General features: G+C 46.0%; 338 protein-coding genes, 5 tRNA genes and 1 riboswitch (1 of these 344 only partly in view). Of the genes, 168 read left to right on the top strand and 175 right to left on the bottom strand.

Features of this window, described 5'->3' with window-relative positions:
- Positions 1-171: 171 nt before the first annotated feature.
- Positions 172-2466, top strand: a complete 2295-nt coding sequence (locus tag ACFS25_RS30955) for a GH92 family glycosyl hydrolase (protein ID WP_381508951.1) — start codon at positions 172-174, stop codon at positions 2464-2466.
- A gap of 12 nt (positions 2467-2478) precedes the next feature.
- Here ACFS25_RS30955 and ACFS25_RS30950 read toward each other — a convergent pair whose 3' ends face one another.
- Both ACFS25_RS30950 and ACFS25_RS30945 read right to left on the bottom strand, forming a co-directional pair.
- On the bottom strand, positions 2479-3030 hold the full coding sequence (locus ACFS25_RS30950; RefSeq protein ID WP_381508949.1) for an LOG family protein: 552 nt from the start codon (positions 3028-3030) through the stop codon (positions 2479-2481).
- Positions 3031-3064: 34 nt separating this feature from the next.
- A complete protein-coding gene (locus tag ACFS25_RS30945) occupies positions 3065-4441 on the bottom strand; it encodes a UDP-N-acetylmuramate--L-alanine ligase (RefSeq protein ID WP_381508947.1) in 1377 nt (458 codons plus the stop codon).
- A 246-nt stretch (positions 4442-4687) separates the two neighbouring features.
- Here ACFS25_RS30945 and ACFS25_RS30940 point away from each other — a divergent pair, with 246 nt between their 5' ends.
- Positions 4688-6172 (top strand): type III PLP-dependent enzyme domain-containing protein, encoded by a 1485-nt coding sequence (locus ACFS25_RS30940; RefSeq protein ID WP_381508945.1) that lies wholly within the window; start codon positions 4688-4690, stop codon positions 6170-6172.
- 302 nt (positions 6173-6474) lie between these two features.
- Here the strand turns inward: ACFS25_RS30940 and ACFS25_RS30935 are convergent, their stop codons facing one another.
- A complete protein-coding gene (locus ACFS25_RS30935; protein WP_381508943.1) occupies positions 6475-6993 on the bottom strand; it encodes a D-glycero-alpha-D-manno-heptose-1,7-bisphosphate 7-phosphatase in 519 nt (172 codons plus the stop codon).
- A 148-nt stretch (positions 6994-7141) separates the two neighbouring features.
- Complete coding sequence (locus tag ACFS25_RS30930) at positions 7142-9787, bottom strand: valine--tRNA ligase (protein WP_381508942.1); 2646 nt, start codon at positions 9785-9787, stop codon at positions 7142-7144.
- A gap of 163 nt (positions 9788-9950) precedes the next feature.
- On the opposite strand from ACFS25_RS30930, the gene ACFS25_RS30925 reads away from it, so the two are divergent.
- From ACFS25_RS30925 to hisF, 7 genes are all read left to right on the top strand, one after another.
- A complete protein-coding gene (locus ACFS25_RS30925) occupies positions 9951-10877 on the top strand; it encodes a DUF72 domain-containing protein (protein WP_381508940.1) in 927 nt (308 codons plus the stop codon).
- Positions 10878-10891: 14 nt separating this feature from the next.
- Entirely contained in the window at positions 10892-11125 is a 234-nt protein-coding gene (locus ACFS25_RS30920) for a DUF433 domain-containing protein (RefSeq protein WP_381508938.1), read from the top strand.
- Positions 11122-11271 carry a DUF5615 family PIN-like protein gene (locus tag ACFS25_RS30915; protein ID WP_381508936.1) on the top strand — a complete coding sequence of 50 codons (150 nt, stop codon included), beginning with the start codon at positions 11122-11124 and terminating at the stop codon, positions 11269-11271. The genes ACFS25_RS30920 and ACFS25_RS30915 overlap by 4 nt, the downstream gene beginning before the upstream one ends.
- Before the next feature lie 422 nt (positions 11272-11693).
- Entirely contained in the window at positions 11694-12281 is a 588-nt protein-coding gene (gene hisH / locus ACFS25_RS30910; protein WP_381508935.1) for an imidazole glycerol phosphate synthase subunit HisH, read from the top strand.
- Between the two features lie 92 nt (positions 12282-12373).
- Positions 12374-13096, top strand: coding sequence for a 1-(5-phosphoribosyl)-5-[(5-phosphoribosylamino)methylideneamino]imidazole-4-carboxamide isomerase (hisA, locus tag ACFS25_RS30905; RefSeq protein ID WP_381508933.1), 723 nt, complete (start codon positions 12374-12376; stop codon positions 13094-13096).
- Entirely contained in the window at positions 13093-13515 is a 423-nt protein-coding gene (locus ACFS25_RS30900) for a GNAT family N-acetyltransferase (RefSeq protein WP_381508932.1), read from the top strand. Before hisA ends, ACFS25_RS30900 begins: the two co-directional genes overlap by 4 nt.
- On the top strand, positions 13515-14276 hold the full coding sequence (hisF, locus tag ACFS25_RS30895; RefSeq protein WP_381508930.1) for an imidazole glycerol phosphate synthase subunit HisF: 762 nt from the start codon (positions 13515-13517) through the stop codon (positions 14274-14276). The genes ACFS25_RS30900 and hisF overlap by 1 nt, the downstream gene beginning before the upstream one ends.
- Positions 14277-14427: 151 nt before the next feature.
- Here the strand turns inward: hisF and ACFS25_RS30890 are convergent, their stop codons facing one another.
- Positions 14428-15324: a porin family protein gene (locus tag ACFS25_RS30890; protein WP_381508929.1), complete on the bottom strand. Its 897-nt coding sequence runs from the start codon at positions 15322-15324 to the stop codon at positions 14428-14430.
- Positions 15325-15363: 39 nt separating this feature from the next.
- On the opposite strand from ACFS25_RS30890, the gene gldB reads away from it, so the two are divergent.
- From gldB to ACFS25_RS30870, 4 genes are all read left to right on the top strand, one after another.
- Positions 15364-16344, top strand: coding sequence for a gliding motility lipoprotein GldB (gene gldB, locus ACFS25_RS30885; RefSeq protein ID WP_381508927.1), 981 nt, complete (start codon positions 15364-15366; stop codon positions 16342-16344).
- A 110-nt stretch (positions 16345-16454) separates the two neighbouring features.
- Positions 16455-18260, top strand: a complete 1806-nt coding sequence (locus ACFS25_RS30880; RefSeq protein ID WP_381508926.1) for an ABC transporter ATP-binding protein — start codon at positions 16455-16457, stop codon at positions 18258-18260.
- An 80-nt stretch (positions 18261-18340) separates the two neighbouring features.
- Entirely contained in the window at positions 18341-18757 is a 417-nt protein-coding gene (locus tag ACFS25_RS30875) for a Fur family transcriptional regulator (RefSeq protein ID WP_381508924.1), read from the top strand.
- A gap of 70 nt (positions 18758-18827) precedes the next feature.
- The gene (locus tag ACFS25_RS30870) at positions 18828-20726 is read left to right on the top strand and encodes a MutS-related protein (RefSeq protein ID WP_381508922.1); all 1899 of its coding nucleotides are present in this window, start codon (positions 18828-18830) and stop codon (positions 20724-20726) included.
- Here ACFS25_RS30870 and ACFS25_RS30865 read toward each other — a convergent pair.
- On the bottom strand, positions 20717-21604 hold the full coding sequence (locus ACFS25_RS30865) for a DUF2279 domain-containing protein (protein ID WP_381508920.1): 888 nt from the start codon (positions 21602-21604) through the stop codon (positions 20717-20719). The two genes, ACFS25_RS30870 and ACFS25_RS30865, sit on opposite strands and share 10 nt — an antisense overlap.
- Before the next feature lie 482 nt (positions 21605-22086).
- Between ACFS25_RS30865 and ACFS25_RS30860 the strand changes: the two genes are divergently transcribed.
- Positions 22087-22608 (top strand): hypothetical protein, encoded by a 522-nt coding sequence (locus ACFS25_RS30860; RefSeq protein WP_381508918.1) that lies wholly within the window; start codon positions 22087-22089, stop codon positions 22606-22608.
- Between the two features lie 67 nt (positions 22609-22675).
- Here the strand turns inward: ACFS25_RS30860 and ACFS25_RS30855 are convergent, their stop codons facing one another.
- The 5 genes from ACFS25_RS30855 to ACFS25_RS30835 all read right to left on the bottom strand — a co-directional run bounded on the left by ACFS25_RS30855 (position 22676) and on the right by ACFS25_RS30835 (position 28642).
- Positions 22676-24814 (bottom strand): prolyl oligopeptidase family serine peptidase, encoded by a 2139-nt coding sequence (locus ACFS25_RS30855; RefSeq protein ID WP_381508916.1) that lies wholly within the window; start codon positions 24812-24814, stop codon positions 22676-22678.
- Positions 24815-25156: 342 nt separating this feature from the next.
- Positions 25157-25699 carry a 3'-5' exonuclease gene (locus tag ACFS25_RS30850; protein WP_381508914.1) on the bottom strand — a complete coding sequence of 181 codons (543 nt, stop codon included), beginning with the start codon at positions 25697-25699 and terminating at the stop codon, positions 25157-25159.
- Between the two features lie 123 nt (positions 25700-25822).
- Positions 25823-27337 (bottom strand): S41 family peptidase, encoded by a 1515-nt coding sequence (locus ACFS25_RS30845; RefSeq protein WP_381508913.1) that lies wholly within the window; start codon positions 27335-27337, stop codon positions 25823-25825.
- A gap of 139 nt (positions 27338-27476) precedes the next feature.
- Positions 27477-27686 (bottom strand): hypothetical protein, encoded by a 210-nt coding sequence (locus ACFS25_RS30840; RefSeq protein ID WP_381508912.1) that lies wholly within the window; start codon positions 27684-27686, stop codon positions 27477-27479.
- A 47-nt stretch (positions 27687-27733) separates the two neighbouring features.
- On the bottom strand, positions 27734-28642 hold the full coding sequence (locus ACFS25_RS30835) for an EamA family transporter (protein WP_381508911.1): 909 nt from the start codon (positions 28640-28642) through the stop codon (positions 27734-27736).
- Between the two features lie 248 nt (positions 28643-28890).
- Here ACFS25_RS30835 and ACFS25_RS30830 point away from each other — a divergent pair, with 248 nt between their 5' ends.
- The 11 genes from ACFS25_RS30830 to ACFS25_RS30780 all read left to right on the top strand — a co-directional run bounded on the left by ACFS25_RS30830 (position 28891) and on the right by ACFS25_RS30780 (position 39769).
- Positions 28891-29436 carry a YceD family protein gene (locus ACFS25_RS30830; protein ID WP_381508909.1) on the top strand — a complete coding sequence of 182 codons (546 nt, stop codon included), beginning with the start codon at positions 28891-28893 and terminating at the stop codon, positions 29434-29436.
- 57 nt (positions 29437-29493) lie between these two features.
- Positions 29494-29688, top strand: a complete 195-nt coding sequence (gene rpmF / locus ACFS25_RS30825; RefSeq protein WP_012929722.1) for a 50S ribosomal protein L32 — start codon at positions 29494-29496, stop codon at positions 29686-29688.
- A gap of 147 nt (positions 29689-29835) precedes the next feature.
- The gene (gene plsX, locus ACFS25_RS30820; RefSeq protein ID WP_381508907.1) at positions 29836-30777 is read left to right on the top strand and encodes a phosphate acyltransferase PlsX; all 942 of its coding nucleotides are present in this window, start codon (positions 29836-29838) and stop codon (positions 30775-30777) included.
- A 98-nt stretch (positions 30778-30875) separates the two neighbouring features.
- Positions 30876-31859, top strand: a complete 984-nt coding sequence (locus ACFS25_RS30815; protein ID WP_381508905.1) for a beta-ketoacyl-ACP synthase III — start codon at positions 30876-30878, stop codon at positions 31857-31859.
- A 123-nt stretch (positions 31860-31982) separates the two neighbouring features.
- Complete coding sequence (gene efp / locus ACFS25_RS30810) at positions 31983-32546, top strand: elongation factor P (RefSeq protein ID WP_381508904.1); 564 nt, start codon at positions 31983-31985, stop codon at positions 32544-32546.
- Positions 32547-32618: 72 nt separating this feature from the next.
- Positions 32619-33083 carry an acetyl-CoA carboxylase biotin carboxyl carrier protein gene (gene accB / locus ACFS25_RS30805; protein ID WP_381508902.1) on the top strand — a complete coding sequence of 155 codons (465 nt, stop codon included), beginning with the start codon at positions 32619-32621 and terminating at the stop codon, positions 33081-33083.
- Between the two features lie 91 nt (positions 33084-33174).
- On the top strand, positions 33175-34518 hold the full coding sequence (gene accC, locus ACFS25_RS30800) for an acetyl-CoA carboxylase biotin carboxylase subunit (protein WP_381508900.1): 1344 nt from the start codon (positions 33175-33177) through the stop codon (positions 34516-34518).
- A gap of 105 nt (positions 34519-34623) precedes the next feature.
- Positions 34624-36261, top strand: coding sequence for a sodium/sugar symporter (locus ACFS25_RS30795; protein ID WP_381508898.1), 1638 nt, complete (start codon positions 34624-34626; stop codon positions 36259-36261).
- A gap of 5 nt (positions 36262-36266) precedes the next feature.
- Positions 36267-37355, top strand: a complete 1089-nt coding sequence (locus tag ACFS25_RS30790; RefSeq protein WP_381508896.1) for a serine hydrolase domain-containing protein — start codon at positions 36267-36269, stop codon at positions 37353-37355.
- An 84-nt stretch (positions 37356-37439) separates the two neighbouring features.
- Positions 37440-38309 carry an inositol oxygenase family protein gene (locus ACFS25_RS30785; RefSeq protein ID WP_381508894.1) on the top strand — a complete coding sequence of 290 codons (870 nt, stop codon included), beginning with the start codon at positions 37440-37442 and terminating at the stop codon, positions 38307-38309.
- 83 nt (positions 38310-38392) lie between these two features.
- Entirely contained in the window at positions 38393-39769 is a 1377-nt protein-coding gene (locus tag ACFS25_RS30780) for a sodium:solute symporter family protein (RefSeq protein ID WP_381508892.1), read from the top strand.
- Positions 39770-39803: 34 nt separating this feature from the next.
- On the opposite strand, the gene ACFS25_RS30775 is transcribed toward ACFS25_RS30780, so the two are convergent.
- The 4 genes from ACFS25_RS30775 to ACFS25_RS30760 form a co-directional block, all read right to left on the bottom strand.
- Complete coding sequence (locus ACFS25_RS30775; protein ID WP_381508890.1) at positions 39804-40250, bottom strand: DinB family protein; 447 nt, start codon at positions 40248-40250, stop codon at positions 39804-39806.
- A 15-nt stretch (positions 40251-40265) separates the two neighbouring features.
- Positions 40266-40718: an NUDIX domain-containing protein gene (locus tag ACFS25_RS30770; protein ID WP_381508888.1), complete on the bottom strand. Its 453-nt coding sequence runs from the start codon at positions 40716-40718 to the stop codon at positions 40266-40268.
- Positions 40719-40751: 33 nt separating this feature from the next.
- Positions 40752-41027, bottom strand: coding sequence for a hypothetical protein (locus ACFS25_RS30765; protein WP_381508886.1), 276 nt, complete (start codon positions 41025-41027; stop codon positions 40752-40754).
- 86 nt (positions 41028-41113) lie between these two features.
- The gene (locus ACFS25_RS30760; RefSeq protein WP_381508884.1) at positions 41114-42391 is read right to left on the bottom strand and encodes a DUF349 domain-containing protein; all 1278 of its coding nucleotides are present in this window, start codon (positions 42389-42391) and stop codon (positions 41114-41116) included.
- A gap of 74 nt (positions 42392-42465) precedes the next feature.
- Here ACFS25_RS30760 and ettA point away from each other — a divergent pair, with 74 nt between their 5' ends.
- A complete protein-coding gene (gene ettA, locus ACFS25_RS30755; protein ID WP_381508882.1) occupies positions 42466-44133 on the top strand; it encodes an energy-dependent translational throttle protein EttA in 1668 nt (555 codons plus the stop codon).
- 55 nt (positions 44134-44188) lie between these two features.
- On the opposite strand, the gene ACFS25_RS30750 is transcribed toward ettA, so the two are convergent.
- A complete protein-coding gene (locus ACFS25_RS30750; RefSeq protein WP_381508881.1) occupies positions 44189-45220 on the bottom strand; it encodes a PorP/SprF family type IX secretion system membrane protein in 1032 nt (343 codons plus the stop codon).
- 232 nt (positions 45221-45452) lie between these two features.
- Between ACFS25_RS30750 and ACFS25_RS30745 the strand changes: the two genes are divergently transcribed.
- Both ACFS25_RS30745 and ruvB read left to right on the top strand, forming a co-directional pair.
- Positions 45453-49130: a PKD domain-containing protein gene (locus ACFS25_RS30745; protein ID WP_381508880.1), complete on the top strand. Its 3678-nt coding sequence runs from the start codon at positions 45453-45455 to the stop codon at positions 49128-49130.
- Positions 49131-49229: 99 nt separating this feature from the next.
- On the top strand, positions 49230-50258 hold the full coding sequence (gene ruvB, locus ACFS25_RS30740; protein WP_381508878.1) for a Holliday junction branch migration DNA helicase RuvB: 1029 nt from the start codon (positions 49230-49232) through the stop codon (positions 50256-50258).
- A gap of 78 nt (positions 50259-50336) precedes the next feature.
- Here ruvB and ACFS25_RS30735 read toward each other — a convergent pair whose 3' ends face one another.
- The 4 genes from ACFS25_RS30735 to era all read right to left on the bottom strand — a co-directional run bounded on the left by ACFS25_RS30735 (position 50337) and on the right by era (position 54207).
- Positions 50337-50645, bottom strand: a complete 309-nt coding sequence (locus ACFS25_RS30735; protein WP_381508876.1) for an ArsR/SmtB family transcription factor — start codon at positions 50643-50645, stop codon at positions 50337-50339.
- A 181-nt stretch (positions 50646-50826) separates the two neighbouring features.
- A complete protein-coding gene (locus ACFS25_RS30730; RefSeq protein WP_381508875.1) occupies positions 50827-51768 on the bottom strand; it encodes a DMT family transporter in 942 nt (313 codons plus the stop codon).
- Positions 51769-51879: 111 nt separating this feature from the next.
- Positions 51880-53187 (bottom strand): ribosome biogenesis GTPase Der, encoded by a 1308-nt coding sequence (gene der, locus ACFS25_RS30725; protein ID WP_381508873.1) that lies wholly within the window; start codon positions 53185-53187, stop codon positions 51880-51882.
- Between the two features lie 99 nt (positions 53188-53286).
- Positions 53287-54207, bottom strand: a complete 921-nt coding sequence (gene era, locus ACFS25_RS30720; RefSeq protein ID WP_381508871.1) for a GTPase Era — start codon at positions 54205-54207, stop codon at positions 53287-53289.
- Positions 54208-54351: 144 nt separating this feature from the next.
- Between era and ACFS25_RS30715 the strand changes: the two genes are divergently transcribed.
- The 5 genes from ACFS25_RS30715 (at position 54352) to ACFS25_RS30695 (ending at position 58123) form a co-directional block, all read left to right on the top strand.
- Positions 54352-54424 (top strand) — tRNA-Met (locus ACFS25_RS30715).
- 188 nt (positions 54425-54612) lie between these two features.
- Entirely contained in the window at positions 54613-55281 is a 669-nt protein-coding gene (locus ACFS25_RS30710) for a hypothetical protein (protein WP_381508869.1), read from the top strand.
- Complete coding sequence (locus ACFS25_RS30705) at positions 55278-56543, top strand: glycerophosphodiester phosphodiesterase (RefSeq protein WP_381508867.1); 1266 nt, start codon at positions 55278-55280, stop codon at positions 56541-56543. The genes ACFS25_RS30710 and ACFS25_RS30705 overlap by 4 nt, the downstream gene beginning before the upstream one ends.
- A 4-nt stretch (positions 56544-56547) precedes the next feature.
- Positions 56548-57210, top strand: a complete 663-nt coding sequence (locus ACFS25_RS30700) for a hypothetical protein (RefSeq protein ID WP_381508865.1) — start codon at positions 56548-56550, stop codon at positions 57208-57210.
- A 37-nt stretch (positions 57211-57247) separates the two neighbouring features.
- Positions 57248-58123 (top strand): metallophosphoesterase family protein, encoded by an 876-nt coding sequence (locus tag ACFS25_RS30695; protein WP_381508863.1) that lies wholly within the window; start codon positions 57248-57250, stop codon positions 58121-58123.
- Between the two features lie 6 nt (positions 58124-58129).
- Here the strand turns inward: ACFS25_RS30695 and ACFS25_RS30690 are convergent, their stop codons facing one another.
- A complete protein-coding gene (locus tag ACFS25_RS30690) occupies positions 58130-58894 on the bottom strand; it encodes a hypothetical protein (RefSeq protein ID WP_381508861.1) in 765 nt (254 codons plus the stop codon).
- A 126-nt stretch (positions 58895-59020) separates the two neighbouring features.
- On the opposite strand from ACFS25_RS30690, the gene ACFS25_RS30685 reads away from it, so the two are divergent.
- Positions 59021-60649 (top strand): amidohydrolase family protein, encoded by a 1629-nt coding sequence (locus ACFS25_RS30685; RefSeq protein ID WP_381508859.1) that lies wholly within the window; start codon positions 59021-59023, stop codon positions 60647-60649.
- A gap of 77 nt (positions 60650-60726) precedes the next feature.
- Here the strand turns inward: ACFS25_RS30685 and ACFS25_RS30680 are convergent, their stop codons facing one another.
- The gene (locus tag ACFS25_RS30680) at positions 60727-61746 is read right to left on the bottom strand and encodes a lysylphosphatidylglycerol synthase transmembrane domain-containing protein (RefSeq protein WP_381508857.1); all 1020 of its coding nucleotides are present in this window, start codon (positions 61744-61746) and stop codon (positions 60727-60729) included.
- Positions 61747-61811: 65 nt separating this feature from the next.
- Between ACFS25_RS30680 and ACFS25_RS30675 the strand changes: the two genes are divergently transcribed.
- From ACFS25_RS30675 to ACFS25_RS30655, 5 genes are read left to right on the top strand one after another with little or no spacing between them, the layout of a single operon-like run.
- Positions 61812-63923, top strand: a complete 2112-nt coding sequence (locus ACFS25_RS30675; RefSeq protein WP_381508855.1) for a DUF7657 domain-containing protein — start codon at positions 61812-61814, stop codon at positions 63921-63923.
- The gene (locus ACFS25_RS30670) at positions 63920-64657 is read left to right on the top strand and encodes a glycosyltransferase family 2 protein (RefSeq protein ID WP_381508853.1); all 738 of its coding nucleotides are present in this window, start codon (positions 63920-63922) and stop codon (positions 64655-64657) included. The genes ACFS25_RS30675 and ACFS25_RS30670 overlap by 4 nt, the downstream gene beginning before the upstream one ends.
- Before the next feature lie 3 nt (positions 64658-64660).
- On the top strand, positions 64661-65095 hold the full coding sequence (locus ACFS25_RS30665) for a DUF2304 domain-containing protein (protein WP_381508852.1): 435 nt from the start codon (positions 64661-64663) through the stop codon (positions 65093-65095).
- Between the two features lie 6 nt (positions 65096-65101).
- Positions 65102-65869, top strand: a complete 768-nt coding sequence (locus ACFS25_RS30660; protein ID WP_381508851.1) for a glycosyltransferase family 2 protein — start codon at positions 65102-65104, stop codon at positions 65867-65869.
- A complete protein-coding gene (locus tag ACFS25_RS30655) occupies positions 65866-67089 on the top strand; it encodes a glycosyltransferase family 9 protein (protein ID WP_381508849.1) in 1224 nt (407 codons plus the stop codon). Before ACFS25_RS30660 ends, ACFS25_RS30655 begins: the two co-directional genes overlap by 4 nt.
- On the opposite strand, the gene ACFS25_RS30650 is transcribed toward ACFS25_RS30655, so the two are convergent.
- The 3 genes from ACFS25_RS30650 to ACFS25_RS30640 are packed head-to-tail and all read right to left on the bottom strand — an operon-like array spanning position 67079 to position 69366.
- Positions 67079-67987, bottom strand: a complete 909-nt coding sequence (locus tag ACFS25_RS30650; RefSeq protein WP_381508847.1) for a nucleotide-diphospho-sugar transferase — start codon at positions 67985-67987, stop codon at positions 67079-67081. The genes ACFS25_RS30655 and ACFS25_RS30650 overlap by 11 nt on opposite strands.
- Positions 67980-68690, bottom strand: a complete 711-nt coding sequence (locus tag ACFS25_RS30645) for an FkbM family methyltransferase (RefSeq protein WP_381508846.1) — start codon at positions 68688-68690, stop codon at positions 67980-67982. The genes ACFS25_RS30650 and ACFS25_RS30645 overlap by 8 nt, the downstream gene beginning before the upstream one ends.
- Positions 68680-69366: a class I SAM-dependent methyltransferase gene (locus tag ACFS25_RS30640; protein WP_381508844.1), complete on the bottom strand. Its 687-nt coding sequence runs from the start codon at positions 69364-69366 to the stop codon at positions 68680-68682. Before ACFS25_RS30640 ends, ACFS25_RS30645 begins: the two co-directional genes overlap by 11 nt.
- Positions 69367-69657: 291 nt before the next feature.
- Here ACFS25_RS30640 and gcvP point away from each other — a divergent pair, with 291 nt between their 5' ends.
- From gcvP to ACFS25_RS30625, 3 genes are all read left to right on the top strand, one after another.
- Positions 69658-72561, top strand: coding sequence for an aminomethyl-transferring glycine dehydrogenase (gcvP, locus tag ACFS25_RS30635; protein WP_381508842.1), 2904 nt, complete (start codon positions 69658-69660; stop codon positions 72559-72561).
- Positions 72562-72749: 188 nt separating this feature from the next.
- Complete coding sequence (locus ACFS25_RS30630) at positions 72750-74768, top strand: OmpA family protein (RefSeq protein ID WP_381508841.1); 2019 nt, start codon at positions 72750-72752, stop codon at positions 74766-74768.
- A gap of 69 nt (positions 74769-74837) precedes the next feature.
- A complete protein-coding gene (locus tag ACFS25_RS30625) occupies positions 74838-75650 on the top strand; it encodes a tryptophan-rich sensory protein (RefSeq protein ID WP_381508840.1) in 813 nt (270 codons plus the stop codon).
- 108 nt (positions 75651-75758) lie between these two features.
- On the opposite strand, the gene ACFS25_RS30620 is transcribed toward ACFS25_RS30625, so the two are convergent.
- On the bottom strand, positions 75759-76205 hold the full coding sequence (locus ACFS25_RS30620; RefSeq protein WP_381508838.1) for a peptidylprolyl isomerase: 447 nt from the start codon (positions 76203-76205) through the stop codon (positions 75759-75761).
- A gap of 303 nt (positions 76206-76508) precedes the next feature.
- Between ACFS25_RS30620 and ACFS25_RS30615 the strand changes: the two genes are divergently transcribed.
- From ACFS25_RS30615 to ACFS25_RS30585, 7 genes are all read left to right on the top strand, one after another.
- Positions 76509-79691: an efflux RND transporter permease subunit gene (locus tag ACFS25_RS30615; RefSeq protein ID WP_381508836.1), complete on the top strand. Its 3183-nt coding sequence runs from the start codon at positions 76509-76511 to the stop codon at positions 79689-79691.
- A complete protein-coding gene (locus ACFS25_RS30610) occupies positions 79691-79987 on the top strand; it encodes a DUF952 domain-containing protein (RefSeq protein WP_381508835.1) in 297 nt (98 codons plus the stop codon). Before ACFS25_RS30615 ends, ACFS25_RS30610 begins: the two co-directional genes overlap by 1 nt.
- Before the next feature lie 96 nt (positions 79988-80083).
- A complete protein-coding gene (locus ACFS25_RS30605) occupies positions 80084-81184 on the top strand; it encodes an efflux RND transporter periplasmic adaptor subunit (protein WP_381508834.1) in 1101 nt (366 codons plus the stop codon).
- The gene (locus ACFS25_RS30600) at positions 81181-82665 is read left to right on the top strand and encodes an efflux transporter outer membrane subunit (RefSeq protein ID WP_381508832.1); all 1485 of its coding nucleotides are present in this window, start codon (positions 81181-81183) and stop codon (positions 82663-82665) included. The genes ACFS25_RS30605 and ACFS25_RS30600 overlap by 4 nt, the downstream gene beginning before the upstream one ends.
- A gap of 115 nt (positions 82666-82780) precedes the next feature.
- Positions 82781-83851: a mannose-1-phosphate guanylyltransferase gene (locus ACFS25_RS30595; protein WP_381508831.1), complete on the top strand. Its 1071-nt coding sequence runs from the start codon at positions 82781-82783 to the stop codon at positions 83849-83851.
- 173 nt (positions 83852-84024) lie between these two features.
- Positions 84025-84591 carry a hypothetical protein gene (locus tag ACFS25_RS30590; protein ID WP_381508829.1) on the top strand — a complete coding sequence of 189 codons (567 nt, stop codon included), beginning with the start codon at positions 84025-84027 and terminating at the stop codon, positions 84589-84591.
- A 67-nt stretch (positions 84592-84658) separates the two neighbouring features.
- Positions 84659-85570 carry a serine hydrolase gene (locus ACFS25_RS30585; protein ID WP_381508827.1) on the top strand — a complete coding sequence of 304 codons (912 nt, stop codon included), beginning with the start codon at positions 84659-84661 and terminating at the stop codon, positions 85568-85570.
- A gap of 148 nt (positions 85571-85718) precedes the next feature.
- On the opposite strand, the gene thiL is transcribed toward ACFS25_RS30585, so the two are convergent.
- Positions 85719-86747 (bottom strand): thiamine-phosphate kinase, encoded by a 1029-nt coding sequence (thiL, locus tag ACFS25_RS30580; protein ID WP_381508825.1) that lies wholly within the window; start codon positions 86745-86747, stop codon positions 85719-85721.
- A 158-nt stretch (positions 86748-86905) separates the two neighbouring features.
- Entirely contained in the window at positions 86906-87352 is a 447-nt protein-coding gene (locus ACFS25_RS30575) for a hypothetical protein (protein WP_381508823.1), read from the bottom strand.
- Positions 87353-87460: 108 nt separating this feature from the next.
- Between ACFS25_RS30575 and ACFS25_RS30570 the strand changes: the two genes are divergently transcribed.
- The 3 genes from ACFS25_RS30570 to ACFS25_RS30560 all read left to right on the top strand — a co-directional run bounded on the left by ACFS25_RS30570 (position 87461) and on the right by ACFS25_RS30560 (position 89790).
- A complete protein-coding gene (locus tag ACFS25_RS30570; RefSeq protein ID WP_381508821.1) occupies positions 87461-87709 on the top strand; it encodes a cytochrome b5 domain-containing protein in 249 nt (82 codons plus the stop codon).
- A gap of 31 nt (positions 87710-87740) precedes the next feature.
- The gene (locus tag ACFS25_RS30565) at positions 87741-88586 is read left to right on the top strand and encodes an N-acetylglucosamine kinase (RefSeq protein WP_381508819.1); all 846 of its coding nucleotides are present in this window, start codon (positions 87741-87743) and stop codon (positions 88584-88586) included.
- A 133-nt stretch (positions 88587-88719) separates the two neighbouring features.
- On the top strand, positions 88720-89790 hold the full coding sequence (locus ACFS25_RS30560) for a 2Fe-2S iron-sulfur cluster-binding protein (protein ID WP_381508817.1): 1071 nt from the start codon (positions 88720-88722) through the stop codon (positions 89788-89790).
- An 86-nt stretch (positions 89791-89876) separates the two neighbouring features.
- Here ACFS25_RS30560 and ACFS25_RS30555 read toward each other — a convergent pair whose 3' ends face one another.
- Together ACFS25_RS30555 and ACFS25_RS30550 are read right to left on the bottom strand one after the other, a co-directional pair.
- Positions 89877-91961: a M56 family metallopeptidase gene (locus ACFS25_RS30555; protein ID WP_381508815.1), complete on the bottom strand. Its 2085-nt coding sequence runs from the start codon at positions 91959-91961 to the stop codon at positions 89877-89879.
- Positions 91948-92325 (bottom strand): BlaI/MecI/CopY family transcriptional regulator, encoded by a 378-nt coding sequence (locus ACFS25_RS30550; RefSeq protein WP_381508814.1) that lies wholly within the window; start codon positions 92323-92325, stop codon positions 91948-91950. Before ACFS25_RS30550 ends, ACFS25_RS30555 begins: the two co-directional genes overlap by 14 nt.
- A 146-nt stretch (positions 92326-92471) precedes the next feature.
- Here ACFS25_RS30550 and ACFS25_RS30545 point away from each other — a divergent pair, with 146 nt between their 5' ends.
- The 9 genes from ACFS25_RS30545 (at position 92472) to ACFS25_RS30505 (ending at position 101628) form a co-directional block, all read left to right on the top strand.
- A complete protein-coding gene (locus ACFS25_RS30545; protein WP_381508813.1) occupies positions 92472-94214 on the top strand; it encodes a M3 family oligoendopeptidase in 1743 nt (580 codons plus the stop codon).
- Positions 94215-94288: 74 nt separating this feature from the next.
- Positions 94289-94567, top strand: coding sequence for a hypothetical protein (locus ACFS25_RS30540; RefSeq protein WP_381508811.1), 279 nt, complete (start codon positions 94289-94291; stop codon positions 94565-94567).
- A 209-nt stretch (positions 94568-94776) separates the two neighbouring features.
- The gene (locus ACFS25_RS30535) at positions 94777-95850 is read left to right on the top strand and encodes an NAD-dependent epimerase/dehydratase family protein (RefSeq protein ID WP_381508809.1); all 1074 of its coding nucleotides are present in this window, start codon (positions 94777-94779) and stop codon (positions 95848-95850) included.
- A gap of 60 nt (positions 95851-95910) precedes the next feature.
- Positions 95911-96858, top strand: a complete 948-nt coding sequence (locus ACFS25_RS30530) for a glycoside hydrolase family protein (RefSeq protein ID WP_381508808.1) — start codon at positions 95911-95913, stop codon at positions 96856-96858.
- A gap of 115 nt (positions 96859-96973) precedes the next feature.
- Positions 96974-97798: a hypothetical protein gene (locus ACFS25_RS30525; RefSeq protein ID WP_381508806.1), complete on the top strand. Its 825-nt coding sequence runs from the start codon at positions 96974-96976 to the stop codon at positions 97796-97798.
- Positions 97799-97876: 78 nt separating this feature from the next.
- A complete protein-coding gene (locus tag ACFS25_RS30520; RefSeq protein WP_381508805.1) occupies positions 97877-98845 on the top strand; it encodes a glycosyltransferase family 2 protein in 969 nt (322 codons plus the stop codon).
- Between the two features lie 77 nt (positions 98846-98922).
- Positions 98923-99711 carry a TauD/TfdA family dioxygenase gene (locus tag ACFS25_RS30515; protein ID WP_381508803.1) on the top strand — a complete coding sequence of 263 codons (789 nt, stop codon included), beginning with the start codon at positions 98923-98925 and terminating at the stop codon, positions 99709-99711.
- Between the two features lie 141 nt (positions 99712-99852).
- Entirely contained in the window at positions 99853-100827 is a 975-nt protein-coding gene (locus tag ACFS25_RS30510; protein WP_381508801.1) for an aldo/keto reductase, read from the top strand.
- A gap of 30 nt (positions 100828-100857) precedes the next feature.
- Positions 100858-101628 (top strand): glycosyltransferase family 2 protein, encoded by a 771-nt coding sequence (locus ACFS25_RS30505; protein WP_381508799.1) that lies wholly within the window; start codon positions 100858-100860, stop codon positions 101626-101628.
- Positions 101629-101651: 23 nt separating this feature from the next.
- Here the strand turns inward: ACFS25_RS30505 and ACFS25_RS30500 are convergent, their stop codons facing one another.
- Positions 101652-102095: a hypothetical protein gene (locus tag ACFS25_RS30500; protein WP_381508797.1), complete on the bottom strand. Its 444-nt coding sequence runs from the start codon at positions 102093-102095 to the stop codon at positions 101652-101654.
- A 53-nt stretch (positions 102096-102148) separates the two neighbouring features.
- On the opposite strand from ACFS25_RS30500, the gene ACFS25_RS30495 reads away from it, so the two are divergent.
- On the top strand, positions 102149-103114 hold the full coding sequence (locus tag ACFS25_RS30495; RefSeq protein WP_381508795.1) for a YheT family hydrolase: 966 nt from the start codon (positions 102149-102151) through the stop codon (positions 103112-103114).
- Positions 103115-103196: 82 nt separating this feature from the next.
- Here the strand turns inward: ACFS25_RS30495 and ACFS25_RS30490 are convergent, their stop codons facing one another.
- The 8 genes from ACFS25_RS30490 to ACFS25_RS30455 form a co-directional block, all read right to left on the bottom strand.
- Positions 103197-104075 (bottom strand): MerR family transcriptional regulator, encoded by an 879-nt coding sequence (locus ACFS25_RS30490; protein WP_381508793.1) that lies wholly within the window; start codon positions 104073-104075, stop codon positions 103197-103199.
- 270 nt (positions 104076-104345) lie between these two features.
- A tRNA-His gene (locus ACFS25_RS30485) sits at positions 104346-104421 on the bottom strand.
- A gap of 107 nt (positions 104422-104528) precedes the next feature.
- Complete coding sequence (locus tag ACFS25_RS30480) at positions 104529-105143, bottom strand: superoxide dismutase (protein WP_381508791.1); 615 nt, start codon at positions 105141-105143, stop codon at positions 104529-104531.
- 55 nt (positions 105144-105198) lie between these two features.
- Entirely contained in the window at positions 105199-105633 is a 435-nt protein-coding gene (locus tag ACFS25_RS30475; RefSeq protein ID WP_381508789.1) for a nucleoside deaminase, read from the bottom strand.
- A gap of 74 nt (positions 105634-105707) precedes the next feature.
- Positions 105708-109397, bottom strand: a complete 3690-nt coding sequence (locus tag ACFS25_RS30470; protein ID WP_381508787.1) for an Ig-like domain-containing protein — start codon at positions 109395-109397, stop codon at positions 105708-105710.
- Between the two features lie 291 nt (positions 109398-109688).
- Positions 109689-112772, bottom strand: coding sequence for a glycoside hydrolase family 3 N-terminal domain-containing protein (locus ACFS25_RS30465; protein ID WP_381508786.1), 3084 nt, complete (start codon positions 112770-112772; stop codon positions 109689-109691).
- A gap of 473 nt (positions 112773-113245) precedes the next feature.
- Complete coding sequence (locus tag ACFS25_RS30460; RefSeq protein WP_381508784.1) at positions 113246-113503, bottom strand: hypothetical protein; 258 nt, start codon at positions 113501-113503, stop codon at positions 113246-113248.
- A 154-nt stretch (positions 113504-113657) separates the two neighbouring features.
- Positions 113658-114482, bottom strand: coding sequence for a T9SS type A sorting domain-containing protein (locus tag ACFS25_RS30455; RefSeq protein ID WP_381508782.1), 825 nt, complete (start codon positions 114480-114482; stop codon positions 113658-113660).
- 178 nt (positions 114483-114660) lie between these two features.
- Here ACFS25_RS30455 and ACFS25_RS30450 point away from each other — a divergent pair, with 178 nt between their 5' ends.
- The 5 genes from ACFS25_RS30450 to ACFS25_RS30430 all read left to right on the top strand — a co-directional run bounded on the left by ACFS25_RS30450 (position 114661) and on the right by ACFS25_RS30430 (position 119877).
- On the top strand, positions 114661-116568 hold the full coding sequence (locus ACFS25_RS30450) for a sensor histidine kinase (protein ID WP_381508781.1): 1908 nt from the start codon (positions 114661-114663) through the stop codon (positions 116566-116568).
- 36 nt (positions 116569-116604) lie between these two features.
- Positions 116605-117315, top strand: coding sequence for a response regulator transcription factor (locus tag ACFS25_RS30445; protein ID WP_381508780.1), 711 nt, complete (start codon positions 116605-116607; stop codon positions 117313-117315).
- Between the two features lie 77 nt (positions 117316-117392).
- The gene (hemB, locus tag ACFS25_RS30440; RefSeq protein ID WP_381508778.1) at positions 117393-118364 is read left to right on the top strand and encodes a porphobilinogen synthase; all 972 of its coding nucleotides are present in this window, start codon (positions 117393-117395) and stop codon (positions 118362-118364) included.
- On the top strand, positions 118361-119713 hold the full coding sequence (locus ACFS25_RS30435; RefSeq protein ID WP_381508776.1) for a dihydroorotase: 1353 nt from the start codon (positions 118361-118363) through the stop codon (positions 119711-119713). Before hemB ends, ACFS25_RS30435 begins: the two co-directional genes overlap by 4 nt.
- Positions 119714-119793: 80 nt before the next feature.
- Positions 119794-119877 (top strand) — tRNA-Leu (locus ACFS25_RS30430).
- A 40-nt stretch (positions 119878-119917) separates the two neighbouring features.
- Here ACFS25_RS30430 and ACFS25_RS30425 read toward each other — a convergent pair.
- The 13 genes from ACFS25_RS30425 to rpmG form a co-directional block, all read right to left on the bottom strand.
- On the bottom strand, positions 119918-121588 hold the full coding sequence (locus tag ACFS25_RS30425) for a hypothetical protein (protein ID WP_381508774.1): 1671 nt from the start codon (positions 121586-121588) through the stop codon (positions 119918-119920).
- 40 nt (positions 121589-121628) lie between these two features.
- On the bottom strand, positions 121629-122405 hold the full coding sequence (locus tag ACFS25_RS30420) for an ABC transporter ATP-binding protein (RefSeq protein WP_381508772.1): 777 nt from the start codon (positions 122403-122405) through the stop codon (positions 121629-121631).
- A 93-nt stretch (positions 122406-122498) separates the two neighbouring features.
- The gene (locus ACFS25_RS30415; protein WP_381508770.1) at positions 122499-123512 is read right to left on the bottom strand and encodes an aspartate-semialdehyde dehydrogenase; all 1014 of its coding nucleotides are present in this window, start codon (positions 123510-123512) and stop codon (positions 122499-122501) included.
- 81 nt (positions 123513-123593) lie between these two features.
- Positions 123594-124289, bottom strand: a complete 696-nt coding sequence (locus ACFS25_RS30410; protein ID WP_381508768.1) for a hypothetical protein — start codon at positions 124287-124289, stop codon at positions 123594-123596.
- A gap of 83 nt (positions 124290-124372) precedes the next feature.
- On the bottom strand, positions 124373-124966 hold the full coding sequence (locus tag ACFS25_RS30405) for a 5-formyltetrahydrofolate cyclo-ligase (protein WP_381508766.1): 594 nt from the start codon (positions 124964-124966) through the stop codon (positions 124373-124375).
- A gap of 48 nt (positions 124967-125014) precedes the next feature.
- Positions 125015-126562 (bottom strand): bacillithiol biosynthesis cysteine-adding enzyme BshC, encoded by a 1548-nt coding sequence (gene bshC, locus ACFS25_RS30400; RefSeq protein ID WP_381508764.1) that lies wholly within the window; start codon positions 126560-126562, stop codon positions 125015-125017.
- Between the two features lie 97 nt (positions 126563-126659).
- Positions 126660-126857: a HepT-like ribonuclease domain-containing protein gene (locus ACFS25_RS30395; RefSeq protein WP_381508961.1), complete on the bottom strand. Its 198-nt coding sequence runs from the start codon at positions 126855-126857 to the stop codon at positions 126660-126662.
- Positions 126858-126968: 111 nt separating this feature from the next.
- Positions 126969-127274, bottom strand: coding sequence for a nucleotidyltransferase family protein (locus tag ACFS25_RS30390; RefSeq protein WP_381508762.1), 306 nt, complete (start codon positions 127272-127274; stop codon positions 126969-126971).
- An 8-nt stretch (positions 127275-127282) separates the two neighbouring features.
- Positions 127283-128590 (bottom strand): 30S ribosomal protein S12 methylthiotransferase RimO, encoded by a 1308-nt coding sequence (gene rimO, locus ACFS25_RS30385; protein WP_381508760.1) that lies wholly within the window; start codon positions 128588-128590, stop codon positions 127283-127285.
- Between the two features lie 71 nt (positions 128591-128661).
- Positions 128662-129000, bottom strand: coding sequence for a hypothetical protein (locus ACFS25_RS30380; protein ID WP_381508758.1), 339 nt, complete (start codon positions 128998-129000; stop codon positions 128662-128664).
- Between the two features lie 316 nt (positions 129001-129316).
- Positions 129317-130273: a signal recognition particle-docking protein FtsY gene (ftsY, locus tag ACFS25_RS30375; protein ID WP_381508756.1), complete on the bottom strand. Its 957-nt coding sequence runs from the start codon at positions 130271-130273 to the stop codon at positions 129317-129319.
- A gap of 177 nt (positions 130274-130450) precedes the next feature.
- On the bottom strand, positions 130451-130606 hold the full coding sequence (locus ACFS25_RS30370) for a DUF4295 domain-containing protein (protein ID WP_012929818.1): 156 nt from the start codon (positions 130604-130606) through the stop codon (positions 130451-130453).
- Between the two features lie 75 nt (positions 130607-130681).
- Complete coding sequence (gene rpmG / locus ACFS25_RS30365; RefSeq protein ID WP_012929817.1) at positions 130682-130867, bottom strand: 50S ribosomal protein L33; 186 nt, start codon at positions 130865-130867, stop codon at positions 130682-130684.
- Between the two features lie 138 nt (positions 130868-131005).
- On the opposite strand from rpmG, the gene ACFS25_RS30360 reads away from it, so the two are divergent.
- On the top strand, positions 131006-132226 hold the full coding sequence (locus ACFS25_RS30360; protein ID WP_381508753.1) for an NADH-quinone oxidoreductase subunit D: 1221 nt from the start codon (positions 131006-131008) through the stop codon (positions 132224-132226).
- 41 nt (positions 132227-132267) lie between these two features.
- Here the strand turns inward: ACFS25_RS30360 and hpt are convergent, their stop codons facing one another.
- Positions 132268-132795, bottom strand: a complete 528-nt coding sequence (hpt, locus tag ACFS25_RS30355) for a hypoxanthine phosphoribosyltransferase (protein WP_381508752.1) — start codon at positions 132793-132795, stop codon at positions 132268-132270.
- Between the two features lie 127 nt (positions 132796-132922).
- Here hpt and ACFS25_RS30350 point away from each other — a divergent pair, with 127 nt between their 5' ends.
- The gene (locus ACFS25_RS30350; RefSeq protein WP_381508750.1) at positions 132923-134137 is read left to right on the top strand and encodes a tetratricopeptide repeat protein; all 1215 of its coding nucleotides are present in this window, start codon (positions 132923-132925) and stop codon (positions 134135-134137) included.
- 78 nt (positions 134138-134215) lie between these two features.
- Here ACFS25_RS30350 and ACFS25_RS30345 read toward each other — a convergent pair whose 3' ends face one another.
- Together ACFS25_RS30345 and ACFS25_RS30340 are read right to left on the bottom strand one after the other, a co-directional pair.
- Positions 134216-134686, bottom strand: coding sequence for an Lrp/AsnC family transcriptional regulator (locus ACFS25_RS30345; protein WP_381508748.1), 471 nt, complete (start codon positions 134684-134686; stop codon positions 134216-134218).
- 173 nt (positions 134687-134859) lie between these two features.
- Entirely contained in the window at positions 134860-135153 is a 294-nt protein-coding gene (locus ACFS25_RS30340; protein WP_381508746.1) for a TIGR03643 family protein, read from the bottom strand.
- Between the two features lie 40 nt (positions 135154-135193).
- Between ACFS25_RS30340 and ACFS25_RS30335 the strand changes: the two genes are divergently transcribed.
- Entirely contained in the window at positions 135194-135352 is a 159-nt protein-coding gene (locus ACFS25_RS30335; RefSeq protein WP_381508744.1) for a DUF2256 domain-containing protein, read from the top strand.
- A 55-nt stretch (positions 135353-135407) separates the two neighbouring features.
- Positions 135408-137117: a glycoside hydrolase family 10 protein gene (locus tag ACFS25_RS30330; protein WP_381508742.1), complete on the top strand. Its 1710-nt coding sequence runs from the start codon at positions 135408-135410 to the stop codon at positions 137115-137117.
- A gap of 2 nt (positions 137118-137119) precedes the next feature.
- Here the strand turns inward: ACFS25_RS30330 and ACFS25_RS30325 are convergent, their stop codons facing one another.
- Positions 137120-138355 (bottom strand): 4-hydroxy-3-methylbut-2-enyl diphosphate reductase, encoded by a 1236-nt coding sequence (locus ACFS25_RS30325; protein ID WP_381508740.1) that lies wholly within the window; start codon positions 138353-138355, stop codon positions 137120-137122.
- A gap of 237 nt (positions 138356-138592) precedes the next feature.
- On the opposite strand from ACFS25_RS30325, the gene ACFS25_RS30320 reads away from it, so the two are divergent.
- Both ACFS25_RS30320 and ACFS25_RS30315 read left to right on the top strand, forming a co-directional pair.
- Entirely contained in the window at positions 138593-139066 is a 474-nt protein-coding gene (locus ACFS25_RS30320; RefSeq protein ID WP_381508738.1) for a flavin reductase family protein, read from the top strand.
- Between the two features lie 64 nt (positions 139067-139130).
- Positions 139131-140417: a hypothetical protein gene (locus tag ACFS25_RS30315; protein WP_381508737.1), complete on the top strand. Its 1287-nt coding sequence runs from the start codon at positions 139131-139133 to the stop codon at positions 140415-140417.
- A 29-nt stretch (positions 140418-140446) separates the two neighbouring features.
- On the opposite strand, the gene ACFS25_RS30310 is transcribed toward ACFS25_RS30315, so the two are convergent.
- Both ACFS25_RS30310 and ACFS25_RS30305 read right to left on the bottom strand, forming a co-directional pair.
- Positions 140447-141970, bottom strand: a complete 1524-nt coding sequence (locus tag ACFS25_RS30310; RefSeq protein ID WP_381508735.1) for a GH3 auxin-responsive promoter family protein — start codon at positions 141968-141970, stop codon at positions 140447-140449.
- A gap of 71 nt (positions 141971-142041) precedes the next feature.
- On the bottom strand, positions 142042-142950 hold the full coding sequence (locus ACFS25_RS30305; RefSeq protein ID WP_381508959.1) for a glycerophosphodiester phosphodiesterase family protein: 909 nt from the start codon (positions 142948-142950) through the stop codon (positions 142042-142044).
- A 326-nt stretch (positions 142951-143276) separates the two neighbouring features.
- Between ACFS25_RS30305 and ACFS25_RS30300 the strand changes: the two genes are divergently transcribed.
- From ACFS25_RS30300 to ACFS25_RS30170, 27 genes are all read left to right on the top strand, one after another.
- On the top strand, positions 143277-145706 hold the full coding sequence (locus tag ACFS25_RS30300) for a penicillin acylase family protein (RefSeq protein WP_381508733.1): 2430 nt from the start codon (positions 143277-143279) through the stop codon (positions 145704-145706).
- Positions 145707-145785: 79 nt separating this feature from the next.
- On the top strand, positions 145786-146163 hold the full coding sequence (locus tag ACFS25_RS30295; protein WP_381508731.1) for a hypothetical protein: 378 nt from the start codon (positions 145786-145788) through the stop codon (positions 146161-146163).
- A gap of 57 nt (positions 146164-146220) precedes the next feature.
- On the top strand, positions 146221-146817 hold the full coding sequence (locus ACFS25_RS30290) for an OmpH family outer membrane protein (RefSeq protein WP_381508729.1): 597 nt from the start codon (positions 146221-146223) through the stop codon (positions 146815-146817).
- Positions 146818-147088: 271 nt separating this feature from the next.
- Positions 147089-147550: an SsrA-binding protein SmpB gene (gene smpB, locus ACFS25_RS30285; RefSeq protein WP_381508727.1), complete on the top strand. Its 462-nt coding sequence runs from the start codon at positions 147089-147091 to the stop codon at positions 147548-147550.
- 176 nt (positions 147551-147726) lie between these two features.
- Complete coding sequence (locus tag ACFS25_RS30280; protein WP_381508726.1) at positions 147727-148242, top strand: HNH endonuclease; 516 nt, start codon at positions 147727-147729, stop codon at positions 148240-148242.
- 258 nt (positions 148243-148500) lie between these two features.
- The gene (rpsA, locus tag ACFS25_RS30275) at positions 148501-150288 is read left to right on the top strand and encodes a 30S ribosomal protein S1 (RefSeq protein WP_381508724.1); all 1788 of its coding nucleotides are present in this window, start codon (positions 148501-148503) and stop codon (positions 150286-150288) included.
- Positions 150289-150430: 142 nt separating this feature from the next.
- Positions 150431-150501 (top strand) — tRNA-Cys (locus ACFS25_RS30270).
- Between the two features lie 228 nt (positions 150502-150729).
- Entirely contained in the window at positions 150730-152052 is a 1323-nt protein-coding gene (locus ACFS25_RS30265) for a c-type cytochrome (RefSeq protein WP_381508722.1), read from the top strand.
- Between the two features lie 94 nt (positions 152053-152146).
- Positions 152147-155260 carry a TAT-variant-translocated molybdopterin oxidoreductase gene (locus tag ACFS25_RS30260; RefSeq protein ID WP_381508720.1) on the top strand — a complete coding sequence of 1038 codons (3114 nt, stop codon included), beginning with the start codon at positions 152147-152149 and terminating at the stop codon, positions 155258-155260.
- A 104-nt stretch (positions 155261-155364) separates the two neighbouring features.
- Positions 155365-156795 (top strand): NrfD/PsrC family molybdoenzyme membrane anchor subunit, encoded by a 1431-nt coding sequence (nrfD, locus tag ACFS25_RS30255; protein WP_381508718.1) that lies wholly within the window; start codon positions 155365-155367, stop codon positions 156793-156795.
- Between the two features lie 78 nt (positions 156796-156873).
- The gene (locus ACFS25_RS30250) at positions 156874-157407 is read left to right on the top strand and encodes a DUF3341 domain-containing protein (protein WP_381508716.1); all 534 of its coding nucleotides are present in this window, start codon (positions 156874-156876) and stop codon (positions 157405-157407) included.
- Between the two features lie 14 nt (positions 157408-157421).
- Entirely contained in the window at positions 157422-158027 is a 606-nt protein-coding gene (locus ACFS25_RS30245; protein ID WP_381508715.1) for a c-type cytochrome, read from the top strand.
- 92 nt (positions 158028-158119) lie between these two features.
- On the top strand, positions 158120-159424 hold the full coding sequence (locus ACFS25_RS30240; protein WP_381508713.1) for a quinol:cytochrome C oxidoreductase: 1305 nt from the start codon (positions 158120-158122) through the stop codon (positions 159422-159424).
- Between the two features lie 18 nt (positions 159425-159442).
- Positions 159443-160564: a cytochrome c oxidase subunit II gene (locus ACFS25_RS30235; protein WP_381508711.1), complete on the top strand. Its 1122-nt coding sequence runs from the start codon at positions 159443-159445 to the stop codon at positions 160562-160564.
- Positions 160565-160593: 29 nt separating this feature from the next.
- Positions 160594-162477 (top strand): cytochrome c oxidase subunit I, encoded by a 1884-nt coding sequence (locus ACFS25_RS30230; RefSeq protein WP_381508710.1) that lies wholly within the window; start codon positions 160594-160596, stop codon positions 162475-162477.
- Positions 162452-163471, top strand: coding sequence for a COX15/CtaA family protein (locus ACFS25_RS30225; protein ID WP_381508709.1), 1020 nt, complete (start codon positions 162452-162454; stop codon positions 163469-163471). The genes ACFS25_RS30230 and ACFS25_RS30225 overlap by 26 nt, the downstream gene beginning before the upstream one ends.
- 1 nt (position 163472) lies before the next feature.
- On the top strand, positions 163473-164351 hold the full coding sequence (cyoE, locus tag ACFS25_RS30220; protein WP_381508708.1) for a heme o synthase: 879 nt from the start codon (positions 163473-163475) through the stop codon (positions 164349-164351).
- A gap of 9 nt (positions 164352-164360) precedes the next feature.
- Positions 164361-164951, top strand: a complete 591-nt coding sequence (locus tag ACFS25_RS30215; RefSeq protein ID WP_381508707.1) for a cytochrome c oxidase subunit 3 — start codon at positions 164361-164363, stop codon at positions 164949-164951.
- A 15-nt stretch (positions 164952-164966) separates the two neighbouring features.
- Complete coding sequence (locus ACFS25_RS30210; protein WP_381508706.1) at positions 164967-165764, top strand: cytochrome c oxidase subunit 3; 798 nt, start codon at positions 164967-164969, stop codon at positions 165762-165764.
- Positions 165765-165782: 18 nt separating this feature from the next.
- Complete coding sequence (locus ACFS25_RS30205) at positions 165783-166106, top strand: cytochrome C oxidase subunit IV family protein (RefSeq protein ID WP_381508705.1); 324 nt, start codon at positions 165783-165785, stop codon at positions 166104-166106.
- Between the two features lie 3 nt (positions 166107-166109).
- Positions 166110-166820 carry an SCO family protein gene (locus ACFS25_RS30200; protein WP_381508704.1) on the top strand — a complete coding sequence of 237 codons (711 nt, stop codon included), beginning with the start codon at positions 166110-166112 and terminating at the stop codon, positions 166818-166820.
- 10 nt (positions 166821-166830) lie between these two features.
- Entirely contained in the window at positions 166831-167373 is a 543-nt protein-coding gene (locus tag ACFS25_RS30195; RefSeq protein WP_381508703.1) for a DUF420 domain-containing protein, read from the top strand.
- A 239-nt stretch (positions 167374-167612) separates the two neighbouring features.
- Positions 167613-167990 (top strand): DUF983 domain-containing protein, encoded by a 378-nt coding sequence (locus ACFS25_RS30190; protein ID WP_381508701.1) that lies wholly within the window; start codon positions 167613-167615, stop codon positions 167988-167990.
- Between the two features lie 111 nt (positions 167991-168101).
- A complete protein-coding gene (locus tag ACFS25_RS30185) occupies positions 168102-168701 on the top strand; it encodes an RNA polymerase sigma factor (RefSeq protein ID WP_381508699.1) in 600 nt (199 codons plus the stop codon).
- Positions 168670-169584, top strand: coding sequence for a hypothetical protein (locus ACFS25_RS30180; RefSeq protein ID WP_381508697.1), 915 nt, complete (start codon positions 168670-168672; stop codon positions 169582-169584). Before ACFS25_RS30185 ends, ACFS25_RS30180 begins: the two co-directional genes overlap by 32 nt.
- Positions 169581-170606 carry a hypothetical protein gene (locus tag ACFS25_RS30175; RefSeq protein ID WP_381508696.1) on the top strand — a complete coding sequence of 342 codons (1026 nt, stop codon included), beginning with the start codon at positions 169581-169583 and terminating at the stop codon, positions 170604-170606. Before ACFS25_RS30180 ends, ACFS25_RS30175 begins: the two co-directional genes overlap by 4 nt.
- 3 nt (positions 170607-170609) lie before the next feature.
- Complete coding sequence (locus tag ACFS25_RS30170; RefSeq protein ID WP_381508694.1) at positions 170610-171434, top strand: Rossmann-fold NAD(P)-binding domain-containing protein; 825 nt, start codon at positions 170610-170612, stop codon at positions 171432-171434.
- Here the strand turns inward: ACFS25_RS30170 and ACFS25_RS30165 are convergent.
- Together ACFS25_RS30165 and ACFS25_RS30160 are read right to left on the bottom strand one after the other, a co-directional pair.
- On the bottom strand, positions 171429-172574 hold the full coding sequence (locus tag ACFS25_RS30165) for a glycosyltransferase family protein (protein ID WP_381508692.1): 1146 nt from the start codon (positions 172572-172574) through the stop codon (positions 171429-171431). The genes ACFS25_RS30170 and ACFS25_RS30165 overlap by 6 nt on opposite strands.
- Before the next feature lie 12 nt (positions 172575-172586).
- Positions 172587-173414 carry a UDP-2,3-diacylglucosamine diphosphatase gene (locus tag ACFS25_RS30160; protein ID WP_381508691.1) on the bottom strand — a complete coding sequence of 276 codons (828 nt, stop codon included), beginning with the start codon at positions 173412-173414 and terminating at the stop codon, positions 172587-172589.
- A 112-nt stretch (positions 173415-173526) separates the two neighbouring features.
- Here ACFS25_RS30160 and ACFS25_RS30155 point away from each other — a divergent pair, with 112 nt between their 5' ends.
- Entirely contained in the window at positions 173527-174159 is a 633-nt protein-coding gene (locus tag ACFS25_RS30155; RefSeq protein ID WP_381508689.1) for an acetyltransferase, read from the top strand.
- Between the two features lie 90 nt (positions 174160-174249).
- Here ACFS25_RS30155 and fcl read toward each other — a convergent pair whose 3' ends face one another.
- Positions 174250-175191 (bottom strand): GDP-L-fucose synthase, encoded by a 942-nt coding sequence (fcl, locus tag ACFS25_RS30150; protein WP_381508688.1) that lies wholly within the window; start codon positions 175189-175191, stop codon positions 174250-174252.
- Positions 175192-175361: 170 nt separating this feature from the next.
- On the opposite strand from fcl, the gene ACFS25_RS30145 reads away from it, so the two are divergent.
- Positions 175362-176327 (top strand): toxin-antitoxin system YwqK family antitoxin, encoded by a 966-nt coding sequence (locus tag ACFS25_RS30145; protein WP_381508686.1) that lies wholly within the window; start codon positions 175362-175364, stop codon positions 176325-176327.
- Positions 176328-176363: 36 nt separating this feature from the next.
- Here ACFS25_RS30145 and ACFS25_RS30140 read toward each other — a convergent pair whose 3' ends face one another.
- The 3 genes from ACFS25_RS30140 to ACFS25_RS30130 form a co-directional block, all read right to left on the bottom strand.
- Entirely contained in the window at positions 176364-177173 is an 810-nt protein-coding gene (locus ACFS25_RS30140) for a tetratricopeptide repeat protein (RefSeq protein WP_381508684.1), read from the bottom strand.
- A gap of 72 nt (positions 177174-177245) precedes the next feature.
- On the bottom strand, positions 177246-178679 hold the full coding sequence (locus ACFS25_RS30135) for a DEAD/DEAH box helicase (RefSeq protein ID WP_381508682.1): 1434 nt from the start codon (positions 178677-178679) through the stop codon (positions 177246-177248).
- Between the two features lie 69 nt (positions 178680-178748).
- A complete protein-coding gene (locus ACFS25_RS30130) occupies positions 178749-179645 on the bottom strand; it encodes a fructosamine kinase family protein (protein WP_381508680.1) in 897 nt (298 codons plus the stop codon).
- A gap of 89 nt (positions 179646-179734) precedes the next feature.
- On the opposite strand from ACFS25_RS30130, the gene ACFS25_RS30125 reads away from it, so the two are divergent.
- Positions 179735-180949 carry an anhydro-N-acetylmuramic acid kinase gene (locus tag ACFS25_RS30125; RefSeq protein ID WP_381508678.1) on the top strand — a complete coding sequence of 405 codons (1215 nt, stop codon included), beginning with the start codon at positions 179735-179737 and terminating at the stop codon, positions 180947-180949.
- Positions 180950-181316: 367 nt separating this feature from the next.
- On the opposite strand, the gene mog is transcribed toward ACFS25_RS30125, so the two are convergent.
- The 3 genes from mog to ACFS25_RS30110 form a co-directional block, all read right to left on the bottom strand.
- Complete coding sequence (gene mog / locus ACFS25_RS30120; RefSeq protein ID WP_381508676.1) at positions 181317-181841, bottom strand: molybdopterin adenylyltransferase; 525 nt, start codon at positions 181839-181841, stop codon at positions 181317-181319.
- Between the two features lie 75 nt (positions 181842-181916).
- Positions 181917-183737: a glycosyltransferase gene (locus ACFS25_RS30115; protein ID WP_381508675.1), complete on the bottom strand. Its 1821-nt coding sequence runs from the start codon at positions 183735-183737 to the stop codon at positions 181917-181919.
- Positions 183738-183832: 95 nt separating this feature from the next.
- A complete protein-coding gene (locus ACFS25_RS30110) occupies positions 183833-184855 on the bottom strand; it encodes an isoaspartyl peptidase/L-asparaginase family protein (protein WP_381508673.1) in 1023 nt (340 codons plus the stop codon).
- Positions 184856-184936: 81 nt separating this feature from the next.
- Between ACFS25_RS30110 and purU the strand changes: the two genes are divergently transcribed.
- Positions 184937-185845 (top strand): formyltetrahydrofolate deformylase, encoded by a 909-nt coding sequence (gene purU, locus ACFS25_RS30105; RefSeq protein ID WP_381508671.1) that lies wholly within the window; start codon positions 184937-184939, stop codon positions 185843-185845.
- On the opposite strand, the gene ACFS25_RS30100 is transcribed toward purU, so the two are convergent.
- A complete protein-coding gene (locus tag ACFS25_RS30100; protein WP_381508669.1) occupies positions 185835-186575 on the bottom strand; it encodes a copper homeostasis protein CutC in 741 nt (246 codons plus the stop codon). The genes purU and ACFS25_RS30100 overlap by 11 nt on opposite strands.
- 315 nt (positions 186576-186890) lie before the next feature.
- On the opposite strand from ACFS25_RS30100, the gene ACFS25_RS30095 reads away from it, so the two are divergent.
- Positions 186891-187112, top strand: coding sequence for a DUF2795 domain-containing protein (locus tag ACFS25_RS30095; protein ID WP_015329640.1), 222 nt, complete (start codon positions 186891-186893; stop codon positions 187110-187112).
- A gap of 79 nt (positions 187113-187191) precedes the next feature.
- Here ACFS25_RS30095 and ACFS25_RS30090 read toward each other — a convergent pair whose 3' ends face one another.
- Complete coding sequence (locus ACFS25_RS30090) at positions 187192-187680, bottom strand: sterol desaturase family protein (protein ID WP_381508667.1); 489 nt, start codon at positions 187678-187680, stop codon at positions 187192-187194.
- A 213-nt stretch (positions 187681-187893) separates the two neighbouring features.
- Here ACFS25_RS30090 and ACFS25_RS30085 point away from each other — a divergent pair, with 213 nt between their 5' ends.
- Positions 187894-188562: an AlbA family DNA-binding domain-containing protein gene (locus ACFS25_RS30085; RefSeq protein ID WP_381508665.1), complete on the top strand. Its 669-nt coding sequence runs from the start codon at positions 187894-187896 to the stop codon at positions 188560-188562.
- A gap of 82 nt (positions 188563-188644) precedes the next feature.
- Complete coding sequence (locus tag ACFS25_RS30080) at positions 188645-190711, top strand: OPT family oligopeptide transporter (RefSeq protein ID WP_381508663.1); 2067 nt, start codon at positions 188645-188647, stop codon at positions 190709-190711.
- A 19-nt stretch (positions 190712-190730) separates the two neighbouring features.
- Here ACFS25_RS30080 and ACFS25_RS30075 read toward each other — a convergent pair whose 3' ends face one another.
- The 5 genes from ACFS25_RS30075 to ACFS25_RS30055 form a co-directional block, all read right to left on the bottom strand.
- Positions 190731-191858: a DmpA family aminopeptidase gene (locus ACFS25_RS30075; protein ID WP_381508661.1), complete on the bottom strand. Its 1128-nt coding sequence runs from the start codon at positions 191856-191858 to the stop codon at positions 190731-190733.
- 196 nt (positions 191859-192054) lie between these two features.
- A complete protein-coding gene (locus tag ACFS25_RS30070; protein WP_381508659.1) occupies positions 192055-192795 on the bottom strand; it encodes a ferredoxin reductase in 741 nt (246 codons plus the stop codon).
- A gap of 17 nt (positions 192796-192812) precedes the next feature.
- Positions 192813-193427, bottom strand: coding sequence for a sulfite oxidase-like oxidoreductase (locus ACFS25_RS30065; protein WP_381508657.1), 615 nt, complete (start codon positions 193425-193427; stop codon positions 192813-192815).
- Positions 193428-193546: 119 nt separating this feature from the next.
- Positions 193547-193849, bottom strand: coding sequence for a chaperone modulator CbpM (locus tag ACFS25_RS30060; protein ID WP_381508656.1), 303 nt, complete (start codon positions 193847-193849; stop codon positions 193547-193549).
- A 13-nt stretch (positions 193850-193862) separates the two neighbouring features.
- Positions 193863-194774, bottom strand: coding sequence for a DnaJ C-terminal domain-containing protein (locus tag ACFS25_RS30055; protein ID WP_381508654.1), 912 nt, complete (start codon positions 194772-194774; stop codon positions 193863-193865).
- A 448-nt stretch (positions 194775-195222) separates the two neighbouring features.
- Here ACFS25_RS30055 and ACFS25_RS30050 point away from each other — a divergent pair, with 448 nt between their 5' ends.
- Positions 195223-195828: a DUF3244 domain-containing protein gene (locus ACFS25_RS30050; RefSeq protein WP_381508651.1), complete on the top strand. Its 606-nt coding sequence runs from the start codon at positions 195223-195225 to the stop codon at positions 195826-195828.
- Positions 195829-196338: 510 nt separating this feature from the next.
- Here ACFS25_RS30050 and ACFS25_RS30045 read toward each other — a convergent pair.
- Both ACFS25_RS30045 and ACFS25_RS30040 read right to left on the bottom strand, forming a co-directional pair.
- Complete coding sequence (locus ACFS25_RS30045; protein WP_381508650.1) at positions 196339-197007, bottom strand: hypothetical protein; 669 nt, start codon at positions 197005-197007, stop codon at positions 196339-196341.
- A gap of 135 nt (positions 197008-197142) precedes the next feature.
- Positions 197143-200427, bottom strand: a complete 3285-nt coding sequence (locus ACFS25_RS30040; protein ID WP_381508648.1) for a S41 family peptidase — start codon at positions 200425-200427, stop codon at positions 197143-197145.
- A gap of 309 nt (positions 200428-200736) precedes the next feature.
- Between ACFS25_RS30040 and ACFS25_RS30035 the strand changes: the two genes are divergently transcribed.
- Positions 200737-201222: a VOC family protein gene (locus ACFS25_RS30035; protein ID WP_381508646.1), complete on the top strand. Its 486-nt coding sequence runs from the start codon at positions 200737-200739 to the stop codon at positions 201220-201222.
- A gap of 24 nt (positions 201223-201246) precedes the next feature.
- Here ACFS25_RS30035 and ACFS25_RS30030 read toward each other — a convergent pair whose 3' ends face one another.
- From ACFS25_RS30030 to ACFS25_RS30020, 3 genes are all read right to left on the bottom strand, one after another.
- On the bottom strand, positions 201247-202095 hold the full coding sequence (locus tag ACFS25_RS30030; protein ID WP_381508644.1) for a 3-keto-disaccharide hydrolase: 849 nt from the start codon (positions 202093-202095) through the stop codon (positions 201247-201249).
- A 158-nt stretch (positions 202096-202253) separates the two neighbouring features.
- Positions 202254-202850: a 3-keto-disaccharide hydrolase gene (locus tag ACFS25_RS30025; protein ID WP_381508642.1), complete on the bottom strand. Its 597-nt coding sequence runs from the start codon at positions 202848-202850 to the stop codon at positions 202254-202256.
- 60 nt (positions 202851-202910) lie between these two features.
- Positions 202911-204032 (bottom strand): lactonase family protein, encoded by a 1122-nt coding sequence (locus tag ACFS25_RS30020; protein WP_381508640.1) that lies wholly within the window; start codon positions 204030-204032, stop codon positions 202911-202913.
- Between the two features lie 260 nt (positions 204033-204292).
- On the opposite strand from ACFS25_RS30020, the gene ACFS25_RS30015 reads away from it, so the two are divergent.
- Complete coding sequence (locus ACFS25_RS30015; RefSeq protein ID WP_381508638.1) at positions 204293-205177, top strand: OmpA/MotB family protein; 885 nt, start codon at positions 204293-204295, stop codon at positions 205175-205177.
- 211 nt (positions 205178-205388) lie between these two features.
- Here the strand turns inward: ACFS25_RS30015 and ACFS25_RS30010 are convergent, their stop codons facing one another.
- Both ACFS25_RS30010 and ACFS25_RS30005 read right to left on the bottom strand, forming a co-directional pair.
- A complete protein-coding gene (locus ACFS25_RS30010; RefSeq protein ID WP_381508636.1) occupies positions 205389-206165 on the bottom strand; it encodes a lipoprotein signal peptidase in 777 nt (258 codons plus the stop codon).
- A gap of 63 nt (positions 206166-206228) precedes the next feature.
- The gene (locus tag ACFS25_RS30005; RefSeq protein WP_381508957.1) at positions 206229-207434 is read right to left on the bottom strand and encodes a proline dehydrogenase family protein; all 1206 of its coding nucleotides are present in this window, start codon (positions 207432-207434) and stop codon (positions 206229-206231) included.
- Positions 207435-207707: 273 nt separating this feature from the next.
- Here ACFS25_RS30005 and ACFS25_RS30000 point away from each other — a divergent pair, with 273 nt between their 5' ends.
- Positions 207708-208811: a chorismate mutase gene (locus tag ACFS25_RS30000; RefSeq protein ID WP_381508635.1), complete on the top strand. Its 1104-nt coding sequence runs from the start codon at positions 207708-207710 to the stop codon at positions 208809-208811.
- 67 nt (positions 208812-208878) lie between these two features.
- Here ACFS25_RS30000 and ACFS25_RS29995 read toward each other — a convergent pair whose 3' ends face one another.
- Both ACFS25_RS29995 and ACFS25_RS29990 read right to left on the bottom strand, forming a co-directional pair.
- Positions 208879-209841, bottom strand: coding sequence for a DUF4249 domain-containing protein (locus ACFS25_RS29995; protein ID WP_381508633.1), 963 nt, complete (start codon positions 209839-209841; stop codon positions 208879-208881).
- 11 nt (positions 209842-209852) lie between these two features.
- Complete coding sequence (locus ACFS25_RS29990; RefSeq protein ID WP_381508631.1) at positions 209853-212270, bottom strand: TonB-dependent receptor; 2418 nt, start codon at positions 212268-212270, stop codon at positions 209853-209855.
- 213 nt (positions 212271-212483) lie between these two features.
- Here ACFS25_RS29990 and ACFS25_RS29985 point away from each other — a divergent pair, with 213 nt between their 5' ends.
- On the top strand, positions 212484-213824 hold the full coding sequence (locus ACFS25_RS29985) for an NAD(P)/FAD-dependent oxidoreductase (protein ID WP_381508630.1): 1341 nt from the start codon (positions 212484-212486) through the stop codon (positions 213822-213824).
- A 19-nt stretch (positions 213825-213843) separates the two neighbouring features.
- Here ACFS25_RS29985 and ACFS25_RS29980 read toward each other — a convergent pair whose 3' ends face one another.
- Positions 213844-214698, bottom strand: a complete 855-nt coding sequence (locus ACFS25_RS29980; RefSeq protein ID WP_381508628.1) for a hypothetical protein — start codon at positions 214696-214698, stop codon at positions 213844-213846.
- A 520-nt stretch (positions 214699-215218) separates the two neighbouring features.
- Here ACFS25_RS29980 and ACFS25_RS29975 point away from each other — a divergent pair.
- The 11 genes from ACFS25_RS29975 to ACFS25_RS29925 all read left to right on the top strand — a co-directional run bounded on the left by ACFS25_RS29975 (position 215219) and on the right by ACFS25_RS29925 (position 226659).
- Complete coding sequence (locus ACFS25_RS29975; RefSeq protein WP_381508626.1) at positions 215219-217387, top strand: S46 family peptidase; 2169 nt, start codon at positions 215219-215221, stop codon at positions 217385-217387.
- 95 nt (positions 217388-217482) lie between these two features.
- Positions 217483-218004, top strand: a complete 522-nt coding sequence (locus ACFS25_RS29970; RefSeq protein ID WP_381508624.1) for a DinB family protein — start codon at positions 217483-217485, stop codon at positions 218002-218004.
- 7 nt (positions 218005-218011) lie between these two features.
- Complete coding sequence (locus ACFS25_RS29965; protein ID WP_381508623.1) at positions 218012-220222, top strand: S9 family peptidase; 2211 nt, start codon at positions 218012-218014, stop codon at positions 220220-220222.
- 109 nt (positions 220223-220331) lie between these two features.
- Positions 220332-220991, top strand: a complete 660-nt coding sequence (locus ACFS25_RS29960; protein ID WP_381508621.1) for a hypothetical protein — start codon at positions 220332-220334, stop codon at positions 220989-220991.
- A gap of 96 nt (positions 220992-221087) precedes the next feature.
- On the top strand, positions 221088-221768 hold the full coding sequence (locus ACFS25_RS29955; RefSeq protein ID WP_381508619.1) for an NUDIX hydrolase: 681 nt from the start codon (positions 221088-221090) through the stop codon (positions 221766-221768).
- A gap of 42 nt (positions 221769-221810) precedes the next feature.
- A complete protein-coding gene (locus tag ACFS25_RS29950) occupies positions 221811-222245 on the top strand; it encodes a nucleoside deaminase (RefSeq protein WP_381508617.1) in 435 nt (144 codons plus the stop codon).
- A 66-nt stretch (positions 222246-222311) separates the two neighbouring features.
- On the top strand, positions 222312-223136 hold the full coding sequence (locus ACFS25_RS29945; protein WP_381508615.1) for a hypothetical protein: 825 nt from the start codon (positions 222312-222314) through the stop codon (positions 223134-223136).
- A gap of 51 nt (positions 223137-223187) precedes the next feature.
- Entirely contained in the window at positions 223188-224159 is a 972-nt protein-coding gene (locus ACFS25_RS29940; protein WP_381508613.1) for a polyprenyl synthetase family protein, read from the top strand.
- Positions 224160-224263: 104 nt separating this feature from the next.
- Positions 224264-224887, top strand: coding sequence for a rhomboid family intramembrane serine protease (locus ACFS25_RS29935; RefSeq protein WP_381508611.1), 624 nt, complete (start codon positions 224264-224266; stop codon positions 224885-224887).
- 40 nt (positions 224888-224927) lie between these two features.
- Entirely contained in the window at positions 224928-225827 is a 900-nt protein-coding gene (locus ACFS25_RS29930) for a LytTR family DNA-binding domain-containing protein (protein WP_381508609.1), read from the top strand.
- Between the two features lie 133 nt (positions 225828-225960).
- Positions 225961-226659, top strand: a complete 699-nt coding sequence (locus ACFS25_RS29925) for a DUF2306 domain-containing protein (protein ID WP_381508607.1) — start codon at positions 225961-225963, stop codon at positions 226657-226659.
- Between the two features lies 1 nt (position 226660).
- Here the strand turns inward: ACFS25_RS29925 and ACFS25_RS29920 are convergent, their stop codons facing one another.
- Together ACFS25_RS29920 and prfB are read right to left on the bottom strand one after the other, a co-directional pair.
- The gene (locus tag ACFS25_RS29920) at positions 226661-227293 is read right to left on the bottom strand and encodes an SGNH/GDSL hydrolase family protein (RefSeq protein WP_381508605.1); all 633 of its coding nucleotides are present in this window, start codon (positions 227291-227293) and stop codon (positions 226661-226663) included.
- Between the two features lie 162 nt (positions 227294-227455).
- Positions 227456-228533, bottom strand: a protein-coding gene (prfB, locus tag ACFS25_RS29915) for a peptide chain release factor 2 (RefSeq protein ID WP_381508603.1) whose coding sequence is annotated in 2 segments (ribosomal slippage) — positions 227456-228472 and positions 228474-228533 — 1077 coding nt in all. Because the reading frame shifts where the segments join, the coding sequence is not laid out codon by codon here.
- Between the two features lie 293 nt (positions 228534-228826).
- On the opposite strand from prfB, the gene lpdA reads away from it, so the two are divergent.
- Positions 228827-230227: a dihydrolipoyl dehydrogenase gene (gene lpdA / locus ACFS25_RS29910; protein ID WP_381508601.1), complete on the top strand. Its 1401-nt coding sequence runs from the start codon at positions 228827-228829 to the stop codon at positions 230225-230227.
- 95 nt (positions 230228-230322) lie between these two features.
- On the opposite strand, the gene ACFS25_RS29905 is transcribed toward lpdA, so the two are convergent.
- Positions 230323-231063: a glycosyltransferase family 2 protein gene (locus ACFS25_RS29905; RefSeq protein WP_381508599.1), complete on the bottom strand. Its 741-nt coding sequence runs from the start codon at positions 231061-231063 to the stop codon at positions 230323-230325.
- 141 nt (positions 231064-231204) lie between these two features.
- Here ACFS25_RS29905 and ACFS25_RS29900 point away from each other — a divergent pair, with 141 nt between their 5' ends.
- Positions 231205-232269 (top strand): TerC/Alx family metal homeostasis membrane protein, encoded by a 1065-nt coding sequence (locus tag ACFS25_RS29900; RefSeq protein WP_381508597.1) that lies wholly within the window; start codon positions 231205-231207, stop codon positions 232267-232269.
- Between the two features lie 179 nt (positions 232270-232448).
- Complete coding sequence (locus ACFS25_RS29895) at positions 232449-236492, top strand: AAA domain-containing protein (protein WP_381508595.1); 4044 nt, start codon at positions 232449-232451, stop codon at positions 236490-236492.
- 33 nt (positions 236493-236525) lie between these two features.
- Here the strand turns inward: ACFS25_RS29895 and carA are convergent, their stop codons facing one another.
- The 30 genes from carA to rplC form a co-directional block, all read right to left on the bottom strand.
- The gene (gene carA, locus ACFS25_RS29890; RefSeq protein ID WP_381508593.1) at positions 236526-237629 is read right to left on the bottom strand and encodes a glutamine-hydrolyzing carbamoyl-phosphate synthase small subunit; all 1104 of its coding nucleotides are present in this window, start codon (positions 237627-237629) and stop codon (positions 236526-236528) included.
- An 87-nt stretch (positions 237630-237716) separates the two neighbouring features.
- The gene (gene rplQ, locus ACFS25_RS29885; protein ID WP_381508592.1) at positions 237717-238508 is read right to left on the bottom strand and encodes a 50S ribosomal protein L17; all 792 of its coding nucleotides are present in this window, start codon (positions 238506-238508) and stop codon (positions 237717-237719) included.
- A gap of 77 nt (positions 238509-238585) precedes the next feature.
- On the bottom strand, positions 238586-239575 hold the full coding sequence (locus ACFS25_RS29880; protein ID WP_381508591.1) for a DNA-directed RNA polymerase subunit alpha: 990 nt from the start codon (positions 239573-239575) through the stop codon (positions 238586-238588).
- Between the two features lie 188 nt (positions 239576-239763).
- Complete coding sequence (gene rpsD, locus ACFS25_RS29875; RefSeq protein WP_381508590.1) at positions 239764-240369, bottom strand: 30S ribosomal protein S4; 606 nt, start codon at positions 240367-240369, stop codon at positions 239764-239766.
- Between the two features lie 78 nt (positions 240370-240447).
- On the bottom strand, positions 240448-240843 hold the full coding sequence (gene rpsK / locus ACFS25_RS29870; protein ID WP_093827728.1) for a 30S ribosomal protein S11: 396 nt from the start codon (positions 240841-240843) through the stop codon (positions 240448-240450).
- Between the two features lie 106 nt (positions 240844-240949).
- On the bottom strand, positions 240950-241327 hold the full coding sequence (gene rpsM / locus ACFS25_RS29865) for a 30S ribosomal protein S13 (RefSeq protein WP_381508588.1): 378 nt from the start codon (positions 241325-241327) through the stop codon (positions 240950-240952).
- 2 nt (positions 241328-241329) lie between these two features.
- Entirely contained in the window at positions 241330-241446 is a 117-nt protein-coding gene (gene rpmJ / locus ACFS25_RS29860) for a 50S ribosomal protein L36 (RefSeq protein WP_046577847.1), read from the bottom strand.
- An 84-nt stretch (positions 241447-241530) separates the two neighbouring features.
- A complete protein-coding gene (infA, locus tag ACFS25_RS29855; RefSeq protein ID WP_009284801.1) occupies positions 241531-241749 on the bottom strand; it encodes a translation initiation factor IF-1 in 219 nt (72 codons plus the stop codon).
- A 7-nt stretch (positions 241750-241756) separates the two neighbouring features.
- The gene (gene map / locus ACFS25_RS29850) at positions 241757-242596 is read right to left on the bottom strand and encodes a type I methionyl aminopeptidase (RefSeq protein ID WP_381508586.1); all 840 of its coding nucleotides are present in this window, start codon (positions 242594-242596) and stop codon (positions 241757-241759) included.
- A 5-nt stretch (positions 242597-242601) separates the two neighbouring features.
- On the bottom strand, positions 242602-243921 hold the full coding sequence (gene secY / locus ACFS25_RS29845) for a preprotein translocase subunit SecY (RefSeq protein ID WP_381508585.1): 1320 nt from the start codon (positions 243919-243921) through the stop codon (positions 242602-242604).
- Between the two features lie 32 nt (positions 243922-243953).
- Positions 243954-244430: a 50S ribosomal protein L15 gene (gene rplO / locus ACFS25_RS29840; RefSeq protein WP_381508583.1), complete on the bottom strand. Its 477-nt coding sequence runs from the start codon at positions 244428-244430 to the stop codon at positions 243954-243956.
- 173 nt (positions 244431-244603) lie between these two features.
- A complete protein-coding gene (rpmD, locus tag ACFS25_RS29835) occupies positions 244604-244783 on the bottom strand; it encodes a 50S ribosomal protein L30 (protein ID WP_381508582.1) in 180 nt (59 codons plus the stop codon).
- An 18-nt stretch (positions 244784-244801) separates the two neighbouring features.
- Positions 244802-245320 (bottom strand): 30S ribosomal protein S5, encoded by a 519-nt coding sequence (gene rpsE, locus ACFS25_RS29830; RefSeq protein WP_381508580.1) that lies wholly within the window; start codon positions 245318-245320, stop codon positions 244802-244804.
- Between the two features lie 3 nt (positions 245321-245323).
- The gene (gene rplR, locus ACFS25_RS29825) at positions 245324-245677 is read right to left on the bottom strand and encodes a 50S ribosomal protein L18 (protein WP_381508578.1); all 354 of its coding nucleotides are present in this window, start codon (positions 245675-245677) and stop codon (positions 245324-245326) included.
- Positions 245678-245782: 105 nt separating this feature from the next.
- Complete coding sequence (rplF, locus tag ACFS25_RS29820; protein ID WP_381508576.1) at positions 245783-246340, bottom strand: 50S ribosomal protein L6; 558 nt, start codon at positions 246338-246340, stop codon at positions 245783-245785.
- A gap of 13 nt (positions 246341-246353) precedes the next feature.
- Positions 246354-246752 (bottom strand): 30S ribosomal protein S8, encoded by a 399-nt coding sequence (gene rpsH, locus ACFS25_RS29815; protein ID WP_381508574.1) that lies wholly within the window; start codon positions 246750-246752, stop codon positions 246354-246356.
- Between the two features lie 90 nt (positions 246753-246842).
- Positions 246843-247112 (bottom strand): 30S ribosomal protein S14, encoded by a 270-nt coding sequence (rpsN, locus tag ACFS25_RS29810; protein WP_018618709.1) that lies wholly within the window; start codon positions 247110-247112, stop codon positions 246843-246845.
- A gap of 23 nt (positions 247113-247135) precedes the next feature.
- Positions 247136-247690 (bottom strand): 50S ribosomal protein L5, encoded by a 555-nt coding sequence (gene rplE, locus ACFS25_RS29805; RefSeq protein ID WP_381508572.1) that lies wholly within the window; start codon positions 247688-247690, stop codon positions 247136-247138.
- A 20-nt stretch (positions 247691-247710) separates the two neighbouring features.
- Entirely contained in the window at positions 247711-248067 is a 357-nt protein-coding gene (rplX, locus tag ACFS25_RS29800; protein ID WP_381508570.1) for a 50S ribosomal protein L24, read from the bottom strand.
- 3 nt (positions 248068-248070) lie between these two features.
- A complete protein-coding gene (gene rplN / locus ACFS25_RS29795; protein ID WP_018618706.1) occupies positions 248071-248439 on the bottom strand; it encodes a 50S ribosomal protein L14 in 369 nt (122 codons plus the stop codon).
- A 3-nt stretch (positions 248440-248442) separates the two neighbouring features.
- Positions 248443-248730 carry a 30S ribosomal protein S17 gene (gene rpsQ, locus ACFS25_RS29790; RefSeq protein WP_381508955.1) on the bottom strand — a complete coding sequence of 96 codons (288 nt, stop codon included), beginning with the start codon at positions 248728-248730 and terminating at the stop codon, positions 248443-248445.
- Positions 248731-248820: 90 nt separating this feature from the next.
- The gene (gene rpmC / locus ACFS25_RS29785; protein ID WP_381508568.1) at positions 248821-249015 is read right to left on the bottom strand and encodes a 50S ribosomal protein L29; all 195 of its coding nucleotides are present in this window, start codon (positions 249013-249015) and stop codon (positions 248821-248823) included.
- Positions 249016-249036: 21 nt separating this feature from the next.
- Complete coding sequence (gene rplP, locus ACFS25_RS29780; protein WP_093827754.1) at positions 249037-249468, bottom strand: 50S ribosomal protein L16; 432 nt, start codon at positions 249466-249468, stop codon at positions 249037-249039.
- A 91-nt stretch (positions 249469-249559) separates the two neighbouring features.
- Positions 249560-250492: a 30S ribosomal protein S3 gene (gene rpsC / locus ACFS25_RS29775; protein WP_381508565.1), complete on the bottom strand. Its 933-nt coding sequence runs from the start codon at positions 250490-250492 to the stop codon at positions 249560-249562.
- Positions 250493-250498: 6 nt separating this feature from the next.
- Positions 250499-250891: a 50S ribosomal protein L22 gene (gene rplV, locus ACFS25_RS29770; RefSeq protein ID WP_381508564.1), complete on the bottom strand. Its 393-nt coding sequence runs from the start codon at positions 250889-250891 to the stop codon at positions 250499-250501.
- A 78-nt stretch (positions 250892-250969) separates the two neighbouring features.
- Positions 250970-251248: a 30S ribosomal protein S19 gene (gene rpsS, locus ACFS25_RS29765; RefSeq protein WP_381508562.1), complete on the bottom strand. Its 279-nt coding sequence runs from the start codon at positions 251246-251248 to the stop codon at positions 250970-250972.
- A gap of 9 nt (positions 251249-251257) precedes the next feature.
- Positions 251258-252082 (bottom strand): 50S ribosomal protein L2, encoded by an 825-nt coding sequence (rplB, locus tag ACFS25_RS29760; protein ID WP_381508560.1) that lies wholly within the window; start codon positions 252080-252082, stop codon positions 251258-251260.
- A 30-nt stretch (positions 252083-252112) separates the two neighbouring features.
- Positions 252113-252400, bottom strand: coding sequence for a 50S ribosomal protein L23 (gene rplW, locus ACFS25_RS29755; protein WP_381508559.1), 288 nt, complete (start codon positions 252398-252400; stop codon positions 252113-252115).
- A gap of 2 nt (positions 252401-252402) precedes the next feature.
- Positions 252403-253032, bottom strand: coding sequence for a 50S ribosomal protein L4 (gene rplD, locus ACFS25_RS29750; protein WP_381508557.1), 630 nt, complete (start codon positions 253030-253032; stop codon positions 252403-252405).
- 3 nt (positions 253033-253035) lie between these two features.
- Positions 253036-253656, bottom strand: coding sequence for a 50S ribosomal protein L3 (gene rplC / locus ACFS25_RS29745; RefSeq protein ID WP_381508555.1), 621 nt, complete (start codon positions 253654-253656; stop codon positions 253036-253038).
- A gap of 496 nt (positions 253657-254152) precedes the next feature.
- Between rplC and ACFS25_RS29740 the strand changes: the two genes are divergently transcribed.
- Complete coding sequence (locus ACFS25_RS29740; protein WP_381508553.1) at positions 254153-255097, top strand: sugar phosphate isomerase/epimerase family protein; 945 nt, start codon at positions 254153-254155, stop codon at positions 255095-255097.
- Here the strand turns inward: ACFS25_RS29740 and ACFS25_RS29735 are convergent.
- Positions 255094-255879, bottom strand: a complete 786-nt coding sequence (locus tag ACFS25_RS29735) for an SDR family oxidoreductase (RefSeq protein ID WP_381508551.1) — start codon at positions 255877-255879, stop codon at positions 255094-255096. The genes ACFS25_RS29740 and ACFS25_RS29735 overlap by 4 nt on opposite strands.
- A gap of 137 nt (positions 255880-256016) precedes the next feature.
- On the opposite strand from ACFS25_RS29735, the gene ACFS25_RS29730 reads away from it, so the two are divergent.
- The 6 genes from ACFS25_RS29730 to ACFS25_RS29705 all read left to right on the top strand — a co-directional run bounded on the left by ACFS25_RS29730 (position 256017) and on the right by ACFS25_RS29705 (position 264786).
- Positions 256017-257360, top strand: a complete 1344-nt coding sequence (locus ACFS25_RS29730; RefSeq protein WP_381508549.1) for a M16 family metallopeptidase — start codon at positions 256017-256019, stop codon at positions 257358-257360.
- Positions 257361-257453: 93 nt separating this feature from the next.
- Complete coding sequence (locus ACFS25_RS29725; RefSeq protein ID WP_381508548.1) at positions 257454-258830, top strand: M16 family metallopeptidase; 1377 nt, start codon at positions 257454-257456, stop codon at positions 258828-258830.
- A gap of 81 nt (positions 258831-258911) precedes the next feature.
- Positions 258912-259122: riboswitch (cobalamin riboswitch) on the top strand.
- A gap of 73 nt (positions 259123-259195) precedes the next feature.
- Positions 259196-261172 (top strand): TonB-dependent receptor plug domain-containing protein, encoded by a 1977-nt coding sequence (locus tag ACFS25_RS29720; RefSeq protein ID WP_381508546.1) that lies wholly within the window; start codon positions 259196-259198, stop codon positions 261170-261172.
- Entirely contained in the window at positions 261169-262227 is a 1059-nt protein-coding gene (locus ACFS25_RS29715) for a YncE family protein (protein ID WP_381508544.1), read from the top strand. Before ACFS25_RS29720 ends, ACFS25_RS29715 begins: the two co-directional genes overlap by 4 nt.
- A gap of 204 nt (positions 262228-262431) precedes the next feature.
- Entirely contained in the window at positions 262432-262962 is a 531-nt protein-coding gene (locus ACFS25_RS29710; RefSeq protein ID WP_381508542.1) for a gluconate 2-dehydrogenase subunit 3 family protein, read from the top strand.
- Between the two features lie 108 nt (positions 262963-263070).
- Positions 263071-264786, top strand: coding sequence for a GMC oxidoreductase (locus ACFS25_RS29705; protein WP_381508541.1), 1716 nt, complete (start codon positions 263071-263073; stop codon positions 264784-264786).
- A 74-nt stretch (positions 264787-264860) separates the two neighbouring features.
- Here the strand turns inward: ACFS25_RS29705 and ACFS25_RS29700 are convergent, their stop codons facing one another.
- Positions 264861-265097 carry a GlsB/YeaQ/YmgE family stress response membrane protein gene (locus tag ACFS25_RS29700; RefSeq protein ID WP_381508539.1) on the bottom strand — a complete coding sequence of 79 codons (237 nt, stop codon included), beginning with the start codon at positions 265095-265097 and terminating at the stop codon, positions 264861-264863.
- Between the two features lie 198 nt (positions 265098-265295).
- Here ACFS25_RS29700 and ACFS25_RS29695 point away from each other — a divergent pair, with 198 nt between their 5' ends.
- Positions 265296-268418: a PVC-type heme-binding CxxCH protein gene (locus ACFS25_RS29695; RefSeq protein ID WP_381508537.1), complete on the top strand. Its 3123-nt coding sequence runs from the start codon at positions 265296-265298 to the stop codon at positions 268416-268418.
- Between the two features lie 15 nt (positions 268419-268433).
- On the top strand, positions 268434-269369 hold the full coding sequence (locus ACFS25_RS29690; protein WP_381508535.1) for a hydroxypyruvate isomerase family protein: 936 nt from the start codon (positions 268434-268436) through the stop codon (positions 269367-269369).
- An 86-nt stretch (positions 269370-269455) separates the two neighbouring features.
- Here ACFS25_RS29690 and ACFS25_RS29685 read toward each other — a convergent pair whose 3' ends face one another.
- The 3 genes from ACFS25_RS29685 to pnuC all read right to left on the bottom strand — a co-directional run bounded on the left by ACFS25_RS29685 (position 269456) and on the right by pnuC (position 271562).
- The gene (locus ACFS25_RS29685) at positions 269456-269758 is read right to left on the bottom strand and encodes an isoamylase early set domain-containing protein (RefSeq protein ID WP_381508533.1); all 303 of its coding nucleotides are present in this window, start codon (positions 269756-269758) and stop codon (positions 269456-269458) included.
- A gap of 632 nt (positions 269759-270390) precedes the next feature.
- Positions 270391-270795, bottom strand: a complete 405-nt coding sequence (locus ACFS25_RS29680) for a lipocalin family protein (protein WP_381508531.1) — start codon at positions 270793-270795, stop codon at positions 270391-270393.
- 92 nt (positions 270796-270887) lie between these two features.
- Positions 270888-271562, bottom strand: coding sequence for a nicotinamide riboside transporter PnuC (pnuC, locus tag ACFS25_RS29675; RefSeq protein WP_381508529.1), 675 nt, complete (start codon positions 271560-271562; stop codon positions 270888-270890).
- A gap of 76 nt (positions 271563-271638) precedes the next feature.
- Here pnuC and ACFS25_RS29670 point away from each other — a divergent pair, with 76 nt between their 5' ends.
- The 5 genes from ACFS25_RS29670 to ACFS25_RS29650 are packed head-to-tail and all read left to right on the top strand — an operon-like array spanning position 271639 to position 275882.
- Complete coding sequence (locus ACFS25_RS29670; RefSeq protein ID WP_381508527.1) at positions 271639-272832, top strand: Gfo/Idh/MocA family protein; 1194 nt, start codon at positions 271639-271641, stop codon at positions 272830-272832.
- A gap of 53 nt (positions 272833-272885) precedes the next feature.
- Complete coding sequence (locus ACFS25_RS29665; RefSeq protein WP_381508525.1) at positions 272886-273680, top strand: SDR family NAD(P)-dependent oxidoreductase; 795 nt, start codon at positions 272886-272888, stop codon at positions 273678-273680.
- Positions 273677-274561 (top strand): ROK family protein, encoded by an 885-nt coding sequence (locus ACFS25_RS29660; RefSeq protein ID WP_381508523.1) that lies wholly within the window; start codon positions 273677-273679, stop codon positions 274559-274561. Before ACFS25_RS29665 ends, ACFS25_RS29660 begins: the two co-directional genes overlap by 4 nt.
- A 10-nt stretch (positions 274562-274571) precedes the next feature.
- Positions 274572-275372, top strand: a complete 801-nt coding sequence (locus tag ACFS25_RS29655) for a sugar isomerase domain-containing protein (protein ID WP_381508521.1) — start codon at positions 274572-274574, stop codon at positions 275370-275372.
- Positions 275373-275378: 6 nt separating this feature from the next.
- Positions 275379-275882 (top strand): GNAT family N-acetyltransferase, encoded by a 504-nt coding sequence (locus ACFS25_RS29650; protein WP_381508519.1) that lies wholly within the window; start codon positions 275379-275381, stop codon positions 275880-275882.
- Between the two features lie 141 nt (positions 275883-276023).
- On the opposite strand, the gene upp is transcribed toward ACFS25_RS29650, so the two are convergent.
- Positions 276024-276671, bottom strand: coding sequence for a uracil phosphoribosyltransferase (gene upp / locus ACFS25_RS29645; protein ID WP_381508517.1), 648 nt, complete (start codon positions 276669-276671; stop codon positions 276024-276026).
- Between the two features lie 134 nt (positions 276672-276805).
- On the opposite strand from upp, the gene ACFS25_RS29640 reads away from it, so the two are divergent.
- Together ACFS25_RS29640 and lpcA are read left to right on the top strand one after the other, a co-directional pair.
- Positions 276806-278599, top strand: coding sequence for a hypothetical protein (locus ACFS25_RS29640; RefSeq protein ID WP_381508515.1), 1794 nt, complete (start codon positions 276806-276808; stop codon positions 278597-278599).
- 103 nt (positions 278600-278702) lie between these two features.
- A complete protein-coding gene (gene lpcA / locus ACFS25_RS29635; protein WP_381508513.1) occupies positions 278703-279275 on the top strand; it encodes a D-sedoheptulose 7-phosphate isomerase in 573 nt (190 codons plus the stop codon).
- A gap of 28 nt (positions 279276-279303) precedes the next feature.
- On the opposite strand, the gene ACFS25_RS29630 is transcribed toward lpcA, so the two are convergent.
- The 4 genes from ACFS25_RS29630 to ACFS25_RS29615 form a co-directional block, all read right to left on the bottom strand.
- Positions 279304-281658 carry a carbohydrate binding family 9 domain-containing protein gene (locus tag ACFS25_RS29630; protein WP_381508511.1) on the bottom strand — a complete coding sequence of 785 codons (2355 nt, stop codon included), beginning with the start codon at positions 281656-281658 and terminating at the stop codon, positions 279304-279306.
- A 133-nt stretch (positions 281659-281791) separates the two neighbouring features.
- On the bottom strand, positions 281792-282628 hold the full coding sequence (locus tag ACFS25_RS29625) for a TPM domain-containing protein (protein ID WP_381508509.1): 837 nt from the start codon (positions 282626-282628) through the stop codon (positions 281792-281794).
- 7 nt (positions 282629-282635) lie between these two features.
- Positions 282636-283070, bottom strand: a complete 435-nt coding sequence (locus ACFS25_RS29620; RefSeq protein WP_381508507.1) for a TPM domain-containing protein — start codon at positions 283068-283070, stop codon at positions 282636-282638.
- Between the two features lie 91 nt (positions 283071-283161).
- A complete protein-coding gene (locus tag ACFS25_RS29615; RefSeq protein ID WP_381508505.1) occupies positions 283162-283743 on the bottom strand; it encodes a LemA family protein in 582 nt (193 codons plus the stop codon).
- 148 nt (positions 283744-283891) lie between these two features.
- Between ACFS25_RS29615 and ACFS25_RS29610 the strand changes: the two genes are divergently transcribed.
- A complete protein-coding gene (locus ACFS25_RS29610; RefSeq protein ID WP_381508503.1) occupies positions 283892-284680 on the top strand; it encodes an SDR family oxidoreductase in 789 nt (262 codons plus the stop codon).
- 54 nt (positions 284681-284734) lie between these two features.
- Here ACFS25_RS29610 and ACFS25_RS29605 read toward each other — a convergent pair whose 3' ends face one another.
- The 6 genes from ACFS25_RS29605 to galE form a co-directional block, all read right to left on the bottom strand.
- Positions 284735-285394: a response regulator transcription factor gene (locus ACFS25_RS29605; RefSeq protein ID WP_381508501.1), complete on the bottom strand. Its 660-nt coding sequence runs from the start codon at positions 285392-285394 to the stop codon at positions 284735-284737.
- 62 nt (positions 285395-285456) lie between these two features.
- Entirely contained in the window at positions 285457-286269 is an 813-nt protein-coding gene (locus tag ACFS25_RS29600) for a sensor histidine kinase (RefSeq protein WP_381508499.1), read from the bottom strand.
- Positions 286270-287132: 863 nt separating this feature from the next.
- Positions 287133-287534, bottom strand: coding sequence for a hypothetical protein (locus ACFS25_RS29595; RefSeq protein WP_381508497.1), 402 nt, complete (start codon positions 287532-287534; stop codon positions 287133-287135).
- A 412-nt stretch (positions 287535-287946) separates the two neighbouring features.
- A complete protein-coding gene (gene rfbA / locus ACFS25_RS29590; protein WP_381508495.1) occupies positions 287947-288807 on the bottom strand; it encodes a glucose-1-phosphate thymidylyltransferase RfbA in 861 nt (286 codons plus the stop codon).
- A gap of 71 nt (positions 288808-288878) precedes the next feature.
- Positions 288879-289946: a dTDP-glucose 4,6-dehydratase gene (gene rfbB, locus ACFS25_RS29585; RefSeq protein WP_381508493.1), complete on the bottom strand. Its 1068-nt coding sequence runs from the start codon at positions 289944-289946 to the stop codon at positions 288879-288881.
- Positions 289947-290002: 56 nt separating this feature from the next.
- Positions 290003-291043 (bottom strand): UDP-glucose 4-epimerase GalE, encoded by a 1041-nt coding sequence (galE, locus tag ACFS25_RS29580; protein ID WP_381508491.1) that lies wholly within the window; start codon positions 291041-291043, stop codon positions 290003-290005.
- A gap of 129 nt (positions 291044-291172) precedes the next feature.
- Here galE and ACFS25_RS29575 point away from each other — a divergent pair, with 129 nt between their 5' ends.
- Entirely contained in the window at positions 291173-292048 is an 876-nt protein-coding gene (locus ACFS25_RS29575; protein ID WP_381508489.1) for a transglutaminase-like domain-containing protein, read from the top strand.
- Between the two features lie 41 nt (positions 292049-292089).
- Here ACFS25_RS29575 and ACFS25_RS29570 read toward each other — a convergent pair whose 3' ends face one another.
- Positions 292090-292731: a 4'-phosphopantetheinyl transferase family protein gene (locus ACFS25_RS29570; RefSeq protein WP_381508486.1), complete on the bottom strand. Its 642-nt coding sequence runs from the start codon at positions 292729-292731 to the stop codon at positions 292090-292092.
- 74 nt (positions 292732-292805) lie between these two features.
- On the opposite strand from ACFS25_RS29570, the gene ACFS25_RS29565 reads away from it, so the two are divergent.
- From ACFS25_RS29565 to folB, 3 genes are all read left to right on the top strand, one after another.
- Complete coding sequence (locus ACFS25_RS29565) at positions 292806-293705, top strand: WD40 repeat domain-containing protein (RefSeq protein ID WP_381508953.1); 900 nt, start codon at positions 292806-292808, stop codon at positions 293703-293705.
- Between the two features lie 122 nt (positions 293706-293827).
- Positions 293828-294736: a DivIVA domain-containing protein gene (locus ACFS25_RS29560; RefSeq protein WP_381508484.1), complete on the top strand. Its 909-nt coding sequence runs from the start codon at positions 293828-293830 to the stop codon at positions 294734-294736.
- A gap of 89 nt (positions 294737-294825) precedes the next feature.
- Positions 294826-295176: a dihydroneopterin aldolase gene (gene folB, locus ACFS25_RS29555; RefSeq protein WP_381508482.1), complete on the top strand. Its 351-nt coding sequence runs from the start codon at positions 294826-294828 to the stop codon at positions 295174-295176.
- Between the two features lie 68 nt (positions 295177-295244).
- Here folB and ytxJ read toward each other — a convergent pair whose 3' ends face one another.
- Positions 295245-295574 (bottom strand): bacillithiol system redox-active protein YtxJ, encoded by a 330-nt coding sequence (gene ytxJ / locus ACFS25_RS29550; protein WP_381508480.1) that lies wholly within the window; start codon positions 295572-295574, stop codon positions 295245-295247.
- A 53-nt stretch (positions 295575-295627) separates the two neighbouring features.
- The gene (locus tag ACFS25_RS29545; RefSeq protein ID WP_381508478.1) at positions 295628-295936 is read right to left on the bottom strand and encodes a phosphoribosylpyrophosphate synthetase; all 309 of its coding nucleotides are present in this window, start codon (positions 295934-295936) and stop codon (positions 295628-295630) included.
- Between the two features lie 61 nt (positions 295937-295997).
- Between ACFS25_RS29545 and ACFS25_RS29540 the strand changes: the two genes are divergently transcribed.
- Together ACFS25_RS29540 and rsgA are read left to right on the top strand one after the other, a co-directional pair.
- Positions 295998-297242 carry a 3-deoxy-D-manno-octulosonic acid transferase gene (locus tag ACFS25_RS29540; RefSeq protein WP_381508476.1) on the top strand — a complete coding sequence of 415 codons (1245 nt, stop codon included), beginning with the start codon at positions 295998-296000 and terminating at the stop codon, positions 297240-297242.
- Between the two features lie 63 nt (positions 297243-297305).
- Positions 297306-298214: a ribosome small subunit-dependent GTPase A gene (rsgA, locus tag ACFS25_RS29535; RefSeq protein ID WP_381508475.1), complete on the top strand. Its 909-nt coding sequence runs from the start codon at positions 297306-297308 to the stop codon at positions 298212-298214.
- Between the two features lie 93 nt (positions 298215-298307).
- Here the strand turns inward: rsgA and ACFS25_RS29530 are convergent, their stop codons facing one another.
- The 5 genes from ACFS25_RS29530 to mce all read right to left on the bottom strand — a co-directional run bounded on the left by ACFS25_RS29530 (position 298308) and on the right by mce (position 303498).
- Positions 298308-299699, bottom strand: coding sequence for a cystathionine beta-synthase (locus tag ACFS25_RS29530; protein ID WP_381508473.1), 1392 nt, complete (start codon positions 299697-299699; stop codon positions 298308-298310).
- A complete protein-coding gene (locus tag ACFS25_RS29525) occupies positions 299696-300286 on the bottom strand; it encodes a hypothetical protein (protein ID WP_381508472.1) in 591 nt (196 codons plus the stop codon). The genes ACFS25_RS29530 and ACFS25_RS29525 overlap by 4 nt, the downstream gene beginning before the upstream one ends.
- Positions 300273-301364, bottom strand: coding sequence for an AAA family ATPase (locus ACFS25_RS29520; RefSeq protein WP_381508470.1), 1092 nt, complete (start codon positions 301362-301364; stop codon positions 300273-300275). The genes ACFS25_RS29525 and ACFS25_RS29520 overlap by 14 nt, the downstream gene beginning before the upstream one ends.
- A 67-nt stretch (positions 301365-301431) precedes the next feature.
- On the bottom strand, positions 301432-303084 hold the full coding sequence (locus ACFS25_RS29515; protein WP_381508468.1) for a M1 family metallopeptidase: 1653 nt from the start codon (positions 303082-303084) through the stop codon (positions 301432-301434).
- Between the two features lie 6 nt (positions 303085-303090).
- Positions 303091-303498, bottom strand: coding sequence for a methylmalonyl-CoA epimerase (gene mce, locus ACFS25_RS29510; RefSeq protein WP_381508466.1), 408 nt, complete (start codon positions 303496-303498; stop codon positions 303091-303093).
- Positions 303499-303580: 82 nt separating this feature from the next.
- Here mce and ACFS25_RS29505 point away from each other — a divergent pair, with 82 nt between their 5' ends.
- Both ACFS25_RS29505 and ACFS25_RS29500 read left to right on the top strand, forming a co-directional pair.
- On the top strand, positions 303581-303907 hold the full coding sequence (locus ACFS25_RS29505) for a HesB/IscA family protein (protein WP_381508465.1): 327 nt from the start codon (positions 303581-303583) through the stop codon (positions 303905-303907).
- Positions 303908-304102: 195 nt separating this feature from the next.
- Positions 304103-304666: an acyl-CoA thioesterase gene (locus ACFS25_RS29500; protein WP_381508463.1), complete on the top strand. Its 564-nt coding sequence runs from the start codon at positions 304103-304105 to the stop codon at positions 304664-304666.
- A gap of 39 nt (positions 304667-304705) precedes the next feature.
- Here ACFS25_RS29500 and ACFS25_RS29495 read toward each other — a convergent pair whose 3' ends face one another.
- The 5 genes from ACFS25_RS29495 to cysM form a co-directional block, all read right to left on the bottom strand.
- On the bottom strand, positions 304706-305734 hold the full coding sequence (locus ACFS25_RS29495; protein ID WP_381508462.1) for a methionine synthase: 1029 nt from the start codon (positions 305732-305734) through the stop codon (positions 304706-304708).
- Positions 305735-305830: 96 nt separating this feature from the next.
- Complete coding sequence (locus ACFS25_RS29490; protein ID WP_381508460.1) at positions 305831-306472, bottom strand: LolA family protein; 642 nt, start codon at positions 306470-306472, stop codon at positions 305831-305833.
- Positions 306473-306610: 138 nt separating this feature from the next.
- The gene (locus tag ACFS25_RS29485; protein WP_381508458.1) at positions 306611-309181 is read right to left on the bottom strand and encodes an FtsK/SpoIIIE family DNA translocase; all 2571 of its coding nucleotides are present in this window, start codon (positions 309179-309181) and stop codon (positions 306611-306613) included.
- A gap of 175 nt (positions 309182-309356) precedes the next feature.
- Complete coding sequence (locus tag ACFS25_RS29480; RefSeq protein WP_381508457.1) at positions 309357-310406, bottom strand: quinone-dependent dihydroorotate dehydrogenase; 1050 nt, start codon at positions 310404-310406, stop codon at positions 309357-309359.
- A gap of 88 nt (positions 310407-310494) precedes the next feature.
- Complete coding sequence (cysM, locus tag ACFS25_RS29475; protein WP_381508455.1) at positions 310495-311367, bottom strand: cysteine synthase CysM; 873 nt, start codon at positions 311365-311367, stop codon at positions 310495-310497.
- Between the two features lie 286 nt (positions 311368-311653).
- Here cysM and ACFS25_RS29470 point away from each other — a divergent pair, with 286 nt between their 5' ends.
- On the top strand, positions 311654-312091 hold the full coding sequence (locus tag ACFS25_RS29470; protein WP_381508453.1) for a LytR/AlgR family response regulator transcription factor: 438 nt from the start codon (positions 311654-311656) through the stop codon (positions 312089-312091).
- 81 nt (positions 312092-312172) lie between these two features.
- On the opposite strand, the gene ACFS25_RS29465 is transcribed toward ACFS25_RS29470, so the two are convergent.
- Entirely contained in the window at positions 312173-313876 is a 1704-nt protein-coding gene (locus ACFS25_RS29465; protein ID WP_381508451.1) for an AMP-binding protein, read from the bottom strand.
- A gap of 494 nt (positions 313877-314370) precedes the next feature.
- On the opposite strand from ACFS25_RS29465, the gene ACFS25_RS29460 reads away from it, so the two are divergent.
- Positions 314371-315327 carry a nitrilase family protein gene (locus ACFS25_RS29460; RefSeq protein WP_381508449.1) on the top strand — a complete coding sequence of 319 codons (957 nt, stop codon included), beginning with the start codon at positions 314371-314373 and terminating at the stop codon, positions 315325-315327.
- 105 nt (positions 315328-315432) lie between these two features.
- On the opposite strand, the gene ACFS25_RS29455 is transcribed toward ACFS25_RS29460, so the two are convergent.
- The 5 genes from ACFS25_RS29455 to lipB all read right to left on the bottom strand — a co-directional run bounded on the left by ACFS25_RS29455 (position 315433) and on the right by lipB (position 320248).
- Positions 315433-315504, bottom strand: a tRNA-Arg gene (locus ACFS25_RS29455).
- A gap of 114 nt (positions 315505-315618) precedes the next feature.
- Positions 315619-318111 carry a ribonuclease R gene (gene rnr / locus ACFS25_RS29450; protein ID WP_381508447.1) on the bottom strand — a complete coding sequence of 831 codons (2493 nt, stop codon included), beginning with the start codon at positions 318109-318111 and terminating at the stop codon, positions 315619-315621.
- Positions 318112-318227: 116 nt separating this feature from the next.
- Positions 318228-318986, bottom strand: a complete 759-nt coding sequence (locus ACFS25_RS29445; RefSeq protein ID WP_381508446.1) for a 3'-5' exonuclease — start codon at positions 318984-318986, stop codon at positions 318228-318230.
- 24 nt (positions 318987-319010) lie between these two features.
- Positions 319011-319415 (bottom strand): hypothetical protein, encoded by a 405-nt coding sequence (locus tag ACFS25_RS29440; protein ID WP_381508444.1) that lies wholly within the window; start codon positions 319413-319415, stop codon positions 319011-319013.
- An 86-nt stretch (positions 319416-319501) separates the two neighbouring features.
- Positions 319502-320248 (bottom strand): lipoyl(octanoyl) transferase LipB, encoded by a 747-nt coding sequence (lipB, locus tag ACFS25_RS29435; protein WP_381508442.1) that lies wholly within the window; start codon positions 320246-320248, stop codon positions 319502-319504.
- Positions 320249-320334: 86 nt separating this feature from the next.
- Here lipB and ACFS25_RS29430 point away from each other — a divergent pair, with 86 nt between their 5' ends.
- The 3 genes from ACFS25_RS29430 to ACFS25_RS29420 all read left to right on the top strand — a co-directional run bounded on the left by ACFS25_RS29430 (position 320335) and on the right by ACFS25_RS29420 (position 323856).
- Positions 320335-320688, top strand: coding sequence for a YraN family protein (locus tag ACFS25_RS29430; RefSeq protein ID WP_381508441.1), 354 nt, complete (start codon positions 320335-320337; stop codon positions 320686-320688).
- Between the two features lie 112 nt (positions 320689-320800).
- Positions 320801-322279: a S41 family peptidase gene (locus ACFS25_RS29425; RefSeq protein WP_381508440.1), complete on the top strand. Its 1479-nt coding sequence runs from the start codon at positions 320801-320803 to the stop codon at positions 322277-322279.
- An 86-nt stretch (positions 322280-322365) separates the two neighbouring features.
- Entirely contained in the window at positions 322366-323856 is a 1491-nt protein-coding gene (locus ACFS25_RS29420; protein WP_381508438.1) for a TonB-dependent receptor, read from the top strand.
- A 953-nt stretch (positions 323857-324809) separates the two neighbouring features.
- Here the strand turns inward: ACFS25_RS29420 and ACFS25_RS29415 are convergent.
- On the bottom strand, positions 324810-325808 hold the full coding sequence (locus ACFS25_RS29415) for a glycoside hydrolase family 43 protein (protein WP_381508436.1): 999 nt from the start codon (positions 325806-325808) through the stop codon (positions 324810-324812).
- Positions 325809-326296: 488 nt separating this feature from the next.
- Here ACFS25_RS29415 and ACFS25_RS29410 point away from each other — a divergent pair, with 488 nt between their 5' ends.
- A complete protein-coding gene (locus ACFS25_RS29410) occupies positions 326297-328348 on the top strand; it encodes a heavy metal translocating P-type ATPase (RefSeq protein WP_381508434.1) in 2052 nt (683 codons plus the stop codon).
- Between the two features lie 201 nt (positions 328349-328549).
- On the opposite strand, the gene ACFS25_RS29405 is transcribed toward ACFS25_RS29410, so the two are convergent.
- Entirely contained in the window at positions 328550-329143 is a 594-nt protein-coding gene (locus ACFS25_RS29405; protein ID WP_381508432.1) for an HD domain-containing protein, read from the bottom strand.
- A gap of 831 nt (positions 329144-329974) precedes the next feature.
- Between ACFS25_RS29405 and ACFS25_RS29400 the strand changes: the two genes are divergently transcribed.
- Positions 329975-330445, top strand: coding sequence for a hypothetical protein (locus ACFS25_RS29400; RefSeq protein ID WP_381508430.1), 471 nt, complete (start codon positions 329975-329977; stop codon positions 330443-330445).
- Here ACFS25_RS29400 and ACFS25_RS29395 read toward each other — a convergent pair.
- Positions 330407-330721: a hypothetical protein gene (locus ACFS25_RS29395; RefSeq protein ID WP_381508428.1), complete on the bottom strand. Its 315-nt coding sequence runs from the start codon at positions 330719-330721 to the stop codon at positions 330407-330409. The two genes, ACFS25_RS29400 and ACFS25_RS29395, sit on opposite strands and share 39 nt — an antisense overlap.
- Between ACFS25_RS29395 and ACFS25_RS29390 the strand changes: the two genes are divergently transcribed.
- The 3 genes from ACFS25_RS29390 (at position 330720) to ACFS25_RS29380 (ending at position 334377) form a co-directional block, all read left to right on the top strand.
- On the top strand, positions 330720-330944 hold the full coding sequence (locus ACFS25_RS29390; RefSeq protein ID WP_381508426.1) for a hypothetical protein: 225 nt from the start codon (positions 330720-330722) through the stop codon (positions 330942-330944). The two genes, ACFS25_RS29395 and ACFS25_RS29390, sit on opposite strands and share 2 nt — an antisense overlap.
- A 570-nt stretch (positions 330945-331514) precedes the next feature.
- Positions 331515-333689 carry a GEVED domain-containing protein gene (locus ACFS25_RS29385; protein ID WP_381508424.1) on the top strand — a complete coding sequence of 725 codons (2175 nt, stop codon included), beginning with the start codon at positions 331515-331517 and terminating at the stop codon, positions 333687-333689.
- A 106-nt stretch (positions 333690-333795) separates the two neighbouring features.
- Positions 333796-334377, top strand: a complete 582-nt coding sequence (locus ACFS25_RS29380) for a hypothetical protein (protein ID WP_381508422.1) — start codon at positions 333796-333798, stop codon at positions 334375-334377.
- Positions 334378-334513: 136 nt separating this feature from the next.
- Here ACFS25_RS29380 and ACFS25_RS29375 read toward each other — a convergent pair whose 3' ends face one another.
- From ACFS25_RS29375 to ACFS25_RS29360, 4 genes are all read right to left on the bottom strand, one after another.
- Entirely contained in the window at positions 334514-336724 is a 2211-nt protein-coding gene (locus tag ACFS25_RS29375) for a PepSY domain-containing protein (protein WP_381508420.1), read from the bottom strand.
- Positions 336725-336738: 14 nt separating this feature from the next.
- Positions 336739-337233: a DUF2271 domain-containing protein gene (locus ACFS25_RS29370; RefSeq protein WP_381508418.1), complete on the bottom strand. Its 495-nt coding sequence runs from the start codon at positions 337231-337233 to the stop codon at positions 336739-336741.
- 4 nt (positions 337234-337237) lie between these two features.
- A complete protein-coding gene (locus ACFS25_RS29365; RefSeq protein ID WP_381508417.1) occupies positions 337238-338809 on the bottom strand; it encodes an ankyrin repeat domain-containing protein in 1572 nt (523 codons plus the stop codon).
- A 209-nt stretch (positions 338810-339018) separates the two neighbouring features.
- The gene (locus tag ACFS25_RS29360) at positions 339019-341400 is read right to left on the bottom strand and encodes a TonB-dependent siderophore receptor (protein ID WP_381508415.1); all 2382 of its coding nucleotides are present in this window, start codon (positions 341398-341400) and stop codon (positions 339019-339021) included.
- A gap of 141 nt (positions 341401-341541) precedes the next feature.
- Between ACFS25_RS29360 and ACFS25_RS29355 the strand changes: the two genes are divergently transcribed.
- A complete protein-coding gene (locus ACFS25_RS29355; RefSeq protein WP_381508414.1) occupies positions 341542-342543 on the top strand; it encodes an AraC family transcriptional regulator in 1002 nt (333 codons plus the stop codon).
- Positions 342544-342835: 292 nt separating this feature from the next.
- On the opposite strand, the gene ACFS25_RS29350 is transcribed toward ACFS25_RS29355, so the two are convergent.
- The gene (locus tag ACFS25_RS29350; protein ID WP_381508412.1) at positions 342836-343516 is read right to left on the bottom strand and encodes a DUF1919 domain-containing protein; all 681 of its coding nucleotides are present in this window, start codon (positions 343514-343516) and stop codon (positions 342836-342838) included.
- Positions 343517-344389: 873 nt separating this feature from the next.
- Here ACFS25_RS29350 and ACFS25_RS29345 point away from each other — a divergent pair.
- Positions 344390-344905 carry a hypothetical protein gene (locus ACFS25_RS29345; protein WP_381508411.1) on the top strand — a complete coding sequence of 172 codons (516 nt, stop codon included), beginning with the start codon at positions 344390-344392 and terminating at the stop codon, positions 344903-344905.
- Between the two features lie 574 nt (positions 344906-345479).
- Here ACFS25_RS29345 and ACFS25_RS29340 read toward each other — a convergent pair.
- From ACFS25_RS29340 to ACFS25_RS29320, 5 genes are all read right to left on the bottom strand, one after another.
- A complete protein-coding gene (locus ACFS25_RS29340; protein ID WP_381508409.1) occupies positions 345480-346058 on the bottom strand; it encodes a YdeI/OmpD-associated family protein in 579 nt (192 codons plus the stop codon).
- Positions 346059-346063: 5 nt separating this feature from the next.
- Positions 346064-346453 carry a DoxX family protein gene (locus ACFS25_RS29335; protein WP_381508408.1) on the bottom strand — a complete coding sequence of 130 codons (390 nt, stop codon included), beginning with the start codon at positions 346451-346453 and terminating at the stop codon, positions 346064-346066.
- Between the two features lie 6 nt (positions 346454-346459).
- Entirely contained in the window at positions 346460-346927 is a 468-nt protein-coding gene (locus ACFS25_RS29330; protein WP_381508406.1) for an SRPBCC domain-containing protein, read from the bottom strand.
- A 1-nt stretch (position 346928) separates the two neighbouring features.
- Positions 346929-347249, bottom strand: a complete 321-nt coding sequence (locus ACFS25_RS29325) for an ArsR/SmtB family transcription factor (protein ID WP_381508404.1) — start codon at positions 347247-347249, stop codon at positions 346929-346931.
- Positions 347250-347896: 647 nt separating this feature from the next.
- The gene (locus ACFS25_RS29320; RefSeq protein ID WP_381508403.1) at positions 347897-348127 is read right to left on the bottom strand and encodes a DUF6965 family protein; all 231 of its coding nucleotides are present in this window, start codon (positions 348125-348127) and stop codon (positions 347897-347899) included.
- Positions 348128-348830: 703 nt separating this feature from the next.
- On the opposite strand from ACFS25_RS29320, the gene ACFS25_RS29315 reads away from it, so the two are divergent.
- Positions 348831-349373: an RNA polymerase sigma factor gene (locus ACFS25_RS29315; RefSeq protein WP_381508401.1), complete on the top strand. Its 543-nt coding sequence runs from the start codon at positions 348831-348833 to the stop codon at positions 349371-349373.
- 256 nt (positions 349374-349629) lie between these two features.
- On the opposite strand, the gene ACFS25_RS29310 is transcribed toward ACFS25_RS29315, so the two are convergent.
- The gene (locus tag ACFS25_RS29310) at positions 349630-349974 is read right to left on the bottom strand and encodes a hypothetical protein (RefSeq protein WP_381508399.1); all 345 of its coding nucleotides are present in this window, start codon (positions 349972-349974) and stop codon (positions 349630-349632) included.
- 557 nt (positions 349975-350531) lie between these two features.
- Between ACFS25_RS29310 and ACFS25_RS29305 the strand changes: the two genes are divergently transcribed.
- Both ACFS25_RS29305 and ACFS25_RS29300 read left to right on the top strand, forming a co-directional pair.
- Positions 350532-350879, top strand: a complete 348-nt coding sequence (locus ACFS25_RS29305) for a hypothetical protein (RefSeq protein WP_381508398.1) — start codon at positions 350532-350534, stop codon at positions 350877-350879.
- Positions 350880-350995: 116 nt separating this feature from the next.
- Positions 350996-352570, top strand: coding sequence for a M81 family metallopeptidase (locus tag ACFS25_RS29300; protein WP_381508396.1), 1575 nt, complete (start codon positions 350996-350998; stop codon positions 352568-352570).
- Between the two features lie 1198 nt (positions 352571-353768).
- On the opposite strand, the gene ACFS25_RS29295 is transcribed toward ACFS25_RS29300, so the two are convergent.
- The 9 genes from ACFS25_RS29295 to ACFS25_RS29255 form a co-directional block, all read right to left on the bottom strand.
- The gene (locus ACFS25_RS29295) at positions 353769-354770 is read right to left on the bottom strand and encodes an acyltransferase (protein WP_381508394.1); all 1002 of its coding nucleotides are present in this window, start codon (positions 354768-354770) and stop codon (positions 353769-353771) included.
- 449 nt (positions 354771-355219) lie between these two features.
- Entirely contained in the window at positions 355220-358468 is a 3249-nt protein-coding gene (locus ACFS25_RS29290) for a WD40/YVTN/BNR-like repeat-containing protein (protein WP_381508392.1), read from the bottom strand.
- 44 nt (positions 358469-358512) lie between these two features.
- Positions 358513-359307 carry a heme ABC transporter ATP-binding protein gene (locus tag ACFS25_RS29285; RefSeq protein ID WP_381508390.1) on the bottom strand — a complete coding sequence of 265 codons (795 nt, stop codon included), beginning with the start codon at positions 359305-359307 and terminating at the stop codon, positions 358513-358515.
- On the bottom strand, positions 359300-360367 hold the full coding sequence (locus ACFS25_RS29280; protein WP_381508388.1) for a FecCD family ABC transporter permease: 1068 nt from the start codon (positions 360365-360367) through the stop codon (positions 359300-359302). Before ACFS25_RS29280 ends, ACFS25_RS29285 begins: the two co-directional genes overlap by 8 nt.
- 142 nt (positions 360368-360509) lie before the next feature.
- Positions 360510-361379: a heme/hemin ABC transporter substrate-binding protein gene (locus ACFS25_RS29275; protein ID WP_381508386.1), complete on the bottom strand. Its 870-nt coding sequence runs from the start codon at positions 361377-361379 to the stop codon at positions 360510-360512.
- 97 nt (positions 361380-361476) lie between these two features.
- Positions 361477-363813 (bottom strand): TonB-dependent receptor, encoded by a 2337-nt coding sequence (locus ACFS25_RS29270; protein ID WP_381508384.1) that lies wholly within the window; start codon positions 363811-363813, stop codon positions 361477-361479.
- 102 nt (positions 363814-363915) lie between these two features.
- Positions 363916-364458, bottom strand: a complete 543-nt coding sequence (locus ACFS25_RS29265; RefSeq protein ID WP_381508383.1) for a hypothetical protein — start codon at positions 364456-364458, stop codon at positions 363916-363918.
- 123 nt (positions 364459-364581) lie between these two features.
- The gene (locus tag ACFS25_RS29260) at positions 364582-367827 is read right to left on the bottom strand and encodes a WD40/YVTN/BNR-like repeat-containing protein (RefSeq protein ID WP_381508381.1); all 3246 of its coding nucleotides are present in this window, start codon (positions 367825-367827) and stop codon (positions 364582-364584) included.
- A gap of 109 nt (positions 367828-367936) precedes the next feature.
- A complete protein-coding gene (locus tag ACFS25_RS29255) occupies positions 367937-370996 on the bottom strand; it encodes a VPS10 domain-containing protein (protein ID WP_381508379.1) in 3060 nt (1019 codons plus the stop codon).
- Positions 370997-371450: 454 nt separating this feature from the next.
- Between ACFS25_RS29255 and ACFS25_RS29250 the strand changes: the two genes are divergently transcribed.
- Positions 371451-373865 carry a TonB-dependent receptor plug domain-containing protein gene (locus ACFS25_RS29250; protein WP_381508377.1) on the top strand — a complete coding sequence of 805 codons (2415 nt, stop codon included), beginning with the start codon at positions 371451-371453 and terminating at the stop codon, positions 373863-373865.
- An 82-nt stretch (positions 373866-373947) separates the two neighbouring features.
- Positions 373948-375695 carry the 5' portion of a WD40/YVTN/BNR-like repeat-containing protein gene (locus tag ACFS25_RS29245; protein WP_381508376.1) on the top strand. It continues 1483 nt past the right edge of the window, so the window shows 1748 of its 3231 coding nt (coding positions 1-1748); the start codon lies at positions 373948-373950; its stop codon lies off the right edge, out of view.

Below are 375695 nucleotides of genomic sequence, written 5' to 3'. Positions count from 1 at the left end.
CGCAGTGCAAGCTGCCGTTGTGAAGCCGTGAGTCGAAAGACCCACGGCTTCTTGCGTTTTATAAGCTCTATAGAATAAAGCCTAAGCGATAAAAAACCTTAATAAATCGAGTACATTTAGCGGCTATTCATCCTTCTATAAGTAAGATATAAGACTTTCTAATTCTATATAATGCGCACTTGGTTTTTTACGCTGGCAAGTCTATTATGTGCCGTACTTACAACCTTTTCTCAATCAACACACCAGGAAATTTCTCCTGTCGATTGGGTCAATCCGTTGATGGGAACAGCATCTAAACCTAGTTTATCAACGGGGAATACGTATCCGGCCATTACGTTGCCCTGGGGTATGAACTGCTGGATGCCGCAAACTGGTAAGATGGGTGATGGATGGGCTTACACATATGATGCGGACAAGCTTCGTGGCTTTAAACAAACACACCAGCCCAGTCCTTGGATTAATGATTATGGCCAATTTGCCATTATGCCTATCACCGGTAAGCTGCGTTTTAATGAAGATGAACGAGCTAGCTGGTTCTCTCATAAATCAGAGATTGCCAAGCCGTATTACTACAAAGTATATCTGGCTGACCATGACGTAACCACCGAGATTAGTCCTACAGAGCGAGCGGCTGCCCTGCGGTTTACGTTTCCACAAACGGAAGATGCGTATGTGGTAATTGATGCCTTGGACAAAGGTTCGTATGTGAAAATCATCCCTAGTGAAAATAAAATTATCGGCTATACGACTAAAAATAGTGGTGGTGTACCCGATAATTTTAAAAATTACTTCGTCATTCAGTTTAATAAGTCATTCGCAAACACTGCTGTATGGCATGGTAAACAGTTAGAAACTAAAGAGCTCGAGCAGAAAGCTGATCATGTAGGAGCGGTGGTCGGCTTCAAAACCAAAAAAGGTGAGCAAGTTTACGCTCGTGTAGCTTCGTCATTTATTAGTGCCGAACAAGCCGAACGAAATTTGAATGAGATTGGAGATGATTCGTTTGATACCGTTAAGGATAAAGCTAAAGCCGTCTGGAATAAAGAGCTGAATAGAGTAAAAGCAGAAGGCGGTACCGATGACCAACTTCGAACATTTTATTCCTGTCTTTATCGAACGATGCTCTTTCCCCGGAAATTCTATGAACTGGATGCCAACAAGAAAATTGTTCATTACAGCCCGTATAATGGGCAGGTATTACCCGGATATATGTTCACCGACAACGGATTTTGGGATACGTTTCGGGCTGCTTTTCCGCTCTTCAATATGCTTCAGCCAACCCTAAATACCCATATAATGGAAGGGTTGGTCAATGCTTATAAAGAGAGTGGGTTTCTGCCTGAGTGGGCTAGTCCGGGGCATAGAGATTGCATGGTTGGGTCAAATTCAGCGTCAATAATTGCTGATGCGTATTTAAAAGGGGTCAGAACGGGCTATAACATAAATACGCTGTACGAAGCCATTTTGAAAAATACGCAAACAGAAGGTCCGTTTAGTTCAGTTGGCCGCAAAGGCGCGAGCTATTATAATCGATTGGGTTACGTACCATATGATGTAAAGATCAATGAAAATGCCGCCCGAACATTGGAATATGCGTATGATGATTTTACTATTTATCAGTTAGCGAAAGAATTGAAGCGACCGCAGTCAGAAATAGATCTTTTTGCCAAGCGGTCTCAGAACTACCGCAATCTATTCGACCCGACAACGAAGCTGATGCGGGGGAAGAATGAAAATGGCACCTTTCAGGCACTATTCAATCCCTTCAAATGGGGTGATGCATTTACCGAAGGTAATAGTTGGCATTATACCTGGTCGGTTTTTCATGATGTGCAAGGCTTAACAAACCTGATGGGCGGGCGCCGGGAATTTGTAAAAATGCTGGACTCCGTTTTCGTTGTACCACCCGTTTTCGACGATACTTATTACGGCTCTGTGATTCATGAGATTCGTGAAATGCAGATCATGAATATGGGCAATTATGCGCATGGCAACCAGCCTATTCAGCATATGATTTATCTTTATAATTATGCTGGACAACCCTGGAAAACGCAGTATTGGGCCCGGGAGGTTATGAACCGGCTTTATCAACCTACGCCCGATGGATATTGTGGCGATGAAGATAATGGGCAAACATCCGCTTGGTATGTGTTCTCGGCAATGGGTTTCTATCCGGTTTGCCCCGGTACAGACCAATACGTGATAGGAGCGCCACTGTTTAAGAAAGTAACCGTGCAACTAGAAAACGGTAAGACACTCCTTATAAATGCCGCAACCAACAGCGAGCAAAATCGATATATTAAGGTCTTGACCGTTAACGGAAAGTTATATAGCCCGAATTGGTTAAGCCACAAAGAGTTGATGCAAGGTGCCCGGCTTGATTTTCAAATGACGGATAAGGCAAATACCCAACGAGGTGTAAACAGTGCTGATTTTCCTTATTCGTTTTCTTCGGCTAAGCAATAAAATTAGTAAGGACTATACCCCCTCCCAAAACTCGCCTATTAGCTTCAATACTTCATCTACTGAGTTTGCCACAAGCAGTAAAGCGCGGTTTTCTGCCTTCAGGAAACCGTCTGCTACCGTGCGGTCAAGTTGTTGAAGCATGAGGTCATAGAATCCATTTATGTTTACTATAGCGATGGGCCCGTCGTAGAGTTTGAGTTGCCGCCATGCCAGAATCTCGAACAACTCATCCAGAGTTCCATAGCCGCCTGGCAATGCAATCACACCCTTAGACAGTTGAACCATTTTAAACTTGCGCTCGTGCATAGTCTCTACAAAATGCAATTCGGTGAGTGTATTGTGAGCTACTTCAAGATCAGCAAGGAAGTTGGGAATTACGCCAGTCACTTCACCCCCACTTTGCAGTACCGCGTTAGCTACATTACCCATCAAGCCGAAACCGCCCCCGCCATAAATAAGACGGATACCGTTGGCAGCCATTTTTTCACCTAGTTCAACAGCTACTTCATTATAGATTGGGTTGACACCGAGACTTGATGCGCAATAAACGACAATGCTTTGCATAGGTAATTAGTCAGTAAATGGACGATAATTCGTGCTACGGTAAGTTTTCTGTCAGAACTTTGAAGTCTAATCCGCCGAACAGACCAGAACTCATTAGGAGAAAAACTCCGGCTGCATCGCGTTGTTGAATGAGATAGGCTTGCAATTCATCAGGGTTGCTAAAAACACGTAGATTGGGCTGGTCAAAAGCGGCTATGATGTCGTCGGCTGTAATAGAATTTGGGCTAATACCCGACGCGTGCATATCAAAGTAGACAACGGCTTGATCGGCGGCATCCAACGTGCCCTTGTATTGCTCCAAAAAGGCTTTATTCAGGCTACTAAATGTGTAAAGTTCAACAACTGCTACTAACTTCCGGTCGGGATGCTGGTGCTTTACAGCCTCTGTAGTGGCTTCGACTTTAGCTGGTGAGTGCGCAAAATCACGGTACAAAATTCGTTGACTAGTGTCCGTAACTTTTTCCAACCGCATAGCTACCGGCTTAAACGTTGGAATGGCTTCGTAAAACTGCTCGTCTGTAATGCCTATACGGTCGCAAACAGTCATAGCTCCGGCAATATTTTTCAAATTGTGCTGACCGAACAAGTGTGTAGGTACTCTTATGCCATTCTTTGCCAATAAAACAGTTTTACCGTCAACGATAGCACTTGGATGCGCCACGTATGGAATTTTAGTAATATCAGTTCGATCCTTCTGACCAATTACATCAAGCATGTCATCGGATTCATCGAAAATCAAAATTCCAGCTTTTGGCATGGCTTCGGCTAGTAATTCGAACGCGTCAACATATTCGTCCCAAGTCGGATAAATATTGACATGATCCCAGGCAATACCGCTAATAAGGGCAATGTGGGGTTTATAATGCAGAAACTTTGGCCGCGAATCAATTGGTGAAGATGGATACTCATCGCCTTCAAGAATAATAACCGGCGCATCAGGAGTTAGTTGAGCCATTGTCTCGAACCCATCAATTTGCTCGCCAACCAAATAATCGAATTTGCGATTATGGAATTTCAACGCGTGCAGGACCATAGCCGTAATAGTTGTTTTGCCATGACTGCCCGCAATAACCACCCGCTGTTTCTGTTGGCTCTGCTGATACATAAATTCGGGATATGAATAAATGGGCAGTCCCAACTCTAAAGCTTTGACGAGTTCGGGATTGTCTTTGCGAGCGTGCATCCCAACAATAACGGCATCTAAACCGCCTAGCCCGCCATTGCGGTAGATTTTCTCCGGAAACCAACCCATTTCAGCGGGTAGTAAGCCGTGCTGTTGCAAGCGCGTCCGCGATGGTTCGTAGATTTCGTCGTCAGAGCCAGTAATAATATAACCTTGCTGTTGTAATGCCAGAGCAAGATTGTGCATGGCACTGCCGCCAATAGAAATGAAGTGGATAGCTTGAGACATTCGGTAAAATCTATCAGTGTCGAGGGGCAAAAATAGACCTTCTTTTTGGTTTGAAGAAAGAAGATAAACCTTCGACTGAAGAACCATGTTTCGTTACTATTAAATTTCCGTCGTTTCCGAATCAAACCCATTACTTTTTCGTTGACTATCGTGCGAATAGCCTTTACTTGGAAAGCCCAATTTTAGGCGCCAAATTCGAGCCTGTTTTTTTGAACACAAACCCCATTTTATGCGTCGAACGTAGGGATGAAGACATACTATGACCTGATTGACCAGACATTTGAGTTCCCCACGCGGGAGTTCAATGTTGAGAACAATGAACTAATGTTCAATAATGTCCCACTGATGGACATTGTCAAGGAGTACGGTACGCCCTTGAAACTGACGTATTTACCGAAAATTACAGAGCATATTGAGCATGCTAAGCTGCTGTTCAAGAATGCGCTTAAGCGGTATAATTACAAGGGTAGTTACACGTATTGTTACTGTACCAAGTCATCCCACTTTCGGTTTGTACTCGACGAAGTTCTTAAGAATAATGTGCATCTCGAAACGTCATCGGCTTATGACATTCAGATTTTGAGGGAGTTGTACAAAACCGGGAAGATTAGCAAAAGTACGTACATCATTTGCAACGGCTATAAACGGCCGCTTTACACCCAATACATCAGCGAACTTCTTAATGAAGGCTTCACGAATTGTATTCCGGTTCTTGATAATCTGAAGGAGATTGAAGCGTATGAAAATACGGTGACGGCCGATTCGGTTAACTTTGGGATACGTATCGCCACAGACGAAGAACCCAACTTTGCATTCTATACGTCACGCTTAGGCATTCGGTATAGTGATGTGAATGAATTGTACCGTAGCAAAATCCAACCCAATGAGAAGTTTAAGCTAAAAATGCTCCACTTCTTTATCAATACGGGTATTAAAGACAGTGCGTATTATTGGAGTGAGCTGAGTCGGTTCATGTACAAATATTGCGAACTGAGTAAAATGTGTCCTGACCTCGACTCAATTGATATTGGCGGAGGTATGCCTATTCAGACCTCGTTCCAGTTCACGTATGATTATCAGGCCATGATCGACCAGATTGTGGAAAGTATTCAGTGGATTTGCAATAAGAGTAATGTACCGGTACCACACATCTTTACCGAGTTTGGCTCGTACACGGTGGGCGAAAGCGGAGCGGTAATTTATAAGGTCATTGACCAGAAGTTGCAGAACGATAAGGAGTTATGGTACATGATCGACGGCTCGTTCATTACCCAATTGCCGGATTCGTGGGGCTTAGGGCAGAAATATATTATGCTGTCGGTCAATAACTGGGAGAACCCGTATCAGAAAGTTAACCTCGGTGGACTGACCTGCGATTCGCACGATTTTTATAACACAGAGGCACACAGCGCCGACCTTTACCTGCCTATCTTCGATCAGGACACTGAAGATCAATACATTGGTCTTTTCCATACTGGTGCCTATCAAGAATCGTTGGGCGGTTACGGAGGTATTCAGCATTGCCTGATTCCTGCCCCCCAGCACGTTATTGTAGACAAAGACGAACAAGGTAACCTGCGTACCCGATTGTTTGCTCCAGAACAAAATAGTGAGGTAATGCTTAAGATTTTAGGGTATGGTGACGCTGAACCTGGTATGACCGAACTCGAAGCTACAGAAGCCGCCGATGAGCGTGAAGTGGAAGCGGAGTTAATGAAAGAAGAAAATTAGTTTTCTTCGGTAATTTAATAAACCGGGCACTAACAAAAAAAATGTAACCGTACAGTTTTTGGCACTATTTTCGTTTATTAATCTGAAGGTTAGCGCAAAACGGAACGATAGATTCATGAAAAAACTACTGATTTGTGGTACTGTACTGGTGATGCTGTCGCTTGGATCGTGTGCACGCAAGGCAAATTGCCCCGCATACGGAAGTGTACAGAAACCTGCATCAGCGCAGGTTCGGGCGTAGAGTAAGAGTTTTAGTTAAAAAATACCTCCAGTCTTTCTATAGGCGTGGAGGTATTTTTGTTTCAGACGTAGTCTAGCACAAATCGCGACGCTTCCAGTAAGTTAGTGACACAGCCGTCGCATTCGGCAGTGAGTTGAGAATCGTGAGCAATGCGCACCGTTCGAACGCCTGCCCGCCGACCAGCCTGCATATCGCGTAACGCATCGCCAATCATCCAGGATGCGTCAGGTTCTATGTTGTATTTAGCCATTGCCTTTTCGAGCATCAGCGAACCGGGCTTGCGTGTAAGTGACTCTGTGTCGTATTTAGGGTGATGAGGGCAGTAATAAATATCGTCAATAAGCTGCCCACACTGCTCCTGCAAATAATTATAACAAGTCATCACATCGTCGTGGGTATATAAGCCCCTGGCAATACCGGCCTGATTAGTAATAACGATGAGTAAATATCCTGCTTCTTTTAATAAACGCAGTGCTTCAGGTACACCAGTTGGGATAATGAAATCCTCAATCCGGTACACGTAGTCCGTTCGGTCTTCGTTTAACACGCCGTCGCGGTCCAGAAAAATGCACTTGTTCATTGATGATATATGAGTATACAATAGGCAATAATACAATTATTTGGCCAAATAATTGTATTATTGCTTTAGGTATTATTGTTAAATTTATTAGGTAAGATAAAAACTCTTGATGCCAAGGTGTAAAGCCTGATATAAGCTATTTGTCATTTTACGCGCCTATATCCCGTAATCGTTGCTCCAGTGCTTGAATCTTAGCGTCGGCATCAGTGAGCTTCTGGCGTTCACGTTCAACAAGGTCAGGTTTCGCATTAGCGACAAATTTCTCGTTTGACAACTTTTTACGAGTTGAGTCACGAAAACCGATGTTGTAATCCAGTTCCTTACGCGTATTAATAATTTCCTGATCTACGTCAATTTCACCGGCAATGTCAACGAAAAACTCGTCGCCTTTAATCAGAAAGGATAAGCCATCGGCTTTCTCATTGACGTAGCTGATAGCCGAGACATTCGCTATTTTCCGCACCAGTGATTCGAGTGGCTGGAAGTGTTCAGGCTGTGTTGTTTTAATGGCCAGCGGAAGGTCAATTTTAGGCGAAATCTGCTTGGCGTTCCGAATGTTCCGTACGTTTGAAATTACTTCGAACAACGTGTCAAAATCGGTCAATATCCGGTTATCAACAGATCCAGCTTTTGGGAAAGCCGAAAGACAAATGCTATCACCCGATTTCCGCTCACGAATGTCTTGCCAGATTTCTTCGGTGATGAATGGCATAAATGGATGCGTCAGCCCCATTAACTGCTCAAAGAAATTAATAGTAGCCTCGTAGGTACTGTGATCTATAGGCTGCGACGAACTGGTAGCAGAGTCGAACGGAGGTTTGATGAGTTCAAGATACTGTGAGCAGAAATCATCCCAGATAAGTTTATAAATCGCCTGCAACGCATCCGAAATCCGGAATTTGCTAAAATCATCTTCAATCTGAATCAGCGTCGCGTTCAGCTTCGATTCAAACCAGCGAATGGCTAACATATTACTATTCGGCGCTGATTCATCAGCCGTCGTCCAGCCCTTCACCAAACGAAATGCATTCCAGATTTTGTTGCTGAAATTGCGTCCCTGCTCCACCAGCTTTTCATCGAACATTAAATCATTCCCAGCCGCCGAACTGAACAGCATGCCGGTACGGACACCATCGGCCCCGTATTTATCGATGAGGTCGAGGGGATCGGGGGAGTTACCCAACGATTTCGACATCTTTCGGCCTAATTTATCGCGGACGATACCAGTCAGATAAACGTTCTTGAATGGCGCTTCTCCCCGGTATTCATACCCGGCAATAATCATCCGGGCTACCCAGAAAAATAGAATTTCGGGGGCTGTAACGAGGTCATTAGTAGGATAGTAATAATTAATGTCGGCGTTATTCGGTTCTTTAATGCCATCGAATACCGACATAGGCCAGAGCCACGACGAGAACCAGGTATCCAGTACATCTTCATCCTGTGTAAGATCGGCTTCGGTCATAGCGAACAGCAGTTTTTCATGCTGCACTTTTTCTAAAGCCTCATGCTTGTTTTTAGCAACGATTATCGTTCCATCCTGCATATAAAACGCCGGGATGCGCTGACCCCACCACAACTGGCGGCTGATACACCAGTCGTGTACATTTTCCATCCAAGACCGGTACATATTCTTGAACTTGGGCGGAACGAGTTGGATGGTATCGTCCATGACATTCTTAAGCGCGGGTTTCGAGAGCTCGTCCATTTTCAGAAACCACTGCAACGAAAGCTTCGGCTCAATAACGGCACCAGTTCTTTCTGACGTACCCACGTTCGATTTATAGTCTTCTGTTTTCTCCAGATTACCCGATTCTTCAAGCAGTTTGATAATAGCTTTTCTGGCGGCAAAGCGGTCTATTCCAATTAAAATCTGTGCTTTTTCGTTCAGTGTGCCGTCGTCATTGAGAATGTCCAGTACGGGCAGGTTATGCGTAATGCCCAACGCATAATCATTTGGGTCATGAGCGGGCGTAACTTTCAGACCACCCGTCCCGAAGTCCATCGTTACATACTCGTCCGTAATAATTGGAATTTCGCGGTAAATGAGTGGAATAATGGCTTTTCGACCATGCAAATGGGTATAACGCTCATCGTTAGGGTTAACCGCAATGGCAGCATCGGCCATAATTGTCTCCGGCCGGACAGTCGCAATGGTGATATGGTCCTGACCCGCGCTCCCGGCTATTTCATAACGAATGTAAACCAGTTTCTGCTGAATTTCTTTCGTGATAACCTCTTCATCCGATACAGCAGTACGGCCTTGCGGGTCCCAGTTAACCATGCGAACACCCCGGTAAATCTGGCCTTTGTTGTAGAGGTCAACAAATACATCTATAACCGAGTCGTGCAAAGCTGGTTCCATCGTGAAGCGTGTACGGTCCCAATCGCAGGACGCGCCCAGCTTGCGGAGTTGAGACAAAATAATACCGCCGTATTTATGCGTCCATTCCCAGGCATAGTCCAGAAATTCGTCGCGAGTCAAATCGGTCTTATTAATGCCCCGTTCTTTGAGCATAGCCACAACTTTGGCTTCGGTGGCAATACTGGCATGGTCGGTGCCGGGTACCCAACAGGCATTCTTACCTTCCATACGGGCTTTCCGAATCAAGACATCCTGAATCGTATTATTGAGCATATGGCCCATGTGCAACACACCCGTTACATTCGGGGGTGGAATAACAATGGTATACGGCTCACGTTCGTCGGGAGTGGATTTAAAGAATTGGTTATCAAGCCAATACTTGTACCATTTTGTTTCTATTTCCTGGGGGGCGTATGTCTTTGAAATCATAATCAGTGGAAACTCTGCGCTGTGTTCCTATTCGTAACAATAGAATAGAGCAAAAGCAACGGTGAGTGATACGGATAAAAAGCAAAATTAGCTAAATTGGATAGGCCGAAAAAACGAAAGGGCACCTTTGCCCGTTTTACAGCTATACTTCACCAACATAACTATGGAATTCGGAAAGATACAGCAACCCGATACCGTAAATTTTACGCTGCCACCCGGTGCCTCGTTTAACGGACGAATCTGGGCCGCCGTTGAGCCGGTGCTAGGCAGCGGTCAGTGTCAGCCATCGGTTTTCATTGGCGGTCCTATCTGGGCCAATAAAGATTATGTTGGCAAAGTATATCCATCCAATGCGAAGGAGCGTGATTTCCTGCATTATTACACTCGGCAGTTCAATACTATTGAGCTAAATCTAACGCACTACCAGATTCCAACACTGGGTATGATTGACAGGTGGAAAACGGAAGCCACAGATGGGTTTACCTATTGCCCAAAGTTTCCACAGATAATTAGCCACGAGCGGCAATTAGTTGCCTCCGAGACGCTAACGGAAGAATTTGTCAATGCGGTGTTGAGACTCGAGGAATTTCTTGGCATGACGTTTTTACAGTTACCGCCCACGTTTGGGCCTGAAAAGTGGCCTGTTCTCGAAACCTATCTTAGAGGCCTACCCGATGAACTTGATGTAGCCGTGGAGTTTCGTCATCCAGATTGGTTCAGCAAAGCATTGATGTGGCAGCAAACCCTTGAGAAACTTTACCGCTTGCATCGTCATGTAGTCATTACCGATGTAGGCGGTCGGCGTGATGTTTTGCATATGGGATTGAGTAGTCCCGTCCTCACGCTTCGGTTTATTGCCAATGAAGGACACTCGACAGACTACACTCGTACCGATGCCTGGGTACAACGCCTGAAAACATGGTTTGAAAAAGGACTACAAAAAGCGTATCTATTTATTCACGGTGGGGGCGATAACGATACGGCACCCGAACTGATTTTGTACTGGGTTCGTGAGTTGAACAAGCATTGTGGTCTACATTTACGTGAGCCAGTTTTGCAACCTAAAGTGGTACAGGGAAGTTTGTTTTGATTAATATTACAGCGATGAATTATAAAGAACGAATCGTTTCTGATTATCAAATTATGCTCGGTAAGCCTGTTATTAAAGGCACTCGCATCACCGTCGAATTGATACTTCGCAAATTGTCCGAAGGGGCCGTGATGGCTGATTTATTGACAATGTATCCGCATTTGCAGGAAGCGGATGTACTGGCAGCGCTAATGTACGCATCTGATATTCTTGCGAATGAGGAGGTAATTATGCTGAAAGCAGCATGATTATCGCTGACGAAAACATTGATCACAGTCTTATTTTATCAATTCGTGAGTTAGGTATTGATGTATATTCAGTCTATGAATCTAATCGAGGTATTCGCGATGAAACGGTGATTGAGTCATCGCGAACACCCCGCGTATTATTCTGACAGAAGATAAGGATTTCGGCGAGTGGGTATTTGCGTATAATGTGAGAGGAATTAGTGTTCTTTTTCTTCGATATCATTTCAACGAAACGGAAGCTATGCGTGCTGTTCTAGTAAAGCTATTAGCCGAAAGACTTACCGAATTAGTCGGCTGTTTCACTACTGTGACGGTTCAGAAAATCAGAACTCGTCGAATAGATTAAGGCATTTTTTCTGCTTGAGTGGTATAGGGAAGTTTGTTTTGATTTAGTGGGGTTAGCGTTTACCTTTGTTTAATGATTTTGCAAACAACAAATTATCGGCATCACCATTCTGGGCGGTAACGCAGCAGAACGAGATGCTCGTGTTTGTGAATTCGGTGAGATACTCCTGATTACCACAATATACAAAGCCCGGTTCTGCCAAAGAGCCGGGCTTTTTTCTGTATGAAAACTGTCATTATCAAATACAACGCTGGAAACGTTCAGTCGGTCATGTATGCGCTGGAACGGCTGGGAGCCAGCTATTTGCTTACGGACGATGAAGCTGAAATTCGTTCGGCTGATAAGGTTATCTTTCCCGGTGTAGGTGAAGCCAGCACCGCAATGGCTTATTTGCGGGAACGGGGCCTTGATAAGTTAATTCCATCGCTGAAACAACCCGTGCTTGGTACCTGCATAGGTATGCAGCTTATGTGCCGCCATTCGGAAGAAAATGACACTACTTGCATGGGAATATTCGATATTGACGTTCGGCGTTTTCCAAGCACACCCGGACTCAAAGTGCCACATACCGGCTGGAATAACATTCATACATTGCGTAGTTCGCTAACGGAAGGCTTACCAGATAATGCGTATGTTTATTTTGTCCATAGCTATGCCGCCGACGTTTGCCCCGAAACAACTGCCGTTTGCGACTATATACGACCCTTCAGTGCTATGCTGCATCGGGATAATTTCTACGCGGCCCAGTTCCACGCCGAAATTAGTGGAAATGTGGGGCAACAGGTTTTGGCCAATTTCTTGAAACTTTAACGCGGACGTTCCACCATTTCGATAGTCCATCGTTGTGGTGGAAACTCACTTATTTAGATCATACAGAAAGCGGGTTTTCGCCCGCGTTACTCATGCACATCATACCCGCTATTGACCTAATCGACGGTAAGGCCGTTCGTCTTACTCAGGGCGACTACAGTAAGAAGAAAGAATATAATGCCCGACCGCTGGAAGTAGCTCAACAATTTGAGGGGGCTGGTCTGACGCGCCTGCACCTCGTGGACCTCGACGGTGCCAAAGAGAAGCGCGTTATAAACTGGAAAGTATTAGAGTTGATTACATCGAAAACCAGCCTGCACGTCGATTTTGGTGGTGGTGTTCAGTCCGACGATGACTTGCGGGTTGTGTTCGAGTGCGGAGCTAAACAGATTACAGGTGGCAGTGTTGCCGTAAAAGACCCTGACCTAATGGAGCGCTGGCTTTCAAAGCACGGTTCCGACAAAATCATTCTGGGCGCTGATGCTAAAAATGAGAAAATAGCTGTCAGCGGTTGGGAGGAAGGCACCGATGTCTGGATTTATGATTTTCTGGAGAAGTGGGTCGATAAGGGAATAAAGTATGTAATCAGTACCGACGTAGCAAAAGATGGTCTGTTGCAAGGTCCGTCGTTTGACTTGTACCGAAACATGCAGGACCAATTTCCTCAGCTCAATATTATTGCCAGCGGTGGTGTAAGTAATATGGCCGATATAGAAACTCTGGCTGATATGGGTGTCTTCGGCGTTATCGTCGGCAAGGCAATTTATGAGGGGCGCGTGACCCTGAAAGAATTACAAAAGATTACTAATCAATGACTAATGAATACACGATCAGCGTCGATAAAGCGAAACTTGACCTTGCTGTTATCCACAAATTTCTGAGTCAGGAAGCGTATTGGTGTAAGAATATTCCAGTTGAGATTGTTCAGCGTTCGATTGAAAATTCGGTTTGTTTTGGTGTGTACCAGGGCGATTGTCAAATTGGCTTTGCCCGTGTCGTAACTGATCTGTCCACATTCGGTTATTTGGCCGATGTATTCATTCTGCCGGAACATCGTGGTAAGGGACTATCGAAACAGCTTGTGGCATTCATTATGGCTTACCCACCGTTACAAGGTTTACGCCGAATCATGCTGGTAACGCAGGACGCCCACGGATTATACACGCAATTTGGTTTTACACCCATTGATAGTCCCGAAAATACGATGTTCATCAAAGCCTTCACCGCCTACTAATGCTTACAAAACGTATTATTCCTTGTCTGGATATTAAAGATGGTCGCACCGTAAAAGGTACTAATTTCATAAACCTACGCGATGCAGGCGACCCGGTTGTGCTGGCGGCTATTTATGCTGAACAGGGTGCTGATGAACTGGTTTTTCTGGACATTACGGCCACTGTCGATGAACGTAAAACTCTGATTGAACTCGTGCGAAATGTGGCGCATACAATCAACATTCCGTTTACGGTTGGCGGTGGTATCTCGTCGGTGGCCGATGTATCAGCACTGCTCAATGCCGGGGCCGATAAGATTTCGATTAACTCATCGGCTGTTCGCAATCCTGATTTAATTAATGAACTGGCTTTAGAATTCGGGAGTCAGTGTGTAGTTGTGGCTATTGATACGCGGTACGTAAATGGTGAGCACATTGTTCACACGCATGGTGGGCGTAAACCTACGGAACTGCGTACGATTGCCTGGGCGAAAGAAGTTGAAAACCGGGGAGCTGGTGAAATTCTCCTGACCTCAATGGATACCGACGGCACAAAAGCAGGCTTTGCCCTTGAGCTAACGGCACAGATTTCGGGAGCCGCCAATATTCCGGTCATTGCATCGGGTGGGGCGGGCACGATGGACCATTTTGTCGATGTGTTCACAACCGGCAAAGCTGATGCCGGACTGGCGGCCAGTATTTTTCACTTTAAAGAAATTGGCATTCCAGATTTGAAAGGGTATTTGCGGAGTAAAGGAATTGAAATGAGGATTACAAACTAATGACTCTGCCAAACGCTGGCTGTTGAGTGTCGTTTAGGAACACCCAAAGGCTATCTGAGCCACATACACAGTTTAGCTAAAGTTGTCCCCAATAATGACACAGCAGCGGGAGCTACAGAATAAAGCAAGCTTGCCAATATGTAGCCATTCCCTAAAACTTAAAGCCTAAGTCCAGTGCAACAACCCGATTTTTAGAGGTCAATTCACTGGCGCGTGCTACATTGATCAACCCGCGTTGATAACTCATACCGATGTTGAATGCATTGTTCTGGTTGATTTTGTATTGTACGCCAGCACCAAGTAACAACTCGATGTCGCCGAAACCGTACTGTCGCCGGTTGCCACCACTCTCCGCCGTATAGAGGCCATTGCGTACTTGATCTATGGCCTTTTCAGCTAATTTCAGACTTAGTAAGCCGCCCGTCTGTACGTACAACCGCATATTTGGGCCGATATTATTAGCAAATAGCTTTACCGTTGCCGGAATTTGTAGGTACTGTAAATTATATACGGACTCTTTTTCTGGTGAGCCTGGCGTCCAGCGGGTCTCGCCAAACGAGCCGGGCATTTGAAATCCCGACCGCTTAATCGTATAGAAAAGACCCGTGCTAAACGCGTAGCGATCTTTAAAGAAAAAATAATCCAGTGTTGGGCCAACACTCATCCGAATGCCCGCGCCATTATTGCGAAAATCAGTATATGTTCCCGTTCCCTGAGCGGTATTGACATCAAGTGAGGGGGCAAACCGAATACCCATTTCAATAAGGTGGTGAGGCCACGTATAATTGGGGCCAGACCCATATCCATTGTTTTCTGTCTGGCTACCAGTACTTTGCTGACGGCGTTTACGCTTGCGGTCATCGTCGTAGTCCTGGCGATTCTTATCCTGGCCGTCATAGTTATCACCCAAGATTTTGCGGAATCGCTTCTCTGTAACGCTCGATTCCTTCGTTCTTATTTGGTACAATGCGGGTGATGTAGACTGCGCCCAACCATAGCCAACAATCAACATGACCAAAATCAAGCTTAACCCTGCAACTTTTTTCATAATTTTGCACGTTTTCTATATTGAAAACACGTGATTTTCATGCAAATACGGTTGGCCATTGTAGGCCTTTTTTGTTTCTTTCTGCTGACTTCGTGTACAAAAAACGAAGACATTACCTTTATCCGACTTGATCAACAACTTTTTTCTGGCAAATCATCCAATAGTATTCGGATGCTGTTAAACCAGAATCAGGCAGTGTCTCAATTGTACTTTAACGCGAACGAGGCCGGAAATGATACGGCACTTGTTCAGGAATTGACCAACCGGGTCAATAACCCGGCACTTAACGAGCTTAATACACAAATTCAGGCCGAGTATGGTGACATGGCTGACCTGCGTAGCCAATTAACCGAAGCCTTTGCCAATATTAAAAAAGATTTTCCTGACTTTAAAGCCCCCAAGGTCGCTACTATGGTAACGGGTTTTCTTGGACCCGATTTAGTCATTACGGATAGTCTGATTGTTATTGGTCTTGATTACTTTGCCGGGCCGAAAGCCAAATACCATCCGCCAAGCCAAGAATTCCCGCAATATATTCTGCGTCGATACCAGAAAGAGTACATCGTGCCTGCTATTGTTTTTGCTATCTCTGACAAATACAATGCCACTAACCGCACCGACCAAACGATGGTAGCCGATATGGTGTACTATGGCAAAGGGTACGTATTCACCAAAGCAATGCTTCCCGATGTAGCTGATAGTCTAGTCATCGGGTATTCAGACAAACAATTGACACAAACGTTTAATGCACAAGATGTTGTTTGGGCGCACTTTATTGATAATCAGTTGTTATACCAGACAAATTCCGCCACAAAACAGCGATATTTGAACGAACGGCCCTTTACGGCTGAAATTGGTCAGGCTTGCCCCGGGGCTATTGGCCGGTGGGTGGGTTGGCGTATTGTCGGACGATATCACGATGAACATAGCAGCGTAAGTATTTCAGAATTAATGCGTAACGCCGACGCGCGGCAGATTTTCGAGCAATCGGGTTATAAAGGACAAAAGGATAATTCGTAGACGCTGGCAGACCAGTCTCTACATAAAACAACAATGGCACGTGTGGTTTCGGGTTTAAGAACCCGACGCAGTATTAATGTCAGGTTTGAAGAATCCGACACAAAAAAACAATGGCAAAACAAGGAAGAAGTTTTGGCGAAGAAGCCAACGAAGAAGATAAAAAGAAATTTAGTCGCGATGGGTTCAAAAAAGCCCTGAGCATATTTCAGTTCGTAAAACCCTACCGAACTCAATACATAATAGGATTTGTGTTTCTGATCTTATCGACGGGCACAACCATGAGTTTCGGGTTGCTCATCGGTCAAATTACGAGCGTTATTCAGGGAAAGTCGGCCTTTACACTTAACCAGGTTACGCTGTTTTTTGTGGGCGTATTAATCGCGCAATCAATTTTCTCCTTCTTTCGCATTTACTTTTTTTCGCAGGTAAGCGAACGAGCAATGGCCGATGTGCGCCGGGCAGCTTATAGTAAAATCATTACCCTGCCAATTCCCTTCTTTGAGAAGCGACGTGTGGGCGAATTAACCAGTCGTATTTCGGCTGATATTTCGCAGTTGCAGGATGTCCTGACGCTGACCGTAGCTGAATTGTTCCGGCAAGTGGGTACGCTGACCATCGGTACGATCATCATCTTTTATGTTTCCTGGAAACTGACGCTTTTCATGCTGGCAACATTCCCGGTCATTATCGTGGCCGCTATGTTCTTTGGTCGGTTTATTCGCACACTGTCGAAACAGGCGCAGGATTTGCTGGCTCAGGCCAATATAATCGTTGAGGAGACGCTTCAGTCGGTGAATGTCGTGAAGGCATTTACAAACGAAAAACTGGAAATTAACCGGTACGGAACCGCTTTGCAACGGGTTGTGGATACTGCTTTACACGCAGCCAAGTTTCGGGGCGTATTTGTCTCATTCATCATTTTTGCTCTCTTTGGAGGTATCATCGGTGTGGTTTGGTATGGTGGCTCGCTGGTCATGACCAACGAAATGCCCTTTGCTGACTTGCTCACGTTCATCGTTTACACGACATTTATTGGTGGTTCTGTAGCAGGAATGGGCGATTTGTATGCTCAATTACAGAAGACAATTGGCGCGTCGGAACGGATTTTGGAAATTCTTGAGGAACCATCCGAAGTAAATGCCGAAGAGGAAATGCCTCTATTTGTGCCGGTACACGGCCATGTTCGGTTTGATGACGTTCGGTTCTCCTACCCGTCCCGCCCCGACGTACCTGTGCTGAAAGGTATCACACTCGATGTAGCGGCTGGCCGAAAAATTGCGCTGGTTGGTCAAAGTGGAGCCGGTAAATCGACGATTGTGCAGTTGCTGATGCGGTATTACCCAATTGGTGGTGGTCAAATTACAGTTGACGGGCGCGACTTAGCAGGCATTAACGTAACCGAATTGCGAAAAAATATTGCTGTAGTGCCGCAGGAAGTCATGTTGTTTGGTGGGACAATCCTGGAAAATATTCAGTATGGTAAACCCGGCGCGACAGAAACCGAAATCCGCGAAGCTGCCCGGAAAGCCAATGCTCTTCAATTTATCGAGTCATTTCCCGAAGGGTTACAAACAGTTGTTGGTGAACGGGGCGTTAAATTGTCAGGTGGTCAGCGGCAGCGAATTGCCATTGCCCGTGCTATTCTGAAAGATCCTGCCATTCTAATTCTAGACGAAGCAACCAGTTCGCTCGATGCAGAATCGGAACGTCTGGTACAGGAAGCACTAGACAAGTTGATGCAAAACCGCACAACGATTATTATTGCTCACCGCTTGGCAACCATCCGCAAAGTAGATATGATTTATGTCATGCGCGAAGGGCAGATTGCCGAGTCAGGTACTCACGACGAGTTGGCAACTCAGGAGGACGGCATCTACGCGAATCTAGTTAAATTGCAGTTTGAAATAATAGACTAACGGTTCTCAGTTCATACGTTTTGGTGTACTGGTTAGGCCATCAAAACGTATAAATCGAAAACTATAAACCGAAAACCAATATGTCTTCGGCCGCTAAAACACTGAAAAATTTTAACCTCCGTCATACGAATGGTCGCGAGGAAGTTCTTGATTTATTTCTGAACGCTGGTCATGCATTGGCGCACAACGATGTCGAAAATGGTCTTAGTCCTGATCATGACCGCGTAACGATTTACCGGACACTACGCACATTCCTGGATAAAGGACTGCTGCATAAAGTTCTGGACGATGAAGGTGGTACAAAATATGCCCTTTGTCGGGAGAATTGCGCCGACGGCCATCATCACCACGACCATGTCCATTTCAAGTGCGAAGCCTGTGGTCAAACAACTTGTTTAGATAAAGTTAGCATTCCGTCTATCGCGCTGCCTGAGGGCTATAACCGCAAGGAAATGAACCTGCTAATTCAGGGCGTTTGCCTGGCCTGTAATAAATAAAGATGCTGGAGCCCTTCGGCACCCGGCTGGCCCGGTCCGCCGTAGGGCTCCAGCATGACAAAAAAATAAAATGCCCACCGAAACTGTATTTACCGAACGTCAACAGAAATTTACTCAGGCAGAAGAAGCCGCTCAACGTCAACATAATCAGTTGGCCTTCTGGCGGCTTGTCTGGTTCATTGGAATCGTTGCTGCCATCTGGTTGCTTATCCAACTCAATCAGCAACTTGGGGCTATAGTTGCCTTAGTGACCGGCCTGATCGGGTTTTTGATTTTGCTGAAAAAGCACCAAAGCGTTCGTCATAAACGGGATTTAGCTCATCAATTGGTACTTATCAATAAGGATGAAGCGTCCCGACTCAAACGTCAATACCTACGTCCCGAAACAGGTGAGCAGTTTGCTAGTCCTACCCATTACTACTCAGGTGATTTAGATGTATTTGGCAAGCACTCACTTTTTCGATTACTCAACCGGACGCATACGTACGGCGGCCAGAAACGGCTGGCTACATGGCTCAAAGCGCCATCAGCCCCCGAATCCATTCGTCTCCGTCAGCAAGCCGTAGCCGAGTTGAATCCGCAAATTGAGTGGCGGCAGCAACTTGAAGCACTGGCCTACGTTGAATCAGCCATTAGCCGGTCGCCCGATGTACTTATTAAATGGGCTACCGAGAAAACCTCTCCGTTGCCAGGCTACCTGACAATTATTCGGTTCGTGTTTCCAGCCATTACACTGAGTTTGTTTGTGGCCTGGTTGATGGGTTACGTTCCGGGTGGAGTTGTGCTGTTAGGGCTGGCCGTTCATGGTTTGGTACTTAGTCAAACATCAGGACGGGCTAAAGAAGTTAGTGAACAGACGTTTGAGATTTCGGCGGCACTGCGGGCCTTTCGTGCATTGTTTCAACACGCCGAAAAATTTAAAGGAGACGCTGTGCGGTTGCGGGCTATTCAGCAAGCACTAACATCAGGTAACCAATCAGCCTCGGAAGCTATTGGACAACTTGGGCGATTAACCGAGGGCTTGAATTATCGGCGAAACCCGTATTTCTTTTTACTATTCGGAATTGCGACTTTGTGGGACGTTCATTACCTATTTCGGCTCGAACGCTGGCGGCAAACCCACGGGCCGGATATCAACCGATGGTTCGAGGCTCTTAGTGAACTGGAAGCCCTTAATAGTCTGGCGGGATTTTCGTATGCGCATCCAACCTATGCCACCCCCGACATCGTTGAGGATCAATTTACGCTGGACATAACGTTGGCAACGCACCCATTGTTAGCACAAAATCGTAGTGTTGCCAATTCGCTTATAGTGAGAGGTTCTGGTAAAACGATATTGATTACGGGCTCAAATATGTCGGGGAAAAGTACATTTTTGCGCACTGTTGGCGCTAATGTCGTGCTGGCTCTGGCGGGTGCCGTTGTGAGTGCCGAGCGTTTTTCGTGCTCGCCGGTACGGGTATTTACGAGTATGCGCACGCAAGACTCACTCGAAGAAAGTACGTCGTCGTTCTATGCAGAACTCAAGCGACTTCAAACATTAATCGGCCTGACGAAGCCGAAAGCTGATAGGCCACAGACTCATTTGTCTCAGGAACGCCTTGATGGACAGCAGTTTCCAGAGGAGCATCCCGATGGAGCATCACCATCACAAGACCGCTTACCGGTACTTTATTTTTTAGATGAAATTCTGAAGGGTACAAACTCGGCTGACCGTCACCGGGGAGCGGAAGCCCTCATTCGCCAATTACACCAGACAACGGCGTCGGGGTTTGTGTCAACCCATGATCTCGAATTAGGGCAACTTACTGATGCAGATGGCTTTGTTCGCAATTATCACTTTCAATCTGACCTCAATAACGGCGAATTGATTTTTGATTATAAACTTCGCAATGGCATTTGTGAGAGCTTCAATGCCAGTCAATTGATGCAGGCAATTGGTATTGAGATGGGTGTCGTTCAAAAATAAAGCCAGTGCCAGCGGAGTGTCGGCCCAAGTTGCAGGGTTGGAGCCGGAATCTTAATGTAGTTGAACAGACCCAGAATTGCTTTGGCAGCTTTACTCCGCGGCTTGAGCAGTTTAACTAGATTAATATCGGGGGCAATGTACCACTCGTGCCGCCCGCCCAACCCATCATGATTAAGGCTCCACGTTTCGGCTTCCAGCCCCACACCCACTGACAGTTGTAGCCAGTCAGGCCAGGTGCGTTGCCAGCGTTGACCACCGAAATGGTCGGGCGAAAACGAGAACCAGTATGTCTGGTTAATGTAGTCGTCAATGGAAAGGCGTTGCACTGGAATACCACGCTCGTTAAAATATTTAGGCGTTTGCTGCCAGTAACTTACTTTCCATTGAGCATCACGTAGAAAGCCGGATCGATGTTGGGCCATTGGCCAGATTCCACCGAGGGTTCCGGCTGCAACATCGCGCCAGCTGAAACCATACGTTGGTGAATAGGCATCTTTCACTTCAATACTTAACTCGACAAAAGCCGCCGAACCAAGGGCTAGCCACTCGGCTTTACGTTCTGAAACGCCCGCCCAACGGAAAGCATTATAGTACGCTTCTGATATGAAAACGCCACCCGTTAAATGAGCTACTTTGTCTAAGCCACTGGCATAGACTAAATCCCGGCCCTCATCGAAGTGAAACGGAACCCCTTTTCCGTGCCACCAGGTTCGTTCCAGATAAGCGTATGTTGAACTAAGCGTGAGCAACGATGTAGCCCCAACGATCCACAACCGACTTTTATTTATGGTAACTGGTTGTCCAACAAGGCTATCTAACCGGGTAGCTGACGCACTACCAGACAGAATAGCTAATAGAAATAGAAGTTTTAAACCCATGAGCAACATGTGTGACTCATAGGCTATGAATAAGTTACGTAAGGGTGCTTATTTACTGAAGCTTGAAAGGTAGAAGATGCCCGAAATAGTCCACTCGCTTAGTAGAAAATCTGGTAATACACACTAGGCTATCGTGCCTCTCTGAACGCGAAATCTATTATGTAAGCGGTGATGTGATTCTAGAATGAGCAGTATAATAACTTTCATACGTTTGTTACCCTCCCAAAGTTGATAAATTCAGAACGATTTTCAGGAAGATGTGAAAGCTGAGTGAGACTTAATTTCGTGGATCAATTTGCTAAAAATGAGGCATTTAAGCTAAATAAACTAGCTTGGTATAGTTATGCATCAATCTGGGTTTGCTATGACTGTTGTGTATTCCAATATATGACCGATTAATAAGTGACTGCTATTTGTGCTTGCTAGCCCCACAGATTCGCATTTACTTTGTCTCAAATTCTAACATAAATCAGTTATATCGCATGAAAAAAATCCACTTCTCTATTTTATTGGTCCTTGGCCTGCTAGCCGGTACTCAATCATTCGCACAACTCGCTATTGACAAAGGCACCAAATTCATCAACCTCGGTATTGGCGTAGGCGGTTATTCCAGCGCTGGCGGTATTGCCTTCGGAGCCTCGGCTGACTTTGGCGTTGCCCCAAACATTACAGTTGGTGGACAGGCCGCCTACCGTAGTTTTAGTTATCTTGGTAATGCTGATAAAATCAGTTATTTATACTTTGCTGCTCGTGGTTCATATCACTTTAATCAAATTCTGAACTTAAGTACTGATAAGGCGGATCTTTATGCTGGTATTGGCTTAGGTTATGAAAGTGTTTCTTATTCCAATAGCTATGGAGCAGGATTTAGTACGTTCGGTAGTGGTATTTTCGTGCCAATTCACCTTGGCGGTCGTTACTTTTTCAGTGAAAAAGTAGGCGGTTTTGCCGAATTGGGAACGGGCATTGCTCCTCTATTATTGGGTGTCACGTTCAAACTGTAATTGACCCAATCTATCAACAAAAAGGGCCATCTGATTTTCAGATGGCCCTTTTTGTTGAATTCTGATCTTATTTACTAGCTACTTCCTTCAAACTTGTTACGCCCATATTCCAGAGAATAAAGGAATAAATGTCGGCTGCCGTTTCTATATTCTTTTTCGTGTTGCTGGCACCATGCCCTGAGTTGGTATCAATCCGAATCAATACAGGATTCTTTCCTTTATAAACCTCCTGCAACGTGGCCGCGTATTTAAACGAGTGTGCCGGTACAACTCGGTCGTCATGGTCGGCGGTGGTGATAAGCGTGGCCGGATAATTCAGACCGGGCTTGATATTGTGAAGGGGCGAATAGGCATAAAGTGATTTAAACTCATCGGCATTATCGCTGCTCCCGTAGTCGGCAATCCAATTCCAGCCGATAGTAAACTTATGGAATCGCAGCATGTCCATAACGCCTACTTGCGGGATAGCTACCCGGAACAATTCAGGTCGCTGATTCATAACCGCGCCTACTAGTAAGCCCCCATTTGAGCCTCCCTGAATGGCTAACTTAGCCGAACTGGTGTACTTCTGGTCAATCAGGTATTCGGCAGCGGCAATAAAATCGTCGAACACATTTTGTTTTTTTGATTTCATGCCTTGTTCATGCCATTTTTCGCCGTATTCGCTGCCTCCCCGTAAGTTGGCTTGAGCATATACACCGCCCTGTTCCAAGAATGGAATTCGAAATGGACTAAACGAAGGGGGCAGGCTGATGTTGAAACCACCGTAACCATAGAGCAGCGTCGGGTTGGTACCGTCGAGTTTTAGCCCCTTGCGGTAGGTCAAAAACATGGGTACTTTCGTCCCATCTTTGCTGGTGTAAAACACCTGCTTCGTCTCGTAATCGGCGGGTTTGAAATCAACTTCAGGTGCGCGGAAAACGACACTTTTTCGAGTTGCAATATCATAGCGATAAATCGTTGGTGGAAAGGTGAAAGAAGTAAAGGTGTAGAACACAAATTTGTCATCTTTCTCACCTCCAAATCCTCCCGCAGAGCCGATAGCGGGTAGTTTAACCTCACTTTCAGATTTTCCGCTGTAATCAAATATCTCTATCTTCGAAGTTACATCTTTCGAATATTCGACGAATAATTTACCACCCGCTGCACTGACACTCCCTTCGGCAATGGGTTCAGGCTTCTCGGCAATAAGTGCCGAGAAGGTCTGCTTTTTCGTGTCGAAAGTTACAACTTTACTATTTGGTGCTTTTTCGTTGGTCAGAATCAAGAGCCGGTCGCCATCGTTGTCTAATACGCCGTAGCTAAAATCTGTAATCTCGGCCACAATGGGCGTAAAGGTCTTTTGGGGTGATTTCGCATCAATAAAAAGAAGAGAGTTACCATCTTTTCCCTGTCCCCGGTCACTGACCGAGAGCAGCGCAAATCGCTCATCGTCGGTCGTACTAACATTGTGGAATCGTTGCAGATGCTTTGGGTCTTCATACACCAACCGGTCTGCTGATTGCGGGGTATTCAATTTATGGAAAAATACCTGATGATTCTCGTTTTTAGCGGCCAGTGCACTGCCCTCGGGTTTGGGATAACGGCTATAATAGAAGCCGTCGCCCTGCCAGGCGGCCCCGGATACCTTTACCCACTCAATTTTATCAGACAAATACTGTTTTGTCGACAGGTCCATAATTTGATATTCCTGCCAGTCTGAACCTCCTTTCGACAAGCCCACGACTGCGTATTTACCGTCTTTAGAAAGCGAAAAGGCACCCAGTCGTGTTGTGCCGTCAGTCGAAAGTTTGTTAGGGTCTATGACAACTTCAGGTTTTGCTTCGAGTCCCTTTTGACGGTACAACACGGCCTGGTTTTGTAATCCGTCATTTTTCGAGAAATAAAACCATTCCCCTTTACGGGTGGGTGCTGAATATTTCGGATAATTATATACCTGCTCAAGTCGATCCTGAAATTGTTTTCGATACGGAATCTGCGATAGATAATCGAACGTGACTTTATTCTCGGCTTTAACCCAATCGGCAGTTTCGGCTGAACGGTCATCTTCGAGCCAACGATAAGGATCGGTAACCTTTAACGTATGATAGTTGTCAACCTGATCGGTTTTTCGGGCGACGGGGTAGGGAAGTGGGTCTGTTGACTGGCCCAGTGCTACGGACGAACTCAGCATAAGAAACAATCGGACGGGGTTGTAAAAATTCATAGGTTAATGCTGATTAAAGAGAAGGGTAATTTGATTACTAGTTACGGCCACAACCTTGAAAAACCAAATTGAACGATCGTAATAATGTTGTATCGAATCACGCAGGAATGAATCAATAACTTGCTTAAACACGCCAATGCCAGTCAAATAAATTTAGACATGGTGTGTTAATCGGAACGAACCGTATTGGCTTATCAGGATAAAAGACGAGGGCTCAATAAAGAGCAAGTCAAAAGGATATTGGGCCTAGGTATCAGAAATGTCTAGTTGCAACTGGCTCTATGGAGTGGTGCACTCTCTGCCAGAGCCAGTCTGGTCAGAAATCAATCTACCGATGTCTGCCTATTGTGTATATTCAATCTGGGGGTTGATTCGGGGAATTAAGCCCTGTGAATCATTCTGTAGCAGCATCTCAAACAGCAGTACCGTGGCAGCCGCATCACCTTGTGCACGGTGGCGGCCACTAAGGGGAATTTCGAGCGAGCGGCAAAGTTTACCTAAGCTATACGAAGGATGGCCCGGAAGTAGTTTTCGGCTCGTACGAACCGTACAGAGCGTCCGTCTGAAATAGTCATGGCCTAACCAATTCAGTTCTTTTTGAATGAAATTAAAATCGAAGCCAACATTATGGGCCACAAAAATGGCGTCCTGAGTAATAGCCAGAACATCATTGGCGATATCAGCAAACGTAGGGGCATCCTGAACCATCTCATTGGAAATGCCCGTCAGGTGTCGGATAAATGGGGGAATTGGGCAGCCGGGATTAACCAATGAATGGAACGAGTCAACCACCTGCTGTCCGTCGTGCCGGAAGATAGCAATTTCAGTAAGGCGGGTAGGCCCTTTCACTCCCCCAGTCGTTTCAACGTCAACGATGCAATACACAAAAAAATAGTTTTTAAGATCTTCGGTTATACTAAGCCAACACCTTAATAACCTATTGCTTACTTAATAAGTGCTTACCGAATACCATAAACGATGTTTCGAATACTGTATAAAGGTACGGCTTTAGCGTGAAGCCTGCAACGGCCGGTTCCGACTCGGTTGTTTCTCCAGACCTGGCCGAACCACTACGCCTTCACGAATCAGTCGAAGGGTATAATCCAGCACGTAATCCCGATTAGTCATCAGATCGTCAAAGCTGCGCATGATAGTAAAATCTGGCTCAATCGTGAATCCGTTAGATCGCTCACTGTCAACATCGTGTGTTAATTTTTTAAGCGGTATACGTACCTGAAGCCGTGAGTTTGGCAGCGTTACCGTTTTGAAGTGGCCAGCAAAATCACCCCAATACGCACTGCCGCTGGCTTCGCCAACAAACGTACCCATACCTGCATCGAGCGTTTTCGCTAATACGGATGTCGTAGCAGAAAATGATGCTCCGTTTAGTAGAAAATATAAATTTCCGGCAAACGCATCCCGGTGCCGGGGCCGATAACGTCGGTTGGCAGAACGGCTTGCAAATCCCCCACGGTTATCTGCTCTATATTGCAGACTGAAATTCAGGGCAGAAAAGGGATTCCAGCGTGTCACGAGTTCGGCGCGCGCACCCCGTTTCATTTCTTCATGCTCCATGATACGGAATGACTTTGGCATCCAATACCGTAGCAACCGGGCTGAATTTACTACAATACCCCCGCCGTTTCCCTGCATATCAACGACCAAATTTTGTATGTTCTCGTGCCGTATTTGTTTGAATGCCCGTTTTAAGCGTCGATTAAACGCCCATTGAAAGGGATCCTTTTTTTTCAATCCCATGAACGAAGAGATGCGCAACACGGCCGTGTGAGTAAGAGTATCAACTACCCGGACTGACAAATTAGGTCGCTGGTCGAGCTCAACTCCGTACCGACTCTGTATTGTCGTCCTAAAATCATGCAGGGTCAGACACTTTATTCGCGTTTGCCGAATGAGGCTATCGCCTGCCAGCCGATATGTAAGTTTAATTGAATCAGCCGAGCCAAACCAGGCTGCGTAATAATCGGCAAACTGTACTAAACTCCATTGCCGACGACCGGTAAGGTTGTCTCCATCAGAGCCGGAATGGTCGGTATTCATTAACTCACGATGCAAATCGGCCACCAATCGGCCATTAATAGTCAGCAACTCGGTACCGCGTTGGAGACTCGTGTCTGCCGATACATTGTGACTGATGAAATACTGAGATTCTACCAGCCTGATATAAAAAGGAAAGAAGAGCGTATTCTTACCAATGTAATTTCTACGATGATTTAGATTCGTATGCCCATCTTTCAGCGCGGCAACGAGTGGGCTAACGTGATGAAAAAACGTCAGATAGTTAACCGGAGATGTCAGGCGATTATACAATGAATCATACAAGTGCTCCATCCGGGGCTGGGGCGTGTAATAACCCATTCCCGGATGAAGCAAATCGAGTTTTCGTTTCAAATAGCTTAGATCAGCACGAGTCTGGGCGGGTGTGAATACTTGAGCAAACGAAATCTGGTAAACTAAACTAGTAAACAAGCCCACTAAACGCAGAGTCTTACCAATCTTTATCATTACACGTTACGGTAGAAGTCACCCTTTCGGGATTCTCGGTATTCATTCCGTGAATATAAACTTTGGCGTAACTATTGTCAATAGAAATTGTTTAAGACTTCATTAAAATTTCGTGATCGGTTGTTTTGCCGAGCATTAATTAAGCGTCTTTTCGATGTGGAATAATTGTCCAATGTTTTGCACCCGACAGGTGATCGGCCACAATTGCAGCTGCCACATCTTCCAGATTTTCTTCATTAGTGGTGAAAAACAGGCTTTTAGGCTGGTCATCATCCTGAGTTGTTCGCACTTCATAATATTCGTTATGGTGCTCGATTGTGTGTTTTTCGACAAGCTGGTATTGAGCCATAGTAGAAGAATGGTTAGGTATCAATAACTCATAATTTGGCGATATGGTTACCCAAGAACCGTAATTAGCACCGCTCCGGCAACCATGACACCTGCCCCAATGAGTTTTCGCAGGATTCCCTGCTCGTTGAAGAATTGGTATCCAAACAAGACACTTACTAAGGCTGATGTTTGAAACAAGGCCAACGCATAGCCAACGGGCATATCTGCCAGTACAACGTTACTTGCCATCTGCGTTACGCCAACTGTTGCGCATAGAGCCAGATAAGTTGTTTTCTGCGAAACGAGTAGTGTTGTTTGCGCCCGCCACGTGGTTCGCATCGTTAGCGAAATCCAGATAAGGGTCAACCCGAAGCCTATGGCGCACCAATAAAAAAAAGCGATGGTCGGAGTCGAGAGAATAATTGCTTTTTTCAAAAATGCACCGTCGATGGCAGAAAATACCAACGCAGCCAGCCGTAGTTTGACTTCCGGTCTCCTAAATAAACCTACTTTTTCTGACTGCAACGAGATTTCCTTACGTTGTTGCTTATCATTCAGCACTATATAACTTCCTGCCACAATTAGCAATACGCCCGTTAACCCCCACCATCCCGGAATTTCGTTCAGTAGAAATACGCCGATGAGCATACCAACTATTGCCTTGTAAGCATTGATTGGTCCCAGTACAGACAGATCGCCGGTATGCATTGCTTTTACCAAAAATACATTGCCAAACATAGCGAACAGGCTAGATATCAGCATACTTTGCCAGAACTCGAAAAGTAAACCCGTAAAACGAAGTTGCGGCCAAAACGCCAGGCAAACCAGCATCAGAATACCATACGTTGCCGAAATGACAAACAACGGATTAGCCGACCGCTGAGTTAATTGTTTCTGAAATACATTTGAGAGCGGGTTAGCCAAAATGCGAACCAGAATGGCAAAGGAAGTCATGGCGCTAACGGTGAATAACATTGTCGTTTCGATTCAGCTGGAAGTATAGTAGCAAAAAATAAAGCAATGGCTAAACGTAACGTGCGTTTGATCAATCTTTATCGCCTGAATGTCAACGAATTTACTAGCAAAACAAGTAATATGGCCAAACAACCGCCAATTGATATGAGCAACTAAATTTTTGCTCATTACTTTCCTGATTCACAAACGTTTCGTATCTTTGCGGTCTTAATTTTTGGACCGGTACGCCGGAGCGGAGGAGATACAAGGTGAACCCATTACGCGCATACGACATTCATATCGTTGGTCTTGATACGAAACGCTACGAGTACGATTTTACATCGGACAACACGTTTTTCGTCGCCCTTGAGCAAGAGCTGATTAAAGCGGGCAATGTTCAGACACACTTAGTGCTTGAAAAGTCTGAGACCATGATTCGGCTGGAGTTTCACATCGTGGGTGAGGTTGAGCAAATTTGCGACCGTAGCCTTGATGAGTATAATGAGCCAGTGGATACCCAGCAGACAATGCTGCTGAAGTTCGGCGATCATAATGAGGAATTGAGCGACGAAATAGAACTCATCGAACGGAATACGTCAACGATTAACGTAGCCCGCTACATTTTTGAGTTCATAAGCCTGTCTCTACCCATGAAGCGGCTTCACCCCCGTTTTCGGGATGAGGACGATCAGGAAGACGACGACCAGAACGGCAAACTTATTTACCGTTCCGGTGAAACAACGAATAATGATGCAGACGACCAGACGAATATTGATCCTCGCTGGGCCGCTTTGCGAAAACTGAGTGATAATTAAACGGTTCCGGCCTATGGGCTGTACCTGAAAACTGATAACTGACAACTGTAAACTGACATGGCACACCCCAAACGACGCCACTCCAGCACCCGGCGCGATAAGCGCAGAACGCACTACAAGGCAACGCCAGTAGCGCTTTCAACCGACGCCCAAACTGGCGAAGTACACGAGCGTCACCACGCCCACGTTTTTGAAGGCAATCTGTTCTATAAAGGGCAAATGATTATTGAGAATTACGCCAAAACAGCCTAAATCTCGCCCATTTCTGAGAAGTATTTCGTTGACGTCTTTCCGAAGATGAACGCGAAATACTTTTTTATTGCCTGCTACCTCCCTATTTTTACGCGTATTTACTTTTGAAATCCAGCTTAACTGGGAGGTATTGAACAAACGGAGTCAATGAAAATTGCAGTGGACGCAATGGGTGGCGATTTCGCTCCCGAAGCTATTGTGGAAGGAGTCTTGATGGCCGCTGCTGAATTGCCGGAAAACGTAGCTGTTGTGCTGATTGGCAAACAGTCTATTATACAAGAGTTAGTCCAAAAGCATAGTACTTATTCGGCCGCCAATATTGAATTGGTCAATGCTGACGATGTCATAGAGATGAGTGAGCACCCAACAAAAGCGCTCTCGCAGAAACCCAATTCCAGTATCGGGGTTGGGTTTAAGCTTTTGAAGGAAGGTAAGGTTCAGGCGTTTTGCAGTGCGGGTAATACAGGTGCTATGCATGTGGGAGCCTTATTTAGCATAAAAGCTATTGAGGGCGTTCTTCGACCATGTATTGCGGGTTTTGTTCCGCAAATCACGGGCGGTTATGCCGTTATGCTCGACATTGGTGCTAATGCTGATTGTAAGCCGGAGATGCTGGCCCAATTTGGTGAAATTGGCTCCATTTACGCTCAATCGACGTTTAATATTGCTAAGCCGCGTGTAGCATTGATGAATATTGGCACTGAAGATCAGAAAGGATCCTTAGTGGCACAAGCTGCGCATCAACTCCTGAAAGAAAATAACCGGATTAATTTTATTGGTAATATTGAAGGGGGCGATTTCTTTGCCGGACATACCGATGTTATAATAACAGATGGGTTTACTGGTAATGCAATGTTTAAGTTAGGTGAGTCATTTTATCGAATGGCAGCTCAACGAGGCATCAGCGATGAGTTTCTGGATAAAACCAACTATGAATCGGTTGGTGGAAGTCCAATTCTGGGTGTCAACGGGAATGTAATTATAGCCCACGGTATTTCGTCGCCGTTAGCCATCAAAAATATGATTGGTCTGGCCATCCGGCAGGTTGAGTCCGACGCATACACTAAAATTGCACAGGCACTCGGTTAGGGTGGACACTTATCAGTGAACAGTAAACAGGTTTTGATTATCTGATCCACTGATAACTGTTCACTGTCAACTGTTTACTGATAACTGTACTATCTCCTATGAGTAAAGCTGCCATAACTGGAATCCATGGTTACGTTCCCGACTACGTACTGACTAATGCCGAATTGGAGCGTATGGTGGATACGAATGACGAATGGATTACAAGCCGAACCGGTATCAAAGAACGGCACATTCTAAAAGGCGAAGGCATGGGGTCTTCGCACATGGGGGCAAAGGCCGTGGCAGGTTTGCTCGAAAAGCTAAATATAAAACCCGAAGAAGTCGATTTACTTATTTGTGCGACAACTACCCCCGATTATGTTTTCCCGTGTACCGCAAACCTTATTTGCGACATGGTTGGCATTCGTAATATAGGGAGCTTTGATATTCAGGCAGCTTGTTCCGGTTTCTTATACGCCCTCACCGTAGGGTCGCAATTTATTGAGACGGGGAAATACAAAAAGATAGTTATTGTCGGAGCGGATAAGATGTCAGCCATCGTTGATTATTCTGACCGGACAACCTGCGTGCTATTTGGTGATGGAGCCGGAGCCGTAATGCTTGAACCCAGCACTGAAGGGTTTGGTATCCTGGACACCATTATTAAGTCGGATGGATCCGGGCAGAGCCATTTGTTTCAGAAAGCAGGTGGTAGCCGCTATCCACCCACGCACGAGACGGTAGAAAAACGCTGGCATTACGTTTATCAGGATGGACCGTCTGTATTTAAATTTGCGGTGAAAAATATGGCCGACGTGTCGGCTGAAATTATGGAGCGGAATCACCTCACTGGTGATGATGTCGCATGGTTAGTGCCGCACCAAGCCAATAAACGCATTATTGATGCTACTGCGCATCGAATGGGTATTCAACCCGACAGGGTTATGATGACTATTCATAAGTACGGTAACACCACGGCGGCCACTATTCCGCTTTGCCTATTTGATTATGAATCTCAATTGAAGAAAGGAGATAACCTGGTATTGGCGGCTTTTGGTGGTGGCTTTACATGGGGAGCCGCTTACGTAAAGTGGGCGTACTGATTTTTTGCCACACGGGTAAGCCCGTTACGGTGTACGATTTGCGATTTGTCGTGAATCGGGTTTTTGTAAAATCGTAATGGGACCGCCTGTGCGGTTGTAATTCGTAAAATTATAATTCAATAGATGGCAACGACCGCAGATATCCGCAACGGATTGGTTCTCAACTACAATAACGACCTTTTTCAAATCACTGATTTTCAACACGTAAAGCCGGGTAAGGGCGCGGCTTTTGTTCGAACTAAGCTAAAAAGCCTGACTACGGGCCGGGTAATTGACAACACGTTTAACGCGGGTGTGACAATTTTCCCTGTTCGAGTTGAACGCCGTAAATTCCAATATCTTTACAAAGACGAATCTGGTTATAACTTTATGGACCAGGAATCGTTTGACCAGATTAATCTGAACGAAAAAATCGTTGAAGGATCTGACCTAATGAAAGAAGGCCAAGAAGTAGAGATTTTAATCAATGCCGATAGCGACGTACCCTTATCGTGCGAACTGCCACCTTTCGTCGAATTGGAAGTGACGTATGCTGAACCAGGTATGAAAGGCGATACGGCTAACAGCCCTAAAAAGCGGGTTGAAGTAGAATCGGGGGCAAAGATTATGGTGCCGCTCTTTATTGAGTCAGGTCAGAAAATCCGGGTTGATACCCGTACCCGTGATTACGTAGAACGAGTGAAATAAAAGCAGTTAACTAGATGGCCAGTTACATCGTGAGGCTGTACTGTTCACCTTGCTGACTGCCTGCCTAAACTTATGAGCACAAAAGACATACAGCAACTAATCGACTTCATCTCGCAATCGGGTTTAGACGAAGTCAACATTGAGACAAATGACCTGAAAATCAGTGTCAAGCGTTATGGCTCCGGTGTGCCAGCAGTAGCGCCTGCACCAGTAGCACCCGTGGCTCAACCGCAGGTTGCTGTTGCACCAGTAGCGGCAGCCGCTACTCCGGCGGCCCCTAAAGTTGATACGTCAAACTACATTACCATCAAATCACCGATGATCGGAACGTTCTATCGTTCGGCTAATCCTGAATCGCCAATGTTAGTCGAGGTGGGTGATAGCGTGAGCGAAGGTAAAGTGGTCTGCATTATCGAAGCCATGAAACTGTTCAACGAAATCGAGTCAGAAGTGTCGGGCCGTATCGTAAAGGTGCTCGTTGAGAACGCCACTCCCGTCGAGTACGATCAACCGCTGTTTCTGGTAGAACCCATTTAAAATGGCCTGAACCGGTCTGCTGGATCAGAGTAAAATGGGGCTAATGGTCTAATTTTATTCCAGTCCGGCAGACCGGTTTCGCCTTTAACTTATGTTTAAGAAAATACTAATCGCCAACAGGGGAGAAATCGCGTTGCGTATTATTCGGACGTGCCGCGAAATGGGTATCAAAACGGTGGCCGTTTATTCAACTGCTGACCGCGATAGCCTACATGTACGCTTCGCCGATGAGGCCGTTTGCATTGGTCCACCGGCTAGCAAACAATCATATCTGAGCATTCCGAGTATTATTTCTGCGGCTGAAGTAACGGGCGCTGATGCTATTCATCCCGGCTACGGATTCTTATCCGAAAATGCTGAATTTTCACAAATCTGTTCCGACTACGGTATAAAATTCATTGGCGCGACCGCCGAGCAGATTAATGGCATGGGTGACAAGGCAACCGCCAAAGCGACAATGAGAGCCGCTGGTGTACCTGTTATTCCTGGCTCCGTTGGCTTGCTCGAATCAATTGAGCAGGGTAAGCAATTATCTATCGGCATTGGCTATCCGGTTATCGTGAAAGCAACGGCTGGTGGCGGTGGACGTGGGATGCGCATTGTTCGGACGGAAGCTGATTTCGAAAAAGCCTGGAATGACGCTCGTACTGAAGCTGGTGCTGCGTTTGGTAATGACGGATTATATCTGGAAAAGTACGTAGAAGAGCCGCGCCATATCGAAATTCAGATCGTGGGTGATCAATACGGAAGAGTTTGCCACCTGTCCGAACGCGATTGTTCTATTCAGCGTCGGCACCAGAAATTAGTAGAAGAAACGCCCTCGCCAGTTGTATCGCCCGAACTTCGGGACAAAATGGGTGAAGCCGCCATCAAGGGGGCACAGGCCATCGGCTACGAAGGAGCTGGAACCGTTGAGTTTTTGGTGGATAAGCACGGGGACTTCTACTTTATGGAAATGAACACCCGAATTCAGGTTGAACACCCGATTACGGAAGAAGTAACGGATTTTGACCTGATCAAAGAGCAGATCAAAGTAGCCGCCGGTGCCGAAATTTCGGGCCGAAATTATACGCCGAAGCTATACGCGATGGAATGCCGCATCAACGCCGAAGACCCCGCTAACGGGTTTCGTCCATCGCCCGGTAAGATTACAAATCTGCATTTCCCCGGCGGACACGGCATTCGGATCGATAGCCACGTTTATAGCGGGTACACCATTCCCCCGAATTATGACTCGATGATTGCCAAATTAATCGTGTCAGGACAATCGCGGGAAGAGGTCATAACACGCATGAAACGAGCGTTGCAGGAGTTCGTTATCGAAGGTATTAAAACCACGATTCCATTCCATATCAGGCTGATGGATGATCCTAAATTCCGCTCCGGTCAGTTTACAACCGCTTTTCTGGAAACGTTTGATTTTAGTAAGTTGTAAAGTAACATGACCGAAAGGTAAAGTAGCCTTACAACTTGCAGCTAGGTCTGGTATAAAAAACGGGTGTCTTGCTTTACAGTAGGACACCCGTTTTTTATTGCCCGCATGAACCACCTCGCTACGGCCGATTACATCGTTTTCTTCGTTTACTTCATTATCGTTGTTGGGTACGGTTATTGGGTTTATCGGCGTAAACGCTCAGCCCAGATGAACACAACCGACTTTTTTCTGGCCGAAGGGTCCCTAACGTGGTGGGCTATTGGGGCTTCCTTAATTGCTTCAAATATTTCTGCCGAGCATTTTATTGGTATGGCTGGATCTGGTTTTGCTATGGGTCTGGCAATCTCATCCTATGAATGGTTCGCAGCGGCAACGTTGATAATAGTGGCCGTTTTTTTTATTCCAATCTATCTCCGAAATCATATTTACACGATGCCGCAATTTCTGGCACAACGTTACAGTGATACCGTCAGTACCATTCTGGCGATATTCTGGTTGGTCGTTTATGTGCTGGTTAACCTAACGTCGATACTTTATTTAGGGGCGATTGCTATTGAATCGCTAGTGGGTATTTCGTTTACTACCTGTACCATTGGGCTGGCGCTATTCGCCATTTTTATCACCCTTGGAGGTATGAAAGTGATTGGTTATACCGATGTTATTCAAGTCGTTGTACTGATTTTTGGCGGTTTGGTCGTTACCTACTTAGCCTTGCAATTAGTGGCGCAGGAATCAGGAACGGCAGGTGTCTGGAATGGCTTACTGGCCATTCGAGAGCAGGCGGATAGTCATTTCCACATGTTTTTCCCCAAAGGGCATCCTCATTATGAGGTTTTGCCGGGTATGGCGCTGGTAACGGGCGGTATGTGGATCAATAATCTCTCCTACTGGGGATGCAATCAGTATATTGTACAGCGAGCGTTAGGGGCTGATCTCAAAACTGCCCGTTCTGGTATTCTATTTGCCGCTTTCTTGAAATTATTGATACCGGTAATTGTGGTTATTCCCGGTATTGCCGCTTTTGTATTATACCAGAGTGGCCCTTTTCGGGAGGCTATGACCGATGCATCAGGCGTTGTTAAACCTGATCATGCCTATCCCGTGTTAATGAATCTGTTGCCAATAGGAATGAAAGGTTTGGCATTTGCTGCTCTAACGGCTGCTGTAGTTGCTTCACTAGCAGGAAAATGCAACTCTATTGCGACGATTTTCACACTCGATCTATATAAAAAATACGTTGACAAATCAGCGTCGGAGCAAAAGTTGGTTAATGTGGGGCGGTGGGCTATCGTCGCGTCGTTTGGTGTGGCTATTTTGCTGGCTCCTATGCTTCGCTCACTCGATCAAGTGTATCAGTACATTCAGGAATACACCAATTTTATCACGCCGGGCGTATTTGCCATTTTTCTACTGGGCTTTTTCTGGAAACGAGCCACCAACCGGGCCGCCATGACGGTGGCTATCTTGACGATTCCGTTTTCAACGTTACTCAAATTCTGGCCGGAGGTGATGAGTCTCATCAATATTCAAGCTGATTCAATTCCGTTTTTACACCGCACAACCCTGGTTTTCTGCATCGACATGGTCATAATGGTAGTTGTGTCACTCACCGATCCGGCTGGATATACAACCGAAAAAGGCATTATTGTTGACCCACGCATGTTCCGTGTATCACCTTCGTTTGTTGTTGGGTCGGCAGGTATTTTCGCTATCTTGGCTGTCTTGTATACCGTTTTCTGGTAAAAACGATGACGAAGTTTTTGGTGGCAGGATTTTTCCTTTTTTCAATGTCGGCTGTAGCACAATTACGTGAGCGACTCGACTCCGCTATGCGGTCTACCACTAAAATTACTTTGCCCGGAGCTGCTTTATTGATTATTGATAATGGAAAAACGATCTATAAAAACGGCTATGGATTAGCGAATAAGGAAACGAAGGTGCCCATTACGCCTGAGACAAATTTTCGAATGGCATCTGTCTCGAAGCAATTTACAGCAATGGGTATTTTGTTGCTGGAGAAAGAAGGGAAATTGTCGCTGGACGATCCTCTAACCAAGTTCTTTTCGGACTTTAATCACCACGTTGGTCAGCAAGTGCAAATTCGCCATTTATTAACGCACTCATCGGGAATTCTAGATTATGAATCGGTAATGAATCTCAACCAGCGTAAACAACTCGCTGACGCTGACGTATTAATGCTATTGAAAAATCGAGATTCACTGTATTTTGAACCGGGAACTCAATTCCGGTACAGTAATTCGGCTTATTGTTTGTTAGCGTTGATTGTTGAGCGTGTATCGGGGCACTCGTTTGCATCATTTATTCGTCAGCGAATTTTTCAGCCGTTAAATATGACACAATCGACCGTATATGAAGCTGGGAAGCCTATTTCTAATCGTGCAATGGGTTATCGAAAAAAAGCTGACGCGTTTATTTTCTCAGATCAGAGTGTAACGAGCGCCACTAAAGGCGACGGCGGAATATATACTTCATTGAACGACTATCAGAAATGGAATGATGCCCTTCGAAACAATACGTTGCTTGACTTGATGGGAGTGTTAGTGCGTATTGGAAAAGCTATTCCCCAAACGCCCGGTAGTTATTACGGTGCTGGCTGGTTTTACCGCCAACCAATAAATCCAGTGCTGTTTCACTCAGGGAGTACGTGCGGATTTAATAATTACGTTGTTACCATACCATCGAAACAATTCTTGATGGCTTATTTTTCCAACAAGGCAGATAACAAAGCGAATGCGGCTGCTATAGTAAAAATTCTTGCTGATGCCGGACACCCTGAACTTGGGACTATTCTGACACTGGATGACTTAACTCAGTAGTCATTTTGCCCCGTAACATTTATTCTATCTCGCTGGTTAACAGCAATAAATTTGTAAGTTTGCTCTCTAAATTTTCATTTGGTTATGATTAGCGAAATTGCCCCTCTTGCCAGCCTAGATCAGTGGGAAGACGACCTGCTGCTCCGTTATCCAGAACCTGACGCGGCCCAACCAGGGCACAAGGCGAAGGAAGACTACCGGAACTACGATGCACCGGAACGTGATACCGTCCGGGAGTTTTATCGGCTTAATCACACCTACCAGACCTATGACTTCGTGCGAGAAAAAGAGCGCGAATTCCTGTCTTTCAACAAAAAGGAATTGCCAGTTTGGGGGGCAATGGAATTCTTGAATACGCTGGTAGACGATTCTGACCCGGATACGGATCTTGACCAACTTCAACATCTTCTTCAAACTGCCGAAGCTATTCGCGCCGACGGCCATCCCGATTGGTTCATACTAACGGGTTTCCTGCATGACATGGGCAAAGTGTTGTGCTTGTTTGGTGAGCCACAATGGGCCGTCGTAGGTGACACATTTCCAGTGGGTTGCCAGCATTCTGATAAGATTGTTTATTCCGAATATTTCGTGAATAATCCCGATAGTTACGACGAACGCTACAACACCAAATATGGTGTTTATGAACCCAATTGTGGTCTGCGTAATGTGCATATGTCATGGGGTCACGACGAATATCTGTACCAGATCATGAAGGATTATATGCCCGAACCTGCCCTGTACATGATGCGATATCACTCATTTTATTCTCAACACCGCGAGGAGGCATATAACCACCTTATGGATGAGCATGATCACGAAATGTTCAAATGGGTCAATAAATTCAATCCTTACGATTTGTACTCAAAAAGCCCAAAACCACCTGTAGTGAGTGAATTGAAACCCTATTATCAGGAGTTGATAGCGAAATATCTGCCCGCAACTGTGCGGTTGTAATTTCATAAAACACAGCAACACAGTGCATATAGAGGTTTTTGACAAATCTGTATGCGCTGTGTTGCTGTGTTTATCCTCCCTTCATGCTATTATTTTTCATTTCTCTTTATCTGCTTTCCAACGTGGCTGTTGGTGCATGGGCAGCCCGGCGCGTAACAACATCACAGGATTTTGTATTGGCGGGTCGGCGTTTACCGCTACTGCTGGCCGCATCAGTGACGTTTGCCACCTGGTTTGGCTCCGAGACGATTATGGGCGCACCCGCGATGTTTGTTGAGGGTGGGTTTCTAGCAGTAATCGAGGAGCCTTTCGGGTCATCTTTGTGCTTGTTTCTGGTCGGGGCTTTTTTTGCAAGGCCCCTATACCGGCTTAATATCACGACATTCTGCGATTATTTTCGCATTCGATTTGGGCGGTCAGCCGAGTTGCTGTCGGCTATCATGGTAATCCCATCCTATTTCAGTTGGATTTCGGCACAACTCGTAGCTATCGGCATCGTGTTGAGCGTGGTAACGGATATTCCACGCGAATACTGCATCATTGCCAGCGCGGCTATTGTCATGGCTTACACACTGCTGGGGGGTATGTGGTCGATTTCTATTACCGATTTTTTCCATAACCTCATTATCATTCTGGCCCTGGCTGTATTAGGCGTTTTGCTCTGGAACGAAGTTGGTGGCTGGGAGACTATCCAAAAGCGAACCCCGGCTGGCTTTTTCCGATTTCTCCCCCAATCGACGGGTAAAGACTGGCTTGTGTACATTGCGGCCTGGATAACTATTGGTCTCGGTTCTATTCCACAACAGGATGTTTTTCAGCGGGTTATGTCGGCAAAAAATGAGAAGACAGCTGTTCGTGCCTCTTTTGTAGCGTCGGGTATGTATTTGACGATAGCCATGCTGCCGCTATTTATTGCCCTGAGTGCCAAGCTACTTCACCCTGACTTACCAAAAGATAATCAACTTATCATTCCGAACATGGTTATGAGACATGGGAGTCTTCCACTGCAAGTCTTGTTTTTCGGTGCGGTTACGTCGGCAATTCTGAGCGTATCCAGTGGGGCGATACTAGCACCCGCCACAGTTTTTGGCGAGAATATTGTGAAATTCTTTCGGCCAGACATCAGTGACCGCGACCTATTGAAAAATATTCGCTGGTCGGTTGTTATCATTACAATCATCTGCGTCCTGATGAGCATTACCCGCGAGGCTTCTATTTTTGACCTTGTCAGCGAATCGTCGGCGTTCAGTTTAGTATCGCTGTTTATACCTTTAACGGCGGGGATCTACTGGAAACGGGCTAATTTAACGGGCTGCCTGTGGTCTATGATCGTAGGTTTTGGCGTATGGCTTTTCTGCCTGTGGGTAAAGACAGACTATTCGCCTATGTTGTGGGGGCTGCTGGCGAGTATCGTGGGAATGGTAGCAGGGAGCTTAGTGAGTCGTCCGCGGCTGGCTTAGTGTCGTTAGCTGAAAGGAGTTAATGCCGTTTGCGCTATATATCCAGCAGCCTCCGGTGATAATTAATCTGGCCGAGGTGATACGTTAAGTGTGTTGTCAAATGCACCAACAGATAGCCCGTGGTCGTCATCTTGTCGAAAACTAACAGTGGGTATTCTTCATCAAGCTGTTGGGCAGTCAAGGTGTCAAGCGCATTGCCAATAACACTAATCGTCTCGTCAATTTTTCTGAGTAATTCTTCTTTAGGAATATCCTTGAGTGAAAATTCAAGCTCCCTATTCCGGACATAATCCGTTTTGCCGAGCTCTGCACCGATGTAAGTGTTCAGGTTGCCAATCAAATGCAAACAAAGGTTACCAGCAGAATTGCTAATGCCGTTCTCAATATACCATATCGTTTTCTCATCTCGATACTGGTCAATTTCCTGCCTCAATCGGTTAAGATCCCGGTGAAACAAGGTTTTTAACGTTTGGATAAGCATCGTTAACAAATAGAGTTAGCCAAAATACTTCTGTTCAATTCGCCCAACGTAGCCAAGGTAGGTGGCACTGTTAAACCAAGGCTGAAGCTTTGCACCAATGTTCGGGTAGAGATTCAGTTTATCTAGGTCCGAAACGGGTATCCAGACTAGATTCAGTGCAGTTGTTTCTGCAGAGTTCAGGGTAGGCTCGCCTTTGAGGTTACGGGCCGCGAAAACTACATGTAATACGTCGTCGCTTCGTTCCGACAGGAGCATTTCACCCGCCAGAATCATCTCGCCTAAATCGACTGAAACACCTAACTCTTCCCGGATTTCGCGGATGATCGTCTCCGGCAGAATTTCGCCACGGTCGGGGTTGCCACCGGGCAAAGCAAAAACGTCCTGCCCACCATAGCTATAGCGCATCAGTAGTACTTCGGTTTGGTTGTTATACTGACGCCAGATAAGAGCAGACGGACGAACTTTCATGATAGAGTTATAAATCAGGATGCCTGCGCCAAGTTAGCAATCGCAGGAGTAATTACCATAACCCGGAAAGCGGGGTGATAGATTACCTGAAATGCTCACAACACGGTCGAGAGGCACCACGTCGCCAGTCGCTAATTCTAACCATTCGGCACCATCCCGTTGGACAGCCTGCTTAATAGTTACGTCTGCTTTGATAAACTCGTTTAAATCGGTCAGGTATTCAAGCCGAACAAATTTGCCCGGAATGACAGCCGCCCGAAAAGCGTTTTCATCAACAAGAAAGTCAGGATTATTCAGTTTCGTTTCCATACATTTATAACAGACTTTAAACGCGAAACGTGCCCCGGTTTCGAATCAGGGCACGTTCCATCTATTTTTTGGTTAAGTCTACTAAATCAATATCCCGCCGTTTCGAGCTGCTTTTGCAACTCACGCAGAATCGTTTCTTTCATGGCGATTTTACGTTTCTGCGTATTGATCTTATTCAAAATCTGCTTGTCTTCATCCTTATACGGGTCAAGTCCATCAGCATCCTGTAAGGCAAATTGCAGGTCGTTTTTTTCGCGCTTAACGAGATACTCCATTTCCCGAATCTTCGTCCGAATCTGCTCCGATTGGCTTTTAAGTTCAAACGCCGGGTATTTCCGGGTTAGCACACGACCGAGATAACTTAGTTCAAAAATCTTGTCGCAGGCGGCCCGGAATCGTTCGTTGATAATTTTATCCTGCAACTTAAACGGCACCCGAATTTCTTTCCAGCTGTTCAGAAGTACTTTTGCCCGTTCGGACGCTGCGAAGATGTCCGACTGTTTCGACAGGTTTTCTGCTTCGTCGGCCATTTTCATTTGAGCCTCAATGCGCGGGTCAACCTTTGGTACGATAACAATACCCTTCGCGTCGTTGTACTTCGCGTAGAACATGGTTGTCGCTTTCTTAAACTGCTTATAGAGCTTTCCACTTTTCTTGATTGGCACCTCTCCAACCACTTTCCAGGCATTGTTGAGTTTTCTGACTTCCTGAAAAGCCGCGTCCAAGTCACCAAGTCGATTAGCTCGAAATGCCAGGCGAATTAGCTCATCATACTTATCCAGCCGTTCCTGAATGACTTTATTCTGCTCGTTGAAATATTCGCGCCGGCGCGTAAAGAAACCGTCTAATAATTCCTGAAACCGGCCCTCGACTTCGGCATCTGTAGCTTTGTCAACTGGCCCGGTTTTGATCCATTTAGTCTTGATTTCCTGTAAATCGTCCGCCGTTGTGCGCCAGTCTGTACTATCAACAACGGCTTCGGCTTCGGCAATAAGGGCTCGTTTTATTTCAAGATTTTTAAGCTGATTGACCGTAATTAAATCGGCTAGCAGTTTCTCCTGATCATCCAAACGGTCGAGCAGGGGCGGAAAATCACCAAGTGCATCGAAGCCAAGAAGCTTTTTGCGGAGTTGAACCAGCTTTGTCAGATAGGAGCCTTTATTTTGGGCCTCCTCAATGTCTTTCTCTAACTGGCCTACTTTGTTTTCGGCGATAATGAAGCGATTCTTGAAATAATCGAGCGCTTCCTGCTCGGTGCGTTTGACTTCGCCAATCTGGCGGTCTTCATAATTCAGGTAGCCTTTCAAAAATACCTTTCCGTCTTTGACGTAACCGTATTCATCTACCAGTGAAGCGTTTTCCATTACTGTGCTTGGTTAAGGCTGCGCTGTGGGTTAAATTTGAGGATTAATGCCAACCACAAATCTATTAGAAATTAATGAGTCAGGACACCATAATTTTCTCGATGGCAGGCGTGAGTAAAAATATTCCGCCTAACCGACAAATCCTAAAGAACATATACCTTTCCTTCTTTTACGGCGCTAAAATCGGCGTTTTAGGGTTGAACGGCTCCGGTAAATCTACTTTATTACGCATCATTGCTGGTATAGACAAGAATTATACCGGCGAAGTAGTTTTCTCGTCAGGCTATTCGGTAGGTATGCTTGAACAGGAGCCAAAGTTTGCACCCGGTAAGACGGTTCGCGAACTGGTTGAAGAAGGCGTTCAGGAAGTAGTTGATTTGCTGAAAGAGTTCGATGAGATTAATGAAGCGTTCGGTGATCCCGATGCTGACTTTGATAAATTGATTGCCCGACAAGGGGAAGTGCAGGAAAAAATCGATCACCTCAACGGGTGGGAACTTGACCAGAAACTCGAACGGGCGATGGATGCCTTACGGTGTCCGCCATCCGATACCATAGTTGATACTCTCTCCGGGGGAGAAAAACGTCGGGTGGCTCTTTGCCGCCTACTGCTCCAACAACCTGACGTACTGCTACTTGATGAGCCAACCAACCACCTCGATGCAGAGTCGGTATTGTGGCTTGAAGAACATTTGCGGCAGTACACCGGCACAGTCATTGCCGTAACGCACGATCGCTATTTCTTAGATAATGTGGCCGGATGGATTCTCGAACTTGACCGGGGAGAGGGTATTCCGTGGAAGGGAAATTACTCGTCGTGGCTGGAGCAAAAGCAAAACCGATTAGCAAAAGAAGAAAAAACTGAATCAAAACGACAAAAAACGCTTCAGCGCGAATTGGAATGGGTGAAAATGGCCCCAAAAGCTCGTCAGGCTAAATCAAAAGCTCGCTTGGGTGCTTACGAAAAACTCCTGAACGAAGATGTAAAACAAGGCGATGAACGGCTCGAAATCTTTATTCCGGCTGGACCACGTTTGGGTGCCAAAGTTATTGAAGCCGAGGATGTAGCTAAAGCCTTTGGTGATCGACTACTGTTTGAGCATCTGGGCTTCCGACTGCCACAGGGAGGTATTGTCGGTATTATTGGCCCCAATGGAGCGGGCAAAACCACGCTTTTTAAACTTATTACTGGCCGCGATAAACCCGATGCCGGTACGTTTGAAGTGGGCGATACAGTAAAAGTGGCTTATGTCGATCAGGAGCATGATGGTCTTGATGCGAATAAGACAGTGTTTGAGACAATCTCCGGCGGTAGTGAATGGATTATGATGGGCGGCAAACAGTCGAATGCCCGCGCATACGTTAGCCGGTTTAACTTTGCCGGGGCCGATCAGGAAAAGAAAATTGGCACGTTGTCGGGTGGCGAACGCAACCGCGTTCACTTAGCCATGACGCTCAAAGAAGGAGCAAATTTGTTGTTGTTGGATGAGCCAACCAACGATCTCGACATAAATACGTTGCGAGCGTTAGAAGAAGGTTTGGGAAATTTCGCCGGTTGTGCCGTCGTCATCAGCCATGATCGGTGGTTTCTGGATCGCATAGCCACCCACATTCTGGCCTTCGAGGGCGATTCACAAGTCTATTGGTTTGAAGGTAATTTTTCGGAATACGAAGAAAACCGGCGTAAACGATTAGGGTCAGATGCTACACCGACCCGCATAAAGTATAGGAAGCTGGCATAAAGCGAGAAAGAGGTCGATAATTATTATCGACCTCTTTCTCGCTTTACAGATTATGTCAAAACTTTGGGCAAGGCAACCGCTTATCCCGTTTCTTAACTCCCGGCCGACGACCTTCGGGTTTGTCGAAAATATAAGACAGTGATAACTCATGTGAACCCCCGCTATTGCCCAGGGTCGAAATTGTCACGTCGTAGCTATAGCCAATTGAAAATTTATCCATACGCCAGCCAACCAACGCAGCCACGGCATCATGGTTATTTAACGTTTGATTATATTTTTTGAAAGGAATGCCTCGATAATAGGCACCAATCGTTAACGGCGAGTAAGTCAGATAAGCACCTATATCCAACTGATCGTACTTGCCTTGATGCTTGTACATAATTACTGGCGATATACTAATCTCGCGATCTTCTTCGTCTGCCAGACCCGTAAAGCCGCCAAGCGGAATTCGTAAACCGGCCTGAATACTGGTCTTCATGGGTAACCGCTCTCGCTCACCAGCGAAAAATCCCTGATCGGGCCGGTTAATATGATGTGCCGATGCGCCAATCCAGAACCAGTCTGAGTAGAAAAGTCCTCCCGTCGAAAAGTCGAGGTATTTTTTTGTGGGTAATCCACCTTGCAAGGTAGGGTCGCCGGAGACGCTGCCGGTAATGAATCCACGATCGGTAAACTGGTCACCAGTAGTGAGTCCAAAATAGTTGATGCTCCGATTCACGTAAGAGCTCTGCAAGCCTAAACGCACAAATGAGGATTCACTCACCTGAAATTGGTAAGCATATTGCAACCCTATGTCTGTTGATTGAATCCTTCCCTGACCCTGGTTGTCGCTTTGAATCATCAAGCCAATACCACTATTGTACTTTTCGATGAAGTGATCTACCGCTACCATCGTTGTAACATAGTTGGTAATAGCTGGCCACTGATTACGGTAATTAGCCGTGACTCGTGGTGCTAGAGCCGACCCCGCAAATGCTGGATTCAGATACTGTGGGGCAGCATAAAATTGAGTAAACTGAGGGTCCTGCGCGAAGGCCATTCGGCCCAGGGTCAGTATTGAAATCGTCAGTATATATCTAGTAAGCATAGTGACAAAGCAGGGCAAAGACTGGGCCAATCTTATTGTTGCAACGTTGGCAAGACAAACGAAGTATTTAGCAGTACAACAACCTCTAAAATTAGTTGGATTTTAGTCGCTTTTGTGACTGGTACTCAATAAAATTTTAACGGAACAACATCGTTTATACTAACGTAATGCCCCAGTTGTTGTTATATCTAAGATCGAATTTGCGTAGGTGGGCTTTATTCAACGTCTCTTCATGTTAATTTTTAATAAGCATATTCGAGTAATTGGACTTTGGGCCATGCTGTTTTTGCTGGCAGGGTCAATTACAGCCTGGGCACAAACGACCACGGGCATCAAAGTCAGCGGTAAAGCTTGCGTGCCAGACAAGGAGTGTAATGCAGACTCACTTACATTTACTGACAGTGTACAAGCTGGTGTAACAACCCGTACCTGGGATTTTGGCGATGGGACGACTATTACAAAACAAGGCGATTCAACGGCCAAACACGTCTATCAGCAAGCTGGTACATATACAGTTAAATTAACTCGAACGGTCAATGGTAGTGTATTGACATCAGAAAGGCCCATTAATGTTGGTGTCCCACCACAGCCTTTCTCAAAATGGCGGACTGACACAACCATTTGTGAAGGCGAAAAAATTACGCTGGACCCCTATGCCGGTGGTACTCAGCAGGGCTATACATACCTGTGGTATCCCAAAGGTAACACTACGCAGAGCATACAGGTCGATAGCTCAGGTTGTTATTCGGTCGAGGCTACCAGTCCTAATGGCTGCTCGTATCAGGATCGCATTAACGTTGACGTTTGCGGAGAGAAGAAAGAGTCGCAGGGTGTGAAATGGTATTTTGGTCAAAATGCCGGTCTGGACTTTAGTGGCGGAGGTACCCCAAAACCAATTACCGATGGCAAATTGAGTACAATCGAGGGTTCATCATCCATTGCCAATACCAAGGGCATTTTGCTGTTCTATACCGATGGAACCACTATTTACGACAAAGACGGTAAGCCGCTGAAGTCGCTCGATCCTCGTGATTCTGCCGCCACAGCCACACCTATACCACTTGGTGGTAGTACTCACTCAACGCAGTCGGCCCTGATTGTGCCAAAGCCAACCTGTAGGGGATGTGAGTATCTGTATTATGTGTATACAACATCCGAGATTCGCGGGCAAAAAATACTGGCGTATAGTATAGTCGATATGCGGCAGAATGGTGGCAAAGGCGCTATCGTCGAAAAAAACATTCCACTTTCCAGCCTGGGTACAGAACAATCAGCCTCCGTAGAAAACACGCGCGACTCTACATACTGGGTAATTACACGTAAGTATGGAACGAATCAATTTGAAATTCAGCATTTAACCAAAGCGGCATCACCTGTCGTAACAACGTACACTGGAGGGCAAGCCATTGATTCGTTGACAAATGCTGAAGGCTATGTCAAAATTGGTCCTGCGGATACCACAGGCGGTAACAAAGGCAATCGTCCAATGGCCGTTGTTATTCCTGGACCACCTAAGAATTCAGTTGATCTCTATACGTTCAATGACTCAACCGGAAAAATGACATTTAATCGAACGCTCAATTTAGGGCCTGCGCCCCCCAAAGCGTATGGGGTTGAGTTTTCGCCAGATGGGAAAAGTCTATACGTTACTATGCTGGCAGATACAAATACGGATGGTAGCTTGAAGGGATCATCATATATTCTGAAGTACGATTTAAACCAGAAAGATTCGCTGCTTACGAACTCGCGAACTGTAGTGGATAGTAGCACAACTCGGCAATATGGCTCAATTCAGATTGGACCGGATGGCCGACTATACGTAGCTGTAAAAGGAAGTACCTCGCTTGGCACCATTGAAAACCCAAATGGCGGATTGCTCGATAGCCTAATGTATAATCCGGCAGGACAATCACTTGGCGGGAAAACCAGTCAGTTGGGCTTGCCAAACCTCGTCGCCAACTTCAATGACCAGTCGAGTGGACCGGGCTTAACCTATGCTGATACCTGCGTTAATGCGCCAACTGTGTTTCAGATTAGTCCAAACTGTCCGAAATTAAAAGAAGCATATACGTTAGATTTTGGTGATGGAAGTCGGCCTTATTCAACAACAGCTACCCAACCCGTCACGCACCCCTACGCAAAGCCCGGCCAATACTTTGTTAGCCTGCGGATACTTACGAAAACCAGTGCTGGGGGAATATGTAAAGACACCATAATTAGAGATACCCTAACAATTTTAGAACTGCCCCCTGATATAAAACTGGGTGCCGATACCGCCATCTGTAATAAAAAAGGGATCACACTCGACATAAAAGTCCAGGCTAAAGTATATGTCTGGCTTGTCAATGGCGCCCTCGTCAGTAGGAAAAGAACACTGACCCTCGACAGGCCGGGTTATTATATAGTAGTTGGTCTGGCTGCCAATGGAGAGTGCTTCAAGAGTGACACGATTCAGGTACAAATTAAGCCTGTGCCCTCGCTCGACCTGGGACCCGATACCGTTTTTTGTTACCGATCAACAGTCAGCTTAACCGTGCCCCAACCAACCTGGAAACAGTTTCAATGGAGTAATGGCGGTAATACAAAAACAATTTCTGTGAAAACGGCCGGTGTGTATTCGGTAACGGCACAGTCGGCGGTTATTGATGGAACGACCTGTGTAAATTCTGATACTATTCGGGTTAGCGAACTGCCCAAAATCAGAATGCAGGCTGTATTGACTGGTCCTAAAGCCTGTACGTCGGCTGATGGCTCAATTGTCCTTACGACAACGCCCACGGGTGTTTATCATTATACGTGGACTCGTTCGGATGGCGCTGCGCTGACGGATACTATAAATCAGCAAACGGGTCTCACCGAGGGGGGGTATAAAATTAGTGTAACTGATAGTGTTCACGAGTGTAAAGCCGATACTGCTTTTACACTGAAATCACCGGCGAACCAACTTCAACTTAACCCCAGTGTCAAAGATGCCTTGTGCGCGATACCGAATAGTGGCACCATTACATTGACTGTTTTGGGAGGAACGGCTGCGAGTTATGCCTGGTTGGATCAGAAAGGTAATTTGATTACAACAACGCCCGTATTTGGTCAGGCCGCTCCGGGGATTTATACTGTACAAGTTATTGATCTCAACGGCTGCAAGGCCCTGAAAGATAGTATTAGGGTAGGGCTGGATAGTACGGGTTTTGCCCGTCTGGGTCCAGATACCTTGAAATGTGATGGCGTGGCTGTGACATTGGTACCTCGTACTGGAGATATTCCCGGCAACGTTTATCAGTGGAGTACAGGTGCTACTACATCAACAATTTCGGTGATACAGCCCGGTACATATAGTCTAGTGTTAAAGAACACGCAATCGGGTTGCGTTGGGCGAAGTAGTGTTGTTGTTGGAAATCGACCACCGCCAGCCTTTTCATATACTCAACAGGTGGCTCTTTGCGAAGGTGATGGCGGCACGGCCCAACTTTCGGCAAATGGAGCGGCTGGTCTAACGTATTTATGGGTAAGTCGAAGCGATACAACCAAAACGATAACTGTTCAGAATGCGGGCGACTATCCTATTCGTGTAACCGACAAGTTGGGGTGTACAGCTACTGGCTTAGCGCGAGTATTAAACCTGTGTGAACCGCGGGTTAATGTGCCTGATGCGTTCACACCCAATAGCGACGGCGCGAACGACCAGTTACAGGTTTTCACCGCTTACATCACCGATTACGAGTTCAGGATTTATAACCGATGGGGAGAGGTAATCTTTGCCAGTGATAATCCTGAGCAAAAATGGGATGGAACCTACCGAGGATCTATCTATCCATCCATGATTTATCCGTATGTCGTTATCTTCAAAAGTGAGTTCTTTCCCGAACGGGAACGAGTTGTAAAACGGGGTTCTGTACTGCTGATTCGGTAGTGAATTTGTCCTGGTTTTTTCGTAAATTTGAGGTAGACGACTCGGCTAAAATCGCCTGTTTATTGGTACTACCGAACCGGGTCTGCACGAATTTAAACCATGCGAAACGACTTTTTGAAAGGTTCAAACGACGGTATGACGAGTACCGATAAAGAAATTGAACGGGCTCTCCGGCCGCTCTCGTTTGAAGACTTTACGGGGCAGGCCAAAATACTCGAAAACCTCGAAGTGTTTGTTAGAGCAGCCATGCAGCGGGGAGAAGCCCTGGACCATGTGCTGCTACACGGACCGCCGGGTTTAGGCAAGACGACTCTATCGCACATCATTGCCAACGAACTCAATGCTGGCATTAAAATGACTTCTGGGCCAGTGCTCGATAAGCCCAGTGATCTGGCGGGTTTGCTGACCAATCTCCAGCCCAATGATGTGCTGTTCATCGACGAAATTCACCGGCTCAATCCCATCGTGGAAGAGTACCTGTATTCGGCGATGGAGGATTATAAAATTGATATTATGCTCGATTCCGGTCCGAATGCCCGGACGGTGCAGATCAAACTTAATCCCTTTACGCTGATTGGTGCTACTACCCGCGCCGGGATGCTCACATCGCCTTTGCGGGCGCGATTTGGGATTAGTTCTAGATTGGAGTATTACGACGCCAAACTACTAACTACCATTGTGCAGCGGTCGGCGGCTATTCTGGGAACACCCATCGACGAGGCAGGGGCTTATGAAATTGCCCGTCGGAGTCGGGGAACTCCGCGTATTGCCAATAACCTGTTACGCCGAACCCGCGACTTTGCCCAGATTAAGGGCAACGGGTACATCAACGTAGATATTGCAGAAATTGCTCTGAGTGCGCTTGAGGTGGATCAGAATGGATTGGACGAAATGGACAATCGTATTCTGATGACGATCATCGATAAGTTTAAAGGTGGGCCGGTAGGTCTCTCCACTATTGCCACCGCCTGTGGTGAAGAATCCGAAACAATTGAAGAAGTTTACGAACCTTTTTTAATTCAGGAAGGCTTTCTCAAGCGTACTTCACGGGGACGAGAAGCAACAGAGAGAGCTTATATTCACCTCGGCATCGTGCCACCTTATAAGCCTGGCGAGTTGTTCGGGTAAGAAGGGTCTACAAAGAGAAGCGGTCTGGAAGGGATACATTGTATCCCTTCCAGACCGCTTCTCTTTGTGTTAATATATTTAGTTTAAAATTTTGCTTTTATAGATACAATCAATAACATCGGATACCGCCGTATCAACTAGAAAGTAGTAAATATTTTTGCCACTACGTCGAATATCTAGTATACCCTTATCGCGCATATTAATAAGATGATGTGAGATGAGTGACTGTTCAGCATTGAGATTTTTATAGATCGCCGACACATTTAGTTCCTTGTTTTCATTCAGCATCTGAATGATTCTAATACGCAAAGGATGCGCCACTGCTTTGAGTACATAAGCCGCTTTATCAAGGCGTTTTTCGTCGTCAATTACTTTCTCAGTTGCCATAAGAGCATCGTTAGTCAATAAAGGGTGGTAAATGAAAGGTAGCGCATATTAGTGACTAACAGTCTGAAAGTGAGATTGAATTTATTTAATGGTTGTTTTTAAATCCTATTATGAGATGATAAGACGTTTATGTGTGCGCTTGGTAACTTTTTAGTAAGTAATGAGACCTTTTTCTTAGCGATCAGCCTACGTTTTTGGGCACTCGATTCGACTGTTGCCGACCACGCCAACCAATTAAAAAAACACCTGACAGTACCAGAAGCGTGCCAAGTATTTGCTTACTGCTAATTGTCTCATGCAGGATAGTGCTTGATAAGACAATTGTAAAAATTGGTCCAACGCTGGCAATGATTGACGCATTTCCCGATCCAACTCGTTTAATGCCTTCGGCAATCATAAACGTTGGAATTACGGTCACGAAAATACCCATGCTGAGGCCCAGCGCGTAAATAGGGGTAGGGTAACTGCCAAGATGTAAACCATTGTGTACCGCACAATGAACAACCGTGGGTACTGTAGCGGCAATCATCGCATAGCATGTAAATCGTTGTGAACCAATCCGGGCAATCATCGGGTCGCTGCCAACCAAATAAATGGCATAGACCAGCCCGCTTAGAATAATCCAAACTGCCCCGAGTATAACGTTTTTCTGTACAGAGCTTTCAACGTTTCCCCAAAACGCCAGTAAAATACCCGCATACGTTAGCAAGAGGGCTATTAGTTGTAAGCGGGTTACCCGACGACCAAAACCAACAGCGTTCATGAGTAACACAAACGTTGGATAAACGAACAATAAAATCCGCTCTAAGCTGGCTGTGATATACACTAAGCCCAAAAAATTGAAGAAGCTGGCTAGATAATAGCCCGTTATGCCCAACATGGTCAGGGTAGCCCATTGTTTCAGGCTCAACTGTACAGGCGGATACTTACGCGCAAGGCTAATAGAAATAAGTACATAAAATGGCAACGCAAACAGCATCCGTAGCGTAAGCAGCGAGATTGGGTCAATGGGATACTGATAAGCCAGCTTAATTAGGATACCCTTTGTGGCAAAACAGAAAGCGGCTAAAAATACCAAGAAGGCTCCAATCCAGTAGCGAGTGCGGGAGGGTTGCGAAGGCATAAGTAATCAGGCATAGGCTATCAGTCTCAAAATAAAAGGTCAGGAATTGATTCGGCTCTATTTACTGATGCCTCAAAATTCCTGACCCTGACTGATTGACCTTGACAAACGTTATTTCTGTCTGAAAAATAGCGTAATCGGTACACCCGTGAAATCGAAGTGCTCCCGAAGCCGGTTTTCTAAAAACCGCTGGTACGATTCCTGAACGTATTGCGGCAGGTTGCAGAAAAATATAAATGTTGGCGAAGGCGTTGGCACTTGCAACATGTATTTGATTTTAACGAACTTTCCTTTTAGGTTCGGTGGCGGATATTTTTCAATTTCGGCCTGCATAGCCTCGTTCAGTTTCGAGGTAGTCACTTTCTTGGTCTTATTTTCGTAGACCTCCATTGCCTTTTCCATCACCTGAAAAATGCGTTGCTTCTCATGAACCGACGCAAAAATGATGGGAACGTAATCGATAGGCATCATTCGCTGAATCATTTCCTTACGCAGCACATCGGCTGTGCGGTGATCCTTCTCAACGGCATCCCATTTATTGACCATGATGACAACGCCTTTCTTAGCTTTGACGGCCTGACCAATAATATTCAGATCCTGCGCTTCCAATCCTCGTGTGGCATCGAGCATAATGATACACACATCCGAATCCTCCATCGCTTTAATGGAGCGTAGAACAGAATAAAACTCAATATTGGAGTCTACACGAGCTTTGCGCCGGATTCCGGCTGTATCAGTCAGGATAAAATCCTTACCGTAAGCTTTATAGCGCGTGTTGATAGCATCGCGGGTGGTTCCCGCAATATCCGTAACGATACTGCGCTCCTGTCCTGTGAGAACGTTCAGGAAGGACGATTTCCCTACATTTGGGCGGCCCATAATGGCAATGCGCGGAACACCGGCATCGGGGTCTTCAATCCCGTCATTTGGAAAATGCTTGACAATTTCATCCAGCAAATCGCCCGTACCTGTACCGGTTTGCGACGAAATAGGATACGGTTCACCCAAACCCAGTGCATAGAACTCAGAGGCACTATGCGACCGTTCAGCCGTTTCAGATTTGTTTGCGACTACATATACTGGCTTTTTAGACCGGCGTAATACATCGGCGAAATCCTGATCTAATCCTGTAATGCCAGTCTGCGTGTCGAGTACAAAGAGCAGGACGGTTGATTCCTGGATGGCAATTTCAACCTGTTCGCGGATAGATTCCTCAAATACATCTTCAGAACCAACCACGTAGCCACCGGTATCGATGACAGTAAAATACTTATCATTCCACTCGGCCGTACCATAATGCCGATCGCGTGTAACGCCACTTTGATTATCCATGATGGCCTGCCGCTGTTCCGTCAAGCGGTTAAACAGCGTGGACTTGCCCACGTTTGGGCGGCCAACGATTGCAACGATGTTTGCCATTTTTTTGAAGGAGGAAAGGGAGAAAGGGAGAGAAGGAGGAAGGGAGAGTAGCGCTTCGATAAGCCCATTATATTCTTTCCTCCCTGCTACTTTTCTCCTTTATTCGTCATAGCCCAGCCGCTTGAGCATACGCTCTTTTTGCCGCCAATCGGGTTCTACTTTAACGAATTGTTCTAGATATACTTTTTTACCGAAAAAGCGTTCGAGCTCTTCGCGAGCCATGATGCCCGTTTTCTTAATCATTTTGCCGCCTTCGCCAAGCAAAATTGCCCGTTGTGTGGCCCGTTCAACCAGAATCTCGGCTTGAATGACAATAATGTCATCTTTCTCCTTAAATCCCGTTACAACAACTTCACTACTATAGGGTACTTCTTTCTTGTAGTTCAAGAAAATCTTCTCCCGAATTATCTCCGATGCGAAAAAGCGTTCGGGCTTATCCGTTAATTCGTCTTTCGGAAAATAGGGTGGGTGTTCTGGCAGTCGGCTGATAATCCCCTCGAATACGCGGGCAACATTGAAATTGTTCAGGGCCGAAATAGGGATTATTTCCTGCGCCTTGAATCGTTCTTCCCAGTAAACGATTTTCTCGTTAACCTGCTCTTGCGTAGCGTGATCTATTTTGTTGATAAGCAACAAAACAGGAACCTCAGATTTCTGTAGCCGTTCGATTACATCATTTTCGTCGTGTAGTTCGAAAATATCTGTAACAAAAAGGACCACATCGGCATCTTCAATAGAACCACGCACAAAGCTCATCATAGATTCATGAAGCTTGTATAGTGGTTTAATGATACCGGGTGTGTCTGAGTAAACGAGTTGGAAGTCCTGTCCTTCGTGGGTTCCATTCAGGATACCCATAATTCTGTGGCGGGTCGTCTGCGCCTTTGCAGTAATGATGGACAACCGCTCTCCAACGAGTTGATTCATCAAGGTGGACTTGCCAACGTTTGGCTTGCCGACGATACTAACAAAACCGGCCTTATGATTGGCCGGAAAATTTTCAATAGTTTCCGTAGTCATTCGTAGGTGATCCCGCTGGCTGATTACCAGTGGCTTTAGCAGACAACTCTCTACTGAAAGAAAACGTTTCGGTAGAGAGAAAAACTTTTTTTGCAAAGGTATTTGTTTTTTTGAAAAGTTACCGTACTTTTGCAGACCAAACACCGCGGGATGGAGCAGTTGGTAGCTCGTTGGGCTCATAACCCAAAGGTCGCTGGTTCGAGTCCAGCTCCCGCTACTAAGCAAACGCCACTGAATTTCAGTGGCGTTTTTGCGTTTACCCCTTTCATATATAACATAATCCCCTTCAGCGCGGTTTACTTCATCTGACGATTATCTTCACGTAATAGAGTGGTCATATTTAGAAACAAATTTATTAATAGCTGCCAATTAGGATGTTTGATGTTGCTGGTAACGTCGGGTGCGATGGCACAAGCAACTGAACCCTGGCCCGTTCAACCAAGTATTTACTTCCCACAAGCACCGCCAATGGGTAAATGGCGTAAATCAATTGGGGCTGTATTCACGACAACACCTCCCGAATTGACCGAGGAGATTCGTGTGAATGTACCCGCTATTGATTTTAATATCCAGCGAGCTTTTGGGAAAAAGTTGTACTGGGTTGGTCGTATACAGACCCAATTTGTGCAGAGCAATCTGGCTCTGGGCCTGCGGTGGGCAACGCCACTTACAAATCGACTATCAATGTCGGCAGGGTATGACGTTCATGGTTGGTTTGGTGCGTTACTTATTAAGGATGTCTTTAATAGTCAGGCATATGGGATTGAAACATTTCCTAGTCTATCGGTAGGATACAGACTGGCAAGAAACCTCCAATTAACAGTTAAATCCGAAGCCATTATTGATCTCTATTACCGATCTCAGGTAGGTTCACTGGCTGTTGAATATGACCGCCGTGAAATCAATGGAGTAGCCTTTACATTTGTATTGGAGCAGCCTTTCTATAATAAACGTCACGTTTCTGTGGGACTTAGAGCAGCCTATTCCAACTTCAATTGGCAACTTTGGTCACTTTATGACACATTTGACCGAAATCTCTTCTATCCTCAACTTATTTTTGGTTTTATTCTGTGAGACTGATTCTTTATAGCTTCCTGGGCTTATTTCTGATAGCGTTCAACAGTTGTCGGAAGGACTATGAAGCGCCTGTACCGTATAACTTTACCAATACACCTGGTTCCGGTCGATTTGTTCCGTCTGTTCGGCAGGCAATGGAAGGGGTGTATGCTGTTACAACGGGCTCAGGTCAGTTTGGTGAGCAGGTTGCTCTGAAGTGGACATATCTCCTGAACGGCTCTGACACAACCCACTATTTATCAATTTTTACGGGAACTGACGCCGGATATTTCAACCTGGAGGGTACATCCCAAACGGATAGTTTAGTTGTAAATGGCTACTGGCGTAAGTTAGTTAATACGTTAACCGGTCTGGTTCACTTGACCATCAAAGCGAGGCATAACGGTCAATTACAACCTTTTACGGGTAGTTTGGCGCTGGGTGATACGCTTGTGCTGACTGGCTTATATGGCGAAAATACAGCCGACCCAACTCAACCTTTAATGCTCACGTATCGTCGTCCGCTGAACCAAAAACCTTTTTCAATTATGGCTCACCGGAGCGGGGGCCGAACGTCAGATTTGCTGCCTGCCTCAGAAAACTCCGTCGAAATTATCAAACTGGCATCGCGCCTGGGTGCAACGGGAATTGAAATTGATGTGCGCTATACCAAAGACGGTGTACCGATTTTATACCACGATAACACATTGAATCTCAGATTAATCAAAAAAAGTGGTCTAACCGGTCCTATTGAAGCGTATACGTATCAGCAATTAAACACGCTTGTCCGACTTGTAAATGGCGAAAAAATTCCGACGCTTGAAGAAGCTCTGGAAACGGTTGTTTCTAATACAGCATTGAATTTCGTTTGGCTCGATACTAAATATATTGGCCCAATGGATAAAGTACAGGCCATTCAGCAGAAGTACCGGCAAAAAGCCATGCTCGCCGGGCGCAACCTCCGAATTATAATTGGTTTGCCAACTACAGACGCGGTGGCCTCTTACCAAGCACTGGCTGATAAGGATAACACGCCAATTTTATGCGAATTAGACACAACTCTCACGCGAAATCTGGGTGCCCGAATTTGGGCGCCCCGTTGGACACTCGGTCCGCAGACGGCTGAGGTGTTGGCCATGAAAGCCGAGGGTCTAACCGTATTTGTCTGGACCCTTGATGAGCCGGAATTTATTCGGGAATTTATTAGTCAGAACAATTTCGATGGTATTCTGTCTAATTACTCGTCAGTTGTTGCGTATTATCATTATACCGAACAGTAAGTCTATGCGAGGTTGTTTACATATAGTTGCCTTTTGGATATGTCTGTTCACGATCAGTCCAACTGCTTACGGGCAGCAAGAGCAAATTAGCCGCACAGGGGCAGACTCAACAGATATCAAGCGTGGCCCTTACACGATTGTGGTGTCGGCGGGTGGTGGGTTATCCTATTACTCGACACACCTTGGCGTTCCGGCTGCTATTGAACAAGCACATGTCAGTCGGTTTGGGGTACCCGGATCATTGCGGGTGATGTGGTATCCCGACCATCGGTTGCGCATGGGACTGGAAACGGGTTGGACAACAATGTATAGCTACCGGGGAAAAGTCGCGGGAGAATCGGCACACGTATACGTGTCAGCGGTTCCGGTTTTACTGGTATTTTCGATGCCATTAGGCTGGCTTAAAGGTAGTGACCGGAGTTTGACCCGGCGGCTTGCTATAACCGCCGGAACGGGTGTATACTTAAATTATTCTCGTTTGGATTATGCCGGAACGGTTATGGCTAACACCACTAGTTTAGGCTGGATGGCGGCAGGATCATACACGTATCCTCTGGGTCGGCGTTTTAGGCTAGCAGGCGAACTGAAGTGGTTCGACGCGATAGCAGCTGAAAACGCTGCGTTTACGGCTGAGATTCAACTTGTCTGGCGTGCATTTTCATGGTAAAAACTCAGCTTAACGGTAGTAACTAACACGTTACGTTATGAATCAGGAAGATAATAAACGGGAAATTTTGTTTCTGAGTGATACGCAGGCACCCATGTGGGTTGAGCGACTGGTACTGCGAACGCATCAAAATACGAAGGCAACGAACACCATTTTTAATGAAATTATACAAATAAAACCGGCAGTGCTGTATTGGCTGGGTGATATTGTTTCATTGGGATATCGTAACAACAAGTGGCGAATTATTGACCAGTTTTTGGCTAACTGTACCACTGTTGGTACGGCGGTTTACGCCATCATGGGTAACCACGACGTGATGGGGAGACCTCGAAAAGGAGCCAGGAACTTCCAGCAACGTTTCCCGGAACATAGTCCCACCGGCTATGTAAAAATAACAGATGCCATTGCGGTGGTAATGTTAAACTCCAATTTTAGCATTCTTTCAGTCGCTAATTTGGTTAAACAGCAAACGTGGTACGAGCAGACGTTAAAAGACTTAGATGAAGACCCGACGGTAAAAGTCGTTATCGTCACTTGCCATCACGCCCCTTACTCAAATAGTAAACTGGTCGGTTCATCCACGTTAGTACAGCAGCGATTTGTGCCTGCTTATGTTCGGTCGCAGAAAGGACGTTTGTTTATCACGGGTCATTCGCACGCGTTTGAGCGATATAATTTCGAGGGAAAAACATTTCTGGTCATCGGTGGGGGTGGTGGACTACGGCAACCGCTGAATATGTCGCCAAGTCGATTGCCCGATTTGGCAACAGATTATAAACCATTGTTTCACTACCTGTCTGTCAGGCGCGAAGGCGAAGGACTAGCGTTGACTTCTTATTGTCTGAAAAAAGATTTCTCAGGATTTTCGGAGGGGTACCACTTTGAGATTCCTGCGGAGGTAACTATTTCCTAAGCGACATTATTCTTCAGATACCGTTCCGGCTCCCAGATTCGAAAATAACGTTTGCCAATATTGCGTTACAGCCGGGTTGTTTTCCTTAACTGATGCGTTCGGTTCGAAAGGTAAAATCATTGTTATATCAGGACTGCCAATTGTGTAGCGTTTTAGTTGCCCGACATCGGTTTTAGCCCACTCGTCGGCCTGGGCGTTGTTTTTAGGGGGTGTTATTTGAAAATCACGTCGATCATTACCCTTAACACTTTCGATCATGTCGCTGAGGTAGTAGACTTTTACCATCGCTCCTGATTCATTGGCTTTGGCAATAACGGGTAGACTGGCCCAAATATCGGTTTCCTGATTGGAGGACCCGGCGTTTTGTGCGCTCAACTGCTGCAACACGCGCTGCCGTATCTGTGTTTTTTCGCGGGTCAGAGCCATATCGAATTCTGTTTCAGCGGCTTCCCGGTCAGTGGCACTGGCAGCCGATACATCTTCCATCTCGGTGCGCGCTGTCAGATTCAACGCGCGGGCTTTAGATGTGTTTTCGTGGATAAAATAAACTTCCAGCTTATCGCCTTTCTGCCGGATATTCTGCTCAATAATGTCACTTAGAACGTGCTGATATTTTTGTGATACAAAGGCGTTATTGATGTTGACGCTGCGCGTTTTATCCAAGAAGATCAGTGTATAAATCGGCTCGTTGATGCGCGCTTTCGTCTTGTTCCCATCGCTGGAACAGGCGCTTAAAAGAAGTAGTATAAAAAAGGCAATGTATTTGATCATGAGTTTTTACGGGTCAAACCCGCGATAGGTTAATTACTGATTCCTTGCATAAAGTAAGGTCGGTGAGGCAAAAGTCCGGTAGTTTCTCTTATCTTACAACTGTTTACCCGAACGATCTTCTTAGATATGACCAAAATTTATACCCGACTCATCCTCTCAGTTGCTTGTTTGTTCCTCACTATTTATTCTTCATTGGCTCAGGTCGAAAAGTCCCCTGCGCGTCATGAAGGCGAGGGACCATTCGGCAAACTCATCATTCGCGGGGTCACACTCGTCAACAGTACGGGTGCTCCTCCGATTGGACCCGTTGACATTGTAGTAGAAAAAAACCGCATTACGCAGATAAAACAGGTTGGCTATCCGGGCGTTCCAATTGATCCGAAAGGTCGTCCGCAAGCCGCTTCCGGCGATAAGGAACTGAACTGCGAAGGTATGTACCTGATGCCCGGTTTTGTGGATATGCACGGTCATATTGGTGGACAGGCGCAGGGGGCTAATGCCGAATACGTTTTTAAACTATGGCTTGGTCATGGCATTACAACCATTCGTGACCCGTCCTGTGGCAATGGCCTCGATTGGGTGCTTGAACACCGAGCTAAGAGCGAGCGTAACGAAATTACGGCCCCGCGCATTAAGGCGTATACGGTGTTTGGTCAGGGAGCAAAAGAACCTATTAGTACGCCCGAACAAGCCCGCGCCTGGGTACAGCAGAATGCCAAACGTGGCGCCGATGGTATTAAGTTTTTCGGTGCGGAGCCAGCTATATTCCGAGCGGCATTAGAAGAAAACAAAAAACTTGGCTTGCGATCAGCTTGCCACCATGCCCAATTGGAGGTAGCCCGGATGAACGCCCTGGCAACGGCTAAAGCGGGCCTGACGTCATTGGAACACTGGTACGGCTTACCTGAGGCCTTATTTGATGATAAAACGGTTCAAAACTATCCGGCTAACTACAATTACAGCAATGAGCAGAACCGTTTTGAAGAAGCGGGTAATCTCTGGCAGCAAGCGGCCAAACCCGGCACCGAGCGCTGGAATAAGGTGATGGACGAACTCATTGCAATGGATTTTACTCTTGATCCAACCTTCAATATCTACGAAGCCAACCGCGAATTGATGCTGGCCCGTCGTGCTGAATGGCATGACGATTATACCATGCCAAGTCTGTGGCGGTTTTATGGCCCGAGTCGTATTTCGCACGGATCGTACTGGCAATCGTGGGGAACCGAGCAGGAAGTGGCTTGGAAAAAGAATTATCAGCTCTGGATGACCTTCATCAACGAATACAAAAATCGAGGGGGACGCGTCACGGCGGGTTCTGACTCGGGGTTCATTTACCAATTATACGGCTTTGCCTATATTCGGGAACTCGAACTTCTGCGCGAAGCGGGGTTTCATCCACTCGAAGTAATTCGGGCTGCAACACTGAAAGGGGCCGAAGCACTGGGCATGGCCGATCAGATTGGTTCAGTGGAGGTTGGTAAGCTAGCCGATTTCGTTATCATTGATCAGAATCCATTGGCTAATCTGAAGGTGCTTTACGGTACCGGCGCTATTCACCTGAACGATAAGAACGAGGTTGAACGCGTTGGGGGGGTTACCTATACCGTGAAAGACGGCGTGATCTATGATGCTAAAAAACTGCTGGCTGATGTTCGGAAAATGGTGACTGATGCTAAGCAGAAAGAGAATTTTGAGATAACACAACCGGGTGTTGCTCCCAGACCGGGGAAGGTGTCGACCGGCAAGAACTAGTCCCTCAGGCGCATTAATTTTCACTTACTTCTTACGGAAACGTGGCCTTTGGTAGGTCTGTACTGCATGAGATTCAGTTATTGATTTTCATGTAGTACAGGTTGGCTATTAGCGAGTCGTTTTATAAGAAGCGAGAGTGCACCCACGCCCAGTACATTCAGGAGTAAATTGGCCGCCATTTGCACCGCATGAATGAACGAGGCCACAATGACCGCTTGTGGATAGGTAAGTCCATACAGCGAGAGTGCATATGCCGCGGCTATATGAAAACTGCCAACTCCGCCCTGCGTTGGAGCCGCAATGCCACTAATGGATACGAACGAATAAAATGTTAGTAGACCACCAAGCGTTATATCTCGCGAAATAGGTAAAGCCAGAAGGATTATATAGTAGGTTAGAATGCCAACTAACCAAAGCACCAGTGTGTAGAGAATAAAATAAATCAACTTGCTCGATTGATTTACACTAGTCAAGCCACCAATGAACTGACGGCCAAAGCGTTTCGCTTTATCGACGATTATAATCCATGTAGACGACTTTTTGGCAAGAATTTTGACCATAATGCCTACTAACAGCAATAGGCTAACCGCAATGATTAGTAATGTCGTGACGTTGGCAAATCGGTCGAAAAGGGACGAATGGTTGAGCGTTGCCCAGAGTCGTCCCAATAAACCCGGCTCAACCAGAGCTGTTAGTCCAATGCCGAATGCCATCATGAGTAGATCGTAGGAACGTTCGGCTACAACGCTGCTCAACCCGTAGGAAATGGGAACACCGTCGGTTTTCTGGAGTGTGCCACAGCGGGTCAGTTCGCCCGTACCCGGAACGACGAGATTCGCTAAATTGCCCGATAGAAGCGCAATCAGCAAATGGTAAAATGGTACAGAATATCCCATCATGCTAACAACAAGTTGCCAGCGCAGGGCTCGTAAGGTATAGTGGCCTAGTAGCAAAACGAAGGCCAAGGCAACTAATTGACTGTCAGCGGTGCGAATCGTCGCCCAGATATCGGAAAGGGGTATACCTCGCAAAGCCAGATATAATAATCCGATTGATGCGACAATAATGATAATATTGTACCCTTTTTTTTCGAACATGCGATGAATAGTCTACTTCCTCAACTTAATTTTGTTAATACCTGACCTGATTTATAGACCATTTTATGACAAAGAAAGGGAAAAAAGGAACCGCCCCGGCGAAAACAACTCTCCCACGTACTACCGTCACGACGTCAACTCCTCAGTCTGCTCCGACCGCTGGAACCCACTTTCGGGAACAAACACCAAAATCCACTTCATCCGAATCATCGCCAACCAGCCCAAATTCGTTTTTTATCAACTTTAAGGATTGGCGCGTTCGCTGGTATCTATACGTTGTCATTGGCCTGTTTGTCGGGTGTACCCTTCTAAAGTTTCATAACGTGTCGCTGGCTATCTGGAATCAGATTCTGCCCGATGGAGCACCCGCCGAGCGAGGGTTAGTATCAGGACAAGCCCGCCAGATTCGGATGGATGACTACGCCGTTTCGGTGCCTTGGTTATTGTCGAATGTGAATCAGGGCCTGCCCTTGGTGAACGAAGTTGTTGGTGGGGAGGAAATTGGTTTACTGATGCTGCCCAATCACCATATTTTCATGCTTTTCAAGCCCACCTACTGGGGGTTTCTATTTTTAGATACTGAGCGGGCTGTCTCATGGATGTACAATTTGAATGCCACAAGCGTGTTGATTTCCACCTTTCTGCTGTTTTTATTGTTGACGCAGAATAACGTGCTCGTTTCCATGACGGGCAGCATCTGGCTCTGGCTCTCGTCCGGATCACAATCGTGGGTGGGCGGGCCCAGTGTTGCTATTAGTTTTTTTGCTATCATGATTATAAGCGGCATTTATCTGCTGTTTTCCGAAAAACGGTCGTGGGGGCGATGGGCACTTTGGTCATTCCTGTTTAGCTGGTCCCTATTTAGTGCTGTTTTTCTCTTATATCCCCCTTATCAGGTGCCACTAGGGTACGGTTTTCTCCTCGTGTTTTTGGGCTTTTTGGTCAACAATATTCGCCGGGATTCACTGCAATATCAGTTAGGATTGAAAATTGGTGTTGGCTTACTAGGCGTACTCGTTCTTGGTGGTGTAATGTATCGCGTTTATCAGGATCTAAAACCTACCCTCGATGCCGTGACGGGCACCGTGTACCCAGGCAAACGTAGTGATGGGGGCGGAGGTGGATTTATTGCCAATTATTTTTCTGAGTATTTCAGCTGGCTCTACTCCGACAGCAAGTTTCCGAACGGCTGGTTAAATCATTGCGAACTATCACATTACCTGACGTTTATACCCGTTATCATTCCAACAGCCATAGCGAGTTTCGTGCTTAATCGCCGGGTTGATTGGATGATTACACTGTTGATGGGTTTCGTCATTGCCCTGTTAATCTGGATGCAGGTAGGCTGGCCACAATGGTTGGCTGACGCTACGCTTATGAGCATGAGTCCAACCCGCCGAACCCAAATTCCCCTCGGTGTGATTAGTGTAGTGCTAACGGTAGTTTACCTGAACTACATACAGAATAAAACCCGCGAGACAAGTACTCTGGTAAACGCCGGACTAGTTATTGCTGTGCTGGGGTATATGATTTATGCCGCTTATGTGAATATCAACGATGGGGCTGGTTTTTTCAAATCTTATCAACTATTTGTGCCGGTGCTGTTCTTCGCCTTCCTGAATAGCCTGTTATTGTTTACCATTCGATTCCAGTATAAAATTGCCGTTTTCTGCGTGGGATTAATACTATTCTTACTCCCTAACCTGAAAATTAATCCCTGGGCAGTTGGTCTGTCACCGATCACAGACCATACATTGTATAAAACCGTACGGGAAATCGGCGCTAAAGATCCCAACGCCCGTTGGGTAGTTATGGGTAGCCAATATCTATCCTACATGACAACGGCTACGGGGGTGAAACTAATTAGTGGCGTTAAGTTTATTCCTGAACGAAAAATCATGAAAGTGCTTGATCCTCAGGCCCGTCGTGACTCCGTTTATAATCGCTACGCCCACACCGTTTATAACACATACATTGATGGCAAGGACTCCGTTATCTTTCAAAACCCGTTCGAAGACGGGTATAACGTAGGTATTGACCCTTGTTCACCCAAGCTGAAAGCGCTCAATGTGAAGTACCTCATTTTTGATCGTGAGCCGCAGGCTGTTGAGATACGGTGCATGAAACTTATTAACACACTGGGGAGCATTCGGATTTATCAACGCACCGACTTGTGATAAAATCAGCGTTGTCAACCCGCATTTTAGTCGTGGTGCCCTGTTACAATGAGGAGGCCAATATCCGTTCTGTGGTCAATGAACTGATACAGGTGCGGGACCAATACGGCTATAATCTGGATGTGTTGGTGGTGAATGACTGCTCGACTGATGGGTCAATCCAGGAGATTCGTCAATTGCCTTGTCAGTATCTTAACTTGCCCATCAACCTCGGTATTGGCGGAGCGATGCATGGAGGGTATAAATATGCGCATCGACATGGCTACGATATTGCAGTGCAGGTAGACGGCGATGGACAACATCCGGCTGGCGAACTGCCTAAATTGTTGGAACCACTGCTGCGGAATGAAGCTGATGTGGTTATCGGTTCGCGGTTTCTGGACCATCAAGGCTTTCAATCTACGTTCATTCGTCGGTTGGGTATTCAGTATTTCCGCTGGTTAAACCAAGTGCTTACGGGCAAAGTTATCCACGATAGCACATCAGGATTCAGAGCCTTCAACCGGCGCACCATTGATATTGTTGATAACTATTACCCCGACGAATACCCCGAACCTGAAGCTATTGTACAGTTTGGGTTGCATGGACTCCGGTTGTGCGAAGTGCCTGTACAGATGCGTGATCGGCAGGGGGGAATATCATCAATCAACACCAGTCGGGCCGTTTACTACATGCTAAAGGTTACACTTGGCACTTTATTTGTGTATATTCGCTTGGCAAACAAACGCTTATAATTCATGGCCTCGCTTCCTGTCACTATTCAGATTATCAGCTTGCTGGGGGCGACTTTGTTCATGCTTGCTGTCTTCCGGCTCATCATAAAAGGGAAGTTGCGGGAGGAGTATTCAATCATCTGGATTTTCTGTACGATCATACTAATTGTCTTTTCGATATGGCGAAAAGGGTTAGAAGAGATTGCCCTTTTGCTGGGCGTTTTTTATCCACCTTCGTTGATATTCCTAGCTGCCATTTTTGCCATTACGGTATTCCTGGTTCACCTTTCCGCGGTCAATTCAAAACTTCAAAGCCAGATTAAAGCACTTACCCATGAGGTGGCGTTTCTGAAACAGGAAATGGCCGAATTGAAAACAGATCAGCCTGCCAAACTCGACCGGGAAACTGGTGTGTCAACTCGTGAAATGAACTGTGAACCTGAAGCAGCTCATTTGTAGTTAATTATGCTTCCCAAAATCAGCGTTATTACGCCATCTTATAATCAAGGCCAGTTTATTCGTCAAACAGTCGAATCGGTACTGTCACAGGAATACCCCAACCTCGAATATATTGTTGTGGATGGGTTGTCAACCGATAACACGCTCGATGTACTGGCTTCTTACAGCGTCGATCAGCTAAAGCTGATTACGGAGAAAGACCGGGGGCAAACCGATGCGATCAACAAAGGTATACGACTAGCAACGGGAGATATACTTTGCTGGTTGAATTCGGATGATATTTTTCTGCCGGGCGCTCTGCAAACAGTGGGTCAATATTTTGCCCAACATCCCGATAGTTGCTGGCTAACGGGAGACTGCCAAATCATAAACGAAGTCGGAAAGCCAATTCAGGGGCCGATACAGCTTTATAAGCGGCTGTTGCGAAGTCTGGTACCCGCCTTTTATTTGGGTCTTACCAATGCTATTTGCCAACCGTCAACCTTCTGGCTACGTTCGGCCCATCAGACGTTGGGGATGCTGGATGAGCAGTTACATTACACAATGGATTACGATTGGTGGCTGAGGCTTAACAAGTTGCATTCTCCCGCCATATTGACACAGCCGCTAGCCGCCTTTCGGATTCATAGCCAATCGAAGGGAGGGAGCCTGTATGGAAAGCAGTTTGCCGAAGATTATGCAACGCTATGTCGGTATAACACCTCCGTTCCCCTTCAGCACTTGCATGCACTACACAATCAACTGACTGTTAGTGCTTATAGGCTACTGAAATGAACTTGAACTCCTTAATTAAAGTACTGAAGCGTTCGCCTATTCTGCAAGGAGTATTGGTGCTGGCAGATGCTGGACTCTGGTTTATTGACACGCTGGTTATCTTGACAACCCGTCGGCCAAAAGCGCTTGTTCCAACGCTCCTTGTTCTGAAATTCGACCAGATTGGCGATTACGTTGCCTGGCGTAACTATTTGCGGGTGTTGCTCCAACACCCAATCTACAAAGGGTATCGTATCGTTTTATGCGGTAGTAGCTCATTTCGGCAGCTTGCTGAGCATTTCGATAGTGATGTTATTCACCAGTTTATCTGGGTTGATATTTATAAATTAGTTACGAGGCCGTTATACCGATTACAGTTGGCCCGCCAGCTTCGCCAATTGGGGGCTACCGTTTCAATTAACCCAACCTACAGCCGCGTATTGGTGCTGGACGACTACCTGACCCGGGTGACAGATGCAGCGGTGAGGATCGGCTGTGCAACCGATTTCACCAATACCAAACGCTGGGAAGCCTGGCTTGGTAACCAGTACTTCACGCAACTTCTGCCTACTGGAACCGACATTGTTTTCGAAGTAGAACGATATCGGTGCATCTTTTCAGCTATAATCGGCACCGAGCTTTCTCCACAACTCCCACATTTTCCGGTTGACGGCTTGCCAGCGGTTGAGTTACCGCCCCGGTACGCTATTGTTGCGCCGGGAGCCAGTGCAATCGAAAAAATATGGCCAATGGCGAATTTTGCCGGAGTTATTACTCAGTTACAACTTACCCATTCTTTCAACTGGATCGTTACCGGAACGCAAGCCGAACATCATTTCTACCAGCAATTGCGGCAGTTGCTGCCTTCCCATATTCTTCTCACCGACACAACAGGACAGCTTAGTTTGCCGCAACTGTTACAAGCCGTTTCCGGGGCCGTTTTTGTCTTGTCTAACGACTCCGGCACGGCACATCTGGCGGCAGCCTTTCATACCCCCTGTGTGGCGGTTTCGCATGGGCTAGCCTTGGGCCGGTGGAGCCCTTACCCTGAAGCTTATGGGTTGCCCATACGACACGTTTATCCGCCTTATATTAACCAACATCTCACCAATATAGATGCAATTGCGCCTGATTTTCAGAAACAATCGCCCTTAAGCATTCGTGATGTGCGGGTTGAAGATGTGCTTGCTGCAACTGAAATGTTATTACGTGATCCTGTTGCCAAACCACTTACCGACTGAACAACGCCTTGATGGGGAAGTATACAAACTCCACGAATTTCATGTACCAGGGCTGTCGGTGAATGTGCTGAGCCTCGTACCAATCGGCTTCCTGATTAATGGATATGTCGCTGGGATGAACCAAATGGGTTATGCTACCATATCGTAATTGATCAAGCCATTTAGGTTGACGCAGGGTGTGGGTAGCATCCATACCGAAGCCAATATTTCGGATTAAGCTTACCGCCGGAATGATAGATAGCCCATTATGACTACGTACCGCCACTAACCACTGAACATCCCAGGTATCCATTCGGCCAGCCTGAACTTGTTTGATGTACCACTGTTGCCGGTCCGAAAAATAGGGTGGTTCCAGTTTTAAGTTGCGTAGATTATCCGTTGGGTCAACCTTATAATGCGCCCAGGCTCGTCGCCAGGTAGCCCATCCCCAAATAGGGGTGAAGCCGGAAAAATAATAAGAAGCTTCTTTAAAGAGTTGATTGTCTGGTTGAAAGGTAATTCCGCCGATGTGCATTACCCGTTCGTTGGAGCGGTAACGGATTAGCAGATCTGTACAAAAGGAAAAGAAAGTGAGGTCGGGAAGGCAATCGTCTTCCAGAATAATACCCTCTTCAGCATGGCTAAAAAACCAATCTATGGCTGATGAAACGGCCCGTTTACAGCCTAAATTCTGTTCCTGAAATAACGTATAAACAGCGCAATCCCAATCGATCTGGTTGATAATCTGCCGGGTTTGTTCACATAGAGACGCTTCGCCCGCTTTGTGTGGACGAGGACCGTCAGCCGCCACAAATAGCTGTTTGGGTCGGGCCTCTCGGATAACAGTAAAAACGGTTTGTGTGACAACAGGACGATTAAAAATAATGAACAGAACTGGAGCAGTTGGCACATCAGACATTGGCGTCGTCGCTGGTGAACAGCAAAGTTTTAAGCGTTTTCCCCACCATCCGGTAGCCTAGACTGGTCAAATAAGTATAGACATCTGATTGAGTAGGTCGTTCGATAGAAAACGCATCGTCTTCAACCATAATAAACTGAGGCCGAAATCGATTCCAATCGTTGCTTTTTAATACATCCAAATCGCCCCCCTCCACATCAATCGTCAACAGATCAATCGTCTGACCAGGGGGCAAATGCTCAGTAAGTACATCTCGGAGAGGCTGGGTAACAATCTTGTGCGTATTCAAAATAGCGTAAGGGGTGGCCGTATCTGCAGCGCGCTGCAACGACAATTCTTTCGAAAATCCATTCAGCGCTGGGTCATCAAAGGCGTAAAAATCGAATGTGCCCGCTTCTGTCGAGATACCAATATTCAGGTTAATATCACGGCTGCGCAGTAAATCGAATGTGCGTTTACTACCGGGTGTCGGTTCAATATTAATTCCCCGCCAACCTCGCTTGTAGAACAAATACGTATTCGAAAAACGGATTGGGTGGTGGGCACCTACGTCCACAAAAAAACCTTTATAATTCGGATTGTGGTCGTAGTACGGTTTCAGCAGAACGTCTTCACCATATTGAGCATACGACCGGCTGTACTTACGATACAGCAATGGAAACCGACGAATCAGGGTCGTAACCAGTTTGTGTTTAAAGCTCATGGGTTGTAGGATATGGCTGATTCACGGATAGTTGAGAATCCTGAATCGTCCGGCTTTTCTGAAAAAAACGTAATAGTTCGGCTAAGCCTAATCGGCCCGCAGCTATCAGAAATTTATACCAAATGGAATTGAGATGCTTTTCTGTAAACAGATGATAGTTTAACAGAGAGTAGACCTGCAAATTATATTTATTGGCAATGAAACGTAATGTTTTAGGCGTGTAAAAGGCGACATGCTGACCGTGATGGGGCGCGTAATACCACCACTGATCAGGCTTGGGGGCTGGTTCTGGAATAAGCTGTGTCGTGAAAAACACATTTCGCGAGTAGGCGAGTATTTTCTCTATTTCGGCTAGTGGGTCAGCAAAATGCTCAAAGCATTCTAAAGCCGATACCAGCTCAATACGTTCTGGAATTGTATCGAATCCTTTAGCCAGCAGATTGGGCGTAAATGGATCGGTGGTGTAATAATCATAACCAAAGTCGCGCATGAGTCGGGTAAACATACCGTACCCGCCGGCGTAGTCTAAAAATTTTTCCTGGCGATTAAAGCAAAAAAATAATAAGGCTATGGCTGACTTGGAGATAACTATATTCCGTTGCACTAAACCGACATCAGTTGAATTTATTGGATTTTGGTAAGCTTCGTTGAGCCAATAAGGATCTTCTGTTTGCACGAACCCGCAGGTTGGGCACTGGTGGTAACCAATGTCGTATTTGTTTAAAACTGTTGTTCTGAATAACAACTGAGTCGGGCTATGGCAAATTCGACAATTCATGTACGAAGAAATTGACATTAAAATTTATTGGCGTACCCCGTAGGTGATATCGACGATAAAGAGCCGGTTACAAAAACGATGCCGAACCTTGTGTAATGGCTATCTGTTAGTTTAGCAGCATTAATTCAGCCGAAATTAACTGTTTTCGTATTAATTTTGATGCTATTATTTTGTACTTATCAGCAGACTATGCCGTTAAATATCCAGTATCAGGAATCGTTTGAAGACCGTCATCACGGTCAAACCGACGCGGCTCTGGCCGAAATGCTCCGTACTGTTGGAGCCGAATCCATTGATGAACTGATTGGCCAAACTGTACCAGAAGCCATTCGACTTGCGAAACCACTTAATTTACCCGCCCCTAAGTCAGAAGTACAGTTCCTAACCGACTTTAAGAAGATAGCCGGACAGAATAAAGTGTTTAAATCGTATATAGGCACTGGCTATTACGACACTCTTACGCCGAACGTTATTCTCCGTAATATTCTCGAAAACCCAGCCTGGTATACGGCCTACACGCCCTATCAGGCCGAGATAGCACAAGGACGGCTCGAAGCGCTGTTGAATTTCCAGACGGTTGTCTCTGACCTGACGGGGATGGATTTAGCCAACGCGTCGCTGTTGGATGAAGCTACGGCAGCCGCCGAAGCCATGCACATGCTTTTTGCGATGCGTCCGGCTCAAAAAAAATCAGCCAGCACGTTTTTCGTCTCGGAGCGGTGCCATCCACAAACAATTGACGTGTTACTGACGCGGGCAACACCTATCGGTGTCAACGTTTTAGTTGGCGACCACCGTACCGTTGACCTAACGAATGGCGAAATTTTTGGCCTGTTGCTGCAGTATCCAGCTTCAGATGGCGAAGTATTCGACTATACTGATCTGATTGCTACGGCTCACGAACTAAACATCACGGTTTCTGTGGCCGCCGACTTACTGGCGCTGACTTTATTGACCTCACCCGGCGAAATGGGCGCAGATGTCGTCGTTGGTTCGTCGCAGCGTTTTGGCGTACCAATGGGTTACGGTGGGCCACACGCAGCGTTTTTCGCCACGCGCGATGCCTTCAAGCGGCAGATTCCTGGTCGGATTATAGGCGTATCGCAGGATGCTGAAGGAAAACCAGCTCTGCGGATGGCGCTCCAAACACGTGAGCAGCACATCCGTCGTGAGAAAGCTACCTCGAATATCTGCACGGCGCAGGTGCTACTAGCTGTAATGGCCGGAAGCTATGCCGTATATCATGGTCCACAACGGCTACGTGCCATCGCCGAGCAAGTACATGCACTCACCAAAGTATTTGCGACGGCGCTGCGCTGGAACGGCTACGAAGTGCTTACCGAAAATTATTTTGATACCGTTACCGTTCGCATTGACGATGCTGAATCATTGAGAAAATCAGCCCGGGCGGCACAGATCAATATTCGCTATCTACCCGATGAAGAGCATGTTAGCGTTTCATTTGACGAAGCTAAATCACTTCACGATGTGACCGAATTACTAACCGTATTCGGTATAAAAGCGGATATGGATGCCATTTTGGCGAGTTTAGACATTACGTGGCCAGAGCAACTCGTTCGTCAATCAGCCTATCTTACCCATCCAGTATTCAACACGCACCATACCGAACACGAAATGCTTCGGTATCTGAAATCATTGGAAGAAAAAGATTTATCGCTGGTTCATTCAATGATTTCGCTTGGTAGTTGTACCATGAAGTTGAATGCTACCGCCGAAATGATTCCAGTAACTTGGCCTGAACTGGGTAAACTGCATCCATTTGCGCCAAAAGATCAGACGGCGGGTTATCAGCAATTATTCACGGACTTAAATGCGTGGCTTTGCGAAATTACGGGTTTTGCCGCTATGTCGTTGCAACCCAACTCCGGGGCGCAGGGCGAATATGCGGGCTTGATGGTCATTCGGGCATATCACGAAAGTCGGAACGACCATCATCGTACCATTTCTCTAATTCCGCAGTCGGCGCACGGTACTAACCCGGCAAGTGCGGTCATGGCGGGAATGAAGGTTGTTATTGTTAAGTGTGATGATCGAGGCAACATTGATGTCGCCGACCTGAAAGCAAAAGCAGAACAATATAGTAATGATCTCTCGTGTCTGATGGTGACTTACCCCTCGACACACGGCGTATTTGAAGAAAGTATTAAAGAAATTTGCGCCGTTATTCACCAATATGGCGGGCAGGTTTATATGGATGGCGCGAATATGAACGCGCAGGTTGGCCTTACTTCACCCGCTACAATCGGCGCTGATGTATGTCACCTTAACCTGCATAAAACGTTCTGCATTCCGCACGGTGGTGGCGGACCAGGGATGGGTCCAATTGGTGTGGCTTCGCAACTGGTGCCCTTTTTGCCCGGCCATGCGTTGGTGCAAACGGGTGGCAGTCAGGCTATTCATGCTGTTTCTGCCGCTCCGTATGGTTCGGCCAGCATCCTGACAATCTCGTACGCTTACATCGCTATGATGGGTGGCGAAGGGTTAACAAATGCGACGAAACGAGCAATTTTGAATGCGAACTACATCAAAGCTCGCTTAGACGGTCATTACGAAACGCTTTATACGGGTACAAATGGTCGCTGTGCTCACGAGATGATTATTGATTGCCGGCCGTTCAAATCAGTGGCTGGCGTTGAGGTCGAAGACATTGCTAAGCGATTGATGGATTATGGATTCCATGCGCCAACAGTTTCATTCCCGGTTGCGGGTACCATGATGATTGAGCCGACCGAATCGGAATCGAAAGCCGAAATCGACCGTTTTTGCGAGGCCATGATTTCCATTCGTAACGAAATTCGCGAAATCGAAACGGGGGAAGCTGATCGGATAAGTAATGTGCTGAAACATGCGCCCCACACCGCTACGGTTGCTCTGAGCGATACCTGGAACCGGCCCTACAGCCGTGAGAAAGCCGTTTTTCCTTTACCACAGGTTCGCGCCCGAAAATTCTGGCCGAGTGTTAGCCGCATTGATTCAGCTTACGGCGACCGCAATTTAGTTTGCTCCTGTATTCCCGTTGAGGACTATGCAACAGAAGTTGCTGACGAAGTGGGCGTAAGTCAACAGGTTTAATTCTTCTAACGTAACGCGGGTGGAAACCCGCGATTTATGGCTACCATCTAGCGTCCATAAATCGCGAGTTTCCACCCGCGTTACGTTAGAATACCTCCCAATAAAAACCGATTGTATTCGTTTAAAGTAAGACCCGCTCAAATTTGCAGTATCTTGGGCGCGAACCGGCGATTTGCTTTTTTATTTATATGAGAATCAATACGTTATCTGTACTGCTTGTGGTGATGGGTATGGTCACCGGACTAACGGGCTGCAATTCGGCCATGCAGGCGTACAAAAAAGGCGTCCGTCATTACGATGCCGGTGAATACAATCTGGCTCTGAACCAGTTTCAAAAAGCAGCAAAAGGCAATATTGACCCCGCCCGCCTAAATTATTACACGGCCGAATCGTACCGCTTATCGAATCGCTTTGGCGAGGCTGTTCCATTTTACCAGAAAGCTATAGAAGCGAAGACAACCGAGCCAGATGCCAGCTTCAATTATGCTTACGCCTTAAAATCGCAGGGAAACTACGCCGGAGCACTGACGCAGTTGCAACAGTATGTGGCCAATGCACCCAGCACTACGGCAAAAGTCACATTGGATAAGGCGAAACGTGAAGTTGAAACCTTGCGGGTTATTGATGCAATTGCTAAAAATAAGTCACTTATCAACCTCCGTAATATGGGTAATCTGAACTCGCCGGGGGCTGAGTTTGCCCCCGTTGTACGTGGTGAGGATTTGATTTTTACGGCATCGCGCAAAGAACAGGTGTATAAAAATAATGGCCAGCCAATGCTGGGTCTGTACAAAATAAAATTAAGTAAAGCACTACCTAACCAAAAGCCCGACGAGACGGGAAGCACCGGTGCTGCGGGCCAACCTGAAGTATTTAGTACAAATATCTTTCAGGGCGATGTAAACGAAGGAACACCTGCTTTCTCGAAAGATGGTAAGACGATGATTCTGGCGCGGGGCAACAATGGGAAACGCAAAGGTGGATTAGATGTTGACCTGTATATCAGTCGGTTGGGAGATAATAGCAACTGGAGCCAGCCATTACGATTGCCTATCAGTGACTCAACCGCTTGGGATGGTTCGCCTGCGTTTTCCGCCGATGGTAAAACTCTGTACTTCGCGTCAAATCGCGCGGGTGGAGCAGGGGGTATTGATCTTTATCGCACCAGCATCGACGCATCGGGGCGGTTCAGCCGACCGGTTAATATGGGTCGCGACATCAATACAGCCGGTGATGAGATGTTCCCATACGTCGGGCCAGATGCCAAGTTATATTTTGCCTCAGATGGGCATCCCGGCTTGGGTAAGCTGGATGTATTCATCGCCACACGCTCGGGAGGGGTTACACGGGTAGAAAATATGGGCCAACCCATTAACTCGCCCGCTGATGATTTCGGCCTGATGTATACCGAACCAACGAAGGGCTTTGTCGCGTCAAACCGTACAGGTGGTAAGGGCGACGATGATATCTATTTCTTTCAGGAAGGTCCCGTTACAGACACAACTACTATTGCCCAGAAGCCACCGGCAAGTGCGCCTAAAACGGTACGCTATTTTATTGCCGGTACGATATCGGCTAACGAAACCCCCGTCGCTCCGCTTGATTCGGCACGAGTTCGGATTTTGGATGATGCTACCGGCCAGCCAATTGCCGAGGTTACAACGGGTCAGCCAGGAACATTTGGGAAGTATCCTTTGCAGGAAGGTAAAGATTATACAATTCTGGCTGAACGTCGGGGATATTTGACCCACCGGGAACAATTTACGATGCAGGGGAAAAGTATTCCCGCCATCTTCCTGACGAAGCCACAAACTGATACGACGTTCAACGTCCCGATTTTGCTTGATCGGTCAGTGCTTAATAAGACGTTTGTGCTGGAAAACATTTATTACGATTTGGATAAATATAACATTCGGTCAGATGCTTCGCCTGAACTCGACAAGATTGTTGTGATTTTGAAAGATAATCCCACGCTTAAACTGGAACTTAGTTCGCATACTGACTCCCGAGCCCCGGATGCTTATAACATGAAACTGTCACAAAATCGGGCGAAATCAGCCGTTGATTATATTGTATCTCAGGGTATTACGCCCGATAGGCTAGTGGCAAAAGGCTATGGTGAAACGCAGCTAGTGGTCAAAAACGCGAAGACAGAAGAAGAGCATCAGCGGAATCGCCGGACAGAAATTAAGATTCTGGAATTGTAGAATCCGCCTAGATAAACATTCAGATAACCCGTTGGTTGATAGTCATATCGGTCAACGGGTTATGTTTTTATGCAAAACGACAAACTGCGCCAATTCTTCGTCGTGTTTAGTATCGTTACACTCCTTGTAATGAACTACCTATCTAATGTGGGCGCATTTGGTGGGCAAACGAACGGAGCAGTCTCTGCTAAATACCATACGCTGATTACACCAGCGGGCTACGCCTTTTCTATTTGGGGAGTTATATTTTTGGGCTTACTGGCTTTTGCTATTTATCAGGGGACTGGTTCCCAGCAGGAAAATCCACGTTTTCGGGCAATAGGCTGGTGGGTTGTGTTGAACGCTTTTTGCAATGCTATATGGAGCCCACTTTTCAATACCGAACACATTGGTTTAGCGTTGCTGGTTATTCTGGTAATGCTGTTCTCCTTGGTAATTATTGAGCAACGATTACTTATCCGGCGTGGAGTTGACCTCCTTATTTCTACTGACCCGGATGCGACACTGCCCGAATCGCCTGCTTCGGCAACGGAGACATGGCTGGCCCGCATTCCTTTTTCGATTTACTTCGGCTGGCTTACTGTTGCTACTATCCTGAATACAACCGTTTATTTAAAGGCAACTGATTTCAGTTTGATGGGATTGAGCGAACAAACATGGGCAATGGCCATCCTAATTGTTGGATTGGTGGTGGGCGCTGTAATCTTTAATCGATATCGGAGCGTAGCCTATATTTTGGTCTTTGCCTGGGCGTATACAGCCATCGCTGTGGAGCAGAAAGGCTATAGCCAAGTTCAGTTGATAGCCGGAGCGGGGGCAATTTGTGCTATTGGCTTGGCAATTGCTGGTCTTATTTCTCGAAAAACGCCCGCCTACAGTTAACGTAATGTGGGCGGAAGCCCGCACAGCCCAAAGTTAACGGTGCAGATATTGTTTTTTCTACATTGTTGTTTTTCGGCTATACGGGCTTCTGCCTACGTTACATAGTTTCTAAGCCTGTTCGTCTTCCAGCACCGTGATGCTATTGATTTTGTCGCCCTGCTGAATTTGATCAATTATGTCCAAACCATCCACAACTTTACCGAAAACGGTGTGGTTACGGTCGAGGTGGGCAGTATTCTGACGGCTATGGCAGATGAAGAATTGCGAACCACCTGTATTGCGGCCCCGATGCGCCATTGATAAAACGCCCCGGTCGTGGTACTGGTTTTCGCCAGTTAGCTCACAGTCAATAGAGTAGCCTGGACCGCCTGAGCCAGTACCTGTTGGGTCTCCCCCCTGAATCATGAAATTAGGAATAACGCGGTGGAACTTAACCCCGTCGTAAAAGCCCTTTTTAGCTAGAGAAATAAAGTTATTAACCGCTTTAGGGGCATCTTTCTCGAAGAATTCAATGAGCATCGTGCCCTTGTCGGTATTCATTTGTGCCTTTGGCATAACTTGAATCAATTTTTGTTGTGATGACAAAATTACGATGATTTCCGGTCAAAGTTAGACTGCCGGTTATAACTCTTTGCACCATTCCTCAAAATCAAGTTGCCAATTTATTCTTCGAATAAGTCAATTTTAGGGTTGTGGTTTTCTTGAATAATGCAACTAAATTGCCTGATAGTAAGTTAAAAACGAAACGAGTTCACTCCTGGATTCTTGGTTTTATGCAATTGTACTCATGCTTTTCTAAGTAATTAAGTAGTATTACATGCACAATATTCGTCATTTCTCCGTTTTTGCCATCTCCTCATGTGGATTGTCCGCCTAGCATTAGAAAAAAAATACACCATCGCTGTGATGGCGCTGCTTATCATGATTATGGGTGGGCTGGCCGTTACGCAAATGCCAACCGACATTTTTCCGCGTATCAATATTCCGGTTGTTTCCGTGATTTGGGGCTACAGTGGCCTTTCGACCAATGAGATGGAGAAAATGATTACCAACTTCTCCGAAACATCACTTATCAATAACGTTAGCGATATTCAGCGGCTTGAGTCACAGACGTATAATGGTACAGCCGTTCTAAAGATTTTCTTCCAGCCAAGCGTTAAAATTGAAGAAGCGCTTGCCCAGGTGACCGCTATTTCGCAGACTATTCTGCTGCGAATGCCCCCTGGTACGCAGCCGCCCCTAATTGTTCGGTACAACGCCACCGACGTGCCGGTTTTACAACTGGGTCTTTCGTCTGATAGCCTGACCGAATCACAGATTACAGATTACTCACAAACGCGTGTTCGCCCGCAGATTTCGACTGTGCCCGGTAGTCGGCTTTCGCAGGCATTTGGTGGTAAAACCCGACAAATTGCGGTGGACTTGGAGCCAGATCAATTGATCGCGTATAATGTTACACCCGAAGAAGTAACGAATGCGGTATCTGCTCAGAATCTAACCTTACCGGGCGGTTCATTGCGATTAGCTGAGCGAGAATATAACGTTCGGCTGAACTCGAAGCCCGACGTAATTACAACGCTGAATGACATACCCATAAAGACCTCTGGTGGCACGACGGTTCACATGCGCGACGTAGCGAATGTACATGACGGTGCTGCTGTTCAGGCCAATATCGTTAAACAGGATGGTAGTAAGGGCGTGTTGATGCGGATTGTTAAAACGGGAAATGCATCGACAACTGAGATTGTAGACAAGATCAGGAATCAAATTTTGCCGGTTATACAGGCTGCCGCACCCTCAAATCTGCGTATTGAAGCCTTATTTGACCAATCGGTGTTTGTGCGGGCGTCAATTAAAGGTGTGTTGGTCGAAGGTATGATTGCCGCTTTGCTCACTGCGGGATTGATTCTGCTGTTTTTGGGAAGCTGGCGTAGTACACTCATTGTGGCTATCTCAATTCCATTGTCGATTCTGTCATCGCTGATCGTATTATACTTATTGGGCGAAACACTCAATATCCAAACGCTTGGCGGTCTAGCTTTAGCCATCGGTATTCTAGTTGATGATGCGACCGTAACCATCGAAAATATTCACCGAAACGAAGAATTAGGTATGCCGTTACGGCAAGCTATTCTGGAAGGAGCGCAGCAAATTGCTACCCCAACCCTCGTGTCAACACTGACAATATGTATCGTGTTTACGTCGGTGTTGTTCCTCGAAGGTCCGGCGCGGTTCCTGTTTGGACCTCTGGCCGAAGCGGTTGTGTTTGCTATGCTGGCCTCCTATATCCTCTCCCGGACGCTGGTTCCAGCTCTGGCTGATTTAATGTTGAAAAGCGAAAAACATCACGGCTTAGATGCAACAAAACGACCGAATGCGTTTGCCCGGTTTTATAATCGTTTTAATACTGGTTTCGACCGTTTTCAGGCTCGTTACATTCGTGCCTTGGAATGGGTACTGGCTAACCGTCGGACGGTGCTGGCTGTATTTCTAGTTGTCGTCGTTTTCACAGGGGTGTTGATACCCTTTGTGGGCCGTGATTTTTTTCCACAAGTTGATGGTGGACAAATCAAACTGCATTTACGTGCTCCGGCTGGAACAAGACTGGAATCTACAGAGCAGATTGCGGCTAAAACCACTGAGATTGTCCGCGAAATTATTCCCGAAGATGAAGTGAGCTCGGTAATCAGCAATATCGGCCTGACCTCAGAGCGATACAATTTCTTTTTTTCGGATAACTCAACGGCCAGTTCGGCAGATGCTGAATTATTGATCTCGCTTGGCGAAGAACGGTCGCATCCAACCATCGATTACGTGCGCGAACTGCGGGCGCGATTGCGGGAAGAAATGCCCGAGGTTACGTATTTCTTTTTGCCCGCCGATATTGTCAGCCAGATTCTAAACTTTGGATTGACTGCTGCTATCGATGTGCAAGTGTCGGGCTTTGACCGAGCTAACAACCTGAAAGTTGCCCGTGAACTAGAGGGGAAAATAGCGCAGATTCCGGGCACTGTCGATGTGCATCTACATCAGGTTCTGGACGCCCCCGAACTATTCTTAAATGTTGATCGCGAACGCGCTAGCCAGTTTGGCTTAACCGAACAACGGGTGGCCACAAATTTAAATATTTCACTTAGTGGCACGGGGCAAACCCGGCCTAACTTTTGGCCAGACCCAGTTACCGGTTTTCCATACACAATTGCTGTACAAACGCCACCCTATAAGCTAGAAACATACGACAAGTTGCTTCAAACTCCCATTTCGTCTGCTCAGGCAGATGGGCGGTCCTCTCTACAGTTGCTCAGCAATGTAATGACCATGAAGCGCACAACCGCTCCTGTTATCATCAATCGAGTTAATACGCAGCCAACTTACGATGTATATGCGTCGGTTGAGAAAACGGATTTAGGTTCGGTTGCTAAGGCGCTGGAAAAGCTTACTACCAACTATAAAACACAGCTTAAGCCGGGTAACACGGTGTCGATTCGGGGGCAGGTCGAAAGTATGGAAAGCGCCTTTAACCGCCTGGGAATAGGGATTGTGTTTGCGGCATTGCTGGTTTATTTGCTCATGGTGGTCAACTTTCAGTCGTTCCGTTATCCATTTATTATTATCACCGCGTTGCCGGGGGCGTTGTGCGGTATGGTCTGGATGTTGTTTCTAACGGGTACAACCTTCAGTATTCCATCGCTTATGGGAGCCATTATGAGTGTGGGCGTGGCAACGGCAAACAGTATTTTATTGGTTAGTTTTGCTAAAGATCATCTGCCTGAAGTAGGTGGTGATGCGAATGAAGCGGCTCTTGAAGCTGGCCGAACGCGTCTTCGTCCTATTTTAATGACAGCTATTGCTATGATTATTGGCATGTTGCCGATGTCGTTGGGACTGGGTGAAGGGGGTGAACAAAATGCTCCGTTAGGCCGGGCGGTTATTGGCGGCTTGCTGTTAGCTACGTTCACCACATTGTTGTTTGTTCCCGTCGTCTTTAGCTATCTGGTTAAGAAAACGAACGCCACTAGTCAACCGCCAACCGTTGTCTAATGAACTTGATTTATCACATCGTTCCAGCCGACAGTTGGGCAAAGCAGGCAAATTTGTCAATCTATGAAGCGCCTAGTTTACAGACCGAAGGATTCATTCATTTGTCTCAAAAAGAACAGGTTACGGGAACGTTAAGCCGCTATTATCAAAACGTACCTGATTTGTTATTACTGCACATTGATGCCGATAAATTGACCCACAAGCTGAAATACGAGATTGCTACCAACAATGAATTATTTCCACATCTGTATGGCCCGCTTAATAAAGACGCTGTGGTTCATGTAGAGGTACTATAAACACCAAGTGAGCTATAGAACAAGTAGCTAGTATGTTATGAATAGAACCTCTTGGCCTCTGTTTAGAACCTGAAAGTATATTACCAATAATAAATCATGAAAGCACTCCGCATACTCATTCCTTTATTGCTGCTTATCGCGGTGTTCGTCTTTTTTGGGATATTGCCCCGCATCCGCAATACCCAGGAATTGAACGCGGCTGTCACGGAAGAGAAAAGCCGTGACCCAATCGTGAACGCCGTGCCGCTAAAGCATTCGTCAGATACGACGGGCCTGACTTTACCCGGCCAAATTCAGCCGTATCGGCAGACGCCACTCTACGCCCGGACGCAGGGTTTCCTACGGCGGTGGTATGTTGATATTGGAGCGCAGGTAACGCAAGGTCAACTTTTAGCCACGATTGATGCACCCGAACTGGACCAGGATATTGCGCGCGCTAAAGCCGATCAGCAACTGGCCCAAACCAACCTCGACCGCTTACAGAGTGTTCAACTGCCTGGTGCAATTGCCAAACAGGATATAGATACTCGTCAGTCGGCGGTAACGGTCGCACGGGCTGGTTTGGGACGGTTGGAAGCGCTGAAAAACTTACAGCAAGTTCGGGCTCCCTTTAGTGGAATTATTACCAGTCGGACAGCCGAAAACGGAACGCTTGTGTCTCCAGGCACAGGATTGCCACTATTTACTCTTTCAGAAATAGGCTCGCTGCGTGTATTTGTCGATGTACCACAGACTTACTTTCGGTATATAAAGATCGGTCAGCCTGCTACAGTTACGATACCTGAATTGAAAAACCAGTCATTTATGGGTAAAGTTGTACACACATCGGGTGCCTTGCGAAGTGATTCCCGAACATTGCTGGCCGAAGTGGTAATCCCAAATCCAAAACAGGGACTACCATCAGGCTTATACAGTCAGGTTAAATTCAATATGATTGCCGCTAAAGGGCCTGTACTAATTCCGGCTAATGCGTTGCAGATAACAGCCGAGGGGCCACGTGTAGTAGTTGTTGATCCAGACCAACATGTGCATTTTATTCCCATTACACTTGGTCGGGATTATGGAACAACGCTTGAAGCGATGAGTGGCTTGACCGGTCAGGAACTTGTTGTAACGAATCCAAATGACCGCCTGCGCGACGGTCAAAAAGTAAGATTTCGGAAAGTCGTAGCCGAAAAAACCATAGTCCAGCGATGAAGAAGTTTTTTAGCAATATTTTCGTTCTAAGTATTTTCGTAATTCAGGTAAAGGCACAAACGACCCCTCTGAGTGCGCCTAGCGGATCGGTCACGATTCAGCCTAGCAATGGACCGGCCAATACACCGGGTACGATTCAATCACAATCTCCTGCCACAACGGGTAATGCCATACCGTCGGCGACAACAACGGCCAGTGATTTAAGCCCGACGCTGACGGTCAGTGGTTTTAGCCGTTTCAGTGATCCAATGCTTGAATCGTTGATTCAGTTAGGACTGGATAATAGTCCTAATATTCGGGGAGCATTAAGTCGATTGGAAGAGTCACGGATTCGAGTGCGGGTTGCGCAATCATTTTTGTCGCCTTCTCTACGGAGTTCGGCCCTGATTACGACCCAAAGCCTGTCTGAACGTCGCCCACTCACCGTAGCGAATCAGGCCGATTTACTACCACGTTTTCAGTTAAATACATTCCAGCTATTGCCTGTTGATGCCAGCTACGAACTGGATTTGTTCAAACGTATTCGGAGCGGTATTGCCGTTGCTAATTTGCAGGCACAGGCCAGCAATGCCGACTATCTGGCGTTTCGACTTTCGCTGGCGTCTGATATTGCCCGTACGTATATGCTTATTCGGGGTAACGATGCTGAGCAGGCCGTTTTTCGACGCAATATCCAGTCAAGAGACACAACGTTATCAATTCTCCGCGAACGCTTTCGTGTAGGTCTGATCAATCAAATTGATGTGCAACGAGCCGAAACCGACTATGCGGGTTTGCAGGTTACACTCAAAGGACTGGAACGAGCTCGTGTCGAACTCGTCAACGGATTGGCACAACTCTGCGCGCAGGACCCGAATGGGTTTTCGGTACCCTCTGGCGCGTTGCCTCTAACCATTCCAACATATCCTTATACCAGTGTTACCGCCGAGCAACTGCAACGCCGACCTGATTTAGTTCAGTTTATTCGACAGAACCAAATTGCTGCTGCACAGGTAATACTTCAACAAGTCAGTACCCAGCCACGGGTAACGCTGGTGGGGTCTGGTGGGATTTTGTCGGGTAGGATTGGCCCTTGGTTCACGCCTAGTAGTGCAACTTACCTTGTTGGTGTCAATGCCTCGGTTCCAATTTACGAAGGTCATCGGGCTCGCCAGAATATTGCGCTCTCAAAACAGCAGGCTCAAAGCAATCAGCAAGTTTATTTACAAGCACTCCAACTGGCTCAGCGAGACGCTGAGACAGCTTTAGACAACCTAACACTGTTGCGTCAGCAGATTGATTTGCAGAGACAAACGCTCACATTAGCCCGTCGAACCGAACAGTATAACCGAGAACTTTACGTTCGTGGTTTAGCCACATATCTGGAAGTTCTTGACGCACAGCGTACTATTCTTACTACTGAACAGCAACTGGTACAGTTGCGAAGCCAGGAAATTCAATACGCTGTAGCCTTGTTACGAGCCATTGGAGGAGATTTTTAGGCTAGCAACTTTTGCTATTTCTTCATTTTATGTATCCGCTAAATCGTAAAACAAGACACATATTTCATAAATTGGTCAGATAGTAACAACTTTGTCGCAAAATACTTCGGTGCCAATGAATCATACATATGTTATAATTATGGCAGGGGGCGTCGGAACGCGGTTCTGGCCTTTCAGTCGCACGAGTTACCCTAAGCAATTTCACGATGTACTCGGCACTGGCCGAACGTTACTTCAACAGACTGCTGACCGCTTTGACGGTGTTTGTCCACCCGAAAATATTTTTATTGTTACCAGCTCACTTTACAAAGATCTTTGCCAGCAGCAGCTTCCGCAACTAACTGATGATCAGGTTCTGTGCGAGCCAATCGCTCGAAACACAGCACCCTGTATCGCTTATGCTTGCTATAAAATTGCTAAGCATGACCCGGAGGCCAATATTATAGTTGCCCCAGCTGATCACATTATTATAAAAGAAGAGGAGTTCAAACGCACGATTCAGAAAGCGCTTGAGGAGACAAAAGAGAAGAATATCCTGGTAACACTGGGTATTCAGCCTAGCCGTCCCGATACAGGTTATGGGTATATTCAGTACATTCCCGAATCTGGTGAGACGATTAAAAAAGTAAAGACTTTTACCGAAAAACCTCATCTTGAACTAGCCCAACAATTTTTAGATAGTGGAGAGTTTGTCTGGAACGCAGGTATTTTTGTCTGGAATGTCAACTCTATTATAAAGTCATTTGAAACCTACTTGCCTGAAATAGCTGAGATTTTCGAGGAAGGCAATGGCTCGTATTACACCGAACACGAAAAATCCTTTATATCGAAAGCCTACTCGCTTACCAAAAGCGTTTCTATTGACAATGGTATAATGGAGAAAGCGAGTAACGTATATGTCGTATTGAGCGATTTCGGCTGGTCGGATTTGGGCACGTGGAAGTCACTCTATGAAGTATCAGACAAGAACGACGACCTTAATGTGATCGACGGACATATCTTGCTGTATGATACCAAAAACTGTATCATCAAAACGCCGAAAGACCGTTTAGTGGTAGTTAACGGGCTAGATGGCTATATTGTGGCTGAGTACGATAATGTGTTAATGATTTGTCGGAAAGAAGAAGAGCAAAAAGTGAAGAATTTTGTCGCTGACGCCCGAGAACGGGGTGCCGAGTTTGTTTAAGTCAATTTATGTATAGGTTTATATCTGGTCATTACGCTCCGGCGTCCCGGTTAATTATATAAAACCGGGACGCTGAACTTTTCAGTCTGGCCGTAGGGGAGTTACTAACCAAAAATATACGTAGCAATGGTGAGAGCACTCTGTTCGTTAGTCTTACGAACTGCTGATTAACTGTGAAAAAAGCTTTCTACATCAGTCTGACACTGCTTCTGGCGAGCCTTCTCATCAAATGCAAAGACACAAATAATGGGTTCTCACCTGGCCCTGGTGACCCGCGTATAACGGGTACGTGGCAGCTTGTAGAGCGTTATTTTTCTAAGGATTCAGCAAATTCGGTTCTAACTGTCAACCTCGTCACCCGTCAGGACTCAATTTTAGTCACCGTTGGCAATCAGGTTGTGAAGCGAGATACGCTTATTACAACGTATGATACTATATATGTCCGACGCGACACCTCATTTTATACGACGAAACGCTATGCCTCTATCCCTCCGCAAACACTTACGTTCGATGCAGATGGTAAGTTGACTGCCAGTGGTAGCGAAATGACCTATTACAACCCGATTAAGTACTTTCTGGTTGACAAGACCTATCCTGATAGTCTATTTATTGATTTTTTTATAAGTACCAATCGAGCTAATGTTCCCGTCCAACAAGGACTGGAGTTTCGGCTTGATACGTTAATGTTGGAGCCCCGTTGCGACCAGAAGTGTTATTCAAAGTTTGTTCGGGTGCGCTAATTCATTCTGATACCTGCTTTTCAATAAACAGAAATCCGAGTTAGTTGACGAAATAAATACATATATAATGGGTCTGAAAAACAGTAAGCTGGCTACGGCCATGATGATTTTATGCGTCTTGGCTTTAGGGCCGTCGGCCATGGCCCAATCTAAGCTAACCCTGGAACAGCTAAGGCAAAAGGTCGAAGGTGAATTTAGTAAACAGACCGGCGTCTTTGCCGTTGCCTTTAAGGATTTAGCTACGGGTAAGGAACTCTTGATTCAAGAACGGGAGGTATTTCATGCGGCCAGTACGATGAAAACGCCCGTTATGATTGAAGTGTATAAGCAGGTCGCTCAACATAAAATCGCGTTTACGGATTCCATGATCATAAAAACAGAGTTTAAAAGCCTTGCCGACGGTAGTGCCTATACTCTGCGTGCTATAGAAGATAGCGACACAAATATTTACAAAGAGGTTGGCACGAAGCGAACACTGGCGTCTTTAGTTTACGATATGATTATCGTGAGCAGCAACTTAGCCACGAATCTGGTGATCGAGCGGGTAGGTGCTCAGAATGTGACGCAAACGATGCGCGATCTGGGTGCGAAAGACATTCAGGTTCGGCGGGGGGTAGAAGATAATAAGGCTTTTGCCCAAGGAATTAACAATACAACGACGGCCTACGATCTGATGCTGATTTTCGATAAGATTGCCAAAGGAAAAGTAGTAAGCCCCGAAGCCTCAAAAGCCATGATTGCTACGTTGCTGGATCAGAAATTTAATAGCGCCATTCCCGCAAAACTACCAAAAGAAGTAAAAGTGGCGCACAAAACAGGCTCCCTAGCTGGTGTCCGGCACGATTCAGGTATTATTTTTCTACCCGACGGACGGAAATATGTACTAGTGCTTTTGTCGAAGGATATCAAAGATGACACAATGGTTTCTGGTGCTATGGCAACAGTATCGGAGTGGGTTTATAAATACGAAATGCAGTAATATTACGGTGAGACTAAATGTAGAGATTCCTACATCTTATGGCTAAGGGATTATCGAAACGTTGAAAAAAAGGGTTACTTTTTCCATTGTTATGAGTATACCGCAACGGAAAAAGTAACCCTTTTGGAGCAATCAAATTAACATAAATTTATTCCTCCATACCACTCCACCCTTGGGCGCGAATAGGCGTCTGCTGTCCGGCTTTGGTGGATAATACAATCTGCGCGGGATTGGCGGTGAGGTAGCCAACGGCTGTAATACGGGCATTATTGGCTAATTTCTCGAACTCTTGCGGGCGAACGGTGAACAAAAGTTCATAATCTTCGCCCCCGTTTAGGGCCGCCGTTATAGGACTAATGTTAAACTCACTAGCCGCTAAATGGGTCTGGTCATCAATAGGTAGATTTTCGTCGAAAATAACCGCGCCCGTACCAGATTGGTGGCAGAGATGAAGCAATTCAGAGGCCAACCCGTCCGAAATGTCGATCATCGCTGTCGGACGCACGCCTAGGTCGCGTAATTCATGAACAATGTCGGTTCGGGCGTCGGGCCGGAGTTGACGTTGTACCAGATAAGTCCGTTCTTCGGCCAGATTAGGCTGCATATTTGGATCTGCCAGAAATACTTGTTTCTCGCGTTCCAGCAACTGTAAACCAAGGTAAGCCGCGCCTAAATCGCCCGTAACACAAACAACATCATTGGGTTGAGCGGTGTTTCGATAGGTAATCAGATCTTTTGGGACTTTGCCCAGCACCGATACCGAAATAATCAGCCCCGAGCGCGACGCCGTTGTGTCACCCCCCACCAGATCGACATTGTAAGCTGCGCAGGCCGCTCGAATACCTTCGTATAATTCATCGACGGCTTCAACGGGAAACCGACTGCTTAACCCGATGCTAACAGTCAGCTGTAGCGGTAAACCGTTCATAGCGGCAATGTCAGAAACGCCGAAGGTTACGGCTTTGTAGCCAAGGTGTTTTAGAGGGACATACGTTAAATCGAAATGAATGCCCTCTATAAGCATATCCGTAGAGAGCAGGCCATAATCATCGCCCCAATCGAATACAGCAGCATCATCGCCAATGCCAAGTACGGTTTCAGCGTGAGTTGGTGCGGCTGTCGCTTGCCGAATGCGCTCAATTAGGCCAATTTCGCCGATAGTATTAAGGTCAGTCATAATAATGAAGAATGTACCGCATCAGTGGGCCTAATGAACACGACTTGTTATCGTGCCTGTATAGGGCTGTCTATGCGGTTAACTAGTCAGTGGTCATAAAAAAGCCGCTCCGATTGATATACGGAACGGCTTTTAGTATGAATTGGTTTACTGAGATCTTATGGATTGGTCAGCGAATAATCATTCGTTGTATTACCCGTTTTTTGGCTGGCCGAGGTACGCGTAAGGCTCAATGTGTTGTCATCTATTGAATTAATTGTGAACTCTATCGTACCATTCGCGCCAGTTGGCGAGGGAGTCAGGTCAGTCAAAACAAGACGAGTATCAGATGGAACAGAATACTTACCAACAAATGTATTACCGTCAAATTCAGTGTATTGAACAGTCGGCGCTTTACTGAGGTCAAGTTTAAACGTGACGTAGTTGCGAACATTAGCTGTTCCACCTTTCGTGTAGACAGTTACTTTATTTTCATCCACTTTGCTGGCCGTCCAGACTTTGGCGATACGCTCCGAAACGGGAGCTACCTTACTGCCACTACAACCCATCAGGGCAGCAAAAAGAATTACAAGCGAAAGAAAAGCGGTAAAAGGAGTCTTTCTCATGGTTAATCAAATGCAATAGAATCAGAAGTGGCTAAGTTACGTTATTTTTGTTGTCACTCGCAAAATTGATGCTCAATAATTCTTTTCGATTGACTTACCGGATGACTAATGCCAACCAATGAAACCCGACTGCCTTCGTACACCCGTTCTCAATTGGCGTTGCGTAACGGACAGGACCGTGACGAAATCTGGTGCGCTTATGCCGGACAGATTTATGATCTATCGGCTTCGCGGCTTTGGCGAAACGGCAAGCATTATGAACATTGGGCCGGTCAAGATCTAACCGCCGAACTGATCGATGCACCCCATGCCGACAGCGTTTTTAAGCGATTTTCGGTGATAGGAACGTTGATCTAATTACTCAGGTGCCAGATTAAATCTGAAATTCATGTTTCTCATTGCTGATAGTGGCTCTACAAAAACCGACTGGCGACTTGTTGTATCCGATAGTCAGGTTCTTGCTATTCAAACGGATGGCGTCAATCCGTATTATCAAACCACCCAACAAATAGTGAATACGTTACAGACGCAACTAGTACCGTATTTACACAAGGCGGCTGTAACGAACGTATTTTTTTACGGAACCGGCTGCACAGGTCCAACCGTAAATCATCTCGTGGCTGATGCTTTGTATATTGTATTGCCAGACTTGCAAACTGTTGACGTAAACAGCGATATGTTAGGTGCCGCGAGAGCAGCCGTGGGCCATGAGTCGGGGATTGTTTGTATTCTCGGAACGGGGGCAAATGCCTGCTGTTATAGCAACAACCACCTTATTCGAGGTATTCAATCATTGGGGTTCTGGCTTGGCGATGAAGGCAGCGGAGGTTACTTGGGTAAAACGCTGGTCCGCGACTTTTTTCAGGAACGGCTACCCAATGACCTGCGCGACGCCTTTCAGATTCGTTATGCGCTGGATCGCCCGACACTGCTGGAAAACGCGTATCAGAAGCCATTTCCTAATCGTTATTTTGCTTCGTTTACGCCGTTTCTATCTGAAAACATCACACATCCACATGTTGTTGAGTTGGTGGTAACGGCGTTTGACTCATTCCTGACTACTTATGTGAAACGCTTTCCTGAAGCTGACCAATGGCCGGTTCATTTTGTGGGGTCAATTGCCTATTATTTTGCCCAACCTCTGCGTCAGGCTGTACAACGGGTTGGTTTGACAATGGGCCAAATTCTAAAGGCCCCTGCCGAGCGGTTGGTTGATTTTCATAAAGATGAATGAGTTCCGGGTGTTCGCCTTACCTTTGCAAAACGTTATGTAAAAGCAGATAAAAAATAGAAAATATTAAGGGTTATCATAATTATCTCCTTGTTTCTCATTTACTCTGCGTCGAAAAAAGTCAATCTGAATAGTAATGGCAAATCGTTATTTTTTGAAAGTAAAAGACGTCGTTCGTGAAACGAACGACGCTGTGACAATAAGTTTCTGGCATCCAATCAGCGAAGAAATTCGCTATCAACCTGGGCAATTTTTAACATTCTTACTCAATATCAACGGCCAAAAAGTACGCCGGGCTTACTCGATGGCCTCATCGCCCCATGTCGATGTGTCGTTATCAGTGTCGGTAAAGCGTGTACCGGGTGGGCTTGCTTCCAATTATCTCTATGAGCGGATCAAGTCTGGCGACATCCTCGAAACGCTGGAGCCAATGGGTACGTTTGTGCCAAAACTCGACCCACAGAGCCGCCGTACTATTGTGCTAATTGGTGCAGGTAGTGGCATTACACCCCTGTTTTCGATGGCTAAGTCGGCCCTGCACGTTGAACCAAACAGCCACATCTGGCTTATCTACGGAAACCGTAATCAGGACTCTATTATTTATAAAGCCCATTTAGATGCGATGGAGCAAGCCTATGGCCGTTCGCGTTTTCAGGTAACTCATATCTTGAGTCAACCCTCCTTTGGCTGGACGGGTGCCGAAGGTCGTTTGAATCAGCATATGTTAACAAAACTTTTTGATCAGCTACCAAAAGCCGACTTACAGAACGCAAGTTTTTATCTCTGTGGTCCCGATGGCATGACAGCCGAAGCCCGTTCAGCTTTGTCGCTGGTTGGGGTTTCGAGTGAGCGCGTGCATAAGGAAAGTTACGCTACCGCACCCGTTGCGGCTGGCGATGTAGTAGAGGAGCCGCTCACGGCATCAGACAGTAGCTCGCCAGAAGTAACGGTACTGTATGAAGGGAGTGAATACAAATTTGCCGTGGCTCCGCATCAGACTATTCTGGAAGCGGCTTTAGACTTAGATATTGACTTGCCTTATTCGTGTCAGGCGGGAATGTGTACGGCTTGCATGGGCAAATGTATTTCTGGAAAAGTAAAACTGGACGAAGAAGATGGTCTGTCAGAATCTGAATTGAAAGCGGGTTATGTTCTCACCTGCGTCGCTCACCCAGTTGGGCGCGATGTGGTAATTGAAATAGACTAATGTAATACCAAACGTCCCGTCCGGGTGTAGGAGAGTACGTGTAGTTTGACGCTCTCACCCATACGGGACGTTTGGTATTATAATTCTTATTCTGGTTTCGGTGCCATTGCTGGCTTAGGCACTGGGGTAGGGATGGTTTTGGGGCGTGAGGCCCTGGGTGCCATTAGCGGTGTATGCGGACGCGCTGGCATAGCAGGCACATCTAAATGGTTGAGCTTAGGGGCGCTTGGAAATCCCACAGTACTGGGAACTGAGAATGCCTGCCAGTTAGAATAACTTTTTTGAAGTTGCGCTTCTGTTTCACGGAGTGGCTTGGCTACTTTTTCTAGTTCAGACTGCATATTAATAAGCTGGTGGTTCAGCGCGTCAATCGCAGTTTCTGTTTTTTGAATGGTTAATTCTCCTGCTTCTATCTGCTTCGTTAGCGCCACGCGGCTGGAGTCAGTACGGGCAAAGCCACTTTTCTGAATGGTTTGCTGTTGCGTAGTGGTTTCAAAAAATCTCCTTTGCTCCAATACGGACTTCTGACGTTCGAGTTGCTCAATCTTCCGTTCAACGGCCTCGACAGCAAATTGCTGCGATTGGGCCTGTGCCTTAAGTAGAGCTATTTTCCCTTTATTAAGCTCGCGCAGATCAAGCAGGCTGTCCTGACGACGGATAACGTCTCCCATATCTGGTTGGACAGTTGAATCGGTATCGAACTGAGGAGTTTGTATTGAAGCAAACGCATTCCGAATAATGCTATCATAATTAACTTTAACTAATCCTTCTACCGTACCATCCGGACTAAGAGGAATGTTTTTTAGGGACGACGCCACGATGTTATCATAGTCAATGTGAGATAAACCATTGGTAAGTGCGCCCATTCCCTCATTAAACGAATTGTTTTTCTCAATAATGGTCAATAGAATATCCCGGTCAGCCTGCGGAACGTTGTCGAGCGAGAGTTGCCCAGCCATTACCTGATTAAGCTGACGCTGCAACTTAGCTACGCGGGTAGCGGGTAATTTTTGTCCCTTCCAGATGATATAGCTGACTTTTTGGTTGTTTACCATCCCATATTCCGAGTTGCTGTCGATTTTATGGGTACGGGTTGACTTTGGGTGTGGTTGACTAATCCGAGGTTTGGGCGTATCCTGCTTTTGTACAGCATATACGGACATGCTCATCAGTAGTATCGTAGCCAGCGTCAATCCTGCCAAACTACCATTTGAAACAAAAGGTCGGGTTGGAACACCTAACATTCTCCGAACCCGATGCAATAGATGTTGTCGTTTAGATGCGAAGGCCATGGCCAGCGCAGGGGCTGAATCTTCCTGTATCAGTCGTAACTCTTCTACCCGGGCCAGTGCTTGCGCCAGAATGCGTCCGTCGCCCCCACAAGCTTGCACGGCAAGGTCGTCGCAGCAATGTTCGCGTTCTTCACGTACTCGTGCCGAGAGCCACCACAAAGCCGGATGGAAGAAATATAGCACTTCTACCACCGATTGCAGTAGATTGACTGCGTAATCATGGCGTTTGATATGAGCTAATTCATGCGCTAAAACGGCTTCTATCTCGCGTGTTGTTAAGTTCGTAATTAAACCTATCGGAAGAAGTAGAACGGGTTTTAGTACACCCACTACCATTGGGACCGCAATACGGGCTGACTCCCGTACCTGAACTACGCTCCGAATAGCCAGCACCAATCGAAGGCGATCCGTAAGTTGCATCCAGCTGGTAGCAGCGGGTTTCGTGGCTGTTTTTGTTAGGCGTTGTAAATAAATCCAGCCGCCTGCCAGTCGCAGTCCAAACAGCGCTACACCAATTAAGTAAATCAATACAAACTGGCTTAGGTGGTTTTCCAAAAACTGTTGCATCTGTTGATGCCAGGGTAGCGTTCGAACCACGGTCTGCCAGCGAATCGGCAACGTTTGTACAGCAAGTGACTTTGCGCCAGTGGTGTTAATCAGGGGTTTATAGTACCATAAGAACGTTGCAGCAGAAACTAGCAACTGGGTGAGCAGCGTTAGCGTACCTACCCGGTAACGCAGCGAACTTGACCGGCTACGTAAAGCGTGTAGCACCACAGCTATCGGTAGCACAAGCGCGAACCCCTGCCAAACGGCGTGGAGCAATGTCCAGCCCAGTGCATTGGCAACCGGGCTATTGAGAAAATCAATTAGATTCATCGGATGAATTGATTTGATTTAATAAGTTTTTGATTTCGTTTAACTCTTCGCGCGATGCTTTGTGCTGACCCAACACCTGCATTACTAATTTCGAGGCCGAACCCCGAAAAGCCGTTTCGACAAAGCGGTCAACCAAGTTTCGTTGGGTAGCTTCTTCACTAACAAGTGCCGTGTAGGTGTGCGAGCGAGCATCTTCCTCGCGGGACACAAACCCTTTTTCGTGCATAATCTGCATTAACTTTAGTGCCGTTGTATAGCCAATATCGCGGCTTTGGCTCAACTTCTCATGCACTTGCCGTACCGTACTGGGGCCGTTGGACCAGAGTACATGCAGGATTTCCAGTTCGGAGTCGGTTGGCTTCATAATCTATCTACGAATAGTTTCGTAGCAAACATATACGAACGATTTCGTAGATGCAAATTTGTGAACAAAAAAGTTTTAGAATTGCTTAATAGAACACAGGCTTTAGTCTGTACTCTGAAAAAAACAGACTTTAGTCTGTGTTACTTATGACTGAAAATACAACCTTGAATCTTCCTGCCCGGCCAACCCGCTCATTTATTGGTGAGACAATTGAATTGAACAGTTGGGACGACCTAAAGCCGTTTTATGAGGAATTGCTGGACCGTTCCATTGACAATGCCGATGAACTCAAACAATGGTTGATTGATCGGAGCGAGCTGGAGTCTTACTTGTCCGAAAATTTTGCGTGGCGCTATATTCGCATGACCTGCGACACGGCTAATGAAGAACTGGTGAGTCAACTAAATTTCTTCATTGCGGAGATTCAACCGCCCATGACCGCCTACGGTAACGAACTGGATTTAATAGCCGTTAATAGCCCATTTCTGAGTCAGTTAACCGACGATGGGTACGATATAATGGTGCGGGGCATGAAAAAAGCCATCGAAATTTTCAGAGACGAAAATATTCCGCTTCAAACCGAACTTCAGACCGAGGAACGCAAGTATGGGGCTATCGTCGGAGCGATGACTGTGCAAATTGATGGTCGCGAAATGACCTTGCCCGAAGCCAGCGACCGACTCCAATCGACAGACCGGGCTGTGCGTGAAGAGGCTTGGCGCAAAATCTGGGAACGGCGTTACACAGACCATGAAACCCTTGATAAACTGTTCGACCGATTACGCAATTTACGGCATCAAATTGCGGTTAATGCAGGCTTTGCCAACTTCAGGGATTATTCATTTGCTGCCCTGGGCCGCTTCGACTATACACCAGAAGATTGTTTCAATTTTCATGAATCGGTAGCTGAGGCTGTCGTGCCGCTCGTCAATAAACTCGCTGAAGAGCGCAAACAGAAGTTAGTGGTTGAGCCATTACGCCCCTGGGATGCAAAAGTCGATGTGGAAGGACGTCCACCATTGAAACCCTTCTCGACAGGCAGTGAACTTCTGGAAAAGACGATTACTTGCTTCGACCGGCTTGATCGGGAATTGGGCGACGACCTGCGCATAATGCGGGCAATGGGCCACCTCGATCTGGAGTCTCGCAAGGGTAAAGCACCGGGGGGCTATAATTATCCGCTCGAAGAAATTGGGGTACCGTTTATATTTATGAACGCTACGTCAAGTCTACGCGATCTGGTTACGATGGTACACGAAGGTGGTCATGCTGTGCATTCATTTTTGACGCGTGATTTGTCGCTAAAGGCTTTCCGCAACCCGCCGATGGAAGTAGCTGAACTAGCGTCGATGAGCATGGAATTGCTGTCGATGGACCACTGGGATGTGTTTTTTGACAATCCAGATGAATTGCGTCGGGCTAAACTTCAGCACCTGGAATCCATTATCGAAACGCTTCCCTGGGTAGCCACCATTGACAAATTTCAGCACTGGATTTATGAGAATCCAACGCATACGGACGCTGATCGACGTGAGAATTGGCTTCGGATTTACAATCAGTTTGCTGATACGGTTACTAACTGGGACGGATTTGCCTTCTACCAGGAGTATTTGTGGCAACGGCAGTTACACCTTTATGAAGTACCGTTCTATTATATTGAGTACGGTATTGCTCAGTTGGGCGCTATTGGTGTCTGGCGTAACTACCGGCGCGACCCGGAAGCAGGCTTAGCTGGTTATAAAAAGGCCTTGAGTCTAGGCTATAAAGCCCCGATTCGTGAAATTTATGCCGCTGCCAATGTTCCTTTTGACTTTTCTCACGATCATATTCGCGAGTTAATGGGCTTTGTTTGGGAGGAGATTGAGAAATTGAAGAATATTGCCTTATAAGAAGTGGGCCTTCCTGTTTGGAAACCTACTGGGTCTAACCTATTTTTGCCGAATCAATTCGTAATCAAGTGGCTATGAAACGCGTACTAAGCATAGGTTTGTTGGCTGTAGCGGTGTTATCGCTGGCGTCCTGCGACTATCAGAAATATAACTCAATCCGCCAGAATGACTACCGGGTCGACGACTACCGGGCAGACTACCGGGCGGGCGATCCAGAAGTGTATGGATCTGGCAGAGACTCGGCGGCTGTACAAACGAAATACAAATACACCCCGAATCCAGATTTGGACACACGGACTCAAAAAATCCGCGAAAAATTATTTGGTGCTGGTACATCCGGGCAGGGGGCGTAAAATTAATTGATGTAAATAACGACAGCGATGGATTGGCGTATAGACGCTGATTCATCGCTTTTATTTTGCCTGACCGCTTACTAGGAATCATCGTTTGTTTGTAGAATAGAGAACTTTAAATTCTAAATTTTTGTGTTACTTTGCTCATTAAACTTATTTAAAAATAGTACTATTCGGATAAAAAAACTGCACTAGACGTTGTAGACGATATGAAAATTGCATTAATTACGGGTTCTGCTGGCTTGATAGGTAGTGAAGCTGTTGCCTTCTTTGCTGACAAATTTGATCTGGTTGTCGGCATAGACAACAACATGCGGCAGTACTTCTTCGGAGCCGATGGTTCGACTGAATGGAACCGAAATCGCCTATCGGAAGCCTATACTAATTATCAGCATCGGCCAGCCGATATTCGGGAAGTAGCGCAATTGGAAACAATTTTTGGAGAATTTGGCTCCGATATCAAACTGGTGCTACATACAGCTGCTCAACCGAGCCATGACTGGGCTGCCCGCGAGCCGTTCACCGATTTTGGTGTTAATGCGGTTGGTACACTCAACATGCTGGAAATGACCCGCCTGCATTGCCCCAAGGCCGTATTCATTTTCACCTCAACCAACAAGGTGTATGGCGACAATCCTAATTTTCTGCCGCTTATAGAAACCGAAACGCGTTGGGAAATCGACGAGAACCATCCCTATTTTAAGAATGGTATCGACGAGCACATGAGTATCGATCATACCAAGCACTCGGTTTTTGGCGCTTCGAAAGTAGCGGCTGATATTATGGTGCAGGAGTACGGTCGCTACTTTGGCATGAATACGGGCGTGTTTCGGGGTGGTTGCCTAACGGGTCCAAATCACTCGGGCGCACAATTGCACGGATTTCTATCGTACTTGATGAAATGTGCTATTACAGGCAATCAGTACACTATTTTCGGTTATAAAGGCAAGCAAGTACGCGACAATATTCATAGCTGGGATTTGGTGAATATGTTCTGGCATTTCTACCAAAACCCCCGACCGGGCGAAGTATATAATGCGGGCGGTGGCCGTTATGCTAACTGCTCAATGCTCGAAGCAATGGCTCTCTGTGAGACCATTTCGGGTAATAAAATGAACTACCAATATTCGGAAACGAACCGTAGTGGCGACCATATTTGGTATATTTCTGATCTGACCAAATTCAAACAGCATTACCCTGGCTGGGACTGGACATTTGATCTCAAAGAAACGATGTCACAGATTCATACGAGTATGGTTGCCCGGTTGTCTCCAACCATTTAATGTCTATCTGCTGTGGGTATATCCACGGCAGATTAATATAGAGTATAAGACCTGAACTTAATGACCTGGCAAAAAAAAGGACTGATTTATAAACCCGATGGTTCACAACCGTTTAGCCGCACGCATGCGCAAGTTCCGTTTGGCTATCCTATGAATGATAAATTGCGGGTCTATTTTTCTACCCGTGATGAAAACGTTGCTTCGGCTGTTTCGTTCGTTGAGTTGAATCCTAATAATCTTTCGGAAGTAACTTATGTTCACGACAAGCCCTGTCTGAGCAAAGGTGAAGTTGGAACGTTCGATGAAACAGGAACTATGCCCTCCTGGTTTTTACCTGTAGGTGACGAGATCTGGTTATACTATACGGGTTGGAACAAAAGCGAAACAGCTAGCTATCGGCTGGCGATCGGTTTAGCGATCAGTCGTGATGGTGGATTAACCTTTGAGCGTAAGTACACAGGGCCATTAATGGACCGGTCTATATACGATCAAGTCTGGGTGGCGCAACCGTGTGTTATGCGGGAGGAGCAGGCAGATGGATCTATCCGGTGGCGAATGTGGTATTTGTCCTGTACCAAAATTGAGGTTATCAATGGCCACCCGGAGCCTTTTTACGACGTTAAGTATGCCGAATCGAAAGATGGTATTAGCTGGGAACGTACGGGCCATGTTTGCGTAGGCTACGACCAATTTACGGATGCAATTGGCCGACCAACAGTTTATAAAGAAGGGGATTTGTACAAAATGTATTTTTCCTTCCGTAACGCAACGAACTACCGCACCGACGTTCAGCGCAGTTACCGGATCGGGTATGCTGAGTCGAAAGACGGCATCGATTGGGAGCGGAAAGACGAATTAGCGGGTATTGAACGATCGGCGGATGGCTGGGATTCAATGATGATGGATTATTGCCATATTTTCCAAAATCAGGATCAGTGGATTATGTTTTATAACGGAAACGGCTTTGGCGCATCGGGTTTTGGCTACGCAAGTCAGCCCATCGACTGATTAAAATCACCCCCTGGAGATTTGTATTTTCTTCAGATACCCGCCTACTTTGTAACACAATTTAAAACAAGTAAGAACGGCAGCGAAAGGATCGCTCATTTACAAGTTTTCTATTATGAAAGAAGTTGCAAAATACCTGATAAAAGTTGAGGCTGAATTTAAGAACGGGCAAATCGTTCCTGAGATTCCTTACGAAGAAGTGATGCGCCTGGTTAATGAACCAAATATCGTCATCATTAAAACGGGCCTTCCGGAAGCTACTCTTCGCAGCGTTATCGACGCGACCCATACTTGGGCGGAGTCGACTCCGCTGGCCGAAGGTCCCGATCCATTCGACAATAACCAACATAAGCAGCGATTGCATATTGCTAAGATTCAGCAGGCACCGCAGTTATTTCACGACCATACGTTCGATGCTCTTTTGGATCTCGACGAGTCGATGAAGCAAACCTTGTTGGGCGTTTTCACACCAATGCGTCAATTCTGGAATAATCTGACCGGTAATAATGAAGAATATGGTATCCGTAAAGGGCAGCCTTATTTCCATCCGCAGGTTACGCATTACCCATTGGGAGGAAGTTTTTTTGGTCGGCACTGGCACCCGCTTAATCCGCAGAAAGTAGGCACGATTCTGGCTTTAAATCAATACGGGAAAGATTACAGTTCGGGCGGTACGGGCTACGTCATTAACGACCATATTGTTGAAACAGAAGGTTTCCAGGATATGGGTGACCTGATCCTGTTCCGGTATGATTTGCCGCACTGGGTTAGTCCATCAAGTTTTGCAGACCGTTTTAGTTGGGATGATCCTGCCGGACGTTGGGTGGCAATTCTGCCATTTTATGATCCTTGGGCAAAACCAGCCGACAAGGACGAACCTCAGGGTTGGAAAGCTCAAATTCAAGCGCCTAAAAACGCCACACCTGAGGTTGTTGTTTAGGCTTTAGTTTACGGTTTTACGGTTAAGTACAGCACTACTGTTGTCCGCCAATAATCGTGAATCGAAAACTTTTTTATTATGCCAAAAGTCAGTGTCCTGATTATTACCTACAATCAGCATAAATTCATCCGTCAGGCCATTGATAGTGTCCTGGCCCAGCAGACTACATTTCCGTTTGAAATACTAGTCGGTGATGATTTTTCGAGCGATGGTACACGGGAAATTATTCAGGAATATGAACGCCAGCATCCCGGTTTAGTGAAAGGTGTATTGCACCCGCATAACATGGGCAAAAATGGCGGTATTAACTTTCTGGAAACGCTGAAGCGGGCCGAAGGGGAATATTATGCCTTAATTGACGGCGACGACTATTTGACTGATGTAAGTAAGTTACAGAAGCAAGTTGATCTGTTGGATGCTCACCCCGATTATTCGATGGCGTTTCATAACGCTCTGATTACATACGAGGATGGAAGCCCCTCGCACGTACTCAACGGACCAGATATGAAGGCCTTCTACACCGTAGAGGATTTAATTGGGGAAGAGGAAATCTGGTTTATGGCAACGTCTAGTACCATGTATCGGAACTCAATCAAGGAGTATCCAAGCTGGTTTCGAGAATCCGTTAGTGGAGATATTCCACGGCTGATTCTAAAGGCTAAGATGGGTAATATTGGGTATATACCTGATGTTATGTCGGTATACCGGAAAAATAGTAACGGAACCAGTTTCTCTGACCGCTACGACGATGCTGTTTTTCTGAAGAACCGAATTGATATGTACAGCAACATCAACCGCGAACTGGACTATCAGTATGATGGAATACTGAAAAGAAATATAGCCCGGTACTATCGGATGATGATGAATAGCCGCCAATTTCGTACGTCATATCTGGCGAAGCTACGGCTGGTGAGTCAGTATTATTCACTGGCAAAGCCAAACTGGACCGATTTGAAATCTGTGGTCTATGACCATTTAACACCACCTGTTCTACAGCGTGCTTACGGAACGCTGGCTATAAGCCTGCACCGTATTCTAAATAATTAAGTAGACAGTCCGGCCATTTTTGGCTAACTGCCTGACTTTCCCTAATTTGTGAACCAAACACTGAAACTACAAAGGCTATGAATTTTTTTCAGCAAGTTGTCTACACTACGCCGGAAGAAACGATTCAGAACGTAAAAGAAGCCGTTCAGAACAATAAACTGGTTTATCTGTCCGGTTACCGTGAAGATTTGCCGGTACACGATTTTTACAGCAAACTATCTGAAACGATTGGCCGTATTCATGCTGCCGATGAAGATATTGCAACAGGCCAGCAAACGGGTAACCGCTGGATCGACATTACGTACGATCCGCAGATTCCAGATCGCTACCGCTCGAGCAACACACGCCAACCACTTCATACCGATGACTCGTATGTAGAATTGGGTGGAGAAGAAGCTGTTAACTTCTTTTATTGCGCTTCCAGAGCTAAACTTGGCGGAGCAACGACTTACTTCGATCTACCCGATCTGGTTGAGTGCATGAAACTGGATGGCGAAGAAGAATTACTAACCGAGTTGATGGCTACTGATGTAGTCCATGCCAAAGGTGGTGGTCGTAAAGTGCGGAAAATTATCGATAAAGATGGTGAAGGCTACTTAGCTAACTGGAATTACTTCTGCCTGTCGCGGGAGGAAAATTCGTCGGAAGTGCTTGACCTATGTGAGCGTTTTCATCAATATCTGGAAACACGGATCATGAATGCTGGTGTCATTTTGCCCGTTCAATTACAAAAAGGTGAAGCCGTTTTCTTCCACGATGATCGTGTTTTGCACGGCCGTAACGCGTTCTTTGCCGAATTTCCAGGCCAGCGTAGCCTTATTAAAGGCAAGATTATTATTACACCTGCGGCTGATGCCGTTTATTAGTCATACCTCTGGAACGAGATACCCTGTGCTCAATTAATCACTAGTACAACGGGCACGGCTTATTCCGCAAAAAGACAGTCTGGCATTTCATAATTAGACTTTTGTTGACTAATTATGAAATGCCAGACTGTTCTATTACTTATGAGTGTAACCATTAAAGAGCAACTGACATCTCGCCTGGGCTTTGGAACCTGGCAATTTGGCGGTCCCAATGTCGTAAACGGAAACCCAACGGGCTGGGGCGAGGTGAACAGAGCGGACGCTATCCATGCTGTGCATGTGGCACTAGATCAAGGAATTAACTTCTTCGATACTGCGGATAGCTATGGACGAGGTCAATCGGAAACTATTCTGCAGGAAGCGTTTGCGCAAAAACCGACATCAACTAAGATCGTTTGTACAAAATTCGGTAATCGTCAACTGCCAGATGGTCAATCTGTACAGGATTATAGTGCAACTTATTTGACAGAAGCCGTTGAGGGAAGTCTACGTCGGCTTGATCTCGATACGCTCGATATACTTCTGTTGCATAGCCCACCTGATTCGTTCGACTGGTCGAACTACGATTCTACACCTTTTGAAGACCTGAAACAAGCGGGTAAGATCCGTTCCTACGGTGTTAGCTCCCGAAGTGTATATGGGGCTAAACGAGTTATGGAAGCTGGTTTTGGCAGTACGCTGGAAGTGATTTATAACGCGCTCGACCGCCGGGCAGAAGATTTACTCTTTACGGCCCCCAACGCCGACCAGTATTTGTTTATAGGTAGGGTGCCATTGGCATCCGGTTTTTTGAATTCAACCTATTTAACACAAAATCCCGAATTTCCGCAAGATCAATATCGGCATTACTTACCCGACCGCGATCGGGACTGGCTTTTAGAATCTACGCGTAAACTGGCTTTTTTGGATGAACAGCCGGGCGGAATAGCAATTTCTGCCTTACGATTTAGCTTATCTAATGAGTCTGTTGGTGTTGTTATTCCCGGAATGCGTAACGAACGGCAAGTTTTAGCCAACCGCCAAGCCGAAGAGCTGGGACCTTTATCGCCAGACTTGCTGGATCGTATTCGTCAGGCTGTTCCTGATGTAGCCGCGCATTGGAAACCGAAAAACTAATTTTGACAAAGGTTACTTTTACTCTTGCTGATGAAATTAAGCGTTGTCATACCTGCCTATAATGAGGAAGAATCGTTACCTCCAACACTTCGGTTACTATACCAAACTCTGGCAAAACACGGTATCCCTCACGAGATTTGCGTTACAAACGACAATTCGAAAGATGGTACATTGAACGTGTTGGAGCGGTTAGCGGCTACCGAAATTCCGACGTTGGTGTATTATACAAATCCGGGTCCAAATGGATTCGGCTATGCTGTACGGTACGGTCTGGAGCGGTTTTCGGGCGATTGCGTAGCCGTATTCATGGCCGATCTCTCCGATGATCCAGAGGATTTGGTTCGATTTTATAATAAAATGCTTGACTCAGACGTAGATGCCGTTTTCGGTTCTCGCTGGGAAAAAGGGGGGAAAGTTGTCGATTACCCACCCCTGAAAAAAATCATTAACCGGATTGCCAACTTCATTGTGCGGATAGTGATGGGCATTAAGTACAACGATACAACAAACGCTTTCAAACTTTACAAACGTGAGACTATTGAGGGGATTAAACCCTTCCTCGCGCCCCATTTCAACCTAACAGTTGAACTGCCGTTGAAAGCGATTGTGCGCGGTTATTCCTTCGCCGTTGTGCCAAACAGTTGGACGAATCGTAAATACGGCGAATCGAAACTGAAGATTAAGGAAATGGGTAGCCGTTATTTTTTCATCCTGATGTACTGCCTGATTGAAAAGTATTTTTCGCAGGGCGACTTTCGTAAAAAAACGACTTCATCCGTATCGCAGTCGGTGAGTCGGTAACAGTAAACGAGGCAAACAGCTACTTAGCCCAATAATCCTTTCAATCCCGGAATCTGGTAGAAAGCCAGTGTCTGAACAATTGCCCATAAAACAGCACTAATAAGCATGTAGAGGAGCAATTGTCCCCGTCTAACCCCAAATGATACGGCAAGGATTGTCCCTCCGATAGGGGTTAAAATTAAGGGAGTTAGAAAAGCAATACCAGCCAGGCCAAAGCGATTCCAGATGCGAATTGCAAAGCGAGTTCGTTTTGTAAATAGTTTGGGCGGCTCTTTACGATACCGATGTAATAAGGCTTGAAGAGCCGCTCCAGCATAAGTAATTGCTACTACGCTGATCATCATACCCAGCATGGTACAAACCGCCGTTTCGAACCATTGCAGGCCGAGAGCAGCACCCGTTAATGGGCCACCTACGAACTTAAGTGTACTAGTAATAACGACAGAAATGTATTTAGCGAACTGCATAGAGTTAATATGTTCTTGAACAAGGCCGTAAAAGTATCCGTTATTTGGTTAATATGCCGCTCATTCATTCTACTTATTCCGGTCCACCGGCCTACCAATATAACGGTCATCTACAAACTATCCTTCCCGGCTTAATACGTACAGTAACGGGAGTTACCTATGAACGCGAACGCCTGACGTTAACCGATGGTGATTTTGTCGATTTAGACTGGATTGACGGTGGACGAAACCGCTTGGTCATATTGACACACGGGCTGGAAGGAGATAGCAACCGGCAATACATTCGTGGTACTGCTAAACTGTTTGCTCAACATCAGTATGACGTACTGGCCTGGAACTGTCGATCTTGTAGTGGCGAGATGAATAGGGCGTTTCGGCTTTATAACCACGGTGAAATTGGCGATTTAGGCGAAGTAATTACGCATGCACTGCACACAAAACAATACGAGGAGGTTGTGCTGGTTGGTTATAGCATGGGTGGCAATATTACGCTGAAATATCTTGGGGTTCACGGGAGCCAACTTCCTGCTGTTATAAAAAGTGGTATCGCGATCTCAGCTCCAACAGATTTAGGTGCCAGCGCGGGGCTGCTCGATTGGCCATCGAACCGGTTTTATCGAAATCGGTTTATGAAAAAATTAATTGTTAAACTAAGCCAGAAAGCAGACCGATTTCCGGGTAGGCTAGACATGAGTAAGTTGCAGCAAGTAAAACAATGGCGGGACTTTGACGAGTTTTTTTCTGCGCCAGTCAATGATTATCGGGATGCATACGACTTTTATACACAGGCATCAGCGGTCAATTTTATGCCGGGGATTATGGTGCCGACCTTGCTGCTTAATGCTCAGAACGACCCGCTTCTATCGCCCGAATGTTCACCAGACTGGCTGGCCAAAGCCCATCCAACTATCTTTCTGGAAACACCTCGAACCGGTGGCCATGTTGGCTTTCAGATAGCTCGTGATGCACACACCTATGCCGAACGGAGAGCGTTGTCGTTTGCCCAGAAATTAGAGTAAGCAAACAAAGGCTTAAGGGTATGTGGAATCAGTGGTTGAACGTGGATCGTATTCTTTTTCGACTCCAACTTATCCAGATAAATCAGTTGCTGGCGATTCGTATCAACTCGTTGATTTGGTTGATGATAATCGTGTTGTCAGGACTGTCAATATCCTGACCAACAACTTGATAACCAGTCAAAATAACCTGAGTAGTAGGAAATGTATTGGCCAGTCGATTGACAAAAGGCTGAACTTCGTGATTGGCGGGAACGGACGTTAGCACCGTAAAAATATAATCGGGCTGGTGAAGCTTATAAGCAAACATCAATTCACTGAAAGGCAGGCTCTGCCCTAAGTAAATGACCTTGTTAGCACGAGAGCGAATTATATAGTTGGCAAATAAAAGATTGATTTCGTGAAACTCACCCTCTGGCAAAAACAGCATATATTTTTTGCCATTCGCATACGGCTTACTTACCTGTCCATCTATGGCTGCAATAATTTTTTGCCTGATTAGGTTTGTTATGAAATGCTCCTGCGCCGGGCCGATAGAACCCGTTACCCAGAGAGTGCCTATGCGACTCAAAAACGGATAAACAATGTGAATTATAGTATTCTCGAATCCAAACTGGAGAATGTTGGCGCTGATGATTTTCTCGAAACGTTCCTCACTCATATCGAGCATGGAAATGGTTAGTGAGTGAATCTGATCAGGGTAATTAAGCTGTTTATCTGAAATCTTAATTACCTCGCTATTCAGTTCTTCAGACGCTAATTTCGCGATTTCCGAAATTTTGTAACCATGATCTTTTAACAATGAAATATTCAGTACCCGCTTAAGATCATCGTCTCCGTATGTACGGATATTAGTATCTGTCCGTTCGGGCGTGAGAATAGCATATCGTTGTTCCCAGATCCGTAACGTGTGAGCTTTGATACCAGAAAGCTGCTCTAAATCTCTAATTGAGTACGTACTCATGAATTCCTGTTCGCTACAAATAACACTCTATAAACTACCATAGATTTTTCTTTGTTTAACTTTTTCGAATAAAGTTTGAACAAAGTAGAGCTACTTGGCAAATCTTAGGACTTCTTAGACATCATTTAGGTTGATAAAAGCATTGTCGATTTGAAATGCTAGAATGACCGACCTATTTAAGAAACTGGTTATCAAAAAACGTATAGCGTCGAAATCTGAACAAGGGGGTAAACAAAAAAGACCCTGATGGAATCAGGGTCTTTTTGAGAAGGGTGAAAGACGGGGCTCGAACCCGCGACCTCCGGAACCACAATCCGGCGCTCTAACCAACTGAGCTACAACCACCATTTTTAAGAGTACAAAGATAGCAATAAGTGAAGTGTGAAGAATGAAAAATGAAAAGTATTTTTTCCATGTTTATTTTCCACACTTCACTTTAAACAGTTTACCTACTTATGCTTGCTTGCCCTGCTGATACCGTTTTTCGGCGGCACTCCAGTCAACTACATTGAAATAAGCGGCAATATAATCGGGCCGACGGTTCTGATATTTCAGGTAATAAGCATGTTCCCAGACGTCAAGACCAATAACAGGGAAGCCTTTCACTTCGGCAATATCCATTAGTGGATTGTCCTGATTTGGTGACGATGTAATAGCCAGTTCGCCTTCTGGTGTCACAATTAACCAAGCCCAACCAGACCCAAAACGGGTCGTTGCCGCTTTAGTAAACTCTTCTTTGAAGGCATCAAACGAGCCGAATTTTTGACTGATTGCCTCCGCCAGCGTACCTGTTGGCTGACCACCGCCACTGCCCGAAATTGTATTCCAAAACAGTGTATGGTTATAATGACCGCCCCCATTGTTGCGAACGGCAATCGGTGCTTTGCTCACACTAGCCAGCAAGTCTTCGATAGATTTATTTTCCATCTCGGTCCCTGCAATAGCGTTATTTAGATTCGTCACGTAAGCATTGTGGTGCTTACCGTGGTGAATTTCCATGGTTTGCTTATCAATGTTCGGTTCGAGCGAATCGCTTGGGTAAGGAAGTGGGTCTAATACAAAAGCCATTGTACTAATTAGTTAGATGGAAGATTATTGGTTGAATTAACAAGCCTAGTGGAAATTATGTTCTTAAGCGTGCGAAAAACTTCGCCAGCAACGCCTGACTTTCCTCGGCGAGGACGCCTATTTCTAGTCGCGTCTTTGGGTGTAATAGTGGCGTTTCAATGCGGCTATACCCACGTTTGGGATCACTTGCGCCAGTAACCAACCGCCCAAGTTGAGCCCAAAAAAGAGCACCCGCACACATCACACATGGTTCCAGAGTAACATACATTGTGCAGTCGGTAAGGTATTTACTGCCAAGATGCTGCGTGGCAGATGTAATGGCCATTATTTCGGCGTGAGCTGTTACATCCTTTAACTGCTCAGTCTGGTTTCGGGCTTTGGCAATGATTCGATTACGGCAAACTATAATAGCGCCAACAGGAATCTCGCCATTGTCAGCGGCTTCTTCCGCCAGACTAAGTGCCATTTCCATAAAATAATCGTCGGACATAAGAAAAAAGCCATTGCCGAAAAAGAGTAGGCGAGCTAGCCTTTTGCTCGCCTACTCTTTTTGAGCAGTTCTTATTATTGTTTCACTACTTTTCGAACCGTTTGTCGGTCACCAACTTGTATACGCAGAATATATATACCGCTTGGTTGGTTAGTCAGATCAAGTTCGTTAAGTCGGTTGTGTGTGGTATGCTGCAAAATTGGCTGACCCCCCAAACCCGTTAACGATAACGTAGCGGGTTCTTTAGTTAAAGGAAGGTTCAACTCCACTATCAGGCTTGTTTCGGTTGGTACGGGATACGTTTTTACCAGTGGATCGAGTGAGTTATCATCCACACCCAGTAACGTTGATATCGTAATTGTAGCGGTGCCGGATACCGATCCAGAACCACAGCTATTGGTGACATTAGTCAAACGATACGTTGTTGTGCGAGCAGGTCGGGCTTCCAAAATGTATGGGCTGGTGGTTGCCGTAGCGGAGTAACTGCGGATACTATCGGCATAGGCCACATTCCAGGGCCCATCTCCCCCAAGCGTGAGCGTCAGATTTACGGGCGTACCCTCATTGACATTTTGTGTGCCGCTCAAAATAGCCGATGGTAATGAACTAACCGTCAGCAGAGTAGGGCTGTTACTGCCTGTAATACCCACTTCGGGGTTGTCTGCTTTCACCCGAACATAATATTGACCACTTGGCAACGTAGCAGGTAATGAGCCAATTATGGGGGAGTTACTAGCAGTAGCCACTATAGCGTATTTTTTCGTCGTATCGGCAAAACTAATCATCTCTATCCTGAAGATATTTTCAAAATTGAAGTCTCCTGTTGTCGCAAATGGAACCGCAAGTGATGAGCCAGCACATAAGGTTGATGTTCCTAATGAACTGGTCGAGACGGTTGGTACACGGACCGTAATGATAGCTGTTGCGGGATTTCCGGGCAAGCCAATTCCGCAACCATTGTTAACAGCTGCTACCTGATACGTTGTATTACCACGAGGTAATACAGAGATGGTTGTGTCGGTACGTGATGTGCCTGCATAACCACCCGTAATACTGTAGCTATATGGACCTGACCCCGTAAACTTTAGTTGCAAAGGGGCTCTCTGACCCAGATTGACATTAACTATTGGGGCTAGTAGGGATAGTGTTGGCGTTGTATTGACAACGACTCGAATTGTTGACCGTGAGCTATAACAACCGTTCGTAGCAATCTCATAAACATAAAAAGGGTCTCCTGCGATGTTTATGTTTGTATTGATTGTTGATGGCGTGGGTGCATCATTGCTAACCCTGCCGTATGGATCAATCCATTTTAGCTGGCTACCTGTTTCGCCAACTGCTTCCAGTGGAACCGCTTTGTCGTTGATACAATACGTAACCAACGATTTCGGTACAGCTGGGGCTGGTGGCGAGGTAATGGTTACCTGGATAATGGCTCTGGTGCTCTCGCAGCCGCTTACCGTCTGACTAACCTGATAAACCTGCGTACCCGCCCGGTCAATAGCGGGTGTAGGAGCATTAGGGAACTGGCTCCCATCTGTATTGTACCATTTTAGATTTGGGCCGTTGGCGTTAGCGTCCAAGGCTTTCACATTTTGCTGTGGCTGGTCCTGTTGAGCCAGACAGTAATTAACGTTCGATACAGGCGGTGGACCCGGCAGTGGGTTAATCGTAACGGTTAGGCTTGCCTTAGAACTTTCACAACCTTCATTAGATAGCTGCGATACTTTATAAACCTGAGTGCCTACAGCGCCTGTAGTAGGTGTTGGTGCTCCGCCCAGAGAATTGTCAGACCCATCGTACCATTTAAAGGTTGAGCCAGATGAGCCAGAGGCCGTTAGTTGTTGGGCTGCTGCATTATTGCAAAAACTAACAGGGTTAACCCCCGGCGTGCCTGGTGTGGCTTTTACCCGCACACTTAAGCTTGTACGGGAGCTTTCACAACCGTTTACTGTTTGACTTACGTAATAATTAGTCGTACCAACAGTGGTATTTGTAGGTATGGGCGCGTCAACCGAGCTTGTTCCTCCACTAGCATTTGTGCCATACCAGTTAACTGTAGCACTGGCAACCAATGTAGCCGTTAATGGTGGTGAACCTGTACCCTGACAAAAATCAATGCCAGACGTAGCCGGTGCCTTGGGCGTAGATTTCACTTGAACGGGTATGCTTGCCCGGTCACTTTCGCAATTATTTACAGATTGTGTCACATAATATGATGTGCTGCCAATAGCCGTGGAGGCTGTGCTGGGTACAGTGGCGCTTGCAGATCCTGAACCGCCCGTTGCGTTAGTTCCGTACCAGAGGAGATCCTGTCCGCTGGCTGATAAAGCCTGTGCTGAACTACCTTCGCAGTATGCACCAGGAACTACAACTGTAGGAGTGGCTGGTATTGCATTAACGGCAACGGTCAAGGCGGCACGGGCACTTTCGCAACCGCTAACGGATTGACTAACGTAATAAATAGTCGTTCCCAATGTCGTGGTTGACAGTGACGGTGGTGTAGATGTAGATGTTCCACCGGTTACTGTGTTATACCAGTTGAGAGATCCACCCGTGGATGGTATTGCTGTCAGTACATAGCCAGTTCGGTTTTGGCAAGTTATAAGTGGATTGCTAATTCCCGGTGCTTTGGGTACTGGTTTGACCGTTACGGCAATAGTCGCTTGTGAACTTTCGCACCCATTGAGTGTCTGGCTAACGTAATAGTTAATCGTTCCAGCCTGACTGGTGTTAGGTATGCTTGGTGTTGCTGATGCTATACCGCCTGAGTTGTTCCCGTACCATTTTAACGTGCCGCCTGTTGCTGGTGTTGCCGATAATGCAATTGCTGTTTGGCTCTGGCAGTAGGTAGGTGCTGGTGTTGTCGCTGGCGCAGCGGGCTTAGGATTTACAACAACCAAAATTGCTGCTCGCGGGCTTTCGCAATTATTTACAGTTTGTGTTACATAATAAACTGTATTACCAACGGCCGACGCGGCTGTACTGGGTATTGTAGCAATGATAGAACCAGAGCCACCTGATGCATTGGTGCCGTACCATTTCAAACTCTGGCCGGTAGCTGAAAGGGCTGCCACTGTTGCTCCTTCGCAGTAAGTTGACGCAGTAGGAATAGTCGGCGCGGCTGGTGGGCTTTTAACCGTTACAACAATACTAATACGCGGGCTTTCACAGCCGTTTAGCGTTTGGCTGACATAATAGGTTGTCGGACTGAGGCTTGTCGTTGAGAGTACAGGCGAAACCGACGAAGCCGTTCCGCCTGTTGCGTTGGTACCATACCAATTGAGCGTTGCCCCTGGTAATGGGTTTGCTACTAATGCTGGTGGTATATCACCCTGACAATAAGATAGAGGAGTCGTTACACCAGGCGCAACTGGGGTCGTAACGGTAAGGGGATCTGTACTTGTTGTTGACGCAATCGTTGGCGTACCAGTACTTGACTTGACCTGAATACGATAAGCTGAACCCCCAGCCGCTGAGGCTGGAATAGTAGCGTTAATGGTTCCTCCGGTTCTGCTCGTAAGCGTGCCTATAATGGGTGAACTGGCAGAAACAAAACCCGTCACATCAGATAGGTAAGCTGTAAATACATTCCCGGCAGCAAATGAACTACTTGTTGTAAACGTAACTGTAAGACCATTACCCGGACAGACAGGTGCCGAAGGGAAAGTAACTTTGGTTATGGTCTGCGCCAAGCTGAGGGAAGGTATTCCGGCAAGGCATAACCAGGCAAACAAACAGGAGTAAAAAATACGTCCCTTCATAAAACAGGAGAATAAAGCGGTTATGGGGCTAAAGTTAACGCATTTATGTACGATAAACAGGTGCCGGTAAGGGGTCATCCATATCTACTTAAGCAGTACAAGTATAGATAACAGGCTACTATCGACTTGACTTTTAGCCGATAGTTTGGCTAGTTTATGAGTGTCTCTATTAAAACACACCTTTGTAGAAACCCATAGCAATAAAAATGCCACTTCATAGTAGAAGTGGCATCGACTAACATCATAGCAATGGTAGACTGGGTTTAGTAATCTCACCAGATCATAAAGTAATTATTGAATAGCACTATAAATCACCTCATGGATGCGTCGGCGAAGCTTTGTTGTATTAATCGAGTTATTACCGGCTGTCGGGTAAATGCGGTTAGACAGGAATATGAAAATCAGTTCTTCATCGGGGTCAACCCAAACCACATTTCCCGTAAAACCTGTGTGGCCGAACGAGCGCGGTGATGCCTGCTGAGCCATATAAACACTGCTTGTACTTTCGGGGTTAGGCTTGTCCCAGCCGAGTGACCGGTGACTACGGTTGCTCAGGGTTTGTGTAAAAAAGGGAACCGTCATGGGTTGGAAAATACGTTCGTCGCCATACTCACCTTTTTGGAGATTCATCTGCAAAAGCGTGGCAATATCGCGGGCGTTGCCAAATAACCCGGCATGGCCGGAAATGCCGCCCTGTACAGCCGCCATCTGGTCATGAACCGTACCAACCAAAAGCTGATTTCGATAGTATGTATCTTGTTCGGTTGGGGCGCATTGTGGATGAGGCAGACGCTGTAAAGGCGTAAAGCCGAGTTGGTGCAGGCCCAATGGCTTATACACGTTTTCGGTAACGAACTTATCCAGTGACTGCTTACTGAGCCGTTCGACAATCTTCTGCAAGGTCAAAAAATTCAGGTCGCTATATAAATAGGCAGGTTTGCCCGATTCATCTGTCTTGCGCGACATAGGCGACTGAACTACCCATTTCCAGACCGAATCTCTTAATGCGGGAACACCCCAGAGTGTTGGTGCAATCTGAAGTGTATGCAGGCTATCATGCGTAGCTGCGTAGTATTCGGCTTTCAATCCTCCACCCGGTAGCCGAGTGCGGTCCCAGGTCGTTGGGTAATATGACACCATGCCCGATTGGTGCCAGAGTAAGTCTTGAACAGTAATATTCTGCTTATTTGTGTTACGCAGTTCCGGCAGGTAAACCGATGCTTTTTGAGTTATGTCTATCTGTTTACGGTCATACAATACCATAACCGACTGTAAAGTAGCCAGCACTTTCGTCAGTGAAGCCAGATCATACAAGGTTTCATCGGTTACCTTCTCAGCATTGGGGGCGTAGGTTAACGCCCCGAAGTTCTTGCTATAAATGATTTTACCTTTCCGGGCAACCAGAATTTCACAACCGGGTACAACGTGATTTTTGACCGCACTTTGCGCAATGGCGTCAATCTGGGTCAGTATTGCCGATTTCATGCCGACGCTTTCTGGCGAACCAACCGACAGCCGCCCTTCGGGATGTAGGGTTAGCCCCGTACCCACTTTCAGTTCACCTGTAGAAATGGGCAGTATACCCCTTGCGCCCAAACCACCGAATAGAATTTGGGGCACTACCCGCTGCATATCGTCGAGTTCCTGATACGCGCAAACCAGCGCATCGGCTCCAGAGAATTGGAGCAAACTATAGGGTGACCCAAACGCCGTGACAATCACTTTGGTACCCCGCTGTTTCAGGCGGGTGATTAAATCGAGCGAAGGTTTCGTGATGCCGTATTTTCGTAGGGCTGATTCACTCATCCGATGGAAACTAACGACCACCGTATTCGCGTCGCCTATCTGAGCTACTATGTTATTGAGATCAGCTTCCGAAACGGGCTTTTCGGGGAAAGCCAGCGTCAGGAAAGGTGCGTACTGGTTCAGGGTTTTCTGGAATACATTACCCGGTTCGGCTCCAATAGCTATCGAAGCCAGTTTCAGCGTGTCTAAATGCTTCAGCGGCAACAGGCCATTCTGGTTATCAACGACCGTTACCGATTGCTCACACAGTTCTTGTTTTAGCAGTTTCGCTTCGGGCGAGTTGAGTTCCGTTGATAAACCCGCGAGATCAATGGGTTTGTATTGACCAAGACCAGCCCAGTATTTTGCACGAAGAATTTTTTTGACTTTCTCGTCAACCAACTCCTGAGTAATGACACCTTGCTGAATGGCATTCAAAATATTCGTTGCCGCATCCCGGACATTCTCAGGATAAAGTAAAATATCATTACCTGCAATCAACGCGCGGAGGTTAACGTCCATGGCTTTAGGCGACCGGCTGATGCCCCCCATGTTTAGCGCGTCTGTGAAGACCAGTCCCCGGAAACCAAGCTCTTTTTTGAGTAATTCGGTAACGATTTTCTCCGACAGAGTTGCGGCCAGCGCGGGCGTATTGTCCATTACCGGTACGTGTAAATGACCTGTAACAACGCCCATTAAACTATCGGCAATAAGTTTACGGAATGGATATAAGTCAATATCCCGCATTTGTTCGGACGACCGACTAACCGTTGGCAGCGTATGGTGCGAGTCAGCACTGGTATCGCCATGACCCGGAAAGTGTTTAGCGGTTGCAATAACATGGGTCTGTTGCAGGCCACGCATGTAAGCCGATGCTTTCAGAGCTACGTTCTCTTTTGATTCACCAAACGACCGAACACCAATAACTGGGTTTGCGGGGTTGCTATTAATATCTGATACAGGGGCAAAATTGATATGAATGCCTAACCGATGACACTGACGCCCAATTTCAGAACCCATCCGGTAAATCAGTTCATTATCCCGAATGGCACCGAGTGACATTTGTTTCGGAAATTCCATTGTACTGTCCAGCCGCATTCCCAACCCCCATTCACCATCAATGCCAATAAGCAATGGTATCTTGGATTCCGCCTGATATCGATTTGTTAGAACGGCCTGCCGATAAGGACCGCCCTGAAAGAAAATTAATCCGCCTATATGATTAGTCTGAATAAGATGGTCAATGTATTGATAATGATTGTCGTGGCGGTTTGAAAAGGTGGCTACCATGAAAAACTGCCCAATTTTCTGTTCGGGAGTCAGCGAGTGAAAAACGCTGTCGACCCAATGCTGACCACTATCAGACATGACGAACACCTCGACCGGTTTGGCGGCTGGCCCATATTTGTAGGAAGCAATAGCCGTTCGAGATGCGTTGGCTACTACCCGTTTGGCGGTCACTTTGTGGGCCGTCTTATGAGCAAGTCTCGCCCAAAAGTTGCGGCCCGGCTTAGTTAAACCAAAGGCAGTTAATAAACTGACGAACAGGAGGCCGACGAGTAAAATTGGGCGTACAACAATATTCCGCATGGGCACTCAATAAGTAAAAAGAAATAGTCAGTTGATCGTGGTTTTAGGCCAAACCATAAAAATAGCCAAAGCCTATCGAAAACCATAGCTCATCGTCGAATTGTCTAACTTTTTAACGAAATAATGTATGCTAATTGTTCTTAGTATCGGATTAATACAAAATTAAATTTATCAAGCTGCCTTTAGCTTCATGATAATCAACTACTTGGATGAAACTTATACGCAATAAAATAGCTACAAAAAACATTTCCGGTACCACCAGTAAATAAGTACAGCATGCTATTCTGCCCGAAGACTGGGCTTCACGAAAGTGAGCGTTTAACCGCGATAACTATAGAAAAAATTATCTGGATGCCCTCTTGTAGGAAGATGTGAAATGAAAAAAGCCCAGAGATGGGCAGATGAGGAATACCAGCGCAGTGCGTGTTAGCAACTGGATAAAGCAAGAAGAAAACAGAATTGGTATTCTTTACTTAATAAGTCCGCGCTGGACGCATGTGCGTTAAAGCTGCTATCAAACGTTCGCCAAAAACTGCTTTCGTTGCCTGAATAGTCTGAACCGTCTGTTGCCAACAAACGGAAGTAGTCACTTTATTTTTAACCACCAACGACGTTGACGTTTTCGACTGCATCTGCTTCCGGGCAGCAAACATGTTGTGTGGATGCCCCATGCTGAATGCCTGCCCGCTGATGCTTACTAACAAAATACCGATTACGACGAAAGTTTTCATGGCCTTTAATGTCTTAGAACAATGCAAAGATATAGGTTTAGTTTGGTATCTTGCAATACATAGTACTATATTTTTGAAAAAATATTTTAATCGTTGGGCGACCGGTGAAAGACTGAGCGGAAAATGGCCAATCGCTCACCGGTTACCCGATGAATTATTCAATGACAATTCGTTTTACCGCGCCGTCTTCATTTTGTGTAACGGTAATAAAATAGGCACCCTGCGGCTTTTTGCCTAAATCAATTTGTCCAACAAACTCGCCAGAGAAATCTTTAATGTCACGTTTAGCAACTTCTTTACCCTTTGGATTTGTGACAACAATGCTCACATCGCCTTTAGCGGGTGCCGTAAATCGAATATTCAGTTGTTCCTGTACAGGGTTGTTTGGGTACGCATCCAGTCCACGAATGGTTGACGGTTTACCGCTAAAGTTCCGAGACCAATTTTCGAATGGCTGGACAAACTGTCGGTCGAAGTCTTTGGGAAACTCAAACTTGAACCGGTTCACCCGGTCAGCTAACGAATCGAAATTTTGCCGAAACTCATACCGCCAGCTTTGATTATTATCGAAGTTCTGGTTAGCTCTGGGCAATTTCCCCCGCTGAACATAGGCATCGGTGGGTGAACGTTTTCTGCCGGAGTTGGTACGTTCACGGGTTACAATCTGGTCGCCATCTGTATCCTCGACAATAATTGTCATTTGCCGCTTACTGCCATCTTTGCGGGATGCCTTCAGCGAATCAACCAGTTTCATAACCATTTTGTCGCGTTGGGAATCGCTCATCCCATCCATGTGATAGGTGCGTTCGATTTCTCGAACCTCACTACCGTTGCGCTCGATAATTCGGACATTTACCTCATTCTTATCTGATTTCGTTGATGGACTGGTTTGGGCCTGCGCCATAGCAACTCCGCTAAACGCGGCAGCCAGCAGTAGGCCCGACGCGAACTGGTATCGGGCAAAAACTGTTTTTTTCATAGTACGAGATAGTTGCAAACGAAGGAATGATAAATTGCTAAATCGATTGATACTGGGGTTGTTAAAGTTTGTTAACGAGCCAATTAGTAGCTAACTCGATTCGTACTTTTACTAACAGTTGTTACTGTTTTCTTATAGATGGAAAAGCTGGACAAAGGTTGCATGAGCAAGCAAAAAAATGTCTAAAGAACGCATACGCTGGATTGTCGCGCTGATGGCTATCGGGCTATTGGGACTGGTAGGACTGCAATTATACTGGATTAGTAGTGCGTTGCAGTTGCAGAAAGAACAGTTTGCATATAAAGTGACCGATGCCTTGCAGGAGGTCGTCCGAACGCTGGAGCGACAGGAAATTGTTTACCTGACCAAGCAGCGCATTCAGACACGCGAACAACAGAATCGGTTAATGGCTATCGCCAAAAAAGAAGGTCGGTCGGGCACCAAAGTGGCCGATGAACACCAGATTGCGGGTAATGAGTCTACGTATCCGGCCCAAATAAAACAAGCTCATTCATCAGCAGGCACACGGCAAGTGCTGCCGCCCGGCATGACACCAGCTGGTGCTGTAGTAGTTCAATCTGACGCGTTACAACCCATTGTGCGCCCACTCTCGGCTGAACAAATGGCTGTCGTCGAAGAGTTTTTTCACCAGCAAGATGAGCTTATGGCTGTTGGCGACTGGCAAACACAGTTAGCTCAACAACAGCAATTTGACCATTGGGTCGAGAATGTATTGAACAATGAACTTAGCCGTATTAATAACCAGGTGGGGCAGGATTCGTCTGTTCGTGCGGCCAGAAACCGAATTCGGCGGGCTACCCAACAGCGGAAATTACAAGCGGGCAATACACTGGTACCTGCCAAGCCCGGTTTCCCAACTCGTCCGGTAAGTATGAGTCAGCATCGGGCTGAAGAGCAATCGCACATGATTAAAGATGTGCTTAAGGGCTTGCTTTTGTCCGACAGACCCATTGAAGATCGTGTTAACCGGCTGGCACTCGATACGTTACTCCGACAGTCGTTGGCTGAGCGGGGCATTAATATTCCGCTTGCCTATGCTGTTCGAACCCGCCAACGGCCCCGATTTCTGTTCACGTCAATGGGAGTCGAAGCACAGCAGTTTGACGAAAATGGGTATAAAGCGGCCCTGTTTCCAAACAACTTACTCGAAACGGGTAATTATGTCTATGTCTATTTCCCGACGCAGCAGCAGTTTATACTAGGCCGCTTAGGTTTTACTTTTGGCGCATCAGTGGTGATGATTCTGGTTATTCTCGCATGTTTCTACATCGCTATCAGCACGATTGTCCGACAGAAAAAATTGGCTGATATCAAGAATGATTTCATCAATAATATGACCCACGAGTTCAAAACGCCTATTTCGACTATCTCGCTAGCGGTCGAAATGGCGCAGGAACAACTTCGGGGCGACGAAGAAGATGGGCGTAATTCATTGACGCAACTCGAGCCTGCCAGACTAACCCGCTATATGGGTATTATCCGGGATGAAACACGGCGGTTAGGTTCACATGTTGAAAAGGTATTACAAATGGCTTTGCTGGATAGGGGAGAGATTAAACTCAATCTATCACCCGTGAACGTACATGATGTTATCGAAAAAGTGCTGAATAATCTGGGACTGCAAATTGAACAGCGTGGGGGTGAGGTCGATCTTCACTTCGATGCTGACCGGGAAGTAGTGGAAGCTGATGAACTGCACTTGACCAACATCGTTTATAATCTCTTGGACAACGCCCTTAAATACTCGCCCGAAAGTCCATACATTACACTTAGCACACATAGCCTTCCCGAAGGGTTATCTACACCGGGCACATCCATGCCGGGCGTTAGTATTACGGTAACCGACCAGGGATTGGGCATGACGAAAGATCAAACCAGCCGAATTTTTGAGAAGTTTTACCGGGTACCAACTGGTAACCGACATGATGTAAAAGGATTTGGGCTGGGACTGAGTTATGTAAAAAAGATGATTGACGAACATCACGGCCAGATTATGGTCGAAAGCCAGCCAGGAAAAGGCAGCTCATTTGAGGTCATTTTACCGTATAAACAACCTGTACAGTAACCCGTTTTTTATGACGGGAATCTGTTAACCGACATTATGCCAACCATTCTCCTCGTTGAAGATGACCCGAATCTGGGCCTGTTAGTGCAGGAATACCTGACTATGAAAGGGTACACTACCGACCGTGCTACCGATGGTAATCAGGGTCTGCAACTATTTATGGCGGGAAAATACGACCTATGCATCTTCGACGTGATGATGCCGAAAAAAGACGGATTTACGCTGGCGAAGGAAGTCCGAATGGACCACCGTGATGTGCCAATTATTTTCCTGACGGCTAAATCGATGCAGGAAGATACTATTCAGGGGTTTAAGGTTGGCGCCGACGATTACATGACCAAGCCCTTCAGCATGGAAGAGTTGCTGCTAAGAATTCAGGCGATTCTTCGTCGTTACCAACGCTCAGCCGAATCGATAGAGCCGACTACGTACCAAATTGGCTCATTCTCATTTGATTATCCCCACCAATTGCTTACCCGAGCTACCGAAGATAAGTCGGCTGATGCTACAGAATTGCTGCCGCAGAAACTGACCAGTAAGGAATCGGAGTTATTAAAATTGCTGGCACAGAACCTGAATCAGCCGGTCAGTCGTAGTTTTGCCTTGAAAATGGTTTGGGGCGACGATTCATACTTCAACGCCCGAAGCATGGACGTGTACGTAACAAAACTGCGCAAATACCTCAAAGAGGATTCAACGGTTCAGCTTGTTAACGTACATGGCGAAGGATTCAAACTGATCGTCTGATGACTGTATTAGTTGTTGTCTCTAAACCGGGGCTGATGCTAACGGAATCATCATCCGGGAACCGAAAATTGTAAATAATGAACTTAATTCGTCGTCCGCGTCGGAACCGCCAATCGGCTGTTATCCGCGATATGGTACAGGAAACCCGCTTGTCGGTCACTGATTTTATTTTGCCGGTTTTCATCACGGAAGGTAAAAATGTTCGGTCAGAAGTATCGTCCATGCCGGGTATTTACCGGTTCTCATTAGATCTGCTGCTCAATGAAATTCAGGAATGTGTTGACCTCGGAATCAAAACGTTTGACCTGTTTCCTAACCTTTCCGAATCGAAGAAAGACAAATACGCCACTGAAAGCTATAATCCCGACGGGTTGTATCTGCAAACTATCCAGACGATCAAAAACCGCTTCCCCGACGTAGCTATAATGACTGATGTGGCGATGGACCCCTATAGTTCAGACGGCCATGATGGGATTGTTGAAAATGGTAAAATTCTTAATGACCCAACGCTGGAAGTTTTAGGCAAAATGGCTCTCGCACAGGCCCAGGCTGGTGCCGATATTGTTGGCCCATCTGATATGATGGATGGTCGTGTAGGCTACATTCGGCAAGTACTGGATGAGGGAGGCTTTCATGAGGTGGCCATCATGTCTTACGCGGCTAAGTATGCGAGTGCTTTCTACGGTCCCTTTCGCGATGCGCTCAATTCGGCACCGAAGTTTGGGGACAAGAAAACGTATCAAATGAATCCGGCTAATAGTCGGGAAGCGCTTATTGAGGCCCAGCTTGATTTCGAAGAAGGGGCTGACTTCCTGATGGTGAAGCCCGCCTTAGCGTATTTAGATATTATTAAACTGCTGAATGATAATTTCCATTTGCCCATTGCTGCTTACAATGTCAGTGGCGAATATGCAATGATCAAAGCTGCCGCACAAAATGGCTGGCTTGATGGCGAACGCGCTATGATGGAATCACTTATGGCAATTAAGCGAGCGGGAGCCAATGTTATTTTGACCTATTTTGCAAAGGAAGCAGCCCGACTCTTATGACTAAACTTCTGATTCGTAATGCCCGATTAGTCAACGAGGGGCAAATTATAGAGACCGACGTATTAATAGAAAGCGGGTTTATCTCCCAAATTAAGCCGGGCTTATCTGACACGGGTACTATCCAGATTATTGATGCCAAGGGAAAGTATCTTTTGCCGGGTGTTATCGATGACCAGGTGCATTTTCGAGAACCCGGACTGACCCATAAAGCTACAATTCAATCGGAAGCGCGGGCTGCTGTGGCGGGAGGTGTTACCAGCTTTATGGAAATGCCCAACACCGTTCCGAATGCGCTAACTCAGGAATTGCTTGCCCAGAAATACGCTATTGCCGCGTCTACGTCGCTGGCTAATTACTCGTTTTTTATGGGAGCATCGAACGACAATCTCGATGAGGTCCTGCGAACGAATCCAGATACTGTTTGTGGTATTAAGGTATTTATGGGCTCATCGACGGGCAGTATGCTGGTTGATAATGAGCAAGTTCTGGACGGGTTGTTTCGTCAAAGTCCAATGCTCATTGCCACCCACTGCGAAGATGAAGCTACTATACGGATCAATACAGAACGATATAAGCGCGAGTATAGTGACCAGACTGGACCACGTCAGGCTACAGCGGCTCTGCATCCGCTTATTCGCAACGAAGAGGCTTGTCTGAAATCGTCGTCTCTGGCTGTGGAATTGGCCCGGCAGCACAATGCCCGGTTGCACATACTACACATTTCAACCGCCGACGAACTGATTTTATTCGACAACAAACTTCCCCTTACTGAAAAACGTATTACGGCTGAAGTTTGCGTGCATCACCTCTGGTTCGACAGTGACGACTACGCAACGCTGGGGAACCAAATCAAGTGCAATCCAGCCATCAAAGCCCCGCATCATAAAGTAGCCTTGCTGGCCGCGTTGATAGATGACCGCCTGGATATTGTTGCCACCGACCATGCTCCACACACGTGGGCCGAAAAACAGCACCCTTATTGGCAGGCTCCGTCGGGTTTACCATTAGTGCAACACCCATTGTTGATGATGCTTGAGTTTGTTGAGCAGGGTAAGCTATCTCTCGAGACAGTTGTTCGTAAAATGTGTCACGCCCCTGCCGATTGCTTCCAGATTGACCGACGGGGCTATGTCCGTGAAGGCTATTGGGCCGACCTCGTTCTGGTCGATATAGCCCAGCCGACAACTGTTTCCTCCCAAAACATTCTGTATCAGTGCGGTTGGTCGCCATTGGAAGGGCATACGTTTGGGGCTAGTATAACGCATACGATTGTTTCGGGTAAATTGGTTTATGAAAACGGTCAGTTTATGACTAACCAGCCGGGTGAGCGGTTATTATTTGTCCGATAAAATCGAAAAATTTAGCTAAAAACCTTGTACAATCAGGTTGACGAACCGTATCTTTGCAGTCCCAATACGGGGAAATTCCTGCCGAAGTGGTGAAATTGGTAGACACGCACGTTTCAGGGGCGTGTGTCTTTACGGACATGCGAGTTCGAGTCTCGCCTTCGGCACAAGAGCCTGTTAGCAATCGCTGACAGGCTCTTTGCTTTATTACCCCATCTCAACCCTTTCCCAACTCGTCTTCTTATATTGGTGAAGTATATACCAGAAGGTAAAGACAGATGCCGGAATCGCTACCCACACACCATACGGCACTAGTGTTAGACCGAAGTGCGAAAGACCAACAATGGCCAAAACAATACTGACTAATAATCCACGAGCCGTATTATTTTGTTTCAGAGCATCTGGCGCTACCGAAAACGGCATATAGCGTGTTGACAATAAAGCCGCGCTAACGAGCATTATTAATGAGTTACTGAACGCCAATAACACGTCATTGATTTTGTCGAGGCCGTAGCGGTAAAGAATGTAACTCGCCAGTAAAGTATAGAAGGGAATCAAAAGCTTTATTATCAAAGCTTTTAACGATCCCGAAAGCACATCGCCGGGAGCTTGGATAGGAGCACTGCCGTAAATCCAGGATGCCTTATAATTATCTGAAATGCCCAGTTGATACTGAGCTACCATTACATAAAGACCCGCGAAATAAAGAGCGAAAAGATAAAAGAAACCGCTTGACCCGATGCTCCGACTCTGAAATGACATGGCTACGACGTAGGCAAGTCCGAAGCCCAATTGAGGATATGTTTTGAGTTTGAATTTACGATCTCGGCCAGTTATGCGCCATGTAAATGTAAAAGCGGCTCGTTCGAGTGCATTAGTCGTAGCCCAGGTAGCTAGTTTCTCCAGCCAGTTCGTTCTGACCGACTGTGTTCGTGGAGCTGAAAGAGGTGATGCTTCAGACTGGCTTTCGTTATCAATACCACTTAATTTCTGCGTAAAATTGGCCGTTAAAAAACGGTTCATGAACCACAAACCGGCAAATGGCATCAGCAATGCCAATGAGCCAAAAATTATGTGGGTTGAGTCTAGTATAGGTTGAATGAATACATCGACGGTAGCCGCCATCCACATAGGTGGAATCAGATAATGCCACCATGTATGTTCGATAGTTTGTGTTAATATTTCCCGGGAATCGATCAGGCGTGGCAGGAGTTGATAGCCTCCGTAGAATAGTACGGCCATCACAATCTGGAAATAGTTGATAACCTCGCGTAGCTTCTCTTCATTGATGAAACGCATCAGTACCAAATAGAATACGTTGGTTAGGAAGACCATCAGTACCGCCGATAGCAGACTCATTGTTAGGAACGTTAATGCCGCTAACGCGCCAAACCGGTACCCAATAACCAAAACGCCACCCACCGACAATGATAAAGCAATGGCAAATAAGTAGCTGCTAATGTGCACGATTCGAGCTAGCCATAGGGTTCGGCTGCCAACGGGGCGGGGCAAAATAATCTGATTATCGGAGGAGTCTAGAATGACTGATGAGAAATCGGAGATAAGCGTCATGGCGCACAGGGCCATGATGTAAGAAAATTGTAAGGTGAGCGGAAAGAATAGCATATCTCGCTCTGGGGTCGACAGCATTGCTAAGCTAATAAGTCCACCCACAAGGGTGTAGATACCCAAAACACGGGTAAAATTGCTGTTGCTTTCAGCTGACGGTTTACCGTAACGGCCCAAACTAACGAGGCTCCGGCGGTTATCCATTATCAGTTTTACCTGTACTATAGCCCGCAATTGACCATAGTCAGCGCCCAGTAACCGAAATAACGATTGAACCCGATCAAGGAGCCAAAGAATAAGCGTAGTCATAATGTTGTTGCCGGGCTGGCATTCCAGCATGGCAAGAAGGTCAATTTTTGAGTGCGTGGATAAATTCTTCGGCTATATCCGTTTGACCGTTGCTGCCGGTGAGTTGGGCAAACAGTTGTTCGAGCGATTCGGGTCGTTGGTGCTGTAATTCGGCAAAGGTGCCATCGGCAATAATCTGACCCTGATTGATAATAATAATTCGGTCCGAAATCTTCTCGACCACATCCATAATGTGTGAGCTGTAGAAAATTGTTTTACCGCTAGTAGCCAACTGCCGCATTATCTCTTTGACCAACACAACGGCGTTAGCATCCAAACCCGAAAGGGGTTCGTCCAGAAAAATGACATCGGGGTTATGAAGCAATCCTGAAATGAGCAGAACTTTCTGCCGCATACCCTTCGAAAAGGTTGTCATGCGGGCATTGGCATGGTCGCTAAGCTGAAACAGGCGCAGCATTTCAAGGGCTCTGCGTTCAATATGAGTGGTATTTAAGTCGTACAACTGTCCAATAAACTGTAAGTATTCTATCGGTGTCAATGTGTCGTACAGAGCTGCGTTTTCGGGAACGTAGCCAATGCGACGTTTTATTTCAAGCGCCTGTGTTCTTACATCCATGCCCAGCACAGTAGCTTCACCCGTATAATCGGGAAGCATACCAATCAGGATTTTGATCGTTGTCGACTTCCCCGCACCGTTGGGGCCAATGTAGCCCACTATCTGACCGGGAGACACGCTTAGGTTAATACCTTTCAAAACAGGCGTTGACCCGTATGATTTATAAATGTTCTGTAGTTGGATAACGGGCGTCTGATTCATTAACTATGAGCTGTGTTCTCACGAAATCTACGCAAAAAGTCCCGCTCAGCAACAAGCTAAACGGGACTTTCGGTAAGTTGACAGGAAGAATGGTTATGCAACCATTTCTTCACTTTCCACTAAGTTATGTTTCACTAGGTATTCCGCAATTTGCACAGCGTTGGTCGCGGCTCCTTTGCGGAGATTATCTGCCACAATCCACATGTTCAACGTTTTGGGCTGGCTCTCATCGCGACGTATACGACCGACAAATACCTCGTCTTTGCCGTGGGCCGTTAGGGGCATTGGGTAAATTTTATTAGCCGGATCATCCTGCACAATGACGCCTTCGGCATTGGTCAGGATATCAACGACTTCGCTTAGGTCAAACTCGTTTTCAAATTCGACATTCACCGCTTCGGAGTGACCCCCGATGGTTGGAATACGAACTGTTGTCGCCGTAACTCGGATTGTGTCATCACCCATGATTTTCCTGGTTTCGTTGACCATTTTCATCTCCTCTTTTGTATACCCATTGTCGAGGAAAGAGTCAATATGCGGTAATACATTCAGGTCGATTGGATGCGGGTATACTTTATCAACACCCTGTTTTCCCGTACGTTCAGCAAAAAGTTGATCAACAGCCGCTTTGCCTGTCCCCGTCACCGATTGATAGGTTGAGACGACAATGCGTTTGATTTTGTACCGATCGTGAAGCGGTTTCAAGGCCACAACCATCTGAATAGTCGAGCAATTTGGATTAGCAATAATTTTGTCTTCCGGCGTCAGCGTGTTCGCGTTGATTTCAGGTACGACTAATTTTTTGCTGGGGTCCATGCGCCAGGCTGATGAATTGTCAACGACCGTGATTCCAGCTTCGGCAAATTTTGGAGCTAGAGCAAGCGACGTACTGCCACCGGCGGAAAAAATCGCAATGGCAGGTTTGGCAGCAATAGCGTCCTCAAAGCCAACAACCGTGTAAGATTTACCCTTGAACTCGACCTGTTTACCAACCGAACGCTCGGAGGCAACGGGAATGAGTTCAGATACGGGGAAGTTACGTTCTGCCAGAACCTTCAGGATTTCGCTACCGACTAAACCAGTAGCCCCAACGACTGCGATTTTCATAATGATTTGTGCAATTGATTAGAGAATTGACCGTAAAAATACGGCAAAAGTTTGACGGACAGGAATTATAGTCTAAAAAAGTTAGAAACGTCCATGTAAACCAAGCCCCGAATTAGATAAGGATGAGTAGGGTGTTATCTGCCACGATATGCCACGTTGTTTTAAGGCTCTGTTATAGTATTGCACCGAACGCCGTACATGCTGACCGGGTATATTTAACCCCCAGCCGATCCCTGCCATAATTGCACCGCTCAATAATGTAAGTCCTCCTGCCGCGTAAGTATTTTGTCGCTGAGTGTCAATCCCAGTCTGGTAACCGGCAATTTGCCCGCCATACACTACGCCACCGGAAGACCCACTACAGGCATAACCCGTCGGACAAACATACGGTTGTTGAATTGTAAACTTTCCGTCGGCCCCCGGCCCATTCGATCCCATAATTATTGCGCCGACAATTATTGACGTAAGTCCACCCGCAATGAGCCAGGCTCCAGCTTTCCGGCTGTTGATATAGGCATTAAATTCGTGCATAGCCTCTGGATTACCCGAAGCCATAATATATGGTCCCAAATCTTTTGCCCGCCGAATATCAAGACCATCATACGTATATTGTGTCCGAACACTTCTGCCATAACGGCCGTAGTTGGCTGGCAACAAATCACTTTCAATATGCTTGAGATTCTCCTGACGATACGGTAATAAGGACGGTGCGAGGGAATCTGTCTGTGCCCACAGCCTAAATGGATAGATGAGTAGAAGAAGCAGAAATTTTTTCATAGTAGTTGTTAAATTCTAAAGAAAGCTAACAAATACTGTGACTTGTAGGCATTAAAATATGAATAAATATTGATTAAATATTCTTAATTGAAGGTATAGTCCTGCACTGGCGTTATACAAATAGTTAATGGAATATCAGTGGGCTCGGCATCGTCAATTGCCTCAACCGGTTCAAAAAGCGATAAGCCAACTTTCAGACAATCTGGCCGAGAATGAGATAGAAAACGGTCGTAATATCCGCCACCATAGCCAACACGATGGCCTTGTTGATCAAAGACAAGTAAAGGAACAAGAACAATACGGAAATCAATTGGAGACAAGGGTTGATAACCCTGAGTTGGCGGTTCTGGGATGCCCCAGCGATTTTCTACGAGTGGTGTTTCGGGCGAAATTAAATAATGACCTAGCGTACTCTGAGCAGTATCGGTGACTGGCACAGCAATTTGAATATGCTTGAAAGCCGCCCATAAATGACGAATAATTAGCCACGTATCAACTTCGTTCGTTCGCTGGATTGGTAGAAATGTGTGAAGCATAACTGGTTCGGTAACCAGTTTGGTTTTAACCAAAAAATCGAAAAAAAGCTTTCCAATCAACTGGCTACGATGCTCAACCTCACGCGCTGTTAGGGCTTTGCGTTTAGTGAGATACTCACGACGTAAGTCGACCTTGTTCATATATTAACCACCGATTGGACCGAATCGATCGGTGTGTAGCGGTTTGGTTTACTCTAAACAAAGCTGCATTCGATAATCGAACGGATCGAATGCCGACAGCATTTTTTGTAGAAACTGGCGGTCGTTCAGGTAAAATGTCAGAAAATTTTCACTTCGTTCCTGTGGGCCTCCATTGGGGAAGAGGTCATCTTTAACCGCTAGTAATTGCCGGATACCCGTTTCTTGATTGCGTTCTTCAGCCCGTCGCATTTTCTTTTCAAGTCGGACAATGGCATTTGCAAATCGCTTTGTCTCGGCTAGTACGGCCTTTTCTAACGTTGGATCAACCATCTGCGCTTTGTGTAAAATAGCGTCGAGAGCTTTATGAACGGTCTTGTTTTCATTATCGAACTTAAGCGTATGGCGGGTGTGGATATCAACATATTCACGCTTAAGTTTGAGCTTATCCTGAAATAATTCTTCTGGTGTAAGGCCTAATTTGCAGATTCGTTTCGAACTCACAGCCGAAACATACATGGCGAAATTGCGTGGCATCAATAGTGGAAATGGCGTCTGATAATGCTCAAATACGCTCTTCAATTGCAGCCAGTACGGTACTTCTGACGGACCACCAATATAAGCCAGGTTAGGAAGAATAGTTTCCTGATATAGCGGACGTAGAACTACATTCGGGCTAAACTGCTCAGGATGTTTATCTAACAGATCCAACAACTCATCTTCCGAAAATTTCAGCTTAGTGTGCAACACCCGGTATGTGCCATCTTCCTTGCGCTCTATACGCTCGCGGAGTTGATCATCCAAGTAAAACAAGTTGATGTCGCGCGGGGCAATGACTGTTTTATAACCCATGCCTTCCAACAGATCGGTCTGCTCATGCACCAGTTCGCCTGATTTCTGCTGCGTTAGTTCGTCTCGCATGATGGGAGCGAAAACACGTTTCAAATCGGCATTGTCGGCATCCAAACACACCAGACCGTCTGCTCCGAATAGCTCGTTAACATAGTAGCGAGCAGCATCGGCAAGTGTAGTGTGTTTCAGGTAAGCGGCCTCAAACAGAGATAGTTTTTCGGGAATCTGGGCGAAAAGGGCTTTTAATTCCTGTGGATTCATGCGGCCAACTGCTCCCCGCTGTTCTGTTTGCCAGGCATAATTTTTACCCAGTAGCGTAAAATGGTTAATTTCAGCGAAGTCATGGTCTTCGGTCGCCATCCAGTATACCGGCACAAAATTATAGCTGGGATAAACTTCTTTTAATTGCCGGGCCAGATTTATGGTCGTGATTAATTTGTAGATAATGTAGAGAGGCCCCGTAAAAATATTGAGCTGGTGGCCTGTCGTAACCGTAAACGTGTTGGGCTGGAGCAACCCCGAAAAATCGGGCTTTGTGTCTATATTCTGGTATTGTTGTTCGAGCACATCAACCAAAACCTGTCGTTTCGACTCGTCGAATATTTTATCGTTTAGTTGATCTTTAAACGCAGATTTGTCAGGAAAACGACCGTAGAATGGTTTTAGACTATCTTTATCGGTAATGTAATCAAGGAAAAGGGGAGAAAACTGGCCGGTTGAGACAAGCGACAGGTACTGACAGTTCATGCGGTAGGCGGGGTTGCGTTTACCGGATTTTAACAACGAAAAAACCCGCAAGGTTCGACAGTGTCTCACAGGATTAACGTTCGTAGGTATTGACGGATTATAAAGTAGTGAGAATATAGGTCAATTGCGTTTTCAAATTAGGGATATCGTCAGTAATGACATCCCAAATGAGTGCCGAATCAACGCCAAAATATTCATGTACCAAGATGTGCTGTAGGCCGGTGATTTTACGCCATTCGACTTCAGGAAAGGCGGTCCTAACCGACGAATCGACGTGATTACAAGCTTCACCAATGATTTTAAGTTGTTTAACACAGGCAAACTTGCCAAAAACTTAGCAAAGGATTGATCAGCTATATAATCCTCAATTTATACGATTGCATCAAAGGCATGTTCAATACGTTGTTTATCGCCGAACCGACCTTTCATAAATGAGCTGTTTGTGTTGGTCAATGAAAGGACGAATACGAGAAGACAATCCGTTGGCAGATACTAAATCGACGGCCTTGTTTAGACGTTCTTCCAAGTCAAATTTCATCCCGACAAATTGTAAGCCAATAGGGCGGCTGTAATCCAGCTCTACAAGTAAATCAAGGTCACTTCGCGAATCGGCATCGCCCCGCGCATACGAGCCAAAAATGAATGCACGCACTACCGGTTTGTCTTGCAAGTAATGGCTAATGACCTCTAATTCGCTTGCTATCAGTTTCATACAGCTATTTAAACAACTTCTCCGTACAAATCAAACTCCTCGGCCTTGTCAATGCGTACATTGGCGAAATCGCCCAAACGGACATATTGCGTGGCAGGTATTAACACTTCATTATCCACTTCGGGCGAATCAGCTTCGGTACGACCGATAAAATAACCGCCTTCTTTCCTATCGAACAAGACTTTGAACGTCTGTCCAACTTTTTGCTGGTTTAATTCCTGGGAAATTCCCTGCTGAATCTCCATTAATTCATCGGCACGTTCCTGCTTTACGTCGGCTGGAACATCATCAGGCATAGTAAACGAGTGTGTATCGTCTTCGTGTGAATACGTAAATACACCTAAACGGTCGAAGCGCATCCGCTCCACAAAATCGTATGTTTCCTGGAACATAGCGTCTGTCTCGCCGGGGTGACCCGTAATCAACGTAGTGCGAAGGGTAATGCCCGGCACCCGCTCACGAATAGTTTGAATCAGATTCTCGGTTTTCTCGCGGGTAATCCCCCGACGCATGAGCTTCAGCAGTTCGGTCGAGCCGGTTTGCAACGGCATGTCTAAATAGTTGCAGACATTTGGCCTGTCGCGCATCACATCTAGTACTTCCAGTGGAAAACCTGATGGATAAGCATACTGCAACCGAATCCAGTCAATGCCTTCTACATCGGCCAATTGGTCAATAAGATCAGCTAGGTTACGTTTTTTGTAGATGTCAAGCCCATAATAAGTCAAATCCTGAGCGATCAGAATCAGTTCTTTAGTACCACGCCGAGCGAGTGAGCGAGCTTCAGTTAACAGCTCCTCTATGGGGCGAGATACGTGAACTCCGCGCATGAGCGGAATGGCACAGAATGAACACGGCCGGTCGCAACCTTCGGCTATTTTAAGATAGGCGTAATGAGTTGGCGTTGTCAGCAGCCGTTCGCCAACGAGTTCGTGCTTGTAGTCTGCACGAAGTGTTTTCAGCATCCGGGGCAATTCGTTTGTGCCAAACCAGGCATCAACGGTGGGCATTTCAAGTTCGAGTTCGTCTTTGTAACGGTGTGAAAGGCAACCCGTTACGTAAACTTTATCAACTATGCCCGCTTCTTTTGCATCTACGTAGCGCAGAATTGTGTTGATGGATTCTTCCTTAGCATTATCAATAAATCCGCACGTATTAATGACAACGATATTAGCATCATCTTTTTTCGACTCGTGCGTTACGTTCATGCCGTTGCCTCTGAGTTGAGTGAACAGCACTTCTGAGTCTACTAAGTTTTTTGAGCAACCGAGCGTGACGATATTGATTTTATTGGTACGTATTCCTTTGGTTTTCATACAAGTAAGGCGGATAATAATCCGCTTCGGATGGCATCACGGGTTTTCACCGCATTGATAGCCAACATTATTTAAAATACAGCTTGATACGTAATGGCTACCGTCACCGTAACCGAGCGGTTTCTGGAGACATTGACCGGAAAAATATTGTTATGCGAATCTGACAGATTTGCATATAAACCCTTAGGCTCCCGAACTAATACGGAGTAATGACCCACTGGCAGACTCACACAAAACTTTCCATCTTTTCCCGATTTAACAGTCTGGATGGGCTTCGCTTCTCTAACAGAGTTAATGAAGCCATTTTCACTTGCATCCACCTGACTACTGTTCAACAGCGGGAAAATCAGGACTTCGCGTTCAGCGGGTGACCCGTTGGGGTTCGACTGTGGAGAATCAGGGCTAGGCATATAGTTACCACGTTTTACAACAACCATCCCGCAGATTCCTTGCTTAACAATCGACTTAGCTGGTTTTCGTCGGGGGTGTTTCTGGGCTGAAACGGTCAATGAAAAACATACTATCAATAGGTTGATTATGAGTAGCGCCAACCTGCTTACCGTAAACCGTTTAATGTGATTAGTCATAATCCAGGCTCTCGTTTTACGTCATCAAGCGTATGCCATGAAGGTGTTCTACTCTTAACGTTTAATGCATGCGCTTCGTCGAGAAAATTTTCAAGGCTATTGTGCTTACCTGAGAATACTAACTGCTTGGCTACTATGCTCATTTCTTGAAGAATGAATCCACAAACTCCATTTTGTTAAAGACCTGCAAATCGTCTATTTTTTCACCGACACCAATGTATTTGACCGGAATCTTAAACTGCTCCGAGATGCCAATGACGACCCCACCTTTTGCGGTTCCATCTAGTTTTGTGATGGCCAAAGCTGTGACTTCCGTTGCTTTAGTGAACTCGGTTGCCTGAATAAACGCGTTTTGACCCGTTGACCCATCGAGCACTAAAAGCACTTCGTGGGGCGCATCGGGGGTGAATTTTTGCATCACACGCTTAATTTTGGTCAACTCGTTCATCAGGTTAACCTTCGTGTGAAGCCGTCCGGCAGTGTCGATAATAACAACGTCGGCACCCGTTTCTGTCGCTTTTTTCACGGCGTCGAATGCAACCGCCGAGGGGTCGGTGTTCATGCCGTGCGAAACTACCGGAACGCCTACGCGGTCGCCCCAAAGTTTTAGCTGGTCAACAGCCGCAGCCCGGAAGGTATCGCCCGCACCTAGTATGACTTTTTTGCCCCGTTTGTGAAATTGCGCAGCCAGTTTACCAATGGTTGTCGTTTTACCAACGCCATTGACACCCACAACCATAATCACATAGGGTTTCTTGCCAGCGGGTAAGGAAAAATCATCGGCGACATCAACGGTATTATTATCTGAAAGTAGAGACGCAATTTCTTCACGGAGAATGCGGTCTAGCTCGTCGGTACCCACATATTTATCACGGGCGACACGTTCTTCAATCCGGCGAATGATTTTAACCGTCGTTTCAACCCCTACGTCCGAAGAAATAAGTACGTTTTCAACTTCATCCAGAACCTCTTCGTCAACGGTTGCTTTTCCAACGACCGCCCGGCCAAGTTTAGAAAAAAAACTATCTTTTGTTCTCTCTAAACCTTTGTCGAGCGTTTCTTTTTTTTCCTTTGAGAATAAACCAAATAAGGCCATAAGGTATTGTCAGTGAGGTGGTCGGTTATCAGTAAGGCAGTTTTATGGTTACGTAATTACTCACTGACTGGCTGACTCGCTACCTGACCTAACTGTTTTTTTATAAAAAAAGTCCCACAGAACCGTTGAAGGCTGTGGGACAAATGTCTTTGTGCAGGAAGCTAACCTTTGTAGTGCCTAGCTTTTCAGCGCAGCCTGTACTTCGTCAACCGGGACCATTTCTTCTTTGAAGGTATAAGCGCCAGTTTTAGGCGACTTTACGGCTTTAATAATTTTGGCAAATGCCTTGCCGTTATCCTTCGTTTTCAGGGTTGCAACTACCTTTTTTGCCATGTCTCGTAGTGGTTAGAGGCAAGTGGTTAATGGATGGAGTCTTTGTCTGACCTCTGTCCACTAATCACCAACCGCTTATTTAATTTCTTTATGCAGCGTTACTTTTTTAAGGAACGGATTGTATTTCTTCCGCTCAATACGAGCCGGTGTATTCTTCCGGTTTTTCGTAGTAATGTACCGGGACATGCCAGGAACACCGCTGTCTTTCTGTTCGGTGCACTCCAGAATAACCTGGATTCTATTGGCGCCTTTCTTTGCCATTGCTAAAGTTCGTTTTCTCGATAAGGAGGGCAAAGGTACGAAATGCCTTTCACTTCGCAAAGGGCTGATTAATAAAAAGTAAGGATTTGCTGTAGACTTTTGGCTTTCGCCCGCTAGCTTTCGACCTTTGACGTTGTCATGAACACGCAAACGATACAATACGAATACGCACCGGGTCATTTTCAGGCGTCGGAGCCCAGTGTTTACTCGCCCGAAATGCTTGACGAAGGCGAGATGATCTTAAACATGGGACCGCAGCATCCATCAACACATGGCGTGTTGCGAATGGAAGTTGTTACAAATGGCGAAATTATTGTTGATGTGGTGCCGCACCTCGGCTACTTACATCGCTGTTTCGAGAAACATGCCCAATCATTACCGTTCAACCAGACCATTCCATTTGTAGATCGGCTCGACTATCTGGCGGCTATGAATTCCGAGCATGCGTTTGTGATGGGCGTAGAACGGATGCTTGGTATCCAGAATGATATTCCCAAACGCACTGAATATATTCGGGTACTGGTAGCTGAATTAAATCGTATCGCGGCCCATTTTGTCGGTATTGGTACGTATGCGCTTGATATTGGGGCTTATACGCCTTTCCTCTGGCTTATGCGCGACCGGGAACATATTCAGCGGCTTCTTGAATGGCTCACTGGTGCCCGGATGCTCTATAATTACATTTGGGTAGGAGGTTTGTTTTACGACCTTCCTGTGGGCTTTGAGGAACGCTGCCGGGAGTTTGTTGCTTACCTCAAGCCTAATATGGTTGAGCTACAACAAATAGTTATTGAAAACGAAATTTTTATTAAACGGACTGCCAATGTTGGCGTATTGCCCTTGACTGTAGCAATTAACTATGGTTGCACCGGCCCAATGTTACGCGGGTCAGGACTGCGGTATGACCTTCGTCGGGTAGATGGCTACTCCGTTTACCCCGAACTGGAATTTGATATTCCAATTGGTGAAGGCAAAATGGGAACCGTTGGTGATTGCTGGGACCGGAATAATGTTCGGGTACAGGAGTGTCATGAGTCCATTCGCATAATCGAACAATGTCTTGACCAACTCTTGGGAGACCACAAGCGTACCCGCGATTATGATCCGCAGGCCGTTGTGCCAAAGAAAATAAGGCCGAAGGCAATGGATTTTTACGCCCGTGCGGAAAGTGCCAAAGGTGAACTTGGCTTCTTTTTTCGAACGGACGGAAAATCGGATGTGCCAGTGCGTTGCAAAGCCCGGTCTTGCTGTTTTCATAACCTTTCGGTTATCAGTGAGATCAGCCGGGGAGCCATGCTAGCCGATCTAGTCGCTATTATTGGGTCTATTGATGTCGTAATGGGGGAAGTGGATAGATAGCTGGTACTCAACGCCAACACTTCAACCCTACTTCAACCCTGTTACGCCAGCACGAAAATATCCTGTGTATTGCGTCCTAAACCATCATAATCTAAACCGTACCCTACAACAAAGCGGTTTTCAATCTCAAAACCAACGTAGTGCAAATCGAGAGGTTCTTTCAACGCGGTTGGCTTAAACAATAGAGTGGCAATCGTAAGCGATGCTGGTTGCTTATCCCGGAGTTGCTTGCATACTTCATGCAACGTAAATCCAGTATCAACAATGTCTTCGACAACAATCAGGTCGCGCCCTTCAATAGATTCATTAAGACCCAGAATCTGTTTAAGCTGACCGCTCGATTCGGTTGCCGCATAAGACGCAACCCGAATAAAGGTGATCTCGCAGGCAATGGTTAATTGTTTGGCCAGATCAGCGGCAAACAAAAACGCTCCGTTCAGAACGACTACAATCAGCGGCCTTTTGTCGGCGTACTCTTGATTAATTTGTTTAGCTAATTCCTGAATACGCTCTTGGATAGCATCAGCGGGAATAAACGGAACAAACGTTTTGTCTTTAATAGTTATCATAACAACGTCTTGGGCCTCAAAGATACACTGTTGCTGAGGTAGTGGGCAAAAGTTTACCAAAAAATAAGCACAAGCAAACGGTCCGATGCTGTATTACGTTGATATACTAACAAAGCTAGTTTAACGAATGAAAAAGATATTGTTGACGGTATGGCTTACCGGTCTGGTTACTCTGGTGCAAGCCCAACTCTACGACCCGTCGGCGTTTGATAAAAAATATGATGGTCTGCTCAAGCACCCCGGCGTTCAGATTGAATCGGCGGAGGCTATCAACCAGATGTATAATTTTAAATTCTACGATGCTGACAAAGAGTTTCGGTGGTTGCGGGTGCGGTACCCCAAACATCCGATGCCCTACTTTCTGATGGGCCTTGCTGAGTGGTGGAAAATTGTGCCCAACACCGACATAACCGATTACGATACTCAATGCATAGCCTACATGGATACGACCATTGCGCTGGCTGAAAAACTATATGACAACAGCGAGAATAAACTTGAGCCGGCATTTTTTCTAGCCGCTGCTTATGCCTTCAAAGGGCGTTTATACTCAGAACGCAAAAAATGGGCAAAGGCAACGTTTGCTGGTAAAAACGCGCTCAAATATTTCGAGAAGTGCAAAGGCAACGCCGATTTTAGTCCCGAACTACTATTTGGCGATGGTATGTACAACTATTACGCGCAATGGATTCCAGAAAACTATCCGCTTTTGAAGCCGATTCTGATGTTTTTCCCTAAAGGGAATAAAGTAAATGGGATCAAAGAACTAGAAAAAACGGCAAATTCAGCTTTCTATACCCGCGTGGAAGCCCGCTATTTTCTGGTTCAGATATATAGCATGGAGAATCAATATGATAAGGCTTATGAAATGTCGAAATACATGAATGAGCAATATCCTGATAACCCATTTTTCGAGCGATATTTTGCCCGGTCGGCCTTCGTTACAGGACGCTTAGCCGAAGCCGAGCGGCTTTCCAAAGATATTTTAGTCAAGGTTGATCGTACGCAATCAGGCTACGAGGCTGTTAGCGGTCGAACGGCGGCTTATATCCTGGCATATGTTAACCATCTGTTTTACAGAAATTTACCACAAGCAAAAATATACTATCAGAAATCAATTGATTTTGCTAAACAAACCAACTCCACGAATGCGGGTTACTACTGGTCGTCTGTGTTGGGGCTGGCAAAGATTGCGACCGACGAGAAGAACTATGACTTGGCTCAGTCCTACTTTAACGAAGTGATGGACAAAGCTGAGCGAAAATCCAGCCAGTATAAAGAAGCTAAAAAGGCGATGGATGATGCGAAGAAATCGCGCCGGGAAGAGCGGAGAAAACGAAAGTAACAAGATTTATATATGATATAGGATGTATGGTATTTATGAGTATTCTGCTAAAGGATCATACATCCTATATCACATTTATCAAGGAATTGGCAGCACTTTGCTTTCCTTAAAAGTAGACATGATAACCATTGTCTGTGTGCTGGCGACCTCATCGATTTCGTTGATAACGTCTAGCATCAACCCCTGGTAAGAAGCGATGTCTTTGGCAATAACTTTGAGCAGGAAGTCTCCAGATCCAGTAATGTGGTGACACTCAATGATTTCAGGAATTTCATTGACTTTTTCTACAAACGACATTGTCGTTTCCTTCTTATGCCCTACCAGCGTAACCATTACAAACGTTGTAACACCGAGACCAATTTTCTCGCGGTTTAACTGAGCGTGGTAGCTTTGGATAATACCCGATGTTTCAAGTTTCTTAACGCGTTCGAGCGTCGGTGCGGGAGAGAGGCCAATTTCTTTGGAGAGCTGAGCATTGGTGATTTTAGCGTTGGCTTGCAAAATCTCTAAAACGTTGCGATCTATCTGATCTAATTTGTGGCTCGACATAAATGATGCAGTCTGTTAATACTTAGTTACAAGACGGTACAAATCTACTATCTTTTGAAATAGAAAATTCTTAAAACTTATTGGATTTCTACAAATTACAGAACAAATAGTACCAATCCTTTTCTTAAACGGCACAAAATTAAGTTTATTCTACTAGTTGCCAAATAGGATGTTTATCGTTTGGTAATCTTATTTAATGATATAATCCGTTGTCGATCCGATTTAAACCGGGCGTTACTGACTGCCGATAACATTGCATGTTTAGTTGAGCGCCCTTGTACGCGTGCTCGCCATCTACGCCATGATGACGGATTCATCTCCCGACGCATAACCTCAATGACTTCTTGTTCTGAAAGACCAAATTGTACGTCAATGGCTTCAAACGGAGTGCGATCTTCCCAAGCCATCTCGATAATACGGTCAATATCTGTATCGGTCAATTCCTCTATTTTGCTGGATGCCTTCATAGTGCTTAAACTTAGTGAGTAGACTAAGGGTTTTGGCTATATGAAAATGCGCAAGAAGTCAGACTTGCCAGTTAAACTCTGCCCAGTCTGTAACCGGCCATTTAGCTGGCGTAAAAAGTGGGAGCGTGATTGGGAGAATGTCATTTATTGCAGTGATGCCTGCCGACTAGACGCTAAACGGCAAAAAACGATTTTATAATCAGCGTAGGTGTGCCAGACTATGGTTAATTTTGGCAATTAACTCGCTCTATCTGATGCGTCTGATTGCTTATATTTGTCTACTACTTTTCGTTTTTTTTAGTGATAGCTGTCGGCAGGCCAAGCCTGTTGCTACTCAAAAACCTACTGCCAAGCCCACCCGACCCGTTACGGTCATTCCGGCTCCTCAAAAAACAGTCGCGGTTAAACCTCTTGCTCCCAAGCCAATTACACCAGCAGTTGTATTACCTCTGCCTGATACGTTAGATTTTGATGAAGTCGCTGAGCTGACGCCGGCTGAGCGTAGCGCTGTGCCCCCCAAGCGTGAATTTCGGGCTGTATGGATCGCAACCGTTGATAATATTGACTGGCCAAGCAAAAAGGGATTACCCGTTGCCGACCAGCAGCGCGAAATTGTGTCCATGTTTGATCAACAGCAGCAAATGGGGTTGAATGCAGTTATTGTACAGGTTCGGTCGGCGGCTGATGCCTTTTATGCCCGAGGTTCGGAGCCTTGGTCGGAGTGGCTAACGGGTCAGCAGGGTTTGGCTCCTGAGCCTTTTTACGATCCCTTGGAATTTATGATTGAGCAGGCTCACCAGCGTGGGCTGGAGTTTCATGCCTGGTTTAACCTCGATCGGGCAACATTCGGTAGATTGGCAAGCGTTGCGCCAACCAACATCATTTACCGTAAACCAGAGTGGATGTTAACGTATGGAGGACGAAAGCTTTTTAACCTCGGTCTGCCTGCCGTTCGCTCGTATATTGCTGGTATAGTGGCTAATGTGGTACGTGAATACGATGTGGATGGCATTCACTTCGACGATTATTTCTATCCCTATGCAGAAGCTGGTCAAACTCTGCTCGACGACAGCACGTATCTGGCAAATTTCAACGGCATGAAAAAGCCGGACTGGCGACGTGACAATGTCAACAAGCTCGTTATTGAACTCCGTGATTCAATACGATCTAATAAACCCTGGGTCAAGTTTGGTATCAGCCCGTTTGGTATTTGGAAAAATAAGAGCAATGACCCGGAGGGCTCCGCTACCAATGGTGGTCAGGCATACTATGACCTGTATGCTGATACCCGCAAATGGGTGCGTGATGGTCTGATAGATTACATTGTCCCTCAAGTCTACTTTAGTTCGGAGTTTGGGCGGGTGCCTTATAAAACATTAGTAGAGTGGTGGACTCATAATTGCGGTAATTGCCACTTATACATCGGGCAGGGAGCTTACCGGGTTGGGCGTGGTTCTGAACGCGATCCTGGTTGGGGACGGGCAACGGAATTTCCTGAGCAGATGCGTTACAACCGGCAGCAGCGGGCCGTACAGGGGAGTGTCTTTTTTAGTGCTAAAAGTTTGCAGACTAACCCACTGTCTATTCGGGATTCGTTACAGAATAATTTCTATCGCCATCCTGCTCTCGTGCCAACAATGAAGTGGCTGGACAGTATTCCGCCCTTACCCCCGCATAATTTGAAAGCTGCCATGACAACTGAAGGGATTGAGTTATTCTGGCACCAATCAGCCGAAGCCATGGATGGCGACGGCGCTAACTCCTATATCGTTTACCGTTTTGAGGGTCGACGCCCGCGCTTACGAACAAATGATCCTCGCTCTATAATAGCGCAATGTATGGGCGAATCATCTACGCGATTCGTGGATAAAACTGCCGACCCGAAGAAGAAATATGTGTACGTAGTAACTGCCCTTGATAGGTTGCACAATGAGAGCCGGGAGGTAACGATAAAGGTGCCTTAAGCTTATTGCACAAATTCGCTCACTACATCTTCCACAGGTCGGGAATCGGGGAAAAAGCTGACAAGTTTTAATAAAATGCCCTCTACAACGGCATCAGGACAGGAGGCCCCACAGGTTAGTAACACCGTAACCGGGCTACTGGTTGGAAAAAAGTTCTCGCTTACGATTTCCTGTTTGGTATGTCCATTAAAGTGCCGTATTAGCTTATCAGATAGGATTTTCTGTTCTGATTCAATAAAGTATGTCGGCAGCTTTTCTTCACAAAGTTCAACGATGTGAGAGGTGTTGGAGGAATTATAACCACCAGCTACAATGGCAAAATCGGCCAGGGTTGGATAAGTCAACAACGCGTAAGTAGCATCCTGATTATCGTTGGTTGCGTAACAAAGAGTATCGCGCGTATTCGCAAAGTGAGCATCAACATTATCTCCCGTCAGCGAATATTTTTGTATCATTACCTGCTTCAGATAATCAGCAATACTCTGTGTATCAGAAGCCAGCATAGTGGTTTGATTCACAACACCAATACGCTGTAAATCTCGGCCTGGTTCAAACCCGATAGAATATTGGCCGGAGAATTCGGTGTAAAACTCCTCCGTAGGTAATTCGCCCGTGATGTATTTTGCTAACCGCTGCGTTTGGGCCATGTCTTTAACCACAACCGTTGGGGCGGCTTCCTTACTGTGCGAAAACGTAGCACGGGTCTCCTCATGGCTCGGTTTGCCATGTACAATTACTGTATAATCTTTCTGCCCAATCTGACTCGCCTTATTCCAGACTTTTTCGACAAAAGGGCAGGTCGTGTCGTATTTTTCGATGTCCAAACCCAGAGAAATTAACTGGTTTTGAGTCTCTAACGTTGTGCCAAACGCCGGAATAATCACGACATCATTCGCGGTTAATTCCGACCAGGGTGTGAGTTGTCGCCCGCTTGTATCCATAATAAATCGCACACCCCGGTCATGCAAATCAGCATTGACATCGGGGTTATGGATCATCTCACTCAGCAGGAAAATCCGTTTATCGGGGTTTTCGGCAATGGCTTTGTAAGCAATCTCGACCGCGTTTTCGACACCATAGCAAAACCCGAAGTGTCGGGCAATAAACACCCTGATAAGACCAAAATCAAGCAGGGTAGGGGTAAAGTCCCGTTTTAATTTATCGCGCTTCCGCCGAAATTCTTTCAGGGGCGTGATAATGCTGCTACGGTAATATTCAGGTATGTCGAAGGACTTCATGTACTCACAAAGTTAATAACAAGTCCGCCGAAGCGTGGCAATGAGTGCGCGAAAAAGAGTATCATTCTTAATTTTAATGATGCCGATCTCTATTGAAAAACAGAATAGCTACGGGCTTCGTTCGGTACAAAGTTAACTACGATACATATTGCCCTGTAACATAGATATCAACCGTTTATTTCAGATCAATTCTGAAAAATATAGACCAAAATCCACTGTCATTTTTAGAATTAACTCATGTCTAAACGCTTGCTGAAGTACAAAAACTACGATGTTCATAGTATTACGACAGTTGCTGGTGGGAAACAAAACGCCAACATTGTGACGTGGCTCACTCAGACGGATATGGGTGGCAAGGTACTGGCCGTAGCCTTGTATAAAGTTGATTATACAATTGAGCTGGTGCGGGATAGTGGTATACTGAACGTAAATCTGCTGGCAACTGACCAAACCCGCCTGATTCGTAAACTCGGTCAGCAATCTGGACGCGATAAAGACAAGTTCAAAAATCTACCTTGTGCCCTCGACAACCGCAATTGTCCTTACTTAACCGAAGCCATTGGGTATGCGCAATGCCGTGTAATACACAGTATAGACGCAGGCGACCACGAATTGTTTATCTGCGATGTGTTGAAAACAGTTGTACTTAACCCTGACAAAGAGGTGCTGACGAATACATTTTTGAAAGTGAATAGACTGATACGTGGGTAATTAGAGGCTGGCGATTATATTTGGCTGTAGTGGTTGTGACCTTCCTCAAGCTAATGATTCGTTTATGGTGAATGCTAATGTACTTTCAGCCGACGCCGACCAGTGGTCCTGGTGGCGTAAGTTACTGTTTCGCTTTTGCTGTATTTATCTGATTCTTTACACTGCGCCCTGGACATGGCTTAGTGATGTTCCCGTATTGCAGCTGATCGGTGAGTACTACAGTAAAATAGAGAACTGGTTAGTTAACCTTACAAATACATACATCTTTCACGTAAAAGACGTACTGGTTCCTTTAAATGGCAGTGGAGACACATCGTATGGATATGCCCAGATATGTCTCTTTGTATTGTTGGCTGTCACTGGTACGTTATTTTGGACAATTTTTGACAAACGTCGAAATTATAATACGGCTTATTATTGGCTGCTGATACTGGTTAGATATTACGTGGCAATAATGGCTTTGAGCTACGGGATTATCAAACTGTTTGGGCAACAGATGATATTCCCTTCATTGAGTGCCCTTGCTACTCCACTGGGCGACCTGCTGCCTATGCGCTTCTCCTGGTATTTTGTTGGTTATTCAACGTCCTATCAGTTTTTTTCAGGTGCAGTCGAGATGGTGGCTGGATTATTATTGCTGTTCCGACGTACGAGTACGCTGGGTGGGTTTGTAGCCGCAGGCGTATTCCTGAATGTCATGATGATGAATCTTTGCTACGATATTCCTGTCAAGCTGTTTTCCATCCATTTGTTTGCATTCAGTAATTTCCTGTTGCTTGGTGATGCCAAACGGTTGCTTAATTTTTTCATTTTCAACAGGCCAACACAACCGTCCTCTCAGTTTACGCTGCAAAAAAAGTGGATGAGAACGGGTCAGGTAGTACTGAAAATCGCTTTCGTTACTTTATTTTTAGTCAAGCCTTTGTACGGATCATACCAAAATACGATGGGATCGAACGGCGGATCGGCCCTAAAGAAGCTGGCTACTGGTTTTTTCACGGTTGACCAATTTCAGGGTAATGTTGTCGATAGCTTACGTTGGAAGGATGTTATTTTTGAAACAAATAACTCGGGCAGTATCCAAACTGCTGACACTTTATTCAGACAACGGTATCGCCGGGGATATTTCAGCTATTCGCTTGACTCGCTAAACCACACGGTTGCCTTTAAAAAGTTTGCTACTGATACTGCAGCACTTTTTACAATGCAGTACAGCATGCCGGATACCAATCACATAGTATTACGGGGCAAAATCCGAAATGATTCATCTATAGTAGCGCTTAAACGCCAGAACAGGCATTTTCAACTGGCTGAAAGACAATTTCACTGGCTCTCTGAGGCAAACCGCTAGTCAGGAAAATGATCACTGTATAGGTGTACTTATAGTTCAAGAACCTGGCCCAGAATATCATCTAGATATTCCCGCGAGTTGGCCAAGCGGGGCACTTTGTGCTGCCCACCTACTTTGCCACGCTGTTTCATCCAGGCATAAAACGTACCCTGTGGTACAACATGAATGCGGGGCCGTTTCAGTACCATATCATTGTAGCGTTTGGCGTCGTAGTCGGAGTTGATTTGCCGGAGCGTTTCGTCGAGGATCTGATTAAATCGTTGCTGATTATCAGGCTCCTGAGAAAATTCGATGACCCATTCGTGGCAGCCATTGCTTCCATTACTCATGTAATTTGGTCCGGCTGTGTAGTCAGTTATGACGGCTCCGGTGGCTTCGCATGCCTGCGTGATAGCCGTTTCAGCATTTTCAACAATCACTTCCTCTCCAAAAGCATTGATAAAGTGCTTCGTTCTGCCGCTCACTTTCAGCCGGTGTGGATATAGGGATGTGAATCGAACGGTGTCGCCAATTTTATACCGCCATAAACCCCCATTCGTTGAGACAACAAGAGCGTAGTTTTTATCTAATTCGACTTCATCAATGGTCAGCGCCTTCGGAAAAGGCTGGTCGGCTTCGTGTATGGATACGAACTCGTAAAAGATGCCATAGTCGAGCATCAATAGCATTTCGCCGATGCGGGTTAAGTCGTCCTGAATAGCGAAAAAACCTTCAGAAGCGTTGTAAACCTCCTGATACCGAACAGACTTAGATGGAAAAACCTGTTGCTGAAATAACTCCCTATAGGGCTGAAAATTGACAGCTCCATGCATCATTACTTCAAAATTTGGCCATACTTCCAGAATGTTCGATTTACCTGTAAGCGCTAAAACCTTGTCAATGAGTACCATGCCCCACGTTGGCGTACCGAGCAAACTGGTCACGTTTTCCTGCGACGTGACCTCGGCCATCTGTTCCAGTTTAGATTCCCATTCATCCATGAGGGCAACTTGGATGGATGGCGTACGGATGTACTGTGCCCAACTGGGCAGATTTTTCATGACAACTGCCGATATGTCTCCAACGGCACTGTTGGTACTGTATGGATTTTGGTGAAGACTACCGCCAATGGAAAGTCCTTTACCCTCAAACGCCCGGCTATCGGGGTTGTTGGCTATATAAAGAGCCATCATATCCTTGCCACCTTTAAAATGACTTTCGTCCAGCGACTCAGTTGTAATGGGAATAAATTTACTGCGTGCGTTCGTTGTACCCGACGACTTAGAAAACCAGCGCACCGGCGACGGCCAGAGCACTTTACTTTCGCCCTTCATGACCCTTTCGATGTACGGAAAAAGTTCTTCGTAACTTGATACCGGTACTTGCCGCTGAAAATCCTGGATGCTTCGAATGGATTTATACGCGTGTTTCTTGCCCCACTCCGTTCGGCAACCAGCCTGAATAAGTTGCGTAAAGACTTTCTGCTGCACGGCTCCGGGCTGTTTCATCATAGCCTCAATGCGTGGCAATCGCCGTTGCAGGAGCCATTTAAGCGTGGTATTTAGCGAGGTCATGAGGCTAAAATAACGTAAACCAACCAGCTTGAGGAGGTTAGTAATGAAAAGGTAAATTCAACTAATTCGTTTTATAAGCCGCTTGCCCGATCAGGATAGTCCGTAATTAATCCGTCAACGCCCCACTCTTTCAAGCGTTTCATATCATCGCGCTGATTGACAGTCCACGGAATAACCTTGATACCTTGCTTGTGCAACCGGGTAATTTTGTCCTGACTGACTAGTCGAAAATGAGGGCTATAGATATCTGGTTTGAAATCAAGTTCTTCCAGATTTTTTTCTGGGCTACGCAAATTTTCGACTAATGCTGACAACCTGACTTTGGGGTATTTGTTTTCCGGTTCAGAGCCTGCGTCTGCCGAAATGTGGTCAACTCCCTTCTTCCATTGGTTTAATATAGCAAAGTCAAAACTTTGGATAACTATCCGGTTTGCGTTAACTCGCTCTGCCATAAATTGTTTATTTAGTACTTTTTGCACAAGATCGCAGAACGCGGCAGGTTCGGGCTGACTTTTGTTATATTCTGAGGGATCACTTTTGATTTCAATATTATACGAAAACAAGGGCAGGTTTTTGGCTTTCCGATACGCTTCGGCCTGTTCGATGACTTCGCTCAAGAGTGGCTTGTATATTTTTAGTTTTTGTTGTTCAGGGTAGGCTGGGTTGCCATTCGATCCAACATCATAGCGTTTGATGTCGTCATAATTCATCTGATAGAGAACCAGACTTTTTTGCTCTTTCTTATCAACTGGAATTCCGTTTGGTGCAATACTAAAGGCTGAACTAAAGTAAGGATCGTGCGAAACGACTACCTGTTGGTCTTTGCTAATCACGACGTCCATCTCAAGGGTTGTCACACCGAGATCGAGAGCTTTTAAAAATGCCGGAACTGTATTTTCAGGCATTAACCCCCGACAACCCCGGTGGCCCTGTACGTCGAATGTGGGCGAATCTAACTGAACAATAGCCGCATAAGTCATGAAAAATAGGAACACAAGAACGTGCATAGACTAAATAGAAGATACGCTCAAAAATACAATTTCTTTTTTAGTATGGCTTTTTTAGCCCAACTACTTCATTTTCTTGATTTCTTTTCAAAGGTAAATTCTTCCAGATTAACTGTAATAGGGTATATACAAAAGCCATACAGGTGCAAATTTTCTAGAATGAACCCTATAAAATTGACTAAACGGTCTTTATTGACCAACACGAAAAAGAATTACCTGAGCAAGAAATGAAGACTTTTTATTTGGAGAGTACAATGGTAAACTTGCATCTATAACATTCTCTGCTGCTTCTACTTATTATGTGCTATACAAAGGCAATAGTTGTTTCCCTTATCACATTGGTATTTGCGTGGGCTTTAAATCGCTCGTGGGGTAGCGTCCCGGCATTTGGACCTTTACTAAGTCCGTTTGTGGGTTTCTGGCAAAATGCTGAATCAATTAACAACGACGATGACGAAATCACGCTCAACGGGACAAAAACACCCGTTACAATCGTATTCGATGATCTAGCCATTCCACATGTTTTTGCCCAGAACGATCACGATGCTTACTTTGCACAGGGTTACCTCACTGCCCGCGACCGACTCTGGCAAATGGAATTTCAGACGCATGCAGCCGCTGGGCGAGTTTCTGAGCTAGTGGGTGATAAAGCTTTGGAGCTGGACCGCTATAATCGCCACTTGGGTATGGGCTTCGGGGCTGAAAGAGCCCTAAAAGAAATGATGACTGACCCGCGCTCTCGTGAATCGGTCAATGCTTATACGGCGGGCGTAAACGCCTATATCAGTCAGCTGACACCGGCTCATTATCCGCTCGAGTATAAATTGTTAGGCTACGCCCCTGAACCCTGGCAACCCATTAAATGTGCTTACTTCCTGAAGTACATGTCAGGTGTGCTGGCCCTTGGTGCCGACGACCTGAACATGAGCAACGTGCTCAAAAAGTATGGTCCAGCCGTTACCACCGACCTTTTCCCCGATTACCCATTTCGGGAAGATCCGATTATTCCGGTTGGCACCAAGTGGGATTTCACTCCTGTTAAAGTGCCTGCTGTTCCCGCCAGTTTATTACCGGACGATACCAAGCCGTTGGCCATAAACTGGCCCGAGCATGACCCATCTATTGGTAGCAATAACTGGGCAGTTGGCCCCCAAAAATCGGCAACGGGTTATCCTATTCTAGCTAATGACCCGCATTTATCGCTTAGCCTGCCCTCTATCTGGTATCAAATGCAACTCGTGACCCCGACAATGAATGTATATGGTGCCACTATGCCGGGTTCACCGGGGGTAATTATCGGGTTCAATAAGCAAGTCGCTTGGGGTGTTACCAATGTTGGCGCTGATGTGCTGGATTTTTACCAGATTCGCTTTAAAGATGCGTACCGGCGCGAATACTGGCACGACAACCGTTGGAAACCAGTTAGCCGTCGGCTGGAAGTTATAAAAGTGAAAGGGAAAGCCGACGTTGTCGATACCGTACTTTATACCCATCATGGTCCGGTTATGTATGAGGCTGGACAGAAGCCCTTCGCAAAAAATGTTCCCGTTGGGTATGCCGCCCGCTGGATTGCGCATGAAGCCTCCAACGATTTCCTTACCTATTACTTACTTGACCGCGCCAAAAACCATGATGATTACCGAAAGGCGTTAAGTTATTACGGTGCTCCTGCCCAGAATTTCGTTTTTGCCGACGTAGCTAAAGACATTGCTATCTCGCCAAACGGTCGGTTTCCACTCAAATGGAAAGATCAGGGTAAGTTTTTATTAGATGGCACTAATCCCGCTCACGATTGGCAAGGATGGATTCCGGCAGCACAGAACCCTCACGTGAAAAATCCAGCCAGGGGCTTCGTCAGTTCGGCGAATCAATCATCGACCGACCCGACATATCCATATTATATCAACTGGCAATTTGGCTCACACGAACGGGGTAGTCGAATTAATCAGCGGTTAGCTGCTATGCAGCAGGCTACGCCCGACAGCTTGCGCTCTTTGCAGAATGACAATCTGAACCTGCGGGCGGCCAATGCGCTTCCAGTATTTCTGCCTTATATTCAGGAGCAAACCTTATCGGGCGATCAGGTAAAGGCGTTGGCAATCATTAAAAAATGGCGGTATAATCATGACATAGCCGAAACTGCACCAACCATTTTCACGGAGTGGATGCGTCAGTATATGGATGGTGTCTGGAAAGATGAATTTCCTAGTAACGATACGACAACATTACGGTATCCAAGTTTCGACCGAACCCTTCATATGGCTGAGAAAGAACCAAGTGCCCACTGGTTCGATAACATAACAACTCCCGCCCGTGAGACGATTGGTAGCGTACTGACGCAAAGTTTTCGGATGGTGGTTGATTCGCTGACCCGGCAGCACGGTCCTATCGGTACAGCATGGCAATGGGGTAACCATAAAGCTACCCGAATTAGTCATTTAGCCCGATTAGACGCTCTTAGTGCGTTGAACGTACAAATAGGGGGCGGTGCTGGTATTGTTAACGCAACTACCGAGCGAACCGGACCATCATGGCGAATGGTTGTCGCACTCGGTCCTACCCCTAAAGCCTATGGTGTATATCCTGGCGGGCAGTCGGGTAATCCCGGCAGTCCTTATTACCTAAACATGCTCGAAACCTGGCGCACTGGTCAGCTTAATGAACTGCTATATATGCAGTCGGCACAGGATAAAAATTCACACATCAAGCGCAAACTCATAATCAAGTAATACGGGCATTAGTGTTCTAGTAGAACGCTAGAATACCAATTGTAAACGATAAAAGCGGCATTCCAGCCGCACGACAAACATGATTGAAATCAGTCTAATTGCTCTTTTGAGTCTGGTGGCTCAACTCATCCTTCCGTGGTGGAGCCTTGCCGTAGTAGCCTTTATTGTCTGCTTTTTTCGGAGTCAGAACGCATGGAGGGCATTTTTACAGAGCTTCATTGGGGTAGCGGTAGTATGGCTGGCCTATGCCCTGCTCATTCACTCCCGCACTGACGGAGTTTTCACCGGGCGCATGAGCGAATTGCTATTTAAAACAAATACTGCCGCATTTCCTTTACTGGCAGTAACCCTAATAAGTGGTTTGGTAGGAGGGTTAGCCGGGCTATCGGGCTTCTTTGTCAGACAGGCTACCGGAAATCAAATGGCTAGTAGCACTGCCGGGCAGTCCCGCTCGTAATTCCATAAATCCCTTTACCTTTGTACCACTAACTGATAACTAACTGATTAATTTCCTGTGAAGAATGCCTCATTGATTCTAAACGTCATCCTGACGATTGCCGTAGCTGTACTGTACTACTTGCATTTCAAAGACCGCCAGCCTGAAGCCATTTCTACCGTAAAAACGTCTACTGAAGCAAAAGGAAAGGCTATTGTTTATGTGAATGTTGATTCACTACTAACCAAATATGAGTTTTTTAAAGACACACAGAAAGTCCTTGAAAGCAAACGGTTTCAATTAGAAAATGATCTTGCTGGCAAAGGTCGTAACCTTCAGAACAAAGTAGCATTTTTTCAACAACGGGCCGCTACTATGACTCAGGAGCAGGGCCGGGCTACCGAAGCGTCGCTTCAAAAGGAGCAGCAAGATATTTTGGCTTATCGCGAGCGGGCTGCGCAAGGTCTGGCTGCCGAAGAGCAAACAAAAAACAAACAGCTATACGACCAGATTTTTGATTACCTTAAGAAAGAAAACGCGCAGAATAAATACGAGTTCGTGCTTGGCTATACAAAGGGTGGTGGTATTCTGTTTGCCGACCAATCGGGCGACCAAACCAGCAGAATTCTAGCTGGACTGAACAAAGAGTATCTGGCTAAACAGACGAAGAAATAAGCTTCAGTTGCATTCAATCAAGTATTTATAAGTTTCGGCTACTAAACGGAAAGAGCTATTCGTTTGGTAGCCGAAATTGTTTGCACACAACTGTATCAATTTCTTCCGGTCTGTAAACCTCTCTTGCTTTTCCTGTGTTCTTGCTCTTACCCGACTGTTTCTATAGCGTTATTGAGCCAGGGTAACAGTAGACTAGACACGATTCATCAGAATTCGAAAGCTGCATCTTTTCAGATATACACAACATTATTAGTCCACATTATACGACAGTATGGCCACTGCTTCTATTGTTAAACAAGTTGATATTCGTAACCGCCGGGCTTCGTTCGAGTACTCGTTTTTGGAAACCTACACAGCGGGTATCGTCCTGACGGGTACCGAAATTAAATCCGTTCGGCAGGGAAAGGTGAATTTGCAGGATGCCTATTGCCTGGTTCATGGTGAAGAGCTTTTTATCCGTCAAATGAGCATTTCAACGTATACGGAAGGAACGCATTATAACCACGAACCCCTACGCGACCGTAAGCTTTTGCTGAAGAAGCGCGAAATCAAACGAATTACTGAAAAGCTGAAAGATCAGGGATTGACCATTGTACCCACTCGAATGTTTACGAGTGAACGCGGTTTTGCCAAAGTTGACATTGCGCTGGCGAAAGGTAAAAAACTATTCGACAAGCGCGACAGCATTAAAGAGCGTGACGTTGAGCGGGATATGCAGCGGGAGCAGTACTAGACTTTACAGGTAATGGGAAAGTCAATTTTACAGGGCAACCTACTTCTCAAGACTTTATTGCTTAAATTGTTCATAGGTTATTTTTACCCTTTATCGTGCCGTTAAATTTTCCACAAGTATTGCCCATGTGTGGATAACTCTGTAACTTGCTACCGTACAGAGGCTCTAAACGCGATATGGGTAGGAAAGTATTAGTCTTAAATCAAGATTACAGTGCATTCAGCATCTGCTCCGTTCCCAAAGCATTCTTGCTGGTTTATTTAGACAAAGCTGAACTCGTTGCCGAATCCGAGCAGTTTATGCTCCGAACCGTTTCGGCAGAGTTCCCGATGCCATCAGTCATTCGTCTGCATCGGTACATAAGCTTACCCTACAAAGGCGTTATGCTTACCCGGCAGAATATCTTCAAGCGTGATGGTCACCACTGTCAGTATTGTGGAACGACTGAAGATTTAACCCTCGATCACGTTATGCCAAAGTCGAGGGGGGGCAAAACCAGTTGGGACAACCTTTCTACAGCTTGCAAGCGGTGCAACTCACGCAAAGGTGACTATACACCCGAAGAAGCTAACCTTAAATTGCGCCAGAAGCCCTTTAAGCCTACATTTCTGGTTTTCCTTCGGGAGTTTTCGGGTTCTCTTGAACAAAGCTGGATGCCATTTTTAGCGAAAAAAGAGAAAGCATTTAAATAACGTTACAAAGAGAAAAGGGCCGGTAGAAAAGAAGAAGTGGATGCCGTATTGGTTCCTTTCCTCTTTTCTACCGGCCCTTTTCCTGTTTTTATTCTCCTTTCTCCCTCAACATCAAAGACTTTTGCCGTTTCCGAAACTTTTTTAGAAAGCAATTGCTATCTTTGCAGTCCTTTTCTAAAGGGAAAAAATTCACAATTAAAAGTCAGCCCACCATTGACCCACGGGCTGATGTACCGAGGGGGTCAGGAAACTTTTTTTATGAGCAAAACGCAGCAACGCGAACTGCCGGCATTTGATTGGGACCGGGCAGACAACAAAGGATTTGGAAGCGGCTATTCGGTTGAAGAACATGACCGGATGTTGGAACTTTACGACAACACTCTGTCGGAAGTTAAAGAGAAAGAAGTGGTAATGGGAACCGTCGTTGGGATAACAGATCGGGAAGTACTACTTAACATCGGCTTTAAGTCGGATGGCTTAGTGCCAGCTTCTGAATTCCGGGATATGCCGGACCTGAAGATGGGTGATGAAATTGAAGTTTACGTAGAAAACCAGGAAGACCCTAACGGCCAGTTGGTGCTCTCGCGCAAGAAAGCGAAAGTGATTACCGCTTGGCAGAAAATTCAGCGTGCTTTGGACGAAGACCTCGTTATTGATGGTTTCGTTAAACGCCGGACAAAAGGTGGACTTATCGTTGATATTTTCAGCATTGAAGCGTTCTTGCCAGGTTCGCAAATCGACGTGAAGCCAATTCGCGATTTCGATGTGTTCGTTGGTAAGAAAATGGAGGTTAAAGTCGTCAAGATTAATTATGCCAATGACAATGTAGTCGTTTCGCATAAAGTCCTGATCGAGAAAGACCTTGAAGCACAACGTGCTCAAATCCTGAACAACCTCGAAAAAGGTCAGGTATTGGAAGGCGTTATCAAGAACATGACCAACTTCGGTGTGTTCATCGATCTTGGTGGTGTAGATGGTCTGTTGCACATCACGGATATCTCGTGGGGTCGTATCAGTCATCCGTCAGAAGTACTGCACCTCGACCAGAAGGTCAATGTGGTTGTACTCGACTTTGACGAAGACAAGAAGCGTATTTCACTCGGTATGAAACAACTCCAGGCTCATCCTTGGGATGCTCTGGCTGAAGAGATTCAGGTTGGATCGAAAGTGAAAGGCAAAATCGTAAATGTGGCTGATTACGGCGCGTTCCTCGAAATTCAACCAGGTGTTGAAGGGCTAATCCACGTATCGGAAATGTCGTGGTCGCAGCATCTGCGCAATCCACAGGAGTTCCTGAAAGTTAATGATGAAGTAGAAGCACAAGTGCTGACACTGGATCGCAACGATCGCAAAATGTCGTTGGGCATCAAACAGCTAACCGAAGATCCCTGGACTCGTCCTGAATTGCGTGCTAAATACGCCGTTGGTACGAAACATAAAGGATTGGTGCGTAACCTGACCAACTTTGGCTTGTTCCTCGAACTGGAAGAAGGCATCGACGGACTAGTACACGTTTCTGACTTGTCATGGACGAAAAAGGTGAAACATCCTTCAGACTTCATTAAAGTTGGTGACGATCTTGAAGTAGTTGTTCTGGAATTAGACGTTGACAATCGTCGTTTAGCTCTGGGCCATAAACAACTTGAAGAAAATCCATGGGATACGTTTGAAACGGTCTTTGCTGTTGGCACTATTCACCGTTGCACAATTCTGAGCAAGAACGACAAGATGGCTACCCTCGAACTGCCTTATGGCATCGAAGGTTTCTCGTCGCTTAAGAATCTTGGAAAAGAAGACGGTACCTTTGCTGAAGTTGGTGAAACACTCGACTTCAAAGTAACGGAATTCTCGAAAGATGAGAAGCGAATTATGCTTTCGCATACGAAAACATGGCAGGAGAAAAACGAACCTGTGAAAGAACAAAAAGCCCCAAAAGTGGCTTCGGTGAAACCAGCTTCGGCACCAGCTCAAGCAGAGCGCGGTGCTACACTAGGAGACATTGATTCACTGGCTGCTTTGAAAGAGCAACTTGAGGGCCGGAACTAAAATAGTTCATCTGTAATAGCGGTAAGTGCCCCTACCTTCTAGGTTAGGGGCACTTTTTTAAACTTGACGTTTTCTCATACCGGATAAAAGCGTATGTTTGCAGTCCCGAATGCTTGAATTGTCATGTATCCGGTTTTAATCAGGTTCCGTGGCCGAGTGGCTAGGCAGAGGTCTGCAAAACCTCGTACAGCGGTTCGAATCCGCTCGGAACCTCATTTAGCATCAACAATGCCATCTAACTGATTTTCTTAATTGAGATGCAGTCAGATGGCATTTTGTTATATTAATATGGTTAAAAAACAATTAATTATGGCCCTGTATAAGCCTCACTAATTAGAAACAATATAAATAAATTAGGTGAACAAATAACTAAAGAGCAATTTTTGCCTATACAGCAATCGTGTCGTACTTTTGGGCGCTAATAAAAAGGCGGTGGTGATTATGTCAATCAACTCAAAAAATATAGTTCATAAAATGAGTGGCTTCTATAAGCTTTGCGTGGCTATTGTTCTGTCGCTACTACTACTGGTTTCCAGCAGTCAGGTGAAAGCGCAGGATGCGACAGCAGGTGGTGCTCCAGCCGCAGCATCGACAGCCCCTGCTGCGGGCGGTGCTGATGCCGAAAAAGGTAAGACCTTATTTACTAATAATTGTGCTCAATGCCATGCTGTAACGGACGAGAAAGTAGTTGGTCCCGGTCTCAAAGGCGTTGAAACGCGTACACCTGGTAAAGACTGGCTGCACAAATGGATTAGAAATTCATCGGCGGTAATTGCTACCGGTGATGCATACGCGAATCAAGTGTTCAATGCAAACGGCAAAGTGCAAATGTCGAGTTTCCCGAGTTTATCGGATGCTGACATTGATGGTATTCTTGCTTACATCGACCAGAGCGGTAAACCAGTAGCCTCAGCCGTAGCGGCAACTAGTGGTGGCACATCAGACGGGACAGCAACTGCCTCTTCCGCTTCAGGCCCATCTGAATTGTTTACGTTTGTTCTGGTTGCTTTATTAGTAGTTATGTTGCTGGTCTTAGGTGTCTTGCTGACGATAGTAACGATTCTATCGAAAGCTGTTACGCCGATAGCCACTACTGATGGAACAGTAGTCACATCTTCATTTGGTCAACGCCTTAAAACGGGTATGTCAGATGCCTTCAATAATCCGACCCTTCGATCAATTGTTATTTGGCTTTTCCTCTTGGTCGTAACCAAAGCGACTATCGATGGTGCCTATGGCGTGGGTATTCAACAAGGCTATGCGCCGAAACAGCCCATCGCCTATTCGCACAAACTACATGCCGGCCAGTATAAGATCGATTGTAATTATTGTCACACAGGTGTTAACAAGGGTAAGAGTGCTACTATTCCGGCTGCTAATATTTGCATGAACTGTCATGGCGTCATTAAGAAAGAGTCGCCTGAAATTCAGAAAATCTACGCGGCTATTGAAAATAATCAACCAATTGAATGGGTTCGGGTCCACAACTTGCCTGATTTGGCTTATTTCAACCACGCACAACACGTAAACGTAGGTAACGTAGCGTGCCAAACTTGCCACGGCGAAATTGAGAAAATGGAAGTAGTTGAAGCTCGCTCGTCCTTGACGATGGGCTGGTGTATCGATTGCCACCGCCGGACTGAAGTTAATACCAAAGACAACGCTTACTACGATAAATTGGTAGCTCTGCACCGGAAAGAAAGTAAAGAGCCACTCAAAGTAGCGAATATCGGCGGTTTGGAATGTTCTAAATGTCACTATTAATTTGATGTATAATGAGGACCAAAGGAAGTTACTGACTTCTGGTTTGTTTCATAGTATACATTATTCATCTTAACCATTGCCGCATACAACACGCATGGAAAATACATCTAAACGGTATTGGAAAGGGGTTGAGGAATTACGCAATGACGCGACGTTTGTTAAGAACGCCAACAGCGAATTTGCAAATCCTGACCTAAGTGAATCATCGAATGATCTGGATGGTCTGCTCGGTGGCTCAAATACCCAACGCCGTGACTTTCTTAAAGTAATGGGATTTGGTATGGCGGCTGTCTCGCTGGCTGCCTGCGAGACTCCGGTTCATAAGGCTATTCCGTATATTAATAAGCCAGAATTTACATTCCCATCTATTTCTGATTATTACGCATCTACGTATAGTGAAGGTGGTGACTATGCGGCTGTTCTGGTCGAAACTCGTGAAGGCCGACCTATTAAGATAGAAGGCAATCCGCAATCGAGCATATCGAAAGGGGGGACAACGGCACGTGTTCAGGCATCAGTTTTGTCGCTTTATGATATTGATAAATTAAAGGGAGCGAAACGTGGTGAGGCCGATATTGATTGGGCTACCGCTGACCGAGAAATCATCAGCCAACTAAATTCGGTTGCTTCGAAAGGTGGTGCCATTCGTATCATTACGTCAACAATCCTCAGTCCGGCAACTAAAGCTGTTATTGCTGACTTTGCTGCGAAATATCCAACAGCTCGCCATATTACATACGATGCTAATTCTGTATTCGGCATTGTACAGGCAAATCAAACCTCGTTTGGTAAAGCTGTTATTCCATCCTATGATTTTGGCAAAGCCGAGACTATCGTTAGTGTCGGTGCTGATTTTCTAGGAACATGGATAGCTCCGCTCGAATTCATGGGATCTTACGTAAAAGGTCGCCAGATTGGTGCTGTTGGAGGGGGTAAGAAAACCATGTCACGGCATTATCAATTCGAAACGGGCCTGTCAATGACGGGTTCCAATGCTGATTATCGTACGGCTATCAAGCCATCGCAGGAAGGGTTGGTTGTCGCTGCACTTTACAACAAAGTGGCTGCCAAATTAGGCGGTACAGCTATAAGTACGGCATCTATTACTGTTGCTAATCTAGACAAAGCGGCTAATGATCTAGCTCGTTCGCGCGGTAAAGCATTAGTGGTGTCGGGTTCTAATGATCCAAACGTACAAACAGTTGTCAATGCGCTGAACAACCTATTAGGTAGCTACGGGACAACAATTGATATTAATACGCCGGTCAACTACCGTCAGGGGAATGACCAACAGATGAGTGCCTTTGTAAACGAGGCCAAGGCTGGGCAAGTTGGGGCCGTTCTTTTCTTCGGTGCTAACCCAGTATACGATCATCCACGTGGTGCTGAATTGGCCGAAGCATTGCCAAAAATTGCTCTGTCCATTTCTTTTGCTGACCGCGCTGACGAAACAGCTTCGCTGTCAAAATACATTACACCCGCTCCCCATTACCTGGAGAGTTGGAATGATGCTGAACCAAAGCCGGGCTTTTATAGTCTGACCCAGCCAGCCATTACGTTTATTTTCAAAACTCGTCAATTTCAATCGAGTTTATTGACATGGTCTGGTAAGCCAAGTGATTATCAGACGTATCTGAAAAATTACTGGCGGACAACATATTATCCGAAAACATCGGGTTTTAGCTCATTTGATGCTTTCTGGGTAAAGGCTCTCAATGATGGTGTGTTTGAGCCCAATAAAGGCCAGACCATTGCGGGTAGCACTCCATTTACTGGAAATGTGGCGCAGGCTGCAACAGGTATAACTCAACGGTATAAGCCAACGACAGGAGTGGAGTTGGCCTTGTACGAAAAAGTTGGTGTTGGTACAGGAGCGATGGCTAACAATCCATGGTTGCAGGAATTACCTGATCCAGTTTCGAAAGCTTGTTGGGAAAATTACGCTGCTATTTCCCAGAAGACAGCTACTGGTATGAGCCTGGCTCAGAACGACTTGGTAACTGTTTCTGTAAATGGCAAATCGATCGAGTTGCCAGTACTGATTCAACCAGGTCAAGCAGACGATACCGTATCGATAGCTATTGGTTATGGCCGTGAGAAAGCCGGAAAGTCAGCGAACGGTGTTGGTAAAAATGCATATCCACTTGCAACTGTAACAGAAGGATATGTAACGTACGCTGCTTTCAACGCTAAAGTTGAAAAAGCCAGTGGGACACGCATTATTGCACAAACGCAAACACACGATACCGTAATGGGTCGTCGGGCTGTTTTGCAGGAGTCAAGACTGGCTGATTATCAGAAGAACCCGAAAGCTGGCCGTTACGAGCCAAAGGTAGAAACCTCAGTAGGGCCAACTGATGCTGTTGACATTTCGCTTTGGAATGGTTATGGTAAACCGAACCACTCATGGGGCATGGTCATTGACCTCAATTCCTGTGTGGGGTGTGGAACTTGTGTTGTTGCCTGTAACGCAGAGAATAATATTCAGGTCGTTGGTCGTCAGGAAGTGATTAACCGTCGTGAAATGCACTGGATGCGCATTGACCGCTATTATAGCAGCGATGCTGAAGCTGAAGATTATTCTGCCTTAGAAGTAGCTTCGGCTAATCCGGAAGTAACTTTCCAGCCGATGCTTTGCCAGCATTGCAGCAATGCTCCCTGCGAAACTGTCTGCCCGGTTCTGGCTACGACTCATAGTTCGGAGGGGTTGAACCAAATGACGTATAACCGTTGCATCGGTACACGTTATTGTGCGAATAACTGCCCGTATAAAGTGCGCCGTTTCAACTGGTTTAAATACTTTGACAATGATAATTACGATTATCATTTCAATAATGACCTTGGTAAAATGGTCATTAATCCAGACGTAACAGTTCGTTCACGTGGGGTTATTGAAAAATGTTCTTTCTGTGTGCAACGAATTCAGGAGACTAAATTAACGGCGAAAAAAGAACGTCGTCGGTTGCAGGCTGATGAAGTTCAGACCGCTTGTGCGCAGTCTTGCCCAACTAGTGCTATCACATTTGGTGACATGAATAATCCAGAGAGCACCATCTCTAAAATACTCGAGGTTGAATTGCAAGGACGTGCATTCCATGTATTGGAAGAAATCAATGTGAGACCACAAATTTCTTATCTAACCAAGATTCGAAATAAAGACGAGGAGCCGAAGCAAAATGAGAATGCTCGTCAGGAATCACACGTATAAATTAATTACATTTTACGAAAGACGAGGGTTGATTTTAGAACAATCCGATATCACAAACCGTAATTTGTTTATTGTAAACCATACATCATAAATCAGTAAGATATATGTCGCATGTTACATCAGCCGTAAGAACTCCCCTTGTCACCGGTGGTAAGACCTATGCCGACGTGACGGAGGATATCAGCAGACAGGTTGAGGGAAGTCCTACCCGAGAGTGGACAATTGCCTTTACCATTTCTGTGGTTGTGCTCATTTACGGAACCGCCTGCGTATTCTGGACATGGTGGGAAGGACTGGGTGTTTGGGGATTGAATAAAACAGTTGGCTGGGCCTGGGATATTACCAACTTTGTATGGTGGGTAGGTATTGGCCACGCTGGTACATTGATTTCTGCTATTCTATTGCTATTCCGTCAGAAATGGCGGACGGCTGTAAACCGGGCGGCAGAGGCTATGACCATTTTTGCCGTGTTATGTGCCGCCAGCTTCATTCTCATGCACATGGGCCGCCCCTGGATGGCTTATTGGGCATTGCCTTTACCTAACACGTTAGGTTCTCTTTGGGTGAATTTCAAGTCTCCATTAGTATGGGACGTATTTGCTATCAGTACTTATTTTACCGTATCACTGGTATTCTGGTACATGGGTTTATTGCCAGATTTAGCCACAATTCGAGATCGCGCTCGTAGCAAGGTATCACGGTACATTTACGGTGCGTTTTCTCTAGGTTGGAATGGCTCGGCTAAGACTTGGGCTCGGTATGAATACATGAGTTTAATTCTGGCTGGTCTCTCAACTCCGTTGGTACTATCAGTACACACAATTGTGAGTATGGACTTTGCTACCTCGGTTATTCCTGGTTGGCACACAACTATTTTCCCTCCTTATTTCGTTGCCGGTGCTATTTTCTCGGGCTTCGCAATGGTGCAAAATTTAGTTCTTATTATTCGGGTTGTATTTAAACTTGAAGACTACATTACTATTGAGCACATTGAATCGATGAACAAGGTTATTACCTTGACCGGATCTATTGTAGGAGTTGCTTATATTACTGAATTCTTCATCGCCTGGTATTCAGGATCTGAATTTGAAGGCTATGCTTTTATTAACCGGGCAACTGGACCATATTGGTGGGCTTACTGGGCTATGATGACGTGTAATGTGGTTACACCACAGTTATTCTGGTCACGGACCATTCGTAGAAGCATTGTATGGACATTTGTATTGTCTGTCATTGTAAACATAGGGATGTGGTTTGAACGGTTCGTAATTATTGTAACATCGTTACACCGTGATTACCTGCCATCAAGCTGGGCTATGTTCCACCCAACGCTGTTTGATATTAGCGACTATATCTTCTCATTCGGTTTTTTCTTCACCTTATTCTTATTGTTCGCTAAGTTCTTGCCAGTAGTCAATATGGCTGAAGTTAAGACAGTGATTAAGTCGTCCTCAGAAAGACTGCCGGTTTCGGTATCGGGCGTAGCAAGAGGTGAGCGCGTGGCTAATCCAACGTTCAACAAAGACGTAGAATAAGATAATTTCTGGTTCTCTAGGGAGTTGATGCGCAAGCAGTGGAGAACAATAAACTAGAAGTCCCAAACTGAGCTAATTATGTCAGATGTAAGTGGTAACGGTAAATTTCTGGTCGGTATATACGACGATGATGATGTTGTATTGAAAGCCGTTAAAGATGTAAAGGACGCGGGAGTCCGGATTCATGAAGTTTTTACACCATTCCCGATTCACGGCTTAGATATCGCGTTAGGGCACCCACGTTCTCGTCTTGGTATTGCAGCTTTCCTATTTGGGTTGAGCGGAACGCTTACAGCTTTGGCTTTAACTTTCTATACAGAGGGTTTTGATTGGCCAATGATTGTAGGGGGTAAAGATTCATATTCCCCCATAATTTATGTGCCGGTTATATTTGAGATGACCGTCTTGTTTTGTGCCTTAGGCATGGTTGGTACATTTCTGGTTTCGAATGGCATGGGACCAACGGTGAAGCCACTGATGTATGATCTTAGAACGACCGACAATAAATTTGCGATGGCTATCGACTTGAGCAAAAATAACATAGGTGAAGGTGATATTGAGCAGATTCTGAAAAAGTCAGGCGCTGCTGAAGTAAATGTTAAGCAGTTCTAATGTTCAGAATGGGAATGATTACTAAACATACGAGCGTAACAACACTGGCTTTTATTGGACTTTTATTTGCAGGTACGGCCTGTAAAAAGGGACATGATAATACCGGAATTGAATATGCACCCCAGATGTATGATGCCGTGGGTTATGAGCCGTATCGTCAGATTCGGGCTAATACAATTAATCCCCAGGGTCTAAATATGCGTCTTCCTGCACGCGGTACCGTTGCCCGTCCAAATTATCATACGACGTTCGGCACTGGTGCAAATGCAACAACTGACTTGATGATCTACAATATCCCGGCTGATAGCATTGGGATAGCGGAGCGGGTCTTAACGAACCCAATTCCAGATTCGGAGAAGTCGTTGGCAGATGGACAAGTATTGTACACACGCTATTGCAGCCATTGCCATGGCGCGACTGGAAAAGGCGATGGACTTGTTGGGAAAGAATACAAAGGTGTTCCTAATTATTCGACGGATGCCTATAAGACTATGAATGACGGGCATATTTTTCACGTGATAACACACGGGAAAGGTCGTATGTGGCCCCATGGATCCCAGATCACACCAGAAGATCGGTGGAAGATTGTACAGTACGTTCACAAACTCCAACAGGGATAAATTTAACGTCGGATACAACGTAGCTTATTGATTTTAATTAGTTCGTTTAGTGAGTATCCAACGTGTTTTAATTAATTGACAAACCAATAAGAATGGCATCGGCTCACGCAATACCGTCCTTAGACGAAGAATTTGAATTTACGGCAGACGCTAAACGTCGGTTGCTAATTGGTATTGGGGTCGGAGTCGCGATGGTGGCAATCGGCGCATATTTATTGGCATCGGGTGTTGGTTCACATGAGACCCATGCAGCCGCTCATGGTGCTGGTGCTCACGAAGGTGGCGGTCACCACGCATACAAATGGACCAATCGTCTATGGGCCAATGTTTGGTTAAACGCCATTTACTTTACAGGGGCGTCGGTTATCGGAATGTTTTTCATTTCGTACAATTATCTAGCTCAGGCTGGTTGGTCGTCGGCTTTCAAGCGTATTCCTGAAGCTTTACCTGCCTATTTACCCTACATGGGAATTGTTGTTGTAGCGGTATTTTTCATTGCTGGACAAGATTTGTTTCATTGGACTAATCCAAACCTGTTTGACAAAGCTAGTTCTGAGTATGATCCCATTATTGCAGGTAAATCCGGCTTTTTGAATACGCCGTTTTACTTAGGCCGAATTTTTCTCTATTTCGTCCTTTGGTACGTTTTATGGAGAATGCTACGTGGCTTCTCATTACAGGAAGATATACATGGTGGTACTGAGTATTATGAAAAGAGCATTAAATGGGGCGTTGTATTCCTTTTAGTGTTTGGGGTGACTTCGTCTACTTCAGCATGGGACTTTGTTATGTCTATCGATACCCACTGGTTTAGCACCATGTTTGGCTGGTATACATTGGCAAGTTGGCATGTTACAGGGCTGGCTATCATTACGTTAGCTGTAGTTACGTTGAAAGAACAAGGCTACTTAAAGATTGTCAATGATAGCCATCTACAGGATCTAGGTAAGTTCATGTTTGCGTTCAGTATCTTCTGGACGTACGTATGGTTTGCCCAGTTTATGCTTATTTATTACGCTAACTTACCTGAAGAAACTATTTATTTTCGGGAGCGTTTTAGTGGATATGGGGGCATTTATAAAGCGCCTTTCTTCATAAACATATTTCTGAATTTTGTGTGTCCTTTCTTGATTCTAATGACCAGAGACTCAAAGCGGACGTACATTATTTTGAAGTTGGCCGCGTGGTGTATCATCATTGGTCACTACTTTGATTTCTATGTGAATATTATGCCTGGAACGGTAGGTGAGCATGGTGGTTTTGGACCGATTGAATTCGGTATGATTCTTATTTTTGCGTGTGGTTTTATCTGGACGATTTCCTCTCAGTTGGCTAAAGCTAATCTGATTCCCAAGAATCACCCGATGTTGGAAGAGGCAATACACCATGATATTTAATTAATAACCTGTATAAAAATGGTTTACATAGTTGCTTTGTTATCGGTAATCTTTTTAGGGCTGGCTGCATTGGTCATTTCTAAGATAATTACTGTTGCGAAAAACGCAAATGGGCCTGTCGTAGACGGCCAAATCGGGTTAAGTAATCGCATTAATGGCGTATTATTTGTAATTTTCTTTGTGGTCGGTCTGATTGCTGCAGTATGGTCATTTCTTCATGCAAAGCAATTTTTCTTACCAGAGGCATCGTCGCCCCACGGTCGTCGGACAGATTTTCTATTCTGGCTTTCAATGAGCATTATCACGATTGCATTCGTGGTAACAAATGCGTTGCTTTTCATTTTTGCATGGATGTATCAGCATAAAGAAGGTCGTAAAGCTGCTTATTATCCTGAAAATCACAAATTAGAGTTAATCTGGACGGTGGTTCCTGCTGTTATCATGGCTGTTCTAGTATTTACAGGCTGGCGAGCATGGCGTGATATCATGTCTGAAGCGCCAGCTAATGCTCAAGTCTTTGAAATTGTAGGCAAACAATTTAACTGGATTGTACGGTATCCGGGCGTTGATAATAATAAGCTTGGTTCCTTCAATTATAAATTGATTGACAATAACAACGATACAGGAATTGATTACACAGATGAGGCATCATTTGATGATTTCACCTCTACTTCTGAGTTGCACATTCCTGTGAACAAGCCAATTCTGTTGAAAATTCGCGCTCGTGACGTATTACATAGCGTGTTTATTCCTCACCTGCGTGTGAAAATGGATGCTGTTCCGGGAATGCCAACGCGTTTTTGGTTTATAGCTGACAAGACAACGGACGAAATGCGCAACATTACTGGTAATCCTAACTTTGGTTATGAAATTGCCTGTACAGAAGTTTGCGGTCAAGGTCACTTTTCCATGCGCATACGCTTAATTATTGAAGACGAAGCATCTTGGCAAGCATGGTGCAAGCAACAGAAACCATTGCTGACCTCGACGCCAGAACTGGCATCACGCATTCCGGCAAACCTGAAGGCTAAAGCTGCCAAGTATTTACCGGCTGACGCTGCAGCGGCTCCTGCTGATAGTTCAACGGCATCATTACCACAAACTCGTGGAGCATCAGTAGCCAGCGCTGTACTCCGATAATTTTTTCAAACTCTCAACAAACAAATACTATGGCGACTGTATCAGCTAACCCGGCAATTGTGGCGCATGCGACAGAGCATGACCATCATGAGCCGCAAAGTTTTTGGCGCACGTATATTTTTTCGGAAGATCACAAAACGATTGCTAAGCAATACCTAATATCAGGTATCATCTGGTCAATTATCGGGATTAGCTTATCTGTTATGTTCCGGCTTCAACTGGGCTTTCCAACTATGAAGTTAGGTTTCCTGCGCCCAATTTTGGGGAGTTGGATTAACGAAGCAGATAAGATTGACCCTGACTTCTATTTGGCCTTAGTTACAATGCACGGAACAATAATGGTGTTCTTTGTATTGACGGCTGGTCTAAGCGGTACATTCTCGAACTTCCTGATTCCGCTTCAGATTGGTGCTCGTGATATGGCATCAGGCTTCCTGAATATGTTATCATACTGGTTCTTCTTCATCGCCAGTGTGATTATGTTCTCGTCTTTATTTATTCAGACGGGACCTGCTTCTGGTGGTTGGGTAATTTACCCCCCATTAAGTGCATTGCCGCAGGCACACAAAGGGTCTGAGTTAGGTATGACTCTCTGGTTGATTAGTATGGCATTGTTCATTGTCTCTCAGTTGCTAGGCGGTATCAACTACATAACAACCGTCATTAACCTACGGACACGTGGTATGTCGTTTAGTAAATTGCCTTTGACAATATGGGCCTTTTTGTTAACCGCCATTCTAGGGTTGATTTCATTTCCGGTCTTACTTTCGGCTGCTTTATTGCTCATATTCGACCGTAGTTTCGGTACTAGCTTCTACCTGTCAGAGATATACATTAAGGGGGAAGCTCTTCCAAACGTAGGTGGTAGCCCAATTTTGTTCCAGCATTTATTCTGGTTCTTAGGTCACCCGGAAGTTTACATCGTATTGCTTCCAGCTCTTGGTATGACCTCTGAAATCATTGCAACAAATGCTCGTAAGCCAATTTTTGGTTATCGTGCTATGATTGCGTCAATGATGGGTATAGCCTTTTTAGCATTTATCGTATGGGCTCACCATATGTTCGTAACAGGTATGAACCCGTTTTTGGGATCAATATTCATGTTCTTAACATTGATTATTGCTGTTCCATCTGCTGTAAAAGCGTTCAACTATATTACAACACTATGGCGTGGAAATATTCGCTTCACACCGGCGATGCTCTTCTCAATTGGTCTGGTATCTTTCTTTATATCAGGTGGGTTAACCGGTCTGATACTTGGTAACTCTGCACTGGACATTCAGTTGCATGATACATACTTTGTGGTAGCTCACTTCCACTTAGTGATGGGTGCTGCCTCTGCCTTTGGATTGCTGGCCGGTGTATATCATTGGTTCCCTAAAATGTTTGGCCGGTTGATGAATGAAAAGCTTGGCTACATTCACTTCTGGATGACATTTACGGGCATCTATCTTGTATTCTTTCCAATGCACTATGTAGGTATTGCTGGTTTCCCACGTCGATATTATGCGTTCACGAGCTATGATTTCACAAAGAACATCTTTGCTGACATGAACGCGTTTATCAGTCTGGCGGCTATCTTTACTTTCGCAGCCCAATGGATATTTATCTACAATTTTGTCCATAGCTTAATTAAAGGCAAAAAATCCACACAGAACCCGTGGAAATCGAATACGTTGGAATGGACAACCCCGATTCATCCAGGTCATGGTAACTGGCCAGGAGAAATTCCAGCTGTATATCGTTGGCCTTATGATTATAGCAAGCCGGGTGCAAAGGATGACTTCATTCCTCAAAATGTGCCTTATTCGCAAACGCCTGAGTCAAATCTTCCGCATGAGAATGAGTTGATTGGCATGGAAAAAGAGATCGAGGGACAAAACTTGAATGATCAGTTCAAACAGCCTCATTAATAAAAAAGAACAGCGATTCCGGAGCCTGGCGTTCCTAACAGTAATTGTCATCTATCTGTTAATATTGGCAGGTGGTATTGTTAGAGGCACAGGCTCTGGAATGGGCTGTCCTGATTGGCCGAAATGTTTTGGCCGTTGGATTCCACCTACTGAAATCTCTCAGTTGCCAGTAAATTATCAGAAAATTTACGGTGCTAAATTGAAGGGAGAGGTTGAATTTAATGCTACAAAAACCTGGATAGAGTACACCAATCGTTTACTAGGGGTTCTGTCTGGTTTTTTGGTTTTTGCTACCCTAATTGCTTCTCTATCTTATCTACGCAAAGACAAAACCATTATCTGGGGAAGTGCCGCTGCATTTGTACTGATTGGTGTTAATGGCTGGCTTGGATCTCGAGTAGTCGCTACGGAATTAACACAGTATGTAATAACCTTGCATCTCCTGTTAGCTATTTTAGTGGTTTTTGCCTTACTCTTTGTATGGATTCGGTCAAATGCTCATCGATTACATATAGAAGATATAAGTGTAGAAAATAACATATCACGTTGGCTATTAGGGATTTTACTAGTCTTAACGATAGGACAAATCGTATTAGGCGCACAGGTTAGGGATGTACTGGATAGCGTAGTGAAGCGTATAGGATACACACAACGTGATAGTTGGGTTGACAATCTAGACTGGAGATTTTACATCCATCGTTCGTTTTCATTAGTTATACTGACTCTCCATGTTGCCATTATTTATCAACTTCGCAAACGCAATAAAACAGGGGTGTTTGTTTCATTAACGAATGCGTTAATGGCCTTAGTTATAGCAGAAATTGGGACGGGTGTAATTATGGCATACCTAGGGGTTCCAGCAATAGCTCAACCGATTCATCTAATATTGGCTATTTTGATAATTGGCCTTCAATTTTCGATAGGCCTGTTACTAACGCCAAAATTCATACTACCAAGAGGCATAAACAAAGCGTCTCGATTAGTAAAAGTGTAACATGGAAAAATCATTGGCTTTAGCCACTCTCAACGATAAAACAAAAGCGTACATTGAGTTAATAAAATTAAAGCTTACACTGGCTGTAGTATTTTCCGGTGTATTTGGCTACTGTCTTGCCATTGATCATGTTGAGGTGTGGAAGATAGTTGTTTTAGTTATTGCTTCGATTAGTATAACGGGAGCAGCTAATATCATAAATCAGATAATTGAAAAAGAGTCAGATAAATTGATGAAGCGTACGGCCCTTCGCCCATTACCGACAGGCCGGCTTTCAGTAAACGAAGCAGCCATTTTTGCCTTTATCCTTTTTAGTGTTGCCTGCTATTTATTTGTTGAAGTCTTTAATGTTAGGGCAGCTGCATTGGCTGTGCTATCTCTACTATTATACGGATTTGTTTATACGCCATTAAAACGTAGAGGTCAAATCGCCGTGTTTGTAGGGGCATTACCAGGAGCCTTCCCACCGATGATTGGATGGGTAGCTGCAACAAACCATTTTGGATGGGCACCCGGTATATTATTTGCTATTCAATTTTTCTGGCAGTTTCCGCATTTCTGGGCAATTGGCTGGCTGGCTTTTGACGAATATAAAAAGGCAGGTATACAAATGATGCCGGGTGATGGTAAGACAACAGAAACAGCCTTCAGAATCATGATATATACGTTATTTCTGGTTCCTGTAGGTTGGTTACCTTACTTTCTTGGCATGACTGGTATTAATTCAGCACTAGTAGCTATGGTTGGCGGAATCTTGTTTCTGGCGCAAACGTTTCATTTAATGAGAACCTGTACAGACAAAGCAGCTTTGCAGATGATGTTTGGCTCATTGCTGTATTTGCCTGTTGTACAGATTGTTTACCTACTAGATAAAGTATAACAACAAACCATGAGTGAGTTAGTTAATGATATTTCTATAATTGAAGAGCCAGAAGAAACGCTCTCAATGAACCCCCGCAAGTTTATTATGTGGTTGTTCATTGTTAGTATTATCATGCTCTTTGCTGCCATGACCAGTGCCTACTTGGTGCGTCGGGCAGAAGGAAACTGGCTGGAGTATGATGTTCCAATTATTTTCACGTATAGCTCAATCGTATTAGTAATTAGTAGTCTTACTATGCATTGGGCTTATATAGCTGCAAAAAAAGATAACTTTGGCAGTCTGAAAATAGCGATAACTATTACTTTTGCACTCGGAGTCGTTTTTTTATTCATGCAGTTCCAGGGATGGATTGAATTAGTTAACGAAAACGTTTTTTTTGTTGGTAATCCGGCGGGCTCATTCATGTATATTTTTACGGGTCTGCATGGATTTCACCTGATTTCCGGTCTGCTTGTGCTAGTCGTTGCGCTGGTAGCTGCTTTTCGGCTACGAATTCATGCCAAGAGCTTGAATCAACTCGAAATAGCTGCTACTTACTGGCATTTTTTAGACATTTTGTGGTTGTATTTGTTTTTCTTTTTAGTCTATTTTCATTGATAATCTTTTAGACGCATGGCGGCTACTGTAACGCACGATACCCTGACAACCGACTCGGAGCAAGTGTTCGACAAGAAAACCTGGATGGGTGGTGTTGAACCGATGAAAGTGAGCTACGGCAAGCTGATGATGTGGTTCTTCCTTATTTCGGATACCTTCACCTTTTCAGCTTTGCTAGTAACTTATGGCCTGATTCGGTATAGTTACCCCGCTTGGGACCCGGCTATCTATGGTGAAGTATTCAAGTTCTCTAACCTATACTGGCCAACTCCAGAAAAGGTTTATAACTCTCTGCCATTTTTACATGGTCTTGATTTGCCTCTGATTTTCGTCGGTATCATGACGTTTATCCTCATTTTTAGTAGCGTAACTATGGTACTGGCTGTAGAAGCCGGGCATCGTATGGACCGTAAAGATGTAGAAAAATACATGTTGTGGACCGTTTTGGGTGGTATAACGTTTTTGGGTAGCCAGGCTTGGGAGTGGAGTCACTTTATTCATGGCACCGAAACCGGTACAACGATTAGTGAACTGGTGAATGGACAAACCATCCAGCGGACTATTTTTGGCGCGAACTTAGTTGAAAATCAGTACGGTCCACCTGCATTTGCTGACTTATTCTTTTTCATAACAGGTTTTCACGGAACCCACGTATTTAGTGGTGTTGTACTGAATATCCTGATCTTTTACCGGGCAGCAACGGGCTTATATGAAAAGCGCGGTCATTACGAGATGGTTGAGAAAGTAGGTTTATACTGGCACTTCGTCGATCTCGTTTGGGTATTTGTCTTTACTTTCTTCTACCTGGTTTAAGTTTAATCACCTTTTGTCATGACTGATAACACACATGGAACGCATGAGGTTGGCGAAATACCACCCGCAAATACAGGCCTCATCTGGCGCACTTTTGTAATTCTTTCTGTTATTACAGCATTTGAATTTACACTGGCTTATTTTATGAAAGCTGGTGGTTTCAGAACATCTATTTTCGTTCTGATGACATTAGTGAAAGCATTTTATATCGTTGGCGAATTCATGCACCTTAAGCATGAGGTGAAAAGCTTGATTTGGGCCATTGTTATACCTGTAATTTTTATTGTCTGGTTGCTTACTGCATTATTGACCGAAGGCGGTTCGATTTTTGAACTACGATAAATCATGACGGCCATTCGAAAAGCCGGGATCCTGCTCGCTACGTTGCTGGTCCCGGCTTTGTTGTATCTATTTCTAAGGTTTGAGACCCAAAATCATTTCATACTGCCCCGCTATTTACCCAAAATTGATTCAGCAAAAGGTGAGCCGTTAATGGGTAAAGTTACACTGGCAGATGGTAGACAAGTGACTGATACGATTTACAACCATATTCCGTCGTTCAGTCTAATTGATCAGGACGGAAAAACGGTAAATGAGTCAATCGTAAAAAATAAGATTTATGTTGCCAGTTTCTTCTTCACGCGTTGCAATACCGTTTGTCCCCGAATTTCTTCACAGCTGACAAGGGTTCAGGATATTTTTCGAAAGAACCCCAGCATTATATTTTTATCGCACTCGGTAGACCCTGAACACGACCGACCGGCGCAGTTGAAAGCCTACGCTAAGAAATACGAAGCATTACCCGGCAAATGGTATTTTTTAACTGGGACGAAAGCTAGCATTTACGATTTAGCCATGCATGGTTACTATCTGCCAACCGTTGATGCAGGCGTAAAGGAAGGGAAGCCTGACGAAACTTTTATCCATAGCGAAAAGTTGGTATTAGTAGATAAACAGGGCATTGTTAGAGGGTTTTACGACGGAACCGATAAGGAAGATGTTGATCGATTAGTGCTTGAAATTCGGGTGTTACTGGATATTTACAGCAAAGAATAATTTGTAGCTTATGGAAGCATTACAACCCGTTCAACAGCAAAAGGCTAATCGGGTCATTACTGTTCTCTCAGTAGCCATTCCCGTTGCCGTTGCTGTATTACTAGGTATTCGCCAGAAGGTTAATTTGGGTACTTGGACAACTTATTTGCCGCATCTGAATGGTATTATTAACTCTATAACATCGGTGCTTCTTCTTCTGGGGTTTTACTTTATCCGGCAGAAAAATGTCCTGGCGCATAAACGAACGATGCTGGCGGCTTTTACTTTTGGATCATTGTTTTTGGTTAGTTATGTGCTTTATCATCTAACTAATGAGTCAACGCCTTTTGGTGGTGAAGGATGGGTACGACCGGTATATTATTTTTTACTAGTGTCGCACATTGTTTTGTCTGTAGTGGTAGTTTGGTTTGTATTACGAGCGGTTTATTTTGCGTTGAGTGGTCAGATTAGCAAACATAAACAAACAGTAAAATATGCGTTCCCAATCTGGCTATATGTAAGTGTTACGGGTGTAATCGTCTACCTGATGATTAAGCCGTATTATATTCATTAACTCGATGAAAAATAAGAGAAGTTGGAAAGTGTGGTTGGTAGTTATAGTTTTGTTGGCCATTACGCCAGACCTCATGGCTCAGTGTGCTATGTGCCGGGGAACGGTTGAAAGCACAGTTAGTAACGGTCGTAGTATGGTAGCTTCCCAGTTGAATTTGGGTATTGTGTATTTGTTAATCATTCCCTACCTCATTATAGCTTCGATCTGCTATTTGTGGTATCGTAACAGCAAACGTGAGTATGGGAGACGTCTCGAGGTTGCAGGCCGCGTTAAAAGGGCTATGTCCTAAATGTAGACAAGGTAAAATTTTCAAAAAACCTTTCTATTCACCTCGTGGGTTTGATGAGATGTACGAGCTTTGTCCTCACTGTGGCCTGCGTTACGAAATTGAGCCGGGTTATTTTATTGGGGCTATGTATGTTAGTTATGCCATTTCTGGTGGGATAGCTTTAGTAATGGGGTTTCTGCTCTTTTACTTAGGTGGTGATCCAGAAGGCTGGGTATACGCTGCCAGCATTGCACCAGTAATGATACTAATTGCACCAATTAATTTTCGAATATCAAGGGTTATCTGGCTGCATTATGTAGCTGGTATCAAATATATAAAAGGGCTGTAAAGGCCCTTTTTTTATGTTCATAGGCTAGAAATGTAAGAACGTTATAAATTTTTCTTCTCCATGCAACCTTAACCTATCTAACCTGCATCTTGTGAATGAACCTAGACGAATATGCTTCGACTTATACCGTTTTTTACGACTGAATCACAACTCATTGTGGCGTTGAAGCGGGGCGAAAGCCGCGCTCACAAGGTCGTTTATGAACGGTTTGCGGGTAAAATGCTGGCAGTATGTACACGCTATTGCGCTAATCGTGCTGATGCAGAAGAGGTTATGTTGGATGGCTTTATGCGGGTGTTTGAAAAAATAGAGCAGTTTCGGGAAGACGGTAGTTTTGAAGGATGGATACGGCGAATTATGGTAACTGAATCGCTGATGTTCTTACGGAAAGCAAAACACTGGCGGCAGGAAATATCACTTGACGATGTTACAGTTGAGCTTGATTATGAGTGGGCAGATACATCGGTCAACGAAAACGATCTACTGCGACTAGTTAACCAATTGCCCGATGGATACCGGACAGTATTTAATTTATATGCTATTGAAGGTTACACACATGCCGAAATTGCCGAAATGCTGGGTATCTCAGAGGGTACCTCGAAATCTCAGCTAAGCCGTGCCCGGATGATGCTACAAGTGAATTTGAAAAAAGTGGAACAGGAATTTCGGTCTGAATCCTATGAAAAAACATACAGAAAAACTGCCAATTGATGACCTGTTTGCCCGCAAATTAGGCAACATGTCATTGCCGCCCAGTGCCGACGGCTTTGAGCGATTACAGGCACGTATGGGGCAACAGAAACCAGATATGCAGGTTGTCTTCTGGCGTAATCCAGCAATGCCGCGCTATATAGCGGCTGCGGCTTGTCTATTGGTAGTGTGCTTATTCGGGTGGCTTTATTGGCCAACAGATGGGACAATAGAACCATCTCAGGAGCAGGTAGCTGCCAATCAACCGGTAATATCTTCACCGAAGAAGTCTGCCCGGAAACAGTTGGATCAGCAACAAAATAAAGTAGCACCAGATATAAAAATGCCTGCTCTGTCTGGTCAGGAAGTGAATTCAGATCAAGTAGCGATTACTGATAAATCTTCTGGAAGAAATAAATCATATACTGGTTTAGCAAGTCGGCCTTTGGCAAGTGAAGAGACAATTAAGACTGTAGCCGATGAACCAGTTTTAGCGCAAACAAATCCAACTAAAGTTGAAACAAAAACCAACACACTACTGCCTGGTATCGTAACACCAACCGGTCAGGCAACAACTGAGCAAGTGGCAGAAACTAAAACGATCGCGAAATCACTTCCGGCTACTGAGCGTGTATTGGTTGTCACAATTGCAGAACCTCAGGCATTAATTGCGGCTCGGCAAGCAGCTAGGGCTTCGGTTGAGGAGTCGGCTATAGTTGCTCAAAGCGATAAACTTGAAAAAGAGACTAAAGCGGGCGGTTTATGGCAGCAGGTAAAGCGCATTAAACAAGGGGAGATATTCGCCCGTCAGGATAATGCGGGCAATGATGATCGGGGTTTGCTGGGCCGGGCTTACAACGGCCTGAAACACAGTTTGGATAAAGATAAATCAGTTAAGCAATGAATAAGATTCTACGTATAGTTTTTACGATGATTATAGGCGTAACAATGATATCCGGCCTTCAGGCAATGCCTACGCATCCGGCTGACTCATTAGTAATTCGTTTTGCAAACCGAACTCGCCTGGTTATCTACGCGCCAGATAAAGCCGGAATTCAGGCTTTATCAAACTACGATTTGAATAAAATTGTGCGCGAGATGGGTATGAAACTTGATTCCGTACCTGGTGGTCAGACGGCTATTTCTCAGGATGGCGAACGTTTTCTAAAAGACACAGTGCTGGTTGTCACAAAAAAGAAAGATGGATTCACCATTGTTATCAACAGCAATGGTGACACAACCAAAACATGGTCCCAACAAAGAGATGGAAATGATCGCGATTATGAGCGGGCTCGACGACGGAAACGAGAAAAAGATGGTGGCGGTTTTGATTATGGGTTGAGTATTGGTTTAAATAATTTCATTCAACAAGGCTCAAATCCAGCCTATCCCGAAGATAGTTATGATCTACGGCCGATAGGATCACGCTATATTGCCTTGTCGGTGGGAGCGATGCCAACCCTTATTCGGGGCAAATACGCATCATTAAAGCTGTATTATGGCGTTGAGGTGGCCTGGAACAACTTCATGTTTGAGGGAAATAATGTGGCCGAAAAGTCGCCCACTGGCGTAGCGTTCCCGGATGCAGGTCGGGACTTGCAGAAAAGTAAGTTGACCGTTTGTACAATTGGTATCCCGGTGGTGCCCCGCGTTACGTTCTACAACAGTGATGGCCGAAAAATTTGCCACATTGGACTGGGTGGTTACGTTAATTATCGGCTTGATAGCTATCGAAAAATAAAAGAGGCCGATGGTAGCAAAGATCGTCGCCATTCCGATTATTATCTAAACAACTATCGTTATGGTCTGGTAGCGCATCTGGGACTTCGAAGCGTCGATTTTTTTGTGAAGTACGATCTAAATCCGCTTTTCCAAGTGAATAAAGGCCCCGATGTTCGAACGCTTACGTTTGGCGTTGGTTTCTAACATATGCCGGACAAAACTATTTCTATTATTGGCTGTGGTTGGTTGGGCCTGCCTTTGGCTGAGGATCTATTGCGGACAGGATACAGCGTGAAAGGAAGCACAACATCGTCCGAAAAAATGGTGCTGCTGCGTCAAAAGGGCATTGATGCGCATCAACTGCGTTTAAACCCTGAACCTGTTGGTGATATTACGGCTCTACTCGAAGCCGATACGCTCATTATTGATGTTCCACCCAAAGCCGGAAAATTAGGTGATGATTTTCACCCGCAGCAAATTCAGCATCTGACCAACGCCATACAACCGTCGCCTATAAAGCATATCATTTATGTCAGTTCTACGTCGGTTTATCCGGAGTTAGGCCGGATTATGCTAGAGGATGATGTGACAAATCCCGATCAATCTGCTTCGCCCGCGTTAATTCAAGCCGAGCAGTTAGTACAGAGCCTTGCGCCAGAGCGAATCGTAACGGTAATTCGCTGTGGGGGATTAATGGGGTATGATCGTATTCCCGGGAAATACGTTGCCGGGCGAACTGTGGAGAGTGGGGGTGTACCGGTCAACTACCTTCACCGCAACGATGCTGTGGGGATTTTGTCTGTTATCGTTCAACAAGGCATAATTGGTACTTTCAATGCTGTTGCTCCGCAACATCCAACGCGTGAAGCTATTTATCGAAAAAGTTGCGCTGATTTTAATTATGAGTTACCTACATTCATCACGCCTACAAAACCCGTTCCCTATAAAGTTATTTCGGTAGGGAAATTAATTCAGACAACAAATTATATCTTTCAATATCCAGATCCGTTACAGTTTTTATATCAATTATGAACGCAACAAGTGCCGGACGCGCGTTTGAAAAAAACCACCCGATGGTTTACGAGTTGGTCTAGTGGCCCGATTGAGGGCTGCTAAAAACATAAAATACCCTTGTGCATGCCATGCCCGAAATCGCTCACTCACCTGCGGGTCATATTGAGGCATATAGGTTAACAACTGATCGAGATCAAAACAGTCAGAAGCAACGCCAACCCCAGCCCGTTGGCTATCGATAGCATTGCAGGCTTGCTCAAAATGGTTTGGTTGTGGAATCATCAGGGCAGGCTTACCCAGATAAAGAGCTTCGCAAACTGATTCAAAACCTGCTGTCGTAACAATAGCTTTGCAGCGGGCCATAAACTCCAGAAACCGTTTTCCGTCGATAGCGTGGTACGTCAACGTTTCATCAATCACCTGATCGGGGCCGGTCGCATCCGAATGAAAGGCATCCATCTGAATCTCAGGATTCTGTTTGTGGGCTTTCTGCAACTCAACTTTTAAACCGGGTTGTGTTACATAGGCCAACAGAAAATCGCCCGGTGTAGGCTTTAGGTCAGTTAGTTCTTGGCGTAGTAAAGGCGGCACTACACGCAACCGTTCGTTTGGCTCATCAGGCTGCTTGTCGAACGAGAGTGCGAGTAGCTCCTGCGCTCCGAAGCACGTTAGCCGCGTGTTGAGTTTGAACGCCTGCCGGTATAACCATTGCCCTTCGGGCCGCTGAAAATCGCGGTGAAAAGCCATATACTGATGAGCAATACAAATCATTGGCGCCGATGGTCGTAGAAGAGCGTAGGTCATTCCACCAAGCATCTCAAAAAAATTAACAACTACATCAGGCCGTTGTGCGTCAATATGGTCGCGTACTTGCCGTAAACTACGCCAGAAGGGACGTATAGTTCGAATGGCCATCAATGTCGTTTTAAATGGTTCGAGCGCATTAGTACCTGCGTTATACACCAATCCAGGACTGAATACGGGAAGAATAGGGGCCGTAAACTTCTCACTAAAAAATGCGGGCACACTTCGCTCGGCTGTTATACCAACTATTGCCCCGATAACCTCATGACCAGCAATGCGTAAAATCTGGGCCAGTGATAATGCCTGTGTTAAATGACCCCGGCCTTCACCCTGTACTAAAAATAAGATGCGCATGATAAGGAGGAATTAATTGATCTGAATGGATAAATTATTAGTTGGTACCTGTTTGTCCTGATCTTTCGATGGAATGGCTTCTTCAACTTCATCTAAATCGGATGTGTAATAGAGCAAACTCCAGTTACCACTATGGTCCTCTACTAAGGCACTGAGCGACTCAACCCAATCGCCGGAATTCATATAAATAATACCGTCAAGTTCGTGAATGGCAGGCTGATGGATGTGTCCGCAAATAACCCCATCGCAGTTTCGGGCGCGGGCTAATTCGGTTAGTTTCTGTTCGTAATCGGAGATGTAGCTAACCGCCTGCTTTATGCGGGATTTAATCTGTTGTGAGAGCGAGTAATAAGGCAAGCCCTGCCAGGTGCGGTAGTGGTTATAAAACTTATTAACCCACAGAAGAAACGTGTACCCTATATCACCCAAATAAGCCAGCCATTTCATGTGCGAGGTGATCGAATCGAACACATCACCGTGGGTAACGTAGAACTTTTTTGTCCCGGAAGTAAGTGTATAATCTTTCCTGATTGAGAAGTTTTTGCCCACTCTTAGGGGCATTACCTGATCAAGAAAATCGTCGTGGTTACCACGTAGATAAATAACTTTGGTGTCGTAATGAACGATTTGCCTTAAAACCGTTTTAAAAAAAGCGGTATGTTTCTTTTTCCAAGTCCCGTACTGTTTCAATTGCCATCCGTCAATGATGTCGCCGTTGAGAATTAGCTTCTGGCATGAGTAGTTGCGCAGGAATTCGGTGGCTTCTTTTGCCTTCGACCCGGCTGTGCCGAGGTGTATATCCGACAGAACAATCGTGCGAAACTGGGTACTTAATTTCATGAACGAAACTAAACTCCAGACGTTAAATAGGATTTACCATAGCATTATCAAATTACTAACATTATAAGCGTGTTGAACAAGTGGTTCACATTGACTTAATAAACCAAGATAAATGGAAAATCCAGTGCTTATTTTCGGGGCAGGCAACCTGGGACTGACGGCTTTAGACCTGTTTCAGCGCAATAACGTAGTGGTGTATGGCTTGCTGGACGATAACAAAGACTTGCATAGCAAAGAGTTCAATGATGTATCTGTGTTAGGCGAAACAGACGATGATGGTTTCCTTAAACTCATTGGTCAAAAGTGTGAAGCTTTCGTCGCTATTGGCGATGGTCGCGTTCGAAAAAGACTGGTCAAAATGCTCAACGAACGGCGCAAGGTGCAACCAGTAAATGCCATTCATGATACGGCAACTGTATCTGCTATGGCCACTATTGGTCACGGCAACCTGATTGCCGCCCAAGCCGTTGTGAATTCGTTTGCCGAAATAGGCCAGCATTGCATGATTCAGTCTGGTGTCATTATTGAAAGCAAGGCTAAGCTTGGCGACTACGTCAACGTGGGTACCGGAAGCTTGATCAATAGTGATGTAACTGTTGAAGAAGGGGCCTTTATTGGGAGTGGAGTAACAATCATAGCCGGTGTTACTATCGGTAAAAACGCCCGCGTTGGAGCAGGCTCAGTTGTTGTTGAGAACGTCGAGACTGGAACGACAGTGTTCGGGAATCCAGCCAAGAAGTTATAGTAAAGACCGCACAGCCGAGGCTGTGCGGTCTTATAATCGGATGTTTTTAAAAAAAGTACTGACGCACAGGAGATGCCAGGCAGGGAGACCCTATTCGACGTACAGTACCTCGTTCGCCAGGAAATCCTGGTATGTTCGTTCGAGGCCCTCTTTCAGATCGGTTGTATGTTTCCAACCCAAGTTATGCAGTCTCGACACGTCCATTAGTTTACGAGGAGTACCGTCTGGTTTATCCGTATTCCAGCGGAGTTCGCCGTCGAAGCCAATTGTTTCTTTAATCAGTTCAGCTACTTCGCGAATTGTAACATCTTCACCGGTACCAATATTGACAAACAGGTCGTCATTATAAGTTTCCATAAGAAAGAAGCACGCGTCGGCAAGGTCATCGGCGTGGAGAAATTCCCTCATTGGAGAGCCAGTTCCCCAGACTTCTACCGTGGGTTGCCCATTAATTTTAGCTTCGTGAAACTTGCGAATTAATGCGGGTAATACATGTGATCCCTGCAAATCATAATTATCATTGGGACCATATAGGTTCGTTGGCATGGCCGAAATGAAGTTACAGCCATACTGACTCCGGTAAGATTCGCAGAGTTTAATGCCCGTAATCTTGGCAATCGCGTAAGGCTCGTTTGTTTCTTCGAGGTAACCGCTCAGCAGGTATTCTTCCTTAAGTGGCTGAGGAGCTAACTTTGGATAGATGCACGATGACCCCAGAAACAACAACTTCTCAACGGCTGTCTTATAAGCGCTGTGAATGATGTTTGACTCAATCATCAGGTTATCATACAGAAAGTCGGCTCGATAGGTATTGTTAGCCAGAATGCCCCCTACTTTAGCTGCGGCCAGAAATACGTACTCTGGCTTTTCCTGCTGAAAAAAATCCGCCACTGCTGCCTGATTACGTAGATCCAGTTGCGACGAAGTGCGGGTGATAATGTTGTTGAAACCTTCAGCTTGAAGTTTACGAACAAGAGCCGAACCAACCATACCTCGGTGTCCGGCAACATAAATGCGAGCGTGTTTTTCCACAGAAATTCAAGATAAACTTAGCCGCCTGTAAGGTAGACGGTGATGGATAAAATAATACGGCTTTATATAACGTTGCAAAACTAACAAACTTCAGGCACCAATCGTTTGTCTATGCCATGTTTGCATCTAACTTGAAACAACTGATCTTAATCTTATTATTCACTGGTCAAGTGACTACTGCACAGGCCCAAGCGATTCCATCGGCTCCGGCTTCGCTCACAACTGCGGCAAAGCCAGTCCTGGCTCCGTCGGGTGCGCCTGCGTCTCCATTATCGGGGTTCTCGTCCCTACCTTCATCGCTCACAACCCTCGGCTTACCAACCATGTCGTCGTTGAAAGAGCAGAAAGATGCCTACTTGGCTGGTATTATGCCTGACTTAGGCTTGAAAGTAAAACAACTTAAAAAGTTAAAAGCTGATCGAAAAAATAAACATAAACTGTCGAAAACAGAGTATGAAGGCTTGTCAATGATTAAAGCTTATACGAAACTCGGCAGTGGCGAACGGACAATTGTGGAGGAATTTTACGTCATGCGCGACAAGGATGCCGTTAAGCCATTGCCTTATATTCGGGAAGTTTATCGCTACTATCAGAAATCTGCCCGTGTAACAAGCTCTATCGTTCGTGATGAAGGAGCGGGTTTATTACTGCATGGTCCCTACAAACGCTATCAGAACGGCGATCTGGTCGAAGAGGGATATTATTATGCCGGCATGAAAGATGGCCGGTGGGAGAAATATGACAGCAAGTTTATGTTGATAGATAAAGTCCGCTGGTATCGGGGTGTTCCGGCAGAGTCACAACTTGTGTATTACGATTCAACGCATCATAAAATCAAGGAGATTATTCCCATAGAATACAGCAAAGTAAAAGGCCCTTATATGGCTTTTTACGAAAACGGCTTGCTGGCCGAGGAGGGGAAATACGAAAACGGCGTAAAAATTGGTCGCTGGACGGAATATTATCCTGTTAACCCTAATGGTCGGCGTATGCGTCGTAAACTAACGCAATGTGCCCGTGATCAATGGGATACCACTTTTGAGCCTTACACGATTAGTGAATGGGACGAAAAAGGTAAACTGACCTACGAACGAGCGAAGGAAAAAGTAATTGAGGAAGAAGAAAGTGAAAATTGACAAAGTACGTTTACAACGTAGATGGGCTGTCTCTCGTTATTTGAACACGCCTTTCGGATCAGGGTGTTTAGCCAGCAATTCGCTTAAGTAGCTTAAATCAAGTACAGACAGATCCAGATTACGGGCCTGATGAAAATAATCCCAGGCTTTCAAATAATCAGCTTTGAGATACGAGACAACTGAAAGTTTTTGGTACGATGGAGCACTACTCGGACTTATCGACACTGCTCGTTGCAAATATCCTTCCGCTTCAGTTAGCATATCGCTCGTTGGCTTTTCCTGATACTGCTTAATTTCTATCGTTGCCAGATCTATCATCAACACAACATTACTATCAGCTACCGCGAGGCCCTTTTTTAGCATCCGGATCGCGTTCGTCAATTGATTTTTCTGATAGCAAATCACCCCCAATCCCCAGTACGCATCGGCGTTTCGATCATTAAGTAGCCACGATAAATTAAAGCGGTGGGCAGCTGTATCAAGCTGCCCATTGGTTACATAATCCCAACCACGCGCTGCAAAAAAATCGCTGGCTTCGGGGCGGCTGGCAAAGTTGCGGTCACAGTCGTTTAAAAAATGTACCTCTTCATCAATCTGTGCCGCTGTTTTAGGCTGCTCACCAAATAGCGGCAGAATGTTTAGAGACTCGCTGGCAGTCGCTGTTACGTCGGTCGAACTAGCTTCTGCGGGTGGTTGCATAATCGCTTCCACACTCTTTTGATCGGGTCGGACTGGCCGAACTGAATCACCCGAACGTGCCGATATAATAAGTTGCTTCGGTTGAGCTGCCGATAAAAACGGTAACGCAAACAAAGTCCACTGTATCAGATTTGTCCGAACATTCATAGAAAGTACTATATCAGGGGTTTTGTTTCGATACAACGAAAAGAAAATCCAACTTAGTACATTAGCGGTCTATTACCGACGTCCTCCGCGTGTACCAGATTTCTTCGCGCCACTTGATTTACTGCTCGCTGCGCTGCTATACCTGCGGTTTGAGCCACTTGAACGGGCACTCCCAACACCCGGTGTCGCTGGCTTTTTCGTACCTGGCACTTTAACTTTGGTCTTTAGTTGTGCTTTACCACCAGGAGGCATATTGGACGCTTTTTTCTCGTGAAAAGCTCCTAGAAATGTTGGATCTTCCTTGCGTCGTTGCTCGTCAATTTCGCGCAGCATAGCCTGCTCTTCTTCGAAAGGGGTTTCCACGACTTCAATCTGGGGCGGCAAAGGTTGCCGGGGAATCGTCATGCGAATAACTCGTTCAATCTTTTGCACATGATACTCCTCCGCTTTTGTCAAGAATGTAATGGCCTCCCCGGTGTGGTTAGCACGGCCAGTTCGTCCAATTCGGTGCACGTAATCTTCGTAAATCAACGGCAAATCGAAGTTGATTACATGACTTACTTCGACCACATCAATACCGCGAGCGGCCACGTCTGTTGCCACCAATACCTGAACGTTGCCTTCTTTAAAGGCTTCCATTGCATTGATACGTGTATTCTGCCCTTTGTTGGCATGAATCACCCGAACTTTATCAGTGTCTACTACTTTGCGGGCCAGAAACTTATAGATATTCTCAGCGGTGCCTTTGGTTCGGGCGAAAATGATAACCCGCTGAAAAGACTCTTTTGTGATAAGGTGGTCCAGCAGATTAATTTTGGTGCGGAAGTTTGGAACTTCGTAAATCACCTGACTAACCATTTCAGCGGTCGATGCCTGGGGCGTCACTTCTACCTTTATGGGTGCTTCCAGAAATTCTCCTGATAGCCGTTCGACCCGTCCGCCAAAAGTGGCCGAAAAGAGAAGATTTTGCCGCTTGGTCGGAATAATTTCCAGAATAGACCGAATCTGGGGCATGAACCCCATATCCATCATCTTGTCGGCTTCATCAAGTACCATCGTGCGAATATCTTTCGTCACAATCTCGCCGGAACGATAAAGGTCCATAAATCGACCTGGAGTCGCTACAAGAATATCTACTCCTTTGCGAAGCGTTTCAATCTGCGTTTTCGGCCCAAGCCCACCATATATAGCGAGATGACGTAGATCAGTATACTTTCCTAATTCGCTGATGGCTTCGTTAATTTGCATGACCAACTCGCGCGTCGGAGCCATAATCAACGCACGGGGATTTGGCCCCTGTGCGTATTTGACTTTCATAAGTATTGGCAGCAAATAAGCCGCTGTTTTTCCCGTACCAGTTTGGGCAATGCCCAGCACATCATGATTTCCCAGACTCAGTGGAATCGTTTTCTGCTGAATAGGTGTCGGTTCTGTATAACCAAGTTCGGCTACGGCATTAAGCAACTGCCGATTTAAATCGAACTGTTCGAATGAAGTAATTTCCATAAATTCTGGGCCAGTTTCCCAACTGACCATGTGATATTCTAATGAGCCAATCCTCTGATTAGCCCAAATTCAAAACTGTTTTAATACGCGCTCTACGCCACTAACATAGCCTGAGCCAAACAGATTCACGTGAACGAGCAACGGGTATAGGTTATAGATAGCCACGCGCTCGGCGAAACCATCCTGAAGTGGAAACGTTTCATGATAAGCCTCATAAAAACGATCATCAAAACCTGCAAATAATTTAGTAAAAGCCAGTTCAGCTTCGCGGAAACCATAATAAACGGCTGGGTCAACCAGGGCAGGTTGTCCGGCCTCGTTGACCAGCACATTACCCGACCACAAATCACCATGAAGCAGGGCAGGCCGTTCATTCGGAATCAGGTCAGGCAAACGTTTACGAAGCCGAAACAATGCGTCGTAAGTCGATTTGGACAATAATCCTTTATACAAGGCCAAACCAGCCTGAGGTAGCAACCGATGCTCGAAAAAGAAATCATAGCCGTTAGGCGTAGGCGTATTAGTTTGCGGAAGCGAACCGATATAATTCGCAAAGTTTAATCCAAACATTGGCTGCGTGTGCGAGTGCAGAACGGCTAATGAGCGACCAAGGGTTTCCCAATACGCCTGGTCAGGGTTACCTGGATCAATATATTCCAGAATGAGGTATGCTTTATCTATGTGATGGCCATACCCAATTACCTGCGGAATCTGCAAGGCATCGGTCTCACGGAGTAAATCAAGCCCTCTGGCTTCGGTCGCGAACATATCGGGCTGATCTACGAGGTGTGGATCCAGCTGATTCCATTTGACGAAAAAAACGCCTTCCGATGAAAATACCTGGGCCGCCAAGTTTATACCGCCCCCTGACAGAACCTGCATTTCAATAACTTGAACCGTCTGGCCTAAGGCTGAAAATAGAATACTTTCAAAAAAAGAAAATTGCTCGTCGCCCCAAAAATCCATGCGTTATTTGCGTAATGTCTGTTTAAGCGAGAATGCCAAGCTTCGAGTTGGGGCATTCGACAGAACAGTCAGAATCAATTAGTATGTTTATGAATCTACAAATTCAGCACCTTTACGACATTGCCCGAAAGCCCGACCGTCGAATTATTGGTCTCATGTCGGGTACGTCTCTCGATGGCCTTGATGTGGCTCTGTGCCGTATTTCGGGTAGTGGGCTCGAGACAACTGTTGTACTCGAACGCTTTGCCACCGTTCCCTATGACGATGATCTGAAAAATGAGATTCGCACTATTTTTGCCAAGACAACTATCGTTTTTGAGCAGCTTTGTTTGTTAAATCCATACATTGGTCGACTTCATGGTCAACTAATTCTCGACTGTCTACACGACTGGGACATAGACCCCCGTGAGATAGACGCGGTAGCCAGTCATGGTCAAACTGTATATCACGCCCCCAAAAGTCAGCACCGGCGCGATAAGTTCCCGAATGCTACCCTCCAGATCGGCGATGGTGACCACGTTGCGGCTGTAACAGGAATTATTACGTTTAGTGATTTTCGGCAGAAACACATCGCGCATGGGGGTGAAGGAGCTCCATTGGCCGTTTACGGAGATTATTTTATGTTTTCAAAATTAGGCGAGAATCGTATTTTGCTCAATATGGGTGGTATTGCCAATTTCACCTACTTACCCGCCGATGGAGATGCCAGCACTGTTTTTACGACTGATACAGGCCCAGGCAATACACTTTTAGATGCATATGCACGAAAATTTTTGAACAAGCCGTATGATGAAGACGGGAGGTTAGCGGCTCAGGGTCAGGTTAATCCAAACTTACTTCGGGCGTTAAAAACGAACCCATTTTTTGACGCTGTCTTCCCGAAAACAACCGGCCCTGAAGTATTTAATGTCGCGTATGTTGAAGAAGCGCAGGCTCGCAGTCAGACCACCAATTTACCCGCTGTAGATATGATGGCAACCCTCGTTCAATTCAGTGCTGATACCATTGCCGATGCCATCCGTCGCATTTTACTAAACTCCAACAATGAAAAGAAAGAAGGCGATTTTTGCATCTACATGAGTGGGGGAGGAGCGCACAACCCTGAACTAACTGGTAGACTCGAAAAATTACTGCCTAATTGTGCGTTCGGATTAACAGATAGTCTCGGCATTAACGGCGATGCGAAAGAAGCGGTACTATTTGCTGTTTTAGCGAATGAAAGCTTAGTTGGTGGGAACACTTATTTCGGCAATAGGCAGGGCGTTCCAACAGTCACGATGGGAAAAGTGAGTTTTCCACAGTGAGACATATATAAATTGTATAACTAATGTGTTAATGGTCAGGAATTCTGAGGTTTGGTAAGCGCTGACTGTCACGCTATATATATGGCAAGCAAATTGGCTTAAGCAAATGTTGGATTTTTCTTTATTTTGCATCACGGTCCAAGACAAAAAGCCATGAATCAGAGAAACCTATTTACGCAGTTGAAGGGCCTGTCGTCAGAGTTGAAAAAATTCCTGAGAGATGTAATCCGAGGTAGAATAAAAATTGACGTTGCGTAGTAGGACGTCGAATAAGCAGCAACACAGCTTATGAAATAAGCTGTGTTGCGAGTAAATCAATGAGAGGATAAGTAAATATTCTTTTTAGCTTAAGTCGTTGGCTGGAACGCTAGCTTTTTGGCCGGAATACCTTCATCTTATCCTCGTGTGTGGTCAGAAATGGGCCACCAATAAGGTCAATACAATAAGGAATAGCGGGAAACACAACCGACAAACATTGCCCGATAGCTTTGGGTTTGCCTGGCAGATTTAAAATAAGCGTCTGGTTGCGGATACCAGCCGTCTGACGCGATAGTATAGCTGTCGGGACGTATTTTAGGCTTTCCTGACGCATCAGTTCGCCGAAACCGGGCATCATTTTTTTACAAACGGCTTCGGTGGCTTCGGGCGTTACATCACGTAAGGCAGGGCCGGTGCCACCCGTCGTCACAACCAAACAGCACCCCTCCGTGTCGGCCAGTTCGATCATTGTCGCTTCAAGTTGATCCTGTTCGTCGGGAATAACTCGATATACGGGCTGCCAGTCGCAGCTTAGCCATTCGGTTAGAAAACTAACAACTGCCTTACCCGGAATATCTTCATATACGCCCGCGCTGGCCCGGTCTGAAACGTTGATAATGCCAATTTTTATCATAAAAATATACCAGTCATGGACAATGAGTAATAGTGGGCTGGTTTTCACTCCTATTATTCATTGTCCATGACCTTATCAGAATTTTTTTCGCTTCAATGCCAGATCGTGCGCCGTATCGTAATAGGAGCGAAGGCTAGTCCAGTCGAAAACATCGGCAATGCTCTCAACGCGATTCCGTTGCTGAATGCGGTCACGCTGAGCCATCCTGACAAAACGATAAAGTACATCCGTTAGCTGATCGGCGGCTTCATTGAACGACTGTGTCCGGCGGTTGATAACATAAATACCTCTATTTTCGTAGTCACGCATGATTTGCATGATAAAATCACCAAAGCCCGATTGGTCGCTGGTAACGGTTGGAATACCGCGCACAACGCATTCTAACGGCGTGTATCCCCACGGTTCGTAATAGCTTGGAAAAACACCAAGGTGACAACCACGAACAAATTGGCTATAATCTAAGCCAAAAAGAGGGTTAGTAGAAGCAATGAAGTCGGGGTGATAGACGATTTTTACCCGGTCGTACTCGTTATTGACCAAATTAGCCTTTCGGATAAACCGAGTCATATCGTCTTCCTGAACCAGATTATGGGTGACAAAAGGCGGCAGGTGCTTGGTTTTCCAGCTTTGCACTGTTCTCCGGAGACGAAGTCGCCAGTATTCATCGACAAAGCCATTCAAATCAGGTAATGTTGTTCCCTGAGGATCAGATGCTGCTGCTTGAAACAACCGCTCGCCCACTTGCTTTTCAATGCTCTCGCAGGTTTCCTGAATTTCGTCGAGCAAGGCCCTTGAGTGAAGCACCTCGGGGTTGATGGATGTATAGGGCTGTTTGGTGACCATAAACATTACCACCGTCATGTCCATATTGGCCTCTCGCATTCGAAAATTCAGTCGGGCAAGGGCTTCCAGCGTTAGGTCATAGCCTTTGTTTGTAAACTCAAACCGGCCTGATGTGAAGAAATACAGCGTTTTTTCAAGATCGAATGAATAACTCTGGAAGAAGTGACCCATGATAAACTCATGAATCTTTTGCTTGTATCGAACGTGCAGATTCTGAAACTCGTGGACTGCCGCAAACCGAGTTACGTTTAGTCCATTTGGTAGGACAAGATCAGGATTTCGGCCCAGAAATACTTCACATTCGCGCGCTGTTACATCGCTGACAGTTGTAAAAACGTGCGCTTGCAAGGCCGCCAATCGTTCTATAGTTGCCTGTGTTTCAATGCCGTAGTGCTGCGCTTCGCGTTTCCAGTCAAAAAACGGGAGCTTACCGTAAAAGCCGGGTTCGTTCTGAGCCAGATAACGACCAAGCATCGTTGCGTGCGTAGTGAACACGGTTGCAACTTTTACGTTGTTTCGGCGCAGGTCGGGCAAGCCAGTACTGGCCATCCATTCGTGGAAATGCGCGACGAAATCAACGCGCCGGGCATGGTCTTCAGCTAAGAGTGAAATAAACACCCGAACCATCTCGCCAAAGACAATTGTCTGATTAACAAGGTCTTCAATGTTCAGAGTCGAGAGTTGATGATTGATCCAAAGCTGAGTCTTTATATCATTTAGCTGGTCAATACTAGTGCTACTAATATCGAAAAGCACGACACGCGGACGTCCGGTAACAAGCCAATAGCCATACTCGACGCGGTAGCCTAATTGCCTCATTTTACGAACAGTTTGCCCAATTTCAGTTTCGTCGGGTTCGGTAATGGGTTCAAATTCAGCGGCTGCGCGTTGAGGAAAATAAGGGCCTATTGCGACATAATTATCATCCCACTTTTCGACCATTGCCGGTACTTTTGACCGGATAACTGTATAAATTCCACCTACTTGATTACACACCTCCCAGGCGATTTCCAGTAGTAATTTCCGCTTCGATGTTGAGAATGCCGCTTCCAAATTAGTTAGTTGTTTTGGCGCAATGGTTAATTATAATGACTTTCAGAGCCTTTCTTGTGCAAATAAACAATATAAACAATAAGAGATAAATTTGTTTATTTTAAATAAGACTTGGCATCTGTCACTTGCGTTTGTTTATTCTGAGATAACGTATAACTAAACCCAGGCTGAATACTAAAAGCACCGTACTCGCCCTGCTTGTTCACCGCCAGGAAACCGACCTGTATATCTTTGAACTCCTGCTTCTTAACAATGCGTAGTGCCGCTTCTTCACAAGCCTGCTGCGGTGTTCGCCCTTGCCGCATCAACTCCACAACTAAAAAAGAACCACAAGTTCGCATAACCAACTCACCCAGCCCAGTAGCGCAGGCCCCACCAATCTCATTGTCAACAAATAAACCTGCTCCAATAATAGGAGAATCACCAACGCGGCCGCGCATTTTGTAGGCTAAACCGCTTGTTGTACAGGCTCCTGAAATATTACCCTGATTGTCTATGGCTAACATGCCAATAGTATCATGTCGCTCAATATTAGCGATGGGTTTGTATTTAGCTGTTTTAAGCCATTCGCGCCATTCTTTTTCGGCCTTTTTTGTGAGTAAATTTTCTTTTTTAAACCCCTGTGAAAGCGCAAAGTTGAGGGCACCTTCACCACTAAGCATTACATGAGGTGTTTTTTCCATAACTGCTCGCGCTACTGAAATGGGATGCATAATGTCCTCAAGAAATGTAACAGAGCCTGCATTCCCTTTCTCGTCCATAATACAGGCGTCGAGGGTAACATGACCATCACGGTCAGGGCGACCACCATAGCCAACGCTCATATCGTCTGGGTCGGCTTCCGGTATGCGAACTCCAGCTTCAACCGCATCCAGTGCGCTACCGCCCCGATCAAGTACGGCTTGAGCGGCAGCATTGGCTTTGGGTTGTTTCCAGGTCGAAAAGACCATCGGAGCAGAGGGTGGTAACTCATTCCTTACCGGGTCAAGGGGGGCTGGTTCTATAAGGGCATGAATTCCTTTTGCGCCAACGGTGGGTAAGTTTGAGTGACTAAACGACAGCGAAGGAAGAAGCCCGGCCAGCGAACTAAGAGTGAGAAAACGGCGTCGATTTACCATGCATGAAGAGGCTTAAAGCTCAAATTAAAGGAATAAACACTTGGCATTTACTACTTTTAACTGATTTATTCGAAACGATGTATGACGGTTCCCGATAAACATATATTGCTCATGGATGGCCCCGATAGTAAGGGCCTGATTTATCACGTAACAGGCGTGTTGTTCCGTCGTAACCTGAATATCATTCACAACGATGAGTATGTGAGCCCGTCGGGACGTTTTTTCATGCGAACAGAGTTTGAAGGTACGCTCGACAGTGCCGCTTTATTAAGTGAATTACAGACAGAGTTGCCCAATTCAAGTGATCATACTATTGATGATGCCCATGTCCTCCCTGATAAGCCAGAAAATGTCGCTGGTCAATCAGGCATTACATTTCGCTTAAATCCCAAACGCAAGAAAAATATTGTTGTGATGGTGACGAAGGAGCACCACTGCCTGGGCGAGTTATTGATTCGCTATGCATTCGATGAGTTGGATGCTGATATTCTGGCTGTTGTGAGCAATTATAATCTTTTGCAACCGCTGGTAAGCAAGTTCGGAATTCCGTTCCACTACATTTCGCACGAGGGCAAAACCCGCGACGAACATGAGGAAGCTATTTTACGGACGATGGCAATCTATGAGCCAGAATATGTTGTATTGGCTAAGTATATGCGCGTGCTGACGGCTGGTTTTGTCGATAATTTCCCGAACCGAATTATCAACATTCATCACTCATTTTTGCCGGCGTTTGTGGGGGCTAATCCATATCGTCAGGCTTATGAACGGGGCGTTAAAATTATTGGTGCAACGGCTCACTTTGTCAATAATGACTTAGACGAAGGCCCAATTATCGCCCAGAATGTGAAAGAAGTGGATCATCGGCACACGGCAACGGATATGTCGACAGAGGGTAAAGATGTAGAAAAAATTGTCTTGTCGCAGGCGTTGAAATTAGTTTTTAACGACCGGGTATTTATTTCGGGGAATCGAGCGATTATTTTGTGACTGATCGAGTGTGCTCAATCACGGCTCTGATTTTTTCTTCACTAGCTTCGATGTGTTCATATTCATCTGGCACAACGGAAGCCATTGATACTAATGGCTGGCGAAAAACCATGTCGCTGTCTTCTTTCTGACTACCACTTAAATGCAGCGCATCAGCACCCGTTTCGATAAGTAGCTGAGCATTCTTGGCATTCACTCCGGCACCAGCCATAATGTCAATTCGTCCGGCAGCCTGTTGCGTTAGTTGGCGGAGTATCGATAAGCCATTTTCGGCCGTTTGTTGCTGGCCGGAGGTGAGAATACGGATAGCACCAGTGCGAATAATGGCTTCGAGTGCTTCAAATGGGTCGCGGGTCATATCGAACGCCCGGTGAAAGGTAACGGGTAAGGGCCTCGCCAGATCGATAAGTTGTCGGGTTTGGATCTCATCGACCGTACCGTCGGCTTGCAAAACGCCCAACACAACACCATCGACACCAATTGTTTTAGCCAAACTTATGTCGGCTTTCATAACAGCCAATTCTGATTCTGAGTATAAGAAATCGCCCCCCCGTGGCCGAATCATTACGTATAAAGGAATGGTTAGGTGCTTGCGTGCCAGTTGAATAAGTCCCGCACTGGGCGTAGTTCCGCCTTCGGCCAGACCACCGCATAATTCAATTCGGTCGGCCCCGGCTCGTTGAGCAGTTAGGCAAGAATTGAGCGAATAGGCACATACTTCAAGTAGCATAAGCGGTGTTACAAATGAATGTGCGACGTAAATTTGGTAAATCGCCGTTCTACGTTTATTTTGGCTAAGATTGGGTAACGAAAGGCAGCACTAGCACAAAGCAAAATAAATTATCGATGCTTCACACTCATTTTCGAAATGTGAAATAGCCGGTTTATTTGCTGGAATAGAAACAAACGTTGGTTTTATGCGTTAATGGCCTAAATCGTCAAAAGAACAACCGAGAACATTTTTACTAAAAAGAGCTTGGATATTAACGGTTTTTTTACTTTTGCACCCATATTAGAAAATAGTCATTAAAATATCGAATACACTATGTACTGGACACTCGAACTTGCATCCTATCTGGAAGATGCCCCCTGGCCTGCCACAAAAGACGAACTGATTGACTTTTCGATTCGCTCTGGTGCCCCGCTTGAAGTAGTTGAGAACCTTCAGGAACTCGAAGACGATGGTCAGCCCTATGAAAGTATTGAAGAAATTTGGCCGGACTATCCAACCAAGGATGACTTCTTTTTCAACGAAGACGAGTATTGAGTCGTTTGGGTAAAAGGCAATAAAAAAGGCGTATCCATTAATCTGGGTTACGCCTTTTTTGATACAGACTGTACGCTGATTAAGCCGATGCCGATTTTGAGTTGGTTTCGGCCTTTTTGCTTTTTACTGACCGGTCATATTTTTTGGGTGCGTAAAGAAAGCCAAACGCTTCGGCTCCCGCTCTTGTGTGCACTTTGTGGTGGATATAGTGCGCGCGCATGATACGCTGCATATATCGTCCACTGGTGTCGATCTTCATCTTTACGCGTCGATGGACGATGATATCATGGAAGATAAAATAGAATAACCCATAGAGGGTTACGCCCGCGCCGATCCACGTTAAAAACTGTAATTCAGGAATCTCTACACCCGTAAAAATCAGACCAATAGCGGTTATGCTGAAAACAACCGCAAACAAATCATTGATCTCAAAAAAACCGTTGTGATGATTGTGGTGATCGCTATGCCAATTCCATAAAAAACCGTGCATAACATATTTGTGCGTAAACCACGCAACACCTTCCATAAAGAGGAAAGTCCCTAAAACCAAAGCAACATTTACCAGCATTTTTGTGTTTCTTAAGTAATACAAATTAGAAGCCGACAGGCACTTGCATCGCTTCCTTTCTGGCTATCAGATTATCTACTTCACTAACGGTTTGTGTCATTGAAAAGTTGGCAGATATAAGCCTTGTTTTTAACGAAAAATAGAAAAACAGGCCAACTACTTGCAAGTTTGTGAGAATCCCGTATCTTTAAAAGTAAGTCAGTGCTCAACCAGATGAACCCATCGGTTATGGACTATCAGGCACTCAAAAACCTGGTCAGACGGGGAGAGGGTAGCAATTTAGAGTTCAAGCTGAAAACGAATCATCCCGAAAAAATCATTCGAGGGGTGGTTGCCTTCGCCAATACAAACGGCGGGACCATGCTCATCGGCGTCAGTGATGACAAGAAGATTCCGGGGTTAAAATACGCCGATGAGGACGAATATCTGCTCGTCCGGGCAATCAACAATTTTTGTTTTCCACGTATTTCCTACACCATAGAGCGAGTACAGCTTTACGACGAGCGCGAAGTTCTGGTTATTCGGGTGCCCCGTAGTCCAACTCGCCCGCATTACATCATTCCCGACCCAGCCGATCCCGATACGAAGAAAGCTTATGTGCGCGTGGATGATAAGTCGGTGCAGGCCAGCCGGGAAGTGCGTGAGATTCTGAAAGGTGAACAGGCCGAGCGATCTATTCGCTTCAGCTACGGTGATAAAGAACACAAACTCATGCAGCATCTCGGCGAACACAACAGCATAACGGTCGATCTGTTTGCGTCCATTGCTGGTATTTCGCGTCGAATTGCCTCCCGAACACTTGTGTTGCTGGTGCTGGCCAACGTGCTTGAGATTCATCCCAGTGATGTAATGGACAAATACACGCCGAGAGCAATCCAATAGAGTTTGGAGTCATCTTTCGGTATGTTTGGAGAATGTCTTACTTTGTCATGCTCAGGAATGAAGCATAACAAACCATAAGACGATGTCCTTAACCACGCATGTCCATAAACCGTTTGTGCCCGCAACGGAATCCCCCGCCGAGTTTACACTAAAAGCTATTATTACTGGTGCGGTATTTGGGGTGCTGTTCGGCGCGGCAACGGTCTATCTTTCCTTAAAAGCCGGACTCTCGGTATCCGCTTCTATACCGATTGCGGTACTGGCTATTTCGCTCGGGCGACGATTTTTGAACACCACTATTCTCGAAAACAATATTATCCAGACAACCGGCTCGGCGGGTGAGAGTATTGCATCAGGGGTAGTGTTTACCATGCCGGGGTTTTTGTTTTTGACCGCCGGGAGCGGAGCCGATTTCTTCAACTATTGGACTATTCTGACGCTGGCAATTCTTGGTGGCCTGATCGGTACACTGATGATGATTCCGCTGCGCCGGTCGCTCATTGTGCAGGAGCATGGTACGCTTCCCTATCCTGAAGGTACGGCTTGCGCGTCGGTACTGATTGCCGGTGAGAAAGGCGGTGATTTTGCCAAAACAGCCTATCAGGGTTTAGGTATGGCTTTGCTATACGCTCTGTTACAGAAGGTATTGCATGTTATTGCCGAAGTGCCGGTCTGGGCAACCAGGCAAACAAACCGTTATTTTCCATCGGCGCAGATTTCCGGGGAAATAACGCCGGAGTATCTGGGCGTTGGCTATATTATCGGGTTTCGTATTTCAGCCGTACTGGTTGGGGGTGGTATTCTGGCGTGGCTGGCGCTAATTCCATTACTGGCGTCGGTTGTACCAGGCGACACGATTGCCCTGCAATTACAGAAACTTGGGTATTTAGCTAATCTCCAAACAGCAGGCGGACCCGGTGGCTGGAATCCAACCACGCACACATTTTCTGACACAGCAGCGGCTATATACCGAGCTTATATTCGACAAATTGGTGCAGGGGCCGTCACAGCAGGTGGTTTCATGACACTTATAAAAACCATCCCGACCATTGTGTCTTCGTTTCGTCAAAGCTTTAGTCGAGCGTCTATCAGTGCCATTGAGACAGAAAATGCGTTGAGTGAAAGCCCCCGTACCCCGCGCACTGAGCAGGACTTAAGCGTTCGGATTGTCGTTATCGGGAGTATCGTGTTGGCGGCATTAATGGTCGTACTCCCACAAATTCCGGGCGATTCGTTGCTAACCAAGTTGCTGATTGCTGTGCTTGTAATCGTCTTCGGCTTCTTTTTTGTGACCGTCGCCAGCCGGATTGTGGGGTTGATCGGGTCGAGTTCGTCGCCTGTATCAGGTATGACCATTGCTACTATTATGGGAACATCACTCGTTTTCATTGGTTTTGGACTGACAGGAAAGGCATACGAACCGGCTGTATTGGTTGTAGGGAGTATGATTTGTGTAGCCGCGGCTAATGCCGGTGGTACCTCGCAGGATCTAAAAACAGGCTATATCGTCGGGGCAACACCAAAATACCAGCAGATGGCTTTATTTATTGGTGTCATTGTCTCCTCACTGGTGGTTGGCGCAACCGTAAAGATTCTAGACACGCCCACCCCTGATCTGATAGCCCAGGGTATCACTCACGCCATCGGTTCCGACAAGTTTCCGGCTCCACAGGGAACGCTTATGGCAACGCTCATCAAAGGGTTGTTGTCGTTCAGCCTTGATTGGCAGTTTGTGCTGGTCGGCGCGTTTATCGCCTTTGTCTTCGAGTTAGTCGGTGTCAGTGCACTGGCGTTCGCCGTGGGTCTGTATTTGCCTCTATCAACTACACTGCCCATTTTTGCGGGTGGTCTGGTTAAAGCTATCGTTGACTGGAACGCTAAGCGAAAAGGCACCGTAGAGGCAGATGCTGACTTGGGGAAAGGTAATCTATTCGCGACGGGATTGGTAGCTGGCGGTGCCTTAGCGGGTGTTGCCGTGGCTTTATTGTCGGTTAACGATTCTATCTACAACGCATTGGCATCGCTAACGCTGGAACCTATGTTGGGAAGCGTCTTGGGCGAAGGTGGCTACATGTTACTGGGCGCATTGATTTTTGCCGGACTTGCCATAATGCTGTGGAGAGTAGCGCAGGGAAGACAGAATACGTAAGCTAAGAGTAGGTAAACGTTTATCGTGCCTGACCGGCTTTCTTCAATAACTCTACCACTTTTTCAATGGGCAACTTGTCAATCTGATGACCCTGATCACCGGAGAGGGTTTGGGCGGCAAACAGGGAGTTAATAATCGCTTCTTCGGTGGCTTCGATAGCGGCCAAAAACAGTGGTGAGACGTTATCGTTGCGTACTAATTTCAGTTCATCGAAGGAACTGGTCGTCTCGTGCGGAATGTGGTAGGCCGTCGATACTGCGATGACATAATCTCCACTGCCATTCGACGCAATTCCACCCGTTTGCGCCAACCCCATGAACGCCCGTTTGGCCAGCCGTTTAAGGTTTCGGGCATCTAATGGCGCATCGGTCAAGACAACCATCATGCACGAGCCATCGAGGTTCTTTTTAAAATCATAACGGCCTAGTTCCACGCCAATCGGGACGCCAGCAATTTGTAAAACACCCCCAAAATTTGTCTGTACCAGAACCCCCACTGTGTAGCCGCCCAACGACGCGGGTAATTTCCGGGATGAACTACCGATACCCCCTTTGAAACCAAAGCAAACAGTTCCGGTCCCGGCGCCAACATTACCTTCTTCGACGGCGCCGGTTTTTGCTTGCCGAATGGCGTCAAGAACATGCTGTTTCGTAACGTGCCGCCCACGAATGTCATTCAGAAAGCCGTCGTTTGTTTCGCCCACTATTGAGTTTACCGAACGTACCTGCTCGTTACCCTTCTGAGCCAACGTATAATCAATTAGTGCGTCGGCTGCGGTCGGGACGCTTAGCGTATTGGTTAAAATAATAGGCGTTTCGAGTGTACCCAGCTCTTCCACCTGGCTATATCCCATCAATTTGCCAAACCCATTCCCGATATAAATAGCAGCCGGGCTTTTCTGCTGAAATTGATTGCCGTCGTGTGCTATAATGGCTGTAACACCTGTGCGGATGCTCTTGCCCTCGTTGATCGTTACTTGCCCTACCCGAACACCCGGCACATCCGTAATAGCATTGAGAGGACCGGTTGGCAATACACCAAACCGAATACCGTACTCGCGAGGGCGTTTAGACGTCTGGGCCATTGTAGTGTGAACATTGATAAAAAGTGCGCTGATTACAAGTAAAAGGCGATATATGACTGGCATCCAGTTAATTGATTAATTAAGGGGCGTTCGATTGGCTAATGTATAGCAGTGACGATTAGTTGCTCAGTTTAAGTCGCTTACTGACTAATAGCACTATTCATACCCGTAATAATTTCGGCAAGAGTAACGACTATTCCCGAATTGGTCTATCCTATCAGCTTCTGTGATTATGACACGCTGTGAGTCGAAGAATTATCTATGTCCCGGTTGGGCCAAACCGCTCGGTTCGGATAATGGAGTCTGGTAAACCCAAGTCAACTAACGTATTAGCAACTTGTTCGACGAGTGAAGTAGGTCCGCAAACGAAACAGTTTGGCTGGCTCTCGAACCGTTTCAATACATCAGTCAGCATTGGCTGATCAACCCGACGTTGATACCCAGTCCAGCCAGATGGAGCCTGCCGGGTGAACGTGAAAATTAAGTTGAAGTGAGTGTCCTGTTTTGCAAGTTCTTCTAACTCATTTCTGTAGATGACATCTTCAGCCGTACGAATACTGAAAAGTAGCGTTGTAGGGTTAGTCGCGCTGATTCTGGCCCGATGACGGAGCATAGCCATCAGCGGCACTACACCAGAACCGCCAGCAACTAATAAAAGAGGTTCGGCTGACATGGTATCCTTCCAGACAAAATAGCCTCCAATTGGGCCGCGCACCTCTAGTGGATCGCCCACTGCGATACCATCATATAGATAGGACGAGACTTCACCATCATCTATGAGTTCAATGGTTAGGTCGATTTCGCCGGTCTGCTCTGGTGGTGATGCAATCGAATAGCTTCGTTCAGCCTGATAGCCATCTTCGGATGTTAGACGAATATCGTAATGCTGACCAGGTAAATGCGGTATCCACTGAGTCAGTTGTAGCGTAAACGTTTTTACCCGGGTCGTCTCCTGTACAATGGATTTTACCCGTGCTACCTGCCAATGAAATTTTTCCATGCTATAAATTAACTGGCTCAGTCGTCACTACGATATCGTTGCTCCTTCCAGGGATCACCGTACATACTATAGCCTCCACGCTCCCAGAAGCCCGGCTTATCTGTTTCCATAAACGTCAATCCTTTAATCCACTTGGCACTTTTCCAGAAATATAAATGTGGAATGACCAGTCTGGCAGGACCGCCATGTTCGGGAGCCAGCGGCTGCCCGTCAAAACGGAGTCCAATAAATGCTTTACCTTTAAGAAGATCAACGAGGGGGATATTGGTTGTATAGTCGCCGTAAGAGTACGCCATTACGTAACTGGCCTCCGGCTTCACATTGGCATGTTCGAGCAACGTATCAATACTAACACCTTCCCAATGCGTATCCAGTTTCGACCACTTCGTCACGCAGTGAATATCATTCGTAAAGGATTGCTGTGGTAATGCATTAAACTGATCCCAGGTCCACTGCATCGGCGTTTCGACCAAGCCATCGAGAGTAAACGTCCAGGTCGTGAGTGGAATACGGGGTGTTGGTCCGGCCGTCAACACCGGAAAGTCGCGGGTTTCGTATTGTCCGGGGGGAATTCGATCGCTAGACACAGACTCGCGCTTGCGTCCAAACCCTTTGTTGAAGAATCCAGCCATGATCTAAACCGTTTATTTTCTACAAGGTAATCCGTTTGATCTACACAGTCAATATCACCCTTAATTCACAAGCCAAATACTGTTTTTACGGCCATTTAACTAGGTGCTTAACACGATGATCAGTTATCAACCTGTTTGTAGAAAACCAGTTGATTTTGCAATTGAGTTACCTGATGCTGTAGACCTTCCACGCGATCTAACAAATCGGTTACCACGTCCAGATCGTCGGGGTGAATGGCAAGTTCCTGATGAAGCCGGACTAGTTTTTCCAGACGGGCTAATTGTTCTGGCTGAACATAGACCGATCGTTCTATCGTGATTGTTTCGACAAGCCCTCGCTGCTCAAGGGAGTGAACAAATGTAATTTCGATGTGGTGGTACACACAGAATTCACTGACGGGGATTAGGTTGTTAGGTTGCATAGGTTCAACCAGGTTATAAGGTGGCTAGTTTTTGGAATAATTCTTTTTGTTCGTCTGTTAAGTTCGTTGGCAGTTTTATTTGCCACTGAACGTATAGATCGCCGAACGAGCCGTCTTGTTTGTAAATGGGAAATCCTTTGCCTTTCAGCCTTACTTTCGTGCCGTTCTGGATTTCGGGAGACACCATCACCTTCACTTTGTTGGCTAACGTTTCGATGACTTTCTCGCCACCCAAGAGCGCCGTGTATAAGTCGACCTCTTCGGTGACGTACAAATCGTTTCCTTTGCGTTTATACCGGCTATCATCGGCGATAACGAATGTAATGAACAGATCACCATTTGGACCACCATTGACACCCGGTGCGCCATAACCAGCCAGCTTTATCTTTTGCCCGTTTTCGACACCGGCTGGTACCGTGATACGAATATTTTTGCCATTAACCGTCAGTGTTTGTTTGTGCGTAGTGTAGGCATCCCGAAGGTTAAGATGCAACTCGGATTGATAATCCTGACCTCGGAAGGTTGCCTGCCGTCGTTCGCTTCGTGTGCCCGCGTCCTGTCCAAACATGGATGAAAAGAAGTCGGAGAAACCAGTCCCACCAAAGCCATCCGAAAAATCATAATCTCCCGTACCCGTACTGCTTTGCGCATATTGCCGACCCGACTGCTGCTGTTGCCGGGCTTGCTCGAATTGCTCAGCATGTTGCCAGTCTTTGCCGTACTGATCATACTTCTTACGCTTTTCGGAATCACTCAAAACTTCGTTCGCTTCGTTGATCTGCTGGAATTTTTTATTGGCTTCCGCGTCGTTCGGATTTAAATCAGGGTGATGTTTTCTAGCCAATTTCCGGTACGCTTTCTTAATGTCTTCGTCCGACGCCGTTTTCGGTATACCCAGGACGCTATAGTAATCGATAAAGTCCATGCTGTGTTAGGGGCGGGTGTAAGTATGAATAATGGTAGTTGTTTCTATAAACCCGGAAGCAACGGGGAAGGTTGCGAGAGAAAAGAGAGGTACAACCGGTAGTCGTTTCAGTATACGCTATTTTGTTTGATTGCCCAAGAAATAAGCTTGACTTAACTAAAAAAAACCTCTTTGTATTTCTCCTGTTTTTGCTGAATTGTATTATTTCTATGAAAATTGTTTTTCAGAAAGTAGATTGTCCTAAAAATTAAGAATATTAGAAAAATGCAAAAATGCGTACTTAATAGGGACTTGTTGTACTTTTTTGATAAGTGACCTATTATGCTACTAATTAATTGTCTTTTTAGGTGAATTTTCCTTGAAAGACTGGTAATAAGGCTAATGCCTATTGCGCTGGATAGGCTTTTACACTCACCTTTGTCACGGAAAAATATAAAATCCATATCCAATGAAACAATTCCGTTTATCAATTGCTATACTACTTTCAGTATGGGGTCTGGCTGGCATGGGAGATGCTAAAGCCGACAATGGTTCAGTAACAAACGGGGTGAATGTTGAGAAGTCCGAGCAAAAGAAGGTACGCCTTAATACACAAGTAGGAGCAACCGTTGACGTGGCGATTATCGACGCCGACGGCAACGTGCTTTACAAAGGAGTTGTCGCTAAGAGCAAGCAGGGAACGACTTCGTTCAACCTGAATAGCCTACCCGATGGTCAATATTACATAACAGCGACTAACGATACGTATTGGATGTCCCAAGGGATAACAATAAAAGGTAACGCGCTTATCGTAGATGAGCATAATCTGCAACAATTAACGCAACCAACGCTGACAGCCTACGAAAAGAACAAGTTCGAAGTGAACTTGCCTGCTAAAAACGTAGAAGAAGCTAGCGTCGCTATTTACGATGCTCAGAACGTTCTGGTACAAGCCAACGCGTTCAAAGGTTCAGTTGGTCGGTTCGACCTGTCAGGCCTGCCTGATGGTGCATATACGTTCATCGTTGGCCCGAGTCAGAAGCAATTTACGTCGCGCATCGACATCAAACACTAAGCAAGTGATGGTTATGTAAATAGTCCTCTGACTATTATACTACACGTCTCAACTCAACTGCGGCTAGCCTTTTCGGACAAGTCCAGCCGCTCACCCAGATTCCCGCCCGCTGCATTCATACGAATGCAGCGGGCTTTTTTTTGAGATAGTGGGTCTTTTATACCTATGCAAATATCAGACAACAGTAAAACAGATAATCAATAGTAGTCTGCGAAGGGCTATTTTCTTATCAATATAAGAACTGAACTGACGAGACTATCAATTTTCTGCTACTGGCGAGCCTAAGGTTTCTCGAAAAAAAATTCTGGTTTTTCTTTACTCCCACAATACATACCTTTACGCTGTCAAAAATGAATAAAACACCGACAGGACACCGTTGGAGTTTGATTTTTTGCCCGGCTGGTCCGAACAGCCGGGCTTTTTTTGTGCTTAAATTTTGGTTACGGGAGGGTACTTCAGTACGTTATTTGTGTTCAATCACGTCTGATAGACTGAATTTATACGACCATTTTACTGTCGCTTGAACTGATATGTTTCATTGGGTTCCAGGATTGACAATGGTCCCTTAAAGTTATTACCGGAGATTGTGTACGTTACGTTCTCAAAAAAGGCTTCGCTAATCCAGGGTTCAAACCGAAATTCGAAGTAGTTGTGTGCTTTGTCGGTTATTGGAAATACAGAGTATCGATCCGGGCAAAGGTCAAATCGCAACGAAATGGCTTCGGCCTCCAATTTGGTGAATTCAACGGCTCGTTTTAGAAAATGGGCTTCTCCGTCTGTGTCCGTTCCTTCTCGCTGAATTTTAGCTCCACTTTTTATGGCGCATTCTACGTATTGTAGCAGTTGTTTATTCTGGTCAACGATGCGGATAGTAATTGAATCACCCGGAACAGTCTGGCTTGAGATAAGCGCAAAATCTTTCGGTGGACGAGGCCGACTGATTAACCGAAGCTGACTGCCCTGTTGTTTCCAAGTGCCATGTCCCAGTCGGTCGAGGGCACCATAAGAAAAGAAAAAGTCAAACGTAAAATCGGCGTTTAGTTTGATTCCTGCGCCAACTTCGCGGACACCAGTTAGATAGTATTCTCCAATCATTTTTTGGGAGGCAGTTTGCGCGACTGATTGGCCCGCCATCAGGCAGACTACAAACCAGAAGGCCAGTAGACGAATAAGGAACATGTAAAATCTATTTTGGCTGGAAAGCTATAGATTACACTCGTCAACTAAGAGCCTGACTTAATAAATGGAGTATACTGGTTAACAAATAGGGGAAAGTGACCAGTAGATAGCATTCCCCTATTTGCTACAGTTAGCTTATTTCCCCGTACTCAGCTTCGATGCTTTGGCCTCGTTTAACTCCTTCAACAACTCGGCTACGGCGGTGTCCAACTGAACATTTTTGTCGGTGTAACTCTCACCAACTGGCCGGGATACGGCAACATCTACCGGGCGCGGATTCAGTTCCATATTTTTGCCCATATGATCCGTAACTTTAGTGAACGGCAATCTCAGGTTCGACCCGTCAATGAGTTGCGCGGCTGAAGTATAAATAATCCAACCTGCTGTTGGCTCACCAATTACCTTGCCGACTTTGAGCGCACGATAACCTTCCGTAAAGTCTTCGGCATCTGATAGCGAGTGCTGGTTGGTTACTAAGATCGTGGGCGTTTCCAGAGCCCGTTGGCCTAATTGCGTTCGTGCGGGAGCCGATGGCAGTCCGCGTGAGGTCATCGTCATGTATCCCTTACGCGTAAACACGTCCAGCGCGTAGGCATTCACAAAACCACCATTGTTGTTCCGAACATCTACGACTACCCCTTCGCGGGCATGATTATCGGCGTCCAGATCAAGACTCAACTGCGATAATGCTTCGGCGGACATATCGTACATATGCACGTAGCCGAGCCGCCCGCCACTGGCTTTTTCAACATACTGGCGTTGCTGCTGCACCCATTGTTTATACAGTAGTCCTTTTTCAGTCGTCTGATTAACGGGCCGTATCGTCACTTCGCGCGGGATTCCGTCGGGCGTAGACGCTATCATGAGCGAAATTCGTCGGTTAATCTGGTTTTCCAGCAATTGATCCAGGTTCGTAGCGGCTGTAATTTTTGTGTCGTCTACCGCTACCAGGTAATCACCAGGTTTGATTGTTCCTAATAACGCAGCCGGACTCAACGCAATGACTTCAGTAATTTTCAACTTACCCTTGTTTTCGTACTCATCACGGTCGAAACGCAATCCAGTTCGGCCCGTTACCGTCTGTGTCGAACCCGCTGGAGCCGAAATCCCCGAGTGAGATGCATTCAACTCGCCCAGCATCAGGCTAATCAGCCGACGCAGTTCATCGGGTGTACGGGAGCCGGCTGCCAATGGTTCATATTCATTACGAAGGGCTTTCCAGTCTGCACCGTGGAAGGTAGAATCATAAAATCCTTTGTTCTGAATGTCCCAGGCCTGCCGGAAAACCTGCACTTTTTCGTCGCTGAAATCAACGTCCATTTCTGCCGTTACAGCCAGAGGTTTGGCTTCCCGTTTATCCAGAGCAATAGACTGAATTTTACCCTGTTCGAGGTAAAAAATTTCTTTACCATCGGCTGAGAATTGCGCACCGTTTTTGCTGCCGGGCGTTGAAGTCAGTTGCCGTGCTACACTCTGATCACGGCCTAACTCATCGAGCGAATAGGTGTATAAATTCTGCTGACCAGCAACAGTTGCAATCAGCAATAGTGTTTTGCCGTCCTTACTAATTGAATGTGCATCAACATCGACGCCCACGGGTAACAGGCTCAGCCGTTGGCGAATATCGTCAAAGACAATCTTTGTAGGACCACCCCGACCTGATTTAGCGGTATCGCCAAGCGCAAGCGTCGTAGTATCGCGAGTGGCTGTTTTAGCGATGGCGGGAGTCGTAGGAGCTGGCTTCAGTATTTTGGGCAATTCCTCATTAAACAAATCCCGAAATTGGTCTTCGCGAAATTTGGGCGAACGAGGCACCAAGTCGATTCGGGCAATTTGGGCGGTTTCAGTCCGCTGAGTTGTTCCGAACAAAATGTACTTACCGTCGGGGCTCCAACTCAAATTACCGCCAGATGTGTTGGCCAGAAAACTAATAGGCTTACTTTCTCCGCCAGCGGCTGGAATCACGGATATATTCCGAAAGTTTTTTGTCCCAAACGACGCAAATGCAACCCATTTACTATCCGGCGACCAGACAACCGTTCCACTCGTACCAAACGGCGGGCGGCCCAGATACGCTTTTTTTAGCAGTCGATCTTTTTTAGTTATCGGGTCGAGTATGCGCAATTCCTGCCCATTCCGAACGTACGCCAATGATTTGCCGTCGGGCGAGAATAAGGGAGATCCATCATCCAGGATACCGTCTGTCAGGCGGGTTTCGTCGCGGGTTGCAAAATCGTAGCGGTAGAGATGAGCCACCGCGTCACGCGTTGACACATACACAAGGCTACGACTATTTGGTGCCCAGACCGGTTGCGATTCATTGGCCGCGCTGGTACTAACCCGTGTTGCATCGCCCCCATCTTTAGACGATGCAGCAAATACCTCACCATGGGCAACAAAGGCCACTTTCTTGCCATCCGGCGATAAACTCATTTCGCGGAATTGATTCGTTAATTTCAAATGCTCAGCGGCTGGACTGGCAGCGACTCCGCGAAGCCGAATCGAAAGTGGAGCCGCCTGATGACTGGCTATGTCATATTTCCAAAGGCTAAAATCGCGTTCAAAAACAATACTCTTGCCATCGTAACCGATGGACGGCCACAACACCCGCCCGTTTGTAAACGCGGTTAGCATAACAGGTTTACCGCCGAGAGGTTGCGCCCATACGTTCTGAGTCTGGTTACGATCTGATACGTAGTAGAGCGTTTTTCCATCCTGACTCCACATGGGCCATAGTTCTTTCGCTCCACTTTCGGTAAGGCGCTCATAAGCTGATCCAGTCTTTTTAGCGTCAAGATGATATAACCAAATTTCAGCTTCGTCGAGATGGCTACGGCCTTTCCGCCACCATTGGTTAGAGGCTATGCCACGCGCTGAAAAAGCCAGTGTTTTGCTGTCAGGGGAGGGCACACCGTAAAATTCATTAGCATAACGGTCGGCTGTAACGGCCATTGGTGTACCACCCGTAATCGCCACCCGGTAGATGTCATTCATACCGGCAATATCCCGGCTGGTCGACTGAAAATATACCATCTTCCCATCGCGAGACCAGGCGTTTAGGACCTCAGCACCATCATCGTAAGTAAGGCGCTTGACCACACCTGTCTCTAGCGTGAGCAGGTAAATGTCGCCATTACCCGTGCGGGATGAGGCAAAGGCAAGATACTTACCATCTGGCGAATAGAGTGGCCGTGACTCATTATCCGGATGCGAAACCAGCAGTCGGGCTTCCCCTCCATTTGTCGGTACTGTCCAGATGTCGCCACCTGATACAAACACAACCTCCGTCCCGTCAGGCGAAAGGCTCGGTTCTGCAAAGGCGAATTTGGGGGTAATGGGTTGAGTTTGTCCCATTGATGGAGCAGACACAACCGCAACTAGTAAAAAACGGAGAAATAAAGATATTGATGAAGTGCGCATTAGGTTATTGATTTGGCTTCTACGAGGATTGGTTAATTCAGGTAAGAGGTACTAAGTAAATATAGAAAAGTCTATACAATTCCGTAATCCAGTATAAAAATACGGCTGCCTTCGCAGTATGGCAAATAAAATACGGATTGAACAACCTGGAGGTGTAACAAAAATTTAGTTAGCACATTCATATAGTTTTGAACCGGATATTCTTTACAACCGTGCTTGCCTGATCCAATCAGAGCGAGTAAACGAAAGTTTTATTTTTCGTGTTGCTACATCAAATTGTTAATTCATCTCCGTCTGTCTCAATAAAAAATGGCTGACTACATCATTCCCGCTCAAACTCGTATTGGCCACGTTCATCTGAAAGTAGCCGACCTCGACCGCGCATTAGGCTTCTATCGTGATCTGTTGGGTTTCTCGCTTATTACAAAATATGGAAACGAAGCCGCTTTTATTTCGGCTGGGGGCTATCATCACCATATTGGGCTAAATACGTGGTATAGCAAAGATGCACCACCAGCGCCTACGCGGTCTGCTGGGTTGTTTCATACAGCCATTCTATACCCTACACGTCGTGATTTGGCGGTAGCATTACAACGGCTCGTTGATGCGAAATATCCCATTACAGGTGCATCGGATCATGGCGTTTCGGAAGCTATATACCTAAACGACCCCGACCGTAATGGTGTTGAACTCTATTGGGATCGCCCGCAGGAAGAGTGGCCGCGAAAGCCTGATGGGTCTATCGAAATGTATACACATCCGTTAGATTTGGAAGGGCTATTGGGAGAGATATAATGACTTACCCATTAACTACCTAACCTACTGCTGAAGTAGCTCCTTGGGTAACTGGCTAATTTCCTGAATCTGGACGTTCCGGTAAAATACTTCGGCACCTTCCGACTGTAGTTGAATCTTCCCTTTCGTAAGCGGAACCGTTTGACCATTGACTAGGTGGCGCGTGTGCGTTAATACGAGATTGACTTTGCCGTTCATAACGTGTACACAGGTGTCGCCAAAACAGTATAGCTCCAACACATTCCACTGGCCGGACGTTTTCTCGCCGTCTGGATTCTTGAGACATGACCGTCCGATAGGTGTCTTGTCCTGAAACGTTATGGGTGTAGCGCCTGGTTGATAGACGTAAGTACCCTTATCATTTTTACGGGCGGAAATGTCGGCTAGTACGTTCATCACTCCCCAATAATCGCCACAATCGCCCTCCTGAACCTGCAATTCGAACGACTCCATCCACAGCATCGGCGTCCCATGTGGCCCAACGCTATGATAAAGCAAACCACTATCGCGGGGCTTGTCAAGTTTGGGCGGCCACTTCTGCGTGCCCCATTTAAACTCCATTTGGAGGTGGTAATTTCCGAACTCGGCCAGCGTATTAATGCCACCGAAGGTTTCTCCCGAAATCCGTAGAGCCGGTCTCCCGTCAACCGTAACAACCGAAAAAACATGATTTGGATCGTTGTTCAAACCCAGCGGGGGTGTTTTGTCATTCTTACTGTCTTTAGCATAAGGTCGATCCAGATACGTTTCCCAACCGCTAAGATCCTTCCCATTAAATAATGACTGCCAGTTAGCTGGTTTTTGAGACGATTGCGCAACGGCAGACGCAAAGATAAATATGCTGGCACAAGCTGACAGAAAAAGCAATTTCATTAAAATAAACTAGTTAAGAGGGTCAGAAGAAAGAAAAGGCCTCAATCATTGGTCGTCAACCGACGATGTTCACACGATGTCGTATGTTGAGGTAAACTAGTATAGGTAGTAGAAAACTAAAGGCCATAACTCAATAGTATGGCCTTTAGTTTTTAGTCTTATAATTCCTGCAATTTGAAATTCTTCCAGCGGACCTTGATACCGCCACCGTCGTGAATTTGTAGGGCTATTCCACCTTCACCCTTACCAATCTTTTCGTCGTGAAGGTCTACCATTTCAGTACCGTTTAGGTAAGTCTGAACATGATCGCCCTCAACCCGAATGCGGAGCGTGTTCCATTGCTCGGGCTTTAGAATAGTTTCTTTTTCGTCAGGAATCTGTACGAGCCAATTCCGGCCATAGGATTCATAAATGCCGCCCGTATCGTGGTTTGGCGGAGCTACTTCCACCTGCCAGCCACTAACTTTAGTGCCTTCGACAGTAGACCGAAAAAAAACACCACTATTCCCGTTGGCCTCCTGTTTGAATTCCAGCGACAGGTCGAAATTTTTGTAGAACTTCTCGGTTGATAAATAGCCATACTTTTTGTCAGGGCCGCTTTCGCAAATGAGTTCGCCTTTTTCGACGTACCATTTTTCGGTACCATAAATCTTCCAGCCAGTCAGATCTTTACCATTAAACAGTTTGATCGTTTTGGTAGGAGCAGTGAACGCCAGTATGCTTAGCATAAGGCCAATGGCAATGCAGTATTTCATTGAGCAGGGTATTCTAAAGGGTTAATAAGCCGGGAAATTAGTGCATTTATATAAAAAATGCTACCGGTTTGCCATGATTACGCATACGGCGGCAGGTACCTTTACTGATTGACCAGTGAAAGTCAGTTTTCCCGTTTTCTGATCGCGTTTAAAAATAGTGATATTGTCCGAATCCTGGTGAGCCACGAATATGAAATCGCCTTTTGGATCAATCAGGAAGTTACGGGGCGTTTTACCTTCCGTGGGTTGGTCGCCAACTTTTGTTAGTTTACCATCACTGCCTATAGCGAAAATAGCCAACGTGTTAGCCCCCCGATTGGATTGGTATAAAAACTTGCCCGATGGGTCAATGTGGATGTCGGCACTTGTATTCTGACCCGTAAAACCATCGGACAACGTTTTAACATTATCCTCAATCATGGTTAAGGCGCCTGTTTTGGCATTACGGGATAATACGGCTACCGTTGATGTAAGCTCCTCTACCAGATAAGCATATTTCCCGTTAGGATGAAATGTAAAATGGCGTGGTCCAGAACCGGGTTTTACAGCTATATATGGCGTTGAGGCCGGTTTTACTGTACTTGTTTTAGCGTTTACATCGAAGATATTGAGCTTGTCGGTGGTTAGATCAGCTACGTAAACAAACCGGTTGTCGGGAGCAAGTGTTGCCGAATGAACATGGGGTTTGTCCTGACGTTGGGTATTGGGGCCAGTGCCAGCGTCCTGGACGCTATCCGACGGTGCGCTTAAGGAACCATCGGTATTGATCGGCAATACGGCCAAACTTCCACCACCGTAGTTAGCCACGAAGGCCGTTTTTCCTGTTTGATCGATGCTTATATAACAAGGACCACCTCCAAGTGATGACTGACCATTCATGAATTGTAGCTTACCCGTTGCCTTGTCAATGGCATAAGAGCTGACACCCCCAAGTTTATCGGCTCCTTCATTAACAGAATACAGATATTTACCCGTTGGGTGAATAGCCAGAAACGAGGGGCTTTTGGCATTTGAGACAGACTGAATCGGTTGCATTGTGCCGGTTTTTCGGTCGAATTCAAATACATAGATGCCTTCACTACCCCTAATGGAATATGTGCCGACATACATAATTTCTTTGCCTGATTGGGCTTGTGCCGTCAGGCTTATACCGAGTAAAAGACAAGTTAACAGCTTGTTCATAAATACACTGATGAGACTACTCAATAAGCATATAGTCAACGTAAACTACCGATGCCGTTAATACTGGATTGTCGGTCGAATTCGTATTTTTTTCTGATTTTACTAATCGCTGCAAGGAAATTATATAATTAGAATTCTTTTACATGAAGAATACTGTAAAAACGATTGACCAGAATGCGTTACTTTTGCATAACGATTAGCGCCGTTCATTCTCAGCATTTATCGTGTAAACCTAACTTTTCGTTAATACCTACAATACCATGAAACGAGTATTAATTATTTTTACAGCCGTAGCAATGTTAGCTTCCTGTAACAGCAAGAAGCGTCTGGCTGAAATCAAAACATTACAGGATGCCCGCGATAAGGCTGTTTCTTCGCTGAATGACTGCGATCAACGCACCGCTGACCTTCGTTCGCAATTATCGGCGAAAGATACCGACATACAAACTAAAGACAAGCAAGTAGGTGATTTGCAATCCCAGATTGATTATCTCAAAAAGACAAATACTAACCTCCTCGACCGGATGTCGGATCTGTCTATTGTGAGCAAGTCAGGTGCTGAGAGTATCAAGAAATCACTCGAAACGTTAAACGAGCAAACCAAATACACGAACAACCTTAATGCGTCTATCCAGCGGAAGGATTCGCTGAATCTGGCATTGGTGATGAGCCTGAAACGGTCACTGGACGACATAAACGATCAGGATGTTCAGGTTGAAGTGAAAAAAGGTGTAGTTTATGTATCGCTTTCGGACAAACTTCTATTCAAATCAGGTAGCTACGAAGTATTACCAGCCGCCGAAATTGTTCTGGGTAAAGTAGCCAAGGTTGTTAATGACCACAAAGATCTCGATATTTTAGTTGAAGGTCACACCGATGCTGTACCTATAACAACGAGCGCCATCAAAGACAACTGGGACCTAAGTGCGTTACGGGCAACATCGGTTGTACGGACATTACAAGGTAAATTTAGTGTAGCTCCAGAACGGATGACCGCTGGTGGCCGGTCAGAATTCAGTCCGAAGGATGATAATACAACGTCTGTTGGTCGTCAGCAAAACCGCCGTACAGAAATTATTATTACGCCGAAACTTGATCAATTCTTCAATTTAATGTCGAGTGGTCAGGCTGGTGGAAGCAAGTAACGATAAAAAATCACGATTAATAGAAAGATTACTAAGCCAAAAATGCCCGAATCTGAATAAGATTCGGGCATTTTTGGCTTAGTATAACTATATATGATGGACAAGTAATTAACTGGTCGTCGGTCAAGTGATACAGCCTGTTTTCTTACTATCGTGAGTTTGAGATTAACTTGATCGTGTAGACGTGTAATACACAGATACAGCTTACCCTCTATTCAACACGTTTTGACTCGTCGGGCAATACAGATTCAGGAGTGGGGTGTTGATTATCCTCAGCTGCTGTTTCCGCTTCCTTAGTATGGTCAGTATGTGACTCGTCAGCCTCGTCAATAAAGTCAGCAGCGGGCAATACAGATGCTTCGGTTGCATCTGGTCCTGTGATGGGCAAGAGACTACCTTCAACGGGCGGTTCGCCAAAGAACCTGCGTTGGAAAAATAGTATTGAACAAACACCGATAAATATGCAGGAGTCGGCAATGTTGAAAATAGGCGTTGAATAATACTGACCACCCCAAACGGGTACCCACTCGGGAATAAAGCCCTCCCAAATGTCCACAAAAACCATATCAATCACCTGCCCATGAAACCAGGGAGTAGGCGAGCCATACGGGGCATTATTCAAAAATACGCCGTAAAACGAACTATCTATAACGTTGCCAACAGCACCCGCCAGAATCATAGCCATTGCCCAAAGTAATCCATTTGGAGCACCCCGATGGGCCAGCATTACTAAATAGTAGCCAATCCCGACCATGGCAAAAAGCCGGAAAATACTTAACAAGAGCTTTCCATATTCGTGACCTAATTGCATACCAAATGCCATACCGGGATTTAGCACATAATGGAGTTTGAGCCAATCACCAGCGAGTTTGACTTGGCCTGCAAAGCCGGGTGCCATGTAAAAATGTACGGCTAGCTTTACGCTCTGATCAAGTATAATCAGCAGCAGTGTCAGCAGAAAAAACTTGTAGGGGCTTTTCTGAATCATATTAAAAAAATACAGCAAAGTACTGGCCAATCGGCCGGAGCCCTGCTGTGCCTGAATACTCTTTTATTGACAGCCTTTACGGCGTTTTAATTCATTGCTAATCAGCCTAAACTCCCGGCTACTCTGCCCCGCAATGGACTTGTTCTCGTCGGCCCGGCGAAATAAATAAGGCATAACTGCTTCAACAGGCCCATAGGGAACATATTTAGCCACGTTATAGCCAGCGTTAGCGAGATTGTAGGAAATGTTGTCGCTCATGCCCAACAATTGCGCGAAATAAATATGCAAGTCCTGGGGTGCGATATTCATATCTTTCATGTGCTGCACACAGTACTGGCAACTCTCTTCATTATGGGTTCCGAGACAAACCGAAATGATATCACGGTTCGCTAAACAGAAGTCAATCGCTTCGTTAAAGGCAAGATCAGTTTCTTCTTTAGTAGGCTGGATGGGATCTTGATACTCTTCTTCGTGCGCCCGAAGACGTTCTTTTTCTAAATAAGCACCACGAACTAACTTAACGCCAAGATAGTAGCCTTTGGCCTGAGCTTCAGCAGTATCGCGCCGGAGGTGAGCCATACTTTCCCAGCGGTACATCTGGTAGGTATTATAGACAACTGGTCGCTCGTGGTTATAGCGGCTCATCATCTCGTAGGCCAGCGTGTCAATAGTGTCCTGAATCCAGCTTTCTTCGGCGTCGATAAAAACACGCACGTTACGTTCGTAGGCCCGACAACAAAGGGTATCAACCCGCTTCATAACACGGTCAAATTCAGATTTTTGCTCCTTATTTAGTGAGTCGCCAATCTGAATCGCTTCCAAAAGATCCGTAGAAGCAATTCCAGTTACTTTAAAGACAGAGAAAGGAATATCGCTGGATTCGCTGGCTCGCTCTATGGTGCGAAGAATTTCGAGTGTCGTCTCATCGAAACTTTTTTCAGTTTCCTCTCCTTCAATAGAATAGTCGAGGATAGTGCCAACATGGGCATTGTGCAAATGCTGGATGGTTTTTTCGGAGTCCTGAATACTCTCACCCCCGCAAAATTGCTCGAAAATTGTGTTTTTGATAAGGAATTTGATGGGGAGACGCAAGCGTAGGGCGATCTTTATAAAAAAAGTCCCTAAATTTACCAACCATCCTTGATTCATCGACGCAAACAACCAGTAGGTCTTTCGGAGTTTGAAGTCCGATTGGGACGAAAAAGCAATCGAAGTGTCCTCAAATGAAAGGGATTTTACGCTTGTAAGGTCTTGGACAGTCTCCGGCATTAGATTACTTCGGTTCGACATATCAGTGCTCCGTTTGGGCATTGCTACTTGCATAGCTTAAGTGCGTGTCGGTTAACACGACCGAAATATATAACGAAATTTCGGTCAAACGGTTAAACGCCGACGCGGCTTGTTTTGACAAACTAAAAACGGTTATAGACAAATTAAGGAACCGGCTTGAAAAACAGCCAATTCCCTGACAAATATACCATAAAATTAAATTGAAAGTTCCCCATAGAGTATATGGTGTTACTCTTAGATTAAGCGTTTAGTATGAAAGTAGAATTAGCCGTAGAGCCGCTGGGATCGTGGATTGAGACCAACGGCAAACCTCTGATCATTGCGGGTCCATGCAGTGCTGAGACCGAAGATCAGTTAGTTGAAACCGCTCGCCAGCTGAAAGCGTTGGGAGCCGTTCATGCCATTCGCGCAGGCGTCTGGAAGCCTCGCACCCGGCCGGGTAGCTTTGAAGGGATGGGCGAAGCCGCTCTACCCTGGATTCAGCGAGCCAAAGCCGAAACGGGGCTACCTTTTGCGGTTGAGGTCGCTACGCCCGAGCATATCGAACTAGCGCTGAAATATGGCGTCGATATTCTGTGGATAGGTGCCCGTACAACCGTTAATCCCTTTAACGTGCAGGAAATCGCCGACGCTCTGCGTGGAGTCGATGTACCTGTGTTGGTGAAAAATCCGGTAAATCCTGATTTGGCCCTTTGGGTAGGTGCTTTTGAACGTATCGCCGGAGCCGGTATCAAAAAACTGGGGGCTATTCACCGGGGATTTGCAACGGGTGAAGCCAGTAAATACCGCAACATACCAATGTGGCAAATGGCTATTGAGTTGAAGTCAATCTTCCCTCAGCTGCCAATCATTGGCGATCCGAGCCATATGGCGGGGAAACGGGCCTATCTAAACGAACTAGCGCAGATGGCATTAGACCTCAACTACGACGGTCTGATTGTCGAATCGCATATTGATCCAGACAAAGCGTGGAGTGATGCTGCTCAACAGTTGACACCAGCGGCTTTCGGCGAAATGCTCGATCATTTGCAAATTCGGCAGGTTGAGTCGCAAAATCTGGAATTTCAGAGTTTTATGGAGCAATCGCGTCGCAACATTGATAATGTAGACCGGCAGATTGTTGAAATGCTTGGTGCTCGGATGGCCCTTGTTGAGCGTCTGGCAGAATACAAACGCGACAACAATGTAACCCTGTTTCAGCCTGACCGCTGGAAAGAAATTCTGAAAACGCGCACCGAGTTAGGGAAAAAGCTGAACTTATACCCTGAGTTAGTGGAGGAAATCTATAAGATTATCCACATGGAGTCGATTCGGAAGCAAACGGAGATTATCAATAGTACCGCCCAAAGCGTATAGAACCCGATCTAAATAATAGGTTAGTAAACTAAAGCAGCCCCGATTTTCAGCGAAAATCGGGGCTGCTTTAGTTTAACGTCAACGTTATGGCCGAGTTGTTATACCCAGCAAAACAGCCCAGCCCACCGTTAATATTGCTCGGAATTAAAACAGGTTCGGCAAAGGGATTATTGCGCACCCGTCTTTGTCGTATTACCGCTCCCTGAAACTGATAAAAAGTCTGATCAACGCTCATTAAGTTGACTATAACACTGGCGGTCTTGTATTGACTATAAAAATTCGTCAGCTGGTCATTGGTTAAGGAGGACGATGTCATGTAAGCCCGGCCGGAAATCATTGTCGTGCCATCTACGCCAGCATCGGAAAATAACCCTCGGTTATCATCATCGAAGGATAATGGAAACGTGCCGAATTGCGCAACCTGACAGGTTGTGCACTGAGTTGTGTACCGAAAATAGCCCGCAACCTGATAATAATTAGGCTGTCCGGCGGGGTCCTGCCAACGGGTCAGAACGTAATAACGGCGGGACTGAAAGCGACCTCGGTTTTCCGTTAGGGAGTCGAACGTTATCGTTGTTGGAGAAACTGGGCCTGGTATGGTGCATGTGCTACTCGCCCGCTGGCCGTTGGCTGTTACTACATTAAGTGTATAGGTGTGACCCACTATAATAGGTAACAACCGAGCATTGGCACTATAGTAATGCTGGGCCACCGAATCGGTGGAGGAGTAACTACTGTTATAAAGTAACGTAACGGACCGGCTTCCTTCCGAGAGCGTGACGGTAGCATCGGTAATGTTATTGCCCATCTGCAATAAACTAAGACTATCACCGACTACTGTGTTCGAGCGAGTCACTTTCACCGCCAGTATAGTATCCTGTGGCGATAAATAACCACTGACCACTAGTTTAGGTGATGCTAGTCCCAATTGGCTGGGGTCAACTTCATTCCGTAAACTACTGCAATTGCCAAGTAGGATTATGGCTGTCAGGCAGGCAATTAAGGAGCAAATGCCGGAATAAATTCGCATAGTTGACTGCATCAGAATTTGAAGTTATAGCTAACGGCTGGTACAACTGGAAAAACTGAGTAGCGAAATAGAGCCGTTCGAGTAGGAGTAGTAGAGGTTGCCGCAACCGATTCGAGTCGGTAGAAAAACGGATTTCGACGGTTGTAGAGATTATAAACGCTAATTTCCCAGGTTCGTTCGTGATGTTTTTTTTGCTTATGAAACTGAATGCTAACATCGAATCGATGATAAGCTTCGGCACGGAAACTGTTCTTCTGCGTTCCGTAATCATCAGCAGTGCGAACATTTTGGAAAAACGACTGGACAATTCCGGGGGTGCCACCATAAACTAAGGCATTACTTGGCCGGTATGTTTCGTAGCGACCAACCGGAACCGTTAGCGCGTTGCCAGTACCATAAACCCAAACTGCCGATAGCGTAACACGCTTATTCAAATCATAAATACCGACTAAGGAAACGTCGTGTCGCCGGTCGTAGCGTGGATAATAGGGTTTGCCACCGTTGAGTTCGGCAAACTGCCACTGTGTCCAGGAGAGTGTATAGCCTGCCCATCCCGAAAACCTGCCGACTTTTTTCTGCAACAAGAACTCTGCGCCGTAAGACCATCCCCGGCCCGCTGTTACATTGTCTTCCCAACGAACGCTGTTTGCCGACGTTGGGTCATTGATAAGCAAAAAGCTAGCTCCCTCCTTGTAGTTGATGATATTACTCATCGATTTGTAGTAACCTTCCACAGTTAGGGTCAGCCCGTTGGTAAAACTGCCCCCGGTCGTAAAATCCTTGGCCATACCAATAGCTACCTGTTGCGATTGCTGCGGCTTAACGCGGTCAGTCGTGGGTACCCACAAGTCGGTAGGTAGACCAATGCCCGTGTTCGATAATAAATGAACATACTGGTTCATTAACGCATACGATGCCTTGATCGACAAATCAGGTTTTAGGATATAGGCTGCCGATAATCGGGGTTCGGGTCGGACATAGGCTACATCTTTCTGTTGGAAATAACTTAATCGCAGTCCCCCATTCACCCGCCACCGACTGGACGGACGCCACGTATCTTCAGCATAAATGCCTGATTCCAACACGTCGATGTTGTTTACGTTATTAATGGACTGATTGATACTGGCATTTTGTAGAACCACGGCACTGGGTGTGAAGCGATGATACGTACTCTGAATCCCCATCCGCACCGAATGTTGGGGATTCGGGTAAAAATCCAGATCGTATTTCAGCGAGAAATCCCGAATGCCCGAATTATAGTAAAGTGAATACGTTTCAGCATCCTGTGTACTCTTTTCAACCGATGAAATCTGAAATTTATAGTCGCTGAAAATTAGAGACAGATTTGAAAATAACTTTTGATTGAACAGGTGATTCCATCGGAGGGTACCCGTAGCATTGCCCCAACTCAGCCCCGTGTCCGTGTCGGCAGTTTTATCGTTGGCATAGAATCGGTCTCGGCCAAAATAACCGCTTAGATATACTTTATTTTTCGGCCCAAAATCGTAATTGGCTTTGGCATTGAGGTCGTAGAAGTAGTAACCTGCGGTCAGTGAACCGCCCGACTGCGCCCGAATGAGTGGTGCGGCCAGAATGTCTAAGTACGTTCGGCGGCCCGAAATGAGAAATGACCCTTTTTTGTTTTTCGTTAGCGGGCCTTCCAGCACTAGCCGGGAGGCAATCAGGCCAATACCACCTTCGCCATGTAGTTTCTCGCGGTTGCCATCTTTCATATTTAAATCGATAACCGACGAAAGACGACCGCCATACCGTGCTGGAAAACCACCTTTTATCAACTCAACGCTTTTGATAGCGTCGCCATTGAAGACCGAAAAGAATCCGAATAAATGACTTGCGTTATACACGACGGCATCGTCCAGAATAATGAGGTTTTGATCTGGCCCACCCCCCCGAACATAAATACCCGTTTGTCCTTCTGAGCCTTTTTGTACACCCGGCATCAATTGCAGCACTTTCAACACATCTTTTTCGCCAAAAAAAGCTGGTATTTTTTTTATCTGACTGACTGGTATCTCGATTGAACTCATCTGGGCACTTTCGCTGACTTTCTCCGTCAGGCGTCCCGCTTTCACATCTACTTCCGCTAGTGATCGGCCAGGTGTCAGGAATATATTCACCGTTTGATTGGTACGTAGACTAATCGCTTGTCCAGCCATTTCGTACCCTACAAACGAATAAGCTAGCCGTACGCTATCCTGAGCCGGTAGCGTAAGCGAATAGAAACCGTACGTATTGGTTGTTGTACCCGTAGTTGTACCGGGCAGGTAGACATTCACCCCAATTAGTGCTTCCTGACTCCCCGTTTCTCGAATATAACCGCTGATTGTGTAACGTTCAAGACCGTTTTGTGCCCATAAATTGTTGATAAAGAAGAGGCAAAGAAGAATGGTCTGTACATGTATTCGCATAAAGTGGAGGGGCTGACTACAGAAAAGGCAATGTGTCATGTTGTTAGAAAAGCCGCCTGGGTTAGCCGCTCTATTAACATTTGACATGAAACCATATAACGAAACGATGAAGCCAGCCATCAATTGTTCAATTTCGACGTTGAAATCAAACAAAACATCTGACTATAAGGTACTATAACTAGAAAAGACTGTTGTGCTAAACGCCTGACAACTATGCTTCAATTCGATAAACTTTCGCTCAATATACCTGATACAAAGAAGCCCCGCGTCGTGATTATCGGTGGTGGATTTGGTGGAATGAACTTAGCCAAGAGCCTGCGCGATACCGATGTGCAGGTGGTGCTGTTCGACAAACAAAATTACAATGGTTTCTGGCCATTGCTCTATCAGGTAGCCACTGCCGGATTGGAGCCAGATGCCATTGCCGAACCCTTTCGGAAGATGTTCGACGGGTTCAAGGATTTTCATTACCGGATGGTACGGGTGAATAAAGTAGACCCAACATCGAAAACGGTGACGACTATGATCGGCGATTTGCATTACGACTACTTGATTATAGCCAGCGGGTCGAAGTCGAACTTTTTTGGAAACGAGCAGATTCAAAAATATTCGTTTCCGCTTAAAACGATTCCGGAAGCTCTTAATGTCAGGAGCCAATTTTTGCAATGTTTCGAGCAGGCCAGCGTCACTACTGACCCTGCCGAACGCGCGAGTCTACTAACTTTCGTAATTGCCGGAGCTGGACCAACGGGTGTTGAAATGGCTGGGTCGCTGGCCGAAATGCGGAAACATGTGCTGCCCAGCGATTATCCGGGACTGGATTTTAGCCAGATGCAGATTTACATCGTCGAAGGGTTGGGCAAAGTATTACCGCCTATGTCGGACGAGGCTGGGCAGAAAGCTCAACGCTATTTAGAAGACTTGGGTGTCATTATCAAGCTAAATACATTGGTTGAATCCTATGATGGTGAGACGGTCACGTTTAAAGGAGGGGAGCAGATTAGAACACAAACGCTGGTTTGGGGTGCGGGCGTAACAGGTGCAATGATTGATGGTATTCCTGCTGAATCGACCGAGCGTGGCCGAATTCTGGTAGATCCCATCAATAGGGTTCAGGGCCTGACCAATGTATTTGCCATCGGCGATATTGCTTTTATGAAGTTAGAGGACTACCCAAAAGGGCATCCTGGTGTGGCACAACCTGCCATTCAGCAAGGGGTACATTTGGCTAAAAACCTGCGTCGTATGCTGAAAAATGAGCCAACTGAACCTTTTAAATATTTCGAGAAAGGATCATTAGCTATTGTTGGCCGTAGCCGGGCTGTTGCTGATTTACCGGGCAATATTCATCTCGGCGGCTTCATTGCCTGGATGGCCTGGCTATTTGTGCACATCTGGTACCTGGTCGGGTTCCGTAGCAAGTTAGTTGTCTTCAGCAATTGGATGTATCGCCTGTTTACTTACCAGCGCGGCACCCGAATTATTATCCGGCCATTTGTCAGGAAAGATGATAAAGTTGGGCAGGAGATGTTGGCGCAGAACGAAATGAGTTAATCCATATCGAGTCCGCTCACTATCTTATGGGCGGACTTGATGTGAATTGTCGTTTGCCAAGGGGAAAATTGAATCCAAAGAGATACTTGTATTGCAACGAATAGAAATGATGGGTGGCTAACCCTTGATGGTCAGCGCCAAGTTTAGTATTCGTGTAGTCTGCCCAGGCTCCCTGAAGGTCGGTTTGCAAAAAGAAGTACCTGAAAATATCAAGTTTCAAGCCCCCACTTACTGCTGCAACTACCCCGTGATAGCGAAAAGGACCTTCCTGACTATTGCCCAAAATCGTCGAGATGGTATATGAAATCAGCGGACCTGCGCCTACTTTCCCTATAGCACTCAACTGAATATTTTTAGACTGCCAGAGTTTCTGTCGCTTTACCAGATTGATCATTAGGTAATTATTACCGTTCGTGTGTTGTAGATGCACAAAATCGGGTGTCACGAGCGTATCCTTGTCAATCTGATGTCCCCTAATCTGGCCCTGCACATGCATAACCTGATTGTCAGTAACGATATACTTAAGGTGATCCCAGCTTAATTCGATGCCGAGGTCATGCTTATCATTGAAAAAATAGCCTACATTCAAATTATACTGGGGAACCGTTAAGCTAGTTATTTTATAAAAATCCTGTAAGTCGGGCCGGTCATGTGCTTTAGCATTGACAAAGGTAAAGTCATAATTATCGGTGGTTGTATTGCGAAAATGAATGGTGCTTTTCGTATACCAGTCGCGGTTATAGCCCCAGGTAAAGTAAAAACTGCCGGGTAGTTTACCCAATTTTAGTGTCTTATCGGGAAATGACTGCTGAGCATAAGCTGATTGTACTAGGCAACAAAAAAGTAAAGGCACAAGTAAACGTGTCTGCTTCATACTGTACGTGAAGAATGGTAGCATTGAGGTAGAGACTCTAAACGATAAATTAAAGTGTAAAATGGGCTTATGAGTTCCAGACAGTAGCAGTCAATAAAAAAGTGCCTACTTATGAGCAGGCACTTTTTTATCCATCAGCTAAATTACCAACCGGGACGACCATATCCATAGTTGCCACCGTAAGGCCGTGGCGCTGGGCGTGGTGGTGCATAGTGACGATGGCTAGCATAGCCTCTAGGGCGACTATTATAGTAGGTTGGACCACAACTGGTCACTGATATTATGAGCATTAGGGCTACTAAAAATCCAAGCAATTTTGATGTTTTCATGGCTGTAGAATTGAGTTTTTAAGCAATTCATAGGTTAGATTGATTGGGCCAGCAATGGATTAAAGTCACCTATTAAGCTTTAGTTAAAGTTTCCCACTTGCCGTAATCTAATATTCTGCGTTGGGTAGTTACTAAAACGTTTGGGGTAAATTCACCTTTTACTACACAATAACACTGTCTATATTTGTCAAATGCATTGTATAAACCTCCGCTCTTTCCTACTGGTAAGTATATTTCTGCCACTGTTCGCCAGTGCAGTTTTGTCCCAAACGGCACCAGCGTCAACGCTAAACCGTACTGATACAACCAAAGGTGGCCCACTTGATTTAGGCAAAATGTGGACGTTCGACAATCCACCAACAGCCAATTTTCAGAAAACCTATAAGTTTACTGCCGATGAGAAGTGGTTTGACGAAGCTCGACTTGCCTCGCTTAGGTTTGCCGATTATTGTTCAGCCTCGTTCGTATCAGCCAATGGATTGGTAATGACTAATCACCACTGCGCCCGCGAGTCGGGAACGGGTGTAACTCGAAAAGGTGAAGACCTGAACGCCACAGGCTTCTTTGCTAAAACAGCTGCCGACGAGCGCAAAGTAGATGGTTTGTTCGTGGATCAGTTGGTGAAGATTGACGACATCACGAAACGAGTGCAGGATGCCATGAGTAGTGCAGGCTCAGAGCAGACCGCGACGGACGCATCCCGATTGCAGGCCCGCGAACAGGTTTTTGCGTCTGTGAAAAAGGAGTATGAGGCCAAAGCGGGTTGGAAAGGATTGGAATTGCAGACCATTACCTTTTACAATGGAGGTCGCTATGCGCTCTACGGCTTCAAACGCTATACGGATGTACGACTCGTGTTCATGCCTGAATTGCAACTTGGCTTCTTTGGGGGCGACTACGACAACTTTACCTACCCACGCTATGCGCTGGATTGTTCGTTTTTTCGGGTGTATGATGGGGGTAAACCGTTAAAAACAACTCACTTTTTTAAATTCAACGTAAACGGTGTTCATGATGGCGAGCCGATTTTTGTCATTGGAAATCCCGGTCATACCGAGCGGCTCAAAACTGTTGCCGAACTTGAATTTGATCGTGATTTGCAAACGCCCTCCACCATTCAACTCCTGCGTAATCGCTCTGCTGCGTTGCAAGCCTACAATGCAACGGCTAAGAATGACAGCATTCTGAATGAAATTTTCAGCTATGAAAATAGTCTGAAAGCCTATGGAGGCCAGTTAGAGGGTTTGCGTGATGCCAGTTTGTTGGCGCGTAAAACGGTTTTTGAAACGCAGTTTAAAGCGGCTGCAAAAGCCAAGAACCTGCCCGCCGATCAACTTAAAACCTGGGATGATATTGCGGCTAACACGGCTCAGCTACGGGGTCTCTTTAAAGATGCTAATTACCTCGCCCCCAACGAACGCATAATGGGAGAGTTATTGACGTTTGCTAACGTCGCAACTCAATTTAGTGAGTTGCTGGCGTCCCACCCGCAGGATGCTGAACGCGCTCGTTCATTAATGGTGACACCATATGTTAAAAACAGGGCGTTGGAGGAAGCTTACTTAGCCGCTCATCTCGCCGAAGCGCAAATAGCCTTGGGCAACGATGACCCTTACGTAAAAGCAGCGCTTACCGGTGCCGATGGGAAAGCTCGAACACCAAAAGAGACGGCGGCCTATCTCGTAAAAAATACGAAGCTGAACGATCCTGCTTTTATAAGTGAGTTAGCGACGCGTCCGGGGGCTGCTGCCGCATCGAATGATCCAATGCTGGTTTTGGCGCGGATTGGTTATCCACGTTATGTAGCTGCTGCCAGACAGGTCCGCCAGATTTCGCAGACGCAGGAAGTATTACATGGGCAGTTAGGCCGGATGCTTTATGACGTATATGGCACCGCCGTACCACCCGATGCTACGTTTTCGTTGCGTATCAACGATGGCATAGTGCAGTCCTATGACTACAACGGCACCAAGGCACCTATTCTGACGACCTTCGCTGGGTTATATGACCGCAATTATTCATTCGCTGACAAGGCTCCCTGGAATCTGCCCTCCCGCTGGAAAAATCCGCCTATGGAATTACTGAAACAACCCATGTGCTTTATCACCACGAACGATATTATCGGCGGTAATTCGGGTAGTCCGATGATTAATAAAAATCTTGAAGCGGTGGGCTTGGCCTTTGATGGTAACATGGAAAGCTTATCGGGCGAATTTATTTTTGTGCCCGATCTTAATCGAACTATTTCGGTGCATACGGGCGGCATCATCGCTGCAATGCGCTATATATACAAAGCTGATCGGTTGGTGAGTGAACTAACAGGTACTACGGTATCGAAACCCGGATCGGCAAGAAAATAAAGAAATATGGCTGTATCAGCTTCCCAAGCCATGCAAACTCCCCGAAAGTTCAGTACTTTCGGGGAGTTTGCGTTTTGACTATACCCGCCCTGACTATGACCAAATCTGAAATTCCGGTGATGCCGAAGTTTTTTGACCGGTACATTAATCTAGCCGATAACACGTTCATTCTTTCCGCTCTTGAGCAGTCTGCTTCGTTTGAGAGCCTGGTTCCCGCTGAAACACTCGAAGCCCTCGGCGATTTCCGTTATGCGCCCGGCAAATGGACAGTCAAAGACATAGTGCAGCACGTTATTGATAACGAGCGTATTATGGCTTATCGGGCGTTACGTTTCTCTCGTAATGATCAAACCGTATTACCGGGCTATGAGGAAGAGTTGTTTGGCGAATTTGCCAAGGCTACCCGACGAACCATCTCCGATTTGTATGATGAATATGCCGTAGTCAGAAAGTCAAGTATCATGTTGTTCAAAAGTTTTGATGACGAGATGCTGTTGCGAAGTGGCATATGCTTCCAGCAAACTATTTCGGTACTCGCCCTCGGTTTTGTGCTGGTCGGCCATGCCACACATCATGCCAATATTATTAAGGAGCGTTATCTTCCTCTTTTAGTTTAAACACTTTATGAAAGCAAAAATTTTAGTACTAATCGCCATCACGGCGGCACAGACGGTTTGTGCTCAGACTAGGTCCAAGGTCACGGTTACAGACCTAACCCGTATTAAACAGGTTGGTGGCATCGAACTGTCTCCCGATGGGCAACGAGCCGTTTATACACTTAACACCATCGAAGTAAATCCTGATCAGAAGGAAGAGTACGACTATAAAACCCATATTTACTTGACTGGATTAAAACCCGGTGATAGTAAAGCCCTGACACGCGGATCTGAGTCGGCACGTCAGGCGGTCTGGTCACCCGATGGGCAGCGTATCGCGTTCGTGCGGTCGGTGAAAGGAAAAGGTCAGATTTTCATTATGTCGTTAGAGGGTGGAGAAGCCTGGCAATTAACAAACAGCAGTTATGGCGCTTCTTCTCCACTTTGGTCGCCCGATGGGAAGCGAATTGCTTTTACCAGTGGTGTAACGATGGCGCAGATGCTAACCGACTCATTAGTAAATCCAGGTAAAAACGGCCCACTTTGGTCGCTCGAAAAACCGGGTTTTACAACCAACGATTTCGTCAAGATCGATAAGAAAATAAAACCCAATCCTGACGGTTCACTCTCCGAAGTTCGGGCTTATCTGGCTAAAGACGTTGAGGATAAAAAAGCGAAAGTCTTCAACCGGCTAAATTTTCAGGGCGAATCGACCACGGAGCCTGACATGACGTTTACGCACTTATATGTAGTGGACGTAAATGAGGGAGCCACACCGAGAGCCCTAACACGGGGTTTTACATCGTTTCAGGATGGTAACTGGCTCCCAAATGGACAAGGACTTTTGGTCGTAACGGATCGTGATTCGCTTAAACACCCAGATCGTGAACAGGATAACGTAATTGTCTTTATCCCCGCCGATGGCTCTGGCACCCGAAAAGCTATATTGACTGAAGCGGGTAAAAGCTATCGTTCGCCCGAAATCTCACCTGATGGAAAGCAACTGGCATTCTTAGTGTCTCCTTCAGAAGGTGTCAATTTTGCCCAGATTGGTTTGGCAACGCTCACCGGAACAACAGCCTCAGGAATCGAACTCGTCACCTTCGACCGGGCGGCTAGCGGCTTAGCGTGGACAACGGCACCCGCTCCGGCAAAAGGCAAAAAAGCGGCAGCGGGCTATACTATTTACTTTACCGCTTCGGCCAACGGTGGATCGCCCCTTTATCGACTTGACCCCGTAACACGGCAGGTCACGCAACTGACTGAGTTTACAATGGGTGTCACTAACTTCGATGTGGCGGCTAATCGGGTTGTTTTTGCGAAGACCGAAGTAGCGAACCCATCCGAGTTATACCTAACCGATGCAACGGCCAAAACGCAAACGAAACTCAGTAATCACAACGACTGGGTAGCGCAACGACAACTTAGCGTACCCGAAAAACGCACCTACAAAAATTCCCTCGGCCAGACGGTTGATTACTGGATTATGAAGCCTGCCTTCGTTACGGCCAACAAAAAATACCCGCTTCTTCTGAACATGCACGGCGGTCCAACAGCCATGTGGGGACCGGGTGAGCAGTCCATGTGGCACGAATTTCAATATATGTGTTCACAGGGTTACGGCGTTGTTTATGCAAATCCCCGTGGGTCAGGCGGTTATGGCCTAAACTTCCAACGGGCAAATATTAAAGATTGGGGCACCGGCCCAACGGAAGATGTACTGGCCGCGGCTACCGATGCCGCTAAAGAAAGTTGGGTTGATACAAGTCGGCAAGTTATTACGGGCGGTTCTTATGCGGGCTACCTAACCGCCTGGATCGTTGGACATGACAACCGATTTAAGGCTGCTTTCGCGCAACGGGGTGTCTATGATCTTACTACTTTTCTGGGCGAAGGCAATGCCTGGCGGCTTATCCCGAATTATTTTGATTATCCCTGGTCAGCCGATGCTAAAGTTTTGGATGCTAACTCGCCTTATACGTTCGTCCAGAATATCAGAACACCTCTGTTGATTAAACACGGTGAGAATGATCTTCGTACGGGGCCAATTCAAAGTGAGATGATGTACAAAAGCCTGAAAATACTGGGTCGTCCGGTTGAGTACGTCAGGATGCCCGGTGCCACCCATGAGCTAAGCCGTTCGGGTAACGTTCGGCAGCGAATCGACCGGATGTTGCGAATTTATGAGTTCTTTGAGCGGTATGTCGGTACTGATGCACAGTCATTAACGCAAAAATAGGCTACTCAAGCACGTTGATTTATAAAATTACCGGAAACTAAACGAATCGACGCGCCAATGATTAGATTAAGTTAATTTGTCAATAACCAAAACATCTTGACTAAATCTGATGAACAGATATCATCTTTTACTCGGTCTACTTTTCTTCACCGCAACCGCGTTTGGGCAAATCGCTAATGATAATACGCTGAAAGCGCAGATTGATGGAAATGAATTTACGGCGCAACCACGACGAATCAGAATTGGTAATTTCTGGTGGATAACGGCTAATACAATTAAACCCGATAAATCACTCAGAATATGGCTGGGTGCTTACGACAAGCGTGATATTCTTGAAACGGGAACGTATTTAGTCGTTGATGCCGATAAGCCTGATACAAAAGAGAACAGGAAGAAAATTGAGGATTTGACTAAGTATAAAGGTTTTGCTGCGATTAAATACGTGGAGGAAACCAAACAACCTAGGATGGAGTACCATGTCGGTAAATCACAGAATGCCGATGAAACGATAGAAGTGAAAATGGGCGCTGATGGCTTTCTTGAAGCCACCTTCAATGGGTCATTGGTGGGAAGTTACTGGAAAGAAAAAGCAACCGCGACCGTTTTTGGGGGCATGGGACGATTGATAAACAAAATGGAGGACAAAGCCATTACCAAAGCATCTGGCTACGACTCTGACATCGACCCCGAAGGCAACGGCTATAAAAAACAGGGCAAGCAAGACCAGGTGGTAATCTCGAACGGCAAATTCAGGCTAAAAATGAATTAAACCAAATCCCGCAACCAACCTGACAAGCGCATCGTTACGTCTTTGACCTGATAAATATGTTCAGATCAAAGACGTATTATTTTATATAATCAACGGATGAGCAGCCACAAAGAATCGCTTGAAGAGGCCCCCAAGTTTCGCTATTGGAAAAGTCAGGCAGAAGCTAATGGATTGAAAATTAATGGTGTAAAGGATTTTTACATTCGTCGTCGTCAAAATGGCGAAGTGTTGTTTGCGATGCTTGAAATAGATGCCGACACGCCCGAAGGTGACAAAATTCCACCGGCACTATTCCTGAAAGGTCACGCGGTTTCTATGCTGGTGTGTTTGATCGACAAAGACACGCGTCAGAAATTTGTGGTGTTGGTGAAACAACGACGCATTGCTGATGGCTCGCAAACCTACGAACACCCTGCCGGTATGGTTGATGCCAGCGATTTGCCTGACGAAGTGGCTGCCCGTGAGTTAGGCGAAGAGATTGGCCTGACCGTCACAGCGGGTGAACTGACCAAGCTAAATTCTCAGGTATGGCACCCCAGCACGGGTACCAGCGATGAAGGTATGCACTTCTTCTTTATTGAAAAAGAAATGCCCCGAGATGATATTATGGATTTTCACCTTAAGAATATGGGCAATCAGGCAGAATTTGAACGCATTACCAGTGTAGTTGCCACACTGCCTGAAGCGCACAAACTCATCACCAACGTCAATGGCTTACTGCTTCACTTTTTATATCTAAAGCACATTGGCGATTATGAGACAATGAAATTACTTTGACTAAACTGACCTTTTTTAGTAGCCAATTCGATAGACAATCATATGGATGAATTTATGCAGGAGGCCATTGATCAGGCCAAAAAAAGTTTGAGTGAAGGCGGCATCCCAATTGGCTCAGCTCTCATTAAAAACGGCAAACTGGTTGCGTCGGGGCACAATAAGCGGGTGCAGGAGAACAACCCGATTCTGCATGGTGAAATGGATTGCCTGAACAATGCCGGACGAGTTGGCTCATTTCGGGATACGGTAATTTACTCAACACTTATGCCCTGCTACATGTGTGCTGGGACCATTGTGCAGTTTAAAATTCCGAAAGTGATTGTCGGTGAGTCGCGGACGTTTCCGGGAACACGGGCGTTCATGGAGGAACACGGCGTTGAAGTCATTGACCTAGACTTGCCTGAGTGCATTGATATGATGAAGCAGTTTATTACGGACAAACCAGAACTCTGGAATGAAGACATCGGTGAATTGTGACAATGTACATTAGTTACCTCCACGCGTAGAATTCGTCACACGAGCCAATCGTAATTAATTGACCTTGTGCGGTTTCTGTGGCATTTTTCTCTTTTGATTACCGGTCTTTTCTATTCGCCTGAACTATGGGCGCAACGTTCCGAAATATGGCGGGAGAAATCAGGTACCTGGCTATTGAACGTTGGGGTAGGGCCAACCCGCTATCTGGGCGATTTGAATGAACAGACTAATTTGGGCCATTTGCGGTTAGGCGCAGCCATTAACGTGGCTGGTGCTTACCGCTATTCACCGCAACTTACCCTTCGCGCCGAAGCACAACTGTATTACATCCGGGGCACGCAGAAGGACACGCATCTTTCGTTTAACAACTTATCGTTTCATAGCTTGAACCCGGATATATGGGCGGGTGTACAATGGGATTTCTGGCGGGCCGACGACCGAAACCATGTCATTATTCCTTATGTGCTGGCGGGTGTGGGTCTTACCTATATGACGCCTAAAGCTACCTATAAAGGGGTGTCTGTTAGTTTGGCTCCCTTGCACACCGAAGCCGTGGCGTACAGTCGGTTACCCCTGATTCTACGCTATGGAATTGGCGTACCGATTGTATCTACCGAGCGGTTAAAATGGCATCTGGAGGGCATATATACGCATGTATTTAGTGATTACTTGGATGACGTAAGCACAGTGTACCCCGACCGAACAGGCATGGAACCATTGGCGGCTGCCTTGTCTGATCGACGACTGGAACTAGGGCAAACACCTAACGTAGCTGGTAACCAACGCGGTAATTCGAATCGCCGTGATGGGTATTTTATATTATCGGCACGGCTTATCTTCGTCATTATTACGCCATCCCAGCAGAATTACCGCCGGTCGTTTCATCGTTAGGGTTTTGAGGGCTTTTGCCGTATTTTTGGGCAGAAATCCTACCCTCGCCGAATGAGTCCAGCTATTTTCATTGATGCTCTTCAAGACGAACTTCAGTCTATAAAATATGGGCAAGATCCGCCCGAACTTTACGATCCAATTCAATACATTATGAGCTTGGGTGGTAAGCGAATGCGTCCATTACTGACGCTGCTGGGTGCTTACCTTTTTACCGATGACTGGAAAAAAGCCATACGCCCCGCCCTGGGAGTGGAGGTTTTCCACAACTTCACGCTCATGCACGACGATATCATGGACCGGGCACCCCTGCGTCGAGGTCAGCCGACAGTGCATGAAAAATGGAACGGCAATGTGGCTATTCTGTCGGGCGATGTGATGCTTGTCAATGCATACCAACTTCTTTTGAATGTGGAGGCCGACAAATTAGCTCCTGCACTGGCCCGGTTTAGCCGTACTGCCGCCGAGGTCTGCGAAGGTCAGCAGATGGACATGAATTTTGAGACCCGCTGGGATGTTTCGGAAGCGGAATATATTGACATGATTCGTCTTAAAACGTCGGTACTGCTCGGTTATGCGCTTGAATTGGGTGGCTTGATTGGCGGAGCTGACGACGAAACGAATCGGCAACTTTATGAAGGCGGCATGAATATCGGTATCGGCTTTCAACTAAAAGACGATTTGCTGGATGTATACGGCGACCCGATTAAGTTTGGTAAACAAGTGGGCGGAGATATAATCGCCAATAAGAAGACGTTCCTCCTAATAGAAGCGTTGGCTCAAGCCAAAGGCACAATCAGAGATGAGCTAATTGATTGGCTAACCCGAACGGAGTTTAGCAAACCTGAAAAAGTAAGTGCTGTCACGGCTATTTATGATCAGCTGGGGATTCGACAGCTAACAGAAACGCGTATCAACGAATACTTCACTCGTGGATTTACTAACTTCGATCAAGTCAATGCCGATTACGATCGGAAAATGCTACTAATTCAATTTGCCCGGCAATTAGTGGAACGGGAAAGCTAACAATCCATGTGATCAATGCCGTCATTGCGATAGATTATATAAATACCCTGTAAATAAGATAGCATTTGCCCTATTAAGCGGGCGCTTCTAGTCACATACAAATTATGAGCATTACTCTTATCATTATTGTTGTTACGGTTATCGTTAGTGTTGCCGCCTGGAATAACTATAGCCTGATGGACCGCTGGATTATGAATCCGTACCAAGTGGCTAGCCGAGGGCAGTATTACCGGCTGATAACATCGGGATTTCTACACGCTGACTGGGGCCATTTATTTTTCAACATGCTTAGTCTGTACTTCTTCGGTGGGTTTATCGAACAGGTATTTGGTATGTTGTTCGGCACCAACGCGGCCATTTATGTGATTGGTTTTTATTTAATTGCTATTCTGGTTTCTGATATTCCAAGTTTTCTGAAACACCGTAACGACCCCGGCTATAACTCGCTTGGAGCATCGGGGGGCGTATCGGCAATTATTTTTGCTGCTATTTTATTCCGACCCTTAACGCCTATTTATATGTATTTTATCCCAATTGGCATTCCGGGTTTTATTTTTGGGATATTATATCTGGCCTATTCTTACTACGAATCCCGGCGCGGGGCTGGCAACGTCAACCACGACGCCCACTTTTATGGGGCCTTATTTGGGGTCCTCTTTATGATTATCGTATATCCAGCGGTTGTTCCCCAGTTTTTAGAGCAAATTGCTGGCTGGCGGCTATTTTGATCCTATTGTATAGCAGAGACCATTCTGCTGTATAAATACCATGTTCCAAATACTCAATCAACCATATCCAGTAGACGACGCCTTCCCCCGACAGTTGCGGAAGGCCGTTCTAATTGGCCTGTTCGTTGGTCTGTTTCTGCTGGTATTTCAGCCGTTTGGGTTGAATCTCTGGGAGACACCTAACAAGGCAGTTAAAATACTTGGCTTTGGGGGTATATCGTTTGTTGTTACGGCACTTAATTTTATCGTCTTCCGGCAATTATTTCCTCAGATGTTTGCTGAAGAACGTTGGACAGTTGGGCGCGAGATACTATTTATAATGGTAAATATTCTGTTGATCGCCATTATGAATCGATTTTATCTGGCTTGGCTGGTAGGGCCGGGAGAAGATAGCCGGATGAGTTGGCTGAGTATGATTTCAGTTACTTTCCTGGTTGGCTTGTTTCCTGTAACGGGCCTTGTGTTATTCAGCTACATCTCTCAACTTAAAAAATACAGCCAGGCCGCAGCCGAGTTGCCGGTTCATGCTCATAACTTCGGCGGTCTTCACATTCCTCAGGATGTACAGGTTGTTCCAATAAATGAAACGATTAATAATACCGTAAGTCTCGCTGCCGATAATGAAAAAGATACATTGACAGTTTTAACCGAGGACTTGCTTTTTATTGAGTCAAGCGACAACTATTGCACCATCGCTTACCTAAAAGGTGCACAAGTAACGAAACCGCTTATACGAAGCAGCTTGAGCCGATTGGAGAAGCAAATAGTACACCCGCATATTGTTAGATGCCACCGCTCCTACATTGTTAATCTCAACCGGGTTGAGCGCGTAACAGGTAATGCACAAGGGTATAAACTTCATTTACTCTCCGGGCAGTTTGTGGTACCAGTGGCTCGCCAGTACAATGAAACGCTGGTTGCCGAACTTAAAGCTTTGTAAAGCGCCCCACCAATCATCCCACTTGTCATTTTCGTTTGTCAAACATCCCAAACGGTGTTGTTTGACCCTTTTTGATTCTGTGTTCCAGTGAGTTGCCGTAAGTTTGTCTCAACGAACAACCCCAGAAACGGCCATGAAAACACTCATTATCTCTCTGCTAATTACTCATGTTGCTACCGGCTGCATTGCCTTGCTGGTTGGCCTGGTTCCCATGTTTTCTAAAAAGGGTAGCCGGCTACACAATCGTGCTGGGTTGATTTATGTCTATTGTATGATCATAGTGGCCGTTTCTGCGCTGTTTCTTTGCGCCTTGCAGCCCTTCAAGATGATGAGACTTTTTCTGACAGGTATTGCCATTTTTAGTTTCTACTTAAGCATGACAGGCTGGCGAGCCACGAAACAAAAAAAATCTGGTCCTATGCCGTTCGATAAAGGTCTTACCTATATAACACTGCTGGTTAGCTTGGCTATGATAGGCTTTGGCGTTTACCTGCTGGTGCTAAATGGGGCATCGTTTTTCCCAATATTATTCTCCTTTTTCGGCGTATTGACGTTGATATTTGCCAGACGTGATATTCAGTCGATGGCTCGACCAACCGAGGACATGCATTGGTTCTTCCAGCATATCACCCGTATGGGCGGCTCTTATATTGCTACATTTACAGCAGCTTTAGTTACGAACACTGGTCGAATAATACCCGAAAATGCACCAGATTGGGTTGCTACAATCGGCTGGATTGCGCCTGCTGTTATTGGTGGTCTATTGATTGGCCGAACGGTTCGGTACTACAAGCAGAAGTTTAATAAGTCGAAGACATCCGTTGCTGCATAGACTATTTTTTCAATAAATCCTTCGCTATAGGCAACGCTTTCTCTGCCCACTGTTTCATCTGTTTACCTGAATAGTGAAGGCTGTCTGACGCAAACTGTGTGTTATCGCCAGTTGCTGAACGGCTAAGGGATGTGATATCGACATATGCAATCCCCGCCCTCTGACATTCATCTTTTGCAACGGCATTGAACTGGTCAATCTCGCGGGCAATTTTAGTTTTATCGCGGCCAGCCGCAAATGGTGAAGCGCCCCAATCGGGAACAGACAGTACAAAAACGTGCTCCGCTTTTCCTCCGGCGAATTTGGTTGCTGTTTGGATCAATTCCCGAAACTCAGTTCGATAGCGTTCCTGATCCTGACCTCGATACTGATTGTTCACACCAATGAGCAAGGAGACTAACCCGTAGGTCTTCTGGTTACCACTGGCTTTAATCGCATCCTGTAATTCGGCCGTAGTCCAGCCTGTATGAGCAATTATATCCGGGTCAACTACAGCCACATCATCCTTACGTAGCATACCGGCTAACTGAACGCTCCAACGGTCGGTTTCGGCCACGCTTTCACCGATAGTGTACGAATCGCCAAGGGATAGAAACGTGTAACTGGTTTGAGATACGTCTGGGATTGTGATCATATCTGGTACGGCAACGTACTAAATGTAAGCCAGTAGGAGGGAGGCAAGGAGAAAGGCGAGTTTCATGACACGTTTGTTGTTGAGTAATAAGAATGTTTACGTGTCAACTATCCAAACAGATTGAATGAAACGTAAACATTCACACATACTCTCCTACTAATTTTACTCCTGTTCCAGTAAAAACGCTTTGATGAAGGGGTCGATATCTCCGTCCAGAACAGCTTCGGTATTAGACGTTTGATAGCCGGTACGATGGTCTTTTACGCGTCTATCATCGAGTACATAGGATCGAATCTGGGAGCCCCATTCTATCTTCTGTTTGCTTGCTTCTATGACCGCACGGGCCGCGTTACGTTTCTGAACTTCAATCTCATAGAGCTTGGATTTTAGAAGCCGAATAGCTACTTCCTTGTTCATCAACTGACTCCGTTCCTGCTGACATTCGATAATCAGACCCGACGGTTTATGTTTTAGGCGTACTGCTGTCTCAACCTTGTTAACGTTTTGACCGCCAGCCCCTCCCGATCGAAACGTATCCCAATCAATATCAGCCAGGTTGACGTCAATCTGAATGGTATCATCGACCAGTGGATAAGCATATACGGAAGCAAAGGATGTATGCCGCCGGGCATTAGAATCGAAGGGGGAAATGCGCACTAAGCGGTGAACACCATTTTCAGACTTCAGGAAACCGTATGCCAGTGGACCATCTATCTCAATCGTTGCTGATTTAATGCCCGCCGTATCGCCATCCTGGTAGTCTACCTGCTTTAAGCCGTACCCGTGCTTTTCAGCCCAGCGCATGTACATGCGATAGAGCATGTCAGCCCAATCCTGACTTTCGGTGCCACCTGCCCCGGCGTTGATTTCGAGAACTGCGCTAAGCTGGTCCTCCTCATTGCCGAGCATTTTTTTGAGTTCGAGGTCTTCGAGGGTAGTCGAAACTTTACCACCTTCCTCATCTACTTCTTCTTCGGTTACGTCGCCTGCTTCGTAAAATTCAAACAACGTTTCGAGGTCGCCGAACTGGCTGCTTAATTTTTCGTAACTGATCGTCCAGCCTTTCAGTGTGCGAACCTGCTTCATTATCCCTTCGGCACGGGCCGCATCGGTCCAGAATTCTGGCTGGAATGTTTGCTGTTCGAGTTCAGCTAATTGTTCTTTCTTATTATCGTAGTCAAAGATACCCCCTTAGGGCCTCTACTCTGGCTCTCAAGTCGGTCAACTGGTCGGTTGTCATGAACTTGTCGTACGTGTTAATTTATATAATTACGGCAAAAAGACCGAACATATCGGCTCTTTAAGCTTACAAAGATAGAACAAAACAAAGCGGGTTTTCGGCTTTAATTGACCGCACAGAATCAGGAGCGTCGGCTAGCTGAACTGGTCCTGCTACAAACCTCTGCAACTTGGTAGCTCTGGCAACGGATGGCTGATAGCCCGTGCATGGCCCAAATCAACTTTTCGGTCTACCTTTGTGTTCTCTAATTACAGGCATTATACATTTTTCATTATCATTTTCCATAAAAACTAATGGCTTCACAGTACGATGTAATCGTTGTGGGTAGTGGACCGGGTGGCTACGTAGCCGCTATCCGGGCGTCGCAGTTAGGGTTGAAAACAGCCATTATTGAGCGCGAAAGTCTCGGTGGCATCTGTCTGAACTGGGGCTGTATCCCAACTAAAGCCCTGCTGAAATCGGCGCAGGTCTTTGAATATATCAAGCACTCTGCCGACTATGGTATCTCCATTTCTGGTGAATCGAAAGCTGATTTTGGAGCCGTTATCAAGCGGAGCCGGGGCGTTGCCGACAGCATGAGCAAGGGCGTTCAATTTTTGATGAAAAAGAACAAAATTGACGTTATCAACGGCTTTGGTGAAGTAAAACCCGGCAAGAAAGTAGACGTAACAAGTGCCGACGGGAAAGTTACTGAATACGAGGCAAAGCATATTATCATTGCTACTGGAGGACGTGCTCGTCAGTTACCGAATGTGCCCATTGATGGCAACAAAGTAATTGAGTACCGTAAGGCTATGTCGCTCGAAAAACGGCCCGATACCATGTTGGTTATTGGCTCTGGGGCAATTGGCGTCGAATTCGCCTACGTTTACGCCAGCATGGGTACGAAGGTGACCATTATTGAGTTTTTGCCAAATGTTGTGCCGGTTGAAGATGAGGACATCTCGAAAGAACTGGCCAAGCAGTACAAGAAAATCGGTATTGACATCTACACAAAATCCGAAGTAACGAAAGTTGATACCAGCGGTAGCGGCTGCAAAGTATTTGTGAAGACGCCAGACGGTGAAAAAACGTTTGATGTTGACATCGTGCTTTCGGCAGCGGGTGTTGTAGCTAATATCGAAAACATTGGTCTGGAAGAACTGGGCATAACGGTTGACCGGGGCAAAATTGTGACCGATGATTATTACCGCACCAACGTTGAAGGGTACTATGCCATCGGCGATGTGACAAAAGGACAGGCATTGGCGCACGTAGCCTCGGCTGAAGCAATCATTTGCATCGAGAAGATTGCTGGTTTGCCACACGTTGAACCCCTGAACTACAACAATATTCCGGGATGTACTTATTGCACCCCCGAAATTGCGTCGGTTGGTTATACTGAAAAAGCCGCTCGTGAAGCTGGTTATGAACTTAAAGTTGGCAAATTTCCCTTCTCCGCTTCGGGTAAGGCTAAAGCAGCCGGCGTACCCGAAGGATTCGTAAAAGTTATTTTCGATGCTAAATACGGCGAGTTTTTAGGTGCTCACTTTATCGGTACGAACGTAACGGAGATGATTGCTGAAGTTGTGGCTGCCCGCAGGTTAGAAACGACCGGTGAGGAAATTTTGAAAACGGTTCACCCCCACCCGACCATGTCGGAGGCTATTAAAGATGCTACCGAAGCAGCCTACGGCGAAGCAATTCACTTGTAGTTTGTGTAGAAATAAGAATTAAATCAATTGCCGCCAGTCTGAAACGTAACTAGTTTTAGGCTGGCGGTAGTTTTTAACGGGTTCTTGTAAAGCAGTTATTTCAAAACCTTCCAGTGTATCAGCCCGATTTTTGTGAAAAAATACAAAACGGAAGTTCGTAGAACGCCCAAGCCGTAAATCGAACTGCGTCGAAAGTTAATAGATGAGGCTTCTTCAAAATACTTGGTGGGACAGGTGACCTCTCCGATCTCGTAGCCCTTGTAGAAAATTTGAGCAACGATCTCGTTGTCAAAGATGAAATCGTCAGAATTATGGGTGAAGTCCAGACTGCGAAGCACCTCGCCCGAAAACGCCCGGTAACCTGTATGATATTCAGAAAGTTTCTGATCCATAAGCACATTCTGCGTGAGAGTCAAAAATCGATTAGCAATGTATTTATACATTGGCATGCCTCCTTTCAATGCTCCCTTTCCCAAAATACGCGAGGCAAATACAACCGGATAGAGCCCATTGCCGATAATTGAAATCATGGCTGGCAGCAGTAATGGTGTATACTGATAATCGGGGTGGAGCATAACAACAATATCCGCGCCCAATTCCAGTGCTTTGGCGTAGCAGGTTTTTTGATTACCACCATAGCCTTTATTTTTATCGTGCCGTATAACGTGCCGAATGCCTAACTGCTGAGCTACATCAACGGTATTGTCGGGGCTGGCATCATCTACCAAAATAACGTCATCTACAAGGTCAAACGGAATTTCCTTATACGTTCGCCCCAACGTTAGAGCAGCCCGATAAGCAGGCATCACGACAATAACTTTTTTACCATTAAACATAGGGCGAAATTAATGGGTTGCTAGCAGTATGCCAATTATTTGCCGCATGAAGCCAAAAGCTTCACTAGATTGGGCGTAGATTTGTCGAATAGTCTCAATTTTCTGGCGCACTGGTACTTATTTTCAACCCGCCTTACTTATATGTTTTCCAACGAAACCTTATTTTTTTTAGCGTTCGCGGCTTTTGTTCTAGTTATTATGGCGGTAGACTTAGGCGCGTTTTCCAAGCGTAAAAGCCACGTTGTTCAGTTTAAAGAGGCTGCTATTTGGAGTGCTATTTGGGTTGCTTTATCAATTGGCTTTTATTTTTTTCTTCAACGTTTTGGCTATCTCGTTCATGGTATCGATGATATGCCCCGGCTTCAGGAAGTTCGTGACCGCTACGCTGACCACGTTGAACTTATACCAGGCAATTTTGCGGCTAGTCTAGCCCGCTTTCAGGCAAATATGTCGCTTGAATACATCACTGGCTATTTAGTAGAATACTCGCTATCAGCTGATAACATTTTCGTATTCATTCTGATATTCAACTCGTTTGGCGTTCGGGAGCGCTATTACAAAAAGATTTTGGTTTGGGGTATTCTTGGTGCCATCGTTCTGCGGTTTGTTTTTATCTTTCTGGGGGCCGCTCTCATTCAGCAGTTCGAATGGATTATGTACCTGTTCGGAGCTTTTCTGGTTTATACGGGTATTCAGTTGTTTTTTCAAAAAGACGAAGACGAGAAAATCGAACCAGCCAACCATCCGGTGGTGCGAATTGCCAGTAAGTATTTGAATGTCTACCACCGCAACGTCACCGACAATTTTTTTGTCCGTACAAAGGCAGACCAAAAATTATTTGTAACACCTTTATTTCTAATTGTGATTGTCGTGGCCTTCACCGATTTAGTGTTTGCTGTCGACTCTATTCCGGCCATTTTCTCGATTACAAAAGACCCATATATCGTGTTTTTCTCGAACGTGTTTGCTATTATGGGCCTGCGCTCAATGTTTTTTTTTCTATCTAGTATTATGAATCAGTTCCGCTTCCTGAAAGTGGGCCTGGCCGTATTACTAACATTTATTGGCGCTAAAATGCTGGCTGAACACTGGCTGGCTGAACAGGGATTTAAACCAGTTTATTCTCTATACATTATTGTTGGTATCTTAAGTGTGAGTGTTCTGGCGTCGTGGCTGATACCTGAGAAGAAAGAATCTCAGGTTTAAAGAGACTTAGTTCATAACTAGTATATGCCATCAATGAGGATTATAAATCAAATTGATAGGGAGCGATTCAACCGTAAACAGTAGTGGTAGTCAATTTGTGGATTTCCGGAGTAGATAGCCAACGCGTATAATTTCCGCTTGATAAGCGTTAGTTTTGAGAAAGAGACTTCGATTTTCAAATGACGTTTGCGCTTACTACCGTATTAAAAACATTCCGCCGACGCTTAACTAACCTCAGCAGTCGTAATCGGTCTCTATTATTAACAACGTTGCCTGCCGGGCAATTTCTGGATCTGCACGAAACAGATTTTCTGATTAATAAACCTTCCTTCACGATTATCGCCGACCTTATAGGCCGAAAATCATCGGTACTGTTGTGCGAAGTACTCGATGCCCGACAGGAACGTAGCAATGAAGTTAGTCGCAAACTCCGGCGCATTGACCGAACATCCCGATTTATTGAAGAAGAGCGTGGTACGGAGGATTTGTACGTAGGCTGGCCGTTTGTACGAGGGAAATTTCTGGATGATACTGTCATTCATGGCCCATTACTATTCTTCCCGGTACAAATTGAGCAACAGGGGAAATTCTGGAAACTGACCCGCCGGGGAGACGAACTGGCTTTTCTAAATCCAACGTTAGTCGTAGCTTATGGCCAATTCAATCAGGTTAAATTGGCCGACGAGATCGTAGAAAAAACAGTAGATGATTTTGATCGGGATTCACTCGTTTTTCGCACGCAACTCTATGAATGGTTAAAAACCAGCTCCCTTGAAATAAACTTTAATCAGGAATTATTTGCCGATAAACTCCAGTTTTTCAATAAGCAATCTGCTAAAGATCTTAGCCAGCTCGAACGCCCTGGCGAATTAAAACTTTATCCTGAAGCTGTTTTAGGCATTTTCCCACAGGCAGGTTCGTTTCTGGTACCAGATTATAATGCGCTTATAGAAGAGGAAAGGATAGCCGCTATTCAGAAAGCATCAATTGGAGGGGAGAAGGAAGAAGGGATAGAAGATCATGTAGGAATTCAATCCGTACTTCTGTCCTCCGAACATCGACCCGGACCCATCCCAAATTCCGGACCGGCTCTTTTTCTTCCTGAAAAAAATATTCATACGCCACTCCCGATGGATGCGTCGCAGGAAGCGGCCCTGCGAGTAGTGAAAGCGGGGCAGTCGCTGGTTGTGCAAGGGCCTCCCGGCACCGGTAAATCACAACTCATTGCTAATTTAATGGCCGATGCGGCTGCGTCAGGAAAGCGAGTTTTGCTGGTATGTCAGAAACGAGCTGCGCTCGATGTTGTTCAGGAACGCCTTCGGGGAGTTGGTATGACACCTTTTTTAGCTCTAATTCATGATTTTCAGAATGACAGGCGAGCCTTATTTGCTCAGATTGCCAGTCAGATTGAGCAGATCGAAACCTATCGTCAGCAGAATAATAGTCTGAATGCCGTACTTCTCGAGCGCGATTTTGATGTAGAAAGCAATCGAATTGATGAGACGGTTGCGGACTTGCAGATGTTCAAAAATGCCTTGTTTGACACGAGTGAGTGTGGTGTATCGGCTAAAGAGTTGTATCTCACATCCCCTGCTGCCGACACTAATCAACGGACTATTGACTTGGATGATATTTATCCACACTTCCATTTTGCAAATGTGGATAACTTTATTCGCCGACTGACTGAATTAGTCGCTTATCAACAACGAGTAGGGCCGCAACATTTATGGGCAGAACGTGTCAGTTTCGCGTCATTTACAAATGCTGATTTAAGTAAAGTCGATCAACTTATTTTGCGTTGGGGTCAACTTCGTCAAACGGCTGCTGATCAAAAGACTGCAATATTGGGTCGTCCGCTTTCGCTACCTGAACTTTTGGAGTGGCAGGTACACGATTGGGAAATTACGGCACTTCTGACCCTGCTTAAGGCTCCCGATGCTACTGTTCTATGGTCTATTGTCAATCAATTACGCCAAATACCCAATCATCCCGCGTTGACAACTGACGAAATTCGCCTTGAACAACTGGCTGATATATGGGAAGAAACATTGGTGTCTCCTGGTCCGGAAACGTCGCTCCCGACGACCGAACTGCGGGCATTTCGTGATTTACTCACCGATGCATTGACTGCTCGTTCATCATGGGCACGCTGGAATTGGTGGCAATTGACAAATGCTGGCAAGGTACAATTACTGCAAGTAATCAATGCTAACGGTCTAACCTTATCGGAGCAGGATTTGCAAACGTTGGTAACTAAAGTTAATCAGAGGATTCGACTAGAAGCCATACGCCATGAAGTTCAACCGTTGCTGGCGGAATTGTCGCTTTCCGAAGTACCGTATAACATTCGGCTCTTACGCCGGGCACAGCACATAGTCGAACGTTTGAAGGATAGTAAACCAGTAAATCAGTTACCTACATCCTGCTGTCTAACATCTACGCGATTCACCGAAGTTGTAGTGGCCCTTCTTGCGCTTAGTGCAACTGTAGCAGAACAACGGGATAATTCACAAACATATCTTACAACGTACCAAATCGATCAAATTTGGGAGGATAAAGCCTATGAAAGTGAACTACGTCTGGCCGTTCGCCAGGATTTCGACTTGCTGATTGAAGCCGACCGTATACAGGAAGGATTTTCTACGCCTGAAAAAGCTGTTATTGAACGCTTAATTAATATCGATGTCACAAACTGGGTTGCCGTCTTCCAGGATAGTCTCCGCACTACCTGGCTTAACCATATTGAGCGTCAGCATCCTGAGCTTCGCAGTGTATCATCGCTTAAAATGAGTCAACTAGAGCAAACGTTACAGGAGAGCATTCGGCGGAAACAACGCTTAAGTGGTGATATTTTGCTACTTAAACTCCGAGAGCAGACGTACCGAAACTTGACATTTAACCGCTTAAATAATGTGGTGACGTACCGCGATTTACTGCACCAATCGACCAAAAAGCGGAATGTATGGCCGGTTCGAAAACTTATGGAATCCTTTGCCGATGAAGTATTCAAACTGGTACCATGCTGGCTGGCGTCGCCTGAGTCCGTATCGGCTATGTTTCCATTACAGGCCGGTTTATTCGATTTAGTCATTTTCGATGAAGCATCGCAGTGTTTTGCCGAAAATGGAGTTCCGGCAATAGCGCGAGGTAAACAGATTGTTATTACGGGCGACAACCAGCAACTTCGCCCCAGTGATCTTTATCAAACCTATTTGGACGATGCTGAACTTGAGGATGAAACTCCGGCTGCTCTTGAAGTTGAGTCTCTTCTCGAATTAGCAGCCCAGCAATTGCCACAGGTGTCACTGACTGAGCATTACCGCAGTCGCTCGCTCGACCTGATTACGTTTTCGAATGAGCATTTTTATCAAAACAGGCTGTCTGTGTTGCCACATTTCGATGAGGTTAACCGCAAGGAGCCTGCGATTCGGTACATGAATGTAAAAGGCGTATGGCAACAAAATACTAATCCCACTGAAGCGGAAGCTATTTTAGTACTGCTCGATCAAATAGCCATCGAACTTCCAGGACGATCTATAGGTATCGTGACCTTTAACCATCCGCAACAACAGTTGATTCAAGATATGTTAGAAGGTAGTGTGGCTGGAAAGCCGCAGCCCTCTGAAAATCAACGAACTTATCCAACCTCCCTGTTTGTCAAAAATATCGAAAATGTACAAGGTGATGAACGTGATGTAATTATTTTTTCTGTTGGTTATGCTCCTGATAAACATGAACGTTTAGCCATGCAATTTGGAAGTTTGAATATAAAAGGGGGTGAAAATCGACTAAACGTCGCTGTAACGCGGGCGCGAGAACGGATATACGTCGTCACAAGCCTGTGGCCTGAACAATTAACGGTGTCCGCTACTGCTAACGAAGGTCCGAAACTACTCAAAGCATATCTTTCCTACGCGCTCGATGTAGCTCAGGAACGTTTTCAACCGATACCTAAATCACAGCTGATGCTGCCATCTGGTACTTTATTGAAAGGCAAATTGGAAGTTCAGCACCCAAATTGGCTCACCGAACTCCCTTTTGCCGATCTAACAGTTAAAGCCGATGACAATGCATATCAATCGCTCGTTTTAACTGACGATGATGTTTATTATCAACAAACACTCAAGCAGGCACACGCTTATTTGCCGATAGCCTTACAGACCCGAAAGTGGACATTTCAGCGAGTTTGGAGTCGGGAGTTCTGGCGAAGAGGAATAGCATAAAAAAAGCCTGAGTTTCCTCAGGCTTTTTTTATGCTATTCTTTCATCATCCCAACAAACTGGTCGAACAAGTATCGGGAATCATGAGGCCCTGGCGAGGATTCGGGGTGATATTGCACCGAAAACGCTGGTTTGTCCTTTCGACGAATGCCTTCAATAGTTTTATCGTTCAGGTTGATGTGCGTCAACTCAACGTTAGGATGGTCCATCACTTCTTCCGCACGGACAGCAAAGCCATGATTTTGTGAGGTGACTTCACAATGGCCAGTAATCAGGTTTTTAACCGGATGATTGAGACCTCGATGGCCATTATGCATTTTATACGTTGATATACCGCTGGCCAATGACAGAATTTGATGGCCCAAACAGATGCCAAACAATGGAGTTTCTGTATCCAACGCTTGTTTCACCGTCTCTACCGCATAAGGCATAGCCGCTGGATCGCCGGGACCGTTAGCGATGAAATACCCATTGGGTTTCCAGGCAGCCAAATCAGCATAGGGCGTTTTTGCTGGAAACACTTTACAAAAAACACCCCGTTTGTGGAAGTTGCTCAGGATGCTTCGCTTGACGCCCAAGTCCAGCACGGCCACGCGCAAATCAGCTTCAGGGTTGCCGGATTCATAAGCTTCCGGCGTACATACTTCCGACGAAAGTTCAAGGCCGTCCATATCGGGCACCTTCCGCAATTCGGCAAGTAAGATAGCTGGATCTAGGATTTCTGACGAAATAATGCAATTCATCACACCTTTTGAGCGAATGTAACGCACTAACTGTCTAGTATCTACACCGTGAATCCCGACAATACCGGCTCGTTCAAAATAATCCTGTAAGGAACCATCGGCTGTATAGCGAGAGTGGATATTCGAGAAAAAGTTACAAACCATTGCCCGAATTTTTACGCCACCTGATTCTTGTTCGGCATTATTCAGTACCCCGTAATTACCAATATGCGAGGTGGTGTTGATAATTACCTGGCCATAATATGACGGGTCTGTGTAAATCTCCTGATAACCGGTCATACCTGTATTGAAGCATATTTCACCTCCGGCTGTACCAATTTTGCCGAGTGCCAGGCCTCGGTATACGGTCCCATCTTGCAAAACCAGTAGGGCTTCAGGTTGCTGCGTATGTTTCATGTATGCGCTTTGGCTAAAAAGACTAAAAAAAAGGGCTAACCATTTAGGCTAACCCGTTTCTATATGATGTGTTTGTAAATCACTACGTTATTCTTTACCACCTTTTAAACGGTCCTGCAAAGCTTTCAGTTCGTCCGACTTACCATCGCGAGCTAAAGCTGCCTGTTCGTTCCAAGTAGTAGCGTCGTGTGTGTTAAAGCTAGAACCTGCATCGACTAATACTTGCTGAACAACTGCATCTTCAGCATCTGCCAACTGAGCAAAGGTAGTAATACCCGCATTGTTTAGCAATTCAGCGATTTTCGGACCTATTCCTTCAATGATTGTCAGATCGTCGGCAGCGGCTGATACAGTTTCAACGGGCGCTTCATCTTCAACAACTTCTGCAGAAGGTAATTCAACTGTTTCCGCAGTGTCAACTGGTGTTGCGTCTGTGGCCGAGCGAGCTCCCGTACCCCGACGGCTACGACGTGTTTTCGTAGTGGCAGTTGCTTTGTCTGCAGCAGCAGCAAGCAACAGTTCGTTAAAGTCCACGAGTTCAATTAAGCAGGTTTCGGCATTATCACCCAACCGGTTACCTAATTTGATGATTCGTGTGTAACCGCCCGGACGGCTAGCGATTTTGTCAGCTACCGTTCCGAACAATTCCTTCATCGTTTCTTTGTCATTCAATGACCGAAACACCATGCGACGATTATTGTACGTGTCGTCTTTGGCCCGAGTCAAAATCGGCTCCACAAATTTGCGGAGTTCTTTTGCCTTCGCAAGCGTAGTTTCAATACGCTTGTGCAGGATGAGCGACGACGCCATGTTCTGCAACATCGCTTCGCGGTGCGAATGTGTCCGACTTAGGTGGTTATTTTTTTTACCGTGTCTCATTATAGTAAGTGTGTGGTTCGTAGTTTGTAGTCTGTAGTTACCAACTGTATACTACAAACCACAAACCACAAACTATCTTAATCTTCGTCTAATCTGTACTTAACGACGTCCATACCGAACGTCAAGTTCTTTTCAGCAACTAATTGCTCAAGCTCCGTCAATGACTTCTTACCGAAATTACGGAACTTCATCATATCCGAAATTTCTAACCGAACCAGATCACCCAATGTCCGAACGTCAGCCGACTTGAGGCAGTTGTAGGCGCGAACTGATAAATCTAGATCAGCAAGCGACGTTTTCAGAAGTTTCCGCATGTGCAGTACTTCCTCATCCACTACATTTTCCTCTTCCGGTTTAGCCGTTTCAAACGTCATCGTCTGATCTGAGAACAACATAAAGTGTTGAATCAGAATATAAGCGGCACCTTTCAATGCTTCTTCCGGATGAATTGACCCATCCGTTTCAATGTCTAACAGCAACCGCTCATAGTCAGTTTTCTGCTCAACACGAGTATTCTCAACGCTATACTTTACGTTTTTAATTGGTGTGTATATAGCGTCAATAGGAATATGACCAAAAGGCAACTCGTTAACCCGTGGTTCATCAGACGGGACATAGCCCCGACCTTTTTCCACGAAAATTTCCATTTCTAAATCACGGGTATCATCGATATGGCAGATTTCCAATTCTGGATTCAGCACCTCGAATGATGGCGAGAATTTAGATATATCACCGGCTCTAAGAACCGATTGTTTCTTTATATTGACGGTGATCTTGTTGTCGATCATGTCGTTGATCTTCTTAAATCGAACCATTTTCAGGTTCAGAATGATCTCTGTCACATCTTCAACGACACCCTCAATTGATGAAAACTCGTGCAACACACCCGGAAATTTTACGCTAGTAATGGCGTATCCTTCCAGAGATGACAGCAAAATACGCCGAAGCGCATTGCCTATTGTTACACCGTATCCTTTTTCAAGGGGTTTGAATTCAAACACCCCGTGAAAGTCGTCAGCTTTCTCCACTACGACTTTGTCGGGCATTTGGAACGCTAAAATTGACATACGTTTCGTATTTTAAAGCAGTTCTCTGCCTTGGCGTGAAGACTGAAATAGTGTTTACGGTTTTCAGGTCTTCGATTATTAGTACTCTTGCGGAGTAATGATCGGCTTTCAACTGAAAACTAATCATCCTTTAACCGTAAACTATAAAAAGGTGGCAGAACCAAATTAAGGTATCTGCCATCCCAAAATTATTTCGAATATAATTCGACGATGGCTTGCTCGTTGAAGTTTTCTGGAATTTGGTCGCGTTCTGGATAGCTAATAAACTTACCTACCAACTGCTGACCATCCCATTCAACCCAGTTGTATCGCTTAATATTACGAGCGGATAAACTTGATGCAACGGCTTCCAACGATTTTGACTTTTCACGAACGCCGATCAATTGACCTGGTTTCAATGAATACGAGGGAATATTTACCACTTCGCCATCAACAATAATGTGCTTGTGAGATACTAACTGACGAGCAGCCCGACGTGAGGATGCAATTCCCAGACGATAAACAGTGTTATCTAAACGGGCTTCACACAATTTAAGGAGGTTTTCACCTGTAATTCCTTCCCGAACTTGTGCGCGATGGAATAAGGCCCGGAACTGACGTTCCAGAATTCCGTATGTGTATTTTACTTTTTGCTTTTCAAGCAACTGGAGTGCATATTCGGACTGTTTCCGTTTACGACCCCGACCATGCATACCCGGTCCGTAATTTTTCTTTTGGAGCGCTTTGCTCGGGCCCATAATTGGCTCACCGAACTTGCGCGAAATTTTGGCCTTAGGCCCTGTATAACGTGCCATTCTTCAATGAATGAATAATTGTGAAACATTGGACAGACACAACCTAATGTCACCTGTCCCTATTCATGCCATCCGTAATTATACGCGACGACGTTTTGGCGGCCGACAGCCATTGTGCGGCAACGGAGTGATGTCGCGGATGGTTGTCACTTCAATACCAGAGTTTTGGATAGTACGGATAGCCGACTCGCGACCTGACCCCGGACCTTTCACAAAAACTTCTGCCTTCCGCATACCTAAATCATGGGCTACGGCAGCACAGTTTGAAGCTGCCGTCTGCGCGGCATATGGCGTGTTTTTCTTAGAGCCACGAAAGCCCATTTTACCCGCTGACGCCCAGGAAATAACCTGACCGTTCATATTAGTGATCGAAATGATGATGTTATTGAACGTAGCCCGGATATGTACCTGACCAACGGGTTCAACAACTACCACCCGCTTTTTCGCCTTGTCTTTGCGTTTTGCTTGAGCCATTGTTTTTAGGTAATCGTCAATGTGTCACCGTTTATCATTACTTGTTATCCAATAGTAAATGTTAGATAACCTCAAATGACCCGTATGACGATGAGCGACCGATTAGTTATTTCGTTACTTTCTTCTTGTTAGCAACTGTCTTACGCTTACCTTTCCGAGTACGGGAGTTGTTTTTTGTATGCTGACCACGAACTGGCAACCCTTTTCGGTGCCGTAGACCCCGGTAGCAACCAATGTCCATTAACCGTTTGATACTCAACTGCACTTCTGAGCGCAACTGACCTTCAACCTTGTACTCGTTCGAGATAGCGTTACGTACAGCACTAGCTTCGTCATCCGACCATTCACTGGCTTTTTTATCTACGCTAATGCCAGCGTCAGTCAAAATCTTTTTCGCCCGGCTGCGACCAATACCGAAAATGTATGTAAGCGCAATTTCACCACGCTTCTTGTCTGGAATATCAACACCTGCAATACGTGCCATACTTAGCCTTGTCTTTGTTTATAACGGGGATTCTTTTTGTTAATCACGTACAGCTTTCCCTTCCGACGGATCACGACGCAGTCTTCACTACGCTTCTTGATTGACGCTTTAACTTTCATGATTCCTGATTCAGTTTTTGCTCGTAATTTATATTTGAGTCTTTACTTTCATTGATACAAACGTCAGATATAAATTACAAACCGTTATTTGTACCGGTACACAATTCTTGCCTTGCTCAAATCGTAAGGCGACATTTCCAATTTCACGCGGTCTCCGGGCAAAATTTTGATGTAGTTCATTCGCATTTTGCCAGAGATGTGAGCAATCACTTCATGCTTGTTTGCCAGTTCAACCCGGAACATTGCATTCGATAATGCTTCTAAAATCACACCGTCCTGTTCTATAGAATTCTGCTTTGCCATGTTCGCTTTAGGCCGCTATAAGTTCCTGTGTTTCAACCATCAGGCTCGTGTTTGCGGTGACTGCTTCTATGTATTCAAAGGTTGTCAGAATTTCGGGCTTCCCTTTTCGCACGGCCACTGTATGTTCAAAGTGGGCCGAGGGCTTACGGTCAATAGTCCGAATCGTCCAGCCATCACGTTCTTGTACAACGCCTTTCTTACCGAAATTAATCATTGGCTCAATCGCCAAAATCATACCTTCTCGTAATTTAGGACCCTGTCCGCGTTTACCATAGTTCGGTACTTCGGGAGCTTCGTGCAAATCCTGACCAACGCCATGACCAACTAATTCCCGCACTACTGAATAACCGAATTTCTCCGTATACGTCTGAATGGCATAACCAATATCGCCAACCCGGTTGCCCTCTATTGCCTTTTCAAGACCAATATATAGGGATTCCTTAGTACGAGTTAGCAACCGACGCACAGCCGGACTAACCTCGCCAATAGGGTAAGTATAAGCGCTATCACTGTGATAACCATTCAATTTTACACCACAATCAATTGAAATAATATCACCATCGCGGATTTCGGAGTGGCTTGGAAAACCATGCACAACTACATCATTGACAGATATACAGAGCGAAGCAGGAAACTTATTATACCCTAAGAACGACGGAGAGCCTCCATTATCCCTAATAAACGTTTCTGCTACTCTGTCAAGTTCCTTCGTGGCTATACCAGGACGGATAAGCTTTGCTACTTCAGCGTGAGCTTTTCCGAGCAACTGCGCACTGATTTTAATTAAAGTGATTTCCTCATCACTTCTGATAAAAATCATTTTATCCTTTTTGTCGGAACTGCTCATATTAATTAAGCGGCTACTGTTTCACTAGTAGTGCGGCCCTGTACACGACCTGATTTCATCAGACCTTCATACCGGCGCATTAATAAGTAACTTTCAACTTGTTGCAGAGTATCAAGTACTACACCAACCATAATCAGCAATGACGTACCACCGAAAAATTGTGCGAAACCACTGGTCATGCCCAATAAATTCGCAATTGCTGGTAGAATCGCTACAATACCCAGCATAACTGCTCCTGGCAGTGTAATTCGATCTAGTACAGTTCCAATGTATTCCGAAGTCTGAATACCTGGCTTAACGCCTGGAATAAATCCACCGCTACGTTTCATATCATCAGCAATCTGAACGGGGTTAACCGAAATGGCCGTATAGAAGAATGTAAAGATGATAATCAGTAAGGAAAACAGCAGATTGTACTGCCAGGTCGTATAGCTCTGAAATGCATTTTGTACGCTAGCAGCAAAATCGCTTTTCTCGGCAAATAAGCCTGCAACGTATGTTGGGATAAACATCAATGCTTGAGCGAAAATAATCGGCATAACACCGGCTGCATTCAACTTCAGGGGTAGATATTGACGCTGACCACCAACTACTTTGTTACCTATAACTTGCTTAGCATATTGAATTGGGATTCGTCGAACAGCTTGCGTTAGAACGACAGCACCCATGATCACAAAGAATAGGCCAACTAATTCAAGTACAAAAATCAAACTACCACCAGTACCACGCGATAACGCTTCTCCATAGATAGAGCCTGGTAGACGCGATACGATCCCAATCATAATAATCATTGAAATCCCATTACCAATTCCTTTATCTGTAATTCGTTCGCCAAGCCACATACAGAAAATGGTGCCAGCCGTTAGAATAAACAGGGATGAAATGGTAAATAACCCGCGGTCAATCAATAACGCTTCCGCTGGAATTGTTGTACGAACATATGTAATTGCCTGTACAGCCGTTACACCAATCGTAAGTACTCGCGTAATCTGATTCAATCGTTTACGCCCTGACTCACCCTCCTTCTGCATTTTCTGGAAGTAGGGGAGTGCCAACGTAAGCAATTGAATAGCAATCGAGGCCGAGATATACGGCATGATGCCCAAAGAAAAAATTGATGCTTTACTGAAAGCCCCTCCTGAGAAGGTATCCAATAAACCAAGTAATCCTTGCGGATTGAAATTCAATTTATTCGGGTCAACGCCGGGCAATACAATGGCCGACCCAAGACGAAACGCTGTAATGAACAGCAATGTGTTCAGGATTCGACCCCGCAACTCGTCAATTGCAAAAATATTCTTAAACGTGGTGATGAGTCGATTCATAAAAGTAGGTCTGTCTTTACCTTGCTCACAACTTAGTTAGCTGCTTCTTCTTTTACATATTTGGCAGGCACAATAGCCTTACCACCCGCTTTTTCGATAGCCTCTTTCGCGCTGCTCGAGAAAGCGTGGGCATGAACTTCAATAGCGGATGTTAGTTCGCCCCGGCTCAATATCTTAACAAGATCTTTTTTGCTAACCAGCCCATGCTGAAGCAGAAAGTCCATATCAACTACAGTGACGTTTGTTTCACTAACCAATGCCTGAATGGAATCCAGGTTAAGAGGCTTGTATTCGACGCGGTTAATATTTTTAAAACCGAACTTTGGAACCCGACGTTGAAGCGGCATTTGGCCACCTTCAAAGTGTGGTTTACGACTATAACCTGAGCGTGACTGCGCTCCTTTGTGGCCACGTGTGGACGTTCCGCCCATACCTGACCCCTGCCCGCGTCCGACTCGCTTGCGCTCTCTGACGGAACCTTTTGCCGGTCTAAGGTTGCTTAAATTCATGTGATTTGTTAAAAGAAAGGAAATAGTATAAGGTCAACAGTGATTCTGATCTGTTTTCACTTGTACTACTGCTTTTATCAATATTTAGTATGTAAAAAATGATTCTTTTGGCCCTTCAATATGTCTCACGCTGAGTTATGACAGCCTGAAAACCAAAAGAATCGCAAAGATACTTAAATTTCTTCAACCTTTACTAAGTGCTGCACCTTATTGATTGCACCTTTCAACGCGTCGTTGTATTCTAACTCGACACTACGATTGATTTTGCCCAAGCCCAAGGACTTGATTGCATTTTTCTGAGATAGCGGTCGTTTAATGGTGCTGCGGACCTGTGTGATACGTACTAGTGCCATGTCTGTTGCTCCTTTTGATTAACCGTTAAATACTTTTGCCAAACTTATCTGACGCTGGAAAGCTACCTGATGGGGTAACCGCATTTTTAAAAGCGCGACAAGTGTAGCCTTTACTACGTTGTGAGGATTCGATGAACCCTTAGATTTAGCAAGGATATCATGTATACCAGCCGATTCAAGAACAGCTCGCATAGCACCTCCAGCAATCACGCCTGTACCAGGAGCGGCTGGTTTTAGCAGGACAAAGCCACCGCTAAATTTACCTTCCATTTCGTGGGGAACTGTACGCTTTAAAAGTGGGATCTGTACCAGATTCTTCTTTGCGTCTTCTACTCCTTTGGCTATGGCATCAGTTACTTCATTGGCCTTACCCAATCCATAACCAACGACACCGTTACCGTCGCCGACGACGACAATTGCCGAGAAGCTGAACCTACGACCACCTTTCACCACCTTCGCTACCCGGTTGATGGCTACAACCTTTTCTTTCAGGTCGGCTTCGTTAAATTTTGTCGGTCTTGCTGCGTTCGTGTTCATTGTTTAGAACTTAAGGCCTCCCTCGCGGGCTGCATCGGCCAATGCTTTTACTTTACCATGATATAAGTAGCCATTGCGATCAAACACAGCTAGGCCGATGTTTTGTGCAATTGCTTTTTCGGCCAATCGAAGACCTACTTTCTTCGCCGTTTCGACGGTGTTTCCATCAGCTTCGCTTTTCAACTCAACTGATGATGATGCTGCAATTGTGCGGCCAGCAATGTCGTCGATGAGCTGCGCGTAAATCGCTGTGTTAGAGCGAAAAACTGACAAACGGGGACGTTCTGCTGTACCCGATACTTTTGCTCGGATGCCAAACTTAATTCGCTGTCTTCTTACTTGTTTATTCGTTGCCATGTTATTTGATTCCGACCAAATAGGCGATTGTTAGTTTGTGGTTTATAGTTTACTAGTTGCAGTTGGCACGTAAATGCAAACCACCCCCAACAAACTATAAACTGTTTATTTTTTAGACGAAGATTTACCAGCTTTCCGACGAACTTGCTCGCCAATAAAGCGGATACCCTTGCCTTTATAAGGTTCAACTTTACGAAGCGAACGGATCTTAGCCGCTACATCACCGAGAAGCTGCTTATCCGACCCTTCAAGATATACTTTTGGGTTTTGACCTTTTTCCGTTACAGCCGTTACTTTAATCTCTGTTGGAACCGCTACATACACATTGTGTGAATAGCCAAGTTGCAATTCGAGAACATTGTTAACCACTGAAGCTTTATAACCAACCCCAATTACTTCGAGATCGAGTTTGAAGCCTTCACTCACACCTTTTACCATGTTGTTTACCAACGAACGGTATAGTCCGTGCAGAGCTTTATGACGCTTCTGCTCCGTAGGGCGGGATACTTGAATTTGACCGTCTTCAATTGCTACCGAAATGTCCGGGTCAACCGATTGGGTCAAGGTGCCTTTAGGCCCTGTCACCGTTACGACGTTTTGTGCGTCGACAGACAACGTAATGTTGCTTGGCAGGGCGATGGGTTTCTTACCTATGCGTGACATCGTTCAGTTCGGATTAATAAACGTAACACAATACTTCTCCGCCGACGTTCAGCGTCTTAGCTTCCTTATCCGTCATTACGCCTTTTGAAGTCGAAATGATCGCGACACCCAAGCCATTCAGGATACGCGGCAGATTATCAGCACCCCTGTACTTACGCAGACCTGGACGACTAATGCGTTGCAAGTCAACGATAGCAGGTTGCTTCGTTGTTGGGTTGTACTTCAGCGCAATCTTTATGGTGCCCTGTGGAGTGTTATCGTCGAACTTGTAGTTCTGGATGTACCCTTTTTCGTACAAAACCTTGGTAATTTCTTTCTTTATGTTGGAAGCAGGTATCTCCACAACCCGGTGCTTGGCCCGGATGGCGTTTCTAACGCGGGTCAGAAAGTCTGCTATTGGATCGGTATTCATTCTTAGCGTTGCGTTACTTGCAAACCCCTGTTTTCGAGGAAGTTCGCAAAATTACGGAAACTGAATTACAAATAGAAATGGAATCTGGAATTACCAGCTTGCTTTAGTTACACCTGGAATCTTACCTGCTGATGCCATCTCACGGAATGTTACCCGTGAAATACCAAACTTACGCATGTAGCCCCGAGGACGCCCCGTTAATTTGCAACGGTTGTGCAGACGGACAGGTGATGCGTTTTTAGGCAGTTTATCTAAGCCGATGTAGTCGCCAGCAGCTTTCAACGCAGCCCGCTTTACAGCATATTTTGCCACTAACGCTTCGCGTTTCCGTTCCCGTGCTTTAATTGATTCTTTTGCCATTGTCTTACCCTTTGTGTCGGTTGTTATTTACCACTTTTAGCAAACGGCATTCCCATTGCCTTCAGCAATTCATAGCTTTCATTGTCGGTGTTGGCTGTAGTCACAAATGTGATGTCCATTCCCGAAATACGAGCTACTTTATCAATGCTGATTTCAGGGAAGATAATCTGCTCCTGCACACCAAACGTATAGTTACCGCGGCCGTCGAACCCTTTGTCGCTAATGCCTTTGAAATCACGAACACGGGGCAACGATACCGCTGTTAACCGATCAAGGAATTCATACATTTTTACGCCACGCAACGTTACTTTCGCGCCGATAGGCATCTTTTCCCGAAGTTTAAAGTTCGAGACAGCTTTCTTCGACATTGTTGGAACTGCTTTTTGGCCCGTAATTGTCGTTAATTCTTCGACGCCTACATCTACCAATTTTTTGTCAGCGACAGCAGCTCCAATACCCTTATTGATAACAATTTTGCTCAGACGCGGTACTTGCATAACCGACTTGTACTGAAACTTGTCCTTCAATTGAGGTACGATTTCGTTTAAATATTTTTCTTTCAGTCTTGGCGTTGCCATTTTCTTAGACCTGCTTAAGGTTATTTACGAACATCAGGAATGAAATTGCCCGTTTTCTTGGAGAAGCGTTGCAGCTTTCCTTTTTCGTTCAATTTACGACCTGTGCGGGTTGGTTCGCCGGTGGCAGGATCAACTACCTTTAGATTACTAATGTGAACTGATCCTTCCGTTTTTTCCAGACTCCCCTGCGGGTTAGACGCCGTTGGCTTTAAGTGTTTGGTAATCATAGCAACGCCCTCAACACGAGCACGATCTTTTTCTACGATCACTTCTTTCACAACTCCACGCAGGCCTTTCGAGTTTCCACCAATCACGATGACGGTATCGCCAGTCTTGATGTGGAATTTGTGTTTCGGTAGCGTTATTTTCTTCTCCATTACTTACAGTACCTCCGGGGCTAACGATACAATTTTCATAAACTGCTTCTCGCGCAATTCGCGAGCCACAGGACCGAAAATTCGGGTGCCACGTGGCTCATCGTTGTTGTTCAGCAATACGGCTGCGTTATCTTCAAAACGGATATACGATCCATCTTTCCGGCGCACTTCCTTTTTAGTCCGAACAACGACCGCCTTGGAGACCGTACCTTTCTTCATGCTGCTCGACGACAGGGCCTGCTTCACCGTCACGACAATCTTGTCACCGACTGATGCATACCGCTTACCTGTACCGCCTAGAACGCGGATAACCAGCACTTCTTTCGCGCCACTGTTATCGGCTACTCCTAATCTTGATTCTTGCTGTACCATGGCTTACTTCGCTTTTTCGATGATTTCGACTAAACGCCAACGTTTATTTTTGCTCAATGGGCGGGTTTCCATTACACGAACCGTGTCACCGATACCACACTCATTTTTCTCGTCATGAACAGTCAGTTTTTTCGTCTTGTTCATGAACTTGCCATACATTAGGTGCTTAACCTTACGATCAATTGCTACAGTGATAGTCTTCTGCATTTTATTGCTCGTCACTCGTCCAATACGCTCTTTCCGAGCGTTGCGATCCGAAGCCGTTTTTACTTCGCTCGTCGCAGGAGCGATGGCTGTCGGCTGATCTGTTGCTGCTGCCGCCGGAGTTTGTTCTTCTACCTGCGGTGCTGGTGCTTGTTGCTCTTCCATTGTCGTGTCTTATTAGGCTTGCCGCGATTTAACCGTCAGTTCCGTGTGCAGGCGAGCAATTCGTTTGCGGCTCTCGCGGATGCGCATTGGGTTCTCAACAGGAGAGACCGCATGAGCGAACTTTAGTTTCAACAGTCGGTCTTGTTCGGTACCAATTTCGGTACGTAACTCATCGGCCGACAATCCTTTCAAATCTTCTTTTTTCATCTTGTTCGTCGCTTAAGGGTATTATTCCTCGACTTGCTCTTGATAATCGCGCCGAACCACAAATTTGGTTCGAACTGGCAATTTCTGAGCGGCCAGGCGTAGGGCTTCCATACCCGTTGCCAAATCAACGCCCGTTGTTTCGAACATAATCGTGCCGGGTTTTACTACGGCTACCCAGTATTCTGGGGCACCTTTACCTTTACCCATCCGAACTTCGGCTGGTTTCTTGGTAATAGGTTTGTCAGGGAAAATGCGAATCCAAACTTGGCCTTCACGTTTCATTGCCCGTGTAACGGAAATACGAGCGGCTTCAATCTGGCGGGCAGTAATCCGACCCGGTTCCAGCGATTTGATGCCGAATGTACCGAAGGCGATTTCATGACCACGTGATGCGATACCTGGAATCCTGCCTTTATGTTGCTTACGAAATTTAGTTCTTTTTGGCTGTAACATAGCTCTAAAAGTTAGTGTCGATAGTGGTTAGTTTGTAATCAATAGTTGTGTATTAAACTAGCAATTATTAACTGACGACTGATGACTGAATTTATCGTCTTGGTCCACCACCACCGCCACCGCGGTTGCCGCCCTGACCACCACCGCCACCGCGATTGCCGCCCTGACCACCACCGCCACCGCGATTGCCGCCCTGACCACCACCGCTAGCACCGGCTCCCGTACCACCTTGACCACCGCGGTTGTTTCCACCACGGTCACCACCACGACCACGACCACCACGGTCGTTGCCATCACGATCACCACGAGGTCCACGACGATCACCGCGATCGTTTGAAGATGCTGTACGCTCACCGGCTTGCGCCTGGCTCATCATAGCTGCTGGTGACAGATCACGCTTACCGTAAACTTCGCCTTTGAAAATCCACACTTTAATGCCGATTTTTCCGTAGACGGTTTGGGCTTCAGAGATAGCATAGTCAATATCAGCACGCAGTGTATGAAGAGGCACGCGTCCTTCCTTATACTGTTCTGAACGTGCAATTTCAGCACCTCCTAAACGACCTGATACTTTCACCTTAATACCTTGAGCACCTACCCGAATCGCAGATTGGATAGCTTGTTTCATGGCACGACGGAATGAAATACGAGCTTGTAGTTGTTGAGCAATTGCTTCACCAACCAATTTGGCATCAATTTCAGGTCGTTTTATTTCAAAGATGTTAATTTGGACATCTTTGCCCGTAATTTTCTTTAATTCTTCTTTGATCTTATCGACCTCTCCACCGCCTTTACCGATAACAATACCCGGGCGAGCCGTGTGAATAGTTAAGGTAACACGCTTGAGAGTACGTTCGATAACGACCCGCGCAATAGCGCCTTTCGGGATACGAGCGGATATATATTTTCGGATTTTTTCGTCTTCAACGAGCTTTTCCGCAAATTCTTTGCCACCGTACCAGCTTGACTCCCAGCCCCGAACAATACCAAGTCGTAGGCCAATTGGATTTATTTTTTGTCCCATTTCTTTCTATTGTTCGCTTTCAGGGGTAGAAACTTCGGCCTGATTCAGTACAGTGGTAGCTGCGCTATCGACCACTATTGTAATGTGGTTCGACCGCTTCCGAATCCGGTGACCACGGCCTTGCGGAGCTGGTCGAAGACGCTTCAGCATCGGACCACCATCTACAAAAATCGTTTTCACATAAAGATCAGCATCTTCGATGCGTGCATCTTCATTTTTCTGTTGCCAATTGGCAACCGCCGACAAAAGCACTTTTTGTAATACGTCTGCACCAGCCTGCGGCTGATACTTCAACAGACCCAACGCCCGGCTAACGCGCTGACCGCGAATTAGGTCGGCGATTAACCGCATCTTACGGGGCGACGTGGGCACATCTTTAAGTCTTGCTACTGCTTCCATTTGAGTTTGAAGTTTGTCGTTTGTTATTCGTGGTTCATAGGGCTTTGGCTTACTACAAACCACAAACCACAAACTTACTTATCGTTTGCCCTTGTCTTTCTTTGCGGTGTGCCCCCGGAAGTTACGCGTTGGCGAAAATTCACCGAGCTTATGGCCTACCATGTTTTCCGTTACGTAGACAGGAATAAACTTATTCCCGTTGTGAACGGCAAAAGTATGGCCTACAAAATCCGGCGAAATCATCGAACGACGCGACCAGGTTTTGATGACCGATTTCTTACCCGAATCGTTCTGCACCTGGACTTTGTTGTCCAGACGAAAATCAATATATGGGCCTTTTTTGAGTGAACGTGCCATTTTTATCTGTTACTTTTTGCGTCGGCTAATAATCATGCTTTCTGATGCCTTGTTCTTATTCCGGGTCTTCTGACCTTTGGCGAACTGGCCATTGCGCGAACGTGGGTGACCACCCGATGCTCGGCCTTCACCACCACCCATTGGGTGATCGACAGGGTTCATAACAACTGCCCGAACGCGTGGACGACGGCCTAACCAACGGTTACGACCTGCTTTGCCCAAGACGACGTTCATATGGTCAGGATTCGATACAGAACCAACCGTTGCCATACCGGCGCTTAGAACCCGACGTGTTTCACCTGATGGCAAACGCAATACGGCGTATTTATCTTCACGACCTACCAACTGTGCATATGTGCCAGCTGAACGGGCCATCGCTCCACCTTTTCCTGGTGTTAGCTCGATGTTGTGGATAATTGTACCGATTGGCATTAAGGCCAGCGGAAGTGCATTACCAACATCAGGTGTTGACCCTTCGCCTGAGCGAATTGTCTGCCCAACGGTAATACCCTGCGGTGCAATGATGTAGCGTTTTTCGCCGTCAGCATATTGCACCAGCGAGATGCGGGCTGAACGGTTTGGATCGTATTCTACAGTCAGAACTTCGGCTGTTTGGCCGACTTTATCGCGCTTGAAGTCAATAATACGGTAGTGCCGCTTATGACCTCCACCAATGTAGCGCATAGTTCGGTGACCTTCATTATTCCGGCCACCGGATCTCTTTAGGGGCTCCAGCAGGCTTTTTTCCGGCTTGGAGGCTGTTAGTTCCGCAAAGTCAGGGGCCACGCGAAAGCGGGTTCCTGGCGTTATCGGTCTCATTTTTTTAACTCCCATGACTGATTAATTGGTAGAGCAATGCTCGGTTTACAGATCCGCGTAAATATCAATTACTTCGCCCTCTGCAACCGTTACGATTGCTTTCTTGGTAGTTGGGGTCTTACCCGTCACAACCCGTCCGTTGATGTTTTTACTGCGCTTTTTGCCCAGTGCACGCATCGTATGAACGGCTTCTACGTTGACGCCGTACATCTTCTCGATGGCTTTGCCAATTTCGAGTTTATTCGCCTTTAGTTCAACCTCAAAAGCATACTTCCCTTGCTTGTTAAGGCCCGTCATTTTTTCAGTGACGATTGGTCGTTTTAATACGCTCATGGTTATTTGTCGAACAACGTTTGAATGGTTGACAGAGCTTCTTCGCTAATCAGCAGTTGGTCGGCGTTCATCAGATCGTAGGTATTAACCTGCGAGGCTGTTGTTACTTTCGTTTTCTGCAAATTCCGGCTCGACAAAACCACATTTAGATTAACGTCCGGCAAAATAAGTAGCGTCTTGCGACCCGTTACATTCAAGTTGTTCAGGAACTGAATGTAATCTTTTGTACGGGGTGATTCTAATGTGATGCTGTCAATAATCGAAATCTTTTCAGCTTTAGCTTTCACGGCAAATGCCGATTTGCGAGCCAGCGATTTCACTTTTTTGTTCAGTTTGAAACTGTAATCACGGGGACGGGGACCGAAAATAGTACCACCACCGATCATTACAGGCGATTTCGCGCTACCGGCGCGGGCACCACCTGTACCTTTTTGTTTCTTCAGCTTGCGAGTTGAGTGAGCATTCTCAGCCCGCTCTTTTACTTTGTGCGTTCCTTGCCGTTGGTTGGCTAAGTATTGTTTCACGTCGAGGTAAATCGCGTGTTGGTTCGGTTCAATACCGAAGACCTCTTCCGGAAGCGTGACCTTTTTGCCTGTGTCCTCGCCTTTGCTGTTATATACGATTACTTCCATGACCTACTTCTCGATAATAACGTATGAATTTTTGGCTCCAGGAACTGAACCGCTAACAACGAGCAAGTTTTGCTCAGGCAATATCCGCAAAATGCGCAGGTTTTGGACCTTTACGCGGTTGCCGCCCATTCGGCCGGCCATACGAAGACCTTTGAACACACGCGATGGGAACGAACAGGCACCAATCGAACCTGGGTGACGACCCCGGTTATGCTGACCGTGCGTTTGACCGCCAACCCCACCGAATCCATGACGTTTCACAACGCCTTGGAAACCACGACCTTTTGCTGTTCCGACAACATCAACGAAGTCGGCTTCAGTAAATACGTCGGACACCGTAAGTGTTTCGCCTAGGTTAAACTCTTTCTCAAATTCTTTGAATTCGACAAGTTTGCGCTTAGGCGTGGTACCCGCTTTTTTGAAGTGGCCCAACTCCGGCTTGTTGCTGTGCTTTTCTTTCTTGTCGCCATAACCCAGTTGCACAGCCGTGTAGCCATCTTTCTCGATGCTACGGACTTGAGTTACGACACAGGGACCCGTCTCAATCACTGTACATGCCAGAGCCTGCCCGTCCGCATTGTACACGCTGGTCATCCCGATTTTCTTGCCAATTAAACCAGACATTTGTGTTTGTTTAAAGTAAGCAGGTAATTAAGATAATGATTTCCCAACCCAGTTTTGCGAAAGTCGCACCACCTAAATCGGGCCGCAAAGGTAGGCAAAATATTGAACGAATCCTATATATGCTTAACAATCAGGCCCAGAAGCGACATAAAAAAAGGTCGGGTGCACTGCACCTGACCTTCAGTGGCAGACAAAGCCATGCTGTGCAAGGTTTGTTTGCCGAAAAGTCAGATGTGGTTTCCTTAACGGACCTTCACCCTCGTATGTCGTCGTCTCGATGTTCTGAGTTTGGGAGTGCAAAAGTAGAGAATAGTTAGGAGAAATGAAAAAATTATTTTAAAGAAGTTTTATGGAATGGCTATACGTCATTTTGGTTAACTCTACTTTTTCATCGCACTGAGCTAAAATCTTACAGCTTATGCTCAGTTGATAACAGTAGGTTTAGGCCGTTTTTACATTTACTGTTTAATCTCAAAACGCCTGAATTCGTCCATTCATGTCTCATATCGTAACTCGTCGTCAAACGCTGGCGGCCATAACTGCCTCCGTGGGCACATCACTCTCCCCGAATTCGCTGGAAGCAATGCCTGCGCCAACGGCTCAGCCTTCCTTTACCATTTGCTTGAATATGAGTACGATTCGGGGGCAAAAGCTTGGTTTCGTAAAGGAGTTGGAAGCAGCTTCGAAAGCTGGATTTCGGTCGGTTGAAATATGGATTGAGACGTTACAGACTTATTTGAAAACTGGGGCGACAACGGCTGACGCTCGTAAAGTTCTGGGAGATAATGGTATAAAGGTTGAAAATGCCATCGGTTTCGCGCCCTGGATTATAGATGATGAAGCTGCCCGTGCCAAAGGACTTGATCAACTTAAGCGCGAAATGGAAATGCTGGCTGAGGTAGGTTGCAAGCGCGTAGCTACCCCACCAATTGGGGCACAATCGCCTGGTAGCCAAAAAGTTGATTTATACAAAGCCGCCGAACGCTACCGGGCAATTCTTGACTTGGGTGACAAAACGGGTGTTGTTCCGCAGTTAGAGTTGTGGGGCTTTTCGCCTAACCTAAGCCGACTAAGCGAGGTTATGTTTGTGGCTATCGAGAGTGGTCACCCATCGGCCAGGGTGTTACTGGATATTTACCATTTATACAAAGGTGGTTCTGGCAACATAAGCTTGCCATTAGTGGGAAAGTCGGCTATTGAGGTGTTCCATGTGAATGACTACACAGCCAATTTTACCCGCGAAAAAATAGTCGATGCCGACCGTGTCTTTCCGGGTGACGGCGTTGCTCCGATTCGGGAGACGTTGAAACTGATTAAACGTACCGATCAAGCGATTGTGGTTTCCTTAGAGGTGTTCAATAAAGACTACTATGCACAGGATGCCCTGACTGTAACGAAAACGGCGATGGCGAAAATGAAAACGATGGTGGCCGGACTTTAATATGCCCAGGCCATCAAGCCACCATCGACCGAAATTGTTTGACCGGTTACATAACCCGATGCAGGCATACACAGAAACGAGACAACTGAAGCAACTTCTTCGGGTTCGCCGACGCGGTTCATCGGTGTTCGTTTTAATATTCCAGCCAACTTTTCGGGGTTAGTTAATACAGGCGTTGCCAATGGTGTTTTTATGTACCAGGGTGCGACGGCATTAACTCGAATGCCATCGGATGCCCACTCGACAGCGAGGTTGCGGGTAAGTTGGAGCATGGCTGCTTTAGTCATGCCATAAAGTGTTCCGCTACTGGTATGAGCTAAACCCGATACCGACGATACCATTACAATTTTGCTATCCTTAGAATGATCATTTCCAGCCGCTTTTAGCAATGGATAGGCCGCTTGACTCAGTTCATAAGCTGAGCGCAGGTTTGTATTAAGAATGTGTTCGTAATCGGCTGGACTATAGTCGACGGTAGATTTACGAACGTTTGTACCCGCATTGTTGACCAGAATGTCTAAGCCATTCCATGTCGTTTTTACCGATTCAATAATTTGAGTTGCTATTCCCGGCTGGCTGATATCGGCTGCTATACCCTCGACCGAGTGCCCTTGTTGTCGATAGTTTGCTAATTGTTGCTGGAGAAGCTCATTATCACGGGCAACAATAAACACGGCTGCACCAAGCTCCAGAAACTGTTGGACGATAGCTTTCCCAATTCCTTTTGTACCACCCGTAACAAGGGCGCGTTGGCCGCTTAGCGACCAGAGCGATTGAATCATATACGTAGCGTAGTTAGATACCTGCGATGATGTTAGTTAATCTTATTAATCAATGACTGTTTACAAACCTACGCATCTACGCGGTTGTATTCCGCTCTTTTGCACTAATTTTAACTTTCCCAACAAAAACCAGTCTCATGAACAAACGAATCGGGCTCCTGGCCGGGTTGACGCTCTCCGTAAGTGTCGTATTGGCGCAGAACAAACCTAAAGCAGAGGACGTACAAACGTTTACGCTCAAAAATGGCATGAAATTCATGGTTCTGGAGGACCATTCTATTCCTAATGCTAATTTCTATACGTTCTGGAAGGTTGGTTCCCGAAACGAAGTACACGGCATAACGGGCCTATCGCACTTTTTTGAGCACATGATGTTCAATGGAGCCAAAAAATACGGTCCTAAGCAGTTTGACCGTGTTATGGAAGCTAACGGCGGCTCAAATAATGCCTATACAACCGAAAATACAACTGTCTATACGGACTGGTTTCAGAGTGGTGCGCTCACAACCATTTTTGACCTTGAAGCCGACCGTATCCGGGACCTTGCCATTGATCCAAAAATGGTTGAGAGCGAGCGGGGTGTCGTTTTGTCGGAGCGAAGTACAGGACTGGAAAATAGCAATTATCGGGTCATCGATGAATTGGTGCAATCCGTGGCCTTTGTTGAACATCCGTACATGTTTCCGGTGATTGGGTTTGAGTCGGATATTAAAAAATGGACACAAGCCGACCTTGAAAAATACTTCAAAACGTATTATTCGCCCAATAATGCAGTCGCGGTAGTAGTTGGTGATGTAACGGCGGCTCAAGTGAAGAAACTAGCTGAACAATACATCGAGCCGATTCCAGCGCAGAAATTGCCCGATAGCCTGCGCACCGTAGAGCCTCCTCAAAATGGTGAACGCCGGGCAACGACCTATAAAGATGTCGCTACGCCTAACGTTTTGCTGGCTTACCATACACCTGCCACCCGCCACCCCGATTATTATGCCCTTGATTTGCTCAGTGGTGTGCTGAGCTCTGGAAATTCTTCGCGGTTAGTAAAATCGATGGTGCTGGATTCAACTATCGCATCGCGGGTATTTACAAACTTTGGTGAATCGTTTGATCCTAGCCTGTTTTCGATCTATGCAATTGCCGCCAGTAATATCTCGGCTGAACAAGTAGAAAAATCGGTGCTCTATCAGATTGATAAGGTAATTAATGAAGGTATTACAGACGTTGAACTGCAAAAGCTGAAGAATCAGAAATTGATGGAGTTCTATCGGACAATGGAAACGATCAACGGGAAGGCCAATTCTCTGGGCACCTACGAATTGTATTTTGGTGATTATAAAAAACTCTACGAAGCTCCATCGCTGTATGAAAAAGTAACAAAAGAAGACGTACAACGCGTAGCAAAAACGTATTTAACAAGCCGCAATCGCACCGTCGGTTATCTCTTGCCAGAGCCCAAGACTAATCCGTCCAAAAACAATTAAATTAATTGAGATGCCTGAATACCTGCCGCAGTGGTGTTTAGGCATGGTAAAGTAAAGTACAATCAGATATACAAACCTATTGGAAATCACTCAATGAAATATATAGTTACTTTACTCACTGCCCTGATTGTAGCGGGGGCGTCGTTGGCGCAAACATTTAAGGTGCCGCCTTATCAGAAGTTTACCCTCAAAAATGGCCTGACGGTTTATTTGATGGAACAACATGAGGTGCCCCTTATCAATATTTCGGCTGTGTTCGACGCGGGCGCCGTGCAGGATGGTACCCGATACGGTCTGTCCAATATGACGGCTGAAGCCCTGTTGTTCGGGAGTTCGAAATATACGAAAACTCAGTTGGAAGAAAAGATTGAGTACGTCGGTGCCAGCGTGGACACGTATGCGGGGAAAGAAGTTGCTAAACTAAGCGCATCGTTTGCCGTGAAAGATCAGGATTTATTGTTCGACATTATTCAGGATGTTATCACCAAACCAACCTTCGATCAGGCCGAATTTGATAAGTACAAACAGCGGCAATTGCTCCAACTAACGCAGCAGAAAGAAGTGCCGCGTGGTGTGGTTGCCTCTTATTTCAATCGGTTTGTGTTTGAAGGCCACCCGTATGCAAATCCGCTTACGGGTACACCAACGTCTGTTTCGGCAATTTCGGCAACCGATTCCCGCCAGTTCTACCAGAAAAATTATACGACTGATCGGGCCGCCATTGCCGTTGTAGGCGATTTCAATATGGCGGCTATGAAAAAGCGCATCACCGATTTGTTTAGTAACTGGAAAACGGCATCTGCCACATCGCCCGCCTTGACGGAACCTACCTTGTCTTTTGACAAAAACCGGGTGTTACTGATTAATAAGGATGATGCCCGTGAGACAACATTTCTGATTGGTGGCAAGGGAATTAAGCAGAGTAGTCCCGACTTTATTCCCGTTACCGTTGTCAATACGATTTTGGGAGGGCGGTTTACGTCGTGGCTGAATGATGCCCTACGCGTAAATTCGGGTTTGACGTACGGCGCAAATAGCCGCTTTGGGACCTATCGTAAAAGCGGCACATTTGTTATTTCGACCTTTACGAAAGTGAGCACAACCACGCAGGCAATAGATATGGCCTTGCAAGTACTCGACAGTTTGCACCGGACAGGTATTGATGAAAAAGCGCTGACATCAGCTAAAAACTATGTTAAAGCTGATTTTCCGCCGAAGTATGAATCGGCCAGTGAGTTATCCAATTTGCTGACAGATATGTTCAGTTTGGGCTTTGACGAGTCGTTTATTAATAATTTCCAAAAGAATGTAGATGGCCTGACTGTAGCCAAAACTCGCCAGATTATAGACCAGTATTTTCCGAAAAATAATCTTCAATTCGTGCTCATTGGCAAGGCAGATGCTATTCGAGATAAGGTAAAAAAATATGGGACCGTTACCGAGAAAGAAATAAAGGCAGATGGTTTTTAGTTGATTCGACACGAAGGCCACCGAGATTTTTAACGCGATCTCGGTGGCCTTCGTGTATGTAGTATTTAAATTTTGCTTTACCTTTGCTCTTGAGTTTTTGGTGCCTGATGCCGCTTCATGGCGGCTTTCAAGGCTTAAAAGGGAAGTTGGTGTAAAACCAATGCTGTCCCCGCAACTGTAAGTCTTCTACTAAAATCGGTTCAATCTACGTAACCACTGCGCTGATTATCAGTGTGGGAAGGTCCGAACCGACGAGACGAGCCAGGAGACCTGCCAAAAACCATCCGTTGTTCTGACGTTCGGAGGAAACGTCCCAATCGCGTGCTTACAGTCCGAGAGTTCGGGCACTCTTTTTTACATTAATATTGAGACAGAAAACCCTTCGTTGGTGGGTTATTGAGCTATTTGTCAGCTTACTGGCTGGGCATAGCAGTTTCGCGCAAACCGATTCATTGGCTGCTCGCCAGGCTACCGGTTTATCGTTGCGGTCGGAATCTGTTGTGTCGTTGTCGGTAGTAACTGTGCGAGCTATTGCGCCCGAACGCTTTTTAGCGGGTCAGAAATTACAGCGTATCGATTCGGCGACGTTGCTTCAGTTTCGATTTGGCTCGTTAACCGATCTACTGGCATTTAATACACCACTGGCGTTTAAGAATTACGGTCCCGGCCAGTTGGCGACGGTTGCCTTTCGAGGAACGTCGGCCAATCATACTGCAGTTCTCTGGAATGGCATAAATATCAACCAGCCTAACCTGGGCCAGACAGATTTCTCGACATTACCCGTGGCTGGATTTGACAGGCTATCAGTACAATATGGTTCTTCGGCTAGTGTCGTGGGGTCTGATGCTGTGGGTGGAAGTGTTCTGCTAGGTAGTAGTCCTGTTTGGCAGCCGGGTATTCAGGTAACGGTTGGGCAGCAAATGGCTAGTTTCCAGAATAACCAGACGCAGGTAGGTATCCGGTATAGCACCCCAATTAGTCTGTCCTGGAAAGTGTCCGGCAAGACCTTTGCCTACCGAAATCAGTTCAATAACGCTTATCCATACACCGAACGCCGAAATTATTTTTTGGAACGGTCCACAACGGCACAGCGTGGTATTGTTCAGGATTTGTATTTCTTGCATAAAAGTGGTCGGCAATTATCCGTTAATACGTGGCTGTCGGATAACGATTTAGTTGTAGCGCCCCAGGATACCGTCGCCCGCGAACGTACTCGAACGCAATCGGCTCGCTTGCTGGCAACTTATGAAACGAATCATTTAACCCTCAAGCTTGGTTGGATTCATGATGTTCTCGACTACGGAAAAGGTGATTTTGCTTCGCCGAGTCACACCCAAACGGACCGATTTATTAGCCGGGTCGAACGGGAGTTTACCTTAATACCCGCCAAAACCAGTGTTTCATTAAATTTGCGTGTTGTGGGCGAGTGGTCACATTATCGAACCCGAACTGATGGCTATGGTGGTCAATTGATTGAAGAAGACCGCGGTGACTTATATGCCTTACTCCGTCTGCAAACTGCTCGCTGGCTTGTGACGGCTAATTTGCGGCAAGCGTTCGTAACCCGCTTCAATCCACCGCTCACTCCTTCGCTTGGGGCAGAGTATCGAATAGCACAACACAATCGGTTTGCGTTAACGGCTAAAGGAGCTGTCAGTAGAAGCTATCGCGTACCAACACTCAATGAACGCTACTGGCTCGAATTAGGTAATCCAAATCTTCTGCCTGAAAGTGGATTAAACATTGAAGCAGGACTCGCGTCAACCGTTGTATTTGGGAACAACCTTACTTTAACTACCGAAGCAACGGTCTATCATAATCGGGTAGATAATTGGACGTATTGGAATCCTACCAATAACTACCATGTCGAAAATTTGCAGTTGGTAGTGGCTCGCGGGGGTGAAGTAACAGCGTCTCTAACGTATGTTCGCACTGGTTGGCGGGCAGGGTTGCGAACTGGATATGCCCTGACGCGATCATCGCAGGAACGGGCGTATGATACCTATGCGCAGGACATCATCGGCAAACAATTGGTATATGTACCTATTCATACAGAGACACTTAATGCTTATATCCAACGTGGCCGAATGCGGCTGACCGTGCAAACTCAGGCTAGCTCGCGCCGATATATCACCTTCGACAATAGCCAATTTTTCAAGGGTGTTGCGCTGGCTAATGTGCTCTTGGAAAGTACTGTAAAACTTGGTCCGTTGCCCATTCGGGTGCAGGGACAGATCAACAATGTGTTCGATGCCCTCTCAATCAGCGTGAAGCGAAACGCGTTGCCGGGTCGTAACTGGGCACTTAATCTACTTATCAATTTTCCGTCTAATACTCTATGAAACTACAAGTAACAAAAAGAATCGCGCTTGGCTTACTGGCGCTGAGCGTCTGGAATTGTAAAACATCTGACCTCGAACCAATACCGTATGATTCAGGCGTATACATATTGAATGCTGGAAATTTCTCTAGTAACAACGGTACAATTTCCTTTCTGCCGCGTACTGGCAATACGGTCGCTACTAATATTTTTCAAGCGGCTAATCCGTCTTTAGGGCTCAGCGGTGGGGTACAGGGTTATGCAGAAGTGAATGGCAAAGGATTGATTCTGGTCGATAACAGCACCGCAGGCCAGGATAAAGTTGAAATTGTTGAGGCAGGAACATTCAAGTCCCGAGCTACGCTAAAAACACCGGATATCGAAAATCCACGTCAGGTTATTCAGGCCGGTCCGAATAAAGCGTACATCAGTTGCTGGGATGTGTCAGGGGATTATAGCGCTGGTACATTCTATAAAAACCCAGGCTACATCGCGGTAGTCGATCTAAACACGAGCACGGTCATTAAAAAAATACCGGCTGTGAAAGGTGTTGAGAAAATGGTCGTTTCCGGGACTGAAGCATTCGTCGGTAGCAATACGTACAGTGGTGATAAAACCCTATTAGTGATCGATTTGAACACTGATACAGAAAAGCAACGCATTGCTTTTGGCTCAACACCAGAGCCGATTGCACTCGATGCGAACGGCCAACTGTGGATACAGGCAGGCAATGACCTGGTTCAGATTGACCCATTAACCCGCTTGATTTCAAAACGATTGACATTTTCTGCCGCGCCCGGTTCTGTGACTATCAGTGCCGACAAACGGGCGTTTTATTATACGTTAAGTGGTAAAACGTACCGTCTGCCGATTGAATCTACGATAGGACCAGGTAGCCAGGTTGTGGCCCGTTCGTTTAGTGCGCTGGGAGTTGACCCACAAACGGGTCGATTGTATGGAAGTCAATCGCCTGCTCTCTACACGCAGGCAGGTTATGTGTTACGTTACGAACCAACTGGTGCGTTAATTGATTCTGTCAAAGCCGAAATTGCTCCATCAGGATTTTACTTCCGGTAATTTGGTTAAGTAGCTGTACTTTTCACCATACTTTCTTTCTGGAATAGGTGTACTAGAAAATATCCTCAGACAAGTCTTTTGACTATCTGAGGATATTTTTTTGAGAAACCGGATAATGTCTTTACTATTTAGCTTTATTTTTATAATATTATAGGATATTTTACTAAATCTGGCTCTTTCTGCCAAACACATACTCATCTATTTATGAAACGTAGAGAAGCCTTGCACCGAGCTGCCCTGATGATGGGAGGTATTCTGTCAGCTCCCACACTGGCGGGTGCTATGGGTCGTGTGACCAATACGGGCCCAAGCGTGGCCATCTCACCCGATCAGGAAGCCCTATTAGCCGAGGTGGCCGATGTTATCATCCCAACAACCACTACGCCGGGAGCCAAAGCAGCCGGGGCCGAAAAGTTTATTGTTCGGGTTATGCGCGACTGCTACCCCAAAGACGACCAGGATAAGTTTTACGCTGGATTAGCTAAGGTGGATGCTAACAGTAAGGCCAAATTTGGGAAGGGGTTCGCGGCACTAGATAACACCCAGAAAAACGAAATGGTCAAACAAATTATAGTTGAGGACAAGCCGTTTTTCCTGCGCATGAAAGAACTGACCACGACCGGCTATTTTACATCTGAAATCGGTGCTACAAAAGCACTTGAATACTTGCCTGTACCGGGTCAATTCAACGGATGTATGCCCCTCAAATCCGGTCAGAAAACGTGGGCACTTTAATCGTATAATTTACTATTGATAAGTAATGTGTGACGCTGAAAATGTAAAATTCAGCACTTATTTCACATTTGGGGCTGTCCCACGACTTATTAGCCATTTTAAAAAAATATGTCCTATCTCAATATTGATTCTGTAAAAGACCAGACCTACGATGCTATTGTCATTGGGTCGGGTATATCGGGCGGTTGGGCTTCTAAAGAGCTGACCGAAAAAGGGTTACGGGTATTAATGCTCGAAAAAGGGCATCAACTCGAACACGTAACAGGCTACGAAAATGCCATGAAAGATCCGTGGCAAACCAAATACAATGGTCGGCTCACGGTAGCTCAAAAAGAGTCGCATCCAAAACTTGCGCGCGATTATCCATACAACGAGCTAACCGAAACATATTGGATGAATGATTCGGATTCGCTCTACAAGGAAGTAAAGCGATTCGACTGGTATCGGCCAAATATCGTTGGTGGAAAGTCTATTATGTGGGGACGGCAGACCTATCGCCTGAGTGATATTGACTTCGGAGCCAACGCTAAAGACGGTATTGCAGTTGATTGGCCTATTCGCTACAAAGACGTTGCGCCCTGGTACTCGTATGTTGAGAAATTTGTCGGCATTTCGGGCGAGAAGTTAAATTTGCCCCAGTTACCCGACAGCGAGTTTTTGCCGCCTATGGAGATGTATTGCGTGGAGAAAGAGGTTCGCACACGGCTTGAGAAGAATTTTCCGGGTCGCACTATGACCATTGGTCGGGTGGCAAACCTCTCCAAAGCAGGCCAGGCTCAGTTGGGCGTTGGCCGTGCGCCATGCCAGTACCGTAACAAATGCTCGTTGGGTTGCCCATACGGGGCTTATTTTAGTACGCAGTCGTGTACCTTGCCCCCAGCTGCCAAAACAGGTCGTTTGACCCTCCGCCCTGATTCGGTTGTTACTGAAATCATGTACGATGAAAACCAGAAGCGAGCTACGGGTGTACGCATTGTCGATGCTGTGACGCTTCAGAGTAAGGAGTACTTTGCCAAAATTGTTTTCGTCTGCGGCAGTACGCTGGGTTCAGCGGCTGTTCTGTTAAATTCGAAATCGAACCGTTTCCCGAATGGACTGGGCAATGACTCCGAGCAGATTGGCCACAACCTGATGGACCACCATTTTCGCATTGGTGCATCGGGCGATTGGGAAGGCGATTTGGATAAATACTACGTGGGTCGGCGGGCCAATGGTATTTACGTACCCCGCTACCGTAACATTGGTACTGACAAGCGCGATTACCTACGGGGCTTCGGGTATCAGGGTGGTGGCAGTCGTCAGGGGTGGCAGCGTAATATTGCCGAGATGAGCTTTGGCGCAGATTATAAAGAAGAACTGACCAAACCCGGTCCGTGGACAATGGGCTTAGGCGGCTTCGGCGAGACGCTGCCATATTACGAGAATCGGATGTACCTCGATAAGAACGAAAAAGACAAATGGGGTATGCCCCTTGTTGTGTTCGACGCCGAGCTAAAAGAAAATGAGAAAAAAATGCGTGTTGATATGATGAACGACGCCAAAGAGATGTTGGAATCGTCGGGCGTTAAAAATGTCAAGGCGTATGATAGAGGGTCTTATTTAGGTATGGCGATTCACGAAATGGGAACTGCCCGCATGGGACGTGACCCCAAAACATCGGTACTGAACGCTAACAATCAGCTGCATGATGTCAAAAACGTATTTGTAACGGATGGTTCCTGTATGACTTCGGCTTCGTGCGTAAATCCATCGCTGACGTACATGGCCCTGACAGCACGAGCGGCTGACTTCGCGGTCAAGGAAATGAAGAGGAAGAGTATTTAGAGTTTATTTTACACCAAACCGCCGTGCCGAAATTTATTTTAGCACGGCAGTTTGGTGTCCAGGAAGTAGATTCACTAAAACAACCTCCCTAGAAAAATCAGCAGTACCGCTCCGCCTACAGCAATAAGTAAGTTCATTAGCAGACCGTCATTGTCGGGGTCATTGCCAAGCCGCTTGGCGATAAAACCGCCCACAAGACCGCCAATAATACCAAGAATAATATTATAAAGAGCCGAATGATGGCTTTCCATAAGACGGCTGGCGATGTAACCGGCAATGCCGCCAAGTAAAATAGAATACAAAAATCCCATTGTTATTTATATGTTAAAGGTTAGCCAACGTGGCAGTGCAATGGTACATAAAAGGAATCATTTTTAGATTACAGCAGGATAAATTGGTTGAAAAATTAAGCAGGATAATGGGTATAAATACGCTTTAAACTCATTTTATATACTGGAACTCTGCCTTATAGTCGATTAGCTAACTCTTTCCCCTTGTAAGATACCCATATGACTCAATTACAGTCACCGAAACGCTCCGCACTTTCGCGTCGGGCAATCGCTTTATCAGCAGCCGGTCTGGTAATCGGTGGTGCTTTTATCGGGGCCTATCAGAATCGAAATCTCAATGCAGCTTCGAGCCAATATCTGACAAGTCTATTTGCCCGGCTAAGCGACGACGATAAGCATGACCCCAAATATGCCGTTGGTAGTTTAAATGTAGCACCAGGTTTGGAAGCAACACTATTTGCGGCTGAGCCAATGCTGTCTAACCCAACCGACATTGATGTAGATGCTCGTGGTCGTGTGTGGGTTTGTGAAGCGTACAACTACCGCCCGGCTATAAATGGTAATCCAACTCGCAAAGAGGGTGACCGCATTGTGATTCTGGAAGATACTAACGGTGATGGGAAAGCCGATATCACGAAAGTATTTTACCAGGGGCCGGATATTGAGTCGCCCCTTGGTATTTGGGTACAGGGCAACAAAGTTATTGTGTCCGATAGCCCGAATGTTTGGGTATTTACCGATGAAAACGGCGACGATAAAGCCGATAAAAAAGAACTGCTATTTACAGGCATTGGTGGTGAACAGCACGATCATGGCATGCACACATTTGTTTTTGGACCCGATGGCAAATGGTATTTCAACTTCGGTAATGAAGGTGGACAACTCCTCGACAAGGATGGGAAACCTGTTGTTGATATTGCCACTGGAAAGACCATCGATAAGCATAATTTCAGGCAGGGCATGGTTTTTCGCTGCGACCCCGATGGGAAAAATGTTGAGGTTTTGGGCCAGAATTTTCGTAATAACTACGAAGTAGCCGTTGACTCTTACGGTACGCTGTGGCAGTCGGATAACGACGATGATGGAAATAAAAGCGTTCGGATTAATTATGTCATGGAGTACGGCAACTACGGCTATACCGATGAAATGACGGGTGCTGGCTGGCAGGCTAATCGGGAGAATATTGAACCCGAAACGCCCAGACGCCACTGGCATCTCAACGACCCAGGCGTAGTGCCAAACCTGCTCCAAACGGGGGCTGGTTCGCCAACGGGCATGATCGTGTATGAAGGCAACCTATTGCCCGAAGTGTTCAGAAATCAGGTAATTCACTGCGATGCCGGCCCGAACGTGGTGCGGTCATATCCGGTGCAAAAGGATGGCGCGGGCTATAAAGCTGAGATTGTAAATGTACTGGAAGGTACTCGCGACCAATGGTTTAGGCCCGCTGACGTTTGTGTCGCTCCTGATGGCTCACTCATTATTGCCGACTGGTATGACCCTGGTGTAGGTGGACATCAGGCCGGTGACCAGAACCGGGGGCGCGTTTACCGGGTGGCTCCACCAAACTCTCCCTATACCATGCCGAAGGTGGATGTTGCAACGACCGAAGGGGCAATCGAAGCGTTACAAAGTCCTAACATGGATATTCGGTATGCTGGTTGGATAAAGTTGCGTGAGATGGGAGCGAAGGCCGAAAAATCACTAGCAAAACTTTACAAAACATCGACTAATCCGCGGATGCAGGCTCGTGCGCTGTGGTTATTGAGTAAATTGGATAAAGGCCAGAAATACATTGAAACGGCTCTGAAGAGCACTAATTCCGATTTGCGCATTACCGGACTTCGAGCCGCTCGCGAACTCAAAATAGATATTATTCCATATGTCAAGCAATTGGTTACTGATTCAGATGCGCAAGTGCGTCGGGAATGTGCTATCGCTTTACGTCTGAACCGGAATGCCGGACCACCCTCGCCTGAGGCTCCGGCGCTATGGGCGCAATTAGCCAGCCAATATGACGGCAAAGATCGCTGGTATCTGGAAGCCCTCGGTATTGGGGCCGATGGTAGTTGGGATAGTTATTACACCGCCTGGATAAAGCAAATGAATGGCGATCCGCTGGCAAACGCCGGTGGTCGTGATATCGTGTGGCGTGCCCGTACAAAGGAATCTGTACCGATGCTGGCTAAACTGGCAGGTGACCCCTCCGTTGATCTCAACCAACGGTTACGTTATTTTAGAGCCTTTGATTTTAATCCTGGCGCTACCGAAAAATCGTCGGCCCTACTGGGCATTTTGCAGGCCAATAGCAACTCCACTGACGTTACAAAACTGGCGTTGCGTCACCTGGACCCCAGTTTTGTAAAGAGTTCGCCCGTAGCAACAAGCGCGTTAACCAAACTCATGAGTGAGGTATATGGAACGCCTGAATATGTTGAATTAGTGATGCGTTACGAACCCGTATCCGAAAATGCTCACCTGAAACAGCTGGCGGTTCAGAAGGCGATGGATGGCATAGGTCGTGATGCTGTCCGACAGTTACTCAAGCAGCAGGGTGGGCCAATGGTTTGGGAAGTCATAAATGGAACGGACTCCGAAGCCGCTACGAACATGCTGGTAGCCTTGCGTCGGGTGGGAAATAAGGAGTCTATCGAGACGTTAAAAACTGTGGCACTAGACGATAAACGATCTGCGGCTTTACGCCGGGAAGCAACTCGTTCGCTGGGTGGTAGCACAGAAGGAGCTGACATTGTTGTAGCGCTACTAAAATCTGGCGATATCAAAGGAGATTATAAAAAGGCTGCCGTGCAGGGAGTTAGTAACGATTGGCGAAGGAATATTCGGCAGCAAGCAGCTAGCTTCTTGGATGGTGGGCAGAGTGCAGAAGGAAAAAAACTGCCGGGAATAAATGAATTACTGGCTATGAATGGTGATGCTACACGAGGTGTTTCTGTTTTTAAGAACAACTGTAGTATTTGCCACCAAGTGAACGGTGAAGGCATGGATTTCGGACCTAAACTTTCGGAGATTGGGTCTAAATTGCCCAAAGAAGGCCAGTATCTGTCTATTTTACATCCCGATGCAGGTATCAGCTTCGGTTTCGAAGGCTGGGAAGTAAAATTCAAAGATGGTAGTTCCATGACCGGTATCGTGTCCAGTAAAACAGAAACTGATCTGCAAATGAAGTTTCCGGGCGGGGTGGTGCAGAATTACAAAATGGCCGATGTTGTTTCGATGAAACAGCTTGAGCCATCCATGATGCCGTCGGGCTTACAGGAGGCTATGAGTACGCAGGAATTAGTAGACTTAGTAGACTATCTGGCTAGTCTTAAAAAGAAATAATAACCTTCAACTACAATGCAACGACGTAACTTTGTAAAATCAACGGTTGGACTAGCAGGTGTTGCCGTTTCAGGCGAATCGGTAGCTGGCAACTGGCATTCGCAGCCCAATTTTCTGGCAAAAAATACTTTTAAGTTAAAATATGCCCCGCACTTCGGCATGTTTGAAAACAGCGCGGGAAAAGATCTTATCGATCAACTTAAATTCATGGCCGACATGGGCTTTACCGCCATGGAAGATAACGGTATGATGGGAAGAGACCCCGCTTTACAAAGTAAAATAGGGGAGGAAATGGCCCGATTAGGAATGACAATGGGCGTTTTTGTACTCGAAAAAGGGGGCAATTCGCAAAACACCCTTGCGGCTGGTAAACCAGAATACATAGAGATATTTCTGAATGGATGCCGGAAAGCCGTTGAGACAGCTAAGCGGGCTAATACCAAACTTACGACAGTAGTACCGGGTGATTTTGAACGTAACCTGCCAATCGGCATTCAGACGGGAAATGTTATCGATGCCCTGCGTAGGGGAGCTGATATTCTGGCGGCAGGTGGAGTTACAATGGTGCTTGAACCACTAAGTGACTCGCCCAACCTGTTTCTGCGTACCTCCGACCAAACCTACGAAATCTGTCGGGCGGTCAATAGTCCATCCTGCAAAATTCTGTTTGATATCTACCACATGCAGAAAAACGAAGGCCATATTATCCCGCATATTGACTGGTGCTGGAGCGAGATTGGCTATTTCCAGATTGGTGATAACCCCGGTCGCAACGAACCGACTACCGGCGAGATTAATTACAAGAATGTGTTCAAGCACGTTTACCAGAAGCAGAAAGCCGAAAACAAGGAATTTATTTTCGGCATGGAACACGGCAAGTCACAGAAAGGAAAAGAGGGAGAAGTGGCACTTATCAAAGCTTACGTCGAGTCTGATAGCTTCACTGTATAGAGTATAATGTAAAAAAACAAATGGGTAATCAGACCAGTCGATGAGACGTTTGATTACCCATTTATAGTATTATTCTAATTTCTTTTTTAGAGAACGACAACCGAATTCTCATCGTTTGACACACCGCTGGCCACATATTTGTCAGCTGCTGAATCATTAGTCCACGTTGTGCCATCCAAAAGGTAACGGAATTGATACTCGCCACCGACAGGTAGTTCAACCGTAGTTTTGTAGGAACCATCTTTCTGCTTTTTCAGGGCTTGGGCATCCCATCCATTAAATTCACCGGCCAGAGCGACCGTTTTCGCACCATTGACGGCTTCGGCCGACAACTCAAACGTTACTTTTGCAAGGGGCTTGCTTTTGAGAAATTGTTTGGCAACTGCCATAGAGGATCACTGTTTGATTTTCAACACAAAGTTATAGTGCAAAATTAGTAATATTATAATTATCAGTACTTTAAGGGCTAAAGTTCTTTATATAGTTATAATTATTGTGTCTTGTCTTATAATTGCCTGTCTAAAAAACGTACTATTTTAATAGAGAATGTTGGGGGAAGCTATTAATTGATTGGTAATAGATCTACCAGTTATGAGTCGATATGAGAATGAACCGTTTATCAATGTGTAAGGAACGCTATGTTGATCAAGTTCATCACGGACGTAGGCCGGCATTTTAGCAAAGTTAGTGCCGAAGTCGTGCAAATCGTCACTTATCCAGAGCGGATCAATAGTCGATAGAACATAAGTATCCCAATGCACTAGTTGCTTCAATCCGCATATTATCGATAGAATCTTCTACATATAAATATTCGAATAAATCCGGGTGATGATCACGTCTGTATTGTAAAAGAGAACCTAATTAGCCTATCGTTTGACGCACTGCCTGCTTGCAAACTTAAGTAAGGCCATACGCTTTTATGAACCGATACAAACTTGCCGAAAATCAGGCCCATCGTCATTTTTGTTTCATCATTCTGGTTGTACAAGCTTGATAACGTTAGAATGTGACTCTCTATTTATTACTTAACGAAGATATACTCGCCAGTACCGAATGGATTTAGAACTAATCGGTTATTCGCAATTGATACCAATTTCATCAACCGTCCATTCGTCGATGACATACATAAAGCTATAATTCGTATATCCTTTCCTTCCATTTTGTAATCTCCACTGCCACAACCCAGAAAACTGTACTCAACAGGTTTTGTATTTTCATAAAACTCGTTGAACTCACCGTTATAGCCGAAGGTAACAAATACACCTTTGTCGGAGGGCACATCAACGGATGTGCACGTTGAATTGCCTGGTTTGCAATAGGTGCTTAGCCGCCAAGTACCCATAAGTGCGCTGGTCGGTGCCGCATTATCCGACTTTGAGCAGGCCACGATGCTCAATAGGTACAGAAAGAGTAGAGTGTGTTTCATGGGCTATCCAGAATAATGGCTGTTAGGGTAAGACCCGTAAATACGGCTACTAGTTGTAATGAAATCTATCAATCAAGAACAATCCAAAAAGATTAACTCACGGCCTGCCGAGCTGAATAGCTTCTACATTCACGTGTCCAGTGCCAAGCTCCCTGAAAGGCAATCAGGCAGAAGATGGCGTATTCAACGCCGACCAGTTTTACCCCTTTTGTGAAATACATATACGTGCTGATAATATCGACGAGCAGCCATATCCACCAACATTCGAGTTTTTTATGAATCATCATAAACGTACCAATTATACTCATTACAGTTGTGAATGAATCGAGGTATGGAAACGCACTTGGTTTGCTAAACAGCACCGGAAACCAGATATGCAGGTTCTGAGCGAAGGTGCCAAGAATAAGCGTGGCTACCAGTCCACCAAGCAGAACCATTACCAAAGGCCGCCCGATTAGTCGAGTGATGCGAAGTTCATTGCGATCATCGGCTTCTAGGTCTTTTGGGTGAGTCCAGCGCCACCAGCCCTGCAGATTTGTAACGAAGAAAAATATTTGCAAAAACATGTCTGGGTAAAGCTGAATCTGGTAGAATAAAAAGAAAAACAGCAGTACGCTAGCGGCACCCATGGGCCAACTCCAGACGTTAGCGCGAGCGGCCAGCCAGGTTGCTATGGCACCCGATAAAGCACCAAAGAATTCCAGGTAACTCATGGGGTAATCCCACAGTGTAAAGAAAATGGTGTGGATGTCGAAAAAATCGGTCATAGATAAAAAAAAACGGCTCAGGTTCTCTACATTAACTGCGCGAAAGTACGGTAACCTTTTATCTAAACCCTTAATTATGCAACGTATTGCTATGCTTGGTGGCGGCTTTATTGGCCGTTTCTACGCCGAATCCATCCACGGTCAGCGCAGCCGGGATAAAGTTGTTGCCATCTATGCCCGTCGGGAGGAGACCGCCCAAAAATTTGCTGGCGATTACGGTTGTGACTTCGCTTCTACCAATATGGAAGAAGTTATTGCCCATCCCGACGTGGATATGGTTTGCATTGCTCTACCTAACAATATCCACGAAATAGCGGTCAACTTGTGCGCCAAACATAAGAAGTCGGTGGTTTGTACAAAACCGCTCGGACGCACCGCTGAAGAAGCATTGCGGATGATGAAAACGGTTGAAGAAGCGGGTATTTTCGCTGGTTATTTAGAAGACCTGTGCTACACACCAAAGTTCTTGAAATCGTTGGAGAGCGTCAAAAGTGGGGCACTGGGCCGTATTCTTTGGGCTAAATCACGGGAGACGCATCCTGGCCCGCACTCCGATTGGTTTTGGGATAAGGAGCAGGCAGGGGGCGGATGTATGCTCGATTTGGGTTGCCATTGCGTCGAAATTGCCCGGAATTATATTGGTAAAGACGTGAAGCCGATTGAGGTAATGTGTTGGGCTGCTACGCAGGTAAAACCCATCGAAGCCGAAGATCACGCAATTGCGCTGGTGAAGTACGAAAACGGCGCAATAGGGCAGTTTGAGGTAAGCTGGACATTTCGGGGCGGTATGGACCTCCGCGACGAAGTAATGGGAACTGAGGGGACTATCTGGATTAATAATTTCCTGCGAACGGGTTTTGAAATGTTTACCACCGGAAAGGGGGCGGATTATGTGGCTGAAAAAGCCGAATCCAACACAGGGTGGCTATTTCCCGTTGGCGATGAGGTGAATGATCTGGGTTACAATCATATGTTTACAGACATGTTTAAGTCGCAGGAAGAAGGTCGTGATCCCGCCGAAACTTTCTATGATGGCTACGTTGTGAACGCCGTGTTAGATGCCGCTTACAAATCAGCCGAAACCAAGCAATGGGAGAAAGTAATTCTGCCGGTTTGGCGAGGGCAGGAGGGCCTCAAACCAGAATCTACATTTGTCGAGTATGATGCTGATCATTACCTCATCAAACAGGAAATGACTCATGATGGTCGGAATAAAGTGATTTTAAAAGAGAAAGTCAGCGGTAAGATCATCGAACGGGATTTGGTATAAACGATAAGTAGCGCGGATAATTACTAGTCGCATTAACCCTGATTATACACCCAATGTGGTTAGAGTCTAAGAAAATTGTCGTTGTTGGCGGCACAACTGGTATGGGTCTGTCGGCTGCGATGGCTTTTGTGCGGGAAGGTGCTCAGGTCGTTGTGGTCGGCAGGAATACTGAGAGTTGTGCAGTTGCTGAAAAACAACTTGATGGTAATGGACTCGCCATGTCTGGTGACGCTTCTGAGCCACAAACAGCTCCAAAAGCCATTGCCCTGTGCCAGCAGATTTTTGGCGGTTTTGACGGGCTGTATCATGTAGCGGGAGGTAGTGGCCGACGTTTTGGCGATGGTCCTCTTCACGACATCACGCTCGATGGCTGGAACTACACAGTTAACCTCAACCTGACATCGTTGATGCTATGTAACCAGGCTGCTGTACGGGCATTTCGAGCGCAAGGTGGAGGAGGAGCTATCCTTAATATGGGTTCTGTACTTGGGTCTAGTCCTTCTCCAGCGTATTTTGCTACACATGCCTATGCCGCTATGAAATCGGCGGTTATTGGTTTCACAAAGTCCATCGCGGCTTATTATGCTACCGATAATATTCGGGTTAATGTGTTGGCACCGGCTTTGGTCGAGACACCAATGGCTCAACGTGCCAGTCAGGATGATACCATTATCGCCTTTACCAAAACAAAACAACCGCTGGATGGTGGGCGCATTGGACACCCTAATGATTTAGACGGGGCTGCTGTTTATTTCATGTCTGATTACTCCGCCTTCACCACTGGTCAGGTGCTAACGGTCGATGGCGGCTGGAGTGTGAGCGAGGGACAAATCAGATCAGACAAATGAACGCAATTGGCATTGACCTTGGCGGAACCTGGATTAAAGGAGTGCTAATGGATATTGACACGGGTGAAGTCGTAAAACAACTTTACCACCCAACTACGGGCGAAAAAGATTGGAAACAAGCTGTTTTTGAAACCGTTGCCAATTTGCGGGATCACTCTCAAGGGTTAGTGGAAGCTGTTGGGCTATCGGCACCCGGTTTGCCGAATGAAACTAATCAGTACATTGCTTTTATGCCCGTTCGGTTAAGCGGGCTTGAGGGCTTTCACTGGGGGCATTTTCTGAATGATACCGTCCATGTTATTAACGACGCCCATGCAGCACTAGTAGCCGAAAGCCGGTTTGGTATAGCCAAAAGCTATCGTAATGTAGTGATGCTAACGCTTGGTACGGGCGTTGGAGGTGGTATTCTGATTGACGGAAAACTATATCAGGGTAATTTTCAAAAAGCAGGGCATGTCGGTCATATAGCAGTTGATGGGGAGAGTGTCCAAGACGTTACGGGTATGCCGGGGAGCCTGGAAGATGCAATTGGCAACGCCACGATTGAGAAACGCTCGCTGGGACGATTCACATCTACTTACGAGCTTCTCGAAGCCTATAAAAAAGGTGATTATTTTGCGCAGTGGCTCTGGCTATCGTCAGTCAGAAAATTAGCCGTGGGCATCAGTTCACTTATTAATTGTTTTTCACCGGATTTAGTTGTGTTAGGGGGAGGTATAACGCAAGCCGAAAACGATTTACTATTGCCCCTCGCCGAGTTTATGAACCTGTACGAATGGCGACCCGGTGGTCAGACAACGCCTATCAAAATTGCCCAATTTGGTGATATGGCCGGAGCCATTGGTGCCGCGAGTTTTGCGATTCAACGGTCAATAGTTTGATGTAGCAACTATGATTCAACAATATATTCAGAAGTGCCGTCAGATTCTTGACACAGTAGAGGCACAAACATCCCAAATTCAGGAAGTTGCCCGTTGGTTTGCGGATACAATTATGGCCGGGCGCATGGTTCACGTATTTGGTTCGGGGCACAGCCGAATTATGGTAGAGGAAATGTGGCCGCGCTACGGTTCTTTTCCGGGTTTTAACCCCATTGTGGAGCTTTCGCTGACGTTCCATAATTTGGTTGTGGGTGCCAACGGTCAGCGGCAAGCTATGTTTCTGGAAAACGTACCCGGACTTGCCGACCGAATTCTACGAAATTACGACTTATCGGATCTAGATTCTGCTCTCGTAATTTCATCATCGGGGTGTAATGTCGTACCCATTGAAATGGCCGAGTTGTTTCAGCAGCGGGGCGTAAAAGTCGTAGCCCTGATTACGAAAGAGCATTCTGAAAAAAGCACCAGCAAACGCGCTGACGGAAAAAAGCTTGGTGATTTTGCCGATTTGGTTCTGGATACCGGTGCGCCCGTTGGCGATGCTATGCTCATGGTGCCAGGTTTAGATACGCCTGTTGCGCCGGGTAGTACAGTTGGAGGGGCCGTACTCATTAATTGTATCAAAGCCGAGGTGGCCCGATTGCTTACCGAAGCTGGTCGCCCGCCCAAAGTTCTTAGTGCGGGTGTAGTGGTTGGTGCCGATCGGGCGGTTGAGTTGTTTGAGTCGGCCTATGACGAGCACGCACATCGACTGGCAAAACTCTATGCACATGTGGGAGTACCGAGTTATGTAAGTCAGACAAATCCCTAATTAGCCATGATTGAAACGCCACGCCTGACTATAATTCCACTAACACTTAACCAGCTTCGTCTTCACATCGCCAACAAGTACGAGTTAGAGCAAACATTGGGGTTGCAAAAGGGGAGCCGACAGGCATGGGAGCCTGTATTGAGCATAATTACTTATTTCACGATACCTCGTTTGCAAGACCCCTCGCTCGATCCGCTTTATCATACTATGTGGCTGGCCATTGATCGTCAGAAACAACAGTTTGTGGCAGAAGCTAAGTTTAAGGGTGAGCCTGATGAAACGGGAACTATCGAGATTGGGTATGGAACGTATCCTGGTTTGCATCGGCAGGGATACATGACCGAAATGGTTGGCGGAATGGTAAACTGGGCTCGTCAACAACCGAGTGTCCTTCGGGTAGTTGCCGACACAGAAGCAGAAAATGTAGCCTCACAAAAAGTTTTAGAGAAGAATGGTTTTCAGTTATTTGACCGTATCGAGAATATGCTGTGGTGGGAAATCAATGTCTGAAAATACCCAAGAATCAGCTTGAATTAAGAGTTTAGAAACGAGATTGCTGTTAGTATTAGACGTGTAACTACGCAAAGCAACCCAATAGTTTTGCTGCTCCTATCAGGCACACCCTAGTTGAAAATTTACTCAACCCGTTTCTTACACCTTCTCGCCAAACGACAGATCACCTGAGTCGCCCAAGCCGGGAACAATGTATGAATGCTCGTTTAGGTGATCGTCAATGGCTCCCAGCCAAAGATGACATTGAGGTAATTGTTGCTGCACATGGCGGACGCCCTCAGGGCTGGCTATAATAGCTGCGATGTGCGTTTGGGCCGGAATCCCGTAGCGTAGTAAAGCGTGGTAAACTTTTTCGAGCGAACGGCCCGTGGCCAGCATCGGGTCGCACAGAATGAGCGTTTTGCCACTTAGATCAGGACTCACAATATAATCCATGGCAATCTCAAATTCATCGTCTCCACCCGCTACATATCCTCTATACGCCCCGGCAAATGCACTTTCTGCCTGATCGAAATAGTTTATAAATCCCTGATGAAACGGTAGTCCCGCCCGCATGATAGTAGCTAAAACGGGTTGTTTGCGAAGTACTTGCGTAGTTGAAACGCCGAGAGGTGTTTGCACCGCGATGGGTTGGTAAGACAATGTTTTTGATATTTCATAGGCCATCAATTCACCGAGTCTTTCCAGATTTCGACGAAACCGAAGCCGATCTTTCTGAATGGATACATCACGAAGTTCGGCTATATACTGGTTGGCCAATGAGGGCTGTTGCGTAAAAACAAACATAAGTTGTCGCTTCTTTGACTGTAAATTAGCCGTAAGGTTGGCGTATATCCAAACCAATTGTCTAATTTAAGCGGCTCATACGACTCAGCAAGCCACAAAAATAAGTATAACAGGACCGACAGTCAGTAAGTTACATGCGCATCAACGTTTACGTTTTCTATTTTTTTTTACTTTCGTTATCGGCTCGGGCGCAAAGTCCGTTTGTGCCCCTTAACGCAGATTATTACCACCTTATCGATCGGCTTGAGATTCGCCAGAACAAATGGGCCGAAGGCTTTCATAGTTCGGTGAAACCCTATAATCGACAGAGTATTATTCAATTAACTGACAGTGTAGCCGCTAATCCTAATCGAGACTTCTCAGACACGGATTATTTCAATTTCGATTATCTGCGAAATGACAGTTGGGAGTGGTTAGCGCCGAGAGATTCCCTTCGCCCTGATCCGTTTACCAAGCACCTGAAGCCCCCAGTCACAACCGGCGATAGCCGCCAACCGTTTCTGAAACATTTTTATCATAAAAAGGCTGACTTCTACAATTTACAGACTCCTGACATAGACCTGCATGTTAACCCTGTTTTTTATATTGGCTTTGGGGGAGAAAACACATCCAGCCAAGCGGATGCTCTGACCAATAAAAATCAGGCATTATTTACAAACACGCGTGGGCTGGAAGTACGAGGGACGATTGGTCGGAAGTTAGGATTTTATACCTTCTTCTCCGATAATCAGGCCATTTACCCCGAGTATATTCAACGATATGGCCAAACCTATGGTCAAACGAATGAAACACCTGGTACCCTACAAGTTACGGCTCCGGGAGAAGGCTTTGTAAAACCCTACCGTACCACTGGTGCCGATTTCTTGTCTGCGCGAGGATACATTACATTCAATACGCTGAAAGTAATTAACGTACAGTTTGGCCATGACCGGAATTTTTTCGGTAATGGATTTCGGTCCCTGTTCTTGTCTGATAATAGCCCACCTTATCTGTTCCTGAAATTATCGACGCGCTTGGGACGTCGAATACAATACACGAACTTATTCACATCGCTGCAAAACACACAAGCTCCCAGAGCCCAGGATGACAAGTTGATTCCGCCAAAGTTTGCAGCCATGCACCACTTAAGTATCAACATAAACGACCACATGAATCTGGGCGTATTTGAGTCTGAAGTGTTTAGTCGTGACCGTCTGGACCTAAGTTACTTAAATCCTATTATTCTGTATCGTTATGTTGAGTCGAGCTTGGGTAGTAGCGACAATGCATTTATAGGAATCGATTTTAAGGCTAATTTCCTGTCGCATTTTCTGGTTTATACCCAGTTTATGTTAGATGAATTTCGGCTAAAGCCATTGCTGGCCGGGAAAGGTGACTGGACTAATAAGTTTGCCTTACAACTTGGTGCCAAATATATTGATGCCTTTAATGTACCAAACCTCGACCTGCAAACGGAGTTCAATCTAGCTAGACCATACACTTATTCGCACGAAGCCTCGCCAACTGTTTCGTCAGGGCAAACCAATTACGCCCACTACAGTCAGCCGCTGGCGCATCCATTAGGCGGTAATTTCATGGAAGGGCTGGGTATTGTCCGGTATCAGCGGAAACGGCTGTCGGCTAATGGTATTTTTGGCGTGATGATGTATGGTGCCGACCCCGCAGCCGATATTAATTATGGCGGCAACATTTTAAAAGATTACACTACCCGCATTCGTAACGAGGGCAATTTTATCGGGCAAGGCCGCAAAACGGTTATTACCTATGCCGACGTACGGGCATCATACATGATTCGGCATAATGTGTTTTTAGAAGGGCGCTACATGTACCGATTCCAGGATAGCCAGTACCGACCTGATAGTTACACGGATCAGGTTGCCAGCTTTGCGCTCCGCTGGAATCTTCCTTATAAGAACTGGGTATTTTAAATCACACGTAAGAGCCAGACTATGGCTACTCATGCGGTTAGGCGTAAGTTTGCACCGTCGCTTTTCCTTACGACCTTTACGTTTTACGACTTGTTACGTTTTTATGCTTGATATTATCCGCCAGGAGTTAACCGAAGCGCAGTCAGTTTTAGATACATTCCTTAGTAATCCCGACAATCTTTCTGCTATTGAACAGGCGGCTACGCTTATGGGCGATGCACTCAAAAATGGCCGTAAAATTATTTCTTGCGGCAACGGTGGATCACATTGCGATGCTATGCACTTTGCCGAAGAACTGTCCGGGCGTTATCGAGATGCTCGCCGGTCGCTGGCAGCTATTGCCATTTCAGATGTCAGCCACATTTCTTGCGTGAGTAATGACTACGGTTTTGAATTTATATTCTCACGTTTTGTCGAAGGGCTGGGTAATGAGGGTGATGTGTTGCTGGGTTTAAGCACTAGCGGTAATTCACCCAATGTGATTCGTGCCGTTGAAGCGGCTCGCCAAAAGGGTATGAAGGTCGTGCTGTTAACTGGAAAGGATGGAGGGAAACTTGCGGGCCAGGCCGACGTCGAAGTTCGAGTGCCGCATTTTGGCTATGCCGACCGTATTCAGGAAGTTCATATCAAGGTAATCCATCTATTTATTCTTCTGATCGAGAAACAGGTTATCTAAGCTGCATTAATCAGGCCGTCAGTAAAGGTCAAAACTGCTTCAGATACGATAGTTTGCCAATAATGTGCTGCTCCTGCTGTCTATCAGTTGCTAGAAAAGAGCCAGCATATGTTCCGTAATTATACACTATATACAAGAATGAGAGTGGCTGGAATTCCCACGCCAGTCGAATGTTCCAGGCGTTTCGTTCATTATAGGTATTACGTTGAAAAAAACTAATCAGTTGCAGACGGGGATTTACTGCCATTCGACTTTCTACACTATACAGGGCTATTGTTCCCGTGTAATTACCCACATTCCGGAAGTTGTTCGCTTCGGCGTTGAGCGTAAAGGCAGCGTGTGGAATTGGAGCTAAAATGAGTGAAGCGCGTGCGTAGTTCAGCTTGCCGTCATAATAGCCACCAGTTTCACCGTTAAACTGAAACGATACTTTCTTCGACGGATCGGTACTGAACATGGCACTGTACCGAACATAGCGATAGTTAGTAGAGGGAATGGCCAAATCCAGCGGGCGGTAGTCGCCGTTATCCAAGCGTTGGAACGTTGGGTTCACAAATAACCCCAGATTGCCCCCATTTTGAAACGTTAGCCACACCGGGTTAATGTTGTACTGCGCTTCCTGTAAGTATCCTGTCGACGCTTTATGGTATAATTCTAGGAAAGCACCCGGCTCGAAATTGCGTACCCATTTGGGCAACCATTTAGCCCGGTTAACAATATATAGACCAGGGGTTGTCGCGATAACGTCGCTTCGTGAAACAAAGCCCATCTCCGGGTTAAAGTTCTTTGTCACGACCGATTGCGTCCACCATCCGACCAACTGATTTGTACGATAGACAAGCTGACTATAGGCTGACATACCCTGATCGGTGCCACCCGAACTCAGCGAACCGACGACCATGGCATTATAAGTCCATTTCTGGCTTAACCGAAAAAAACCATCAAGGGCAAGCGTTCCATTTTGCCGCCCGCTAACGCCATCTGCCCCGTGCACATTTTTCAGTGTAAACAGACCGCCAATACGATTTTGTCGGCCAACATTTTCAGAGTAACGCCCGACAACAAAATCCGTCGTAGGGCTACCAGGAATGCCACGCTGCCGGATAACCATGCCCCCATAATTTCGATTTAGTGACCGGTAAACTAAACGGGCACCAGCATCAATTGGCACTGCTGTACTGGTGCCGTCGGGAAGTTTAGCAAGGCCAATTGTCCGGCTAAAAAACGGCTGAATAACCATACTGCCTCCTTCGCCTGAGTTCTGATTTCCTGGCAGCCCGGCTCCAAACAAGCTGGCATTCTCCAGGAAAAATGCTCGCCGTTCGGGAAACAGCACCGAAAAACGGGTAAGGTTATTCACCTGCCGATCTACATCTGCCTGGGCAAAATCTGTGTTTAAGGTAAGGTCGAGAACGGTATTCGGATTGATGGCCCATTTAGCATCACCACCGAGTTTAATTTTTGCGGCCTGCCCATACCCCACTTCTGTACCATTATAGCGATCATCGCTGATCAACATATACGGCTGGATACGAATATTGGGTGAGGGTGGTGGTGGCTTTAAGCCAGTTATTAAGCCCGCATAAGCAACTCGATTCGACGTAAACGCTCTTGGATACGGAGACCAGGCTGATAACTCATTAGAATACCGGCGATTACGAAAAAAATTAATTCCCCAGGACTGCGTAGAATCTGCCGAGCGCATATACCGCAGCGTCTGCCAGGGAATCTGCATTTCGGCCACCCAGCCCGAATCTGTACGACTGGTACGTACTTTCCAGAAACCATCCCAGTCTATATCAGACAGTACATCGTCAAAAGAAAGTAGATCGCGTTGGGTGCCGTATGGATTCGTGGCAAAGGTCATGGCATTACGCCTATCATTGAAGCCATCAATGACTACCCCAAACAAATCATGTGACTGATTCGAAAAGTCCCGTTTGAAGTTGGGTGCTCGTAAGCCACGCCGACCGAGCGAGTCGTAATTGATGGCGGCTATATACAGGAAATGACGATTATATAACACCCGTACGTCGGTGTCAAACGTAGCAGGCCGACCTTGCTTTGGGTCTACCTGTCTAAAGTGCCTGACCGATTTCCCACGAAGCCAGTCTGCTTCATCCAAGCGGCCATCAATCTTTAACTTATCGCTTATTTCAACCGCCTTTATAACTCTACGCTGTTTGGATGGCGCAAAAATTGTAGCCTGACCAGTAACCATTTGCTGATTTACTGCATCTTCCTCAAGGGTTCTGATACGGGATGTATCTGGTTGAACAAGGTCAGACTGGGCCGTATTGGGAAGGGTAGGGTTAGTTTGGGCTAACGAAAGAAACGGCAGGAAGAGTAAAGGTAGACAGTAACGAGCAACGACGGAAAACATACAGGGTGGAATGACTTGATAGCCAAAAATAGGCACGAGTGGTCATCCATAGCATGATTTTTTGTTGAACGGCCTGTAAGACGCATTCATCGGCATATTTTATTAGGCCGCTGAATGTCTTATTTATAGGTAACTAGTAATCACCACCAGCGCCACCACCACCAAAACTGCCACCACCAAAACCACCGAATCCGCCACCACTGCTGCTGCTACCACCGCCGGAGCCGCCCCAACCGGAGTAAGTAGAGGTTGGAAAAAACATTGGCCATCCCAACCCGCCACCGCGATTGCTGTTATTGCCGCCACCACCTCGATTTCGTCGGGAAATGATAAAGACGATAACAAAAATAATAATCAGTGCAATAAAGAACGTACTGGAGCTATCACCGTCACTGGTATCGGGATCGGCTTTATATTCGCCACTGGCGCGCTTAATGATTTCGGTTGTAGCCTCATCCAAACCCTGATAATATTGCTCCTGTTTGAACGCTGGCGCAATGGTATTTGTGATAATTCGCTTAGCTATAGCATCTGGAATAGCACCTTCTAGACCGTAGCCGGGTGCAATGAAGATCTTACGCGTCTGTGTAGCCCAGGCAAGTACCAATCCATTATTTTTACCCTGTTGCCCAACACCCCACTTCCGACCTATCTGAAAAGCAAAGTCACCAATGGGGTAAGGTTCAGTAGTCTTAACAATGACAATAGTAATTTGGGTGGACGTTGAGTCGTTGTACGTGCGTAGTTTCTGCTCCAATTGTTCCCGCTCGGTACTGCTCAGAATACCCACAAAATCGTTGACTAAACGGGGTGGGTTCGGCTTGTCAGGAATAGCGGTATTGGACGATACTCCCGTATCGGTTGCTGTATCCTGCGCCCTTAACTTGGCCGGTACCACAACCAACAAAAAGAGCATCAACCCAAGACGCAGCAGACGGGTAACATAAGTAATAAAAGAGAGTACATTCACAGCAGTGTCAGTCAAACGAAATGTCGTCGGCGAGTTCGTTAGTGTCATCGCTGGCGTAAGGGAAGTACTGTTTTAGCTGTTGCCCGGCTCGTTCAATGCCCTGGCTCAGCCCTTCGGCATAGTTTCCAGCAGCAAAATGACTACGGAGTAGGTCTTTGGTGCTTTCCCAAAAGTTACTGGGCACTTTCGCATCAATCCCCTTATCACCCAACACGGCGAACTTTCGGTCGGCATGAGCGAGGTAAAACAGAACACCGTTCTGCTCTTTAGTTTGATGCATTCCCAAATGAGCGAATACCTCAATGGCCCGTTGCACAGGGTCAGCGTTGGCACAGTGCGGTTCAACATGTACCCGGATTTCACCCGACGTAGCCTTTTCGGCCTGCCGAATGGCTTCCACGATGCGCTGCTGTTCGTTGGGAGTGAAAGGGTTCGTTTGCATGGAGTAGGGAAGCTTAGGGCTCAGGGTATAGGACATGGAGATAATGTTCTATATCAGCATCTACATGCCTTATACCCCTTGCTCCAGGCTATTAAAACTGTACCGTTGGGGCGTTTTGGGCAGCTTGTGAAGCCTCGAAGAAGCCTTTTACAGGAAAGCCAAAAATGCCAGCAAAGATATTGTTAGGGAACGACCGTACCGACTGGTTGTAGGATTTCACCGCTCCATTAAAGTCATTTCGGGATACAGAAATCCTGTTTTCTGTACCTTCTAATTGTGCCTGCAACTCCAGAAAATTCTGGTTCGCTTTCAGATTTGGATAGCTCTCCGCAACGGCTAACAGCCGCGACAGTGAACCACTTACCTGCTCCTGGGCTGCCTGGAACTTCTGGATATTCTCGGGAGTCAGCTGATCCGCCGTGAACTTTACCTGAGTGGCACTGGCACGAGCCTGAATAACGGCGGTTAACGTACTTTTCTCAAAATTAGCTGCACCCTGCACCGTCTTAACTAAGTTCGGAATCAAATCTGCCCGTCGTTGATACTGAGTCTGTACCTGTGCCCATTTTTCCTGTACAGTTGTGTCTGTCTGAACTAAACCGTTATAGGAACTACAGCCGTACATACCCAAAAAGAGGGCAATAACCACCACGATAATTAATGTCTTTGACATGGTCTGTTGAAATGCAAATGGTTAATAATGGACTCAAAGTTGCCCAAAACTACTACTTTGTCAACGTAAAACTACTCTAGTGGTATTTTTCCCTATTTTCCATAGGGCTTTGTATTGATGATTGGTGTTAACGAATAGCCGCTTTTTTATGAATCTCACTTTAAACGGAAAGACTGCCCTTGTTTGTGGTAGTACACAAGGCATTGGCCGCGCTGCGGCTATCGAATTGGCTCTGTTGGGCGCTAACATTGTGCTAATGGCTCGTAATGAGCAGACCCTTAAAAATACAATGACAGATTTGGATACGACCAAAGGTCAAACGCACCGTTATATCATTGCTGATTTCAGCCAGCCGGAAGCAGCACCGATGGCTCTTGCAAAGCATCTAACTCAATTTCCCGATGTGCATATTTTAATTAACAATACGGGGGGGCCGGCTGGTGGACCGCTGCTTGATGCCAAACCCGATGAGTTTGTGCAAACATTTCATAACCATCTACTAATTAATCAGGCATTAGTCCAGGCCGTTTTCCCGGTAATGAAGCAAGCTAATTTCGGGCGAATTGTTAACGTTATCTCAACGTCTGTCAAGCAACCGATTGTAGGATTAGGTGTCTCGAATACTATTCGGGGTGCCGTTGCGCAATGGGCAAAAACGCTTTCACTAGAGATTGCGCAATTTGGCATTACGGTTAATAATGTACTACCCGGTTACACAGAAACAGCCCGTTTGGCGGCTGTAGTAGCTATGCGGTCGAAAGCATCTGACAAAACAGAAGAAGAAACTGCCAACCAGATGGAGAGTGAAATTCCGACCGGGCGATTTATTAAGGCCGAAGAAGTAGCCGCAGCCATTGCTTTTCTGTGTACGCCCGCTGCTGCTTCCATCAATGGTATAAATCTCCCGGTAGATGGTGGAAAAACGGGAAGTCTTTAACGGTAACCGCCAGTAGTAATGTCTCTAATAGACGTTCGTTAGTGACATTACTTATTAAACCAAGCTGTTTTTAAAAGCGTAAGCGACCATACCAGCCGTGTTTTTGGTGCCGGTTTTTTCGAGGATACGCAACCGGTGTCCCTCAACAGTACGGGGGCTGAGAAATATCTTTTCACTTATCTCAAGCGTTGATAGCCCTTCGCAGATAAGCATCAGCACTTCCTTTTCACGCTCAGAAAGGAGAATCTTACTGTTATAAAAGCCATTAATTGGCCTTGCTATCGTTGTTTTATTCGTCATTTTGCGAAGCATGGCTTTCGATACGAATTCGTTTAAGTAAACGCCTTCGTCCATCACTTTTCGAATTGCCTTCTCCACTTCGCCGGCTTCAGCATCTTTCAATAGATAACCGCTAACGCCCTTTTCGAGCAGATGAAGTACCATTCGATCTTCATCGTGCATTGTTAACACAACAATTTTAATGAGTGGGTAATTCTCACGCAGATAGTCGGCGGTAGCGGTGCCATCCATAACCGGCATTTGGAGGTCAAGCAAGACAACATCGGGCAATTTTCGAGCAATTTTATCAATCAGTTCCTGCCCATTTCCGGCTTCCAGAACTAATTCAAAATCGTGAATCTGTCCAAGAATTGTTGCCATCCCAACGCGAAACAAATTATGATCGTCGCAGAGGGCCAACTTAATTTTTCTCATAAAGGAAGGGAATTTAGGTGCTCATGCCGTTTGTCGTAGAAAGCGACTACGCAGCAAACAAATTAACTCAATAAATCAACAGGTTGCGCATCATGCAAACGAACCTGTATATGAATCTGCGACCCGCGACCGGGAGCCACGTCGAACGTTGCGTGCCCATTCACTACACTTAGGCGGCTTTCAATATTTCGTAGCCCCAAGCCGCCCTGTTTATTTTCCATAACAGCGTCAAAATCAAAGCCTATGCCATCGTCAAGCACTGAGAGTCTAACCTCATTGTCGAGGCTAAACACTTGAATGACGATGTGCCGGGCGCGGGCATGCCGAATGGCATTATTGACCAACTCCTGCGCAATTCGGTAAAGCATTAAATCCAGGGAAGGAGGAAATGGCATTGCTGATTCAGGATACGTCAATTGTATATCCGTATCATTGTCGGTAGCGCGGTCGACCAGTTCTTCAAGAGCAGCCAGCAATCCGAAGCGTTCGAGCGTTGTAGGAACCAAATTGCGACTAATGCGCCGAACATTGGTCATCGTTTCATCAATCATGGAGCGAGTCTTCTGAAACTGAAAACTCACCTGCACATCACCTCCTACCTGTCGCTCTAACTGATTTAGGCTCATTTTCGTAACCGACAGCATCGTACCAATGCCATCATGCATGTCTTCAGCCAGTCTTTTTCGTTCTTCTTCCTGCCCCCGGAAAGTAGCTCCCATCAGGTCACGCCGGTGCTGAACCTGCAATTCCTTGAAGGCTAGTTGCTGTTTTGACTGTTTTTGTTGATAATAGGCTACAAAGATGATAATGAACACTGCCATCATCAATAGAACAGCCGTACCGACGGCAATTACAAAACTGGAATCTATTGACATAAGGACTGCATACAGACCAATCTATAAAGTAAAGTTCAAGAATCTCTATCTGAATGTCAACGAATTAGTTATAACTATTGAGTGAGTGGTAATAATTAGTTACTTGTCGCGGGTATTTTCACAGTGAACAAAAAGTTTAGGTTAAAAAACAATCATAGTATATTGTCTTTATCATACTTACTTGTCCAAAGGCTTAAAGCAGATAATAAGCAGAAAATAATAAATAGAATCTGACTTGCATTCCAATATTTATCAAATACTTCGGCAGAAACTTTGTTCATATCCTTGTACCAGTTTTCACTAAAAAGCATGATAAAAAACGTACCGGCAGAGTAAATAAGCAATCCTGATGTAAACCAAAACATACTGTGTTTTGTAATGCTCTTCACCCGCATATCTGTCAATACTTTATTGAAGTAAATCAACGAAAGAATAATTGAAAAAACTCTAAATACTGACAGGCTAACGGAGGAAATATCGGAGCTTTTATAGAAAATAATTGTAATTATAGTGCAACTAGTCATAAGTATTATTGTTAACTTTTTATGACTAGGTTTGTCAAAACTATAGAAGAATATAATACCTGTTATAATTGTCTCGATAATTGCCTCTATATTTTGTAAGTACAGTATATTAGGAATCAAAAACATATGAATAAGAGCATAGGTATCTTTGATGAAAAAAAAACAAAATAGATACCATATAACTCTTAGATTCCCCTTCAAGAAATGAAATCTGGAATAACCAATTATGATAGGAAGACCACTGCTTAAATAAGAAATGAAGTCAAGTGGATAGTGCTCGATAAAGCGCAATAGCCTTTCTATCATAAGTACAAGGGAGATTTTTATTGAAGAGTAAATTTATTTGGGGCAATGTTGTGGACAAGTAAATCCATCACCCACTGCTCTACCTCCTCCGCCATCTGGCATGTCTTTCATTCCTGCTTTGTCAGCATATATGGGCATGTCCTTACCCTGTGCATCTACGCCAGTTAACAGAACACGTGGTTTAAGTTGACCCTTGCCCGGTTCTGTAAGGTTACCATCGGCATCTTCCCAACGTTTGGCGTGATGAATGCGTAAACCTATGCAACCGGGCTGATCAAGCAGATATTGAACCTGATTAATGCCAAAATACTCGGAGCGTACATAATCATCATCAGCCAGGCCCACCTCTAATTTGCGCTCACGGTAGGCACCTGTCATAGTTTGAGTTTCCTGCGAGTCGAGAATGCGCCCGGCATTTTTAGTGAAAACACTCATAAAAAAAGAGGTTGAAGTTAGATAGTATAAGGTTTTTTCGGAATGGATGGAATGGGAAAGCGCACCTAAATTACAATAACTATGTCTGTATGCAACCTTTGTATCACTCCGGGTATTTTGATTAATATACTGATAAATAACTAGTTAAGCCGGATAAGATAGTTGCCAATACGTAGTTATACGTGCTAAAGTGCGGGCTTATGCCTATTTGTTTTTGATATTTAAAATCGGTGTTTCTGCGCTCAAATAGCTCTCAAGCAAGAAGCTACCTTTGTCTTATTGCTAATGAATATCTCACTCAAGTAACCATTAGTAAAGATACTTCTCATAGGTTAGGTCAATGAAAAACGCCAAGGCAGCTTGCTCTGGCGTTTTTTTATATATTCTTAAATACCACTTGGCTGGGCTACATTTATTTTAGCAAATTCAACAAGTACGCACCATAACCACTTTTGACTAGCGGCTGAGCAATAGTGGTAAGTTGTTCTGCATCTATAAATTTCATACGGTAAGCAATCTCTTCGATACAACCGATTTTCAACCCCTGCCGCTGTTCAATAACATGAACAAACTGTCCCGCTTGCATCAGCGACTCAAATGTGCCAGTATCGAGCCAGGCTGTACCCCGGTCTAGTACGCCAACTTTAAGTTTGCCCTGTTCCAGATAAACCCGATTTATATCGGTAATTTCCAGTTCACCTCTGGGCGATGGCTTAATATTTTTTGCTATTTCAACTACATTATTATCATAGAAATATAAGCCCGGCACCGCATAATTTGACTTAGCTTTCACCGGTTTTTCTTCGATAGACAGTACATTGAAATGCGTATCAAATTCTACCACGCCGTAACGTTCAGGATCGTGTACCTGATAGGCATAAACGACACCGCCATCGGGGTCGTTATTAGCCTGAAGAAGTTTAGATAAGCCCGATCCGTAGAAAATATTATCGCCCAGCACCAGTGCAACTTTATCGTCACCAATAAATTCTTCACCAATGATAAACGCCTGCGCCAATCCGTCGGGGCTGGGCTGAACAGCATAGCTGAAATTACAACCAATACGTGTACCGTCGCCAAGCAATTTTTCGAAATGCGGCAAATCGTGGGGCGTCGAAATAATAAGAATATCGCGAATACCCGCCAGCATTAGAATAGATAGCGGGTAATAGATCATCGGTTTGTCATACACAGGCATCAGCTGTTTTGAAACGGCCAGCGTAAGTGGATGAAGACGTGTGCCAGAACCCCCGGCTAAAATAATTCCTTTCATATTTCTCAGTTAGTGAATGAATGCCCAACAGATGTTGAATGAGCGCTTGACTGGGCAGGCACGGTCCGCTTTTATCTATCCGTGTACATTCCTTGGTAATAACGCTGATAAGCTCCCGAAGTCACGTTGTTTAACCAGTCCTGATTAGTCAAGAACCAGTCGACGGTTTTTTCAAGACCTTCTTCAAATTGCAGTGATGGCTGCCAACCCAGGTTATTCATGATTTTGTGGGCATCGATGGCGTAACGAAGATCGTGTCCCGCCCGGTCGGTTACGTAGGTAATGAGTTGAGCCGAAGTGCCTTCGGGCCGTCCTAGTTTACGGTCCATAATCTGGCAAAGCAGGTTAACAATATCAATGTTTTTCCACTCGTTAAAGCCACCTATGTTGTACGTTTCTCCCTGTTTACCTTTGTGAAAAACAGCATCGATAGCACGGGCATGATCAACCACAAACAGCCAGTCGCGAACGTTCTCGCCTTTACCGTAAATGGGCAGTGGCTTGTTAGTCTGAATGTTATGAATCATGAGCGGAATCAGCTTTTCGGGAAAGTGATTCGGTCCATAGTTATTCGAGCAATTAGACAGAACAACGGGCAGTTTATACGTATTGCCGTAAGCCCGTACAAAGTGATCGGAAGCGGCTTTTGAGGCCGAATAAGGCGATTGAGGATCGTAGGCTGTTTCTTCGGTAAAGAAATCTTCAGGGTTGTGAAGTGAACCGAATACTTCATCGGTCGAAACATGATAGAAGCGCTTGCCTTCGAAGTTAGGAGCCATACCCTCAGCCGCCCAGCTATCTTTTGCCGCATTAAGCAAATTCACGGTTCCAACAACGTTGGTCATCACAAACGACATTGGATCTGTAATGGATCGGTCAACGTGCGATTCAGCTGCCAGATGAATCACGCCATCGAACGACAGTTCAGTGAACATATCCACCAGAAATTTTGCGTCGGTGATATCGCCTTTGATGAATGTGTAGTTAGGTGCTTTTTCAATGTCTGATAGATTTGCCAGGTTACCAGCGTAAGTCAGAGCATCAAGATTATAAATCTGATATTCAGGATATTTAGTAACGAATAGCCGAACAACGTGAGAGCCGATAAATCCAGCTCCGCCGGTGATAAGAAGTTTCATATAAGTATCTAAGTTACATTTCGGCGTAATGCTGGCCGTACAAATATATGTATATACTACCCTTGTGAACTTAATTTCTTCTGCCATTGCCACGCATCGCGCAATGATTCAGCTAAGGAGCGATGGGCAGTCCAGCCTAATACCCGATTTGCCTTTGACACATCGCCATATACCTGTTCAACATCGCCAGCCCGGCGTGGGCCAATAGTGTAGTTTACCTTGACGCCCGTTTCCTGTTCAAACGTTTTAATCACGTTCAGAACCGTTTCACCCCGACCAGTGCCAATATTAATGACGTCGTAAGAGGAGTTTTCCTGTGACTCAATGAGTTTTTTCAGAGCCTGAACGTGCGCATCCGCTAAGTCTATTACATCAATATAATCACGAACACAGGTTCCATCAGGTGTATTGTAGTCATCACCGTATACAGTCAGGCTGGCCCGTATTCCGGCAGCTGTTTGCGTAATGAATGGAACCAGATTAGCCGGAACGCCCAATGGTAATTCACCGATTTGCGCTGATGGGTGTGCTCCGATAGGGTTGAAATACCGTAGGGCTAACGCCTTTACGGGAATCTGCGCGTGAACAGCATCACGAATGATATCTTCGCCAATAGACTTTGTGTTGCCATAGGGCGACTGCGCCGGAAGTCGGGGTGTTTCTTCCGTTACAGGCAGGTGCTCTGGTTGACCATAGACCGTGCAGGACGACGAAAATACGAAGTTTCGAATGTTGTACTGAGGCATTAACTCCAGCAGCAGTAGTAGCGAATCTAGATTGTTGCGGTAATATTTCAGCGGTTTAGCCACCGATTCACCAACGGCTTTGTGGGCGGCAAAATGAATGACACCAACCGGGGTTTCTTTCTTGAAGATGTCGGCCATTGCCGCTGCATCGTTACAATTTACCGGATAGCACGTTACGTCGCGACCCAAGATGGCCCGCAGTCCATCAAGAACTGAGCGTTCGGAGTTAGAGAAATCATCGACGATGACCGGTTCAAAACCGGCGTTAACTAGCGAAACAACCGTGTGTGAGCCAATGAAACCAGCGCCACCGGTTACTAGAATTTTGGGAGAATTGCCTGTGAGAGTCAAACCGTTTTTTATGAATTTTTTGTTACTATTTTAGTATAGCAACTCTTGAAATCAGACAAAAGTAGTATATTCAGGAGGTTTCGAAAACAGTTTTTATTCTGGGGTCACCTGACAAAGCGACACAAACCAATGAACGACAACGAATTGAAAGCCCTTATCTCGCTCCTGGACGATGAAGACCGGGAAGTCGTTGAACACGTTGAACAGCGAATTCGACAGATGGGCGGACAAATGATTCCGTTTTTAGAGTCCGAATGGGAGGGAAGTTTCAACCCCGATCTTCAAAAACGAATCGAAGAAATTATCCATGACCTTCAGTATGAATCAGTGCTGGATCGAATGCGTGACTGGAAAAATGGTGGTGCAATGGACCTTCTGGAAGGGCTCTGGATTATTGCCACGTATCAATATCCTGATCTTTCACTCGACCGATTGAAGCAGGATGTAGAGCAACTATTTTATGACGTTTGGGTTGATTTCAAGCCAGATATGCACCCGGATGAGCAAATTAAGGCGATGAACAGCGCTTTTTTTTCGAGACTTAAATTTGCGCCTAATACAAAGCATTTTCACTCGCCTGCAAACTCCATGATCAATCAGGTGCTCGAATCTCGCCGGGGTAATCCGATCACGCTTTGCGTCCTCTATATGCTCATTGCCAAGCGGTTAAATCTGCCCGTCTATGGTGTGAATCTACCAAACCTGTTCGTTTTGACGTATAAAAACAGTACTGGGGTCCAGTTCTATATTAATGTCTTTAACCGTGGTTTAGTCTTTACCACCAAAGATATTGATCAATATATTGACCAATTGAATCTTAAGCGTTTAGATACCTTCTATCAGCCTTGCACCAATGCCGATATCGTTCGGCGAGTACTTCGTAATCTGACTCTGGCTTTTGAAAAAAACGGCGATACAGATCGCGTTCGGGAAGTAGAGCAAATTCTTAATACCGTTCGAGATGATGGCGACGGGTTACCCTTATCGGACTATACACAACGGTAATGTGTGAAGGCCAGTCTACTGGCTGGTCGTGCATTTTTACATTAGTAGGCTACTGCCAATAGGCCCGGTCCAGTTTGAAAACAGCGAATGGTTAGCGGGCCAACGTTCGCCTGTGCTTCGTGGTTAGGTAAATAAACATGGCCGATCAAAGAGAGCGCTCCATCGGCAAATGGTTCAATGTATAAATGCTCGCGAAAAGTAAGCTGACGTTTTCCATAAAGCTTGTATAACGCTTCTTTCGCACACCAATAAACGGCCAGCCGGTTTGGGTTACCGGCGGCATGAACGATTTCGCTTTCCGACAAAACACGCGGTACTACCCGTCTGAACTGCTCTCGAATTGGCTCAATATCAATACCAACTGGCTGCAACCTATGCAGCACAACAGCCGCCCAGCCACTTGTATGTGAGAGGGAAATATGCCAGGGAGAATCAATTAAATGTGGTTTTCCATACTCATCCTTTTGCGAACCTCGATAAGGCATTCCCTGCGCTTCAATTAATTGCCGAAGAGCCACCCGACACGCAAGCCACTCAATTCGTTGAGATGGGTGACTGATGCTTGCTAAATCCTCCTCTTCCGACAGTGTTAGTAGTGCCCTCGCCCGCAATGTCGGTTCATCTTCGGTAATGGGCCGGAGCCTGGCTATACAGTCGCCGTTTATATCTATTTGAAAAGTCACGATCAAAAGTCGGAAGTCGTTCGAGAAAAAGAAAGGATTAACGACCTTTGATCACCAACTTGTTTTTACAATACGTGACTGTAGAGAAAATAGATACCTTCGGCGGGCACCGTGACCCGGTTTATACACTCGAACGCGGCCCGGTGGCTGAACAGTTTTTCTCAGCTGGTGGTGATGGGCAAGTTGTGAAGTGGCATCTCGATCGGCCTGATTTAGGTGAATTGGTTGCCAACGTACCAGCCTCCATTTATGCGCTGGCTTTGCACCCAACAAGTGGACTATTGTGGGTTGGGCAGAACTACGAAGGGATACACTTAATTGATACTGTCCAGAAACGGGAAGTTGCCTCACTAAAGCTAACGTCAGCGGCTATTTTTGATATCAAGTTTTACAAAAACGATGCGTTCGTCGCCCTTTCCGATGGCGTTGTTGCTGTTGTAAATACGGATCAGTTAGTAGTCAGAAAACACCTTAAAGCATCTGAGCAATCGGCGCGGTGCATAGCCATAAATCCGATTGAGCGAGAACTGGCCGTTGGCTATAGTGACAATGTTGTCCGTATTTTTGATTTGTTAACCTACGAACTTAAGCAAATTATTCCAGCGCATACTAATTCTGTATTCACCATTGCATACTCGCCCGAATTTCAATACTTGCTCACTGCCGGACGCGATGCTCATTTAAAGGTATGGGACGTTGAGAAAAAATATAGCCTACAACAGGATATTGTGGCTCATATGTTCGCTATTAATCATTTGTCATTCAGCACAAATGGTCGTTTAATTGCTACCGCCAGCATGGATAAGTCAATCAAAATATGGGATGCTGAAACGTACAAATTAGTAAAGGTTGTTGATCGGTCTAGGCACGCCGGACATGGCACATCTGTCAATAAAGTACTCTGGACGGAATACCACGAATTACTTCTCTCGTCCAGCGACGATCGTACCATTTCGGTATGGAAATTGACATGAAATAAGCTAGCTTAAATAGGATTCAGCTATTTTTCGGGCTATTTTTTGTAAAATAGGTATTATGGATGTTACTTCACCTTTATCTGTTTATACTACAACTCATTAAAACTCTTAGCGCATAAATGAAAATTACGCCCATCGAAATCCGGCAACACACATTTGAAAAAGGGTTGCGCGGCTATAGAACAGAAGATGTTGACGCATTTTTGGTTTCGTTATCTCAGGAATGGGAACGCTTAACCGGCGACTATAAAATGTTGAAGATGCAACTTGAGATTGCCGAAAAAGAGTTAGGCAAACTGAAAGAGGTAGAAATGACGCTATTTCGTACACTTAAAATAGCCGAAGATACCAGCACGCAAATTACAGATCAGGCCAATAAAGCAGGTGACAAATACATTGGCGATTCAAAGCAGAAAGCGGATGATATACTGGGAGAAGCGCGGAAACGATCAGCGTTGATGGTACAGGATGCCGAAAATCAGGCCCGCTATTTAAAAGATAACATTCTAAATGATCTGAAGTCATTAGAGCATGATTTCAAGGCTTTAGAAAGTTATAAGGAAAACTTAGGTGTCCAAATTCGTGCCCTTGCCAGTAACGCCGTTGATAGCGTAGATCGGTTCGAAAAGAAGTTTGCCAGACAAAATCTAAAAGGGAAAATTGACGAAGTTACATCACAGATTAAGGATGAATTGAAGCAGCCTGAAACGGAAGGCGGTGCTGAGACGCTATCCGAACCGAGCAACGCCCAAGCCAGCCTAGCTGATGATCTTCCTCCATTAATCGAGCGTGAAACAGCAATACCCGAAGCTATTCCGGTAGACGAAGCTGTTTCAGAAAAGCTTGATGAGGCTATTGAATCTACTCACCATGAAACAACCGAACCTGTTGCCGAAGAAGCTATTGAGCAGGACGCCCCGGAATCGGTGATGGCTGAGGTGAATATGGCTGAAGCAGCTATGACTGAACCGGAAACAGCCGAGGAGGTACCCACAAAGAAAAGTGGCTCATTTTTCGACCAGATTTAACTGACGTAAACTGTCAGTTCGCGGGAATCGCGTCAGGTATTTTCTTCAAAAACTAACGCGAGATATGGGTTGAAAATCCATACAACTTTATGGGAACAATTGCCTTAGAAGGCCTCGAGTTTTTCTCTTATCACGGCTTTTATGACGAGGAGCAGAAAATTGGCAATAAATATTCGGTGGATATTGTGGTAACGGCTGATTTTTCGGAAGCAGCCCGGCGTGATCGTTTAAGCGCCACTGTCAACTACGAAGATCTATATCGGATTACCGTCAGCGTTATGAAGCAACCAGCCCGATTGCTCGAACATATCGCCCACCAGATAATTCAGGAGATTCGAACAAAATACACTGATTTGCAAGCGGTTGAAGTCAGCGTTTCAAAGTTCAATCCGCCGATTGGGGGAGTTTGTCACAGAGCGAAGATAACGTTGAAAGAATAAAAGGAGGAAGGAATACAGACCTTATATTCCCCTTCCTCCTTTATTTCCCTTTCCTTAATTCTTCTTTTTTATACCGCCTGCTGTAGACCAGCAAAGGAAATAGACATGTGCGATGCGTCATACACGCACTCGCCATTACGAATCAGCAGCACTTGTGGCGATTCGTGTTCAACACCAAATTGGCTCTCAATTTCCTTCGAGATGGGCCGATTGGCAAGCAAGTCAAGGTAGTAAGGTTTTACCCCAAGCTGATCGTTCCAATTACGCTCCATCCGGCTAAGCGCCATCGCACTAATCGAACAAGTCGTGCTGTGTTTGAAAATTAACACGGGCTGCTTTGCTGATTCTTCCTTAATGGTATCAAGTTGAGCGTCGCTCGTTAATTTGTTCCAGTTCATTGTATCAACATACTTCTGTTGACGTAAAAGTAATTTTGATGCTGAAAAGTTCGTCAGTTCTCAGGGGTATAGCGTAGTTTTTCGGCCATCTCCGACGAGACCGCTTCTGCGTACGCGCCGTAAGCATCAACTAGGGTTCCCTTGTTTCCATTTTTGGCTTCTATGGCGTATAAAACCATCTCATCGCCGGGGTCAGTCATGCCCTCGAAACGATACACATCAACAATATCAAAGTCGGCGGGCCGCAGCTCAATATTATCGGGCTGACAATGGAGAACATCGTGTTTAAGGTTATAATCCTGGGTAAATCCTTGCTTGCGTAATTCCTCAAGGGCTTCAGTGAGTGTATCGTAGTAATGCATAGGGAAGGTGGTTTACTAATGAATTCGTAGTTTTGTCAATTATAACAAACCGCTTCTTAGCTTGTTTTCAGGATTTTATAACACCGGCATTTTTGCTTACCAAACGTTGTTGAGGTTAGTGGCGCCTTTCAATCCTAAAGCGCGGCAATGGGTTGACGGTCGGCGTAACTGGGCCAACAAATTACAAAAAGTTGCCCAAAATACAAGTCCCATCGCTTGGTTCCATGCGGCTTCACTGGGTGAGTTTGAACAGGGCCGACCCGTCATTGACGCTTTTCGGGCACAGTATCCAGACTATAAAGTTTTGCTGACTTTTTTTTCGCCTTCGGGTTATGAAGTGCGTAAAAATTATGAGGGTGCTGATTATGTGCTCTATTTGCCCGCTGATACACCCGCTAATGCCCGGCAGTTTGTTCGGCTAGTGAAGCCACAACTTGCACTTTTCATTAAATATGAGTTCTGGTATAACTATCTCCGCGAACTAAAAGCAGCCGGTGTGCCGATCATTTCTTTCTCGGCCATCTTCCGCCCAAACCAACTTTTTTTTAAACCTTGGGGCCAGTTTTACCGAAGTATGCTCAGCAACTTCGACCATATTCTGGTTCAGAATCAGGAATCGATTGATTTACTCGAACGCATTGATATAGAGAATACAACGCTCGCGGGCGATACTCGATTCGACCGGGTGGCGCAAGTAATGACTACCAAAAATGCCATTCCCCTAGCTGAGAAATTTAAAAATAACAGTCCGTTGCTCGTTGTAGGCAGCGCGTGGCAGGAGGATATGAATGTCCTGATTCCCTTTCTAAACGCTTTTACCAAACCCTTAAAAGTTATCATTGCGCCCCACGAAATTCACGATAGCGAAATTGATCGGTGGCGAAGTCAACTGATAAAATCATCTGTACGTTTTTCGCAGGCAAATGAAGCTGATATTGCTACGATTAATGTCCTTGTTGTCGATAATGTTGGCTTACTCTCATCGCTTTATCAGTACGGTGAGTTTGCTTACATTGGTGGAGCGTTCAAGCAGGGACTGCATAATATTTTAGAAGCCGCTACCTTTGGGATGCCGTTGTTTTTTGGACCAAACTATGAAAAATTTCAGGAGGCCGTTGATTTAGTTGACGAAGGTGCGGCTTTCCCGATCAGCAACGTAGCCGAACTGACATTGGCGTTCACTAAACAATACGAAGATTCTGCGAAAGCTGCTCAAATCAGCCGCCAGTATGTGCAGCGGAACATTGGCGCAACAGCAAAGGTTATGGACATTATACAGACTTTATTATCGACTGGGCGAACGTAGTGATTAGTCACGCGAATGGCAGCCCGGTCATTCACCCATTCTAACTTGCAAAACGGCTTAGTCATGCGTTCCACCGGCTCCTGGTACGAAATTCGTAACCCAGACGGACATATTTTTCAGGGTCGGCTGAAAGGAAAATTCAAATTAAAAGGTCTCAAGGTCACGAATCCGATTGCCGTGGGTGACCGCGTGCTATTTGAGGTTGAGGATAAGGTCGAAAATACGGCCATTATCAGCGACATTCTGCCCCGCGACAATTACATCATCCGGCAATCAGTCCACAAAACGGCACACGGGCATATGTTGGCGGCTAATCTCGACCAGGCGGTATTGCTGGTAACGCTGGCCATGCCACGTACTTCATTGGGTTTCATCGACCGCTTCTTAGTTTCGGCGGAGTCATTTCGTATTTCAACGACGATTGTTTTCAACAAATCCGACATTCTGAATGACGAAGGGCTGGAATTTCAACAGGAGATTATAGACTTGTATGAGCGCATTGGCTATAACTGTCTATCAACTTCAGCCACTGAAGGTGTAGGTGTCGAGGCATTCCGGCAATTACTTGATCATAAAATAACCTTGCTGGCAGGGCATTCGGGCGTGGGCAAATCGTCGCTTGTCAATGCCATTGAGCCTACGCTGAACCTACGGACGAAAGAAGTGTCAACGTTTGCCAATAAAGGCGTTCATACGACGACATTCGCCGAAATGTTCGAGTTAGCGCCTGAAACCTATATTATTGACACGCCAGGCATTAAAGAACTTGGCCTGATGAACACAGCGAAAGAAGAAGTTAGTCATTACTTCCCCGAAATGCGTGACCGGTTAAATCAGTGCCGTTTTCATAACTGTCTGCATTTCAACGAACCCGGATGTGCTATTAAACTTGCTGTAGCCGAAAACGAAATTGCCGAAAGCCGCTATATGAGCTATTTAAGCATGATTGAAGGCGGAGACAACAGGAGGTAACTGTACTGTGGGCGGAAGCCCACATAGCCAAAAGCAAAACACAGGCAGTGTGATTATTAGCCTTTAGCTACGCGGGCTTCTGACCACGATACATTAATTCGTCATGGCGGCCAGCAAATCGGCTTGCGTGATAATGTGTACCTGATCCTTCTCATCACGAACGAGCAGGGCTTTATTGTCGCGGTCGATCAATGAGGAAAGAGCATCGATGGTATTGTCCAGACCCACAAACTTGAACGGCTTATCCATTATAGCATTGACAGGGTAATCTTTCACCGTTGGGTCTTCGATGAGCCGGTTTAAAATCGTTGAGTCGGTTAGGCTTCCTACAATATGCCCGGTTTCGTCTGTGACCGGAATCTGCGAAATGCCGTATCGATTCAGGACGTGGATTGCCTGACTAATTGAAACACCTGAACCAATTGTTGTCAATTGGGAGTTTGACAGATCACCCCGACCGTTTTTGTGGTGAATGATGTCGCGGGCGGTTTTGAACGCGCGATCTTCCAAAAAGCCGTGGTCCTTCATCCATGTATCATTGTAAATTTTGGCAAGGTAACGGGTGCCGTGGTCAGGCAGTAGAATTACCATAACGTCATCATCGGTGAGATTTGCCTTCGCCCACTCCAGTGCGCCATGCACTGCCGTACCACACGACCAACCCACAAACAGACCTTCTTCGCGCGATAGCCGGCGGGCCATTATAGCCGCATCTTTATCGGTAACTTTCTCAAAATAATCAATCAGGCTGAAATCCACGTTTTTGGGCAGGATGTCTTCGCCGATACCTTCCGTCAGATACGGATAAATTTCACCTTCGTCAAACTGACCCGTTTCCTTATACTTTTTGAATACGGAACCATATGTATCCAGTCCAACTGAAATAATATTCGGGTTCTGTTCTTTCAGGAATTTCGACGTACCGCAAATGGTGCCACCTGTGCCAACGCCTGCCGCGAAGTGGGTGATTCTGCCGTCGGTGTCGCGCCAGATTTCAGGGCCAGTGGTTTCGTAATGCGCGGCTGTGTTGGCAGGATTGTCATATTGGTTGGGATACAACGAATTCGGAATGTCGCGGTTGAGTTTTTTGGCGACCGAATAATAGGAGCGAGGGTCATCGGGCGAAACGTTTGTGGGGCAAACAACGACCTCCGCACCCACCGCCCGCAGAATGTCAATCTTCTCCTGCGACTGTTTGTCGGCCATCGTGAAAATGCATTTGTAGCCTTTGCCAATAGCCGCCAGTGCCAGCCCCATGCCTGTGTTGCCGCTGGTGCCTTCAATGATAGTGCCTCCGGGTTTCAGCAAACCCTGCGCTTCAGCATCCTCGATCATCCGAACAGCGATGCGGTCTTTCACCGAATTGCCGGGATTAAAATACTCGACTTTTGCCAGAATTGTGCCCCGTATTCCCTTCGTGACTTTGTTGAGTTTCACCAACGGCGTATTGCCAATGGTATCTATAATTGAATTGTAATAATTCATATCTGTTGAGTTTTGTTGTATTGAGTAAGAAACGCGACGACTTGATTGTGGAAGTGTTTAAAACTGTCAGATCGTTGTAACAACCAATCAATATCGAAGCTTTTGGATAGCTCATCAACAACTGGATTTGATAGTTCGTTGGGTGGGTCTTCGTAACCATACAGTATAAATTTGACTTTCTTACGCGGTTGAGAGTCCAACGAGATGTTCTTTGTTAACGCAGGATTGTCTTTTTTGTACTTTAGATACCAAAGCCAATGCTCTATGCACTGCACCGGAAGCGCAATTAAAAGTTTGTCGATCTGCTCTTTTGCAAAATGCGTATAGCGCTCATCGAATTCCTGCGGCTGTATACTATCGACATCCCGCACAACGAAAAACACCTGATGCTCATACCACCCAAAACCAGTTCGGGCGACTATAGCAAACTTGGTATCAACTTGCTTTTTATTATTAGCTCTAAACTTTTCACAAAATGCCTCATCTCGTTCGAAAAGCACCGTATCAGAAAAGTGATTCAAATAATTATGAAGGAAGATTTTATGCGCGTCATCCTCGCCATAAAATCCATATTTAAGCTGTTTCATGAGGTACGCCACCTAAAAAGCCAATTGTCCAATATTCACCCAATGCATCTGTGTAATGGACTGGCGGTATACCTAATTCAGCATTTTTTTGATTTGCTGGCTCTATAATATCCTGTTGTAAGTTTTTGACGAACGTAGCGCCATCATCATCTTTATCAAAAACAAATACACTTTCAGGTGACTCAGCAAATTCGTCCAATAACATTGGGCTGTGCGTCGTCATAATAACCTGAATGTCTTTTTCAGCTACTAGGCGACGAATAAAATTCATTATTTCCTGAATTCGGCGCGGGTGAATACCTTTTTCAGGCTCTTCTAATATAAGAAGTTTGGGCGGATTGGGTTGGTTGACGATACAAAGCAGAGCGATGAAGTAAAGGGTGCCTTCTGAGAGTTCATCAGCCCAGTATGTTATTCCTAAATTACCATTAGTTAAACCAAGCCGCTTGAAGGAATTGCTAGGAAATAATTCTTTTAATTCTTTCGTAGGCGAGGCATCATCCAGACTAACTTCATCAAACTCAGGAACGCAAGTACGCAAATCAGCTTGAATTCGATCAAAAACACTTTTTCTATACTTATTACCCAGCATTCTATCTAGAAAACCGATCAGATTCGAGGCATCAACATTTACCGTTTCAGCTAAGATGCCCACAGGGCCGGGTTGAATGAGCTTATTAGGGTCAGGTTTATAAATCTGAGCGCCTAAAAACAACTGTTCCAACTCTCGCTGTCCTTGTATATTAGGAACCACGCCGTTCCCTGAGAATTCTACTCTAGAGTTATAAACCTTATAGGACGATTCTTCTGAGTAAAAATTATAAGTTACGTCTATATGAACTGGGTCTTCATTATCATCAGTAAGAAAAATTTGAGTAGAGTTACCCATGCGATTAAACGTCAGCGCAACATCTTGTCTTTGTGGAAAAGCTCGGTAATTTACCTTTAAATACTCCAGCGCCTTCAAAAAATTCGTCTTGCCTGAGTTGTTCGGGCCGATTAATAAATTGACTTTTTGAAGGTCGAGCGTGACGTCTTTTAGGCTCTTGAAGTTCTGGATGGAAACGCGCTTGAGCATGGTCGGTAGCGGTTAATAGCGGTAAGCGTATTGGTGTGTAAGGTAATTAGTTAAGTTGGCTATTGGCTTACTTGCCCATTTGTGTTGCCCGCATCAACACCGTGTTGTCGGGGTCAATCATTACCGAGGCTGGTTTTGTTGCTAGTGGGATGGTAAACGTTTGTGTTTGCTCAGTCATGGTCAGGCGGGCGGTACGAGAGAGTTCGCGTCCATTACTTCCATGAATACTGAACGTAAGCGGCACAACAAAAAACGCGCCGGTGCGCTGCGCCTGCCGAACATCAATGACCAATGCCTTCTTTGCGGCATCGTACCGCGAACCCCAAACGATGTCGGGATAGCCGGGTTGATTAAGCCATTGCTGAAAAAACTGCCCTAATTTCTTGCCCGAAACGTTTTCCATAACGGCCTGTAAGTCGCTGGTTTGAGCATTGGCATTCCTAAATTTCTCGTAGTAAGCCCGTATGCCTTTCCAGAATATATCGTCGCCGAGTTCATGCCGCAGCATGTGCAGTACCCAACCGCCTTTCTGATAAGAGTTTGGATTAAGCAAATCCATCAAATTAGATGTGGTCGAATCGACAATGGTGCCCTTTGGTTTCAGGGATGTATAGCGGAAAATCTGATTCTTATTCTGATTTAGTACGGTGTTGAGTGTGTCTTTACCATAGGCATGTTCGAGGTAAAGGGCCGAGAAATAGGTGGCAAAACCTTCACTCAGCCACAGTTGCGACCAATCAGCTTCGGTAGCGGAGTTTCCAAACCACTGGTGCGCAATTTCATGAGCCAGCAAAGCCTCTACGTCAGAGTCTTTCTTCCCGACGATCACTTTTTCATTATAGAAAATGCAACTGGCATTTTCCATCCCACCAAAAATTGTGGTGGACTCAACGTTAGCAAGCTTCTCGTAAGAATACGGCCCGATCTTGTCGATGAAGTACTGTAAAATTTCTTTGGCCGGACGGTAATCAACAAACCCCTTCTGACTATCGTTGGGGTAAAGCCAGCTTTGCACAGGCACGCCACTAACCTCGCCAACCTCTTCAACAGCGAACTTGGCCGCCCCAATGACCATCACCTTTGTTGGAATAGGCGTATTTTCCTGCCAGCGCGTCAGCTTCTTACCGTTTGGCAAATTGGTCTCTCCCAGAAACTTCCCGTTGGCAATGATGCGGTATGTGGCCGGGGCATTAACCGTAAATGAACAGGTTGCTTTGTCGGATGGGTGGTCTACCACGGGTAGGTAATTACGGGCGTTGTTGGGCCAATTGTCGCCAAAAAATGTCCGATCACCAAACTTGTTTCGGCTGATAATCAATCCTTTAGACGGTGTGCCATCATACCGGATAACTACCTCGGTGGGCTGATTGGGAGCCGCTGGCAGATTGATAAATACCCGGTCATTACGCTGGCTAAATGGAGCAGTCTTACCATCGGGCAAGCTTACCGAACGCACCCGCATACCCGTCTGAGCCGAATCTCGTGAGCTAATCAAGTCAAACCAAACTGTCTGACGGTCATCAGCACGCGTGAAACGGATTGTCGTTTCGCCCTGAATCTGGTTAGTTGAGTCACTCAGCGTGAGCGAAAACGCGTAATTCTGCACATCGACACCGGGCTGGGTGTACCGGGTAGCATTGCTTGGTAACTGGGCTTGAGCAGTGGTAATGGTCAACAATGCCAGTAGCCCAGCTAAAAATTCTTTCCTCTGTTTTTTCATTCTTCGTTATTCCTTTATTTCCTGACACAATTCAATTAACACCCCATTTGTGCCTTTCGGATGCAGGAAACAGACTAATTTATTATCAGCTCCATGTTTGGGGACTTCATTCAATACTGTAAATCCCTCGGTTCTCAACCGGTCCATTTCAGCCAGAATATCCTCAACTTCAAAGGCAATGTGGTGAATTCCCTCCCCTTTTTTCTCCAGAAATTTTGCAATTGGGCTATCGGGGTTAGTCGCTTCGAGCAGTTCGATTTTGGTCTGATTTACGGTAAAAAACGAGGTATTTACCCCTTCTGATGCGACTGTTTCGGCTTTGTATGGCTGAACATTCAGCAGTTTGGCAAATATTTCATTCGATGCGGCTATGTCGCGGACCGCAATCCCGATGTGTTCGACGTTGGTAAGCATGGGTAACTAAAGAACTTTTCCGTTTGGCCGAAAGTTATAGAGAATAGCATTGATATGCGTCAATTTCGACTCGATTACAACTATGGTTACTGTTTCAGAAATCGCAAAGAACAAGATTGTTGAACTCCGTCAGAAAGACGGTCTTACTGAAAATACGGCCATTCGCGTCGCTGTAGAAGGTGGCGGATGTTCGGGATTGATGTACGATCTTCAATTTGATGCGACGCAGCAACCGAACGACCATCTTGTTGAAGATAAAGGAATTAAGATTTTAGTAGACCGCAAAAGTTTACTTTATCTTGCTGGTACTGAGCTTGATTTTTCAGACGGTTTGAACGGCAAAGGCTTTCAGTTTAAGAATCCCAATGCAACGCGCACTTGCGGCTGCGGAGAAAGTTTTGCTGTATAAGCTGGGTAAATTACACCGGCAACCCGGTAAAATTTATCGGATTTAAATGATTTTCTTGATTTTTCAAAGAAGCCAACCCTACACAAGGTTGGCTTCTTTGTTTTTATACCTTATTGCATCACCAGATAGTTGCTGAGATTTCTGAAGTGACTAGTTTAATCTTATAAATTCTGCCGGGTTGCCGGTGCAATTCACATGACACCAAAGCCTGTTAGTCACTCGCGTACCACTCTTACGGAATTAATGATTCCGTCATACGCCAACTTTGGTGGTCGTGTACACGGGGGCATATTATTATCGTTGATGGATAAAGTAGCCTATGCATGTTCAGCCAAACATGCGGGTCAATATTGCGTAACCGTATCGGTGGATGGGGTTAATTTTCGGCAACCGGTAGATGTGGGTGAGCTTGTTTCGCTGATGGCGTCGGTCAATTATGTTGGCAGAACATCGCTGGTGGTCGGCATTAAAGTTATCGCCGAGAATGTGAAGTCGGGGACCGTAAAGCATACGAATACGTCGTATTTTACGATGGTTGCCAAAGACGATGCTGACCAGCCAACTGAAGTTCCTCCCCTTCTGCTCGAAACACCTGACGATGTCCGGCGTTTTCTGGAAGCTATTAAACGCAAAGAACTTCGGGCATCCTTCGGTGAGCATTTCGATAATGCCAAAACGCGGATGCTTCTTGCCGAGAACATCGGTAAATTATCTAGTGAGCGCTGTCAAATCACCGATGAACTAAGGGCACAATTATGATTATTTTTTGTCATTCCGACGCAAAAGGAAGGAGAAAAATCATAACTCTCCTCTAACGATTTTAGCTCCAGTTACCATGTTGGCCAACTTTTGTTTGGCGGCCCAGCGTGCCGTTTGGCTTAATCCACAGTCGGGTGCAACGGCTAACTTCTCGGCGGGGACGTAGGGGAGGCATTTACGAATACGCTCAGCTACATCTTCAGGCGTTTCGATGTAATAACTTTTCACGTCAATCACACCTACGGCCACATCGAATTTCTCAGCAAACCGTTCAAGAAGATGTACTTCAGCAAAATTCAGAATGGTCATTTCGGAATGAAGTTCATCGACCGTCATATCCAAAAAATCTGGGAGCATTGGTGCGATGGTCTTTTTGCCTACCGACCGGCCCTTATAATTCCCGAAACAGAGATGCATGGAAAGCCTGGTTTTCCCCACACCCGGCGCAACTGTCCGGTTGAAGATATCGACGAAGCGTTTTGTATCTTCACGGTAAGCATAACACGACATCGACGGTTCATCCACGCAGATTTCCGGTACGCCGAGGGCAACTAAATCAGCAATTTCTTTATTAACCAGGGGTAATAATGCCTCTGTTACCTCCCAGCGGTCCTTGTATAAACTGCCTGGCAACAAACGTCCACTAAGGGTATAAGGGCCAGGAATAGAGACCTTCAAGCCTTGTCCCGCTGGTGCAAGCCGTTTTAAACGTAGGTACTCGGCAACAACGCCTAAACCTTTCGGAGCTGTTAGTTGCTCAATAATGTTGTGTTTACCCCGCTGGTCATGCGCAGGCGGACCAAACTTACGTAACTCGGTTTCGCTATTCTGGATACCGTTAATGTAGCCGTAAAAGGACAGATTAAAGTCGAAACGGGTCTGTTCGCCATCGGTAATAATGTCCAACCCGGCTGCAACCTGATCATGAACAGACGCTATTACGGCATCATCAATCATCTCATTGATATCCGCCGGGCCAAAATGCTGAAGGTTCTGACTGGAAAAGTCAAGCCAGCCAGGAAATGGCATTGAGCCGACAACTGTGGTTTTGATAGGAACAGCCTGCAAAATTGTAAGGGTTAAATTCAACTACTTGGATACAACTCACCTTCGCTGTTGACTATCTCGTCCTTTAAATCGCTACCTCAACTAACTTCGTGTAAACTACCGCAAATCCACTACTTCAACACCCTTATATTTCGATTTGTCGAAGACGAAAAAGGAATCTGGGGCATTCACGTTAGGTACAAATTTGGTGATGTTATAAGACGTTTTCTTTCCGTCTTTGTTGAGAAGTACCCAGTTGCGAATCGACTTGTCTTGTTTGTCAACCGAGATTTGCACTGTCTTGATAGCACTTTTGGAGCGGTTGGATGTCAACTCGATTACTTCAAGTGTGCGGCCAGCCAGCTTCTGCTCTTTTAGGAAACGATAGTCGAAACCGCGTTTATAAATAGTGTAAATCTGTGTTGGATTTAGTTCGCCGTTTGCACTGGCGTCATAGTCCTGCACGTTTACTTCGTTCGATTCTTTGATATAGGTTGACATTGTTTTGCCGTCCGTAAATACCTCCTGTCCACCCAGCAACAAGCGGAATTTTTCGTTTTTTACCGTCAAATCACCTTTGTACGATTCCTTTGCATCGGCACCCGCGCTGGCAAATGTGAAGGTCGCCTGATATGATTTTAGCGACTTATACTGTTTACTCATCGCATCCAGAATAGCCTGCGCTCGTTTATCTTTCTGAGCAAAAGCAGGTAGCGTCATCACGAACGCCAAAATTATCATCCAAATTATTTTCTTCATTTTATTAGTATTACTCGTCAATACAGGTTGCCAGACTCGTGTGTATAATAAGCCTGTATATTGTTCTTAGACGGGAAAGTAAGGGGAAAAGTTTAATAATAGACAATTGGCTTCACTAGCCTGCCTACTCCACGTTAATTACTCTCCTTTTAAACGCTTCAATATTTCTTCTAATGATTGCAAGTCCTGCACAAGTACATCCCGGGCTTTGCTTCCCTCAAAAGAACCGACAATTCGGGCAGCCTCCAACTGGTCAACTAATCGCCCGGCGCGGTTATAGCCAAGTTTGAGTTTGCGCTGAATCAATGACGTACTTCCCTGCTGATGAATAACGATAAGTCGGGCTGCTTCGTCGAACATCGGGTCACGATTGGCCATATCCACATCCTTTTCGTCGCCCTGACCACCATCGTCACCTACAAATTCGGGTAGAAGATAGGCATCGTCGTAGCCGCGCTGATTGCCCACAAACTCGCAGATATCTTCAATTTCGTTGGTATCAACAAACGGGCATTGTAAGCGGATAATGTCGGAGTTAGACGAAAGCAGCATATCACCCATGCCGACCAATTGCTCGGCACCACCCGCATCTAAAATTGTCCGTGAGTCAATTTTAGAGGTAACTTTAAACGAGAGTCGCGCTGGAAAGTTGGCCTTAATTAAGCCTGTAATAACATTTACGGAAGGTCGTTGTGTGGCTACAACCAAGTGAATACCAATGGCGCGTGCCAGCTGGGCCATGCGGGCAATTGGTTGCTCTACTTCCTTACCGGCAGTCATCATCAGGTCGGCCAACTCGTCAATAATTAAGACGATATACGGTAGGAAACGATGGCCTTTTTCGGGGTTGAGCCGTCGTTTCACAAACTTCGCGTTGTATTCTTTCAGGTTCCGACAACCAGCATCTTTGAGCAGGTTATAGCGGTTATCCATCTCGATACACAGCGAATTAAGTGTATTGACCACCTTCTTCGTATCCGTAATAATAGGCTCTTCGGCGTCGGGTAATTTGGCTAGAAAATGCCGCTCTAATTTGTTGAATAAGGTTAGTTCTACCTTTTTTGGATCGACTAAGACAAGTTTAAGTTGCGAAGGGTGCTTTTTGTAAATAAGCGACGTCAGCAATACGTTCAGGCCAACAGACTTACCCTGCCCCGTTGCCCCGGCCATAAGTAAATGGGGCATCTTGGATAAATCGGCCACGTAAATTTCGTTCGAGATGGTTTTCCCTAGTACGATAGGCAGATCGAACTTATTGTTGTTGAAAACGTCGCTCGTAATAACCGAACGCATCGAAACCATTTCGCGGTTTTTGTTGGGCACCTCAATTCCGATAGTACCCATACCGGGCATAGGGGCGATAATTCGAATACCAAGAGCCGACAAGCTCAGCGCAATATCGTCTTCCAGGCTTTTGATCTTGGAAATCCTAACTCCTTTCGCGGGTATGATTTCGTAAAGCGTGACGGTGGGACCGATGGATGCCTGAATGGAATCTATTTCGATGCCGAAGTTGCGCAGTGTCGTTTCGATTTTCTCTTTGTTAAGCGTTAACTCATCGTCCGAAACCTGAGCTTTGCGGCTATTCGGGTAATCGGTTAGTAGATCAGGGATTGGATATTGATACTGTGGCAGGTCAAGGGTTGGGTCATACAACCCATGAGCCGCAACTAAATCATCTTCGTCAAGTGGGTCTGGCTCAAATGTAGGCGCGGGTGTTGCACTAAGCTCTTCAGTGCCAGATAAGTTATCCGTTACGGACTCACGGTTTTTAATCGTGAGCGTAACGCCTGTCGTTTGAGCAATAACTTCGGGCAAGGCCACTTCCGGCTCAATGGTAGTCGCTTTCGTTACAAACGTATTGACCGGCTGCGCAGGTGATGGTTCTGTTTCTGAAGAATCTACGGGCTCTAACTCCTCCTCCTCTGGCTCTGGCTCAAATTCGCTTTCGGCATAGGTCTGTAGTGGATCAGTTGATCGACGTTTTTCTCTGGTTGGATCAGCAGGACGGGCAAAGTTCGGCATTGTTATATTCCGAACATCGAAGAAATAAACAACAAAGAAGAAGAGTAAAAAGGCAATAAAGGCCAGATTTCCCCAACCAAACAGACTGTATAAAGCCGAGTTGATTTCGTAACCAATGCCTCCGCACCAGACGCTGGCAGTTTCAGCCGAGTTTGTAACGAGTACAATATAACCCAACATAAGACTGCACCAGACTGCCGCAAATAGTAACGCCGTCGTTGCGCGGCTTAACGGTAGCAACTCACTTCCAAACGTTAGTTTATAACCTGACAAAAACACAATGATGGGTAGAGCCAATGCACCCACACCAAACCAGCGAAAAACGAAAACCTGAGCCACATAAGCCCCAACCAGACCAACCCAGTTGCGCGTTTCGGCTCCGGCTTCGACTAATGGTTCAGAAAAAGCTGCTCCCACTACACTTTGATCGGCTGAGCCATTCATAAGGTATGATATAAAGGCTACCATTAAGCCTATGGCCAATCCCATCAATAATACACCCAGCGTTAAGGTGGATCGTTGATCGGTAAACCAACGGTCTAGCGCGGCTCCCCAGTTGAATGAAGGGGATTTGGAGCGACCAGACGATGCGTTTCCATCTCTGTTTATTCGTGGACGAGGTTCACTACGGTCAGCAGGTCGTCGGATTGTATTTTGACGGGGTGATGTGGTTGGTTGTGCCATGCGACGGGTTAGAACGGTAGCTACTGGTAAATTTCCCACTTTTTAACGAGAAACCGCGATAACAAGGGGTGTAGAGAGGCAAAATTTTACCAGCCGGATAATTGCGGTGTAGACTCTTTATCCAGATGTCTACTGATGGGAATTTACCTATATGACGAATAGGGATTTTACGTCTCTACATTGCCTTCAATAAAGCCTGATTAATTCGTTTGGCTAGACCTGGTCCTTCGTAGATAAAACTGGTATAAATCTGCACTAAGCTGGCTCCGGCACCAAGCTTTTCTTGCGCGTCCTGCGCTGAGGCAATGCCGCCAACACCAATAATCGGGAACGCTCCACCCGATTGCTGATGCAAATACCGAATCACTTCCGTTGCCCGGTTGCGCAGAGGAAGACCACTAACGCCACCAGCGCCCATCTGGTCAACGACGGTCGGATTGGTTGCCAGTCCATCACGGCTAATTGTTGTGTTAGTTGCAATAATACCGGCAATGCCCGTTTCGGATATAATGGTAATAATATCATCTAACTGCCCATTGGTCAGATCGGGGGCAATTTTTAGAAGAATAGGTTTAGGTGCTGACTTTTGGCGATTTTCCTGTTGCAAAGCGGTCAGGAGCCTTGTAAGTGGCTCGCGTTCCTGTAGATCACGCAATCCGGGTGTGTTTGGTGAACTAACATTGACGACGAAATAATCGACTGCCTCGAATAACTCTCGAAAACTTAGTAGATAGTCATCCAGCGCATTTTCATTGGGTGTGTCTTTATTTTTGCCAATATTTCCACCAACAATGACGTTGCGCCCGCCCCGGTTTTTGGCAAACTGACGAAGGCGTTCAGCCGCTGGACCAACACCTCTATTGTTGAAGCCCATGCGATTAAGTAAGCCACTGTCGGCTTTCAGGCGGAACAAGCGCGGGCGCAAATTACCCGGCTGAGGGCGGGGGGTCACCGTACCAATCTCAACGAATCCGAATCCTAAGTCGCTTAGTTCACTAACCAATTCGGCGTTCTTATCGAACCCAGCCGCTATACCTATCGGATTCGGGAATGTCAACCCAAATACAGTGCGAGCCAACCGTTTATCCTCTACAACATATAGCTTCCGGCAGATAGCGGAAACCCCAGGGATTGCCAGGGCCAGTTGTAAAAGTCGGGTAACGGTATGGTGAATTGTTTCGGCATCGAAGCGGAACAGTATTGGCAGAATAAAATGCTTGTACATAAATGCAAAGATAGCGTAGTACGGACCGTCTCGGTAGGCACTACGCTATCTTTCTGATACCCGCTGGCTAAGACAGCCAGTACTCCGTTTAGCCAAACAAGTCTGATGATAGATAGCGGTCGCCCCGGTCGCAGATAATGCAGACAATGACCCCCGAGTCAAGCTCCTGCGCCAACTGGATGGCCGCATGAACGGTTCCACCACTGCTCATACCGGCAAAAACTCCCTCAACATTCGCCAGTTTTCGGGTCATGATGGTGGCTTCGTCGGACGAAACTTCCATGATACGATCTACCCGCTGAGGTTCGAAGATTTTGGGTAAGTATGCTACTGGCCACTTTCGAATACCTGGAATAGACGAACCATCTGTAGGCTGACAACCCACAATCTGCACATCTGAATTCTGTTCTTTCAAATAGCGCGATGTACCCATGATAGTGCCCGTTGTGCCCATTGAGGAGACAAAGTGCGTAATCTGGCCTGCTGTATCGTGCCAGATTTCAGGTCCGGTAGTTCGATAATGGGCTAGATAATTATCCGGATTGGTGAATTGGTTGAGCACCAAATAGCCACCCTTTTGCACCTGCGCATCGGCGTAGTCGCGGGCATTTTCTATGGTTTCAGTCAGAATGACTTTGGCACCGAAAGCTTCCATTGTCAGAACACGTTCGCGGGTTGAGTTTTCGGGCATAACCAACTCAATAGCAATGTCATAGAGCCGAGCAATCATGGCCAGAGCAATTCCCGTGTTACCGCTTGTTGCTTCAATGAGGGTCATGCCCGGTTTGAGTTCACCTCGAGATAAGGCACCCTGAATCATACTTACAGCAGCTCGGTCTTTTACACTGCCACCAGGGTTATTGCCTTCAAGTTTGCCGTATAATTTAACATTTGGATTTGGATTTAGTCGGTTTAACTCAACCAATGGGGTATTACCGACCAAATCAAGCAGGGTTGCCATGCTGATTTGTAAAAAAATTGTCTTTAGCTATCAAGGAGAAAGACGTTTAATAAGTTCGCGACTTGTATTATGCCTGCATGATTAGCTGTTGAAAATAGGCCAGTAGTAAACTATTCCCTACCCGGATCTAGGTATTTTTCAGTTGCCGGGTCATTTTTCAAATAGTATCTAATTGCTTGATACTGAATTTTTTGTAAACTTGCTATTATGGTGCCTGATGATTGGGTTTGTTGTAGACCATCCCCTTCATGTTCCATTTATTCACACCTCTAAATAAGTCAATAGTATGAAATTACCTCTTGTTACGCGTCCTCTGTCCAGAGTAAATGTTGAACAACTTGCGGATCAGTTTTCTATGTCTGATCTAACGCTTCCGTTTTGGGGGTATAGAAAAAAAATGCCAATGCACCGTATTGTGCGGTTAGAGGGCGAAGGAAATTACACTCTGTTTCATTTCGCCGATGGCAGCCAGCTTATCGTGTCACTAACATTAAAGAAAATGGAGAGTCGGCTGTCCCCCAAAGTGTTTGTTCGTCCGCATAAAAAAAATATCATTAACCTATTGTATTTGGAGGGTATTCATCCTGACCGGCAACAAATGAGTGTAAGTCTCGTGAATGGCGACCGAATAGACGTGTCACGTCGGAAGGCAAGTCTGTTTATTAAGCAGGTGCAGGGATTTCAGCAAGAACTACTGACAATCAACTCGTTGGCTGTTGCATAGTAGTTTTAAAATTGCCTGATCAACTAATAAGAAAGGCGTTTCACCACATGGTGAAACGCCTTTCTTATTAAAAAAATAAGTTTACTTCTTCAGCTTTTCCAACTCTTCATCCCGCAAAGGTTTGCGAAGAATTTTGCCAACATTAGATTTCGGCAATTCATTGCGGAATTCAATAACGCGAGGTATCTTATAGGGAGTCAGGTTTTCCCGACAGAATGCCTTGATAGTTTCAGCTGTAAGGTTCGGATCTTTTTTGACGACGAAAATCTTGACTACTTCCGTCGATTTCTCATCAGGAATGCCAATGCAGGCTACTTCGAGCACACCAGGGCACTGAGATACAACGTCCTCAATCTCATTAGGGTAGACGTTGAACCCTGACACTAGAATCATGTCTTTTTTGCGGTCGACAATTTTGAAAAAACCGTCTTCATTCATCACGCCAATGTCGCCAGTTTTAAACCAATCGCCCATCATGGACATCGCGGTTTCTTCGGGTCGTTTGTAGTACCCACTAAATACCTGCGGACCACGTGCTACAATTTCACCAGCTTCGCCAATGGGAGCATCAGTACCATCTTCGCGAATGATTTTCATATCGGTACTAGGCCAGGGAACCCCAATCGTACCAACGCGCACAGTGCCGTCGATGGGGTTAGAACAAAGCACTGGTGATGTTTCTGTTAGACCGTAACCTTCGCAGGGAGTATTCCCGGTGAGTTTGGTCCAGCGTTCAGCCACGGTCGTTTGCAGGGCCATACCACCCGCCGAGGTAACTTTCAAATGGCTAAAATCTACTTCGCCAATTCGAGCGTTGTTAAGCAGCCCATTATATAAGGTATTGACTCCTGTAAAAGCCGTGATTTTGTACTTTTTCAAGTCGTCAATAAATGCATTCATGTCGCGTGGATTCGTAATCAGCAAGTTCATGGCTCCGCTTTTTAAGGCAGCCAGGGCGTTTGTCGTTAGGGCGTAAACATGGTAAAGCGGTAAAGCCGCAACAATAATACCTTCTCCATCAGGCACGCCCCCCGGTTTCATCCAGAAATCCTGACACTCAACATTTGATATAATATTTCGATGTGTCAACATCGCACCTTTCGAAACGCCCGTTGTGCCACCCGTATACTGAATAAACGCCAAGTCAGTATTCTTAATAGACACTGATTTGAACGGCTGGCTGCTTCCCCGGTTCAGCGCATCGCTGAAAGAAATGGCATCGGGTAGATGATAAGCAGGAACCAGCTTTTTTACATACTTAACAACAGCGTTGACGAGTTGCTTTTTTGGAAAGCCCAATAGATCGCCTAGTTGAGTGATAATGACATGCTTAATATCAGTACGGTCCAGGATTTTTTCTAAATGGCTGGCAAAGTTGCTCAGGATCACAATGGCTTTTGCCCCGGAGTCCTTAAACTGATGTTGCATTTCGCGGGGTGTATACAGCGGGTTTGTATTAACCACCGCCAAGCCCGCCCTTAGAGCACCAAACATAGCCACTGGATATTGCAGCGAGTTGGGCATCTGAATAGCAATACGATCCCCTTTTTGGAGCTTCAAATCGTTCTGCAAAAATGAAGCAAACTGTGCTGATAAAGTATCCAACTCACCGAATGTAATCTGTTTACCCATGCAGGCATAAGCTGGCCGGTTAGTAAACCGCCGGAAGCCGTCTTCCATCAAAGCGGCCAGCGATGAATAGGCATCAGGATTTATTTCGTTCGGCACCTGTTTTGGATAAAACTGACGCCAGGGATATGGATTTAGTGCTGATTTTGTGTTCATGTAGCGTGTATGTTTTAAAGCAAAAACGAATTCATTTTCCCTGCCTGTGATTAACAGAGCGGTATAGCTTCTAGTGAAATCATTGATGCGTACAACAAAACTAAGGAAATTGTTCAATCCTTGTTGGTCACGTTTAAAACCTTTCTGTAAAGCTCGTATGGGAACGGTAAGGCTACATATGTCTTATCGTTCCCATACGAGCCGTTTACGTACTTATTCCGCCATTCGTACCAAAATGGCAGCCATCGTGCAACGTCAGACCTTGTCCTTTCGTCATTAGACTGACGCTTACACAGCGTTTAAGTTAAGAAAAGAGTGCGGAAACGCCGGGCCAATCATGTGTTCGGCGTTTTTTGACTATATGAAAGATAACAAAAATTTCTAGCGTTATTTTAGAAATTAGGATTCAAGAACGTCTCTTAGCGGTTAAAAATAATCAAATCTATCACTTGGCGTATTTTCTCCTACCTTTGAAAGTCACCTTCTTTTGAGCTATGCAAAACCTTAAGATTGCAACCGCACAATTCGAAAACGCCAGTGGTGACAAGAACTACAATCTTCACGTTATTGATAGTCTCGCCACAAAAGCTGCTCAACAGGGCGCTCAGGTAATTGCCTTTCATGAATGCTCGATTACTGGTTACACGTTTGCCCGCCATCTATCTAAAGAGCAGATGCTAGCCTTGGCTGAGCATATCCCTGAGGGGCCTAGTATTCAGGCACTCACACAAATTGCTCACGCAAACGATATTGTCATACTAGCTGGCTTATTTGAGAAAGACGATCAGAACCAGCTTTTTAAAGCCTATGTGTGCGTAGACAAAAATGGCTTAGTAGCCAAATACCGCAAGCTCCATCCCTTTATTAATCCCAATTTATTACCCGGAAATGAGTATGTGGTATTCGATTTGTATGGTTGGAAATGTGGTATCTTAATTTGTTACGATAACAACGTTGTTGAAAATGTACGGGCAACGGCTTTGTTAGGTGCAGATATCATATTCATGCCTCATGTAACTATGTTGACCCCTTCCACCCGTCCTGGAGCCGGTTTCGCTGATCCGAGTCTGTGGCATAACCGCGAGAATGATCCTACTTCACTACGGTTAGAATTCGACGGTATGAAAGGTCGCGCCTGGTTAATGAAATGGTTACCCGCTCGTGCCTATGACAATGGAATATATGTCGTTTTTTCTAATCCTATTGGTATGGACGATGATCAATTGAAAAATGGCTGTTCGATGATTATTGATCCATTTGGCGATGTTATTGCCGAGTGCCGAGTGCTGGGGGATGATATGGTAGTGGCTAATTGCACGCCAGATAAATTACAACAGGCAGGTGGGTACCGTTACCGAAAAGCAAGAAGACCCGAGTTATATAGAGATATTCTTGGTCAGGAACATACACCAGAGCAGAAAGTAGTCTGGTTAAACTCCAAGAATACTTAACAACCGTGTTATGTATATTTTCTTTTCTCTGTAGGAGGTAAATGAGCACAGAGAATACAAAAAGACCCTCACACGCTATGTATGAGGGTCTTTTTGTATTCTCTGTGCTCTCGAAGGGATTCGAACCCCTATCGTCGGTACCGGAAACCGAAATTCTATCCATTGAACTACGAAAGCAGGCAATTCCCTATTTGGGAGTGCAAATATAGTGGATTACGCCACTAAAACGCAAGCTTGGGCCTAAACAAGATTTAACATCTCAGCTGATCTCTGAACCAAATGTCAATCTCTTTAGCGCCTTCCGCGGCCCCCACGCCGGTTCTCGCCTTTGGCTGCAGTGCCTTCTTTACTTTTGGTACTGCTTCCCTGACGAGCGGAAGAGGCACTCCGCGACCCACTCGAACGCCGACTGTCATCACTTCGGACTGACCGATGGCTGGTACCTGAATCTGTAGCCCGACCAGCGTTGTCGCTAATCAGGGCGAAATCCATGCTTCGGCGGGCAAGGTTAGTTTCTTTTACACGTACTACCACGGCATCGCCGAAGGTGTACATTTTTTTGGTACGTTGCCCAATGATACGGTAATTGTCTTTATCGAATTCATAGAAATCATCGCTCAGATCCTGCATTCGGACTAAACCTTCGCAACTGTTTTCTGTAATTTCTACGAAAATGCCGAACTCTGTAACGCCCGAAATCACGCCTTCAAACGCCTGGTCGGGAGCCATCCGGCTCATAAATTCAACCTGTTTGTATTTGATACTGGCCCGTTCAGCTTCGGCAGCCATTCGCTCCCGTTCTGAAGAATGCCTGCACTTGTCTTCATAATCGTCCCGGTCGGCAGGTTTGCCTTTGTCCAGATAATGCTGCAACAACCGGTGTGCCATCATGTCCGGATAGCGACGAATGGGCGACGTAAAGTGCGAATAACGTTTAAACGCGAGACCAAAATGGCCCAAATCATCGGTGCTGTATCGCGCCTTCGACATGGTTCGTACCGCTAACTGCTGAAGCATACCGGCTTCTGGCTTACCCTCAATGCTCTCCATAAAACGGTTCATTGAGTTCGACAAATGCTCATCGTCCACGTTGAGCTTGTACCCTAATCGACGGGCAAAGTCCGAAAAGCTACGGAGTCTATCTTCGGCGGGGGCCTCGTGAACCCGATAGACCATTGTGTTCTCCTCTCCATTCTTGTTTCGCTTGGAGAGTGAGTGCACAAACTCAGCTACCCGTTTGTTAGCCAGCAACATAAACTCCTCAATGAGTTTGTTGGTGTCCTGACGAATTTTCGGGTACACAGCTAGTGGAACACCGTTTTCATCTAATCGAAATCGGACTTCAACCGTCTCAAAATTGATGGCTCCGTTTTTAAAACGTTCATCGCGCAGTTTATAGGCCAACTCATTCAACAGCTGAAGTTCATCAAAGTAATCGCCCTTTTTACTGTTAAGAATATCCTGTGCTTCTTCATAAGCAAAACGTCGGTCGGAGTGAATTACCGTTCGGCCAAACCATTCATTTACGATTTGGGAGTTGGGCGTTAGTTCGAAGATCGCGGAGAATGTCAGTTTATCTTCGTTAGGGCGGAGTGAACACAGCCCGTTCGACAGTTTTTCGGGAAGCATGGGTACAACGCGGTCCACAAGATAGACCGATGTTGCCCGTTTATAAGCTTCTTCTTCCAGTTTTGAGCCGGGAAGCACATAGTGAGTGACGTCGGCAATGTGAACGCCGATTTCATAGTTGCCATTATCGAGCACCTGAACCGACAAGGCATCATCGAAATCTTTTGCATCAATCGGGTCAATTGTGAATGTTGTAACCTCACGCATATCGCGCCGATGCGCCAAGTCTTTATCCAAAATCTGGGTTGGGATCGCTTCGGCTTCCTGCTCAACATCTACCGGAAAATGAATTGGCAGACCAAATTCCGCCAGAATCGCGTGCATTTCGGTATTGTTCTGACCGGCTATGCCAAGTACCGTTATCACCTCACCTTCAAAGCGTTGCTTGCTGCTATGTTGGTCAGGGTACTTCGTCAATCGAACAATAACTTTCTCTCCATCGCTGGCTCCACCGAGTTTTTCCTTCGGAATGAAAATATCATCGTATATTTTTTTGCTATCAGGAATTACGAACCCGTAGGATGCCCCAATTTCAATGCGACCCACCAGTTCAGAGCGGCCACGTTCAATAACGTTCGCCACTTTGCCTTCAATTCGGCGTCGGGAACCGTTTCTGCCCCCATTGCGGGAATCTTTGAAACGAACGACCCGCACGCGGTCGCCATCTACAGCGCCTGAAAGGTCGTCGGTTGAGACCCAGATGTCATCGTCTTTATCGCGACGCACACCGCTGGCCGTGTCAGGAATGACGAACGCAAACCGCGAATTAACGTGGTCTACTACGCCCTCAGTAAGGTTAGCATCTGCGTCGGCGCGGTAACTTCCATCTTCCTGGCGGATAAGTGTACCTTCGTCGGTGAGTTCACCAATGAGACCATGCATAAGAAGTTTCATGCGTCGGTCGCTGGTATCGAAATGCTCAAGAATCTGCTCCTGCGTAAATGACTTCTCATCATTAATTTGAAAAAACGCCATCAGGTCATTTTTCAACTCGTCCAGAAAAGAGTCAGTCTGTTGTATTGGTTTCCCTTGACTGGCTTTTCCTGATTTTTCTACCCCTTTCTCACGCGATTTAGGCGCTTGAGACTGCCTTGTAGCAGGTTGACCAGAGGTGGCCTTTGTATATTTATCTTGTTTTGGTTTTCCGTTTCTCATGTTGTTTGCCGAACTATAAATGCCCGGCTAAAATTTGTAGACTGCATGTTTACTTGTGCAGCGTGCTGAGATTTAAAGGGTTATGTTTGCCCTGCATAATCTCACGTTTACTTTTATTAATCACTCAATACAATATGCTCGTCGGCCACGAGCGGGGCACCCACCATTTTTAAATAAACCTGTACAAGCATCACCATAGAATCGCGGGCATATTGCTCAATACGTGGCCAATCGTTTTCGCGGTAGTAAATTTCGCTGGTACGGTCGCCGGTCCATTCGAGTGGCTGAGTAGGCACGTTCAAAACAGCAGCTAACAGATCGAGTGGTACAAAATGCCGCTTATCGCCAAACTGCCACTGTTCCAGCGTATCTCGGTGCGGAATCTCCCAGGGTTTTTTGCCTGAAATCTGTAAAGCAGGTGGCAACGGCAATCCGTTTACCATCAAGCGTCGACACAAGTAAGGGAAATCAAATTCCTTGCCATTATGAGCGCAAAGAGTAAGTTCACCGGGTGGATAACGGTCAACGATCACTAAAAACTCGTTCAGCAAGGCTACTTCATCATCATTGCTGAGCAATTTGACTTTCAGGTGTGGCTTATCGTCATCATCGAAAAACAACCCACCGACACTAACGCAGATAATCTTGCCAAATTCGGCAAAGTAAGATGCCCGTCGGTCATACCAGCCAGCCGCTGAAAGGTCATCCTCACTCTTGAAATAACGGCTTTTTTCTTCCCACTGTCGTTGCAAACGTGGCTCAACAGACAAAAGCGACGGCTCACCAGCCACGGTTTTGAGGTCGATAAACAGGAAATTTTTAAGGCGACGTTTCCAGGAGACGGGTTGGGGCATAAGATGCGTATCGTTTGTCATGCCGGAATGCTGGCCCGGCACTAATCAGGTGTGCAAAATTCCTTCCAACCCCAGCGCGGGCACAGTCACAAGGTTTTTATCGACGATACTATCCGGCACGAAGATAAATTTCTTATCGAAAATCTGCTCACCAATAAAATAGCTCACCCAATATTCATTGTTCAGATGGAATACATCGGGCATGATAGACTCGACAATCTCGTGTGCGCCCGGCAATACTTCAACAAAGAAATGCCGCAGGGTTGAGGTTTTTTGTTCTTCGGCGTTTTTTTGCCCGTATCCTTTCGACGTGACAAATACCGTTTTAATGGGCACGTCGTTCTGGTTGATCAAATAAACCTGCCAATCATATCCCCCAAGAAGAGTCTCTTTCCGGGCAATTGCTATTTGTACGCCCTCAACGGGCAAAAAATTAATATCTTTTTTCATTGTAAACGTTTAGATACATGAGGCAAGACGATAGCGGAAAGACGAATCCGGGTTATTGCCGGGTATCATCCTGCGTCTTGTATCGTTTATCTTATGTTCTCAACCGGTTTCATATCAAACAACCCGAATAAGTGCCGCTGAACAGTGTTTGCAACTTCGTCAAGGGGTACTTCATGTCCTAATTCAACTGCCAGCGAGGTAACCGATTTATCGGTAATGCCACAAGGGACAATATGGTCAAAATAACGCAAATCTGTATTAACATTCAACGCGAAACCATGCATCGTTACCCAACGGCTTGCCTTAACACCCATTGCACAAATTTTACGGGCAGGCCCGGTTTTCTGGTCAGGATCACCATCAAAGCCAAGCCAAACACCCGTTAGTCCCTCAATTCGGCCCGCCTTTAGCCCATAATCGGCCAGGGTAAGAATAATACTTTCCTCTAATAACCGCATATAACGATGAATGTCGGTGAAGAAATTATCCAGATCCAGAATGGGGTAACCTACCAGTTGACCGGGACCATGGAACGTAATATCACCCCCACGCCGAATTTTAAAAAACGTCGCGCCGAGTTCAGTAGCCAGCCGGGTTTCGTCGATCAGCAGATTTTCGGCATGACCACTTGTGCCAAGAGTGTACACAGGCGGGTGCTCGCAGAATAGCAAATAATTGGTGGTAGGCTGCTGCTCATCGACAGAGCGGGTACGATTCCGTAATTTCTGATTGACTACAGTAGAAAACAGGCGTTCCTGTTCATCCCAGGCTTCCTGATACGCAATCAATCCTACTTTCCGAACGTCAACTTGTTTATTAATAAGGCTATTCATTGCTTTACAAAAGGAAGCAACTTCTATTTGCTAACAATTAGACATATAGATTTCGTTCGATTCCTACCCGTAACCTATCCTTATTCATGGCTCAACACAATGAAACCGGCAAACAGGGCGAAATAGAAGCGGCCCGTTACCTGCGTGATAAGGGGTACGAGATTATGACCCAAAATTACCGCTATCAACATGCCGAAGTTGACCTTATCGCCAAAAAAGGAAAGTTGTTGGTATTTGCTGAGGTCAAAACCCGCAGTAACCTAAACTATGGTAATCCCGAGGAATTTGTATCGTACACGAAGGCAAAACTGGTTATGAAAGCCGCTGAACAATACATCTTCGCGAACGGCTGGCTGCACGATGTCCGCTTCGATATAATAGCCGTTACGTTGGCTGGCAACGAATTGCGGGTAAAACATATCGAAGATGCATTTTCATGAATTTTAGACGTAATCTCTTAAAAAATAGTCTTTCTGTCCGTATATTGGACATATTATTTTAGTGTAGCCAATAATATTAATAGGCACTGTTTTTGCCCGTCAACAAACGACTATGAAAACATTTTGCGTTTTGCGTCCGACACTGCTTTTGGTGGCTTCGGGCATATTTATGATGACTTCGTGCAAGAAGAGCACCGATGTTGCACCCACCATTTCACCCATCACACCGATTATTTCGACGACTGCAGTTACCGGAATTGCGACGGATAAAGAAGTCAATGACTGGATTCTGGAGAACATGCAGACCTATTATTACTGGAACGACAAAATCCCGGCTAATCCAGACAAATCGCAGACGCCGGGTAAATTTTTCACCTCTATACTAAACACGTATAATGCCACGTCGAACCCGGACGGCGATCGCTTTTCGTGGATTCAGGAGAGTGCTGACGCGTTAAAAGCATCGCTGAATGGCGAGACTAAAACAGATGGTCTTGAATTTAAACTGTACTTACGCAGCGCCAGTGGTAGTGATGTGATAGGTAAAGTGTTGTACGTACAGAAAAATTCTCCGGCTGCCAAAGCAGGCTTGACGCGGGGCGATATATTCTATCAGGTTAATGGACAACTGTTGACTGTGTCGAACTATCAGGAGCTGCTTTCCGGCACCAGCGACACCAAAACGTACACTATGGCAAAAGTGGATGCTACTAATACGATAGTAAATACTACAACGACCAAGCAAACAACGGCGGTTGTTTATCAGGCTAATCCCGTTTTTCTGGATTCTGTTTATACCATTAATGGTAAAACCATTGGCTATTTCGTTTATAATCAATTTGTTACCGGGCCAACTGGCCCTAACGATCACACGTACGACAATCAGGTCGATAATGTGTTTTCCAAATTCAAGGCGAAAGGCGTAACCGATTTGGTGCTTGACTTCCGCTATAACCCCGGCGGCTACGTTACATCTGCTCAAAATCTAGCTAGTTCAGTTGCCAAGGGTGTTGATCCATCGAAAATATTTTACAAAAAGGAATACAACGAAACGTTATCTCCCTTGCTGTTAAAGGCATACGGTTCAGATTGGTTTAATGGTTATTTTCTGCAGAAAGCCAGTAATATCGGCACTAATCTACGTAGCCTTATTGTGCTGACAACGGGCGGCACTGCTTCGGCGAGTGAGCTAGTTATCAATGGGTTGAAGCCCTTTATGGACGTTACTACTATTGGCACGACTTCTTATGGGAAGAATGTCGGCTCAATAACGATTGCTGATAGTTCAGGCCATATCAAATGGGGTATGCAGCCTATCGTAACCAAGTCATTCAATACCCTGAATCAATCGGACTATTCAACCGGTTTTAAACCTGCGATAGAGGTTAAAGAGTACACGAACGAGGTCTGGAAACAACTTGGCGATGTAAACGAGTCGTTGCTGAACACGGCTATTGCTCGCATAACAGGCGCAGGTCGGGTTGCTGCCCGTACCAATAGTCCCACTTATGAAGTTAGCTCATCTATTGAGCGTAAAGCTGGTGGTAGCAATATGTTTTTCAGCGATAGGCTGCCGAACGCGCAACATTAAGATTGTATTATTTTGCGTTTGAAGCAGCTCCAAAGGCTGCTTTTGGCGTTTTATACTGTAACTTTAGCAGCAAGCCTCAATATACTATGTACGAAAAGAATATAGGTACTAAGCAAAAAGCACTACGTATCAACCTTGATCGTCGTATTTATGGCTCGTTTGCCGAGATAGGAGCAGGGCAGGAAACAGCCGCTATGTTTTTTAAAGCTGGTGGCTCATCGGGGACTATTGCTAAAACTATGTCTGCCTACGACATGACCTTCAGCGATTCCATTTACGGCGTCGAAGAAAGTGGACGGTATGTAGTTGAGTCTCGGTTAGTCAAGATGCTGAGTAAGGAATACAGTTTGCTGGAAAAAAGGTTAGCTGCTAAACGGGGTCCTGACACGACCTTTTTTGCATTTGCCAATACGGTTGTTGCTCTGAATTATCAGAAAACCAATGAAGCACACGGCTGGATTGGCTGCCGGTTTCAACTTGATCCCCAGTCTGGCTACAATGATGTCATTATCCACGTCAGGATGATTGATAACGAGAATATTTTACAGCAACAGGCTTTAGGAGTCATTGGCGTCAATTTGATTTATGGGTGCTACTACTACACCAAATCGCCCGAAACGATGGTGTTGTCACTTATGGACGATCTGGCACCGGAACGAATTCAGATTGATATGATTCGGTTCAACGGGCCTGATTTTTCGGATGTAGACAATCGGCTGATGAGTCTGCACCTGGTAAAAAATGGATTTACTGATGCCGCTCTGTTCGGTGCTGATGGTCAGGTACTACAGCCTTCAGAAGCCTTGTATAAAAAGCACATTCTGGTTATGCGTGGACGGTTGAGGCCGGTTACAAATGTCCAGATGGATATGATTGAAAATGGGCTGAAGCAGTTCAAAGACGAACCTGATGTTGACGCAAATCGGGTGGTGTCGATGGCGGAATTAACGCTGCATAATCTGAAAGCCAACGAACAGGGAATCGATGAAAAAGACTTTCTGGACCGGGTAGATATTTTATGTTCGATGGGTCAGACGGTAATGATTTCCAACTACTTAGAATACTATAAACTCGTTGCTTATCTGGCGCGACTGACGCGGCTTAAAATTGGCCTGATTGTGGGCATCCCGAATTTAGAGTACATTTTTGAAGAAGGTCATTACGAATTCTTGCCGGGGGGGATCTTAGAGTCGTTTGCTACTTTGTTTAGCCGAAAAGTTAAGCTATTTGTATATCCAACGCTGAAAGGAGGGGCTATTTATACCTGCAATGAGTTTAAACTGCCACCTACTCTGGAACCACTATTTCAGTATTTGGTCCGCAATGATAAAATAGAAGACATTACAGACTACAACGAGCAGAATCTGCATATATCAACCGATCATGTTCTGGAGATGATTCAATTGGGTGAAGACGGTTGGGAGAGTATGGTTCCAGCCCGTGTGGCCGAGCAGATTAAAGCCAACTGCCTGTTCGGTTATCCCTGCGATGTGGAGTATGTACCCATTGGTCAGCAAGTGCGACAGCAGCAGGTAGACGAACAGATTCCGGCTAAAATATCTGCACCTATTGGCTAGTATACGGGATATATAGCTGCACAATAACAGCCTTATTTCGCGTTGTACCGTAAAAAGTGAGCTAATATTAGTAACTCTTCCTTCTTATTTTTGTTAATGTCCGTATGAGTCTATTCATGTCTCACAAGAAGACCTATATAAAATTGTATTGAACTGTATAGGAATGCATTACCATAAATATTAGTGTAAAAATGGTTATTACGTTTGCTCAATATAGTATTCTTACCGCCACATATAAGTGTAAGTGCGCAACCCAAAATCAAGTCGAGCAGCAGACCAGCTTTGATCGCATGATGATTAGTTACTATATCATGGGATTGCTTAGTATCGGTCTTGTGAAGGCTAGTGATGAAAGTGATAGCGAAACAACATGTTACGAATTAACTGACCTTGGAGTAAGTTACCTTGATGAATACGAACGGACCAATCCTGATCTGGTAATTAAAAGAAGGGGGTATTGACATCGTATTGGGATATACCACATGATTTACTGTCATTCACCTATGTTTGTATAGCAACTGTACTATTGGCCTTGACCAGCAGTTGTAACTTTTATAATAAAAACAACTCTCTATTTTGCTCAGTAGGCTTTGCGGCTGATAAGCGCAACTTATCTGTCTTGCTCCCAAGATACATAGCGTCGTATAGAACTGATAGTAGTCTAAATGACCTAAAAACCTGGTACAAATTTTCAGCTTATCACTAGTATGAATTCTAAGACAAGCCTGTTTTCAGCACCATAGGCATTAGGTTATTATTTGTTATTTAATTTGAAATTTCTTAAACTTATTGTTACTTTTAATTTGATAAATTAAAAAAGAATGAAAATGCTTAAACCCGCTCTGCTTTGCTTTGCGGGTTTTTTTGTTGATAGGTTACAGGAGAAAGTGCTTCGTATGCGACTGATTTTGCTAAACAGCTAGTAGAATAGTTATCCACAGAACTCCACTTAATCAAGGAATATAAGGCTTACCTACAATCAACTTATCACCTGAAAAGTCCACGTCAAACAAATGAGGAATCCGGATATTACGCCCGTTAACCGTTTTATGACTATGAACTGACATTAACCACTTGCCAGTGAGTGTACAAAACAGCATGCCATGACCATAATTGGGAGGAGTTATTGGATCTTTCTCCTGTATCCAGGGGCCATCCAGCGTGCCGCTTTTCGAGTACACAACGCCTTGTGTATAAATATCATCTATCCAACTGGTCCAGATCATGCCAAGCCTGCCGGTTCCTGTACGGAATAAATAGGGTCCATCTGTCACTTTATTCGGACCAACCTTGCCATTCAATTGCTCACGACTCCATGGGCTTTCGCTGGCCCGGAAAAGAAGTTTGCCTTCGCCTATCGAACCACTGAGATCAGGCTTCAGCTCTATTTTTTCAATGGTTCCATTCAAGTTTTGCAGCCATTCGTAACAATAAACCATATAGGGCTTTCCATCTTTATCCACCCATAATGTGCCATCTAAGGTCGGTTTGTTGGCGGGGAGATAGATAGGGTCTTTCATTGGAATATAAGGCCCTTCAGCATTTTCGCTGACTAAAACATGACAGGCACGGCGTTCGATGACATTCCCGCCGACTGTATCAATTTTTACCTCCCTATTGGTGAACGTGGCAAAATAGTAGTATTTATCGTTGTACTGATGTATTTCCGCTGCCCATATCATCGGGTTCTTTCCCATCCAGGATTCAGGGTCGGTCTGGGCTACTGAAAAAGGGCCTGTCCATTTTTTCAAGTCGTTGCTTTTCCACAGCATGCCCCCCGTACCGGTCATATAGTACAGGGATGCCTTTTTGTCAACCAGTATAAACGGGTCACTCAGGCGAACAGAATCTAAGGGGACATCTTGCCTGATTACTGCCGTTCGGTTTTGCGAAAAAACTGAAGTCAGGTGAACCGTAATCAATGCTAGAATTAATAACGACTTTTTAATCATTGTACGGCGATAGATTAATTTTGCTAAAACTTCATTCTTACTACCCCGTTACTTACTGGCATTTCTCTTGCTATTAAATGTCCTGATGCTATGTTTGCACGAAGCAAAATTCGTTATCTTCATTCTCCTTCATTGAAGTGCCCCAGGGCCAGTAAAATCTATAAAGTCGCACCATGTGTCTTCACAAGTACTTTTTCAGACGTTTGACACTTTGCTAGATATGAGCTCGGCATCTTACTGGTTAGTATCTTAAACGTAACGGGCATTGATTCTACTGCTAAGCAGACTAATTGCTGCTTCAAGTTGCGCGATAGTCATCCCCGAAAACATTTATAGACAGTGAACGCCGAGAGAAACAAAAACAACTTTAGTAGACAACCATCGACAGAAACCACGTGAATCTTGCGCGGAAATCGCTTAGTGCAAAACGGCCGATCCAACACTAATTGAACTGACTGTATTAAACGTTTTATTGAATTTCATTAATTATGGCAGACGATCATCATCACGACGATCATGACCAAATTCAGGGCGGCCACGACGATGTGGATCTGATTGAGGCTGGAACCACCCCGGCGGCTGAAATAGCTCCGGCGAAAAAAGAGCCGCAACAAACCTGGCGCATATATGCACCCGTCATCATCAGCCTTGTGGGGTTGCTGACAGGTATTGTACTGGATAAGTACGCGACGCCCGAACCGACTAGTACGCCGGAGCGGTTTGGGTGGTTCAACAATCTGGTCTGGAGGGATCCGGTCTGGAGGGACCCGGTAAGGCTTGTCTGGTATGTAGCGGCTTACCTGCCCGTCGGCTGGCCTGTGTTGAAGCGGGCGTGGAAAGGCATTATCAGTGGGAATGTGTTCACTGAATTCTTTCTCATGGGTGTGGCAACGCTGGGAGCATTTGGTATCCGGGAATATCCTGAGGGAGTAGCCGTGATGCTGTTTTACACCATTGGTGAGTTGTTTCAGGATGCTGCTGTGCTGCGGGCACGTCGAAGCATTAAGGCCCTGTTAGATGTGCGGCCCGATGAAGTAACGGTAATTCGGAATGGAAAGTCTCAAACCGTGCAGGCGGCTAGTGTTGCTGTTGGCGATGTGGTGCAGGTAAAACCAGGTGAAAAAGTGGGACTGGATGGCACCATGCGATCTGACAAAGGCTCGTTTGATACGGCGGCTCTGACGGGCGAAAGTGTTCCACGCACTATTGAAAAAGGCGAAACGGTACTGGCGGGCATGATTAACGGACAGTCGCTCATTGAAATGGACGTTACCACTCCCTATCAGGATTCCAAGTTATCGCGTATTTTAAAACTGGTTCAGCAGGCAACGAGTCGAAAAGCCCAAACCCAGGAGTTCATTGCCCGGTTTGCCAAAATATATACGCCTGCCATCTGTGGTCTTGCACTACTGATTACGGTAGTACCCTATTTTTTTGTGGCTGATTATCAATTTGCTGACTGGCTTTACCGGGGCTTAGTGTTTCTGGTCATCGGATGCCCCTGTGCGCTGGTGATTTCCATTCCGTTGGGCTATTTCGGGGGTATCGGAGCAGGCTCGAAACAAGGTATTCTCTTCAAGGGATCGGTATTTCTGGATTTAGTGACCCAGCTCAAAACGGTTGTCATGGATAAGACCGGAACGCTAACTAAAGGTGTCTTTAAGGTGCAGGAAATCAGGCCGGTGGGTCTTGATGAGCGCGCTTTGGCCCGACTAACGGCTGCCCTGGAAAGTAAATCCACACACCCGGTTGCTACGGCTATTTTGGTGCATGCCGGCAAAGGGTATGAAACTGTTTCCGTTGAAGGTGTTGAGGAAATTCCGGGCCACGGGCTGAAAGGTCGGGTTGATGGTAAAGAGATGCTGGCAGGGAATACCAAACTGCTCCGCAAATTCAACGTGTCGTTTGATGAGGCCTTGACCAACATTCCTTATACCGTGGTGATGACGGCTATCGACGGGCAATTTACGGGCTACTTTACGATTGCTGATGAGATCAAACCCGATGCAGCTGGCGCTGTAAAACGGTTAAAAGCAGATGGAATCCGTACAGTCATGCTGTCGGGCGATAAGTCGGCGGTAGTCGAAGCAGTAGCTAAACAAGTCGGCGTAGATGAGTGGCACGGTGATTTATTACCCGAAGATAAAGTAGCGCAGGTCGAGCGTCTCAAAGCGGACCTGTCCAGTAACGCGAAAGCAAAACTGGCCTTCGTCGGCGACGGGGTCAACGATGCGCCGGTAGTCGCCTTGGCCGACGTGGGTATTGCGATGGGTGGCCTCGGCTCGGATGCTACCATTGAAACTGCCGATGTAATCATTCAGAATGACGAACCTGCCAAAATAGCCACGGCAATTGCGATTGGCCAGGCTACCCGACGGATCGTCTGGCAAAATATTACGTTATCCTTAGTGGTCAAAGGCATTGTGCTGGTATTAGGCGCGGGCGGGCTAGCCACCATGTGGGAAGCCGTTTTTGCGGATGTAGGCGTTGCTATGTTAGCTATTTTAAACGCTGTCAGGATTCAAAAGATGAACTTTTAGCCCGAATGGATGGCCTCCACACTGACCATTACGAGAGATTGAGTAACTCACGTTTTATCAGGTGATTGCTTTTCCCGGTAGTAGGTCTTTCGTCAGCGGATCGGCCTTGCCGGTCACGCAGTTCGCTCGTCTTAATTACAACGGTACCAGCGTCCGTCAGGCGAAATAGACTAGCTTCTCAAAGAACCAATAAAATGGGGATCAGTCCATTTTGAGGATACCATTTTCGACGCTCGTATGGAGTAGTTGTTCTGCATATGCCCAGATGGATTCGGACCCATGCTTGATGGCTTGTTTCTTTTGATAGACTTTGTCAAACGCTACGTCAAATTCCCGCCAGGTACCGCCCTCGTTGGAGACGTTTTGAAGTAAGGGTTCCAACCGGTCCATAGCTCTGGCAAATTTAGCTTCGTCCGTTTTCTGCTCTTCGAATTCTTCCCAAATAGCGATAAACTCCTGTGCCTGATCCTGGGGTAACATACCAAAGATACGATTAGCTGCTATTCGTTCTTCATCCGAGTTATCGTGGTTTTTTTGAGTGTCATACATGAACGTGTCTCCAGCATCGATCTCAACAATATCATGGATTAGAAGCATTTTCAGGACTTTTAACACATTGATAGGCACGTTGGCATGTTTGGATAATACAATGGCCATCATGGCCAAATGCCAACTATGTTCGGCGTCATTTTCGTTTCTGTCGCTGTTGAATAGTTTCGTCTTACGCTGGATATATTTGAGCTTGTCGATCTCCTTGATGAAATCAATTTGTTGACTCAGTTGGTTGTCTTGCATAGAAATAGGGTTTGGTCTGGCTGGTACAACGTTAAGAAAAGCCACCGGGAAGCCGTTGCATAATTTGACAAATGTAGCCTTTAGCTTTACACATCAACTAGTTGAATGCGGTGTTGGATCCCTTCCTAAAGAAAATGCCCAAAACGCCAGCTGTGATATCGTATGTTGCAGCGGGCATTATGTCGAGTCTGTATTACGAACTGCGCTGGACAATTATTCAATTTTAAACCGATATTCCTATCAGAATCGGACGTTATTTTATCGCCAGTAGGATAGGGAAATTACTAATCTGCTTCTATAAATTACGCTTGTTTCATTGCTTGAATGGCTAAGTTGACATTTTTACTCCGTGTTTTCTTGGTCGTTGCTTTTACTGTCCTACACTACAGTTGTCGGGTAACCGCTTCATAGGCTACCCTGAACCCTGACTTTTACCGAGTGATTCATGCTAGTCAATCCGGTCTGATGATGAATAAGGTATACGTAATTGATTCCGGCGATTCGTTCCAGCTACTTATTCCTGCCACCGATGAGCGTCGTTACAAAGTAAAAAGAATTTACTAGGTTTGGTGGTACGGTAAATTTACGTGCAGCGTTAATAATCTATATAAATATAAGTAAACCAGGCCTTCCTGCCGAATATATCGCAAACAGGAAACGAGCTGTTGTATGACTATCAATAATAATGTAAGCTTTTGCTGCTAGTTGTGCCTTTTCTAAATCTATTAGGCCGCATTAGCCGTTAGTAGAAACAGGATTACTCGTGCGGTGATTCACCCGTCTTGTACTTTCATTGTAAATTGAGGCAACAAAAACGCTTGGCGTATAGAAATGAATAATGTAAGGAGTTGCCCAAAATGTGGGTCGGATAAACTGGTCGCGCTTGGCGAAGAGAAGGCCAGTTCCGTTGTAAGTTTTACGGAAGAAGAGGAGGAGCAGGAGTTGGCAGACTTGTTTGGCAACGACAACCGGGATAGGCGATGTTTGAACTGTGGCTATAGCTGGAATGTTGAAGCGCAGCTTCTTCAGCAGCAGGAAGACCAAGATCAGATGAATGCGCTTTCTTTTGAGGAAAGAAAGGAGAATTTTTATAATGATTATGAATCGGGGCACCTTGCCCAGGCTAAGGAGATCGTTCCCATTGAGGCCAGTGGCGTATACAAAAGAAAAGGGTTAAAAGCGGCCTATAGGTACCTCAAACTGCTGGATATAAAATTAGACAGGTTTAAAAATAGGTCTATGCTTGTCGTCATAGCCGTCATCTTAGTGCTGGTGGGAATAATTGTGTACGCCTGTAGCTAAGTAACTCAGCTGACGGAATGTGCGTGTTTTGTCATCAAACATCTCAGTCCATTTTCGGAACATTTCTTCCTGTTCACCAAGGTTCGTGTGCAATGGGTGAATCTTGAAGTTCATAAGTGCGAACGTCTTCAGGGAAGGTATTGACGACGTTCTGGGTAAAACCTCTAGTAAATCCGGCACTGGTTCACCTGGAAATAAGTTTTCGTATTTAGGGAATAGGCCAGATTGCCCATTGAAGGTTGCTGTGAGTAATAGCAAGATTTGTAATCTGGCCATGAGCCTGTATTCGTTAGCTAGAGGCTCGACTATTCACGATTGCCAAAACGAAATTGTCTGTGGCCTGCTGCTTTTGCTCAAAGTCAGCATGAATAAACAGCAAAGCCAATCGAGTACCCTCCTCTTCTACACATTCAACGTCATGTTTTTCGATGTGGTCAACATCGCTCTCCTCGAACCAATTCTCAAACGTCTTTCTGCGCGTTTGCTGAAGTCTATCTGAATTTTCATAGAAAGATTTATTGGATCCTAAACCCAGGAGCGAGGATGCTCTTTTTTGCGTATAGGTGAAGGCTGGTAAAGATGCCACCCGTTGAGGTTCCAGCAAAAGAAAATCAAAGAAATTAGTCTATAAGAGCACTTTTCATAAAACGGGAAAAATACCCTTTTTATAGAAAATGATACTTACAACAGTACGCAAATACGTAAATTCCGTATTTGTTTGTAGTATGAAAATTACCATTGCGCATTAGAGAGGAGAGGTGAGGAAAATACGCTGGCTCTGAACTTGGCCTTTTGCTTTGCGGACTCCGTGAAGGTTGATATTACAGACATAAACTTGCAGGGCGGTATCAACCATAGGCTGCTGGATTTTGACTAACGAACGGCATTCAGCACCGCCCCGGCAAATTTTATCCTGCCTTTGCCATACGGGCACATTGGCTGGTAGTCGTCTTATAACTCGAGGCACGGGCGGCCCCTGTTTTCATACTGCGTATCAATAAAATATAACAGCATGAATATGAAAAATGCAAGCATAGCTTAAGTTTCCAAGGCTGTTAATCTACTATCTATGCCTACTATCTACGCAAAAACTTCTGGCCGTTCATTTGTTTGCTTTTGTTGTTTGCTCATCGGTTTCGCCTTCGTTACACCACTGTCCGTACTGGCTCAACTGATTGATCGCCCTGCATTTTTGTGTGCGACTGAAAGCCTGTCGCCTGCCGACCGGCGAGCTCTTGAAGCCGAAGCAATTCTGGCCCTCCGATTAAAACAGGCTTCCGGAGCCTCTTTTACCACCCTGACCTATATCCCCATTCGACCCCACATTATCCGAAAAACGGATGGTACAGGCGGCTACACGATGGCCAGTCTCAACAACGTACTGGCTCTCACTAACAAGTATTACCTTCAAAATGGGAATGGCATCCAGTTCTATTTCGCAGGGACGACACCTGATTATATAGATAATGATGCCCTATACACTCAGTACCGGCAAAACGTTGATGATGCTACCGTAGCTCCGCGTGATGTGAACAATGCCCTAAACCAGTACTATATTCATAGCTTCGATAATGCTAATCTGGGTGGTTACGCCCGATTTCCGTCGAATGATGTAGCCTCCACCCGTACAATCATTCTGGATGAAAATTCAGATGGTGATATGGGTAATCGACTGGTACCGCACGAATTGGGACATACATTCAATCTGTTGCACACCTTTGAACCCTTCTATGGCTACGAACGGGTGACGCGGGGTACCGGGGCCAACTGCACTACAGCCGGCGATTTGGTCTGCGATACACCCGCCGACCCCTACGGGCGGTATGCAGGGGCAACCAATGCGTGTATTTCCGGATGTCCGCCCAACTATACATGCTCGTTTACCGACGATCAGGGTAATCTCTACACGCCCTCGCCTACTAATATTATGTCGTATTATCAGCCATGCATATATGATTTTACGGCCGGGCAGTACGACCGCATTCAGGCCGGGCTAGCCACACGTCAGGCTCACACGGCTTACACACTCGATGCCCCGGCAACTACCATGACAGCGCCTTCGAATGTCGTAGCCAGTATAAGTGGTGGGGCAATTGTCATTAGCTGGCAGGATAATGCAAGTAATGAAATGGGGTACTTCATCGAGCGATCCACGTTACCCGCAGCGGGCTTCGCGCCCATTGGTGGCGTAGCACCCGGCGTAACGACGTTTATCGACCGGTCTTTTGCGTCCCGAAGCCAATATTATTACCGTGTTAAAGCCTCCAATACCACTACAGGCAGTATCAGCCCAACGGCTACTATAGTTGCTCCTGATTGTCGTCCTTCATTTACATCGGATGGCTGTCAATTTGCAATTAACATAACCGCCGTAACGGTTAATAGCACGGTTTTAAGTCAGAGTTCAGGTTGTTCGCCCAGTAGCAGCGGATATTATACCGCCTTCACAGCCGTCAGTGGTACTGTTACCGCTGGGCAATCAGCAACGTTTACCGTTACGAAAGGAACATTTAACGCTATGGGTGGCGCTATCTGGGTCGATCTGAATAATAATAACATATTTGAAACCAGCGAACGGTTGTATCAAATGCCGACGACTAACACGTCAGCCACCTTTTCGGGTACTATGGTTATTCCGGCAGGTACGGCAGCTGGTACGGTCGCTATGCGCGTCGTGGCCGCATACGCTGTCATACCCACCGATCCGTGTGGCAGCTATGGGTATGGTGAAACAGAAGATTATATACTGGTTATCAAACCAGCCTGTAGCACACCGGTTGCAAGCCTGAGCGGAACAACGACTATAACGTCCGGACAAACGGCTACGCTTACCGCCAGTCTGATCGGCACCCCGCCTTTCTCATTAACGGTTAATGCCAGCAGTAGTTCGCCCACCACCTTCACAGGTATTGCCGCTTCACCATTCAGTTTCACTGTGGCCCCCATTGTCAGTACGACCTATACCTTGGAGCAGGTCGCTGGTGACTGTGGCACCGGGACCGTCAGTGGCACAGCTGTAGTTACGGTCAACGCCTGCACGACGATGTACACTCTCAAAACAGGTGCCTGGAATGATCCCACCGTCTGGTCGTGTAACCACTTACCGACCGAAATTGATCTGGTTGAGGTAGGCCATCTGGTCACTATACCGTCCAGCTTTGTGGCTAGGGCTTTACAGGTGAAATACACTGCCAGTGGTCGGGTATCCCTGGACTCGACAGCCAAGTTACGCCTGGGGCCGTAGGCAGTTTTAATGGGTTCGTCCCAGATTTCATAATTTTTCAGACTACAGCAACCTGTTTATAACCTTTGCCGTTTGCTAAGTATCTGGTTAATAAACGTATACTGTTATGAATTTGTCAATATGGTTTTACTGCCTGGCATTCGGCTGTTTGGCCTGCTCGAAACCGTCAACTACGTTTAGCCCCAATTTACCCGTGGATGATGGACCTTATAAAGTGACAGCCCTGCTTAACGACTCAACTTGGTTTGGCTCTGCTTCTGCATCCCGAACGCTGGCCATAACCGGCCAGTCAGCTTGTACGTCGAATCGATTTGATGTTCGCTTCTCAACCGATCTGCCTTTCAATAATACCTCACCTAAACAGCTCGTCACTGGCTGTTTAGGTGATTGCATTCCCACTCAGGTACTTGTGTTTCATAACGTTCCCCTGGCGGTGGGTACCTACAATATAACTACCCTGAACTCGTGTGCGGGCCAGAATGGAGCGGCAAACTACTATTGGCTATTGGGAGGAGATGCTATTATTAAAACCTATAATACGCAGCCCGGTAGCAATGGCTGGATTCAGGTTACGGGTTATGATGCCGATAAGAAAGTGGTCGAAGGTACGTTTGACATCGATTTGTCTGATCAAAGCGCAAAAACGGCCCGCTTTAAGAAAGGCGTTTTTAAAGCCCCAATACAATAGTCGTTTGGAGCGCCATAACAGACTATGATGGAATTGGCTAAAAGACCCGTATAACCTTGCTTACTATAGTTTACTTTTCACCCCAGGCATTTGGTGTACTTACATATTAATGAAACTAGCCATTAACAGCCAAAACTTAGTAGCAGTCCATCAGTATCTGGCTGTGCGACTGGTAAACGCTCACAGGCTTACCCAATTTCGTCCGGCAGATCGTTTCGAGCAGCTCAATGACGTCCTTCTGCATGGTCAGCGACCCACAGATCATTAATACCCCATTCATCATTAGCACATTAGCGATAAAGTCAGCGTCGTGGGCAAGCAGGTCACTAACGTACTTCTTGTCGCCTTCTCTTGAATAAGCTACATGAATACTTGTGAGTTTTTGAGCCGACTGGCTTGTTTTTAGAAAATCCCGGTAGACGTCGAACGATGCGCTTTGGCGGAAACCGCAGTACAAATGACAGGGTATCTGCTGTTTATTCTGGCTAATCATGCCCAGAAAAGGGGCGATACCGGTTCCATTGCCAATCATCACGACAACCGGGGCTTTCTTCGGGAAATGAAAATGGTCGTTACTAACGATCCGCGCCCGGATCGTATCGCCGGGTGTTAATCCGTGCAAAAAACCAGACCCCAGCCCACCCGGGTGCAACCTGACACCTAACTGAATTTCTTTTTCCAGTACGCCAATCGAATACAACCGTTCGCGGTGGTCGTTGCCCGGATAGATGGCAAGCAAATCCCCCGATGTAACACCCCGCCGACGTCGGGACCGCAGCCGGATCAAAAAGGTGCCGTCTGGCTGTGCAGTTCGGTTGTTGCTGGTCACAGTCAGTGTGTCAAAACGGGTTGACGGGGCTTTCAGTAGATCAGATGAAACCGACATCGGTCGGTCGGCCTGCTGCGACCAGGCTTCGGCCCACAAGCCAAAATCTTCTGGCGACCTATCATTAACTGTATGGATGTCGACCAGCGGAATAGCCCAGTGCTGCCGGGAGAGCAACTGGTTGACCTCAAAAGCAAACTGGCAGAAATCGGGATAAGCATGCGACCCAAAACCGAGCACCGAATAACGAACAGGCTGTGGTTGGGGGTATTTTTCAACCAATGTAGCAAAACTAGTGGCATTGGTTGGAGCATCACCAAGCCCGTAGGTGGCGGTCAGTATAATCAGGTGTTCGGCTTTCGGAAAAACGGTATAGTTATTACACTCGGTCAGAAAGGATTTCTCCCCCTGTTTAAGCAGCTGTTGATGAATGATTTGAGCAAACCGGAAGGTACTGCCGTTCTCTGACCCGACCAGGATAATGAACCGGCTCTCGTCAGCGGAGTACTTGTTTTTTACGCGGTTAGCCCGTCGTTTCCAAGTAATGGCGAAACCGGAATAAATGAAAAAGAGAATATTTCCCGAAGCCACAGCTAGGATGATGGCCCATATACCACTTGCCCGACCGGTGTGCAGATCCAGGCTCAGGTTAGTTAGCAATACAGCAGTCGGATACCGGTTTTCGCTGAGAATGTCGCCCGTAATCTGATTAACTGTCAGCTCGCGGTCTTTAAGTTTCAGCGTGTAGTAGTCTTCGGGGTCTTCCGAAAACGGAAATTCAATGCTCTGTACCTCCGCAAGCCTCGTATTTTTAAATACCGCAAAGTCGGCCAGCGTCCGTTGAGGCAACTTTTGCTCGGGTTTCGACCGAATAGCATCGAAGTCAATTTTAGGCGATATTTTCTCGGTCGCCATCAGGCCAAATCGAGCAAGAGAAAGGTACATTCCCGAGATAGCAATGACGAAGATCGGAATCAGCGATAGCCGCCCCAGCACGACGTGGTAATACTGGGCAAAATTATCCCGGACAATCCAGGTAAAGAACCGCTTTAGGCCCCGCTGACGCTGAATGATCAGTATGGTGCCGGAAACGGTAATCAATAATAGTAGAAACGCGGTTAGCCCGATAAATAGCCGGCCAGCTTCGTGCAAAAATAGCGAACGATGCAGCGCGGTAACCCACTGAAAAAATTCACTTTGTTCGGTGGGAATACCCAAGATTTTACCCGTCTTGGGGTCAATGTAAGCGGTCAGGTTTTCCCCGTTGGCATCACTCCCCTTTATCTGCACAAACTGGTTGGCATCGATGCTCAACTCACTGAGTTCCGCGTAGCTTTTTTTTAGAACAGGCAGCGTCTGGGCTAGGGTAAGTTGGGTAAAGCTATCGACACGATAGGGTTGAATTTTCTGCGATATGGGTTCAAACGCCAGAATAATCCCCGTTACAGAGGCCAGGGCCAGAGAAAGAAAAGAAGATACAGCCAGGGCTAAGTGACTGTATCTCCAAACAGAAATGGTCATAAATCCGGCCGCTGTTAGTTAGGACTAAAGCGTACGTAGCGAATATAGCCAGTACCCTCGTTTTTGGCGGAAAGACTTTCCGTCGTCAGCGGAATTTCCAGGTCTTTTACATAATACGGTTTGTCTTCGACCGCACTTTCAAACCGCAGTTTGTAATCGGAATTGAGTTTAGCATTGTCGATTTCCAATACGGTCACGCTGCGGTCGCCCCCCGCCACCGACGCACCGGTTATGGCACTAATGTCGGTCCGTTTCTTAGCAAAGGCTTTATGCCATTCCTTTACATCCGGATACCATTTTTTATTCGAGCCGAGTACATACAAGGTTTTCTCGTAGCCGCCTTTCCCGTTAATGAGCGACACCACGATGTAAGCGCCTTCGCCCATGTAGTTGGTCATTTGGATCATACACTTGTACTTGGTAGTACCGGATTGTTGAGCCCACGAAGCCGATGGTCCGGCAAACGTCAAGGCCAGCACCAGTAAGCCGATTTTATGCAAACAAGACATACACTTATTTCAGAAAGTTAACAGACACGTTGTTTTTAGCCAGCGATTCATTTTCACTGGCCAGATCGAAAGCAGTTTCTTTAAAGTTGGTGGGGATATCTTTCTTCGCACCGATCGACAGCAGATATTTCAACATGGAGTCGTCTTTCGAAATCATGGCCGCCTTGTGCAAAGCGGTAATTCCCTCTTTATTTTTACTGTTCACGTCGATCTGGAAGGGTTCCAGTCGTTTCACCAGCGAAAGGTCATTTTTGGCAACCGCTAGATGATACAATGTATTGCCGTTCTTCTGCGGAGCCGTGATGTCAAGCCCTTTTTCCTGAAGCAGTTTCAGTTTTGTGTCAAAGTCATCTGTTCGGGGACCATTCGCATTCTCGGGTCGTTGACTACCTTCCGGGCGGGGGCCACCTTGTGCACCCGGTCCACCTTCTCGTGGTCCATCCAGCCGGGGTCCGTTGTTCGCCTTATAGGACTGCACCAGGTAAGCGGCCAGATTATCGCCTTTTTTGTCCATTACGGCAACGTCGGCCCCTTTGCTTAACAGATAGCTCACTACTTCAGTCGAATTACCCTGTACGGCCATTGCCAGTGCTGTTGTGCCCTTCTGGTTGCCCTGGTTGATATTTTTCACTTTCGGCAGCAGCATTTCCAGCACGGCAACATCGCGGTTGGATGCGGCTGCATTCATAAATACCGTGTTGCCTTCTTCATCGGCCTGATTGACGTCAACGCCTTTGCCCAGAAAATACTGAATGATTTCATTCTGCTTGGGTCTACGAACAATCGCGTGCAAAACGTTTTCACCGTTCCTGTTTGTCGCAGTTGGTTTGATATTGAGGCTTTCCAGATACTGGAACACCTCAAGGGTATTCGCGCCCCGACGTCCTCCTTGGCTAGCCATAATCATCGCATTATCATTGGCCGGTACACCTTTTTGCAGAAGTGCTTTTAGTAGATCGATATTACCGGACTTGGCAGCATAGCTAAATGCGTTGTTGCCAGCCGCATCCGTGCTTTTCAGATTCAGACCTTTCGAGACAAAATAATCAGTTAGCTTCAGATCTTTATCGTTAGCAACAGCCACCAGTAAAGCATTCGCTCCGTCATGATTCAGGTCCTTTTTTAGATCGGCACCGCTGCGCAGACACAAGTCATATACCTGTGTATTAGGCTGTCCACCGGCTGCTGCAAAATTCAACGGTGTCATGCCGTGGCTGTCCCCAATAGTAGCTTTGGCTCCTTTTGCAATCAATGCTTCCATGATCTCCACATTGCCCCGGTTAGCGGCCCAGTGTAAATAGGTGCGGCTATCGTGGGTCAGTTTATTTACATCGTTGCCGGGTTGCGACAATAGATAGTTGATCGATTCATTGGGAGCCTGAGCATTGATAGCCATCACGACGGGATCAAAACTCATTGGATTGAGCTGAGACGGGCTATTTCCTTTCTCGACTTCCGCCTTAACCTGGCTCGCGTCCGGCTTACTTTGCCAGAACGACTGTTTCAGCAGCACGTTTTTCTGGGCTTGGGCGGAGAGGGAAATGCCTAACAGAATAACGATGACTAGTTTTTTCATGCTGATATACTCGAGTTGAAATGCTGATACACGTGTTTAAACGCTAAAAAACTAAACGGGCTGCAAGTTAATAAGATTCAGTCTAAATAAGAGTTGTGTGTAACTACTTAATTTGATAACTATTAAAATCAGAGAAATAAACATTCGTTAAAACACATTTCCGCATTCATTTCAATGAATGTAGGAAATGTGTTTTCGGACTACTTTTATCAAAACCGATACGACATCGTCGTTACAAACTGCCGGGGCGGAATCGGCATGATACTATAACGGTCATGGATCAGGTAATTCAACGTATTGGTGATGTTCGATACTTTGGCCAGAATTGACACTTTTCGGTATGTATAGCCTGCTGACAAGTCGAACGTCGTGAAACCCGTCAATGGAATCAGACGACTAAATTCCGGGGTTTGACCATACGTATTGTTGTTTCCACCGTAACGAGTTCCTGTATAAAAGGCCGATGCACCTAGTTTCAACCCTCGCAGTTGCGGTAGGTCAAACGTGTAAAAGATGGTTGCGTTGGCCGTGTGGGCCGGATTGTTGGTCAGTCGTTCGCCTTCGATAGGTGAACCTTTTACGAGCGATGCCTGGGTGTATCGCATGTAATTATAGCTATAGCCGGTAATGAAATAGAAGTTCTTCGACAGATTACCCGTCAGGTCTATTTCCAGTCCGTCACTGGTCGTTTGCCCCGTAAATTCTTTCACGTTCGCGTCGGCATTAGCTGTGCCATCCGCTTTGAGCGGGGCCATCTGAGCGAAATTGCTGTTTACAATGTGGTAAACGCCGAGGTTGGCCGTAAGTCGACCGTTAAACAATTCGTTTTTTACACCCACTTCAAACTGGTCAACAATAGAAGGTTTTAGGATTTGACCATAAATGTCGATACCCGTATTGATAGTGAAGTTGTTTGAGTAGCTACCGAAGAACGAGGTGTTTCTGGTAGGCTGATACATCAGGGCCACTTTAGGCGAAAAGGCCGCGTCCGTTTTGGTTTCGGCGGCTCCCCGCGTTTCAACCTGAGTCAACAGATTAAGAACGGTAGTCTGCACCGTTCTTTGCTGCGACCATCGAACACCGGCCAGAATTTTAAACTTATCGGTCAGGCTAATTAAATCCTGCGCGTAGAAGCCCAGTCGTGTTGAGGGCGATGTGGTCCGGCTCGTTGCGGTGGCCACCGGAATGTCGGTACGGGCTTCGTAGAGACTCGGATTCAGAATATTGATTTTGTCGTAAGCCGTTTTGCCCGCTCCATAATTGACTGTGTACGAGTTACTCTCACTCACAATACTAACCAGATCGCTACCCACTAACAGTTGGTGCCCAATAGCGCCCGTGTTGAATCGTCCGTTGAGGTTAACCTGTCCTGTATAATCGGCCTCGCTGGTCATTGTGCGGCTAAGGGTACGAGTCCAGTCGCCGGTGGCCGATACGTTATTGTTAGGAACTCCTGATCCGTAGGCACTTACGTCGGTTCCCTGCTCAGAAGCAATGACGGTTAATTTCCAGTTATTGTTAAACGCATGGTCGATGTTCGTCGAGACAGACGTCTGTTTCACGTTGTTATAAGCCCAGGGCGTATTGATGAACCGCGAGCGGGGAACGTCAGGGATAATGGCATCCTGGTTTAAATTCAGCGAACCAATGCCATTATCGGGTGTGAAATCCGACTTCAGGTAATCGCCCTGAAGCAGGATGGTGGTTTTTTGACCCAGTTTGTAGAGCAGGGACGGATTGACATATAACCGGTTTGTTTTTACAACATCCCGATAGCTGTTAGCCTTCTCATACGTGCCAACTACCCGAAACGCCAGATTCTTCGCCAGCGGTCCGTATAGATCAACAATGGGTTTCAAAAGGCCATAGCTACCAAACCGCATCGACACTTCGCCACCACGCTCGAATTTTGGTTTTTTGGTGACCATGTTGATAATCAATCCACCCGATACATTTCCGTACAGCATAGCCGAGCTACCTTTTAGCACCTCCACCGACTCCAGCGTGCTGGCCTCGGGGAATCCCATCGTGTTGGAAATGACCCCGTTTTTAAAAATGCTGCCCCCAGCACCCGCAATGCCAATGCTGTAGCCCCGTGCCGAAAACGTTTCGGCCACCCCACCCCGTTGCTGAGTAAGGGATACACCACTCACGTTTTTCAGGATATCCCCTAAGCGGGCGGCCTGCTGATTCGCAATCACTATACTACTCACCACCCCCGACATCTGAGGAAGATCTAACGGCGCAATCATAGCCTTGCCCAGGGTAACGGCTTTATTATTTCCGGTTACCTCCACTTCACTCAACTGGGCTGTGCTTTCAGCCAGAGCAAAATCAGTTTGGGTAATCTGACCAGCCTTCACTGTGACGGCCTTCTCCTGGGTTTGCAAACCCACAAAGGTTACCTGCATCGTATACGTGCCGGGGTTAATCCCTTTCAATTGATAGGTTCCGTCTTCGGCCGTAATTATTCCCTTTTGAATTTCCTTCAGACCAACGTTAACGAATGAAGCAGGATTACCATCGCTGGTTTTTACGATACCACGAATTGAGCCATGCGTTTGAGCCATGACCTGTACACAGAACAGCATTATTAAGCTTGCACACAGAAAGAAATTATAATAAACGTACCTCATTTTATTTAGATTAATTCTAATTTAGTGCAAATTTGTAGCTTGAATGAGTAGAGTGGGTATCGTAATTGGGAATATTCCTATCGAAATCGGGCTTATATGGAAATAATTATAAAATCTAAGGACGCTGATACACTATTACGCCGGGAAGAATTGGCGGTGGATGGTGGGCCAGCGGAACCCTTTCAGGAAAAGCAAGTCAGGATTCAGGATGAGCAAATAGGTTGTATTAGCGATACCCAGATTACGACAGGGAGTTTTTTTATAGCTCACTGTACCTTCCAATTGACTCAATCCATCCAGTTGATTAAAGAAGTAGAAGAGGGTATTATTCAGTTGGACTTTGCGTTGCGGGGCAAAAGCCATGCTCATCTGGGAGGAAAGGCGGGTGGCCAGCATTTTTCGACTGGTCAGCATAACATTAGTTACCTTCCCCCGTCAAAAAGCATTTATGACTACTATGCGGCTGCCCAGCCATCGGATTATAGTGTAGTAGTGATTCCCAAAGACGTTTACTTTCGCCTGATACCACCTGGCAGTGACCTACATCGGCAGCTTGTTACTCAGATTATCCAACAGAAAGCCGCTTTTATCACCGCTAAAAATCCATCGATCACGCCAGCTATGGACTGGATCATTCGGGATATGCGCGTCAGCCAGCGAACAGGTTCCTTAAAGCGGCTATTTCTGGAATCCAAAATAACGGAACTACTCATGCTCCAATTAGAGCAAATGCAGGGTGCTCAACCCGTTACGTTTTCGCCAAAAAAAGAGGATGTCCGTAAAATATATGAAGCCCGTGAAGTACTGGATGCCTGCTATCCTACTCCACCAACGATTGTTGAGTTGGCTAAACTAGTGGGCCTGAACGAATTTAACCTTAAGCGGGGTTTTAAAGAACAAGTCGGAACAACCATCCTAGGCTATATTATCCAACGGCGGATGGAAGATGCAAGACGCTTTTTGCTGGAAGGAACGAAAACCATTAGCGAGATTTCGTACTGGGTAGGGTACAAAAACCCTGCCCATTTTACGGTAGCCTTCAAAAACTACTTTGGTGTACTGCCTAGTGCTATTCGAACGCATTCCGGCACTCATTAGGACGTTTTCTTGAACGATTTTTATTGATACTAGATTGACGCAAATCAGTCATTGATAGTAATTAGGAGCCCAACAAACTAAATCAACATGACTGGCAGGTGGTGGTAGGGCTATTCGCCGAGCCGAGGTCGGGCCATGCATTTGCCGATATGGACGAACCCAGAACCCCGTTTCTAACCCACTACTAAACACGCCGACCAGTCTGGGTCAGTCGGCTTAGGGTCGCTGGTATTGGTCATTTCACCGGACCCGATGGTGGTGCCGCCAGTGTCCGGCTATAGGTTTGACAAAATTAACTAGCAATAAATGTTTTCCTCAGCCATCGCCAAGCAGCGGGGTCTAGAATCAGAAAGTTCAATAATCTATAATCAAATTTGCATTCTATCGTACCGTCTTGGAGGTTTTTAAAAATGTTGACGTACCGTCGGGTGTTGTCAAATTGCTCAGCACCATCAAGCAGCCATCTGCGTATGCGAACACTATTCCAGATTGGTGCTTCAGTTTTTCCCAACGGATACAAGGCCAGTGAACGGCTTATTTTTAATTTATTCCACTGATCAATGTGCTCCTGTGTATATTCCTTCTTACCAAAATCTATTTTGATGAATAGATTATCCCAGTCAATACGTTTATAACGGCGTAGAAAAGCGTCTTTTGCGGCTTGTTCTGAGTTATAATGAACAAAAAATAATTTTGCGTAAGGAGTTTGAGCAATCGGGAAATGACTACCTTCAACTTGGATAAATGTCATGTCACAGGCATCCGATTTGTGTAAGTTGGTGAAAAAATTGATGTAGTCCATTGGATGAACATACAACCCCACTGTAGGTGTATTATACGGTAACCCATGTTGGCGGTATACTTGACCACCCCAGCAATCGTCGCTGACAACGCAAAATTTTCTTGGCAGTAATTTCTTGGCAATCTTTACTCCCCAAAGGTGACGTATCTCTTTTATAGAGGTTGCTTCCACAGAATAGAAATTATTTTATGAACAGGATTGCACTTTAGAGTTTAAATACAATTCCTTGTCTTTCAGTTAATTAAATCACCATTTCGTGGAGCCGATGATTGAGTGAGCTGGCGAATACCATAATGGTACCTCTCTTAGCTACACCATTAGACGTATTATACTAATTTGGTTACTCTTATAAAACTACTGCAGAGCTTATATTATTCGATTTCCCAGATGTCATAGTAGCGGATACCCATCAGTATACGCTTACTCGCTTCCACCCAGAGGTGATGAGCTAAACAACAATCTCTCTAGTCGCTTGCTTACCGTTGAGGCATATAGTCGCCTGTTATGTTCCTGCTAATCCAGACACGACACTTATTTGACTTCGTGTACTACACCGGCAGCCCGGCATGAATCAATCCCAACGTCTCAAAAGAAAGTACACTACCAAATTTAATAGGGCTGCGCGGCCGGATGTGCTGAGACTGGTCAGTAACGGAAAATCCATCATGGCTGTGGCCCGTAAAATGGGTATTAATGATAGAAGGAGACAGGAGGGTGTACTTGCAACAAGTTTCGAGTTTCGGTGTGACCGTTGCGAATAGCTTCTTGAATGATAGAACAGCAGTCTTCGAGAGTGAAATTCCTCATAATTTATGAATGTAAAAGGACTAATCGTATGGCGCACCACCTGTTTTTGCAACTTTGTTCAGCCATTTAGGGGTAAGTAAGGATACTGTCCAATCGTACAGGATCAAAACGTAGCCACTCACTGAGAGCTACATTAACATATGGCCCGATGAATACTGGAGCAGCTTATCAGCCAGTCATGCAAACATGATGCTTTAGCCAGTCTACCATCTGTTTGTCTCGAAAGTCAAACCAGACATGGCGAAACTCACCGGAACGATCGATAACTTCTTTAGACAAATACCACTAATGATCTGGTTTTTCAATCTAGTTCTCCGTAATACAAGTCTCTATGATTGGATAAAGTTGACTAAATTACTAGCCACTACTGTTCAGAACGATTTTATAATTGGTATGCTAAAAAGAATAGGTGGAGTAGTTGCGGGGTACGCCTTATTTGTCATCTCATCCCTTTTGCTTTTTAACCTATCTGGGCAGAAGCCACATGCACAGGCAACAACAAGTTTTCAAATGCTAACTGCATTATACGGTATAATATTTTCCTTTCTAAGTGGCCTAGTAGTACCGCTAATTGCCAAGGTTAAAACGTTAAAGTTAAACTATATGCTTGGGCTGATTATGGCTAGTTTTGCTGCGTTTTCGTTTTTTAAGTCTGAAGGGAGTCATTGGACGCAGTTATTAGCTATTTTTATTTTTGCGCCCTTTTCCGTTATAGGAGGTATGTTTTGGTTAAAACGGGTCGGTAAGCTATAAACCTGCTCCAAGTGGGCAGCTAATTGCAGGCGGCTTAAAGAAGGAGTTTCGTGAACGAGATAGATTGATCTATTAATTGTACTTAATCATCAAGTGGGAAATTTACTCTTTCAAGATATTTAGTGTTACTAATAGTACTCATAAGAGAGGATGCCAACTCGCTTAAACGGATATGATTTAAACGGCTAACTTTCAATTCGCGCCCACAGCTAATCGATTATCATACCTTTATTGGTTGCTTTGAGACACTTTAGGTAATCTCTTTTGGGGATTATAGCAAGTTGGGTAAACATCCTGAAAAACGAGCGTTTTGCAGGGAGGTAAATCAGGGCAACCCATCACGCAATGAGTCGAGTATTGGATTAAGCAAAGTTTTGATTTCCACAAAAGGACTGATACGGTTAACTTTCAGATCCTGTTTGTATGAGATAGTTGCTGCGTGCCACCTATTAGCATTGTAAAAGCCAGTAGGATAGTAACTATCCAACCAATAGGAAATTTTATCTTCTCTGATATGTTTTTTTAGATTATCTGATTGAGTGTTACCTGCGATCCAAAGAAGATTTCGAATTGGCTAATCATTTAACCCCTTTCCATTGAGAATTTGCTGCATACATTTTTCAACCCTTGACCCCCGGGTTTTGGATTGTTTAGGTGCAGAGAAGTAAAGGATGTAAGCTCTCTGCCGTCCCGGTGTCAATGCATTAAAAGCAGTTTTTAAAGCAGGAATTTCATCTAATTTATCTTGAAATTCTTCAGGAAACAGGAGTTCCGTATCTTTTTTAAAATTAACCTTTAAACCGGCTTTTTCTACTTCAATGGCTTCATAAATATAGGCTTTCAAGATGGGTTTCATCTCAACTATTTCCTGAACATTGGTGAATCGAATCTGGCGTGCCGCCTGCGTATTCTTCGTTTGTTGAATTAAAATACCATTGGCATTATTTAACAAGGCGCCTTTTCTAAACAAAATCGCGCAGTATTCTTTAAATACATGTATTAAGACTAGGTTATTTTTCTGAAAGGTGTAGCAAGGAACACCCCACTTTAATTCTTCAGTTAGCCCGCAATCAAGAACGATCATTCTCAAATGCTCTAGTTCTTCCTGCCATTTTTTGGCTTTATTGAAATAAAAATCAACGGTAGGATTCATTTTATTCATTGATTAAAATTAACTGAAATGATTCTTCTGTCCGCGGGCCTGGAATACCACGATACCATAGTCAGGATTAGTAATAACAACGAAGGAGTTATTTCATCTACAGAATCATCTGATGCGATATGCGAAAATACTGCTCCCGACATGGCAAAGAAAAAGCCTGCATAAGCCCATTCTTTTACCAGAGGAAACTTAGGGATGAGCAATGCTATAACTCCGAAAATTTTCCAAACACCTAGTATTGTTATAAAATAGCCAGGATAGCCCAAATGTGTACTAAAATCTGCTTCCGTTTTCACATTGAATAACTGTACTGCTCCACTTGACAACATGCCTAAGGCAAGCCAGATAGTAGCAATCCAATAGATGATTTTATGTCTCTTGGTCATAATGTATTATTTTAATTTTCTTACAATGTCTTGCAGTCGGTTATGTGCCATATTTATGCCTGAAGCAAAACCCATTTGCAGCATTTGGTCTCTAACTGCGACTGATCTATATACTATGTGCATACTGAGTTTGCTGGTGTCATCGGTAAGTTGTTGAAATTCTAAGAACTCGAGCTGGACGGCAAAAGGCATATTCTCCATTTCAAATGTTCGTGTGATTTTTCGGTTCGGAACAAATTCATGGATTACCCCATTGGCCTGAAAAACTACATTTCCTTTAGCATCGGTTGTTTCAAATTGCCAACTGCCGTGCTTTTTACTTTCAAGTTTTAGTACTTTCGTTCCCATCCATTGTTCAATAATGTCGGGCTCTACGTACGCTTTAAAAAGTAATTCCAATGGCAAATCAAATTCCCTTGTTATCACTACTTCTTGTTTACCGTTTTCAGCATTGATCTTTGTTTTTTGTTCCATATTAATTGCCTTTGTATTTTTTCATTATTTTTTCCAATTGGTTAAATCGATCTTCCCACATTTGGCGGAATGGTTCAATAAAGTCAGCTACCTCTTTCATTTTTTTTGCATTAATATGATAGTACATCTCCCTGCCATTTTGCTCTTGTTCGAGCAATTCACACTCGGTTAATATTTGCAGATGTTTTGAAACGGTTGGTCTAGCTGTGTCAAAGTTTGAGGCTATAGCACCTGCTGTCATGGCTTGTGAGGCTACTAATAGTAGTATGGCCCTTCTTGTAGGGTCTGCTATTGCCTGAAATACGTCTCGTCTTAAATTCATTGCGTAGCTATTTGGCTACGAATATACGTGTAGTTATTTGACTACGCAAACTGTTCTGCGAAGTTAGCGAAGAAGGGGTCCCACGAAAGTTGGTTAAGAGATGTTGGGCTGTTGACATTCGGTTGTGTCTGCCAGTGATTGTCACGACTTTGCCTGACACGCTATTATCCTTAAAAAAAAGAATAAGTAACTAATAGTTACTTATTCTCAAAAACGCTCCATTCGTAATTGGATGGCAGTAGCCAATCGTCCGCGACAGCGTCGCAGTGGCTGGTATTCTGTGTTCCGGCATCACCTGTGCTAAAGCCGACCGCTATTTTGGGCAAGTGATGATTCTGGCCGACGATTAAACTTCTCAGGGCTGTACTATATGTTCAATTATACCGGAAGGGCTTGATGCTACAGAGCTACCGGTAGCCGACAAAATGTGTTTGCCAAACTGACCGGAAAATATGCCATCTGGAAGTTTTTTGGCTAGAGTTTGCTTTCTGGTTAGGTTCAGGACATTAAGTGATGTGTTTTCCCCAGAAACATAATAGAATGCTCTCTATAAAATAGCACCTTAAGGCGTAAATACTAATGTCTTATCCTATTTTTTGCAAAAAAGAGGGTTCCTGGTCTCCAGAGGGAAACTAGCAATTAGACGGTCATTGTTCTACTATGGGCTGTCTAATCAGCCAATCCTTCACTTCGTGTAACATGATTTCAGCCGACTTTCTAGTCGCTTCTACTTCGCTATAAAGCCTCTGAAGCTGTGTGCTTACAGCTCCTGACAAGTTGAGAAATACGCTATATTCGTTGATATGTTGGGGGCCATGGGGAAGGTCACGACCGGAAAAGAAATCGACTAACTCTTGATATTCACTATTGAGAAGCATGTCGCGAAAATACGAAAGCCAATTGGCTGATCCAGATTAAATTTCTGATCAGTTATAGCCCTGATCTCAATACTAGGCTCAACGTAGATTCCTATCTGTTGAAATCCTAATAGAATATCTGGCTAAATAGCGGGCATAGGTAGAGCCAACACTGCTTGAGTGAGTTGTTTCTAAAGCGGCAAACGCTTTGCGTGCCAGCGAAACCGGATAATTTTACCTGTTCTGTAACTAGTTCAAATACACATTTATACTATCCTAATAGCCATTTAGCTAGCCCGTACGCGTAGATGACCGAAATAACCAGTATCACCCAGGTGCATGTGTTGGTTAGGTCAAACGAAGTTGTAGTGCGTAATCTCATAGCCGTAGTCGGTAAGGGACCCCTAATATACGCAAAACGTTTAATCTTGGATTTAATTGTGAAAGAATGGTATGTTGTCTTTATAATAATGAAGGATACAATTAACCAACGAACTGTTATTGCAATTGAAATAATACCTGGGTTGCACTAAGTCAGACTTTTATAACAGTTATAGTTTATTTGACCTACCTAGATGATCCACAAAAGTAGTAGTGTTTAAAATATATATCATCTGATATATTTATTGTATCTTGCTTGGCAAATTTACACCTGGAGTATACTATAAGTACGTATTGTTTTGAGCCTATAAACTATTTTCAACTTGTAGATTTTTACTAATTCATGCAAGCTTCCTTAACCGACGAAGAAATGATTCGTCAATTCTTGCCTAGTCAACCTAATCAGTGCTTTGAAACTCTTTATAATCGTTATGTCAGCAAAGTTTATCAACGCTGTTTATCGATGACTCAGGACTCCGAAAAAGCTCAGGACTTTACTCACGATATTTTCCTGAAAGTGTTTGACAAGTTAGAGGGTTTTCAGCAGCGGTCAACTTTTGCAACTTGGCTCTATTCCATTTCGTATAATCATTGCTTAGAGCAACTTCGATTGGCGAAAAGGCTTCACGTAGATCCTCTGGACACTACTTTTAGACAGGATATACCTGAATCGCAGGAGGCTCAATTGCATGAAGAAACGCTTCAGATAGTCAAGCAAGCTCTTGAAACCCTCTCTACTCAGGAGCGCACGTTGCTACAATTGAAATATGAAGACGGCATGAGTATTGAAGAAATTGCTCAATTATATGACATTAAGGTTAGTGCTGTCAAAATGCGGCTCAAACGGAGTCGGAAAAAGGTACGGTTGTTGTGCGCCCAACGATAAATGGTGCTGCCTGAATCGATGATTGAATTATAGTTTACCCAACATATTACCTAACATCGCTAAGACGCCTGAGCAGGTACTTACCGTATCGCAAAGTCAATACAGAAGGTACCCGACCTGGGAGACTGAGGTCTTCACCACGTACACTGTCATTCTAACCGGAACAAATGTGTACATGGTGAATATAAGAAGTGTGCTCTATCAATATAGCGGTAGTCCTGTTATAGAGAGAAATTATCCCCTTACCCCAGTGAAATCAGGTTCGAACGCTCGCAGCAACTTTGGGGATTATACCTGTTATTTTAACTAATATAGGATCTAACGAGACGGCAGAGGCTGTGCTAATTGGTAGAGCTGAAATCAGTGCCTGCTGCCATTCGCTCTCCAATTGCTGTATTTGCACAGAGAAATTACTCCCATCAAATACCTTTACAGGCAGTTGAGTGCGTTGATCGTTATCGATAAGTTCCGCCCTAGTAAGCTGATTACCCTTTAATGAGATAGAACTCAACACATCCATAGCAGTTTCTATGCTGGAAAACCACCAGGAAAAATCTCGAGAACACGCTAAATTGTCAATCGTAGTAAAAGAAAGAAACATATAATAAGTTGGTCTGATTAAAGATTAACATAATTATACATTGCACACTATTTATCAAAATTTATTTACTTTTAGGTAACTTGTGGTTGGCAAAATGTAATAATTGTTAATAAAAGATAATAAGCATAAATACCTTTTCTACTACTATATATCTTGTAAGTGCAAGATCATTCTATAGTATATTGAATATGGAGATAGCCATTTAGTGGAAGCTAAGATAAAAGATACATAGTGGAAAAATAACTTGGTCAACTACCGGGCGCTTCACTACTTCACCAAATAATAGTTGACTATACTAACTATAAAATTTGCCTGTCCTGACGATTTAACCGGCTCCTAATTGCGTTCGGTGATATGCATAGTAGAGTCATCTTTAACTACTATTTGATTCGTCTATATGTTGATTAAGGACTCATTTAGGTTCAGAAAAACTGATCAACAAAAATAAAAATAGCAATCAAAGCTTTTCAAGGGTGATCTACTACTAAATGGCAAATAAGTTTGCTTTATAATAATAAAGATGACTTAGATTTGGTTAAACGAATCAAATGTAAACAATGGAGAAACTGTACATTTTTTGCCTTTGCATTGGGTTATCAATAGCTGCTCAAGGCCAAAACGTCAACGTAGTAGACCCCGTTCGAGCCTCTATAATCGATTGGATTCCAACACCGCCCAACACGATATTGCCGCCCTATCGTCTATCCGCTCAGGGCGACACGCTAGATCTGGAAAAGTTAGATAGCGCCTTTGCCCTCATGAGCAATACCGGCTCAATTATATCCGAAGCCCATCGCTACGTAAAACGTGATGATATGCCTATAATACTTAAATATAGTCAGTACAGGGCTATGATTCGTCGTATCGAACGACTTGAGAAAGGCCAGAAAAATAACCGGGATTAGTAGCCCCCACCTTTGGCTAACCTATACTGGTAGGCCTTTACCCATCTACTTTTATTTCGCACACTAAATACCTTGTTAATAGTTGCCTACTATGTGAAATGATTTAAATTGTAGGCATGAAACATATCATTTTAGGGCTTACTACCTGGGTTTTTGTGGTTAGTTGGGGATTTGCCCAATCGACAAATAATGCTGGAGAAACGAATTTTCCAAGAATCGGAATAGCGGGTTTAGGTATAGAATCTAGTACATTTTCTCCCGCTGTAACACATGAAGAAGCCTTCCATGCCAGATATGGTGTCGATGTGTTTGCGGCATATCCATTTCTAAGCACCACTTCGCCCCTTTTGCATCAGGCAAAATGGCTCCCCGCCCTAGTGGGCAAATCGCTTCCCGGAGGAGCTGTGACAAGGCAAGCCTACGAGTCATTGGTCAACAAAACGCTGGATTCACTCAAAAAAAATGGTCCGTATGATGGCTTGTATTTCGATATACATGGCGCTATGAGTGTAGTTGGTCTGGACGACCCGGAAGGTGATTTTATTGTACGAATTAGAAAAGTAATCGGCTATAAAACTATCATTTCCACCTCTATGGACTTGCATGGTAATGTATCATGGCGATTGGCGCAGAATTCTGATTTGATTACCTGTTATCGGATGGCACCTCATGAAGACGCTATGCAAACCAAAGAAAGAGCCGTTGTAAACCTGCTGGAGCGCATCAAGAGCGGAAAAGGGAAACCCGCTTATAAAGTATGGATACCTATACCGATCCTGTTACCAGGTGAAAAAACAAGTACGCGTATAGAGCCAGGCAAGAGTCTTTATCAAAAAGTGGAGCCTATTACGACCCAGCCTGGAATTATTGATGCAGCCATATGGATAGGCTATGCATGGGCTGACGAACCGCGCAACCACGCTGTTGTTATGGTGACAGGCGATGACAAGGAAAAAGTGACCCTGGCCGCTGAGAAGTTGGCCCTTGATTTCTGGAACGTCAGGACACAGTTTAACTTCGTAGCGCCTACCGGTACACTAGAGAAATGTCTGGCTAATGCCATATCCAGCAAAAAACAGCCCTTCTTTATTAGTGATACGGGCGATAACCCTACAGCAGGTGGTGCTGGCGATGTGACCTGGACGCTCACTCAAATACTCGCTCGTCCAGAGTTTCAGCGGGAGGATGGTCCTTCGTTGATCTATGCGTCTATCCCTGATCCGGAATTGGTCAAAAAGGCCATAGCTGCTGGTGTTGGTGGACGGGTTGAGGGTAAGGCGGGTGCTATTGTAGACGCTCGTTTTGCACCCCCAGTCCAGCTTGAGGGAAAAGTAGAATCAATAGTGTATGGAGATAAAGATGCCGAGGTAGAAGTGGTCGTAAAAGTAGGAAGTGTCCACGTTATTGTTACGCAAAAACGCAAGCCCTACCACAAGGAAAAAGATTTCACCCGATTAAGTCTTAACCCTAGGCAAGCAGCTATTGTAGTTGTGAAAATCGGCTATCTCGAACCCGAACTTTACGCCATGCAGGCTGACTGGATTATGGCGTTGACACCTGGAGGAGTTGATCAGGATTTGGCCCGTTTACCATACAAGCGCATCAAGAGACCCATGTTTCCGTTCGATACAGGCATGAAAAAACCAGATCTATCGGCTCAGTTCGTGCCCTTGTCGGGTGAATCCAAGTAGCAGTCGCTCTTTCGTTTTTGAAAGGGCTATTCTAAAATGACCTTTACGCCTACTTGTTTCAGCGCTAGTATTGCTATAAAAAGTCTTTTCGGTAATGAGAGTTAAGCCTTTAGGTGTTCTTAAACTATCTGTATAGGCGTAGCCATTTGTAATTGCATCTGTTACTAAAGATGGCACTTGATTTTCGCGCACCTTAAGTTTTCCACCACATAAAAAGAATAGCTGTTATGGGGTTGGAGGAAACCAACATTTTTAGTCGTACGCAAACCCGCGATTTGTTTAGTTCATTTAGCTGATGTAGTCGACCTGGAGAATTTATAAGAAGCCAGACTGAGGCCAACGGCGATTGATGAGATCAGCACTAGCTTATGGAAATGAAATGAAATGCTAAAGTTTCATGTATTTACCTAGTAGAGCAATTATAAGCCTGGACTCAAAATAACGTGTCTGTAAATCAGGGATATGCGAACCGGAGCTTTCATTAATCATGTATATACTTGACCTTTACTTATAAAATACTCTTATTGGTAAATTTAATGTTTATGTATTATTAAAATAACGAACTTAGGGTTAATTACCTTGCGTAACTTCCCGTATGTATACTAACTCTCACCTTTCTAATTCGGCAGCTGACGATAGTCACAGACAGCCCGAAGCTACATCCAAGGCGCGCCGATTAACATTCGAACGTGGTTGCCCATCCTGTCAACGATCATTTGCATTGGAGCGTACGGCTCGCCCTTTTTTACTAAAGTACCTGCTTTTTTTTATACCCACCCGGACCTATCACTGCCATAACTGTACCCACAGATTTATCCGCGTGGGTTGAGTTTTGTGACTTCCGGTAGTAGCTGTTTAGCATCAACTTAACAGTGTTTTCCTGAGATAACCCTTTAGGTTGGACTTTGTCCTGCGTTCACATCGGTAACCTTACTGTTCTTATTTGGCCTGGCTTGAACGCTATGAAAACGGGTTCAATGCGGCTTTGGCTATCAATCTAGGTTGCCTTTTTGTGAAACTACTTCTCCCTGATTTTCACAAGTTATTGAGCTAATAAGTAGTGACAATGGATGGAAACTTTAGTAAATAACATTGGTCCATTCGGCAAATAACAATAGATTGAGCGGCATTTATACTGCTTGTACATATGCCGCTCAATCTATAAACTGACCATCAACCAGACGATAAAATAAGCTATCTATTGAAGGGGTTTCAGCTTACTTTTTTCGCTGTTATACCGACTAAAATCGCCACTTAAGATGCCAAACAAGACTGGAACAAACCGATCAAGTAGGACCAGTAAAGATAAAGTGATGGTTACTGTCAATAGGGGACTCATCCAATAAATGAGTTCACTAGCCTTTGTTGTTACCAGAGCTTTATAAAGGAAGTAGTTGACAACTGGGTGATAAAGGTAAAGTTGTAGTGAGTACCGTCGGCCATAATAACTTAAGTGGCTATTTTTAGGCATGGGTAATTGCAGCGACAGTAGAAACATACCCACCGAAAACAGGAGCGTCCCCGCCATAAAATCAAACGTCAAGGAATCTTGCCAATTGCTCGATAACAACCAGGCTTCGACTACTTGCAATCCAATGCCAGCACCGATTAATAGCCAAGATACTAGCTTAGAAACATGTACGTCTACTGCATACTTAGCGGTTAAAAATCCAATGCACAAGAAGGGTATAGATAAGAGTGACCGGGCATAAATTGGATGAGCCTCAATACCAAGTAAATGGCTGTAAGGATTCAAGCCAAGGATGACTATAAGGACTATAGCCGCCAGATAAGGCAATAAGCCGTCCAGCTTACGGCTTAAAAAGAACCAAAGAACTAAGTAACCTAACAGTAGTGACGTTAGAAACCAGAGATGAAAATGAGTGCCCACCAATAACGTAAAATGCGTAACGATTTCCTTCAGCGACCCTACCGTCAGGATTAAAAAAAGCATGTAGAACAGGTTAGCACACAGAAAGACGGATAATAGCGCTCTGCCCGTTTTAGCGAAGGCGTAAACGGATTGGTTCCTGTAGCTCTTCTGAAAAAAGTAGCCGCTAACCATAAAGAAGAATGGCACAGCCCACCGGCCTAACAAGGGCAGCAGTGGCAATTTGTTCGCATAGATGCTATGAATCAGAATAACCGAAAAGGCTCCCAGAAATCGGAAAAGATCAATACTAGCGTTACGTTGACTCATGATTTTTATAATAATGGAGTAACTTGTTACGCAACTCGCTACTGAACGCTGTACAGAATTTAAATTTCTGATTTCTATACGAACAGCAAAAATGTGTGTAAAGGTTACCCGTGTTAGAAGTAGACGATATAAACTTCTGACAACGGTTATTAAATAGAGTCACAATTTTTTAGTACATACGGTAACAATCATGAAATATTTGAGAATAAAAAGTAACATGTGCTCACCTGCCTACAATTAATTTGTATCGTCTAATTGTATTACTTGGTTTCTTGTTACAATAAGAAATAATTGCCCGTCTACTCAAGATAAACGGCGCTACCGGTACTGCTGTGATGCTTAGGGTGATATGGATTAAAATGGATGCTATTTATAGAGTAGTGATAATGTTGATGAAATATCAAAAGAACACACTTCTTGTACTATGGAACAGCGATCAAATAGACTCTCTATTGTTTCGGAGCTGAAACGGCTACGTCAGGGATAGTAATTTTATCAAGCTGTGCCTGGCGACACTGCGTGTTGAACCGGCTAATATCGTTTTGGATCAGCATATTCATGTCGGTTTTTAGTGGTTGCCAGGTGGCGTTTAGCTCTGACAGACGTTCCTGCTGCCCAGTTGTAACGGAGGGCATGTTCACATCCAGTTCACCTTTCAGGAAGATGTAGTCAGCGCTCAGCTTATTCTCGAAATTGATGACATCATCATTCGATTTTGACTTTGGCTGGATGACTTTCTCTTCCCACAACTTAATCCGTTTAGCCACCGCCCGGCCTGAGTCAGCTACCGCTTTGAGGTTAGGCTTGTCGTCGATAAGGTCAACTAGATCGTTAATTTGCTTCTGTGCTTTGCGCATCCGGTTTACGCCCTGATGAATTTCCTTTACGCCTTCTTCAATGGCCATGAGCGTTTTTTGCTGTTGTTCATAGTCAGCCGCAGTCGTATTAATGCGGGGGTCGGGCAGAATATTGAACGCCACCGTTTTTTCCTGTTTCCCCAACTTCACCTTTGCCTGATAGCGGCCGGGTGCCAGTTTTCGACCGCTATAATTACCTTCAATGAACACATTTTCAATAGCCGGTAATGTTTCGGCCCGCATATCCCACGCGAACCGATTCAGTCCCGGCTTCACGGTAAGCGTTGGCTCCGGCGATGGACCACCGGGGAAAGCGATAAATTTCTTGTTTTTCTTACTGCTGAATGCTCGAATTGCCGTTCCCTGATCCGATAAGATGGTCATTGTCAGGATGGCACTGGTATCGACTTTGGCGGGTAACTGATAGTACATGACTACACCGGTAGAGGGATTGGTGCCTGTAAAATCGTTACGGCCAGGGGTACTACCCGCATCTTCATCATCGTCTTCCTCAATTACTTTGTCCAGCGCACTACCACCCGACACGCGGTAAGCGTCTTCGGGTTTATACACCAGTAAACTATCTTTGCTGAGTTTGTCGCTGTATTGCCGAATTGGGCCAAGATCGTCCAGGATCCAGAATGAACGGCCCGCCGTTGCTGCAATCAAATCACCCTGATGGACTTTCAGATCAGTAACAGGGCTGACGGGCAGATTTAGTTGAAAAGGCCGCCAGTTGGTACCCCCGTTGTAGGATACATAAAGTCCTGTCTCGGTTCCTGCATACAGTAAATCTTTGCGTTCGGGGTCTTCGCGAACCGTTCGGGTAAAGGCACCATAGGGAATACCCGTAACGATTTTGGTCCAGGTTTTGCCGTAGTTGGTCGTTTTATAAATAGCCGGGGCAAAGTCATTGACTTTGTAACGCGTGGTCGCGATGTAGGCAGTGGCTTTATCGTGGGGCGATACCTCAATGGAGTTAATCAGTGTTTCGTCGAGGCCAGCCGGTGTTACATTTGTCCAGGTTTCACCCCCGTTGCGGGTGAGGTTCACCAGTCCGTCGTCGCTACCCGTCCACAACGTTCCTTTTTCCGAGGGCGATTCGAGTACGTAGGTAATTGTCGCGTAGTTCTCTCCACCAGCGCCTTCATTGGTATAAGGTGCGCCACCCCAGCCCAATTTGGTTGAGTCGTGGCGGGTTAAATCGGGGGAGACGATAGTCCAACTTTTGCCCAGATTAATCGTTTTGAATAGCCGGTTTCCCGCATGGTAAAACGCATTTGGTTCATGTTTCGACCAGATGATCGGTGCGTTCCAGTTGAACCGATATTTCATTGTTTTGGCCTGCAACGCCTGGTATTGAATCGGCGATACCATGATGGGTTTACCTTCGTGGGTTTGCTGGTCGAGCACTTCGATGGTACCCTGATAACTGCCGCCCATTACATACCGTGTATCGTCGGGGTTGAAGGCAAGAAACGCACTTTCACCACCTGCTGAAGCCGTCCAATCTTTATCCGTTATGCTATTTCCCTTAGTTGTCCGACTAGCAATCATCACAGATGTGTTGTCCTGCTGACCACCATAAACATTATAGGGAAAGCGGTTATCGGCATTGACCCGGTAAAATTGGGCCGTGGGCTGGTTGTTCTCCGATGACCATGATTTACCCCCGTTGAAGGAGATTGCGCTCCCACCGTCGTTGCTCAGAAATAGATTTTTGTTATTCTTGGGACTGATCCACAAATTGTGATGATCACCGTGTGAACCCGGCACCGGGCTAAACGTCTTGCCGCCATCAATGGATTTGAGCACAGACGTATTAAGCACATAGACCGTGTTTTCATCGACCGGATCGGCAAAAATTTCTATATAATACCAGGCCCGCTGTATTGTGCGATGGTCTTTGCTCACCCGATTCCAGCTTTTACCGGCATCTTCGGAGAGGAAAACACCGCCTTTTTCGGCTTTCGAATCGGACTCAATCACAGCATACACTCGATTTGGGTTCGCGCGGGAAACCGAAATGCCCATCTTGCCCAGTTCTTTTGGCAGTCCTTTTTCCAGCTTCGTCCAGGTTTCGCCCGCGTCGGTCGATTTGTAGAGTCCACTGCCTTTTCCACCGCTCTGCACTTGCCACGGCAGACGCCGGTAATCCCACATCGACGCATAAAGAATGCGTGGGTTGGTCATGTCCATGCTCAGATCGTTGCAGCCTGTGTTTTCGTCTACGAACAACACCTTTTTCCAGGACTTACCGCCATCGGAAGTTTTATAAATACCCCGCTCAGGCGAAGCACCGTGTAAGGCACCCTGCGCGGCAATAAACACGACGTCGGGATTTTGCGGATGCACCCGTACAGCCGCAATATGACGGGTTAGGTCAAGACCCAAATGCTTCCACGTTTTACCGGCATCAGTAGACTTGTAAACACCGTCGCCGTAGGAGGTCATCACGCCACGGGGAGCGTGTTCACCCATGCCTGCATACACCACTGCCGGGTCTGATTCGCAAATGCCGATTGCTCCCACCGATGACGTTTTAAGCTGACCATCAGAGACGTTGTTCCAGGTCATGCCTGCGTCTTCCGTTTTCCAAATACCCCCGCCAACAGTGCCCATATAATACAACTGCGGATCGCTGACTACACCAGACCCGGCAACCGAGCGCCCCCCCCGAAAAGGGCCAATAGTGCGCCATTTTACCGGTTTAAAGTAGACATCACTAGTGGCCGGAGCATCAGCGACAGAGGTAGATACTACTTTAGTTGATTTTGGCTTTTGGGCCAGAAGAGGACTAACAAACGCGATAGAAAAAAGGAAAAGTAGAATCTTTTGCATGACGAAGTATTTACAAAACAACCGTCAGCTAAGATAGAGTGAAATCAGCAAACCATAACCCGTCTACCAGTTTCAGGATGCGTCATAAAATAAGTCTTAAGCTTGAACACCGTTTCGATGGCACTTTCGGTAAGCACTTCGTCTGGATGGCCAATTCCGTAAATGCGCCCCTGATCAAGCAAAATTACTTTCTGGGCATATTGCAGGGCCAGATTGATGTCATGGACGATGACAAAGACGATCATATTATGAGACGCCAACTCACGTACCAGCTTGAGAATCTGGTGTTGATAATGAATGTCCAGGGCCGAAATAGGCTCGTCGAGAAAGAGATACTTTATAGACTGATCCGGGGCGGCCCCATCCGACGGTTGGCGGTACAACTGAGCAAGCACCCGCGCCAGGTGCACTTTCTGTTTCTCCCCACCCGAAAGCGACTCAAACGCGCGGGTTTTAAACGAGAACATACCCACGGCTTTCAGACAGTCGTCGGCAATTTGTTTGTCCTGGCTAGTAGGGTTAAGATCAAAATACGGGTAACGACCCATCATAACTACCTCCGTCACACTCAAGTCGAATGGCAGCGACAGCAATTGAGAAAGTACCGCTTTCTGCCTCGCTAGTGTAGCCAGTGGAATAGACTTTAGCGGTTGATCGCCATACCAAACCTGACCCTGATGGGGCGTTTCGGTGCCTGTCAACAGTTTTAGTAATGTACTTTTCCCGGCTCCGTTTGGGCCTAATACCATTGTGAACTCGCCGGGAGCCAGCGTCAGTGATATGTCATTGATCAGCAGATTGCCACCGATTTGAAACGACAGATTTTTGGCTCTAAGCATAGAAACCTCCTTTCTGAAAAGACCGGGCATTGCGAACGAGCAGCCAGATAAACACGGGCGCGCCAACAAAAGCGGTGATAACGCCAATGGGAAACTCGGCGGGTGCCACCAGCCTGCGGGCAATGGTATCGGCCAGCGTTAGCAACGACCCACCCAGCAGGGCCGAAGCAATAACCAGAAACCGGTTATCCGATGTTTTTAGTAATCGCAACAGGTGCGGCACTACCAGCCCAACAAACGAAATTACCCCAACCATCGCCGTCCCAATAGCCACTAGCAGAGTGTTTAATAAAAGTACCTGAATCTTGAGCCGGTTGATATTGTAGCCCAAATGTCGCACCTCGTCTTCCCCCAGAATCAGGATGTTCAGGGCTTTGGTGAACCGTAGGGAAAGTAGAATGCCAATTGACGTAACGGGAAAAACAATGGAAAACTGGGTCCAGTCGGCTCCGGAAAAAGTACCCAGATTCCAGAACGTAATAGACCTGGCTTGGGGATCGCGGGCAATGTAGGACAGAAATCCAGTGCCACCCGTTGCCAAAGCATTGATCGCAATACCTGCCAGAATCATGGTGGCCACGTTCACTTTACCGCTTATCGACGCAATCCGGTACACAAGGAATGTAGCCAGAAAAGCAAACGTAAACGCGACGCATGGGAGCAGAAACAACCCCAACGCGTCGGTGAAGGCCCAGTTGATATTCTTGCCGAGCACGAAGACTAACGCGGCACCCAAAGCAGCACCGGAACTGGTTCCAACCAATCCCGGCTCAACGATGGGATTCCGAAACAAAGCTTGCATCAACACCCCCGACACGGATAATCCAGCTCCGACGGTGGCGCACATCAGCACTCGTGGAAGGCGAATTTGCAGAAAAAGTCCCTGAGAAATTGGGTCAACTGTAGCCGTTGTGAACCCCATTCCATTCAGCAGAATATGTCGAATGTCATCGAAGGACAAATCCACGGCACCAATCCGTAGGGCTGCCACAATCGAAATCAGCAGAAGAATGGCCAAAAATCCGTACCAGTTGCCCGGCGTTAACGACGATAATTTCATGTTGGGTCATGTTGGGCCGGGTGGCCGCCGAAGTAGTATTATCGCAAACCGTACGGTCGTCTCCACCGATACAATTGCTACCGAAAAATGTTGGTGGAGACGACCGTACGGTTTGAAATGACACCCTTGTAGGTAGATGTTGTTACTGGTGAATTAACTTCATGAGCATTAATACGTTTTCGCCCGTACGGGGACCAAGATAAATCAGATCGTGTTCTTCAATTCGGTAAATCCGTTTGTTTTTACCCGCGGGTGTCAAAGCGATGCCGGGGAGCGTCGCTAACTTCTCGGCATTACCCATTCTGTCATACCCGAAATCCGTTACCAGAATAATGTCCGGCTGGGCTTTACTGATAATTTCCGGGCTTAGCGGTTTCATGCCTTTTAGCGTGTCCATCACGTTTTTACCACCGGCCAGTTCCAGCATGTAGGAGGCCGTTCCAGCTTTACCGATCACCAGATAATTGTTGATTACCCGACCGAAATGGATAATCGCTATTTTGGGCGTGGTTTTGTATTGCTTCACATTTTCAGCGGCTTTGGCCAGATCAGCATCCAGCTTTGTTTTCAGACTGTCGGCTTGTTTCTGGGCACCGAACTGAGCCGCCAGCGTATCAAACAGCGCCTTGACTTCAGGAATGGTGTGCGCATCCGGAAATACTTTCATTGGTACCCCTACCTTTTTTAACTGCTCCAATACTGCTTCCGGTGCTACGTTGCCATCGTGGTAAAGAACCGTCGGTTTGAGCGCGATAATCCCTTCCGCATTAAGCAATCGGTGATAGCCTACTTTGGTTAGTTTCTGTGCAGCCGGTGGATATGTACTCGACAAATCAACGCCAACCAACTGGTCACCAGCACCGAGGGCATAGATCAATTCGGTCAGTTGTTTGGCAACGCAGACAATTCGCTGTTTGCCGGTCGTGCTTGTTTGGTCTTTCGTCGTAGAGGTGCAGGCCGTAATTACCGTGCCAGAGAGCACAAGTAGAAAGGCTATTCGTATGATTTTCATAAATAAATAATTCAGTAAAAGGTGATTACACTGACTCGTCTGATTCCCTGGCCTGTGGTGCCACAGGCCAAGGAGAATCAAAAAGCAGTAGTATATCTTAAAATATGTATCGTAAAACAGCCCCTGAATAGAAGGTGATTTTTGGGGCTGGATTGTAAGCCAACGGACGGTTATTGGCAGGATTCGCAAGGTTGAGAAAAACCAGCGATGAATAGGTACTGTTCAGCATATTATCCGAACCGACATACACATCCAGGTTGAAATGATCGCCTAGTGCGCTGCGGTAGCCTACCTTTCCGTTCACAAGCGTGTAGGCTTGCGCAAAATGGTTGTTGACCAAATTAATTGGCATTTGATCCACATACATCATTGTTCCGTTCAGGTAAAAACCGGGGCGAACCTCTATATCTACCCCGGCATTCAACATGTTTGGCGCAATGCCCGACTCTTTTTTTTCGGTATAATCGACCGTTTTGGCGTCGCTGTTATTGTCACTTTTGTAATCCTTATAATAGAAGTTACTGTACGTGTAGGACACAAACGGACGAATAAGCGATACCGCTCCTGCATTTGGACGATAGGCATACTGAACCGCCAACTCCAGGCCGTTATGCTGTACTTTACCCGCGTTGGTCGTTAGTGTATAAGCTGGTACGGTCGAGGTCGCCGTAAAGCCCTGAGGAACAAGCTTATCCGTCACGGCCATGGTGAAGTAAGCTATTTCGTAGGTTAGCGTTTTATTTAGAAAACTTCCCTTGCTGCCTATCTCGTAGCTGGTACCTAGCTCCGGACGGAGATTGTAGTTTACCACGCCCGTCTGTGCTATAACTACCTGACTCGTAGCCGGTGCCGAATAGCCCTGACTTACGCTGGCGTACAGCGACATGGTATTCGTCATCTGGTAGGACAGCGCACCTCGGGGCGACAACACGGGCGTAAAACGTTTGTAACCCGACACATTGGTATAGGCGCTTGTGGCAGCCCGCATATCGGTAATGCCATATTCGACGTAGTTAAGACCCGCCCCCGCCGACAACGTTAGCTTAGGTGCTACTTGCATCGCTGCCTGGGCGAAGATACTGTACTGCATCGCCTGTACTTCTAGGTCGGAACGAAGAGCGCCAAGAATGTTATTGGTCAGTCCGTACCCTTTCGCGTAGTTGAAGTTCTTCAAGAATTCACCACCTATACTTACCGTTGGCCGTAACGGGCTGGCGTCGTTGCTGTACGTGAATACAGAACGCCCCCCGAACTTGAACTTGTTCGTTTTATTGACGCCAGCGGCAAAGGGTTGGTCAATAATCTGCCCACCAACGAAAATGGTTGTTTTGTTCGAGAACCGATCTGAAAACTGGTAGTTGTGGCTAATACCAAACCGCGCACTTTCCGTTTTGATGCTGGCGTTATTGACTACATACGCTGGATCGGCAATTTCCGGCTGCTCCCGTATCCCAACGCTGTCCAGTTCTCCCGACAGCAAATCATAGGAATTAGTGTACCCGACAAAGAGCGACATGGATCGTTTCGCACTCAGGTAGGTATCGCTGGTGATGCTCAGAAAATCTTTCTGGGAACTGCCATGCGCCCTGAAACCGTCGTATTTCTGATGGCCATAGTTGATATTCAGACTCGTGTTGTCCGAACCGGTTTTTATGGACGTGTTCGTCCGAAACAGCCCATAAGAACCCGCCAATACCTGTTGACTAATGCTCGTTTTGCCGATGGGTGCGCGTTCGGTGTAGAAATTGACCACTCCACCCAAAGCATTACCATATACGCTGGATGCAGGCCCCTTTAGAACTTCTACCCGGCTCAGCGTTGTGAAATCGACATCGTCGAGGAACGTGGTGCCGTCGCCGTCGGTGAGTGGAATATCGTTCAGGTAAGCTTTGTATCCAACGCCGTTGAAGTTCGTCTGGTTACCATAGCCACGAATAACAATCCGGTTTCCGGCGGCCACAGTGCGCATTTCTACCTTCACACCGGGAATCAGGTTTACGTAATTTTGCAGATGAATACCACTCGTACGCTGAATATCGCGGCTGGTAATCAGCCCGACAGCTCCCGCTGTACGTTGAATCGTCTGTGGTGTTGAGTAGCCCGACACAATCACTTCATTCAGGTCGGTGTTAGACGGGTCCAACTCAATCGTCAGAGTACGCGTCGTCGCTTTGACCCCCACCGTTAATGTCTGATACCCAATGGCCGAAAATTGCAGTTGATCGCCCTCGTTGGCGGACATACTAAATTGACCTTTCTCGTCGGCTGTCGTACCACGTGTTGTGCCACTAATCAGCACAGACGCTCCAGTAATAGGCTGCGAATTAGTTGGGTCAACGATACGGCCGGTTATTGCCATTTGCGCAAACAGCGCCGAACTGATACCGGCGAGAAAAAACAATAGAATACTGTATTTGATAAAGACTGATTTCATAAAGCAGATTGCTGATTTGAAGAATAAATTAGTACCGGAAAGGGCATGCCTTTTCGGAGGGCTGGTTGAGAAACCAGACACATAAATGTAGACGCCAGCAATCTATTGGTTGGGTGGGGGATAAAGCACGTCCAGAGCAGGACGGGTAATTCGAAGAAATGAGTAGCAGAAAAACGGCCTTAAGTCAGCCATATCTAGTGAAGATAACTGGCTAAAAACCATGTAACCAGGTAAGTCGAACGTGGTGCGCCACTTGATGCGTTTCGTTCTGGTACGGCGAGATGCCTGATCGGGTTGAGCTGTGTCCTGATATAACCAGGCGGCTTTCTGTTTCAGTTTTGTTTCGGCTTCGTCCCGAAATCCATACACGTACACTGTATCGGAGCGAACCTCACGATGCAGCACATCTACCATTTGTCCCTTCCACTCAAATTCGCTCTCATTGAGAAGATAGGCCGTTTCAGAGGTGAGGTCACTATGAGCAACTGTAATCAGAATAAGCTCATCGGCAGCAAAGTAGGATTGGTGAGAGAATACCCATTTAGCCATCCATTCGCGGGCATAGTAATAGCCATACACACTTAGCAGAGCCAGCGTAGCGGTCGCAAGTAGGATACGGACTATATTAATACGGCCAATGAACATTCGTTTTTTATGACTATGTAAGCTAATTACGTTGATAGTCTCCCTAACATTTAAAGGGGATTTACGTTAAGAATTGCCAAGCAAAGCCCCCTTTAGGGAACATCAAAGCCGTTACCAGCAAACTTATCCGTTTGGTCTGATCTTGCTTTGAATTGCTGGTTTCAGCGTATCCAATGCTTTTAATTGTTCTGCCAGTTTTTTCGACAGGCTGTTATACTGGTCATTTTGTTGCTGCGTTGGTTTTGAATCATCAGACTCAACAAAGCCCCCCAATGCGGTGAACTTGGTATTTAGTCGAACCGGATGATTCGTTAAATCCTGATTGGCTTTGGCCCGATATTGATATAATTCATCCTCGATACGGAGCAGTTTATCGGTCAACTCCTTCACCGTCGGATCATCCTTCGACTGATACGTGCTGTCCAATTGCTGGCGCATCTGGCGAATTGTCAGGACGCCATTCCGCAGGTCGTTGAGTCGCTCCCGAATTTTGATAAGCATATCGAATTGCTCTTTAAACTCATCCGGTGTTGTCTCGATTCGGGGGTCTTTGACGATTTCGAAGCCCTGGGTGTACGTTTTGCCATCCACCGTTAACTGCGCCCGATATGTACCCGGCATCGCCAGTGGACCTCTGGCCCGGCCATGAGTTACCGAATTCGGCAGCGTGATTGGGTCCGGGTAGCGCATGTCTTTCCAAACGAAGGCGTTTCCGCCTGCTTCAGCGGGCAACATAATTTCTTTTCGCGCGGGCGCTGTCGGCTGACGCATTTCGGACAAGCCCGATGAATCTTTTCGAACCGTTGTGGAGGTAGATTGAGGAATAGTGGTGGCAGAAATAGCGCTTTTGTACGATTTGATAAGTTGCCCAGTGCCGTCGAAAAAATCCAGCGAGATTGGGCTTTTCGGTTTCTCGGGCAAGTAATAAACGATCTTGACGCCATTAGGAGGATTCTTTCCTAATTCGGTAGCCCCACTGGGTACGGGTTTCATGGCCGGGTCTAGACCCGCTTTAAACCGCACCGTTGGCCGGGGTTTGAACAAGTGAACGGCTGATTTCTGTACCTCATCAGTCAGCTGATGCAATATGGTCAAGTCGTCCAGAATCCAGTAAGAACGTCCGTGCGTAGCCGCTACCAGATCGTTATCCTGAATCGCTAAATCGTGGATGGGTACCACAGGCAGATTCAACTGGAGTGGTTGCCAGAGCCCGCCATCATTGAAAGAAACATAGATGCCTTTTTCTGCGCCTGCATACAACAAGCCCCGTCGTTTGGGGTCCTCCCGGACGACCCGAACAAAATCATCGTTGGGAATGCCCTGCGTAATTTTTTTCCATGTTTTACCGTAATCGCTGGTTTTGTAAACGTATGGGTGGAAATCATCCTGCTTGTATTTCAGCGCGGCTACGTAGGCCGTAGCCGGGTCGTGCGAGGAAGGGTCGATAATGCTGATACGAGCAAAAGCGGGCATCTCTTTTGGCGTAACATTTTTCCATGTTTTCCCATTATCCTGAGATACTTGTACGTATCCATCGTCTGAACCAGCCCACAATATGCCCGCTTTTATTGGCGATTCGGCCAGCGCGAAAATTGTGCCGTACCACTCCACGCCCGTATTATCCCGCTTAATGGGACCCCAATCTTTCCCGATTGACTGGTCATCCATCGTGGGTGTTTTTTCAAGCGTAGCCGGATCGGACCGTGACAGATTCGGGCTGATTACCTGCCAGCTTGCTCCCTGATCGGTCGAGCGGTGCACATATTGAGACGTAGCATACAGCACTTTTGGGTTGTGTGGAGATACCATAACAGGGTACGTCCACTGAAAACGGTAGGCCAGATCGGCTGACCCATAACCATACATATCATCTGGAATGACTGATACGTCCTTGAGTTGATTTGTCTTAAGATTCAGGCGGGTAAGCCAGTGGTGATTGGCCGCAAAAATCAGGGAAGGGTCATTTTTGTCGAAAGCTATGTAGCCAGATTCACCCCCGCCCACATCGTAGTTTTCGTTGGGGTAAATGGCCCCGTAATCTGATCGGCTGGGAACGGAAATCGTTGAATTGTCCTGCTGGGCTCCGTAAACCCGATACGGAAATTTGTTATCCGTAATCACGTGATACATCTGGGCCGTTGGCTGATTGTAAACAGAAGACCACGATTTACCCCCGTCGAAGGTCACCGTTCCACCGCCATCATTCGCCTGCACCATCCGTTTGGTATCGTTGGGATCAATCCAGAGTTGATGATTATCGCCATGCGGAGGGTCCACTTTTTTGTATGTTTTACCGCCATCACCCGATTTCCACATGTCGATATTGAGCACCCAAAGCGTTTCGCTATCTTTTGGATCGGCTGCCAGGTGGTGATAATACCAGGGACGTTGGAATAGATCGGCAAACTGGCTGACAACCTGCCAGGTAGCACCCGCATCGTCGGTTCGGTAAACGCCCGTCTGTTCATTCGCGGCCTCAATAATCGCCCAGATACGGTTTGGCTTTGAGGGAGAAAGTGCCAACCCGATACGCCCCCGATTAGTGCCCGTGGGTAATCCTGGTCGGCGGGTAATATCGGTCCAGGTATCACCACCGTCTACGGTTTTGTAAATGCCTGCACCCGGTCCTGCGCTGCGTACACCCCAGGGGAAACGGCGAAATTCAAACGTGGAGGCATATAGTGTTTTGGGATGCGCCGGATCAACCGTTAGGTCAATTGCGCCTACGTTTGGGTTTTTGTACAGGACCTTTTTCCAGGTTTTACCCCCATCCTGCGTACGAAAGACTCCTCGCTCTTCATTGGGTCCGAACGCATGACCAAGTGCGGCCACGTACACGATATCAGGATTCGTGGGATCAATAATAACCGAACCGATGTGTTGCGTATCTGTCAGGCCAATGTGCGTCCATGTTTTGCCCGCATCCATTGATTTATAGACGCCATCACCGGGTGACAGATTGCCCCGCAACGTGTGTTCACCCATCCCAACATAAATGATATTGGGGTTTGATGGAGCTAGTGCAATGGCGCCAACGGAACCCATTTTGAAAAAACCATCCGATATATTCTGCCAGGTGATGCCTCCGTTTTCTGTTTTCCAGACGCCCCCGCCGGTGGTTCCCATGTAAAATACCAATCGCTCGGTGGGGTGGCCCGCTACGCACACCGAACGCCCGCCCCGAAAGGGACCGATGTTGCGCCATTGCATGGCCTTCATCACCGAGACATTGACTTGGGTTGGGTCTGGCGTTTGGGTCGTTTTAACAGATGCTGACTGTGCCGTTACCCGGAAGCTGATTAGCAGGAAAGCTATTCCGATGAAAATAAGACGTGTATAGCAAGGATTTTCCCGACGCAGTGTCATCATAAGTATTTGGTAATTTCAAGCCTGGTTATTTCGAAGATGCCCTTCCCGTGGCTGTATCCTCACAGCCATGGGAAGAGGCATTGGGGAAGGTAGTCTAGCCACAGGAGGACTACATTCCTATTTTGGCTGTCTTTGTAAGCTTCTCTAACTCGGTTAGTTGCTTTGTCAGATCGCTCGATAATTCCTCATACACCTTATAAGAACCGTCGGTTGGTTTAGCGTCGCCGTTCTCCACACTACGCCAGAGGGCAGCCAGCCGGTTGTTCAGTTTGATGGGAAAGTTCAACGGATCCTGGCCGCTCTGATTTCGGATTTGATACAAGTTTTCTTCGATGATACTCAGTTGGTCTTTCAGCTTCTTATTCGCTGGATTGTCGGGTTGCCTGGCTAGTTTTTCCTTCAACGTCCGAATCTGAATCACCGCATCGTTGGCTTTGCTAGTTTCATCTTTCAGTTTCATGGCCAGAGTAAATTGCTCCTGCACATCAGCGGCAGTAACGCCTTTTAACCGTGGATCGAGTCTGATTTCGAACGGTTGCGTGCTGGATTGACCACCCACTGTAAGCCGCACCTGATACTGACCGGGCAAAGCCAACGGGCCAGACGTAGGGCGGGCACCCCACATGATCATGCCTTTGAAATACGTTGCGCCGGGATAGCGAAGGTCCCATTCGTAGCGGTTCAACCCGGCAGCGGTTGTGGGCAGTTTTACTTTAGGCTTTCCGGCATCATCATCGTCGTCTCCTTCGGTTTTGGGATAGGTTGGTTTGTCGCCCGTAAACGACTGGATTACTGTTCCGGCAGCGTCTAAAATTTCGACTTTCACGCTATCGGCCTGTTTCGCCAGGTAGTATTGAAAAACGGCTGGTTGAACCCGCCGAACGGCATAATACGGCTTGAAAAGATGTAGGCTTTTCTTGGCGAGATCGGGCGTAAATTCCCGAACGGGAGCAATATCGTCCAGCACGTAGATCGACCGGCCATGTGTACCAATCACTACGTCCTTCTCCGTAACCTGAATGTCTGCTATCTGCGTATCGGGTAATTTCAGTTGCAGCGGTTGCCAGGTGTCACCATCCGTAAACGATACCCAAACGCCGTGTTCCATACCGGCATAGAGCAGGCCGGGGCGCGTGATGTCTTCCCGAATCGTGTGTGCGTAATCATCTGACCGCAAGCCGTTAATGATCTTTTTCCATGTCTTTCCGTAATCGTTCGTTTTATAGATATATGGCGTACGATCATCCATCTGATAGCGTTTGGCGGCTACGTAGGCTGTGCCGGGTTTATGCCGAGATGCCTCAATAATGCTCACGCGGGTGTGTTTAGGTAGGTCCGGCGGAGTGATATTCTGCCAGTTTTTACCGTGGTCGCGGGTGATATGAATCAACCCATCGTCGGAACCCGCCCAGATCGTGTTAACATCGTGGTAGGAGGGGGCCAGGGCAAAGACGGTCGCGTAGATTTCGGGGCCGTTCATATCCATCGTAATGACGCCCCCGCTTTTGCCGAGTGTCGTCGTATCGGCTAAGGTCAGGTCCGGGCTGATTTTGGCCCAGCTCTGGCCTTCGTTGGTCGATACCCAAACGTGCTGCGAACAGACGTAGAGCCGGTTTGGATCTTTGGGCGCAAACACAATTGGGTATGTCCACTGCCACCGTTCGGGTAGGGCACTGGCTGGTTCGCCGGAAAAAAAGCGGGGATAAACTTGAACGTCGCGAGTTTGGCCAGTCGAACGGTCGTACCGCGTGAGCAAAGCACCCTGACTGCCTGCGTAAAAGATGTCGGGATTCTTTGGGTCCTGAGCGATATAGCCGCTTTCGCCCCCGCCTACTTCGTAGCCCCACTCGCTTTTTTTGATGCTGTTACCTTTTACCAATTGATTTGCCCAGCCCTCACTGGCCACGGCTACGGTCGTATTATCCTGCTGTGCGCCTGCAATGTGGTACGGGAAATCATTGGTGGCGGTAATGTGATACAGTTGTGCGGTCGGAAAGTTTTCGTCGGTCCAGGTTTTGCCCCCGTTGACGGATACCGCGCCCCCACCATCGTTGGACGTGATCATCCGAGTGGAATCGGCGGGGTCAATCCATAGGTCGTGATTGTCGCCATGAGGAACGGTAATTGCCTTGCTGAATTTTACGCCCCCATCCGTCGATTTGAAAAAGTCAACATTCAGGCAGTAGACGCCATTTTTGTCGAGCGGATCGGCGAAAATACGTGAGTAATAAAAGGCCCGCTGACGTAGTTTTCGTTCATCGTTAACGTGTTTCCATGTCATACCAGCATCATCTGACCGATAAACGCCCCCGTCCTCGGCTTCTACAATGGCCCACACGCGGTTCGGATCAACTGGCGAAACGGTTACGCCAATCTTGCCGACGGTGCCTTTGGGCATGCCTGGTTTGCGGGTCAGTTCGGTCCAGGTATCGCCCCCATCCGTTGATTTGAAAAGGCCCGAATCGCCACCACCGCCCCACATTTTCCAGGGTTTCCGATACACTTGCCAAATAGATGCGTAAAGCACATTAGGATTCTTCCGGTCAATAATCAGATCGACCCCGCCTGCTTTATCACCTTTATACAAAACTTTTTTCCAGCTTTTCCCGCCGTCTGTCGTGCGGAAGATACCGCGTTCTTCATTCGGGCCGTAGGGATGTCCCAGAGCCGCTACATACACAATATCCGGGTTTGTCGGGTGAATGCGGACGCGCGCAATGGCTTGGGTATTTTTCAGACCAATGTTGGTCCAGGTTTTGCCCGCATTCGTCGTTTTATAGACGCCATCGCCCTGCATGATGTTGCCTCGAAGCTGGGTTTCGCCCGTTCCGATGTAGACAATATCCGGGTTGGACTCAGCCACCGCCACCGCTCCCACCGACGAGCTATTCAACTGCCCATCTGTGACGGGGGCCCAGCTCATGCCACCATCGGTTGTTTTCCACAGACCTCCGCCCACGGCACCGAAGTAGTATTCCTGTTTGCGGCTGGGCGAACCAGCAGACCCCAGTGACCGTCCGCCACGGGTTGGTCCGACATTACGCCAGCTCATTCCTTTAAAAACAGGATTGGTCGCCGTATCAGCTGGCGTTTTTTGTTGTGCCCAAAGCGGACTGTTTATGAATGCGCTGCCGATGACAGCAATGAAAATAAAGACAAAATGCTTCATTGGTAGAGGGTTATTATGACGATACGTTGATTCATTAGTGCGCTGGGGAGAACTAGCACATAATATGATCAATGAGTGTAGGGCGAGTGGGAATTATGTAAGCAAACTTAGGAAAGTCCAATCCAATTTCCTCATGAAGCGGCTAAGAATATATTCTACGTTTTATAAGTAGGCCATATTTTAAATTAAACTAATTCTTATTTAATAGCTATTTATTCTTTTTTGAGCCGACATAACAAAATAAATATTAAGTCAACAGAAATTTTTTGTGTGAATGGATCAAGTGTGTCTAGATTTACAACATTAAAAAGGCATTAAAGACTCTTCTATTAATTATATAATTATTCTTACAAATAAGACTATTAAACTACTTAATATCTCTGAGTAGTCAGGTCTTATAGCTCTAGGAATGTGTGTATGTATTAGTAGTCCAACTTTATTCCATTCATTCACTATGAAACAACTTCTCTTAGCGCTTCTGAGCCTGTTTTCTTTTTTTGCATCGGCTCAATCAGTAACCGTTCGGGATATAAGCTCATTACAACCTATTGAAGATGTAGAAATCAGGGGAGTGTCAATGACTCTGACTCAGGTCCGCTTTACAGATCGGTCTGGCAAGGCAGATGCATTGGCACTCTCCGATACAGACCAGCTCGTTTTTCGGCGGGTTGGCTATCAAACAGCTTACTATACGCTGGCTCAACTGCGGGCGATGAACTTCACCGTTTTGCTGGCCGAGAAGCAATTGGAACTCAATGAAGTGGTGGTGGTCGCCAATCGTACCGCCGAGCCGCTATCGCGTATAGCGCAGCCCATTCGCGTATTTACGCGGAACGAACTGCGGTTTTTGAATCAGCCAACAATGGCCGAGGTATTGCAGCAAAGCGGTCAGGTGCTGGTCCAAAAGAGCCAGTTGGGTGGTGGAAGCCCAATCCTTCGTGGTTTCGAAGCGAATAAAGTCCTGATGGTAGTTGATGGCGTCCGAATGAACAATGCCATTTTTCGGGGCGGGCACTTGCAGAATATTCTGACCATCGATAATGCCGCTGTCGAACGGATGGAAGTTGCCCTGGGACCGGGTTCAGTAGTGTATGGCAGCGACGCGTTGGGGGGCGTTATTTATGTGCAAACGCTGTCTCCCAGACTAAGTAGTTCGGGCACGCCATCCGTAAATGCTAATGGGTTTGTTCGGTACAGTAGCGCGATGAGTGAAAAAACGGCTCATGCCGACTGGAACGCAGGCTTTCGCAAGTGGGCACTTACCACCAGTATAACCGCGTCGGACTTTGGTGATCTGCGGCAGGGCAAGCAGCGTAACGCCAACATCGGTCAGCTGGGGTTACGACCAGTCTACGCCGGGTACGAAAACAGGGCCGACGTACAACTGATAAATTCAGACCCCAATGTTCAAGTGTCTTCAGCTTACAAGCAGATCGACTTGCTGCAAAAAGTGATGTTTCAACCAAACGACCGGACGCAACATCTGCTGAATCTGCAATTCTCGACCAGCAGCGACATTCCGCGTTATGACCGGCTGACCGAAACTGATGCTAAAGGCAACCTCAGCCATGCAGAGTGGTATTATGGCCCGCAGAAACGCTTGTTGACTTCGTATGGCCTGACAAAACAATTTACGTCGGGTATTGCCGATGAACTGAAAGTGATTGCGGCATACCAGTTCATCGAGGAAAGTCGTCATAACCGACGGTTTGGAAATTATGGGTTGCAGCACCGAACGGAACAGGTAGGCGTCTGGACGCTAAACGCTGATCTGAAAAAGAAGTTGGCAACGAACCACACATTGCGTTATGGTCTGGAAGCAACGTACAACACCGTTCAATCAACCGCTTTCAGGGAAAATGTACAGACTGGGAAGATTGATCCGCTGGACACCCGCTACCCCGATGGCGGGGCTAACACGCAGTCGCTGGCAGGCTACGTATCGGGAACGGTGGACGTGAGCAACCGCTCGACGCTGACATATGGAGCGCGCTATGCTTATAACCGGTTGTATGCGAAATTCAATGACAAAACGTTTTTCCCTTTCCCATTTAATGACATTACCCAGCAGTCCGGGGCACTAACGGGTAGTCTCGGTTGGGTAACGCGCCTGCCGGGTGAGTGGCAGTTGGCAACGTCTCTTTCGTCGGGTTACCGGGTGCCGAACGTAGATGATCTGGCAAAAGTATTTGAATCGGTGGCGGGTACACTTGTTGTTCCAAATCCGAATTTGAAACCAGAGCGAACCTACACGCTTGATGCGGGCATCCGTAAGCAACTTGGCGAACGGGTTTCGGTAGAGGTAGAGGGCTTTTACACTTTGTATAACAACGCCATTACTACCCAGCCGGGCACATTGAACGGACAAAGCCAGATCGATTATAATGGCCGAACGAGTCGGATTGTTACGCAGGTTAATTCGCAACAGGCCCGTCTGTATGGGTTTAATGCGCAGCTTTCGGCTGATCTGACACAGATGTTAACCCTGTTTGGCACCGTGACCTACACGCGTGGCCGCAGCCTGACCGACTCAACGACTTACCCCCTCGACCATATTCCTCCTCTCTACGGCAAGGGAGGCATCCGGCTAACTGTCAAGCAGTTTCGGGTCGAAGCCAATGTGTTATTCAATGGCTGGAAACGCCTGAAAGAATACAATCTGGTAGGAGAAGACAACATCGTTTACGCCACGCTACAGGGTATGCCAAGTTGGCAAACGATTAACCTGCGGACTAGCTATCAGGTAAACCGGTATATGCAGCTACAGGCTTCTCTGGAAAATATACTGGATCGAAACTACCGCGTTTTTGCGTCGGGAATTAGCGCATCGGGCCGCAATCTGGTACTGACTCTGCGGGGAACACTATAAAAAGGCATTTACGAACGATTTAATGCCTTATTCTGCTTTCATATGTTTTATTTTGCAACAGTCAAAAATAGCCAAATCTTTTATGGTAATTAGGAAACTTGCTGCTGGTATAGTTACTCTGCTGCTTATAGGCATATTGCCAGGTATCTTACTAGCTCAGCGAAAAAGCAAACAGACAGCAAAAACCACTAGTGTGCTGTCTACTGACAGTTTGTTTAACGGGTTGCGTTGGCGGAACATTGGTCCATTTCGGGCTGGGCGTGCGTTGGGCGTTTCCGGGCATCCGAGTCAGCCACTTACCTATTATTTTGGTGCTACCGGCGGGGGTGTCTGGAAAACCATTGATGGAGGGGGCAACTGGACAATGGTGTCGGATAGTGCATTTAAATCCAGTTCAGTGGGTGCAGTAGCGGTTGCTCCGTCCGATCCTAATATTATTTATGTGGGGATGGGGGAGGCTGATATTCGGAGCAACATTACCAATGGCGATGGGGTCTATAAATCTATGGATGCGGGCAAAACCTGGAAACATATTGGGCTGAAGATGGCCGATGCCATAGGCACGATCGAAGTTCACCCGCATAATCCCGACATTGCCTACGTAGCGGCTTTGGGGAATCCGTTTGCGCCTAACAAAGAGCGTGGTGTGTTTCGTACCATCGACGGGGGTAAAACCTGGAAGGCTGTTCTGACCAAAAACGACAGCACAGGGGCAATCGTTGTGAAACTCGACCCAACCAATCCGTCGATTGTGTATGCATCCATGTGGCAGGCCTATCGTAATAGCTATATAATGAGCAGTGGCGGACGAGGTAGCGGCCTGTTTAAATCTATGGATGGGGGTGATACTTGGACGAGCCTAAGCGACAAACCAGGTATGCCAAAGGGATTGTTGGGCAAAATTGGTATTACCGTGTCGCCTGTCAACTCCAACCGGCTCTATGCCATGATCGAAAATGCCAAAGGTGGCCTATACCGCTCCGACGACGCCGGTGATTCGTGGCAACTCATCAACGAAGACAAAAACCTGTGGCAGCGCCCCTGGTACTACATGATGCTGGCGGCTGATCCTCAGGATGAAAACGGGTTGATTGTGTTAAACGTTAACGCTATGAAATCGTACGACGGCGGCAAAACGTTTAAAACCATTGAGGTTCACCACGGCGATACGCACGATATCTGGTGGAATCCCAAAAACCCGCTCAACTTCATCATCGCCGACGATGGTGGGGGCGAAGTGACCTATAACGGCGGGGCTACATTTTCTGACATTGACATTCCGACTTCCCAGTTTTATCACGTAGCTGTGGACAATGATTTTCCGTATAATCTATACGGCGCTCAGCAGGACAATACCTCGATTCGGATTGCCAGCCGCACGACAGATTATTCAATTGGGAAAAATGCCTGGTATCCGGTGTCCGGTGGCGAATCGGGTTACATCACGCCCGATCCAAACAATCCAAACGTAACCTACGGCGGTAGTTATGATGGGCTGATTACCCGGTACGACAAGGCGACGGACCAGAATCAGGTTATCAACGTATACCCCGAATATTACATGGGTGCGCCTTCATCGGCCCGTAAATACCGCTTTCAATGGACGTATCCCATCGTTTTTTCTCCACACGACAGCAAAACGCTGTATATCACCTCGCAATACCTGCACCGGAGTACAGACAATGGTCATTCGTGGCAGGACATCAGTCCCGATCTGACCCGCAATGATCCTAAAACGCAGGGTGATACGGGCGGGCCGATTACGAAAGATAATACCGGTGCCGAAACATTTCCGACGATTTTTACATTTGCCGAATCGCCGGTTGAAAA

The sequence above is a fragment of the Spirosoma flavum genome, assembly GCF_042686045.1.
GTDB classification, from domain to species: Bacteria; Bacteroidota; Bacteroidia; order Cytophagales; family Spirosomataceae; genus Spirosoma; species Spirosoma flavum.
This window is presented reverse-complemented; position numbering and strand designations above follow the sequence as displayed.

What these genes read in the sequence shown, in the direction of transcription:
- ACFS25_RS30955 (WP_381508951.1), top strand. Translation starts at nt 172, where the DNA reads ATGCGCACTTGGTTTTTTACGCTGGCAAGTCTATTATGTGCCGTACTT.
- ACFS25_RS30950 (WP_381508949.1), bottom strand. Translation starts at nt 3,030, where the DNA reads ATGCAAAGCATTGTCGTTTATTGCGCATCAAGTCTCGGTGTCAACCCA.
- ACFS25_RS30945 (WP_381508947.1), bottom strand. Translation starts at nt 4,441, where the DNA reads ATGTCTCAAGCTATCCACTTCATTTCTATTGGCGGCAGTGCCATGCAC.
- ACFS25_RS30940 (WP_381508945.1), top strand. Translation starts at nt 4,688, where the DNA reads ATGAAGACATACTATGACCTGATTGACCAGACATTTGAGTTCCCCACG.
- ACFS25_RS30935 (WP_381508943.1), bottom strand. Translation starts at nt 6,993, where the DNA reads ATGAACAAGTGCATTTTTCTGGACCGCGACGGCGTGTTAAACGAAGAC.
- ACFS25_RS30930 (WP_381508942.1), bottom strand. Translation starts at nt 9,787, where the DNA reads ATGATTTCAAAGACATACGCCCCCCAGGAAATAGAAACAAAATGGTAC.
- ACFS25_RS30925 (WP_381508940.1), top strand. Translation starts at nt 9,951, where the DNA reads ATGGAATTCGGAAAGATACAGCAACCCGATACCGTAAATTTTACGCTG.
- ACFS25_RS30920 (WP_381508938.1), top strand. Translation starts at nt 10,892, where the DNA reads ATGAATTATAAAGAACGAATCGTTTCTGATTATCAAATTATGCTCGGT.
- ACFS25_RS30915 (WP_381508936.1), top strand. Translation starts at nt 11,122, where the DNA reads ATGATTATCGCTGACGAAAACATTGATCACAGTCTTATTTTATCAATT.
- hisH (WP_381508935.1), top strand. Translation starts at nt 11,694, where the DNA reads ATGAAAACTGTCATTATCAAATACAACGCTGGAAACGTTCAGTCGGTC.
- hisA (WP_381508933.1), top strand. Translation starts at nt 12,374, where the DNA reads ATGCACATCATACCCGCTATTGACCTAATCGACGGTAAGGCCGTTCGT.
- ACFS25_RS30900 (WP_381508932.1), top strand. Translation starts at nt 13,093, where the DNA reads ATGACTAATGAATACACGATCAGCGTCGATAAAGCGAAACTTGACCTT.
- hisF (WP_381508930.1), top strand. Translation starts at nt 13,515, where the DNA reads ATGCTTACAAAACGTATTATTCCTTGTCTGGATATTAAAGATGGTCGC.
- ACFS25_RS30890 (WP_381508929.1), bottom strand. Translation starts at nt 15,324, where the DNA reads ATGAAAAAAGTTGCAGGGTTAAGCTTGATTTTGGTCATGTTGATTGTT.
- gldB (WP_381508927.1), top strand. Translation starts at nt 15,364, where the DNA reads ATGCAAATACGGTTGGCCATTGTAGGCCTTTTTTGTTTCTTTCTGCTG.
- ACFS25_RS30880 (WP_381508926.1), top strand. Translation starts at nt 16,455, where the DNA reads ATGGCAAAACAAGGAAGAAGTTTTGGCGAAGAAGCCAACGAAGAAGAT.
- ACFS25_RS30875 (WP_381508924.1), top strand. Translation starts at nt 18,341, where the DNA reads ATGTCTTCGGCCGCTAAAACACTGAAAAATTTTAACCTCCGTCATACG.
- ACFS25_RS30870 (WP_381508922.1), top strand. Translation starts at nt 18,828, where the DNA reads ATGCCCACCGAAACTGTATTTACCGAACGTCAACAGAAATTTACTCAG.
- ACFS25_RS30865 (WP_381508920.1), bottom strand. Translation starts at nt 21,604, where the DNA reads ATGGGTTTAAAACTTCTATTTCTATTAGCTATTCTGTCTGGTAGTGCG.
- ACFS25_RS30860 (WP_381508918.1), top strand. Translation starts at nt 22,087, where the DNA reads ATGAAAAAAATCCACTTCTCTATTTTATTGGTCCTTGGCCTGCTAGCC.
- ACFS25_RS30855 (WP_381508916.1), bottom strand. Translation starts at nt 24,814, where the DNA reads ATGAATTTTTACAACCCCGTCCGATTGTTTCTTATGCTGAGTTCGTCC.
- ACFS25_RS30845 (WP_381508913.1), bottom strand. Translation starts at nt 27,337, where the DNA reads ATGATAAAGATTGGTAAGACTCTGCGTTTAGTGGGCTTGTTTACTAGT.
- ACFS25_RS30840 (WP_381508912.1), bottom strand. Translation starts at nt 27,686, where the DNA reads ATGGCTCAATACCAGCTTGTCGAAAAACACACAATCGAGCACCATAAC.
- ACFS25_RS30835 (WP_381508911.1), bottom strand. Translation starts at nt 28,642, where the DNA reads ATGTTATTCACCGTTAGCGCCATGACTTCCTTTGCCATTCTGGTTCGC.
- rpmF (WP_012929722.1), top strand. Translation starts at nt 29,494, where the DNA reads ATGGCACACCCCAAACGACGCCACTCCAGCACCCGGCGCGATAAGCGC.
- plsX (WP_381508907.1), top strand. Translation starts at nt 29,836, where the DNA reads ATGAAAATTGCAGTGGACGCAATGGGTGGCGATTTCGCTCCCGAAGCT.
- ACFS25_RS30815 (WP_381508905.1), top strand. Translation starts at nt 30,876, where the DNA reads ATGAGTAAAGCTGCCATAACTGGAATCCATGGTTACGTTCCCGACTAC.
- efp (WP_381508904.1), top strand. Translation starts at nt 31,983, where the DNA reads ATGGCAACGACCGCAGATATCCGCAACGGATTGGTTCTCAACTACAAT.
- accB (WP_381508902.1), top strand. Translation starts at nt 32,619, where the DNA reads ATGAGCACAAAAGACATACAGCAACTAATCGACTTCATCTCGCAATCG.
- accC (WP_381508900.1), top strand. Translation starts at nt 33,175, where the DNA reads ATGTTTAAGAAAATACTAATCGCCAACAGGGGAGAAATCGCGTTGCGT.
- ACFS25_RS30795 (WP_381508898.1), top strand. Translation starts at nt 34,624, where the DNA reads ATGAACCACCTCGCTACGGCCGATTACATCGTTTTCTTCGTTTACTTC.
- ACFS25_RS30790 (WP_381508896.1), top strand. Translation starts at nt 36,267, where the DNA reads ATGACGAAGTTTTTGGTGGCAGGATTTTTCCTTTTTTCAATGTCGGCT.
- ACFS25_RS30785 (WP_381508894.1), top strand. Translation starts at nt 37,440, where the DNA reads ATGATTAGCGAAATTGCCCCTCTTGCCAGCCTAGATCAGTGGGAAGAC.
- ACFS25_RS30780 (WP_381508892.1), top strand. Translation starts at nt 38,393, where the DNA reads ATGCTATTATTTTTCATTTCTCTTTATCTGCTTTCCAACGTGGCTGTT.
- ACFS25_RS30775 (WP_381508890.1), bottom strand. Translation starts at nt 40,250, where the DNA reads ATGCTTATCCAAACGTTAAAAACCTTGTTTCACCGGGATCTTAACCGA.
- ACFS25_RS30770 (WP_381508888.1), bottom strand. Translation starts at nt 40,718, where the DNA reads ATGAAAGTTCGTCCGTCTGCTCTTATCTGGCGTCAGTATAACAACCAA.
- ACFS25_RS30765 (WP_381508886.1), bottom strand. Translation starts at nt 41,027, where the DNA reads ATGGAAACGAAACTGAATAATCCTGACTTTCTTGTTGATGAAAACGCT.
- ACFS25_RS30760 (WP_381508884.1), bottom strand. Translation starts at nt 42,391, where the DNA reads ATGGAAAACGCTTCACTGGTAGATGAATACGGTTACGTCAAAGACGGA.
- ettA (WP_381508882.1), top strand. Translation starts at nt 42,466, where the DNA reads ATGAGTCAGGACACCATAATTTTCTCGATGGCAGGCGTGAGTAAAAAT.
- ACFS25_RS30750 (WP_381508881.1), bottom strand. Translation starts at nt 45,220, where the DNA reads ATGCTTACTAGATATATACTGACGATTTCAATACTGACCCTGGGCCGA.
- ACFS25_RS30745 (WP_381508880.1), top strand. Translation starts at nt 45,453, where the DNA reads ATGTTAATTTTTAATAAGCATATTCGAGTAATTGGACTTTGGGCCATG.
- ruvB (WP_381508878.1), top strand. Translation starts at nt 49,230, where the DNA reads ATGCGAAACGACTTTTTGAAAGGTTCAAACGACGGTATGACGAGTACC.
- ACFS25_RS30735 (WP_381508876.1), bottom strand. Translation starts at nt 50,645, where the DNA reads ATGGCAACTGAGAAAGTAATTGACGACGAAAAACGCCTTGATAAAGCG.
- ACFS25_RS30730 (WP_381508875.1), bottom strand. Translation starts at nt 51,768, where the DNA reads ATGCCTTCGCAACCCTCCCGCACTCGCTACTGGATTGGAGCCTTCTTG.
- der (WP_381508873.1), bottom strand. Translation starts at nt 53,187, where the DNA reads ATGGCAAACATCGTTGCAATCGTTGGCCGCCCAAACGTGGGCAAGTCC.
- era (WP_381508871.1), bottom strand. Translation starts at nt 54,207, where the DNA reads ATGACTACGGAAACTATTGAAAATTTTCCGGCCAATCATAAGGCCGGT.
- ACFS25_RS30710 (WP_381508869.1), top strand. Translation starts at nt 54,613, where the DNA reads ATGGCACAAGCAACTGAACCCTGGCCCGTTCAACCAAGTATTTACTTC.
- ACFS25_RS30700 (WP_381508865.1), top strand. Translation starts at nt 56,548, where the DNA reads ATGCGAGGTTGTTTACATATAGTTGCCTTTTGGATATGTCTGTTCACG.
- ACFS25_RS30695 (WP_381508863.1), top strand. Translation starts at nt 57,248, where the DNA reads ATGAATCAGGAAGATAATAAACGGGAAATTTTGTTTCTGAGTGATACG.
- ACFS25_RS30690 (WP_381508861.1), bottom strand. Translation starts at nt 58,894, where the DNA reads ATGATCAAATACATTGCCTTTTTTATACTACTTCTTTTAAGCGCCTGT.
- ACFS25_RS30685 (WP_381508859.1), top strand. Translation starts at nt 59,021, where the DNA reads ATGACCAAAATTTATACCCGACTCATCCTCTCAGTTGCTTGTTTGTTC.
- ACFS25_RS30680 (WP_381508857.1), bottom strand. Translation starts at nt 61,746, where the DNA reads ATGTTCGAAAAAAAAGGGTACAATATTATCATTATTGTCGCATCAATC.
- ACFS25_RS30675 (WP_381508855.1), top strand. Translation starts at nt 61,812, where the DNA reads ATGACAAAGAAAGGGAAAAAAGGAACCGCCCCGGCGAAAACAACTCTC.
- ACFS25_RS30665 (WP_381508852.1), top strand. Translation starts at nt 64,661, where the DNA reads ATGGCCTCGCTTCCTGTCACTATTCAGATTATCAGCTTGCTGGGGGCG.
- ACFS25_RS30660 (WP_381508851.1), top strand. Translation starts at nt 65,102, where the DNA reads ATGCTTCCCAAAATCAGCGTTATTACGCCATCTTATAATCAAGGCCAG.
- ACFS25_RS30655 (WP_381508849.1), top strand. Translation starts at nt 65,866, where the DNA reads ATGAACTTGAACTCCTTAATTAAAGTACTGAAGCGTTCGCCTATTCTG.
- ACFS25_RS30650 (WP_381508847.1), bottom strand. Translation starts at nt 67,987, where the DNA reads ATGTCTGATGTGCCAACTGCTCCAGTTCTGTTCATTATTTTTAATCGT.
- ACFS25_RS30645 (WP_381508846.1), bottom strand. Translation starts at nt 68,690, where the DNA reads ATGAGCTTTAAACACAAACTGGTTACGACCCTGATTCGTCGGTTTCCA.
- gcvP (WP_381508842.1), top strand. Translation starts at nt 69,658, where the DNA reads ATGCCGTTAAATATCCAGTATCAGGAATCGTTTGAAGACCGTCATCAC.
- ACFS25_RS30630 (WP_381508841.1), top strand. Translation starts at nt 72,750, where the DNA reads ATGAGAATCAATACGTTATCTGTACTGCTTGTGGTGATGGGTATGGTC.
- ACFS25_RS30625 (WP_381508840.1), top strand. Translation starts at nt 74,838, where the DNA reads ATGCAAAACGACAAACTGCGCCAATTCTTCGTCGTGTTTAGTATCGTT.
- ACFS25_RS30620 (WP_381508838.1), bottom strand. Translation starts at nt 76,205, where the DNA reads ATGCCAAAGGCACAAATGAATACCGACAAGGGCACGATGCTCATTGAA.
- ACFS25_RS30615 (WP_381508836.1), top strand. Translation starts at nt 76,509, where the DNA reads ATGTGGATTGTCCGCCTAGCATTAGAAAAAAAATACACCATCGCTGTG.
- ACFS25_RS30610 (WP_381508835.1), top strand. Translation starts at nt 79,691, where the DNA reads ATGAACTTGATTTATCACATCGTTCCAGCCGACAGTTGGGCAAAGCAG.
- ACFS25_RS30605 (WP_381508834.1), top strand. Translation starts at nt 80,084, where the DNA reads ATGAAAGCACTCCGCATACTCATTCCTTTATTGCTGCTTATCGCGGTG.
- ACFS25_RS30600 (WP_381508832.1), top strand. Translation starts at nt 81,181, where the DNA reads ATGAAGAAGTTTTTTAGCAATATTTTCGTTCTAAGTATTTTCGTAATT.
- ACFS25_RS30595 (WP_381508831.1), top strand. Translation starts at nt 82,781, where the DNA reads ATGAATCATACATATGTTATAATTATGGCAGGGGGCGTCGGAACGCGG.
- ACFS25_RS30585 (WP_381508827.1), top strand. Translation starts at nt 84,659, where the DNA reads ATGGGTCTGAAAAACAGTAAGCTGGCTACGGCCATGATGATTTTATGC.
- thiL (WP_381508825.1), bottom strand. Translation starts at nt 86,747, where the DNA reads ATGACTGACCTTAATACTATCGGCGAAATTGGCCTAATTGAGCGCATT.
- ACFS25_RS30575 (WP_381508823.1), bottom strand. Translation starts at nt 87,352, where the DNA reads ATGAGAAAGACTCCTTTTACCGCTTTTCTTTCGCTTGTAATTCTTTTT.
- ACFS25_RS30570 (WP_381508821.1), top strand. Translation starts at nt 87,461, where the DNA reads ATGCCAACCAATGAAACCCGACTGCCTTCGTACACCCGTTCTCAATTG.
- ACFS25_RS30565 (WP_381508819.1), top strand. Translation starts at nt 87,741, where the DNA reads ATGTTTCTCATTGCTGATAGTGGCTCTACAAAAACCGACTGGCGACTT.
- ACFS25_RS30560 (WP_381508817.1), top strand. Translation starts at nt 88,720, where the DNA reads ATGGCAAATCGTTATTTTTTGAAAGTAAAAGACGTCGTTCGTGAAACG.
- ACFS25_RS30555 (WP_381508815.1), bottom strand. Translation starts at nt 91,961, where the DNA reads ATGAATCTAATTGATTTTCTCAATAGCCCGGTTGCCAATGCACTGGGC.
- ACFS25_RS30550 (WP_381508814.1), bottom strand. Translation starts at nt 92,325, where the DNA reads ATGAAGCCAACCGACTCCGAACTGGAAATCCTGCATGTACTCTGGTCC.
- ACFS25_RS30545 (WP_381508813.1), top strand. Translation starts at nt 92,472, where the DNA reads ATGACTGAAAATACAACCTTGAATCTTCCTGCCCGGCCAACCCGCTCA.
- ACFS25_RS30540 (WP_381508811.1), top strand. Translation starts at nt 94,289, where the DNA reads ATGAAACGCGTACTAAGCATAGGTTTGTTGGCTGTAGCGGTGTTATCG.
- ACFS25_RS30535 (WP_381508809.1), top strand. Translation starts at nt 94,777, where the DNA reads ATGAAAATTGCATTAATTACGGGTTCTGCTGGCTTGATAGGTAGTGAA.
- ACFS25_RS30530 (WP_381508808.1), top strand. Translation starts at nt 95,911, where the DNA reads ATGACCTGGCAAAAAAAAGGACTGATTTATAAACCCGATGGTTCACAA.
- ACFS25_RS30525 (WP_381508806.1), top strand. Translation starts at nt 96,974, where the DNA reads ATGAAAGAAGTTGCAAAATACCTGATAAAAGTTGAGGCTGAATTTAAG.
- ACFS25_RS30520 (WP_381508805.1), top strand. Translation starts at nt 97,877, where the DNA reads ATGCCAAAAGTCAGTGTCCTGATTATTACCTACAATCAGCATAAATTC.
- ACFS25_RS30515 (WP_381508803.1), top strand. Translation starts at nt 98,923, where the DNA reads ATGAATTTTTTTCAGCAAGTTGTCTACACTACGCCGGAAGAAACGATT.
- ACFS25_RS30510 (WP_381508801.1), top strand. Translation starts at nt 99,853, where the DNA reads ATGAGTGTAACCATTAAAGAGCAACTGACATCTCGCCTGGGCTTTGGA.
- ACFS25_RS30505 (WP_381508799.1), top strand. Translation starts at nt 100,858, where the DNA reads ATGAAATTAAGCGTTGTCATACCTGCCTATAATGAGGAAGAATCGTTA.
- ACFS25_RS30500 (WP_381508797.1), bottom strand. Translation starts at nt 102,095, where the DNA reads ATGCAGTTCGCTAAATACATTTCTGTCGTTATTACTAGTACACTTAAG.
- ACFS25_RS30495 (WP_381508795.1), top strand. Translation starts at nt 102,149, where the DNA reads ATGCCGCTCATTCATTCTACTTATTCCGGTCCACCGGCCTACCAATAT.
- ACFS25_RS30490 (WP_381508793.1), bottom strand. Translation starts at nt 104,075, where the DNA reads ATGAGTACGTACTCAATTAGAGATTTAGAGCAGCTTTCTGGTATCAAA.
- ACFS25_RS30480 (WP_381508791.1), bottom strand. Translation starts at nt 105,143, where the DNA reads ATGGCTTTTGTATTAGACCCACTTCCTTACCCAAGCGATTCGCTCGAA.
- ACFS25_RS30475 (WP_381508789.1), bottom strand. Translation starts at nt 105,633, where the DNA reads ATGTCCGACGATTATTTTATGGAAATGGCACTTAGTCTGGCGGAAGAA.
- ACFS25_RS30470 (WP_381508787.1), bottom strand. Translation starts at nt 109,397, where the DNA reads ATGAAGGGACGTATTTTTTACTCCTGTTTGTTTGCCTGGTTATGCCTT.
- ACFS25_RS30465 (WP_381508786.1), bottom strand. Translation starts at nt 112,772, where the DNA reads ATGCGGAATATTGTTGTACGCCCAATTTTACTCGTCGGCCTCCTGTTC.
- ACFS25_RS30460 (WP_381508784.1), bottom strand. Translation starts at nt 113,503, where the DNA reads ATGAAAACTTTCGTCGTAATCGGTATTTTGTTAGTAAGCATCAGCGGG.
- ACFS25_RS30455 (WP_381508782.1), bottom strand. Translation starts at nt 114,482, where the DNA reads ATGAAAAAAACAGTTTTTGCCCGATACCAGTTCGCGTCGGGCCTACTG.
- ACFS25_RS30450 (WP_381508781.1), top strand. Translation starts at nt 114,661, where the DNA reads ATGTCTAAAGAACGCATACGCTGGATTGTCGCGCTGATGGCTATCGGG.
- ACFS25_RS30445 (WP_381508780.1), top strand. Translation starts at nt 116,605, where the DNA reads ATGCCAACCATTCTCCTCGTTGAAGATGACCCGAATCTGGGCCTGTTA.
- hemB (WP_381508778.1), top strand. Translation starts at nt 117,393, where the DNA reads ATGAACTTAATTCGTCGTCCGCGTCGGAACCGCCAATCGGCTGTTATC.
- ACFS25_RS30435 (WP_381508776.1), top strand. Translation starts at nt 118,361, where the DNA reads ATGACTAAACTTCTGATTCGTAATGCCCGATTAGTCAACGAGGGGCAA.
- ACFS25_RS30425 (WP_381508774.1), bottom strand. Translation starts at nt 121,588, where the DNA reads ATGACTACGCTTATTCTTTGGCTCCTTGATCGGGTTCAATCGTTATTT.
- ACFS25_RS30420 (WP_381508772.1), bottom strand. Translation starts at nt 122,405, where the DNA reads ATGAATCAGACGCCCGTTATCCAACTACAGAACATTTATAAATCATAC.
- ACFS25_RS30415 (WP_381508770.1), bottom strand. Translation starts at nt 123,512, where the DNA reads ATGAAAATCGCAGTCGTTGGGGCTACTGGTTTAGTCGGTAGCGAAATC.
- ACFS25_RS30410 (WP_381508768.1), bottom strand. Translation starts at nt 124,289, where the DNA reads ATGAAAAAATTTCTGCTTCTTCTACTCATCTATCCATTTAGGCTGTGG.
- ACFS25_RS30405 (WP_381508766.1), bottom strand. Translation starts at nt 124,966, where the DNA reads ATGAACAAGGTCGACTTACGTCGTGAGTATCTCACTAAACGCAAAGCC.
- bshC (WP_381508764.1), bottom strand. Translation starts at nt 126,562, where the DNA reads ATGAACTGTCAGTACCTGTCGCTTGTCTCAACCGGCCAGTTTTCTCCC.
- ACFS25_RS30390 (WP_381508762.1), bottom strand. Translation starts at nt 127,274, where the DNA reads ATGAAACTGATAGCAAGCGAATTAGAGGTCATTAGCCATTACTTGCAA.
- rimO (WP_381508760.1), bottom strand. Translation starts at nt 128,590, where the DNA reads ATGAAAACCAAAGGAATACGTACCAATAAAATCAATATCGTCACGCTC.
- ACFS25_RS30380 (WP_381508758.1), bottom strand. Translation starts at nt 129,000, where the DNA reads ATGCCTAGCCCTGATTCTCCACAGTCGAACCCCAACGGGTCACCCGCT.
- ftsY (WP_381508756.1), bottom strand. Translation starts at nt 130,273, where the DNA reads ATGGCCTTATTTGGTTTATTCTCAAAGGAAAAAAAAGAAACGCTCGAC.
- ACFS25_RS30370 (WP_012929818.1), bottom strand. Translation starts at nt 130,606, where the DNA reads ATGGCAAAAAAGGTAGTTGCAACCCTGAAAACGAAGGATAACGGCAAG.
- rpmG (WP_012929817.1), bottom strand. Translation starts at nt 130,867, where the DNA reads ATGGCAAAGAAAGGCGCCAATAGAATCCAGGTTATTCTGGAGTGCACC.
- ACFS25_RS30360 (WP_381508753.1), top strand. Translation starts at nt 131,006, where the DNA reads ATGAACACGCAAACGATACAATACGAATACGCACCGGGTCATTTTCAG.
- hpt (WP_381508752.1), bottom strand. Translation starts at nt 132,795, where the DNA reads ATGATAACTATTAAAGACAAAACGTTTGTTCCGTTTATTCCCGCTGAT.
- ACFS25_RS30350 (WP_381508750.1), top strand. Translation starts at nt 132,923, where the DNA reads ATGAAAAAGATATTGTTGACGGTATGGCTTACCGGTCTGGTTACTCTG.
- ACFS25_RS30345 (WP_381508748.1), bottom strand. Translation starts at nt 134,686, where the DNA reads ATGTCGAGCCACAAATTAGATCAGATAGATCGCAACGTTTTAGAGATT.
- ACFS25_RS30340 (WP_381508746.1), bottom strand. Translation starts at nt 135,153, where the DNA reads ATGAAGGCATCCAGCAAAATAGAGGAATTGACCGATACAGATATTGAC.
- ACFS25_RS30335 (WP_381508744.1), top strand. Translation starts at nt 135,194, where the DNA reads ATGAAAATGCGCAAGAAGTCAGACTTGCCAGTTAAACTCTGCCCAGTC.
- ACFS25_RS30330 (WP_381508742.1), top strand. Translation starts at nt 135,408, where the DNA reads ATGCGTCTGATTGCTTATATTTGTCTACTACTTTTCGTTTTTTTTAGT.
- ACFS25_RS30325 (WP_381508740.1), bottom strand. Translation starts at nt 138,355, where the DNA reads ATGAAGTCCTTCGACATACCTGAATATTACCGTAGCAGCATTATCACG.
- ACFS25_RS30320 (WP_381508738.1), top strand. Translation starts at nt 138,593, where the DNA reads ATGTCTAAACGCTTGCTGAAGTACAAAAACTACGATGTTCATAGTATT.
- ACFS25_RS30315 (WP_381508737.1), top strand. Translation starts at nt 139,131, where the DNA reads ATGGTGAATGCTAATGTACTTTCAGCCGACGCCGACCAGTGGTCCTGG.
- ACFS25_RS30310 (WP_381508735.1), bottom strand. Translation starts at nt 141,970, where the DNA reads ATGACCTCGCTAAATACCACGCTTAAATGGCTCCTGCAACGGCGATTG.
- ACFS25_RS30305 (WP_381508959.1), bottom strand. Translation starts at nt 142,950, where the DNA reads ATGACTTATGCGGCTATTGTTCAGTTAGATTCGCCCACATTCGACGTA.
- ACFS25_RS30300 (WP_381508733.1), top strand. Translation starts at nt 143,277, where the DNA reads ATGTGCTATACAAAGGCAATAGTTGTTTCCCTTATCACATTGGTATTT.
- ACFS25_RS30295 (WP_381508731.1), top strand. Translation starts at nt 145,786, where the DNA reads ATGATTGAAATCAGTCTAATTGCTCTTTTGAGTCTGGTGGCTCAACTC.
- smpB (WP_381508727.1), top strand. Translation starts at nt 147,089, where the DNA reads ATGGCCACTGCTTCTATTGTTAAACAAGTTGATATTCGTAACCGCCGG.
- ACFS25_RS30280 (WP_381508726.1), top strand. Translation starts at nt 147,727, where the DNA reads ATGGGTAGGAAAGTATTAGTCTTAAATCAAGATTACAGTGCATTCAGC.
- rpsA (WP_381508724.1), top strand. Translation starts at nt 148,501, where the DNA reads ATGAGCAAAACGCAGCAACGCGAACTGCCGGCATTTGATTGGGACCGG.
- ACFS25_RS30265 (WP_381508722.1), top strand. Translation starts at nt 150,730, where the DNA reads ATGTCAATCAACTCAAAAAATATAGTTCATAAAATGAGTGGCTTCTAT.
- ACFS25_RS30260 (WP_381508720.1), top strand. Translation starts at nt 152,147, where the DNA reads ATGGAAAATACATCTAAACGGTATTGGAAAGGGGTTGAGGAATTACGC.
- nrfD (WP_381508718.1), top strand. Translation starts at nt 155,365, where the DNA reads ATGTCGCATGTTACATCAGCCGTAAGAACTCCCCTTGTCACCGGTGGT.
- ACFS25_RS30250 (WP_381508716.1), top strand. Translation starts at nt 156,874, where the DNA reads ATGTCAGATGTAAGTGGTAACGGTAAATTTCTGGTCGGTATATACGAC.
- ACFS25_RS30245 (WP_381508715.1), top strand. Translation starts at nt 157,422, where the DNA reads ATGATTACTAAACATACGAGCGTAACAACACTGGCTTTTATTGGACTT.
- ACFS25_RS30240 (WP_381508713.1), top strand. Translation starts at nt 158,120, where the DNA reads ATGGCATCGGCTCACGCAATACCGTCCTTAGACGAAGAATTTGAATTT.
- ACFS25_RS30235 (WP_381508711.1), top strand. Translation starts at nt 159,443, where the DNA reads ATGGTTTACATAGTTGCTTTGTTATCGGTAATCTTTTTAGGGCTGGCT.
- ACFS25_RS30230 (WP_381508710.1), top strand. Translation starts at nt 160,594, where the DNA reads ATGGCGACTGTATCAGCTAACCCGGCAATTGTGGCGCATGCGACAGAG.
- ACFS25_RS30225 (WP_381508709.1), top strand. Translation starts at nt 162,452, where the DNA reads ATGATCAGTTCAAACAGCCTCATTAATAAAAAAGAACAGCGATTCCGG.
- cyoE (WP_381508708.1), top strand. Translation starts at nt 163,473, where the DNA reads ATGGAAAAATCATTGGCTTTAGCCACTCTCAACGATAAAACAAAAGCG.
- ACFS25_RS30215 (WP_381508707.1), top strand. Translation starts at nt 164,361, where the DNA reads ATGAGTGAGTTAGTTAATGATATTTCTATAATTGAAGAGCCAGAAGAA.
- ACFS25_RS30210 (WP_381508706.1), top strand. Translation starts at nt 164,967, where the DNA reads ATGGCGGCTACTGTAACGCACGATACCCTGACAACCGACTCGGAGCAA.
- ACFS25_RS30205 (WP_381508705.1), top strand. Translation starts at nt 165,783, where the DNA reads ATGACTGATAACACACATGGAACGCATGAGGTTGGCGAAATACCACCC.
- ACFS25_RS30200 (WP_381508704.1), top strand. Translation starts at nt 166,110, where the DNA reads ATGACGGCCATTCGAAAAGCCGGGATCCTGCTCGCTACGTTGCTGGTC.
- ACFS25_RS30195 (WP_381508703.1), top strand. Translation starts at nt 166,831, where the DNA reads ATGGAAGCATTACAACCCGTTCAACAGCAAAAGGCTAATCGGGTCATT.
- ACFS25_RS30190 (WP_381508701.1), top strand. Translation starts at nt 167,613, where the DNA reads ATGGGAGACGTCTCGAGGTTGCAGGCCGCGTTAAAAGGGCTATGTCCT.
- ACFS25_RS30185 (WP_381508699.1), top strand. Translation starts at nt 168,102, where the DNA reads ATGCTTCGACTTATACCGTTTTTTACGACTGAATCACAACTCATTGTG.
- ACFS25_RS30180 (WP_381508697.1), top strand. Translation starts at nt 168,670, where the DNA reads ATGAAAAAACATACAGAAAAACTGCCAATTGATGACCTGTTTGCCCGC.
- ACFS25_RS30175 (WP_381508696.1), top strand. Translation starts at nt 169,581, where the DNA reads ATGAATAAGATTCTACGTATAGTTTTTACGATGATTATAGGCGTAACA.
- ACFS25_RS30170 (WP_381508694.1), top strand. Translation starts at nt 170,610, where the DNA reads ATGCCGGACAAAACTATTTCTATTATTGGCTGTGGTTGGTTGGGCCTG.
- ACFS25_RS30165 (WP_381508692.1), bottom strand. Translation starts at nt 172,574, where the DNA reads ATGCGCATCTTATTTTTAGTACAGGGTGAAGGCCGGGGTCATTTAACA.
- ACFS25_RS30160 (WP_381508691.1), bottom strand. Translation starts at nt 173,414, where the DNA reads ATGAAATTAAGTACCCAGTTTCGCACGATTGTTCTGTCGGATATACAC.
- ACFS25_RS30155 (WP_381508689.1), top strand. Translation starts at nt 173,527, where the DNA reads ATGGAAAATCCAGTGCTTATTTTCGGGGCAGGCAACCTGGGACTGACG.
- ACFS25_RS30140 (WP_381508684.1), bottom strand. Translation starts at nt 177,173, where the DNA reads ATGAATGTTCGGACAAATCTGATACAGTGGACTTTGTTTGCGTTACCG.
- ACFS25_RS30135 (WP_381508682.1), bottom strand. Translation starts at nt 178,679, where the DNA reads ATGGAAATTACTTCATTCGAACAGTTCGATTTAAATCGGCAGTTGCTT.
- ACFS25_RS30130 (WP_381508680.1), bottom strand. Translation starts at nt 179,645, where the DNA reads ATGGATTTTTGGGGCGACGAGCAATTTTCTTTTTTTGAAAGTATTCTA.
- ACFS25_RS30125 (WP_381508678.1), top strand. Translation starts at nt 179,735, where the DNA reads ATGAATCTACAAATTCAGCACCTTTACGACATTGCCCGAAAGCCCGAC.
- mog (WP_381508676.1), bottom strand. Translation starts at nt 181,841, where the DNA reads ATGATAAAAATTGGCATTATCAACGTTTCAGACCGGGCCAGCGCGGGC.
- ACFS25_RS30110 (WP_381508673.1), bottom strand. Translation starts at nt 184,855, where the DNA reads ATGGTAAATCGACGCCGTTTTCTCACTCTTAGTTCGCTGGCCGGGCTT.
- purU (WP_381508671.1), top strand. Translation starts at nt 184,937, where the DNA reads ATGACGGTTCCCGATAAACATATATTGCTCATGGATGGCCCCGATAGT.
- ACFS25_RS30100 (WP_381508669.1), bottom strand. Translation starts at nt 186,575, where the DNA reads ATGCTACTTGAAGTATGTGCCTATTCGCTCAATTCTTGCCTAACTGCT.
- ACFS25_RS30095 (WP_015329640.1), top strand. Translation starts at nt 186,891, where the DNA reads ATGTACTGGACACTCGAACTTGCATCCTATCTGGAAGATGCCCCCTGG.
- ACFS25_RS30090 (WP_381508667.1), bottom strand. Translation starts at nt 187,680, where the DNA reads ATGCTGGTAAATGTTGCTTTGGTTTTAGGGACTTTCCTCTTTATGGAA.
- ACFS25_RS30085 (WP_381508665.1), top strand. Translation starts at nt 187,894, where the DNA reads ATGAACCCATCGGTTATGGACTATCAGGCACTCAAAAACCTGGTCAGA.
- ACFS25_RS30080 (WP_381508663.1), top strand. Translation starts at nt 188,645, where the DNA reads ATGTCCTTAACCACGCATGTCCATAAACCGTTTGTGCCCGCAACGGAA.
- ACFS25_RS30075 (WP_381508661.1), bottom strand. Translation starts at nt 191,858, where the DNA reads ATGCCAGTCATATATCGCCTTTTACTTGTAATCAGCGCACTTTTTATC.
- ACFS25_RS30070 (WP_381508659.1), bottom strand. Translation starts at nt 192,795, where the DNA reads ATGGAAAAATTTCATTGGCAGGTAGCACGGGTAAAATCCATTGTACAG.
- ACFS25_RS30065 (WP_381508657.1), bottom strand. Translation starts at nt 193,427, where the DNA reads ATGGCTGGATTCTTCAACAAAGGGTTTGGACGCAAGCGCGAGTCTGTG.
- ACFS25_RS30060 (WP_381508656.1), bottom strand. Translation starts at nt 193,849, where the DNA reads ATGCAACCTAACAACCTAATCCCCGTCAGTGAATTCTGTGTGTACCAC.
- ACFS25_RS30055 (WP_381508654.1), bottom strand. Translation starts at nt 194,774, where the DNA reads ATGGACTTTATCGATTACTATAGCGTCCTGGGTATACCGAAAACGGCG.
- ACFS25_RS30050 (WP_381508651.1), top strand. Translation starts at nt 195,223, where the DNA reads ATGAAACAATTCCGTTTATCAATTGCTATACTACTTTCAGTATGGGGT.
- ACFS25_RS30045 (WP_381508650.1), bottom strand. Translation starts at nt 197,007, where the DNA reads ATGTTCCTTATTCGTCTACTGGCCTTCTGGTTTGTAGTCTGCCTGATG.
- ACFS25_RS30040 (WP_381508648.1), bottom strand. Translation starts at nt 200,427, where the DNA reads ATGCGCACTTCATCAATATCTTTATTTCTCCGTTTTTTACTAGTTGCG.
- ACFS25_RS30035 (WP_381508646.1), top strand. Translation starts at nt 200,737, where the DNA reads ATGGCTGACTACATCATTCCCGCTCAAACTCGTATTGGCCACGTTCAT.
- ACFS25_RS30030 (WP_381508644.1), bottom strand. Translation starts at nt 202,095, where the DNA reads ATGAAATTGCTTTTTCTGTCAGCTTGTGCCAGCATATTTATCTTTGCG.
- ACFS25_RS30025 (WP_381508642.1), bottom strand. Translation starts at nt 202,850, where the DNA reads ATGAAATACTGCATTGCCATTGGCCTTATGCTAAGCATACTGGCGTTC.
- ACFS25_RS30020 (WP_381508640.1), bottom strand. Translation starts at nt 204,032, where the DNA reads ATGAACAAGCTGTTAACTTGTCTTTTACTCGGTATAAGCCTGACGGCA.
- ACFS25_RS30015 (WP_381508638.1), top strand. Translation starts at nt 204,293, where the DNA reads ATGAAACGAGTATTAATTATTTTTACAGCCGTAGCAATGTTAGCTTCC.
- ACFS25_RS30010 (WP_381508636.1), bottom strand. Translation starts at nt 206,165, where the DNA reads ATGATTCAGAAAAGCCCCTACAAGTTTTTTCTGCTGACACTGCTGCTG.
- ACFS25_RS30005 (WP_381508957.1), bottom strand. Translation starts at nt 207,434, where the DNA reads ATGCCGGAGACTGTCCAAGACCTTACAAGCGTAAAATCCCTTTCATTT.
- ACFS25_RS30000 (WP_381508635.1), top strand. Translation starts at nt 207,708, where the DNA reads ATGAAAGTAGAATTAGCCGTAGAGCCGCTGGGATCGTGGATTGAGACC.
- ACFS25_RS29995 (WP_381508633.1), bottom strand. Translation starts at nt 209,841, where the DNA reads ATGCGAATTTATTCCGGCATTTGCTCCTTAATTGCCTGCCTGACAGCC.
- ACFS25_RS29990 (WP_381508631.1), bottom strand. Translation starts at nt 212,270, where the DNA reads ATGCGAATACATGTACAGACCATTCTTCTTTGCCTCTTCTTTATCAAC.
- ACFS25_RS29985 (WP_381508630.1), top strand. Translation starts at nt 212,484, where the DNA reads ATGCTTCAATTCGATAAACTTTCGCTCAATATACCTGATACAAAGAAG.
- ACFS25_RS29980 (WP_381508628.1), bottom strand. Translation starts at nt 214,698, where the DNA reads ATGAAGCAGACACGTTTACTTGTGCCTTTACTTTTTTGTTGCCTAGTA.
- ACFS25_RS29975 (WP_381508626.1), top strand. Translation starts at nt 215,219, where the DNA reads ATGCATTGTATAAACCTCCGCTCTTTCCTACTGGTAAGTATATTTCTG.
- ACFS25_RS29970 (WP_381508624.1), top strand. Translation starts at nt 217,483, where the DNA reads ATGACCAAATCTGAAATTCCGGTGATGCCGAAGTTTTTTGACCGGTAC.
- ACFS25_RS29965 (WP_381508623.1), top strand. Translation starts at nt 218,012, where the DNA reads ATGAAAGCAAAAATTTTAGTACTAATCGCCATCACGGCGGCACAGACG.
- ACFS25_RS29960 (WP_381508621.1), top strand. Translation starts at nt 220,332, where the DNA reads ATGAACAGATATCATCTTTTACTCGGTCTACTTTTCTTCACCGCAACC.
- ACFS25_RS29955 (WP_381508619.1), top strand. Translation starts at nt 221,088, where the DNA reads ATGAGCAGCCACAAAGAATCGCTTGAAGAGGCCCCCAAGTTTCGCTAT.
- ACFS25_RS29950 (WP_381508617.1), top strand. Translation starts at nt 221,811, where the DNA reads ATGGATGAATTTATGCAGGAGGCCATTGATCAGGCCAAAAAAAGTTTG.
- ACFS25_RS29940 (WP_381508613.1), top strand. Translation starts at nt 223,188, where the DNA reads ATGAGTCCAGCTATTTTCATTGATGCTCTTCAAGACGAACTTCAGTCT.
- ACFS25_RS29935 (WP_381508611.1), top strand. Translation starts at nt 224,264, where the DNA reads ATGAGCATTACTCTTATCATTATTGTTGTTACGGTTATCGTTAGTGTT.
- ACFS25_RS29930 (WP_381508609.1), top strand. Translation starts at nt 224,928, where the DNA reads ATGTTCCAAATACTCAATCAACCATATCCAGTAGACGACGCCTTCCCC.
- ACFS25_RS29925 (WP_381508607.1), top strand. Translation starts at nt 225,961, where the DNA reads ATGAAAACACTCATTATCTCTCTGCTAATTACTCATGTTGCTACCGGC.
- ACFS25_RS29920 (WP_381508605.1), bottom strand. Translation starts at nt 227,293, where the DNA reads ATGATCACAATCCCAGACGTATCTCAAACCAGTTACACGTTTCTATCC.
- lpdA (WP_381508601.1), top strand. Translation starts at nt 228,827, where the DNA reads ATGGCTTCACAGTACGATGTAATCGTTGTGGGTAGTGGACCGGGTGGC.
- ACFS25_RS29905 (WP_381508599.1), bottom strand. Translation starts at nt 231,063, where the DNA reads ATGTTTAATGGTAAAAAAGTTATTGTCGTGATGCCTGCTTATCGGGCT.
- ACFS25_RS29900 (WP_381508597.1), top strand. Translation starts at nt 231,205, where the DNA reads ATGTTTTCCAACGAAACCTTATTTTTTTTAGCGTTCGCGGCTTTTGTT.
- ACFS25_RS29895 (WP_381508595.1), top strand. Translation starts at nt 232,449, where the DNA reads ATGACGTTTGCGCTTACTACCGTATTAAAAACATTCCGCCGACGCTTA.
- carA (WP_381508593.1), bottom strand. Translation starts at nt 237,629, where the DNA reads ATGAAACATACGCAGCAACCTGAAGCCCTACTGGTTTTGCAAGATGGG.
- rplQ (WP_381508592.1), bottom strand. Translation starts at nt 238,508, where the DNA reads ATGAGACACGGTAAAAAAAATAACCACCTAAGTCGGACACATTCGCAC.
- ACFS25_RS29880 (WP_381508591.1), bottom strand. Translation starts at nt 239,575, where the DNA reads ATGTCAATTTTAGCGTTCCAAATGCCCGACAAAGTCGTAGTGGAGAAA.
- rpsD (WP_381508590.1), bottom strand. Translation starts at nt 240,369, where the DNA reads ATGGCACGTTATACAGGGCCTAAGGCCAAAATTTCGCGCAAGTTCGGT.
- rpsK (WP_093827728.1), bottom strand. Translation starts at nt 240,843, where the DNA reads ATGGCTCAAGCAAAACGCAAAGACAAGGCGAAAAAGCGGGTGGTAGTT.
- rpsM (WP_381508588.1), bottom strand. Translation starts at nt 241,327, where the DNA reads ATGGCACGTATTGCAGGTGTTGATATTCCAGACAAGAAGCGTGGTGAA.
- rpmJ (WP_046577847.1), bottom strand. Translation starts at nt 241,446, where the DNA reads ATGAAAGTTAAAGCGTCAATCAAGAAGCGTAGTGAAGACTGCGTCGTG.
- infA (WP_009284801.1), bottom strand. Translation starts at nt 241,749, where the DNA reads ATGGCAAAGCAGAATTCTATAGAACAGGACGGTGTGATTTTAGAAGCA.
- map (WP_381508586.1), bottom strand. Translation starts at nt 242,596, where the DNA reads ATGAGCAGTTCCGACAAAAAGGATAAAATGATTTTTATCAGAAGTGAT.
- secY (WP_381508585.1), bottom strand. Translation starts at nt 243,921, where the DNA reads ATGAATCGACTCATCACCACGTTTAAGAATATTTTTGCAATTGACGAG.
- rplO (WP_381508583.1), bottom strand. Translation starts at nt 244,430, where the DNA reads ATGAATTTAAGCAACCTTAGACCGGCAAAAGGTTCCGTCAGAGAGCGC.
- rpmD (WP_381508582.1), bottom strand. Translation starts at nt 244,783, where the DNA reads ATGGCACTAGTACGTATCACACAGGTCCGCAGCACCATTAAACGACCG.
- rpsE (WP_381508580.1), bottom strand. Translation starts at nt 245,320, where the DNA reads ATGAACACGAACGCAGCAAGACCGACAAAATTTAACGAAGCCGACCTG.
- rplR (WP_381508578.1), bottom strand. Translation starts at nt 245,677, where the DNA reads ATGGCAACGAATAAACAAGTAAGAAGACAGCGAATTAAGTTTGGCATC.
- rplF (WP_381508576.1), bottom strand. Translation starts at nt 246,340, where the DNA reads ATGTCACGCATAGGTAAGAAACCCATCGCCCTGCCAAGCAACATTACG.
- rpsH (WP_381508574.1), bottom strand. Translation starts at nt 246,752, where the DNA reads ATGAATACCGATCCAATAGCAGACTTTCTGACCCGCGTTAGAAACGCC.
- rpsN (WP_018618709.1), bottom strand. Translation starts at nt 247,112, where the DNA reads ATGGCAAAAGAATCAATTAAAGCACGGGAACGGAAACGCGAAGCGTTA.
- rplE (WP_381508572.1), bottom strand. Translation starts at nt 247,690, where the DNA reads ATGGCAACGCCAAGACTGAAAGAAAAATATTTAAACGAAATCGTACCT.
- rplX (WP_381508570.1), bottom strand. Translation starts at nt 248,067, where the DNA reads ATGGAGAAGAAAATAACGCTACCGAAACACAAATTCCACATCAAGACT.
- rplN (WP_018618706.1), bottom strand. Translation starts at nt 248,439, where the DNA reads ATGGTACAGCAAGAATCAAGATTAGGAGTAGCCGATAACAGTGGCGCG.
- rpmC (WP_381508568.1), bottom strand. Translation starts at nt 249,015, where the DNA reads ATGAAAAAAGAAGATTTGAAAGGATTGTCGGCCGATGAGTTACGTACC.
- rplP (WP_093827754.1), bottom strand. Translation starts at nt 249,468, where the DNA reads ATGTTACAGCCAAAAAGAACTAAATTTCGTAAGCAACATAAAGGCAGG.
- rpsC (WP_381508565.1), bottom strand. Translation starts at nt 250,492, where the DNA reads ATGGGACAAAAAATAAATCCAATTGGCCTACGACTTGGTATTGTTCGG.
- rplV (WP_381508564.1), bottom strand. Translation starts at nt 250,891, where the DNA reads ATGGAAGCAGTAGCAAGACTTAAAGATGTGCCCACGTCGCCCCGTAAG.
- rpsS (WP_381508562.1), bottom strand. Translation starts at nt 251,248, where the DNA reads ATGGCACGTTCACTCAAAAAAGGCCCATATATTGATTTTCGTCTGGAC.
- rplB (WP_381508560.1), bottom strand. Translation starts at nt 252,082, where the DNA reads ATGGGAGTTAAAAAAATGAGACCGATAACGCCAGGAACCCGCTTTCGC.
- rplW (WP_381508559.1), bottom strand. Translation starts at nt 252,400, where the DNA reads ATGAGCGTATTAAAACGACCAATCGTCACTGAAAAAATGACGGGCCTT.
- rplD (WP_381508557.1), bottom strand. Translation starts at nt 253,032, where the DNA reads ATGGAAGTAATCGTATATAACAGCAAAGGCGAGGACACAGGCAAAAAG.
- rplC (WP_381508555.1), bottom strand. Translation starts at nt 253,656, where the DNA reads ATGTCTGGTTTAATTGGCAAGAAAATCGGGATGACCAGCGTGTACAAT.
- ACFS25_RS29740 (WP_381508553.1), top strand. Translation starts at nt 254,153, where the DNA reads ATGTCTCATATCGTAACTCGTCGTCAAACGCTGGCGGCCATAACTGCC.
- ACFS25_RS29735 (WP_381508551.1), bottom strand. Translation starts at nt 255,879, where the DNA reads ATGATTCAATCGCTCTGGTCGCTAAGCGGCCAACGCGCCCTTGTTACG.
- ACFS25_RS29730 (WP_381508549.1), top strand. Translation starts at nt 256,017, where the DNA reads ATGAACAAACGAATCGGGCTCCTGGCCGGGTTGACGCTCTCCGTAAGT.
- ACFS25_RS29725 (WP_381508548.1), top strand. Translation starts at nt 257,454, where the DNA reads ATGAAATATATAGTTACTTTACTCACTGCCCTGATTGTAGCGGGGGCG.
- ACFS25_RS29715 (WP_381508544.1), top strand. Translation starts at nt 261,169, where the DNA reads ATGAAACTACAAGTAACAAAAAGAATCGCGCTTGGCTTACTGGCGCTG.
- ACFS25_RS29710 (WP_381508542.1), top strand. Translation starts at nt 262,432, where the DNA reads ATGAAACGTAGAGAAGCCTTGCACCGAGCTGCCCTGATGATGGGAGGT.
- ACFS25_RS29705 (WP_381508541.1), top strand. Translation starts at nt 263,071, where the DNA reads ATGTCCTATCTCAATATTGATTCTGTAAAAGACCAGACCTACGATGCT.
- ACFS25_RS29700 (WP_381508539.1), bottom strand. Translation starts at nt 265,097, where the DNA reads ATGGGATTTTTGTATTCTATTTTACTTGGCGGCATTGCCGGTTACATC.
- ACFS25_RS29695 (WP_381508537.1), top strand. Translation starts at nt 265,296, where the DNA reads ATGACTCAATTACAGTCACCGAAACGCTCCGCACTTTCGCGTCGGGCA.
- ACFS25_RS29690 (WP_381508535.1), top strand. Translation starts at nt 268,434, where the DNA reads ATGCAACGACGTAACTTTGTAAAATCAACGGTTGGACTAGCAGGTGTT.
- ACFS25_RS29685 (WP_381508533.1), bottom strand. Translation starts at nt 269,758, where the DNA reads ATGGCAGTTGCCAAACAATTTCTCAAAAGCAAGCCCCTTGCAAAAGTA.
- ACFS25_RS29680 (WP_381508531.1), bottom strand. Translation starts at nt 270,795, where the DNA reads ATGAAACACACTCTACTCTTTCTGTACCTATTGAGCATCGTGGCCTGC.
- pnuC (WP_381508529.1), bottom strand. Translation starts at nt 271,562, where the DNA reads ATGACCGATTTTTTCGACATCCACACCATTTTCTTTACACTGTGGGAT.
- ACFS25_RS29670 (WP_381508527.1), top strand. Translation starts at nt 271,639, where the DNA reads ATGCAACGTATTGCTATGCTTGGTGGCGGCTTTATTGGCCGTTTCTAC.
- ACFS25_RS29665 (WP_381508525.1), top strand. Translation starts at nt 272,886, where the DNA reads ATGTGGTTAGAGTCTAAGAAAATTGTCGTTGTTGGCGGCACAACTGGT.
- ACFS25_RS29660 (WP_381508523.1), top strand. Translation starts at nt 273,677, where the DNA reads ATGAACGCAATTGGCATTGACCTTGGCGGAACCTGGATTAAAGGAGTG.
- ACFS25_RS29655 (WP_381508521.1), top strand. Translation starts at nt 274,572, where the DNA reads ATGATTCAACAATATATTCAGAAGTGCCGTCAGATTCTTGACACAGTA.
- ACFS25_RS29650 (WP_381508519.1), top strand. Translation starts at nt 275,379, where the DNA reads ATGATTGAAACGCCACGCCTGACTATAATTCCACTAACACTTAACCAG.
- upp (WP_381508517.1), bottom strand. Translation starts at nt 276,671, where the DNA reads ATGTTTGTTTTTACGCAACAGCCCTCATTGGCCAACCAGTATATAGCC.
- ACFS25_RS29640 (WP_381508515.1), top strand. Translation starts at nt 276,806, where the DNA reads ATGCGCATCAACGTTTACGTTTTCTATTTTTTTTTACTTTCGTTATCG.
- lpcA (WP_381508513.1), top strand. Translation starts at nt 278,703, where the DNA reads ATGCTTGATATTATCCGCCAGGAGTTAACCGAAGCGCAGTCAGTTTTA.
- ACFS25_RS29630 (WP_381508511.1), bottom strand. Translation starts at nt 281,658, where the DNA reads ATGTTTTCCGTCGTTGCTCGTTACTGTCTACCTTTACTCTTCCTGCCG.
- ACFS25_RS29620 (WP_381508507.1), bottom strand. Translation starts at nt 283,070, where the DNA reads ATGCAAACGAACCCTTTCACTCCCAACGAACAGCAGCGCATCGTGGAA.
- ACFS25_RS29615 (WP_381508505.1), bottom strand. Translation starts at nt 283,743, where the DNA reads ATGTCAAAGACATTAATTATCGTGGTGGTTATTGCCCTCTTTTTGGGT.
- ACFS25_RS29610 (WP_381508503.1), top strand. Translation starts at nt 283,892, where the DNA reads ATGAATCTCACTTTAAACGGAAAGACTGCCCTTGTTTGTGGTAGTACA.
- ACFS25_RS29605 (WP_381508501.1), bottom strand. Translation starts at nt 285,394, where the DNA reads ATGAGAAAAATTAAGTTGGCCCTCTGCGACGATCATAATTTGTTTCGC.
- ACFS25_RS29600 (WP_381508499.1), bottom strand. Translation starts at nt 286,269, where the DNA reads ATGTCAATAGATTCCAGTTTTGTAATTGCCGTCGGTACGGCTGTTCTA.
- ACFS25_RS29595 (WP_381508497.1), bottom strand. Translation starts at nt 287,534, where the DNA reads ATGAGTGTTTTCACTAAAAATGCCGGGCGCATTCTCGACTCGCAGGAA.
- rfbA (WP_381508495.1), bottom strand. Translation starts at nt 288,807, where the DNA reads ATGAAAGGAATTATTTTAGCCGGGGGTTCTGGCACACGTCTTCATCCA.
- rfbB (WP_381508493.1), bottom strand. Translation starts at nt 289,946, where the DNA reads ATGAAACTTCTTATCACCGGCGGAGCTGGATTTATCGGCTCTCACGTT.
- ACFS25_RS29575 (WP_381508489.1), top strand. Translation starts at nt 291,173, where the DNA reads ATGAACGACAACGAATTGAAAGCCCTTATCTCGCTCCTGGACGATGAA.
- ACFS25_RS29560 (WP_381508484.1), top strand. Translation starts at nt 293,828, where the DNA reads ATGAAAATTACGCCCATCGAAATCCGGCAACACACATTTGAAAAAGGG.
- folB (WP_381508482.1), top strand. Translation starts at nt 294,826, where the DNA reads ATGGGAACAATTGCCTTAGAAGGCCTCGAGTTTTTCTCTTATCACGGC.
- ytxJ (WP_381508480.1), bottom strand. Translation starts at nt 295,574, where the DNA reads ATGAACTGGAACAAATTAACGAGCGACGCTCAACTTGATACCATTAAG.
- ACFS25_RS29545 (WP_381508478.1), bottom strand. Translation starts at nt 295,936, where the DNA reads ATGCATTACTACGATACACTCACTGAAGCCCTTGAGGAATTACGCAAG.
- rsgA (WP_381508475.1), top strand. Translation starts at nt 297,306, where the DNA reads ATGCGTTCCACCGGCTCCTGGTACGAAATTCGTAACCCAGACGGACAT.
- ACFS25_RS29530 (WP_381508473.1), bottom strand. Translation starts at nt 299,699, where the DNA reads ATGAATTATTACAATTCAATTATAGATACCATTGGCAATACGCCGTTG.
- ACFS25_RS29525 (WP_381508472.1), bottom strand. Translation starts at nt 300,286, where the DNA reads ATGAAACAGCTTAAATATGGATTTTATGGCGAGGATGACGCGCATAAA.
- ACFS25_RS29520 (WP_381508470.1), bottom strand. Translation starts at nt 301,364, where the DNA reads ATGCTCAAGCGCGTTTCCATCCAGAACTTCAAGAGCCTAAAAGACGTC.
- ACFS25_RS29515 (WP_381508468.1), bottom strand. Translation starts at nt 303,084, where the DNA reads ATGAAAAAACAGAGGAAAGAATTTTTAGCTGGGCTACTGGCATTGTTG.
- mce (WP_381508466.1), bottom strand. Translation starts at nt 303,498, where the DNA reads ATGCTTACCAACGTCGAACACATCGGGATTGCGGTCCGCGACATAGCC.
- ACFS25_RS29505 (WP_381508465.1), top strand. Translation starts at nt 303,581, where the DNA reads ATGGTTACTGTTTCAGAAATCGCAAAGAACAAGATTGTTGAACTCCGT.
- ACFS25_RS29500 (WP_381508463.1), top strand. Translation starts at nt 304,103, where the DNA reads ATGACACCAAAGCCTGTTAGTCACTCGCGTACCACTCTTACGGAATTA.
- ACFS25_RS29490 (WP_381508460.1), bottom strand. Translation starts at nt 306,472, where the DNA reads ATGAAGAAAATAATTTGGATGATAATTTTGGCGTTCGTGATGACGCTA.
- ACFS25_RS29485 (WP_381508458.1), bottom strand. Translation starts at nt 309,181, where the DNA reads ATGGCACAACCAACCACATCACCCCGTCAAAATACAATCCGACGACCT.
- ACFS25_RS29480 (WP_381508457.1), bottom strand. Translation starts at nt 310,406, where the DNA reads ATGTACAAGCATTTTATTCTGCCAATACTGTTCCGCTTCGATGCCGAA.
- cysM (WP_381508455.1), bottom strand. Translation starts at nt 311,367, where the DNA reads ATGGCAACCCTGCTTGATTTGGTCGGTAATACCCCATTGGTTGAGTTA.
- ACFS25_RS29470 (WP_381508453.1), top strand. Translation starts at nt 311,654, where the DNA reads ATGAAATTACCTCTTGTTACGCGTCCTCTGTCCAGAGTAAATGTTGAA.
- ACFS25_RS29465 (WP_381508451.1), bottom strand. Translation starts at nt 313,876, where the DNA reads ATGAACACAAAATCAGCACTAAATCCATATCCCTGGCGTCAGTTTTAT.
- ACFS25_RS29460 (WP_381508449.1), top strand. Translation starts at nt 314,371, where the DNA reads ATGCAAAACCTTAAGATTGCAACCGCACAATTCGAAAACGCCAGTGGT.
- rnr (WP_381508447.1), bottom strand. Translation starts at nt 318,111, where the DNA reads ATGAGAAACGGAAAACCAAAACAAGATAAATATACAAAGGCCACCTCT.
- ACFS25_RS29445 (WP_381508446.1), bottom strand. Translation starts at nt 318,986, where the DNA reads ATGACAAACGATACGCATCTTATGCCCCAACCCGTCTCCTGGAAACGT.
- ACFS25_RS29440 (WP_381508444.1), bottom strand. Translation starts at nt 319,415, where the DNA reads ATGAAAAAAGATATTAATTTTTTGCCCGTTGAGGGCGTACAAATAGCA.
- lipB (WP_381508442.1), bottom strand. Translation starts at nt 320,248, where the DNA reads ATGAATAGCCTTATTAATAAACAAGTTGACGTTCGGAAAGTAGGATTG.
- ACFS25_RS29430 (WP_381508441.1), top strand. Translation starts at nt 320,335, where the DNA reads ATGGCTCAACACAATGAAACCGGCAAACAGGGCGAAATAGAAGCGGCC.
- ACFS25_RS29425 (WP_381508440.1), top strand. Translation starts at nt 320,801, where the DNA reads ATGAAAACATTTTGCGTTTTGCGTCCGACACTGCTTTTGGTGGCTTCG.
- ACFS25_RS29420 (WP_381508438.1), top strand. Translation starts at nt 322,366, where the DNA reads ATGTACGAAAAGAATATAGGTACTAAGCAAAAAGCACTACGTATCAAC.
- ACFS25_RS29415 (WP_381508436.1), bottom strand. Translation starts at nt 325,808, where the DNA reads ATGATTAAAAAGTCGTTATTAATTCTAGCATTGATTACGGTTCACCTG.
- ACFS25_RS29410 (WP_381508434.1), top strand. Translation starts at nt 326,297, where the DNA reads ATGGCAGACGATCATCATCACGACGATCATGACCAAATTCAGGGCGGC.
- ACFS25_RS29405 (WP_381508432.1), bottom strand. Translation starts at nt 329,143, where the DNA reads ATGCAAGACAACCAACTGAGTCAACAAATTGATTTCATCAAGGAGATC.
- ACFS25_RS29400 (WP_381508430.1), top strand. Translation starts at nt 329,975, where the DNA reads ATGAATAATGTAAGGAGTTGCCCAAAATGTGGGTCGGATAAACTGGTC.
- ACFS25_RS29390 (WP_381508426.1), top strand. Translation starts at nt 330,720, where the DNA reads ATGAGCCTGTATTCGTTAGCTAGAGGCTCGACTATTCACGATTGCCAA.
- ACFS25_RS29395 (WP_381508428.1), bottom strand. Translation starts at nt 330,721, where the DNA reads ATGGCCAGATTACAAATCTTGCTATTACTCACAGCAACCTTCAATGGG.
- ACFS25_RS29385 (WP_381508424.1), top strand. Translation starts at nt 331,515, where the DNA reads ATGCCTACTATCTACGCAAAAACTTCTGGCCGTTCATTTGTTTGCTTT.
- ACFS25_RS29380 (WP_381508422.1), top strand. Translation starts at nt 333,796, where the DNA reads ATGAATTTGTCAATATGGTTTTACTGCCTGGCATTCGGCTGTTTGGCC.
- ACFS25_RS29375 (WP_381508420.1), bottom strand. Translation starts at nt 336,724, where the DNA reads ATGACCATTTCTGTTTGGAGATACAGTCACTTAGCCCTGGCTGTATCT.
- ACFS25_RS29370 (WP_381508418.1), bottom strand. Translation starts at nt 337,233, where the DNA reads ATGTCTTGTTTGCATAAAATCGGCTTACTGGTGCTGGCCTTGACGTTT.
- ACFS25_RS29365 (WP_381508417.1), bottom strand. Translation starts at nt 338,809, where the DNA reads ATGAAAAAACTAGTCATCGTTATTCTGTTAGGCATTTCCCTCTCCGCC.
- ACFS25_RS29360 (WP_381508415.1), bottom strand. Translation starts at nt 341,400, where the DNA reads ATGCTGTTCTGTGTACAGGTCATGGCTCAAACGCATGGCTCAATTCGT.
- ACFS25_RS29355 (WP_381508414.1), top strand. Translation starts at nt 341,542, where the DNA reads ATGGAAATAATTATAAAATCTAAGGACGCTGATACACTATTACGCCGG.
- ACFS25_RS29345 (WP_381508411.1), top strand. Translation starts at nt 344,390, where the DNA reads ATGGCGAAACTCACCGGAACGATCGATAACTTCTTTAGACAAATACCA.
- ACFS25_RS29340 (WP_381508409.1), bottom strand. Translation starts at nt 346,058, where the DNA reads ATGAATCCTACCGTTGATTTTTATTTCAATAAAGCCAAAAAATGGCAG.
- ACFS25_RS29335 (WP_381508408.1), bottom strand. Translation starts at nt 346,453, where the DNA reads ATGACCAAGAGACATAAAATCATCTATTGGATTGCTACTATCTGGCTT.
- ACFS25_RS29330 (WP_381508406.1), bottom strand. Translation starts at nt 346,927, where the DNA reads ATGGAACAAAAAACAAAGATCAATGCTGAAAACGGTAAACAAGAAGTA.
- ACFS25_RS29325 (WP_381508404.1), bottom strand. Translation starts at nt 347,249, where the DNA reads ATGAATTTAAGACGAGACGTATTTCAGGCAATAGCAGACCCTACAAGA.
- ACFS25_RS29320 (WP_381508403.1), bottom strand. Translation starts at nt 348,127, where the DNA reads ATGCTTCTCAATAGTGAATATCAAGAGTTAGTCGATTTCTTTTCCGGT.
- ACFS25_RS29315 (WP_381508401.1), top strand. Translation starts at nt 348,831, where the DNA reads ATGCAAGCTTCCTTAACCGACGAAGAAATGATTCGTCAATTCTTGCCT.
- ACFS25_RS29310 (WP_381508399.1), bottom strand. Translation starts at nt 349,974, where the DNA reads ATGTTTCTTTCTTTTACTACGATTGACAATTTAGCGTGTTCTCGAGAT.
- ACFS25_RS29305 (WP_381508398.1), top strand. Translation starts at nt 350,532, where the DNA reads ATGGAGAAACTGTACATTTTTTGCCTTTGCATTGGGTTATCAATAGCT.
- ACFS25_RS29300 (WP_381508396.1), top strand. Translation starts at nt 350,996, where the DNA reads ATGAAACATATCATTTTAGGGCTTACTACCTGGGTTTTTGTGGTTAGT.
- ACFS25_RS29295 (WP_381508394.1), bottom strand. Translation starts at nt 354,770, where the DNA reads ATGAGTCAACGTAACGCTAGTATTGATCTTTTCCGATTTCTGGGAGCC.
- ACFS25_RS29290 (WP_381508392.1), bottom strand. Translation starts at nt 358,468, where the DNA reads ATGCAAAAGATTCTACTTTTCCTTTTTTCTATCGCGTTTGTTAGTCCT.
- ACFS25_RS29285 (WP_381508390.1), bottom strand. Translation starts at nt 359,307, where the DNA reads ATGCTTAGAGCCAAAAATCTGTCGTTTCAAATCGGTGGCAATCTGCTG.
- ACFS25_RS29280 (WP_381508388.1), bottom strand. Translation starts at nt 360,367, where the DNA reads ATGAAATTATCGTCGTTAACGCCGGGCAACTGGTACGGATTTTTGGCC.
- ACFS25_RS29275 (WP_381508386.1), bottom strand. Translation starts at nt 361,379, where the DNA reads ATGAAAATCATACGAATAGCCTTTCTACTTGTGCTCTCTGGCACGGTA.
- ACFS25_RS29270 (WP_381508384.1), bottom strand. Translation starts at nt 363,813, where the DNA reads ATGAAATCAGTCTTTATCAAATACAGTATTCTATTGTTTTTTCTCGCC.
- ACFS25_RS29265 (WP_381508383.1), bottom strand. Translation starts at nt 364,458, where the DNA reads ATGTTCATTGGCCGTATTAATATAGTCCGTATCCTACTTGCGACCGCT.
- ACFS25_RS29260 (WP_381508381.1), bottom strand. Translation starts at nt 367,827, where the DNA reads ATGATGACACTGCGTCGGGAAAATCCTTGCTATACACGTCTTATTTTC.
- ACFS25_RS29255 (WP_381508379.1), bottom strand. Translation starts at nt 370,996, where the DNA reads ATGAAGCATTTTGTCTTTATTTTCATTGCTGTCATCGGCAGCGCATTC.
- ACFS25_RS29250 (WP_381508377.1), top strand. Translation starts at nt 371,451, where the DNA reads ATGAAACAACTTCTCTTAGCGCTTCTGAGCCTGTTTTCTTTTTTTGCA.